This is a genomic window from Micromonospora sp. NPDC047521, from assembly GCF_055587305.1.
The window spans coordinates 1-459536 of the sequence record NZ_JBVJGN010000001.1; the positions used below are offsets into that span (position 1 = coordinate 1).

The following is a 459536-nucleotide window of genomic DNA, read 5'->3' on the forward strand; positions in this document are numbered from 1 at the left end:
AGCAGCAGGCCACCGACCTCGTGGCCCAGCACTGGAACAGCTGACCCGTGAAACAACCGATGGCCGGCACCCCGAACCCCGGGGTGCCGGCCATTTCGGCTTGCGGTCAGAAGAGGACCGTGGCCAGGGTGCCTACCGGCTGGAAGCCGCAGCGTTCGTAGACCCGGCGGGCCGGAAGGTTGAAGTCGTTGACGTACAGGCTGACGGTCGGGGCGACCCGCAGCAGCGCGTCGCGGACGACGGCGGCCATGGCTGCGGTGGCGATGCCCCGGCCCCGCCACTCCGGGGCCACCCAGACGCCCTGCACCTGCGCGGTCCGCTTGGTCACCACGGCCAGCTCGGCCTTGAACACGACAGTGCCGTCGACGAACCGGGCGTACGCCCGACCGGCCCGGACCAGGTCGTTGACCCGGCGGCGGTAGCTGCGTCCGGCGTCTTCGACCAGGGGCGAGACTCCCACTTCCTCGGTGTACATCGCCACGGCGGCCGGGAAGAGCCTGTCGACCTCACCGGCGCGGACCTGGCGTACCTCCGGGTCGGCCGGTACGGGTGGCAGCGTGTCGGTGGCCAGCAGCGGCTGGTTGGGGCGGATGTCCCGCGCTGGCCCCCACGTGTCGGAGAGTCGGTCCCACAGTCCGAGGACGGCGTCGGCGCGACCGACGATGGAGGAGCAGAGCCGTTCCTCGCCGGCGAGCAGGTCGGCGAAGGCGGCCACCGCGGCGTCGGTGGCGAGGATCGGGGTGAGGTTGCCGCCGAGCCAGCAGAGCGATTCGAGGTTGCGGCGGGCTCCGTACCCCAGGATCCTGCCCTCGGCCCGCCACCAGGACAGTCCGCGCGCGGCGATCCGCTCGGCGACCTGCGCGCCCGCGAACGGGTCCAGGTCGAGCAGTCGCTCGACCGCGCGGCGCTCCGATTCTCCCAGTTGGCGTACCGGCACCGTCAGCACGACTACCAGCCTGCCAGATCGACCCCGCCCCTCGCCGGCTGAGTGGCGAGCTCGACGCAGCCGGTGGGCAAGTCGACGCGAAGACTTGTCGGCGATGCATTGCCGATATATCGTTGATGCATCAGCGACAGTACGACGAGAGGGAGAACCCGATGCGGTTCCACCGACAGCACCACCCGATGCACGAGGGACGGATGCGCGGCTTCGGCTTCCCGCCGGTCCCGCCCGGCCCGCACGGCCACGGCCACGAGCGCGGACACGGCGGCCCCTGGGGCGGCCGGGGCCGTGGACGGGGCCGGGGTCGACGCCCCAACGTCCGGGCAGCCGTGCTGGCTCTGCTCACCGAGCGGCCGATGCACGGCTACGAGATGATCCAGGAGATCGACTCCCGCACCGGCGGTGCGTGGCGGCCGAGCCCGGGGTCGATCTACCCCACCCTCCAACTGCTGGAGGACGAGGGTGTGATCGCCGCCAGCACTGAGGAGTCCAGCGGCGGGCGCAAGCGGTTCACTGTCACCGAGGCCGGGCAGGCGGAGGCCACCGAGGCCGCGCAGACCCCCGCGTGGGCGGACGTCGCCCAGGGCTCGGTGAGCAGCTGGCACGACATCCGCGACTCCGGCGCGCAGGCGATGAACGCCCTGCGTCAGGTCATGATGAACGGCACCGACGACCAGCGTGAGCGGGCCGCCCAGGTGCTCGACGAGACCCGGCGCAAGCTGTACGCGATCCTCGCCGAATCCGAGTGACGGCCGGCAGCACCACGCCGGGCACCCGCGACAGCGGCAGCACCACGCCGAAAACCACGAAAGCGGCCGTCTCCCCGATGGGAGGCGGCCGCTTTCTCCGTGTGAAGGTCAGTGCACGGTGACGGTCGGGCCGGTGACCAGCCCGCGCAGCTCCTCGGGAAGCTCGGCGCCCATCTCGTCGGCGATCCGCAGCGCCTCCTCGATCAGCGTCTCCACGATCTGCGCCTCGGGGACCGTCTTGACGACCTGCCCCTTGACGAAGATCTGGCCCTTGCCGTTGCCGGAGGCGACACCGAGGTCGGCCTCGCGGGCCTCACCAGGACCGTTGACGACGCAGCCCATGACGGCCACCCGAAGCGGCACCGGCAGGCCTTCCAGACCGGCGGTGACCTCCTCGGCGAGCTTGTAGACATCCACCTGGGCGCGGCCGCAGGACGGGCAGGAGACGATCTCCAGGCCGCGCTCGCGCAGACCCAGGGACTCCAGGATCTGGTTGCCGACCTTGATCTCCTCGACCGGCGGGGCGGACAGCGACACCCGGATGGTGTCGCCGATCCCCTCGGCGAGCAGGGCGCCGAAGGCGACAGCCGACTTGATGGTGCCCTGGAAGGCCGGGCCGGCCTCGGTGACGCCGAGGTGCAGCGGGTAGTCGCACTGCTCGGCGAGCTGCCGGTACGCCCGGATCATCACGACCGGGTCGTTGTGCTTGACCGAGATCTTGATGTCGCGGAAGCCGTGCTCCTCGAACAGCGAGCACTCCCACAGCGCCGACTCGACGAGCGCCTCGGCGGTGGCCTTGCCGTACTTGGACAGCAGCCGCTTGTCGAGCGAACCGGCGTTGACGCCGATCCGGATCGGCACGCCCGCGTCGCCCGCAGCCCTGGCGATCTCCTTGACCTTGTCGTCGAACTGGCGGATGTTGCCCGGGTTGACCCGGACGGCCGCGCAGCCGGCGTCGATGGCGGCGAAGACGTACTTGGGCTGGAAGTGGATGTCGGCGATCACCGGGATCTGCGACTTCTTGGCGATCGCGGGCAGGGCTTCGACGTCGTCCTGGGACGGCACCGCCACCCGGACGATCTGGCAGCCGGACGCGGTCAGCTCGGCGATCTGCTGGAGCGTGGCGTTGACGTCGGAGGTGAGGGTCGTGGTCATCGACTGCACGGACACCGGCGCACCACCGCCGACCGGAACCGAACCGACCATGATCTGGCGGCTGGCCCGGCGGGGAGCGAGCGGCGGGGGCGGTACGGCCGGCATACCGAGACTGATTGCGGTCACTTCAGCACTCACCTTGGGAAGAGCGTGATCGGGTTGACGACGTCAGCGGTGATGGTCAGCAGCGTGAACACGCCACCGATCAGGATCACCACGTACGTGAAGGGCATCAGCTTGAGGTAGTCGACCCGCCCGGGGTCGGCGCGGCCGATCTTCGCGTACAGCCAGGAGCGCGCCCGTTCGAACCAGGCGATGGCGATGTGGCCGCCGTCCAGTGGGAGCAGCGGCAGCAGGTTGAACACGCCGATGAAGAAGTTCAGTGAGATGAACAGCGTCACGAACAGCAGCCACGCCTTGTTGGCGAACGCCTCACCGCCGAGGCGGCTGGCGCCGACGACGCTGATCGGCGTGTCGACGTCCCGTTCGCCGCCGGTGATGGCGGTCCACAGGGCGGGCACCTTCTGCGGCAGCCGCTGCAACGCCTGGACGGTGCCGACGGCCAGCTCGCGGGTGAAGTCGCCGGTGGCGCCGAATGCCGCGACCGGCCCGTACCTCACTCGGTTCGGGGTGGTGATGCTGAGCGTGACGCCGAGCGCGGCGACCGGTGCGACGGCGCCCTTCGGGTCGTCGATCGGTGGACGCTCGGTCTGGGCTAGCACCGTGCTGGTCTGGCCGGGCTGCCCGTCGCGGACGTACCCGATCTGCGCGGTCTCGCCCGGCTTCAGCGCCCGCAGGCCGGCGAGCATCTCACCGTAGTTGTTGACCGGCTTGCCGTTGAGCGAGGTGATCCGGTCGCCGTCACGCAACTGGGCCTGGGCCGCCGGACTGGCCGGGTCACCCGGGGCGCAGGCGCGCTGGTCGAGTTTCGGCATCACGCAGTCGGAGAGCGAGATCACCGCCGGCTCCTGCCGGACTTCCGCGTCGTTAGTGGGGAACTTGGGGTTGGGCAGGCCCAGGGAGACGGCCGCCAGCCAGATGGCGACCAGCGCCAACGCGAAGTGGGTGATCGAGCCAGCGGACATGACGATCGTCCGCTTCCAGACCGGGTAGCGCCACATGGCGCGCGGCTCGTCGGCCGGGTCGACGTCGTCGTCCTGCGCGGTCATCCCGACGATCTTGCAGAAGCCACCGAGCGGAATGCCCTTGACGCCGTACTCCGTCTCGCCCCGCTTGAACGACCAGATGGTCGGGCCGAAGCCGACGAAGTACTTGGTGACCTTCATCCCGAATGCCTTGGCGGTCACCATGTGACCGGCCTCGTGCAGGCTCACCGAGATGAGGATTGCCAGGGCGAAGAGCGCCACCCCGAGCAGGTTAGCCATCAAGCTCCTTCCACCGAACCCGCGATGATCTCCTGGGCGTGCGCGCGCGCCCACGACTCGGCCGTGAGCACGTCCTCGACGGTACCTGGTTCGGCGAAGTCCGGAGCGTCCTCCAACACGCGTTCGAGGGTGTCGACGATCCCGAGGAACGGCAGCCGACCGGCCACGAACGCCGCCACGCACTCCTCGTTCGCCGCGTTGTAGATCGCGGGGCGGCAGCGTCCGGCCTCCCCGGCGGCCTTGGCCAGCGCGACGGCCGGGAACGCCTCGTCGTCGAGCGGCGCGAACTCCCAGGTGTGCGCGGCCGTCCAGTCGACGGCGGCTGCGGCGTCGGGCACCCGGTCCGGCCAGCCGATGCCCAACGCGATCGGCAGCCGCATGTCCGGTGGGCTGGCCTGGGCGATCGTCGATCCGTCGACGAACTCGACCATCGAGTGGATCACCGACTGCGGGTGCACCATGACTGTGATGTCGGCGTACGGCACGTCGAACAGCTCGTGCGCCTCGATCACCTCAAGCGCCTTGTTGACCATGGTCGCCGAGTTGATCGTGACGACCGGTCCCATGTTCCACGTCGGGTGCGCGAGGGCCTGCTCGGGTGTGACCTGCGTCAGCTCGTCGCGCCGTCGACCCCGGAACGGGCCACCGCTGGCCGTGACGACCAGCCGCCGCACCTCAGCGCGCGACCCGGACCGTAGGCACTGCGCCAACGCCGAGTGTTCCGAGTCGACCGGGACGATCTGCCCCGGCCGCGTCACCGCGGCCTTGACCAGCGGGCCGCCGGCGACGAGCGACTCCTTGTTGGCAAGCGCGAGAGTACGACCACCGCGCAGAGCGGCAAGCGTAGGAGCGAGGCCCAGCGAGCCGACCACCCCGTTGAGCACGACGTCGCAGGGCCACTGGGCCAGCTCGGTCATCGCGTCGGGACCGGCCACGATCTTGGGGAGCTTGAAGTCGCCGGTGGCCCAGCCGCGCCGACTCGCCTCGGCGTAGAACGCGAGTTGCAGATCCTGCGCGGCGGACGCCTTGGCCACCCCGACCGCCTCGACGCCCAGTTCGAGGGCCTGCGCGGCGAGCAGCTCGACGTTGCCGCCGCCCGCACCCACCGCGACGACCCGGAACCGGTCCGGGTTGCGCCTGACGATGTCGATGGCCTGTGTGCCGATCGAACCGGTGGACCCGAGCAGGACGAGGTCGCGGGGGGAAGTCACAGGGCCATTCTTCCCCACCCCCGCTGGACGCCCGCTGGGAGCCTCAGGCGTCCCCGTCCGGCTCGTCGGGTGCCGCCTCCTCGCCGAGCAGGTCGGCCGGATCGATGGAGAACTCGAACGGCTCCCGCATGACGAAGCGCGTCCCAGCCGCAGCGGCGGCCACCGGCCGGTACTCCCCCTCGGTCAGCTCGTACAACGCAATGGTGGGCACCCGATTGCGCAGGTCGACCCGGAGGAAGAACGGCACGCGGGCAGCGGCGTACTCGCGCGGTCGGTCGATGATGTCCTTGCGCCGGTTTCCCGGCGAGACGACCTCTCCGAGAAGCACGGCGTGGCTGATGTCCATCGTCGTTCGACCGCCGCCGGGGGTATCGAGAATGACGATGTCCGGGATGAAGAGATCCTCGCCCGAGACGATGTTCGTCTCAAGGTAGAGCCACAGCTTCGCGCGACGCGCCGCCTGCCTGAGGAGATAGGCGAGACCCAGCTCCGCGTCCTGATGGTCGTACCCGGCATGTGGTGTCACGATCACGCTTCCGCTCAGGACCTCAACCTTGGGGCCGTTGGTCTCCGGCAACAGGTCGAGGGCGAGCTGCGCGGTCCACGGCTCGTCGTGCCACCGCAGCACGTCGAACGACGGCTCGGTGTGCTGCGGCGCCGGCTCCGGCGCGAACGCTGCCTGGGCCATCCGGGCTCACCCCCTCAGCGGACAATCCTGCTCGACTCAGCCTAGCCACCGCAGCCCGCGCGACCCGTCATCGCACACCGAGTCCGCCACCGAAGTGCCAGTACGTGCAGATCTTGGACAGTTTCCGTCAGGACCTGACGCAAAGTGTCCAAGATCTGCGATTCGGGATCGGAAACAATGAGGTCGGGGTGTCCGCGACGCGCGGACACCCCGACCTCATTGACAAGCGTGTCGATCAGGGAGCGATGACGAACTGCGAGCCCGGCTGGATGACGACGTTGCCGTCTGCCGAGTTGGTGATGGTGACGTTCGTCAGGGTGGCGTTGCCGCGTGCCCCGCTCATCGCGAGGACGCCGGCGCCGTTGTTCGACTTGTCGATTCGCACGTTGGTGATGGCGACGTTCGGCATGTTGCCGCCGCCGTTCTTGAACTGGATGCCGTCGTACGTCGAATCGATGATGTCGGTGTCCCGGATCGTGACGCCGACGATGTCCCTGGTGGCGGGGAACAGGGTGATGGCGCCGAACTCCTGGTCCTCGTTCCAGAACGCGCCGCCGGTGCGGTAGAGCCCGTTGTTGGCGATCAGCGTCGTTCCGGAGAACGGCAGCGGGTCGTGGTCGGTCGCCAGCATGATGCCCGGGTAGTTCGCGGTGTCGTAGATCAGGTTGTTCTCGATCGAGTTGTCGTAGCCGCCGTAGATGGCGATGCCGTTGGCCCGCCAGGGCAACTGGATGGTGTTGTTGACGAAGTGGTTGTCGTGGGCGATGTCGACGTTGCGGTCCTTGACGTACGGGTTGGCCCAGACGGCGAGCGCGTCGTCGCCGGTGGTGCGGAAGGACGAGTTGAACACCCGCGAGTTGCGCGTGCCGTTGCTGAAGTTGATGCCGTCGGCGTACGTGTTGCGGATCCGCATCCCGGTGAACTCCAGCCCGTCGGCCGGCCCCCACAGGTCGGGGATGTTGTCGTAGTCGCGGCCCACCCAGACGCCCACGTTGGCGTGCTCGATCCAGACATTGCTGATCTTCGTGCCGGTGCCGAAGCGACCGTTCAGACCCACGCCGCCCTCGGCGTTGCCGTCACCGCCCCGGATCCGGCCCGAGCCGAAGATGGCGATGTCGGAGATCTGGGTGTTCTTGTCGATGTCGAAGCCGAAGTTGCCCTCGTGCGGGTGGTTGATGCCGCCCACCACGTTCTGCGGCTCGGTCAGCGTGTAGAGCTGCGAGTGCCACATGCCGGCGCCCCGGATGGTGACGTTGCTGATGCCGACCTGGTTGTGCGTACCCCGGTTCAGCGGGTCGTCGGTCAGGATCTTCTGCTCCTGCCGCCACTGCCCGGCGGGGATCCAGACGCAGCTGATGACGCCGTTCTGGTCGTCGGTCACCGCCCGCTGGATGGCGGCGGTGTCGTCGAGCCCGTCGTTCGGGATCGCGCCGTACTGCGTGATCGACGTGCAACCGGCTGGCTGGCTCGCCGCCGGCGCCACCTGCTCCAGATCGATCATGTCGATGACGTAGAAGGACGCGGTGTCACCCGAGTCGCGCTGCAACTTGAACCGGGTGCCGGCCGGGTACGACTGGCCCAGCAGCGCGTTCGACTCGTCGAAGAGCCGTCGGGCGTCGGCCTGCGGCGTGTTGGTGAGCGCCTCCGGCCCATCGGTGTTGCCGTAGAGCCAGCTGTGCTTCGACGACAGGGTCAGCTTCCGGGAGAAGACGTCGTTGACGTAGAGGCTGATTGTCGCCTCGATGCCACCGCCAGCGGGAGCGTCCGGGATGGAGTTCCGGACCACTAGCGCGTTGGCCTGGTTGGCCGAGGTGAACTCGACGAACTGGCCGGTGCTGGTGAGCCGTACCGACTTGCGACCGGAGGACTCGCTGGCGAAGTTGGTGTGTCCGAAGGTGCGCAGCGGGTCGGCTTCCAGCAGCGTGCCCTGGTAGCGGCCGGCCTCCGCCTCGTAGGAGACGTACGGGACGGCGGCCCCACGGCCGACCACGATCGACTGGCTGAACGAGTTGTTTGTCTCGTTGGTCTCGGCGACCACGTTCGTGGCGTCGGCGGTGGCGGTGATGGTCGCGCCGCCGCTGGTGGCGGTCCAGCTACCGCTGACCGCCACGGTGACCGTCGCGCCCGCGGCGATCGAGGCGGTGTTCGTGTTGAGCGTGGTGCCGCCCGCCACCAGCCGGGTGACAGTGGTCGCGCCGGTCGCGGTGGTGCCCCGGTTGCGGACCGTCACGGTGAAGGTGACGGACGCCCCGACGGCCGGGTTCGGCGGGTTCGAGGCGATGCTGAGCACCTAGAGATCCGGGCCCGGGGCCTGCGCCACCACCAGCGGCGACGCCGCCGTGAAGCTGTTGTTGCCGTTGTTCTGCTCGACGATCGTGTTGGCCGGGTCGACCACCGCCGAGACGGCGTAACTGCCCATCGGTCGCGTACCGGCGTTGAACGACACGGGGGTCGAGGCGCCCGCGGCGAGCGCGCCCACCGTGGCGCTGCCGACGACCGCGCCGGCCAGGCTGAAGTTCACAGTGGTCGCACCGGCGGACGCCGAGCCGATGTTCTGCACGACTGCCGAGAGCGTGATCGCGGAGACCTCGCTGGGCGACGACGGCGACCAGGTCACCGAGCTGACGACCAGGTCCGGGTTGGGTGCCGGCGTGCCGCACACCTCCAGCTCGGCGACCTGGCCGGACGGGGCGCCGCTGTTGCCCGTGAACCGCAACTGCACGTCAGCCGTGGTCGCGCTGACCGGGATGGTCACCGTGTTGACGCCCTGGACGAACTGGTAGGACGCCGCCGACACCAGGCTGGTGTACGACGAGGAGGCCTGGTCGCGGCCGAGGACCTGGATGGTCTGGGTACGGGTGCCCCACGCCGGGTCCGGGTTCAGCTTGACCGTGACGCCGGAGATGGAGTGGTTCGCGCCAAGCGCCACTGTCAGGTTCTGCGGGTAGCTCGCCGCACCCTCCCAGTAGGTGCCGAGCTGCCCGTCGTTCGCCTTGTCCGGGGTGAAGGTGAAGGTGGAGCCGCTCGCCGTCATGCTCTTGCCCTGCGCCACGTTGGTGCAGGCGGGCGGGTTGCTGCCGGTCCGGGTGACGGTGTTGCTGTTGCCGGACAGGTTGCCCGCGCCGTCGCGGGCGCGGACGTAGTAGGACACGGTCGCGGTCGCCGGCTGGGTGTCCTGATAGGTGAGGACGGTGCCCAGCGTCGCGATCAGGCTGCCGCCCCGGTAGACGTTGTAGCCGGCCAGCCCGCTGCCCCCGGAGTCGGTGGAGGCGCCCCAGGCGAGCGTGATCGTGCTGCCCGACGTGCTCTGGGACAGCGTGCCGGGCACGCTCGGCGCGGTGGTGTCGGGGGTGGTGCCGCCGCTGCCGTACACCTCCAGCTCGGAGAGCTGCCCGGCCGGCCAGCCGCTGTTGGCGGTGATGGTGATCCGGACGTAGCGGGTGGAGGTCGCGCCGAAGGTGATCGTGGCGGTGCTGCCGGTCGCCGGGTTGAAGGTGTACGTCTGCGATCCGACCAGGTCGGTGAACGACGAACCGTTGGTGCTGCCCCGCACGCTCAACGTCTGCGTCCGGGTCCCCCAACCGGAGGTCGGCAGCTTCAGCACGACCTGGTTGACGCTCTGCGACGAGCCGAGATCGACGTGCACCCACTGCGGGAACGCGTTGTTGACGCTCTCCCAGTAGCTGCCCGCGTTGCCGTCGACGACCCTCGACGAGTCGTAGACGTCGGCGTGGCCACTCTCCTGGGTGGGACGGCCCTGGGCGAGGTTGGTGGCCGCCGGGGCGAACCCGGCGGCCGGTGCGGCTGCGGGGTCGGCGGGGCGGGCGGAGGCCGGGCTCGCGACGGCGGTCGCCCCGGCCGTGGCGATCAGCGCGGCGGCGGCAATGGCCGCCACCGTTCTGAACAGATGCGTTCGTCTCATCACTGTCCTTGTCGTCGGGGACGGTTGCCGCGGCGGCTTGACCACGGGGCGGGGGTGCGGCGGTGCGCCGGCCGACGGACGCGGGCCGGTGTGGAGAGAGGTGGGGGCGGCACGGCCCGTTGAAACTTCCGGACCTGTGCGAGAAATCATGCACGTCTTTGTCAAAATCTTGCGTGACTTTGGCCAAAGGTTACTGACGTGCTACGGGAGCGTCAACACTTCGACAGCCGTGACTATTGATGGACCTGCCTGCCCCGCCAGCCGACGATGAGGCGCGGATCCGGCGTCGGACCGCGCCGGAACGGTCAGGCGCCTGGTGCCGCCAGGACGAAGGTCTCCAGCAGTTCGCCGCCGTACCAGTCGTCGCGGCGGCCCACGTGCGTCATGCCGAGGCGCCGGCAGACCGCCATCGACGCCTCGTTGCCCGGCGACACGACCGCGTAGATCTCCCGGGTGCCGGCGGCGAACTCCCGCGCCAGGAGCGCACGGGCCGCCTCGGTGGCGTAGCCCTTCCCCCACGAGTCCGGGTGCAGGTGCCAGCCCACCTCGATGTCCACGGTCCGCACCGCGTCGTCCCGCCCCGGCAGAGGCCTGAGCAGCACCGTGCCCGCCACCAGACCTGTGTCGCGTACCTCGATCGCCCAGGTGCCGTACCGGCCGTGGTCGGCGGCGTGCCGCTCCCGCCAGATCCGCAGCCGGTCGTGGGCCTGCGCCGGGTCGGTCATCGGCAGCCCGGGAACCGCGCCCAGCCAGCGGGTGATCTCAGAGCGGGAGTAGATGTCGTAGATCCTCGCCAGATCGGCCGGATCGTCGGTCCAGTCGCGCAGGATCAGGCGTTCGGTGGTGAGAACAGTCATGACCGGCCAGCTTAAGGAGTGACGGACCCGGCGACGGGGAAGGAGATCACGATGGGCAGCGGATGGCGGCGGGCGAAGCGGATCACCAGTGCCGCGTTCCGCCCGGTGCGGGGACGGGACCTGTCGCTGCACGCCGCCGCGATCACCTTCTACGGGGCGATCGCCATCGTGCCGGTGGCGCTGCTGGCCATCTGGCTCACCTCGCTGGTCGCGGGAGCCGATCGGGTACGCCGACTCACCTCGTACGCCGTGGAGGCGCTGCCCACCGCGATCGGCGCGCCCCGGGCGGTGGACGCCCTCGTCAACGCCGGGGTGGAGTTGACCCCGCTGCTGGCGCTTGCCTCGCTGCTGCCCGCGTCGCTGTACGGCGAGGGCCTGCGCCGGGCGTTCGTGTCGGTGGCGGCGCCCCGCACCGACGAGCACCTCGTGGGGTGGCGGGGCCGGCTTCTGCTGCTGCCGCTGCTCGCGCCGGCGCCCGCGCTGCTGCTGTCGATCCTGCTGGCCCTGCCGCTCACCACCCGGCTGGTCCGTCAGGGTGGCTGGGTAGGCGCGCTGGGCGTGGTGCTGTCGTTCCTGGCGGTGTGGTTGGTGCTCACGCCGGTGCTGGTGTGGGTGTTCCGGGTGGTCGGACCGGCGTCACCGGACTGGCTCTCCACGCTCGGAGTCGGGTCGTTCACCGCGGCGAACCTCTCCGGCTTCCTGCACGGCTTCGTGCTCTTCGCCTCCCTCCCCCTGGACCTGGGGGTGCCGTTCGGCGGCTTCGACGAGATCGGCGGGGGCGTCGCCGTGCTCCTGTGGCTCTACCTGTTCCACGTGATCGTCCTGGCCGGCTACTCCGCCACCCTCGCCCTCTCCCGCTGGCGCGCCCAGCGCGCCCCGGCCACGCCCTGATCAGGAGGCGGTCGCTGGGGAACGGTCAGCGGCGGATCGGCGGGCGAAGGGCTGACCTGGGCGGCCGCGCGGACTAGGCTGCCGCGGCATGAGCAGTGAGATTCCGGCCCGCGCCGACGTCGTGATCGTCGGTGCCGGGCACAACGGCCTGGTCTCCGCAGTCCTGCTGGCCCGCGCCGGCCTGGACGTCCTCGTGCTGGAGGCGGCCGACGTCCTCGGCGGCGCGACCCGCACCGAGAACCCGTTCCCGAAGGTGCCGGGGCTGCGCCACTCGACCGGCTCGTACCTGCTCGGGCTGATGCCCCCGGAACTGCTCGACACCCTCGACGTCCGCATCCCGGTGCTGCGGCGCGACCCGCACTACTTCCTGCCCACGCCAGGCGGACTCGGCTCGCCGTACCTGCTCTTCGGCAGCGACACCGCCGCCACCCGGGCGCAGCTCGCCGAGTTCTTCTCCCCCGCTGACGTGGCCGCCGACGACGCCATGCAGGCCGAACTGGCCGCGCTGCGCGCGGACCTGGCCCCGGCCTGGCTGGCCGAGCCGCTGACCGTCCAGGAGACCGCCGAGCGGTACGTCCGCCCGGCGCTGCGGCAGGTCTTCGTCGACCTCGTCCAGGGTTCGGTCGCCGACTACCTGGCCCGGTTCGAGTTCCAGTCCGAACTGCTGGTCAGCATGTACGCGGTCACCGACGGCCTGTCCGGGCTCAACGCGGGCCCGGACGACCCCGGCACCGGGCACAACTTCCTCGTGCACAACATGTGCCGGCTGCCCGGCTCGGGCGGCACCTGGATGATCGCCGAGGGCGGGATGGGCACCGTCTCGCGCACGTTCGCCGAGGCCGCGCGTGCCGCCGGGGCGACAATCCTGACCGGTACGCCGGTGAGCGCCGTGACCCTCGACGGCGGCGCCGCGAGTGGAGTGGTGCTGGCCGACGGCCGGCAGGTCGCCGCCCGCGTGGTTCTCGGCGCGTGTGACCCGTACCGGCTGATGGACCTGTTGCCCGACGGCGCGCTGCCGGCGGCACTCGGCGAGCGGATGGCGGCGGTCCGCCGCCCCGGCACCACCCTCAAGCTCAACCTGGCGCTCAGCGGGCTGCCGCGGTTCTCCTGCCTGCCGGCCGGCACGCCGAGCCCGTTCGGGTCGACCATCCACCTGCTGCCCGGTTCCGCGTCGCTGGTCGGCGGGGACACCACCTCACCGATGACCGCGCTGCGCGACATGTGGGCGGACGTACAGGCCGGGCGGCTGCCGGCGGAGCCGACAATCGAGTGGTACCTGCACACCACAGTCGACCCGTCGCTCTCCGACGCCGCCGGGCACCACTCGTCGGCGCTGTTCGTCCAGTCCGTCCCCTACGAGCTGGCCGGCACCACCTGGGACGCGGAGCTGCCCGGCTACGTCGACCGGCTCATCGAGATCGTCGAGCGGTACGCCCCCGGCACCGCCGACCTGATCGCCGACGCGGTGCCGCTGCCCCCACCGGGCATCGAGGCGCACTTCGGGATCACCGGCGGGCACATCCACCACGTCGACAACACCGTGTCGTTCACCGACCGGATGCCCTACGCCACAGGCATCGACGGCGTGTACGCGGGCAGCGCCGGCTGCCACCCCGCCGGCAGCGTCATCGGCGCGGCCGGCCACAACGCCGCCCGCAGGATCCTGGCCGACCTCCGTTAACCTCCCCGGCCCCTTCCTCCTCGGGGGGTGGGTGGGGTTAGCTCAGGGCTTCGCCTGCTGGGGCCGGGGTTTCTGCGTCTACCCGGTGGGCTCGGACCTTGTGGCCGACGCTTGTCAGGCAGCGGCCGCTCGGCAGGTCGAAGCGCCAGCCGTGCAGCTGGCAGGTGAGCTGGTCACCCTCGACGATGCCGAAACGGGTCAGGTCGGCCTTCAGGTGCGGGCAGCGCCGCTGCACCACCCAGTCGCCCAGGGTGATGTCCTCGGCGTCGGTGGTGCGCTCGTGCTCGTCGTACCAGCCCTCGGCGTACTGGAGCCGCTCCTCGGACAGGCACTTGAAGAACGCGTAGACGAACTCGTTGTACTGGCCGATCCGGGCCGCCGAGAACCGGCAGGACAGGAAGAGCGAGTTGACCCAGTCCACCTCGTCGATGAACAGCAGGTGCTCGATCAACGCCCGGTCGGTCCGGAACCGGTAGCGGACCTTCTCGTCCGCGTACGGCCGGACCTCCTTGCCCGGGAAGTCCACCACGATCGACTCGACGCTCTCGCCGTCGTAGCCGACCAGGTCGAACCGCACCGGCCCGCCGACCCCCTTGGCCAGGTAGATCGACTCGTCGAGCAGCGGCTCGATGCGGCGCTTCATCTCACCGAGCACGTCCACCTCGGGGTGCCGCCAGGACGCCTTCTCCGCCTCGATGATCGGGCGCTTGCGCTCCCGCATCTCCTCCAGGTGGGCGACCTTGTTCGCGAAGAACTCCTGGACCGGCACCGGGTGGATGGTGCTCGCGCCCTCGGTGGTGACCTCGGCGACGCTGCCCGGCAGCAGCACGATCCCGTTGGTGCCGCCGACCTTCGCGTACTCCGACAGGAACACCGACTGGTCGGGGAAGATGTTGCCCTCGTCGCCGTGGATGTCGTTGAACTGCCACAGCGCGTCGTCGAGGAAGCACGGCGGGCCGGCGATCGGGAAGACGTGGTCGGCCTTCAGGTCGTCGATGTAGCGCCACGTCCGGTCGAACTGCCTGTCGCGCTTCTGCTTGCCGAACGCCGTCTTCGCGGCCTGCGGCAGCTCGTAGACCATCGGATACCAGATCGCGCCGGAGAACTGGAGCAGGTGCGCGTGCACGTGCCCCAGCTCGGCGAACACGCTCAGGTCGGTGGGGCGGGCGTCGTTCTGGTTGAGCAGCCGCACCCCGTCGTACTCGACCCAGAGCGACGAGTCGCCGATCGGGCCGTCGGTCGGGCTGGTCAACGCTTGGATCATGACCTTCAGGCCGCCGGGCAGCTCCACCACCTGCTCGTTGGGCGCCTTGAGGAACTTCGTGAAGCCCAGCGCCCGGAACTCGTCCTCCATCTCCGAGGTGGGGAACTCGGGCAGCAGGACGGTGGCGTCCTTCGAGACGAAGTCCCGCAGGTGCTTCGCGTCGAAGTGGTCCCGGTGCAGGTGGGAGACGTACAGGTAGTCGACCTGCCCCAGGGTCTCCCAGTCGAGCAGGGAATTGTCAGGGAAGGGGAACCACGAGGCGAAGTACGCCGGGTTGACCCACGGGTCGCACAGGATGCTGCCCGCGGCCGTGTCGATCCGCATACTGGCGTGCCCGGTTCCGGTCACTCGCACCGCACAGTCCCCCTCAAACAGACAATCAGGTGTACGCCAAACGCTACCGGAGGGAGTCTGACCGCCGCCCCGCGACGCCGGTAGTGTCGTTCCGCCCGCCCTCAAGGGGTCGGAAGGCCCGCCCCGCCGCCGGTCAGTTCGCGGCCGGAAACGTCCAGCTGCGACGGGACGGGTCGGCCCCACGCCAGGCGTCCATCAGGCGGGGGATCTCGTCGGTCGGGGCCGCCACGTTCACCTGCTGCGCGCCACCGACCTGGTGGTCCGCGTCCTGCGACACGTTCCCCTCGCTGCAGCAGGAACAGATGAACCGCACTCCGCTGGCCGGCTCCGCCGCGTACCCGTGCTTGTCGAACAGCGCCGCCAGAGCACGGACGTCCTCCGGCGTCGCGGCCGTGACGTGGACGGTGGCCGTCGGCAGCGCGGACGCCCGGAACAGCAGCAGCTCGTCGAAGACGGAGTACGTCCGCCCGTCCACCACACGCTCCCCGTTCGGCGCGCCGTCGTGCACCACGACCTCACCGAACCGACGGCCCGACTCCGGGGTCGGCACGTTCAGCACCCGGGCTCGGGTGGGGCAGAGCCGCTGCGCCCAGACCACCTCGTTGGTGCCGGCCGGACCGAGTCGGATCGGAGTGACTCCGAAGTCCGCGACGATCTCGCCGTCGCCGTCCGGCACGGTCAGTCCGAAGCCTCGCCAGGCGTACCGCGCGGTCGCCCAGTCCTCCATGATCGTCGCCGCGATGCCGAGGTTCCAGAAGGCCGGATCCTGCGCGTCACGGTCCGCTCGGGCGGCCGCCTCGCGGCCCAGCTCATACGCCTTCGCCCAGTTACGCAGGAACTTGTACGCCAGCGCCGCGTCGTACCACCAGACCCCTGCCCTCGGGTGGTCGGGGTGTCGCCGCGCCAACCGCTCCAGAAGTTCGCCCGCCTGCGGCCAGTCCTCGGACTCCCACGCCTCGTAGGCTGCCTTCAGCAGCTCCCGATCCTCCTCGCGGGTCACGTCGTCCCCTCCATCTGGTCGGACCCTGCGCCGGGCCCGGCACGAGGCGTGCCAGACTAACCAAAGATCCGATCGCGAGGGAAGGACCGACAGTGGCAGGAAGCGAGCCGGTAACGTCGCCAGACCAGCACAAGCCTGGGCACCGGAAGGCCGGGCGCATCGGCGCGGTGCTGTCCGCGCTGGCGCTGCTGGCGATGATCTGCGGCAACCACGAGGGCAGGGTCGAGGACATCTGGCTGGTCGGCCTGGCCGCGCTGCTGCTGATCATCGTGATCGGCGACGCCGTGCTGCGGCGCAACGGTCTGCGTTCCTGAGCCCGCCGGACAACCCGGCCGGCGTACGACGAGGGCCCGCCCCCACCCGGGGGACGGGCCCTTGTCGCGTACGCGTCGGGCTCAGCGCCCGAACAGGATGTCCTGTACGTCCTTGAGCGCGGCGTCGACCTCGGCCTCGAAGTAGCCGCCGGGCACCAGGCCGAACCGGAGCGTGTCCAGGTCCTTCGGGTCGACAGGCATCGGGTTGCGGCGCTGCATGCCGCCGAGGAGGGTCTCGAAGAACCGGTCCACCTGGTCCGGGTCGTACCCACTGCCGAACCGGCGCACCTGGAAGCTGCGCCGGATCTGGTCGACCCGGTACAGGTCGCTGCCGGGCGGACCGGCCATCGGCGGACCGGCCATCGGGGGGCCGGCCATCGGGGGGCCGGCGACGGCGGGCGGGCCGGCCATCGGCGGACCACCGATGCCGGGCTGCGGCATCGGCGGCGGGCCGGCCGGACCACGTCGCATGTCACGCAGGTCCCGTTCCGGCATCCGGATCTCGGCGGTCATGTCGGCGCGACCGTGCCGGCCGGCCTCGAAACCGTCGAAGCGCGGCTCCTCCGGCGGGTAGCCGCCGGACGAACGCGGGTCGTCTGGCGGGCCGTAGCCGCCGGGCATCCGCTGGTCGTCCGGAGGGCCGTAGCCACCGGGCATCCGCTGGTCGTCGGGCGGGCCGTAACCGCCGGGGCCGGCGGGCAGGCCACGCGGGGGCACACCGTGCCCACCCATCGGGCCGCCGGGGCCCATCGGGCCGGGGCCGGCCGGGCCGCGCGGCGCGTCGTAACCGCCACGCGGGGCGTCGTACCCACCGGCGAAGGCGCCCGTGGGCTCGTCGTAGCGGCCGTACCTGTCGGGCGGGCCGGGCTGCGCCGGCATCGGCCGGGGCGGCATCGGCTGCGGGACCATGCCCCCACGGTCGTCGCGCATCGGCGGACCCATCCGGTCCGGAGGGCCCATCCGGGGGTCACCGCCGCGCCCGGCGCCGGTGCGCTCCTCCAACTCGGCCAGCTGCCGCTCGACGCGGTCCAGGTGCAGGTCGACCTGCCACTCGTCGTAGCCGTTGAACCGGACCCGGAAGACGACGTCGTGGACCTCCTGGGAGGCCACCGGCGCCCCGACCTGCCGGCCGTCGAGCGTCGCCTCGACCCGGTCGAGGAAGGCATCCACCTCGTCGACCTTGTATCCCCGGCGGAGCGCCTTGCGCCGGAAACGCTGACCCTGACTCGCCACTATGTCTCCTGGTCTCGTTCGCCACGCCCGGTCACGCCGGTGCATCTCCGGCGCGGTCGGTGTTGGTGTCGGTGTCCTCGGCGGCGGCGAGTTGGCCACACGCGCCGTCGATCTCACGACCCCGGGTGTCCCGTACGGTGGTGGACACCCCGGCGTCGCGCAAACGCCGGACGAACTCCCGCTCCACCGGCTTCGGGCTCGCGTCCCAGCGGCTGCCCGGCGTCGGATTGAGCGGGATGAGGTTCACGTGCGCCAACTTGCCGGCCAGCAGCCGCCCGAGCAGATCGGCTCGCCACGGCTGGTCGTTCACGTCCTTGATCATCGCGTACTCGATCGACACGCGACGGCCCGTCCGGGCTGCGTAGTCCCACGCTGCGTCCAGCACCTCGGCTACCTTCCAGCGCTGGTTCACCGGCACGAGTTCGTCGCGCAGATCATCATCGGGGGCGTGCAACGACAACGCAAGGGTCACAGAGAGGTCTTCGCTGGCCAGTCGGCGGATGGCCGGAACCAGGCCCACCGTGGAAACGGTGATGTGTCGCTGGGACAGGCCGAGGCCCTCCGGAGCGGGGCTGACCAGGCGACGGATCGCCGCGATCACCCGGTTGTAGTTGGCGAGTGGCTCGCCCATGCCCATGAAGACGACGTGCGACAGCCGGGGCGGTGAGCCGGCGACCGCGCCGGACGCCGCCACGCCGGCCAGGTAGACCGCCTGGTCGACGATCTCGGCGGTGGACAGGTTGCGGGTCAGCCCGGCCTGGCCGGTCGCGCAGAACGGGCAGGCCATGCCGCAGCCCGCCTGGCTGGAGATGCAGACGGTCACCCGGTCCGGGTAACCCATCAGCACGCTCTCCACGAGCGCGCCGTCGTGCAACTTCCACAGCGCCTTGCGGGTGGCGCCGTCGTCGCAGGCCAGCTCCCGGACCGGGGTCAGCAGCTTGGGCAGCAGTTGGTCGGCCAGCCGCTCCCGGGTCGCCGCGGGCAGGTCGGTCATCGCCTGCGGGTCGCGGACGAGCCGCCCGAAGTAGTGGTTGGAGACCTGCTTGGCGCGGAACGCCGGCTCACCCAACTCGGCGACCAACGCCTGGCGGCCCGCCAGGTCCAGGTCAGCGAGGTGCTGAGGGGGCATGGAGGCCCGGCGCGCGGCGGGGGCGTCCGAGATGGCGGGGATCAGCGGCAGGCTCGTCATGGCTGGTCCAGTGTGTCACGCCTGGGGCGGCACACACCCGTCCGGAGGTGCCGAACCGGTCCCGACCGCCGGATCGGGAAGACCGGGGCGCGGTGATCCATGCCTCACCCCACCACCGGCACGAAGATCGCCAGCAACAGGTAGGCGGTCGGCACCGCGAACAGGATCGAGTCCAGGCGGTCCATCAGCCCGCCGTGCCCGGGCAGCAGGTTGCTCATGTCCTTGACCCCGAGGTCCCGTTTGATCATCGACTCGGCGAGGTCACCGAGGACCGCCGCGCACGAGACGGCCACCCCGAACAGCGCGCCCCACCAGGGCGCCACCTCGAACATCAGCCACAACAGCAACGCGCTGCCCAGGGCCGCCGCGGTGACCGAGCCGGCGAAGCCCTCCCAGGACTTCTTCGGGCTGATCGACGGAGCCATCGGGTGCTTGCCGAACGAGACGCCTGCCGCGTACCCGCCGGTGTCGGAGAGGACCACCGCGACGAGGGTGGCCAGGATCCGCAGCGGACCGTCGTCGGGCGCCGCCGCCAGCAACGCCGCGAACCCGGCGAGGAACGGCACGTACACGGCGATCAGGGTGGCGGCGGTCAGATCCCGCTGGAAGCCGGCCGGCCCGTCACCCAGCCGCCAGATCATGGTGCCCAGCACGGTCACCAGCAGCCCCAGGCTGAGCGCGTCCGGGCCGGCGAACCAGGCCAGGCCCACGGTCAGCACGCCACCGGCGATCAACGGCACCAGCGGCGGGTGCGCGCCGCTGCGTCGGACCGCCCGGGCCATCTCCCACATGCCGATGGCGACGGCACCGGCCAGCACCGCCAGGAACGCCAACGGGTAGACCACCAGCGGCACCACGATCAGCGCGCCGAGGCCCAGCCCCACACCGATCGCCGCGGGCAGGTTGCGGCCCGCCCGCCCGGTGCCCAGCTGCTGGGTGGCCGGCCGGTCGACGCTGGCCCGACGTCGGCCCTTCGGCCGCCGGCCGGCCGGTGGCACGGGATCGGGCTCGGTCACCGGATCGACGTCCGGCCCCAGCTCGGCCCCGATGGGGGCGATCTGAGCGGTCGGATAGTCGGTGTCGTCGTCGAGGCGGCCCGGTCCGCCGAACGGCTCCGGGCCGTCGTACCGGCCGGGCTCGTCGTACCGCTGCGGGCCGTCGTGACGGGTCGGAGCGTCGCGGCCGGCGGACGGCCGGTCAGCGAACCGACCGCCACGGCGGTCGTCGTACCGGTCGGGTTGGTTCCGGTCGCGCTCGTCGAAACGGTCGTCCGGGCGGGTCGTCCGGCCGCGCTCGTCGTACGGGTCGGCCGGCACCGGCTCGGCGTACGGGCGGGTGCGTGGCTCCGCGTACAACTCAGGGCCGGGCGGGCGGCGACTCCACTGGCCCGCCTCGATCTCGGGCTCCGGCCAGGGCAGCGCCACCGGACGCTCCGGCCGGTCCCAGCCGCGCGGCTCTCCCACGTAGGGGTCGGAGTGGGACATCACGCACCGCGACGTGGCTCGAGAACGACCACATGACGCAAGACCACAACCATCCCCTACACGCGCGATGTTCCTCCGATTGACCGCCCCGACGGTCGGTCGATTCCCGGTGTTCACCGCCCGGTGGTCGGGAATCCTGCCGAGCCTACTGCACCCGCCGTCCGGGCGAGGCGGACGAGGGCGGCCCCCGCAGCACTCCCCCGGCGTGTGCCGGACGCGGGCGAGGCCCGCCCCGGGAGCCGGGTCGGGCCTCGTCGCAGCGTACGGATGCCGGGGTCACACCTCGAGAAGCTCGGTCTCCTTGTGCTTGACGAGGTCGTCGATGCTGGCGACGTACCGCTGGGTCAGGTCGTCCAACTCCTTCTCGGCACGACGACCGTCGTCCTCGCCGGCCTCGCCGTCCTTGACGATCCGGTCCAGCTCCTCCTTGCCACGGCGGCGGACGTTGCGGATCGCCACCTTGGCCTCCTCGCCCTTGTGCCGAGCCACCTTGATCATGTCGCGGCGGCGTTCCTCGGTCATCTGCGGGAGCAGGATGCGCAGCTGGTTGCCCTCGTTGTTCGGGTTCACCCCGAGGTCCGAGTCGCGGATCGCCTTCTCCATCGCGTTGATCTGCGAGTTGTCGTACGGCTTGATGATGGCCATCCGCGGCTCGGGGATCGCGACGGACGCCATCTGGGTCAGCGGCGTGGGCGTGCCGTAGTAGTCGATAATGATCTTGGAGAACATGGCGGGGTTGGCGCGGCCGGTGCGGATGGCGCCGAACTCCTCCTTGGCGTGCTCAACCGCACGCTCCATCTTCTCCTCGGCCTCGAGGAGGGTGTCGTCGATCACCGGTCTCCTCGCCTCCTTCTGTGCTCGTCGTGGGCTCTGCTGAAAGTCGTCAGGCGGTGATCAGGGTGCCGATCTTGTCGCCACCCACCGCGCGGATGATGGTGTCGTCACCCTGCGCGCCGAAGACCAGCATCGGCAGGCCGTTCTCCATACAGAGGCTGAACGCCGCCGCGTCGGCCACCCGCAGGTTGCGGCGCAGCACCTCGGAGAAGGTGATCGAATCGAGCTTGCTGGCGGTGGGGTCGATCCGCGGGTCGGCGGTGTAGACGCCGTCCACGCCGTTCTTGCTCATCAGCACCACGTCGGCCCGGATCTCCAGCGCCCGCTGGGCGGCCACCGTGTCGGTGGAGAAGTACGGCATGCCCGCGCCGGCGCCGAAAATGACCACGCGGCCCTTCTCCAGGTGCCGGATCGCCCGCAACGGAATGTACGGTTCGGCGACCTGGGCCATCGTGATGGCGCTCTGCACCCGGGTCTCGATGCCTTCCTTCTCCAGGAAGTCCTGCAACGCGAGGCAGTTCATCACGGTGCCGAGCATGCCCATGTAGTCGGCGCGGGCCCGGTCCATCCCCCGCTTCTGCAACTCGGCGCCGCGGAAGAAGTTGCCGCCACCGACGACCACGGAGACCTGCACGCCGCGACGGACCACTGTCGCGATCTGCCGGGCGATGGCCTGGACGACGTCCGGGTCGACGCCGATCGCGCCGCCACCGAACACCTCACCGGAGAGCTTCAGCACCACCCGGCGGGCACGCCCCGGCGGCGGTGCCGTCGGATCGTCCACCGCCAGCGTCCGGTCACTCACAACCTGCGTCATCCGCCCCGCCCTTCCCCACGCGCACGCCCCGTGCGGCGCATACCGCGAACCTGCCGCTGCCGACCCTATGTGACGAGGAGGCCGCGGTGCCTGTCACGTACACCGGCGGCCTCCTCGTCGACGTCTTGCGCCCACGGGCGCGCGCGGCGCCCGGCGGCGGCTCAGGCCTGGCCGACCTCGAACCGCACGAAGCGGGTGACCTCGATGCCGGCCTCGGCCAGCACCTGCTTCACCGACTTCTTGTTGTCGGCCACCGACGCCTGCTCGACGAGGACGTAGTCCTTGAAGAAGGCGTTCACCCGACCCTCGACGATCTTCGGCAGGGCCGCCTCGGGCTTGTTCTCCTCGCGGGCGGTCTGCTCGGCGATGCGCCGCTCGGACTCGACGACCTCGGCCGGAACCTCGTCCCGGGTGAGGTACTTCGGCCGCATCGCGGCGATCTGCATGGCCACACCACGGGCGTCGGCGTCGCCCGCCTCGTCGGACTTGCCGGTGTACGACACCAGCACGCCAACGGCCGGCGGCAGGTCCTGGGCCTTGCGGTGCAGGTAGACCGCGGTGGTGCCCTCGACCTTGGCGAACCGGTTGAGGACCAGCTTCTCGCCGATCTTGGCGGACTGCTCCTGGATCAGGTCGGCGACGACCTTGCCGTCGAGCTCGCTGGCGAGCAGCTCCTCGGCGGTGTTCACGCCGGACCGCTCACCGTGCTCGACGAGCTGCTGGGCCAGCGCGATGAACGACTCGGTCTTGGCGACGAAGTCCGTCTCGCAGTTCAGCTCGAGCAGCGCCTTGCCGGAGTGGGCGACCAGGCCGTTGGCGGCCGTACGACCGGCCCGCTTGCCGACGTCCTTGGCGCCCTTGACGCGCAGGATCTCGACGGCCTTGTCGAAGTCGCCCTCGGCCTCGGTCAGCGCCTTCTTGCTGTCCATCATGCCGGCGCCGGTGAGGTCGCGGAGCTTCTTGACGTCCGCGGCGGTGATTTGGGACATGGCTCTCTCTTCGGTGTTGAGACGGCGTGTGGATGGTCAGAGGTGCCGGTTACCCGGATCCGGGCGGATCGTGCCCGGCGTACCGCCGCTGCCCGCCGTCCGCGAAAACGGACGGCGGGGCAGCGACGGCGCGGTCACTCCGCGGTGGCGGCCGCCGGCTGCTCGGTGGCGGCCTGCGCCGGCTGCTCGGCGGCGGCGGGCTGCTCGGCGGCGGCAGCGGCCGGCTGCTCGGCCGGGGCGGCCGACTCGTCGGCCTTCTTCGGCTCCAGCAGCTCGCGCTCCCACTCGGCCAGCGGCTCGTCGCTCGCGACACCCTCGGGCTTCTCGTCCCCGCCCCGGCGACGGCCGGAACGCGCGATCAGACCGTCCGCGACGGCGGCGGCGACGACCTTGGTCAGCAGCTCGGCCGAGCGGATCGCGTCGTCGTTACCCGGGATCGGGAAGTCGACCTCGTCCGGGTCGCAGTTGGTGTCCAGCACCGCGATCACCGGGATGCCCAGCTTGCGGGCCTCGTCGACGGCGATGTGCTCCTTCTTGGTGTCGACGATCCAGACCGCGGCGGGGAGCTTCTGCATGTCCCGCAGACCACCGAGGGTGCGGGTCAGCTTGATCTTCTCGCGGGAGAGCTGGAGCGTCTCCTTCTTGGTGTAACCGGCGGCGGTGCCGCTGAGGTCACCCAGGCCCTCCAGCTCCTTCATCCGCTGGAGCCGCTTGTACACGGTCTGGAAGTTGGTGAGCATGCCACCGAGCCAGCGGTGGTTGACGTACGGCTGGCCGACCCGGGTCGCCTGCTCGGCGATGGCCTCCTGGGCCTGCTTCTTGGTGCCGACGAACAGGATGCTGCCGCCCTCGGCGACGGTCCCACGCACGAACTCGTACGCCTTCTCGATGTAGTCGAGAGTCTGGCGCAGGTCGATGATGTAGATGCCGTTGCGCTCGGTCATGATGAAGCGCTTCATCTTCGGGTTCCAGCGGCGGGTCTGGTGCCCGAAGTGGACACCGCTCTCCAGCAGCTGACGCATGGTCACGACGGCCATGGTTGGGTTACTCCTCAAGATCCCTGGTTGTCACGCCCGGCCGGTGGCCGGGCGTCCTGGTGCCTGGTCGCCGGCCCATGGTGGGCCCGATCAGGATCGGGACCAGGGAGGCCGTCGCTCCACGACGATTTCGTGAAGAGGGCACGCGAGGTCGACCGCGCAAGGCGGTCGCCAGTCGACAAGTGTACGCCCCTTGACCGCCCACCCGTCTCGGGGTGTTGACCGGCGCGCAGGTGATCGCCACTGGGCTTGATCGCTCGGTCACCAGGCCTGGATCGTGCGCTCGCCCCCGCATGGCCGGCTTGATCGCGCTACTTCACGGAAATAGTGGCCTCCGCGTCGCTGGAGGCCACTATTTCCTGGTTGTTGTGTGGATCATCAGCCGTGCGGACGGCTCGCTCGGGTCAGCCGGCGGCGAGCGCGGCGGCCACGAAGAGCACCAGGCCGACGGTCAGGTAGGCCGTCGGCGGGCGCAGCCAGCCACGGCCGGAGTCGGAGAGCGCGAGACCGCCGGTCCGCAGCCCGTACAGCCCGGTCGCGAGGATCGGCAGGCCGGCGACCAGGGCGATGCCCGCCACCACGTTTCCGGCGGACACCGGGTCGCCTGTCACGCCGGCCAGCAGCACCCGCAGCGCCGGCACCTCGAAGACCAACACCAGCAGGGCGAAGAGCACCGCCAGCACCGGCCGGCGGGTCCGGTACACGCCGTCGGCGACCGGGGGGTACGCAGGCGACTCGACCACGGGCGGGTCGACACGGGGACCGATACCGGGCATCGGGCCGGTCGGCATCTCCAGCGGGTGCGGCGTCTCGCCGGCGCCCCGGGTCGGTTCGATGATCGGGTATCCGCCGAGCGGGGCGGGCCGGGTCTGGTCGGCGAGCACCGCGGCGGGTGGGGTGTCCGCGACGACCTCCGGCGCTGCGGTGGTCAGCGGGGTCGGGGCCTGCTCCCGGGCCGCCCGACGACCGGGCAGCTCACCCGAGGTCTCCGAGGGATCCCGATCCGCCCTGCGCGAGCGGGTTGCCCGGTAACCCTCCCCCTCCGGCCGCGCGTCACCAAGCGGGTCGACCGCGCCGAACCGTCCCGAGTCGGACTCGGGCGTACCGAAGCGGGGCGCCGGGGCGTCGACAGCACCGAAGCGCCCGGAGTCCGGCTCCGGCGTACCGAAACGACCCGCGTCCACCGCCCCGAAGCGGCCCGAGTCGGGCTCCCGGCGGCGACCGGCGCCGGTGTCCTCGTCGTACCGGCCGCCGTCCGCGCCACGCTGCTCGGGAACCTCGCTGTCCCCGTATCGCGGTTCACCCGCCGCACGCCACTCCGCCTCGCCGTAGCCGCGACCCCGTTCGTCGGGATACCAGCGCGACTCCTGATCTTCGGAAAAGCTCCGTCGTCCGTCCACGTCCGGCACCGTATGCGACCAGCCACGGCCGCGCCATTTCGGCCCGCCCCGCCCCGCCACCAGCGGCGAGGGTCGGCCCCTCGATCCGCGGCATAGCACGGCGCGGGCTTGATCGTCCGGTCGTCCACAGGTCGCCCCTTGTCCACAGGTGCGGGGACCACGGGTCGCGGCGCCCCCCGCCCGGCGGGCAGCGTGCCGGGCATGACGAAGCGGAACCAGGCCGTCGGGGCGTACGGCGAACGGTGCGCCACCCGGCACCTCACCGAGGCGGGGCTGCGCCCGGTCGCCCGGAACTGGCGCTGCCCGGCCGGGGAGATCGACATCATCGCCTGGGACGGGCCGGTGCTCGCCTTCTGTGAGGTGAAGACCCGCCGGGGCGACGACTTCGGCACACCGGCCGAGGCTGTCGTACCGGCCAAGGCACGTCGGTTGCGCGGTCTCGCCGCGCGGTGGCTCGCCGAGACCGGCACGAACGCCGACGAGGTGCGGTTCGACGTGCTCTCGGTACGGCTGCCCGACAGCGGTCCGGCTCAGGTCGACCACCTCAAGGGCGCGTTCTGAGATGCGCACCGACCGGGTCGGTGACGCGCCGTGAGCTACGCGAAGGTGCTGTGCGTGGGGCTGGTCGGGGTCACCGGCCACCTGGTCGAGGTCGAGGCCGACCTGGCCGCCGGGCTACCGGCCGTGGTGATCTCCGGCCTACCGGACACCGCCCTGCACGAGGCGCGGGACCGGGTCCGCGCCGCCGTGGTCAACTCCGGCCAGCGCTGGCCGAACCGCCGGATCACCCTCAACCTGTTGCCCGCCACACTGCCGAAGTTCGGTTCGGCCTTCGACCTGGCGATCGCCGCCGCGCTCCTGGGCGGCTCTGGTGAGCTGCCGCTGCTCCCGCTGGAGGGGGTGGTCATCCTCGGCGAACTGGGACTGGACGGGACGGTTCGGCCGGTGCGGGGCGCACTCCCGATGGTCGCCGCCGCGGCCCGCGCCGGCGTCGGGCGGGTGATCGTGCCGGCCGGCAACGCCGCCGAGGCCGCGGTCATCCCCGGCGTACGCGTGCGCGCGGTCGACACCCTGCACCGACTTGTCGCCTTCGTCCGCGACGGCACCCCGCTGATCGAGCCACCGGAGACGACTCCGACATTCGACGCCGGCGGCCCGGATCTCGCCGAGGTCGCCGGGCAGCAGTTGGGGCGGCGCGCGTTGGAGGTCGCCGCCGCCGGCGGGCACCACGTGGCGCTGCTCGGCCCGCCCGGGGCGGGCAAGACGATGCTGGCCGAGCGGCTGCCGTCGATCCTGCCGGAGCTGGACGACGACGCGGCGCTGGAGGTGACGGCGCTGCACTCGGTGGCCGGGCTGCTGCCGCCGGGCGGCCACCTGCTGCGCCGTCCGCCGTTCCAGGCGCCGCACCACACGGCCAGTGTTCCGTCGCTCGTTGGAGGTGGCTCGGGGCTGGCCCGGCCCGGGGCGGTGTCGCTGGCCCATCGCGGGGTGCTCTTCCTCGACGAGGCCCCCGAGTTCAGCAAGGCCGCGCTGGAGGCGCTGCGCCAGCCACTGGAGAACGGCCGGATCCAGCTGAGCCGCAGCGGCGGTGGCACCGAATACCCGGCCCGGACCCAGCTGGTGCTGGCGGCCAACCCGTGTCCGTGCGCGAAGCCGTCCGGCGACGCGCACTGCGAGTGCACGCCGCTGGTACGCCGCCGCTACCTGGGCCGGCTCTCCGGCCCGCTGCTCGACCGGATCGACGTGCAGGTGCGGCTGATGCCGGTCCGGGCGGCGGAGCTGATGGCGTCCGGCGCAGACGCCGAGTCGTCGGCCACGGTGGCCGCGCGGGTGGCGGCGGCCCGCCGGGCGGCGGCCACCCGTTGGGCCGGTCTGGGCCGGAGGCTCAACGCCGAGGTGGACGGCCCGCACCTGCGCCGGCCGCCGTGGCGGCTGCCCGCCCGGGTCACCGCCGAGTTGCGTGGCCGGCTCGACTCCGGCTCGCTGTCGGCGCGCGGCTTCGACCGGGTGATCCGGATGGCGTGGACGATCGCGGATCTGGACGGTCGGGACCGGCCGGATCTGGACGACGTCCGTGAGGCGACCCAACTACGGACGGGGGAGGCGACGTGAGCGCCGACGAGGAGAGCCGGCTGGCCCGGGTGGCGCTGACCTGGCTGGCCGAGCCCGGCACCAGGGTGGTGCACCGGCTGGTCGAGCGGTTCGGGCCGGTGGCGACACTGGATCTGCTGCTCGACGGCGGCAGCCCGGACGGCTGGCTGCACGCCACCGTGGCGGCGCGGTCGGCGACCGGCGACGCCCGGGCGGTCGCCGCCGAGGCGCTGGAGCGGGCGCAACGGCTCGGGGCGCGGCTGGTCACCCCCGACGACGAGGAGTGGCCGACCCGGGTCGGTGGGCTCGCCGAGCTGCGACTTCCCGACGTGACCCGCCGGGTGGACGGCGAGACCGCGCCGCCGCTCTGCTTCTGGGTACGCGGGGGCTGGCCGCTCGGCGAGGCGCTGGAGCGTTCGGTGGCGGTGGTCGGCGCGCGGGCGGCAACCGGCTACGGCCAGCACGTCGCCACCGAGATGGGGTACGGGTTGGCCGAGCGGGACTGGACAGTGGTGTCCGGCGGCGCCTTCGGCATCGACGCGGCCGCCCACCGGGGTGCCCTGAACGCCGGCGGGTTGACCGTCGCGGTGCTGGCCTGCGGCGTGGACCGGCCGTACCCGATGGGCAACACGGCGCTCTTCGACCGGATCGCCGACACCGGCCTGCTGGTCAGCGAGTGGCCACCGGGCGCCGAGCCGCTGCGGCCCCGGTTCCTGATCCGCAACCGGGTGATCGCCGGGGGCACGCTGGGCACAGTCGTGGTGGAGGCGTCGGCGCGCAGCGGCGCGACGCAGACCGCGCGGCGGGCCATCCACACCGGCCGGGTGGCCATGGTGGTGCCCGGGCCGGTGACCTCGGCCATGTCGGTCGGCGCGCACGAACTGCTCCGCGACCAGCCCAAGGCACGGCTGGTGACCGGTGTAGCACACGTGCTGGAGGAGGTGGGCCGTATCGGCGCGGACCTGGCTCCGCCGGCCCGAGGCCCTCAGCGTCCGACCGACGCGCTTGACGACGACACCCGGTCGCTGCTGGAGGCGCTTCCCCGCCGGGGCGCAATGGGCGTGGACAGGCTCGCCGGCCGCGCCGGCGTCGACGTGCGGACCGCGCTGCGCAAGCTGTCGCTGCTGGAGCAGCTGTCCATGGTGGTCCGACGCGAGGACGGCTACGCCCTCGTCCCGCCCGCCAGGGCCAAGGCCAAGCAGGGCACCTGAGCGGGGCGACGGGTGCGCGGACGGACCGGTACGGTCCACGGTCATGGGTGCGATCAGGCCGTGGCACATCGCCACGCTGTGCTGTCTTGTCACGTCCGCCGTCCTCATCGGCGGTGTGGTCCTGTTCCTCGTCAGGCGGTCGAACCGCCGTTAGGCAGAGGTGGCATCGGCGTGCCGGCGGCGCGGAACACCCGGCCGTACGCTGGTGCCGTGCCAGCTGTCAGTGGGGGTGCCCGTGCCGTGCGGCGGGCATCCACGCGGCCACGATCGGCGCGTCGGCGATGAGCCGGTCCGCCCGGGGCACCCGGGCCACCCACCAGGAGCTCCCGCCGGCGCTGCGCGATGCGGTGGACGACTTCGCCGACCACCTCTCCCGGGTCCGTAACCGGTCGGCGCACACCGTCCGGGCGTACGTCACCGATGTCGTGTCGCTGCTCGACCACGCCGTCCGGATGGGCTGCGTCGAGCTGGGCGAGCTGGACCTGTCGGTGCTGCGCAGCTGGCTGGCCCGGCAGCGGACCACGGGCGCCGCCCGTACGTCGCTGGCCCGGCGGGCCGCGTCGGCGCGGGCGTTCAGCGCCTGGGCGCACCGCGCCGGCCTGCTCCCCGCCGATGTGGGTGCGGCGCTGGCCAGCCCGCGGGCGCACCGGGAGCTGCCCAGCGTCCTGCGCGCCGACCAGGCCGCCGCCCTCGTCGAGGCACCCTCCCGGCGGCCGACGACCACCAACGACACCACCACCAACGACACGACCACAGCGGCGGTGACCGCAGGCGGGATGGGCACCGAGCGCGCCACCGTGACGGAGGCGACCGCCGACGGCGCTGGCGCGAAGACCGCTGACACGGCGGGCGGGCCGGCGGCCGAGGCGGTGCTGCTGCGCGATCGGCTGCTGTTGGAGCTGCTCTACGCCACAGGGGTACGGGTCAGCGAGGCCTGCGGGCTGGACATCGGGGACGTCGATCACGGCCGGCGGGTCGTCCGGGTGTTCGGCAAAGGCGGGCGGGAACGCTCGGTGCCGTACGGGGTGCCGGCGCAGCGGGCCCTGGACGAGTGGCTGCTCCGCGGCCGGCCGGTGCTGGTCGGCGCCCACTCGGGCAGTGCGCTGCTGCTCGGCGCCCGGGGTGGTCGGCTCAACCCGACGACCGCGCGCACGGTCGTCGGTGGGTACGCCGAGGCCGCGGGTCTACCCCGGACGAGCCCGCACGGGCTGCGCCACTCCGCGGCCACCCATCTGCTGGAGGGCGGCGCGGACCTGCGCGCCGTGCAGGAGTTGCTCGGCCACTCGTCGCTGGCCAGCACGCAGATATACACGCACGTCTCGGTGGAACGGCTGCGTGCCGCCTACCGCCAGGCGCACCCACGCGCCTGATCAACGGCCCGGAGCACGGAACGCCAGGCGGTTACGATCATCGGGTGAGCGTCCCGCAGCCTCCCGAGCCGATCCCGGGCGCCCGCCTGCTCTTCTCCCTGGACCCGGCGGTCAGCTACCTCAACCACGGCGCGTTCGGTGCGGCGCCGATCGCCGTGCAGCGGGCCCAGCAGCGGCTGCGCGACGAGATGGAGGCCAACCCGCTGCGCTTCTTCACCCAGGGGCTCGTCGACCGGATCGCGCACACCCGCCGACACCTCGCCGGGTTCCTGGGCGCCGACCCCGAGGGCAGTGCCCTGGTCGGCAACACCACCACGGGCGTCGCCGTGGTGCTCCAGTCGATGGGCTTGAAACCGGGCGACGAGGTGCTCACCACCGACCACGGGTACGGGGCGGTGACCCTGGCCATCCAGCGGGAGTGCCGGCGGTCGGGGGCGGTCAACCGGGTCCTGCCGATCCCTCTGGCCGACACCGACGAGCAGATCGTCCAGGCCATCCGGACCGGCCTGCGCCCGGGACGGACACGGCTGCTCGTCATCGACCAGCTGACCTCGGTCACCGCCCGCCTCTTCCCGACCGCCGCCATCGTCGCCGTGGCCCACGAACACGGTGTGCCGGTCCTGGTGGACGCCGCGCACGCCCCGGGCATGCTCGCCACGACGGTGAGCAGCGTCGGCGCCGACTTCTGGGCGGGCAACCTGCACAAATGGGGGTTCGCCCCGCGTGGGACGGCGCTGCTGGCGGTGGCGCCGGGGTGGCGGGACCGGATCGAGCCGTTGGTGGTCTCCTGGGAGCAGGACGCCGGTTACCCGGCCCGGGTCGAATGGCAGGGCACCCTGGACTACACGTCCTGGTTGGCCGCCCCTACCGGCCTGTTCACGCTGCGCAGTCTCGGCGTCGACAGGGTACGGGCGCACAACTCCGCGCTCGCCGCGTACGGCCAGCGGGTCATGGGGGACGCGCTGGGGGTGCCCCCCGCGCAACTGCCCGACCCCGGCGGACCGGGGGTGTCCATGCGTCTCATTCCGTTGCCCGCCGGCATCGCCACCACCATCGAGGCGGCCCGGGCCCTGCAGACACGGATCAGCGAGCGGCTCGCCGCCGAGGTCGCCGTGATCGGCTGGAACGGCAGGGGATGGCTGCGGCTCGCCGGTCAGGTGTACAACACCGCCGGCGAGTACGAACGGCTGGCCGTGCGGTTGCCGGCCCTGCTCGCCCAGCGCTGACGGTCCGCTAGCCGGTGAAGTAGGCGGCGCTCTGCGCGTCCGCCGGGTAGTAGGACTCGATAGCGATCTCGTCGACCGTGATGTCGGTGGGGGTGCCGAACGTGGTGATTGTCGAGAAGAGCCGCACCTCCCGACCGCCGATCCGGAGGATCATCGGGATCACCACGTCGGCGTCGACCCGATTGTCGACCGGGTCCTCGGGCAGGGGGTTGAGCAGTTCCTCGTAGAGCGCGGTGAGTTCCTCGTCGGGGGCGGCGGCGAGCTGGCGGGAGACCCGACTGCGGAACACGGCGCGCACGTCGGCCAGGTTGACGACCAGGGGCGCGAACCCGCGCGGGTCCAGGCCCAGCCGGATCAGGTTCACCGGTGGCCGCAGCAGGTCGGGGGCGACATGCGCGAAGAACGGGTCGACCGCGCGGTTGGTCAGCACGATGTTCCACCGGCGGTCGAAGACCAGCGCCGGGAACGGCTCGTGCGCCTGAAGGACCCGCCGGACCGCATCGAGGGCGGCCGACAGGGCGGTGTCGTCGAGGGGGCGTTCCGCGTACCGGGGCGCGAAACCGGCGGCGAGCAACAACCGGTTGCGGTCACGCAGCGGCACGTGGAGCTGGTCGGCGAGCCGGAGGATCATGTTCGGACTGGGCCTGGACCTGCCGGTCTCGACGAGGCTGACGTGCCGGGCGGAGACATCCGCGGCGATCGCCAGGTCGAGTTGGCTGAGCCCTCGGCGCTGCCGCCACTGCCGCAGAAGTTGCCCGACGGTGTGCACGGTCAGGAGCGTACTCATCGTCGTGCCGGACGCCATGACATGCGATGTCATCGACAACCGGACGGGCCGGGCAAACACTTGCGCCCATGACGACCGAGAACAAGGCCATCGTCCACACTGCACTCGCGGGGCTGGTCGAAACGGGTGACGTCGACACGCTCGCCTCGTTCCTGAGCGAGGACTTCGTTCACCATCGACCGGATTCGACAACCTCGACGAGGGCCGAGTGGCTCGCCGCTGTCCGAGCGGCGTCAGCCCCGACCGCCGGGATGCGTGTCGAGATCCTGCACCTGCTGGCCGAGGGTGACCACGTCGTGGTGCACTCGCGGCGCCGACTGCCCGACCCGGGGCCGGAGATCGTGGTCGTGGACGTCCTGCGTGTCACCGACGGGCTCATCGCCGAGGTGTGGGAGGTCATCGAACCGGTGGCCCACGCGGCAGCCAACGCGTCGTGGTGGCAGTCAGCTCGGCACTGACCGCCGACGAGCGGCGTGGCCGGTCGGCGGGGCCGGTCGGCGGGGCCGGTCGGCGGGGCCGGTCGGCGGGGCCGGTGCCGGCGAACCCGGTGCCGGCGACCGGGAACAGCCGCACCGGACCGAGGCCGAGCAGCGCCAGTGGGTCCAGGTATTCGTCGCCCCGGCGCAGACCCCAGTGCAGGCACGCTTCGGTCGGGCAGCGCGGATGCCCCGGCAGCAGCTCGCCCAGCGGCGCGCCGGCGGTGACCGGCTGGCCGGGGCGCACGGCCGGCCGTACCGGCTCGTGGGTGGTCCGCAGCCCCCCGGCGTGCCCCACGGTGACCACCGGGCGGCCGGCCACCAGTCCCGCGAAGAGCACAGTGCCCGGCCCGGCGCTGCGGACCACCGCGCCCGCCGGGGCGGCCAGGTCGACGCCCCGGTGCCCGGCCAGCCATGGCCGGGGCGGTGGGTCGAATCGGCGTACCGGGGCCGGCGGGCCGTCGAGCGGCAAGCGGAACCGCTCCGGGGCGATGTCCACCGCAGAGGACGCCGGCACCGCCCGCGGCGGTGGGTGGCCCGGCGCTGGCGCCACGAGCACGGTAAGCCCGCAGAGGTGCACGGCCAGCACGAGAGCGAACGCGGCCCGGAGCAGGACGGTGCGGCCGACCGAGCCGGCACGGCGGACGGATGACTGTGGCATGACGGCAGCCTCCGGCCACTGCCTGATCGTCCGCCACCCCGCGCCGCAACGCTGTGGACAACCGGAGGTGCTGTGGACGAGCACCCGTACCCGTCGATGATCTGCTATGTCCCGCCGCTCGCGGACGCTGCCTAGGCTGGGCCGATGACGAAGGACTGGCTCTCCTGGCACGACGACTACGACAGGCCGGGTTCGGCGTTGGCCGCCCGCCTCGCCGAGGTGCGCAAACAGGTCCGGGCGGCTCTCGATCGGGCGCCCGCCGGGCCGCTGCGGGTGATCAGCGCCTGCGCCGGTCAGGGGCGGGACCTGATCCCGGTGCTCGCCGCGCACCCCCGCCGGGACGATGTGACCGCCCGCCTCGTCGAACTCGACCCGCGCAACGTCGCGCTGGCGAAGGACGCCGTCCACGCGGCCGGGTTGACGGGCGTCCAGGTGGTGGCGGGCGACGCGGCGGCGACCGACGCGTACGCCGATCTGGCGCCGGCCGACCTGGTGCTGTTCTGCGGGGTGTTCGGCAACGTGCCGGACCCCGACATCCGGGCGACCGTCGGGTACTGCGCCGCGCTCTGCGCGAGCGGCGGCACGGTGATCTGGACGCGGCACCGGGGCGAGCCCGATCTGGTGCCCACCATCTGTGACTGGTTCGCTAAGGAGGGTTTCGCGCAGGTGGCGGTCAGCACCCCGGCGGACCGGGTGGGTGTCGGCGTACACCGGCTCGTCGGCGAGCCCCGGCCACTGCCGCGAGGCGTGACGATGTTCCGCTTCCTGGCCGACTGAACCCCGCCGCCCGGACGGCCGCCGGCCGCCGTCGCGGTCGAACGCCGGGCCGTGCCCGCGTCGACGGCGAGGGCCTAGGCTGGGCCGGTGCGGCGCGCGCCGCCGGCCGGACCAGGGAGGCCCCCCACATGACCAGTGTCGATGACCGGATGCCGACCCTGGACGAGGTGAGCGGCCCGTCGAGGCTCGCCGGGCCGGACGAGGCGATCAGCGCGGAGGAGTTGCAGCTGGCCGCCCGCAACCACGGCATCCCCCTGGAGGCGCTGCGGTACGACGTCACCCCGGCCGGCCTGCACTACCTGCTGATCCACTACGACATCCCGGAGGTGGACGCGGCCACGCACGCGCTGACCGTCGGCGGCGCCGTCGACCGGCCGTTGACAGTCAGCCTGGCCGAGCTGCGCGAACGCCCCCGGGTCACCCACCAGGTCACGCTTGAGTGCGCAGGCAACGGCCGTGCGCTGCTGCACCCGCGGCCGGTCAGCCAGCCGTGGCTCGTGGAGGCCGTCGGCAACGCGGAGTGGACGGGTACGCCGCTGGCGCCGCTGCTGCGCGACGCGGGCCTCGGGCCGGACGCGGTCGACGTGGTCTTCACCGGCGCCGATCACGGCGTCGAGCGCGGGATCGAGCAGGACTACCAGCGGGCGCTGCCGGTAGCCGACGCGCTGCGCGACGAGGTGCTGCTGGCGTACGAGATGAACGGCGCTCCCCTGCTGCCGCAGCACGGCGCCCCGCTGCGGCTGATCGTGCCCGGCTGGTACGGCATGGCGCACGTGAAGTGGCTGCACTCGGTGGAGGTCCGGACCGAGCCGTTCGAGGGCTACCAGAACGCGGTGGCGTACCGGCTGCGCCGCGACGCCGACGACCCGGGTGTGCCGGTGACCCGGATCGAGCCCCGCGCGTTGGTCCGCCCGCCCGGCTTTCCCGACTTCATGTCCCGCCGCCGGGTGGTGCGGCCCGGGCCGTGCACTGTGGATGGTCGGGCCTGGTCGGGGCACGCGCCTGTGGTCGCCGTGGAGGTGACCACGGACGGCGGCGGGAGTTGGGCGTCGGTCGAGCTGGACCCGTCGGACGGTGGTGACTTCGCCTGGCGGCGGTGGCGGTACGAGTGGACCGCCACGCCGGGCCGGTACGTGCTCGGCGCGCGGGCGACCGACGCGTCCGGGCGGACCCAGCCGGTGGAACAGCCGTGGAACCGGGGTGGTTTCGCCAACAACCTGGTACAGCGGGTCGAGGTAGTGGTGCCGGCCGAGTGACAGGCGGGTCAGGCCACGGGTGGGGGGCCCGGGGCGTGGCCCGGTGGTGCGGTCAGCCGCCGAAGCCGGAGTCGGCGGGCAGCGAGATGTCGGGCTTCTCCAGCTCCTCGACGTTGACGTCCTTGAAGGTCATCACCCGGACGTTCTTCACGAAGCGGGCAGGACGGTACATGTCCCACACCCAGGCGTCGTGCATCTCGACCTCGAAGTAGACCTCGCCGTCGGAGTTGCGCACGTGCAGGTCGACCTGGTTGGCCAGGTAGAACCGACGCTCCGTCTCCACCACGTACGAGAACTGGCGGACAATGTCGCGGTACTCCCGGTAGAGCTGAAGCTCCATCTCGGTCTCGTACTTCTCGAGATCTTCCGCGCTCATCGCACTCCGCCTTCCATGACCACATCTTCCCCCACCGGCGCCGGAGGTCGAGCCTGCTCGCCCAACGCCACGCCGACGGTACCCCCTGACGCCCACGAGCGCTCCATCGGCTCGTCCGCGCCCGCGCCGGCGGGCCGGCGGGAGCGCGGCGGCCGGCCGTCGCGGCCGGAGACCACAGCGACATTGACGTACGAGAAACGGTGTTCCCGGCACGGCCCGTGCTCCCGCAGGGCGGCGCTGTGCTCCGGCGTGATGTAGCCCTTGTGCTCGGCGAACCCGTACGCCGGGAACACCCCGTCCAGTTCCACCATGATCCGGTCCCTGGTGACCTTGGCCAGCACGCTCGCCGCCGCCACGCACGCGGCGACCCGGTCGCCCTTCCACACCGCCAGCCCCGGCACGCCCAGGCCGTCCACGCCGAAGCCGTCGGTCAGCACGTACTCCGGTCGGGTGGTCAGCGAGGCGAGCGCCCGACGCATCGCCGCGAGGTTGCACACGTGCAACCCCCGGGCGTCGACCTCCTCGGCCGGGATGACCACCACTGCGTACGCCAGGGCACGGTCCACGACCTCCGCGTACACCCGTTCCCGGCTGGCGGGGGTGAGCAGCTTGGAATCCGCCAGGCCCTCGATCTCGCCGCGTCGCCCCTCCGGCAGCACGGCGGCGGCGGCGACCAGCGGGCCGGCGCACGCGCCCCGGCCGGCCTCGTCGGCACCGGCCACGTGCCGGAAGCCACGCCGTTGCAGCGCCCGCTCCAGCGCGTACAGCCCGGCCTCGCGGCGTACGACTGTGCGCGGCGGGGTCAGCACGGCGCCTCCTCGGGACGGGCCTCGGCGGTCGGTGGCAGGAGTCGGGCCAGCAGCTCGGGCAGCTCCGGCGGGTAGTACCGCTCACCGCTGGCGGACAGCTCGGCGGGCGGCCACCAGCGGTGGCCGGCGATGCTGCGCCGCTCGACGTCGTCGAAACCGACGGTGTCGACCTGCCACCGCGGCACCCGAAGGAGGAAGAAGTCCTGCTCCTGCCGGTACCAGGTGCCGTCGAACGGGAACTCGGTCGTGTCGGACCAGACGGGCTCGCCCAGTTCGGCGGGGTCGATCCGCAACCCGGTCTCCTCGGCCAGCTCCCGGGCGGCGCCCGCCGCCGGTGACTCCTGCGCGCCGAGCCCGCCACCCGGGGTGAACCAGTAGCGGTGCCCGGGGCGGACCGGGTCGAAGCCGTGGAAGAGGAGCACCCGACCGGCCGCGTCGACGAGCAGCACGCGGGCGGCGCGTCGAGGGGTGTAGACGGTCACCGCCCCAGCCTGCCAGACGGGAGGCGGTTCGCCCACGCCCCCTGTCGGTCCTACGGCTTGGGGATGCCCTCGAACTGCTCGGGGACTGTCAGCCAGGTGGCCCGGCTGACCGGCCAGAAGACGGTGAACGCCCGCCCGACGACCTCCCCCTCGGGGATGGTGGCCTCGGTGATGTTCTGCCCGGACTGCTGCCAGTGCTCCAACGAGTCGCCCGACGCCGAACGGTGGTCACCCATCACCCACAGCCGGCCCTTCGGCACGGTGATGTCGAACTCCTGGTCGGCCGGCTTGTCGCGGACCCCGTCCATCGAGAAGATGTACGGCTCGTCAAGCGACCTGCCGTTGATGATCAGCCGCTCCTGCGGGTCACAGCAGACCACGTGGTCGCCGCCCACACCGATCACCCGCTTGATGAAGTCCTCACCGTCGGGGTTGCCGCTCCACTCGGTCGGCGCCTTGAAGACGATCACCTCGCCGCGGTGCGGTGACCGGAAGTCGTAGACCAGTTTGTTGACCAGCACCCGGTCATCGATCTTGAGAGTGTTCTCCATGGACGGGGACGGGATGAAGAAGGTCTGCAGCACGAAGGCGCGGACCAGCACCGCGACCAGGATCGCCACACCCAGCAGGATCGGCAGCTCCTTCCAGAAGGAGCTACGCGGCTTGTCGGTCTGCTCGTCAATCACGCCAAGGAGCCTACGTTGCCGGGCCGGACGTCACCGTCCGGAACGCGCGGGAACGCCGCAGCGCCACCGCCACGGGAAGAATCAGCAGCACGCCACCCTGCGGGGTGGGTCGGACCGGGGGCGCGCCCGAGGAGGCCGTGACGGGGCCGGCCACGTCCGCGAACGTCGGCGGCACCGACAGGGCGGTCCACCGCGACGACGGCCAGACCACCATGAAGGCGCGGCCCACGACGTTGTCGATCGGCACCGGTCCCTGGCAGCGGGCGTCCTGCGAGACCTCCCGGTGGTCGCCCATCACGAAGATCTGCCCGGGCGGCACGACCACCTCGTCGAAGCGCCGGGAGCGGCACTCCTGCGGGTTGGGCGGCAGGTCCAGCGGGGAGTCCCGCAGCACGTACGACTCGGTGAGCGGGGTGCCGTTGACGGTGACCCGGCCCTGGGTGTCGCAGCACTTCACCCGGTCGCCGGGCACCCCGATCACCCGCTTGATGAAGTCCTTCTCGCCGGGGCGGCTCACCCCGACCAGGTCGCCGACCGTGCGGGCGAGCTTGCCGGCGAAGCCCGGCTCCGGCTGCTCGTCGACCTGCGGCGCCCAGCGGTCGGTGCCCCGGAACACCACCACCTCGCCGCGTACCGGATCACGGACGTCGTAGACGACCTTGTTGACCAGCACCCGGTCGCCGATCAGGAGGGTGTCCTCCATCGAGCCGGACGGGATGAAGAACGCCTGGAGCAGGAACGTGCGGATCAGCACCGCGAGGCAGAACGCGACGATCAGCAGCAGCGGCAACTCCTGCCAGAGGGGCATCTGGCGGCGGCCACGGCGGGCCCGTCGGCGCCACGGATCGGCGGTGCCGTCCTCGTCAAGCGTCTGCACCACGCCACTCCCCGGTCCGCAGAAACACCACCGCCCGGGAGCCTCGTCGAGGCTCCACGGGCGGTTGTGGACGGCTGCCCGCCACGAGGGCGGGGCCGCCGCCTGGCTGCGCCCGTACGACCAGGGTAGTGCGGTCCGGACGGTACGGCATACGCGCAGCTCAGGCGGCGTGGCGAGCGGGAAGTCAGCTGGGCTGCTTCTCCCGCTTCTCCTTGATCTTGGCCTTCTTGCCGCGCAGCTCGCGCAGGTAGTACAGCTTCGCGCGGCGCACGGCGCCGCGGGTCACGACCTCGATCCGGTCGATGCCCGGGCCGTTGAGCGGGTAGGTCCGCTCGACGCCGACACCGAAGCTGACCTTGCGGACCGAGAAGGTCTCGCGCAGACCGTCACCCTGGCGACGGATCACGACGCCCTGGAAGATCTGGACACGGGACCGGTTGCCCTCGACGACCCGCGCGTGCACCTTGACGGTGTCACCGGCACGGAAGTCGGGAAGGTCGGTCCGCTTCGACTGGGCGTCAAGGGCGTCCAGGATGTTCATCGCTGCGTCCTCGTAAGGCTCACGGCGCACCGTCACTCGGTGCGCGGGTGGGTGATTCTGATCCCCGGGTGGCGGTCGGCGGGCCGACCCCGGTCGGGGATCCTCGCAGCCGCCCACGGGCGCGGACGGATGCGGCAACCCCCCTACTTTGCCACATCCCCCGGTGGTGACTGAAATCCGGCCCGGTCCAGGGCCGCGATGTCCCGTTTGTCGAGCCGGTCGGCGGGCAGCGCGGCCAGCAGGTCCGGCCGTCGGGAGGCCGTCCGCAGCAGCCCCTCCTCGCGCCGCCACCGCGCGATTTTGCCGTGGTCGCCGGAGCGGAGCACCTCCGGCACGTCGTGCCCACGCCAGCTCGGCGGCTTGGTGTAGATCGGCGCCTCCAGCAGCCCGTGGGCGTGCGACTCCTCGTCCAGCGAGCCCGCGTTGCCCAGCACCCCGGGCAGCAGCCGGGTGACCGCCTCCAGGATCACCAGCACCGCCACCTCGCCGCCGAACAGCACGTAGTCACCGAGGGAGACCTCGGTGACAGGCATCCGCGTCGCGGCGTGCGTCAACACCCGCTGGTCGATGCCCTCGTACCGGCCGCAGGCGAAGAGCAGGTGCGACTCGGCCGCCAACTCGTGCGCCATGGCCTGGGTGAACGGGACACCGGCCGGCGAGGGCACCAGCAGCCGGGGCGGCGGTGCGTCGGCCGGCGCCAGGGCGTCCAGCGCCTCACCCCACGGCTCGGGCCGCATCACCATGCCCGGGCCGCCGCCGTAGGGGGTGTCGTCGACCGTGCGGTGCACGTCGTGGGTCCAGGTCCGCAGGTCGTGCACGGCGAGCTGGAGTACGCCGTTGGCCCGGGCCCGACCGATAAGCGACAGGTCCAGCGGGGCGAAGTACTCCGGAAAGATCGACACGACGTCGACGCGCATGGGGGGTGGGTCCTAAAGGTCGAGCAGGCCGGCCGGCGGGTCGACGATCACACGTCCGCCGGCCAGGTCGACCTCCGGAACGATCGCCCTGACGAACGGGATCAGCGCGGTACGCCCCTCGGGGCGGCGCAGCACCAGCAGGTCCGAGGAGGGCGCGTGGTCGATGCGGGCAACCTCGCCCAGACGCTCACCGGCCGGGGTGACCACGGCCAGCCCGACGAGCTGGTGGTCGTGGAACTCCTCCGGGTCGTCCGGCGGCGCCACGTCGGCGCTGTCCACCACGAGCAGGGTGCCGCGCAGTGCCTCGGCGGCGTTCCGGTCCAGGATGCCGTCGAACGCGACAAGCATCCGCCCCTGGTGGAAGCGGGACTCCTCGATGGTCAACTCCGCCGGCACCCGGAACGGCACTCCGGGCTCATCGGCGGTTGGAGAGGGTGTCGCCCCCGGCTCGGTGCGCAGCACTGTGTTGCGCGGGGTTGCAGTCGGGGGCGTCGCCCCCGGCTCGGTGCGCAGCACTGTGTTGCGCGGGGTTGCAGTCGGGGGCGTCGCCCCCGGCTCGGTGCGCAGCACCGTGCCGGGGGCGAACCGTGCTTCGGGTTCGTCGGTCCGCACTTCCACGGTGACCTCACCGCGGACGCCGTGCGGCTTGCCGATCCTTCCGACGACGAGCTGCATCAGTACGAGTCGACGATGTCGACGCGTACCCCGCGCCCGCCGATGGAGCCGATCACCTGACGCAGCGCCTTGGCGGTCCGGCCGGACCGCCCGATCACCGTGCCGAGGTCCTCGGGGTGCACGCGGACTTCGAGCCGCTTGCCCCGACGGGAATCGACCATCCGCACCCGGACGTCGTCCGGGTGGTCGACGATGCCCTTGACCAGGTGCTCCAACGCCGGACGCAGAGGCATGTCAGGCCTGCTCACCGGCGTCGGCAGCGGCAGCCGGGGCCTCGGCCGGAGCCTCGGTCTTCGGCGCCTCGGCCTTGGGAGCCTCAGCCGGAGCGTCGGCCTTCGGAGCCTCGGCGGCCTTGGCGGCCTTCTTGGCCGGCTTGGCCGGGGTCTCCGGGGCCAGCCCGGCGGCGGCCTTCGACTCAGCCTCGTACGCCGCCTTGCGGTCGGCCTTCTCGGGGGCGACCAGCAGCGGCGGCGGGGCCGGCAGGCCCTTGAACTTCTGCCAGTCACCGGTCAGCTCCAGCAGCCGCTGCACCGCCTCGCTCGGCTGGGCGCCGACGGACAGCCAGTACTGGACCCGCTCCGACTTGACCTCGATGACCGAAGGGTCTTCCTTCGGCTGGTACACCCCGACGAACTCGATCGCACGACCGTCACGCTTGGTGCGCGAGTCGGCGATGACGATGCGGTACTGCGGGTTGCGGATCTTGCCCATCCGCAGGAGCCGGATCTTTACGGCCACAGTTGTTTCGCTCCTGTTGCGATCTCACCGGCCCGGTACGGGCGGTGTGCATGGGTGAGCGCCGACCGGCACAGTGGGGTTGGGCCGGAGACAACTCGGTGGACTGGCAACGCGCCCGGGTTAGAGGGCGCCGGACGCGCGCCGGATACCAGCGACCCATTCTGCCAGATCCGCTGCCGGTCTCCCGCATCGGACCCGGACACCACGCCACCGGTGACCGGGAACACCGCTCAGCGCACCGGCGGACGATCCCATCCCGGCGGAAGTTCGTCCGGTACGTCCCAGTCTGCCGGGGGCGTGAAGTCGCACCAGGTGCCGTCGAACGGGAACACACCCGCCTCGGCGAGCGCGATCACCCGCTCCCCCTCGGCCCGGACCGCCTTCTCGTCGGTCACCCAGTAGTCGTCCCCGAACGCGAGCCGCTCGACGAACTCGTCCTCGTCCTTCCACTGCCAGCTCAGGTCCGGGTGCACCACCACGTCGAGGTCCTGGTCCACCACGTCGACGCCGGCCACCGGGCCGTCGTCCCAGCGGACGCCGTGCTCCTCCAGGTTGACGTACCAGTGGGCGAACCGGCCCTGCGCGTCGCGGAACCACCACACCGAGTGCGCCGCCCCGGTGGGCAGGAACTTCAACAGCGGCGGACCGTTCCAGCGGCCGTGCGCCAGCCGGTACGACGACGAGATCCACGTGGCGAACGGCACCGCCCGCATGTTCAGCCCCGCCTCGGTCACCTCGTGGGCCACCGGCGAGTCCCGGGCGATCCACACCAGCAGGCCACGCTCGTCGTCGCTGACCACCCGGCCCGGCCGGACCCACCCGATCCGGCCGTGCCGCACGTTCCGGTGCATGATCAGCCGGCCGGGCTGGAACCGGTCGACGAGCACCTCAGTAGGCGCGGGCGAGGATGGCGACCAGGTCCGGCTCGTCCTCCGAGTCCGGGACCGAGCCGTCGGCCCGCAGCAGGCAGCGCACCGTGACGCCCTGACCGTTCGCCTCGGCCTCGCCGGCCACGCCGACCGCCGACCACGGCACCCGGGCCCAGCCGGTAGCGGCCGCCTCGATCGCCTCGGCGAGGGTGGCCACCTCCACCGTGCGGGACAGCCGGTGAGCGAGCGCCTGGTCGTGCAGCACCTGCTGGTCGGCCTCCAGGGCGGCGAGCACCGCGCCGACCACGTCGGCCACCGGCGTCGGGGACTTCGACCCGTCCGTACGACGCACCACAGTCGCGTTGCCGACGGCCAGGTCACGGGGGCCGACCTCGACGCGTACCGGATAGCCCCGCAGCTCGGCGTCGACGGCCCGGCGGCCGAAGGCGGTGTCGGTCCGGTCGTCGAGCGCGACCCGGACACCTGCGTCGCGCAGGCCGTCGCGCAGCTTGGCCGCCGCCTCCGCGACGCCCTCGCCATCCTTGACGATCATGATGTACGCCTGGATCGGAGCCAGCCTCGGCGGCACCCGCAGACCGTTGTCGTCGCCGTGCGCCATGATCAGGCCACCGAGCATCCGGGTCGACGTGCCCCACGAGGTCGTCCAGGCGTGCTCCCGGCCCCCCTCGGCCGACGAGTAGCTGATGTCGAACGCCTTGGCGAAGTTCTGACCCAGCTCGTGGCTGGTGCCCAGCTGCAGCGCCTTGCCGTCGCCCATCATGCCTTCGCAGGTGTACGTGGCAGTCGCGCCGGCGAACCGCTCACGGGCCGTCTTCAGGCCCACCACCACCGGGATGCCCAGCACGTTGACCATCAGGTCCTCGTACGCCTCGTGCAGGATCCGCCGCGCGTACGCCCGCGCGTCCTCGCGGGTGGCGTGCGCGGTGTGCCCCTCCTGCCAGAGGAACTCGCTGGTACGCAGGAAGATCCGCGGACGCAGCTCCCACCGGACCACGTTCGCCCACTGGTTGAGCAGCAGCGGCAGGTCCCGGTACGAGTCGATCCACTTGGCCATGAACTCGCCGATCACCGTCTCGCTGGTGGGGCGCACCACCACCGGCTCGGCGAGCTGCTTGCCGCCACCGTGCGTGACCACCGCCAGCTCCGGCGAGAAGCCCTCGACGTGCTCGGCCTCACGCTTGAGGTAGCTCTCCGGGATGAACAGCGGGAAGTACGCGTTCTCCGCGCCGGCCGCCTTGATCCGGGCGTCCATCTCGGCCTGCATCCGTTCCCAGATGGCGTAACCGGCCGGGCGGATGACCATGGTGCCGCGGACCGGGCCGTTGTCGGCCAGCTTCGCCTTGGCGATCAGGTCCTGGTACCAGCGGGGGAAGTCCTCCGCGCGGGGAGTGAGCACGCGTGCCATGACCGCACATCCTATGCGTCAGGCGGCACGACGCCGCGCCCGGGAGCCGCCGCGCCGCGCCGCGGTCACCCCCACGCCGGCCGTCGCCGTGCCGGAACGGCTCGACGACGCGCGCCTCGACGGGTCGGCGGCGCGGCCTGGGCGGGTCGGCGGCGCGGCCTGGGCGGGTCGGCGGCGCGGCCGTAGAATTCGACCACCATGACTACATCGACGGACTCGCCCCGCCTGCGCCTGCGGGACACGATCGTGGACGCCGCCCGCACACGGACCATCGCGGCGGGCTGGGACGCGGTCCGGATGGGCGGGGTGGCCACCACGGCGGGGGTGAGCCGGCAGACCGTCTACAACGAGTTCGGCAGCAAGGCAGGGCTGGCCGAGGCGCTCGCCCGCCGGGAGGTGGACCGGTTCGTCGGCGAGGTCCGCGCCGCCCTGCTCGCGCATGGCTCCGACGTACACGCCGGCGCGTACGCGGCGATCGAACGCACCCTCACCACCGCAGCCGAGAACCCGCTGGTCAAGGCCATCCTGACAAGCGCCCGTGGCGGATCTGACGAACTGCTTCCGTACCTCACGACACGGGCCGAGGTGGTGCTCACCGAGGCGTCCGGCACGCTCATCGACTGGGCCGGCGATCACCTACCCGGAGCGGACCGGGCCGCGCTGGCCTTCGCCGCCGACACGATCGTCCGGCTGGTGGTGAGCCACATCGTGCTCCCCCGCTCCCCTATCGACCAGACCGCCACGGCCCTCACCGACCTGGCCGTACGCCTCTTCAGCGCCGCCGCCCGCCCACCCCGCTGACCCCGCACCGCGAGCCGACCGCAGCACACCCGCGCCTGCACCTGCGCCGGCGCCGGCGCATGCCGCAAGATCCGGGCAACTTCCCTGAAGTTGCTGTCTCACGAGCGCCTGAGGCAGCAATAACCCCGATGTTGCGCGGATCTTCCTTCGGTCCCGCTCAAGATCAGGCACGATCCTGGATGTAGTGGCATCCCACGACATCGGAGGCCACTACATCCAGGATCGAGCACGATCTTGCGGCGCGCGCGGGCTGCGCGGCGCGCGGGTGTACGGGCGCGCGGGTGCGCGGGTGCGCGGGTGCGCGGGTGCGCGGGTGCGCGGGTGCGCGGGTGTACGGGCGCACGGGCACGCGGGGCGCGCGAGGCCGCGGAGCAGAAGCGGGTCAGTTCAGGACGCGGCCGCGCAGGATCGTGCGGGACGGGGCACGGACGACGCGCAGGTCGCGGCGGGGGTCCTCGGGGTAGACGGTCAGGTCGGCGAGGCCGCCTTCGACGAGGCCGGGGAAGCCGAGCCACTGCCGGGCGCCCCAGGAGGCGGCGGCGAGTACGTCTAGCGGTGACATTCCGGCCCGTTCGTGCAGGAGCAGCATCTCCTCGGCGGCGAGCCCGTGGTCGATGCCGCCGCCGGCGTCGGTGCCGACGTAGATCGGTACGCCCGCCTCGTGGGCGGCGCGCACCACGTCGGGGAAGCCGTCGCGCAGGGCGAGCATGTGGTCGGCGTACCCGGGGAACTTGGCCCGCGCCTGCTCGGCGATGCCGCCGAACGTGGCGATATTGATCATCGTGGGGATCAGCGCGGTGCCGCGTCGGGCCATCTCGTCGATCAGGTCGAGGCTGAGTCCGGTGCCGTGTTCCACCGAGTCCACGCCGGCCCGCACCATGATCTCGACGGCCGATTCGGAGAAGGTGTGCACCGCGGCGCGTACCCCTGCGTCGTGCGCGGCCTGGACGGCCGCGGTGAGGGTGTCGGCGTCCCAGGCCGGCGCGAGGTCGCCCACGCCACGGTCGATCCAGTCGCCGACCAGCTTGACCCAGCCGTTGCCGGCACGCGCCTGCGTGGCAACCGTGGCGGCCACCTCGGCGGCGCCGACCTCCACCCCGATGTCGCGCAGGTAGCGCTTCGGCGGCGCGACGTGCCGGCCGGCGCGGGCCAGTCGCGGCAGGTCCGGTTCGTCGTCGAGTTCGGGGTACGGGTACGGCGAGCCGGCGTCGCGGATCGCCAGCACACCTGCGTCCCGGTCGACGTGGGCCAGCTCGCGGGCCTGGTCAAGGGAGGTGATCGGGGCGCCGCCGCGGGCGATGCCGATGTGGCAGTGCGCGTCGACGAGCCCCGGCAGGACGAAGCCGCCGTCGACGACCGTCTCCGCCCCGGGGACCGGGGTGAAGGTCACCTGGTCGCCGACCAGCCAGAGATCCCGTACCTCGTCGTCGGGGAGGAGCACACCGCGCACGTGAAGAGCCATGCGCACAGTCCTACCCGATCACCGCGGTCTTGGCGAAGCCGTCGGTCTCACCCACACCGTTCAGCGGGGGCGGTTGTCGCCGCCCTTGCCGAGCTTGTTGAAGTCGATCTTCGGGAGCTTGAAGCCGGGCGGCAGGCCCTGGCCTCCGGCGAGGTCGTTCGGGTCCATGCCCGGCGGGAGCTGCGGCATGCCACCGGGGAAGCCGCCGGACATCCCGGCGCCGGTACGCGGACGGCCGCCGCCCTTGGTGCCCTTGCGCTTGTTCTTCGGCGACTTGGTGGCCTTGCGCCGGCCGCCGCCGGGAAGGCCCATCATGCCGCCCATCTGCTTCATCATCTTCTGCGCGTCGGCGAAGCGGTTGAGCAGCTGGTTGACGTCCATAACCGTGACGCCGGAGCCGTTGGCGATGCGCGCCCGGCGGGAGCCGTTGATGATCTTCGGGTTGGTCCGCTCGCCAGGGGTCATCGACCGGATGATCGCGGTGACCCGGTCGAAGTGGCTGTCGTCCAGCTCGGAGAGCTGGTCCTTCATCTGCCCCATGCCGGGCATCATGGCCAGGACGTTGGCGATCGGGCCCATCCGCCGGACCGCGATGAGCTGGTCGAGGAAGTCGTCCAGGGTGAACTGCTCGCCGCCCATCAGCTTGGCGGTCATCTTCTCCTTCTGATCGGAGTCGAAGGCCTGCTCGGCCTGCTCGATCAGAGTGAGGACGTCGCCCATGCCGAGGATCCGGCTGGCCATCCGGTCGGGGTGGAAGACGTCGAAGTCCTCCAGCTTCTCGCCTGTGGAGGCGAACAGGATCGGCTGCCCGGTGACCTCACGCACCGACAGCGCGGCGCCACCGCGGGCGTCGCCGTCGAGCTTGGAGAGCACCACGCCGGTGATGCCCACGCCGTCGCGGAACGCCTCGGCGGTGCGCACGGCGTCCTGACCGACCATCGCGTCGATGACGAAGATGACCTCGTCCGGCTGGACGGCGTCGCGGATGTCGGCGGCCTGCTGCATCATCTCGGCGTCGATGCCGAGCCGGCCGGCGGTGTCGACGATGACGATGTCGCGGGCCGCCCGCTTGGCGTGCTCGATCGAGGCGCGCGCCACCTGCACCGGGTCGCCGGTGCCGTTGCCGGGCTCCGGGGCGTACACCTCGACGCCGGCCCGACCACCGAGCACCTGGAGCTGCCCGACGGCGTTGGGGCGCTGGAGGTCGGCGGCGACCAGCAGCGGCTGGTGCCCCTGGCCCTTGAGCCAGCGGGCCAGCTTGCCGGCCAGGGTGGTCTTACCGGAGCCCTGGAGGCCGGCCAGCATGATCACCGTGGGTGGCTGCTTGGCGAACTGGAGCCGCCGGCCCTCGCCGCCGAGCACGTTGATCAGCTCTTCGTTGACGATCTTGATGATCTGCTGGGCCGGGTTCAGCGCCTGGGAGACCTCGGCGCTGCGGGCACGCTCCTTGACGGCCGCGATGAAGCCCTTGACCACCGGCAGCGCGACGTCCGCCTCCAGCAGCGCGAGGCGGATCTCGCGCGCGGTGGCATCGATGTCGGCGTCGGTGAGCCGTCCCTTGCCGCGGAGCTTGGTGAAGATCCCGGACAGGCGGTCACTCAAGGTGTCAAACACGCGAACATCCCGTTTGTCAGTGTTCCGGCGGGCACAACGCGGCCGGCACTGCGGAGTCCGACCACCGCTAGGGTAGCCGCCCCGCCGCGGGGCCGCTGGCGGCCCGGGCCTCACCCCGAGACCAACCCCGACTGGTACGCGAAGACGACGAGCTGCGCCCGGTCCCGGGCTCCCAGCTTGCCCATCGCCCGGCTGACGTGGGTCCGCGCGGTCGCCGGGCTGAGCACCAACCGGGCGGCGATCTCCTCGTTGTTCAGCCCTTCGCCGACCAGGCCGACCACCTGGCGCTCCCGGTCGGTGAGCGTGTCCAGCCGGGGGTGCGGGCGCAGCGCCCGCGACGGCCTGGTGGCGAACTCCCGCACCACCCGACGGGTCACCGACGGCGACAGCAGCGCCTCGCCCTCGGCCACCAGTCGGATCGCGCGCAGCAGCTCCGCCGGCCGGGTGTCCTTGGTGAGGAACCCGCTCGCGCCGTGGCGCAGCGCGTCGAAGACGTACTCGTCCAGCTCGAAGGTCGTGAGCACCACCACCCGCGTGCCGGTCAGGTCGGGGTCGGCGACGATGCGGCGGGTCGCCTCGATGCCGTCGATGCCTGGCATCCGGATGTCCATGAGCACCACGTCGGGCCGCTCCCGGCGGGCCAGTTCCACCGCCCGCAGCCCGTCGGACGCCTCGCCGGCCAGCGCCAGGTCGTCCTCGCTCTCCACGAGCGCGCGCAGACCGAGCCGGACCAGGTCCTGGTCGTCGGCGATCAGCACCCGGATCACGGGACCGACCCCACCGGCAGGTGTGCCTCCACCCGGAAGCCGCCGTCCGGGCGCGGCCCGGCGGTGAGCCGCCCGCCCAGCGCGGTGACCCGTTCCCGCATCCCGGCCAGGCCGTGCCCGCTCTCGTCGTCGGCCGGATCCAGGCCGGCCCCGGTGGCCCCCGCGCCCCGGTCGCTGACCTCGACTGTCACCTCGTCGGGGCGGTACCCCACCGTCACCTCCGCGCGGGCCACCCGCGCGTGGCGCAGCACGTTGGTCAGGGCCTCCTGCACCACCCGGTACGCGGCCAGGTCCACCGCCGCCGGCAGCTCCCTGGGATCACCTACCACGCGTACCTCCACGGTGAGTCCGGCTCCGGCGAGCCGGTCGCGCAACGCCGGGAGCCGGGCCAGACCGGGTACCGGCCCACGCTCCGCACCCCGTCGGACGGCGCCGAGGGTGACCCGCAGCTCGTCGAGCGCCTCCCGGCTGGTCCGACTGATCGCGGTCAGGGCGACCTCGGCCTGCTCCGGCCGCTTCGGCAGCAGATGCAGGGCGATGTCCGCCTGCATGCTGATCGCTGCCAGCCCGTGACCCACCACGTCGTGCACCTCCTGCGCGATGCGCAGCCGCTCCTCGTCGGCCTGCCGCCGGGCCTGTTCGGCGCGGTCGCGGGCCTGCTCCACGCGGGTGCGGGCGGCGGCCTCCCGGGTCACGCGCACCACCACCCCCACCGCGAACGGTACGACCACCCAGGCCGAGGCGGGCAGCACTCCCGTCCAACCCGGCGCCGGACCCCGGGCGAAGAAGACGTGGGCCAGCAGCAGGACGAACGCGGCGCCTGCGGCGAGCGCGGCCGGGCGTACCGGCAGCCGCACCGCCACGCCGTACACCGCCACCAGGAACGTGAGCAGGACGGGGCCGTACGGGTAGCCGATCAGCAGGTACGTCGCCGTGGCCACGGTGACCACGGCGAGGGTGACGAGCGGGACGCGCCGCCGGACGGACAGGGCGAGCGCGGCGACGGCGATCAGCAGCCGACAGACGGCGTCCACCGGCCGCGACCCGGGCTGGTTGTCCCCGGCCAGGCCGGTGGCGAGCAGCCCGAACCCGAGCAGCACCAGAGCGAGCAGGGCGTCCGCCGCTCTCGTCTGCCACCCGCCGCGCCACATGGCCGTCATTCTGCCCGCGCCGGGAGCACCCGTCGTGCGTCCGGCGGCGGCACCGCCGCTACGTCCGCCGACGTACCCGCCGCCGGTCTGGCCTGCCGCTCCCCCGCGCGCCGGGAAAGCGGCGGCGCCCACACCGGTGAGCGATATGACTCCCAGGTATGAACATGACTCTGCGGTATGTCGCTCAACGAGGTGGTCGGCTCGCACGAGCAGCGTGCCGTCGTCGCGCGACGCGCGACCGGCCCGACGCGCGACCGGCCCGACGCGCGACCGGCCCGACGCGCGACCGGGGACCGCCGGTCAGACGGCGGCGAGGACGGCGGCCTCCAGGCGGGCTCGGGTGGCGTCGTCCGGCCAGCCGCCCACCAGGTAGAAGGCGTCCACCACGTCGCCGCCGAGGGTGGAGATCCGGGCCGCGCGGACCAGGGCGCCGGCCTCGTCGAGCGCGCAGGCGACCCGGTAGAGCAGCCCGGCGGCGTCGGCGGCGCGCAGTTCCAGGAGCACGGCGTCGGTGGCCGCCTCACGGTGCCACACCACGCGGGGCGCCGCGCCGGCACCACGACCGGCGAGCGCACGCCCGCGCAGGCGCTGGGTGACCGACACGTCCCCGGCGACGGCGCGGCGCAGGTCGGCCCGGAGTGGGACCGGGTCCGGTGGCAGCCCGTACCGGGGTTGCACCCGGCACTCGACCAGGGCCCGGCCGTCGACGGCCGAGGCGTCCGCCGAGATCACTTCCAGCCGGTGCAGCGCCAGGCAGCCGGCCACCGTGGCGAGCAGCCCACGCCTGTCGGCGGCGGCCACCGCCACCCGGTCCTCGGCGAGGTGGACGACAGGCAGCGGCCCGGCCAGCAGCGCCGGGTCCGGAGCCGGAGGCTCGGGCAGTACGCCGGTGTCCAGTGCGGTACGGACCCGGGAGACCAGCTCGGCGACGAGCCGGCCCTTCCAGTCCGACCAGGCCGCCGGCCCGGTCGCCGCCGCGTCCGCGCGGACCAGCGCGTGCAGCAGGTCGAGCGTGCCGGTGTCACCTACCGCCTCCGCCACCGAGGCGATGGTGACCGGGTCCGTCAGGTCCCGTCGGGTGGCCACGTCGGGCAGCAGCAGGTGCAGACGTACCAGCCTGCCGATCAGCTCGGCCTCGGCGACCGGCAGTCCGATCCGGGTCGCCACCGCCTCGGCGAGCGGCACCCCGACCGTGCTGTGGTCACCGGGGAGGCCCTTGCCGATGTCGTGCAGCAGGGCGCCGAGCAGCAGCAGGTCGGGGCGTTCCACCTCGCGGGTGTGCCGGCTGGCCTCGTGTGCGGTCTGCACCAGGTGCCGATCGAGGGTGTAGCGGTGTACCGGGTTGTGCTGGGGCAGGCTGCGCAGGCGGGTCCACTCGGGCAGCCAGCCGTCGACCAGCCCGTACCTGTCACACGTCTCCCAGGCCGGCACCAGACCGGGACCGGCGCCCAGCAGCGTGGTGAGCGCGGCCCTGGCCTCGGCCGGCCAGGGCGCGGGCAGCGGGGGGCAGTACGCCGCCAGCCACTCGCAGGTGGCTCGCGCGATCGGCAGCCGGGTGGCGGCCGCCGCGGCGGCGATCCGCAGGGACAGGCTCGGGTCGGGGCGTGCTCCGATCGCGGTCCGCGCGAGCACCAGCTCGCCGTCGTGTTCGACGACGTCACGGGCCACCGGGCGGCGGACGGGACGACCGTTTCCGCCCCGGGACCTGCCGGACCGCAGCCGGTCGGCGGCCCGGAAGGCGTCGTCCAGGGCGTGGCTGACCGTGCGGGCGTCCCCGGCGGCACGGCGCAGGAGAGCGTCGCCGTTCTCCAGCCCCAGCAGTGCGGCCACGCCGTCGCGTTCCTGGGCGACCAGCCGGTCGACCCGCCGGCCGACCTGCTGGTGCAGGGCGTCGCGGGTGTCCAGCAGGCGCCTGTGGGCGGCGCGTACGGCGGGGCGCAGCGCGTCGGTGATGCCGGCGGCGGAGATGGCCCGCAGCAGCCCCACGTCCCGCAGCCCGCCGGCGGCCTCCTTGAGATCACCCTCCAGCAGGAAGGCCAGCTCGCCGTGGGCCTGCCAGCGGGCCTCGGTGACCGCCCGCAGACCGGGCAGGTGCCGCACGGCGGTACGCCGCCAGTGGTCGGCGGCGGTACGGATCAGCGAGTCGGCCAGTGCCCGGTCGCCGGCCACCAGCCGCGCGTCGAGCAACCCGAGGGCCACCTTGACGTCGTCCTGGGCCACCGACAGCGCCTCGGAGACGGTGCGTACCGAGTGGTCGAGGCGCAGGCCGGCGTCCCAGATCGGGTACCACACCGAGGCGGCCAGCTCGTCGGTGCCGGGCACCCCGGCGTGCAGGAGGACCAGGTCGAGGTCGCCGTACGGCGCGCACTGCCGACGCCCCAACCCGCCGACGGCGAGCAGCGCCACGCCGTCCCGTGCCGGCAGCAGCCCGCGCAGGAAGGCGTCGTACGCGGCCGCCCGCCCCACCCGGGCGGCCTCCCCGATCCCCCCGCGTACGCCGACGACCTCGTTGATCAGGAGGTTCGCGTCGCCGTCAGCTGCCTGACCGGACGCGTTCCCCTTGATCAACGAGGTCATGTCGGTGGTGGTCGAGGTCAGAGGGCGTCGAGGCCGCGCTCGCCGGTGCGTACCCGGACGACCTCTTCGACACCGGTGACCCAGACCTTTCCGTCACCGATCTTGCCGGTACGGGCGGCGCCGACGATGGCGTCCACGACCTTGTCCACGTCGATCTCGTCGGTGAGCACCTCTACCCGGATCTTGGGCAGGAACTCGACCGTGTACTCGGCACCCCGGTAGACCTCGGTGTGCCCCTTCTGCCGCCCGTACCCCTGGACCTCGCTGACGGTCAGCCCGGCAACGCCGAGGGCGTGCAGGGCCTCCTTCACCGCGTCCAGCTGGTACGGCTTGATGACCGCGGTCACCAGCTTCATGTCCAACCCCTCCATCCCAGGAACGTTAACCGGCGACCTTTTCGCTTACGGGCTCGGCGGGCTCGGCCTCCGACCGGGCGCCACTCGTGGTGCCGCCACCGGGGGTGCCGATGCCGGCCATCGCGAACGCGCCGCCGGTGCCGCCGCCCGCCGGGGACAGGTCGTAGCTGCTCTCGGCGTGCTCGGCGATGTCGATGCCCTCGACCTCGGCCTCGCCCCGGACGCGGAAGCCGATCGTCTTCTCGATGACGAAGGCCAGCACCCAGGCGATGCCGAACGACCACACGGTGACGATCAGGCCGGCCAGGGCCTGCCGTCCGAGCTGGGTCGCGCCGCCGCCGTAGAAGAGGCCGTCGGAGGCCCCCACCACGTCGCTGATCGCGGCGTTCACCGAGTTGGTGGCGAACAGGCCCAGCCAGAGCGACCCGATCCAACCACCGACGAAGTGCACACCCACCACATCGAGGGAGTCGTCGAAGCCGAGCTTGTACTTGAGGCCGACGGCGACGGCGCACACCGCGCCGGCGACGACGCCGAGCAGGACGGCCGCCCAGGGGGCGATGAAGCCACAGGCCGGGGTGATGGCGACCAGGCCGGCGATGGCGCCGGACGAGGCGCCCACCATCGTCGGCTTCCGGTCCTTGATCCACTCGACCGCGATCCAGCCGAGCACCGCCGCCGCCGTGGCGAGCTGGGTGTTGATGAAAGCGAGACCGGCGACCGAGTCGACGGTCAGTTCCGAGCCGGCGTTGAACCCGAACCAGCCGAACCACAGCAGACCGGCGCCGAGCGCGACGAGCGGGATGTTGTGCGGCTTCATGCCCTCACGCGGCCAGCCGAGCCGCTTGCCGAGCACCAGCGCCACGGCCAGGGCCGCCGCACCGGCGTTGATGTGCACAGCGGTACCGCCGGCGAAGTCGAGCGCGTGGATGTCGGCGCCGATGATGCCGCCGCCCCACACCCAGTGGGCGACCGGGAAGTAGACAAGGGTGGCCCAGCCGAACGCGAAGAGCAACCAGCCGGCGAACTTGGCCCGGTCGGCGATGGCGCCGCTGATCAGCGCGACGGTGATCACCGCGAAGACCATCTGGAAGGCCATGAACACGTAGAGCGGGACCCCGATGCCGCTGGGGTTCTCCGCCGTGGCGCCCCACAGGTCGGTCTCGGCGAGGAAGGTCTTGGTGCCGAGGTACGCGCCCGGGTCGCCCCAGAAACCGTTCACGTCGGTCCCGAAGGCGACGCTGAAGCCGTAGAACCACCACAGAACACTGATGAGCCCGATGGCGGAGAAGCTCATCATCATCATGTTGAGTACGCCCTTGGCCCGGTTGAGGCCGCCGTAGAACAGCGCCAGTCCGGGGGTCATGAGCAGCACGAGCGCGGTCGAAACCAGCAGCCACGTGGTATTGGCGCCGTCGATCGTCGGTGCTTCAGGCACGCTGGCCTCCTAAAAGGTGAAGTCCTCCTTCGCGGCTTTCCGGGGCAGCGTCGCCCGTAGGCCGGTTGCGCGGAAGCTTCGCGGCCGGCTGTTTCGCCCAGTGGCCCGTGCCGGTTTCCGTTTCGTGACAGGTTGTTTCGTACGTGTCACGAAGTCCGCACAGTCGGCGGCATGGACGATGGTGGATCGTTCGAACGGCTCAGCGGAGGGCGTTCTCCAGGGCGTGCCGCTCGTAGTCGAGCAGCCGCAGGTCGCGCATCGGCCGGCGCAGGTGGCCCTTGTGCACGATCCGGACGAACGCCGGCTCACCGGCGGCGGCCATTCGACGGATCCCCTCGACGTGGTCCACGATCCGCTTGCGGATGGTGCGGATCAGCCGGTGCCGGTCCCGCGGGATCAGCCCGTACGCGTCGGCGAAGAGGCGCAACCGGCGCGGCCGGTCCGGACGCTTCCACCCCAGGGTGATCGAGTCCCGGTCCGCGAAGATCGGCACCCACGTCCAGGCCGCGTACGCCACGTCGTAGATCCGGGCGCCTGGCGACGCGAGGTCGAAGTCGATCAGCCCGAGCGTGCCGTCGGGTCGCCAGATCACGTTGTGCGGCGCGGCGTCGTGGTGGCAGATCACCTCGGTGTCCGGCGGCGGCGGCCCGAACGAGCGCCAGACCGCACCCGGCGGCGGGGTGAAGCCGTACTGCGCGTCGTGGAACATCCGCAGCATGGTGGCGACGGTGACAAGCGCCTCGTCGGTCACCCAGTGGGGGGCGAGCGGGTACTCCCCGCACTCCCCCTCCAGGTACGACAGGACCTCGCGGTTGCGTTCGTCCATGCCGAGCGCCTTGGGCGCGCCTGTGAAACCCACGTACTCCAGGTGCCGCAGCAGGGCGTGCACGGACGGGGTCCACGGCCCGGCGTTGCGGCGGACGGTGTCCCCGACCCGGACAACCGTGCTCACGTTGCCGCCGTGCAGCGGGATCTCCTGCGAAGTCACGTACGGTCTCCCGAGGCGCTGCGAGGGGTGGCCGGGGTCGCGCCAGCCCGCGTACGCGCGATCGTCGGTGGTCACCAGAGACTACGCGTCCCGTCCGGTGGCCTCGGTCCCCAGCAGCGCGTCGACGAACTGCGCGGGGTCGAACGGGGCCAGGTCGTCCTTGCCTTCGCCGAGACCGACGAGCTTCACCGGGATGCCGAGCTTGCGTTGCACGGCGATCACGATGCCGCCCTTGGCGGTGCCGTCGAGCTTGGTCAGCACCACGCCTGTCACGTTTACCACCTCGGTGAAGACCCGGGCCTGTTCCAGGCCGTTCTGCCCGGTGGTGGCGTCCAGGATGAGCAGTGTCTCGTCGATCGGCCCCTGCTTCTCGACCACGCGCTTGACCTTGCCCAGCTCGTCCATCAGGCCGACCTTGTTCTGCAGCCGGCCGGCGGTGTCGATGAGCACGGTGTCCACGCCTGTGTCGATGCCGCGCTTGACCGCGTCGAAGGCGACGCTCGCCGGGTCGGCGGCCTCGGGCCCCCGGACGGTTTCGGCGCCGACGCGGGACCCCCAGGTCTCCAGCTGGTCGGCGGCTGCGGCCCGGAAGGTGTCCGCGGCGCCGAGCAGCACGCTGCGGCCGTCGGCCACCAGCACCCGGGCGATCTTGCCGCAGGTGGTGGTCTTGCCGGCGCCGTTGACGCCGACGACGAGCACGACTGCCGGCACGCCCTCCTTCGGGGCGGTCCGCAGCGAGCGGTCCATGCCCGGGTCGAGGGCGTTGACCAGCTCGGCGGCGAGCAGCGCGCGCAGCTCGGAGGCCGAGCGGGTGCCGAGCACCCGGGTCCGTTCGCGGAGCCGGTCGACGATGTCCCGGGTGGCGTCGACGCCCACGTCGGCGCTGATCAGGCTGTCCTCGATCTCCTCCCAGACGTCCTCGTCGAGGTGGTCGCGGGCGAGCAGGCCGAGCAGACCCTTGCCGAAGACGTTCTGCGAGCGGGACAGCCGCGAGCGGAGCCGGACCAGCCGCCCGGCGGTCGGCTCGGGCACCTCGACGGGGGGCGCCTCGATGACCGGTGGCGGCTCGACGAGGACACCAGTGGACAGATCGGACTCGGGTGCCTCGACCGGCGGGCCGGCGAGATCCTCTTCGGCCCTGGTGTCGACCTCGGTGCGGGGCAGCGGGGGCTCGGGCCGCCGCCGCAACCGCGGCACGACCAGCCCGACTGTGCCGGCGATCAGCACACCGAGCAGGACCAGAGCGAGGACGAGATATTCGGCCATGCCGGAATCCTGTCAGATGGCGGCGACGGCGTCCCAGCCACCGCACCCGGCTGGTGCCAGGAACCGGCGGTAGGCTCGGCGACATGCCCGCCGCACACCTCCTCATCGGCCCACTCCTGCGGCGAGTCGTCGACACCAGGGCCACAATCTGGGTGGAGACGGCGGCGCCCGCCGTGGTCACGGTCCGCACCGCCGGCGGCGCCACAGGCACCGCGCCCACCTTCTCGGCGTACGACCACCACTACGCCCTCGTCGTGGTGGAGGGGCTCACCCCGGACAGCACGACCACCTACGAGGTGCTCGTCGACGACGAGCTGGTCTGGCCGGTGGCCAGCAGCGGCTTCCCGCCGAGCGTGATCCGCACCCGGGCGGCCGACGACCGGGACCAGCCGGTCAACCTGGTCTTCGGCTCGTGCCGGGAGACCACCCAGCACTCCACGACCCGCAGGCTGCCACCCGACGCGCTCGACGCGTACGCCAGGCGGTTGATGGCCGACCCGGAGTCCAACGCGCTGCCGGACCTGCTGGTGCTGCTCGGCGACCAGGTGTACGCCGATGTGACCTCGCCGACGGTGCGGCGGCTGCTGCGTCGGCGCCGGCGGCGGCCGAAGGGCGCCCCGGCCGACCAGGTGGTGAGCTTCGACGAGTACACGAAGCTGTACCTGGAGTCGTGGCGCGATCCGGAGATCCGCTGGCTGCTCTCCACCGTGCCGAGCGTGATGATCTTCGACGACCACGAGATCATCGACGACTGGAACACCTCGGCGGCGTGGCGTGCCGAGATGCGCGAGCAGCCGTGGTGGCAGGAGCGGATCGGCAGCGGGCTCGCCTCGTACTGGGTCTACCAGCACCTGGGCAACCTCTCCCCGGACGAGATCGCCGCCGACCCGGTCTTCGCGAAGGTCGCCGCCGCCGAGGACGCCACGGGCGTGCTGCGCGAGTTCGGGCACCGGGTGGACAAGGAGTCCGACCTGGCGCACGACACCGAGCGCTGGCGCGCGGTGCAGTACCAGTGGAGTTACGCCCTGGACCTGGGCCGGACCAGGCTGGTCATGCTGGACAACAGGTGCAGCCGGGTGCTCGAACCGGGCAGCCGGGCGTTGCTGCCGCCCGGCGAGTGGTCCTGGTTCCTCGACCAGGCGCACGGGGTCTACGACCATCTGGTGGTCGGCGCCTCGCTGCCCTGGCTGTTGCCGCAGGGCATCCACCACATCGAGGCGTGGAACGAGAAGTTGGCGGACTCGCGCCGGCCGTGGATGGCCCGCTGGGCGGAGAAGCTGCGCCGGGCTCTGGACCTGGAGCACTGGGCGGCGTTCCGGCAGTCCTTCGAGGCGCTCGCGGAGACGTTCGCCCGGATCGGCACCGGCACCCCGAGGGAGTCCGGCGCGCGGGTGGGCGCCGGTCCGGCGTACGCCCCGCCGGCCTCGATCAGCGTGCTCTCCGGGGATGTGCACCATTCGTACGTGGCCCGGGCCCGGTTCGCCGACCCGGCCGTGGTCACCCCCGTACACCAGCTCACCTGCTCACCGATCCACAACCAGGTGCCGGCCGGGATCCGCCCGTTGATGCGGCTGGGCTGGTCGGCGGGTCCGGCGGGGGCCACCCGGGCGCTGGCCCGTTCGGCGGGTGTCCGTCGGCCGGGGGTGCGCTGGCGCAAGCTGGCCGGGCCCTACTTCGGCAACGCGGTGGCCACGTTGACCCATGAGGGGCGTGGGGCCGACGTGACAATCGAGGGCACCACGAAGGACGGGCACCTACGGCCGGTGATGCGGCGCCGACTGTCGGCAGCCGGCGAGCGGCCCGCGTCGTAGTCTCTAGCCCGTGGATGAGCACCTGCCGGAGCCGATCCGGGCGGTCGAGCACGAGTTGACCGCCCTGTTGCGTCGTGGCCGGGCGGTTTCGTGGGAGATCGCCCGGGAGGTGCACCCGAACCTCGAACCGAACACCTACGGGCTGCTGCTCTGGCTGCGGCGTAGCGGGTCGATCCGGTTGACCGAGTTGGCGGCACGGCTCGGTGTGGGCAAGGGGACGCTGAGCCGGCAGATCAACGCGCTGGAGGTCCTCGGCCTGGTCCACCGCGACCCGGACCCGAGTGACAGGCGGGCCGCGCAGATCAGTCTCACCGAGCAGGGGCAGCACCGGTTCGACGTGGCCCGGGCCGCCCGGTTGGGGGAGTTCCTGCGCGCCCTGGACGGCTGGCCGGACCGGGACGTGGAGGAGTTCGCCCGTCTGCTCGGCAGGTTCAACGACTCCTGGCAGTGAGGCAGCACCGTGGGGAATGAACCTCCGGCTTCACAGGTTGTTGCTTCAGGCAACTAGTTCATGGTTGCCTCGGGCAACACTCCGGCGGCTCACCGCTTTCACCACTCACTCCTCCCGGAGGCAGCAACGATGACCCAGGCGACAGCGCCCACACGGGCGACCGGCGTCGACATGACCCACCGGCAGATCCTGCAGGCCCTCTCCGGCCTGCTGCTCGGCATGTTCGTCGCGATCCTCTCCTCCACGGTCGTCTCGAACGCGCTGCCGCGGATCATCACCGAGCTGCGCGGCGGTCAGTCCGCGTACACCTGGGTGGTCACCTCGGCCCTGCTCGCGACCACCGCGACCACCCCCATCTGGGGCAAACTCGCAGACCTGACCAGCAAGAAGCTCCTGGTCCAGATCTCCCTGGGGATCTACGTGCTGGGTTCGGTGCTGGCCGGCGCTGCACAGGGCACCACCGAGTTGATCGCCTGCCGGGTGCTCCAGGGTATCGGTGCCGGTGGCCTCACCGCGCTGGCCCAGGTGATCATGGCAACCATGATTGCGCCGCGCGAGCGGGGCCGCTACAGCGGCTACCTCGGCGCCGTGATGGCCGTCGGCACCATCGGCGGCCCGCTGATCGGCGGTCTGATCGTCGACACCTCGTGGCTCGGCTGGCGCTGGTGCTTCTACGTAGGCGTGCCGTTCGCCATCGCCGCGCTCGTCGTGCTCCAGAAGACCCTGCACCTGCCTGTCGTGAAGCGGAAGGCGCAGATCGACTGGTGGGGCGCCACCCTGATCACCGCGGCCGTATCGGTGCTGCTGATCTGGGTCTCGCTCGCCGGCGGCCAGTTCGCCTGGGCCTCCTGGCAGAGCGTCGTCATGGTGGTCGGTGCCCTGGTGCTCGCCGCGCTGGCGATCCGGGTGGAGACCCGGGCCGCCGAGCCGATGATCCCGCCCCGGCTGTTCCGCAACCGCACCATCACCCTGGCCGTCGTCGCCAGCATCGCGGTCGGCGTGGGCATGTTCGGCGCCTCGGTCTTCCTCGGCCAGTACTTCCAGATCAGCCGTGGCCAGAGCCCGACCATGTCCGGCCTGATGACCCTCCCGATGATCCTCGGCCTGCTGGTGTCCTCGACGCTGAGCGGCCGGATCATCACCCGGACCGGCCGCTGGAAGCGGTTCCTGGTGATCGGTACGGCACTTCTCACCGCCGGCTTCGCGCTGATGGGCACGCTGCGGGCCGACACCAGCTTCACCCTGCTCAGCGTCTACATGGCGCTGGTCGGCGTCGGCCTGGGCATGACCATGCAGAACCTGGTCCTCGCCGTGCAGAACACCGTCGGCACGCACGAGCTCGGCGTGGCCAGCTCGACCGTGGCGTTCTTCCGCAGCCTGGGCGGCGCCATCGGCGTCTCCGTGCTCGGTGCGGTACTCGCCCACCGGGTCACGGGCTACACGGCAGACGGCCTGGGACGGCTCGGCATCTCCGCAGCCGGCTCGGGCAGCGGCGGTGTCCTGCCCGACGTGCACACCCTGCCCGGCCCGATCCGGGCGGTGGTGGAGAGCGCGTACGGCCACGGCGCCGGTGACATCTTCCTGGCCGCCGCACCCTTCGCGCTTGTCGCGCTTGTCGCGGTGATCTTCATCAAGGAGGTGCCGCTGCGCCAGCACAACGGCTCCCCGGTCGACGCAGAGGTCGAGCGGGAGTCGACAGTCGCGGCCGGCGCCGGCGCGACAGTGGTCCGTACCGGCGAGCAGAGGTGAGGTAGCACCATGAGCCTGGGAGCCCCCGACCGCGAGGAGTACGGCCCCCGGACCCGTCCGCTACCGTTCGAACGCGGCACCGACGGCCCGCGGGTCGTGCTGGTCGGCGTGGACGGCACCCGCACCTCGGAGCGGGCCGGCTGGTACGCCGCCGGCCTGGCCCGCCGACAGGGCGCCGCGCTCGTGGTGGTCTTCGTCAGCTCGACGAGCGGCCTGACCGCCATGCTGCCCGGGATGGACGCCGGCGCCGTCCAGCGGACCCACGACGAGCTGGCCGACGAGCTGCGCCGCGAGTGCCGGCGCGGGGCCGAGGAGTTGGGCGTACCGCTGACGTTCCTGTGCCGGCGCGGCGACGCGTACGCCGAGCTGTGCGCGGCGGCCGACGAGTGCCAGGCCGACATGGTGGTGGTGGGCGCCTCCGAACAGGCCGGTCACCGCCTTGTCGGCTCGGTCGCCACCCGCCTGGTCCGCACCGGCCGCTGGCCCGTCGTCGTGGTGCCCTGATAACCCGTCGCGGTGGGTCGGGAGTGGCGGGCAGGATGCGCGGCATGACCTGGACCGCACCGGAGATCACCCGGACCCCCGAACCGTACGTCGGCGACGAGCGCACCATGCTCGAGGGCTGGCTCGACTACCACCGGCAGACACTGCTGCTCAAGTGCGCCGGCCTGACCGAGGAGCAGTTGCGCACCCCGAGCGTGGAGCCGTCCGGGCTCACCCTGCTCGGCCTCGTCCGGCACCTGGCCGAGGTGGAGGCCTGGTGGTTCCGGGAGAACTTCGCCGGGCAGCGCGTCGACTACCCGTACTTCACCCCGGAGACCCCGGACGCCGACCACGACGTCAGCGCCGCCGACGCCGAGGCCGACTTCGCCATCTTCCACCGCGAGGTGGCGCTGGCCCGCGAGGCCGCCGCCGGCCACTCCCTGGACGAGACGTTCACCGAGGTCAGCGCGAAGAAGCGCACCTTCAACCTGCGCTGGGTGTACGTGCACATGATCGAGGAGTACGCCCGGCACAACGGTCACGCCGACCTGATCCGGGAACGCATCGACGGCGTCACAGGCGAGTGACTGGCGTTCAGTGGTCCAGGGCCGCCCGCAGGTAGCGCAGGTCGGCGTGGCCGCCCCAGCGGTGCGCCGACAGGCCGGCCGCGCGGGCGCCCCGTACGGCCCAGTCCTCGTCGTCGACGAAGAGCACCCGGGCCGGCGGGGTGGCAAGCGCCTGGCAGGCGGCCTGGAAGTACTCCGGGGCCGGCTTGTGCACGCCGAGCGTGGAGGAGTTGACCACCACGTCCAGTTCGCCTACCAGCCCGAGCGCGGCCAGGTCGGCGTCGAGCAGATCGGTGGCGTTGGTGGCCAGGCCGACCCGGATCCCGGCGGCGCGTACCTCCCGCACGAAGTCGAGCACCTCGGTGTCCACCTCGCCCCGGTAACGCTGCCACTGCTCCACCGCCGCGCGGGCCCGGTCCGGTCCTCCGGCCGGCTCGGCCAGGGCGTCGGCCACGCTTGTGACCCAGTCGGCGTGGGTGACCTGCCCGGTGAGCACCGGCTGGAGCCGGCCCCACTGCATGGCGATCTCGGTGAGCACCCCGTCGGCGAGGCCGTACTCCCGCTCCACCCCGGCGGCGACCGCCGGGTCGAACCGGCGCAGAACGCCGTCCAGATCCAGCAGGAGCGCCGTCGCGCGTTCCCGAGCCACTACCTGTTCTCCTCGCCGCGGCTGTGCCGCTGGTCGTCCTCGTCGGCCCGGTTGAGCCGTTGGCTGATCACCTGCGTGACCCCGCTGCGCATGGTCACGCCGTAGAGCGCGTCGGCGATCTCCATCGTCCGCTTCTGGTGGGTGATGACGATCAGCTGACTCTTCTCCCGCAACTGTGCCAGCAACGTGATCAGCCGGCCCAGGTTCACGTCGTCCAGGGCCGCCTCCACCTCGTCCATGATGTAGAACGGGCTGGGCCGGGCGCGGAAGATCGCCACCAGCATGGCCACCGCGGTCAGCGACCGTTCGCCACCGGAGAGCAGCGACAGCCGCTTGATCTTCTTGCCCGGCGGGCGGGCCTCGACCTCGACGCCTGTGGTGAGCAGATCCTCGGGGTCGGTGAGGATCAACCGGCCCTCGCCGCCGGGGAAGAGCACTGTGAACACCTGCTCGAACTCCCGGGCGGTGTCCTCGAACGCGCTGGCGAAGACCTCCAGGATCCGCTCGTCCACGTCCTTGACCACGGTGAGCAGGTCCCGCCGGGTGGCCTTGAGGTCCTCCAACTGCTCGGAGAGGAACTTGAAGCGCTCCTCCAGCGCGGCGAATTCCTCCAACGCGAGCGGGTTGACCTTGCCGAGCAGGGCCAGTTCGCGTTCCGCCTTGGCGGCACGCTTCTCCTGCACCGGCCGCTCGTAGCGGACCGGCTCGGGCACCGGCAGCCCGTCCCGTTCGGCGATCGCCACGTCGGCCTGAGTGGGCGGGACCGGCTGGTTGGGGCCGTACTCGGCGACCAGGCTCTCCACGTCCAGCCCGAAGTCCTCGGCGGCCTTCGCCTCCAGCTGCTCGATGCGCAGCCGCTGCTCGGCGCGGGCCACCTCGTCCCGGTGCACCTGGCTGGTCAGCCGCTCCAGCTCGGCGCCGAGCCGCTTGGCCGCCCCGCGTACCTCCTGGAGCTCCGCCTCGCGGGCGGCCCGTTCCCGGGCGACCGCGTCGCGGTGCTCCTCGGCCGTCGCGATCGAGGTGGTGAGCCGGGTCAGCGCCTCGCGGGCACCGCCCGCGACGGCCCGGGCGATGCCCGCGCCCCTGGTACGCGCGGCCCGCCGGGCGGCGGCGCGTTCCCGCGCGGCGCGCTCCGCGGTGGCCTGCCGCGCGAGGGAGTCGGCCCGGCCGGCGATCGAGGAGACCCGCTCCTCGGCGGTACGCACCGCGAGCCGGACCTCCATCTCGTTCTGCCGGGCCTGCGGCGCCATGGCGGCGAGCTGGTCCCGTTCCTCGGTGGAGGGCTCGGCGTCGACAGGGGTCTCCTCGGCCAGGCGCAGCCGCTCCTCCAGTTCGGCGAGCGCGGTGAGATCCCGTTGCCGGGCGGCCTCGGCGCGGGAGCGGGAGTCGCCGAGCCGGTCGGTCTCCGCCTTCGCCGAGCGGGCCGCGGCGCCCAGCTCGGCGAGCCGGCGGGCGGCGGCGTTGCGGTGGCTCTCCGCCTCGCGCTTCTCGGCGGCGGCGTGCTGCACCCGTTCCTTGGCGGCGGTCACCTCGGCGCGCGCCTCGACGAGCTGGTCGCGCAGCTCCGCGGCGGCGCGCTCGGCGGTGACCCGGTTGGCGCGGGCCTCCTCGACCGCCGCCTGCACCTCGATGTAGCTGGGCGCCTTGGACGACCCGCCGGCCGCCGCGTACGCCCCGACCACGTCGCCGTCCGGGGTGACGGCGCGCAACTCCGGGTTGCCGGCGACAAGCTCCGCCGCGGCGGCCAGGTCGTCGACGAGCGCCACGTCCCGCAGCGCCCGGTGCACCGCCGGACGCAGCTCGGCGCCGCACTCCACCAGGTCGGGTGCCCAGCGGGCGCCGTCGGGCAGCTTCGGGCGCAGCGCGTCGGCGGAGCCGGTCATGCCCGGTCCGGCCGGGCTGCCGACCAGCAGGCCGGCCCGGCCAGCGTCGGAGATCTTCAACAGCCGCATCGCCTCGACTGCCTCGTCGACCCCGCTCACGGCGACCGCGTCGGCGAGCCCACCGAGCGCGGCGGCCAGCGCGGCCTCGTTGCCGGGGGCGACGGTGAGCAGCCCGGCGAGGCTGCCGAGCAGGCCGGGTACGTCGTCGGCGCGGGCGAGCAACGCGCCGGCCCCGTCCTTGCGCCGCAGACCCAGGGCGAGCGCCTCCTCGCGGGCCTTCCAGGTGGCGGCGTCCTTCTCGGCGGCCCGCTCCGCGTCGGCCAGCGACCGTACGGTGGCCTGCGCACGCTCCTGCTCGGCGACCGCCTCGGCGTGCCGGGCGTCCAGGTCGGCGTTGTCCCGGTCCGCCTCGGTGGACTGCGCGGCCACCGCGTCCAGGTCGGCCTGTGCCTGTTCGGCACGGGCAAGCGCGTCGGCGTGCGCGACGGCGAGCCGTTCGATCTCCTCGCCGGCGCTCGTGGTCCGGGCGCGGGCCGAGTTGACCTGGCCGGTGAGCCGGGCCATTCCCTCGCGCCGGTCGGCGATGGCCTTGGCGGCGGCGACCAGCTCCCGTTCGGCGGCGGCGAGCTGCCGTTCCAACTCCTGGCGGTGCTCCACCGCCTCGGCCAGCCGGATCTGGTCGTCGGTGAGGGCCGCGCGCAGCTCCTCCTCCTGCTCGCGGACGCGTTCGGCCTCGGCCTCCAGCTGGTCCGGGTCGCGGCCGGGCCGCTCGTCGTCGCCTGTGGCGCTGAGGTGCCGCAGGCGTTCCCGGGCGAGTTGCTCGATCGAGCGGAAGCGTTCCTGCAGGGCGGACAGCTTGTACCAGGTGTCCTGGGCGGCGGCGAGCAGCGGAGCGTCCTCCGCGAGGGCGGCCTCCAGTTCGCCGAGCCGGCCCTGCACCTCGGCGTGCTCACCCTCGATCTGCTCGCGGCGCTCCCGCAACGCGGTCTCGTCGGCGATCTCCCGGTCCAGGGTGGTCCGCAGGGTGGCCAGGTCGTCGGCGAGCAGCCGCAGGCGGGCGTCGCGCAGGTTCGCCTGGATGGCGGCGGCGCGGCGGGCCACCTCCGCCTGCCGGCCCAGCGGCTTGAGCTGGCGGCGCAGCTCGGCGGTGAGGTCGGTCAGGCGGTTCAGGTTCACCTGCATGGCGTCGAGCTTGCGCAGCGCCTTTTCCTTGCGCTTGCGGTGCTTGAGGACGCCGGCGGCCTCCTCGATGAACGCGCGGCGGTCCTCCGGCTTGGCGTGCAGCATGCCGTCGAGCCGGCCCTGACCGACGATGATGTGCATCTCCCGGCCGATGCCGGAGTCCGACAGCAGCTCCTGGATGTCGAGCAGCCGGCAGGAGTTGCCGTTGATCTCGTACTCGCTCTCGCCGGAGCGGAACATCCGGCGGGTGATGGAGACCTCGGTGTACTCGATCGGCAGCGCGCCGTCGGTGTTGTCGATGGTGAGGGTGACCTCGGCGCGGCCCAGCGGCGCGCGGCCGGCGGTGCCGGCGAAGATGACGTCCTCCATCTTGCCGCCGCGCAGCGCCTTGGCGCCCTGTTCGCCGAGCACCCAGGCGATGGCGTCGACGACGTTGGACTTGCCGGAGCCGTTCGGTCCCACCACGCAGGTGATCCCGGGCTCCAGCTTCAACGTCGTGGCGGAGGCGAAGGACTTGAAGCCCTTCACCGTCAGGCTCTTGAGATACACCTTCTCGATCCTCGTCCGGTGGCCGCCGTACCGTCGCCGGCTGCGCGGACCTGGGTGAACCCGCAGACTAACCCGGTGACGCGAGCGGGCCGGCACGCGACCCGCCCCGGACGGCGTCGCGACGCGCGCGGCACGTCCGCAAGGGTCGCGCGGTAAAGGCAAGCGCGTTTCATGATCGGCTTATCCGCCGGGACTTTCCGCGGTGTCGGCCCGTTTCCGGTATGGCTCAGTGCAAGATCAGGAATCGTCGAACGCGAAAGGGAGCCGGACAGCGTTGCGCGCCGGCACGTGACGTGTCGGCGCGCTTTTCTGCGGTGGTGCGATTCAGTTTTCCGACCCGAAGGTCAGGTCAGCGCCGGCTCGGCCAGACGGAGCAGATCGTCCGCCTCCGCCGCAGCCGCCGCGAGCCGATCATTGTCGGCACGCAGACGCGTGATCTCGAACTCCAGTGCCTGAACCCTGGCACGCAGCCGGGTGACCTCGTCGAGCAGACGCCGGTCGGGCGCTGCACCTACGTGGCCGTAGAGGGCCTTCGCCATGCTGACTCCTTGATATGCGCTGCCGGAAAGGCCGGCCAACGCGCGCCCATTTGTACGCGGCTGTCATTCCAGGCTGTATCTGGGCATGACCGGGCGCGACTGGCGACACCTATATATTGAGCCGAAACCCCTCCTTCGTCAAGTTCTCGCAGGCCGTAGATCATCTCTACGTCGACCTGTCCACTTGTCGGGGGGCTGCCTTCACGGCACGGACACGCTCTGTCCGGACGCCTTTACTGTACGCCCCGATTCCCGGAAGTCCGCCCCCTGGCGTCCCACTTCCCCTTAACTCTTCCTTAGCCACGTTGCCGCAGCTCGCAGGCGGGTCGTAGCGTCACCCGGGCCAACAACCGACCCCGTGGAGGCAGAGGCGTGTACGGCTGGACCGACCCGAACGACCCGAACGGCGCACCCCGGAGCGCCGAGCGGCAGACAGACGAGCCGGACTGGCTGCGCGACCGCCCGGAGCCCCGCTCGGCCTACCTGTTCGGCGACGACCCGGACCGCCCCGACGACGAGTGGCAGCGCGAACAGCCCACCGCCCGCTGGCAGCCGGAGCCCGCCGCGCCCGCCGACGCGTACACCGCCGCCTGGCCGACCCACCGGCCGGTCGACGACGACCCGACGGACTGGCGCGGTCGCGCGGACACCACAGGCGGTTGGCGCGCCGACGCCGGCCCGGAGTCCGCCGACGACTGGAGCGCCGCCGAGGCCGAGCCCACGGCACGGCCCGGCGAGGGGCGGCACCGCTCCCCGCGCCGCTGGCGCCGGCCGCTCATGATCGGCGGTGCCGCCGCCGCGGCCACCCTCGTGGTGAGCTTCGGTGTCGGGGCGCTCGCGCTCCCCGGTGGCGACGACACGGCCAGCGAGCCGACGGCCGTCGACGACACGTACGCCGCGTCGGCGGCGCCCGCCGAACAGCCGGCCCTGGACACCCTCGTCGCGCCCTCCCCGACCGGCACACCCACGGCCGCCGCCCCGCCGAGCCCGTCGCCGAGCAAGGTCGTCAAGCCCAGCCCGACGCCGTCGCGGACCACCGCCGCCTCCCGACGCGTCGCACCGCGCAGCACCGGAGGGATCACCACAAACGGTTCCGGCAGCTCCAGCGGCACCGTGAGCAGCCAGGCGCGCGAGGTGGTGAACCTGGTCAACGCCGAACGGGCCAAGGCCGGGTGCAAGGCGCTGAGCATCGACGACAAGCTGATGACCGCCGCGCAGAAGCACAGCCAGGACCAGGCCGACCACCAGAACATGTCGCACACCGGCAGCGACGGCAGCAACGCCGGTGTACGGCTGGACCGCGTCGGCTACGCGTGGCGCACCTACGGCGAGAACGTGGCCTGGAACCAGAAGACCCCGGCGTCGGTGATGGACGCCTGGATGAACAGCTCCGGCCACCGGGCCAACATCCTGAACTGCGCGTTCACCGAGATCGGCGTCGGCATCGCCAGCAGCAACGGCCCGTACTGGACGCAGGTCTTCGCGGCGCCGCGCTGACCGCGCGTCGTCCGCACCCCCGCGCGTCGTCCGCACCCCCGCGCTCGTTTGACCCGGTGAGGTACGTCGGGCCGAGCGCGGGGCCGGCGTACCGGCCGAGGGCGGCGACGGGCCGCCCGCGACCCGGGAGCTGCCGATGCGGATCCGGCCGCGGCGACCTGCCGCGACGCGTTCACTGCGCCGACTCCTGGCCGCCGGCCTCGTGGCGGTGGTGGTCGTGCCGGCGTACGGGTGCCGCGCCGAGCTGACCCCGCCCGGAGCACCCACCGCCTGGCCGTCCGGCCAGTCCCGCCACTGGCAGTGGCAGTGGCAGCTCACCGGGCCGCTGGACACGACGGTGGACGCGGACGTCTTCCTGCTGGACCCGGTGGACACCACCGCCGCGCAGACCGCCGAACTGCGCTCGCACGACCGTCGACTGGTCTGCCAGGTGCACGTCGGATCGGTCCGGCCGAACGACCCGGACGCCAGCCGCTTCCCGGAGGTCGTACGGGGCGCGGTCGGGCGTCGACCCGGCAGCCGGTGGCTGGACGTCCGGAGTTGGGACGCGCTGCGACCGGTGCTGGCCGACCGGTTCCGGCTGTGCCGGGGCAAGGGCTTCGGCGCGGTGGCCCTCGCCGACGCCGACGGGTACGCGTCCCGCACCGGGTTCCCGCTCGACTTCGACGACCAGTTGCTGTTCAACCGCCGGCTGGCCGAGCTGGCGCGCTCGCTGAGCCTCTCCCCCGGCCTGGTCAACGACGTGCCGCAGGTCGCCGCGCTCGCACCGGACTTCGACTTCGCGGTGAACGAGGAGTGCATCCGCCTGGGCCAGTGCGCCAAACTGCTGCCGTTCGCCGACGCCGGCAAGCCCGTCTTCCACGTCGAGTACACCGGCTCGACAGGCGACTTCTGCGTCACGACCGTCGGCTACGGCTTCGCCTCGATCCGCAAGGACCGCACGCTTGACGCCTCGCGGGACCCCTGCCCGCTGCCCTGAGACGGGCTGGCCGGGCCGCTGTCGCGACCCGGCCACCCACCGTCCGGTCTCAGGGCACCGGCACCAGCTCCGGCGCGGGGGCCGGCGGGTCGGCGGGGACGGGCGCCGGGCGCTGACGCAGGAAGCGGGGAGCCCACCAGTTCGCGTCGCCCAGCATGGTCATCAGCGACGGCAACACCACTCCCCTGATGATCGTGGCGTCCAGCAGGATCGCCGCCGCGAGACCGATGCCGAGCTGCTTCATGTCGATCGTGCTCAACGTGGCGAAGATCGAGAACACGCCCACCATCACGATCGCCGCACTGGTCACCACCCCGGCCGACGAGGTGATCCCGTACGAGACGGCCTCGCGGTTGGGCATGCCCGCCCGTATCCCCTCGCGGATCCGGCTCACCACGAACACGTGGTAGTCCATCGACAGCCCGAAGAGCACCACGAAGAGGAACAACGGCAGCCAGGACACGATGGCGCCCATCGAGGTGAACCCGAGCAGCCCCTCGGCCCAGTCGCCCTGGAAGACCAGCACCAGCAGCCCGTACGCGGCGCCTGCGGAGAGCAGGTTCAGCAGGATCGAGCTGGCCGCGACCACCACCGACCGGAACGTGAGCACCATGACCAGGAAGGTGAGCACCAGCACGAAGCCCATCACCAGCGGCAGCTTGTCGCGGACGTGCTGCGCGTAGTCCTCGCTGTCGGCCACGCTGCCGCCCACCGCGTACTCGATGCCGGGGATGCCCCGCAGCTCGGCCGGGACCAGGTCCTCGCGCAGCGTCTCCAGTGACCGCACCGACCGGTCGTCCCGGCTGGCGTACGGGGTGGCGACGTCCAGCACCGACACCCGCCGGTCGTCCGACACCTGGATCTTCGGGCCGTCCGCCTCGGTCGGCGCGAACAGCGGGTCACCTGCGGCACGGGTGGCCAGGTCGGTGAGAGCGGCGCGGACCCGGTCGGCCTGCTCGGCCGGCGCCCGCACGGCCACCACGTGGTTGGTGCCGGTGCTCGGGAAGGCGGCGGTGAGCCTGTCGTACGCCTGCATGGCCGGGGTGGTGCGGGGCAGGTCCTCCATGCCCGGGAACTTCAGCTTCATGCCCAGCGCCGGCGCGGCCAGGGCGAGCAGCAGCCCGACCGAGATCACCAGGGTCACCACCGGGGCGCGCAGCGCGGGCCGGAGCAGCGCCGGCCAGAGTCGCGGCGGGCGGGGCGTGCCGTGCCGGCCGGTACGTGGCGCGGTCAACCGCCAGAGCAGCGGCACCCGCGGCCGGTCCACCCAACGGCCGAGCCTGGCCAGCAGGGCGGGCAGCACGGTCAGCGAACCGGTGACCGCGACGGCGACCACCAGGATCGAGCCGACGGCGAGGGACGAGAAGACCACGTCGCCGGCGAGCAGCAGCCCGGCCATCGCGATGATCACGGCGAAGCCGGAGACCACTACCGCGTGCCCGGAGGTCTCCGCGGCGATCTCCACGGCGTCCAGACCGGACCGGCCCTTGGCGCGTTCCTCACGCTCGCGGCGGATGTAGAACAGCGAGTAGTCCACCCCGACGGCCATGCCGATCAGCAGGATCACCGGCGACGTGGTGTCGGTGGCCGGCACCAGGTGCGAGGCGAGGGTGGACAGACCCATCGCGGCGGCGACCGAGGAGAGCGCCAGCAGCACCGGGACGCTCGCCGCGATCAGCGCGCCGAACGCGATGATCAGGATGGCGAGGGTGACCGGCAGGCTGAGCAGCTCGGCACGCTTGAAGTCCTTGCCCAGGGTGTCGTCGAGGGCCTGACCGATCGACGGACCGCCTACCTGCTCGACGCGTACCTGCGGATACGCGGTCTGCACGGTGGCTGTGGCGTCGCGCAGCGGCTGCACCCGGTCCGACGCCGTCTCCGGATCGCCGGACATGGTGATCGGCAGCAGCAGCGCGGAACCGTCCCGGGCCGGGACGGGCTGGCCGACCTCGGCGACGCCGGTGACCGTCCGCAGGCGGGCGGCGGCGTCGTCGGCCGCGGCCTTCGCCGCCGCGGCGTCCAGCGCGCCGCCCCGCGAGGTGATGAGGACGTTCTCCACGGCCGGGTCGTCGAAGTCGCCGGCGTCCACGATGAGGCTGGCACGTCCCGCCTCGCCGATCGCCTGGTCGCCGCTCGTGGCCTCGTTGAGACCGGCGGCGTTGCCACCGACGAAGCACACCGCCACGAACACCGCCCACAGGGCGATCGCCCGCCACGGGTGCTCGGCGCTCCACCTCGCCATCCGCACCGTCACCGGTCTGCCAGCCATCTCGGGTCCCCCTGTCACGTCAACCCCCTGTCAACTGTGTTGACGCTAGGGGCGTGACGAGGCGGTCACATCGGGGATCGGCCCTGGCCCGCCCCGGAACCCGTACACAAGGGAGGCCGGCCCGTCCGGCGGCCATTGACCGACGATCGTGGCACGCGCCGGGGTACGGCCCGGAGCGTCAGGCCGCGACCCGCCGATGCCGACCCGGAGCCGGCTCCGGGTCATCCCCGAGCGGCACCCCGAGGTCGCGGCTGGCAACGCGGGCAGCTGTACGACGAACGGTTCATGAACGCCTCGCGGCGGATCGGCGTGCCGCACCGCCGGCAGGGCTGGCCCTCGCGGCCGTAGACGTTCAGCTCCCGGTCGAAGTAGCCGCTCTCGCCGTTGACGTTGACGTAGAGGGCGTCGAAGCTGGTGCCGCCCTCCCTGATCGCCTCGCCGAGCACGTCCCGGACGTGACCGAGCAGCCGCTGCGCCGCCGGGCCGGTCAACGCGTCGGTGGGGCGCGCGCCGTGCAGCCGGGCACGCCAGAGCGCCTCGTCGGCGTAGATGTTGCCCACCCCGGAGATCAGGCTCTGGTCGAGCAGGGCCCGCTTCACCTCGGTCCGCCGTCGGCGCAGCGCGGCGACGAACGCCGTGTCGCAGAACTCCGGATCCATCGGGTCGCGGGCGATGTGCGCGATCTCCGCGGGCAGGTCGGCGCCGCCCTCGCTTACCGACAGTCCGCCGAACGTGCGCTGGTCGACGAAGCGCAGCTCCGGCCCGTCGTCGGCGAACCGGAACCGCACCCGCAGGTGCGTCTCGTCAGCGGTGCCGGGCGGTTGCAGGAGCAGCTGACCGGACATGCCCAGGTGACCGATCACCGCGTCACCGCTGTCCAGCGGGAGCCACAGGTACTTGCCGCGCCGCCGCACGTCGAGCACCGTACGGCCGGTGAGCACGTCGGCGAAGTGCGCGCCACCGGGGACGTGCCGGCGGACGGCGCGCGGGTGGCGGACCTCCACCGAGCCGATCCGGCGGCCGATGACCCACTGGGCCAGTCCCTGCCGGACGGTCTCCACCTCGGGCAGCTCAGGCACGCCCCGCCCCCGCGTCACGGTCGACTGCCGCGCCCACCCGGTCCTGCGCGCCATCGCCCGACGACTGCTGGGCCGCGACGTCGGCCGGCATCACCTGCGCCAGGTGGTCGGCCTCCTCCGTCCGGGCGGCCCGCTCGGCCTGCTCCAGCGGACCCACCGACTCCCGGTCGGCCGACCCGTCCCGGCCAGCCGACCCGTCCTGGTCGTTCTGGTCGGCGAGCGTCCGCCAGGCCGCCTCCGCCGCCCGCTGCTCGGCCTCCTTCTTGCTGCGCCCCTCGGCGCCGCCGTACCGGTTGCCGGCCACCACCACCCAGGCGGTGAACGTCTTGAGGTGGTCCGGGCCGGTGCCCTCGATCCGGTACTCCGGCACCCCCAGCCCGAGCGCGGCCGTCAGCTCCTGGAGGCTGGTCTTCCAGTCCAGCGCGGCGCCCCGACCGGCCGACTCGGCCATCAGCGGGTCGAAGAGCCGGTGGATGACGATCCCCGCGGTGTCCAGCCCGTACTGGAGGTAGATCGCGCCGAGCAGCGCCTCCAGGGTGTCGGCCAGGATGCTCGCCTTGTCCCGGCCGCCTGTGGTCTCCTCGCCCTTGCCGAGCAGCAGGTACGCGCCGAGGCCGTCCGGGCCCAGCCCACGGGCCACGTCGGCGAGCGCCCGCATGTTGACCACGCTGGCACGCAACTTCGCCAACTGCCCCTCGGGCAGATCCGGGTGGTTGTGGAAGAGCGCCGTGGTGATCACCACGCCGAGCACCGAGTCGCCGAGGAACTCCAGCCGCTCGTTGGTGGGCAGACCACCGTTCTCGTAGGCGTACGAGCGGTGGGTCAACGCGCGTTGCAGCAGCTCCGGTTCCAGGCTCACGCCGAACGCGGCTTCCAGGTGACCGACGGACGCCCGCCGCCGCTTGTCGTTGCTCATGTGCGTACCTCGGTGTCGGTGGAACGGTCGGTGTTCTCCGTCGCGACGTCGCCGTCGAGCAGGGCGGAGACCAGGTCGGTGGCGTGCCGCCGCCACAGGTGGGCGGCGAGGGCGATGCCGGAGGCGACATCGTCGGCGCGGGCGGAACCGTGGCAGACGACCACGGTTCCCGCCACGCCGAGCAGTGCGGCGGCGCGGGGGGCGCCACCCCCGGCGGGCGGGCCGCCGGCCATGGCGTACGCGCCCTCGATGGCCTTGAGCAGCACGTTACCGGTGAAGCCGTCGGTGACCACGACATCGGCGCGCGCGCCGAGCGTCACGTCGTACCCCTCGACGAGGCCGACGTAGCGTGCCCCGCCGGGCAGCGGCTCGACGGCCAGCAGCGGGTCGGTCGCGCGGCGGACCCGGTCGCCCTTGCCCGCCTCGGTGCCGACCGAGAGCAGGCCGACGCGGGGCGCGGCGATCGAGTGCGCCACCTCGGCGTACGCGGCGCCGAGCACGGCGTGCCGGGCGAGGGTGGCGGGGCGGGGCTCCAGCGAGCCGCCGACGTCGAGCAGCACTACCGGCCCGGTGAGCGCGGGCAGGGTGGCGGCCAGGGCGGGCTGGCGGATCTCCGGCCAGCGGCCGAGACCGAGCACGGCGGCGGTGACTGTCGCGCCGGTCGCGCCGGCCGAGACCAGGGCGTCGGCGGTCCCGTCGCGCACGGCGGTGACCGCGGCCCGCACGGTGCTCTCGGCCCGGGCGGCGCTGGGGTGGTCGGCCATGCCGACGACGGCACGGACCGGCCGCACGGTGATCCGGGACCGTTGGGCCGGGTCGAGCGCGGCGATCATCTCGTCGGCGACCTCGGTCGGACCGACGAGCAGCAGGTGCAGGTCAGGGTCGGCGCGCACGGCCCGCAGAGCGCCGTCAACCACGACGGCGGGAGCATCGTCCCCGCCGAGGAGGTCAACGGCGATCCGCGCGGTGCCCGGCTCCACCGGAACGCCGACCGGGTTGGGCCGGCCGGCATCGGAGGGAGCCGGGGCACCGGGCGAATGCCAGGGTGCGCGCGCCGCCCGACCCGGGGTCGGGGGCGTCACTCGGCGTCCAGGTCAGACCTCGATGACCTGGCGGCCGTTGTAGGTGCCGCAGACGGAGCAGGCGGCGTGCGGCAGCTTCGGGGACTTGCACTGCGGGCACGCGACGGTCGCGACCACTGTCGCCTTCCAGTTCGCCCGGCGGGACCGGGTGTTGCTGCGCGACATCTTGCGCTTCGGGACGGCCACGGTTCTTACTCCTCTGTACGGGTCAGTTGCGACAGGCCCGCCCAACGCGGGTCGATCTGCTGGTGACTGTGGTCGGCCGGCAGATCGTCCCAGTGCGCCCCGCATTCGGGGCACAGTCCTGGGCAGTCCTCCCGGCAGAGCGGGTTGGTCGGCAGCGTGAGCACCAACGCGTCCCGCAGCGCCGGCTCCAGGTCGATCAGATCGCCCTGCATCCGGCCCACCTCGTCCTCGTCGGTCGTGGCGTCCGTGGTGCTGTTCTCGTACGCGTACAGCTCCTGGATCGTCACGGCCATCGATTCGTTGATCTCGCGTAGGCAACGCCCGCACTCGCCCCGGATGGGACCGGTGATGGTCCCGGAGACGAGCACACCCTCGGACACCGACTGCAACCTCAGATCGAGGTCGAGGTCCGCGCCCTCCGGCACGCCGATCAACTCCACACCGAGGTCCGTCGGTGCCGGCACGACCCGCTGGACCTCACGCAACGCACCAGGGCGGCGCGGCAGGTCCCTCGTGTCGAGGACCAGCGGCGACCTGGGGTCGAGTGTCGATGGCGAGTGCTTGGGCATAGTCAGACTCCGGCCGGTGAGAGGCCGACAAAAAAGGTTACCTGGGCGACCGCCGGACCGTCGAACCGGGGGCGACGCCCGCCCGAGAATGTCGGCTGGTGAGGTGCCGCTCAGAAGGGTAGCGGGCGTTCGGCCTCATCCCCACCGAAGGTGCCGATCTCGCGCAGCGCGTGCATCTTGTCGCGGCCACGCTCTATCGACGCCAGGGCCCGGGTGAGGAACTGCTCGAAGTTGGCCAGCGCGGTGTCGACGTAGTCGTCGACCTCCTCACGCAGGCGCTGCGCCTCGGCGCGGGCCTCGGCGATGATCCGGGCGCCCTCGTGCTCGGCCGACACGGTGATCTCGTTCACCGACACGAGGCGGGCGTGTTCTGCCTCACCCTCGCTGATGATCCGGTCCGCCTCGCGCTTTCCGGCCTCCATGATCTTGTCCCGCTCGTCCAGGAGCGCGGCGGCCCGGCGCAGGTCGGCGGGGAGTTCGGCGCGCATCTCGTCCAGGGCCGCGATCATCTCGCCCCTGTCGACCATGCAGTTGTTGCGCGACATCGGGACGGAGCGGGCCTGCTCCACCATGGCGATCAGTTCGTCGATGCGATCGAGCGGGTCCACCGGTACCTCACTCCTGTCGTTCGTCGGCCGACCTCCATGATGCGGGCTACGGCCGGTCCCCCGCTTGACCAATCATGTCGTGCCCACCCCACACCTGCCCCATCCACCCCAACCCGGCGCGTCGCGCCGTCATCGCGCTCCGCGATGGAGCCACCCCGCCACCTCGTCGATCTTGCACTTCCTGCATCGACAAATGCCGCAGCTGAGCCCATTCCACCGACCGAAGCCGCAAGATCGCGGGGTGCGGGGTGGGTCAGGGGCGAGGGGTTAGGCGGGCCTGGAGGGCCTCGCGGACCGGGTCGGGGACGTGCGCGGAGATGTCGCCGCCCCACTTCGCCACGTCCTTGATCAGGCTGGACGAGATGAACGAGTAGAGCGGGTTGGTCGGCATGAACAACGTCTCGACACCGGCCAGACCGATGTTCATCTGGGCCATCTGCAACTCGTAGTCGAAGTCGCTGACCGCCCGCAGACCCTTGATCAGCACGCTCGCCTGCTGCGCCCGACAGAAGTCGACGAGCAGCCCGCGGAACGACTCGACCCGCACGTTGCCGTACGAGGCGGTCACGTCGCGGAGCATCTCGATCCGCTCCTCGACGGTGAACAGGCCGCTCTTCGACTGGTTCATCAGCACGCCGACGATCACCTCGTCGAACAGCCGGCTGGCCCGACCGATGATGTCGAGGTGTCCGTTGGTGACCGGGTCGAAGGAGCCGGGACACACCGCACGTCTCATGATCGGCGACCGTACCAAAGAGTGGTCTCGCCGTAACGGCGACTGCGCTCCGGGGTGATCCCCTCCACCCAGTCGAACTCCCTGGTCCGCCGGGACCGCTCCACCACCACAAGCGCGTCGGGCGCCAGCCAGCCCCCCTCGACAAGCGTGGTCAGCAGCGCGGTGATCTCCGCCTCCGGCACCGCGTACGGCGGGTCGGCGAAGACCACGTCGTACGGGCCGCCGTCCGGTCCGGCGGCCAGCACCGTCGCGACCCTGCCGGTGACCAGCCGGACGGCCGAGCCGGCCCGCAGGGTCGTCACGTTCTCCCGGATCACCCGGGCCGCCCGGGGGTCGGACTCGACGAGCAGCACGTGCCCGGCGCCCCGGGAGAGCGCCTCCAGACCCACCGCGCCGGAGCCCGCGTACAGGTCGGCGAAGCGCGCGCCGTCGAGGTCGACCTCGGACTCGACGGCGCTGAACAGCGCCTCCCGGACCCGGTCGGAGGTGGGTCGGGTGCCGGCGCCGGGCGGCGCGGCGATCCGCCGGCCGCCGAGCGTCCCGGCCACGATCCGGGTCACGGTCTCCTCCTGCTCATGACCTCGACGCTACGCGACCCCCGGGAGCGGGCGTTCGACACGGTCGGTACCGCCACGAGGACGACGTGATCACTTCTCGTATATCAATGATCTCAAGTTCATAACATCCGTCTTAGCAAATCCTGAGCGCTGTAACACACGCGGCGATCTCGCTAGGGTCTGCCGGGTGTCGGCGGCAACCCACCGGCCCACGGCTCGGGAGGGCGCCTCTCCATCGACGTGCAGTCACCGTCCACTGTCGCTCCCGTGCCACCCCCCTGACGCTTCAGCACTCCAGGAGTACCCGTGATCCGTCCCAAGCTGTCGCTCCGGCGACCGCTGGCCATCCTGGGAGCCGCCCTCATCGGCCTCACCGGGGTCGTCGCGGTGGCCACCCCAGCCAGCGCCCACCACACCACGATCACCGCCAAGGTCGACTGTGACCGGCTCACCGGCGAGCGCGTGATCACGTGGAAGGTGGTGAACAGCGAGGTCAACAAGGGCGCGACGCTCCGCAAGGTGACCGCCGAGCCGAACACCCCGGTGACCGTGGCAGTGGAGGGTGCGAAGACGGCCCCGCTGCAGGGCTGGGTCATCCCCGAGGGCTCCTTCGTCGAGGCCACCCAGCGCGTCCCCGGCAACACCGCGAGCGCCAAGCTGACGGTGGACGGCAGGTGGTACAAGGAGGGTCAGAAGACCGAGAAGAACACCAACGACGGCAGCATCAACCTCGCCGCCGACAAGTCCTGCACGCCGGCCCCGAAGTGCGTCGAGGTCGACAAGGCCAAGTACAGCCACACCTTCGACGGTCCGAAGGGCACCGCCACCGTCAAGCTCGACGGTGACCTGCCGCTCTGCGGCGAGGGCAAGCAGTGGTTCACGCTTGTGTCGTACTTCGCGCCGCGGCCGCAGTTCGCCACCCCGCAGTACGTCTACGGGACGCCGGACAGCGACTTCGTCAGCAGCAGCCAGACCGAGATCACGCTGAACGTGGAGATCCCGGACTGCCACACCCAGGTCGACCTGATCTGGGGCGGTAAGGACCAGGTCATCGACGAGCTGGTCGACGGCGGCAAGCGCTACGACAACAAGAAGCTCGGCTCGCCTGGCGCCCCGGGCAACCGGTCCAAGGGCCCGCAGGGCTGGTACAACGGCGGCAGCAAGAGCTGCACCACCCCGGCCTCGACCTTCGCGTCCAACTGCGACGGTTCGGTCGCCGTCTCGCTGAGCAACGACGGCAAGATCAGCAAGTACGCGGTCGAGTTCGAGGTCAAGGGCGAGAACGGCTTCACCAAGAAGGTCTCCGTCCCGGCCGGCAAGGCCGACACGAGCATCGTGGTGCCCGCCGCCGACGCCGGCAAGATCGAGGTGCTGGTCGACGGCAAGGTCATCGAGAAGGGCACCTACTCGTGGGAGCGCCCCGAGGACTGCCCGCTGCCGGCCGTCACCACCAAGGCCGACTGCAAGGAGTTCGCCCTCACCGTGACCAACCCCGAGGGTGGTCTCCCGGTCAAGGCGACGTTCACCTACGGCGACAAGACCGAGACCCGTACGGTCGCGGCCGGCGCGTCGGAGACGGTGACCTTCAAGGCCGGCAAGTCCGAGACCGCCCTGGTCACCCTGCCCGAGCTTGACCTCGAGCTGCAGGCGGCCTACGCGCCGGAGGGCGACTGCGGCGGCTCGGGCGGCGGCGGCGAGGAGCCGGGCCTTCCGGTCACCGGTGCGGCGGCGGGCGGCATCGCCGCCGGCGCGATCGCGCTGCTGATCGCGGGCGCGGTGCTCTTCGTCATCGCCCGTCGGCGTCGGGTGACCTTCACCGCCTGACCTGACCTGCGCTGAACCCGAGGGCGCGTCGACCATCCGGTCGGCGCGCCCTCGGTCGTCGTGGTCCCGGTGTCCGCACGGATGCGCCTGCCTCCGGCGGGCCGAGTGGAGCGGGTACACGGGCGGCGACGTCATCCTGCCGGCCGCCTACACGGTGCCGGGCGCCTGACACCAGGCCCCGACGCCGGGCGTCAGGTGAGGGCGACGGCGTCAGCCCTTTTCCAGGTACTCCGCGCGGTCCTCGTCGACCAGGGCCGCGACGGACGCGGCGAGGGCCGGGTTGCGGGTCAGCTCCGGGTCGTCCTCGATCAGGGTGATCGCCTCGGCGCGGGCGTCGCGGATCAGGTCCGCGTCGCGTTTGAGGGACAGCAGGCGCAGGTGCGAGCGGTGCCCGGACTGGGTGGCGCCCAGCACGTCACCCTCGCGGCGTTGCTCCAGATCCAGCTCGGCGAGCTTGAAACCGTCGCTTGTGGACGCCACCGCGTCCAGGCGTTCCCGCGCCGACGAGCCCTCGGCGGCCTCGCTGACCAGCAGGCACAGCCCGGCGGCGGAGCCCCGGCCGACCCGGCCGCGTAGCTGGTGCAGTTGGGAGACACCGAACCGGTCGGCGTCCAGCACGATCATCACGGTGGCGTTCGGCACGTCCACGCCGACCTCGATCACGGTGGTCGCCACAAGCACGTCCAGGTCACCGGCGGCGAAGGACCGCATCACCGCGTCCTTCTCGTCGGCGGGCAGCCGGCCGTGCAGCACCCCGATCCGCAGCCCGTGCAGCGGCCCCTCGGCCAGCAGCGGGGCCACCTCGGTCACGGCCAGCGGTGGGCGGCGGCCGTTGTCGTCCTCGGGTGGCGGTTCCTCGTCCGATACCGGTCCGTCACCGATCCGCGGGCAGACGACGTACGCCTGGTGCCCGGCCGCCACCTCCTCGCGCAGCCGGCGCCACGCCCGGTCCAGAAAGGCGGGCTTCTCGGCGGCCGGCACCACGTGCGAGGCGATCGGCGAACGGCCCCGGGGCAGTTGGGAGAGGGTGGAGACCTCCAGGTCGCCGTAGACGGTCATCGCCACCGTGCGCGGGATCGGGGTGGCCGTCATCACAAGCGTGTGCGGCGGCTGGTCCGCCTTGGCCCGCAGCGCGTCGCGTTGCTCCACACCGAAGCGGTGCTGCTCGTCGACCACCACGAGGCCGAGGTCGGCGAAGTCGACACCCTCGTACAGCAGGGCGTGGGTGCCGAGCACGATGCCGGCCGCGCCGCTGGCCACCTCGGCGAGCGCCCGGCGGCGGGCCGCCGCGCCAAGTGAGCCCGTGACCAGCTCGACCCTCGTGGCGTGCTCGGCGGAATCCAGCTCACCGGCACGCCCGAGCGGCCCGAGCAGGTCGAGCATCCCCCGGTGGTGCTGCGCGGCGAGCACCTCGGTGGGCGCCAGCAGCGCCGCCTGCCCGCCCGCGTCGACCACCTGGAGCATCGCCCGCAGCGCCACCACCGTCTTGCCCGAGCCCACCTCACCCTGCAACAGGCGGTGCATCGGGTGCGGCGTGGCCAGGTCCTCGGCGATCTCCACGCCCACGTCGCGCTGCCCGGCGGTCAGCTCGTACGGCAGTCGGGCGTCGAACGCGTCCAGCAGCCCGCCGGGGCGCGGCGGGCGGGGGCGGGCCGGCCAGTCGGCGGCCCGGTGCTTGCGCTGCACCAGGGTCAGCTGGACGGCGAACGCCTCGTCCCACTTGAGCCGCCGCCGCGCCCGGTAGAGCGCCTCCTTGGTGGACGGTCGGTGGATCTCCCGAAGCGCGGCGCCCAGGTCGACCAGGTTGCGACCGGCCCGTACGGACGCCGGAAGCGGATCCTCCGGCGGGGTGAACGTGTCCAGGACGACGCGTACGCAGCGGGCGATCACCCAGGTCGGCACGGCCGCCGCGGCCGGGTACACGGGGATCAGCGCGCCCGCGAACTCCTCGATCTCGTCGTTGACCGCCGCCTCGCCCTCGCCGCCCTCGCCGAGCAGGACGTACTCCGGGCCATTCAGCTGGCGTTTGCCCCGGAACTCGGTGACCTTGCCGGCGAACAGACCCCACCGGCCCGGACGCAGCTCGCGTTCGCGCCAGGCCTGGTTGCCGAAGAACGTCAGCGTGAGCACACCCCCGGAGCCGTCGCCGACTGTCACCTCCAGCAGGTTGCCCCGGCGCTGCCGCATCGGCCGTACGGCGGTGCGCTGCACCTGGGCCAGCACGGTGACCTGCTCGCCCACGTCCAGGGAGCGGATGTCGGTGTGCTCGCCGCGCTCGTCGTACCGGCGCGGGAAGTGGTAGACCAGGTCACCCGCGGTGTGCAGGTCGAGGTGGGAGGCCAGCGCCTTGGCAGTCTTGTCCCCGACGAGCTTCTTCAGCGGCGTGTCCACGGTGGCCGGCTCGCTCATTCGACCCCCACCAGCAGTGGATAGAACGGTTGACCGCCCGGGTACGCGTGCACCTCGACGAACGGCCAGCGCCGCGCGACGTGCGCGCGGACGGCGTCGGTGAGCCCGGCCGGGGCGTCCACCCCGGCCAGGAGGGTGACCAGCTCCCCACCGCCGCCGAGCATCCGGTCGACGACGGCGGCGCAGATGTCGGTGAGGTCGGCGCCGATGAGGTGCACCTCCCCCTCGACCAGCGCCAGCACGTCGCCGGGCTGGCACGGGCCGGCGACGGTCAGCGCCTCCCGGCTGGCGTGGCAGACCTCGGCGTAGCGGCAGGCGCCGGCGGCCTCGGCCATCGCGATCACGTCGTCCTCGAAGCGGCGGGTGCCGTCGCGGACCGCGAGGGCGGCCAGGGCCTGCACCGGTGAGCGGGTCGGCACCACGCTCACCTTGATGCCGTACCGGTGTGCCTCGCGGGCCGCCGCACTCGCCACCGCCTCCGTGTTGGGGTCGTTGGGCAGCACCACCACCCGGGCGGCGTTGGTGCTGCGCACCGCGTCCAGCAGCTCGCCCGTCGACGGGTTGCCCGGCACCACTGTGGCGCCCTCCGCGGCGAACAGCTCGGCGATCCCGATGCCGGTGGCGACCACCACCGCCGCCCGGCTGGCCGTGGCCGGGCCTGGCGACTCCTGCTGGTCGGCGAAGCGGGTCACCGAGATCCGGTACGGTCGGCCGGCGGTGACACCCGCCTCGACCGCCGCGCCCACGTCGTTGACGTGCACGTGCACGTTCCAGGTGCCCACCGGCTCCCGCCCGTCACCGACGACGACCAGGGAGTCGCCAAGCGCGTCAAGCGTCAGGCGCATCTCGTCGACCGCCTCGGCCGTGGCGTCGAGCAGGAACTGGACCTCGTAGGCGTACTCATCGGAACCTGTCTCGCGGGCGACCGTGGCCGCCGGGCGGGCGGTGCGAGGGGTCGGCGCCACCGGTGCCGCGCCCTCCCCGGAGAGCACCTCGACCAGGGCGTCGAGCAGCACGCAGAGTCCTCTGCCGCCGGCGTCGACCACGCCGGCGCGGGCCAGGGCCGGCAACTGCTGCGGCGTGCGCGCCAGCGCCTCGGCCGCCGCCCGCGCCGCGGCGCGGGCCACCCGGCGCAGGTCGTCGGTGTCCGCGCGCTCGGCCGCGTCGGCGGCGGCGGCGACCACTGTGAGCAGGGTGCCCTCCACCGGCCGGCCGACCGCGCTGTACGCGGCGGTGGTGGCGGACCGCAGCGCGACTGCCAGCTCCCGACCGCGCACCACGGGCACGGCGGCGACGGCGTCGGCGAAGCCGCGCAGGATCTGCGACAGGATCACCCCGGAGTTGCCCCGTGCCCCGAGCAGGGCGCCCTGCGCCATCAGCCGCGACGCGTGCCCGTGCGCGGTCGACCCGCTGTCGGGCAGCGTGTCCAGATCCATCGCGAGAGCCTGCTGGGCCGATGTGAGGGTGAGCACCAGGTTGGTGCCCGTGTCGCCGTCGGGCACCGGATAGACGTTGAGCTGGTCGATCTCGCTCTGGTGGCGTTTCAGCGCGGCCAACCCACCCACACACCAGCGGCGGACCGCTGCGGCGTCGAGGGTGTCCAGCACGGCCAGAAGCCTACTGGCGCTGACTGACACCCGTCGGACTCGTCCGGCGTGTCCGCTGGACCGGGGCGGTTGGCCGGGTCGGCGGGTCATCGGGTAACCTGACCAGGTTGCCCGGGCAGCACCTGCCGGCGACCCCGTGAACGTATCAATCCCAGGAGTATCCCGTGGCTAGCGTGTGCGACGTCTGTGGCAAGGGACCGGGCTTCGGCCACAACGTGTCCCACTCGCACCGGCGGACCAACCGCCGCTGGAACCCGAACATCCAGTCGGTGCGTACCCCGGCCGGTGGCGGCAACACCAAGAAGTTGCAGGTCTGCACCTCGTGCATCAAGGCCGGCAAGGTCACCCGCGCCTGACGCGCGGCACCACCCTCTTCGATACGGCTCAGCCGGCGGACCGCTGCGGTCCGCCGGCTTTTGTCGTGCGCGCCGACGGGCGCTTCCCTGTCCGGTCCGCGCCCGGCCGTCCGCTTCCTCGGGCAGGTCAGAGGGTGCGGCCGAAGGAGACGCAGCCCTCGGAGTCCTTGTAGAAGCCGAAGTTCGGGATGCGCTCGTAGCCGGCGGCCGTGTACATGGCGATCGCCTCGGGCTGCTTGTCGCCGCACTCCAGGACCATCCGCTTGCGGCCCTGCTCACGCGCCGACCGTTCGACCGCCGCGAGGACGCTGCGGGCGACGCCACGCCCCCGGACCGCCGGGGCGGTGTACATCCGCTTCAGCTCCGCGGTGTCCGCGCCGTGGCTGCGCCAGCCCCCGCAACCGACCGGTTCGCCGGCCAGGTAGGCGACGAGGAACGCGCCGTCCGGCGGCTCGAACTCGGTGGCGGCCACCGGGGTGTCGTCGCCGGTGCCGCCGTAGCGGGCACCGAGGTCGGCCAGCGCGTCACGGATCAACTGCTGCGCCACAGGTGCGTCGAACCGCACCAGCCGGATCTCGATCTCACTCACGGTGTCCAGGGTACGGCGGCCACCGGGCCTCACCGGAAGTGGTCCCAGCCGGTCGGGCCGTCGTAGGGCACCCCGTCGACTGTCACGCCGGCACCCTCCGTCACCACGCCTATCGCCCGCCACTCCGGCGGCAACGCCACCGCCGGGGGGAAGGTCGCGGCCAGCGCATGGTCGTCGCCACCGGCCAGGATCCAGGTGTACGGGTCGACGCCGAGGGCCTGCGCCGCGTCGGCCATCTGCCGGGGCACCTCGAACGCGTCCCGGCGCACGTCGACCGCCACCCGGCTGGCCGCCGACACGTGCCCGAGGTCGGCGAGCAGGCCGTCCGACACGTCGATCATCGAGGTGGCGCCCAGCCGGGCGGCCTGCGGCCCCGCCTGGTACGGCACCAGTGGCCGCCGGTACGCCTCGACCAGCAGCCGGGGCGTCCGGAAACCGCGGGTGAGTACGGTCAGCCCGGCGGCCGCGTACCCGGTGCGCCCGGCCAGGGCGAGCACGTCCCCCGGGCGGGCGCCCGAGCGCACCACAGGCGCGCGGCCGTCGAGGTCGCCGAGCGCGGTCACCGCGACGGTCAGGGTGGGGCTGGCCGACATGTCCCCGCCGACGACGCTCGCGCCGACCGTGCCCGCCTCCGCCGCGAGCCCGTCGGCCAGCTCCTCCGCCCATCCCGTGGGCAGGTCCGCAGGCATGCAGAGGGCGACGAGCAGGGCGGTCGGGGTGGCGCCCATCGCCGCGATGTCGGCCAGGTTCGCCGCCGCCGCGCGGTGTCCGACGTCACGCCCCGACGACCAGTCACGCCGGAAGTGCCGTCCGTCGACGAGCACATCCGTGGAGGCCACCACCCGGGCGTCCGGCGCGGCCACCACAGCCGCGTCGTCCCCCGGGCCCAGCAGGGTCGTCGGCCCGACCGGCAGCCGGGCGGTGACCCGCCCGATCAACCCGAACTCGCCGATACCGGCCACGCTGGCGCCGCCGCCGACGTTCCGTCCGTTCTGCCCGGCACCGCCGCGCTCGCTCACCGCTGCTCCTTGACCACCGATAGGGATCGGACCTGCTCCGTAAGGTAGTTTCACCCTTCGGGCCGCCCCGCGGCGGCGACGGACGGAGGTCGAGTCGTGGTACAGGCGTACATCCTCATCCAGACCGAGGTCGGCCGGGCACGTGACGTGGCCGGTCTCATCGCGGACCTTGCCGGCGTGGTACGCGTCGACGCCGTCACCGGGCCGTACGACGTGGTCGTCCTCACCGAGGCCAACACCGTCGACGAGCTCGGCAAACTCATCGTCAGCAAGGTGCAGATGGTGCCCGGCATCACCCGCACCCTCACGTGTTCGGTGGTGCGGTTGTAAGTGGACGAGATGACTACCTCCTCCGCTGCTCTGGACGACGACGAGACGCGCGGCACGACCGGCGGGACGCCCGAGCCGGCTGACGGTATCCGCGAGTCCGCCGAGCCGGGCGCCGACGCGCCGAGCGGCCGGGACCGGACGATCCGTGGAGCCGCGCTGGTCGCCACGTTGATCGCGTTGCCGGTCACCCTGCTGGTCGCCCTGCTGGCCTTCTCGAAGCTCTCGCCTGACACTCCGGCCGCCGCGCCGAGCCCGTCGGCGACAAGCGTGCGGGCGCAGTCCACCGCACCTGTGGAGATGGCCGCCCCGGCGCTGGCCGACCGCCCGGCCACGGTCTGCCGCGCGCTGGTCTCCCAGCTGCCGCAGACCATCCGCGACCTGGCCCAGCGTCCGGTCACCGCCGGCCCGGAGCAGAACGCGGCGTACGGCGACCCGGCCCTCACCGTCGCCTGCGGCGGCCCCGCGCCCACCGTTCCGGCCACCGACGAGGTCTGGCGGGTGAACTCGGTCTGCTGGCATCCGGTCGAACAGGCCGACGCGACGGTGCTCACCGCTGTCGACCGGGAGACACCCGTCACCCTGCGCATTCCGCGCTCGTACGAGCAGCCGTTGCAGTGGGCGGCACCGATCTCCAACACCATCGTGGCGACGGTGCCCTCGGGTGGCACCGCCCCCGCCGGCTGCCGGGGCTGACCCGACCCGCGCCGGCTCGGCGCGGGAGGGCAGGCGGTCTCAGTGCAGGCCGACGCCGCGCCGCTGCGCGGTACGGATCAGACGGTTGACCAGCTTCGGGTACTCCAGGCCGGCGGCCGCCCACATCCGCGGGAACATCGACGTCGGGGTGAACCCGGGCATCGTGTTTATCTCGTTGAGGTAGATGTCCAGCTCGGGGGTGACGAAGAAGTCGGCCCGCGCCAGGCCGGCGCAGTCCAGTGCGGTGAACGCGCGGACCGCGTACTCCTGCACCTGGCGGGTCACCTTCTCCGGCAGGCCGGCCGGGATGTCGTACTCGCAGGAGTCGTCGAGGTACTTCGCCTCGAAGTCGTAGAAGTCGTGGTCGGAGACGACCCGCACCTCGGCCAGGACGGACGCCTCGGGAGCGCCGCCGGCCTCGCCCTCCAGCACGCCGCACTCGACCTCGCGGCCGACGATCGCCGCCTCGATGATGACCTTCGGGTCGATCTGCCGCGCGGTGGCGACCGCCGCGTCGAGCTGCGCCCAGTCGGTGACTCGGGTGATGCCGAACGACGAGCCGGCCCGCGACGGCTTCACGAAGACCGGCAGGCCGAGCCGGTCCTTGTCCTGTTCGCTGAGCGTCATCCCGTTGCGCAGCACCGCGTACGGGCCGACCGGGATGCCCTCGACGGCGCAGAGCTTCTTGGTGAACTCCTTGTCCATGGCGGCCGCGGAGGCGAACACGTTGGCGCCCACGTAGGGGATGCCTGCCATCTCCAGCATTCCCTGGATCGTGCCGTCCTCGCCGTACGCGCCGTGCAGCACGGGGAAGACCACGTCCACGTCGGCGAGCACCCGGGGACCCTCGGTCGGGTCGAGCACCATCAGCCCGTTGCCGGTGGGGTCGGCGCGCAGCACGATGTCGTCGCCGGAGTCGGCGGTGATCTCCGGCAGTTGCCGGGCGTTGATCGCGAGCTGGGTGGGGTCGCCGCTGGTCAGCACCCACTGGCCGGCCCGGGTGATGCCCACCGGCACCACCTCGAACTCGTCGGGGTCCAGGGCGCCCAACACACTGCCGGCACTGACACAGGAGATGCCGTGCTCCGGGCTGCGGCCGCCGAAGACGATCGCCACGCGGGTCTTGCCTGGGGTGGTCACTCCGGTCACCTCTTCGTACGCGACTGCGGCTGGTCGTGCTCGCCGGTGGCGTTCACCCGGTTGACCTTACTGTGCGTGGCGGTAGGGCGAGGCGATACCCGGGGAGCCACAGCGGTACGCGGCAATCGGTCAACAGAGGTTATACGGTGCGTGACGGGAGGAAGCCTGCCACATCGATCGGCGGCGCGGTCCGCTCAGTCGCGGGAGTGCCGGCGGCCGACCGCGATCACCTTGACCCGCTGCCGGCCGGCCCGGACCATGCCCAGCGCCATGAAGGCCCCGGCGATCCGGTCGGCGGCCTCCCGGCTGTTGGCGCCGACCACCTGCCGGCGCCGCTCGGGGGCGATCCGCTCGTTGCGCTCGATGCCCTCGACGGGACGCACGTCGGTGAGCACCACCAGGAAGCGGGTCATCGCCGGCCACCCGGATGCAGGGCGGGGGGCTGCGGACCGTCACGCACGTCGTCTCCTTCCGGCGGGGCGGGATGGCTGCGGCACGCGGCGATCGGGCACGGGGGAGAAACCCGATCGCCGCGCGCCCCATCCCCTCCGGTCGCTCACCACCACCGTCGCCACGACAACCGGCGGTGAGGACGCGATGACAGATTGACACGTGGACAGCCGTGAATGCAACTCTCATCGACGTTCTCTCATGCAGACGTTCCCACAAATGTGTGCGACCATCGATGCATGGCCCCGAAGACCGCCCGCGCCCGCCGACTCGGCATCGCCCTGCGCCACCACCGGGAAGCCGCCGGCCTGACGCTGGAGACCGCAGCGGATGAGATCAACAGCACCCGCAGCACCCTGTCCCGGTACGAGAACGCCCAGACACTGATCACGCCTGCCACCGTGCGCGCCCTGCTGACCTCGTACGGGGTGAGCGCCGAGGAGGTGGCGTCGGCGGTGCAGCTCGCCAAGGACGCCCGCAAGCCGGGCTGGTGGGTGTCGTACTCGTACCTGCTGGACCCCCGCACCATCGACTTCATCGCGCTTGAGGCCGAGGCGACTGCCATCGCCAACTTCGAGCCCTCGGTGGTGCCCGGCCTTCTGCAGACCGCCGACTACATCCGCGGCGTGATGCGCGGTGGTCCCCACACCCTCGGCGACGACCTCGTCGAGCAACGGGTCAAGGTCCGCCTCGACCGTCAGCAGCGCCTCACCGGCGACGACCCGCCGATCCTCGACGCGGTCATCGACGAGGGCGCGCTGCTCCGGCCGGTCGGCGACCAGTCGGTGATGGACGGTCAGCTCCGCCACCTCGTCAAGATGGCCGAGCTGCCCAACATCACCGTCCAGGTGATCCCGCTCTCCGCCGGCTACCACCGCGGCACCCGGGGTTCGCTGCACATCCTGGAGTTCGCCGACCCGGAGGACCCGATCATCGCCTCGGTGGAGACCGTCGCCGGGCAGATGATCCTCGACCGGGCTGGCGAGACGCGTACCTGCACCAAGATCATGGAGCATCTGCGCAGCGTGGCGCTCAGCCCGGCGGACAGCCGGGCGATGCTCCTGGCAGTCCTGAAGGGACGGTAGGACCGATGACACCGACGATCACAGCGGCGTTGGCCGTGGCGGCGTGGCGCAAGAGCAGCCGCAGCGGCGACCAGGGCGCCTGCGTGGAGGTGGCCGCGATCCCGCGGCTGGTGGCCGTCCGCGACTCCAAGGACCCGGCCGGTCCGGCCCTGCTGTTCCCGCCGGCCGCCTGGGCCGCCTTCACCCAGGCTCCACCCCGTAGCTGACCGGCCGTCGACGCGGCCGGCCAGGTCCCCGCAGGTCGCTCACCGGCGTGGCCGGCCAGGCCCCGGCGGGTCGCTCGCCGATCCGTCGGGGCGCACGGCCTGCCGGGTTCAGGCCACCAGCGGACGGGACTCCGGCACGGTACGCAGCGCCTCCAGGGCGGCGATCGCCACTCCCCGGGCACCGGCCATGTCCCGCTCCGGCACCAGGGCGAAGGTCGCCACGGCCGCCTGCTCCTCCCGGAGCACGGTGTGCTCGCGGACCGTCGCCAGGAACCAGTCGCGGAACTCCGGCGCCGCCTCCACCACCCCGCCACCCACGAAGTACGCGTGCGGGTCGGTGAAGTTGGCCGCCACGGTGAACAACCTGCCCAACGCCATCGCCTGCTGGGTGAACAGCTCCCGGGCCAGCACGTCGCCCCGCTCGCCGTACCCACGGACCAGCTTCGCCGCCCGAGCCACCGGTTCGGCGGCCAGCGGGTGGTCGGGGTGGCGGGTCAGCCAGTACGGAAGCAGGTTGCGCTCGATGCCTGTCAACGAGGCGACGCTCTCCACGTCGCCGGTGAAGCCGCAGGCGCAGGTGGGGTCCGACTGGCCGGGACCGAGCAGCCCGTTCAGCGGGATGTGCACGTGACCCAGCTCCCCGGCCATCCCGGCCGCGCCGGCGATCACCCGCCCGCTCTCGACCACCCCGCCGCCCAGGCCGGTGCCGACGATCGCGGCGACCGACGATCGGTTCATCGCCTCGGCGCCGAAGAACACGTGGTGGGCGTAGAGCGCCGCCGCGTTGCCGTCGTTGTGGTAGATCACCGGCAGGCCGAGCCGCCGCTCCAGCGCGCCCCGCACGTCGAAGCCCCGCCAGGCCGGCTGGGAGAAGTTGGTCGAGCCCCGCGAGGAGATGACGCCTGCGGCGCTGGCCGGGCCCGGCGTGTCCAGTCCGACAGCCCGGACCAGCTCGCGCGGCACCCCGGTGTGCGCCAACGCGCCGTCCAGTGCCCGGGCCAACGCCTCGATCGCCGCCTCCGGCCCGGCGCGCACCTCGCTGGGGATCTCCAGCAGGCCGTCCACCAGGAACCGGCCGTCCACCGTCAGCACTGTGGCGTTGTTGCTGGTGCCGCCGTTGTCCAGCCCGACGACCACCGGCACCCCTGCGCTGCCCACCGAAACCGCCTCCCGCCGTCATGAGTGTGAGCCGAGGCTAGTGCCAAGCCCTCTCCCCCGCCACGCCCACCGTCCCCGCGATCGCGCACCTGCTGTCGCGGCACGAGGCGTATCGCACCCATTTCGACAACCGAAACCGCAAGATCGCGGGTGAGGGGTCAGGGGCGGCGGGCGGTCAGGGCCGTGGCGTCCAGGTCGTCGTCGTGGCGGACGCTCGGCAGCAGCCCGGCGGCGGCGAACGCCTCGCCGAGCGCGTCCACCTGGGTGACACCTACCTCCACCACCAGGTGGCCACCGGGGGCCAGCCAGTCGACCGCCTCGGCGCCCACCCGGCGCAGCACCGAGAGCCCGTCCGGGCCGCCGTCGAGCGCCACCGGCGCCTCGTGCAGCCGCGCCTCCGGCGGCATCAGCGCCACCGCGTCGGTAGGGACGTACGGTGCGTTGGCGACCACCAGGTCGAGTCTCCCCCGCCAGTGCGGCGGCAGCGGCGCGAACAGGTCACCCTCGAACACCTCGGCGGCCAACCCGGCGAGGTTGCGGCGGGCGCACGCCACGGCCGCCGGGTCGATGTCGGCGGCGGCCAGCCAACGCGGCGCGAGCCGGTGCGCCAGCGCGACGGTGGTGGCCCCGGACCCGCAGCACAGGTCGACGACGGCCGGCGCCGGGCCGGTCAGCGCCGCCGCCGCCTCGACCAGCAGAGCGGTCCGGCCGCGCGGCACGAAGACGCCGGCGTCGACGGCGATCCGCAGGCCGCAGAACTCCGCCCAGCCGAGCAGGTACTCCAGCGGTTCGCCGGCTACCCGACGCTCGGTCAGGGCCGCCACCGTCACCGGATCGTCGGCGGCGGCCAGCAGCAGGTCCGCCTCGTCCTCGGCGTAGACGCAGCCGGCGGCGCGCAGCCGGTCCACGAGGGCGGACCTGTCGACGGGGACGGACTCCACTCAGGCCTCTCCTGCGGCGTCCAGCGCGGCGGCGATGTCGGCCACCAGGTCCGGCGTGTCCTCCACGCCGCAGGAGAGCCGGACGAAGCCCGGCGACGTGTCGTCACCCCACTGCGCCCGCCGGTCCGCGGTCGTGTGCAGGCCGCCGAACGAGGTGGCAGCCGCCACCAACCGGGCGGCCTCGACGAACCGGCTCACGCGGTCGGCGTCGCCCAGGTCGAACGAGAGCACCCCGGGCATCCGGCGCATCTGCGTCGAGGCCACCGCGTACGCGGGGTCGTCGGGTCGGCCCGGCCAGCGCAGACCCGTCACGTCCGCGCGGGCGGCGAGCAGGTCGGCGACCGCGGCGGCGTTGGCGCTCTGCCGGGCCAGCCGCAGGTCGAGGGTGGCCAGCGACCGGTGCGCCAGCCAGGCGTCGAACGCGCCAGGCACCGAACCGGTGGTGGTACGCCAGAGCGTCACCGCCTCGACCAGCTCGGTGTTCCGGCTGGCCAGGTAGCCGAGCAGCAGGTCGGAGTGCCCGGTGAGCGCCTTGGTGCCGGAGGCGACCACCAGGTCGGCGCCGAGGTCCAGTGGACGCTGCCCGAGCGGGGTGGCAGTGGTGTTGTCCACGGCGAGCAGCGCGCCGGCGGCGTGCGCCTGCTCGGCCAGGACCGCCACGTCGACCACGTCCAGACCCGGGTTGGCGGGCGTCTCCACAAGCACCAGCCGGACGCCGTCGAGGGACGGGTACGGCCCGGCGGTCGGTACGAAGACCACCCGGACGCCTGTCGTCTCCAGCACGTCGGTGGCGAACGACCGGACCGGGAAGTAGCCGTCGCTGGGCAGCAGCACCGTGTCACCCGGGCGCAGCAGGGCGAGCAGCATGCCGGTGATGGCCGCCTGACCGCTGGCGAAGACCCGGCACTCGCCACCCTCCAGCTCGCCCACGGCCGCCTCCAGGAGGCGTCGGGTCGGGTTGTCGGGGCGGCCGTAGCCGTTCGGCGAGGCGGCGGGGCCCTGCCACGGGTCGAGGTGGTACGGCGCGGCGAGGACCGGCCCTGGCAGGAACGGGTCCCCCGGCGCCGGCTCGGGCAGTCCGGCGCGTACGCAGCGGGTGCCGTCTCCCAGATCAGTCATCGGATCCTCATTCGTACGACTCGGGTTTGGCGGTCCGGCTCATCAGCGTGTCCACGGCCAGCCGGGGATCCATCCCCTCGTGGCAGATCCGCTCGACCTGCTCGGTGATCGGCATCTCCACACCGTGCGCCCGGGCCAGGTCACGGATCGCCAGGCAGCTCTTCACGCCCTCGGCGGTCTGCCGGGTGGCGGCCTGGGCCTGCTCGAGCGTCTCCCCACGACCCAGGTGCTCGCCGAAGGTGCGGTTCCGGGCGAGCGGGGACGAGCAGGAGGCGACGAGGTCACCCATGCCGGCCAGGCCGGCGAAGGTGATCGGGTCGGCGCCCAGCGCCACGCCCAGGCGGGCCGTCTCGGCGAGCCCCCGGGTCATCAGCATGGCCCGGGTGTTGTCGCCGAAGCCCATCGCGGTGGCGATGCCGTACGACAGGGCGATCACGTTCTTGACGGCACCGCCCAGCTCGCAGCCGATCACGTCGTCGTTCGTGTAGGGGCGCAGGTAGGGCGTCCGGATCGACGACTGCACGAGCACCGCGCGGTGGCTGCTCGTCCCGGCGACGACTGTGGCGGCCGGCTGCTCGGCGGCGATCTCCGGGGCCAGGTTCGGGCCGGACACGACCACCACCCGGTCCGCGGCCACGCCCGCGGTCTCCACGATGACCTCGCTCATCCGCTTCGTGGTGCCCAGCTCGATGCCCTTCATCAGCGACACCAGGGTCGAGTCGGGGTGCAGGTACCCGGCCCACTCGGCGAGGTTGCCGCGCAGGGTCTGCGAGGGCACGGCCAGCACCACCAGTTCGGCGCCGGTGATCGCCTCGGCGGCGTCGGCGGTGCCGGTGACCCGGGCCGGCAGCAGCAGGTCCGGCAGGTACTCCTGGTTGCGGCGCTCGGTGCGGATGCTCTCGGCCACCGGCGCGCGGCGGGCCCACACGGTCACGTCCCGCCCGGCGTCGGCGAGGATCTTGGCGAACGCGGTGCCCCAGGAGCCGGCGCCGAGCACCGCGACGTGGCCGCTCACGCGGCTTCGCCCTGCTGGTGCCGGACGGACGGTCGGGCCGGTCGTTCCCACAGCGGCGGCGGGGTGCCGCCGCGGATCTCGGCGAGCATGTCCCGCAAACGCAGCATGATGGCGTCCGTCATCTCCTCCAGGGTCGCCCGGGTCGGCGGGGCGTCCGCCCACCGGCTCAGGTCGACCGGTTCCCCGGCGACCACGGTCACCGGGATGCGGGGTCGGGGGTTCAACCGGGCCGTCCGCGGGTCGAAGATCCGCTCCGGCCCCCACATCACCAGCGGCACCACCGGCGCGCCGGTGGCCAGCGCCAGCCGGGCCGCCCCGGTCTTGGCCTTCATCGGCCACAGGTCCGGCTGCCGGGTGGTGGTGCCCTCGGGGTAGATCACCACAGCGCCACCCTCGTCGAGCGCGGCGACCAGCTTGTCCAGTGAGCGGACCGCGTCCACGCTGCCGCGTTCGACGGGGATCTGCAGGCAGCGGTGCAGGACCCAGCCGATCACCGGCACCCGGAACACGCTTGCCTTGCCCAGGTACTGCGGCCAGCGTCCGGAGTCGTAGATGAAGTGCGCGGAGACCAGCGGGTCGGCGTGCGAGATGTGGTTCGCCACGATGATCACGCCGCCGTCCCGGCCGAGGTGCTCCTGGCCACGCCAGGTACGCCGGGTCCAGACGATCATCACCGGCTTCACCAGCACCACGGCGAACCGTTGCCAGAACCCCAGCCTCCGCCGTGCCACTGTGCCTCCTCGTCGCGCCCGTCCCCGCCGCGAACCCCGCCCGCGACACCCGCAGCGGAAATCATGCCTGCTCGCCCCCGGTACGGCCAGTGAGGGTCCCACCGTCCTGCTGGCAGGATTGCGGACGTGAGTCAGCCGAGGTGGGCAGTGGTGGTGCCGGTGAAGCGTCTGACCGCCGCCAAGAGCCGGCTGCGGGGCGCGCTTGCCGGCGTACCCCATGAGGAGCTGGCACTGGCGCTGGCGGCCGACACGCTCCGCGCGGTGCTGGCCTGCCCGGCGGTCGCCGAGGCCCGGGTGGTCACCGACGACGCCCGGGTGGCGGCGGTGGCCCGGGCGGCCGGCGCGCGGGTGCTGCCCGACGAGCCGGACGCCGGGCTGAACGCCGCGTTCCGGCACGGCGCGACCGCCGGGCCCGCCGGCTGGGTGGCCGGGCTCACCGCCGACCTGCCGGCGCTGCGCCCGGCCGAGCTGGCCGCCGCGCTGCTCGCGGCTCAGGCCGATCCAGACGGGGTACGACGGTTCGTGCCGGACGCGCCAGGCGACGGCACCGTGCTGCTCGCCGCGCCGCCAGGGGTGGCGCTGGACCCGCGTTTCGGGGTGGGCTCGGCGGCGGCGCACGCGGCGAGCGGCGCGCTGCCGCTGACCGGGGACTGGCCCAGCCTGCGCCGCGACGTGGACACCGCGGCGGACCTGGACGCCGCCGCGCGACTCGGTCTCGGGCCGGGCACGGCCGCGCTGCTCGACTCCGGCTGCCCGGCCGCCTCCGCGAGCTGATCCACGGGTGTACGGTGCCAGCATGCAAGGCACGGTGGCCAGCTACGACGCGGCGACGCGCAGCGGCGTCCTGCTGCTCGACGACGGCACCGAGCTGCGCTTCCCCGCGCGGGCGTTCGACGCCTCCGGGCTGCGGCTGCTCCGGCTCGGCCAGCGAGTGCGCATCGACACCGATCCCGACGGCGAGGTCGTCCGGGTGACATTGCCGACCATGATCTGAGCCGGCGAGCCCAAGTTCATTTTGCGTTAACCCGAATCGGGTGATTATGAGCGGGTGAGCACCCCTCGCGAGCACCCGGCCACCCCGTCAGCCACCGAACCCCTCAACGGCGCCCGCATCCGTGGCGCCGACGGCCGTTTCCGTCCGTCCCGCGCCGAACGGGCCGGCGCTGCCCGCGCCGACACCCTCGGCGACGACCCGGGAGCCGCCTCCTCCGGACTGGACGAGGTCCTCGACCCCGCCGTCGGCCCCACCGGGACCGACGGTCCGGCCGCCGGTGGAGTCGTCCAGCCCGCCGCGCCGAGCGTCGTCGACGAGGACGACGAGGCGCCGGCCGCCCCGCCGCTGCCCGAGGACCGGTTCCTCAACCGGGAACTCTCCTGGCTCGACTTCAACGCGCGCGTGCTCACCCTCGCCGAGGACCAGCGCACACCCCTGCTGGAACGGGCGAAGTTCCTGGCCATCTTCGCCAGCAACCTCGACGAGTTCTACATGGTGCGGATCGCCGGGTTGAAACGGCGGCTCTCCGCCGGCCTGCCGGTACGCGGCGGGGACCGGCTGCCGCTGCGGACCCAACTCGAGCTGATCGCCGAGCGGACCGCCGAACTGGTGGCCCGGCACGCCGCCTGCTTCGTCGAGGACGTACTGCCCAAGCTCGCCGACGAGGGCATCCGCATCCTGCGCTGGGCCGAGCTGGGCGACCCCGAGCGGGAGCGGCTGCGGACCTACTTCCGCGAACACATCTTCCCGGTGCTGACCCCCCTCGCTGTCGACCCGGCCCACCCGTTCCCGTACATCTCCGGGCGGTCGCTGAACCTGGCGGTGGCGGTACGGGACCCGGACGGCGGCTCGGAGCTGTTCGCCCGGGTGAAGGTGCCCAACAACGTCCCCCGTTTCGTCCGTGTGGACCGGGACCAGCCGGGCGTCCGGATGCTGCCGGTCGAGGACCTGATCTCGGTGCACCTGGGGCAGCTGTTCAGCGGCATGCAGGTCGTCGAGTGCCACCTGTTCCGGGTCACCCGCAACGCCGAGGTGGAGGTCGACGAGGACCGTGACGAGGACCTGCTCCAGGCCCTGGAGCGGGAGCTGGCCCGGCGGCGGTTCGGCCCACCGGTGCGCCTGGAGGTCGCCGCGTCGATCTCCGACCACATGTTGGAGCTGCTCGTGCGCGAACTGGACATGGACGACCAGGACGTGCTGCGGGTGCCCGGCCTGCTGGACCTCTCCGCCCTCTGGCAGGTGTACGGCGAGGCCGACCGCCCCGATCTGAAGGACCCGCCGTTCGTGCCGGCCACCCATCCCCGGCTCACCGAGGGCGAGGTACCGCGCAGCGTCTTCTCCACCCTGCGCGACGGGGACATCCTGGTGCACCACCCGTACCACTCGTTCGCCACGAGCGTGCAGCGCTTCATCGAGCAGGCCGCCGCCGACCCGAACGTGCTGGCCATCAAGCAGACCCTCTACCGCACCAGCGGTGACTCGCCGATCGTCGACGCGCTCGTCGACGCGGCCGCCGCCGGCAAGCAGGTGGTGGTGCTCGTGGAGGTGAAGGCCCGCTTCGACGAGGTGGCGAACATCGGCTGGGCGCGCACGCTGGAACGCGCCGGCTGCCACGTGGTGTACGGCCTGGTCGGCCTCAAGACGCACTGCAAGACCGCGCTCGTGGTCCGGCAGGAGGGCAACCAGATCCGCCGCTACTGCCACATCGGCACCGGCAACTACCACCCGAAGACCGCCCGGCTGTACGAGGACTTCGGCATGCTCACCGCCGACCCGGAGATCGGCGCCGACCTCACCGACCTGTTCAACGTGCTCACCGGGTACAGCCGGCAGACCGCGTACCGGCGGTTGCTGGTCGCGCCGCAGGGCATCCGCAGCGGCCTCATCGAGCGCATCGAGCGGGAGATCGCGCACGTCCGCCTCGGCATGCCGGGGCTGGTCCAGTTCAAGGTGAATTCGCTTGTCGACGAGGGCGTGACCGACGCGCTGTACCGGGCCTCCCAGGCCGGCGTGCACGTGGACCTGCTCATCCGGGGCATGTGCACGCTGCGCCCGGGGGTGCCGGGGCTGTCGGAGAACATCCGGGTCCGCTCGATCCTGGGCCGGTTCCTGGAGCACTCGCGGGTGTTCCGGTTCGGCAACAACGGCGAGGCCGAGTTCTGGATGGGCTCGGCGGACCTCATGCACCGCAACCTGGACCGCCGGGTGGAGGCGCTGGTGCAGGTGAGCGACCCGGTGGCGCGGGCCGAGCTGGACCACGTGCTGACCGCCGCGATGGGCCCGGACGTGGACGCGTTCGAGCTGGCCGGCGACGGCACCTGGACCAGGCGTGCCGGCGGCGGCGAGACGGCCGGTACGCATCTGCAGGAACTGTTGCTGCGCCGCGTCGGTGGCACGGCCGGCTGACCGATCGCGGCATAGGCTGAGCTGATGGTGGAGGAGGAGCAGAAGTACGAGGTGGACGACACCTACGTGCTGCCGGACCTGTCCGCCGTGGCCCCGGCCGGCGGCCGGGTACGGGCGCTGCCGCCGGTGACGCTCGTGGCCCGCTACCTCGACACGGTCGACCTGCGGCTGGCCCGGGCCGGCGCGTCGTTGCGGCACCGCAAGGGCGACGAGCTGCCCTGGACGGTGAAGCTGCCCACCGGCACCCCCGGTGTCCGGCACGAGATCTCCCGCCCCGGCCCGAAGGGGCAACCACCGCCCGAGCTGGTGGAGCTGGTCACCGCCCTGCACCGGGGCGCGCCGCTGGCCCCGGTGACGGTGGTCCGCACCGTCCGGCACGCCCACGAGGTGTGCGACGAGGCAGGCACGGTGCTCGTCGAGGTGGTCGACGACCGGGTGCGGGTGCTGGACGCCTCGGGCACCGCCACCGGCGCGTTCCGGGAACTGGAGGTGGAACTCAAGTCCGGCGACCGGGAGCTGCTGGAGCGGGCCGGTTCGGTGCTGCGCGAGGCCGGCGCGCGGGGCGGTTCGTTCACCCCGAAGCACGTACGCGCACTGGGCCCGGCGGCGCAGGCCGACCCGGACCTGGTCGCGCCGGCCGGGCTGCCGGACGACCCGAGCGCCGGCGACGTGGTCACCGAGGCGGTCCGCAAGGAGGTACTCCGCCTGCTGGCGCACGATCCGCTGGTGCGGCTGCGCGCCCCCGCCGCCACCGGTGACACCGCAGTGCACCAGATGCGGGTGGCCTGCCGGCGGCTGCGCAGCGACCTGCGCACCTTCCAGCCGCTGGTCCGCAAGAGCTGGTCCCGTCCGCTGCGCGACGAGCTGCGCTGGCTGGCCGGGGTGCTCGGCGCGGCCCGGGACGCCGAGGTGCTGCGCGAGCGGTTGCGTGGCACCGCGGACGCCGACCCGCTCAGCCCGCTCGACGCCGGTGCGGTGGACCGGCTGGACGAGGCACTCGCCGCACGGCAGCGGGTGGCGCACGCCGCGATCGACGAGGCGCTGCGCTCCCCCCGTTACCTGGCCCTCGTCGACGCGCTGGTGCTTGCCGCACGCGCGCCCCGGCTCACCCGCCGGGCTGCCACCCCGGCGGCGCGGGCGCTGCCCAAACTGGTGGCCCGTCCGTGGCGGCGGCTGACCGGCCCGGACGGCGTCGACGGGCTCGACCCGTCGTCGCCGGACGAGCGCTGGCACGCCGTCCGCAAGCAGGGCAAGCAGACCCGGTACGCGGTGAACGCGGTGGCCCCGGCTGTCGACAGGGCCGCACGACGGCTGTCCCGCGCGCTGGCCGGCGTGCAGGACGTGCTCGGCGAGCACCAGGACGCGGCCGTGGCGGCGGACACCTGGCTGGAACTGGCCGCCGAGCGGCCGGCCGACCACGAGGTGGCGGTCACCGCCGGCCGGCTGGCCGAACGGGAACGGGAGTCGGTACGCCTCATGCGGGCCCGGTTCCCGGCCGCGTGGCACCGGGCGACCCGGCGGCGGCGGACCCGTTGGCTGCCGTGACGGGCATCCGGGCGGCCGGTGGGGTGGCCTGGCGCCCGTCCGACGACGGCGTACGGGTCTGCGTGGTGCACCGCCCCCGCTACGGCGACTGGACACTGCCCAAGGGCAAGCTGGAGCCGGGTGAGCACCCGATGGTCGCTGCGGTCCGCGAGGTGGCCGAGGAGGCCGATGTGCGGGGCGTACCGCAGGTGCGGCTGCCGTCGGTGCGTTACCGCAGTGAGGGCCAGGCGAAGCTTGTCGACTACTGGTCCATGCTCGCGGTCGCCAACGGTGGTTTCCAGCCGGGCACCGAGGTGGACGACATCCGGTGGCTCGCCGTGGACGAGGCGATCCGGCTGGTCAGCTATCCGCACGACGCCGAGGTGCTTGGCGCGTTCGCCGCGCTGCCGCAGGTGACCGCGACCGTCGCGCTGGTCCGCCACGCGCACGCCGGAAAGCGCGCCACCTGGACCGGCCCCGACACGGCGCGCCCCCTGGACGCGGAGGGCTGGGCCCAGGCGTCCGCCCTGGCCGACCTGATCGTCCTGGTCCGGCCGGGCCGGCTGGTGTCCGCGTCGCCGCGCCGCTGCGTGCAGACCCTCGACCCGGCCGCCGCGCTGCTCGACCTGCCCATCGAGATCTGCGGCGACCTGGACGAGCCCCAGCCGGGTCAGCAGGGCGACGAACAGGTGCTCGCCACCGCCGCCCGGGTGCTGGAGCTGGCCCAGGCCGGCGGGCAGGTGGCGGTGTGCAGCCAGGGCAAGGTGTTGCCGGGGGCGTTGGAGCGGTTGTCCGGCCGTGCGGACGAGGACTTCACCACGCCCAAGGGCGGCGGGTGGCTGCTCGCGTTCACCGCCGACGGGCTGCTCGCCACCGACCGCCTGTAGCGCCGGTCAGCGGGGCGGCAGGGTGAGGGTCACCGCGACCGGCAGGTGGTCGCTGGCCGTGCCGCGCGGCGCGACAGGCGCGGAGGCGGTCAGGCCGGGCGACACGAAGACGTGGTCGATCTGTTGCCGCGGGTCGTCGGCGGGGCTGGTGGCAAGCGGTCGGGCACTGCTCAACGCGTCCACCAGACCGGCGGCCGTGAACTGCCCGAACGCCTCGTCGCCCGGCTCGGTGTTCAGGTCACCCGCCACCACCAGGGGACGGCCGGCCGCGTACGCGGTGGCGAAGTCTGCCACCGCGCGGGCCTGGACCACAGGCCCTTCATCCGGCGGCGGTTGCAGGTGGGTGCTGACCACGGCGGTACGCACGCCGTCGCCGAGGTCCAGGGTGACGGCGAGGGCCTGCGCCCCGGTGGGTGCGCCGACGGCCGGCAGTGGCAGGGTCCGCGGGTCGGTCACCGGCCACCTGCTGAGCACCGCGTCGCCCCAGACGGGATCGGCGGCCGGCCCGAAGACGTACGGCATGCCGAGCCGGTCGGACAGCAGGTCCAGGGTGTCGTGGCCGCCGTTGAGCAGCCACGCCCGGTCCACCTCGCTGAGCAGTACGACGTCGGGCCGCTGCCGCTCGATGGCGCCGGTGAGGCCGGCCAGGTCGAACCGGCCGTCCAGCCCGAAGCCCATCCGGATGTTGTACGCCACAACTGTCAGCCGCTGCGGCGGGCCGTCCCGGTTGCTGGCCACCGGCAGTTCGTCGGCGAGCACGGGGGCCAGCAGGGCGACCGCGGTGACCACCGACGTGGTCCGCAGCGCCGGGAACGGCCCCGCGACCCGGGGTGTGCTGGGGTGTGCGGCGAACGCCACCACGGCGACCAGTCCGGCGACCACCACCGGCACCGCCGCGTTGGGGTAGCCGAGGTCGTAGGCGGAGTAGTAGCCGACCGCCCCGAGGACGAAGACGAGCATCCCGGCGGCCGCCGCGTACCCCCGGCGGGCCGCCGACCGCGCGTCCTCGGCGTCGGCGCTGGTGTCGTCCCGACCGGCGTCGTCGGTCAGGGCCAGGCAGGCGCCGAGACCGCCGGCCGCGAGACCGACCGCCACGAGCAGCAGGTCGCCCCGGTCGAGGGCGAAGAGCACCGCGCCGGCCAGCAACGCCACCGGGCCGAGCAGCCGACCCCACCGGCGGGGTGGCGCGGTCAGCGCCGCGAGGAGGAACACGGCGACCGCGACCGGCACCGGGGCCATCCCGAACAGCGGAGAACGGGCCACCCCGTCCCCACCGGCCAGGTACGACATCCCGGTCTGGGCGAGCGCCGGCGCGAGAGCCACCATCCCGGCCAGCAGCAGCGCCGGCCCGGTCAACAGCCAGGCCCGCGCCCCTCGGGGGCCGACCGGCGGGGTGGGCCGCGTCGTGCCGAGCAGGAACAGCGTCACCGCCCCGGCACTGAGCAGCCACGCCACCCAGCCGCCGCGCCAGACGAGGTCGTAGGTGTCGAGCACCGCGTGGACGGCCGCGTTGACGGCCAGGCCCAGCGCCACACCCGGCACCGGCCGGTCCGTGCCGGCGGCGACGCCGACCAGCCACACCAGTCCGGCGAGCAGGCCGGCGGTGGCCACCCAGAGCTGCGTACGCCCGCCGGGGGTGGCGGTGAGCGCGAGGCGGGCGCCGGCAAGCGCTACGGCTGCGGCGACGGTGACCGGGCGGGAACCCAGGCGGCGGACGACGGCCGGCGCGGCCAGCGCCAGGACGAACCAGCCGAGGGCGAAGGCGCCCATCAGCTCGGCAGGGGTGGACGCGGCCTGGCCGAAGATGGTGATGATGCCGGGCAGCCACACCCGCAGCACGTCGATGAGCAGGAGAACGCCGAGCGCGAGCGACGCGGTGGCGAATTGGCGGTAGCGCACCGGCGCCCCATTTCCCGTCGGCGGGCCGGCGGAGGGGGCCGGCACGGCGATTCTGCGCGTACCCGCCGGTCCGGTCAACGGGGGACCGTACGCCGAAAGGGCGCCCACCACACGGGTGGACGCCCTTTCGGGAGGGTCGGTCAGCGCTTGCTGGCCGCCTTCTTGGCCGGAGCCTTCTTCGCGGGCGCCTTCTTGGCCGCCGTGCTCTTGCTGGCCGACGCGGTGGTCTTCTTCGCCGCGCTGGACTTGGTGGCCGCGGTGGTCTTCTTCGCCGCCGTGGTCTTCTTGCTGGCGGCCGTCTTGGTCGCCGTGGTGCTCTTGCTCGCCTTGGCCGGGGCGGTCTTCTTGCTGGCGGCGGTCTTGGTCGCCGTCGCGGTCTTGCTCGCCTTGGCCGGGGCGGTCTTCTTGCTGGCCGCCTTGGCGGCGGTGGCCTTGGTGCCCGTCGCCTTGGCGCCGGCGGTCTTCGCCGTCGTCGCGGCGGCGGTCTTCTTCACCGCTGCCGTGGCCTTCGGCACCTTGCCGCTGGCCACCATCTCCTTGAACCCGGCGCCGGGGCGGAAGGTCGGCACGGAGGTCTTCTTGACCTTCACCGCCTCGCCGGTACGCGGGTTGCGCGCTGTTCGCGCGCCACGCACACGCTTTTCGAATGCTCCGAATCCGGTGATCGCCACCTTCTCGCCCTTGGTGACCGCCGCCTGGACCTCGGTGAGGACCGCGTCGAGCGCGGCCGTCGCCATCTTCCGGTCCCCCAGGCGAACGGCGAGCGCCTCGATGAGCTCGGCCTTGTTCACGACTTCCTCCCGATTGTGCAACTGACTCGACGCGAGCCATTCTGCGCGCACGGTATGCCCTGTGCTGCCGGGACACAAACATTCGGTGGAAAAAAGCCCTTGTGTCGTAACGGATTCGCCCCCACCGGTTGGACCGGTGGGGGCGAAATCGGCTGTGCGGGAGGACGTACGGCTATGCCACAGAGGGCAGGAACGGCAGTCGACGCGCCTCGTACGAGTCGATGTCGGCCGCGTTGCGGAGGGTGAGTCCAATGTCGTCCAGACCCTCCAGCAGGCGCCAGCGGCTGAAGTCGTCAAGCGGGAACGACCAGTTCGCGTCGGCCGCGCGGAGCTGGCGGGCGGTCAGGTCGACGGTCACCTGGGTGGTCGGGTCGGCCTCGACGAGGTCCCACAATTCTTCGACGGCTTTCAATTCCAACTCGACCGGCAACAGCCCTTCCTTGAGGGCGTTGCCCCGGAAGATGTCGCCGAAGCGGGGGGCCACGACCGCGCGGAAGCCCCAGTCCCGCAGCGCCCAGACGGCGTGCTCCCGAGAAGATCCGGTGCCGAACTCCGGCCCGGCGATGAGGATCGACGCCCCGGAATAGGATTCATCGTTGAGCACGAATGCGGGGTCTTCCCGCCACGCGCTGAACAGCCCGTCAGCGAAACCGGTCCGCGTCACCCGCTTGAGGTACACGGCCGGGATGATCTGGTCGGTGTCCACGTTGGATCGCCGCAGCGGCACTGCCGTACCGGTGTGGGTGGTGAACTTGTCCATCTCAAGTCCCTTCTACAGGTCGGCGGGGGCGGCCAGCCGACCGACCACTGCGGTGGCGGCGGCGACCGGCGGGGAGACCAGGTGCGTACGCCCGCCCCGGCCCTGCCGGCCCTCGAAGTTGCGGTTGGAGGTGGACGCGGAGCGCTCGCCGGGCTTGAGCGTGTCGGGGTTCATGCCCAGGCACATCGAGCAGCCGGCGAACCGCCACTCGGCCCCGGCGTCGGCGAAGACCTTGTCCAGCCCCTCGGCCTCGGCGGCCTCGCGGACGGCGGCGGAGCCGGGCACCACGAGCATCCGGACCCCGTCGGCGACCCGGTGGCCGCGCAGCACGTCGGCGGCGGCCCGCAGGTCCTCCAGGCGGCCGTTGGTGCAGGAGCCCACGAAGACCACGTCGATCGGCAGCTCCCGCAGCGGGGTGCCGGGGCGCAGGTCCATGTACTCCAGGGCCCGGCGGGCCGCGGTGCGCTCCGAGTCGGTGGTGAACTCCTCCGGGTCGGGCACCGGCGCGCTCAGCGGCGAGCCCTGCCCGGGGTTGGTGCCCCAGGTGACGAACGGCGTGACCCGGCTCGCGTCCAGGGTCACCTCGGCGTCGAAGCGCGCGCCCTCGTCGGTGGGCAGCGTCCGCCACCAGGCCAGCGCCGCGTCCCAGTCCGCGCCCTGCGGCGCGTTGGGCCGACCCTTGAGGTACGCGAAGGTGGTCTCGTCCGGCGCGATCATGCCGGCCTTGGCGCCCCACTCGATGGACATGTTGGCGATCGTCATCCGCCCCTCCATGGAGAGGGCCCGGATCGCCTCGCCGCGGTACTCGACGATGTGCCCACGACCGCCACCGGTGCCGACCTGCGCGATCAGCGCGAGCACCAGGTCCTTGGCGGTGACGCCGGGAGCGAGGCGGCCTGTGACGTTGACGGCCATCGTCTTCGGCCGGCTCTGCGGCAGCGTCTGGGTGGCCAGCACGTGCTCCACCTCGCTGGTGCCGATGCCGAAGGCGAGCGCGCCGAACGCGCCGTGGGTGGCGGTGTGCGAGTCGCCGCAGACGATCGTCATGCCCGGCTGGGTGAGCCCGAGCTGCGGGCCGATGACGTGCACGATGCCCTGGTTGTCGTCGCCGAGGGGGTGCAGTCGCACGCCGAACTCGGCGCAGTTGCGGCGCAGCGTCTCGATCTGCGTCCGCGACGTGGGGTCCGCGATGGTGAGCAGGTCACCACGGCGGGACCGGAACGCCGGATCGGCGTACCCGGTCGGGGTGTTGTGGTCCTCGGTCGCGAGCGTCAGGTCGGTACGGCGCACCCGGCGCCCGGCGAGCCGGAGCCCGTCGAACGCCTGCGGGCTGGTCACCTCGTGCAGCAGGTGCAGGTCGATGAAGAGCAGGTCCGGCTCACCAGCGGCGGACCGTACGACGTGCGCGTCCCAGACCTTCTCGGCCAGGGTCCTCGGCTCAGGAGTGACTCCCACCATCTGGACATCCTAAATTCTGGGAGGTAAGTTTCGGCTTGTGGGACACAGTATGAGCGGTGTCGGCGTTCTCGACAAGGCGGTGGTCATCCTGGCCGCCTGCGTCGACGGCGCCAGCCTTGCCGAACTTGTTGACCGGACGAAGCTGCCCCGGGCCACCGCGCACCGGCTGGCGCAGGCGCTGGAGATCCACCGGATGCTGGTCCGGGACACCCAGGGCCGCTGGCGCCCCGGCCCCCGGCTCGGCGAGCTGGCCAACGCCGCCCCGGACGTCCTGCTGACCGCCGCCGAGCCGCTGCTGGCCGCGCTGCGCGACGCCACCGGGGAGAGCGCCCAGCTGTATCTGCGCCGCGCGGACGAGCGGATCTGCGTGGCCGCCGCGGAGCGGGCCAGTGGCCTGCGGGACACCGTCCCGGTCGGCTCGGTGCTGCCGATGACCGCCGGCTCGGCGGCCCAGATCCTGCTCGCCTGGGAGCCCCCGGAGGCGGTCATGCCTCTGCTGCCGCGCAGCAAGTTCACCGGCCGCACCCTGGCCGAGGTACGCCGCCGCGGCTGGGCCCAGAGCGTCGCGGAACGGGAGGCCGGTGTGGCGAGCGTCTCCGCCCCGATCCGCGACCGCACCGGCAGGGTGATCGCCTCGGTGAGCATCTCCGGCCCCATCGAGCGCCTCGGCCGTCGCCCCGGCGAACGCCACGCCATGGCGGTCGTCCGAGCCGGCCAACGCCTCTCCGGCCTCTGACCCCCCCCCGGCCCACACGGCCCACGCCCCCAGCCCGGGTGATCAAGAGGTCCGCGTCACGGCACGCCGGAAGCGGTGACGCAAAGCTCTTGATCACCGACGCCAAAAGGGCGTGGGTACGGGAAAGGCTCACCTCGCGCAGCGAGGTGAGCCTTTTGGTTGTAGCCCCGACCGGATTCGAACCGGCGCTACCGCCTTGAGAGGGCGGCGTCCTGGGCCGCTAGACGACGGGGCCAGAACTTCTTCCGTTCACCGCCCTCGCGGGCGGTGCGGCAGTAGTCTAGCGGCACCATCACCGGCGGCGAGCACGGGGTGGGGGCCGCCCGGCGGACCTGCGGCGGACACGAAACAGCCCGCCTCACCAGGTGAGACGGGCCGTGCACGATGTAGCCCCGACCGGATTCGAACCGGCGCTACCGCCTTGAGAGGGCGGCGTCCTGGGCCGCTAGACGACGGGGCCAGAACCACTTCTCGCTCCCCCACCCTCGCGGGCGGAGGAGCTGCACTCTACCAGAGGCCACGCTCCGCCCCCTCAGGGGCGGAGCGGAACTCCGTCAGAATCCAGCGTCCGGAATTCTCGCGAATTCCGACTGCGCTGGGGTACCAGGACTCGAACCTAGACTAACTGAACCAGAATCAGTCGGGCTGCCAATTACCCCATACCCCATTGGCCCCTTGCGGCGCCGGGAGTGAACTTTACCCTCCCGGTGCCGGCAGGCCAAATCCGATCCCCCCGAACCGCCCATGAGCTGCGGAAACAGGGGCAACCAGCGGATCAGGCGACAGGGACCACCGGGTTGCTCAGCTCGCCGATGCCCTCGATCCGCACGGTGACGGTATCCCCCTCAACGAGAGGGCTAACCCCCGCCGGCGTGCCGGTGAGCACCACGTCGCCGGGCAGCAGCGTCATCACGTGCGAGATGTACGACACCAGCCCCGGTACGTCGAAGACCATGTCCTTCGTCCGGCCGAGCTGGCGTACCTCCATCTCGTCCGGGTTGCGGCCCACCTCGCACCGGATCTCCAGGTCGGAGACGTCCAGGCCGGTGGTGATCCACGGGCCGATCGGGCAGAACGAGTCGAAGCCCTTGGCCCGGGTCCACTGCCCGTCCGAGCGCTGCAGGTCCCGGGCGGTCACGTCGTTGGCGCAGGTGTAGCCGAAGATGGCGCGTTCGGCGGCGGCCCGGTCGGCCCGGCGCGCGCCGGGAGCACCGATCACCACAGCCAGCTCGGCCTCGTGCTCGACCTGCTTGGAGAAGATCGGCAGCCTGATGGCGTCCCGGGGGCCGATCACCGAGGTGGACGGCTTGAGGAAGAGCAACGGCTCCTTGGGCACGTCGTTGCCGAGTTCGGCGGCGTGGTCGGCGTAGTTGCGACCCACGCAGACCACCTTGCTGGGCAGGATCGGCGAGAGCAGTCGGACGTCGGAGAGGGCCCACCGGGCCCCGCTGAAGGAGAGTTTGCCGAACGGGTGACCCTCGATCTCGGCGATGGTCAGGCCCTGCGGCCCGGCCTCCGGCTCGCCTTCGACGGCCCCGAACGACATTCCCTTGGCATGAGCGAAACGAGCGATACGCACCCGGCCAATCTAGCCCCGCGGACCCGTCCACCGGCCAGTACGGGCCGGTCGGTGTGCGCAAGCTGTCAGCGCGCGGCACCCTACCCGAGGCGCTGGTGACGGGGGCGGACTTCCGCACTTCGTACCCGCACGGAGGCGACCCGCCCCTAGCGTCGGCTCCGGAGGTTCGTTCGTATGCCTGCATCGACACGACACCACAGAGCCCTCGCAGTGTTCGTGCACTGCCTCGGCATCCTCGCCGCCGTGCCGGCCCTGCCGTCGGCGGCACCGGAGGAGGCGGCAGCCGCGCCCCGGCCACCGACGGCGGTGGCCGCACGGGCGAGCGCGGAGCCCACCCCGCCCTCGGCACCGCCGGCGGTGGCCCCACCGTCGCCGACACCGGCGGCGAGGCTTCCGCAGCCGGTCACCGTGGCGGTGGCCCCGGAGAGCAGTCCGGCGCCGCGCTACCGGATCCAGGTCCGCAACGTGGGCAACTCGCCCATCGAGACCACGGTCCGCCAGGGGCTGCCGCCCGGCGCGTCGGCCACCGCGATCACCGCGGGCGGTCGATCCTCAGGCGTGGGAGGTTCCACAACCGAGGTGACCTGGCGTTTGCGGCTGCCCGCGCACAGCACCACGACCCTGGGCACCGCGCTCACCGCCACCGCGCCCGGTCAGGCGCTCACCGCACCGGCGTGCGCGTTCACCAGCGACGGCAGCCGCCCGTACGACTGCGCCACCGCCACCTGGCAGGGCGCGGCGACGCCGGCCGAGGTCACCGAGGCCCCGGCCTGGCGGCGGTACCCGGTTCTGCTCGCCGGGCTGGCCGTCCTGCTGCTGCTCGCCGCCGGCGGGGTCTGGCTGTGGCGTCGGCGGCGCGGGCGGCGCAGGGTCACCGCCGCCGCGCTGGCCGGCGGCGCCGGACCCGACGGCGGAAGCGGAACGATCTACCCGCGCCCGGCCGCCCCGAGCGCGCCGAGGCGGCGGCGTACCCCTCCGGTCTGGTTGATTGTCGGTGCGGCAGTGGCCGTGCTGGCAGGTGTGGTCGGCACGGCGGGCTGGACGGCGACCCGACGGGTGGCGGCGATCGACACCCAGAAGCAGCCGACAAGCGGCGCGTGGCGGGGCACGGGCGTCTCCGGGCCGATGGGTGTGCCGCTGCGGGAGTCGGCGTTCGAGTTCACCGTGTACCGGATGACCTGCGGATCGCCCGGCACCGCCGGGTCGACCGACGGCGGCGGCGCGGCTCCGGCCTCCGGGCGGCGCTGCCAGGCCACCGTGGGGGTGCGCAACCTCACCGGCGACCAGCAGCCCTGGCACGGCCAGCTGCAACGGGCGTACCTGCCGGGCGGGCGCTGGGTCAGCATCGACGAGTCGGCCACCCGGTCGGCGAACCTGGGTCGGGACGTCTTCGCCGCTCCGGTGGCCGCCGGCAGCAGGGTGGTGCTGCCGCTGGTCTTCACCGTCGACGGGCGGGAGCCGCCCCGGCAGCTGGAGCTGCGCAGCGGGGTGTTCTCCGCAGGCGTCCGGGTGGACATGCCCTGACCGGCGGGCGGGCGGCGGTCGTACCCTGGGGTCCGTGACCGCCGCCCTCGCCCCCGCCGTGCTCGACGTGGCGGCCTGGCAGGCCCGCCGCCAGGCACACGAGGAGCGGGTCGACGTGTGGCTCACCCCGCACCTGGCCCGTCGCCGGCGGGGTGAGCGGCATCCGGTGGCCGACTTCCTGTTCACCTACTACTCGCACCGCCCGGCCCAGCTGCGTCGCTGGCACCCCGGCGCGGGGGTCGAGCTGCGGGGCGCCGACCCGGCCGGGTTCGGCAGGGACTACCGCGCCACCGCCGCCGGGGTCACCCTCGACACCGACGGGGTACGCGCGCGGCGCGGCGAGTCGATCGCCTGGATCCGCTCGCTGCTGACGGCCACCGCCGGGCGGGCGCCGCACTTCGGCTGCTTCGGGATGCACGAGTGGGCGATGGTCTACCGGCAGACCCACGAGGAACTGCGGCACAACGCGTGGCCGTTGCGGCTGACCCCGGAGCGGACGGCCGCCGTTGTCGAGGAGCGGGGTGTGCGGTGCAGCCACTTCGACGCGTACCGCTTCTTCACCCCGCCGGCCCGGCCGTTGAACGTCCTCACCCCGACCCGGGAGACGCAGCACGCGCACGAGCAGCCGGGCTGTCTGCACGCCAACATGGATCTGTACAAGTGGGCGTACAAGATGTCGCCGCTGGTGCCGTCCGAGCTGGTCGCGGACTGCTTCGAGCTGGCCCGGGACATCCGCACGTTGGACATGCGGGCCAGCCCGTACGACCTGGCGGCGCTTGGTTGTCCACCGGTGCCTGTGGAGACCCCTGAGGGTCGCGCGGAGTACGCGGTGGCGCAGCGCGGGTTCGCCGAGCGGGCGGCGGTGCTGCGCGACCGGCTGCTCGCCGCCGTACCGGCCTGACCGGGAGGGCGTCGCTCAGCCGGTCGGGCGGGTACGCAGCCCGTTGAGGAGCAGCGCGACCACGGCCTCCAGGTCGTCGTCGAGGCCCGGTTCGCTCCACTCGGCCCGGTGTGACGGGTGGTGGAAACGGGCTGTGGCCTGGAGCAGCGCCCGCCCGGCCACTGCCGCGTCGGGCACGCTGAAGTCGCCGGCAGCCACCCCGTCCGCGACGATGACGGCGAGCTGACCGGCGAGCACCTCCAGGTGGTTCGCGACGGCGCCCTCGGAGAGGGTGGCGAGCTGGTGGAAGTTGTCGAACAGCTCGGGGTCCTCCCGGGCGATCCGGCGTTTGGTGCCGCTCAGCTCGGCCAGCCACCGGCGCAGCCGCTGCGGGGCCGGTTCCGGGCTGGTGGCCACCTCGATCAGCGGGGTGGAGATCCGGGCCAGCCAGCGTTCGGCGACCGCCTCGCGCAGCGCCGCCTTACTGGCGAAGTGCCGGTAGACACTGCCGTGGCTGACGCTCAGCGCACGGGCCACGTCCAGGACGGTGGCCTTGGCCGGCCCGTACCGGCGCAGCACCTCCTCGGCGGTGTCGAGGATGCGGTCGGCGGTCAGGGCGGTGGCGTCGCTCATCGGTCCAGCCTCCCTGACGGCGTGGCCGGCCGTGGCGCGGCCCCCGGCCGGCCGTCGCGCCACGGCCGGGCGGTCATGCGCGCTCGCTGTCCAGGAACGCCATCTGCGCCTCGTCGTACCGGCTGCCGGCCGCCGCGCCGGCGGGGACGGCGGCTTCGATGGCGGCCAGGTCCGCGTCGGTGAGGGTGACCGTCGCGGCGCCAAGCGCCTCGGTGAGCCGCTCCCGGCGGCGGGCGCCGATCAGCGGCACGATGTTCTCGCCCCGGGCGAGCACCCAGGCGATGGCGATCTGCGCCACTGAGACGCCGCGCGCCTCGGCGATGACGCGCAGCGCGTCCACCAGGGCGAGGTTGCGGTCCAGGTTCGCGCCGGCGAACCGGGGCAGGTGGCTGCGGAAGTCGGTGCCTGTGGTCTGCCGGCCGGCCGTCCAGTGACCGCTGATCAGGCCGCGGGAGAGCACTCCGTACGCGGTGACCCCGACGCCCAGCTCGCGGGCGGTCGGCAGGATCTCGGCCTCCGGGTCGCGGGAGATCAGCGAGTACTCGATCTGGAGGTCGCTGATCGGGTGCACGGCGTGGGCCCGGCGCAGCGTCTGCGCGCTCACCTCGGACAGGCCGATGTGCCGGACGTGGCCGGCCTTGACCAGCTCGGCCAGGGTGCCCACCACCTCCTCGACGGGGACGTCCGGGGAGAGCCGGGCGGGACGGTAGATGTCGACGTGGTCGGTGCCGAGCCGGCGCAGGGTGTAGGCCAGGAAGTTCTTGATCGCGACGGGTCGGAGGTCGCTGCCGTTCCAGCCGCCGTCGACGTCGCGCAGGGCGCCGAACTTCACGCTGATCACGGCGTTGTCCCGGTTGCGGCCGCGCAGCGCGTCGCGCAGCAGCATCTCGTTGTGGCCCATGCCGTAGAAGTCGCCGGTGTCCAGCAGGGTGATGCCGGCGTCCAGGGCGGCGTGGATGGTGGCGATGCTCTCGGCCTCGTCGGCGGCGCCGTAGAGGTCGGACATGCCCATCAGGCCGAGCCCGAGGGCGGAGACGGTGGGGCCTGTCGTGCCGAGGGTGCGGGTGTCCATGGGTCGTTCCTCTCGCCTGGGTGACGTACTCAGCGTACAACGTCCGGATGACAGATTCCAGATTCTGTCACCATGAGACGCCGGTCACCCCGTCACAGAAGGCGATTCGACCTACTCGCCGTCGACGCGGCGGTCGCGTTTGCGCTGGGACTGACGCTTCTTCTCGGCCAGCCGGCGCTCCTTGGCGCCCCGGGACGGGCGGGTCGCCCGGCGGGGCGGCGGCGGGGGCGCGGCGGCCTCCCGCAGCAGCGCCACCATCCGGTCGCGGGCCGCCTCCCGGTTGGCGAGCTGCGCCCGGTGCTCGCTTGCCGCGATCGTCAGCACGCCGTCGACCAGCCGGTTGGCGAGGCGGGCCAGCACCCGGGACCGGATCCAGTCGGGCACGGACGGGGAGTTGGCCACGTCGTAGCTGAGCTCCACCCGGGAGTCGGCGGTGTTCACACCCTGCCCACCCGGCCCGGACGAACGGGAGAAGCGCTCCCGTAGCTCCCCGGCGGGGACGACCCACCGGTCGGTCACCCGCAGCCCATCGTCCACGCCCCGAGGCTAACCCCCGACGAGCCGCCGGAGGTCAGCGGTGCGCGGGTTCACTCTGCGTCGACGACGGGCTGGGCGCCGGGCCGGCTGTCTCGTCGTCGGAGCCGACGGCGGCGTACGCCACGGCGCCGAAGAGAAGCAGCCCGATCACCGCCGCCTTCACGGCGACGCCACGGATCAGCAACCAGGCGCCACGGCGTGCCGTGGGCACCGTTTTCTTCACCGTCTGGTAATCGGCCCACCCGCGTCGCGCCCGGGCGTACGCCGACCCCACCGCACATCCGATTGCCAGGCCCACCAGCAGGAGGACCGCAAGAAGGGGACTCTCCACCTCCGCCAGTATCCATACCGAGCGTGATATTTCCATGGCCCGATCCCTTCGGGCCGGATATCCGACAGTCGCACCCGCCCCACCGGGTGTCCGGGCAGCTCAGCCGCCCTTCCCGATGATCGTGTCGGCGGTCTGCTGCACCTGCTCGATCGGAATGGCGAACCCGATGCCGATCGAGCCGTTGCCGTCGATGGTGGCGATCGCGGTGTTCACCCCGACCACCTCCCCGCGGGCGTTCACCAACGGGCCGCCGGAGTTGCCGGGGTTGATCGACGCGTCAGTCTGCACGGCACTGTGCCGGTTGTTGCCCAGCCGCACCTCGCGGTCCAACGCGCTGACGATGCCGGCGGTGACCGTTCCGGACAGGCCGAGCGGCGAACCCACCGCCAGCACCGGCTCACCGACACGGGTCGCGCCCGGCTTGGCCAGCGGCAACGGGGTGAGCCCGGCCGACGGCGGCACCTTCAGCACCGCCAGGTCGCTGCGAGGCTCCCGGCCGACGACCTCGGCGGCGAACCGGCGACCGTCGGGCAGCTCCACCGTCACCGGCCCGCCACCCCCCTTGGCCAGGATGTGGTCGTTGGTGATCAGGTGCTGCTGGTCGTCCACGGCGAATCCGGAACCCGTCGCGGAGGCGCCGTTCCCACCACCTGCGAGCACCGACACCACCCCGGGCACGGTCCGCTCGGCGGCGGTCACCAGCTCCGCCGGCACCGGGGCCGCCGACGCGGCGGCCGGACCCGCACCGCCGTCCCGGCCGGCGACCACGCCGCCGGCCACCGCACCCGAGACGGTGGACAGCGCCACCACCGCCAGGACGGCGAGGAGGCGGCGCGGTCGCCGCCCGCCCGGGTCCCGACCGTTCCCCGGCGCATCCCACCACCCGCGCCCGTCCCTGTCGAGTTCCGGCGAGATGAACCAGGGACCGCGCGGTTCGCCCAGTCCGGTCTGCACTGCCATGCGTACTCCTCACGGTCGACGTCGGTTGTGCGCGGCGGTCAGGGCAGGCGGGAGAACCAGCGCATCGAGCCGGCGGCGGCTCCCATCGCGAACACCAGTCCGAGGCCGATGAACCGCGCCGAGACGTCCTGCCGCTCGGTGCGGTAGCCGACCGAGCTGCCGATGTCGTCGTAGACGGCCCGCAGCTCGTCGGAGGTGCTGGCCTCGTGGAACATCCCGCCGGTCTCGTCGGCGACGGCACGCAGGGTCTGCCCGTCGACGGGCACCTGGATGGGCCGGCCGCCCCGGTCCACGAACCCGGACGGGGTGCCGAAGGAGATCGCGTGCACCGGCACCTTCGCCGCCACCGCGTCCGCGGCCGCCTCCATCGGGTCCATCCCTGACGTGTTGGCCCCGTCCGAGAGCAGGATGATCCGGGCCGGGGGTGGTTCCTTCGCCGCCTGGCTGTCCAGCCCCTTGACCGCGCCGAGCGAGGTGTTGATGGCCTCGCCGATCGCGGTGCCCTGCACACCGGTGACCCCCTCGGCGAGCCGGTCGATCCCCTCGTCCAGGGCTCCCCGGTCGGTGCCCGGGGGCACTAGGACGGCGGCGCTGCCGGCGAACGCGACGAGGCCCACGTTGAACTCGTCGGGCAGCCCCTCGACGAAGCGGCGGGCCGCCTGCTTGGCCGCCGCCAGCCGGTCCGGATCCACGTCGGTGGCGAGCATGGACGTGGACACGTCGACGGCCACCATCACCGTGGCCCGTTCCCGGGGCACCCGGACCTCGGCTGTGGGTCGCGCGAAACCGACGACGAGCAGCGCCAGCATGGCCAGGAACAGGCCCGCCGGTACGTGCCGGCGCCAGGCCGGTCGTTGCGGCGCCACCCGGTCCAGCAGCCGCAGGTTGGTGAAGCGGACCGCGTACCGGCTGCGCCGCCGCTGCATGACCAGGTACGCGACGACCAGGGCGAGAACGCCGAGCAGCAGCCAGAGCCGCAGCGGCGACTGCCAGATCACGCGGCGCCTCCCCGGGTCCCGGCGGGCGCCGCGGCCAGCCGACGTTGGGCGTGCACGTGCCGGACGATGTCCGCGCTCCAGTCCCTGTCGGTCCGCAGCGCCAGGTGGCTGGCCCCGCTGCGGCGCAGCGCCTGGCGTACCTGGTCACGCTGGGCCTCGGCCGCCGCCGCGTACCGCTCGCGCAGCCCACGGTCCGATGTGCACACCTCGCGGTGGCGGCCGGTCTCCGGATCGACGAGCGTGATGATGCCGACGTCGGGCAGCTCCAGCTCGCGCGGGTCGGTCACCTCGATCGCCAGCACCTGGTGCCGGGCGGTGAGCCGGCGCAGGGTCCGTTCCCAGGGCGGCTGCTCGGCGGGATCGTCGGGCAGACCGTCGAGGAAGTCCGAGACCACCACGACCAGGCCCCGCCGGTTGGCGACCCGGTGCAGCGCGTCGAGCCCGTCCACCAGCTCCGGCGGCGCCGACGGCCCCCGCGCCGACCGGTCGGTGGGCGCGGTGGCACGCGGGGCGGCGAGCAGCGCGCGCAGCAGACCGAGCAGATGGGTACGCCCGCTGCGGGCCGGGAACCGGCGCACCCCGTCAGCGCCCAACACCTGCGCGCCGAGGCGGTTGCCGACACCTGCGGTCAGGAAACCGATCGCGGCGACCGCCGCCACGGCCAGCTCGCGCTTGTCCAACTCGGCGGTGCCGAACTCCATGCTGGCGCTGGCGTCGACAAGGAGCCAGGTGGTCAGCTCCCGATCGGCGTCGACCTGCCGTACGTGCGGCACCGTGGTCCGGGCGGTCACCGCCCAGTCCATCCGGCGGACCTCGTCCTCGCCCGGCCGGTACTCCCGGCTGCCGGCGGGTTCGCTGCCCGGGCCCGGCAGCAGGCCACGGTACTGGCCGTGCAGGAGACCGTTCAGCCGGCGGGTGACCGTCATTTCCAGGCGGCGCAGCCGCTGGTCAGGTGCCAGCTCCACCAACCCCGGGTCGGCCGACGCGACAGCCGCGCGTCTCATGCCGCCGCCAGGTCGGGGGCCTGCTGCGGATGGCCGTGGGCGAGCCGGGGCGGTGGGACGGCCTCGACCAGTCGCCGGACCACACTCTCGGCCGACACCCCGTCGGCCACCGCGTCGAAGGAGAGCACCAGCCGGTGGGCGAGCACGTCCACGGCCAGCTCACGGATGTCCTCGGGCAGCACGTACTCCCGTCCCCGCAGCAGCGCCTGCGCCCGGGCGGCCGCGACCAGGCCGAGGGTGGCCCGGGGGCTGGCGCCGTACGCAAGCATCGGCGCGATCTCCGCCAGGCCGAAGCGCCCCGGGTCACGGGTGGCGAGGATGAGCCGGACCACGTACTCGGCCAGGGCGTGGTGGACGAACACCCGTTCCGCCTGGGCCTGGAGGTCACGCAGCCGCTGCGCGTCGAGCACCCGGCGCGGGGTCGGCCGGTCGGTGCTCATCCGGTAGAGGATCGCCAGCTCGTCGGCGTCGCTGGGATAGTCGACGACCACCTTCATCAGGAACCTGTCGCGCTGCGCCTCGGGGAGCTGGTAGACCCCCTCGGACTCGATCGGGTTCTGGGTGGCCAACACCAGGAACGGGGCCGGGACCGGCCAGCTGCGCCCGCCGATGGAGACCTGCCGCTCGGCCATGGCCTCCAGCAGCGCCGACTGGACCTTTGCCGGGGCGCGGTTGATCTCGTCGGCGAGCACCAGGTTCGCCATGATCGGGCCCAGCTCGATGTCGAAGGTCTCCTTGGAGGCCCGGTAGATCCGGGTACCGACGATGTCGGAGGGGACCAGGTCGGGCGTGAACTGGATCCGCGAGAAGGTGCCGCCGACCACTGTGGCGAGGGTCTGCGCGGCAAGCGTCTTGGCCACGCCGGGAACCCCCTCCAGGAGGCAGTGCCCGTTGGCGACAAGTGCGGTGAGCAGTCGTTCGACGAGCCGATCCTGCCCGACGATCACGCGTTTGACCTCGAAGAGGGTCTGTTCCAGCTCGACGCCGGTCGGCTCTGGATCGACCGGGCTGGGCATGCTGGCCAGGGTGTCCGAGATGTCCGTCACGGTGCTTGCTTCCCGTGGCGGGGGGCCGGCAAACGTCGGATTGTGAGCGCCGGACGGGCCCGTTGCGGCCCGGACGGGGATGAGCCGCCCGGACGGGGTACGAGCGGCACGAGTCGGTCAGCGGGGGCAGACGGGTCGCAAGAGGGCTCGGCCGGCACGAGCAACCGGCGATATGCCCATGCACCCGGCGTCCGCGATCATCAGAAGCGATCCGGCCCCCGCGTGCGGGACGCGGGGGCCGGATCAGTTCGGTCAGGCGGTGTGGACGACCAAGTGGAACCCGAGGTCGGTAGGTGTTCCGGCCGAGTTGCGGGTCTGCACGAAGACCGCGTTCGGCGTGCTGAGCCGGGGCGCGACCGAGATCTCGCCGGCCGGCGGGATGCAGCACGCGTCAGCGCGGCCGACGGTGGCCACGTAGACGCTGTTCGAGACGGTGAAACCGAACTGGACCTCGTACTGGCCGACGCCGTACTTGATCACGGTGCCGGTGCCCCGCGCCCTCGTGCCGTTGGAGTTGACGACGATCGTGGTGGTGGTGGCGACGAGTGTCGTGTTGGCCTTCAGCGCGGCCTTCGCCAGGCGTGCCGACTCCGCCGTCACCGGCGGCTGGGCGTTCGTGCCGCGCGCCGCTGGCTGGACGGCCTCCTGCGGCGCCTTGGCCGACGCCTGCGCGGCGGCGATCCCACCCCCGGCCAGGGTCAGCGCCAGAACGGCGAACGTGACCGCCGCCGCCTTACGTCGGAAGAATGTGCTCATGACAGGTCCCCCTTGTGTGACCGTGCGAATTCGGCCGACCCGCGGGGCGGGACGGATGATTGCCTGAAAATAGGGTCACGACCATTACGGGATTGGGTTCTTCTGCGATCTGCATCCCGCCTGAGCTGGAGTTACTACTCAGAGTGGCGTCGTTTAGGCCAGATGGAACGTAGCACCGTAAAAAGCCGACCGTCAATAGTTGATCTCACTTTGACGCACTGTCGGTCAGCCGTCAGTCAATTGTGAAATGTGAGCGCAGAAACATTCACAAAATGCGCCGGGGGGTCCCGCTACGCTGACCGCCATGCTCGTGGACACCCCGGCCGCGCCGATCCGACGCCGCTCCCGGCGGGTCGGCACCGTTCTCAGCTGGTTGGCGGTCGGCCCGGTGGCCGCCTGGGCCGCTGTCCGGCTCGCCGGCCTCGACCGGGGGCCGCTGGTGCAGGCTCTCGCCTTCACCCCGTACGCCGCGGGATGGAGCGTGCTGGCCCTCGCCGCCGCCCTCGCCCTGCGGCGCTGGTGGCCGGCGGCGGTCGCGGCACTGGCAGCCGTGACGCTGCTCGGCCTGGTCGTGCCCCGGGCACTGCCCACCCCGCAGCCGGCGGCGGCCGGGCCCACCCTGCGGCTGCTCACCGCGAACCTGCTCGCCGGCGCCGCCGACGCCCGGACCCTCGTCGACCTGGTCCGGACCCGGCAGGTCGACGTGCTCACCGTGCAGGAGTTCACCCCGGACGCGCAGGCCGCCCTGGACCGGCTCGGCCTCGACCGCCTGCTGCCCTACCGGAACCTCAACGCCCAGGTGGGCACCCCCGGCTCGGGGCTCTACGCCCGCTGGCCGATCAGCGACGCCGGCATCCGCACCAACAGGCGCGGCTGGGGCTTCACCCAGGCGTACGGCACCCTGACCGTCCCCGGCGCACCCCCGGTACGCGTCGAGTCGGCCCACCCCTCCGCGCCGTACGCGCTGGACCAGGTGGGCGCCTGGCGAACCGACCTGACCGCCCAGCCACCGGCCACCGGGGACGGTGAGCTGCGCATCCTCGCCGGGGACTTCAACGCCACCCTCGACCACAGCCCACTGCGTGCCCTGCTGCGCACCGGCTACGTGGACGCCGCCGACGCCACAGGCGCGGGGCTCACCGGCACCTGGGGCCCGTACGACGGTGATCTCATCCCCCCGGTCACCATCGACCACGTCCTGGTCGACAGCCGCATCGCCGTTGGCTCGGTGCGGGTGCACGACCTCCCCGGCAGCGACCACCGCCCCGTCCTGGCCACCCTCACGCTCCCCGCCCGCTGACCGCCCCGCCCGCCCGGTGGGGCGGGCGGGGAGAGGGGTCAGACGCGGGTCGGGGACAGTCCGTAGGTCAGGGCGTCCACCAGGGCGTGCCAGCTCGCCTCCACCACGTTGGGGTGGACCCCCACCGTGGTCCAGTCCCGGCCGTCGCTGTCGGCGGTCTCCAGAAGGACCCGGGTGACCGCGCCGGTGCCGTGGCTGCCCTCCAGGATGCGCACCTTGTAGTCGGCCAGCTCGAAGTCGCGCAACTGCGGGTAGTGCCGGGCCAGCCCCACCCGCAGCGCCTCGTCGAGGGCGTTGACCGGGCCGTTGCCCTCGGCGGTGGCGATCACCCGCTCGCCGCGTACCCGAATCTTCACGGTGGCCTCGGAGACCACCGCGCCGTCCTCGCGGTGCTCGACGAGCACCCGGTACGACTCCAGGGCGAACGGTCGGGCCGGCCCGCCCTCGGGAAGCTCGGAGCGGACGAGCAGCTCGAACGACGCGTCGGCCGCCTCGAACGACCAGCCGCCGGCCTCCAGCTCCTTGACCCGCCTGGTGACCGCGGTCAGTGCCTCCGGACGGCCGGCCAGGTCAAGGCCGAGTTCCCGACTCTTGAGCTCGACGCTGGCCCGGCCGGCCATCTCGGTCACCAGGATCCGCATGTCGTTGCCCACCACCGACGGGTCCACGTGGTTGTAGAGCAACGGGTCGACCTTGATCGCGCTCGCGTGCAGCCCCGCCTTGTGGGCGAAGGCGGCGGCCCCGGCGTACGCCTGGTGGGTGTCGGGGGCGATGTTGGCGATCTCGGCGATGGCGTGCGAGACCCGCACCATCTGCGCCAGGCAGCCGTCGGGTAGGACGGGCATGCCCAGCTTGAGTTGGAGGTTGGCGACGACGGCGAAGATGTCCGCGTTGCCGGGGCGTTCGCCGTACCCGTTGGCGGTGCCCTGGACGTGGCGCACACCTGCCTCGACGGCGGCGATGGTGTTGGCCACCGCGCAGGAGGTGTCGTTCTGCGCGTGCATACCGAGCAGCCCGGCGTCGATACCGAGCTTGTCGGTGAGGTCGACGATCGCGGCGGTCACCTGGGAGGGCAGCATGCCGCCGTTGGTGTCGCAGAGCACCATGCGTTCCGCGCCGGCGGCGAGCGCGGTCTGCACCACCGCGGCGCCGTACGCCGGGTCGTGCCGGTAGCCGTCGAAGAAGTGCTCACCGTCGACGAAGACCCGACGTCCCTCGGCCACGAGGTGGCTGACGGTGTCGTGGATCATCGCCAGGTTCTCCGCGCCGGTGGTACGCAGAGCGCGCTCGACGTGCCGGATGTCGGCCTTGGCGACCAGGGCGATCGCCGGGGTCTGCGCGTCCAGCAGGCCGCGCACCTGGGGGTCGTCGGCGACGGCGACGCCGGCCTTGCGGGTGGCGCCGAAAGCCACGAGGACGGCGTGCCGCAGGCTCAGTTCGGTGCGCGCCCGGCGGAAGAACTCGGTGTCCTTGGGCACCGCTCCCGGCCAGCCGCCCTCGATGAAGCCGACGCCGAACTCGTCGAGCAGCCGGGCCACCGCCAGCTTGTCGACCACCGAGTAGGTGAGCCCCTCACGCTGGGCGCCGTCGCGCAACGTCGTGTCGTAGACCTGGAACGTCATCAGGATCCTTTCTCGGAGCAACAAAAAGACCTCCCGCGGGTGCGGGAGGTCTGCGCGCTCGGCGGAGGGGAGAGCCGGCGCGCTAGGTCACAATAATCAGGGCGGTGCTGGTCACGACAGCTACTCTGCCACTCCTCCCCCGATTTTGGGAGGGCCTATCCATATCGCGGGATGATCACTGAGCGTGGCTTTCGGGGGCGGCTCGCCCGCCGGTGACCGGCCTCACCGCCCACCTGGCCACCCACGGTGGCACCATGCGTACGCGTGCCGCTATCGAGGAGGACCCGTGCCCACTCTCCGCAACCGCACCGGGGCCTGACCATGGGCCTGGACGCGATAAGGGAAGCCCTGCCGGCGTACGCCAGGGACATCGCGCTCAACCTGGACTCCACCGTCGGCACCTCCACCCTGACTCCGGTACAGGCCTGGGGCACGGCGCTTGCCTGCGCGGTCGCCGCCCGCAACCCGGTGGTGCTGCGCGAGATCGCCGCCGAGGCGCTCGGTCACGTCGGGCCGGACGGTGTCGAGGCGGCCAAGGGCGCCGCCGCCGTCATGGCGATGACCAACACCTACTACCGGGCCAAGCACCTCATCGGCGACGAGCGGTACGCCTCGATCCCCGCCCGCCTGCGGATGCGGATGGTCGCCCGGCCCGGGGTGGACAAGGGCGACTTCAAGCTGTGGTGCCTCGCCGTTTCGGCGATCAACGGCTGCGGGATCTGCCTGGAGTCGCACGAGAAGGCGCTGCGCGACAGCGGCTTCACCCCTGAGCAGGTGAACGAGGCACTGCGGATCTCGGCCGTGGTGCACGCCGCCGCGGTCACCCTCGACGCCGAGGCCGCACTGGCCTGAGCCGGTACGGCCCCGACGCCGCGGTGGGCACGGCGCCGTTTCCGGCCCCCGACCGCCGGGTAGCTCCTGGGGGGAGGCACCGCACCCACCGCCGCCGAGCCGATCGGCGACAGTCAGGAGAACGGCATGGACAGGATCGACAGGCACGCCGCCCACGCCGGGCCGGACCCGCTGCGCGGCGGCGACCAGGGCGCCGTGGCCGGCGGCGCGCCGGCCGGCACCTTCGACCCCTGGCGCTACCGGGACCAGACCGAGGTGGCCGACGCCGACCTGGTCGGCTACAAGGTCGAGGCCAGCGACGGCGGAATCGGCAAGATCGACAGCGCCAGCCACGAGGTGGACGGCAGCTACCTGGTGGTGGACACCGGCCCGTGGATCTTCGGCAAGAAGGTGATGCTGCCGGCGGGCACTGTCAACCAGGTCGACCACGACCAGCGCACCGTCTCCGTGGACCGGACCCGGGACCAGATCAAGGCCGCCCCGGAGTACGACGAGACCAGCCACAGCGACCCGACCTACCGGGACCGGCTGGGCGGCTACTACGACGAGACGTACGGCGCGCTCCCGCCCGGAACCGCGCGCTGACGATCGGACCGACGGCCGGTGGGGGCGGACCCCGCCGGCCGTTACCGTGTCAGCGTGGACGCCATCGACGACAACCGACACATCCCGTTGCCCGCGACCTTCAACTTCCGCGACGTCGGCGGCTACGTCGGCCACGACGGCCGCACCGTACGCCGGGGGCGGCTCTACCGCTCCGACTCCCTGCACCGCCTCGACGAGCAGGACCGCGACGCGTTCGCCGCGATCGGCGTCCGCACCGTCATCGACCTGCGCCGGCCCAGTGAGGTGGAGCGCGACGGTCGGGTGCCCGCGTACCCGGGGCTCACCTACCGGCACATCCACCCGGAGCACGATGACTGGGCCGGCACACCCCACGAGGAGGGCACCGATCTGGCGCGCTACCTCGCGGACCGCTACGCCGACCTGGCCCAGACCGGCACCGCCGGCCTGGCCGAGGCGATCGGACTGATCGCGGACTCCGCGAACGCCCCGGTGGTGGTGCACTGCGTCGCGGGCAAGGACCGCACAGGCATCGTCTGCGCGTTGACGCTCTCCGTGCTGGGCGTGGACGACGCGGACGTCGTCGCGGACTACGCGCTCAGCACCGAGGCGTCGGCCCGGTTCAGTGCCTGGCTGGCCGCGACCTTCCCGGACGCGGGCGAGGTGCCGAAACCGTTCCTTGCCTCGCCCGCCGAGGCGATGCAGATCTTCCTGGACGAGCTGCGCGCGGGCCACGGCTCGGTCGAGGCGTACCTGCGCCACGCCGGGGTGACCGAGGAGCAGCTGGCAGCCCTGCGCGAGCACCTGCTCGACGAGGCCTGACCTGCCACGCTGACCGGCCCGCCCGCACGGACGGGCCGGTCAGCGGTGGAGGTCAGAGGACCTGGCGCACCCACCCGTGCGGGTCGGCGGCCTTGCCCCGCTGGATGTCGACCAGTTGCTGGCGCAACGACATGGTGACCCGGCCCGGCTCGCCGCCGCCGACGAGGAACTCGCCGTCCGGGAAGCGCACCCCGCCGATCGGCGTGATCACCGCGGCAGTGCCGCAGGCGAAGACCTCGCGGAGCCGGCCGCTGGCCGCGTCGGCCTGCCAGTCGGCGAAGGAGACAGGCCGCTCCTCGACCCGGTGCCCGGCCTCGCCGGCCAGCGTCATGATCGCGTCGCGGGTGATGCCCGGCAGGATCGTGCCGGTAAGCGGCGGGGTGACCACCGAGCCGTCGTCGTAGACGAAGAAGACGTTCATCCCGCCCAGCTCGTCGACGAAGCGACGCTCCACCGCGTCCAGGAAGACGACCTGGTCGCACCCGGCCTCGATGGCCTCGGCCTGCGCGGCCAGGGAGGCCGCGTAGTTGCCGCCGCACTTGGCTGCGCCGGTGCCGCCGGGCGCGGCCCGGGTGTAGTCCGGGGAGACCCAGACGGTGACCGGCTTGACCCCACCTGTGAAGTACGCCCCGACCGGCGACGCGATCACCACGTACAGGTATTCGTTCGCCGGGCGGACGCCGAGGAAGACCTCACTGGCGAACATGAACGGCCGCAGGTAGAGGCTGCCGTCCTCGCCGGTCGGGATCCAGTCCCGGTCGATCTCGATGAGCCTGTGCAACGAGTCGACGAAGACCTCGGGCGGCAGCACCGGCATCGCCATCCGCTGCGCCGACGTGACGAACCGCGCGGCGTTGGCGTCCGGCCGGAACATGGTCACGCCACCGTCGGCCGTCCGGTACGCCTTCAGCCCTTCGAAGATCTCCTGCGCGTAGTGCAGGACCGCGCTCGCCGGGTCCATCGGGATCGGCCTCCGCGCCTCCACCCGGGCGTCGTACCAGCCCTTGCCGTCCGCGTACCGGACGGTGACCATGTGATCGGTGAACACCCGGCCGAACCCGGGGTTCACCAGCAGGGCGGCCCGGTCGGCGGCGGATACCGGCGCGGGATTCGGACGGATCTCGAAGTCGAGCATGTCACCACCGCTCATCGCGCTGACCTCCCTGCGGGACAACGGCATGCGGGATCGCACACCGACATGGCTGTGCCAGAAACTTACCCCGAACGGTCGTTCAGCGGGTAGCGCCGCTCGGGGCGGGGCGGAGTGCCCGGACAGGCGGAAACCGCCCTGGCGTTGGTGGGCCGGGGCGGTCAGGCTACGGCGTGGGCCGCGAGCCGGTCGCCGACCTCGGCCGTCCGCAGTGCCACACCAGGCGTCCGGCCGGCCAGTTCGGCGGCGACCGCCGCGTTGACCCGGGTGGCGGCCTCGGCGTGCCCGAGCTGCTCCAGCAGCAACGCGACAGAGAGCACCGCGGCGACCGGGTCGGCGACGCCCTGACCGGCGATGTCCGGCGCGGACCCGTGCACCGGCTCGAACATCGAGGGGTACGCACCCTCGGGGTTGATGCAGCCGCTCGCGGCCAGCCCGATACCGCCGGTGACGGCGGCGGCGATGTCGGTGAGGATGTCGCCGAAGAGGTTGTCGGTGACCACCACGTCGTAGCGCTGCGGCTGGGTCACCAGGAACATCGCGGCCGCGTCGACGTGCTGGTACTCGGTGGCCACGTCCGGGTGCTCGGCGGCGACCGCGTCGAAGGCGCGCGCCCACAGAGACCCGGCGTGGGTGAGCACGTTCGTCTTGTGCACCAGCGTGACCTTGCGGCGCTCGCGGCGACCGGCGCGGGCGAACGCGTCACGGATCACCCGCTCCACACCGTGCCGGGTGTTGAGGCTCTCCTCGGTGGCGACCTCGGCCGGGGTGTCGCGGTGCAGCGAGCCACCCGCACCGGCGTAGAGCCCCTCGGTGCCCTCGCGGACCACTACCAGGTCGACCTCACCGGGCTTGACGTTGCCGAGCGGGCCGGCGACGCCGGGCCAGAGCCGGGAGGGACGCAGGTTGACGTACTGGTCGAAGGCGAAGCGGAGCTTGAGCAGCAGCCCGCGCTCCAGGACACCCGGCGGAACCGTCGGGTCACCGACCGCGCCGAGCAGGATCGCATCGTGCCCGGCCAGCTCGGCCAGGACCGAGTCGGGCAGCACCTCTCCGGTACGGTGCCAGCGGGCGGCGCCGAGGTCGTACTCGGTGGCCTGCACGCCGGGCAGCACCGCGTCGAGGACCTTGCGGGCCTGCGCGACAACCTCAGGCCCGATGCCGTCCCCGGCCACCACCGCGATGCGCGCCACGCCCAACTCCCCACGTTTCGACTGCCCGTCCGGCCACGGTACGTCGCCGTCCCGCCTCCCGGTACGAAGGTTCCACCATCTGGGAAGCTCGGATCCACAGCACCCTCTCAGCGAAGACTCATCGAGCGATCATCTCCGCTGCCTAGGGTGAGGGTCTGCGGGTCAGGGGGCCCGCGACGGGCGTCGCGACGGCGCGGCGCCAACTGCGAGGGGGCAGATGCGATGCGCATCGACGAGCAGCCGCGTACCCGCTGGCCGGACCCGTCCGCGTTCCGCAACCGTCGTCCGGATTTGCGGCTCGGCGGCCGGCGGCACCGGGTCGACCCGGCCGGCGCCACCCACGGCCGGATCGCCGTACGGCACACCGTCCGCACCGGCACGGCCGAGTACACCCTGATCCTCAACGCCCCCGAGTGGCTCGGCCGTCGGGGTGTCGGCGAGGCCCTGCGGGACAGCGTCGCCGAGCTGCGCGCCATCGACCTCACCTACGGCCCCAACCGGCCGGAGAGTCTGGTCTCCCGGCTGCGCCGAGGTGAGATCAGCCCCGACTCGTACCCCCCGCTCGCGGACCTGGTGGACCGCTGCGCGGCGATGCGCGCCGCCACCGACGGATGGTTCGACGCCTGGGCGGTGCCGGGCGGCTTCGATCCGGGTGGCCTGCTCGGCGGCTGGGCCGTCGAACGCGCCGCCGAGCGACTGCGTGCCGCGGGCGTCCACGACTACGCGGTGCTCACCGGCGCGGACCTGGTGGTCCGTGGCCACGCCCCGCACGGCGGACCGTGGCGGGTCGCTGTGCACCACCCGACCGCGCCCGAACGCGCGCCGATGGTGCTGGAGATGACCGCCGGGGCGGTCGGCACCTCCGGGGTGACCGGACGGCAGGGGCACGTGGTGGACCCGCACACCGGCGAGCCGGCCGACCACCTCGTCGCCGCGACGGTCGTCGGCCCCGACCTGACGGTCGCCGACGCCTACGCCACCGCGCTGTACGCCGCCGGCCCCACCGGTCTGGGCTGGTTCCGGGGAAACTCCGACTACCGGGCGCTCTTCGCCCACCGGCGCTGAGCGGAACGTCGCCCCACCGCGTCGTCTCCCCGCGGCGCTCCGGCCCGATTCGCACCTCGGCCGCCCTCGGACGGCCGGTCGGGCCTGCGATCGGCCCCCACAGCCTCGGCAACGGCCGTGGGGGCCGGTCAGCGACGAGTGCGCGTGGCTCGCGCAATCGAGGGGTGCGGACCGGTCGGGCCGGACGTCGACCGCGCCACCCGAAGACGGGCCGGCGCCGCGAACTCGGCCAGTGACCGCAGTCGTACGCTAGCGAATCGACGCAACTCGACGCAAGAGTCTCCACAGCGGACCGTCCCGGACGGACCGTCGCGGTTCAGCGATTGGCCTGCGGCGAGGCAGTTTCGACATGGTGAACGCCGGATGGCACGCTGTCCGCCGTGAGTTTCGATCTGAGTGTGTGGGCCCTGGACGACGGGGCGACGCCCGAGGACGTGCGGGCAGCGGTCGACGGTTGCCGGCAGGGGCGGCACGTGGACCGTTACCCGGACGCGCGAGTGGTCGCCTTCTACCGGGCGATCACCGCCTCCTACCCGGACCGGCACCCCGGCCCGGACAGCCCGTGGGCACGGGCGCCACTGCACGCCGCCCACGACCACGTCGAGCTGAACCTGCATCCGACCTGCCCGGACCAGGTGCTGTTGGACATCGAACGGCTGGCCGGCGAACACGGGCTGATGCTCTTCGACCCGCAGGACGGGTCGGTCTATCCGCCCCCGGCACGGATGCCCGGCTGACCCGGCCGGGCGGCGGCAGACCCACCCCGGGTACGACGAAGGGGCCCGGCGGATCGCCGGGCCCCCCGTGGTGCTGCGGTGACTACTCGTCGCGCAGGTCCGCGGCGCTGGCCGCCGTCGCGCCGATCGACTCGGCCGCCGAGGTGAGCAGGTCGGCGCCGAGCGCCTGGTCGACGGTGAGCGTCATGAGCGTCTCGCCGCCCGCCTCGCGCCGGGCCACCTGCATGGCGGCGATGTTGATGCCCGACTCGCCGAGCAGGGTGCCGACGACGCCGACGACGCCCGGCCGGTCGGCGTAGCGGAGGAAGAGCAGGATGCCCTCCGCGCCGATCTCCACGTCGAAGCCGTCCACCTCGGTCAGCTTCAGCAGGTCGCGGGCGCCCGAGTGGGTGACCGTACCGGAGACGCTCACCGTCCGGCCGTCCGGCAGCGCGCCGCGCACGGTGACCAGGGTGGGCTGTTCCGCCGTCTCGGCGAGGCTGGCCAGGGTGACCTCGACGCCACGCTCGGCGGCCAGGTGCGGCGCGTTGACGTAGGTGACCTGCTCCTCGACCACGGAGCTGAACAGGCCCTTCGTCGCGGCGAGCTTGAGCACCGACACGTCGTGCGCGACGATCTCGCCGCGAACCTCGACGGTGACGCTCGCGGCGACGCCGCCGGCGACAGCGGTGAACGCCCGGCCGAGCTTCTCGGCCAACGGCAGCAGTGGCCGCACGTCCTCGGCGACCACGCCGCCGACCTGCACGTTGACGGCGTCCGGAACGAACTCGCCCTGCAACGCCAGCTTCACGCTCTTGGCCACCGCCAGGCCGGCCTTGTCCTGCGCCTCGTGGGTGGAGGCCCCCAGGTGCGGGGTGGCCACCACGTTGTCGAAGGCGAACAGCGGAGAGGACGTGCAGGGCTCCTTGCTGTACACGTCCACGCCCGCGCCGGCGACCCGGCCCTCGGCGATGGCGTCGGCCAGGGCCTGCTCGTCGACCAGTCCACCGCGGGCGGCGTTGACGATGCGGACGCCCGGCTTGACGATCGCCAGTTCCTTCTCACCGATCAGGCCCACCGTCTCGGGGGTCTTCGGCAGGTGGATCGAGATGAAGTCGCTCTCGCGCAGCAGCTCGTCCAGGCCGACCAGGCGGACGCCGAGCTGCGCGGCCCGCGCCGGCTGGATGTACGGGTCGTACGCGATCAGCCGGGTGCCGAACGCGGCGATGCGCTGGGCGAAGAGCACGCCGATGCGGCCGAGCCCGACCACGCCCACGGTCTTGCCCTGCACCTCGACACCTGTGTACTTGGACCGCTTCCACTCCCCCGCCTTCAGCGCGGCGCTGGCGCTCGCGGTGTTGCGGGCCACCGCGAGCAGCAGCGCGACGGCCTGCTCGGCGGCGGAGACGATGTTCGAGGTGGGCGCGTTGACGACCATGACGCCCCGGGCGGTGGCGGCCGGCACCTCGACGTTGTCCAGCCCGACGCCCGCGCGGGCGACCACCTTGAGTCGCGGCGCGGCGGCCACCGCCTCGGCGTCGATCTGGGTCGCGCTGCGCACGATGACGGCGTCGGCCTCGGAGAGCGCGGAGAGCAGGGCCGGACGGTCGGTGCCGTCGACGTGACGGACGTCGAAGTCGTGGGCGAGCACCTCGATGGCGGCGGGGGCGAGTTCTTCGGCGATCAGTACGACAGGATTCATCGGTCCTCGTAGACGTCGTGTTTGCGATCGGCTCGGCGGCGGGGCGCCGCACTGCGCCCCGCGCTGGTCCGTGCCGTGGCCGTCAGGTGCCGGCTCTGAGCACCTACCCGCGATCGTAGGGGCTCGCTGGTCGGCGTGTTCCGGTCCGTGGGGTGAGTGCCCTCACACGCCGGGTCGGACGGCGGACATCACCCGTTCACCTGACCGACATGGTTGGTCCCGGCGGGCGCGGCACCCCGCGAGGCGTTTGTCACCCGGTCCCACGAGGTGGGCACGAGGGGTGTCGGTGGAAAGCCGGACGGCCCCGGGCGGCGCTGGGGAGAGCGCCGGCCCGGGGCCGTGGGGAAACGCCGTGGTCCGGATGGTCAGGCGGTCTCGGTGATCGGGCGGTCCACCCAGCTCATCATGCCGCGCAGCTTGCGGCCGGTCTCCTCGATCGGGTGCGCCGCACCCTCGGCCTGCCACTTGGTGAAGTTGGGCCGGCCCGCCTCGTCCTCGGCGACCCACTCGCGGGCGAACTCGCCGGACTGGATCTCGCCGAGGATCTTGCGCATCTCCTCCTTGACCCGGGCGTCGATGATCCGCGGGCCGCGGGAGAGGTCGCCGTACTCGGCGGTGTCGGAGATGCTGTACCGCATCTTGGCGATGCCGCCCTCGTACATCAGGTCGACGATCAGCTTCAACTCGTGCAGGCACTCGAAGTAGGCCACCTCGGGGGCGTAGCCCGCCTCGGTGAGCACCTCGAAACCGGTCTGCACCAGGGCCGCCGCGCCACCGCACAGCACCGCCTGCTCGCCGAAGAGGTCGGTCTCGGTCTCCTCGGTGAAGGTGGTGCGGATCGCGCCGGCACGGGTGCCGCCGATCCCCTTGGCGTACGCCAGGGCCAGGGCGAGGGCGTTACCGCTGGCGTCCTGCTCGACGGCCACGAGACAGGGCACGCCCTTGCCGTCGGCGTACTGGCGGCGGACCAGGTGGCCGGGGCCCTTCGGGGCGACCATCGCCACGTCCACCTCGGCCGGCGGCTTGATGAGGCCGTAGCGGATGTTGAAGCCGTGGCCGAAGAAGAGCGCCTTGCCGGCGGTCAGGTTCGGGGCGATCGACTCGGCGTACAGGGCGCGCTGGGCGGTGTCCGGCGCGAGCACCATGATCACATCGGCCTCGGCGGCAGCCTGCGCCGGCGTGGCCACCCGCAGGCCCTGCTCCTCGGCCTTGGGACGGCTCTTGGAGCCCTCCGGCAGACCGATCACCACGTCGACGCCGGAGTCCCGCAGCGACAGCGCGTGGGCGTGGCCCTGGCTGCCGTAGCCGATCACCGCGACCTTCTTGGCCTGGATCAGGCCGAGGTCGGCATCGTCGTCGTAGTACACCTCAACGCTCATGAGACTTCCCTTTCGTACGACGGCCTCGGTGGCCCGTCGTGGTCTGTGCGGATGGGTTCGTGGCCCGCCGGAGCCGGCCAGCGGCAGGTCAGGCGGCCCGTAGCGCGGGACCGGCGGTGATCGAACGCGAGCCGCGCCCGATCGCCACCAGCCCGGACTGGACCATTTCCTTGATGCCGAAGGGCTCGAGGTCGCGCAGCAGCGCGTCGAGCTTGTCCGGGGTGCCGGTGGCCTCGATGGTCAGCGTGTCCGGTGCGACGTCGACCACCCGGGCGCGGAACAGGTTGACCGTCTCCAGCACCTGGGTCCGCGCGGACCGGTCGGCGCGGACCTTCACCAGCAGCAACTCGCGGGCCACCGAGACCTGCGGGTCCAACTCAACGATCTTGAGTACGTTGACCAGCTTGTTGAGCTGCTTGGTGACCTGTTCCAGGGGGGACGACTCGGCGTTGACCACGATGGTGATCCGGGAGACGTCCGGGTTCTCGGTCTCGCCGACGGCGAGGCTGTCGATGTTGAACCCGCGCCGGGAGAAGAGGCCGGAGACCCGGGCGAGAACGCCCGGCTTGTTCTCCACGAGCACGGACAGGGTGTGCATCGTCATCAGATGTCATCCTCGTCGAAGACCGGGCGGACGCCGCGGGCGAACATGATCTCGTCGTTGCTGGTGCCGGCGGCGACCATCGGCCAGACCATGGCGTCCTTGCCGACCACGAAGTCGATCACCACGGGGGCGTCGTTGATCTCCATGGCCGCGGCGATGGTCTTGTCCACGTCGTCGGCGTTCTCGCAGCGCAGCCCCACGCACCCCAACGCCTCGGCGAGCTTGACGAAGTCGGGGATGCGGTGCTTGTGGGTGCCCAGTTCGGTGTTGGAGTACCGCTCGTCGTAGAACAGCGTCTGCCACTGCCGGACCATGCCGAGGTTGCCGTTGTTGATCACGGCGATCTTGACCGGGATGCCCTCCAACGCGCAGGTGGCCAACTCCTGGTTGGTCATCTGGAAGCACCCGTCCCCGTCGACCGCCCACACCACCGTGTCCGGCATGCCGACCTTGGCGCCCATGGCCGCCGGCACCGCGTACCCCATCGTGCCGAGACCACCGGAATTCAACCAGGTGTACGGCTTCTCGTAGGAGATGAACTGCGACGCCCACATCTGGTGCTGGCCGACCCCGGCCACGAAGATCGCGTCCGAGCCGACGATCTCGCCCAGCCGCTTGATGACGTACTGCGGGGAGAGCGTGCCGTCGGCCGGCTCCTCGTAGCCCAGCGGGTAGCGGTTGCGCAGGTCGTCCAGCTGCGTCCACCAGTCACCGAGGTCGGTGCCGCGCCCCGCCGACCGTTCGACGGTGACCGCGGCGATCAGCTCGTCGATGACGTGCCTGGCGTCGCCCACGATCGGGACGTCCGCGTGCCGGTTCTTGCCGATCTCCGCCGGGTCGATGTCGGCGTGCACCACCGTCGCGTCCGGGGCGAACGAGTCCAGTTTGCCGGTGACCCGGTCGTCGAAGCGGGCGCCCAGCGCGACGATCAGATCCGCCTTCTGCATGCCGTAGTTCGCGGCGACCGTGCCGTGCATGCCGGGCATCCCCAGGTGCTGGCGATGCGAGTCGGGGAACGCGCCGAGGGCCATCAGCGTGGTGACGACCGGAATTCCGGTCAGCTCGGCCAGCCGGCGCAGCCCGTCGGTGGCACCGGCCTTGAGCACCCCGCCGCCGACGTAGAGCACCGGCCGGCGGGCGGCGGCCATCAGCCGGGCCGCCTCCCGGATCTGCTTGCCGTGCGGGTGCAGGGTGGGCCGGTAACCGGGCAGGTCCAGGGTGGGCGGCCAGGTGAAGGTCGTCGGCGCCTGGAGCACGTCCTTGGGGATGTCGACGAGCACCGGCCCGGGCCGCCCGGTGCTCGCCAGGTGGAACGCCTCGGCAAGCACCTGCGGGATCTCCTCGGCGGTCTGCACGAGGAAGTTGTGCTTCGTGATCGGCAGCGTGATGCCCTGGATGTCCGCCTCCTGGAAGGCGTCCGTGCCGATCGACGCACGGGCCACCTGGCCGGTGATCGCCACCATCGCCACCGAGTCCATGTACGCGTCGGCGATCGGCGTGACCAGGTTCGTCGCGCCCGGGCCGGAGGTCGCGATGCACACGCCGACCTTGCCGGTCGCCTGCGCGTACCCGGTCGCCGCGTGCCCCGCACCCTGCTCGTGCCGGACCAGGATGTGCCGGACGCTGGAGTCGTAGAGCGGGTCGTACGCCGGCAGGATCGCGCCACCCGGGATGCCGAAGACGACGTCGACGCCGAGCGCCTCGAGGGACCGCACCAGCGAGCCGGCGCCGGACACCTGGGCCGGAGCTGTGGGGCGTACCGCCGGGGTGGCCGGGCTGGCCGGGGTGCGCGCGGCGGTCTGGTCGACGTCGGCGGCCGGCTCGGCGGACGCGCGGGCCCGCCGGGCGGTGTGGGCGAGGGTCTCGGGCGTGGGTCTCGTCATTGTGGGTCTGGCCTTCGGCTGGAGCGGCTGGGGCTTGTTCAGCGATGCGACCGGGCGGTGGGCCCGTCGCGACAGGTTCCGACGGCAATAAAAACGGCCCTCGTGCAGATGCACGGGGCCAGCGCACTCTCGATGGAGGAGAGTGCGCTCAGGTAAGTACTCGCAGCGACCGGGACGACATGCGGCTAAGCCTGACGCATCTCACGCGATGAGTCAACTGATCCCACATGTTGGTTAACGGAGGACGGCGCGTCGGCCCGCGACGCGCCATCACCAGCCGATTTGACCTGCCCGGACCCGCCGGAGACCCGGCGTGGAGTGGGCAGCGGAGCGGGACGCGCACCCGGTGACGTCGCCGCCTCCAGCATCGCCTCCAGGTGCTCCGCCGGCACTCCCCAGCCGAAGAGCGCGCCCTGACCGAACCGGCAACCGGCGGCCACCACCGCGGCCAACTCGGTGGGCGTGGTCACCCCCTCGGCGATCACCTCGAGCCCCAGCTGGTGGCCCAGCCGCATCACGATGTCGACCATCGGCGCGAACGCCGGACCGTCCTGCCCGACCGGGCGGACCGGCTCGTGCTCGGCCACCAGGCTGTGGTCGATCTTCAGGATGTCGATCGGCAGGCGACGCAGCTGCCCCAGCGAGGAGTAGCCGGCACCGAAGTCGTCCAACGCGATCCGCACACCGGTCAGCCGCAACGCGGTCAGCCGTCGGATCAGCTCGTCCAGGTCGGTGGCGACGGCGTGCTCGGTGACCTCCAGGACCAGCCGCTGCGGCGGCACGTGGTGGGCGCGCAGCGCCTCGGCGACCTGCACCACGTACTCCGGAGCGTGCAGCTCGCGCGGGGACACGTTCACCGAGACCCAGACGTCGTGCCCGTCGGCCAGCCAACGGGACAGCTGGTAGCAGGCCTGGTGCAGCACCCACGCGCCGAGCGTGGAGATCATCCCGCACTCCTCGGCCAGGGGGATGAACTCGTCCGGGCGCACGTTGCCCAGCTCCGGATGGTGCCACCGCAGCAGCGCCTCGGCGCCGACCGGACGCACCGACGGCAGCGACGCCACCGGCTGGAAGGCCAGCCGCAGCTCGTCGCGGTCGATCGCGCCGCGCAGCTCGTGCTCCAGCGTGGTCCGCCGGCGCAGCAGCTGGTCGTAGGCGGCGTCGTACCGCTCGATCCGGTTCTTGCCGCGCTGCTTGGCGTACCGCAGCGCCAGGTCGGCGTGGCGCAGCAGCAGCTCCACGTCCGGCTCGTCGGCCCAACCGGCCACCCCGATGCTCACCGACAGGAAGACCGGCCCCTCCGGCTGGTCGTACGGGCGGTTGACCACCCCGAGCAGTCGCTCGGCGACCCGGTCCGCGTCGGCCGGCCGACCCTGCATGAGGACGGCGAACTCGTCACCGCCGAGCCGGGCCGCCACGTCGCCGGGGCGCAGGTTGCCGCGCAGCCGACGACCCACCTCGGCCAGCACGGCGTCGCCCACGTCGTGGCCGCGCATGTCGTTGACGTGCTTGAAACCGTCCAGGTCGAGGCCGAGCAGGACGCACGGGGTGCCCGCGGCCGCGCTGTCGTGCAACGCGCGCAGCAGCCCGCGCCGGTTGGCCAACGCGGTGAGCGGATCGGTGTGCGCCAGCTCGCGGAAGTGCGCCTCGCGCTCGGCCAGCCGGCCCGCGTAGTCCCGGACGTCCTTGAGCGTCAGGTACTGGCGGGCCACCAGGGCGAAACCCTCCACGCTGCCGGCCACGATGCCCGGCGCCGTGAACCGGCCGTCCTGGAGCAGGTGGTACATCGCCGAGGCGGCCATCGCCAGCATCGGGGCGAGCGCGTACTCCCCGTCGCGACCGATCAGGTCCAGGTCGACCTGTCCCGGCCGGTCGGCCCGGTGCACGGCGAGCGCGACGCTCAGCAGGCCGGCGGCGAGCACCGCCCCGCCGGTCAGCGCCAACGCCGGACCGGCCTGGCAGAGCCCCGCGCTCAAGCCCAGACCGCCGCAGCTCACCGCGCTGATGCCGGCGCCGAGCACGGCCAGCCGCCGACGCGGTGCGGCGGCCCGGAAGACGATGATCACGGCGAGCCCGGCGCCGATGGCGGCGCTCACCGTGGCGAGCAGGATCGCCGGGCAGGCCTTCGGGGTGGCGTCGCCGAGCAGTCGGGTGGGCTCGGAGAAGAGCACCCAGCCGACGAACCACAACGCGGCCGCCATGGTCAGGCCGTCCAGGGCGAGCCGGGCGGTCCCCGCTGCGGTGGCGGCGACCCCGGGCAGCCGGAGCAGACCGGCCGCGAACGCCAACCCGCTCACCGCCGTGCCGATCGCCGCGATGGTGGCCCAGCCGGTGCGCTGCCCCTGCTCGTGGGCCCAGTGGTCGTTGGCGGCGAGCGCCGCCCCCACGCCGACCACGAGGCTGGACAGGGAGATCCCGGCGGCCACCGCGAGGAGCACGTGCGCCGGCCGGCGCGGCCCGGTGCGGCGCGTGGCCACCACGGTCAGCAGGGCCACGGCCACCGCGGCGACGAGGCCGCTCAACGCCGCGACCGCGACCATGCCCGGGGGGAGATGCACGTCCTCCAGAGTGCCGGATGAGCGCTCGCCGTGGGGGACCAGGTGTGCATCTGTTGGGACACGGCGCACACGGCCGGTGGCGGGCGCCGGGGCGGTGTCATGCTGATAGACATGCCTGAGCTGCGGTCGAAGACCTCCACGCACGGTCGGACGATGGCCGGCGCCCGGGCCCTCTGGCGGGCCACCGGGATGACCGACGACGATTTCGGTAAGCCGATCGTCGCCATCGCCAACAGTTTCACCCAGTTCGTCCCTGGTCACGTACACCTCAAGGACATGGGCGGCCTGGTCGCCGACGCGGTGGCCGAGGCCGGCGGCGTGGGTCGGGAGTTCAACACCATCGCCGTCGACGACGGCATCGCGATGGGCCACGGCGGGATGCTCTACTCGCTGCCCAGCCGCGAGCTGATCGCCGACGCCGTCGAGTACATGGTCAACGCGCACTGCGCGGACGCCCTGGTCTGCATCTCCAACTGCGACAAGATCACCCCGGGGATGCTGCTGGCCGCGCTGCGGCTCAACATCCCGACCGTCTTCGTCTCCGGTGGCCCGATGGAGGCCGGCAAGACGATGGCGATCGAGGGCGTCGTGCACAGCAAGATCGACCTGATCGACGCGATGATCGCCTCCTCGAACGAATCGGTCACCGACGAGCAGCTCGGCGAGATCGAGCGCTCCGCCTGCCCGACCTGCGGCTCCTGCTCCGGCATGTTCACCGCCAACTCGATGAACTGCCTCACCGAGGCGATCGGCCTGGCGCTGCCCGGCAACGGCTCGACGCTGGCCACCCACGCCGCGCGCCGGTCGCTCTTCGTCGAGGCCGGCCGCACCGTCGTGGACATCGCCAAGCGGTGGTACGACGGCGACGACGACTCGGTGCTGCCCCGCACGGTCGCCTCCAAGGCCGCGTTCGAGAACGCCGTCGCCCTCGACGTGGCGATGGGCGGCTCCACCAACACGGTGCTGCACCTGCTCGCCGCCGCCCGCGAGGCGGAACTGGACTTCGGCGTCGCCGACATCGACGCGATCTCCCGGCGGGTGCCGTGCCTCGCCAAGGTCGCGCCGAACTCGCCGAACTACCACATGGAGGACGTGCACCGGGCCGGTGGCATCCCCGCGATCCTCGGCGAACTGGACCGGGCCGGACAGCTCAACCGGGACGTGCACGCCGTGCACTCCCCCTCGCTGGCGCAGTGGCTGACCGACTGGGACGTGCGCGGCGGCTCGCCCACCCCGACCGCCGTCGAGTTGTTCCACGCGGCGCCCGGTGGGGTGCGCACCACCGAACCGTTCTCCACCACCAACCGCTGGTCGTCGCTGGACACCGACGCGGCCGGCGGCTGCATCCGCGACCGCGAGCACGCGTACTCCGCCGACGGCGGCCTGGCCATCCTGCACGGCAACCTGGCCCCGGACGGCTGCGTCGTGAAGACCGCCGGCGTTCCGGACGAGTGCCTGACCTTCCGCGGACCCGCGAAGGTCTACGAGTCGCAGGACGACGCCGTCACCGCGATCCTCGCCAAGGAGATCGTCGCGGGCGACGTCGTGGTGATCCGCTACGAGGGCCCGAAGGGCGGCCCCGGCATGCAGGAAATGCTCTACCCCACCTCGTTCCTCAAGGGGCGCGGGCTGGGCCGGTCCTGCGCGCTGCTCACCGACGGCCGCTTCTCCGGCGGCACCTCCGGGCTCTCCATCGGCCATGCCTCTCCCGAGGCCGCCTCCGGTGGACTGATCGCGCTGGTCCGCGAGGGTGACGAGATCGTCATCGACATCCCGGGCCGATCGATCTCCCTGAACGTGCCGGAGGACGAGCTGGAGGCGCGACGGGTGGCCGAGGAGAAGCGCGACAAGCCGTACACCCCGGTCGATCGGCAGCGGCCGGTGTCGGCGGCGCTGCGCGCGTACGCCTCGATGGCCACCTCGGCCAGCGACGGCGCCTACCGCCGCGTCCCGGAGTAACCGCCGCTCGCGGTCGACACTGGATCGCCAATGTTGAACGGGGCGGCCACCGTCCACTACACCAATGCTGCCCGGCCGGCGCGGAGACGCACCCGGCCGGGCAGTGCCATTTCCGCCCGCTCGTCGCGCCTCGTTGACAGCCGATCCCGGGTCAGCCGAGATCGCGCAGGTCGGGGGCTTCGGCGAGGAGGCTGACGCCGTCGTCGTCGTGTCGGTACGCCGTGCAGCCGGCGCGGGTGAAGCGAACGGTGACCACCTGCCCGGCGTGCTGGGCCGCCAGGCGTAGCAGTTCCGGCTCGGGATCGGCGACGTCGCGCGGCCCCGAGCAGGGCACCGGGATGGGCACCGTCGGATCGGTCGGGGCGGCCCCGGCGACGGCGTCGGTCAGGCACTCGACGCACCAGGCGAGCGCGGCGGCCAGGCTCGGCCGGTAGGGGAAGTCGTCGGGGCGGACGGCTGCATCAAGCGGCTTCACCTCGACAGACCAGCGCAATCCGTCGGCCAGCAGTGGGTCTGCGGCGTTGTGCCGCAGGTCGCACACGGCCACCACGAGGGTCAGGTCAAGGCCGAGGGCGAGCCGCAGCAACTCGGGCAGCGGCGGCGAATCGGGAGGCGTCGCCACCACGATCAGGCGGCCGGCCGGCGTACCCCGGCCTGTGCTGCGGATGTGCTCCCCAACCGGGTCGGCCCCGGCCCAGGGCAGGGTGACGTACCCGTCGCGAAGGTCTTTGCTGATCTGCTGCCCGCCGTCGGCGTCGGCTAGATCGTCGGGCCTCGCGCCGAGCACGGCCGCCCAGGAGCCGAGCCGGTAACGGCCCGGAAGCTGGACGACGGGCTTGCCGCCCGGTTGGGTGGCGACCAGCGGAGCGACTTCGGGCGTACCGGCCTGCCAGGCCAGGTGCACCACCCGGTGCCGCAGGTCCGTCACGGTGACCAGCACGGTCTGATGCAGGCGCCGGGTGTCGCCGCAGGTGTAGCAGTGCAGCGCGGATGGGCGCAGGCCAGCGCCGCAGCAGTGCGGGCAGTCGGGGTCGGCCGCGTGACCGCCGAGCCGGCAGTCGCAGGCGCGTAGCCGGCTGTGTGGCCGGCAGTCCGGGCAGGACCGCCAGTCGACGGGTCCACCCAGCCAGGACGGGTCGGGTGGTTGGTAGCCGCGGGTCACCGGCACCTGCACCCGGCGGACCACCTGGCCGGTTGGCTGCTCGGTGAGGATCTCCACCGGCTCGTCGGCCCGCAGAGTCGTGTGCCACCAGCAGCCGTTGCGCCACAGGGCCTGCGCGCCGGGCAACTCGCCCCCGGCCAGGTCGACGCAGTCGGCGAGGACGCGGCGTTCGAGCTGGTCGACGTCCACGACGGGGGCGGCGGGTGGGCGCGGCGAGTCGGGGCGCAGCAGCCGGGCGGGGACGGCCAGGCCACGCTCGGCGAGGCCGGTGAGGGCGTCGGCCACGTCCGTGCGGGTCAGCGCCTCCGGCAGGTCCCGGCACCAGCCGGGCGGCCCGAGCGGCACCGGGGAGCCGGGCACCTCGTACCGGATGGCCCAGCAGAACCCCGCGCCCTGCCGACGGGCCTCGACGACCAGGTCGAGCAGCAACAGGTCGGCCAGCGCGCACAGCCGGGCCAGTCGTGCGGCCGGGTCGACAGTCGCCGGGGCGGTGGATCGGCCCAGCACCAGCCGCCAGGGGGCGTGATCGGTCCGCAGGATGGCGTGGGCCTCCAGCTCGTGCCGCTGCGCTGCGGGCAGGTCGGGTCGCCACTGGCGGTCCAGCCACAGCGAAGGCGCGTCGGCATCGTCCACGACCGAGCCGACGGTGGCGGCGAGTTCGCGTACCCGGGATGCAAGGTCGACCACCCAGTGACCCGCCGGGTCGCGGCGGGGGTCGAGGCCGCCGGGCACGACCTGGTGGGACGCGACCGCGCCGGTGTCCAGGTTGGCGACGGTGACCACGAGCTGCGCACGCCGCCGGCCGCGCCGCCCGCAGCGATAACAGGGGTACGCGAGGCTGCCCGCGCCGCGACACTGCTCGCAACTCCGGTACGCCTCCCGGCGCGGCCCGAGCATGTCGGCGTCGGCGAGGAACCGGTCACCGTAGGTGGTGCACCGGCACGGTTCCAGCGTGATGGTCATGCCGTCGCAGTCCGGGCAGACGACGACGGGGGCGGCGGTCACCGACACCGCCGGGCCGCGCAGTCACCGTCGTGCTCGACCCGCCGCACGCACCGCCGACCGCCGTCGAGGGGCAGGTCGCAGAAGACCCGATGGCGTACGCCCTGGGCGTCCTCGACGGACACGGTGGTCTCGCCCGCGTCCACTTCGGACAGGAAGGTCAGGGAGCGGGCCAGGGTGCCGGCGAAGTGCTGGGCTGCCGGCAGGTCGGCGGCGGTGAACGGCAGGTGCGCCACCCACCGGGCGCTCATCGGCGGGCCGCCAGGTCCTCGCGTGCCCGCCGTGACTGCCAGCACTTCAGCGCATCCTTGATCCGCTCGGTCTCCCGGCGGCTGCTGCCCAGCGCCGCATACACCTCGGCCAGATCGTGGGCGACGCGGTCGAGGAATTCGGCGACCTCCACGGCATCCACGCCACGCCGGCCTCGCCGGGTGAACCGGCGCCCGCGTACCTGCCACGGCTTCAGAGGTACGTAGTTGGCCGCCCGATAGGACGCCGGCCGGGGTGGTTCGGCCCGGAGATGACGGAGAAACGCGCGCACGACAATGCCCTTCTCGGCAGGTGACGACCCTGGAGGCGACGTCGCCAGAGCAGCATCGCTCAGGCGGCGTCGCCCACCCCATCGCCGCAACTGGTTCTGCGGCAGCAGTGGAGTGCTGCCCAAAGCAGACCGGGTGTCATAGGTCTGCGATAGACAACAGGGGTTAACCCGCTGCTGTTAACCGCTGCCGCTTGGAACGGGTACACAGTTGCGGCAAGCTGAACCCGGCATCATCGATCGGCAGGGGGCTATGGCAAATCACCTGCGGCGCGCTCGTCTTGCCAGGGGTTGGTCCCAGGCAAGGCTGGTCCATGAGATCGAGCAGTACGGCCGCCGACGCATGCTTATGATCGCTTCTACCAACAGCCTTGGGGTCTACGTCTCCGAATGGGAGAACGGCCGGCGGAAGATCTCAAGCAGTTACGCGGCGATCCTGCGGAGCCTCCTCGGCACGACCGACGACGAACTGTTTTCCGATATCGTGCCCGTTGACGACGACGGGAACGGTTACGCACGACTGGTCGAACAACTCGACGCCTCGCACTCGGTCGGCCAATCGATGGTGCGCACCCTTCGGCATCAGACGGAACTTCTTCGCACCATGGACCGTCAGCTCGGGGCGGCGCAGTTTGTCGACCAGATGCAGAGCCATCTGTCCCGCCTTCAGGAGAGCCTGTCATTTACCGTGCTGCCATCTGCCAGGCAACCGCTCGCCCGCGCTCTGGCAGAAGCCGCATCGCTCGCGGCGTGGCAGGCCCTCGATGTCGGCGCGGCGGATCGCGCGTGGCACCACTACGAACTGGCGAAGAGCGCCGCACGGGAGGCTGACGACCCGCTTCACCTCGCCCATGCCATGGGCGAGCAGGCATACGTCCTGGCCGATGCCGGTCGACCGGAGCTGGGGGCGCAGCTCGTGCAGGAAGCCCAGGCTTGCGGAGGAAGTCGGTTGTCGCCTCGACTGTCGTCCTGGTTGGCTGCCGCTGAAGCAGAGCTGTGGGCGCTCAGCCGACGCCAGGACGATTGCCGCCGCTCACTCGACCGGGCGAGCGGGCATCTCTCAGGCGTCACAGGAGTTCGCGACCCCATTCTGCCAGGGATATTCCTCGACGAGACTCACCTCCGCCGATGGCGTGGACATTCGCTGGCGCTACTGGGCGACCCTCGGTCTATCGGCGAGTTGTCGGCGGCTTTGGTCGCGATGGACGATACCTTCGTGCGAGCCGCGGCGGGAATGCGCTGCGATCTCGCGCAGGCACATTTGGCTCGGGGAGAAAGTGAGGAGGCCCGCGCCCATCTACGGGAGGCCGGTTCACTGGTCAACCTGACCGGATCTGTGCGATACCGACGCCGGATAGATCGGATCAAGAGCCAGACGGGTTCGTTGCCAGGCCAGCAATGACGTGCAGGATCGCGACCAAGGTTCCCGACCCCGCCAACTCGCCGCGCGCCATCAGGTCCGGCATGTCACTCAGCGGCACCCAGTCGACGCGACCGGCCTCCTCCGCGTCCGTTGGCGGGCCGACATAAGTGGCACCGCGCCCAACGAAGATTTCATGTGGCGAGTCGACCATGCCGATCATCGGCTGGTAGGTGACCACGCGGGTCAGGGGCGAGGGCCGCCAGCCGGTTTCCTCCTCCACTTCCCGGCTTGCCGCCGCTATCGCCTCCTCGCCCGGTTCGACGATGCCGCCGGGCAGTTCCCATCTTGTTTCACCGGGAATAAATCGGTAGCGCCGCAACATCAGAACTCGATCGTGCTCGTCAAGCACGGCGACGACGGCGACACGATCCAGCCGAACGACATGGTGGGCGAAGGGTTCGAGTCCTGGCGGCACCACGTCGACCAGATCAAGTCGCAGCCAACGGTCCTCATACACCGTCCGCTCGCCCAGAATCCGCCATGGCCCCGGCTCGCCCGTCGTGTTCTCGTGCACCCCGTGAAGCTACCGTCGCCCACCACACCGGACACCCCATCCGTAGTGGCGGTGCCTGATCTTGACTCATGGATGCAGGGCTGCGTGCCGGCTTCCTACCGGATAGTGACCGTCCGACCACGCAAACGTGAACCGTTAGCGCGATCGGCAGACGGAGGCGGCACGCCGCTACCTACATCAGCGTCCCGGCTGAAAACGCATTACCTGCGCCCTCAGCGCGAGGTCGTCAGTAGTACTCGCGGATGTAGCCGAGCGCACGCTCGTACACGTCATTGTCGCGGATCTTGAACTTGGTCCACAGGGTCTTGCGGAGGGACTGCTGGACCAGGCGGTCCCCCTCGCGGGTGTCCTGCCAGCCGGTGAACCGCACCGCCCGAACGACCTCGTCGACCTCGTCGACGATCTTCTCGGCGATGATCGGGGTGCCGTTGCCCTTGAGTGACTGGAACAGCTCCGTCAGCGCCGCCCTGCCTTGGTCCTCGCGGGGCACCTCGGCGGCGGCCTTCTCTGCGGCCACGGTGTCGCGGGCGAGGGCGAACAGCTCCTTGAGGAAGTCCAGGCTCGCCTGCTGGGAGTGGGCGTACTTCTCTCGCAGGGCAGTGAGCCGCTTGCCGAGTTCAATAAAGACAGGATTACCGATGTGCTTGGCGATACGGGCGGTAATCCACTTTTCGACCTCGCCCGGGTCGACGTCCTTCCGCCGACCCGTCATGAGGTCTTCGATCACCTGGGCGTCCAGGACGATCATGTCGAGGTCGCTGCGGGGCACCTCGACGGTGACATGTTCGTTGATGAGTTCCAACGTCATGGCGCCCAGGGTGTGCCACACCAGCCGACCGGCAATATCCGACGGCCGCACCGACTCGTACACATCGGTGAGCCACCGGTAGTCGGTGGCATGAGTCGAGAGGATCGGGTCCGGGCTGAGGGTCTCCCAGAGTTGGGCGACGACGCTGAAGGCAGCGCCGAAGTGGTCACGGGCCTCGTCACTACTGATCGCGGTCTGCGCGGCGATGAGCCCCTCATAGCCGCCCACAGTCCGGTCGACGCCGGGAAAGAAGGCCAGTGCGGCATCGATGGCCGGGCGGAGTTGGTTCCGCAGCACGGAGATGTTGCTGATGACCTGCTGTACGCTCTTCTCGTCGAAGGCGAACGCCTTGGCTACGTCGTCGAAGATGCCCAGGTAGTCGACGATCAGCCCATGCGTCTTGGTCGGCGGGTAGACGCGGTTAGTGCGCGTGATCGCCTGAAGCAGGTTGTGCTCTTTGAGCGGCTTGTCCAGGTACTGCGCGTACAGGATCGGGGCGTCGAAGCCGGTGAGTAGCTTGGCCGTGACGATGAGGATCTTCAGAGGATCGGCGGGGTCGTTGAAGCGGGCGGTGATCCGCTCCAGCTCGTCCCGGCCAGGGGTGTATTCCTTCCACTCCTTTGAGTCACCGGCGCTCATCACGACTGTCGACGCGTCCGGTCCGAGGATCTTGTCGAGTTCCGCCTTGTATGCGACACAGGTCGCCTTGTCGTAGACGACCACCTGCGCCTTGAGCCCCTGGGGCTCGACCTTGGCGCGGAAGTGTTCGGCGATGTCCGCGGCAATCCTGTGGACACGCTCGTCGGCCTTGATCAGCACCTCCAGGGAGGCGGCGCGCTTCGAGAGTGTGGTCTTGTCAGCCTCGGTGAGTCGGTGCTGGTCGGCCAGTTCGGCGAAGGCGGCATCGATCGCGGCCGCGTCGAGGTGGATTTCCGATAGGCGCGGCTCGAAGTGCAGCGGCAGCGTTGCCCCGTCCCGGATCGAGTCCTGGAACGAGTACCGCGAGAGATAGCCGCCCTCGTCCTCGGTGGACCCGAACCACATGAAGGTGTTGCGGTCTCGCCGGTTGATCGGGGTGCCGGTCAGGCCGAAGATGAAGGCGTTCGGCAGGGCCTCGCGCATCTTGCGCCCGTAGTCGCCCTCCTGGGACCGGTGAGCCTCGTCAACCATTACGATGACGTTGTCGCGGTCGTCCAGCACCCCGGGCGCTTCACCGAACTTGTGCACAGTGGTGATGATTACCTTGCGAGCGCCGGCTTTGAGAAGTGCTTGCAGCTCCTTGCGACTGTCGGTCGAGACGAGATTCGGCACGTCCGAGGCGTTGAAGGTGCCAGTGATCTGGGTGTCCAGATCGATCCGGTCCACCACGATAATCACAGTGGGGTTGGTCAGACCGGCTGTCGCGCGCAACTTCTGCGCGGTGAACACCATGAGCAGCGACTTCCCCGAACCCTGAAAGTGCCAGATCAGGCCCTGCTTGATCTCGCCGTGCAATACCCGCTCGACGACGAGGTTCGTCGCCTGGAACTGCTGGAAGCGCGCGATGATCTTTATCTTGCGGTGCTCCTTGTCGGTGGCGAACACCGTGAAGAACCGCAGGAAATCCAGCACCGCCACCGGTGACAGCACGCCCTCGACGGCCTCGCGCACCACCGCGAGGGCGGTCCGCGCCGGGACGTCTTCGTCGGTTTCCTCCCGCCACGGGCCCCACAGGTCGACTGGCATGCCGACCGAGCCGTACCGGAAGTCCTTGCCTTCAGTGGCGAAGTTGAAGACGTTGGGGACGAAGAAGGCTGGGACGTTGACCTCGTAGTCCTCGTTGATCTGCGCCGCCGCGTCGATCCACGTGTACGCCGGTCGGACCGGCGACTTCGCTTCGCCGACCACCAGCGGAATTCCGTTGCACCACAGCACCAGGTCGAAGCGGCGCTCGACCCGCCCGACCCGGGACGTCACCTCCGTGGAGATCATCCACTGGTTGGCGCTCGGCTCTGGATTTACAAAGTCGATGAGCCGGATGGTGACGTGCTCTCCGGCCGGGCCGAATGGCATCGACTTTTGCCCGGTCAGCCACGCGACGAACTGCTCGTTCGCCACCACGGGATTCGGCGTGCGCCGAGCGGACAAGATGACCGCCCGCAGTTGGTAGATCACCTCGTCGGCCAGCCGCGGATCAGCCTCGATGACCGGGTTCAACCTGATCAGGGCTTCCTTGACCAGGCCCTCCAGCAGCACCTCATCCTCCCGGCGCGGCAACTCTTTGCCGGGCACGAATTGGATGCCAGGCGACTCAACCAGGTCACGAACGAAGTCGCGAACCGTGTTGGCTTCGTTGAAGCTCATTCCCCGCCTCCGAAGACCTCGCGACTAAGCGCCCCGTAAAGCATGCCGGCATCGCGAACGCGCCTCGTTGCCGTGCTGCGCGGCGGGTCGAGGGCTTCGATTCGGTCGACGATGATGCGTTGTTCCGCCACCGAGGGCACTGGGATGCTGACCGTCTTGAGTTTGGCAGCGCTAATATTCGCCTGCTGAACCCCCTTTGATATATGCACCCGAATGCGGCTTTGGCCGAGCTTCGAGTTGATGAAGTAGTTCAGATACTCTGAGACAAGGGCCCGCGGGTCCGGCCTGAGCCGGACAAGGTATGAGGCGAATACAAAGTCGCCATCCAAGTCAAATATTCCTGAACGACCAACATGCTCGACGCTGTTCGTGCGATTGAAGAGCACATCACCCTTGGCGACACGATACGCGGCAAGGTCAGGATCACTGAGATCGCAATACTTAAGATCTCGATCCACCACGGCACCCGCATACAAATTCGTCATGCGGAGCATAGGATAAGCGCCCTCTTCGCTAGCACGCACCGAAAGACCGTACTGACACAAACGGAGGACGTCAGCAATGCGGCGCTCGGGAGAACCTGAAGCAGTGAGGAGAGCATCAACTAGGTCCTCGATTGCGCGGTCAACAGTCGCCACTATTCGATTCGCCGCCTGTCGCTCACGCTCGACTGCCCACAGAAGGTCGGCCAGGCGCTTCTGCTCGTCGAGGGGCGGCAGGCGGAACTGATAGGTGGCAAGATCTCGCCAATTGGTGCGCGGCGAGAGGGAGCCGGCCGAGGTGCCGAGGGCATGCTCATAGAAGCCGTCGCTCTGAACAAGCAGGGGTAGGAACTCGGGCAAGAGTTGGGTGTCATCTGCCTCGAAGACGAGGATGTCGCCGGAGGTGATGGCACCGAACTCAGCAAGGGCTGCTTTACGCTGGTAGGCTCGGCGCTTGCCGAAAAGGGTCTGCCCAGGCTTGACGCGACGAGTGAACGTGCCTCCGTCCTCGGCGCTGCCCCATCGGCTGATCTTCAGTTCGCCGGGGTTGAGGTGCTCCATTGCGATTACACGGTCAATTCCGGCAGCTTTCGCGTCCTTAACCGTGACGTTCAAATTCTTGACCACATCACCGAAGGCGACATGCTTCCAGCCGCTCTTGTCGAGGTTCAGGGTCATGGGGCCATCTCCTGCCGTAGGAGGTCGAGGACACCGTCAATCGCATTGTCAGCCTCAACAGCCGAAGTTCGCCACGAGGCCAACGCCTCGGTGACAGCCACTGTCTCGGCACCAGCAACCGCGCTGACGCGAGTGACGTGGAGCGGGATCGCCAGACTATACTTCTTGTCGGCAATCTCGTCACGGGTGGCGACGCTGGCGAAACCGTCCTCGCTAGCAAATGCCATGTACGCGGCAAGGATCTTACTCTGATGCCGCTCGCGCAGAAACGACTGCGCCTGTTCACGGGCGACCTCGTTGATCGCATTGATGAAGAGGACCTTGCCGCGCTGCTTGGCGGGCTTGTTGGCGCGTAGCGTGACGACGACGGCTTCCATCGGTGAGTTGTAGAACAACCCGGCTCCGAGCCCGATGACGGCTTCGAGCAGGTCGGACGTTACCAACTTCTCACGGAGAGCGGCCTCCTCGCGGCGGAAGAGCACGCCGTGAGGGAAGAGAACTGCGGCGCGGCCGGTCTCGGGATCGAGGCTGGCGGCGATATGTTGGAAGAAGGCGTAGTCGGCGCGGCCCTGTGGCGGGACGCCCCACATATTGCGGCCGTAAGGGTCGTTGACGAACGCGGTGCGGTTCCACGCCTTGATGGAGTACGGCGGGTTGGCGAGCACCACGTCGAAGGTGCGCAGCCGGGCACCGTCGAGGAACGCCGGCTTGGTAAGCGTGTCGCCGTGCGCGATATCTCCGTCGGCGATGCCGTGCAGGAACAGGTTCATCCGGGCGATGGCCGACGTCCCGTAGTTGAGTTCTTGTCCGTACAGGCGGAGGTTGCGCCACTCCTTGCCCTGCCGGCGCAGCTCGGCGGCGGTGGAGATGAGCATCCCCCCGGTGCCGCAGGTCGGGTCGTAGACCGACTCCCCTGGCTCGGGCTTGAGCATCATCGTCATCAGGTGGACGAGAGTGCGGTTGGTGTAGAACTCCTGGGCGGTGTGACCCGAGTCGTCGGCAAACTTCTTGATTAGGTACTCGTACCCCTGACCGAGTTCGTCCTCGGGCAGGTTCGCCACCGAAAGCGTCTTGGTGGAGAAGTGCTCGATGAGTTCCTTGAGGGTCCGGTCGGGCAGCAGGTTCTTGTTGCCCCAGTCGCCGTCACCGAACACCCCGGTCAGCGTGTCCGGGTTGGCCGACTCGATCGCCCGCATTGCGGCGAGGATCACCGCACCAACATTGCTGCCAGCCTCGCGGACGTCCTGCCAATGAGCGCCGTCGGGGATGGCGAAGCGGTGGTTCTCCGGCAGGTCGGCCAGCGCGTCGTCACCATAGATGGCCAGTGCTGCGGCATGTTCCTCGTCGTACACGTCGGAGAGGCGCTTGAGGAAGACCAGCGGGAAGATGTACTGCTTGTAGTCCCCGGCATCAATGAGGCCGCGTAGCACGACGGCCGCGCCCCACAGGTAGGACTCCAGTTCGCGCTGGGTGATGCGGGCGTTCACGCCGTCACCTCGCTCGGGCTGAGGCCCCACTTGGCCAGTTCGGCTTCCAGCGCGGCGCGGGTCTCGCGGGCGGCGGCGTGGGCCACTTCGAGGTCGGTCAGGGCCTGCTCCAGGGTGCGCTGTTCGCCGTCGTCGACGGGTGCGACGTACAGCGGGATGTTGAGGTTGAAGTTGTTGTTCTTGATGTCGTCGAGCGTGCCGACCGCCGCCAGGCCGGGTGCGTCAGCGAACGCCTGGACAGTGCGCAGCAGGGTGTCCGCGTGCTCGGGTTCGAGACTGTTCTGGTTACGCCCGCGCTTGAACAGCGTCTCACCGTTGACGAAGAGCACCTTGCCTTGGCGGTCCTCGGCCTTGCGTCGGCGCAGGATCAGCACGCAGGCGGCCAGGCCGGTGCCGTAGAAAAGGTTGGGCGCCAGGCCTATCACGGCCTCCACCATGCCGGCCTTCAGCACGAACTCGCGGATGCGCCCCTCAGCGCCCTGACGGAACAGCGCGCCCTGCGGAAGCACCACAGCGACGCGACCAGTGCCGGGCGCTGCGGAGGTGATCATGTGCTGGACCCAGGCCCAGTCGGCGTACCCCTTGGGCGGCACACCTCCGAGCCGGTTGCGTCCCCACTGGTCGGTGCCCCACGCCACCTCACCCCAGTTCTTGAGCGAGAACGGCGGGTTCGCAATCACGCAGTCGAACTGCGTGAGGCGTGGACCGTCGAAGAACGCCGGAGTGCGCAGGGTGTCGTCATGGGCAATGTTGAAGTCCTCGACCCCGTGCAGGAGCAGGTTCATCTTGGCGAGGCCCGAGGTGGCGAGCACTTTCTCCTGGCCGTAGAGCTTGCCCCAGAGGGTCTGCGGTCGGCCACCCTGGCGCTTCACATGCTGGATGACCTCGATGAGCATGCCGCCCGTGCCGCAGGCCGGGTCGTAGACCGTCTCGCCCTCCTGCGGGTCGAGGATGTCGACGAGCAGTCGCACCACCGACCTGGGGGTGTAGTACTCGCCGGCCTTCTTGTTGGACTGGTCCGCGAACCGCTTGATGAGGTACTCGTACGCCTGCCCGAACACGTCCGGCGGGACGGCCGCGTTGCTCAGCGTCCGGGTCGAGAAGTGCTCGATGAGGTCGCGTAGCTTGGCGTCGGGCAGCTTGTCCTTGTTCGTCCAGGCAGCGCTGCCGAAGATGCCGTACAGCACGTCCGGGTTGACCTTCTCTATCGCCCGGAAGGCGGTCACCAGCGCCTGGCCGATGTTCTCGGTGCGTGCGCGTACGTCTTCCCAGAGGCTGCCGGTGGGGATACCGAAGCGGTGGTTCTCGGGGAACGACGCGTACTCGTGGTCGCCGTCCGACTCCGCCAGCGCGCGCTGGTACTCCTCGCTATAGACGTCACTGATCCGCTTGAAGAACATCAGCGGGAAGATGTAAGCCTTGAAGTCCGCCTGGTCGATGCTTCCGCGCAGCAGATCGGCCGCCCTGGCCAGGTACTGCTCTAACTCCGACAGGCTGAGTGGAATGGCAAGCGTGTCATGGGTCGTCGCGGAGGGCCGCGCAAAACGATCAACCATGCCAGATCCGGTCGTTGGTCATGCTTGGTGCTGTCTCCTTGCGCGGGGTGTCACGAATCCGTGCCGCTCCACCGTAGTCGCAACTGCCGACAACGAGGATTCCCGGCACGGGGATGTTCCGTCTGCTGGTGCCACCCCGCCACCCCGATCACCTGATCGCGGGAGTAGACCGGCCCGCAGTCAGCTACCGGACAGAATCGCTGACAGGGGAGCTGCCGGCGTTCCGGGTCGCCCAGAGCACGGCGGCGGGAACGAAGCGTGGCAGCGGACGGGGTGCCTTCATCGATTCGGTATTACAGGCGATCGACGACTTCTACGAGCAGATCATCCAGAACCTGAAGCCATGGATGCCCGCGCCGCCGCACCTGCGTACGCCCGATGACGTCGCACCCGTGCAGCCGGTCGCGGCCAGCCTAGTCTCCACCGCCATTTCGTCCCAGGACAGTCCGGATTTCGATACGCCGACGGTGAGGGACAGCAGTTCTCCAGTTGGCGGCCAGTTGGAGGAGTGATCCGAAAGTCCGGTGCGTCCGCCACTAGCCGGTGACGAGATTGATGGCCACGCCGATCGGGATTGATGCCCCCAGACCCGCGACCAGCCACCACAACTGCTCACGCCGGGATCGCTGCTGCCCCGTATCGATCAGATGCTGAATCCGGGCCACGTTGTCCACCACCAGGGTCAACTGTTCGGCGTCACGCGGCGGCTCGCCCGCGACGTGCCGGCGCCCGCCGAAGCGCCGCACCCGGCTGGTCGCCGACAACATCAGCCGGTGCCGGCGACGCTGTTCGACGAAGACCGGTTGCCGGCCACCGCGATAGTCAGCGATGGAGGTGGTGATTCCGCTGTCAGGCGTCCGGGTGCCGGGCACGACGCCGCGATTGAGGCGGAGCCGGCGGCGTTTCCGGTGGAAGTCCAGCCACCACAGAGCGCCGCCGGCAGCGAGCAGGAGGAGGTTGGCGACGATCGCGGCGACCGCCCACGGCCCGGCGACGAAGAAGCCGACACCACCGATGGGAATGGCGGCCAGGATGAGTGCTTTCGCCGCCACCGTGCCGTTGGATCTCCGCATGCCTGTCATTGAACCGGTAGTACCTCCTCCGCGAATCCCCTGCTATCCGGAAGGCGACAGCGGGGCGGCCGTGGAGAGCGCGACCGCCCGGGCGTACCGGATGGCGGCGGGGGTGTCCGGGAAGAGCAGTTCCTCGCGGCGCAGGTCGTCAGCCACCCCCAGTGTGGCTAACACCTGGTCGTGGGCGGGGGTGATGCCGGAGAGCAGGACGGTGATCCCGCGCCCGCGCAGCCGCCGTATCGCGTCGCCGAGGACGTGCGCGCCTGTGGCGTCCATCGTGGTCACCCGGGACATCCGCAGGATGACCACGCGGACGTCGGCGACCTCGGACAGTTCGAGCAGGAAGGTGTGGGCCGCGGCGAAGAAGAGCGGACCGTCCAGCCGGTACGCGACGATGTGTTCGGTGAGCAGCGCGTACTCCTCGGCGCTGTGTTCCCCGAGGTCGAGGGGCACCTGTTCCAGCCGGGCGCTGCGGGCAACCGCGCGCAGGGCGAGCACCACGGCGACGCCGACGCCGACCGCGACGGCGGTGACGAGGTCCCAGATCACGGTGACGGCGAAGGTGAGCACCAGCACCACCGCGTCGCCCCGGGTGGCCCGTGCCAACGCCCACAGCGAGCCGGCCTCCACCATGCGAACCGTGGTGGCCAGCAGCACGCCGGCCAGGGCGGCGAGGGGGATCCGGCCGACAAGCGGCGCGGCGGCCAGCACGATCGCCGCGAGGGCGACGGCGTGGGTGAGAGCGGCCAGCTTGGAGGCCGCCCCGGCGCGAACGTTCACCGCCGTACGGGCGATGGCGGCGGTCGCCGGGATGCCACCGAAGAGCGGGGCGGCGAGGTTGGCAAGCCCTTGACCGAAGAGTTCCCGGTCCGGGTCGTGCCGCTCGCCGACTGTCATGCCGTCGGCGACAGTCGCGGAGAGCAGGCTCTCCAGGGCGGCGAGCGCGGCGACGGCGAGCGCGCTGGGCAGCAGCACGCCCACCGCGCCGAGGTCGAGGAATCCGAGCGAGGGCGCGGGCAGACCCTGCGGTAATGCGCCGATCCGCACCAGGTCGACCGGGGCAAGCTCGGCGAGGGCGGTGGCGGCGCCCACACCGAGTAGCGAGAACGGCAGGCCGGGCCGCCACCTGGCGCCCAGCAGCATCAGCGCCGCGACGGCGAGGGCCACCGCGAGTGCGGCCGGTTTCGGGTGTACGACGAAGCGGGCGACCGCGTCGGCGGCGACGGACCAGACCTTCTCCCCGTGCGCGTCGACGACGCCGAGCGCGGCGGGCACCTGTTGCAGGGCGATGACCACGGCGATGCCGGCGGTGAATCCCTCCAGCACCGGGGTGGGCAGGTAGCGGACGTACCGCCCCAGGCGGGCCACGGCGAGCGCGATCAGCACCAGGCCGGCCATCGCCCCGACCATGAGCACGCCGGTGGCTCCGAACTGCTGCACCACAGGCACCAGCACCACTGTCATCGCCCCGGTCGGCCCGGAGACCTGGAGGTTGGAGCCTCCGAAGACAGCGGCCACCGCGCCGGCGATCACCGCGGTGATCAGCCCGGCCTGGGCACCCAGCCCGGAGGTGACGCCGAACGCCAGGGCCAGTGGCAGCGCCACCACCGCCACGGTGAGCCCGGCCAGCAGATCCCGACGCGGTGATCGGTGGACGGCCGCCCAGTCGGCCCGGCCGGGCAGCAGCCCGGTGAGCCGCTCGCGGACGACAGGGATGACGCCGCTCACCTGTCTCCGCCGGTGGCGCGCAACTCGTCGAGGAGGCCGTCCCGGTCGGTGAGGACCGCGCCGAGGATCCGCCGACCGGCGGCCAGCAGGTCGGCCACGTCGGGGGTGCTGAGCGCGTACATGACGAGGGGGCCGTCGCGGTGTGAGGTGACCATTCCGGCGCGGCGCAGCACGGCGAGCTGCTGGGAGAGGTTCGACGCCTCGACCTCGATCGCCGCGAGCAGGTCCCGGACCGGCTTCGGGCCGTCCTGGAGAAGCTCCAGCACTCGGATGCGCACCGGATGCCCGAGGGTGCGGAAAAGCTCGGCCTTCGCCTGGTACAGCGGCACCGACATGAGCACCCTCCCGATCGACAGGAAAACTTTATCACTTGAATAAGTCTTCAACTACGTGCGCCCAGCCGGCGCACGGTGCGGCCGGGACACGCCCTCAGGTCGGAGACCACATGCGGCGACGAGCGTCATACCTGTGGGTCATAAATATGACTCACAGGTATGACGCTTGCCGCATTGTCCGCCCGCCTAGCTCCGCTCGATGTCGTTGACGCAGCGCAGCACCGGCCGACTGGTCAGAGCCGCCTCGTCCAGTGACCCGCCCGCCCGCACGGCGAACGTCGCCGACTCGCCCGGCAGGAGGGTGACCAGGGCGCTGTCCACGGTGGCCGCGGGGTCGAGCCGGTCGGCGAACAGCGTCACGTCGCGCAGCACGGTTGTGGCGGTGACCCGCACCCGCTGCCCGCCGTCGAACGGTTCGACCGTCGCGTCCCACGCCGCCGCCGGCCAGTCCACATCCCGGTCCTCGGCGAAGAACCAGAGCGCCCGCTCGGCGCTCTCCCCCGCCTCGGCGACCAGCAGTTCCTGTCGGGCCTCGTCCGGCCGGGCCAGCTCCGCCGGCAGGGCCAGCGTCACCGCCGAGTACGCGGGGACGTCCAGCTCCATCGTCGTCTTCGCCCGCGGTTCGCCGGCGAGGGTCACCCGGGTCACCGAGGCCGAGGCACGCCAGGTGACGCCGCCGTCGTTGACCGCCACCAGGGCCAGCCCGCCGTCGCGGGGCTGCACGGTGAGGAGCCGATCGGCGTACGCGTGGCGCAGCGCGAACCACAGGGGTTTGCGGCGACCGTCGCCGTCGACCGCCGACCAGGAGGTCACCGGCCAGCAGTCGTTGAGCTGCCAGACGATGGTGCCCGCGCAGACGTCCCGGTGGGAGCGGAAGTGCTCCACCCCGAGCTGGATGGCCCGGGCCTGATTGAGCTGCGTGAGGTAGTGCCAGTCGTCGAAGTCCGCCGGAGCGGGCAGGTGCGCGTCGAGACCCCGCTGGAGCTTGGCGTCGCCACCTGCCGCCTTCTGGTGGTGGGCCATGCCCGGCGAGTCCGGGGCCAGGGGTTCGTCGCTCAGCGCCCGGCGCAACGTCGCGTACGCCGGTGGGCCCTGGTAGCCGAACTCGGCGACGAAGCGCGGCACGTACTCGCGGTATCGGGTGTAGTCATCGGTGTTCCACACGTCCCAGATGTGGGTGGTGCCGTGCGCCGGGTCGTTGGGGTGGAGCTCGTCGGTGCCGGACCAGGGGCTGCCCGGCCAGTACGGACGGGTCGGGTCCAATTCGCCGACGATGCGCGGCAGCACGTCGAGGTAGTAGCCCCGGCCCCAGGTACGCCCGGCCAGGGGCTCCTGCCACTCCCAGTCGTGCCAGCCCCAGATGTTCTCGTTGTTGCCGGTCCACAGCACCAGCGACGGGTGCGGCGCCAGCCTTGTCACCTGCTCGGCGGCCTCGGCGGCCACCTCGCTGCCGAACGGCTCCTCCTCCGGGTACGCGGCGCAGGCGAAGAGGAAGTCCTGCTGGACGAGCAGGCCGCGTTCGTCGGCGAGGTCGTAGAAGTCCTCCGACTCGTACCGGCCGCCGCCCCAGACACGCAGCAGGTTGACGTTGGCGTCGGCGGCCTGCTCGAACCGCCCGGCCAGCCGCTCGCGGGTGATCCGGGTGGGGAACACGTCGTCGGGGATCCAGTTGACGCCACGGACGAAGACCGGCACGTCGTTGACCGACAGCACGAACGGGGTGCCGTGCTCGTCGGGCGTGGTGTCCAGCCGGACCGAGCGGAAGCCGACAGGCTGGGACCAGGTGTCCACGGTGTCGCCGTCGGGCGCGTGCAGGGTCACCTCCAGCAGGTGGCGGGCCTGCTCGCCGTACCCCCTGGGCCACCACAGCGCGGGCTCGCGGACGGCGAGGGTCAGCACGGCCGTGCGCTGCCCGGCCGGGACGACCACGTCGGCGCCGACGCCGGCGACGGCGGCGCGGACGGTAAGCGGGACGTCGGCGACCCGCTCGACCTCGACGTGCAGCTCGACGCGGCCGTCGCGGCCGTCGACGGTGACAAGCGGGCGGACGCTGGCCAGCCGGGCCGTGGACCAGGCGTGCAGGCCGATGTCCTGCCAGATGCCGGCGGTGACGAGCGTGGGCCCCCAGTCCCAGCCGAAGTTGCAGGCCATCTTGCGGATGAACTGGAAGGGCTCCGGGTAGGCGTTGGGCCGGTCGCCGAGCCGGTCGCGCTGCGCCTCGGCATAGCGGTACGCGGAGTCGAACGAGACCGTCAGATCGTTGTCGCCGTCGCGCAGCAACGACCGGACGTCGAACCGGTAGCCGCGGTGCATGTTCTCGGTGCGGCCGACGGGCACCCCGTTGAGGGTGATCGTGGCGACGGTGTCCAGGCCGGCGCAGACCAGGTCGATGCGGTCGTCGTCGCCGGGCGTGTGCGTGAAGGTGGTGCGGTAGGTCCAGTCGGTGCGCCCGATCCAGGCAAGTGCCAGCTCGTTGTCGTCGAGGTACGGGTCGGGGATCAACCCGGCGTCGAGCAGGTCGGTGTGCACGCAACCGGGCACGGTCGCCGGCACGGCCCGCCCGGCGATCTCGGCCGGCACCTGTGCCCCAGGTGTGGCCCGCAGGGTCCAGCCGTCGTGGAGTGCCTGTCGGCTCAAGACTTCACCGCGCCTTCCATGATTCCGCGGACGATCTGGCGTCCACCGATGAACAGCATGACCAGCAGGGGGATCGTCGCCACGAACGCCCCGGCGAGCACCCGACGGTAGATCACGTAGTTGCCGCTGGCCAGGTCGGAGATGGCGACCATCGAGGTCGGGTAGTCGGTGCCACCGAGGGTTATCAGCGGCCACTGGAAGTCGTTCCAGGTCGCCACGAAGGTCAGCAGGCCGAGCACCGCGAGGGCCGGCCGGATCGACGGCAGGACGATGGACCGGTAGACCCGCATGGTGGTCGCCCCGTCCATCCGCGCCGACTCCACCAGCTCGTCGGGCACGGTGTTGAGGATGAACTGGCGCATGTAGAAGACGCCGAACGCGGTGACCAGGCCGGGCACGATCACCGCGAGCAGGGTGCCGTTCCAGCCCAGCTTGCCCATCACGATGTAGAGCGCCACGACGCCGAGCTGGTTGGGCACGGTGAGGGTGAGCACCACGAACAGCATCAGCCAGCGGCTGCCGGCGAAGCGCAGCTTGGCGAAGGCGAACCCGGCCAGTGAGCAGAAGAAGAGCATCGAGGCGGTCACCACTGTCGAGACGATGACGCTGTTGACGAGCGACGCGGCGAAGTAGACGTCCTGGAGGGAGAAGACCTCCTCCAGGTTGACCAGGAACCGGTCGCCGGGGACCACCGTCGGCGGGATCTGGGCCAGGGCCTCGTCGTTGCTCGTGGCGATGACGAACATCCAGTACAGCGGGAACGCCGCGAAGAGCATCGTGGTGGCGAGCAGCAGGTACGTCCCGATGCCGGCCGGGGTGTCCTGCGGCGCGCGGCCCATCAGCGCGGCCCGCCGGCGGGGCCTGGTGACCCGTGGTGCGGTGTCGACGGCGCTCACCTGGATCGCCCTCCGGAGAGTCGGTTGGTCAGCAGGGTGTTGATCCCCGCCACGACCAGGATGATCAGGAAGAGTGCCCAGCTCATCGCCGCGGCGTAGCCGAGGTTGAGGTCCTTCCAACCGACCTTGTAGATGAGTTGCGCGATGGTCTGCCACTCGCCGTTCGGTCCGCCGGTGGCGGCCTGGGCGTTGAGGTCGAACAGCATCGGCTCGATGAAGAGCTGGAACCCGCCGATGGTGGACAGGATGACCGTGAACACGATCACCGGCTGGATCATCGGCACGGTGATCCGCCACAGCTGACGCCACGGGCCGGCGCCGTCGACCGCGGCGGCCTCATAGACGTCACGCGGAATGGACTGCATGGCGGCCAGGTACAGCAGCGCGTTGTAGCCGATCCACTTCCAGTTGACCATGGTGGCGATGGCGATCCAGGAGTGCAGCTTGTCGGCCCGCCAGTTGATCGGCTCGTCACCGCCGACGCCGAACAGGCCGAGCACCCAGTTGGCCATGCCGAAGTCACGGGAGAAGAAGACGCTGAACACCATCGTCGAGGCGACGATCGGGGTGACGTACGGCAGCAGGACGCCGACCCGCCACCACGTCTGCGCCCGCAGCCGGCGATTGAGCAGGGACGCCACGATCAGCGCGAGCAGCAGTTGCGGCACCGAGGAGAGCAGGAAGATGCCGAACGTGTTGGAGAGCGCGTTCCAGAAGTCCTCGTCGCCGAAGAGCTGCCGGAAGTTGTCCAGCCCCGCCCAGCCGGCGGCGGCGGGGTCGTCCAGTCGGTAGGTGCGCAGCGCGATGACGCCGTTGAAGACCAACGGGAACAGGCCGAAGACCAGGAAGATCAGGAAGAAGGGCGCGATGAGCAGGTACGGCATGTAGCGCATGTCGAACCGGTACAGCCGGTCGCGCCAGCCGAGCCGGTGGTGGTGGTCCGGGTCGGCGCCGTGGCCGCGCTGCGGATCGGCGGTTCGGCGGCCCGGCGACGCGGGGGCGGCGCGGGTGGTGGACATCGGGACACTCCAGGGCCGAAGAGACGGGGGTACGGGCGGGCGTGGGGCGGCCCGGTGAACGGCCCGCCCCACGCCGAGGGCTCAGGAGGTGCTGGCCTTCTGCGCCTCCTTGACCGCCTCCGCCCAGGCGGCCTCCGGCTTGAGGGTCTTGTTCTGCACCCGGATCAGCACGTTCTCCACTGCCACGCGGGTCGGGCCGTTCTTCCTGCCCAGGTACTGCGGGGTGAGGCCCTGCGCCATCTTCGGGAAGATCTGCCCGACCGGCGCGTTGTTGAAGAACGGGTTCTTGAAGTCGGCGATGGCCGGGTCGCGGTAGAGGTCGGGCTGGGACGGCAGGTTGCCGACCTTGTTGAAGATCTCGATCTGCTGCTCCGGCTGGACCAGCCACTCCAACAGCTCGTACGCCTCGTCGACGTTCCTGCTCTGCTTGGGAATGGTCAGGAACGAGCCACCCCAGTTGCCGCCGCCACCGGGCACCGCCGCGATGTCCCACTTGCCCTGCGTGCCGGGGGCGGTGTCCTTGATGTGCCCGAGCATCCAGGCCGGGCAGGCGAGCACCGCGAAGGACCCGCTGGTGAAGCCCTTGTCCCAGTCGGCCTGGAAGCTGGCCAGGTTGGCGGAGAGGCCGGCCTGGATGGCCTTGATGGTGTAGTCGAAGGCGATCTTCGGCCCCTGCTCCATCTGGAGCTGGTCCTGGTCGTCGTAGAAGCCGACCGGCTGCTGACCGAGGATCGGGTTGAACAGGTTGCTGCCGGCGTCGATGAACTTCTTGTTGCTGGCTGCGGTGTACCGCTGCCCGACCTCGATGAACCTGTCCCAGGTGGGCCAGAGGGCGGAGACCTGGTCGGGGGCGGTGGGCAGACCGGCGGCCTTGAACAGGTCGGTGCGGTAGCACATGGCGAGGCCGCCGACGTCGGTGCCGAGGCCGATCTGGGTCTTACCGTCGGCGGAGAGCGACTGCTTCCACTTCCAGGGCAGGTACTTGCCCTCGAACGAGCCGGCGCCCTTGTCGAGCAGGTTGACGAACTTGTCTGACTGGCTCCGGAACTGCACCATGAAGCCCTCGTCGATGGCGGCGATGTCGGGTGCGCCGGAGCCGGCGACCAGCTTCTTCTGCAGGTCCTCGTGCTGGGCGTTGTACTCGCCGGAGTTCAGCTGGATCTTGACGTTCGGGTGGGCCGTCTCGTACTTCGTCTTGAGGTCCTGAAGGCCGAAGTCACCCCAGAAATTGATCTTCAGGGTGACCTGCCCGTCCCTGGTACCGGAATCCTGACCGCTCCGGCCGCTGCACGCGGCGACCAGGGCGAGGCCTACCGCCCCCACGGCGACCGTGCGGGCCCATCGGGTCCAGGACCGTTTCATGTCATCCTCCGCACATCTTCCCAGCGCCCCTTACATCGAGAGACGTTGACTGAACCGGATAAGTGAAGTCACCGTACGGTTCGACATCAGGAGTGTCAACGGCCCGTTAAATCTGCCGCCGATCGATGCGTGGATGGGCCCGTTTCAGCGCGAAAACGCGTGGTGGAAGGCCTTCCATCGCATGTGGGCTCACCGGCCGGCATTCCGTCGCGCGTCCCCCGCCGGTACGCTGAACCGGGCAAGCGGATCCCCTCGCGGGCCTGTTGCGCTAGGTTGAGGCCGCGGACACGGCCGACGGGCCCGGACCGGCCGCGGCAGTCACGACCCCGCCCGGGGCGGAGAGTGGAGGAGCACGCCGGTGAAGCGGCCGACCATCGCCGACGTCGCCCGACGCGCCGGAGTGTCCAAGGGCGCCGTGTCGTACGCGCTGAACGGGCAGCCCGGCGTCTCCGAGGCCACCCGGCAACGCATCCTGGCCATCGCCACCGAGATCGGGTTCAGCCCGAGCAGCGCGGCGCGCGCCCTCTCCGGGGCCACCGCCGAGGCGGTCGGGCTGGCCCTGTGCCGCCCCGCCCGCATACTCGGCATCGAGCCCTTCTTCATGGAGCTGATCAGCGGCGTCGAGGCGGAACTCTCCGCCCACTCGTACGCGCTGACCCTCCAGGTCGTGGCCGACCAGGACGCCGAGATCGCCGTCTACCGACGCTGGTGGGGCGAACGCCGGGTCGACGGTGTTCTCGTCTGCGACCTGCGCACCGACGACCGCCGCATCCCCGCCCTCGAACAGCTCCAACTTCCAGCCGTGGTGATCGGCGGCCCCGGCGGCACCGGCGACCTGGCCAGCGTCTGGTCCGACGACGCCGCCGCGCTCACCGAGGCCGTGGAGTACCTGGTCGCGCTCGGGCACCGCCGGATCGCCCGGGTCGGCGGCCTGCCCGACCTGCGACACACGCAGATCCGCACCGACGCCTTCACTGCGGTGTGCGGGCAGCTCGGCCTGGTCGACGCGGTGACCGTCTGGTCCGACTACTCAGGCGAGGAGGGTGGGCGGGCGACCCGCCGGCTGCTCAGCTCCGCCCAGCGGCCCACCGCTGTCATCTACGACAACGACGTCATGGCCATCGCCGGGCTGTCCGTCGCCCAGGAGATGGGGCTCACCGTGCCCGGTGACCTGTCCATCGTGGCCTGGGACGACTCGCCGCTCTGCCGGCTCGTGCACCCGCCGTTGACCGCACTGGGCCGGGACATCCCGGCGTACGGGGCGCACGCCGCCCGCCAGCTCCTCGCCGTCATCGCCGGGCAGCCCGCCAGCCGGGTGCAGGACGAGACACCGCACCTGACCCCGCGCGGCAGCACCGCACCGCCACGGGAGAGGTGAACCGGTTCACCACCCGGAGCGTCAGCGGGACGCCGACGGAAACTCCTCGAAGTACGCCTCGACCCGCTCGGCGGTCGCCGGACGGGCCAGCGCGAAGCCCTGCCCGTACCGGCAGCCGGCCCGCTGCGCGCCCTCGACCTGGGTGGGCGACTCCAACTCCTCGGCGACGATCTCCACCCCCAGCCGCTCGCCGACGTTCACCACCACGTCGATCAACGGCGGCTGCCCGTCCGGCCGTGAGCCCACCAGCTCCGGGCCCACCTTGAGCAGATCGATCGGCAGCCGGCGCAGCTGGGCCAGCGAGGCGTGTTCGGCCCGGAAATCGTCGAGCGCGGTACGCACGCCCAACGACCGCAGCCCCGCCAACCGGGCCACCACGGTCGACAGGTCGGCGGCGATCCTCGGCTCGGACACCTCGACCACCAGCCGCTCCGGCGACACCCCGTACGCGGCAAGAACGGCAGCGGCGCGCTGCACGAAGTCGGGTGTGGTCAGCTCCCGTGGGGTGACGTTCACCGCCATCCACAACTCCCGGACGCCTGCCGACCAGTGGGACAGCTGCCGGCAGGCCCGGTCCAGCACCCACCACTCCAGCTCACCTATCAGATCCAGGTCCTCCGCCACCGGCAGCAGCTCAGCGGGGAGCACCGTGCCGAGCACGGGACTACGCCAGCGCAGCAGCGCCTCCGCGCCCACCGGCTGCCGGTCGGCCAGGTCGAGCACCGGCTGGTAGACGAGGTCCAGTTCGCCGCGCGCCACCGCTCCGGGCAACTCGCGTTCCAGGTCGAGCCGGCGGACCAGCTGCTCCTCCAGGAACGCGTCGTACCACTCGACCCGGTCCCGACCCAGCTGCACGGCTCGCCGGCGGGCCAGCTCGGCCTGGCGGAGCACGTCCGCCGGCCCGGCGCCACCCACCTCGGCCAGCCCGATGCTCGCGCGTACCCGCACGGCCGACCCACCCAGCAGATAGGGCGGGCCGAGCGCGGTCAGCAGTCGGGTGCCCAGCGCGTACGCCAGCACCGGTCCTGCGGCGGTGACCACCGCGAACCCGGTGCCCGTGCAGCAGGTGACCAGGTCGCCGGGTGCCACTGTCGCGCGGGCCCGCGCGACCGCCTCGGCCAGCAGGTCCTCGCGGGCCGACGGGCCGAGCACGTCGCCTCCGTGCAGGTCCACAAGCAGCAGCGCGCCGGCCGGGGCGGGCACGTCGCCGATCGCGGCGAGGGCGTCCAGCAGGGCCGCCCGGTCTCCCGGGCCGTCGCCGGGCGGGACGGGGGGCCGGCCCTGCCCCACCCGGGCCACGCCGTCGTCCGACGGCCAGGCCGCGTCGAGACCTGCCGAGGCGCCGGAGCGCCCGGTCGCGCCGGACGCCTGATCGCCCGGCGACGGCTGCACCCCCGGCCAGCGTGACCCCGCCGCGCGGCGGTGCCGGACCCGGCGGCCGGTACGCCTACGGTGCGCGGCGCGCCGTTCCGGGGTGGCCGTGTCGCCGGCCCGCAGCAGCTCCCGCAGCACGAGCGGTGGCACCGCGGCCAGGGCCAGCAGCACGCTCGTGCGGTCCGGTGCCCGGCCGGCCCCCACGTGCAGGCCCGCCGCCAGCAGCACCACAGTCGCCGGGAGCACCGCCCGGGGCCACGCCGGGGCGGCCCGGTCCTCCGGCGGCTCCGCGCCTGCGGCGTCCACCGCGGCGGCCGCGCCGAGGGCGGTGAGCAGCATCCCGAGCACCAGCGGCGGCACGGCCAGCAGGGCCGTCCGACCGCTCACCCCGGGCGGCAGCGCCGCCAGCAGGGCCAGGCCGAGCAGCGTGAGCAGCACTCCACCCCGGCACACTGCCGCGGGTGAGTGCCGATCAGGTCCGGTGAACGCGCTGACCGCGGCCATCCCCAGCGCGCCCAGCACCAGCGCGGCGGCCAGCCGGCCCGGAACCGGCAGGTAGCCGCCGGGCAGCAGCAGCCAGCCGGCGAGGGCCAACCCGAGCGCCGGGCCGGCCGCCTCGACCAGCGACCGCAGCCGGACCCCGGACGGTGGTCGCCGCCACCCGGGGAGCCTGCGCAGCCCGGTCACCGACAGCACCGCCACGACCAGCGACCCGGCCAGCGCGGCGGTACGGTGCCCGTCGGCGACCAACGGCAGCACGGCGGCGGCGAGACCGGCCGCCACCACCGCCGCGTCGAGCCGTACGCCCGCCGCGCGCCCGGACGGCGATCCGGGACCGGCGGGATGCCTGATGGCCAGGCGGGAGAGCCGGACACCGGCGAGCGTGGCGCCCGCCCCACCGGCCAGAGCGATCACCACCGAGGTCGGCACCAGATCTGCGGCGCCGGCGAGGACGAGCAGCGCCACCGCCGTGGACACGGCGGCCTCCGGGAGCGCACGGCGGGGGACGTGGACACGGAACGGGTACGCGAGGAGCACGGCGGTCGCCTTCGTGAGGGGGCACGGGGGCGGTGCGGCGGTGGGGCGGTGCGGCGGCATCGGACGTTGCGGGTCCGCTGCCCACCAGTCGAGAACGACCAGAGGCCGAAAGAGTTACGCGTTGGTCATCGGACGGAAGCAATGACCTGTGTCACTGTACGGCGGACCGGGCTGCCCCGGCACCGCCCGCCGCGACCCGGATCCGCCGGGGGTGGGATCATCGCCTGGTGAGTAAGTCCGACATGGTCCGCTTCCGGCACAACCAAGCCATCCTGGTCGCCGCGGTGATCGCCTTCATCGGCGCGCTGCCCCTGGCGAACGCGCGGGGCTACCTGCTGCCGGTGCTGCTCGTCCCGCTCGGCGTCGCGGTGTGGGCCTGGCGGGCCGGCACCGACGCCGACGCCCGGGGGCTTCGCCTGCGCGCGCTTGTCGGGCAGCGTCGCATCGACTGGGACCAGGTCGTCGAGCTGGCCACCGACCCGCGCGGGCGGGCCGTCGCCCGGCTCGACGACGGCCAGCAGGTCACCCTGCCGGCGGTACGCGGTGTGGACCTGCCCCACCTGGTCTCGGCCACCGGGCAGACGTTTCCCGACGGGACGGCAGGGGCGCCCGGTCAGTAACCGTCGACCACCGTGTTGATCAGCGGTTGGCCGGCGGCGAACCTCCGCACCTGGTCACCCACCAGCCGGTAGGCGCGCGGCAGCAGCCCGCGTACCGACCCGGCCACGTGCGGGGTGAGCAGCACGTTGGGCATCGTCCACAGCGGCGAGTCGGCAGGTAGCGGCTCCGGGTCGGTGACGTCCAGCGCGGCCGAGATCCGACCCGTGCCCAGCTCGGCGACGAGCGCCTCGGTACGCGCCACCGGCCCCCGGGCCGCGTTGACAAGCAGCGCCCCGTCCGCCATCGCCGCCAGGAACTCCTTGTCGACAAGCCCACGGGTCTGCTCGGTGAGCGGCACCAGCACCACCACCACGTCCGCCTCGGGCAGCAGCCGGGGCAGCTCGTCGACGCCGTGCACCCCCTGCTCGGGGCGGGCGGTACGGGCGACAAGTGTGAAACTCACCTCGAACGGCGCGAGCCGGTCCCGCACCGCCGTACCTATCGAACCGGCCCCGACGATCAGCACCCGCTTACCGGTCAGCTCGTCGGTAGGGGTGCCCCCGTCGTACGCCCACCGGCGGTCGGCCTGCGCCCGGACGAACGCCGGGAACGCCCGCAGCTGAGCCAGGATCGCGGTGACTACCCACTCCGCCGTCGACGGGTCGTGCACCCCTCGGGCGTCGCAGAGCGTCACACCGTCAGGCGTCCGCCCCACCCACGCGTCCGCGCCGGCCGAGAGCAGCTGCACCACCGCCAGGTCGGGCAGCTCACGCACCAGCGCCGTCGAGTCCGTGCCGCCCAGGAACGGCGGCACCCAGAACCGCACCCCGGCCCCCGTCGAGGGCAGCCGGTCGGCGCGCTCCACGACCTCCACCGTCACGTCCGACGGCACCTCGCCGATGAGATCCAGACCGGCCTCGTGCGGAATCCATACCTTCACGTCCGCCGACGATAGCCGCCGGCGCGACGGGCCGCGCGGGCACGGCCGTGATCCGACCTCACGGCCGGTGGCGCGCGCCGCCGCGGCGGGCGAGACTCAGCACAGCGATGTTCGCCCACGCCCTCAACGAGGTATAACGGAGGGCCCGGAGGGCCGGTCGGCCTCCACCCCGCCAGACAGGTGCCCGATGACCGACGGCTCCCCCGCCAGCCCTCGCCGAACGCCCGGACCGCCCCCGGCGCTCGGCGATCCCGCACGGCTGCGCGCGCTCGCCGACACCGGGCTGGACGCCGTCCCTGACGAGGCGTTCGACCGCTTCGCCCGGCTGGTCAGCGACCTGCTGGACGTCCCGGTCGCGCTGGTGTCCCTGGTGTCCGCCGACAGGCAGTTCTTCCCGGGAGCGGTCGGCCTGCCCGAGCCCTGGTCGCAACGCCGGCAGACACCGCTGAGCCACTCGTTCTGCCAACACGTGGTGGACATCGAGGTGCCGATGGTGCTCCCGGACGCCCGGCTCTACCCCCGGGTACGCACCAACCTCGCCATCGAGGACCTCGGCGTGGTCGCGTACGCCGGGATGCCCCTGACCGACCTCGCCGGCCGGGTGCTCGGCTCGCTCTGCGCCATCGACAGCAAACCCCGCGCCTGGTCGGCGGCGCAGCTGCGGACACTTGCCGACCTGGCGGCCGCCTGCTCGTCGGAGCTGCGGCTGCGGATCGCGCTCGACGGCGCGCAGGAGGCCCGCCGGCGGGTCGTGCAGGCGCACGAACGGCTGGAGCTGCTGGCAGGTGTGAGCGAGACGCTTGCCGACACCCTGGACGTCGGTGTCGCGCTGCGTCGACTCGCCGACACAATGGTGCCGCTGCTGGCCGACTGGTGCCTGCTCACCCTGGTCGGGCCGACCGGTCAGCCCCGCGAGGTCGTCGCCGTGCACCGCGACCCGGAACGGACGGCCGACGTCGACCGCTTCGCCCAGCTGCTGCGTAGCGGCCTGAGCCAGGAGTCGGTCATCAGGGCGGTGCTGCGGACCGGTCAGCCCCGGCTCGGCAGCGTGGCGTCCCTGGCCGACGTGTCGCGCGGCACCACCGATCCGGAGATGGGCGCCATCGCCCAGCGGCTGGGCATCAGCTCGTTCCTGAGCGTTCCGGTGCGCGCGGCGGGCGGCACCGTGCTGGGCGCCATCACCCTCGTCAACGCGGCCGACGGTCAGCAGTTCGACGACCGCGACCTGCTCACGGCCATCGACATCGGCCGCCGCGCCGGGCAGGCCATCGGCAACAGCTCGATGTACGGCGAGCAGCGGCACGTCGCCGAGGTCCTGCAACACAGCATGCTGCCGCGGCTGCCCGCCGTGACCGAGCTGGAGCTGGCGGCCCGCTACCAGCCGGCGGCCGACCGGGTGGAGGTGGGCGGCGACTGGTACGACGCCTTCGTCCAGCCCGACGGGGATCTGATCGCGGCGATCGGGGACGTGGCCGGGCACGACATCGAGGCGGCGGCGACAATGGGCCAGCTGCGCAACCTGGTACGCGGCAACGCCTTCGGCCGGCCGGACGCGGTCGGGGAGCTGATGACCCACCTGGACGGCGCGATCCGGGGCCTGCGGCTGCCGATCGCGGCCACCGCCACGCTGGTCCGGATCTGCCCCCAGCGCGCCGGTGTGCACGAGCTGACCTGGTCGAACGCCGGGCACCCGCCGGCCCTGCTGGTGCGCGCCGACGGCACCGTCGAAGCTCTCGAGGCGACACCGGAACCGCTGCTCGGCCTGGCCCGGCCGTCGCGGCGGTCCAGCCACTCGGCCAGCCTGGCGACCGGCGACACGCTGCTGCTCTACACCGACGGGCTGATCGAGCGCCGGGACCGGTCGATCGACGACGGACTTGCCGAGCTGGTCAACCGGATCACCGGCACCGGCGGCGTGCCCCTGGACGAGCTGTGTGACCTGCTGCTCGCCTCGATCCAGCACCGGGAGGACGACACCGCGCTGCTCGCCGTACGGGCCCGGTGAGCGGTCCCGCCGGACACCGTGCCCATCTGTCGGCCCCGGCCGGGCCGCCGGGAGGGATACCCTGGGCCGGGTGAGCGCCCGTCCCCCGTACCCTCGCGTCCGCCGCCTCCGGGCGGTCCTCGCGGCGTCCTGCGCGGCGCTGCTGTTCACCACTGGTTGCAGCTTCGGTGAGCCGGAGCCGGACCCGGCGGGTGAGCCGCCCAACCTGCCGACGCCGTCGACGTCGGCGAGCCCCGGCGGCGCCGACCGGCAGGCGGTGACGACGGTTCTCGCCAAGGGGCTGCGGGTGCCGTGGGGCATCGCCTTCCTGCCGGACGGCGGCGCGCTGGTCACCGAACGCGACAGCGGCCGGATCCTCCAGGTCGGCCCCGAATCCGGGCCGGACGGGCTGCGGGTCCGGGTGGCGCAGACCATCACCGACGTGGCGGCGGCGGGCGAGGGCGGCCTGCTCGGCATCGCAGTCTCCCCCGGCTACGCCCAGGACCGGACGCTCTTCGTCTACTACACGACGGAGAAGGACAACCGGGTCGTACGGCTGCAACTCGGTGGGCAGCCGACGCCGATCCTCACCGGCATCCCGAAGGCCAACGTGCACAACGGCGGCGGGTTGGGCTTCGGCCCGGACGGGCAGCTCTACGTGAGCACCGGCGACGCCGGCGAGCGCCCCCTCGCCCAGGACACGAAGAGCCTCGGCGGCAAGATCCTGCGGGTCACCCGGGACGGCAAACCCGCCCCCGGCAACCCGTACCCCGGCAACCCGGTCTGGTCTCTCGGCCACCGCAACGTGCAGGGCTTCACCTGGGACGCGGGCAAGCGGATGTACGCGGTCGAGTTCGGTCAGAACACCTGGGACGAGATCAACCAGATCACCAAGGGCGGCAACTACGGCTGGCCGCAGGTCGAGGGGCGGGCCGGTGACCGTAAGTACGTCGACCCGATCACCCAGTGGGCGACCTCGGACGCCTCCTGCTCCGGGCTGGCCGCCACGGACCGGCTGCTGGTCACCGGCTGCCTGCGGGGCAAGCGGCTGTGGGTGCTGGAGGTGACCGACACGGGCACGCTGCTCGGCCAGCCCAGCGAACTGCTCACCAACAGGTACGGCCGGCTGCGCGCGGTGGCCGCCGCGCCGGACGGCTCGCTGTGGGTGAGTACCTCGAACCACGACGGGCGGGGCGATCCGGCGGCCGACGACGACCGGTTGCTGCGTGTGGTGTTCGCCGGCGGCGACGGCGGTCGCAGCTGATCCTTGTCACCATCCGTTCAGGTTTGCCAAGATCTTCCGACGGGCAGGTCAGAATCTCAGCATGGACGGGCAGCGCGACGAGCAGCATGACGACACCGGTGGCCGGGCCGACGACCCGGTGACCGGTGCCGACCCGTCGCCGCCGGTGGGCGGACGGCCCGGCCCGCTGCGGCGTACCGGGGTGATCCTCGCCGTCCTCGCCGTGGGCCTGGGCGGGGCGGTGCTCGGGGTGCTTGCCGGCGGGCACGTGGACACCGACATCGGGCCCTTCCGGGCCAACCTCGCCCTCACGCCGGCCAGCGCCGGCGGCACCACAGTCGACGTGCCGCCGCTCGGCGCGCTGCTGCTGGACAGCCACGACGGGCCGGTCCACCTCACCGTGCGGCTGGGCGCGCTGGACCAGAGCCGCACCGAGGCGCTGCTCGACGACCCCGCCAGCATCAGTCGGGCCAGCCAGAGCGCCGTGGAGGACGTCCGTACCGGGGTGATGCGGCTCGGCCTGCGGACCCTCGCCTCGACGGTGCTCGTCACCCTGGTCCTGGCCGGGCTGATCTTCCGCAACGTACGGCGGACCGCCTGGGCGGGTGGGTTGGCGCTGCTCGTCACGGCCGGGAGCCTCGGCGCGGCGGCGGCGACCCTGCGTCCCCAGGCCATCGAGGAGCCCCGCTACGAGGGGCTGCTGGTCAACGCGCCGGCAATCGTCGGTGACGCCCGCCGCATCGCCAACGACTACACCAAGTACGCCGAGCAGCTGCAACGCCTGGTCGGCAACGTCAGCCAGCTCTACACGACCGTGTCGGCGCTGCCGGTGTACGAGCCCGCGCCCGGCACCACCCGGGTACTGCACGTCTCCGACATGCACCTCAACCCGACCGGCTGGCAGCTGATCCGGACGGTGGTGGAGCAGTTCGGCATCGACGTGGTGATCGACACCGGCGACATCACCGACTGGGGCAGCGAACCGGAGGCGTCCTTCGTCGGCTCGATCGGCCTGCTCAAGAAGCCGTACATCTTCATCAGGGGCAACCACGACTCCGGCAAGACCGCCGCCGCCGTCGCCCGCCAACCGAACGCGATAGTCCTGAACAACTCGACGACGACGGTGGCCGGGTTGACCATCGCCGGCATCGGCGACCCCCGCTTCACCCCGGACAAGAACACCTCCCCGGCCGGCAGCGGCCTCACCCAGCAGGTCGCCGACCAGGTGATCGGCGCCGGCGAGCAGCTCGCCACCACTGTGCGCCGCGCACCCCGGCCGGTGAACATCGCGCTCGTACACGACCCGGCGTCGGCCGGGCCGCTCGCCGGCACCTGCCCGCTGGTGCTGGCCGGGCACACCCACGCGCGACAGATCTCCAAGCTCCCCGAGGCCCCCGGGCAGCAGCCCACCACCCTGATGGTGGAGGGCTCCACGGGCGGCGCCGGGCTGCGCGGCCTGGAGGGCGAGAAGCCGACCCCGCTGTCCATGAGCGTGCTCTACTTCGACCAGGACAAAATGCTCCAGGCGTACGACGACATCACCGTCGGCGGCACCGGGCAGGCCCAGGTCAACCTGGAACGGCACGTGGTGCAGACCCCGACAGCCGGCGCGCCCGCCTCGGTCACCCCGACCCCGACCCGCTGAGCGCGGGCCGGGGGGCCGACGGTCAGCGCAGGGCGATGGCGGCCAGCGCGGCGTTGACGATGCTGCCGGGCAGCAGGTCGTGCACCTCGTACAGCTCGGCGACGGTGCCTGACTGACCGAACTCGTCCACGCCCAGCGGCACCGCGGGAGCACCGAGCGCCGACCCGAGCCAGGCCATGGCGTGCGACGCAGCGTCGTGCACGGTCACCACCGGCACCCGGTCGGCGAACGCGGACCGCAGCGCGCCCGGCACGCTGGGCACGGTGGCCGTGCGCACGCCCTGACGCAGGGTGCGCTGCCACGCCCGGTAGAGCCGGTCCAGCGACGTCACGTCGACCACGTGCGCGGCGACGCCCTCCTCGGCCAGCTCGGCCGCCGCGGCCAGCACCTCGGGAAGCACCGCGCCGGACGCGGCGAGCTGCACCACAGGGGCGTCGGCCAGGTGCGGGTACGCCTGGTGCGCGTCGACGAGCCGGTACGCCCCGGCGACCACCTGCCGGCGCAGCACCGCGTCGCCGAGCCGGGCCCGGGCGGACTCGAACGGCGCCTGGTCCAGTGGACGCGTGCTCAACCGGAAGTAGTACGCCCCGTCCTCGGCGGGCGCTGCGGTCGCCGCCGGGGTCGACCCGCCGGCGATCTGCCCGAGCGCGTCGCAGAGCAGCCAGTCGAGGCTTGCCGCGTACGCCGGTTCGAGGAACGTCACGCCGGGCAGCTCCAGGCCTACCGAGGCGGTGATCGTGGACTGGTGGGCGCCGCCCTCCGGGGCCAGGGTGATGCCCGACGGGGTGCCCGCCACCACGAACCGGGAACCGGAGTACGTGCCGTACAGGAAGGCGTCCAGACCGCGCAGTACGAACGGGTCGTAGACGGTCCCCACCGGCAGCAGCGGCTGCCCGGACAGGTCCCAGGACAGGCCGAGCTGGCCGAGCAGGAGGAACAGGTTCATCTCCGAGATGCCCAGCTCGATGTGCTGCCCGGCGGGGCTCTCGGTCCAGCGCAGCATCCGGTCCTCGGCCCAGGAACGCTGCTCGGTGGGTGCGAACACCCCGGTCTTGTTGATGAACCCGGCCAGGTTGGTGGAGGTGGCCACGTCCGGGGCGGTGGTGACCAGGTAGCGGCCGACCTCCCGGTCCCGGGCCAGGTCCACGAGCACCCGCCCGAAGACCTCCTGCGTGGAGATCGGCTTGTTGGCGCGTACTCCCGTGCTCTCCGGGACGGTGACCCCCAGCGCGCGCTCGCGCGGCGCGCGGGACAGCGCCTCGCGGCGGGCGCCGGCCCGGATGCCGGCCGGTGACGCCGGGTCGAGGCGGTCCCACTCGGTGTCGCGGGTCAGGCCCTGCGCGGCCCGCAGCGTGTCCACCTGCTCGGTGCTGAGCAGCGCGGAATGGTTGCGCGGGTTGCCGGCGATGGGCAACCCCCAACCCTTCACGGTGTACGCGAAGACGACGCTGGGCCGGTCGGTGACCGCGTCACACTGGGCGTACGCGTCGAGCATCGCGGACAGGTCGTGCCCGCCCAGGTCGGTGACGAGCGGGCCCAACTCCTCGTCGGAAATGTCGGCGATGAACTCCGCGATGCCCGCCGGAGCGCCGTCCAGGAACTGCTTGCGCAACACCTCGCCGTCCAGACCGAACAGCGACTGGTACTGCTCGTTGGGCATCGCGTCGATCCAGTCGCGCAGCGCCCCGCCGCCCGGCCGGGCGTACGCCTCGGCGAGCCGGCGGCCGTACTTGACCTCCACGACGTGCCAGCCGGCGGCCTCGAACTGGCCCCGCCACTGGTTGATCCGGATACCGGGCACCACCCGGTCCAGCGACTGACGGTTGAAGTCGACGAGCCACATCACGTTGCCCAGGCCCGTGGTGGCCGGGTCGGCGACGGCCTCCCAGATGTTGCCCTCGTCCAACTCGGCGTCGCCGATCAGCGCCACGAACCGGGAGTGCGGTCGGGCCCCGAAGTGCGCGTCGACGTAGCGGCGGGCGGCGGCGGCGAACAGCGGCGCGGCAGCGCCCAGACCCACCGAGCCGGTGGAGAAGTCCACCTCGTCGGGGTCCTTGGTGCGCGACGGGTACGACTGGAGGCCGCCCCGGGCCCGCAGCCGGGGCAGGTACGAGCGGTCCAGGTTGCCGAGCAGGTACTGGAGGGCGTGGAACACCGGGGAGGCGTGCGGCTTCACGGCCACCCGGTCCTCGGCATCCAGGTGCGCGAACCACAGCGCGGTCATGGCGGTGACGAGGGAGGCGCTCGACGCCTGGTGACCGCCGACCTTCACCCCGTCGCCGGTGACCCGGTCGTGGTTGGCGGCGTCCACGATCCGGGTGGCGAGCCAGAGCACCCGCCGCTGGATCTCGTCGAGGACATCGAGGTCGTGCTGGTTCACGGTGACTCCATCCGGGCGTCGCCGTTGACGCCCTCGCGAGGGGTTGGCGGTGCGTACGGCGAACGGGCCGGCGCGCGCGGCGCCAGCCCGTTCGTCCCCGCGGATCAGCCCTGGACGCCGAGGCGTTCCAGGATGAGCTCGCGGACGGTCTTCGCGTCGGCCTGGCCACGGGTCGTCTTCATGACCGCGCCGACCAGGGCTCCGGCCGCAGCCACCTTGCCGCTGCGGATCTTGTCGGCGATGCCGGGGTTGGCGGCGATCGCCTCGTCCACGGCGGCCGTCAGCGCGCCCGTGTCCGACACGACCTCCAGGCCCCGACTGGTCATGATCTCGGTGGGCGAACCCTCACCGTCGACCACGCCCTCCAGCACCGTACGGGCCATCTTGTCGTTCAGCTTGCCGGCGTCGACCAGACCCTGCAACTCGGCGACCTGGGCCGGGGTGGCCCCGATGTCGGCCAGCTCCACGCCCGTCTCGTTCGCCCGGCGGGACAGCTCACCAAGCCACCACTTGCGGGCCGCCGCCGGGGTGGTGCCGGCGGCCACGGTGGCCTCGATCAGCTCGACCGCGCCGGCGTTGAGCACCGACTGCATGTCCAGGTCCGACAGGCCCCACTGCTCCTGGAGCCGACGCCTGTGCACCCGGGGCAGCTCCGGCAGGGCGGCCTTCAACTCGGCGACCCAGGCCGGGTCCGGAGCGATAGGCACCAGGTCCGGCTCCGGGAAGTACCTGTAGTCGGTGGCCGTCTCCTTCGAGCGCCCCGGGGTGGTGTCACCGGTGTCCTCGTGGAAGTGCCGGGTCTCCTGGGTGATCCGGCCGCCCGCGTCCAGCACCGACGCCTGCCGCAGCATCTCGGAGCGGACCGCCCGCTCCACCGACCGCAACGAGTTGACGTTCTTCGTCTCGGTGCGGGTGCCCCACTCCTGCCCCGGCAGGTTGAGCGAGGTGTTCACGTCGCAGCGCAGCGAACCCTCCTCCATCCGCACGTCGGAGACCCCGAGGGTGCGGATCACGTCGCGCAGCTCGGCGACGTACGCCTTCGCCACGTCGGGCGCGAGCGCCCCGGTGCCCGCGATCGGCTTGGTGACGATCTCCACGAGCGGTATGCCGGCCCGGTTGTAGTCGACGAGCGACTCCGTCGCGCCGTGGATCCGGCCGGTCGCGCCACCGACGTGCAGCGTCTTGCCGGTGTCCTCCTCCAGGTGCACCCGCTCGATCTCGATCCGTACCGTCTCGCCGCCCACCTCGACGTCCAGGTAACCGTCGACGCAGATCGGCTCGTCGTACTGGCTGATCTGGAAGTTCTTCGGCATGTCCGGGTAGAAGTAGTTCTTCCGGGCGAAACGGCACCACTCGGCGATCGAGCAGTTCAGTGCCAGACCGATCCGAATGATCGCCTCGATGGCGGCCTTGTTGGCCACCGGCAGCGACCCGGGCAGCCCCAGGCACACCGGGCAGACCCGGGTGTTCGGCTCGCCACCGAAGTCCGTCGGGCAGCCACAGAACATCTTGGTGTTCGTACCCAGCTCGACGTGGGTCTCCAGGCCGATCACCGGTTCGTAGCGCGCGACGACCTCGTCGTACGCGGGAAGCGTCGTCGTCATCTGGGCTCCTGCCTCACAGTGCCGGTGGGGTGAACGTGCCGACCGCGGACTCCAGCGCGGCCGCGACCCGGTACATCCGGTCGTCGGCCATCGTCGGGGCCATCACCTGAAGGCCGACGGGCAGCCCCTCGGAGAGGCCGCAGGGCACCGAGATGCCGGGCCCGCCGTACAGGTTCGTCGGAATGGTGTACAGGTCGGCCAGGTACATCTGGTACGGGTCGGCGGTCCGCGCGCCAATCGGGAACGCCACCGACGGCGTGGTCGGCGAGATCAGCGCGTCGACCTGCTCGAACGCGGTCGTGAAGTCCCGGGTGATGAGCGTCCGGACCTTCTGCGCCTGCCCGTAGTACGCGTCGTAGTACCCCGACGACAGCGCGTACGTGCCGATCATGATGCGGCGCTTGACCTCGGGGCCGAAGCCGGTCTCCCGGGTCAGCGACATGACCTCCTCCAGCGACCGGTTGCCGTCGTCGCCGACCCGCAGGCCGAACCGGACGCCGTCGAACCGGGCCAGGTTGGAGGAGCACTCGCTCGGCGCGATCAGGTAGTACGCCGGCAGCGCGTACGCGAACGTCGGGCAGGAGATCTCCACGATCTCCGCGCCCATCTTCGCCAGGGCGTCCACCGACTCGCGGAACGCCGTCATCACGCCCGGCTCGGCGCCCTCGCCGACGAACTCGCTGACGATGCCGAGACGTACGCCTGTCAGGTCGCCAGTCGCGCCGAGCTTCGCCGCCGCCACCACGTCCGGCACCGGCTGCGGGATCGACGTGGAGTCGCGCGGGTCGTGCCCGCCGATCACCTGGTGCAGCAGGGCCGCGTCGAGCACGTTACGGGCGCACGGGCCGGGCGTGTCCAGCGACGAGGAGAACGCCACCAGGCCGTAGCGGGAGGTGCCGCCGTAGGTGGGCTTCGCGCCGACCGTGCCGGTGACCGCGCCGGGCTGGCGGATCGAGCCACCGGTGTCCGAGCCGATCGCCAGCGGCGCCTCGTACGCGGCAAGCGCGGCGGCGCTGCCACCACCCGAACCGCCCGGGATCCGGCTCAGGTCCCACGGGTTGTGCGTCGGCCCGTACGCCGAGTACTCCGTGGAGGAACCCATCGCGAACTCGTCCATGTTCGTCTTGCCGAGCATCACCGTGCCGGCCTCGCGCAGCCGCTGCACGATCGTCGCGTCGTACGGCGGGCGCCAGCCCTCCAGGATCTTCGACCCCACTGTGGTGGGCACGCCACGGGTGGCGAGCACGTCCTTCACGGCCACCGGAACACCCGCGAGCGGGCCCAGCTCCTCGCCGGCGGCCCGGCGCTCGTCCACGGCGCGGGCGGCGGCCAAGGCGCCGTCGGTGTCCACGTGCAGGAAGGCGTGCACGCGGTCGTCGACGGCGGCGATCCGGTCCAGATGCGCCCGGGTCACCTCGACGGCGGAGGTCTCGCCGCCGGCGACCAGCGCGGCGATCTCCGTCGCGGTCAATCTGGTCAGGTCGCTGCTCATGAGGCCACATCCTCGCTCAGGATCCGCGGCACGCGGAAACGCTGGTCCTCGGCGTCCGGCGCACCCGACAGCACCTCCTGCGGAGTGAGGCACGGCGTGACGACGTCCTCGCGGAAGATGTTGGTCAGCGGCACCGAGTGCGAGGTCGGCGGGATGTCCGCGGCGGCGACCTCACCGACCTGGGCGACCGCCTGGAGGATCACGTCGAGCTGGCCGGCGAAGGTGTCCAGCTCCTCCTCGGTGACGGCGAGCCGCGACAGGCGCGCCAGGTGCGCGACCTCCTCGCGGGAGATGGCGGCCATCCGTGCCCCCTTCTGATGTCCTGCTGATCGGGCGGTGTGCCTGCCGCGCGGCGCGTACGGCGTGACGCGCGGTGACCGGAGCGAGTCTATTGTTCCGCCCCCTCCGCCGGCTGCTCGGGTGGGTCGGCGGGCGGGTCAGCGGGTCAGTCGACGACCCGCGTCCGGCTCCGGGCCGCCGCTGGGGCGGACCGGACGGTACCGGGCCAGCCAGGTGACCAGCTCCTCGGCGGGCATCGGCCGGGCGTAGAACCAGCCCTGGGCCGCGTCGCAGCCGGCGGCGTGCAGCATCCGCCACGTCCGCTCGTCCTCCACGCCCTCGGCGACCACCCGCAGCCCGAGCGCGCCCGCCAGCTCGATCATCGACCTGACGATCGCCGCGTCGTCGGCGTCGTCGGCCATGCCGAGCACGAACGAGCGGTCCACCTTCACCTCGGACAGCGGCAACCGGCGCAGGTGCTGCAACGACGAGTAGCCGGTGCCGAAGTCGTCAAGCGCGATGGCCACGCCGATCCGGTGCAGCCGGGAGATGGTGGCCAGCACCCGGCGCGGATCGGCCATCAGCGCGCCCTCGGTGATCTCCAGTTGCAGTCGCTCGGCCGGCACCCCGTAGCGGGCCAACCGGTCGGCTATCTGGTCGGCGATCTCACCGGTGTGCAGGTCACGGACGCTCACGTTGAGCGCCGCGCGCAACCCGATGCCGGCCGCCGACCACTTGGCGAGCTGCTCCACCACGTCGTCGACGACCCGGCGGGTCAGCAGCCGCATCACCGCGCTCTGCTCGGCGACCCGGATCAGCTCCTCGGGGTCGACCATGCCCCGGCGCGGGTGCCGCCACCGCAGCAACGCCTCGACGCCCACCACCTCACCTGTCGCGATGGCGATCTGCGGCTGGTAGTACATGGTGATCTCACCGGCGTCGTCGGCCGCCTCGCCGGTCGGGTGCGCCCACCCGGACGGCTCGGACGGCTGCGTCCCGCCGTCACCCCGCGGCGCCGGACCGCCGCGCTCCGGCGCGGGCACCGCGCCACCGTTCCGGGGCCGCCGGCCGCCCCCGGAGTGCCGGTCCCGCACCGGACCGGACCGGCTGCCGGGCACCAGCGCACGGGCGTTCCGCCCCCGGATCGGGTCGGCGCTCGTCGCAATCCGGTTGATCAGCTCGTCGGCGTGCACGAGGTCGGCGTCGGAGCGCCGGCGGCGACCCCACCAGCGGCCGCCGAGCCTCGGCGCCGTGGCTACCACCGGCGCCTGGTCCCCAGGCGACACGGCCCCGGTCGGCGCCCCGGTGGGCAGGGCCGCGCCATCCCCGCCGCGCACCTCCGTCGCCGTGTCCAGGGGTACGTCGGACGCCTCGACCGGCACGGCCTCGCTCGCCTCGGACCGCGTCGACTCCGCCGGCTGGTCGCCTCCACCCGACCGGACGTCGAACAGGTCGTCCGTCGACGGCCCCGCCTCCAGCACCCGACGCAGATCGGCCAGGAGACCGAGCCGCTCGGCGGAGTTGTGGTCGGACTCCGGGGCGTACACGGCGACCGTGTCGTTACGGTGCTTCGCGTCGTACATCGCCACGTCGGCGTGGCGCATCAGGGTGGCGAAGTCCTCACCGTGCTCGGGGAACAGGGCGATCCCGATCGACCCGCCGACGTCCAGTGGCAGCCCGTCCAGCGGCACCGGCTCGGCGAGCGCCTCCACCACCCGGTCGGCCAGCTCACGCGCCTGACCCACATCGGTCAGACCGGTCATCACGACGGCGAACTCGTCCCCGCCGAGGCGGGCGACCATCTGCGGTCGCGGCTGGACGTCGGTGAGTCGGGCGCTGACCTCGACCAGCAGCCGGTCGCCCACCGCGTGCCCGAGCGCGTCGTTGACGTTCTTGAAGCGGTCCAGGTCGATCAGGAGCAGCGCCAGGTGACCGTCGGGCTCCCCACGGGCGGTCCGCTCGGCGTGCAGGTGCACCTGCTCCGCCACCTCGGTCAGCAGCGCCTTGCGGTTGGGCAGGCCGGTGAGCGGGTCGGCGGCCGCCAGGTGCTGCTGCTCGACGGTCAGCCGGGCCATCCGGTACACGGCGAAGAGCGGCACCAGCACCAGCGGAATCAGCGCCGCGCTGACCCGCGCGGCAGCGACAAGCACCGGCGCGAGCAGCAGCAACGAGCCGGTGGACAGCAACTCGAAGCCGAGACCCTGCCGCAGGGTGGGCCACCACCGGTCACCGAAGCGCAGTCGTACCGCCCAGCTGACCAGCCCGTAGTTGACAGCGAACCAGGCCACCGTGGCGCCACCGACGGCGGCGACGTCGGTCCAGTGCAGCCGACCGCCGGAGAAGACCATGCCCGGCCCGAGCGCGAGGACGCCGTACGCGGCGGCGAGGGCGCAGGCGTACTGGCCGACGTTGAACGCCGTCCGCCACGGGGCGTGCCGCATCCGCCAACCGGACACGACGACCCCCACCGCCTGCACCGCCACCGCCGGGCCGAGGCCCCAGCCGAGCAGGATCGCGAAGGTGAAACAGGTGGACGGGAAGACCGCCGACGTCTGCCGGCGCCCGGGAGGAACGAACGGGCGGGCGTCGCACACCACGGCGAGGGCTGCCATCGTCCAGAACGCCACAGGCAGCTGGGGCAGCTCGTCCGGAAGCGTCGCGAGTGGACCTGCGGCGGTCAGCGCGGCCACCGTCAGGATCCCACCGACGAAGGTGGCGAACGGCGCCACCCGACCAGGCGGGAGCGAGTTGCGCGGGTCGGCGACCTCCACCACACCTCCCGACCGACTGTCGACGTGCCCGTGCGCACGCCGTGACCCAATGAAACGCCCTCGGCCCCAGCTTTCCCGGTATGACAGTCACGAATCGGTCGTAGTCGTAATTAAGTTGGTATACGCGCCAGCGGCCGCATCCGACCCGCCACGAGGTCAGCCCTCGACCCGGGCGACCTCCCGGGCCGCGTCGGGACCGGCGTCCAGCAACAGCCGGAACCCGTCCTCGTCGAGCACCGGCACCTTGAGACTTGCCGCCTTGTCGGCCTTGGACCCGGGGTTGTCCCCCACCACCACGAAGCTCGTCTTCTTGGAGACCGACCCGCTGACCTTGCCGCCCCGGCTCTGCACCGCCTCGGCCGCCTGATCACGGGAGAAACCGGCGAGGGTGCCGGTCACCACCACGGTCAGCCCCTCCAACGGGCGCGGCCCCTCGTCCACCGCCTCCTCGGCCATCCGTACGCCCGACTCGGCCCACTTGCGGACCACCTCGCGGTGCCAGTCCACCGCGAACCACTCCCGGATGCTCGCCGCGATGGTCGGGCCGACCCCGTCGACAGAGGACAGCTCCTCCTCACTTGCCGCGTCGATGGCGTCCATCGAGCGGAAGTGCCGGGCGAGCGCCTGGGCCGCCGTCGGGCCGACGTGCCGGATGGAGAGCGCCACCAGCACCCGCCACAGGTCCCGCTCCCGGGCCACCGCGAGATTGTCGAGCAACTTCACCGCGTTGCTGCCCAGGCTGCCGTCCTTGTTGACGAAGAACGGGGACCGGGCCAGCTGCTCGGCATCGAGCTGGAAGAGGTCACCCTCGTCGGTGATGATCTCCGCGTCGAGCAGGGCAGCGGCGCCCTTGTAGCCGAGCACCTCGATGTCGAAGGCGCCCCGGCCGGCGAGGTGGAACACCCGCTCGCGCAGCTGCGCCGGGCAGCTGCGGGTGTTGGGGCACCTGATGTCGACGTCGCCCTCCTTGGACGGCGCGAGAGGCGTGCCGCAGGCCGGGCAGTTGGTCGGCATGACGAACGGCCGGGCGTCGGCCGGCCGCAGGTCGACCACCGGGCCGAGCACCTCGGGGATCACGTCGCCGGCCTTGCGCAGCACCACCGTGTCACCGATCAGCACACCCTTGCGCTCCACCTCGCGCGCGTTGTGCAGGGTGGCGAGCGCGACAGTGGAGCCGGCCACCCGCACCGGCTCCAGGACGGCGAACGGGGTGACCCGGCCGGTACGCCCCACGTTGACATCGATGTCCAGCAGCTTGGTGGTCACCTCCTCCGGCGGGTACTTGAAGGCGATGGCCCACCTCGGCGCGCGGCTTGTCGACCCGAGCCGGCCCTGGATCGAGACCGGGTCGACCTTGACCACCACGCCGTCGATCTCGTGCTCGACGTCGTGCCGGTGCTCGGCGTAGTAGGCGATGTACTCCGCCACACCGGCCAGATCCGGCACCACCCGCCAGCGGTCGCTGGTCGGCAGCCCCCACGCCTTGAGCGCCGCGTACGACTCGGACTGCGCCGTGGGCTGGAACCCCCGACGGGCGCCGATGCCGTGCACCACGAGGCGCAGCGGCCGGGAGGCGGTGACCCGTGGGTCCTTCTGCCGCAGGCTGCCCGCCGCGGCGTTGCGCGGGTTGGCGAAGGGTGCCCGACCCTGCTCGACAAGCCCCGCGTTGAGGTCGGCGAACCCGGCGACCGGGAAGTAGATCTCGCCCCGGACCTCAAGCAACTCGGGGATGTCGGGATATTCGGCGCTGGGGGTGAGCTGCCCGGGCACGTCCCTGATGCTGCGCACGTTCGCGGTGACGTCCTCGCCGGTGCGCCCGTCACCCCTGGTGGCCGCGCGGACCAGCCGGCCCCCCTCGTAGGTGAGGTTGATCGCCAGCCCGTCGACCTTCAACTCGCACAGGTAGGGCACCGGGCCGCCGGCGTCCCGCTCGACCCGCTCGGCCCACGCCGCCAACTCCTCGTCAGCGAAGGCGTTGTCGAGTGACAGCATCCGCTCGGCGTGGGTGACAGGGGTGAAGTCGGTGGAGAACGTGCCGCCCACCCGTTGGGTCGGGGAGTCGGGCGTACGCAGCGCCGGGAACTCCTCCTCCAGCGCCTCCAGCTCGCGCAACTGCCTGTCGAACTCGGCGTCGGCGATGGTCGGCGCGTCAAGCACGTAGTAGCGGTACTGATGTTCGGTCAACTCGCGGCTCAGGGTGGCGTGCCGTTCGCGCGCCTGCGGCGGCGGCTCCACGCCGGCCGCCGCCTCCTGAGCCGGGCTGACCTGCTGGCCGATCTGCTCCTCGGACACCCCGCCACCTTCGGACACGCCTGCGACCTCCCTGATCACGCTACTCCGGCACGGTATCGGGCCGGGGTGACAATCCGCCGGCCGCCCGCGCCTGTCGGAGCCGGCCGCCTCGTGCCCACCGGACGCCGAGCGGCGCCGCGGCCGCCGGGGCGCTGCCGGGCGCGGCAGGCCGCCGCGTGCGAGGATCGCCGGACGAAGCGGCAGGTGTCGCACGAGGAGGTACGCATGCGCGACGGTCTGCTCTGGGCGGCGGTGATCCTGCTGGCGGTGGCCGCCGGCTGGGCGTGGAACAGTTGGCGGCACCGGGTGGCGAACCGGCCTCCGAGCACCCGACCGGGTCGGGACACCCGCGGCAGTCGCCCCACCCCACCGCGTCCACGCGACGCCGGCCGGCCCCGGCCGCGGTCGGGCGACAGCGCCGGCGGCACTCCGGCAGCCGGCGAGATCTGGTGGGCGGACGTGCCGTACGCCGACGGCAGCGGATCGAAGGTGCGCCCCTGTCTCGTGCTGCGCGCCGACTCGCGGGGCGCGGACGTCCTGAAGATCACCAGCCAGGACAAGAGCGACAGGGACGACCACGTCCGGATCCCCACCCGGGACTGGGACCCCGGGGCCGAGCACGACAGCTACCTGAGCCTGACCGAGCCGATCCGGATCAGCTCGGCCGACTTCGCCGACCGTGCCGGCCGCTGCGACGCCGACCTGTGGCAGCAGGTCCGCGCGCTGCGCCACCTGCCCACCAGCTGACCGTCCCCGGTCAGTCCCAGGCGGCGCCGAGGGTAGCGAGTTGGTCGGCGTACTCGATGCGGTCGGCCCACCCGGCCGGCCAGGCGGCCATCCCGGCGGCGGCGCCCACAAACGCGCCGGCCAGGGCGGCGATCGAGTCGGAGTCGCCGGCGGTGGTCGCGCCCCGGGCCAGCGCCGATACCGGGTCGTCGGCGTGTCGTACGGCGCAGAGCAGCGCGGTTGCCAGCGCCTCCTCGGCAACCCAGCCCTCACCTGTGGCCCGGCACGGGTCGCCCTCGTCGTCCGGCTGCTCCAGCGCCGCCGTCAGCCGACCCAGCACCGCCAGGCACTCGTCCCAGCCCTCGACGCTGAACGCCTCCGGGGAGCTGGCGCCCGCGCGCTGCCACAGGTCGCCCAGCCAACGCTCCTGATACACCCCACGCTGGGACCGCGCCCGCTCGACGAGGAGCGCGGGAAGCTCCGGCAGGGCGGCGCCGCCGCGCAGGGCGAGAACCGCGTACGCGGTCAGCTCACTGGCGGCCAGCCCGGTCGGGTGCCCGTGGGTCATCCCGGCCTGCAACTGGGCCAGACCGGCGAGCGTGTCCGCGTCGACGTCGAGCAGCCCGACCGGGGTGACCCGCATGTTGGCCCCGCACCCCTTCGACCCGGCGACTGTCGCCGCCTGCCAGGGCAGCCCGCGACCAAGCCCGGCGCAGGCCCGCAGGCAGGTCATCCCCGGGGCGCGGTTGTTGTCCGGACTGACCGACCAGGCCACGAAGCGTCGCCGCAGCAACGGCTCCACCGCCTCCGGGGCGAGCGACGGCGCCTCGTGCAACGCCCACCCCACCGCCAACGCCATCTGGGTGTCGTCGGTGACCAGGGCCGGCTCGCCCGACAACTCCCGGGGACCCGTCGGGCCGTACCGGCGCTCGATCTCGGCGACGGACAGGAACTCGGTCGGCTTGCCCAGCGCGTCACCGTAGGCGAGGCCGAAGAAGGAGCCGGAGGCGCGCAGGGCGGAGGGAGGAGTCACGGCGGCCATGATGCCCGGCCGCCGCAACCCCGCCGGGGTCAGTCCCAGCAGAGACAGAACGGATGGCCGGCCGGATCCGCGTAGACCCGCCAGCCCTCACCCTCACCGGGCAGCCGCCGGGCGCCCAGGGCGAGCGCCGCCTTCTCGGCCGCCTCGATGTCCTCGACAGTCACGTCGATGTGGAACTGCTGGGGCCGCTCCGGATCGGGCCAGGCCGGCGGACGCAGGTTGAGCGCCCGCTGGAACGCCAGCCGGGGCTGGTGCCCGGGTGGCCCGCCCAGCACCACCCACTCGTCGTCGGAATCACCCTCGACCAGAGGGATACCGAGCAACTCGGCGTAGAACGCCGCCAACGCCCTCGGGTCGGGGCAGTCGATCACCACTGAACGCAGCTGTCCAACCATGGCCGTCATCCTGCCCACCGGGTACGACGGAAAAACGTCAGTCCTCGGTGAACCGCCGCCCGGCGTCCCGGCACGCCGTGAGCACCGCCCTGGCGTACTGCGGGGTGGCACCGGCCAGGCCACAGGCGGGCGTCACGACGACCTGCTCGGCGAGCTGCCGGCGAGGAAAGCCGAGGCGGTCCCAGAGCTGACGTACCCGGTCGGCGACCTGCGCGGAGGTCGGCGCGACACCGGCCGACGGTGGCCGGGTCGGCGCGGCCCCGGCCAGCAGACCGAGGCCGGCGTCGATGGCCTCGCCCAGCGGGTCCAGGTCGGTGACCAGGTCGAGGTCGAGGGCCACCGCCACGGCGCCCGTGGAACGGATCAGCTCCAGCGGCACCTCCGGAGCGCAGCAGTGCACCACCGTCGGCACGCCGACCGCCTCGACGACAGTCCGCAGCAGTGCCGCCGCGTCCGCCGACTCCACCGCCCGGTACGCGCCCAGCCCACTCTCGGTCGGCACCCGTCCGGCCAGCACGGTCGGCAGTGACGGTTCGTCCAGTTGGAGCAGCACCGAGGCCCGGGGCAGGCGCCGGGCCACCGCCGCCACGTGTGCGCGCAGACCCTCGGCCAGGGAGCCGGTCAGGTCCCGGACCGCGCCCGGATCGCGCAGCAGCCGGCCGCCGATCGGCAGCTCCAGCGAGGCGGCAAGTGTGAGTGGGCCACCGGCCTGCACCTTGATCGGGCCGGCGTACTCCTCGGCCTGCTCGGCGAGCTGGTCCAGGTCCCGTTCCATCAGGTCGCGGGACCGCCGCAGGTCCCGCCCCGGGCGGGGAGCGACCCGCCACCGACCGGCGTACAGCTCCACGGGCAGCTCGACCAGCAGCCCGGCCGTACGGCCGATCAGGTCGGCCCCCGGACCACGGGCCGGCAACTCGGGCAGATGGGGCAGCGCGGGAAGCTCACCGAGGACCACTCTCTGCGCCTCGGCGATGTCGGTGCCGGGCAGCGAACCGATTCCGGTCGCCGCGCCGGCCGGCCAGGGCCACGCCTGATCTGTCACGGCCGAAGGCTATCCCGGTCCGGGTGCGGGCCGCGCGGCGACCGGACGGTCAGCCGGCGATGGTGGCGGAGCCCAGGACCACGTCACCGGCCGGGTCCGGCCGGTACGCCACGATGGCCTGACCGGCGGCGACACCGCGTACCGGGCGGCGCAGCTCGGCGTGCAGGAGGTCGCCGGCGAGGGCCACGGTGGCCGGCACCACGTCGCCGTGCGCCCGCAACTGCACCTCGCACTCCACCGGGGCGTCCGGGCGCGCGCCGCCGGTCCAGACCGGACGGACGGCCCGGACCTCGGACACCTCCAACGCCTCGGCCGGGCCGACGGTCACCGTGTTGGTAGTCGGCGTGATGGACAGCACGTAGCGGGGCCGCCCGTCCGGCGCCGGCCGGTCCAGGTGCAGCCCACGACGCTGACCCACCGTGTACGCGTACGCGCCGGTGTGGCTGCCCACCACCGCGCCGGTGCTCGCGTCGACCACGTCGCCGGGCGTCTCGCCGAGCCGGCCGGCGAGGAAGCCCCTGGTGTCGCCGTCGGCGATGAAGCAGATGTCGTGCGAGTCGGGCTTGTCCGCCACTGCCAGGCCCCGCTCGGCGGCCTCCGCGCGGACCTGCGCCTTCGTCGAGTCACCGAGCGGGAACATCGACCGGTCCAGCTGCTCGCGGGTGAGCACGGCCAGCACGTACGACTGGTCCTTCGCCACGTCGACGCTGCGGCGCAGCAGCCCGTCCGGGCCGAGCCGGGCGTGGTGGCCGGTGACCACGGCGTCGAAGCCCAGGGCCACCGCCCGGTCCAGCACCGCCGCGAACTTGATCTTCTCGTTGCAGCGCAGGCAGGGATTCGGCGTACGGCCGGCGGCGTACTCGGCCACGAAGTCGTCCACCACGTCCTCGTGGAACCTGTCGGCCATGTCCCAGACGTAGAACGGGATGCCGATCACGTCGGCGGCCCGACGGGCGTCGCGGGAGTCCTCCAGGGTGCAGCAGCCGCGCGCCCCGGTGCGGTAGGTCTGCGGGTTGCGGGCCAGCGCCAGGTGCACACCTGTCACGTCGTGCCCGGCCGCCACCGCCCGCGCCGCCGCCACCGCCGAGTCAACCCCGCCCGACATCGCCGCCAGAACCCTCACCAGCTCACTCCCATCCCCCCGCGCGCCTTCGCCGTGCCCCGCACAAGCCTATCCGCCACCCCGAACCGCCCCGGTCTCCCGCCCGCCCGGCGCACCGGCGCGAGCGGGCTCCCGCGCTGGTCAGCGAGGGGTACGGGGTGCGGCGGCCCGGCGGGCTCGTTCGACCGCCGCCGGGAGGGCCGCGATGACGGCGTCGACGTCGGCCTGGGTGCTGGTGTGGCCGAGTGTGAAACGCAGCGAGGAGCGGGCGCGGTCGTCGTCGGCGCCCATCGCCAGCAGCACGTGTGATGGCTGCGCCACGCCGGCGGAGCAGGCCGAGCCCGTCGAGCAGGCGATGCCCTGGGCGTCGAGCAGCAGCAGCAGGGCGTCGCCCTCGCAGCCGGGGAAGGAGAAGTGCGCGTTGCCGGGCAGTCTGTCGACCGGGTCGCCGTTGTAGATCACCTCGAGCACCACCCGGCGGACCCGTTCGATCAGGTCGTCGCGGAGCGCGGCCACCCGGGCCGCGTACTCCTGCTGGCCCTTCACCGCCGCTTCCACGGCGACGGCGAAGGCGACGATGCCTGCGGTGTCGAGCGTGCCGGAGCGGACGTCGCGTTCCTGACCGCCGCCGTGCAGCAGCGGTGTGGCGGCCACGTCCCGGGCGAGCAGGAGAGCGCCCACGCCGGTCGGGCCGCCCAGCTTGTGCCCGGTGACCGTCAGCGCGGCGGCCCCGCTGGCGGCGAAGTCGACAGGCACCTGGCCGACCGCCTGGATGGCGTCGGTGTGGAACGGCACGCCGTGTTCGGCGGCGACGGCGGCCAACTCGGTCACCGGCTGGACGGTGCCCACCTCGTTGTTCGCCCACATGGCGGTGACCACGGCCACCCGGTCGGCGTGCGCGGCCAACTCCGCGCGCAGTGTCTCCGGGTGGAGCCGACCGGCGTCGTCCACAGGCAGCAGGCCGAGCTCGGCACCCTCGTGCTCGGCGAGCCAGTCGACCGCGTCCAGCACGGCGTGGTGCTCGACGGCGCTGGACACCACCCGCCGACGGTCGGAGCCGGCGTCCCGGCGGGCCCAGAAGATGCCCTTGACCGCCAGGTTGTCGCTTTCCGTGCCACCACCTGTGAAGATCACCTCGGACGGCCGGGCACCGAGAACGGCAGCCACCCGCTCGCGTGACTCCTCGACCCGGCGGCGGGCACGGCGACCCGCCGCGTGCAGGGAGGACGCGTTGCCGACCTCGCGGGCGGTGGCGACGTACGCCTCCAGTGCCTCGTCGAGCATCGGAGTCGTCGCCGCGTGATCCAGGTAAGCCATCACCGTTCAGCCTACGGCCGAGCGGTCGGGATGCGGAGGGCGGAGGGGCCCTGTGCGCGAGCCGCCGGGGTGGGTCTCCCCACCCCGGCCGCTCGCGACCACGCACCCGCTCAGGCGGGCACCGCGGTGACGACGATGTTGTCGCGGTACTTGCGGGCCTTGGCGTCGAACGGCCCACCGCAGGTGATCAGGGTCAGTCGCGGCTTGCCGTCCCGGGCGAAGTAACGGTCCAACGGAATCTTGGTCTTGTCGTACTCCTCCCGGGCCACGACCCGGTACTTGCGGGCCTTGCCGTCGCTGCCGGTCGCCGTCAGGGTGTCGCCCTGGTCGAGTTCCCGCAGCCGGAAGAACGCGCCCTTGCCCTGCTGGGCGCTGTCCACGTGACCGGCGATGACCACCGAGCCGGCGTCCGCCTCCAGGCCGGGGCCGTACCGGTACCAGCCGATCTTGTCGACGCTCGGCGGCACCTCGAACTCGTTGGTCCGCTTGTTGATGCCCACCGCGTTGATCGTGGCGGTGACGTCGATCGCCGGAATCGCCAGCCGGACCGGCGGGACGATCTCCGCCCCGGCCGGCAGCTCCCCGGCGGTCACCGGGACCGGCTGGCCCTCGGCCGCGCTGGCCGACGGGGTCGGGGTGGCGGTTGCGAGGTTGGCCGCCTCGTCGGCGCCCACGTCCTCGGCCGGCTGGGAGCCGCACGCCACGAGCGTGGCGACGGTGAGCGCGGCAACGCCGGCGGCCAGGGCCGCCAGCGCGCCGCGGTTGCGCACCGTCACTTGCGGCCGGTCCGCGCGGTGGCCATCCGCACCCCACCGCCGAGCAGCAGGAGCACGCCGGCGCCGGTGAGCACGTACCACCAGGTGTTCACGCCCGTGCCGGCCTGGCCGCCGTCACCGCTGGGCACGCCACCCGGGGCGGAGTGCAGACCGGTGATGGTCTGGGCGACCACGTCGAGGGTCTTGCCCTCGGCGGAGCCGATCGCGTAGACGATCGTCGCGGTGCCCTCCTTGAGGTTGAGGTCGGCCGGGCCGATGGCCACTGTGTCGGTGCCGGCCAGCACCACGTCCGCCTTCACGTTGCCCGCGTCGACGTCACCCTTGGCCTCGTTCGGGTTGGTGAGGTTCTTGAAGACCGGGGTGCCACCGGCGCGCACGTCCACCTCGGGTGCGGCGGCGGTGTGCCGGACGATCAGCCGGGCCTTACCGGCGTCGACCTTGGAGACGTCGTTCACGAACGGGGTGATCTTCGGCTGGCCGGCGGCGTCGAGGTGCGCGGCGATGCTGATGTTCGCCCCACCCGGCACCGCGGCGTTGTCGACCTTGAGGATCGCGCTGCCGACCGGCTCGCCCGGCTTGGTCAGCGCGATGTCGTAGTCGCCCTCCTCCAGGTTCAGCGGGCCGGCCACGTCACCGGGCTTGAAGTTGTCGAGCGTCTTCTTGCCGTTGACGTACACGTCGACAGGGGTGTCCGGGATGCCGTGCACGACGGAGACCTTCGACGTGGCGGCGTACGCGGGGCTGGCGGTGAACGCGCCGACGCCGGCGAAGGCCAGCGCGGCGACGGCGCCGCCCGCGGCGACCCGACGGAAGTACGAGAGCTGCATGTCTGCCTCCTGGTGATTACTGCTGATTCGTCAGGCCTGGCTTGCAGAACGGGTTACGCCGGCTCCGAGGCGGATGGATGCGCACCTGACGAACTTTTCTTTTTCGGCGTCGTCCGCATCCGTACCGATGGCGAAAGACGAAGAGCAGGTGAGATGACATCGACCGGGAAAGTGGGGCGGAGGCTGTGGCAGCTACAGTCGGGTATGCCCCATCGAAGGCGAGCCGCCTGATGACGGCGCCACCCCAGAATCCAGACCCTCCGGTGGACGACACAGCCCTCCGGTTCCGCGCTGGCGACGAGGCGGCGCTGCGCGAGGCCTACGACCGTTACGGCCGGGCCGTCCTGCACCTGGCCACCACCATGCTGGCCAACCGCGCCGACGCCGAGGACGTGACCCAGGCGACATTCGTCGCCGCCTGGCTGGGAAGGGACACCTTCGATCCAGCCAAGGGGTCGCTGATCGGCTGGCTGCTCGGCATCGGTAGGCGCAAGGTGATCGACCGGATGCGGGCCTCGGCCCGGGAGACCCGGGTGGCCGAGACGGTCCGCCAACTGCCCGAGCCGGCACAGACGGGCCCGGACCCCGACCGGGTGGTGGACCGGCTGGTCATCGCCGACGAGCTGGCCCGACTCCCGGACGACCAACGGCGCATGCTGGAGTTGGCGTTCTACGACGACCTGACACACCAGCAGATATCGGCGGTGACAGGCGTACCGCTGGGCACTGTGAAAAGTCACATCCGGCGCGGCATGGCGAGCTTGAAACGCAGATGGGAGGTGGACGGTGCAGCACCTGGACCACGACCGGCTGGTCTTTCTGGCGCTCGGTGAGAGCGAGGCGGACAACGGCGAGAGCACCCACCTCGACACCTGTGCACACTGCCGGGCGGAGATGGCGACGCTCCAGCAGGTCGCCGGTCTCGGCGCCGAGACGCAGGGCCTCGCCGACCTGCCCGACCCGCCTGAGCACATCTGGCAGGGCATCGCGGCGGAGATCAGAGCAGCGGAGGCCCTGCCGTCGCTCTCCGACTCCCGTCGGCAACAGGTGCCTGAGCAGGCGAACAGCACGACTGCCGAGCCGGCCGCCCGCACGACGGTCACCCGCCTGGATTCGGCGGGCCGGTCCCGCCGGGGCCGGGGCTGGTCCCGCTGGGCGTCGGTCGCGGTGACCGCGGCGGCCGCCGCGGCGGTCGGTGTGGTGGGGACGGCCTCCGTACTGCGCTCGGACGACCCGACTCCCGCTCCGCCGCAGGCGGTGGTGGCCCGCGCGCCACTCGCGGCGTACGGATCGACACCGCCGGCGGCCACTGGTGACGCCCGGGTTCTCCAGGACGGCCAACTGCATCTGCATGTGGCGAATCTCCCGAGCGTCCCGGGGTACTACGAGGTCTGGCTCATCAACCCGACGACGATGGAGATGTTCTCGGTCGGCACCCTGGGGGGCGGCTCCGATGCTCTGCTGCCGCTGCCCCCGAACGTCGACCTCAAGACCTACTCGGTGGTCGACGTCTCCGCCGAGCAGTTCGACAACAACACCCGCCACTCCGGCGACAGCCTGCTGAGGGGCACCCTGACGGGCTGATCGGTGGGCCGGCTCAGCTCCCCGGCCCGCCGATCAGCTCCCTCGTTGGAAAAGGCAGTGGCCGCCCCGACACGTCGGGGCGGCCACTGTCGCGCAGGGGGTCACTTACGCTTGCGGATCTCCTCGGCGGCCTGCGGGACGATCTTGAACAGGTCGCCCACCACGCCGAAGTCGGCCAGCTCGAAGATCGGCGCCTCGCCGTCCTTGTTGACCGCGACGATGGTCTTCGAGGTCTGCATGCCGGCCCGGTGCTGGATGGCACCGGAGATGCCCAGTGCCACGTAGAGCTGCGGGGAGACCGTCTTGCCGGTCTGACCCACCTGGAACTGGTGCGGGTAGAAGCCGGAGTCGACGGCCGCGCGGGACGCGCCCACGGCTCCGCCGAGCAGATCGGCCAGCTCCTCGACCAGCTTGAAGTTGTCGGCGTTGCCGACACCGCGGCCGCCGGAGACGACCACGCCGGCCTCGGTCAGCTCCGGGCGGGAGCCCTTCTGCTCGGCGACCCGCTCGACGACCCTGGCCAGCTTGTCCGTGTCGGTGACCGACACGGTGAGCTGCTCGATCGCCGGGGTGGCGGCGGCCGGGCTCGGGGTGAGCGAGTTGGGTCGCACGGTGACCAGCGGCAGGCCCTTGGTGACCTTGGACTTGACGATCGTGGAACCGGCGAAGGCCACCTGGGTGGCGGTGCCGTCGGCGTCCAGGCCGACGACGTCGGTCAGGATGCCGTTGTCCAGCTTGACGGCGAGGCGGGCGGCGATCTCCTTGCCCTCCTGGGCCGACGCCAGCAGCACGGCCGCCGGCTGCACCCGCTGGACCAGCTCGGCCAGCACGGTGGCCTTGGGGGCCACCAGGTAGCCGTCGATCTCGTCACCCTCGGCGGCGTAGATCTTTTCCGCGCCGTACTCGCCCAGCTTGCCGCTCAGCGCCTCGGCCGCGCCGGCGCCGCCGAGCACGACCGCGCTGGGCGTACCCAGCTCACGGGCGAGGGTGAGCATCTCCAGGGTGACCTTCTTGACGCCGAATTCCTTGGTGGCTTCGACGACGACGAGAACCTCAGACATGTCCAGACCCGCTCTCACACGAACTTCTCGGTGGCGAGGAACTCGACCAGCTTGACGCCGCCCTCGCCCTCGTCGGTGATCTTGGCGCCGCCGGAGCGCGGCGGACGCTTGGAGTGCTCGACCACGGCGCTGGTGGCGCCGTCGAAGCCCACCTCGGTCGGCGCGACGCCGAGGTCCGCCAGGGAGAAGGTCTGCACCGGCTTCTTCTTGGCGGCCATGATCCCCTTGAACGACGGGTACCGCGGCTCGTTGATGGTGTCCCAGACGGAGACCACGGCCGGCGTGGAGGCGGTGACGACCTCGTAGCCCTCCTCGGTCTGCCGCTCGACGGTCAGCGTGCCGCCGTCGACGGTGAGCTTGCGGGCGCCGGTGAGCGCCGCGACACCGAGCCGCTCGGCGATCATGTGCGGCATGACCTGGACCCGGCCGTCGGTGGACTCCGCGCCGCAGATCACCAGGTCGGCGTTGAGCTGACCGAGCGCGGCGGCGAGCACCTTCGAGGTGGCCACGGCGCAGGACCCGTGCAGGGCGTCGTCCACCACGTGCACGGCCTTGTCCGGGCCCATGGAGAGCGCCTTGCGGATCGACTCGGTCGCCCGGTCCGGACCCATGGTCAGGACGGTGACCTCGCCACCGTGCGCCTCCTTGATCTTCAGCGCCTCCTCGATGGCGTACTCGTCCATCTCATTGATCACGTTGTTCGCCGAACCGCGGTCGACGGTGTTGTCGTCATTGCGCAGGTTGCGGTCCGCGCCCGAATCAGGCACCTGCTTGACGAGTACGACGATATTCATCGCGCTTCGACGACCCTCCTGTGTGGTGATGCGATTCGCTCGCCCGGTCTGGGCCGCAGCCTCGCGCGTCGGTCGACGCCTGGTCAACCGCGGGCTGTTGTGCGGTTGCCCACGACGCAATGTTACCTGCCAGTAGGTTGCAGCTCCCGGGCACTCAGAGTGACACAGCTCACCGACACCCGCGCGGTCAGGCCGACTCGGCCAAGGCGCCGCGGATCCGGTCGATGACCGCCGCCTCCGCCGGCGCCACCCCGTTGTGCGCCCGGGCCGCACGGTCGGCCGCCGTCAACACCACCGAGCGGTACGTCTCGACGTCCGTCGGCGCCTTCTCCCGCAGGATCCGGACCGCCCCGGTGAGCGCCGGAAAAACCACAGACTCGATCTCCAACTCGGAGTCGCGGGGCAGCCAGGGCAGTGGGCCGGTGGTCAGCGCCTCCTTGACCACGCCGCTGGCGCCGGCCAGCGCGCCGGAGGCGGCGAAGCTCTCCCGGAACACGCCCACCATCCCCGGGTCGGCGTTGGTGACCAGGAGGACGGCGCCGAACGCACCGGTCTTGAGGGTCAACCGCTCCTCGTCCGTCAACCGCTGCTCCATGATCACGGAGTGTAGACGTACGGGGTGGTGGTGGTGACCGGGACGAGACCGAGACGTTGCAGGATGGGCCGGCTGTCCTCGGACGCGTCGACCTGCAACAGCGTCCGACCCCGCTGGTCGGCCAGCCGGGCCCGGTAGGTGACAAGCGCGCGGTAGATGCCCCTGCGACGCCACTGCGGCAGGGTCGAGCCGCCCCAGAGGGTGGCGAAGCCGGTGTTCGCCGGGAAACGCACCCAACCCGCGCTGACCACCGTCCCGTCCGCCTCGGCCACCACGACGGTGATCGAGTGCCTGTCGGCGTCGATCTCCTTGGCCAGCCCCCACACGAGGTGCGAGCGGTCCTCCCGCCAGACCTCCTCCTCCATGGCGGCGATCCGCTCCAGGTCCTCCCGGGAGGTCACCTCACGCAGGCGTACCCCCTCGGGTGGGACAGGCAGCGCGGCGGCCAGCGGCGCGACCGGCCCGATCACGACGGTCTCCCGCTCCTCCGGCACGAAGCCGGCAGCGCGCAGGCGGTCGGGCAGATCCGCCGGCTCGTCGTGCTCGTTGAGCTTCCACTCGACGGACTGGCCACGCTCGCGGAACAGCTGCACCTGCCGTGCGATCAGTTCGTCAAGCGCGTCCCCGGTCAACCCGCCCAGGTCGCGGTAGGTGAGGAATCCACCCGCGTCCAGCCCGAGGATCCGGACCAGCGGCCCGTCCCGCTCCACCGTCACACCGGCCGGGACCGGGTCGGGGATCTCCGGACGGAGTTGGTTGTCGTAGGCGTCACGCAGCGTCAGTACGTCGAGATCGGTCACCGGCTCAGGCTAAGCCGGAGATCAAGCGGATAATCGGCAGCGTGTGGGAGGCGATGAGACGGTGGTTCGACCCGGCGGACCTGCGCTCGGTCGGCGAGCCACCGGACTACCGGTTCTCGCTGGCCAACGAGCGGACGTTCCTGGCCTGGCTGCGTACCGGCCTCGCGCTCGTCGGCGGCGGGCTGGCCGCCGCGCAGTTCCTTCCGCCGCTGCCGATGAGCCACCTGCGGGAGGTGATCGCGGTAGCGCTGCTGCTGCTCGGCGGCCTCGTCGCGATCCGCGCGGTGGACCACTGGGCGCGTACCGAACGGGCCATCCGGCTCGGTCAGGAGCTGCCCGCCTCCCGGTTTCCCGCTGTGCTCGCCATCGCCGTCGGCTCCGGCGCGGTGCTGCTGGTGGTCGCCGTGCTGGTCAGGGCGGTCGGCGAAGGGTGAGCGCCGGACGCGATCCGGGGTTGCAGCCGGAACGGACCCGGTTGTCGTGGCGGCGCATGATGCTGGCTTTGACAGTGGTGACCGCGCTGGCCGTACGGCTCGGGTCGACAGGCGGCACCGCCGGCGCGCTGGCCGCCGGGGTCGCCGTGCTGGTCTGGGGAGCCCTGCTCGCGCTGTGCTGGCCCCGGGGCACCGGCACCGGACCGGCACGTACCGGCGGCCGCACGCTGCCCCTCGTCGCACTCGGCACCGTCACGCTCGCGGCGCTGGGCGTGCTGCTCGCGCTTCGCGGACTGTGGTGACGCGACCGGGTGCGCCATGATGGGTGGATGGCCCGGCTCTACGTACTCCTCTTCCTGGCGCAGATCGTCCTCGCCGTCTGCGCCCTGATCAGCTGCCTCTCTGCCGAGGAGGGCCAGATCCGCACCCTCCCCCGGATCGCCTGGGTGCTGATCATCCTGTTCTTCCCGCTCGTCGGATCGATCGCCTGGTTCGTCGCCGGCAGGGAACCCGGCACCCGGGGGACCAGGCCGACCGGCGGTGGCACCGTCGAACGGCCGCGTCGCCCGCTCGCTCCCGACGACGACCCCGAGTTCCTCCGCTCCGTGCAGGAACGCGCCCAGCAGCAGGACCAGGAACTGTTCCGCCGCTGGGAAGAGGATCTGCGCCGGCGCGAGGACGACCTGCGCCGACGCGACGGTGAGCCACCGCGTGAGGGCGACCGGCCCGAGGTGTGAGCGCGCCGCCGCCACCCCACTGGGGGCGACGGCGGCGGGTGCGACTCAGGCCAGGTTCGACGAGCGGGGGTACGCGTCGGTCGGGTCGGTGAGCACGTTCACCAGGTACGGCACACCGGAGTCGAACGCCCGCTGCAACGCCGGCCCCAGGTCGGCGGCCTTCGCGACCGTCTCCCCCGCCCCGCCCAGCGCGCTGACCACCGTGTCGTAGCGCAGCTCCGGCTGGAGGTCGGCGGCCACGTCGTAGCCGTACATGGCCCGCATCGGGTGCTTCTCCAGCCCCCAGATGCCGTTGTTGCCGACCACGATCACCACGGGCAGCTTCTGGCGGACCAGCGACTCGACGTCCATCAGCGAGAAGCCGGCCGCGCCGTCGCCCATCAGCACGCAGATCTGCCGGTCCGGGTGGCTGACCCGGGCGCCCATCGCGTAACCCATCCCGGTGCCCAGGCAGCCGTACGGGCCCGGGTCCAGCCAGGTGCCGGGCTGCGCGGGCTCCAGGTAGCGACCGGCGTACGAGACGAAGTCACCGCCGTCGCCGATGGTGATCGCGTCGCGGGCCAGCACCCGGCGCAGCTCGCCGTAGATACGCGCCGGACGGATCGGGTCGGTCTCGGCGGCCATCTCCTGCGCGTCGCGGGCCTTGGCGGCGTCCTCGGCGGTGCGCAGGTCCGCGATCCAGTCGCTGTGGTCGGCGCGGTCACCGGAGTGGTCGGCAAGCGCGGACAGGATCAGGCGCAGGTCGCCGGCGGGTGCGGCGGCCGGCTGCACGTGCGCGGCGCGCTGGCTGGGCGCGTCGACGATGTGCACCACCTTGGCGTCGCCGAAGTCACCGAAGCTGAGCCGGAAGTCCAGCGGGGTGCCGACCACCACGACCACGTCGGCGCCGGAGAGCGCTGCCCGACGGGCCTTGGCGAAGGAGAGCGGGTGCTCCGGCGGGAGCGAGCCGCGACCCATGCCGTTCGTGAAGACCGGCACCTGCAACGCCTCGGCCGCCTCGCGCAGGGCGGCGACCGCGTCACCTGCGTACACGTCCGAGCCGGCGATGATGACAGGTCGTTGCGCCGCGGCGATCAGCAGAGCGGCGCGGCCGACCTCGTCCGGGTCGGGCACGACCGGGTCGACGCCCGCCACGGCGGGCAGCTCGACCTCGGCGACGGAGAAGACCGTCTCCAGGGGGAAGTCGAGGAACGCCGGGCCGCGGTGCGGGGTGAGCGCGGCGGTGAGCGCTGCGCCCACCGCGCGCGGGATGTCGTCGGTGCTGAAGACCGTCTCGGCGTGCTTGGTGACCGGGGCGACGAGCGGCAGGTGGTCCATCTCCTGGAGGCTGCCCGAGCCCCAGCGGAACGCGGGCGCCCTGCCCCCCAGCACCAGCACCGGGGAGGCGTTGAAGAAGGCGCTTGTCATGCCGGAGATGCCGTTGGTGACGCCGGGGCCGGCGGTGAGCACGGCGAGGCCGGGGCGGCGCTGGAGCTTGGCCACCGCCTCGGCGGCGAAGACCGCGGACTGCTCGTGCCGGACGTCGTAGATCGGGAAGTCGGTCTTGTGCGCGGCGTCGTAGAGGGGGAAGACGTGCCCGCCGGACAGCGTGAACATCTCCCGTACGCCGTGCGCGCGTAGCGCCGCCAGCGCCAACTCTCCGCCGTGACCCTCGATCCGCTCCGTCATTCGCCGCTCCCCTTCGTCCCTCGTGACCGAGGCCCCACGCTACTGGCCGGTAGGAACAATGTGAACAGTTCTCGGCTAATCGTCAGCGGCCGGTGAAGTCCGGCTTGCGCTTCTCCACGAAGGCCGTCATGCCCTCACGCCTGTCGTCGGTGGCGAACAACGCCGCGAAGAGCTGACTCTCCCAGGCCAGGCCCGAGTTCAGGTCCATGTCCAGGCCGCCGTCCACAGCCAGCTTCGCCGCGCGCAGCGCCTGCACCGGACCGGTCAGGTACGGCTTCACGTACGCGACAGCTGCCTCGTAGACCTCGGCGGCCGGTACCACCCGGTCGGCCAGGCCGATCCGCAGCGCCTCCTCGGCGTCGACCATCCGACCCGTCATGATCAGATCCTTGGCGCGGGCCGGGCCGACCAGGCGAGCCAGCCGCTGGGTGCCGCCCGCGCCGGGGATGATGCCGAGCTTGATCTCCGGCTGGCCGAGCTTGGCGTCCTCGGCCACGATCCGCCAGTCGCAGGCAAGCGCCAGCTCGCACCCGCCACCGAGGGCGTACCCGGTGATCGCGGCGACCACCGGCTTGGGGATCCGGGCGATCGCGCCGAGCGCGCTTGACAGGTTCGCGGCCCGGTCGGCCATGTCCACGTAGGACATCTCGGCCATCTGCTTGATGTCCGCGCCGGCGGCGAAGACCTTCTCCCCGCCGTACACGATGACGGCGCGGACCCCGGGGTCGTCGGTGGCCGCCGTGGCGGCGGCGCGCAACTCCTCCTGTACCTGGTTGTTGAGCGCGTTCATCGGCGGCCGCTCCAGCCGGATGGTGCCGATGCCGTCAGTGGTCTCCAGCCGAACGAAGTCGCCCACGCTGCCCTCACTTCCTCGTCGAAGTCGCGTGCCAACCTTACGACCCGGCTCGTTTGGGTAAGTAGTGTGGTGTCAGCCCCGCGGGCGGGAGTCCAGCCATGATCACGTATTACGACGACAGGTCGGTGCAGGTCACCTCCACCGCCGTCCGGGTGGACGGCCGTAGCTACCCACTGGCCGAGATCACCATGGTCTGGCACCGTCGGGGCACCCGCTCGTGGCGGGTGCTCGTCGGCCGGGGCGCGATCGGCGCCGCACTGGCCGGCCCGCTGATCGCCGCGGTACTCGGCATCGCCGTGGCCGTCTGGCTGCACCGCTCCCCCACCGTGACGATCGCTATCGTCGGCGCGTCGGTGCTCGTCGGGCTGGCCGTCGGGCCGGTCGCCGACTTCCTCTTCGAACACCTGGACCGCTCGTACGCCCGGGGCAGCCGTCAACTGGAGATGTGGGCCCGCTGGCGTGGCCAGCCGGTACGGCTGCTGCGCACCGGCGACTCGCTGCGCTTCGGTCAGATCTACCGGGCGGTGCAGCGCGCGGTCGAGCACACCAACCCGGCCCGCCCGACCAGCCGACGCTAGCCGACCAGCCTGCGGGCGTTCTGCGCCGCCGTCGCGGCGGCGGAGGAACGCGCGGGGCGGGTTGCCCGCCGGTGGTTAGGCTTAGTGATGACCCTCTATTACCGGGACGACGCGGTGCAGGTGACCTCCGAGTCGATTCGTTCGGGTGGTCACGTGGTCGCCCTCTCCGACGTGACGTACGTCTGGCACGCGCGCGGTCCGAAGACGCTCGCGGTGCGCGGCCGGGTGCTCGGTCGCGGTGTCCTGGTGCTGCTGCTCTCGCTGCCGCCGCTTGTCGCGCTGATCTGCGTCGTCTCGCTGGTCTGGTCGGCGCAGGAACGCGGCAACTGGAAGGTGACGCTTGTCGTCCTCGCCGCCTTCGCGGTGGGCGCGTTGGCGTCGATCCCGTTCCTGGAGATTCCCCTCGGGTGGCTGGACCGCTCCTACGAACGCGGCAGCCACGTGCACGAACTGTGGGTGCAGCACCACGGCCGGGAGGATCTGCTGCTGCGCACGCCTGACGCGCTGCGGTTCGGCCAGATCTACCGGGCCGTGCAGCGCGCCGTCGAACAGCAGGGCGACCATCGATGACCGGTCAGCTCAACGGCAGGGTGGTGGCGATCGGCCAGCCCACCAGGACGGCGCCGAGCGTGGCCAGCAGCCAGCGCGGGACCGCGTACCGCCGCAGTACCGCCGCCCAGGCGGCGTGCCAGCCGAGCAGGACCACGAACAGCGGGACCACCAGGAGCACGAACCCGGGCGCCAGACCGACGAGCGCCGACCCGGTCAGCACCAGCACGGTGACCGCTACGACCAGCAGGTGCCGACCGGCCCGGCCGGCGGCGACCACCTCGACGCCGAGCAGGAACAGCAGGCAGGAGGCGACCACCAGCGGGAGCAGCCACCAGCGGGCGCCGACCGGCAGCGCCGACGTCAGCCCGAGGTGGATCGGCAGCGCGACGGACAGGACCGCGTACCCGGTCAGGGCAAGGGCGGCGACCGCGGCCCGGGGCCGGGCGGCCACGGCCTGGCCGGATCCCGACGTGGGGGTCGCCCGTCGCCCGCCCGGCAACCACCTGCGCCCGGCAAGCACCAGCAGGCCGGCGACCAGCAGGAATACGGTGACGTAGCCGCCCACTGCGAGTGGAATTCGGGCCGTGGGCAGCACCGCGGCGGCGACCGCGCCGACACCAGCAGCGACGGCAGCCAACCCGAGCAGCGCCGGCACGGCCTCGACGAGGCCCGGCAGGCGGCCCGCTGTCGCGGGCACCGGATCGGCCGGCGGGCCGCCGGTGGGCCTTCGAGGCAGCAGCAGGGCGGCGAGCGGAACCACGCCGACCCCGAACGCGACAAGCAGCAGCGCCGCTCCGGCGAGCCGGACGAGCGGCCGTGGCGCGGCGGTTCCGTCGAGGCTGGGCAGCCAGTTGACGATCTCGTCGTGGGTGCGCGGGGCGAACAGCACCGAGATGTGCTCCACGGCCGGTACCACCACCGCCGGTCGCCGGCCCACCGCCGCACCCCGTTGGACCGCGTCGTCGGCGGCACGCCGAAAACCGGGGAACTCCGCGCCGCCGACGATCAGCAGCAGCCGCGTCGGTCGGCCCGGGGGGAGTTCGCCGGCGTCGGGCAGCGAGATCGCCACCGTTTGGGCGATCTCCGGGTGCCCGGCCGCGTAGCGGGTGACCGCCCCGGCGCCCATCGAGTGCCCGACAAGCGCGATGTGCTCCGGGTCCACGTCCGACCGGGACCGCAGGTACCCGACGGCGACGTCCAGGTCGGCGGCGAGCGTCGTGTCGGAGGCGGCGCTGTCGAGCCGCGCCGGGTTGGCGCCGTGCCCCGCGAAGTCGACGAGCAGCGCGACCGACCCCCGACGGGCGACGCTGTCGGCGATCGGGCGCATCAGGCGGGCCGAGCCGGCGAAACCGTGCGCGACGACCACACCGGGACGCCGTACATCGGGCGTCGGCAGCTCGGCGCGCACCTCGGTCAACGGCACACCGTCGACGGTGAGCTGGCGGACGGTGAGGCCGGCGTCGGCGCGTACCAGAACCAGCGTGCCCAGTGCGGCGGTGACCGCCGCGACCACGGCCAGCAGGACGGCGGCCCGGTTGCTCGGACGACGGTGCGGCGAGGGTGCCGGCATGCCGGCACCCTACCGCCGCGGGCGGCCCCGCAGGTGACGCCGGACGAGCGGTTGCGGCGCGGGCGACGCACACTGGATCCCATGGCGATCCCCCTCCCCACACCGGCCGCGATGGTCGGCCTGACCCGTTCCGCCGTCGACCAGGCGCTCGGCTCGGCGGCCTCGTTCGCCGCCGTGCCCGCCCGCGCGTTCGCGGTGCTGGACGGCGTGGAAGCCCTGCTCACCCGGATCAACGGCGTGGTGGACCGGATCGAGACGACCCTGGACCGGACCGACCGGGTGCTCACCGACGCCGAAGCGGCGGTGCGTGAGGTGGCGGTCATCAGCGCCGCCGCGACCACAGCCATCGACACCGCGACCGGGGTGGCGACGGCAGCCGCCGCCGTGGTCAGCGAGGCCGACCAGGTCGCCCGGCAGGCCGCCACGGTCGTCACCGAGGCCGACGCGGTGGCGGGCAGCGCCGCGAGCACAGTGAGCACCGCGGCGCAGGCGGCGGCCACCGCCACGGAACTGCTGTCGGCGTACGAGCCGGCGCTGCGCCGTGCCGCCCCGATGGCCGGGAGGTTCGTCGAGGAACTGAGCCACGAGGAGATCACCGCGGCGATCCACCTCATCGACGAACTGCCGAAGCTCAAGGAACACCTGACGGCGGACATCCTGCCGATCCTTGCCACCCTGGACCGGGTCGGACCGGACCTGCACGACCTGCTCGACGTCACCCGTGACCTCAAGCTCGCCGTCGCAGGCATCCCCGGCCTGGGCATGCTGCGTCGCCGAGGTGAGCGGCTCGGCGAGGAACCCGTCGGCTGAGCGGAGCGGGGGTCAGCCCCCCGCGTACAGCTCGTCGATCTCGGCGCGCTGCGGCAGCGCCACCGACGCGCCGAGTCGACGGACGCAGGCGGCGCCGGCCGCCGACGCCCAGCGCACCGCGTCGACCAGGTCACGCCCCTCGCCCCAGCCGACGGCGAGCGCGGCGGTGAACGCGTCGCCCGCCGCCGTGGAGTCGACCACGTCCACCTGGAACGCGGGTACGTGCAGGTCGGCGCCGTCCCGGTCGACGTACCAGGCGCCCGCGCCGCCATGGGTGAGCACGGCCCGGGGCACCAGGTCGAGCAGCGCCCGCGGCTCCTCCCGGCCCCGGCCGGTGAGGGCCTGCGCCTCGCCCTCGTTGACGACCAGCAGGTCCACCGCCGCGAGCAGCTCCGGAGGGAGGTCCCGGGCCGGTGCGGCGTTCAGGATGACGCGCGTGCCGGCGGCCCGGGCGGCCGTCGCGGCGGCGGTCACCGTCTGCACCGGGATCTCCAGCTGGGCGACCAGGACGTCGGCCCCGCGTACCGTCGCCAACTCCTCGTCGGTGAGGCCGACCAGCGCGTCGTTCGCGCCGGGGGTGACCACTATGGCGTTCTCCCCCTGGGCGTTGACCATCACGAGGGCGACCCCGGAGGTGCCGTAGGCGACCCGCAGCTGGGCGGTGTCCACGCCGGCCGCGGTGATCCGCGCCCTGAGCGTGACGCCGAACGCGTCGGAGCCGATCGCGCCGAGGAAGGCGCAGGAGGCGCCGGCCCGCGCCGCAGCGATCGCCTGGTTGGCGCCCTTGCCGCCGGGCACCATAACGAAGTCGGTGCCGAGCATCGTCTCGCCCAAACGGGGCAGCGAGGGCGCCATCGCGACCAGGTCCATGTTGGCGCTGCCCACCACGACCACCCGGGTCTGGGACACGTCAGGCCCTCCGCCCGTCAGCTGGCGCGCGCGGTGTAGCGGCCGCCCGACCGCTCGACCACCAGCGGCAGGCCGAAGGTCTTGGAGAGGTTGTCGCCGGTGAGCGTCTCGGCCAGCAGTCCTTGGGCGACGACCGAGCCCTCGCGCAGCAGCAGCGCGTGGGTGAACCCGGGCGGGATCTCCTCCACGTGGTGGGTGACCAGCACCAGGGCCGGGGCGTCCGGGTCGTACGCCAGCTCGGCGAGACGGGCGACCAGGTCCTCGCGGCCACCCAGGTCGAGCCCGGCGGCCGGCTCGTCGAGCAGCAGCAGCTCCGGGTCGGTCATCAGGGCACGGGCGATCTGCACCCGCTTGCGTTCGCCTTCGGAGAGGGTGCCGTAGCGGCGCTCGGCGAGGCCGCCGATGCCGAGCTGACTGAGCAGGGCCCGCGCCCGCGCCTCGTCGCCGCGCTCGTAGTTCTCCCGCCAGCGGCCGACCACCGACCAGGCGGCCGTCACGACCACGTCGCTGACCTGCTCGTCGGCGGGCAGCCGCTCGGCGAGGGCGGCGGTGGAGAGCCCGATCCGGGTACGCAGCTCGTTGATGTCGGTGCGGCCGATCCGCTCACCGAGCACGTGCGAGACACCTGTGGTGGGGTGCAGCCGGCCGGCGGCGAGGTTGAGCAGCGTCGTCTTGCCGGCTCCGTTGGGCCCGAGGACGACCCAGCGCTCGTCCAACTCCACCCGCCAGGTCAGGTCCTGCAACAGCGCGGTGCCGGACCTGCGTACGCCGACGCCGTCGAGGCTGACCACCAGATCCGGGTCGACGGTAGCGGCGCCGGAGGTGGTGTCGGCAGCGCCGGGGATCAGGTCACCAGTCACCACTCCATCCAACCACGCACCGTCGCGGCGCCCCCCACGGGCGGCGCCTCGGCCATAGGGTGGGGCACCGTGTCGTTGATCACCAAACCCGGAGGACGACCCATGCTCGGTCGGGGTACGGAGCCGCGCGGATGAGCGCGGTCATCGAGATCGAGGGCCTGCGGAAGAGCTTCCGCAGCCTGCGCGGCGGCAAACGGGTGGCGGTCGACGGGTTCGACCTGCTGGTCGAGGAGGGTCAGATCCACGGCTTCCTGGGGCCGAACGGCTCGGGCAAGACCACCACCCTGCGCGCCCTGCTCGGGCTGGTCCGGGCCGACGGCGGGCGGATGAGCGTGCTCGGCGAGCCGTCGCCGGAGTTGCTGCCCCGGGTGGCGGCCCAGGTCGGCGCCATCGTGGAGAGCCCGCAGTTCTTCGGCAACTTCACCGGGTACCGCACGTTGCGGCTGCTGGCCCGCGCCGGTGGGGTACCGGTGTCGCGGGTGGACGAGGCGCTGGATCTGGTGGGTCTGCGCGACCGGGGTGACGAGCGGGTGAAGGGTTACTCGCTGGGCATGAAGCAACGCCTGGCTGTGGCGTCGGCGTTGTTGAAGGATCCTCGGCTGCTCATCCTGGACGAGCCGGCGAACGGTCTGGACCCGGCAGGCATCCGGGAGATGCGGGACCTGATGCGGTCGCTGGCGGCGTCCGGGGTGACAGTGCTGGTGTCCAGCCACATCCTGGGTGAGATCCAGCTGATCTGCGACCACGTCACGATCATCTCGCGGGGGCGGCGGGTGGCGACGGGCCGCGTGGACGAGGTGCTGGCCGGCCATGACCGGCACGAGTTCCTGGTCCGGGTGGCCGAGCCGGAGCGCGCCGTCGAGCTGCTGCGGGCGGCCGGGCTGGTGGTGGCCGTCGACGCGGAGGCGCTTGTGGTGGGCGGGGTGGCCGACTCGACGGTCATCAGCCGGGTGCTCGGCGAGCAGGGGCTGTGGGTGGGTGAGTTGACGCCGTTGCGGCCGGATCTGGAGAGCGTCTTCCTGGAGCTGACCGGGGCGGGCGAGCATCCGTCGGTGCCCCGCCAGGTCGACCATGCGACGCCCCTGCCGGGCGACGAGGGCGACCTGATCGATCTCGACGTACGGGGGGTGGACGCGTGAACCTGGTCCGGGCCGAGGTGGAGCGGCTGTCCGCGCGCCGTTTCGTGCAGTTGATGGTCGTCCTGCTGGTGCTGGCGTTCGGTGTCACCGCGGCGACCACGCTCGCCGGCTCGCACAAGCCCAGCGCCGACGAGGTGACCTCGGCGCGGGCGAAGGCGGTCGAGGCTCGCCGGGACATGGAGATCACCCACCAGGCGTGCCTGGACCGGCAGAACGGCCTGACTCCGGTGGACGAGAGCGGCGACTGGTATCCCGCGGACTGCTCGGAACTGGATCCGCTGCGGTCCGAACGGCTGCCGGTCGCTGCCGACTTCCTGCCGGGCGTCTTCAGTTTCGCCAAAGAGGCCCAGTCGCTGTTGTACTTCCTGATCGCGTTCCTCGTGTTGTTCGGGTTCCTGGTCGGCGCCTCCTACATCGGCGCGGATCTGAACTCCGGCGGTGTGGTGAACCTGCTGCTGTGGCGTCCGCGTCGGTTGACGGTGCTCGGCGCGAAGCTGGGCACCCTGCTCGGCGGGGTGCTTGTGGTGTCGGTGGTGGCGTCGTTGTTCTATCTCGCGACGTTCTGGGTGATCGGGCAGACCGCCGGTTTGGCGGGCCGGTTGAGCGGTGACTTCTGGCGTTCCCTGGGCGCGGTGCACGGGCGGGGCCTGGTGCTTGTGCTGCTGGCCACCGCATTGGGCTTCGCCATCGCGGCGCTGGGTCGGCACACCTCGGCGGCGCTCGGCGCGGTCGCCGCGTACGCGGTGGTGTGGGAGCTGGGCGGCCGTCTGGTGTTGGAGATCGTGGACGCCCGGCGGCCGGATCTGCTGATGCTCTCCAGTCACATCGGGGCGTGGCTCACCGGTGAGGCCCAGTTCTGGGACTCCCAGCTCTGCGCCGGCAGCCGGCCGGGGGTCACCTGCGACAGCTTCTACAGCCTGACCTGGGGGCCCGCGCTGCTGGTCCTGCTCCTGATCACCGGTGGGTTGACGGCGGCGGCGTTCGCCGTGTTCCGTCGTCGCGATCTGATCTGATCGCCGGCCCGTCGGGCGGCCCCGGGCTGCCCGACGGGCCCCGCACAGGCTCGGCAAGAGGTTGCAACCCGCCGTCGAGCGGTGAAATATTTCTTCACATGACCGCCCCAGCGCGCTCAGCCGACGGTGGAGCCGAACACCTCGTCGCGGACGGCGTCGAGCGCGGTGCGCAGCGCGCCGTGCAGGATCGGTTCCTCGGTCAGCCCGGTGGGCACCACCCGAGGCTGGACCAGCGTGATCGCGGCGACCTCCTGCTGCACCCGCTCGGCGAGCGCCGCCCCGCCGGCCTGGCCGACCTCACCCGCGAGCACCACGAGCGGCGGATCGAGCACCACGCAGGTGCTTGCCACACCGAGCGCGAGCCGGCGGGCCAGCTCGTCGAGCATCGCGCCACCGTCGGCGTCGGCGACGGCGGCGCGGACGGCATCGGCGGCGTCGACGTCCGGGTACCCGTGTTCGCGGGCCACCGCCCGCACCGAGTCTCCGCCGACCAGCTGCTGGAAGGCCGGCTTGGCGCGGCGGGAGACGTCGCGGGGAATGGGCGCGCCGGGCACCGGCAGGTAGCCGATCTCTCCGGCCGCGCCGCTGCTGCCGTGGTGCAGCCGCCCACCCAGCATGATCGCCAGACCGACGCCGGCGCCCACCCAGACCAGCACGAAGTCCGAGAGCCCCTGCGCGGCGCCGGACTGTGCCTCGGCGACCGCGGCCAGGTTGACGTCGTTCTCGAACACCACAGGGGTGTGCAGGTCGTCCCGCAGTGCGGCGAGCAGACCGCTGTGCCAACGCGGCAGGTTGAAGGCGAAAGTGATGTCGCCGGTGCCGGGGTCTACCAGACCCGGCGTGCCGAGGACGATCCGCCGTACGCTGCTCAGCTGCGCCTGGGCGCTGCTCGCGGCCTGCACCACGGCGTTGTGCACCACGCCCACCGGGTCGTCGGTGTCCCGGGTGGACTGCTCCACCCGGCCGATCACGGCGCCGGTGATGTCGGCGCAGGCGGCCACCACCCGGTCCGGGCCGACGTCCACCCCTACCACGTGGGCGCTGGACGGGCGCACGGCGTAGAGCTGCGCGTTCGGCCCCCGCCCGCCGGCCTGCTCGCCGACCCGGCTGACCAGACCGCGCTCCTCCAGCCGCTCGACCAACTGGGAGGCGGTGACCTTGGACAGCCCGGTCAGCTCCCCGAGCCGGGCGCGGGTCAGCGGGCCCCGCTCCAGGAGCAGTTCCAGTGCCGCTCGGTCGTTGAGCGCCCGCAACAGACGGGGGGTACCGGGCAGCCGGGTCGCACTCATGCCACGTCCTCTAGTTTTAGTAAACTTTGCTAACTGTAAACCGACCTGCGAACGGGTAGCCGTAGCGTAACGGCCACCCGCGGGCGGAGCGCTCGGCCGACCCGGCAGGGCGTAGACCACCGCCGGTACGAGGTTGCGACCCGCCGGCACCGAAGGAGGACGATCACGTGGGGCTGGATCCAGGACTACGTCGGCTCGCGCTGGGCACCCTGCTCGCCGCGTACCCGGGGCCGGTCCCGCCGGACTGGGCGGTCGACCTGCTGGCCGACGGGCTGGCCGGGCACACCCTGTTCGGCACGAACGTGCACGACCCGGCCCAGGTGGCGGCCAGTACTGCAGCGCTGCGCTCCGGCCGCCCGGACGCGCTGATCGCCATCGACGAGGAGGGCGGCGACGTCACCCGGCTGGCGCACGCCACCGGCAGCCCGTACCCCGGCAACGCCGCCCTCGGCGCGATCGGCGACGTGGCGCTCACCCGTCGCGTCTACCAGGCCATCGGCGCGGAACTGGCCGCGCTCGGCATCACCGTCAACCTCGCCCCCACTGTGGACGTGAACACCGCCGACGACAACCCGGTGATCGGCACCCGGTCGTTCGGCGCCGACCCGGTGCGGGTGGCCGCCCACTCGGCCGCCGCCGTGGCCGGCCTCCAGGCCGCCGGGGTGGCCGCCTGCGCCAAGCACTTCCCCGGTCACGGCGCGACAGTCACCGACTCGCACCACGAGCTTCCCACCGTGGACGTCCCGCCGGGCCTGCTGCGGCAGCGGGACCTGCCCCCGTTCGCCGCGGTGATCGCCGCCGGGGCGCGCGCCGTGATGACCGCGCACATCCGGGTGCCGGCGCTGACCGGCGACGGGCCGGCGACCTTCAGCAGGGCCGTGCTTGTCGACCTGCTGCGCACCGAGTACGGCTTCACCGGCACCGTCGTCACCGACGCGCTGGAGATGAAGGGCGCGGCGGTGGCGGCCGGTGGGGTCGGGCCGGCCGCGGTGCGGGCCCTGGCCGCCGGCGCCGACCTGCTCTGCATCGGCGCGACTGTCGACGCGGACCTCGTCGAGCGGGTGGCCGCCGAGATCGTCGACGCGCTCGGCGACGGCCGGTTGGCGACCGCCCGGGTCGAGGAGGCGGCCGGCCGCGCCGCCGCGCTCGCCGCCTGGACCCGGAGCGCGGGCGCCGCGCCGCTCACCGTCGACACCAATCTGGGGTACGCGGCGGCACGCCGTGCGGTGCAGGTGGACGGAGTCCTCACCGGCCTGGGCCGCCCTCTCGTGGTGCAACTGCACACCGAGTCCACAATCGCCGAGGGGCGGGTGCCGTGGGGTCTCGGCCCACACCTGGACGGGATCGAGGAGATCCGGGTGGTGGCGGCCGAGACGGATCCGGCGACGCTGCGGGGGCTGGCCGGTGACCGGCCGATCGTGCTTGTCGGTCGTCACCTGCACCGCCTGCCCGGGGGGCCGGAGCTGATCTCCGGCCTGGCCGCCGGGCATCCGGTGACCGTTGTGGAGATGGGCTGGCCGGCACAGTGGCGTCCGGACGGCGTCCGCGCGTTCGTCACCACGTACGGCGCGAGCCACGCCAACGGGCGGGCGGCGGCCGAGGCGTTGGGGCTCGCCGGCTGAGCCGTCCACCGTCCGGACACTCTTGAACATGTTCAAGAACTCACCTACGCTGATGGCGTCGGTAGTTGAACGCGTTCAAGAGGAGCGTCCCCCATGGACACCAAGGTCTGGATGTACCTGGTCTACCTCGCGGTCAGCGTCGGCCTGACGATCTGGGTGGCCCGGTCCCTGTCGCGCAACGGCCAGGTCTTCCTGGAGGAGGTGTTCTCCGACGAACGACTGGCCCGAGCGGTCAACAGCCTCCTGGTGGTCGGCTTCTACCTGCTCAACCTCGGCTACGTCACGGTGGCGATGAAGCACGACGACCCGGTGCTCTCGACCAGCCAGGCCATGGAGGAGCTGTCCCTCAAGATCGGGCTGGTGCTGCTGGTACTCGGGGCACTGCACTTCTTCAACGTGTTCGCGCTTGGCCGCTACCGCCGCAACCGGCTCCGCCAGCTCGCCACCCACCCGCCCGTCGCACCGATCGGCAGGCTTCCCGTGCAGACCGGACCGCACGGCCCCTACCCCGTCGCCCCCCACCCGGGCGGTCCGCACCCGACCACTCCGCAGCCGGGCGGCGGGCCGGCCGGTCCACCGCCGACCCGATGACCGGGCCATCGACCGACGGCACCGGCCGGCCCCCGGATTCCACCGCACACGGGGGCGGTGGAATCCGGGGGTTCACGGTCCTGTTCGACGCGTCCTGCCCGCTCTGCCGCGCCGCCCGCCGGTGGCTCGCGTCGCGCGCCCAACTCGTACCCCTGGAGTTCGTCGCGGCCGGGTCGGTCGAGGCCCGGCGGCGCTTCCCCGGCCTGGACCACGACGCCACCCTGCGCGACCTCACCGTTGTCGCCGACACCGGCGAGGTGTACGCGGGCGACGGCGCCTGGTTCGCCTGCCTCTGGGCACTGGCCGACCACCGGTCCACCGCCGAACGGTTGGCCCGCCCCCACCTGATGCCGCTCGCCCGGCAGGTGGTGGCCGCCGCCTCGGCGATCCGGGAGCGGGTCCGCGACCCACGGGTCGAGCCGACCGACGAGCTGGCGGGATACGGTGGCCCGGATGACCGAGCAGCCTGCGCCGACGACCACTGCGGGTGATCCTGCCACCGCCCGTGGCGAGCAGACCCGGCAGCTGATCCGGGACACCGCGATGCGGCTGTTCCGCGAGCGCGGTTACGCCCAGACCACCATGCGGGCCATCGCGCAGGAGGCAGGCGTTGCGGTCGGCAACGCCTACTACTACTTCGGCTCCAAGGACCACCTGATCCAGGAGTTCTACGCCCAGTCCCAGGTCGAGCACCGGGCCGCCGCTCAGCCCGTGCTCGACCGGGAGGAGTCGTTCGGCGCCCGGCTGGCCGGGGTGCTGCACGCGGGGATCGACGTGCTGACGCCGTCGCACGAGTTCGCGGCGACCTTCTTCAAGACGGCGGCGGAGCCGACCTCGCCGCTCAGCCCCTTCTCCGCGGAGTCCTCCGGCCCCCGGGAGGCGGCGATCGCCCTCTTCGCCGAGGTGCTGGACGGCTCGACAGCCAAGGTCGACGCCGACCTGCGTCCGCAGTTGCCCGAGCTGCTCTGGCTGGCGTACATGGGCGTGGTCCTCTACTGGGTGCACGACCGGTCGCCCGGGCAGACCAAGACCAGGCAGTTGATCGACGGCGTCGTCCCGCTCATCGACCGGCTCACGGCGCTGTCCCGGCTCCGGGTCCTGCGCCCCGTGACCCGGCAGGTGCTCGACCTGATCCGCACGCTACGTCACTGACCCGGCGCGCACCCTCGGCATGGTCGAGCCGCAGGTCAAGTCCACTATTCGACACTCCGAACCGACAGCTCACGCCTTGCACCGAGTGTGCTCGATACGTAGCGTGATCGGCACGGACCGGCCCCGCCCCGCGCGCGAGGGCGGTCGCCCGAACCGGGACCTGGGGGGAGGTCGCGGACCGTGGATCCGGCCCGGGATCCACGGTCCGCGCCCGACGCGAGGTCAGCGCGGGTAGACCCCGTACGCACGCCAGCCCCGGTCCGGGAAACCCGCGGCGTCGGCGACCCGGGCGGAGGCGAGATTGTCCCGCTCGTGCAGGTAGGTGGGCACCGCTCCCTCGTCGAGCACCCGCCGCGCCGCCTGCGCGACCAGCCGACGGGCGAGGCCGCGACCTCGGGCGGCGGGCACGGTGCCGACTGCCAACTCCCGCCCGTACGCGTCGTGCCGCTTGATCCCCAACCCGGCCAGGTAGGTGCCGTCCGCGTCGCGGACCACAAGCACCTGCCTGTCGAACAGCCGCAGCCACTGCGGCAGCCCGGGGGCGGTGGGTGCGGTCCACTCCCCCACGTCGGGAAGCGGCGCGGGAGCGAGGCTCCACCGGAACGGGCCGTCGTGCACGCACCACTGCGGTAGCCCGACCGCCTGCGGCAGGGCGCCCAGGAGCCGGCCCGGCGTGCCGTGGGCCAGCGTGCGGACCGCGTCCACCCGGTCCGGCGCCACGGAGAGCACGGCGCTGCGCCCGGTGTCGACGGCGAGCGCCGGACGCAGTCGACCGTCCCAGGCCGGCAGGGCCCGTCGGTACGAACCGACCACGTGCAGGCCCGGCCCCGCCGGCCACTGTCCGAGCCAGGTGGCCAGGTGCAGGTGGAGCCGCCGGTCGAGCATGAAGCACCTCCCCGTCACCCGGCCCGTCGTGGATCACCGTACGCCGGGCGGGGCCGCCCGGCGGGCGATCCCCCGGGCCGCCGGGCGGGGGTCACGACGCCGTCGGTGCGGTGGGGTGGTGGCCGCCGTGGTGGTGCTGGTGCACCACCGCGTGCCCCCGTCCCCGCACGATCAGGGCGCGGTTCACCGGCACGGTCACCGCGAAGGCCACCGCCAGCGCGCCGGCCAGGCTGCCCCAGAACAGCGGGTCGGCGAGGCCGGCTCGCATGGCGCCCGGCACGGCGAGCATGACGCCGTTGTCGACCAGCTCCATGACCGCGATGCTTACCGTGTCGGCGACGAGGGCCACCCGGATCGCCCGGGCGAGCGGCAGGCCCGAGCGGAGCACCGGACGGATCGTCAACGCGTAGCCGAAGACGAAGGCCAGCACGACGGCGAGGGCGATGGTGGCCAGGTCGGACCAGCCGAGAGCGGTGCCGATGACCATGCCGAGCACCTCGCCGATGGCGCAGCCGGTCAGGCAGTGCAGCGTCGCGGCGATGGCCAGTCGGGTCGGATTCGTGTTCTCCATGCCCGACACGTTATACCCCCCGGGGGTATGCCGCCAGTGACCGGGACCACCCCGGGCCGGAGATCCGGGAACCGACCGCAACTATTGACCGTCATAGGTATTTCCATACATGGACACCTTTGTTTGGGACGGTATGGCCATGCCGAATCAGCCGAACGACAGCCACCACCAGGACCCGGAGCGACTCTGGTGGCCAGCGGAGGCGCTGGAACACCTTCCGGTCCAACCCCGTCACCACGGGTGGCGTGCGACGGGCGGCATGTCGTGGGGCGAACTGAACAGACTGCGCATCGGCAGCTCCAGCAGGCACGGCCTGAACACGCACTGACCCACCACGCTCGTGCGTGAGGTGGTGTCGGCCAGCGGGCGCCGAACGACACACCGGTGGAGGTCCAGCGGCGGCTTTCGCACACCTGTCGGGTAATTTCTTGTGGTCCGGCATCCGGCCTACGACAGGAGAAGCTCCGCGCATGGGCAAGAAGACGATCCACGTCTCCGACTTCACCGGCACCGTTCTGCAGCAGGACGACGAGGCGGTGCGCGTCGTCGTCCTGGAGCACCCGGACCTGGTCGCCGGGCCCGTGCAGTTGGACGCCACCCCCGCCGAGGTGGAGAACATCGACGACGCCGCCCTGGACGTCGCCGTGGTCGAGATCCACGACCGGCACGGTGGCGGCGAACCCCGCCGGGTGGTGCTGACCGCCAGCGAGTTCGACGCGATGGCGACCGACGTGCCGATGGCGCAGTTGCTGAAGACCGCCGAGCGCGTCCGCCCACCCAAGACCCGCAAGAGCGCCGAGAAGATCGACTACGGCACGCTGGAGCACGCCGGCAAGCCGCACCGGGGGCGGGTCACCGAGGAGGAGGCCCGCCTGGTGCGCGAGCGGCTCGACGAGGTCAACAAGCGCCTCGCCGACGCGGGCGTACGCCAGATCGACCCTGCCGATCCGGAGCACGCCCTGCGCTACGGCTTCCCCGACGTCTCCTGACCGGGGCCTGTCACTTCTGCGCGACGGCGGCGGCGAGCGCGGCGGAGAGGTCGGCTTCGACCGCCGACTTCTCCAGGCCGAGGTCGCTGAGCACACCGGAGCCGTCCTCCTGCTCCAACAGGGCGAGCAGGATGTGCTCGGTGCCGATGTAGTTGTGCCCGAGGCGCAGCGCCTCCCGGAAGGTCAGCTCCAGCGCCTTCTTGCCGCGCGCGTCGTACGGGATGAGGTCCGGGACCTGGTCGGCCGGTGGCGGGAGGGCGGCGCCGACCGCCTGGCGTACCCCCTCGGGGGTGGCCCCGCGACCGGCCATGACCCGGGCGGCCAGCCCCTCCGGCTCGGCCAGCAGGCCCAGCACCAGGTGCTCCGGCCCGATCTCGGCATGACCGCCGGCCCGGGCCTCCTCCTGCGAGGCCACCACCACGTTGCGGGCCCGTGGGGTGAACCGGCCGAAGCCGGCGTTCGGGTCGAGCGCCGCCGCGTCGGTGGCCTTCGGCACGAAACGCTTCTGCGCCGCCTGCTTGGTGACCCCCATGCTGCGGCCGATGTCGGTCCAGGAGGCGCCCGAGCGTCGCGCCTGGTCGACGAAGTGCCCGATCAGGTGGTCGGCGACCTCGCCGAGGTGATCTGCCGCGATGACCGCGTCGGTGAGTTGGTCGAGCGCGTCGGTGTGCGCCTTCTTGATGGCCTGGATGAGGTCGTCGAGCTTGACCGTGTTGCTCATCTGGATGGGATCCGTCATACGTCAACCATAGGTTGACGATACCCTTTCGTCAACCAGAAGTTGACGATGAGCGGTCCCCTGACGCTTCAGGCGGTCGCGGCGTACTCCGGCAGGTGTCGCGCGACGGTCGCCGGCGAGGGCATGGCGGCGATCTCCCCGGCGAGCGCGCGGGCCGCGTCGCGGTGCTCGGTCCCGCCGTGCCGCGGCAGCAGCCTGCGGGCCTGCTCGGCGACGGCGGCCACGTCCACCTCGTGCGGAAGCAGGCGCAGGGCGGCACCAGCGGCGCTTACCGCGTCGGCGTTGGCGAACTGGTCGGCGCCCTGCGGCAGCATGAGCTGCGGTACGCCCACCGCGAGCGCGCCGAGGGTCGTGCCGCTGCCGCCGTGGTGCACCACGAGGTCCACATGCGACAGCAGCTCCGCCTGCGGCAGCCATCGACGCACCGTGACGCGGTCGGGAACGTCGCCGAGTTCCTCCGGCCCCACCCGACCGGCGGCGACCACCACCTCGACGCCGAGCGTCGCCAGCCCCGCGATGGCAGTGGTCAACAGCTCCGGCGTGCCGAACGCCGTACCGAGCGTCAGGTAGACCAACGGTCGGGAGCCCTGGCGACCGGCGACGTCGGGCAGCGGGCCCGGCGGCGAGAACGGGACCGGCCGCAGCCCGATCCGCCGTTGGGTGGCGATGAAGTCCCTGTCCTGGAGCGAGGGCGGGCAGATGTCGACGTGCGGGCGGCCGACGACCTCCGCGTTCCCGGTCGGCCGTTCGAGCCCGATGCCGTCGGGGAACATCCGGCCGAACCCGTGCCAGATGCCGGGGACACCGGCCCGTCGGGCCGCGACGGCCGCCCCGGGCAGCCCCCACTCGTGCACCACCAGATCCGGGCGCAGCCGGGCCAGCTCCGGTTCGAGATCCTCGGCGTACACCTCGTAGAAGGCGTCGCCCGGACGGAACGGTCGCAGGCCGTTCGCGGCAAGCGGCTCGTGCACCGCCGTACCTGTGGCGAAGTGCACCTCGTGGCCGGCGTCCCGGGCGGCGACCGCCAGTGGGATCAGCGGGTAGGTGTGGCCGACGGAGGCGAGGCTGGCGAACAGCAGACGCATGGCGTCGGACCCTACCCGCCACACCTGTCGGCCCGGTCGCGTCGGCGCGCGTATACCGTGGGCTCCGGTCGGGCGCGGTGCGGCGGAGGGAGGCGGTCGTGCGGCTTGCCGTGGGGTGCGCGATGTGGACCCACCGGGCATGGCAGGGCCGGCTGCTGGAACATCCGCTTCCGCCGCAGGAGCGGCTGCGGCACTACGCGGGCTGGTGCGACGCCGTCGAGGGAAACACGACGTTCTACGCCACTCCGGCCCGGGAGACGGTGGCGTCGTGGGCCGCGCAGACCGACCCGGAATTCCGGTTCGTTCTCAAACTCCCCAAGGTGGTCACGCACGAACGCCGGCTCACCGACAACGGGGAGCCGCTGCGCGCCTTCCTGGACGCGATCGAGCCACTCGGCCCGCGTACCCACGCCCTCTGGGTCCAGTTGCCCGGCTCGTTCTCCCCCGCCGACGTCCCGACCCTGGGCCGGTTCCTGGGCCAGCTTCCCCGATCCCACAGGTACGCCGTCGAGGTCCGACACCCGGCGTTCTTCACCGACGCCGGCGCGATCCGGCTCCTCGAACAGACCCTCGCCGACACGGACGCCGAGTGGATCCCGTTCGACACCACCGCGTTCTTCACCACCCCGCCGGCAAGCGACGCGGAGCGGGACGCCTGGATGAAGAAGCCGCGCGTGCCGCTGCGGACGGCGGCGCTGACCGACCGGCCGATCGTCCGCTACCTCGGTCGTGACGACACCACGCGGACCGTCGAGGGGTGGCGGCGCTGGGTCGACGTCACAGTCGACTGGCTGCGAGAAGGGCGTTCGCCGACGGTGTTCGTCCACACCCCGGACAACGCCGACGCGCCGGTGCTCGCCCGCCGCTTCCACGACGAGGTACGGGCGCGGGTGCCCGGGCTCGACCCGCTGCCCGATCCGATACCTGTCGGACCGCTCACACTCTTCTAGGGACAGCGGCGCTTGTCGAGCAGTTCGTCGAGGTGGGACGCGGTGCTGATCAGCGACAGATGGCTGAACGCCTGCGGGAAGTTGCCGATCTGCTCGCCGGTGGCGGCGATCTCCTCCGAGTAGAGGCCCAGCGGGCTGCTGTAGGTGAGCATCTTCTCGAAGGTCAGCCGGGCGTCGTCGATCCGGCCCGCCTGGGCGAGGGCCTGTACGTACCAGAAGGTGCACATGCTGAAGGTGCCCTCGGTGCCCGCCAGCCCGTCCGGGGAGGCCCTCGGGTCGTAGCGGTAGACGAGGCTGTCGGAGACCAGGTCGGCGTCCACCGCCCGCAGGGTCGACCTCCACATCGGGTCGCTCGCCGAGATGAAGCCGACCCCGGGCATCGCGAGGAGCGACGCGTCCAGGATGTCGGTCTGGTAGTGCTGCACGAACGCCTGACGCTCGGAGTGGAAGCCACGAGCCATGACCTGCTCGTAGATGGCGTTGCGTTGGATCGCCCAGCGGGCGGTGTCGCCGGGGCGACCCCGGCGCTGCGCGAGGCGGACGGCGCGGTCCAGCGCCACCCAGGACATCATCCGCCCGTACGTGAAGTCCTGCCTGCCGGACCGGGTCTCCCAGATGCCGTCCTCGGGCTGATCCCAGTGGTCGCAGAGCCAGTCCATCAGCCCGGCCGTCTTACGCCATCCCTCGTGCGGGGCGATCAGTCCACTCCGGTCGGCGAGTTCCAGGGAGTTCAGCGCCTCACCGTAGATGTCGAGCTGCAACTGGTCGGCCGCGCCGTTGCCGATGCGTACGGGCGCCGAGCCGCGGTAGCCCTCCAGGTGGCCCAGCACCTCCTCGGGGAGGTCGGGTGAGCCGTCGATGCGGTACATGATCTGTAGGGGAAGGTCGCCGTCCCGGGCGTCCCGGATGCGGGCGTCGAGCCAGTGCAGATATTTCGCGGCCTCGTCGGTGAAGCCCAGCCGGAGCAGCGCGTGCACCGAGAAGGACGCGTCCCGGATCCACGTGTAGCGGTAGTCCCAGTTCCGCTGCCCACCGACCTGCTCCGGCAGCCCCGTGGTGGGCGCGGCCACCAGGGCGCCGGTCGGGGCGTACGTCATCAGCTTGAGCGTCATCGCCGACCGCTCGACCATCTCCCTCCACCGGCCGGTGTACCGGGAATGGTCGAGCCACCGCCGCCAGTAGTCGCGGGTCTGGGCGAGCAGCTCGCACGCCTCCTCGGTGCTGAGCGCCCGGGGCGCGTGCGGGCAGGCGGTCTCCAGGACCACCCCGCCGATGTCGTCGGCGTGAAGCGTGAACCGCGCGGACACGCCCTCCGCGTCCCGGCGAACTCCGTCCACGCCGATCAGCCGTTCGACGTTCCGGAACGGGGTGACGGTGAGGCTCATGGTCGGGCTACGGAACACGTCGCCCTCGGGGTGCACGTCGATCTCGCACGCGTCCCGGGCGTAGTTGAACCGGGGCTGGCAGTCGAAGCGGAACCGCATCGTCCCCCGCACCATCCGGATCAGCCGGATCAACCGGTGCTGGTCGGTGGCCTCCGCGCCGGTGACGGGCATGAAGTCCAGCATCTCGCCCACACCGTCCGCGCTGTGGAAACGGGTGATCAGGATCGGCGTGCCGGGTAGGTAGAGCTGTTTGCTCGTGTACGCGACGCCGTCGGGTGCGAGCTGGAAGTGCCCACCCGTGCGGCGATCCAGCAGGGCGCCGAAGATGCTCGGGGAGTCGAAACGGGGTGCGCAGAACCAGTCGATCGTACCGTCGGCGGTGATGAGGGCCGCGGTTTGCAGATCGCCGATCAGGCCGTGCTCCTCCAGTGCCGGGTAGGTTTCCACCCTGTCTCCCGCCGCTAGATCCGACGGCGGCGACTACCCGGGAATCGGCGTCTCACACCGTGCCGGGGCGGGGACGCGTGGTCCCCGGCCCCGACGCCGTTGGGGGGCTCAGGAGCGGACGTACGCCGCCAGGTGCTCTCCGGTGAGGGTGGAGCGGGCGGCCACGAGGTCGGCGGGGGTGCCCTCGAAGACGATCCGGCCGCCGTCGTGCCCGGCGCCCGGACCGAGGTCGATGATCCAGTCCGCGTGCGCCATGACCGCCTGGTGATGCTCGACGACGATTACCGACTTGCCCGAGTCGACGAGCCGGTCCAGCAGACCGAGCAGTTGCTCGACGTCGGCCAGGTGCAGGCCAGTTGTCGGCTCGTCGAGGACGTAGACGCCGCCCTTGTCGGCCATGTGGGTGGCCAGTTTGAGCCGCTGGCGCTCGCCACCGGACAGTGTCGTGAGCGGCTGGCCGAGGCTGAGGTAGCCGAGCCCGACGTCCGCGAGCCGGTCGAGGATGGCGTGCGCGGCGGGCGTACGAGCGTCGCCCGCGCCGAAGAACTTCTCGGCCTCCGACACCGACATCGCGAGGACCTCGCTGATGTCACGACCGCCGAGGTGGTATTCCAGCACCGAGGCCTGGAACCGCTTGCCCTCGCAGTCCTCGCAGGTGGTGGCGACGCCGGCCATCATCGCCAGGTCGGTGTAGATGACCCCGGCGCCGTTGCAGGTCGGGCAGGCGCCCTCGGAGTTGGCGCTGAACAGCGCCGGCTTCACGCCGTTGGCCTTGGCGAACGCCTTACGGATCGGGTCGAGCAGGCCCGTGTAGGTGGCCGGGTTGCTCCGCCGCGAGCCGCGGATCGCGCCCTGGTCGATCGACACCACTCCCGCGCCGGCCGGGATCGAGCCGTGGATCAGCGAACTCTTGCCGGACCCGGCGACGCCGGTGACGACACAGAGCACCCCCAGTGGAACGTCGACGTCGACGTCACGGAGGTTGTGGGCGTTGGCGCCGCGGATCTCCAACGCCCCGGTGGGCTTGCGCACCGCCGGTTTGAGCTGGGCCCGGTCGTCGAGGTGGCGGCCGGTGATGGTGCCGCTGCTCCGCAGCCCTTCGACGCTGCCCTCGTAGCAGACCGTGCCGCCTCCCGTGCCGGCGCCGGGACCGAGGTCGACGACGTGGTCGGCGATCGCGATCGCCTCCGGCTTGTGCTCTACGACCAGCACGGTGTTGCCCTTGTCGCGCAACTGCAACAGCAGCTCGTTCATCCTCGCGATGTCGTGCGGGTGCAACCCGATGGTCGGCTCGTCGAAGACGTAGGTGACGTCGGTGAGCGACGACCCGAGATGACGGATCATCTTGGTGCGCTGCGCCTCACCACCGGAGAGCGTGCCGGACGGGCGGTCGAGCGAGAGGTAGCCCAACCCGATCTCCTCGAACGAGTCGAGGAGGTGTTGCAGCCCCTTGATGAGTGGCGCCACCGACGGCTCGTCGAGGCCCCGCACCCAGGCGGCCAGGTCGCTGATCTGCATCGCGCAGACATCGGCGATGTTCCTGCCCTTGATCTTCGAGGACAGGGCCGCCTGACTGAGCCGGGTCCCGCCGCAGTCGGGGCAGGTCGTGAACGTCACCGCCCGCTCCACGAAGGCGCGGATGTGCGGCTGCAACGCATCGATGTCCTTGGACAGGAAGGACTTCTGGATCGACGGAATCAGGCCGGCGTACGTCAGGTTGATGCCGTCGACCTTGATCTTGGTCGGCTCCCGGTGCAGCAGGTCGTCCAGCTCCCGCTTGGTGTACTTCGCGATCGGCTTGTCCGGGTCGAAGTAGCCGCAGCCGCGGAAGATTCGGCCGTACCAGCCCTCCATGCTGTAACCGGGGATCGTGATCGCGCCCTCGTTGAGCGACAGGGTGTCGTCGTACAGCGCGGACCTGTCGATGTCGGTGACCGAGCCCATGCCCTCACAGCGCGGACACATCCCGCCCAGGCGGGTGAAGGTCGCCTTCTCGGTCTTCGTCCGGCCCGCGCCGCGCTCGACGGTGATCGCGCCGCTGGCCTTCACCGAAGGGACATTGAAGGAGTACGCGTTGGGCGAGCCGATGTGCGGCTTCCCGAGCCGGCTGAAGAGGATCCGCAGCATCGCGTTCGCGTCGGTGGCGGTGCCGACGGTCGAGCGGGAGTTCGCGCCCATCCGCTCCTGGTCCACGATGATCGCCGTCGTGAGACCGTCCAGCAGGTCGACGTCCGGGCGGGCCAGGGTCGGCATGAAACCCTGCACGAACGAGCTGTACGTCTCGTTGATCATCCGCTGCGACTCGGCGGCGATGGTGCCGAACACGAGGGAACTCTTGCCCGAGCCGGAGACGCCCGTGAACACCGTGAGGCGGCGCTTCGGGATCTCGACACTGACGTCCCGGAGGTTGTTGACGCGCGCGCCCTGCACGCGGATCAGGTCGTGGCTGTCGGCCGCGTGCGGCCCGGACGGCTTCTTCATCGTGTCTCCATCTGCCACCCGGCCCCGGCGACCGCTCAGCGCTTCTCCTGAATGCGGACCATGTTGCCAGCGGGGTCGCGGAAGGCGCAGTCCCGCACGCCGTACGGCTGGTCGGTCGGCTCCTGGACCACCTCGGCGCCGCTACGCTCCAGCGTCCCGAACGTCTCGTCCAGGTCGGTGGCGGCCAGGTTCACACCGAAGTAGCTGCCCTTGGCCATCATCTCGGCGATGGTACGGCGCTCGTCGTCGGTCAGGCCGGGCGTGGCGGCCGGCGGGTGCAGGACGATCGACGTGTCGGGCTGCCCGACGGGGCCGACGGTGATCCAGCGCATGCCCTGGTATCCGACGTCGTTGCGCACCTCGAAACCGAGGATGTCACGGTAGAAGGCCAGCGAGGCGTCCGGGTCGCTGTGCGGAAGGAAGCTCGAGTGAATGCTGATGTCCATGTCACTCAGGCTAGGTGCGGCTGGACGTGCGCTGCTTCTCGATTCCTGATCGGTCTGGTCACCTGCTTCGCCACGCAGGACGGTATCCCGGCGGTCGCGCGTACCGCCTCGCGTCGGTAGACGCTCGGCGGGACACCCACCAACTCGGTGAAGCGGGTGCTGAAGGTGCCCAGTGAGGAACAACCGACAGCGAAGCAGACATCTGTGACGCTCAGGTCACCCCGGCGCAGCAGGGCCATCGCCCGCTCGATACGTCGCGTCATGAGATAGCTGTACGGGGACTCCCCGTACGCCTGCCGGAACTCCCGGCTGAGGTGCCCCGACGACATGTGCTCGCCCCGGGCGAGCACCTCGACGTCAAGTGGTTGGGCGTACTCCCGGTCGATCCGGTCCCGGACGCGGCGCAGCCGCGCGAGATCGCGTAGCCGCTGCTCCTCGGCAGGTGTGCTGGTCACGGCCCAAATCGTGCCACATCAGAGGGGCCGGGTTGGCAAACGGAACAACGTTCCGTAGAGTGGTTAACGGAACGGCGATCCGCTTATTCGCCAGCCAACCCTTCGTGGAGGACAGTCATGCAGTACCGCACCCTGGGCCGCACCGGCGTACAGGTCAGCACCCTCGCGCTCGGCGCGATGAACTTCGGCAGCCTGGGACGCGTCACCCAGGACGAGGCCACCGCCCTGGTCGGCGCCGCCCTGGACGCCGGCGTCAACCTCGTCGACACCGCCGACATGTACAGCCAGGGCGAGTCGGAGGAGATGGTGGGCAAGGCCATCGCGGGCCGCCGCGACGACATCGTGCTGGCCACCAAGGCCGGCATGCCGATGGGCGACGAACGCAACCACCAGGGCAGCTCGCGGCGCTGGTTGGTGACCGAGCTGGACAACAGCCTGCGCCGCCTCGGCGTCGACCACGTCGACCTCTACCAGATCCACCGCTGGGACCCGCGCACCAGCGACGAGGAGACGCTGTCCGCCCTGACCGACCTCCAGCGCGCCGGGAAGATCCGCCACTTCGGCTCGTCGACGTTCCCCGCGTACCGCATCGTGCAGGCCGAGTGGACCGCCCGGGACCGCCACCTGGGCCGTTACGTCACCGAGCAGCCCAGCTACTCGATCCTGCAACGCGGGATCGAGACGCACGTCCTTCCCGTCACCGAGGAGTACGGGCTCGGCGTTCTGGCCTGGAGCCCGCTGGCCTCGGGCTGGCTGTCGGGCGCGATCCGCTCCGGCCGGGAAATCAGCACCCACCGCTCGGCCGTGCTGCCGCAACGCTTCGACACCACCATCCCCGCCAACCAGGCCCGGCTCGACGCCGTCGAGCGGCTGGCCGCGGTCGCCGACGAGGCGGGCCTGACCATGATCCAGCTCGCGCTCGGCTTCGTCACCGCGCACCCGGCCGTGACCAGCGCGATCATCGGCCCCCGCACCATGGAGCATCTGCGTTCCCAGCTCGACGCCGCGGACACCGTCCTCTCCGCCGACGTGCTCGACGCGATCGACGCGATCGTCGCTCCGGGCGTCGACCTCGCCCCGCAGGAGAAGTTCGACACCCCGCCCGCCCTGCTCGACCCGGCCCTTCGACGGCGCTGACGCGTCACCGGGCTCAGGGGACGACCGGAAGGTCGTCCCCACGTCCGGTCTGGGGCAGCCCGGCGGCCGCGGCGATGGCCTCGACGGCCCCCTCCAGCGTGGTGCTCTCCGGCAGGACGAGTTCGCCGGCCCAGCCCAGGACGTCGTGGGCGTCATAGATCCCACTCATGTACTCGGCGGTGAACTCGTTGACCTGGGGGCGGGTGAGGTGCCGGCGCAGGGTCTCGGGCAGGGACACGTCGAGGTAGCAGAACAACGAGAGTCCCCGGTGGCCGTCCCGCAGGCTCGTCAACATCGTCCGGTAGAGGCTCGTGTGCAGGATGCCCTCCAGCACGACGTGGTAGCCGTGGTCCAGGGCGAACCGGACGGTCTGCCCGATCAACGCCGGCGCCACCCCGCCCGGCCGGTCCCGCTCGCGCAGCACGATGCGGCGCAGGTAGTCCTGTTCGACGAGTGCACACCCGCGGCCATGCCGACGCCGCAACTCCCGGCCGATGCTGCTCTTGCCCGAGCCCGAGTTGCCCCGCACGCAGATCAGGATCGTGTCCGGGTTGCCGGTCGGGGCGGCGTCACTGGCCACCGCGCTCCCGCGCATCGCCGGGCAGCCACCGGAGGGCGGCGTCGGCGGTGTCGTCGGGACTGCTGTTGAAGGCGATCGCCGCGCCCGGGGCATGCTGCCGGACCAGGTTGACCACCTTCTCGAAGAGCGGAAGCAGCGGCTCGTGCTTGCGGATACCGCCGCCGACCACCACGCAGGCGTACTCCCTGCGGGTCAGCGCCTCGACGATCGCCGCCTCGGCGCTCTCGTCCGGAACCACCAGGCACAGGTCGGCCTCGATGCCGTGCTCTCCGAAGCGGGCCTGACCGCGGGCTATCGCCGCCACCACCGGCTCCGGGTCCCAACCCGAGATCCTCAGGGGATCGAGACCGACCACCAGCACAGGTCCCAGTGCCATGCCCACTCCCCTAGAACGGTCCGACCCCGCCCGTCGATGCTGCCACAGAAGCAGCGGGATGAGTACGAACACTCATCCCGCTGCCAGCGCCGGCAGGCATGCTCGACGCCATGGCACCTCCTCTCCGGATCGGCGCGCTGGCGGTGGTGGCCTGCCTGCTGCTGAGCGGATGCGCGGACTACGGCGACGGCGACGAGATGGCCCGGGACATGGCGGCCGCCGAAGCCGGACGCCTCGTCGCCGACCTCGGGTACGGCGACCGGATCCGGGACGCCGAGTACATCGCCGCGACGGGTCTCCCCCCGGTGGCGGCCGGCGACAGCTCTCCCGTCCGGATCGAGGCGCTGGCCTGGTCGGGCCGGACCGCGCCCCACGAGCAGGCCGTCATCGACGTGCGGATCGCCGTGACGGTGGCCGAGGACCAGGGGTCGCCCTTCGGCGACGGTGGCCACTCCGCCGGGCAGGCCACGCGGTGCTACCGCTACCTGCTCGAACTGCACAGTGCCACGTCCCACGAGGAGATCGACTGCCCGGTCGTGGCCACACCGCCGGTGCCCAGCGCCGCACCGGTTCCGGCACTACCCGACGACGCGCTCGCCCGACTCACGGCGGCCCTGCGCACCGCCACACCGAGCACGCTCGCCGGTGCGGTGCGCGCGGCGTTCCCCGAGCGGCACGTCACCGTCGACACGGCCACCCACGAGGGTGCCCTCGTCGCAGCGGTGGGCGTACCCGCCGAACGGGAATGCCTCCTGCTGGTCCGCACCGCCGGCGGGGCCGTCGAGTCGCCCGGGTACGACCCCGCCTGGTTGGCGCCGGGCGAGACGGGGTGCGGGACCAGGCTCTACCTCTCGCCCCCGCGTTAGTGCCGGCCGCCTCCTGCTCCGCCCACATCTCAGAGCTGACGCAGGATCACCGGGTCCTTGATCTTCTTGTCGGCGGCCAGGAGCAGCACCTTGCTGATGATCTCGGCGAGTCGGCTGTCGCCTTCGAAGGGCAGGAACATCTCCGGCTCCTTCGCCTTCGCCGAGTCCGGGATGATGCACAGGTACCTGTCGTCAGGGGCGATCAGGATGTTGCCCGAGCCGCAGTGGATACGGTACGTGTGCAGATCCCCGCGTACCTCGACGAACCTGTCGGTGACGGCGCAGCGGTCGGCGATCGCCAGCCGGGGAATCAGCTCCGCCAGCACCTCCCGGCGTGTCCGGGCGGTCGGGGTGAGGTCGCCGAAGCTGTTCCGCGACCAGTAGTCGCGGTACCGGCCGGCGGGGCCACCGTCGTACCAGTTCGGGTCGGCGCCCACCCCGGCCGTGGCCACGAACAGGTCGACGTCGCGCATCACCTCGCTCAGCACCACCGCCGGAACCTCCTCCAACGGCACCGGGGTGCGCTCACCCCTGACGAACCACAGCTGGTCGGTGGCCATCGTGTCGAACACCGCGTCGTCACCCCGGTCCTCGATGCCCGCGACGTTCAGCTGGGCGCGCAGACCCCAGTCGGGAAGGGCCAACCAGGGCAGGTCGTAGCTGGCGCCGTCGTTGCGGTGCTGGACGTACGACCAGCCACGCCGGGACAGCAGCGCGTTGAGGCGGTGCTGGCGAACGATGTGCGCGGCGAACCGGTTGGAGTACGTGCCGGTGGCCCGCTCGGCGTCGGTGAGCAGGTACTGCTCCCGGTGTGCCTGCTTGAACGGCTGGGTGACCGCGTGCCGGGTCAGGAAGTCCCGCCAGGGGCGGACCGCTGCCGGGTCGTCGACCGGGTGCCACAGCCGGACCGTGGCGCTGTCGGCGGGCTCGACCACCGCGTCGTCCACCGTCCGGAGGGCACCGTCATCCCAGCAGCAGGCCACGCCGTCGACGGTCCAGATGAGACGCCGGGCCAGCGTCCGGGCCAGCGGGTGGTCCAGGAAACGCTCCCGCCACTGCTCGACGGTCCACGACCGGTCACGCCGCAGCAGCCCTTCCAGGCGGTCGCGGGTGGCGACAAGCGTCGCCGCGACGTCGGTGACCGTCGCCTTCAACTCCTTCAGCTCGTCGCCGTGGTCGCTGCGCACCTGTGCCGGTGGGGCCTTGACCACCTTGCCGTCCGCGTTGCGCCACACCAGTACGGCGTCGACGCCGCGCACCTCCAGCTCGTACGAGCAGTCGCCCAGCTTGTCGCCGAGCGGCAACCCGAAGCCGGGCAGGGCCATCTCCTCGACGTCCTCGCGGCTGACGCCGAGCGCCTCGGCGTGCCGGGCCAGACCCTTCTCGACGATGCGCAGCGTGCTCTTGTAGGTCAGCCGCGACGCCAGCCGGGCCAGTTGCGCGAGGGCGGCGGGATGATCGGTCTCGACGAGCGCCGCGACCGCGACGTTCGCCAGTTTCGGGCTCGCCGGGCCGTGGCCGGGAATCTTGCGGGCGGCCCGTTCCGCGATCTGGCCGAGGCTGCGCAGGGTCTGCTCCGACGACGGCAGAATCGTCCGCAGCCAGATCAGGCCCCACAGCAGCCCGACGTTGTAGCGGTCGATCATCCGGGGCGGGACGTCCGCGAGGTGGCCGGGACAGCACGTGGTCATGCGCAGCGGCAGGGTACGCGCCTGCCCCACGAGCGGGAGCCAGTCGTCGAGCCGGACGGTGAACTCGTCGCCGCCCACCGCGTCGAGCAGCGGCCGAGCCTGCTTGCGCCAGCCCGCCGACGGCTTCGCCTTGTCCGCCTCGACCGAACAGTGGGCCAGCAGCGCCTGCCACGCGGACCTGCGGTCCGCCGGCATCGCCTCGACGTCCGCGATCGCGCGGTCGGCCCACTGTTCGCCGACGTTGGGGATCGGCCACATCCGGTCGGCCTCGTCGCTCATGTCGCTGAGCGAACGCTCGATCCGGGTCCGGCGCCAGGCCGCCAGCGCCGCCGGGTTCACCCGCCCGACCGACGCCTCCGCCTGGATGGACTCCCAGGTGAACCACTTGAGCTGCGTGCTCCAGTAACCGAAGCCCAACCACGCCTGACCGCCGAGCCGATCGAGCCAGACGGCGCCGTCGAGCCCGCCGCCGGAGCGCACAGCTTTGATCAGGGTGCCCCGCCCGTCGCTGTTCTCCCCCGGCACCGTCAACGCGTCGAACACCGCCTGCCGGACCGACGCCGGTTGCGCGGCCAGCAGTTGCTCCGCCCGGGCCCACATCTCTCGGCGGGCGAGATCCCACGGCGTCTCGATCCGGTACGCCAGTCTCGGCAGGGTGTCGACCACCGTCATCGCCGCGGCACGACGGCGATCCTGGTCCGCGTCGCGGCCGTCCAGATCCGCCACGGCGGCGGCGAGCAACTCGCCCTGCCGCGTGGCCTCCGGCAGCAGCTCGACCTGCGGCGGAGCGAGATCATACGGCCCGTTCGGATCGTTGAGCGCGGCGAGCAGCGCGGACCCCGTGCCCGCCGGCGCCCAGCCGCAGACCGTGGCCACCCGACGGACGAAGTCCTGCCCGTCGACGGCGTTGAGGGTCTGGCCGTTGCGCTCGCACCAACCCCTGACGGTGGTGACCACGTCGCGCAGTGCCAGCTCCGGGTCGTACGTGTCCATTCAGCCACCCACCAGCGGCACGAGCTTGAGGAACGTCACCCGCGACCCCGCGTGCAGGCGGACCTTTTCGTCCAGGGCCGTCACCTGCCGGTCGTCGACAAGCACCACGAACCCGTTGCGGCGAAACGCGTCGAGAGCCGCCCGCGTCCGCTCCTGCGGGTCGACGTCCGCGCCGGACTCGGCGATCTCCAGGAATGTGCGCCGCCGGATCAACTCGTCGAGGCGTACCGACTCCTCGAAGACCTCCATGGTCCACTCAGGTCCGTCCGGCGCTCCGGTCACTTCATCGGCGATTGTGATCATCGGCATGGCGGAGAAGGTAGCGCGGCCCTCCGACACGGTGCCCGGCGCAGGTGGGGCGGAGCGGCAGGGGCTCCGGCCCGGTGGAGAAACCACCAGGCCGGAGCCTTCGTCGCCGGAAAGGACCGGCGTCGGGTCCGTCAGTTGCGCAGGCTCCACTGCTGGTTGGAGCCGCCGTTGCACGACCAGAGGATGAGCTTCGTGCCGTTGGCGGTGGCGGCGCCGTTGGCATCGAGGCAGAGCCCGGACTGGCCGTTCGTGATGGTGCCGTTGGCGTTGACGTTCCACTGCTGGTTGAGCCCGCCGTGACAGTCCCAGATGATGACCTGGGTGCCGTTGGCCGTGCCCGCCCCGGACGCGTCCAGGCACTTGCTGCCGTACACGGTCAGTTGCCTGCCGCTGGTAGCGGTCCACCGCTGGTTCGTGCCGCTGCCGCAGTCCCAGAGCTGCACCTGGGTGCCGTTCGTGGTCGTCGAGCTGGGCACCTCGACACAGCGACCGGACTGGCCGCCCACGAGCTGCCCGCCCTGCGGCGTGCCGCCGCCGCTCTGCTGCCGCACGATGGCTGTCGACTCCGCCGACCGGTTGCCCTGGGCGTCGACGACGTAGAGCCGGTACTCCCCCTGCGACGTCGGCACGGCGATGGAGGTGGCGGTGCCTGACGCCCTGGTCATCGTCGGCCCGGCGACGAAGGTGGTGGTGCCGGAGGGGGCCAGCCAGACCGACCTGGTGGCGTCACCCGTGCTCCGGATCGGGATCGACGCCGTGGCGCTGGTGACGAAGGTGCTGGCCGGCAGCACGTAGTTCGGTGCCGAGAAGGTGCTCGCCGGGAGGATGTCCCGGTACGCGTCCTCGAGGCCGGAGTTCGCGGCGATCGCGTACGCCGCCGCCGGCCAGACGTAGTCGGAGGAGACGAGGATGTCGCCGATCGTGCTGTTCGGCAGGTTCTTGTTCGAGACCTTGTTGATCGGGCCGTAGATCTGCGTGATGCTCAGGTCGTGCTTGCGCCCGAAGTCGTCGGAATTGATCATCCAGGTGACGTTCTTGTCGATGCTCAGGACGTTGTCGCGGAACGTGATGAACGCTGATCCCTCGTCCGGGTGCAGGCCGTACTTGTGACCTGAGGGAACGCCCTGGAGATAGTTGTTGGTGATCGTGGTCCCCGGCTGACTGCCGAGCGTGTAGATGGGCGCCGTGTCGCTGAGGCGCTGCACCGTGTCGATGATGTGGTTGTAGCTGATGGTGTTGTTCCGCGCCGTCGTGGTCGGCCGGTTGGGCACGATCGAGCCTGATGATCCGTCGAAGTTCCACCAGCCCCAGCCGAGGGTGATGCCCGACCAGGGGCTCTTCTCGATCCGGTTGTGCTGGATCGTGAGGGTGTCGGCGAAGTACGCCGAGATCGGGCTGTGCCCGTTGAAGAGGACCGCGCTGTCGTACACATAGTTGTTCTTGATGTCGATGTTCTTCGGCAGCCCCTCGACCTGCGGGGAGTACTTCTCGCGGTTGGTCGACGTGCCGTCTCCGATGTAGACGTGCTGGGGGTGGCCGACGTCGATGGCGGAGCCGGCGATGTCGTTGGTGTGGTTTCCGATCAACTGCGTGTTCTGTACGTCGTTGACGAGGCTGATGCCGTCGGCGCCGGAGTGCTGGATTCGGTTCCGTTGCAGCAGGATCCCGTCGGCGTTCTGCACCTGGACCATGCCGGGGGTCACGTCGACGTTGCGGTAGTAGTAGACGTGGAAGTTGCCCTTCGCGTACGCCTGCGCGCCGAGGTTGCCCTGCTGCGCCTGCTTGAAGGACGAGCCGGCGACTGAGAACAGGTTCCAGTCGGAGTGCTGCACGGTCAGGCCGGAGAACGAGATGTTGCGCGCGTGGCTGCTCGTCGAGGTCCCGGCGACCCGCAGCAGGGTGGACACGTTGTTCGGCGCGTAGACCGCGGCCGTCGCCATGTTCTCGGTGCTGGACTTGTAGTAGTAGACGGTCCTGCTGCTCTTGTCGAAGTAGAACTCGCCCGGGGCGTCCAGGAACTCGTACGCGTTCATGAGCTTGTGGGTGCCGCCCACCTGGGCGTTGCCGTTGAACGCACCCTGGGCGATCGCCGCACCCGGTTGCTGGAACAGGGCCACCCGGTTCGCGCCGTCGGAACTCGTGGTCACCTGGCGGACGCCGACGATCGCCGTCGTCCAGGTCGTCCCCGTCTCGATCTCGATGTCGTCGTGGTTGCGGGCGATGGCGGGGAAGTCGGCCAGGTTGTACTTGGCACCGTCGCACTGGGAGCCCGACTCCCAGGCCCAGTCGGCCTGACCGGCCGTGACGGTGTACGTGCCGTAACACCCGGCCGAGCCGACCGTCTTCGACGCCATGTACGCGCGCTTGTCGTTGACGTAGAGCGCCCGCAGCTTGGTGGAGCGGTCCAGCGGGGCCTTCCAGATGTTGCCGCTGTGCTGGGTCCACCCGGTCACCTGAACGCCGCCGTCCAGGATCGGTGTCTCCCCCGCGTAGGCGGCGTAGCTGATCCGGAAGCCGTTGGTGCCGGAGTCACCGGCGCCGAACTCGATGGTGCCGCCTACCGGATACCTGCCACCGCGCAGGTAGACGGTGATGTCGCCGGTCATGCTCGCGTTGACCGTCCGTACGACGTCCCGTGCGCGTTGGACCGTCCGGAATGGAGATGCCAGCGTGCCGGGGTTGGCGTCGTTGCCGTCGGGGGCGACGTAGTAGGTCGCCTGGACCGCCGCCGAGGCCGGCGACGGGTCGGCGAGCACGCCCGGCAGCGTGGCGGCGACGAGAGCAGCCACCGCCAGCAGTGACGTTCGAGCGGTTGACACGATTGACCTCACGGACCCGTTCCTCTCACGTGCCGTCGACAGGGAACCCCGTGTGCATCGAGCGATGAGTACGGATGTAATCGCCCCGAAATCTTTCCGAAGCGTAGGTCACACGTGTGATGAATGCAACGGTCGATCGCAGTCCATCTATGCGCGACCGGCGCTGATCGGCCCACCGGACTCAGCGCGACCGTCCGGTCATCAGATGAATCCGGAACCAGGCCGGGCCGGGGCGTGCCACCGCCCCGGCCCGGGCCTGCTCACCTGATGCTGAACGTCGCCAGCCGCAGCGGAGAGTCGAACACCAGGTACACGTCGTGGGTGCCGGCGGCCCGTACCAGGTCGGCCTCGACGCTCACGTACCGGTAGTCGTCTCCGGTGCTGGGCACTGTGACCGTGCCGAGCAGCCGGCCGGTCGGCGACCCCAGTCGTACCTGGATCGTGCCGGTGCCCGCCCCGGCCCGGGCGACCCGCGCGGTGAGAGTGCGGGCGCCGGGACGCACTACGGCGTCGGCGAAGGCGATCCACTGTCCCGCTCCGGTCGCGCCCACGACCGTGCCGCTGGCCTTGGTCTCGTCGAGCAGCCGGACGCCTGAGTACCTGTCGAAGTTCTCCGCACGGGTCAGCCGGGACAGGTCCCGGTCCGGGACCGTCTCACCGCGTACCCGGATCTGCGTCCGCGCCCGGATGTCCCCGGCGGACGCGCCGACCATGAGGTCGTGCACCGACGACTCGACCACCCACCGGCTGCGGGTGACGTCCCAGTGCGCCAGGTCCGCGGCGGGCAGCCGCAGGACCACCGTACGGGTCTGCCCGGGCGCGAGGTCCACCCGCTGGAACGCCTTGAGCTGGCGGATCGGGGTCCTGACCCGTGAGGTGCGCTGGTGGGTGTAGAGCTGCACCACCTCGGATCCGGCCCGGCTCCCGGTGTTGGTGACGTCCACACTGACCGAGATCGTGCCATCGGCCGCGACCGAGGTGGCGCCGGGGCGCGGCTGGCCGTAGCGGAACCGGGTGTACGACAGCCCGTGGCCGAACGGGTAGAGCGGCTTCGCGGTGCTGTACAGGTACGTCTGCCCGGACGAGATGATGTCGTACTCCAGCAGGTCCGGCGGCAGTTGCCCGTCCGAGCGGTACCAGGTCTGGGTGAGCCTGCCCGACGGGTTGCGGTCGCCGAACAGGACGTCGGCGACGGCGTGCCCGGTCTCCGCGCCCGCGTGGGTGGTCCAGACGATTGCCGGAACGTGCTGCTGCTCCCACGTCAGGGTGACCGGGTAGCTGGTCTGGAGCACCAGCACCGTACGCGGATTGGCAATGGTCACGGCCTTGACCAGTGCCTCCTGGCCGGCGCTCAACGCGGTAGAGGTGCGGTCGTGCGCCTCGCGGCCGTTGATGAACGGGTTGCTGCCGACGACCAGGACCGCGGTGTCGGCCGCCTTGGCCGCCGCCACGGCCCTGTCGATCCCGCTGCTGATCACCTCGCGACTGAAGTGGGTCGCCGCAGCCGGGGTGGATGCGCCGAGCTTCAGGGCGCCGTCGGCACCGACAGTCACGTACCTGTCGGGGCCGAACCAGCTCTCCTTGGTCTCGTAGCCGGCGTAGCGCAGCACGACCGTTCCGTCGGCCTGGGGCTCCAGCTTGAACTGCTGCTGGACGTACCAGCCGTTGGGCTGCGCGTCCCGGGTGACGAACGGCCCCCAGTTGTAGCCGAGGTAGCGGCCGTTGGCGGCGTTGCGCAGCGTCACCACGTCCTGGCCCCAGTCCACCACGTCGAACTGGGCGACGAGCGCCGGGGTGGCGCCGGTCCCGAGGACGGGGTCGGCGTCGGTGGTGCCGGTGGCCGAGACGTACCTGCCGGTCGCCGTGTCCTTCAGCGCTATCCGGTCCGCCCCGTCGAGCCCGCTCACCCTGGCCCTGTCACCCAAGCGTTCGCGGATGCCGTCGAGCGCGGTCACCTCGTACGGCAGGTCGCCGCCGTACCAGTCGGAGTAGAGGGTGTCGGCCAGAGGACCGAGCACTGCCACCTTGCGGGTGCGGGTCGGGTCCAGGGGCAGTGCCTGCCGGGAGTTCTTCAGCAGCACCATCGCCTCGCCTGCTGCCTGCCGGGCCAGCCGCTGGTGTTCCGGACTGTTGATGACGTCGGGGGTGATGCCGCCGTACCGGCCGCCGCCCGGGTCGAACTCCCCCAGCCGGAACCGGACGCTGAGGATCTCCCGGATCCGGGCGTCGATGTCGTCCTCGGTGAGCAGCCCGGCGGCCAGCGCCTGCTTGATGGCCGTCACTGTCGGCTGGGCGTTCGTGTCGTCGGTGATGAAACTGTTCAGGCCGGCCTTGACGATCGCCGCGTTGGCCTCGGGCTGGGTGGCGTAGTACCCCTGGGAGGCGACGAGGTTGTTCGGCGCCCAGGCGTCTGTGACGTTCATCAGCGGCCTGTCGGTCCAGCCGCGGACCACCGTGGCGAGGTCCGGATCGACAGTCGCGGGTCGACCGTTGACCAGGTTGTACGCGGCCATCACCCCGGTCGCCGCGTCGGCGGCGAGGGCCGGTTTGAAGGCGGCGCGGTCGTACTCGTTGAGCACCCGTGGGGGCACGTTCGACGAGGTCACGTCACGCCGGACCTCGTTGTTGTAGGCCAGGTAGTGCTTCAGGGTGGGTGCGCTCTTGAGATGGTCCGGGTCACCGCCTGTCATCCCCGAGCCGTACGCGGTGGAGATGGCCGCGGTGAGCAGCGGGTCTTCGGAGTAGCCCTCCTCGTTGCGACCCCAGCGGGGATCGCGGAGCAGGTTGACCACAGGCGCCCAGAGGTTGAGGCCCCAGACCCGTGGGTTCTGCGCGTGGTAGCCGCGCGCCTCGTCGCCGACGGCCGAGCCGACCCGGTTGACCAGGTCGGTGTCCCAGGTGCTCGCCATGCCCACCGGCTGGGGAAACGAGGTGCCGCGGGCCTTGACGACGGCCCCGTTGTTGTCGATGTCGGTCGACCAGGCAACCCCGTGCAGGGCCTCGGTGCCGGTCTTGAACAGGCCGATGCCCAGCCGGGGGATGGCCGGCTGGTACTGGTGCAGCCAGGAGATCTTCTCGTCCAGCGTGAGCCGCCCCAGCAGGTCGTCGACCCGGGCGTTCACCGGCAGGTGGGGATCTCGGAAGGGGTAGGTGGGTTCGGCGAGCGCCGTGCCGGGAACGGCAGGCAGGGCCAGCAGTGCGAGCGCGAGCGCGGTGATTCCGCGCCGAAGGCGCCTGTTGCGCATGCGGTTTCTCCTCATGTCGTACGACCGACGTCACGGGGACGCCGAGACCGGCGTGGCCAGGCTCGACACCCGGCTGACGGGCCTGGACGACTGATCGTCGAAGCGCTTCGACGATCAGGCCGCAGGGACCACGGCCATGATCTGGTGATTTCGGCAACTATAGATGCGGGCCGATGAACCGCACCAGTGGCCGCCGACGGATCCGGGCCGGGACGATCCCACCCGGTCGTCGACCGGGCAGTCCGGTTGATCACCCGGGTAGGCTTGTTACCGCTGCGTACCGTGCTGTCCGCACGGCACCGACAGGTGTCACAGGTACGGCTGGCCGCCGCGTCGCGGCCCCGCAGTCCATTCCGCTCGCGCCGCTCCAGGGGGACGTCACCAGGTGAGCACCCACTCGATGTTGCTGTTCGTGCTCGCCGCCGTCGCGGTCATCGTCGCCGTGCGGTGGGTGGCGGCCCGCACCGGACTGCCGGCCGCGGCGCTGCTGCCGCTCATCGGCATCGCGTACGCGCTGCTCCCCGGCCCCAACGTCGGTCTCGATCCCGACCTCGTGCTCATGGTCGTGCTGCCGCCGCTGCTCTACAGCGCCGCACTGGACTCCTCGCTGCTGGACATCCGCCGCAACCTGCGCATCGTGGTCAGCCTGTCCGTGCTGCTGGTGCTTCTCACAGGCGTCCTCGTCGGCATCGGCTTCCACCTGTTCGTCGCCGGCGCGACACTCGCCGCCGGGATAGCGGTAGGCGCCGCCATCGCGCCCCCCGACCCGGTGGCCGCACTCGCGGTGGGCCGCCGGGTCAACCTGCCGCCGAAGATGGTCACGATCATCCAGGGCGAGGGGCTGCTGAACGACGCCACCGCCCTGACGATGCTCAGCGTCGCGGTGGCCGCCGCCGTGGGCGGCGAATTCTCGCTCCCGTCCGCCGTCAGCAAGTTCGTGCTGGCGGCGGTCGGCGGGGTGGCGGTGGGCGCGGCCGTCGCCTGGCTGGTACGTCTGGCCCGGCCGCTCACCACCGACCCGCTTCTGTCGAACGCCATCTCCCTCGCGACACCGTTCGTGGCCTACCTGGTGGGCGAGGAGCTGCACGTCTCAGGTGTGCTCGCCGTGGTGATCGCCGGGCTGATCGTCGGTCACCAGACGCCCCAGCTCGGCTCCGGCGCCGCCCGGTTGCAAACCAGCGCGGTGTGGCGGCTCGTCGACTTCCTCCTCGAGGGCTTCGTCTTCCTGCTGATCGGCCAGCAGCTCCCCGAGGTCGTCAAGGGCCTGCGCCAGTACGAGACGTCGACGATCGTCATCGCCGTCGCGGTGTCGGTAGGCGTGGTGCTGCTGCTGCGCCCCGCCTGGCTGGTGCTGACCCAGTCCCTCCCCCGGTCCCTGCACACCCGGTTGGGCGGCATCTCCGAGCAGGACGACAGCGACGAGCCGGGTAGCGCCCGGCAGGTCGCCCGCGCCGACCGCAACGCCCAGCGGCTGTCCCTGCGCGAGGTGACGGCGTTGAGCTGGTCAGGCACCCGTGGGGTCATCAGCCTGGCCGCGATCTTCACCCTGCCGTTGACCACCAACAGCGGCGCGCCCTTCCCCGACCGGGACCTGCTTCTGTTCTGCACCTTCGTGGTCGTCCTCGTGACACTCGTCGGGCAGGGCCTGACGTTCGCGCCGCTCGTGCGGAGGCTGGGCCTACGCGCCAACGAGACAGACCAGGCCCGGGTCCGCAACGAGGCCCGCTCGGCGGCGGTCGAGGCCGCTCTGGCCCGGCTGGACGAGGTCGCCGCCGAGGATCCGGACAGCGCGGTGGCCGTCAACACCACACGCACCCAGTTGCTGGCCCGCCTCGCGCGCTACCGCGGGCGGCTCGACCTGCTCGAACAGAGCGGATCGTCCGAGATGCCGACCTCACCGCAGTACGAGACGGCGCTCCAGGTCCGCCGGACGGCGATCGACGCCCAGCGGGAGGAACTCGTGCGCTGGCGCGACTCGGGCCGGCTGCCCGACGAGGAACTGCGCGTTCTGGAACGCGAACTCGACCACGAGGAGCTGCTGCTCCCCAGGAGGCCGTCCAGCTGAACCCTCCGCCCGGCCGGTCAGTCGTGCCCGCCCGGAGCGCCCGCCCGGTACACCAACGCGGCAGCCTCCTCGGAGCCCAACCCACTGGCGATGAGCATCTCGTAGGCCAACGTCCGGAGTTCGCCCGCGGCCATCATCCCCGAGTAGCCCAGACGGTGGGTGTGCGGGCGGGTGGGGTCACGGGCGCGCTCCCCCTGTGCCCGTCCGACCAGGTCGACAGCCGCCAGGATCCGCTCGCGCGCCTCCCGTGGCTCTTCCCGCGCGATGATCGCGCCGCGCAGCGCCTGCGCGGTGTCGGCAAGCATGTCGATGGCGGCCGGAAACTCCTCCGGTATCGGCTCGTCCTCCTTCACGGCCCTGGCCAGTCGTCTCGCCATTGACCGGCAGGCGTGCAGGCTGCGCTCCAGATGTCGGATGGACTCGGCGTGAAAGGCCGTGTAATGACGCTGGCGCCAGCGCAGAGGCGACAGTCGTACCACCTCCTGGGCGGCGGCCATCCCTTCGCGTAAGGAGAGGACCTGCGGGCCGACGTTCCGCAAATCGCGCAGGCTCCGCTCCGTCCCTACGAGATCACGCCCACGCACCGCCGAAGCCAGACAGTGCATGGTGGTCACCGCGGGGCCCACCACGGGTTCGGCCAAGCGGTGCAGCGTCCGCTGCGGGTGGATGGGCACCAGCAGCAGGCTGACCGCCAGCCCGATCAGCCCTCCGACCGCGGCGTCCACGAACCGGGGGATGGACAACTCGCGGACCGGTGGTTCGAGGGTGGCGATGAGCACGGCCGTACCACCGGCCTGGGTGAGCAGTGAACCGCCACCCTTGAGCAGGATGGCCACGATGATCGCCAGCAGGACGACGCCACCGGTCTGCCAGGGTCCTATGCCGAAGAGCGGCATGAGCAGGTCACCCACGGCGAGCCCGAGCACCACCCCGGCCAGCAGTTCGATGGTGCGCCGCAGGCGGGAGCCCATCGCGGCGGCCGTGATGCCGACCGCGGTGGTGGGCGCGAAGACCGGGGACGAATTGCCGAGGAACTTGTACGCGACGAACCAGGCGATGCCCGCCCCGATGGCGGCCTGCACGGCGAGCAGACCGTAGAGCCGGAACCGCCAGGCGCGTACGCGCGAGGCGTGCCGCGCCCGTTCCCGCAGGCTGCCGAACACCCGGTCGACACGAGAAGGCCCGTGTTGTGCCGATTCCAGGTCGGCGGCCGAATCCTCGCTCGCGGGCATACGCGCCGCTTACCCACCGAACGAGGACCTATCCGCGCTGCCGACACCTGCGCGGGCCCTGTTGACCGCTGTCCCGCCGGTGCGGGTAACACCGACCGGCGGGGCAACGATCACGGGACGAGCACTATCTCGTGGCGATCTTGATGGTCGCCGTACGGTAGTTGTTGCGCCTGTCGTTCTTCGTCGGGTCGTAGTTCTTCTCGATGTTGCCGGCGCTGTCCACCGAGAACCACTTGAACGTCGTCGTCTCGGTCACGTGGAACACCTGCCCCGGCTCCCGGAACTCGGTAGCCGCATAACGGGGCGACTGGAGCGTGGGCCGGCTGCCGTCGGTCGTGTAGTAGATGGTGGCCGGCTCACTCGTCTCGAAGCGCACGTCGACAGGCCCGCGGTACGTCCCGCCGCCCGGAACGAGCTCGGACGTCGGGTCCTTCCGGTCCCGGCCCCAGTCCGCCGCGACCCGGAACATCTCCATGATCCCGTTGGCGTACTCCATCGTCTCGGCGTGACCGCTTACCAGTTCGGGGTTGCCCGCCCACTCCGGCTGGAACGAGCCGCCCTGCCAGTCGCCCGTGGCCGGGTTGTAGACCGAGCCGCCGACCTCCCAACCGAAGGCGTAGATCCCGTACGTGTAGTACAGGTCCTCGCGCACGTTGCCGGCGGAGGAGTAGAGGACGTCGGACGAGCCGCCGACGTTCTCCGGCGTCACGACGGTCTCCCGGTGTGCCTTGACCTGCGACAGGATCCGGGACGCCGACTGCCAGTAGAACGCCTCGTCACCGAGCGGCGGGCGCGGCGTGGTGATCCGCCCGTCCGCGATGTACGCGCCGGGCTGCCAGAACAGCTGACCGCCGTTGGAGTGCACGGACATCATGAACTTGATGTTCGAGTACTTCTCGACCAGCCAGATGATGTTCTTCGACTCGGGCTCGGACAGCTCCTCCGGCCCCTGGTACGTGCCGCTGACACAGTTGGTCGACCCGCCCGCGTAGCCGTCGTGGCCCGACCCGACCCGGTAGTTCCGGTTCAGGTCGACGCCCCAGGAGTTCCGCTGCCCCGGATCGGCTGTCGCGTCCGGGCAGTGGTTCGTCATGTTCTTCCGCTGGGAGGCGAAGTTGTAGAAGCTGTAGTTCGCCCCGTCGGGGTTGTTGGAGAGGATGAAGAAGACGTCGGTGTTGTCGACGATCTTCTTCGTCTCCCGGTCGGACCGGTAGTTGTGCACCAGGCGCTCGGCCGACTCCAGGCTGGTCGTCGCCGGCACCCACTCGCGGGCGTGGTCCTGGGCCTGGATCAGGACGCCTGGCTTCTTGCCGTCACGGTGCTTGCCGATCCGCAGGACGGGAATGGTGACCGGGCCCCGCGGCACCTCACCCTCCGGCGCTCCGACGCGCTTCTGGTCGAGGAAGTCGGTCAACGCGACCGGGCCGGCCGTCGGCGCGACGATTCCGGTGCCCGCGTTGGTGCGGTACGGGTGCGCCCGGTCGATGAGGCCCTGGGACCGGGCCTTCAGCGCGTCCGCCACCTGGGTGGCGGTACTCGCCGGCGCACCTGAGGCGTCCGTCGCGAGCAGGACGCGGACCGCCTTGCCGGCGACCTCCACGGTGAGCGGGAGGTCCGCCTCCGGCCGGCCCACGAACTCGACTGTGATGTCGTTGCCACCCTCGTGGCCCCACGCCGCCGAGCTGACCACCACCGCCGACTGGTCCGTACCGCCGATCGTGGCCTGCGCCTTGCGCTGGTAGCCGTTTGTCTGGTTCGGCAGGTAGACGATCTCGGCGATGTCCGGGTACTGGCGGGCTATCTCCTTCGCGCGGCTGTAGAGCTGCTGCGGGTGCTTGTAGCCGTCCACGAAGTCCGACTTGTAGGACGGGTTCGCCGTCAGCGGCGGCGGGGCGTCCTCCAGCCAGTCGGAGACCTTGCCGGTGGCGACGCCGCCGGTCGAGCTGGTGACCCGGATCTGGTTCGGCCGGGCATCGAGCTTGAACAGGTTCCTGTGGAACATGTACTGCCCGGAGTCGACGAATCGGCTCATCGTCCGGGGGAAGCCGAAGGACGTGCCCCTGCCCGAGTCGTTCTCGAGCTGCATCTCCACTACCGGTTCGGCCTGCTGCCCCTCGGTGGTGCGTGCCTCGACGTACAGGAAGCCCTGGCCCTTGGTGGTGAACCAGTCGGCACGGGCGATCCGCACGGTCGCCTCGTGGCTGGCCGGCTGCGCGGCGCGGGCTGCGGCATTGCCCTGGATGCCGCCGTCGGCCTCGTCACTCCAGGCGAAGCCCTCGTCGTCGCCGAGGACCTCGACGCCCATCGCCGTCAGTTCGGCGATCTGTTCGGCGGTGACCACCGCCTCGCCCTCGATGCCGGTCGGCACGCGCTTGAGGCCGTGTTCGAGGTCGAAGCCGGCGGCGACAACCCGGTCCAGCATGTCGGCGCCGGCCAGCTTGACGTGTACGCGGCGTACCTGGTCGCGGGTCTCAAGCTCAGATCGTGCGGAGCCGGCCGTGGCGGTCGACAGTGCGGGATCCGCGCCAGCCGGACCGGTCGACACGAGGACGCCGGCCAACAGGGCGGGCAGCGCCACGAACGCGATGCGCCTTTGTCTGCGTCGCATTATCCCCTCCTTCGTGTTCGCAATGGTCCATATAGGACGGACGGTTGACGCTCGCGCATCCTGGGTCTGGGCATGGGCGATGGTTGGCGTGGCGGGAAGATCCGGGGGCCGTGCGCGAGTCCGGTGAGCGTATGCTGATCTTCGACGGCATCGGCTCGGATCAACGTAATTTGAGCATTACTTGAGGCATCGCGGGGGTAGCGGTCGCCCGCCTTCGTCGAGTCCCGGTGACCGCCCGCGCTTGATCCGCCGCCGGCCGGGTAGCTGAACACCATGCGACTACCAACCCTGGTCAAGACCGCCGCGGCGGTCACCGTCACGGCCGCCGCCGGTACGGCGGTGAACGACACCTCCAACGGCTGGTACCGGCGGCTGCGCAAGCCGAGCTGGCAGCCACCGCCCGTGGCGTTCCCGTTGGCGTGGACGCCGCTGTACGCGTTGATCGCGGTGGCCGGCGCCCGCGTGCTGGACCGCACCGGCGGCACCGAGCGTGCGGCGTTCACCCGCGCCTACGCGCTCAACCTGGCTCTCAACTTCGGGTGGAGCGCGTTGTTCTTCAAGGCCCGCAGGCCCACCGTCGCGCTGGCCGAGATCGCCGCCCTCAACGCCTCGAACTTCGCGCTCGTCCGCCGCGCCTCCCGTGCCGACCACGTCGCGGCTGCCGCACTGGCCCCGTACGCCGCGTGGACACTCTTCGCCACCGCCCTCAACGGTGCCATCGTCCGCCTCAACAGCGACAGGTGACAGCTCAGTTTGTGTGACCTGTGCGGGTGTCAACCCATCTCCACGGTGTACGAGGATGTCCCGTGAAGGCGAGGTTGTGAGCGTGACCTATCACGCGTACCCGAACAGAACCGACCTGACGGCGGTGGTGGACGCGGCCCGCCGCGGCGACCACGCCGCGACCGACGAACTGGTCTCGCACTACCTGCCCCTGGTCTACAACATCGTGGGCCGGGCGATGAGCCGTTCCGCGGACGTCGACGACGTGGTGCAGAACACGATGTTGAGCGTCGTACGAGGGCTGGCGGGCGTACGCGATCCGCGGCTCTTCCGGTCCTGGCTGGTGGCCGTCACCATGAACGAGGTCCGTGCCTACCGGCAGCACCGGCACACCACACCGACGCCGCCGGAGGACATCGACAACATGGTCGCCCCGGGTTCCGACTTCGAGGACCTGACCCTGACCCAGCTACGCCTGTCCGACCAGCGCCGGGAGGTGGTCCTGGCCACACGCTGGCTGGACGACGACCACAGGCACCTGCTCTCGCTGTGGTGGCTGGTCGAGGCCGGTCACCTCACCCGCGCCGACCTCGTCGACGCGCTGCAGATCGACCCCCACCACGTGACCGTCCGCGTGGCCCGGATGAAGGCACAGTTGGACATCGCACGGCTGGTCGTACGGGCCCTCATCGCCCGGCCCGGCTGCGCAGGCCTCATCGACACGGCCTCCGACTGGGACGGCCAACCCGCGCCGGTGTGGCGCAAGCGCCTCGCACGACACATCCGCGACTGCACGTACTGCCCGAACACCACATCGGACCTGGTTCCCGCCGAGCGGCTGCTCGCCGGCCTCGCGCTCACACCGGTCCCGACCCGCCTCGCCTCGGACGTCTCCCACCAGGTGCACCTCGTCTCCTCGTCGCAGGCCGCCGCGTCGGTGGGCGCGCACGCGAAGGCCGGGCTGGTGCACAAGGCCCACCTCACGGCCCTGTCCCTGCCCAAGACCCTGGTCGGCGCCGTCGCCGCCGTCGCCGTGCTCGGAGGGGGCGGGCTCATCCTCACCACCTATGGCGACGAGCCGACGAAGCAGCCCGCGAGCGTCGCCGAGGCCCGGCCCTCGACCGCGAGCACCGACGTCGCCGCCGAGACCGACGACCCCGCGGCCGAGTCGCCCTCCCCCACGGCACCCGAACCCTCCCCGACCACCGCGCAGCCGAGCCCCACCCCCAGCCGGTCGGCGACACGAACCACAGCACCGAAGCCCACCCCGACACCGACCAGGTCGGCCAACAAGTCGGCCGCCCTGCCGGCCGGCGTGTCCGCCGCCGAACAACGCCTGCTGGTGCTGCTCAACGAGCGACGCCGAGCGCTCGGACTGCCCGAAGTCGGGATGCGCACCAACGAGCAGAACGCCGCGGAGACCTGCGTGAAGCAGAACCTGGACGCGGGCACCTTCGAACACTGCGGGCACGAGGTCCTGTGGGCGTCCTCGGGCAACTCCTCGCCCGAGCAGATGATCGAGGCCTGGTTCAACAGTCCCGGCCACAAGACGGCACTGACCTACGCCAGCTCCCGCTTCGCCGGCCCCGCCATCGTCTTCAACGGCACCCGCCAGATCGCCGCCATCAACATCGACTACTGAGGCTCTCCGGCCCGGCGACTGGCGTCGCCGGGCCCGCCCGCCTACGACCCACCACCGACCGGTGGCATCGGCCGCACGGACGCCTCGGCGGCCAGCCGCGCGGCCACCCGCTCATCGAGGTACGCGGCCACCCGCGCATCCTCAGCCGGGGTCAGTGTCGTCCGGCACAGGTACCGCGGCTGCTGGTCCGCGCAGTCCAGGCGGTACGCCTCCCGCATCCGCGCCGCATGCCTGATCGCCGTCCACGGCAACCGCAACGCCGCATGGGCGGTGTGCCACTCGATGGCCTCCGCGGTGAACACGTACCGGACCGGCGCGCGCAACGCGGCGTGACTGCGCAGGTACGCCGAACCGTTGATCAGCCCCGCGAAGAACCAGACCACCCCGAACGGCAGGCCGAACAGCCCCGCGAAGAACCAGCCACCATCGGCCGTGAACGTACCGAGACTCGTGATGGACAGCAGCACACCCGAGATGACGAACAGCCAACTCATGCGCCGTAGGTCCCGTCGCAGCAGCCGCGTGAACCGGACGTCGGGTGTGACGAGCAGGTCGAACCCGCCCCGGACGCCTGCCTCGTAGAGCTTCTCGTCGCCCACGCCGTACCCCCGCCGTCGTCGATGCCAACCGCGAAGAACCTAGACCCCGCCGCCCGTACGGACCAGACCCGGCGTTCCCTCGGCGGCGGAGGCGGCGGATGAGCGGGATTTTTGCCCGGTCCGGACCGGATGCCAGGCTGAACGCGTGGCTCACCGATCGACGTACATCTGGACAACCTCCGGTTGCCCCGCGGCCTGGCACGCACCGTGGTGGCGTGACGCCCGCCCGGCGGTGACCACCGGATGAGCCTGGTGTCGGCGTTCGTACCGATCTGGATCCTCACCGCGGTCGGCTACGCGGCCTGTCGTTGGGGCCTGCTGGGCGAGGCGGCGGCGTCGGTGCTCGGCCGGTTCGTGTTCCAACTCGCGATGCCGTCCGCCCTGTTCCTGGCCCTGTCCCGAATGCCGCTCTCCGGGTTCGCCGGTCGCCCGCTGCTGGCCTTCGGGGTGAGCACCACCGCGGTCATCGGGTTCGGCTGGGCCGGCGCGGGCTGGCTGTTCGGTCGCACGCCCGGCGAGCGGCCGATCTGGGGCATGGCCGCCGGGTACGTGAACTCGGCGAACCTCGGCATCCCGATCGCCACGCAGGTTCTCGGCAACGTGTCGTTCCTGGCGCAGGTGGTGCTGCTCCAGGTGCTTGTGGTGACGCCCGTGATCCTGGTCGCCCTGGACCGGCACAGCGACCCCGCCGGGCGGGTACGGGTCCGCCGCATCGCCTCCCTACCGGGACGCAACCCGGTGATCCTGGCGTCGCTGCTCGGTGTCGCCTGCTCGGCTGCCGACCTGCACCCGCCGTCGGCCGTGGGCGCGTCGCTCACCCTGCTGTCGGGCGCCGCGGTGCCGGCCGCCCTGATCGCGCTCGGCGCGTCGCTGCACCGCACGGCACCGTCACAGGCAGAGCCGGCGAACCCGGCCGAGCTGGCCGTGATCACCGCGCTGAAGCTCGTCGCACAGCCGGCCATCGCGTACGCGGCCGGGCTGGCCCTGCACCTGTCCGCCCCGCAGTTGCTCGCCGTGGTGGTGTGCGCGGGCCTGCCGACAGCGCAGAACACGTTCATCTACAGCCAGGAGTACGGCGTCGGCGAGACGGTGGCCAACCGGGCGGTGGTCGTGACCACGGCACTGTCGCTGGTCACAGTGGCCACGGCGGCGGCGCTGCTCGGGTAGAGCCGTCAGAGGAAACGAAAGGCCCGACCAGGTGAGTACCACCGGATCGGGCCTCGATTGTTGGTGCGCCGCCAGGGACTCGAACCCCGAACCCGCGGATTAAGAGTCCGCTGCTCTGCCAGTTGAGCTAGCGGCGCTCGCTGACAACGGGACGAGACGTTAGCACGCCCGGCCGCCGGCCCGAGACACCGGTGGCGAGAATCCGGCGGACCATGGCATTTTCGCCTCTCGTCCGCCACGGCAGGGCTTCCTAGGCTCCTTCCCGACACGCGTCAACAGGAACGGAACGGGGCTGGATCGTGCTTCGCTACGTCATGCCCGTGGTGATCGGGCTGGTCTACGTCGGGCTCAACTCTTTCGTGCCGGAGCCGCACCGGCGGCGCCTGAACGCCCTCGTCGTCACCGGCGCCGGGGCCGCTTACATCAGCGGTGGTGGATTCGGGCTGTGGGAGTTGGCCTTCTGCGCGCTGCTGCTGGTGGTGGGCTACGCCGGGCTCACCTCGTACACCTTCATCGGCGTCGGATGGCTCCTGCACACGCTCTGGGACGTCCTGCACCACAGGCGCGGCACCCCGATCATCCCGTCGCTGCACGACTCGTCGTTCGGCTGCGCCCTCTGCGATCCGGTCATCGCGCTCTGGTGCCTCGCCGGTGGCCTGTCGGTCCGAGACCTGTACGACCGGGTCGCTCGCCGGGCGGCCGATGTGCGCCCGCCGGTCACCGCGCGGTCCTGACTGGTTGAATTCCGCCATGCACACGGTGGCCGTGCTCGCCCTCGACAGCGTCGTCCCGTTCGACCTGGCCACGCCGATGGAGGTCTTCCAGCGCACCCGCCTCCCCGACGGCCGCGCCGGTTACCGCGTCCTCGTCTGTGCCGCCACGCCGACTGTCGCCGCGGGCGCGTTCAGCATGGCGGTGCCGTGGGGCCTGGACGTCCTTGCCGACGCCGACACCGTCATCGTCCCGGGTGTCTCCGACCCCGCCGCCGCGACACCTCCGGCGGTCCTCGACGCGCTGCGCGCCGCAGCCGCGAACGGCGCCCGGATCGCCTCGATCTGCGGCGGCGCGTTCACCCTGGCCGCCACCGGCCTGCTCGACGGGCACCGCGCCACCACGCACTGGCTCGCCAGCGGCCAGCTCGCCGCCCAGCATCCGCGGATCCAGGTCGACCCGAACGTGCTCTACGTGGACAACGGGCAGTTCCTCACCTCCGCCGGTGCCGCCGCCGGGCTCGACCTGTGCCTGCACCTGGTCCGCCGCGACCACGGCGCCGCCGTCGCCGCCGACGCGGCGCGGTTGTCGGTCATGCCGCTGGAACGCGCGGGCGGGCAGGCGCAGTTCATCACCCACGAACCGCCGGCCCCCGAGGGTGCGACCCTGGAGCCGCTGCTGGCCTGGATGCGCGACAACGCCAGCCGTGAGCTGACCCTCACCGACATCGCGCGCCACGCCGGCATGAGCACACGGACGCTGAACCGGCACTTCCGCGACCAGACCGGCACCACACCGCTGCGGTGGCTGCACCGGGTCCGCGTCCACCAGGCGCAACACCTCCTGGAGACCACCGCCCATCCCGTCGACCGGGTGGCGACGCAGGTCGGGTTCGGTTCCACCACCGCCTTCCGGGACCGCTTCAAGCGGATCACCGGCACCAGCCCGCAGGCGTACCGGCGGAGCTTCCGCGGCGGCTGACCACGACGCGCGGGCGCCCGCAAGGTCGTCAGGATGATGGGCGACCAACCGAAGCTGGCGTGGAGACGGTCGTCAGCGGCGTGCAGCCGGACGGGTCCCCCAGCGATCGCCACGTCATGACCGACGTCACTTCCACAATGCAACGACGAAAGATGAATCTACCGCGATGTATGGGTTGATAGATTTCGTCAGCGCGGTTATGTTGGGTTTCGACGTCGAAGAGGGAACCGCCAGCGACGCCAGAGCGACAGTCCACAGGCGCGCGCCGATTCCACTTCTGTCAAGGTCCAGGCAAGCAAACTGCCCACGGGGGGCTACATTGACATCCGGAAAAGTGCTGCGTGGCGTGCTCGGACTAGGCATTCTCCAGCCGAAAGCAACTTTCCACGAAGGCCTCGAAGCGGTACGAGAAATCGGTCCGACCGCAGCCGCCGAAATCATCACCCGCCACAAGGTCCGGCGCATCGCGCGTCAACGCGTCGGGGCGGCTCTCGCGACCGCGTCCGAGAGCGACGTCGCCCTGCTGCAACGCTTCGATGCCGAGGTCGCCCGCCTCGGCGCACCCCGGGAAACCCGGGGAACCGACCTGGACGCGCAGGTCGCCAAGTTTCGGTCCCGCACCGCCGACCTCCCCGTGCGTCTCATGAAGGGTCTCGGTGTGCGCTCGTGGTACCCGGCCGGGCAGCGCCGGGACATCGGTGATGCCGACCTGTGGGTGCCGGACATGGACAGCGGCCTGCAGATAGCCTCGATGCTGCGGGATCTCGGCTTCACGTACGAACCCGGCGAGATGCCGTGGTTGAAACGAGACATGAATGGCACGCTACTCGGGCAGTTCCGGATGCAACACCCCGCCCCTGATCAGGTGGATGTCGATATTCACATCGGCCCCTATTCGGTCCGCTACTGCGGCCTCATCGAATTCTCCCGTTCCCGTGAAAATGAAGTCTGGACGCCACTCGCCGACGAGGACAATTTCTGCGCCGTGATCGGAAATGCCGCCGGTGACTGCTTCATCGAGGCGAAGGCCATCAACGATGTCGTCCTGGCCGCCAGCCGCCAACTCGATTTCGGGTACGTCGTCGAGACGCTCCGCCAGGCGGGTCTGACGGGTTTCCTCAACACCGTCGTCGACCGCGTCCAAGAGGTCTGTGACCTGCGCGACGACCAGCGGGCGACGCTGCGCCGGCTCCGTACGGACGATGCCCCGGAGGACGTGCCGCTGGCCGCCACGGACGACGACATCCGCCGGACCGGCCTGGTCACCGCACACACCCGGCGTGTGGCGGAGAGCATGACGGGCGACGCCGCAGCGGCCGAACGCATCGCCCGCAACGCCGAGCACGCGTACGGAAGCCCGCGCTCGTTCCGCCTGCGCACCTCCGGTGGCCAGCCGCACCGCCTGCCGGACATGAATCCCTGGACCTGCGTGCGGCTCGCTCCCCAGCCCCTCATCCGGCGGATCGCCAACCGACACGAACGGGTGCCGGTGCAGGGACGACACACGAAGCTTGCCGAGAACCTCGAACTGATCGAGGTGGAGGACGGCGACCTGCTGCGCTTCCGCGACGACGTCTTCCTGCCCACTGTCGACTACCTCTTCTGCAGCAAACTGGTCGTGGCCGAGCCGAAGGCTGGCACGCATGAGGCCAGCGAATGACGACCGTGAGCGTGAGCGCTGGTTGGACCGGTACCGACAAGCGCTGGTCAGCGCTGCCCCCGAACGGGAACATCGTGTTCGGCAGCGACGAGAAGGTCGCCGACCTGGTGATCCCGGACGAGCATGCCGCCGGGTTGCTCGGCCGGGTGATCGCCGGCGACAGTCACTGGACCATCCAGAACGCGACAGCGGAAACCCCGATGCTCGTCGAGAACGCCTCGGGCAACGACTTCGTGTCCGTGCCGGCCGGCATGGAGATGCCGGTGCCGTTCACGTCGGCACGGGTACTCGTCTTCGGCAGCACCGGCATCGTCGCGTTCTCCGTGCAGACGGCGGGATACTCCCCACGCGTACCGGCCGGGCCAACTGCGGACGGTGGCACGTCGCCACTCAACCACAGGGCGAAGTACTTCGGAGTGCTGGTGGCCCTCTGCGAGCCGGCTCTTCGCTACGGTCCCATGAGCACGTTGCCCACCTCGGCCGAGATCGCGCAGCGGCTACGCCGGTTGCCGGCGTACCGGTCGATCACCAGCGCGGCCGTGGACTTCCACCTCAACTACCTGTGCACCCGGAAGCTACGGGGCTTCGTTGACGCCTACTCCTCGATCGTGGGAGCGCCGGCACCCGTCGTCGCGCACAGTCGACGGAACGCCCTGGTGCAGCTGGCGCTGCGGTTCAACCTGGTCCGGCGTCAGCATCTGCGCATGCTGGAGGACGGGGCACGTCAGCCGATCGCGCCTCCGCAAGCACCTCGGCGACTCGCTCGCCGGCCTGCCCCGCGACCGCAGGGCTGATCTGCGTCAGGCACACCCGGACGGACGGCTGCCAGGCGTGGAACGCGCTTCCCGGCGATGCCCGAACTCCGGCTGCGGCGAGCCTCGCCACAGCCTCGGGTTCGGGCAGCGCCACCGGGATCAGGATGTTCGGTCCTTCCTGGCCGGTGGCCACCGTCGGCATGTCGAGGGCGGCGAAGAAGGCAGCCCGGGCCGCGCCCAGCTGTTGGTGGCGTCGCAGGAGCAGGGCCGCGCCCCCATCGATCAGGAAGTGCGCCCATGCCCGTTGCCAGTGCAGAGACGGGGCGGACGCCGCCAGGGCGGGAAACATCTCACCGTCGCCCGAAACCGCGACCACCCAGCCGAGACGGGCCCCACGTCCCGCGAGCTTGTGCAGCGTGCCGACCGTGAGCACGGCCTCCGACAGGTCCGGCACCGGAGCGAACCACCGGTAAGCGGTGTTGCACACCACCCGACGGCCCTGCTCGGCCGCCGCACCGACCGCGGCCACGAAACGCGCGTCGACCCGACGCCCATCGGGGTTCCGGCACGGAGCCGTGAACCACAGGGCCGCTCCCGTGGTATCGGCGCCCGCATCGATCATCCGTTCCCAGGTGTCGGTGCGGACGCGTAGCCGTTCGCGCCGCATCGCCGTGAGCACCCCGCGGAACGTCGGACGCTCCACCAGTACCTCGTCCGCCTCCCGCAGCAGCGGTCCCACGGCAGCCCGGATTCCGGCGGTGACGACGATCCGCTCGTAGCGCACCCGCAGGAGCTCCGCGAGGCACTCCCGGAGCAGCGGGTCACCCTCCAGGGGCGCGCCGAGGGACGGATCGACCTGCCCGAGCGCCTTGACGGTGGCGCGGCGCCACACCGTCAGCTCGGGCCGCTCCCACAGGTGGCCCGGTCCGGTCAGATCACACAGAAGGCTCACGTCAGGTCTGGCGGCAGATGCGCGGCGAGCGCGGGACCGGTCTCCTGGGGCGGCGGCAGCACCTGCCCGCTGATCCACTGCACCGTACGCTCGAGATCGGCGACCCGGCGCCACAGCGACCGGAGCTCATCTTCGGGGTCGATGCCGAACCGCGTTCCCGGCCGAAGCGACGTGGTGGGCAGTACGCCGACGGCATCGCGTACCTGTGAGACGCGCACCATCCCGTCACCGGTCTGCACCACCACGCCCGTGGAGTCGCGGCGGACGATCGTCCCGGCTGCCAACTCGCAGGGGGGTGCCTCGACCACTTCGGCCGCCCCCACCGAGACGGGAAAGCGCTTCAGGTACGTCCATGCGGGCGTCGTCCGACCGATTCCGGAACGGATCAGCCGGGTCACCCGATCAGCGGTCTCCGACCAGTCGATGCGCAGCGCGAGCCGGTCCAGCGGCAGCGATTCCGCCGGCTCGGCACTGTCCGGCACCGCCGTCCGGTCCGCCGGCTGCGGCTCGGCCGACCGGGCGGCCGTCAAGGCCCGCACCACGTCGTCGGCGACCACGTCGAGGCCGTCCACGTAGTCCAGGTCGCCGAGTCGGACCGCCACGTCGACAGCGACCGGTTCCGCCGACAGGTCCGTGCCGGGGCGACGCAGGGTCAGCCGGAAGTCCGTCTGGCCGTGCCGCACGCACCACTGCAACGGGTCGGCGACCACGATCCCGCCCTGGCAGGTGGCGGTCACCTGGTACCACGCCGCGGTGGGCGCGGCGCGGGACAGCCATCGCGGTACGGAGAGCAGGCCCCACACCAGCACCTCGCCCACGTCGGCGAGCTTCCGCTCACCGCTGGTGACGCTGGCCTCGGTGACCAGCCGGACCGTCTTGGCGCTCGGGTGTCCGGCCCAGGCCTTCTGCGCCGCAGTGTTCCCGACGGTGACCACGTCGACGAGACCACGACTGACGAGTCGATCCGTCACCGCTGCTGAACACTCGTCGTGCACGACGCTGAGCAGGGTCATTGTTGTACCGCCACCTCTCCGAGTCGGCCATCCGCTATCTGCCAGAACGTGGCCTCGCGAAGCATCCGCACCGCCAGCTCGACCACTCGGTCGTCCGCCGCCGCGTCGATCTCGCGGACGTCCGGCCACGCCCCCTGTCCGAGGGCGTACCGCACCAGCATCGACGCGAGGCCACCGGGCGACTGCTGTTCGAAGGCGACCCTGGTTCGCAGTCTGGCCCGGGCCCTACCGACAGCTGCGGCAGCGCCTCCGTTCGACAACACGTCCGGAAGTTTGTCGCGCAGCCCGGCGGCCAGGCTCTCGCGGTGCGGCCCGAACGGCCACGCGGTGACGAGCAGGTCCGCGTGCCGGCCGGGAAGTGTGGCGAAGCCGGTCGACCGGGTGCCCACCACGGAACTCTCCTCGTCCAGCAGCCCGGCGCGACCGGTCAGCAATTCGGTGGCGAGTTGCCGGGCGAGCAGGTCGGTGGGAGTGGTGACCGTGGGGGTCATGGTCGCCCAGATGAAGCAGTCGGACCAGCCGGGGACATCGAACGGCCGCGCCGGGGCCCGCGGCCCGGGTGCCCGTTCCGGGTCGGTCGGCGGCGGCACCGCGGCCACTTCGGCCTCTACCTCGGCGACCAGCTTGTCCGGATCGTTCGGGCTCACCAGGCAGAGCACCGACCCGTCCGGCCGGTACCAACGCTGCCGGAAGGCCACGATGTCCGACGGGGTCACAGCGCCGATCGAGGTCTCGGTGGTGGTGTCCGGAAGACCCAGGTCGAGCGTCGGAGCCACCCTGGCCGCGATTGCCGGCGCGATCTGCAACTGGGGCTGGTCGCGTACTCGCGCGTTCTCGGTAAGCACCGCGCGTCGTTCCGTCTCGTGCAGCTCGGCAGGGTACGGCCGGGCGTCGAGGGTCGAGGTCAGCGCGGCGATCAGCGCCGCCGACGAGCCCGGTGTCGCTCGCGCCGAGTAGCGGGTGGCGGAAACCTCCGTACGGGCCGCCATCTGCACCCGCTCGCGGCTGGCCGCGGTCGCCACGCAGATGTGCTCCGTCAGGTGGGCCGTGCCCTCCTGACCGGCCGGATCGGCACCGTAGCCGACCGGCACGCTGAGAACGCCGACGCAGGAGCGGAAGTGCGGCACCTGCACCGCGACGACCGTCAGGCCACCGACCACGGTCTCCAGCACGGTGCTTCGACTCATCGCATTCTTCCGATCAGGTCGGGAACGGTCTCGTCCACCGGGCCGATGTAGGCGACCGCCGGCCGATGCCTGGACGACAGGCGCGGCACGTGGGCCAACCGGTCCGGAGCCGCCGAGGCCTTCTCGGCGACGACAGCCGCGGAGTGCTGCCCGTTGAGCTGGCGCCGGTGGTCGTCAAGCGCTCCGAACGGTTCATCCAGCTTCGTGAGCACCCGGTCCACGACGCGGCCGACCGCGACACCGAGCGCCTCGGCGGGCAACTCGCCCTCGTCGATCTCGGCGACGCAGCGCCGGATGGCGTCGATCGTCGCCGGAAGCCGTTCCCGCAGGAGAGAGGCGCCGATGGTCAGCGTCTGTGGTCGCCCGTCGTCCCGCGCGACGGCCACGGTGCCGTAGACCAGGCCCGCCTCGGTCCGCAGTCGCCGGTACAGCAGGCCGTCGGAACCGTCGAGAAGCTGTGCCAGCACCGCCGCGGAGGCCGCGTCCTCGATTTCCTCGGCGAGCCGGAACTGCAGAATCACCCGGCACTGCTCCCCCGGCCGGTCGACCAGGACCATCTCACCCCGCCAGGAGCCCGGGGCCGGCGCCGGAGCGGGCGACGCCGTACCGGCCGACGGGTCCACCTGTCGGGCTCGGGCCAGGCAGCGCCGCAGGCAGTCGCCCAGCTCGGCGCCCCGGGCGTTGGTCAGCGTGTCCTGGTCGCCGAGGGCCTCCTGCGGCGAGCCGCCCCAGGCGGCGGTCTCCACCGCCCGGAACATGGTGACGACCGGGTTGGCGCGCTGGTTACGGGCCTGGGTGAGCTGCGCCGCGGCCAGGGACTGGAGCAACGCCGACGCGGGTTCCGGGTCGATCCGGGACACCGCCTCCGCGAGGCGTTCGCCCCGCGCGTCCGGAGACCAGAAGGAGAACTGGGAGGCGTGCTCGGTCAGCCGGTGGCGGCGCATCCAGCCCGCCGTGGCAGGGTCCCGAGCCAGGGCGTGGGCAAGGTAGCGGGCCGCGAGCGCGGCCCGACCCACAGCCTCCGGCGGGTCGTCGGCGTGGCCTTCGGGCAGATCCCAGCCGAGGGCCGGCGCGTGTGGCAGTTCCAGTTCGCGACGGCGCGTCGTAGGGGCGTTAACCACGAACCAGCACCTCCGGTTCCTTCCTGGTTGTCGCGTCGGCGGTACGGCGGACCGTCAGCCACGCCATCGCCTGCACGGCGACGAACATGAGGATCGAGAACAGGATCAGGGTCGGCCCCTTGCCGAAACCGGCGGCCGCCACTCCGGGAAGGAGCAGGTAGGAGACCGTGAGCATGGAGTTGAGCACGGCCCGCCGGACGGCGAAGAGCCGGCCGGCCACCTCCGCGCCGGCTTCCTTCTGAAAGATCGTGGTGGCGCCGATGACCACCGCGAGATTGCCCACCCCGACCAGCACGCCCGGCAGGAAGGCCGCCGCGAGGCCGTACGGGACCAGGGCCACGAAGGCGATGGCCGCGATCGGGCCACACGCCGCGCCAGCGGCGATCATGCGGATCGGCTGCTGTTTGAAGCGGGCCGGGATCAGCGCCGAGGCGAGCACCCAGCCGACACCCATGGCCGCGGAGAAGAGGCCCGCGGTCGCCGTGCTGAAACGGTCTCCGAGGATCAGCAGCGCGAGTGCCGCGTCGGCGCCCCAGAGCAGGAAGAAGACCGCCTCCGTGCCGAGTGTCCAGCGGAACAGGGTGCTGGCGTTGTCGCGGAATGCGTGCCAGGTGGACCGGACGGCGTTGCGCAGGGCGGGTGCGCCCGGGCAGGGCGCCAGCGGCAGCAGGAGGAGAGCCGAGAGCAGGAACGACAGGATGTCGATGATCAGCACGACCTGGAAGCCGAGCGTACCGCCGATCGCGGTTCCGGCGAGCGGGGCGGCGATCTGGACTATCGCGAACAACGCTGTGCTACGTGAGGCACTGCGGGCGCGGTCCTCCTCGGGCACGGTGTTGACGATGATCGCCTGCATGGCCGGCATCGTGACGGCGTTGAAGACCCGGGTGACCGAGGCCGTGAGGATGACCAGGGGCACGATGCCGTAGTGGAGCCCGAGCAGCGTGATCGCGACCATCACGGTGGCGGACAACTCACAGACGATCATGAGCTTCCGCCGGTCGAAGCGGTCCGCGATGTATCCCGCCCACGGCGCGAGCAACACGATCGGCACGAACTGGAAGGCGAAGGCCACACCGGCCGACAGGGTCGATCCCCCGGTGGCCTGGTAGACCCACAGGGGCAGCGCGATCTGTTGCATCTCGCTGCCGATCAGCGAGACGCCCTGACTGCTGAGCACCAGGTAGAAGTCGGTGGGCAGCCGCCTCTGGCCGGGCGTCTTGGCGAGATTCGTCATCCGCGGCGGGTCCAACCAGCCAGCTCTGCGGCGACTTCGGCCTTGGCTCTGGTCGCCGGTGGGGCGCCGACGCGTTCGGACACCGACCTCGCCCATCGTTCGAGGGCTGCCCGTGCATGCATCTCGCGGCCGTTGTTCTCGATCTCCAGCCAGTAGGTGATCTGCGGCTGCCCGTCCGGTAGTGCCTTGAACTCGGCGCGGTCGAAGGTCACCTGGAGCAGCGAGTTGACGCTGGTGCGGTAGAAGACCTTGCGGCGGTGCTGGACGACAGATGCGAAGACGTCTGGTTCCAGGGCGACACCGAGCAGGCGGTGCGCGTACGCCAGCGCGGGGCTCTGCGGGTTGCGGACCTCACGGCCGATGTCCTTCGCCGCCAGGCGCCCGCCCAGCTCGAGCGAGTCACGGCACCCGTCCTCCCACCGGAGGGTCTGTTTGACGCCCAGCCAGGAGACCCGCTTGATCGTCCCCGGGTTGATCGTGGCACGCAGGGCGATCTGCCTGTCGGTCAACTGCCACCGGTCGTCGAAGTAGAGGGTGGACTGGGTGTGCTGGAACCGCGACTCCTCCACCGCGTCGTCCGGCGGCGGCACCGCGGCGGCCAGGTCGTCCAGCGTCGGCTGCAGGTTGCCGAACAGCCCGTCGTCGCCGAGACGCCACTTGTACTCCTGCTCCACGCCGATGACGATCCCGGGTGGAACGTCGTCGGTCCCCGGGTCGAAGTCCACCAGCGCCGTCGGGCTCGTCATACTTCGACCTTTCCAGTTGCGGTCTCCGGCTCGTCAGCCAGAACCAGGGCCCGCTCAACCAGACGCGATTCGAATCCACCGACGACGAAGACGTCGACGGCATCGTCCGGAAGGCGGAAGATCCGTCGGCAGCAATCCACGATGACCTCCCGGGACGAGGGCGGAAAGCGGAAGTGCCCTGACTTGTTGTTGATCACCACGGCGCGCACCTGGGGACCGCCGATGAAGACGACCTCACCCGCCGCGCTGGCTCTCAACCGGTCGGGAACCAGCATCGGATGCCCGACCGGCACGTCATTGACTGTCGCCTTGTTACGCCCGAACACCAGTTCCTCGAAGCTGAAGGACCGCGTCCACAACAGGAACCGGCCATCTTCGTCGATCACATACATGTACGGTCGGCCCTCGCGGACGGGAGCCGGCAGCACCGGACCGGTCAGCTCGATCGTCTCCGGCTGGACGACGTCCATCACCGACCGGTACTTGTCCTCGAACGCCGCCCGGGAGTACTGCACCACTACCGGATCGGTGCTGACCACCGCCGTCGGATGACTCATCGCGGCAGCGGGGAACTCGTCCTCGTAGCGCTGCCGGAGGCGATCTGCGAGATGCGCGACCCAGGCCCGCAGCACGATCGATCCAGGCTGCTGCGCCAGAAGACGGCGCAGGGCGATGAGTTGGTCGTACAGGACGAAGATGATGCCCTGGGATCCCGACCCGTAGCGAAACGCGAGCATCTGGGCGAGATCCTCGTACCGCTGGAACACCTCGTGGTGGGAGTTGAGACGGCTCTCCCGCATCGGCGACTCTCCACACTTCGCGGGGGGCCGGGTCGACCCGGCATCGTGATGCCGGGTCGACCCGGCCCCGACCTGACCATGGTCATGGTGCGTGGCTACGGATCAGCCGTCAGTGAACTCCATGAGGACCGCGGCCAGTGCTTCCCGGCCGTCCTCGGTAGCGTCCAACTCCTGGAGGTTCTCGATGACCTCGTCAAGCTGCTCAAGCTCCATATCCTGCACCTCCCCTCCGTCGGTTTGTCGGAACGTCCCTGTGGCGCGCGCCTGCTCAGAGCCTCATGCACCGAGCCACGAGCGTCAATCTATTGAGCAGTAGGATGAGGGCGGCAGAACGCCGGCTACCAGGACTTGTACGGGTGCTGAGTCAGATAGACATTGCCATAACGCACGTCGCCGGAAACGTCAGCGCCGAGCCAGCCGGGGCGGGGGAAATCGGCGTCCTCCGCTGGCAGCTCGACCTCGGCGGTGACCAGCCCCTCGTTGTCCCCGCCGTACTCGTCGATCTCGAAACAGAAGGCGCCGACCGGGACGACGTGCCGGACCTTGACCAGCGGTGGAACCGGAGAGAGGCCTGCGGCGAGCACCGCGTCGACGAATTCCGGCGGGATTTCGGCTTCGATCTCCGGGCGCGCCAGACCCTTCCGCCGCCCCTTCACCGTGATGAACGCCGCCGCGCCGTAACGGCGTAACCGCACCTGGGAGACGGCGGTCGAGGCGAGGTACACCTGCGTTATCGGCCTACTGCAGGTCACCTCCCTCCGCCACGCATCGGAGGCCAACAGGAACTTGCGTTCGATCTCGATGTTCGTGGATCCAACCATCGACGCAGTCTGCCAGCGGCAGCGCATCGGACACAGCCCTGACGTCACCCGTACCGCTCGTCGCGGATCGGGGCTCCATTGACGACGCACACCTCGGTACACTCCGTCCAATGCATCGACCATCATCTCAGCGTTTCGTCGTTGTCGTTCCCGGCATGCAGTTCGGCCCACACGTCCCCGTGCTCGCCTACGCGAGTCGCGCCGCCGCCGTTCGGGCGGCGCAGGTCCTTCCCCTGTCGTGGCAGCCACCGAAGGGCCGGTCCAGTCTCGACCTGGCTCCATGGGTCGTCGATCAGGTGACCCTGGTCCTCGACAAGCTGGCCGCGGCCCGGCCAGGGGCAGTGCCACTGCTCATCGGCAAGTCGTTGGGGTCGCACGCGGCTGCGGTGGCGGTGGAGCGCGGGCTTCCGGCGATCTGGCTCACCCCCCTGCTGCAGCAGGAGCCGGTAGTGACGGCGCTCGCCAAGAGCAACGCACCGTTCATGCTGGTCGGGGGCACGGGCGATCCGGCGTGGGACGGTACGCTCGCCCGTCGACTGACGCCGCACGTGGTCGAGGTCGAGCACGCGGACCACGGAATGTGGGTCCCGGGTCCTCTCACCGACTCGGCCTCCGTGCTGGGCACGATCGGGCGAGCGGTGGAGAGCTTCCTCGACGAGGTGATCTGGAAGGTGCCGGCAGATGCCCGCTCGTGAGGCGCCCCATTCCAGCCGGTCGAAGAAATCACGATCATGAGTGAGCCGCAGGCCCGATCGCCGGACCCGGGACCCACAGCACCGGACACGAAGAAGGCCCCGGCCCGGTGTGATCCACCAGGTCAGGGCCTTACTCGTTGGTGCGCCGCCAGGGACTCGAACCCCGAACCCGCGGATTAAGAGTCCGCTGCTCTGCCAGTTGAGCTAGCGGCGCTCGATCGGCAACGGAGAAAAGATTAGCACCCGGTCGAGCCGGGCTCCAATCCGGTTACCCGGCTCCCCCCTTCGGTCGAGCTTACCGGGCATATGGCTACAAAGGCACCAGCGCGCGGAAGTCAGGGGCATGGACCCCGGCGCTGATACGGCACGATGTCCGCCAGGTACGCGAGAACAGAGGTGGGGATGGCACGGTTCACGCGAGCCGGGGCGGTGGTGGGCGCTCTGACCCTGGCGGCGTCGCTGGCACTGACCGGGTGCGGCGACGAGCAGAAGAAGCCGGAATTCGTGGGCGGGACGTCGTCCGAGGCGAGCGTTGGCGCCGATGCCGGCTCGGCCGCGCCCTCGGCTCCGGCGACGCCGAGCGGGCCGGCACTCACGCTGAGCCCGGCGGACGGCGCGAAGAACAGGCCCGCGAGTACGGAGATCAGCGCCAAGCTCCCGGACGGCGCGAAGGTCTCGGCGGTCACCCTGACGGCCGATGGTGGTGGCGCGGTGGAGGGCAAGCTGCGCGCCGACGGCTCGTCCTGGGTGCCGTCCGCGCCCCTGAAGTACGGGACGCGGTACACGGCCACGGTGACGGCGAGCACGCCCGACGGCACGAGCAGCCAGGGCACCAGCAGCTTCACCACGATGGCCAAGCCGAAGTCGACGATCGGGTCCGGGCTGTACCTGTTCGACGACAAGAGTTACGGGGTGGCCATGCCTGTGGTCACCGAGTTCCACCCGGGCATCCCGAAGAAGGACCGCGCGGCGGTGCAGAAGCGGATGTTCGTCAAGACCGACCCGCCGCAGCCGGGCGCCTGGCACTGGGTCAGCAACGGCACCCAGGCGTACTACCGGGCACCGCAGTACTGGAAGCCCGGCACCACGATCACGGTGCGGATCGCGCTTGGCGGGATGCCGCTGAGCAACGGCAAGTACGGCGACATCGACCGCAAGGCCACCGCCAAGATCGGCCGGTCGTTCGAGATGAAGGTCGACAACGCCAACAAGAAGATGTTGGTCTACGAGAACGGCGCGTTGCTCCGCACCATCCCGGTGAGTCTGGGCAAGAAGAGCACGCCGTCGTCGAGCGGCACGATGGTCGTGATGGAGAAGAAGGAAGCCACAGTCTTCGACACCCGTGACGATCCGGACCCGGCCAACCGCTACGTCACCGACATCCAGTTCGCCCAGCGGCTCACCTGGGGCGGCGAGTACATCCACGCCGCGCCCTGGTCCGAGCACGTGCAGGGGCGGCAGAACGTCTCCCACGGCTGCGTGAACGTGTCGATGGCGAACGCCAAGTGGCTGTTCGACAAGACCCGGATCGGTGATCCGATCACGATCAAGGGCACCGAGCGCAGGATCGCCGCCGGCAACGGCTGGACGGCGTGGAGTCTGAGCTGGTCGGAGTTCATCAAGGGCAGCGCGTTGCCGGTGCCCAAGGGCGGGTCCGGCCCGGCGCTCTGAGTCGTCCGGTCGCTACGCGCCGGCCCTGCCGATGGCACGGGCCGGCGCGTACCCTGGCACTGCCCGCGACGCGATGACGGCGGCGACCCCTCAGACCTGACACGAAGACGAGCCCGAATCACGAAACGCCGGATAGTAGCAAAATTCCGGCATCATGGTCGGCGTGTTCCGGTTCACCCTCGGCAACCGGGGCCGGTTCCGGCGCGTCTTTAGGAGACGATGGGTCAGGGACCACGACTGTGAGGACATCATGCGAGCTAGCCAGGACCAGCTGATCCGGCCCCGGGGGCGACGCCGCGTGCTCGCGGCGGGGCTGCTCGCCGTGGCGCTGGCCTTCACCTCCGCCTGCACCGACGACGGCGGCAAGCCGTCCTCGTGGCAGGGCGGCGGCGAGAGCCGGCCCCCCAAGGCCGCGGCGACCATCAGCGAGCCGGCGGCCGACGCCAAGGACGTACCGGCGTCCACGGGCATCACCTTCACCACGAAGGACGCCGAGGAGACGGCCGTCGAGCTGAAGGACGCGGCAGGCAAGGCGGTCGAGGGCAAGCTCGCCGCGGACGGCAAGAGCTGGCTTCCGGCAGGCGCCCTGGAGTACGGCACCAGCTACACGGCCACCGTGACCGCCACCGGGGACGACGGCCGCCCGGCCACCGCGACCAGCACCTTCACCACGATGGCCAAGCCCGGCAAGCAGATCCGGGTGAGCAGCTTCCTGGGCGACAACCAGGTCGTCGGCGTCGGAATGCCGCTGATCGTGAAGTTCGACCGGGCCGTCCCGGAGGACTACCGCGACGATGTGCAGCGCCGGATGACGGTGACCTCCACGCCGGCCCAGGAGGGTATCTGGCACTGGGTCAGCCCCACCGAGGTCCGGTACCGGCCGAAGGAGTTCTGGAAGACCGGCAGCAAGGTCTCGTACCGCGTGCAGGCCGGCGGCCTGCCGATGGGGTCGGGCTGGTACGGCCGCGCCGACCTCTCCGTGGACATCAAGATCGGCGCAGCGGTGATCATGACCGTGGACAACAAGACCAAGCGGATGACTGTCACCCGCAACGGCGCCGTGATCAAGACCATCCCGGTCAGCCTGGGCAAGAAGAGCACCCCGTCGTCCAGCGGGACCATGGTCGTGATCGAGAAGCTGCGCAAGACGGTCTTCGACACGTTCGAGGAGCTGGGCCCGGAGGACGGCTACCGCACCAAGATTGACTTCGCGCAGCGCCTCACCTGGGGCGGCGAGTTCATCCACGCGGCACCCTGGTCCGAGGGCCAGCAGGGCAGCGTGAACGTCTCGCACGGCTGCGTGAACGTGTCGATGGCCAACGGCGACTGGCTGTTCAAGAACACTCAGATCGGTGACCCGATCACGGTCAAGGGCACCGAGCGCAAGCTCCAGAACGGCAACGGCTGGACCGACTGGAACATGAGCTGGGACGAGTACGTCAAGGGCAGCGCCCTGCCGTACGAGCCGCCGGCCGACCCGGACACCTCGCCGACGCCTGACGATGCGGTCACCCCCACCCCCACCCCGACCGCCTGAGCGACCGGAACGACGAAAGCCCCCTCCTCGGAGGGGGCTTTCGCATCGCCCTCACAACGACTCAGGCCCCCTCCGAGGAGGGGGCCTGAGCAGTGAAACAAGTGGGGTGACTGATGGGAATTGAACCCACGACAACCGGGACCACAACCCGGTGCTCTGCCAACTGAGCTACAGCCACCATGCCGCCGTCGCCCGGTCGTTCGCCCCGGGCGGGGTGCGGACCAATAATAGCCACACCGCCGCCGGGCACGTCCAGCGGGTTCCCGGCTCGGTGTCCGAGAGGTCAGAGTTCGGCGGCGATGCCCTTGGCGGTCTCGACGTCGGGGCCGGGCAGCGGGACGAAGATGGTGCGCCGGTAGTACTCCAGCTCCCGGATGCTCTCCCGGATGTCGGCGAGCGCCCGGTGCGCGAGCCCCTTCTGCGGCTGCCCGAAGTACACGCGGGGGTACCAGCGGCGGCACAGCTCCTTGATCGAGGAGACGTCGATCATGCGGTAGTGCAGGTGGGCGTCGAGGCGGGGCATGTCCCGGGCGATGAAGCCCCGGTCGGTGGCGATCGAGTTGCCGCACAGCGGCGCCGTACGCGGATCCTTGACGAAGGTGCGGACGTACTCCAGCACCAGGTCCTCGGCCTCGGCCAGGGTGACCGCCGAGCGGCGGACCTCCTCGGTGAGGCCGGACTTGGCGTGCATCGTCTGGACGATCTCCGGCATCGCCTCCAGCGCGGCCTCGTCGGCGTGGATCACCACGTCGACCCCGTCACCCAGCACGTTGAGATTGGGATCGGTGACGAGTGCCGCGACCTCGATCAGCTTGTCGCTACCGAGGTCCAAACCGGTCATCTCACAGTCGATCCAGACGAGGAGTTCAGCCACCGGCACAGCCTACGCGCAGCCCACGCCCCGCGGCTGCGCGCTCCGGGTGCGGCAGACCGCTAGGGTTTCGGAGTGCCAGCAGAACCCGTCGCTCCGCCCGCCGTCACCGAGGACGATCCCGGCGGCCGTACGGTCCGCCGGTTGGTCGCGGTGGTGGCCCTGGCCGCCGTGCTGCCGGCGTTGTACCTGCCGGGGCTGATGCACAACTTCTTCGACCTGAAGATCTACATGTCGGCCATGCAGTGGTGGACGGCCGGCAACCCGCTCTACGACTACGTCCAGCCGGACCGGGTGCAGGGCGAGCTGTACTTCACCTACCCGCCGTTCAGCGCCCTTCTGCTGTGGCCGTTCGGGCTGCTGCGGCTCGGTGCCACAGTGACGATCTTCACGGTGCTCACCATCCTGGCCGTGGTACTGACCACCAGGTGGCTGGTGACGCCGGTGATCGACAGGCACGGCCTGCCCCGGGCGTTCACGCTCACCGTCGCCGTGCTGCTGGTGCTGGCCGTGGAGAGCACCCGCGAGACGATCACCTTCGGGCAGATCAACATGCTCCTGGTGGTGCTGATCCTGGCCGACCTGCTGTTCGCCGTACCGCGGGCGCGGCGGTGGGCCGGGGTCGGCGTGGGGCTGGCCACGGCGCTCAAGCTGTTCCCCGGCATCTTCATCGTGTACCTGCTGGCCACCCGCCGGTGGCGGGCCGCGGTGGTGGCGAGTGCGACAGCGGCGGCGGCGACGCTGCTCGCGGCGGCGATCGCGCCGGAGGACTCGTGGCGTTTCTGGACCCGGGAGCTGTGGGACAACGACCGGGTGGGCCGCACCGACTACGTCGGCAACCAGTCGCTCTTCGGTCTGCTCAGCAGGTTCACCGCGCCGGAGAAGCCGGACCGGCTGCTCTGGCTGCTGGTGGTCGCCGCCGTCGTCGCCTACGGACTGTGGCGGGCCGCCCGCGCGGCCCGGGCCGGTGACCTGCTGACCGGCCTGACGTTGACCGGCCTGGTCGGTGCCCTGGTCAGCCCGATCACGTGGACCCATCACATCTACTGGTTCGTGCCGGCGGTGGTGCTGCTCGCGGACGCGGCGTTGAGAGCCGAGCGTCCGGACGAGGCACGCCGGCGCCGATGGTTGGCCGGGCTCGCCCTCGGTACGACCGCCGTGATCGTCTACGGCGTGGTGACGTTCCAGAAGTGGGGCACGGCGCCGGTCCGCACCCATGACCCGGTCGACTTCGTCACGCAGAACAGCTACGTGCTGCTCAGTCTGCTGCTGCTGGCGGCCCTGCCGGTGCGGTCGGTCCGCCGCCGACAGGCCGACCAGCCGCAGTCCGAGGAAAAATCGCACCAAATGGACAGACATCCCCAGTAGCCGCTATAGGCGCTAATCTGACCTCATCTACCTCAAGCGTCGCTCGGGTAGCACCGATCCCCCGGTGAGGGCGGCCCTCCGCGTCGGCAGCGCGGAGGGCCGCTCGCCGTCTCGTCCACCGCCACCGGTTGCGCCGTCGGCTCGGCCCCGGCCGGTGGCCAGGCCAGACTCAACGTCACCTCAGGCGGGTGTGGCCGCTCCGTCGGCGCCTCCAGATCGGCCAGGGTGGCCGGGCGGGCCGGCTCCGCGCCGATCGCCGAGCGGGGTCGCTCACCCGAGCCGACCGGAGCGAGCTGCCGCACCGCCGGAAGCGGCGGGGTCGCGGGCTCCCGGACGCCGAGGCCACTCAGCGAGGTGACCCCGAGGCGGCCAGCGAGCACCGGCACCTGGTCCGGTTCGACAACGAAGACCACCTCGCGGGGGCGCTGTGGTCGCAGCAGGAGCAGCACCGCGCCCACCACCAGCAGCACCCCGAGGGCGAGCAGGCCCCAGGTCGCCGGGCCGGTCCACGTTGCCCGCAACTCCGCCCGCAGGTCCAGCGCGAGGTCGGCGCCGCCGTCCGGGCGCATCACCACAAGGCTCATCGGCTCGCCGGCCAGGTCGTCGGCAGTCCACTCCAGCGAGCCGATCCCCTCACGTACCCAGAAGGGTCGGCCCAGCGGGCTGGCCGCTGTGTCGGCGCCCGGCGCGACGGTCGGGCCGGCCGGGTCCAGCCGGACCGGCAGCGGACCTCGGGCCAACGCGACGCGGCGGACCGTGGCGTGCGGCACCGACTCCAGCCAGCGGCGCACCTCGGCGGTGGGCGCCAGGCCGACGAACGCCGGGCCGTCCGGCGTGCGGGCGTCCACCCGCAGCCGGGTCTGTGCGGTACGCGCGAAGGGCGCCTCCTGCCGCAGCAGCCTGTCGAGATCACCGACGACGACGGCGTGCCCGGGCGCGCGTACCGTCTCGAAGCGGGCGGCGAAGGACCCGCCGGGGTCGGCGTGCCGGGTCACCAGCCAGAGCGCTCCACCGGCGAACAGCACCGGGATCCCGACGACCAACAGCAGCACTCCGGCGATCACCCGCACGAAACGCATTCGCACCGTCCCCCTCCGTAGCCAGATACCCGGCCGACCTTACCGACGTCGACCGTCTGATCAGGGGATATCCACGGCACGGCCGGTCCCGGCAGCGGAAAGCACACTGGCCCGCCGGATGTCCGGCGGGCCAGCGGCTGCGCTGTGGGTCAGGACCTGGCGACCGGCTCCCGGCGGGTCCGGGCGAACGCCAGCCCGCCCAGCGCCAGACCGGCCAGCCCGGCGACGAGACCGGCGATCGCGAGGCCGACCGCGAGGCCGTCGCTCTCGTCGTCGTCATCGTCGTCGCGCGCGGCCACGGCGGCGGACGGCGCGGCCGACGCCGACGGCGCGGCGGCCGTCAGGGTGAGCACCGGCGCCGGCTTCTCCGGCTCCTCGCCGCCCGGCTGGGGCTCGTCGATCCACCGAGACACGTTGCCGTCGGAGTACGTCTGGAGGGTCTTGAAGACCATCGACTCGACCTTCGGCAGCGGACCCATCGAGACCCCGAACTCCTGGAACTGGCCCGGCTTGACCGCGGCGTCCCCGGTGGCCGTCCAAGTGATCTTGGAGACCGCCTCGGTGATCTGGCTGCCGTGCACGTCGATCGGCGGATCCACCTTGCGCTTCTCCACCGCCACGGTCCATCCGGGCACCGGCTGCGTCGACACCGAGCCGACCGGGGCGTTCTCCGGCAGCACCACCTCCAGCTTGGTGGTCGACGCGGTGTCGCTCTCGTTGGGCACCCGGAACGCCACCCGGGCGTAGCCGCCCTGGGTGGCCTCCTTCGGGTTCACCGTGACGTGGGCGGACGCGGCCCCGGCGAAGCCGAGGACAGCGACGGCGGTGAACGCCAGGGCGGCAGCGGCGGTTGCGGTACGCCGGAGTCGGGTCATGGGTTTCGCGAACCTCTCTAACGGATGGGCACGGTGGCGGTCACCGTGGCCTGGTCGATGTCCGTCGTCCGGACAGTGATCTTCAGCTGCCAGTCGCCGGCTGCCGGCAGGCTGACGTCGCCGTACGCGTGGTTGTCGACGAGCGGCAGCAGCGGGACGTCGATCGGCTCGATCCCGGCCGACGGCAGCGCCGCGGTGGCCTTCCACTCCGCCACGGGCAGCGGCTGCGACTGGTTGTCCGGGGCGTACGCGTACAGGTGGATCGAGTTGTTGCCGCGCTGCGCCGGGTCCAGTTCGACACGCAGGGAGTAGAGCGGGCTGGACAGGGTGGTGGCGAACAGGCCGGCCTGGGTGCCGGAGGGCTCCTCCACGGCGGTCCGGGCGGGTGTGGTCTGCACCAACGTCGCGGACAGGCCCAGCACCACGGCGGTGACGGCCAACTCCACCCAGACCGCCCGGCGCACCGGCACCGGGCGCTGCGCGGCGACGCGTCGACGCACCATCTGCCGGGAGTACGCGGCCACGGCGATGACGATCGCGAACAGTCCGATCTTGGCCAGCAGCAGGCGCCCGTAGGTGGTGCTGACCAGGGCGTCCAGGGTGGCCACCTCGATCAATGCCTGGACGGTGCCGGCCAGCAGCAGCGCCGAGACGGCGAGCGCCGCCCACCGGGACCAGATCGGCAGGATCGCGCCCAGCTCCCGCTCGTCGGCCTGGCGCAGCAGGAAACCGGCGAGCATCAGCAGACCGCCCAGCCAGACCGCCATGCTGCCGAGGTGGACCGCGTCGACGACCACCGACACCGCCGGCGCCGGGGACGCCGCCGGGTGCCCGGCCAGCGGCCAGGTCAGCAGCGCGGCCGCGCCCAGCACGGCCAGGATGATGGCGTCCGCGCGGCCGGCCGGGCGGGCCAGCATCGGCCGGAGCAGGAACGCCGAGGCCGCCAGCAGGCCGAGCCGGACCAGATGGGCGGCGCCGAAGGCACTACCGAACACGCTGCCGAACCCCTCGCCGGTCACCGCGAAGATGCCACCACCTGCGGTGTAGGGCACCTGCAACCACAGGTCGGCGATGGTGGCCAGGGCCACCAACCCGAGGCCGGTCCAGGCCAGCCGGCTCGGCCCCCGCCGGGAGAGCCGCCGCGGCCACAGCGCGGCCAGCACCAGCACAGGCCCGACCAGCAGCACCAGGCCGGCGTAGCCAAGGAAACGGGCGACCTTCACCGCGTTGACCACCACCGGATTGGCGCGGCTGTCGTTGCCGGCGTCGACAGGCGGGGTCGAGGGCGCGCCCACCGAGTAGGTGAAGGCGCCGGAGACCGGGTGGCTGTCGGCGGAGATCACCCGGAAGGTGACCAGGTAGGTGCCGCGCCCGCCAGCCGGGTCCACCGGGATGGTCACCACGGCGCCGTCGAACGACGGCTCACCCCGGTCGGCCCGGGAGCCGTCCGGCGCGATCACCCTCACCTTGTCGGGGACCTTGCGGACCGACTCGGTGAACGTGAGGACCACCTCGGACGGCCCGCTCGGCACCACCGCGGAGGCCGCCGGGCTGCTGCTCGACAGCACCGCGTGGGCGCTGGCGGGGGTGGCCGGTGCGATCAACAGGGCGACGACGGTGACCAGGAGACCGGCGGCTGCGGCCAGCCGGGCGATCCAACGGCGGGGGGCGACAGTCATGCCGGCCATGGTCGCCGACCGACGTGGCTCTCGGCGACCCGAGGCGGGTGAACGGCTCACCTGCGCCCAGCCACCAGCGCCGCGCGTACCTGGTCGCGTGTCATGAGCAGGTAGTCGGCGCGGCGCGGGGAAAAGTTCCCGACGTGGCGCAGACCATCCAAGGGCCGAAGGACCCTGACGCTCCGCCGGGCGCCGCGTAACCTGGGTTGTCGTGATCCCTGTCCCGCGTGACACCGGCGCCTCCGGTCCGACCGAGCCGACAGGTGACGCCGTCCGGGATCCGGCGACCGAGTGGGCGTTGACCGCCCGGGACGGTGATCCGGCCGCTCAGGCCGCCTTCGTCCGGCTGACCCAGGCCGAGGTCTGGCGCTTCGCCGCGGCCCTGGTCGACACCGACAGCGCCGACGATCTGACCCAGGAGACCTACCTGCGGGCGTTCCGGGCGCTGCCGGCGTTCGAGGGTCGCTCCACCGTCCGCACCTGGCTGCTCGGCATCGCCCGGCGGGCCTGCGCCGACCACCTGCGGACCGTGGTGCGCCGTCGCCGGCTCGACGAGCGGTTGACGGCGAACGCGTACACCGACAGACCGCATCCCGACCCGGCCGGGCAGTTCGGCGCCAGCGACCTGGTCCGTCGGTTGAGCGCCGAGCGGCGTGCCGCGTTCGTGCTCACGCAACTGCTCGGCCTGTCGTACGCGGAGGCCGCCGCGATCGAGGGGGTGCCGGTGGGCACCATCCGTTCCCGGGTCGCGCGCGCCCGTGACGAGCTGGTCGAGGCGGTCGGCGACGCCCTGGCCGGCTGAACGCGGAACTTCCGGCGGAGACAGGACGACAAATGAGCGTGACAGCACCCCCCACCCGGGCCGGCCGCTGGGCCGTCGTCCGCCCCTGGCTCGGCGTCGCGGCCCGGCTCGGCCTCGCCGCCGTCTGGCTGATCGCCGGCGCGTCGAAGGTCGGCGACCTGGCCGCGTCCGGGCGGGCCGTCAACGCGTACCAGGTCATGCCGTACGACGTGGCGACGGTGATCGGCGCGGCGCTGCCCTTCGTCGAGCTGGCGCTCGGCGTGCTCCTGTTGCTCGGGTTGGCCACCCGGCTCGGCGCGGGGGTGTCGGCCGTGCTGCTGGTGGTCTTCATCGCCGGGATCGCCTCGGCGTGGGCGCGCGGCCTGTCCATCGACTGCGGCTGCTTCGGCAGCGGCGGGCAGTTGGCGCAGGGGCAGGCACCCAGTTACCTCCCGGAGATCCTGCGCGACCTGGGATTCTTGGTACTGGCCGGATTTCTGCTGATCTGGCCACGTACGCCCGTATCGGTGGACGGGTGGCTGTCCGGCGAACCCGCTGTGGAGGACGAGGATGAGTAGTCGTAAGGGGCAGCGGGACGCCGCCCGGGTGGTCCGCGAGCAGCTCGCCCGCGAGCGGCGCCGCCGCCGCACGATCTGGGTCTCCGTCGCCGCCGTCGCCGTGCTGATCATCGCCGGCGTGATCGGCTGGGGCGTCTGGTCCAGCCAGAAGTCGGACACCTTCACCACCCCGCCCGGAGCGAACGCCGACGGCACCGGCATCGTCACCGGCGGCGGCCCGGTCACCATCGACGTCTACGAGGACTTCCTCTGCCCGGCCTGCAACCAGTTCGAGCAGACGAGCGGGGCCACCCTGGAGCAGCTGGTCGCCGAGAACAAGGCGACTGTCGTCTACCACCCGGTGGCGTACCTCAACCGCTTCTCCACCACCGAGTACTCGACCCGCTCCTCGGCCGCCTCCGGCTGCGCCGCGGCCGGCGGGAAGTTCCGGGAGTACGCCAAGGCGCTCTTCGCGAAGCAGCCACCGGAGGGCAGCGCCGGGCTCAGCAACGACGAGCTGATCGACATCGGCGCCGGGGTGGGCCTCGACCGCGGCTCGTTCGGCGGCTGCGTCAAGGACGGCACCTACCGGACGTGGACCGCGCACGTCACCGACGAGGCGAGCCGCAGCGACGTCACCGGCACGCCGACCATCCTGGTCAACGGCCAGCCGCTTGCCGACCGCAGCCCGCAGGGTCTCACCGCGGCCGTGGCGGCGGCCGGCAAGTGATCCGTACCCTGCTGGCCCGTGCCGGCCTGGTCGCCGCCGCCGCCTGCGTGGCCACCCTGGTCACCGCGGCGCCCGCCTTCGCGCACGGCGCGGACGCCCCGAACGGCACCGACTACCGCACCCGGGCCGCCGGCGTCACCCCGGCCCGGCCCGGTCTGGAGGTACGCGTCGTCGAGGCGGGCGCCCGCCTGGAGCTGACCAACCGCACCGGCCGCCCGATCGAGGTGCTCGGCTACTCAGGTGAGCCATACCTGCGGATCGGCCCGGACGGGGTGTACGAGAACAGCCGCTCCCCGGCCACCTACCTGAACCGCACCCTCGCCGGGGACACGGCGCTCCCCGCCGACGCCGACCCGGCTGCGCCGGCGTCCTGGCGGCGGATCGCCGACGGGGACACGGCGCGCTGGCACGACCAGCGCGCCCTGTGGCAGGAGTCGGCTCCGCCGGAGGCGGTACGCGCCGCGCCGGAGCGCGAACACCGGGTCCGGGACTGGACGGTACCGCTGCGCGACGGCACCGACCCCCTGCGGATCGACGGCACGTTGGACTGGGTGCCGCCGCCCGACGCGTACACCTGGTGGGCGGCGACCATCGTGGGGCTGCTCGCGGTGGGGGCGCTCGGCCTGCTCGCGGCCGCCTCCCCCGCCGGCGCCCGGGCGCTGTCCGCCCTCGGTGTGCTGCTGATCGTCGGCGGGGCGGTAGCCGTGGTGTACCCGGTCGGCCGGGAGCTGGACGCCGGCGCCCACGGTGTCGGGGGCGTGCTGGTCGGGCTGCTGTCCGGGCAGGTCTGGTCGCTGCTCACCGGCCTCGGCGCGATCGCCGCCGGCTGGTACGCGCTGGCCCGCCGGCCGGGAGCCGACTTCGTGGTCGCCCTGGGCGGGGCCTGCCTGGCGCTCCTCGCCGGCACGGCGAACGCCGCCGTGTTCGCCAGGTCCATCGCCCCGGTGCCGTGGGCGCCCGAAGCAGCACGCGTGATGGTCGCGGCGGTGCTCGTCACCGGCGCCGGCGCGACGGCCGCCGGCGTCCTTCGCCTGCACGCCACCTCCCGCGCCGCCGCACCGGCTCGGCGGGTCGAGGCCACCGGGCGCGGGGCTACGCCGGCGGAGTGAAGCCGTAGGGGAGTTCCAGGCGGTGCTTCGCCAGCAGGGTCTCATCGCCCAGCAGGTCGCGGGTGGGGGCGTCGGCGACGATCCGGCCACCGTCCAGGATCACCGAGCGTTCGCACAGCTCCGCCGCGTACGGCAGGTCGTGGGTCACCATCAGCAGCGTCACCGGCAGGCCGCGCAGGATCTCGGCCAGCTCCCGACGGGCCGCCGGATCCAGGTTCGACGACGGCTCGTCCAGCACCAGGATCTCCGGGTGCATGGCGAGGACGGTGGCCACCGCCACCCGGCGGCGCTGCCCGAACGAGAGGTGCTGCGGCGACCGGTCCCGGTGCTCACCCATCCCCACCGCGGCCAGTGCCTCGTCGACACGGGCCGACAGCTCCGCCCCGCGCAGGCCCAGGTTGGCCGGCCCGAACGCCACATCCTCGGCCACGGTGGGCAGGAACAGCTGGTCGTCCGGGTCCTGAAAGACGATGCCCACCCGACGGCGCACCTCGGACAGGGTGGCCCGGTCCGGTGTGATGGTCAGCCCGCCGACGCTCACGCTGCCCTCGGTAGGCGTGAGGATGCCGTTGAGGTGCAGCACCAGTGTGGTCTTGCCCGCGCCGTTGGGCCCGAGCAGCGCAACCCGGTCGCCGCGCGGCACCGTCAGGTCCACGCCGTGCAGGGCGACGTGCCCGTCCGGGTACGCGTACCGGACACCACGAACGTCCAGCGAGACAGCGGTAGGCACGACACCGATCATGTCAGCACGACGGCGGTGGCGGCGATGGAGGCCGCCACCACAGGCACTGTCGCCGCGACCAGCCACTGACCGGCGGTCGCCGCGCCGTCGCCCTGCCACACGGCGGGCATCCGCCCGGTGTAGCCCCGGGACAGCATCGCCAGGTAGACCCGCTCCCCGCGCTCGAAGGCGCGCAGGAACAACGCGCCGATCCCGGCGGCGAAGCCGCGCAACTGCCACAGGAAACGCGGGTCGTCGCCGCGGGAGATCCGAGCCACCCGCATCCGCCGCGCCTCGCCGACGAGCACGTCGAGGTAGCGCAGCATGAACGTGGCGATCTGGGTGAGCACCTGCGGGCAGTGGAGCCGGTCCAGCCCCACGATCAGGTCGCGGGTGGTGGTGGTCGCGGCGAGCAGCAGCGAGGCGAGGACACCGAGGGTGCCCTTGGCCAGGATGTTCCACGCGCCGTGGAGCCCGTCCTCGGACAGCCGCAGGCCCAGCACCTCGACCCGCTCGCCGGCGCCCAGGAACGGCAGCGCCACGGCGAACAGCACGAACGGCAGCTCGATCAGCGCCCGGCTGAGCAGCCACCGCGGCCCCACCCGGGCCAACGCCGCCACCAGGGCCACCAGCAGGGCGTACGCGCCGAACGCCCAGAACGCCTCGCGGGGGGTGGCCACCACGGCGATGGTGAAGACCACCATCGCCACGATCTTGACCTCGGGCGGAAGCCGGTGCACAGGCGAGTCCGACTCGCGGTACAGCACGTGCCCGTGACCGGCACCCATCCGCGTACCCCTGCTCAGTTCGTGGCTTCGGCGCGGGTCGCCGTCGCGTCGCCGTCGGCGGGCGTCGCGTCGCCGTCGGTAGGCGTGGTGCCCCGGCGGCGCAGCAGCCAGAAACCGCCGACGCCGATCGCGAACGTCACCAGCACACCGAGGACCCCGGACAGGCCCGTGGAGAGGAAGCTGTTCTCCACGCCGCGTACGCCGTAGTCGGCGAGCGGGCTGTCAGCCAACTCGTGGTCCTTCGCCTGCTGGGCCGGGCAGCTGCCGGCGACGATGTTGTCGTCGGCGTCGACCGTGCAGCCCTTGAGCAGTGACGAATCGAGCCCGTCCGGGTGGGACGAGGCGTAGTTGCTCACCACTCCGGCGAGCAGCAGGGCGACCAGCAGGCCGCCGGCCAGGAAGGCCCAGGAACGGTTCTTCATCGGACACCTCCGGCGACCGGGACGACGGGAGCGGCGGGCGTACGCAGGGAGCGCAGCGCGTACACCAGGTCGGGGCGCACCTTCGCGACGGTGAGCACAGTGGTCGCGGTGATCAGGCCCTCGCCGATGCCGATGAGCAGGTGGACGCCGGCCATCGTGCCGGCCAGCCCGGCCAGGTTGCCGCCCAGGTCGGTGGTGCCGCCGAGCCAGTACTGCACGACGAAGCCCTGGGACGCGACGACCACGCTGAGCATGGCGGCGACGAAGGCGGTCACCGCCAGGCCGGCGGGCGTACGGGGAAGCACCCGCAGCAGCAGGGCGATGAGCAGGTACGCCGCCGCGGTGCCGAGCAGCGCCATGTTGGTGATGTTGAGGCCGAGCATCGCCACGCCGCCGTCGCCGAAGATCAGCGCCTGGACGACGAGGACGACTGCCACGCAGAGTGCGCCGACCCACGGGCCGACGAGCATCGCGGCGAGCGCGCCACCGAGCAGGTGACCGCTGACCCCGGCCGTGAAGATCGGGAAGTTGAGCATCTGGACGGCGAAGATGAACGCGGCCACCAGGCCCGCCATCGGTGCCAGCCGGTCGTCCAGGTCGCGCCGGGCGCGCAGGACGCAGAAGGTGAGCGCGGCAAGTGCGAGTGCCGCGAAGACCCCCGCGACGGGACCGTTGATGATCCCGTTCGAGATGTGCATCGCCAGTGTTTCCACGCGACCTCCCACGCGTCAGCGGACCCGTGCGGGGCCGACGGGGTCAGCCTATTTCCCCAACCTCGTTGTTGCCAGACTCTGGCAACAAGGCATGGCGTTGATCACCTCGGGCTGCCCGGGGCCGCAGCCGCTCGCGCCGGTGGTGCGTCGGCGGCGACGGCACGGCCCGACCCGGCGGTAGGGTCGGGCCATGACCACGCCCGACCGCCTCTCCCCCGGTGACCCCGCCCCCGAGTGGACCCTGCCCACCGACACCGGCGACCAGCTCTCCCTCGCCGACCTGCGCGGCCGCAAGGTCGTCCTGTACGCCTACCCGGCGGCCATGACCCCCGGCTGCACCAAGCAGGCCTGCGACTTCCGCGACTCGCTCGCCTCCCTCCAGGCGGCCGGCTACGAGGTCGTCGGCATCTCCCCGGACAAGCCGGAGAAGCTCGCGAAGTTCCGCGACCGGGACGCGATCACCTTCCCGCTGGTGTCGGACGTCGACAAGGCGGTGCTGACCGCGTACGGCGCGTACGGCGAGAAGCAGCTCTACGGCAAGACCGTGACCGGGGTGATCCGCTCGACCTTCGTCATCGACGGCGACGGCAAGGTCGAACGGGCGCTCTACAACGTCAAGGCCACCGGGCACGTCGCCAAGCTCCGCCGCGACCTCGGCCTGGACTGACCGGGAGCAGCGGAGACGCCCGGGCTCGACACCGTCGTGGCAGGACGCTCTAGACTCAGCGGGTTGGCGGGAGTGGCGTAACGGCAGCCGCGATAGGTTTAGGTCCTATTGTCCGAAAGGGCGTAGGGGTTCGAATCCCCTCTCCCGCACAGGTCAACGAGCACGCGCCCCCGCGCGGTGGTTGTCGGGCGCGTCACGATCCGAGGTCGCGGGCCTGGTCGCCGGGTCAGGATGAGCGGCGTGAGTCTGCGCTTCGTCCTCGACCCCTACCTGACTCCGCGACTGCGCGCCGAGATCGTCGCCCTCTGGACGGACGTCAGCAACGCTGGCGGCGCTGTGGGTTTCGTGCCGCCGGTCACCCCCGCCGACGTCCGTACGGTCGCCGACCCGACCTTCGCGGGCATCGCCGAGGGGCCGGACCGGCTGCTGCTCGGGTACGCGGGTGACCGGCTGGTCGCCATGCTGATCTTCTGCGACAACAGATTCCCGCTGAAGGCGCACTGGTGTGTGCTGAAGCGGGTGATGGTCCACCCGGACACCCAGGGCACCGGGTACGGAGCGGAGTTGATGCGCGAGGCCGACCGGCTGGGTCGGAAGATGGGCCACGAAGCGTTGCACCTGACGGTGCGCGGCGGGTTGGGGCTGGACGGGTTCTACCGCCGCCTCGGGTACCGGGAGATCGGCCGGCTGCCGGGAGCGCTGCGCGTCGCGCCCGGCGACGACCGGGACGAGATCCTGATGTGGCGCGACCTCACACCTACCGGCTGACCGGTCAGCCACACCAGCGGGCGGTCGCCCCGGCCGGGCGGGTGGACGGCGTTTCGGCCGGCGGCGCGCTCGCCACCGCGACCTCGGCCGCGCGGCGGGCCGGCGTCGGCGTACCGGCGGCCCGGGTGGCGGACGGTCGGGCCGAGGCGGACTTCCGCGAACTGGTCGACGGGCCGGGCCCGTACATCCGGACCGCGCTGGTCTGGACCTGGCCGGGCGCCATCCGGATCCCCGAGGCGGTGACCCGGTTGCCGTACACGTCGCTGACCCGGACGCTGAACGGCCCGGCTCCGGCGCCTGAGGGAATCAGCCAGTAGTTGTAGTCCTGCCGGGCTGTCGACCGCCACGGGCCGCTGTCGCCCTGGCGGACCTCGACGGCGCGCAACGGGTTGCCGTGGTTGCCGACCCGGACGGCGAACCAGAACTGCGACGCGCCCTCCTTGAGCCGGAAGGTGAGAGGGCCGGGCAGCGGCGGGTTGACCACCGCGCGGTAGGTGACCGGGACGAGGCCCTGGACCGGGTTGGCGATCCGGGCGAACGCCTCCCGGGACAGGTCGAGATGCCCGGGTTCGCACTCCGGGCACTGGTCCATGATGAGCACCCGGACAGTGCCCTTCGGGCCGGTGACGTCGAGGAATCCGCCGCAGGCGGCGCCCGCCGCGTACTCGCTCGGGCCGAGCGCGACGTAGAGCCGGTTGGCGGGCGCGGCCGGGTTCGAGCAGTTGCCGCCGGCGCCGTTGGAGTCGTAGAAGGTGGCCTTGCCGCTGTGCGTGGCGGTGGCGGTGCCGGTGGGCGGCGCGGCGCCGAGGGTGCGGCCGGCCGCGCAGGCCGGGGCCGAGCCGGAGCGCAGCGCCAGGCTGAGCCCGAGCGTCGCCGCGAGGACCGTGACGCCGGCGGCGACCAGCCAGGACAGCGGACCGGACGAGGTCGCGGGCCGGTCGTCGGGAACCCGGTCCAGGTCGATGTCGATGTCGACGACCGCGGGAGCGCTTCCGTCCGTCACGACGGCGATGGTGCCGGAGGTGTGAGCACCCGGACAAGCGGGCTAAGCCAAAGCTAAGACAGCGTCGACGGACGGTGACCGGGACGTGCCGGCGGCGACAGGCCCGCCGGTCAGGGCTCGACGACCACCCGGTCGCCCACCGCCAGCGGTCCACTGTCGACAGGCACGAGGTGCAGTCCGAACAGGAGCTTCCTGTCGATTCTGCGGTGGCGCGCGAGGGTGCGCAGGGGCTCCTTCGCGCGTACCCCGGTCTCCTGGTCGGTGGTGGTCACCACGCAGCGGTCGCACGGCCCGGCGGCGCGCATCAGCAGGCCGCCGACGCGCAGCGACCGGCCGGCCCAGCCGTCCTCGGCCCAGGCCGGCGCTCCGTCGACCACCAGGTTGGGCCGGAACCGGGTCATCGGCACCGGCTCCTCCCCCGCCTCGGCCAGCCAGCCGTTGAGCGCGTCGAGCGAGGCGGTGTTCGTCAGCAGCAGGGGGTAGGCGTCGGCGAAGCTGACCTGGTCGCCGGTGTCGTACTCACGGCTCCCGGCGGCCAGGTGGCGGGTCGGTCGGGCCAGCCAGACCAGCCGGACCTGCCGGCCGAGCAGCGCGCCGAGCCAGGCGTCGGCCACCGGACCAGCCGCCACGGCGGGGACGGACAGCTCGCGTCCGCGGAAGGTCCGCACCAGCACCTGCTCGCCACCGGCCGGCTCGGGCACGTCGAGGTCGGGCCGCCCGTCGGCGCGCAGCGTCAGACCACCAGGGCGCACGCCTGCGCGCAGGTCGACCAGCCGGGTCGTCTCCCGCTGGGTGACGCCGACGCCGTCGGCGTCCACCACCATCCAGCGCCGGTCGCCGGCCAGGCCCCACGCCTGCACCAACGCGCCGTCGTGGTCGACCCGGTGACAGCCCTTGACCGGGTACGTGTGGATCGAGCTCAGCCGCACCCGGCTACCATGCCACGCCGATGCCGTCGCCCGGATACCAGTGGTCGGCCGGGCTCTCCCGGTAGGCGAGGAACCGTCGGCCGGTGCGCTCGGCGTGCTCGGCGAGCACGTTGGTGCTTGTGACGTTGTCGGTGAGCAGGATCGCTCCGGGGGCGAGCTTCGGCTCCACCACGTCGAACTCGCGCTTCTCGTGGGCGCGGCTGTGGTCGCTGTCGTGCAGGAACAGGTCGACCTGCCGGTCGAGTGCCCCGATCGAGGTGATCGAGTCGCCGATCACCAGGTCGACGACCTCGGACCAGGGCGCGCCGGCGGCGAGGTAGCCGGCCTCCGGGTTGATGTCCAGCGAGGTGACCCGACCGGGGTGCCCCTCCTGCGCGTTGCGCAGCAGGGCGGCGGCCAGGACGCAGGTGCCCAGCCCCTTGTCGACGCCTGTCTCGACCACGTGCGCGGGTCGGGTGGCGCGGACGATCGCGTACCAGCCGACCCGGCGGGCGTAGCGCACGCGCCTGTCGGCGAGGCCACGGCGGGCGGCGCCTGCGGTGGCCCGCTCGATGTGCTCGCGCAGCGCCTGGTCGGACTCGATCTCGTCGATCCACGCGCGGACCTGCTTGACCGGCTGGTCGCAGACCACGCTGACGAACCAGGCCAGGTGCTGGCGGCTGAGCTTGGTCAGCTCGTACGTGTAGTTGTGGTGCTCGCGGGACGTCACCAGCCAGCGGGCGGAGACGCGGAGCACGCGCGCGTCGTGGCGGGCGACCCGGGCGAACCGCTTGGGGAAGGCGGCGACGGGCGCGAGAGGCGTACGGGCGATGGCCCGGCGCAGCTTCGATGGATCCACGGCTGTTTCATACCAGTTCCGGGGCACCACTTGTCGGAAAAAGATTTCAGTCGTCAAACGGACCCATGTGGACCGCCTCCGGGGTACGTGAGCGGCACCCGCGATCAGTAGCATCGGAGTTCATGCGGTATCGCCAGGGGGACGCGGAGCCCGAGACCCAGTTCATCGAGGCACAGCCACCATCGGAGCCGACGCCTGTGGCGCCACCGAAGCGTCGCCGGTGGAAGAAGACCCTGCTGATCACCCTCGCGGTTCTGGTGCTGCTCGCCGGTGGCGGCGTGCTCGCCGGAGGGCTCTACTACCGTTCGGTGAACAACGGGATCGAGCGTGTGGACGCCTTCGACGGCGTACCGGAGGCCGATCGCCCGCCGGTGGTCGAGAAGGCCAAGGGCGCCATGAACATCATGATCCTGGGCAGCGACTCGCGGGACCCGGAGAGCGACTCGGGCTCCCGGACCGACACCATCATCCTGGCCCACATTCCGAAGGACCACTCCAGCGCCCAGCTCATCTCGATCCCCCGCGACACCTGGGTGAACGTGCCGAAGTCGCCGCAGGGTCGCGGCGGACGGGACGCGAAGATCAACGCGTCGTTCGCCTGGGGTGGGATTCCGCTGATGGTGCAGACGGTGGAGAAGTTCACGGGCGTCCGCGTCGACCACGTCACGATCGTCGACTTCGGCGGTTTCAAGGAGATCGTGGACGCCCTGGGCGGCATCGAGGTGGACGTCGAGAAGGGCTTCACCACGCTGTACGCGCTCAACGGCAGCCGGACGTTCGCCGCCGGTCGACAGCGGATGGACGGCGCCGCGGCTCTCGACTACGCCCGGGAACGCCACGCCTTCGCCGACGGCGACTTCGCCCGCATCCGGCATCAGCAGCAGGTCATCAAGGCGATCCTGGACAAGGCCGCGTCCGGTGGCACGCTCGCCAACCCGGCCAAACTCAACTCGTTCGTCAAGGCGACGGCGGACGCGGTGGCGGTGGACAAGTCGCTGAACCTGCTGGATCTGGCCACCGACCTTCGGGAGCTGCGCAGCGGCAACCTGACGTTCCTGACCTGCCCCACGAAGGGCACCGGAACGATCGGCGGCGAGAGCGTGGTCCTGGCCGACAAGGAGAAGGCCGCACGGGTCTTCGAGGCGGTCCGGAGCGACAACGTGCCGGAGATTCTGTCCGCCGCGCAGTAGTGCCCGCCGACCACGGTGGCGTGTCCCGGCCGAGCTGACGTTGGGTAGCCGTTCTGGTCGCGGTCTCCACACGGGCGATCACGGGGAGGTTCACAGTGTCAAGCCAGCCGACGACCAGCCCATCCCCCGTGCCCCAGACCCGGCAGCCGGAGACCGGGGCGGAGCCGGCCGGCCTGAGCACCACGGCCGTCCTTCCGTACGCCCGTTCCCGCACGTCGTCGCGTACCCGGTGCCTGCGGGCATGGATGGTGACCGCCCCCGTTGACGTCGTCGCACTCGTCGCCCCGCTGGCGCTGAGCCACGACTACTGGAAGGGCACACTGGCGAACGCCGCGCTGACGGTGGCCCTCTTCGCGGCCGGGGGCCTCTACCGGCCGCGCCGGCACGTGAGCATCCTGGACGAGCTGCCCGTCCTCTGCGGGCGCCTGCTGGCCTCCGCCGCGATCGTGGCGATCATCGCGGCGGAGCGTCACTCGTCGGTGACCTACGTGGGCGGGTTCATGAGGGGTGTCGCGCTGTCGGCGGGCCTCGTGATCCTCGGGCGGGCGGCCAGTCGGGCGTTCACCGTCCTGTCCCGCAAGCGTCGCTGGGCGGAGCACAACGCGATAATCGTCGGCGGTGGGCCGATCGGCGTCGAACTCGCCCGCCTGCTGCGCCGCTACCCGCAGTACGGCCTGCGGTTCGTCGGCTGCGTCGACGCCCCGTCCCGTCAGGACACAGTGGTGCTGCCGTTGAGCGGCACCCTCTCCGACCTCGAACACCTCGTCCGGTTGCTGGAGTGCGAGGTGCTCGTCATCGCCGATCCGGACTGCCACGAGTCCACGCTGATGGAGACCCTGCTGCGTCCCCACAGCTCCCGATGCGACCTCTGGGCGGTGCCCCGCCTGTGGGGGTCCCGCTCGCACAGCGGCTACCCCGACCACATCGGAGCGTTCCCGATCGTCAAGATCAGGGACATCGCGCTCACCGGACCCCGCTGGGCGATCAAGAGGGCTTCCGACATCGTGTTCGCGGCGTTCGCCCTCATCCTGTTGAGTCCGCTGCTGCTGCTCTGCACGATCGCCACGTTCGTCGACGGCGGCCCGGGGATCTTCTTCCACCAGGAGCGGATCGGCAGGTACGGCAAGCCGTTCAACGTCGTCAAGTTCCGGACCATGCGGCCGGTGAACGAGCACGAGTCGCAGACCACCTGGTCGATCGCGGACGACCACCGGGTCGGGCCGATCGGCCGGTTCCTGCGCCGGACCTCACTCGACGAGTTGCCCCAGCTGTGGAACATCCTTCGCGGCGACATGAGCGTGGTAGGTCCCCGGCCGGAGCGGCCGTACTTCGTCGAGAAGTTCTCCGCCGAGTACCCGACCTACGCGGCACGGCACCGCGTCCCCGTCGGGCTCACCGGCCTCGCGCAGGTCAGCGGCCTGCGGGGCGACACTCCGATCTCGGACCGGGCCCGGTTCGACAACTACTACATCGAGAACTGGTCACTGTGGTTGGACGTCAAGGTGGTGCTGCGTACTGTCGCGGAGGTGTTCCGTGGCGGCGGGCGTTGACGATTCGGGGGCTGCGGTCGGCCACCCGGGCGATTGCAGGCGCGGCGGCCGTCCGGTAGAAATCACCAGCGGCGCACGACTCGTCGCACTGCGCGTATCGCAATATGGGGGGCGAAACGGCGTGTCGCTGGTCAAGGCCGCTCCGCCGTCACCGGGCGCTGACACGACACAGTCCCCCGGCCGGCGCGCGGCTGATCTGTTCCGGCGGCTCGTCGCACCCGAGCGTCTCTACATCGGCGCTCTCGGCCTGACCGGCCTGGCCGCAGTGCTGTCGGTGGCGCTGCCGGCGGCGGAGCGCGGCGAACTCTCCGCGAACATGGTCAGCGCGACGCTCGGCGCGGCGATAGGTGGTCTGTCGCTCGACACCTTCCTGCTCTCCCGCCCCGGGGGCTGGGTGTTCTCCCGTGGCCGTCGGTGGGTTCTCGCCATGGTGGGGGCGTCGATCGTGCTGTCCGCGGTGGCCGCCGGACTGCTCACCGCAGTGGCCGGCATCGGCAGCTACCTGGTCGGGGTCGGGTCGGCCGTGGGTCTGACCATCTTCAACACGGTCTCGTCGATCGCGTTGCGGCGCAGGAGCTTCCTGCTCGTCTACTCGATGCGCGCGGCGAGCGGGGCGGTTCTGGTCGGCGGCTACGTCGCCCTCTATCTCGCCGGGCAGCTGGACGGCGGCCTGTGGAGCACGGTGTGGCTCGCTGTGCAGTGGCTCAGCGCGCTGGCCGTGTGCGCCCTGGTGCTGGGCATGGCCCGGCGGATCGGGCCGACGCCGACGCCGCAGGCCACCGTGTCGGACTACCGGGCCGACCTGGCCGCCGTCGGCAACCTCCACCTCGGGATCTTCGCCCAGATGATGACGCTCCGGTTCAACCAGATCCTGGTGGCCAGGTTCGTCGGCGCCGGACCACTCGGCGTCTACGCCCTGGCCGTCGCCGCGTTGGAGTTCGCGCAGGCGGGCGCCGTCGTACGCGCGCAGCGGATCCTCGCCGACCGGGACGGCGCCGACGGGCCCGACCCCACCCGGGCCGTGGTCAGGGCGGCCCTGCCGATCGCACTGGCGGCTGTGCTCGGGCTCGCCGTGCTGGGCTACCTGCGGCCGGAGTACCGGCACGCCTGGGTTCTCGGCCTCGTCCTGCTGCCCGGTTCGCTCGCCACCGCCGCCGGTAAGAGCTGGAGCGCCCTGCTGCTGAAGAAGCGGGGCGAGCGGGCGACAACGGTCGTCGCCATGATCACCCTCGCGGTCGCGATCCCCGCCTACTTTGCGATCATCCCGTGGGCCGGCGTCATCGGCGCGGCCCTCGCCTCGACGCTCGCCTACAACGTTCACGCGTTCGCCTCCCGAGCGGGCCTGCGACGGGCGCAGTCACCCGACCGAGGGACGGTTTGACATGGATGTCTCGATCGTTGTCCTCGCGTGGGAGGACGTCGAGCGCACCCGCGCCTGTGTCCTGTCGCTGCCCCCGGAGGCGGAGATCGTCGTCGTGGACAATGGCAGCTCCACGCCCGTGCGGGAGGCCCTGAGCGGGTTCTGCGCCGAGCGCGGCGTCAGGTACGTGCAGTCCGGCTCGAACCTCGGGTACGCGCGGGGGATGAACCTCGGCGTACGTCACACGACCCGGGCGAACCTGATCCTCTCCAACAACGACATCGTCGTGCACGCCGACGCGGTCACCAGGCTGGTGGCCGCCCTAAACGACCCGAGCGTGGGTGCCGCGTTCCCCGGTGTGCTGACCCCGGCGGGTGTGTCCCAGACCGAGGGCGGGCGGTTCCTCAGCATGGGCGTCGGCTTCGCCCATGCCACCGGGTTGAGCCTCGTGCTGCCGAACCTGCGGATCGTCGCGCCGCCGGAGAAGGCCGACTGGATGACCGGCCCCTTCGTCGCCCTGCGCCGCAGCACCTTCGACGCGATCGGTGGCGTCGACGAGACGTCCTTCTTCTACTCCGAGGACATGCGGCTCTGCTGGGCGGTGCGCCAGCAGGGCTTGCGGCTGGCGTACGTGCCGGACGCCGTGGTCACGCACGAGGACGACGCGACAGCCAAGCGGCGCTGGTCCGACGAGGAGATCTCCCAACGCCGTACCCGGGAGTTCATCCGGGCCAGCCGGGACATGGACGGCCGACGAGGCCGAATCGCCACGACGGCGTACGTGTGCGGGGTGCTGCTGCGCGCCGCTGTGGGCGGTAACCCGGTCCGCCGCGCCATCGCCCGTGGCGCCGTCGAGGGGCTGCGTGCCTCGTGAAGGTGTTGTTCGTGTGCACCACCGGCGGCTCCGGCCGGCGGCAGCTCGGCGGCGCCGAACGCATCCTCACCGAGATCATTCCAGCGCACGCCCGGACGGGCGTCGACGTCGTCGCCGCGACCTCCGACGACGAGGTGGGCGGCGCGCTGCGCGACGCAGGTGTGCCGTGGACCGGGCTCGGCGCGACGAGCCGGATCGACCTGTCGTACGCCCGCGAGATCCGCCGCCTGGTGAACGAGGTGCGGCCGGACGTGGTCTGCGCCCACCTGCTGTCCGCCGCGATGCACTGCCGAGCGGCGCTGAGCATGGAGCGTCACCGGACCCCGCTCGTCGTCACCCTGCACAACAGCCTCTGGCAGTACCGGGACACCGCCGGGTCGCTGCGGCAGAAGGCCCTCATCCAGTCCAACATCACGCTGGACCTGGCGATGCGTCGCGTGCGACCGCACGCCACCGTCGCGGTGTCCGAGTTCGAGGCCACCGAGCTGCGCGAACGCGGCCGGGTCACGAACATCCACCTGATCCCCAACCCGCTGCCCGCCACCTGGCCGGCCCCGAAGCCCGCGCACCCGCCGGAGCCGGGTCGACGACCGGTGGTCGGCTTCCTCGGCCGGTTGGAGCAGGAGAAGGGCGCGGACCTCCTGCCGGAGATCGCCGCACTTCTGCCGGATGTGGACTTCACGGTCGCCGGCACCGGCTCACTGCCGATCGCCGCCCGGCCGAACCTCAACCTCGTCGGCCGGGTCACGGCCGCGGATTTCCTCGAACGGATCGACTGCCTCGTGGTGCCCTCCCGGGTCGAGTCGTTCGGGCTCAGCGCCCTGGAGGCGCTCAGCCTGGGCGTACCCGTGGTGCACACCGGGGCCGGCGGTCTGGCCGAGGTCACCAGGCACGCCACGGGCACCCTGGCGTTCCGGGCGGACCTCGCGCCCGCCGCGCTGGCCGGGGCGATCCGAGAGGCCGTCGACCGCCGGTCGGTCGACGATGGACAGCGGGTGGCCGAGTGGTACGCCCATGAGTACGCCTTCGATCGGTGTGTGGAGCGGTGGCAGAGCTTGTACAGGTCCCTTCGGTGACCACGACGACCAGCAACAGCAACAGCGGGAGCGACCGGAACCGGATGCTTGTGCTCTGGGCGGTCGCACTGGCCGTCGTCGTGGCGGTGTTCATCTGGCACACCGGGTTCGGTGTCGCGGCCGCATTCCTCGCGGTGGCGGCCCTGATCTTCCGTGCCCATACCTGGCTCGCCATCTGCACGGCCGCGTGGGGCTTCGTCTTCCTCGCCGTGCTCACGATCCCGGGCCCGTACGACTCGCCGGCGGGCCGCGCCGCGGTGCCGATCCTGGGCCTCTACGCGGCCTGCTTCCTGCTCGCCTGGTATCTCGGGCGTCGGCTGGCGGCCGGCCGGTTCCGGTTCACCAGGTCGACGAGCAGGCCGGCGACGGACGTCGAGACGCCTCCGGACGCGGAGCCCACCGACGTCGAGCCCACCGACGTCGAGTCGACGCGGGCCGAGTTGCGCTGGCCCTCGGAGAAGCGACTGCGGGTCCTCGTTCTCTTCATGCTCCTGCTCGCCGTTCTCGGCGCGATGCTGAAGTTCCGCGGTCAGGTGCCGCCGCTGTTCGCCGACAACCCGGACGCCGCCCGCGAGGTGCTGCGACTGCGCTCCAACCTGGTGACCGGGCTGCTCTCGGAGTTCTGGGGCCTCGGACTGGCGATCTCGCTGCTGCGGGCGCTCACCGGCAAGGCGCGGGGACGGTGGATGTACATCCTCCTGGTCGTCGTCTTCGGGTTCGGAGCGGCACTCGGGGCGAGCAAGAACTCGGTCCTGCTGGGGGTCGTCCCCGCGCTGGTCGCCGCCCTGTCGGTGCGCCGCTCGGCGACCATCAGCCGGAAGAACCGGCTGCGCGTGTCGGCGGTGGTCGTGGTGATCGGGGCCGTCGCGGTGGGTGCGGCGGTCTTCCTCGGCGGTCAACGGACCCTCGCCGGCACCGGCCAGTTCGAGGACCAGTTCCGGGCGCAGTACGGGGCCAGCCCGCTCTACGCCAGCGTCGGCTCCCTCGATCTGTCCCTGAGCTCGTCGGCCGAGACGTTCGGACGGCTCTGGGAGGTACGGGAGCAGCATCCGCCGACCTGGGGCCGGTACACGGTGACGTTCACCGGGTCGGTGGGCGAGCGGCTGTTCGGCCCCGCCGACATGTACGCCATCACGGCCGGTCTCAGCAAGCCGTTCTACATGAACACCGCGACGTTCGTGGCGATACCGCTGCTGGACTACGGACCGATCGGCGCGATGTTCTTCCTGGGCCTGCTGGGTCTCTGCGTCGGGCTCGTCGACCGTCGACTGGCGTTCAGTTGGAGCCCCGCGCATCACCTGGCCCGGGCGTTCGTCATCTACCTCGCCACCTTCGGCGTCTACGAGCTCTATCCGGTGGTCCAACCGTTCTGGCTCGCCCTGGGGCCCGGTCTCATTGCCCTGTACCTGCTCAGCAAGCCGATGAGGTGGGTGCCGGTGTGGATGAAACGCTGACGGTCGTCACCGTCCTCTACCGGTCGAGCGACATGCTCACCCAGACGTTGCCGACCTGGGTACGCAGCGCCGAAGGGCTGCCGGTGCGGTTCGTCTTCGCCGACAACTGGCCGCAGGACGGCTGCGAGAAGGTCATCGCCGGGTGGCTCGACCAGGAGCGGTACGAGTACCTGCCCGACTCGTCGAACCCGGGCTTCGCGGCGGGCTGCAACCTGGCGGTGGCGGCCGCGAGCACGAGCCACGTGCTGCTGCTCAACCCCGACGTGTGGCTGCCCGAGGACGCGCTGGCCCGGGTGTGCGCCGCCGTCGCGCGGGATCCTGCCGTACCGATCGCCGTCGGCCTGGCCATGCACGGTGGACGGTACGTCGGCATCGACGTCAACCCGATCTCACTCTTCATCGACCGGAACGCGACCGCGTCGCGGGGGCCGCTCGGCCCGTCGGGTGGCGCGGCCGTGTTCCCGACCGAGCTGTTCCACCGCTTCGGCGGGTTCTACGAGCACCTCTTCGCGTGGGGCGAGGACGCCGACCTCGCGTACCGGCTGTACGCGTCGGGTCTGCGGACCCGCGCGCTGGACCTCGTCCTGCCCCACGCCGGTGGGCACAGCGTCGAGGGCGACACCAGGCTCCAGGGCTTCCGGGCGTACCTGCTCGCCCGCAACCGGCTTCTGGTCGCGGCACGGACCTTCACCTGGCCGCTCATGCTGCTCGCCCTTCCGGTACTGGCCCTGGCGCATCTCGCGCTCGCCGCCCGCCGGGTCCGCCAGGGCCTGCTGTGGCCGTTCCTGCGGGGCGTCGGGCGGGGTCTGGTGGAGAGCCGGGCCGCCCGTCGGCAGTGGGACGGCCGGCGGTTCGGGTTCGCAGCCCTGTACGGCTATCTGAGAATTCGGAGAGCCTGATGACCGCACAGCACTGGAGCGTCGTCACTGTCACCTACAACTCGGCGGACACCCTGCGCCGGTGTTGGGCGGGCGCGGCCCGGCCGTACGAGTGGATCGTTGTGGACAACTGCTCCGCCGACGATTCCGCAGCCGTCGCCGAGGAGTTGGGTGCCCGGGTGGTCCGACTGCCGGCGAACGTCGGCTTCTCCCGGGCCAACAACGTAGGTGTACGGGAGGCCACCGGCGACTACGTCCTGTTCGCGAACCCGGACCTGGAGGTCCAGCCGGACGGCCTCACCGCGCTGCGGCGTCACCTCGACGCGCACGGTGGCCTGGTCGCACCCCAGTTGCTCTCGTCCGAGGGCGACGCGCAGCCCAACGGCCGGGGATTCCCGTACGCCACGGCGAAGCTGGGCAACCGGAAGGTCTGGCCGCTGTCCCGGATGCACGCGGGGTACCGGGTGGTGGCGCGGCCCGGCGAGGCCGTGTACGTCGCCTGGGTGATGGGCGCCGCCGTCGCCGCCCGCACCGGCGACTTCCGGGCGATCGGCGGGTGGAACGAGCGTTTCTTCCTGTACTACGAGGACCACGAACTCGGGCTGCGGGCGTGGCGGCACGGCCTTTGCGTGGCACTGCTCGGTGACGTCCGCTGGACCCACCACTGGGCGCGTGCGACGAACACGTTCCAGTGGTCGCACGCCCACACCCTGGAGTTGCGCAGCGCCAGGACCTTTTTCGGCATGTTCCCCGAGTTCCTTGTCGGGTTGCCCCGGGCCGCACGCCGGCACGGACGGGCCGCACGCCTGATCGGATCACCGGTGCCGGCCCGGCCGGACGCGGGTGGGCGGCCGGTGCCGTCGCCGGCCGGCCCGGCGGGAGCGGGCTAGCTGAGGCGGTTGTCATCGCTCCCACTTCCGAAGCGCGCGGGCGCGGCCTCAGGTACCAGCGGTCCAGGCACGACGCTCGACCGTTCCGCACTCCCAGGATGGACATCAGGGTGGTCGCACAGCTGGCGCGCGTGAGCCGTCGCGTCGTGCGGCCGGCTCCCGCTGCCCGCCGCCGTCCGCCGCGCGCCGACTGGATCGCCGTGGCCGTGCTGCTCGCGTTCCTCCCTGTCGTCCACGACATTCCGACGATGCTCACGGCCCCCTACTGGCTCGACGAGGCGTGGGTGGCGCTCTCGGTCCGATTCCCGCTCACCGATCTGCCGGTGGCCACCTCGTCGACCCCGCTGGGCTGGACCTTTCTGCTGCGACTCATCCCGGACTCCGACGACCTGCGGGTGGTCCCGCTCCTCTTCCACGGGCTCTCCGTCGGCCTGGCGTACGCGCTCGGGCGGCTGCCGCGGTGGCCGAGCCGGCGGCTGGGGGTCGTGGCGGGCCTCGTCGCCGGAGCGGCGGTGCTGCTCCTGCCGGCCCAGCAGGTCCGGCACGATCTCAAGCAGTACTCTGCCGACGCGGCCGTGGCGGTCGGCCTGCTCGCGCTCACCGCGTGGACGGAGCAGTCCTGGTCGCGCCGGCGGCTCGGCGCGATCGCGGCCACGGTCGGTGTCGGAATGCTGCTCAGCCACGTGACCGCCATTCTCGCCCCGTGCGTGTTCGGTGGACTGCTCCTGGTCACCGCCCTGCGGCGGCAGTGGGACCGGGTCGCCGAGGTGGTGGTGGTCGGGTTCGTCGCGGCCTGTGCCGCGACGACCGTCTACCTGGCGATCTCGGCGCGGGCCCGGACCGACGCGATGCGACACTTCTGGGCCGCCAGCTTTCCCCAGGTCGACGAGCTGCCCGACTATCTCGCGGACCGCGCCGACGACCTCACGCCGATCCTCGGCGCTCCCGTCCTGCTCGTCGTCGCTCTGGTCATCGTCGGCGCCGTGACGCTCGGGAGGCGGGGTCGGCCCGCGACCGCCGCCGCGGTGGGTCTGCTGCCGGTCACGGTGGTCATCCTCGGCGTCACGAAGGTGTATCCACTGCTGGATCCGCGCACCTCGCACTTCTTCTTCGTCACGTCGGCGGCGGTGGCGGGCATCGGCGTCGTCGGCGCGGCGAACTCGGCAGCCCGGCTCGCCGGCCGCGCACTGCCCCGCACGCCCTCCACGGTCGTGACCGCTGTGGTCTGCGCGATCCTGCTCGGGGTGTTCGGCCTGCACAACGGCTCCTGGTACCGGTTCGACGGAGACGAGCCGGGACTCGAACGCACCCCGGTCACCATGATGGACGTCCGATCGGCGACGGAGTACGTGAACTCCCACCGGTCGAGGAACGACGTGGTCGTCCTGAACCACTCGGCGTGGTACGGCTTCGCGTTCTACTCCCGGCGCGACGAGGTCGACCTCGTGGCGCCCTTCGGCAACACGGTCGGCTGGTGGGTAGAGATGCCCACCCGGTCGGACGTCGTCATGGCCCCCGGAACGGACGTGGCGGGCATCCGTCTCGGCGTCGACGAGGCGCTGAGGTTGGCCGGTCAGCGCGGCGGCGCGCGGATCTGGCTGATCCGGTCGTACGTCAGCGCCGAGGAGGCCGTCGCATGGCAGACGGTGCTGGCCGACTACCGCGTGGAACAGGTGACCGGCGGGATCGAGCCGGTCTTCGTGATCAGCGAACGATGAACGATTCCGCGCCGCACCTCCCAGCCACCCGACATCGACAGTTGGACGGACGCATGCAGACAGCCGAGCAGGACAGCCGCGAATCCGCTGCTGACGCGGAACCGACACCTGCGGACGGGGACACCTCGCGCGAACGGGTCACCGCGGTTCCCGCCGACCGGCTCCGGGTCCGGATCGGGTCGACGTACCGGGAGGTGGTCGCACGATCTCCCGGGCCGGCGGCGCTCGCCTGGTTCGGGCTCACCATCCTCATCGCGGGCGTTCCGTCCACGCTGATGCCCGCGCCTGGTTTCGACCCGAGCTGGCAGGCGGGCATCGGTTTCGCGGTCTCCGACAACCTGCGGTTCGGTAGGGACATCGTCTTCAACTACGGCCCGTGGGGTTTCCTCGACTGGCCGCAGCATGTCAGCCGACCGCAGGCCGTGCTGGGTTTCCTGTTCTCGATGACGGCGGTGGTCGTCCTCTACTGGGCCATCCACCTCTGCGTCAGGCTCCGGTTGTCCGCAGGCGTCGCCGGCCTGATCGCCTTCGCCGTCACTGTCGCCAGCGGGCCGGCCGGGCCCGGCGGCCGGCTCGTCTACGCCGGCCTGCTGTTCGCTCTCCTGACGCTGCACGAGCGGACGACCACGAGGACGACCGGCTGGCGGGGCGCCTTTCCGACCGTGTTCCTCACCGCCGTCGGGGCCCTGCTGCTCCAGGTCAAGTTCTCCGAGGGTGTGGTGCTGCTGGTCCTGGCCGGCCTCGTCGCGGTGGGCGTCGGGTCGATCAGGGAGCTGATCCGCGGCACCGGGGCATGCCTGGCCACGTTCGTGGTGACGTTCCTGGCGCTGTGGCTCGCCGCCGGGCAACGAGTCACCGACATCGTGCCCTGGGCCCGCGGCTCCCAGGAGATCTCCAGCGGCTACCAGGAGGCCCTCGCCATCGAGCAGGGCGAGTATGTCGTCGGGTACCTCGTGGCGGGCGTCCTCGCAGTCATCGTCGGCGTCCTTGCCCTGCGCGGGGCCCTGCGACACCGGGCCGTCGCGACGGCCGCGGTCGTCGTGGTCTCGGTAGTCATGCTCGGGTTCGGCTTCAAGCACGGGTTCACCAGGCACGACCCGGCGCACGAGATCTCGTTCTTCCTGGCCGCTGGGTTCCTGCTCATCGGTTTCGCCACCTGGGTACGACGTCCCGCGATCGTGGTGGCGGCCGCCACCACGGCGTTCCTCATGGCACCGTCCAGCCTCGCGAACTACGACCCGTTCCTGGCCCGCAACCAGTGGAGGACCGGCACCGAACTGCTGGTCAACAACGAATACCGGCTGACCTCGGTCGAGGCCGCCCGCGCTCGGGCCCGCGACACCTACCGGCTGCCGGAGAACATCCTCAGCGACCTCCGTGGCCGTCAGGTGCACGTCGACCCGGCCGAGCTGACGTTGCACTGGGCCTACGAGTTGGACTGGCGTCCCGTGCCTGTGTTCCAGTCGTTCTCGGCGTACACGCCGTACCTGGACGAACTCAACGCCGAGGCGCTCGTCGCCGCGCCGGCCGACCAGGTCGTGCTCCAGGAGACCACAGTCGGCATCGACGGCCGCAACATCCGCTGGGACACGCCCCGCTACCTGCTCGCGCTGGCCTGCAATTATCGGGTCGGCGCCCGCGCCGAACGGTGGTCGGTGCTGCACCGCGGCCAGAACCGGTGCTCGGCACCGCAGACCACCCTCACCCAGCAGGTGACCGCCGGCACGCCCGTCGCGGTGCCGCAGGTCGGGCCGGGTGAGGTTCTCGTCGCCCGCTACCGGCCCGAACCGAGCTCGATGCTGGCCTCGGTGGTCCACCTCGGTCTGAAGGACTGGTCACCGATCCAGGTCGGCACCGACGACGGGACCTTCCGACTGCCGGAGGCACTGACCGACGGCCCGCTGCTGGTCTCTCTCCCCGCCGAACTGGCGTGGCAGGCGCCCTTCGACGCCTTCCACTACCGCCAGCTCACCTTCAACCGCGCCGGTACCGTCGAATTCCAGGTCATCAGCGTGCGGTGACCAGGTGACGACGGGTCAGCTGCCGCGCCGCCACAGGTCGCGCAGCGCGTCCCAGTTGCCGGCGATGCCGTCCTCGCACAGCGCCTCGATGTAGGTAACGGCAGGGGAATCGTCCCGATCCCACCAGATCCCGCACATCGTCCGGCCATCCTCCAGCTTGAACGCGTACTCGAGATAGCTGCCGGGCGCACCTGTCACGTTCCCGTTCGTACGCGTCGCCTGGCGCACTCCCGGCGCCAGCGCGCCCGCTGCGAGGTTGAGCTGGAGGCGGAAAGTCCGCGCCGCGTCCTTCTCCTTCGCCCCCGCGTAGATCACGAAGTGCAGGAACGCGCCGCCGAAGTGGCAGAAGACGTGCCGCTTCTCGTCGGCCTGCAGCTTCGGGGCGCCCAACTCGTCGTAGGCCGCGCAACCGCCCGCCTGCGCCAGCCAGGGCTCGCCCAGCGGCGCCAACTCACCCTGGAACTTGGCCTTGTTGATGGACATCTGCGTCGTCTCGAACGGCCCGAGGGTGGCCTCGGCCGTCGGGGTGGGCTTGTCGTCGCCGCCACCGCTGCTGCCGATGAAGAAGCCCGCGGTGCCGGCGACCAGGGCGAGCACCAGCCCGCCCGCGACAAGGACCCAGTTCGGCCGCTTCGGCTTGCGGGCCACCGGCGCGATCCGCCGACCACCTGAGGTCGAGAGTGGATCGAACGGCGGGACCGACGGGCCGCTGTCGGCGTACGCCGGGGACTGCGGGGCGGCGGAGACGGGCGTGGGCGTGGCAGGTGCCGGCGAGGCGGGCGCGGCCGAGACCTGTTGCGGGGCGGCGGACACCGGCTGCGCGGACGCCGACACCGGCTGGCCGGAGACCGGGGACATGTGCACCGCCCACGGGAGCTGCGGCTTCTCCGACACCAGCTCGGGGGTCTGGGACTGCGGCGGCCCGCTGGCCTGCTGCGGCACACCGGACACCGGCGCGGTGGGCGGCGCGGAGGTGGGCGGGGCCGAGGTGGGCGGCGCGGAGACCGGCAGGTCGGACACCGGCTGGTAGTCCATGCCGAGGCTCTGGAAGAGCCGCTGCGGCGCGTGCCCCTCCTCGGCCCGGTAGGCGACCCACGGGTGGGCGGCGGTCAGGTCGGCGTCCGCGTAGCGGTGACCGCCGGCCGCCTGGGCCAGTGCGTTGGCCGCGTTGCCGAAGGCCACCCGCCAGCGCTCGTCGGACGCGGCGACCCCGTCCAACACGGCCACGGTGGCGAACTGCCCCTGCCCGTCCACCGCGGCCCAGGCCTTACCGACCTGACACGCGCCCAACATGTGGGTGTACCTGTAAGGGCTCTCCGGCTGCATGCCACTCCTTAGCTCAACCGCCGTGGATCCTACAGAGGTGGCGCCATCTCAGCGCCCCGCCGGTCGGCGGAGCGACAGGTGGTGGGACGGGTGGACCCTTGCCCCCTGAAAGTTTTCATGCATAGAGTCACGCTGTGAATGAAGGAGCGTCGGTCGAGCAGGTGCTGGACCTGTTCGACGGAGTGCGGCTCACCCCCACCCAGCGGCGGATCGCCCACTGCCTCGTGCAGCACGCGCCGGCCGTGGCGTACCTGTCGGCGGCCGAGGTCGCCGAACTGGCAGGGGTTAGCCAGCCGTCGGTCACCCGGTTCGCCGTCGCGCTCGGCCACGACGGCTATCCGGCGTTGCGCCGCCGGCTGCGCGACCTGACCGCCGCCGCCGGCCCGCCGGTGGACGCCGGCAACGAGCTCCAGCAGGCGGTACGCGCCGAGATGGGCAACCTGGACCGGCTGGCCGGACAGCTCGCCGACCGGGACCGGATCGCCGAGACCGGCCGGCTGCTCGCCGCCAGCCGCCCGCTGCCGGTGCTCGGCCTGCGCGCCGCCGCGCCGCTGGCCGCGTACTTCGCCTACTTCGCCGCCAAGGTCCACCCGGACGTACGGGTCCTCGACGACGCGGGCAGCCTGCTCACCGACCGCCTGGAACAGGCCGCTGAGGCGGGCGCGTCCGCACTGCTCGCCTTCGTGCTGCCCCGCTATCCCCGGGAGACGCTCGACGCGCTGCGCGAGGCGCGCGCCGCCGGGCTGACAGTGGTGGCGATCACCGACTCGCCGGTGAGCCCGGCCACCGAGCACGCCGACGTGGTGCTGCCCGCGGCTGTCGGCGCGCAGCTCGTCTTCGACCTGCACACCGCCCCGATGACCCTGGCCATGGTGCTGTTGCAGGCGATCTGCGACGCCGCGCCGGCCGACACCCAACGCCGACTGGAGGCGTTCGAAGCCTCCGCGGCCCGCCGACAGTTGTTCCTCGGATGACCGGAGGAGACCAGAGATGACCCAGCCCGTCCGTGCCGCACGGGGCAGCCAGCTCACCGCCCGGGGCTGGCCGCAGGAGGCCGCCCTGCGGATGTTGATGAACAACCTCGACCCCGAGGTGGCCGAACGCCCCGACGACCTGGTCGTCTACGGAGGCACCGGCAGGGCCGCGCGGGACTGGCCGTCGTACCACGCGTTGGTCCGTACGCTCACCGACCTGCGCGAGGACGAGACGATGCTCGTGCAGTCGGGCCGCCCGGTGGGTGTCATGCGCACGCACGAGTGGGCGCCCCGCGTGCTGCTGGCCAACTCGAACCTGGTCGGCGACTGGGCGACCTGGCCGGAGTTCCGCCGCCTCGAACAGCTCGGCCTGACCATGTACGGGCAGATGACAGCCGGTTCGTGGATCTACATCGGCACCCAGGGGATCCTCCAGGGCACCTACGAGACGTTCGCGGCGGTAGCCACCAAACGGTTCGGGGGCAGCCTGGCGGGCACGCTGACGCTCACCGCCGGCTGCGGCGGGATGGGCGGCGCGCAGCCCCTAGCCGTCACCATGAACGACGGCGTCTGCCTGATCGTGGACGTGGACCGGACCCGCCTCGACCGGCGGGTGCACGACCGTTACCTGGACGAGGTCGCGGACTCCCTCGACGACGCGGTCGAGCGGGCCCTCGCCGCGAAGCGGGACCGGCGGGCGCTGAGCGTCGGCGTGGTGGGCAACGCCGCCGAGGTCTTCCCCGAGCTGCTCAGCCGGGGCGTGGAGATCGACATCGTGACCGACCAGACAAGCGCGCACGACCCACTGGCGTACCTGCCGGTGGGCGTGGAACTGGCCGACGCCCGCGACTACGCGGCGGCGAAACCCGCCGAGTTCACCGATCGGGCGCGGGCGTCGATGGCGAGGCACGTCGAGGCGATGGTCGGCTTCCTCGACGCCGGCGCCGAGGTGTTCGACTACGGCAACTCGATCCGGGGTGAGGCGCAGCTCGGTGGGTACCAGCGCGCCTTCGACTTCCCCGGCTTCGTGCCCGCGTACATCCGGCCGTTGTTCTGCGAGGGCAGGGGCCCGTTCCGGTGGGCGGCGCTCTCCGGCGACCCGGCCGACATCGCCGCCACCGACCGGGCCATCCTGGAGCTGTTCCCGGAGAACGAGTCCCTCGCACGGTGGATCAAGCTGGCCGGTGAGCGGGTCGCCTTCCAGGGCCTGCCGGCCCGGATCTGCTGGCTCGGTCAGGGCGAGCGGGACCGGGCAGGTGTGCGGTTCAACGACATGGTCGCCTCCGGTGAACTCTCCGCCCCTGTCGTCATCGGCCGGGACCACCTGGACACCGGCAGCGTCGCCAGCCCGTACCGGGAGACCGAGGGGATGGCCGACGGCTCCGACGCGATCGCCGACTGGCCGCTGCTCAACGCTCTCGTCAACACGGCGAGCGGCGCCTCCTGGGTGTCCATCCACCACGGCGGCGGTGTCGGCATCGGACGGTCGATCCACGCCGGTCAGGTCTGCGTGGCCGACGGCACCGCCCTCGCCGGCCAGAAGATCGAGCGGGTCCTCACCAACGACCCGGCGATGGGCGTCATCAGGCACGTCGACGCCGGCTACGACATCGCCCGCGACGTCGCCGCGCGCACCGGGGTGCGGGTGCCGATGGCGGAGGGTGGCGGCGCGTGAGCGACGACCTGTCGAGCCGGTTCCGGGCTCTGTGGGACGAGATCGCTCCGGTCGGGCGGGACGCCGGCAGCGGTGGCTACCTGCGCTACGCCCTGACGGAAACCGAGCTGGAGTTGCGTGCCTGGTTCCGCTCCCAGGCGCAGCGGCGGGACCTCCCGGTCACCGGGGACGGCAACGGCAACCTCTTCGCGCACTGGGGTGACCCGGAGGGCTCCGACGCGGTGCTGACCGGCAGTCACTTCGACTCGGTGCCGCACGGCGGGGCGTACGACGGGCCGCTCGGCATCGTCAGCGCGTTCCTGGCCGTGGACGAGCTGCGCGCCGCGGGGGTCACCCCGACCCGGCCGCTGGTGCTCGCCGCGTTCGTGGAGGAGGAGGGGGCGCGCTTCGGCGTACCGTGTCTGGGATCGCGGCTGCTCACCGGCGCGCTTGCGGCCGACCGCGCGGCCGGCCTGCGCGACGCGGCCGGGGTGGGTTTCGCCGAGGCGCTCGGCGACCGGCCGGCGGGCGCCCGGCCGGACCTGCTGGGCCGGTTCGGCGCCTTCGTGGAGCTGCACGTCGAGCAGGGCCGCGCGCTCGTCGACGCGGACGCGCCGGTCGGGGTGGCGAGCGCGATCTGGCCGCACGGCCGCTGGCGCTTCGACGTGGTCGGCGAGGGAAACCACGCGGGTACCACCCGGATGGCCGACCGCCGCGACCCGATGCTCACCTACGCGTTCACGGTGCTGGCCGCGAACAAGGAGGCCCGGCTGCGCGGCGCGCACGCAACAGTCGGCCGGGTCGCCGTGGAACCCAACGCCACGAACGCCATCCCGTCGAAGGTGACCGGCTGGCTGGACGCCCGCGCCGCCGACCCGGAGACACTGACCGGGCTGGTCGACGCGGTACGCGGCAAGCTCGCCGAGCGGGCCCGCCGCGACGGTACGGAGGTGACGGTCACGGAGGAGTCGGTGACCCCGCTCGTCGCGTTCGACGGTGGGCTTGCCAAGCGGCTGGCCACGCTGCTCGACGCCCCGGTGCTGCCCACCGGCGCGGGACACGACGCGGGGGTGCTCGCCGCTCACCTGCCCACCGCGATGCTCTTCGTGCGCAACCCGACCGGGGTGTCGCACTCCCCCTTCGAGGCGGCCACCGACGAGGACTGCGCCGCAGGGGTGCGCGCGCTGGCCCGCGTGCTGGAGGAACTGACATGCGGCTGATCGACGTGGTGTGCCCGCCGGAGGGTCGCACCGAAGGGAGGCTGGGAGCATGACCTCCACCCGCTGGCTCGCCGAGTACGCCTGGCTGCCCGAGCACGCCGAACCCACGCCCGACGTGCTGATCGAGGTCGAGGACGGCCGGATCAGCGCCGTGACGCCGCTGACCCCCGGGAGCCGGCCACCGGCCGGGGTGGAGGTGTACGCCGACGCCGTGCCGCTTCCCGGCCTGACCCTGCCCGGGCTGGCCAACGCGCACTCGCACGCGTTCCACAGGGCGCTGCGGGGGCGTACCCACGGCGGCCGGGGTGACTTCTTCAGCTGGCGTGACCGGATGTACGCCGTCGCGGACCGGCTTGACCCGGACACCTACCTCGCCCTGGCGCGCGCCGTCTACGCCGAGATGGCCCTCGCGGGCATCACGTGCGTCGGCGAGTTCCACTACCTGCACCACAGGCCCGACGGCGGCGCGTACGACGACCCGAACGCGATGGGCGTGGCGCTTGTCGAGGCCGCCGCGCACGCCGGGATCCGGCTCACCCTGCTGGACACCTGCTACCTGAGCGCGGGCGTGGACGGCCGGCCCCTCGCCGGGCCGCAGCGGCGTTTCGGTGACGGGGACGCGACGCGGTGGGCCGGGCGCGCGACGGCGTTCCGACCCACCGACGGCCACGCCCGGGTCGGCGCGGCCGTGCACTCGGTGCGGGCGGTCCCCGCCGACCAGCTCCGCACGGTCGCCGACTGGGCCCGGGACCGGCAGGCGCCCCTGCACGTGCACCTTTCCGAGCAGCCCGCCGAGAACGACGAGTGCCGGGCCGTGCACGGGCGTAGCCCCACCGCTCTGCTCGCCGAACACGGCGTCCTCGGGCCGGGCACGACAGCCGTGCACGCCACCCACCCGACGAGCGCCGACCTCACGGTGCTCGCCGACAGTCGGACCGGGGTGTGCCTCTGCCCGACCACCGAACGCGACCTCGCCGACGGCATCGGCCCGGCCCGGCTCATGGCCGAGGCGGGCATCCGGTTGAGCCTCGGCAGCGACAGCCACGCCGTGATCGACCTGTTCGAGGAGGCCCGGGCTGTGGAGCTGGACGAGCGGCTGCGTACCCGCCGGCGCGGCCACTTCAGCCCCGTGGACCTGCTTACCGCCGCCAGCGCCACCGGGCACGCGGCGCTGGGCTGGGCCGACGCCGGGCGGATCGCCGTCGGCTGCCGTGCCGACCTGGTGACGGTACGGCTGGACAGCGCCCGCACCGCCGGGGTTCCGCCGGTGGGCGCGTTCTTCGCGGCCGGGGCTGCGGACGTCGACCAGGTGGTGGTGGACGGTCGGGTGGTGGTGGCCGAGGGCCGGCACCTGAGCGTCGACGTGCCAGCCGAACTGGCGGCGTCGATCGAGGCGGTGACGCCGTCATGAGCGGCAGCCTGCTTGTCGACAACATCGGCGAGCTGGTCACCAACGGTCTCGGCGAGGGCCCGCTGGGCATCCGCCGCGACGCGGCAGTGCTGGTCGAGGACGGCCGGGTGGCCTGGGTCGGCGCGGCCGCGTACGCGCCGGCCGCCGACCGGCGGGTGGACGCCGGCGGGGCCGCCGTGCTGCCCGGTTTCGTGGACAGCCACGCCCACCTGGTCTTCGCCGGGGACCGGGCCGCCGAGTTCGCCGCCCGGATGGCCGGCCAGCCGTACACCGGCGGCGGGATCCGCACCACTGTCGGCGCGACCCGGGCCGCCGGCGACGACGACCTGCGGGCCACCGTGCGCCGGCTGCGCGGGGAGGCCCTGCGCCAGGGCACCACGACCATGGAGATCAAGAGTGGGTACGGGCTGACAGTCGCCGACGAGGCCCGCTCGCTGCGGATCGCCGCCGAGACCAGCACCGAGACCACCTTCCTCGGGGCGCACGTGGTGCCCGCCGAGTACGCCGATCGTCCCGACGACTACGTCGGCCTCGTCTGCGGGCCGATGCTGGCCGCCGCCGCGCCGCACGCGAAGTGGATCGACGTGTTCTGCGAGCGGGGCGCCTTCGACGTCGACCACGCCCGGGCCATCCTCGCCTGCGGGCAGGCCGTCGGGCTGGGCGTACGACTGCACGCCAACCAGCTCGGCCCCGGCCCGGGCGTGCAACTCGGGGTGGAGCTTGGCGCGGCGAGCGTGGACCACTGCACCCACCTGTCCGACGTCGACGTCGACGCGCTCGCGGGCGCGCACACCACCACCGTCGCCACCCTGCTGCCCGGCGCCGAGTTCTCCACCCGCTCGCCCTACCCCGACGCCCGCCGGCTGCTCGACGCCGGTGTCACAGTCGCGCTGGCGACGGACTGCAACCCCGGCTCGTCGTACACCTCGTCGATGCCCTTCTGCATCGCCCTCGCGGTCCGCGAGATGCGGATGACCCCGGCGGAGGCGGTCCGGGCCGCGACCGCCGGCGGCGCACGGGCGCTGCGCCGCGACGACGTCGGCGTGCTCACCCCCGGCGCGCGGGCCGACCTCGTCGTCCTGGACGCGCCGTCCTACCTGCACCTGGCCTACCGGCCCGGTGTCCCCCTGATCCGCAAGGTTCTGCTCAACGGAGTTCCGCAATGACGAACGTGACAATCCAGCCCACCGGGATCTCCGCCGACGACGTCCTCGCGGTGGCCCGCGGCACCGCCACGGTGGTCCTCGACCCGGCCACCCGGGAGGCCATGGCGACCAGCCGCGCCATCGTGGACGGCATCGAGGCCGCCGGACGGCCCGTGTACGGCGTGTCGACCGGGTTCGGGGCGCTGGCGAACACCTTCGTCGCGCCGGAGCGGCGGGCCGAACTGCAACACGCGCTGATCCGCTCGCACGCCGCAGGGGTGGGCGCGCCCATGCCCCGCGAGGTGGTCCGGGCCATGATGCTGCTGCGCGTCCGGTCGCTCGCACTGGGCCGATCCGGCGTCCGCCCGCTCGTCGCCGAGGCGCTCGTCGACCTGCTCAACCACGACATCACCCCGTGGGTGCCGGAGCACGGCTCGCTCGGCGCGTCAGGTGACCTGGCGCCGCTGGCGCACTGCGCGCTGGTGCTGCTCGGCGAGGGCTGGGTGCTCGGGCCGGCCGGCGAGCGGCGCGACGCGGCCGACGTGCTTGCCGCCGCCGGGCTCAAGCCGATCGAACTGGCCGCCAAGGAGGGGCTGGCGCTGATCAACGGCACCGACGGCATGCTCGGCATGCTGCTGCTGGCCATCCACGACGCGGCGCACCTGTTCGCCATGGCCGACGTGACGGCCGCGCTGGCCATCGAGGCGATGCTCGGTTCGGAGCGGCCGTTCCTGCCCGAGCTGCACGCGATCCGCCCGCACCCCGGTCAGGCGACGTCGGCGGCGAACATCCACCGCCTGTTGCAGGACTCCCGGGTGATGGACTCGCACCGCGACGACCTGGCGCACGCCGTGCAGGACGCGTACTCGATGCGGTGTGCCCCGCAGGTCGCCGGCGCGGCCCGGGACACCCTGGACTTCGTCCGCACCGTCGCCGGCCGGGAGCTGGTGTCGGTGGTGGACAACCCGGTGGTGCTGCCCGACGGCCGGGTCGAGTCGACAGGTAACTTCCACGGCGCGCCGCTCGGCTTCGCCGCGGACTTCCTCGCCATCGCCGCCGCCGAGGTGGGGGCGATCGCCGAGCGGCGGGTGGACCGGCTGCTGGACGTCACCCGGTCCCGGGAACTGCCCGCGTTCCTCTCCCCCGACGCCGGGGTGAACTCCGGGCTGATGATCGCCCAGTACACGGCGGCCGGGATCGTCGCGGAGAACCGGCGTCTGGCCTCCCCCGCGTCGGTGGACTCGCTTCCCACGAGCGGCATGCAGGAGGACCACGTCTCGATGGGCTGGGCGGCGGCCAAGAAGCTGCGCACCGTCCTGGACAACCTGACCAGTCTGCTCGCGGTGGAGCTGCTGGCCGGCGTACGCGGGCTCCAACTGCGTGCGCCGCTGGTGCCGTCGCCGGCCGGTCGGGCCGCCGTCGCCGCCCTGGGCGGGGCGGCAGGCGAACCCGGCCCGGACGTGTTCCTCGCCCCCGTCATGGAGGCGGCCCGCGCGGTGGTGGCCGGCCCGCAGCTGCGCGCCGCCATCGAACGGGAGATCGGCCCGCTGGGCTGACCTCCGCCCGGTCGCTGTCGTCCGCCGCGGGTCAGGGCGGCGGGCGGCAGCACCTCGCGCACGTCAGGCGGCCGGCGGCAGCACCTCGCGCACGTCAGGCGGCGGGCGGCAGCACCTCGCGCACGTCAGGCGGCGGGCGGCAGCACCTCGCGCACGTCAGGCGGCGGGCGGCAGCACCTTGGCGACCAGCTTGGCCAGCTCGCGCAGCGCCTTGCCCCGGTGGCTGATCGCGTCCTTCTCCGCCGGGGTCAACTCGGCGTTGGTCCGGTCCTGCCCGTCGCCCACGAAGATCGGGTCGTAGCCGAACCCGCCGTCACCGCGCGGGGTACGCAGCAGGCGACCTGACTGCCGGCCGTCGACCAGGTGCTCCTTGCCGCCGGGCAGCACCAGAGCCACGGTGCAGACGAAGGAGGCGGACCGCTGGTCGTCGGGCAGGTCGGCGATCTGGTCCAGCACCAGTTCGAGGTTGGCGCGGTCGTCGCCGTGGCTGCCCGCCCAGCGGGCGCTGAGCACCCCCGGCATCCCGTTGAGCGCGTCGACGGCGAGACCGGAGTCGTCGGCGATCGTCGGCAGCCCCGTGCGCCCGCAGCCCTCCCGGGCCTTGATCAGCGCGTTCTCGCCGAAGGTGAGACCGGACTCGGGCAGCTCCGGATAGTCCTCGACGTCGTCCAGGCCGAGCAGGGCGACCCGGTGCGCGCCGAGCGCGGCGTCCAGGATGCGCTGGAGTTCCACAAGCTTCTTCTGGTTGCGCGTGGCCAGCAGGACCTTGTTCACAGCAGTGCCTTTCGCTGGGCTTCGGCCAATTCGGCGCACCCGGCCACGGCCAGGTCGAGCAGGCTGTCGAGCTGGTCCCGGGCGAACACGCCAGCCTCACCGGTGCCCTGCACCTCGACGAAGTCGCCCGCGCCCGTGCACACCACGTTCATGTCCACCTCGGCGGCGACGTCCTCCTCGTAGCAGAGGTCCAGGCGCGGCTCGCCGGCGATGATCCCCACGCTGACCGCGGCCACCGAACGGTGCATGACCTTCTCCGGCTTGCCGGCGAGCAACTTGCGGGCGGCCAGCCAGCTGACCGCGTCGTGCAGCGCGACGTACGCGCCGGTGATCGCGGCCGTGCGGGTGCCGCCGTCGGCCTGGAGCACGTCGCAGTCGAGGACCACCGAGTTCTCGCCGAGCGCCTTGAGGTCGATGCACGCGCGCAGGCTGCGGCCGATCAGGCGGGAGATCTCGTGGGTCCGGCCACCGACCCGGCCCTTGACGCTCTCCCGGTCGGAGCGGGTGTTGGTGGCCCGGGGCAGCATCGCGTACTCGGCGGTCACCCAGCCGAGCCCGGAGCCCTTGCGCCAGCGGGGCACCCCCTCGGTGACACTCGCCGTGCAGAGCACCCGGGTGCCGCCGAACTCGACGAGCACCGAGCCCTCCGGGTGGGTGCTCCAGCCCCGCGTCAGGGTCACCGGTCGAAGTTGAGAGGGCCCTCGCCCGTCAGGTCGCGCCATGCCTGCACCCTATGCGGTGCGGTGATCCACCTCCGCCGCGGTGTCCCGACCGGTGTCCGCGTCGCGCATCCGGAGATTCCGGCGACCGCGGCCGGCGCCTACCACCTCGGGCGTGTGCGAGGTCAGATGTCGTAGCTGGCGCCGGGCCGGACCACGTCGATCGGCCCGGTGTACGCGGAGGCGGCCGACTCCAACGTGTGCGCCTCGCTGCCCCAGGCCGCCACCAGGTGGGTGAGCAGCAGCCGACCCACCACCGCCTTGGTCGCCGTCTCGCCGGCCTCCCGGCCGGTCAGGTGCAGATCCGGAGGATTGTCCACCCCGTCGAGGAAGCTCGCCTCGCACAGGAAGGCGTCGACATTCTGGGCCAGCCGCAGCAACGCGTCGCACGGCGCGGTGTCCGACGAGTAGCACAGCGACCTGCCGTCGTGCTCCAGCCGCACCCCGTACGTCTCGACCGGATGGTTGACCCGGTCGACGGTGACCGTGAACGGGCCGATCGGGAACGTGCCCGGCTCCAGCGCGTAGAACTGGTAGACGTCCTCCACCGTGCCGTCGTCGTGGTACGCGGCGCTGAGCCGGTCGGGAGCGCCGGCGGGCGCGTACACCGGCAGGGCCGGATAGGGGCCCTCCGGGGCGTACCGGCGGACGACCACGTACGTGACGGCGTCGAGGATGTGGTCGCAGTGCAGGTGGGTCAGCAGGATCGCGTCGGGGGCGTGCAGCCCCGCGTACCGCTGGAGGCTGGACAGCGACCCGGATCCGAAGTCGACAAGGAGTCGGAAGCCCTCGGCCTCGACGAGGTACGCAGAGCACGGGGACTCGGGGCCGGGAAAGCTGCCGGCGCAACCCAGGACGGTCAGTCGCATCTGGTCGTCCTACTGTCGCTGTCAGTAGTATTGGTGCCGGCCGTCGCTCCAGACATGATCTCTACCGACGCGTACGCCACGCTGGGCAGCCTACGCTGAGGGACCCGAAGGCAAGAATCATCCGCTGGAACTTGTCACGAACGTGACACCTGCTCACAGTGGTGCCGGCAGCGTTCGGGCCGCCGACGCAGACGTCGACGGCCCGTACCCAACGACCACTCCGCTCAGGCCCAGAGCTGGCCCTCCAGGGCGTCCTCGGCGTCGGCCAGGGTCCCGCCGTACGCGCCGGTGGACAGGTACTTCCAACCGCCGTCGCAGACCACGAACGCCACGTCGGCCCGGCGACCGTCGCGGACCGCCTCGTGCGCCACCGCGAGCGCGGCATGCAGGATCGCGCCCGTGGAGAACCCGGCGAAGATGCCCTCCACCTCGACGAGCTGCCGGGTGCGCAGCACCGCGTCCCGGGTGCCCACCGAGAACCGCCGGGACAGCACCGAGGCGTCGTACAGCTCCGGCACGTACCCCTCGTCGATGTTGCGCAGCCCGTAGACCAGCTCGCCGTAACGCGGCTCGGCGGCCACGACCTGGATGCCGTCGACCTTCTCCCGCAGATAGCGACCGGTGCCCATGAGCGTGCCCGTCGTGCCCAGCCCGGCCACGAAGTGCGTGATGGTGGGCAGGTCGTGCAGCAACTCCGGCCCGGTCGTCTCGTAGTGGGCCCGGGCGTTCGCCTCGTTGCCGTACTGGTAGAGCATCACCCAGTCGGGATGCTCGGCGGAGATCTGCTTCGCGGTGGCCACGGCCTGGTTCGACCCGCCCGCCGCCGGCGAGAAGATGATCTCGGCGCCGTACATGCGCAGCAACTGGACCCGCTCGGTCGAGACGTTCTCCGGCATCACACAGACCAGCCGGTAGCCGCGCAGCTTCGCCACCATCGCCAGCGAGATGCCCGTGTTGCCGCTCGTCGGTTCGAGGATGGTGTCACCCGCGCGGAGCCGGCCAGCCTCCTCAGCGGCACGGACCATGAACAGCGCGGCCCGATCCTTGATGCTGCCTGTCGGGTTCCGGTCCTCCAGTTTGGCCCAGAGCCGCACCGGCGGAGCACCCTCGGGCACCGTCGGCGAGAGCCGGGGCAGACCGACGAGCGGTGTGCCCCCGCACGCGTCGAGCAGGCTGTCGTACCGCGCCACGGCGGCCGTCCTCAGCGAGCAGCGACGGCGTGCTGGCTGATCGCGGCAGCGGCCGCGAAGCCGAACGCGCCGCCGGCCACCGCCGGCAGGATGGTGACGCTGTCACCGTCGGAGAGCTTGGCGTCCAGCGCGCCGAGGAACCGGACATCCTCGTCGTTGACGTAGACGTTGACGAAGCGGTGCAGGGCGCCGGCCTCGGTGACCAGCCGGCCCCGCAGCCCGGCGTGCCGGGAGTCCAGGTCGGTGAGCAGGTCGCCGAGGGTGTCGCCGGCGCCGTCGACGACCTTGGCGCCGCCGGTGTAGCTGCGCAGGATGGTGGGGATGCGAACCTCGATAGCCATGATGTCGTGCTCCTCGTTCAGGTGTGCCTGGGTGACGGGACGAAACGGGTGCGGACGCTGACGGATCAGCGGCCGGAACACTCGTAGTCGACCGTCGCCGGGCTCTGCCCGAACATGTACGACTGGACGGCGTGCGGGTCGACGGCGGCCTCCACGATCTGGACCGGCTCCTCGGTCACCACGCCGTCGACGATCCGGAACGACCGGATCTCCTCCGAGTCGGGCTCGCGGGTCGAGACGAGCAGGTAGTGCGCGCCCGGCTCGCCGGCGAAGGAGACGTCGGTCCGGGACGGGTACGCCTCGGTGGCGGTGTGCGAGTGGTAGATGACCACCGGCTCCTCGTCGCGGTCGTCCATCTCGCGCCACACGCGCAGATGCTCCATCGAGTCGAACTCGTAGAAGGTCATCGAACGCGCCGCGTTGTCCATCGGGATGTGCCGGGTCGGGGTGTCGCTGCCGACGGGACCGGCGACGACGCCGCACGCCTCGTCGGGGTGGTCCCGGCGCGCGTGGGCGACGATCGCGTCGATGATCGACCGGTCGATGCTCAGCACGTGCACCAGCCTAACCCCTGTCGGACGGGGGCTGAAGTGGTGCCGGTCACGCCTAGTCGATCAAGGCGTTGAGCAGCGACTCCTGTAGATACCCGAGATACGCGTAGACCGACAGCTGGAACACCCGGCTGGAGCCCGGGTCCTCGGTGACCGCGTCGTCCAGCTCCTCGCCCAGGTCGGTGCCGTCCTTGATCTCCAGGCGGACACCCATCGCCAGCCGCGCGTCGTTCAACGCCCGCAGCCACGCCTCGGCCGCCTCGGCGTCCAGCCGCACCTCACCACCGGCCTCGTCGGGCAACGCGGCCAGGATCGCGCCCGCCTGATCGATCTTGGCGGTCTTCAGGTCGCCCTCGGTGTAGCGGCGGAACTCGGCGGAGCCCGCCACGTCCTCCGGGTAGACCGCCGGGAAGAGCCGGCCGACGACCGGGTCGGTGTGGTCGAAGCCATCGGTGAGCAGGCCGACCACCTCGGAGGCGACCTTGCGCAGCACCCGCACCTCGTCGACGGCGAAGGTGGCGACATAGCAGCCGGCCTGGCGACGGAACATGCTCACGACTTGTCCACCGTCGCCCACAGCCCGTACGCGTGCAGCTGCGACGCGTCGTGCTCCATCCGCTCCCGCGCGCCGGTGGAGACCACGGCCCTGCCCTTGTGGTGCACGTCAAGCATGAGCTGCTCGGCCCTCTCCCGGCTGTAGCCGAAGAGCTTCTGGAAGACCCAGGTCACGTACGTCATCAGGTTGACCGGGTCGTCCCACACGATCGTCACCCATTGCCGGTCAGCCGCCGGCACCTCGTCAGTGTCCGGCGTCTCGACCGGTGCAACCTGTGGAGCCGCCATGCCCCCCATCGTGCCACCGGTTTCCCGGAACCGAGGAACCGGAACGCCGGCCCGGCGAGGATCGCCCACTCCGGCCGCGCCGGACCCGCCGCGGACGTCGTCGGCCGCGAAGGGTGGGGCGAGCCCTGACGGTGGGTCGACCACGCCGTCAGGCGAGCAGGATGCCGTGGTCGACCGCATCGGAGAGCACCGCGCCGAGCGAGAGACGGATCACCTCGAATCGCCTGGAGATCTCCCGGGACAACCCCAGCTCGACCTCCCGCAACGCCCGCTGGGACCAGGCCCGCGCCGCGTTGTGGTCGGCGTTGCCGGGCGTACGCCACTGCTGCCAGCACCCGCCGGAGAGCGCCACCGCCACCGGCGGGAGCACCTCGTCGCGGGACGACGCCGGATAGCCGGCGAGCGCGTCGATCGCGTCCGTGCCGGTCAGGTTGGCCACCCCGGCCGTGCTGGTGATCAACAACACCCGGTCCAGGTCGCCGCCGTCGCGGTGGTCGGTCAGGCCGTACTGCACGGCGGTGGCGATCCGGCGGCGCACACCCTCGGCGGGTGGGGCGCCGAGCACCCGGGCCGCCGTGTCGGACAGGATGCCGCGCACCGCGTGGTCGCACTGCGTGGTGGCGAGCAACGACAGGGCGGCCATCTCCCGGTCCAGCAGGTCGGGCAGGCCGGGGCAGCCGACCCCGAAGACGATCTCCTGAACGGCCCGCAGGTGGATGTTGGCCAACTCCAGGGCGAGATGCTGACGGATGCGCTGCGAGCAGGAGCGGGTCTGCCGGTCGAGTTGCTCGGCCCAGTCCCCCGGATCGGCGACGACGGCCACCCGGTCGTGCTGGCCGGGCAGCACCGGAGGATCGGCGCTTGCGCGTTGCAGGCCCTCACCCGCGGACCAGCCCACCAGGGCCCGGCGCAGGTCGGCGGCGGAGGCGGCGTCGGCGACCGGGAACCAGCGCGCGCCGGCCAACGCCGGCACCGCGGCCAGCAGCGCCGCGCGGTGCGCCTCCACGGTCACCGCGATCGGATCCACCTCGTTCGACGCGACGGGCGCCCCCGCGTCCCGGGTCGTCGAAGCCGCGCACTCGACCGGCGTGCCCCAGCCCGCCGAGCCCGGGGTGACAGCGAAGACGACCTCCACGGCCGCCGGGGCGACCTCGGCGAGCAGATTCAGCTCCGTGGCGGTGAACGCCTGGTCGGCCGCGATCACGAAGAGCAGCGCGCCGGCCCTGCCCACCGCGTCCAGCAGAACCCGGACGCCTGCCACGCCGAGCGTGCCCGTGTCTGGTGTGTCGACGAGCGTGAAGTGCCGCAGCAGCGGCTCGGCCACACTCAACTCGACCCGTCGGGGCGGGCGGGCCAGCGCCGGCCCGGCCGCGTCACGGTCCGCCCCGTACGAGTAGGGCTGGCGGTAGCCGGGGACGAACGCCGCCCGGGTCGGCACCTTGGCATGCCGCACCACCAGCCAACTGCCCGCCGGCACGGTGAGCATGACCGGGTCCAGGCCCAGCAGGGTGGCGAGCACGGTACGCCGCTCGGCGCCGGCCGGGCCGACGGCGACCACGCCGAGCGGCTCCTCGGGGGCCGGACCGGTCACGCCCGTGCGGGTGGGCAGCGGGCCGCAGCTGGGCAGGTCGGTGTGGCCGGACACGTCGTCGGACGAGTCGACCGAGGGGAGAGGGCCCTGCTTCATCGGGTGGCCTCCCAGGGCAGGTGACCGGGGGAACCCGGTCGCGTGGAATCTCCGGTGACGCTACCCGGATGCCGGAAGAGTACGGGCGGGCCGGTGACCGGGCGGAACACCTCGGATACTCAGCGGTAATCGCGAGATTACTCAACTTCGGTGCGTGACGGTACGGGCGCGCACAGGTCTCGATGGATATGCTGCGCGAATGAGTCGATGGAAGTTCGTCGGCCGCACCGATGAACTCAACCGCCTGCTGGCAGCGGTGACCGGCGAGGCCGGTCGAGGGCTCTTCTTCAGCGGCAGCGCCGGCATCGGCAAGAGCCGGCTGTTGCGCGAGGGCGTCGCCACGCTGCCCAGCGACAGGTACGCCAGCTGGTCCATCGCGGCGAGCGCCACCACCGCGGCGCTGCCGTTCGGCGGGCTGGTGCAGGTCCTCCCCGCCGAGCAGCCGCAGGGCCTCTCCCCCGCCGGGATTCTCCGCTGGGCGCTGGACGTGCTGCAACAACAGGCCGCCGGCCGACGGATCGTCCTGGCCATCGACGACGCGCACCTGCTCGATCCCCCGTCCGCGGCACTCGTGCACCTCGTCGCACGCACCGAGAACGCCACTGTGGTCGGCACGCTGCGCGACGGTGAGCAGATCCCCCTGCCGATCCGTGCGCTGTGGACCGACGACCTGGTCGAGCACGTCGAGCTGACACCGATGCCACCGGCGGACACCGCCGGCCTGCTGGCGGAGATGCTGGGCGGCCCGGTCGACGCCGGCTCCGCCGACCGGCTGGGCCGACTCTCGTCCGGCAACCCGCTGCTGCTGCGCGAGCTGGTGCACGCCGCCACCGGCAGCGAGGAGCTCAAGCGCACCTACGGGATCTGGAAGTGGACCGGGCGGCTGGAGCTGGCACCCAACCTGACCGACCTGATCGACACCCGGGTCGGGCAGCTCACCGACGGCGTCCGCACGGTGGGTGAGCTGGTCGCCTTCGGCGAGCCCCTCGGCCTGCACCTACTCAACCAGGCCGCCGACCAGGCGGACGTGGAGATGGCCGAGGAGCGCGGCCTGATCACAGTCGTGCAGCATGACCGGCGCACAAACGTCCGGCTGGCCCATCCGCTCTACGGCGAGGTGCTGCGCCGCCGCTGCCCGGTCAGCCGCACCCGGCGCCTCCAGGCCCGCCTCGCGGAGCTGCTGGAGCACGTCGGCAAGCGCCGCCGCGACGATCTCCTGCGGGTGGCGGTCTGGCGCCTGGACTCCGGCACCGCACAGGACCCGGCCCTGCTGGTGGACGCCGCGGTGCAGGCGTTCACCCGCTACGACGTACCGCTGGCGACCCGCCTGGCCCGCGCCGCGCTGGACGCCGACGGCGGTTCGGACGCCGCCGAGCTGCTGGCCACCATCCTGATGTTCGCCGACCGGCCGGACGAGGCCATCGACGTCCTCGACGCGGTGACTCCCGAGCCCGGCGACGAGCGGCGGCTCTGCCGCTGGCTGACGGTACGGGGAATGGTCAGCTACTGGGGGTTGAGCCAGGAGTCCACCGTGGAGGAGATCGCGCGCAAGGCGGAGCGGATCAGCGACTCCGCCGACCGCGCCCGGGTGCACGCCTTCGAGGCGATCATGCGCCTGCACCGACTGGACACGACGGCCGCGGTGCGGCTCAGCCAACGCGTACTGGACCGGCCGGCCGCCGGCGTCGCCGCCCGGGAGTTGGCCCGCTCCACCATCGCGTACGTCCAGGCCGCCCAGGGCGAGCTGACCCGCAGCGGTGCCGCGATCGCCCAGGTGCACTCCGCGGCGGCCACTTGGCGCACCGACATGCCGTACCTGCAACTGGCGTTGGAGCTGGCCCGGGGCACCCGGCTCATGCTCACCGGCGACCTGGCCGGGATCGACGCGATCGTGGCCGACGAGTTCGCCGACCTCGCGGGCGCCGGTGACTTCCGGCTCGGCACCGGCTACCTGGCCATCCTCCAGGCGTACGCGGCACGACTCCGCGGGCAGAGCGACGCGGCGATGCGGACGTCGCTGGGCGCCTGCGCGGTGCTGGCCACCAGCCGCGTCTACGCCGGCCTGGCCCAGGCCGAACGGGCCCAGTCGGCGGCGCTGCGCGGCGACGCGACGCAGGCCGCCGCCGCGATGGCCGAGGCGGACCGCACCCACGCGCCGGGCATGGCGGTGCTCTACCCGTGGCTGGAGCAGGCCCGCGGCGCGACGCTCGCCGCGTCGGGCGACCTGCCGGGCGCCGTCAAACACCTCGGCGACCTGGTGGACCGGCTGCGCGCGGACAACTTCGCCGGGCACGAGGTGCACGTCCTGCACGACCTGGTACGACTGGACCAGGCCTCGATGCCTGTCGGGCCCACCTGCTCGGACGGCGGCCGGCGTACCGTCGCGCAGCGCCTCGCCGAACTCTCCGAACGGGTCGACGGGGTGCTGCCGCCGCTGCTGGCCCGGCACGCCCGGGCCGCCGCGACCGATTCCACCACCGACCTGCTCGCGGTCGCCGACGACTACGCGGCGCTGGAGCTGACCGTGTTCGCCGCCGAGGCCACCGCCCAGGCCGCGCAGCGGCTGCGCCGGCAGCAGTCGGCCGCGGCCAACGACGCCCGCGAGCGGCTGGCGGGCCTGCTCGGCCGCTGCGACCTGATCCGTACGCCGGCGCTGAACGCCGGTGTGCCGGTGCTCACCGAGCGCGAGTGGCAGGTGGCCCGCCTCGCCGCGCACGGTGCGCCCAGCCGGGCCATCGCCGAACGGCTCTACCTCTCCGCGCGCACGGTGGAGAACCACCTCCAGCGGATCTACACCAAGCTCGGGGTGACCGGGCGGACCGAGCTGTGGGCGGCGCTGCGGTCGATCCCGGGCCACGAGGGCGGCGACGTCGGCTGAACCTTAGGCTGGGGCGGTGAGCACCCTCCGCCCCGCGCTGCTGACCGACCACTACGAGCTGACCATGGTCAGCGCGGCACTGAAGGACGGCACCGCCGACCGCCGCTGCGTCTTCGAGGTCTTCACCCGTCGACTGCCGTCCGGCCGCCGCTACGGCGTGGTCGCCGGCACGGCCCGGCTGATCGAGATGATCCGCGACTTCCGCTTCGACGAGGCGGAGATCGACTTCCTGCGCCGGACCGGGGTGGTCGACGAGGCGGCGGCGGCCTGGCTGGCGGACTACCGCTTCACAGGCGACATCGACGGGTACGCCGAGGGTGAGCTGTTCTTCCCCGGCTCGCCGATCCTGACGGTCTCCGGCGGTTTCGCCGAGTGCGTGGTGCTGGAGACGCTGGCGCTCTCGGTGCTCAACCACGACAGCGCCGTCGCCGCCGCGGCGGCCCGGATGGTGACCGCGGCGCGGGGCCGGACGCTCATCGAGATGGGGTCGCGCCGGGCGCACGAGGAGTCAGCGGTGGCCGCGGCCCGGGCCGCGTACCTGGCCGGGTTCCGGTTCACGTCCAACCTGGCGGCGGGAGCCCGCTACGGCATCCCCACGGCGGGTACGGCGGCGCACGCGTTCACGCTGCTGCACGACGACGAGCGGGCCGCGTTCGCGTCGCAGGTGGCCACGCTGGGCAAGGACACCACGCTGCTCGTCGACACGTACGACATCAGCCAGGGCATCCGCAACGCCATCGCGGTGGCCGGGCCGGAACTGCGGGCGGTCCGGATCGACTCGGGTGACCTGGCGGTCATCGCGCAGCAGTCGCGGGAGTTGCTGGACTCGCTGGGCGCCACCGAAACCAAGATCATCGTTTCGGGTGACCTCGACGAGTACTCGATCGCCGCGCTGGCCGCCGAACCGGTCGACATGTACGGCGCGGGGACGGCAGTCGTCACCGGCTCCGGGGCACCGACCGCCGGGTTGGTCTACAAGCTCGTCGAGGTCGAGGGCCGGCCGGTGGTGAAGCGTTCGGAGCACAAGGCGACCATCGGCGGCCGGAAGGTGGCCGTGCGCCGGCACAAGCCGACCGGCACCGCCACCGAAGAGATCATCGTCCCGCAGGGCGTGCCGGACCGGCAGCCCAACGACCGGATGCTCCAGCGCTCGTACGTGGTCGACGGCGAACCGGTGGCGCTGCCCACCCTCGACCAGTCCCGCGAGCACCTGCGCGAATGCCTGATCTCCATCCCGTGGGAGGGGCTGAAGCTCTCCGCCGGCGACCCGGCCGTGCCGGTCACCGTCGTACCCGCCAGCTGACCTGACCGAGAGGGAGACCCCATGGCGAACGCGCTGATCATCGTGGACGTGCAGAACGACTTCTGCGAGGGCGGCTCGCTGGCCGTCGCGGGCGGGGCGGGGGTGGCTGCCGGCATCTCCCGCCTGCTCGCCGCCGAGCCGGACCGGTGGTCGCACGTGGTCGCCACCAAGGACTACCACGTCGACCCGGGTGCGCACTTCGGTGATCCGCCGGATTTCGTGGACTCCTGGCCCCGGCACTGTGTGGTGGGCACCGCCGGCTCGGAGTTCCACCCCGAGCTGGACACGGGCCGGGTCGAGGCGATCTTCCACAAGGGCGAGCACGCCGCCGCGTACTCCGGGTTCGAGGGGCACGCCGACGACGGCGAGTGCCTGGCCGACTGGCTGCGCCGGCACGACGTGGACCGGGTCGACCTGGTCGGGATCGCCACCGACCACTGCGTCCGGGCGACCGCGCTGGACGCCGCCCGCGAGGGTTTCGCGACCACCGTGCTGCTGGAGCTGACCGCGGCCGTCGCCCCGGACACCACGGACGTGGCCCTGCGCGCGATGGACGGCGCCGGGGTGACCCTGCACGGAGAGCCTGTGATCACTGCCGCATGAGGCGATAAATGGTTGGCCTTCGGACCGCCGCCGGTCGAGGATGTCGCCGGAGGTACGGACCGACGTGAACATGAAGCCTTACCGGACAGCGCTCGCCCTGCCCGGCCTGCGGCCGTTGCTGCTGGTAGCCGTCCTCGCCCGCATCCCGCTCACCGCGACAGGTGTGACGCTCACCTTCCATGTGGTGCTCGACCTCGACCGTGGTTACGGGGCCGCCGGCCTGGTGGGCGCGGCGGTCACCGTGGGTGCGGCGATCGGCGGGCCGCTGCTCGGCCGTCTGGTGGACCGGCGTGGCCTGCGTCCGGTTCTGGTGCTCACCGCCATCGCCGAGGCGATCTTCTGGTCCACCGCGCCCACGCTGCCGTACCCCGTGCTGCTGCCGACCGCGTTCGTGGCCGGCTCGCTGGCCCTGCCCATCTTCTCGGTGGTCCGCCAGTCGATCGCCGCGCTGGTCCCGGAGGACCAACGCCGCCCGGCGTACGCGCTGGACTCGATGTCGGTGGAGCTGTCCTTCATGATCGGCCCGGCGTTGGCGGTGGCGCTGGTCACCGCGATCTCCGCCCAGACCACCATGTACCTCGTCGGCGGCGGCATCGTCGCGGCCGGCATCGCCCTGTGGGTGGTCAACCCGCCGATCCGTGGCGCCACCGAGCCCAGCGGCCCGCCGCGCCGGGTGCCGCGCCGGGAGTGGCTGACCCCCCGGCTGCTCGCCGTGCTGGCGCTCAGCACCGCCGCGACCCTGGTGCTCGGCGGCACCGACGTGGCCGTGGTCGCCGTACTGCGGGCCAGCGGAGAGGTCGGCTGGACCGGCGCGGTGCTTGCCATCTGGGCGGTCGCGTCGCTGGCCGGCGGCTTCGCCTACGGGGCCGTGCACCGCTCGTTCTCGCCGCTGGTCCTGACCGCGGCGCTGGCCGTGTGCACCATCCCGGTCGGGCTGGGCGGCGCACACTGGTGGCTGCTCTGCCTGGCGCTGATCCCGGCCGGCGCGCTCTGCGCGCCCACCATCGCGGCCTCGTCCGACGCGGTAAGCCGACTCGTTCCGGCCGAGGTACGTGGCGAGGCGATGGGCCTGCACGGCTCCGCCGTCACCGTCGGCATCGCGGTCGGCGCGCCGCTCGCCGGCGCCGTGATCGACGCCAGCGCGCCGCTGTGGGGCTTCGTCGTGACAGGTGCGCTCGGCGCGCTGGTCACCCTCGTGGTGCTCCCGATCGAGCTGCGCCGCCGCCGCAACGACGCCGGGCCGACCCTGCCGGCGCCCACCGGGACGGACCTGGCCACCGCCATCCGCTGAGGTTGGGCCCACACGCCGACCGGCGGACCACACGCCGACCGGCGGACCACACGCCGACCGGCGGACCACACGCCGACCGGCGGACCACACGCCGACCGGCGGGCCACACGCCGACCGGCGGGCCACACGCCGACGGCGGGGCACACTGCAAGCTGGCACCCGCACGCCGCGAGGTGGGATCACAGACCGGAGGCGGGCCGCCGCAGCGCCGCTCCAGCGTGGTGGCGGCTGTCCGGCGGGCGGCCCCGCTGGCGGCCCCCGCAGACGGATGAGCGATATACCTGTGAGTCATAAATATGCCGCACAGGTATATCGCTCGTCAGCACGCTTGCCGCCGCAGCCCGGCCGCGAAGCCGGGCTGCCGGGCTGCCGAGCCAGCGAGCCGCAGGCCACCAAGCCGGCCCGGCCGCGGGCTGCGGGCTGCGGGCTGCGGGCTGCGCCGAGCAGAGCAGGGCAGGGCGAGCAGGGCCGGACATGGCGACGGGCGCCGCTCCCGGTGTCCCGGGGGCGGCGCCCGTCGTACGGCGTAGTCGAGCGTCAGTGCCTGTCGACGTCGCTGGCGGTGTCCTCGTTGTAGCTGGCCCCACCGTCCGACTCGCTGGTGAGCGGCTTGGCGCCACCCTCCGGCGGGCCGGCAACGCTCTGGCCAGCGGCCAGCTCGGGGAACTTCGCGTCGAACGCCGGCCGCTCGGAGCGGATGCGGGGCATCCGGTCGAAGTTGCGCAGCGGCGGCGGGCTGCTGGTCGCCCACTCCAGCGAGTTGCCGTGACCCCAGGGGTCGTTGACCTCGACCACCGGGCCGGTCTTGTACGACTTCCAGCAGTTCCAGATGAACGGCAGCGTCGAGATACCTGTGATGAACGCGCCGATCGTGGAGATCGTGTTCAGCGTGGTGAAGCCGTCGCTGGGCAGGTAGTCGGCGTACCGACGGGGCATGCCCTCGTTGCCGAGCCAGTGCTGCACCAGGAACGTGGTGTGGAAACCGATCATGGTGAGCCAGAAGTGAATCTTGCCCAGGCGCTCGTCGAGCATCCGGCCGAACATCTTCGGGAACCAGAAGTAGATGCCGGCGAAGACGGCGAACACGATCGTGCCGAAGAGCACGTAGTGGAAGTGCGCCACCACGAAGTACGAGTCGGACACGTGGAAGTCGATAGGCGGGCTGGCCAGCAGCACACCGGTGAGACCACCGAAGAGGAAGGTGACCAGGAAGCCGACCGCCCAGAGCATGGGCGTCTCGAAGCTGATCTGGCCCCGCCACATGGTGCCGATCCAGTTGAAGAACTTCATACCGGTCGGCACGGCGATCAGGTAGCTCAGGAAGCTGAAGAACGGCAGCAGCACCTGACCGGTGGCGAACATGTGGTGCGCCCAGACGCTCATGGAGAGCGCGGCGATCGCCACGGTCGCGGCGACCAGGCCCTTGTAGCCGAAGATCGGCTTGCGGGAGAAGACCGGGATGACCTCGCTGATGATGCCGAAGAACGGCAGCGCGACGATGTACACCTCGGGGTGGCCGAAGAACCAGAACAGGTGCTGCCAGAGCATCGGCCCGCCGGTGGCGGGGTCGTACACGTGCGCGCCGAGGATGCGGTCCGCGGCGAGCGCGAACAGCGCGGCGGCCAGCAGCGGGAAGACCAGGATCACCAGAAGGCTGGTGACCAGGATGTTCCACGTGAAGATCGGCATCCGGAACATGGTCATGCCGGGCGCGCGCAGCGTCAGCACGGTGGTGATCATGTTCACCGCGCCGAGGATGGTGCCCAGGCCGGAGATGGCCAGACCCATGATCCACATGTTGGCGCCGACGCCTGGCGAGTGCTCGACGCTGCTCAGCGGCGCGTACGCGAACCAGCCGAAGTCGGCGGCGCCACCCGGGGTGATGAACCCGGCGGTCGCCATCGTGCCGCCGAACAGGTACAGCCAGTAGGCGAAGCTGTTCAGTCGGGGGAAGGAGACGTCGGGCGCGCCGATCTGGATCGGCACGATGTAGTTCGCGAAGGCGAACACGATAGGCGTCGCGAAGAACAGCAACATGATCGTGCCGTGCATCGTGAAGAGCTGGTTGTACTGCTCCGGCGACAGGAACTGAAGCCCCGGTCGGGCCAGCTCAGCACGCATGACCAGGGCCATCAGGCCACCGATCATGAAGAACACGAACGCGGTGACCATGTACATGATCCCGATTTGCTTCGCGTCCGTGGTTCGCAGCAGCCGCGCGATGGCCGACCCCTTGACCGGCTCCCGGACCGGCCAGGGCCGGGTCACGACCGGCTTGGGTGCGACGGTGGTCACGAGTGGCCTCCGGTTCTCGGTTGTCCCGCTCGGCACACGCTGGTTATCGGCGGGCCGTCATCCGCAAGGAGGATAGTCCCCGGCAGGTCGCAGCGCCGCGTGGGGTGGCGTGACACGATCTGCAACGGATCTACAGCGGGCCGAGCAGGAGCCGGTAGTGCTCCCCGAAGATGCGGCCGCCGCGTCCGCGCAACAGCGGGTCGCGCAGCGCCGGCGGCACGTCCCGGGTCCGGTTGCGGTCGCGGGTCCGGTCCCGCACCCATCGGGTACGCGGACGGCGACGACTCTCGTACGCCACGAGCGCCGCGTCCACGCTGCCGGCGGCGCGCAGCGACTCGGCCAGCACCACGGCGTCCTCCAGGGCCATGGCCGCCCCCTGGGACAGGGTCGGCGCGGTGGCGTGCGCGGCGTCGCCGACGAGCAGCACCCGACCCCGGTACCAGCGTCCCAGTTCCACCTCGTCGGTGATCCCGACGTGCACGGAGTCGAGCGCGGCAAGTACCTCGGGCACCGGCCCCCGGTAGTCGGCGAAGAGGTCCCGCAGCCGCGCGAGGGGGTCGGTGGGTGCCTCGGTGCCGGCCTCGTCGGCGTACAGGTGCAGTCTTCCGGCGCCGATCGGCACCATGAGGAACCCGGAGCGCTGGCCGAGCAGGGCCGTCCACTCGGTGACCGGTGGGCCGTCTCGTAGGACGGCCCGGTAGACCACCTGCCCGACCGGGCGGGGTGGCCCGCCGAGAGCGGCCAGCGCGCGGACCGAGGAGCGGGGGCCGTCGGCGCCGATGACCAGGTCGTACTCGCCTGTGGTGCCGTCGGTGAAGGTGACGCCGACCGCGCCCGGGAGCAGGTCCAGGGTGCGGACCTCCGCGCCGTGGCGGACCGCGCCGCCGGCGCCGCTGAGCAGCACGCGGTGCAGGTCGGCCCGGGGCAGCGCCCGGCACTCCCCGACGCCTGCCCACAGGGCGTCTAGGTCGACCTCGCACAGCGGGGCGCCGGCGGCGTCGAAGAAGCGCTGCCGGCGGATCACCTGCCCGAGCGGGCGGACCGGGTCGTGCAGGTCCAGCCGGCGCAGTGCGCGGGCGGCGTTGCCCGGCAGGTAGAGGCCCGTCTCGGTGGACTCCCCCGGTGGCAGCTTCTCGGTGACGTCGGGTCGGAAGCCCGCCATGCGCAGCGCCCGGGCGACGGCCAGACCGGCGATGCCCGCGCCGACGACGAGGATGCGCAGGGGGGTGCCACCCATTGTGGTGTACGCCTCCGGAGGGGGAACGGCACGCGTTGGAGGCAACACGCTACTCGGAGCTATTGGCGCACACCAGGGCCGATCGGACCAGCCGGTACCGCTCGTCGGCGACGTGTGCCGCTTGGCTGGCGCTCCTGCGGCAGCCGTCCGGCGGGGGCGTGGCAATCCTCACAATTCACCAGTTTGACCCGAACGGTTGCGCGAGAGTTTCAGACATGTGAATGTGTCGTTGAGCGTGGGAGCGCTCCCGCATCCGCCCGTCCCCATTCCGGCGCCCGGGCACGCGCCGCAGTCAAGGAGCGTCATGAAACGTCCACTTCGGGCCCTGGTCGCCACCGGTCTGCTGCTCGCAGGCTCGCTTGTCGCCGTGGCTCTCGGCGGCAACGCCTCCGCCGACACCCAGATCTGCGAGCAGTACGGCTCGACCACCATCCAGGGCCGGTACGTGGTGCAGAACAACCGCTGGGGCACCACCGCCCAGCAGTGCATCAACGTCACCAGCAGCGGCTTCGAGATCACCACCCTGAACGGCAGCAGCCCCACCAACGGGGCGCCCACGGCGTACCCCTCGGTGTTCTTCGGTTGTCACTACACCAACTGCTCGCCCGGGACGAACCTGCCAATCCAGGTGTCGCAGATCAGCAGCGCCACCAGCAGCATCTCCTACCGGTACGTCAGCGGCGCCACCTACAACGCGTCGTACGACATCTGGCTGGACCCGTCGCCCAAGCGGGACGGGGTGAACCAGATGGAGATCATGATCTGGCTCAACAGGCAGGGCCCGATCCAGCCCATCGGCTCGGTCGTCGGCACCACCAACCTGGCCGGCCGGACCTGGGAGGTGTGGCGGGGCAGCAACGGCTCCAACAACGTCATCTCCTACGTCGCGCCGTCGGCGATCTCCAGCCTGAACTTCAGCGTGCTGGACTTCATCAACGACGTCCGCAACCGGGGCGCGATCACCAACTCCTGGTACCTGACCAGCATCCAGGCCGGCTTCGAACCCTGGCAGGGTGGCGTCGGCCTCGCGGTGACCTCGTTCTCGGCGAACGTCAACGGCGGCGGCAACCCCACCACCCCGCCGCCGACGACCCCGCCGCCCGGTGGTGGCGCGGGCTGCGCGGTGAAGTACACGGCGAACTCGTGGAACAACGGTTTCACCGCCGACGTGCAGATCACCAACACCGGCTCCAGCGCGCTCAACGGCTGGACGCTCACCTACAGCCTGCCCGGCGGGCAGCAGGTCACCAGCGCCTGGAACGCCACGGTGAGCCAGAGCGGCTCCACGGTGACCGCCCGCAACGTCAGCCACAACGGTTCCGTCGCGCCCGGCGGCACGGCCAGCTTCGGCTACCAGGGGACGTTGAGCGGGGCGTACTCGTCGCCGACCAGCTTCTCGCTCAACGGGGCCACCTGCTCCCGCGCCTGAGCGGACTTGCCACCGACGGTGGGGGCGTGACCATCAGGTCACGCCCCCACCGCCGTCCCATCGTGGTCAGACGCGGGTGAGGCGTACGGCGTCGGCGACGATGAGGCCCGTCGCGCTGCTCCACCGGCTCACGCCCACCCGGTTGGCGTCCCCGGCCGGCAGGGTGAACGTGCCGAGGGACCGCCACTGCCCACCGGTGACCCGCTGGTCGACGACGATCGTCCGGTTGCCGGTCGTGGTGGCGACGACGTACGGGGTAGCACCGTTGTAGCCGGAGGTCGCCGGCCACCACGCATCGACGCGGTAGTTGGCCGTCGCCGGGACGTTGAACTTGTACCAGGCGACGTCGCTGGCCGCGACGGGTTCCGCGTACCGGTAGTCGGCGCCGTACCGCTGCGCCGAGTACGTCGACACGCCCCAGTTGGCGCTGGAGGTGAACCGACCGGCGGTGGTGTTGTCCACGATGGAGGACCACGCCGGAGGGGTCCCGCCGCCCGACATCTTCGCCGCCACGTCGGCGCGCATGACGTTCAGGTCGATGAATGACGGGTCGATCTTGCCGCTGGTGCTGGTCTCCCGGTGCCCCCGGGCGTAGCTGCTGTCCCGGCCGAGGCGGGTGAGCACGGCGGCGGTGGCGGCGATCGACGCGTTGTACTGCGCGGCGGTCATCTCCTGGTTGACGCCGTTGTAGTCGATCTCCCACCCGATCATGAGGGTGTTGCCGTCGCCGGCGGGGATCGGCCCGCTGCCGCCGCTGGCCCCGGCGTGGTTGCAGCGCCCGGCGGAGATGACGTGGAAGACGCCGTTGTAGTCGACGAGCGCCTGGCACAGCGGTCCGGCCAGATCCGACCGGCCGTTGATGCAGATGTTGAGCGCCGGGTGCGGGTTGCTGGCGCTGGAGGTCGCGGCGGTGTGGTGCCAGAGCACGCCGATGGGGTCGAAGGAACCGGGCCGCATCCGGTTGAGCCAGTCGCCCTCGACGACGACCTGGACCCCGGCGCCGCGCAGCACGTCCACCAGCCAGGGAATCGTCGCCATCAGGCGCCCTGGATCAGGTCGGCGAGGCACTCGGCCTTCGGCGCGGCGCTCGCCGCCCCGGGTCGGGCGACGACTGTCAGCGCGGCGACCACCAGGGCGGGGATGCCGAGCACCCCACGGCGGCGCAGACGGATGGACGGTGTTCGGGCCATGGCGATCCTCCAGCGAGGGCGGGTTCGAACGCATCGACGAACGTGATGACGGGCACGGTATACCGTCATGAGCGTCGATGTCGATACCCTTCATAGCCGAGTCACGGGCTGAAGGAAACCACCGGATCAGACCTCGCCGAGCGCGTCGATGTCGCGCATCTCCTCCGCCGTCAACGAGAAGTGGAAGACGTCGAAGTTCGCGGTGATCCGCTCCGGGGTCACCGACTTCGGGATCACCACGATCTCGTGGTCGATGTGCCACCGCAGCACGACCTGCGCCGGGGAGACGTCGTGCGCGGCGGCGATCCGGGTCAGCACCGGGTCACTCAGGTCGCTCGTCTTGAACGGGCTGTACCCCTCCAGCACCACACCCCGGTCCCGGTGCTCGGCGTGCCGCTGCCTGTCGTACAGCGACGGGCTCCACCGGATCTGGTTGACCGCCGGGTTCTCCTCGGTCGACTGGATCAGTTCGTCGATCTCCGCGGTGCCGTAGTTGCTCACCCCTACCGCCCGGACGAGATTCTCGTCCCGGGCGGCCAGCAACTCCCGCCACAGCGGGATGCTGTCCCCCGGCGACGACGGCGGCCAGTGGATCAACCACAGGTCCACGTGATCGACGCCGAGCGCCTCCAGGCTGGCCTCCAACGTCTGCCGTTCCCGGCCCACCCGGTCAGGTGGGAGCTTGGTGGTGATGAAGACTTCCTCGCGGCGCAGCCCACTCTCGCGTACCGCCCGCCCGACCTCCCGCTCGTTGCCGTAGACGGTGGCGGTGTCGAGGTGCCGGTAGCCGGTGTCGAGCGCGGCCAGCACGGCGTCGTAACCCGCCTGGCCGGTGGCCTGCCAGGTGCCGAAGCCGAGCAGGGGCATCCGCACGTCACCCGGGAGCAGGACGGCGGGCTGGTCGGTGAGGTCCATGAGGTCCGTTCTACCCCGCCACGCCCCCGGCCGCCGAGTGAACCGGACACTCCGGCATCCAGCGCGACGGTCCGGTTTGCCGGAGAATGCGGATGTGACCGACCGGCTCCAGGAGTACCGGCGACGGCGGGACGCGGCCCGTACACCCGAGCCCGTGCCGTCCGGGAGCCCCACGGCGGCCGACGGTGACGGCGACAGCGCCCGCTTCGTCATCCAGCAGCACCACGCGCGCAGCCTGCACTGGGACCTGCGGCTGGAGCACGAGGGAGTGCTCGCGTCCTGGGCGGTGCCGCGCGGTCTGCCCCGCGATCCGGGTCGCAACCATCTCGCCGTCCACACCGAGGACCACCCGATGGAGTACCTGGACTTCGCCGGTGAGATCCCCGCCGGCGAGTACGGCGGCGGCCGGATGCTGATCCACGACCGGGGCACCTACCGGTGCGAGAAGTGGCGCGACGACGAGGTCATCGTGACGCTCACGGGTGACCGCACGACCGGCCGGTACGTCCTGTTCGCCACCGGCGGTCGGGACTGGATGGTCCGGCGCACCGATCCCGCGCCGCCGGGCTGGACCCCGATGCCCGAGCTGGTCCGGCCGATGCACGCCACTTCCGCCGCCAGGCTCCCCCGCGACCCCGACGAGTGGGGGTACGAGCTGCGCTGGGACGGGGTGCGGGCGATGGCGTACGTCTCCGGCGGGCGGTTGCGGCTGCTCTCCGAGACCGACGAGGAGATCACCGGCGGGTACCCGTGGCTGCGCGCGATGGCCGAGGCGCTCGCTCCCACCGAGGCGGTGCTCGACGGTGTGCTGGTCCGCATCGACGGCGCGGGTCAGGTCCGCCCGGTCCGCCCGGCCACCGGCAGCCGGGTCCCGGCCGGTGCCCAGTACCTGCTCGTCGACCTGCTCTGGCTGGAGGGGGTGGGCAGCGTCGACGTGCCGTACGCGCAACGCCGGGAACTGCTCGATGGGCTGGCCTTGGCCGGACCGCACTGGCAGACTCCGCCGTGGTTCCCCGGCGCGGGCGACGAGGCCCTGCGTGCCGGGCGGGAACAGGGCCTGCCCGGTGTGGTCGCCAAGCGGCTGGACTCGGTCTACGAGCCGGGGCGGCGCAGTCGACGCTGGCTGAGCGTCGACGCGGTCTGACGGCGAGGAGCGACGTGTACCTGACCCACCTGGACTGCCCGCGCTGCGGCAGGGAGTACGCCGCCGACCGGTTACAGAACCTCTGCGAGTGCGGGTCTCCGCTGCTGGCCCGTTACGACCTGCCGGCGGTGGCGAAGGCGGTCACCCCGGAACGCTTTCCGCTGCGCCCGGCCGACCTGTGGCGCTACCGGGAGCTGCTGCCGGTCGACGACCTGCGGTACGTCACGACGCTCGGCGAGGGTTGGACGCCGCTGCTGCGCGCGCCGGCGTACGGCGCCGAGATCGGCATCGCGGACCTGATGGTCAAGGACGAGGGGCTGATCCCGACGGGTTCGTTCAAGGCGCGCGGCGCGGCGGTCGGTGTGAGCCGGGCCCGCGAGCTGGGCGTCGAGCGGATCGCGATGCCCACCAACGGCAACGCCGGGTCGGCCTGGGCGACGTACGCGGCGCGGGCCGGGATGGGCGCGACGATCGTCATGCCGTTGGAGGCGCCGAGCATCTGCCGGCGCGAGTGCGTGGCCGCAGGCGCCGATCTGCGCCTGATCGACGGGCTGATCGGCGACGCCGGCCGGCGGGTGGCCGAGCTGGTCGCGGAGTCGAACGGGGCGATCTTCGACGCCGGCACGCTGCGTGAGCCCTACCGGCTGGAGGGCAAGAAGACGATGGGGTACGAGATCGTCGAGCAGCTCGGCTGGCAGGCCCCCGACGTGATCATCTACCCGACGGGTGGCGGTGTCGGTCTGATCGGCATCCACAAGGCGCTTCACGAGCTGCGGGAGCTGGGCTGGATCGGCGACAAGCTGCCCCGGCTGGTGGCGGTGCAGTCGACCGGCTGCGCGCCGATCGTGCGGGCGTTCGCCGCCGGCGAGGATCGGGCCGAGCCGTGGGCCGACGCGCACACCGTGGCGTTCGGCATCACCGTGCCGGCGCCGCTCGGCGACGAGCTGATCCTGGCCGCGCTGCGGGAGTCCTCCGGCACCGCTGTCGCCGTCGACGACGCGGAGATCCTGGCGGACCTGCGGGACTTCGCCGGGCGCGAAGGGCTGCTGCTCTGCCCGGAGGGGGCGGCCTGCCTGACCGCGGCGCGGCACCTGCGCGCCGGAGGCTGGATCCGGGCCGGCGAACGGGTGGTGGTGCTCAACACGGGCGCGGGCCTGAAGTATCCGGACACGGTCGACGTGTCGGACGTGCCGGTGCTGACCTGAGCGGGGCGGGCGCCCCGCGGGGCGCCCGCCTGCTCGGGCGGTCTACTGGTAGGTGATGTCGGAGGGTGAGTAGAGGCAGTTGACGCCGTCGGCGCCCTCGCCGATCTCGGTGGGCTCACTGCCCTTGGGGACTCCCTTGTACTTCACGCAGATCGAGGTCTCCCGGTCCGGGTCGTCGACGATCGTGATGCGGCTGAACCGGGCCGTGTCACCCCAGTTGGTGTTGATGCCGGCGATCGCGTCGGTGTCCCGGACGACCACGTTGTCGATCACCACGTGCCGCTGGTACGACGTGGAGCAGTTGCCGCAGGCCCGGTAGAGCTTCCCGGCGTTCTCCACCCGGAAGTTCCTGATGTAGACGGTGCCCGAGCCGTTGTGCTGGAAGACCTTGTCGCTCGCCGAGCGGGCGCCACCGCCGTCGACGGTGTACGTGGTGCCGCCCCGGAAGGTGGCCGCGTCCTCGCCGACGTCCTCCCACCAGACGTTGATCAGGGTGCAGTTGCCCTCGCAGTGCACGCCGTCGCCGGCCGGGGCGCCGATGATCACGTTGCGCAGGGTGGCGCCGGCGGCCAGCTCGAACATCGGGTCCTGGCTCTCGCTCTGCCCGCCGTCACCGATGCCGTAGTAGCGCTTGAGTCCACCGTCGAACGTCCCGGAGACGGCGATCGTGGCGTCCACCTTCTGACTGCTGGTGGGCGTGGGCCAGCCGGCCGGCGGAGGTGTGGTCGGGCCTGGAGTGGTGGGCGGCGGCGTGGTGGGTGGCGGCGTGGTGGGTGGCGGCGTGGTCGGGGTGCCTCCGCCTGAGGAGTCGACGACCACGTCGTCGAAGCCGCCGCTCGCGTACGCGGTGACCAGGCCGATCCGGCCGGCGCCAGCCAGGCTGTTGCTGCCGGAGGCGATCTGGGTGCCGTTGACGAAGCCGCGGATGGTGTTGCCGCTGGTCTCGATGCGCAGCGTGTACCAGGTGCCGGTGCTGACGCCTGTCGACGCGGAGCCGATCGCGGTGATGCTGCTGCCGTTGACGGCCTGGAGTTCGGCCCGGCCGGAGCCGAGCAGGGCCAGCCGGTACATCTTCGTGCTGCTGGTGGATCGGGCGGCGAGCCCGACCAGGGCGCTTGACGAGCCAAAGCTCGCCGGCCGGACCCGGGCCTGCACCGAGTAGTCGGTCCAGCTGGTCTGGCCGGCGAACTGCCTGGCCAGTTCGCTGCCGGCGTTGGACTGGTTGAGCACCCCCGAGCCGACCGTCCAGGTGCCGCCGGACTTGGACCAGCCCGAGGTGTCGCCGTCGCTGAAGTCGTCGCTGAACACGGTGGCCGCGAAGGCCGAGGTCATGCCGGCCGCCAGGGCCGCCACTGTCACGCCGACGCCCACCGCCAGCAGCAGTGGTCGTCGGCCGGGGAGTCGTCTCTCCTGCACAGGTGTCCTCCTTGACGCGTGTGGTGGCGATCCCCTGGGCACGTGTGCCGGCACGGCGTGCTGTCGTGACCTGGGATCGGTGTGCCCCCGTCGGATGCCCGGGCCCGAAGCGGGGTGAAGCGGGATCAAAGCCGTGGGAAAGGGCTTTCCCGCTCCTTCGAGGCTAGGACTGTCCAACTACCAGCGTCAATGCCTGGGGTTTGCAGGTCTGTTGCAGGATTCCGGCCGGCCGCTCAGTAGCTGCCCGGCTCGGTCAACCGCCAGGCCGCGTTGATCAGCCCGATGTGCGACAGCGCCTGCGGGGTGTTGCCGAGCTGCGCGCCAGTGGTCAGGTCGATCTGCTCACTGAACAGGCCCACGTCGTTGGAGTACCCCGCCACGCGCTCGAACAGTTCCTCGGCCCGCCGCAGCTCACCCGCCATCGCGAGACACTCCACAAGCCAGAACGAACACAGCAGGAACCCCGCCGGATCCGTCGTCCACCGCCGCAGCAGTCCCTCGTCGGTGCCCAGCTCCCGCTCCACCATGGCGATCGTCGAGCGCATCCGTGGATCGGTCGCCGGCAGGAAGTGCGCCACCGGAATGGCGAGCACCGAGGCGTCCAACTCCGCCGACCCGAACGCGCCGGTGAACGCGCCGATCCGGTCGTTCCACCCCTCGCGCAGCACCGCCTCGCGGATCTCGTCCCGCACGACTGCCCAGCGACGCTTGTCGGCCCGCTCGCCCAGCCGGTCGGCGAGCCCCACCGCCCGGTCCATCGTCAGCCAGCAGGACACCTTCGACGAGACGTAGTGCCGCTCCTCGTCCCGGGTCTCCCAGATCCCCCGGTCCGGCAGGTGCCACGTCGCGGCCACCTGCTCGGTCAACCCGAGCACCATCTCCCGCAACTCGTCGTCGAACGTCTCACCGAGGTAGTCCCGCAGCCGCCACACCGCACCGATCACCTCACCCGGCACGTCGAGCTGCCGCTGCCGCCAGGCGTCGTTGCCGACCCGGACCGGTCGACTGTCGCGGTATCCACGCAGGTGGTAGCAGTGATGCTCGGACAGGTCCCGCTCGCCCTCGACACCGAAGAGCACAGGTACCGGCTCCTCGCCGAACCGGCCGATCGACCGGGTGGCCCAGGCGAACAACCGCGACGCCTCGTCGGGACACGCCGCCACCCAGAGGGCGCGCATGGTCAGCGAGAAGTCCCGCAGCCACGAGTAGCGGTAGTCGTAGTTGCGGTCGCCGCCGACCTGCTCCGGCAACGAGGACGTCAACGCCGCCACCACCGCGCCGCTGCGGGCGTACGTGAGGCCGGCCAGGACCGTCGCGCTGTGCCGGACCAGCTTCGCGTACCGGCCGGAGTAGCCGTGCGTCTCCCGGTACCCCTCCCACGCCCGCGTCGTCGCGGCGAGGGTGGCGAGCGGGTCCAGGCGGGCGGGCGGATCGCCGTACGCCTGGCCGAACGCCACGTCCATCCCGACCACCTGACCGGCGGAGACCTCGAACTCGTGGGTCACCCGGTCCCGGCCGGCCCGCAGCCGCAGCCCGCCGGCCCGCAGCATGAGGTTCACCGAGCCGCCGTTGGCCAGGACCCCACCGTCGGCCTGCTCGTGCAGGTATGGCGTGAGCAGGCCGTTCTCCGGGCGGGGCGCGAAGTCCAGGCCCATCCGGACCCGCCCGGACAACCCCTCGACCACCCGGATCAGCACGGCGGGCGAGTTCATGCCCAACTGGTGGCCGCGGGCGCCGATCTCGGCAGCGAGCGCGTCGGTCACCGCCACGCTGCCGTGCGGTGTGTGGTGCACCGTGCGCAGCACGAGAGTGTCCGGCCGGTACGCGCGCTCGACCCGGTACCCCGGGCCACCCACACCGACCGGCGCCACCTGGAAGTGCCCGGAGCGCGGGTCGAGCAGCCGTCCGAACACGGAGGTGCCGTCGAACCGCGACGGGCACCACCAGTCGATCGAGCCGTTCCTGCCGACCAGCGCGCCGGAGCGGGAGTCCGAGAGGAATCCGTAGTCGGCGATCGGCGGCTGCTGCTCCACCCGTCGCGGGTACCCGGATCGGCCCCGATCAGGCCGCCGTCCGCGGCGTCACTCGGTCGGCGGCTCGTCCTCACCGGCGGCCTCGGCCGCGTCGGCCTCCTCCTTGGTGTGGTGGACGGCCTGGTCGGCGTGCTCCGGCGGCCCGTAGACGGTGTACAGCACCAGTGGGTTGGGGCCCGTGTTGACGAAGTTGTGCTTCGTGCCGGCCGGTACGACGACCAGGTCGCCGGAGACGACCTCCCGCTTCTCGCCCGCCACCCGGGCCTCGCCGGTGCCGCTGACGAAGGTCAGGATCTGGTCGATGCCCTCGTGCACCTCCTCGCCGATCTCCCCGCCCGGCGGAATGGTCATGATGACCAACTGGGTGTGCTCACCTGTCCACAGCACCCGCCGGAAGTCGGGACTCTTCTCGGCCACGGTTGCGATCGTGAAATGCTCCATGCCGCGCTCATACCCCGATCGGTGGCCCGCCACGCCGGGACTCGCAGATGGTGGAATTCCCCACGGTCTGCGGGTTTGGATCCGGGCCGACCGGGGATCGACAACGCTGACCGGCGCGAGCGGCCGGTCGAGCCAGGTCCCCGCCGGCGTACCGCCGAACGGCTGCGGTGGTGGGAGACGGCCAGAGCGCGGCGACGTTCCGACACCAGTCGAAGCGGCGCCGCGCGCTCGTGTGCGGTGCGGCGGGCTCAGCGGTGCAACCAGGCGAGCAGGTCCGGTGGAGCCAGGGCGGCCGTGCGCCTGTGGTAGCGGGCCAGCCCGGACGCGTCGAGCAGATGCCGCCCCTGCCCCGAGCGGCCCTGCCGGAAGAACGCCCGGCGGTCGCGCAGCACACCGAGCGTGTCCGGGGCGAGGTGGTCGGCGCGCTCACGCATCCGGTCGAACGTGGCCGCCTCCACCAGCTCGGGCCACCGTTCGACGGGCACCTCCAGACCCCACCGGACCGCGAGCCGCCGCATCTCGCCCTCCAGGTCGGCCAGCAGGTCGTCGTAGTGCACCAGTTCGACGTTCGGCTCGTGCCGCCGGGCCCAGGCGTCGCTCAGATGCAGGAGCACGCCGGGGAGCGAATCCAGCTCGGCGCGCGGGTCCGTCTCCCGGTCGATCCAGCTCGCCAGCCACCGCTCGACGGGCAGGCGCTCCCTCGCCGGCCCGGCGGGCGCCCCCTGACCGGTCAGCTCGGCCAGTCGCGCCCGGTCCAGGTTGCCCGCCTGGTGGTAGAGGGAGACCGCCATGTCCAGCGGGTGCCGTGCCACCACCACGTAGTGCACCCGCGGGTCCAGCGGTACGCCGTCCAGCGGGGTGTGCGTCTTGACGAAGCGTCTGTGCCGTTGCGCCGCCAACCGGCGGTACACCACGTCCCGGGGCTCGGCCAGCCAGTCCAGCCACGGCGACAGGTGGTTCAGCGGCGCCGGCAACTCCGGGGTGCCCAGCACCAGCAGGGCGCAGATCATCTGCATCCACGTCGTACCGCTCTTGGACCGGGTGCTGATCACGATGTCGCCGGCCCGGAACGGGAAGCCGGTCCACCGGCCGCTGTCCTCGTCGTCGGATCGGTAGCGATGGGGTGGCATGGGCATCGCGCGAGCGTAGTCGCCGACCCGACAGCCCAGCAGCCGGTTTCCGCCTCGACGACCTGGGACATATGCACATGCCTGGCTAGGCTGAAGTATGAGGCCCGCCCACGGGGGCCGCGCGGCGGAACCGGTCTACCGCCCCATCCTCGCCTGTCGACGCGGCGAACTGGAGGCGCTGAACCACCTCGAACCCGCGGCGGTCCCGCTGCTCGCCCCGATCCTGGAGGTCGGCTCGGCGGACCGATCCACGATCGACGTGCTGCGCCGGTTGCCCGCCGGACTCCTGACGGCCGTCGACACCACCGCCCTGCCCGACGACGCCGGCAGCGACGTGCTGCGTTGGGACGTACCCCTGGTGCCGGTGGTGGGGCTCGCGGAGAGCGACAGGCGGCTGGCCACGCACGGCGCGGCGGCGCGGGCGTACGGCCGGCGGGCGCTGGTCCGGCTCCGGGCCGGACGGGACCGGGCCGGGCCGGACGCGAGCACCACCGCCGTGGAGCGGATCTGGCAGTGCACCGCGCTGGCGCCGGAAGAGTGCGACCTGCTTGTGGACGCGGCGGACGTGTGCTGCCGGGCGGACGTGCGCCTCGCCGAGCCCCGGGTACGACGGCTGCTGGGGTGGGCACGCCGGCACGCCTGGCGGTCGGTGACCGTGGCGGCGGGCGCGATGCCGCCGACGTTGGCCCGGCTGCCCACCGACGAGCCGGTCCGACTCGACCGCTGGGACTGGCAACTCTGGCAGCGGCTGGGCGACGCCGGGGTGGGTTACGGCGACTACGGCGTCGGGCCGGCGGTGCCGGGCACCGACGGCGGCTTCGACGACCGGCTGCCCACGGTGCGGTACACCGCCGACGGCGACTGGTGGGTCTACCGCTGGTCGCGGCGGGGCGGGCGGGGTGACGAGCGGTTCGCCGACCTGTGCCGCACGTTGGTGTCGGCCCCGCACTGGCCGGACACCGGGGCGGCCTTCTCCTGGGGCGACCACGAGTTGCTGCGCCGGGCTCGACGGGGAGCCGGCGCGGGGTCGGCCGCCAACTGGGCGGCGTGGAGCACGTCGCACCACCTGGCGCACGTGCTGACCGCCAGTCGACGCCCGGCCGGTGACACCGGATGGCAGTCCCGGCCGGGACCACCGCAGCGGGGTCGTCCGCGTGGCGGCACGGCCCGCCGGGCGGGCTGAGCGGGCTACTGCCGCTCGGTGAAGCCGAACTGGATGATGCCCTCGTCGTCGACTGTGGCGTCCACGGAGGCGTCGCCGAGCAGTTCGGCGGCGTCCTCGTCGAGGAAGATCCGGGCACCCTGGTTGTCGACCACCCGGTCGCCCCGCTCCGGCTCGGGCACCAGTTCCACGGTGAGAGAGCCGGCCTCGGCGTCGGCGGCGATTCGCACGCCACCGTCCTGGGCGACGTCCTGCTGGTTGGCGAGGTCCCTGATGACGAGCACGGCATTGTCGGTCATGGTGAGCATTTGCGGAACTCCTCGTGGATTCTCGGCTCGCGGTCGGTTACCGCGCAGACCGGTGCAGCGGCCCGCGTACGAGCACACGTGGGAGGCGACATGCAGCCGTCGCATCGCGTCGGGGCAGCTGAGAGGCCCCGTCCTGGCCAACGGTGCCCGCTGCCGGGCGATCCGTCAAATAGAGCGGGGTCAGTCGAGTGCGGCGACGGGAGCGAGCAACGCGCGGATCTCGCCGACCGCCGCGCGGCCCGCCCGGTTGGCGCCGATGGTGCTGGCCGAGGGGCCGTACCCGACGAGGTGGATGCGCTGGTCGGCGACCACGCGGGTGCCGTCCATGGTGATCCCGCCGCCCGGCGCGCGCAGTCCCAGCGGCGCGAGGTGGTCCAGGGCCGCGCGGAATCCGGTGCACCAGAGGATCACGTCCGCCGGAACGGACCGACCGTCGGACCAGGCGACCCCGTCGGGTGTGATCCGGTCGAACATGGGTAGCCGGTGCAGGACGCCACGCTCGCGCAGCCGGCGCAGCTCCGGGGTGACCGGCAGCCCGGTCACGCCCACCACACTGCCCGGTGGGCGACCGGCGCGGACCGCCTCGTCCACCCGGGCCACAGCGGCCCGACCGAGGTCGGGGCCCCACTCCTCCTGGCGGAACAGCGGCGGCCGGCGGGTCACCCAGGTGGTGGCCGCCGCGACCGTGGAGACCTCGCCGAGCAGCTGCACGGCGGACGTGCCGCCGCCGACCACCACCACCCGCAACCCGGCGAACTCGTCAGGTCCCCGGTAGTCGGCCGTGTGCAACTGTCGACCGCGAAACGACGACCGGCCCGGGTAGTGCGGCCAGAACGGCCTCGTCCACGTGCCTGTCGCGTTGATCAGCGCCCGCGTCGTCCACAGGCCGTGGTCGGTGTGCACGTCGAGCCGCCCGTCCGGGCGGGAGCGCACCGCGCGGACCCGCACCGGCCGCCGTACCGGCAGGTCGAACGCTCTCTCGTACGCGGCGAAGTAGGCGCCCACCTGCTCGGCTGCCGGACGCCGCGGGTCGGGGGTGGGGAACGCCATGCCGGGAAGGTCGTAGAAGCCGTGCACCCGGTCGAAGACGAGCGTCGGCCAGCGGTGCTGCCAGGCCCCACCCGGGCCGTCGTCGCCGTCGAGCACGACGAAGCCGCTGCCCGGGGCGAAGCCGGTGCGGCGCAGGTGGTAGGCGGCGCTCAGGCCGGCCTGACCGGCTCCGATCACCACGACGTCGGCGGAGTGGGTGTCCACACGAGGTGCAACCCCTGATGCTCACGGGCTCTGCCCGCGCCGGCCGTCGCGTCGATCACAGACGCCGTTTCGCGCCCGATCACCCGAATTGTACCTAGGCTGAGTGGATGGAAGATGCCCGTCGAGCCGCCGCCGAATTCCTCGGCACCCTGCTGCTGGTGTTCTTCGGCATCGGCGCCGCCGTCGCGGCACGCGTGCAGGGCGGCGTGGTGGTGGTCGCGCTCGCCTTCGGCTTCGTCATGCTCGCTCTGGTCTACACGATCGGCCCGCTCTCCGGCAGTCACGTCAACCCCGCGGTGACGCTCGGCGTACTGCTCTCCGGGAAGATCACGGTCGTCGGCGCGGTGGCGTACTGGATCGCCCAGTTCGCCGGCGCGACGGTGGCCAGCTTCGTGCTCTGGGCGCTGACCCGCTGGGGCGACATGGCGGACCAGACCGGTGCGCTGGGCGCCAACGGGTACGGCGCGCACATCAACCGGGGCGGCGCGGCCGTGCTGGAACTCTTGTTGACCTTCCTCTTCGTCCTGGTCGTGATCGTGGTGACGAGCCGCAGCGAGAATCCGGGCACCGCCGGGGTGGCCATCGGGCTGGCCCTGGCCGCGACCCAACTGGTAGGCGTGACGCTCACCGGCGCCGCCGTCAACCCGGCCCGCGCCTTCGGGCCCGCCGTCTTCGAGGGTGGCGTCGCCCTGCGTCAACTGTGGCTGTTCATCGTCTTCCCGCTGCTCGGCGGGGCGCTCGCCGCACTTGTGGCGCCCCTGGTGATGGGAGCACAGCGGCACTACTGGGGCGGACACGACAGGTCCGTCGGGCGGCCGACATAGCGCGAACGGCACTAACCTTCGCCCGAGCCTCTTCTCCGGCGAATATCTTCATGGCAGCATCAGCCCATGCATCGTCGTCTCTTTCCCCGGGCGCTAGCGCTGCTCGCCCTGGTCGCCACCGCGGCCACCGCCGGCGCACCCGGAGCCACAGCCGAGTCGCCCACGCCCGCGACGACCCAGCTACGCGCCACCATCGACCGGATCCTCGGCGACACCCGGCTGGACGGCGCGCAGGCCTCCGTCGTCGTGGTCGACACCAGCACCGGGCAGACCCTCTACGACCGCAACGGGGACCGACGACTGATCCCGGCCTCCAACACCAAGCTGCTGACCTCGACCGCCGCCCTGGCGCTGCTCAGCCCCGGGCACCGCTTCACCACCGACGTCCGCACCACAGGCAAACGTCGCGCCGGCCTGCTGTCCGGCAATCTCTACCTGCGCGGCGGCGGCGACCCGACCATGCTCGCGGCCGACTACGACGCGCTCGCGGCGCAGGTGGCCGCGGACGGCGTCCGGGTCGTGACCGGCAACCTGATCGCCGACGACACCCGCTACGACCGCACCCGGCTCGGCCCCGACTGGACGTGGGACGACGAGCCCTACTACTACGCCGCGCAGGTCACCGCGCTCACCGTCGCGCCGGACACCGACTACGACGCGGGCACCGTGATCGTGCACGCCGCACCGGCCACCAGGGCCGGCGCCCCGGCGGTGGTCAGCACGACCCCGCCCACCGGGTACGTCCGGATCGACAACCGGGCCCGGACGGTCGCCGAGGGCGAGACGTCGATCTCGATCGAGCGCGAGCACGGCGGCAACACGGTCGTGGTGACCGGCCAGATCGCGGTCGGCGACGCGCCGGCGAGCGACTGGGTGACCGTCTGGGAACCCACCGGCTACGCGGCCGACGTGTTCCGCGCGGCGCTGCACAGGCACGGCGTCCGGGTGCTCGGCCGGACCGTGCTCGGCCAGCCCACCCCGGAGGCGGCCAACCCGGTGGCCCGACACGACTCGATGAGCCTGGGCGAGCTGATGACGCCGTTCCTCAAGCTCTCCAACAACGGCCACGCCGAGGTGTTGACCAAGGAGATCGGCCGGGTGTTGTCCGGCGCGGGCACCTGGTCCGCCGGGCTCACCGCGATCAGCGAGTACGTGGCGGACACCGGCATGGACACCGGGACCCTGCGGCAACGCGACGGCTCCGGCCTGTCCCGGCGCAACCTCGTCCCGGCGACCGAGTTCGTCGACCTGCTGGCCGCCGTCCGCGCCGAACCGTGGTTCGGCACCTGGTACGAGGCGCTACCGATCGCCGGGCAGCCCGAGCGGTTCGTGGGTGGCACCCTGCGCAGCCGGATGGCCGGCACCCCGGCGGCGGGCAACGTGCACGCCAAGACCGGCAGCCTGACCGGCGTCTCCGGTCTGTCCGGGTACGTGACCAGCGCCGACGGCCATCTGCTGGCGTTCTCAATCCTGCTCAACAACTACCTGACCGCGTCCGTCAAGGGGCTTGAGGACCAGATCGCGGTGGCGCTGGCCGGCTATCGGGAGGGTGCCACGACGACGGCCCGGATGGCGCCGCCGGCGGTACCGGAGACGCCCCGTACGCCGGAAGGGCTGGAGTGCTCCTGGGTGAAGCCGATCACCTGCTGACCGGGGGCGCGGCTCAGGCCGGACGGTCCGGTCGGGGGACGACCGCCGTGGGGTCGCCGCGTTCGATGAGCGCGGCGATCTCCGCGGCGTGCAGCCCGCGCAATGCCAGCACGCGGGTGCCCCAGCGGTGCAGTCGACACGGGTGCGGGCTGGCGTCGTTGCGGCAGACCACACCGCCGGACCAGCGCCGGGGCGCGTGCACCACCACCGCCCGCACCGCGAACTGGGCGTCCTCCACAGTGACGTACGGCGGCAGGGGGATGTCGCGGAGCACCTCCCCGGACGCTTCACTGGCGCCGGACGGGCCGACGGGACGGACGCGGTGGGCGGTACTGCTGCTCATCTGCGCTGCCTCCACACTGGATGGTCGGACGGGGACAGCAGAAAGTTACGATGCCATCGACTGTGCGCGACGGACAAACTGTCCCGAGCGGCAGTCGGTCAGCGCACGGCCACGGCCTGGAGGCCGACGTTTCCGCAGTGCGGGGTGAAGACCTTCTCGACTGTCCAGTTCACCAGCAGCCGGGCGCCCCTGGGCAGTTGGAAACGGATGGTGAACTGGGCGCTCTTGCTGGTGTACGGGTCCTCCAGCCGCACCGTGCTGGCCGGGCCACCGGTGGAGAGCCGCACGTCGAGCCGGCCCCGCGCCATCCACGTCCCGGCGTAGACCTGGACCGTACGCGGCTCACCGCTGCCGGCGATCGCGAGGCTGAAACCGTTGCCGGCACCGCAGGCGTAGACCCCGTTCGAACTGCCCCGCACCGACCGCTCGGGTGTGCCGTCGCGCCAGCTCACGAGTTCCTGGTTGCCGTCCCAACCGACTCTGGAACCGCGCCCTCCCGCGTCGACGATCTCCCCGGACCCGCCGCGTTTGCGCACCACCGACGTGCCGTGCAGCCCCCAGTGCATCCAGTCCCGGTGCCCCACGGCGGTGAGGTCGATCTCGCCGGGCGCCTCCGTCCGGGTCACCGACAGGGCGGGCGGGACCGACGGGGCCGGCGGCGCGGCGGGCGCACTGGCCGACGGGGTCGGGTCGGGCGACGGAGGGCGCTGCCGGGGGCGCAGGCCGGGCGTCGCCGGTCCGGCGTCGCCGGTACGCCCCTCGACGCCGGGAAAGCCGGTCGGCCGGGACGCCCCGACGGGCACGCCCGCACGACCCGCCAGGTCGTCGCCGGACTCCGGGCCGTTCCGGGTGACGAGGTACGCGCCCAGCCCCACGACGCAGGCGAGCACGGCCAGCCCCGTCACCGCCCAACGACGACGCCGGTAGCCGTCGGCTAGTCCGCGTAACGCAAGGCGCGGCTGCCCGGCGGTGACACCGGGCCGTCGATGCGACGTCGGCGCTTCGGACGACCCGCCACCGGCCCGGGAATCCGCCCGCATGCGGTCTTCGTCCGCCACCGACCCTCCACCTCCACCGCCCGGCCACCATCGACCGTCGCGGATCACACCGTCCACTGTGGGCCGTTTCACGTTTGCACCGGCGTGGACGACACGCTAGATCCGGACCGGTGGGCCTGTCCAGTCCGGAACCGGACGGTATCGGACAACCCACCGGTCCCGGCCCGGCCGCGAACGCCCGTGCCGTCAGCCGATCCGGAAGCCGAGCGCCTGCGCGATCAGCAGCGCCTGTTCGGCGTCGACGATCGCGCCGGCCCGCTCGACAGTCGTCGGGTCGAGTGCCGTCAGATCGCTGCGGCGCAGGTCGGCGCCTCCGAGCCGGACATGCTGCAGCTGCGCGCCGGAGAGGTCGACGCCGGTCACCGTGGCCCCGGTGAGGTTGGCCCCGGACAGGTCGGCCTCGCGCATCCGTACGTCGGTGAGGTGGACGCCGCGCAGATCCGCGCCGGGCAGCGCGACGAAGGACCAGTCGCCGCCGTCGACCCGCAGCGGACGCATGTCGCACTGCGCGAAGGTGCTGCCGACGAGCTTGCAGCCGGTGAACTCGGCCTCGAAGAAGTTGCACCGCTTGAAGACGCAGCGGGTGAAGGCCGAGTCGACGTGCCGGGAGGCGTTGAACTGCACGTTGCCGAACGTGCAGCCGGTGAACACCGCGCCCCGGCTCACCGCCTCGGTCAGGTCCACCTGGAAGAACTCACAGCCCACGAAGTGCCGGTCGGCCAGCTCCTCGCCGTACCAGTCCTCGTGGCGGTAGGTCACATCCTCGGTCAATTCCGGCATCGGGTCAGGCTAGTGCCAGCCACCGACGTCGGGGTGGCCGCCCTTCCGGCACCGGCATACCGGCTAGTAGGTTCGGCGACGTGAGTGTCGCTCGGAGCAAGGACCCGGACCAGATCGGTTTCGACCCGGCGCGGTTGGCGCGGATCGACGAGCACTTCGGCAGGTACGTCGACGACGGCCGGCTGGCCGGCTGGCAGGTGGTGGTCACCAGGCGCGGCGAGGTGGCGCACTCGTCGACGTACGGGATGCGGGACACCGAGTCGGGCGCACCTGTCGAGACCGACACGCTCTGGCGGATCTACTCGATGACCAAACCTGTCACCTCGGTCGCGGCGATGATCCTGTGGGAGGAGGGCCGCTTCGAGCTGACCGACGAGATCAGCCGCTGGCTGCCGGAGTTCGCCGACCTGCGGGTCTACTCCAAGGGCTCGACGCTCAAGCCGTACACGGTGCCGGCGACCGAGCCGATCCGGGTGTGGCACCTGCTCACCCACACCGCCGGCCTGACGTACGGCTTCATGCAGACCTCGGTGGTCGACGGGTTGTACCGGGCCGCCGGCTACGACCTGTACCCGCCGGCGGACGTCGACCTGGCCGGCGCCTGCGCGGCGTTCGGCGAGCTGCCGCTGCTGTTCCAGCCGGGTACCGCGTGGGGCTACTCGGTCGCCACCGACGTGCTCGGCCGGCTCGTCGAGGTGGTCTCCGGGCAGAGCCTCGACGCGTTCTTCGCCGACCGGATCTTCGGCCCGCTCGGCATGACCGACACCAGGTGGTGGGTGGAGGGCGCCGAGGCCGAGCGGCTGGCCGCGCTCTACGCACCGGATCCGCGCAGCGGCCGGGCGGTCCGGTACGACAGGCTCGGCGCTCTCGCGTACCGCAGGCCGAACCTGCTCTCCGGTGGCGGCGGCCTGATCTCCAGCGCCGCCGACTACCACCGTTTCACGCAGATGCTGCTGCGCGGCGGCGAGCTGGACGGAGCCCGCCTGCTCGGTCCCCGCACCGTTCGGTTCATGACCCGCAACCACCTGCCCGAGGGTCGGGACCTCGGCGCCCTGTCCACCGGCGGCTTCGCCGAGAGCACCCTCGACGGGATCGGCTTCGGTCTCGGCTTCGCGGTTGTCGACGACCCGATCCCCAGCCGGGTGCCGAGCAGCGTCGGCGAGTACTACTGGGGTGGGGTGGCGAGCACCGCGTTCTGGGTGGACCCGGTCGAGGAGATCACCGCGCTGCTGTTCACCCAGCTGATGCCGTCGAGCACCTACCCGCTGCGGTCCCAGCTGCGCCAGCTCGTCTACGCCGCAGTGGTCGACTGACCGGGATCGCCGTTCCGCCGATGGGCGGCGCGTCAGGTCCCTAGCCTGGGGTGGTGAGCACCATCGTCGTGTTTGGCGCGGGCGGGACCGCCGGGTCGCGGATCACCGCCGAGGCGGTCGACCGGGGGCACCTGGTGATCGCCGCCGTGCGTCGCCCGGAGGCCACCTCGTACCTGCCGGACGGGGTGCGGACGGTCACCGGCGATGCCACGAGCGAGCGGAGCGTCCGGGAGGTGGCGCCGGACGCGGACGCGCTGGTGGTGGCGATCGGCGGGGGCGGACGCGACCTGTGGCGCACCGCGGCGGAGACACTTGTGACCACGCTGCGCGAGATGCCGGCCGCGCCGCGCATCATCCACCTCGGCGGCGGGTCGACGCTGCTCACCCCGAAGGGCACCCGCTACCTCGACGAGCCGGACTTCCCGGCGGAGTACCGGGATTCGGCGCTTGGCCAGGCCGACGCGCTTGACTACTACCGCACCTCGGCCGACGGGGTGACCTGGACGTACGTGTCGCCACCGCCGCTGGAGTTCCACCCCGGCGAGCGCACCGGGCACTACCGCACCGGCGGCGACGAGCCGGTCACCGACGAGCAGGGCCGCTCGGTGCTGACGTACGAGGACCTGGCGGTGGCGATCGTCGACGAGATCGAACAGCCCCGGCACCGCAACGCGCGCTTCACCGCCGCGTACTGAGTCGGGCGGGCGGTCAGTCGGCGAGGCGGGCGGGGAAGCCGCCGGTGGCGATCGGCCCCCAGGCGTCGATGGTGACCCGGATCAGCGACTTGCCCTGGCGCACCATGGCGGCCCGGTAGTCGTCCCAGTCCGGGTGCTCGCCGGAGATGCTGCGGAAGTACTCGACGAGCGGCTCCAACGCGTCGGGCAGGTCCAGCACCTCGGCGGTGCCGTCGATCTGCACCCAGGGGCCGTTCCAGTCGTCGCTGAGCACGCAGGCCGACACCCGCGGATCGCGGCGGATGTTCGTCACCTTGGCCCGCTCGGGGTAGGTGGAGACGACCAGCCGGCCCTGCCCGTCGATGCCGGCGGAGACCGGGGACGACTGCGGGCGGCCGTCGGGCCTGGTGGTCATCAGCACGACGCGGTGTCGCGGCCGGACGAAGTCGAGCAGGGTGTCCCGGTCGACCCGGGTGTTCTTCGCGATGCTGCGCGCCATGCCCCGTTCCTACCAGGGTGACGGCGACGCGGGGGCGGCGGGTCAGCGGGGACGGGTCACGGTGCGGTGCACCGCCTGGGTGGGCACCCGGGGGCGGCCGGTCGGGCGCCAGGCCCGGCCGTTGGCGTAGATCACCCGAAAGCCGAGGTACGACGCGAGCGGCGCCCAGTGCGCCGAGCCCATCCGCAGTTCGGCGGCATTGTGTCGTTGCCCGTTGGCCAGTACGTCGAGGAGAACAGTTTCGAAGGCCGCCGATTCGACCCAGTCCACTTCCCTGGTGAAACCGCAGATCAGGGCGGCTCCGGTGACTTCCAGGAACTCGCGCAGCACGGCGTCGGAGGCGCGCAGGACGGAACAGCTGCCGAAATAGAGTCGCCGCCCCTCGGCGCGGCCGGCCATCAGGTCGGCCACCTCGTTCAGTTCCACCGACTGCCAGTCGGTGAGGCAGAGTCGGCTCGGCTCGCCGTGCATGGCGAAGAAGCCGACCCGGTGGTCCGCGTACTGCTTGAGCAGCCAGCGGTCCAGGAAGTAGAACAGCTCGTCGCGGGTCGCCGCGTCCTTGTGGATGAAACGGATCTTGCCGAGCCGCTCCAGCAGTTCGAGGGTGGGAAGCACGGAGCCCCGCTCGTTGAGGTCGCGGTGCCACTGACCCTCGACACAGAAGACGCCACCTCGTGCCACGCGCACCTCCGCCAGTCCACCGCCCGGGCTGACGTTACCGCCCGTCGGGGTCCGGGGAACATCACCCTCGGTGGGGTCGATTGCGACGTTCGGTCGCGCTTGGTCCTTCCCGGGGGAGATCGGGAGTACATGGCTGTTTCGCAAATCAGTCGAATTCACAGCCAAGGCCCAGGGAACACAGATCATGAGGACAATTCTCGTTAATTGCCGCCAACCGCACCGATCAGTGCGAGGGTGGAAATCACGGGACGCCTCGGTCGATGTCCCGAAGCCACCCCATTCGCTCTCCTATCGGGAGGACTTCTGTGCGCGTAAACACCTGGAAGCGAGCCGCCGTCGCATTCGCCCTGGCGCTGCCCGGGGCAGCGGTCGCCGCGGTCGTCGCCGCACCCGCGGCCCATGCGGACGGCTGCTACACGTGGAACCGCACCCTGGCCCAGGGACGCTCGGGCGACGACGTCCGCCAGTTGCAGATCCGGGTCGCCGGTTGGGCCGGCTACCGGGACATCGTCGAGAACGACGGCCGGTACGGGCCCAAGACCGCCGCCGCCGTCAAGCGGTTCCAGCAGGCGTACGGGCTGCGCGCCGACGGGATCGCCGGTCCGCAGACCTTCGCCAAGCTGTACCAGCTACAGGACAACGACTGCACGCCCGCGCACTTCAGCTACAGCGAGCTGGACAACGGGTGTGGCGGAAGTGGGTGGAGCGGCGGCCCGCTCTCGGCCAACCAGACCAAGCAGAACGCGCTGCGCACCATGTGGAAGCTGGAGGCGCTGCGCAGGAGCCTCGGCGACAAGCCGCTGCGGGTGTCGAGCGGCTACCGCAGCCGCGCCTGCAACAACCAGGTCGGCGGCGCGTCGGACAGCCAGCACCTGTACGGCAACGCGGCGGACGTCACCTCGCGGACGTCGTCGCTGTGCCAGGTGGCCCGCAACGCCCGGAACAACGGCTTCAGCGGCCTCTACGGGCCGGGCTACCCCGACCACGACGACCACGTGCACGTCGACTCGCGGCGGGAGAACAACAACGACCGCAGCTCGAACACGACGAGCTGGTCCGCGCCGGACTGCGGGATCGGCGCCGGCAACGACTGAGCGGGCAGCCGGAACGACGTCGGCCCGACGCGGAGGGGGAACTTCGCGTCGGGCCGACGTCGTGTGTGCCCCGGGACGGGCGGCGGAGGGGTGCCGCGCTCAGCTCGCCCGAGGCCAGCGCGGCGCGGTGACGGGGGGAGTCACCGGCCGGCCAGCAGCGGTGGGGCGTACCCCCGGCGGGACGACCCGCGCGGCCTGCTGCCGCGACGGCCCGGTCGCCGTGAACGGGAACGGCACGTGCACGAACGGATTGCCGTGCCGGATCAACGCGTCGATCTGCCGCTCGTTGAGCCCGTGTGTCTCCAGCACCCGCCGTCCCCAGCGGTGCAGGCGGCACGGGTAGGACGCGCCGTCGTTGCGGCACAGCGGCCCGGTGGGCCACTCCTCGGCTGTGTGCACGACCACCGCCCGGACCGCGAGCCGGACATCCTCGGGGGTCAGCGGCGCCGGCACCGGCACCTCACCCAGTACCAGGTCGATGGGATCCGTCGACTGCTCACCAACTCGCACGGCAGGCCTCCCGCAGCTCGGCAGCGGTACGGCGGACTCACCGCACCGACATCCTCGGCCATGGGTACGGCCGGCACCTGACGAAAGTTCAATTCTGGTACGCGGTAAGCGGATCCTCCGCCGACGGCACGTGGACGAGGTCGCTCAGACCAGGCCGGCGTCGTGCACGAGCAGGGCCACCTGGACCCGGTTGTTCAGCTCCAGCCGGGTCAACAGCCGCGAGACGTACGCCTTCACGGTCGCCACACTCATGAACAACTCCCCCGCGATCTCCGCGTTGGTGCGCCCCCGGCCCAGGGCGACAGCGACCTGCCGCTCCCGCTCGCTGAGCCCGGTGAGCAGCCGCAACGCGCGCTCCTGCCTGCGGTCGGGGCCGGTCGGGCCGAGGTCGGAGGTGACGTGGGCGATCAGTTTCCTGGTCACCGTAGGGGAGAGAGTCGCCTCGCCGGCCGCGACCCGGCGTACCGCGTGCACGATCTCCGCCGGCGGGGTGTCCTTGAGCAGGAACCCGGCCGCCCCGGCGCGCAGCGCCCGCAACACCTGCTCGTCGGCGTCGAAGGTGGTCAGCACCAGGACCTCCGGCGGGTGCGGCTGGGCACGCAGCGCCTCGGTGGCGGTCAACCCGTCCACCCGTGGCATCCGGATGTCCATCAGCACCACGTCCGGGGCGTACGCGGCCACCGCCTCCGGCACCTCGGCGCCGTCGGCCGCCTCACCCACCACTGTCAGGTCCGGCAGGCCGCCGAGGATCATCGACAGCCCGGCGCGGACCAGCGCGTCGTCGTCGACGATCAGCACCCGTACCGGCGGCGCGGCCGACCCGGCCCCGGTCACGCCGGCCACGGCAGCCAGGCGGCCAGCCGGAAGTCGCCCGCGTCGTCCCGACCGTAGGCGAGCCGGCCGCCGGCGAGAGTGACGCGTTCGCTGATGCCGACCAGGCCGGTGCCCGCGCCCGGCAGCGTGCCGCCGGCCGGCGTACCGACCGGCCACCGGTTGCCGATCGCCACCGTCAGCCCGGTCCCCGGCCCGCCGGACACGTCCAGGGTCACGGCCGCGCCTGCCGCGTGCTTGCGCGCGTTGGTAAGCCCCTCCTGCACGATCCGGTACGCGGCCCGGCCCAGCGCCGCCGGCACCTCCTCCGGCCTGCCGACGCTGTCGTTCACGTTCACCCGCACCCCGGCGGCCCGCGACTCGGCGATCAGGGCCGGCAGGTCGGCGAGTGTGGGTTGCGGCGGCTCGGGGGCGTCACAGTCGTCCTCGGCCCGGAGCACCCCGATGACCTCGCGCAGGTCCTGGAGGGCGGCGTGGGCGCTGCCCCGGATCACCCCGGCGGCGCGGGCCACCTCGTCGGGCGGCGCGTCCGGACGGAACTCCAGTGCGCCCGCGTGCAGGCTGAGCAGTGAGATCCGGTGCGCCAGCACGTCGTGCATCTCCCGGGCGATCCGGGTGCGTTCGAGGTGGCGGGCCTGGGCGACGCGGAGCTGCTGCTCGGCCTCGGCCCGCTCGGCGCGCTCCCGCAGCGACACGATCAGCTGCCGCCGGGCCCGCACGAACATCCCCCAGGCCAGCACGGCGAGGGTGAGCACCACGCCCCAGCTCACAGTGACCCAGTACGACATGGCCGGATCCGGACGGGTCCAGCTGAAGACCAGGTTGGTGAGGAAACCGACACCTGTCACCGCCACCGCGACGGCGGTCCGCCGGTGCACCACGACTGTGAAATAGAAGATCAACAGCGGGATGGCCGAGGCCATCGAGAACAGGTTCAGCGGCAGCGTCGCCACCACCAGCCCGAGCGGCCACCGCCGCCGCATCCAGAGCAGCCCGCAGCAGACCAGACCGATGAGCGCGTCCGCGCCGACCATCCAGTCGTGCGGCAGCGGAACCGCCGTCTGCGGGTCGGGCGACAGCCCGTCCGCGGTGACGTACAGCACCCAGATCAGCCCGGAGAGGAACGCGAGGCTGTCCACCACCCAGTCGCGGGTGGTGCGGCGCGGACGCGCGCGCTCGGGCTCCGCCCGCACGACCAGTTCCCCCGGCAGCAGCCAGGGGTGCTCCGGAACGGCGATGCTGGTCACGCGCCCATGCTAGGCAGCCGAGGGACACCACGACCAGCTACCAAAGTCGAGACCCTCCGGTCGACCAAGGTCGACGCGGCGCCGACCGCCGGCCGCAGCGGATGGCCGGGTGGCGCGGGCAGGCTCGACGACATGATCACCGTGGAGAACCTCACCAAACGGTACGGACCACATCCGGCGGTGGACGACGTGTCGTTCCACTGCGAGCCGGGCACCGTCACCGGCTTCCTCGGCCCCAACGGCGCCGGCAAGTCCACCACCATGCGGATGATCTGCGGACTCACCGCACCGACCGCCGGTCGCGCCACTGTCGCCGGGCACCCGTACCGGGAACTGCCCAACCCGGGGCGCGAGGTCGGGGTGCTGCTGGACGCCTCCGCCCAGCACGCCGGGCGCACCGGCCGCGAGGCGTTGACGCTGTCCGCGTACACCATGGGTTTGGACAAGCGCGAGGTCGCCGCGAAGCTCGACCTGGTCGGGTTGAACGCGGTGGCGGCGAAGCGGCGGGTACGGGCGTACTCGTTGGGGATGCGCCAGCGGCTCGGGCTGGCCCACGCGCTGCTCGGCGACCCCCGGGTGCTGATCCTCGACGAGCCGGCCAACGGCCTGGACCCGGAGGGGATCTTCTGGATGCGCGGGCTGCTGCGCGACTTCGCCGACCGGGGCGGCACCGTGCTGCTCTCCTCCCACCTGCTGCGCGAGGTGGAGGCGGTCGCGGACCGGCTGGTGGTGATCGGGGGCGGCCGGATCGTGGCCCAGGGCGACAAGAACGAACTGCTGGCCGGTGGCGGCACGCTGGTCCGGGCGCGCGACGTCGCGGCACTGCGCCGGGCGCTGGACACGGCAGGCCTGAGCGCCGCCGACAGCTCCGAGGGGCTGCTCGTGCAGGCCGACGCCGAGGCGGTCGGCCAGGCCGCCGCCGATGCCGGTGTGGCCCTCGCCGAGCTGCGCCCCGCCGGCGGCGGTGGCCTCGAACAGCTCTTCCTCACCCTGACCGCCGGCGAATCCACCAGGGAGGCCGTCCGATGACCACCGCCACCGCGCCCGCCACCGCTCTCGCACCCCGGCAGCACACTCCGGTACGCCGCCCGTCGCTGCTCCGACTCACCGCCGTGGAGGCGCGCAAGCTCGTCGACACCCGGGCCGGCCGCTGGCTGCTGATCACCATCGGTCTGGTCACCGCCGCGATCGTCGTCCTCCTGCTGATCTACGGCGCGGAGCCCGAGCAGACCTTCGTCACCTTCTTCGTTCCGTCGCTGCTGCCGGTCAGCGTGCTCCTGCCGGTGCTGGGCATCCTGTCGATCACCAGCGAGTGGTCCCAGCGCACCGCCCTCACCACCTACGCACTGGTGCCTCGCCGGGAGCGGGTGGTGGCCGCGAAGCTGATCGCGGTGGTGCTGGCCGCGCTCGCCTCGGTGCTGGCCAGCCTGGCCGTCGCCGCCGTCGGGACGCTTGTGGCGTCGGCCACCGGCGGGGCGGGCACCTGGGACATCGACGGGTCGCTGATCCTGCACGCGGGGATCGTCCAGGTCGCCAGCGTGCTCATGGGTGCCGCCTTCGGCCTGCTGCTGCTCAACCCGCCGCTGGCAATCGTCGGCTACTTCCTGCTGCCGACCATCTGGACGGTGCTCAGCGAGGTGGTCCGGCCCCTGCGCGGCCCCGCCGAGTGGCTGGACACCAGCCGGACCATGGAGCCGTTGTTCACCAGCACCGTCACCGGCGAGCAGTGGGGGAAGTTCGTGGTGTCCCTGCTGGTCTGGCTGGTCCTCCCGCTGGCCGTCGGCCTGGTGCGGACGCTGCGCCGCGAGGTGTCCTGACCATGGACGTCGCCGGCTACCGACCCCGCACCGTGGTCAGCGGCGGCCCGCTGGAGCTGGCCGTCATGTGGGGAGGCTTCCCGCTGCTCGGCGCGGGTGCCGGATGGCTCCTCGCGGCGGCGACGGGCTGGCTAGTCCGGCTGCCCTGGGTGCCGTTCCGGGGTCTGGTCGAGTGGTTGGACCGGCTGCCCGAGCCGCAGGCCACCATCGGCACGATCGCGGTGGGCGTCCTGGCGGGTCTGGTAATCGCCGGGATCGGCACCGCCGAACGGCTGATCGTCACCGTCGACGCGGCGCAGGTCCGCCTGCGCCGCGCCGACCAGGACCGGACGGTCGCCCGGGCCGACGCCCGGGTGGCCTTCCTCGCCGACAAGCACCTGGTGCTGCTCGACGCCGACGGCGCGGAACTGCTCCGGGAGCCGACCGACCTGCCGGCCGACCGGCTCGCGGCGGCGTTCCGGGAGCACGGCTGGGGCTGGGCGGACGACGACCCGCACCGGCCGGCGTACCGGCTGTGGGTGCCCGACCTGCCCGGGTTGCCGGCCAGCGCGGACGCCCTGCTGCGGGGCCGCGAACGGGCACTCGACAGGGATCGCCGCGACGACGTGCGGGAGCTGCGCCGCGAACTCGGCCGGATCGGGGTGGTGGTGCGCGACGAGGGCAAACGGCAGTACTGGCGGGTAGTCGTCCCGGCTGCGGGCCGTCCGACTTCGGCCGAGCGGGAGCCGGACGGGCGGTAGCGTCTGTCCCAGCAGACCCTGGGAGCCGCGCGATGACCGAACAGCAGCCGTACCGGGTGGTGTCCCGACACCCCGGCTTCGAGCTGCGTCGGTACCCCGCCCACCTGGTGGCCGAGATGCAGATCCAGGCGTCGTTCACCCGGGCGCCGATCGAGGCGTTCCGGCCGCTGGCCGCGTACATCGGCGGCGCCAATCGGGCCCGGCACCCGATCGGCTCGGCCGCGTCGACGACGGCGGCGGCCGGCGGCTCGGAGAAGATCGCCATGACCGTGCCGGTGGTGCAGATCGAGGGCGAGTGGCCAGGCGCTTACCTGATCCAGTTCGTCATGCCGGCCATCTTCACCACCGCCACCCTGCCCGAGCCGGTGGATGCCCGCGTGCGGATCCGCGAGGTTCCGGCGCGCCTGGCGGCGGCGATGCGGTTCTCCGGGCGGTGGACGGAGCAGGCGTTCAGCCAGCGGGCCACGATGCTCGGCCGGTCGGTCACCGCGGCCGGCCTGCAACCCACCGGCGCCATCCGGTACGCGCGCTTCGACCCGCCGTGGAAGCCGTGGTTCCTGCGCCGCAACGAGGTCGTGCTGCCCGTCGTCGAGTGAGGGTATTTACCTGCCTCGCTGCATGGGTGACAGTGGCAGCAGCGGCCGCGCGGGGGCGCGGTGGGAAGGGGGACGACGATGACCTCCATCGGCACCGGGGCCGGCGGCAGCGGAATGTTCCGCCGCAAGCCGGTCGACGAGATAGCCGACGAGACCGAGGAGGGCCTGTCCCGCTCCCTCGGCCTGTGGCAACTCACCGCCATCGGGGTGGGCGGCATCATCGGCGCCGGCATCTTCGCCCTGGCGGGCGCGGTGGCCAACGAGACCGCCGGCCCCGCGGTGCTGGTCTCGTTCCTGATCGCCGGCCTGGCCAGCGCCGCCGCGGCGCTGTCGTACGCCGAGTTCGCCGGCATGATCCCCAAGGCCGGCTCCGCCTACACCTACGGCTACGCGGTGCTCGGCGAGGCGGTCGGCTGGTTCATCGGCTGGGACCTGCTGCTGGAATACACGGCGATCGTCGCGGTGGTGGCGATCGGCATCTCCGGCTACTTCGGCTTCCTCGTCGGTGAGCTGGGCGCCGAGCTGCCGGCCTGGATGCTCGGGGCGCCGGGCACAGGCGACGGGCACGTGGTGGACCTCTTCGCCGTGGTGCTCTGTCTGCTCATCGCGTTCCTGCTGACCCAGGGCATCAAGACGGCCGCCCGCTTCGAGACGTTCGTCGTCGGGCTGAAGGTGGCCGTCGTCCTGCTGGTGATCGTGGTCGGCTTCTTCCACGTGAAGACGTCCAACTACTCGCCCTTCTTTCCGTTCGGGCTCAGTGGAGCGTTCACCGGCGCGGCCACGGTGTTCTTCGCCGTCTTCGGCTATGACGCGATGAGCACCGCCGCCGAGGAGTCCCGCGACGCCCGCCGGCACATGCCGAAAGCGATCATCTGGTCGCTGGTCATCTCGATGGTGCTGTACGTGCTGGCCACCCTGGTGTTGACCGGCATGCAGAACTACCGCGACATCGATCCGGAGAGCGGCTTCTCCTCGGCGTTCGCCTCGGTCGGCCTGTCCGGCCTGGCCAGCGTGATCGCGGTGGGCGCGATCATCGGGATCCTGACCGTGATGTTCACCTTCATGCTGGGCGTCACCCGGGTGTGGTTCTCGATGAGCCGGGACGGGCTGCTGCCGGCGTGGTTCGGCAAGCTGCACCCGGTCCGCCGGGTGCCCACCCGGGTCACCTGGATCGTCGGGGTGGCCTCCGCGCTCATCGCCGGCTTCCTACCGATCCGCGAGGCGGCGGAACTCACCAACATCGGCATCCTGCTCGCGTTCGTGGTGGTCTGCATCGCGGTGATCGTGCTGCGCTACCGCCGCCCGGACGCGCCGCGCACGTTCCGTCTGCCGGGAATGCCGGTCGTGCCGGTGGTGGGCGCGCTCTTCTCGGTCTGGCTGATCACGTTCCTGGCGCCGGAGACCTGGCTCCGCTTCGCCGTCTGGTTCGTGATCGGCATGCTGATCTACGCCTTCTACGGCTATCGCCGCTCGGCGCTCGCGGCCCGGCCGTCGGGCGACCGGTCGGGGCCGGACGGGACCGGACCGGGGCGGTAGCCGAGCGCGGGCCCCCAGGCCAGCAGCAGCGCCATCCCGAGCCCGGCGAGCAAGCCGGCCACCGAGAGCAGCACGTCGGAGTCGGCGGCGCTGATCGGGCTGTTGCCGGCCAGCGCCGTGAGCTGCGCGCCGATCGGCACCAGCGCCTTCATGGCGGTGGCCGCGACAAGCAGGAAGGCCATCGGGCCCACGAGCGCGGCGAAGGCGGCGAGCGCGTGGTGCCGCCAGATCGGCCGCCCGTCCGGCCAGTCCCAGGCGAGCAGGGTGACACCGGTGAGCAGCACCGCCCCGAGGGCGAGCCCCGACAGGAGCCGCGTGTCGGGCGCGACGGCACGGACCAGCCCGACACCTGTCGCGCCGACCGCGCCGAGCCCGGCCGCGAGCGACAGGCGACGCCGGGTGCGCGCGGGCGCCGCCGCCAGGGCGGCGCCGACGGTCAGGGCCACCAGGAGTACGCCGGTGGCGAAGACTGCCGGGGTCAGCTCCGGCTCCCGGTCGGTCGGTGACTCCGTGGCGGCGGCCACCAGCACCAGCACCCCCGCGACGCATGCGGCGCCGGTCAGCGCCTTCCGGTCGGCGGCGGGAGGTGCGCCACGCTCCCGCCCCCACAGCACCGCCACCAGTACGCCGAGCACCACGCAACCGCCGACGGCGAGCAGCACCGTCGCACCGGAACCGATCGGGTCGGCCCGGTCGATCGCCACGTCGGCAGCGACCCAGACACCGCCGAGCACCACCGCCGGACCACTCCAGCTCGCGAGGCCCCGACCGGCCAGCACGAGGCCGAGTACCACCGCGACGATCGCCGTGAAACGCAGATCCCGCGCCCAGTAGGCGTTGTTGCCCGGCAGCCGCTCCGACCACGGGCCGATCGGCTCGGTCAGCGGTTGCAGCGCCGTCATCCCGACCGCCCAGAGCAGCACGGCGACACCGGAGAGGAGCAGCCCGACCGAGCGCGCGAATCGCATCCCCCGACGGTAGCCGCCCGTGGAACCGCTCCGGTGGCCCGCGCATGTCGGTCGCCCGACCTACGCTGAGCGGATCGCCCGCATCCGAGGAGGAACCCATGAGCCGCTACGTCGCTCTGCTGCGCGGGGTCAACGTCGGCAGCGTCCGGCTGGCGATGGCCGACCTGCGCCGGATCGTCACCGACCTCGGCCACGAGGACGTCAAGACGTACCTGCAGAGCGGCAACGTGGCCTTCGGCAGCACGGTGCGCGACGCGGAGAAGCTGGCCGCCGGGATCGAGCGGGCGCTCACCGACGAGCTGGGGTTGACCGTGCCGGTGCTGGTGCGCAGCGGTCGGGAGCTGGCGGCGGTGGCCGGCGGCAACCCGTACGCCGAGGTCGAGGACGATCCGACGAGGTTGCTGGTGGCGTTCCTGCGGTCCGCGCCGAAGAAGTCCACGGTGGACGCTCTCACCGTGCCCGGTGGCGAGAACGTGTCGTTCACGGTGACCGGCCGGGAGGTCTTCCTGCACTTTCCCGACGGCGGCTACGGCCGGACGAAGTTCACAAACGCGTACCTGGAGAAGAAGCTCGCGGTGGTGGCCACCACCCGCAACTGGAAGTCGGTGCGCGCCCTGGCGGACCTGGCCGCTGGCTGAGTCGGTGGGGGCCGCGCGGCGGCGACCCCCACCGAGGGCGGCTCAGAAGTGGTACGCGGTCTCGTACTCGGGCACCAGCACCCGGCTGCGCGGCGAGATCCGGCGCACCGCCGCGATCATGTCGTTCAGGCGGGTGCGGTCGGTCGGGGCGACCGGCGGCGGGTTCTCCAGCGCCGTCTCGAAGTTGTCGAAGTGCACAGGCACCACGACCTTCGGGTAGTCCAGGCCGGCCAGCAGCCGGGGCAGGTAGTCGCCTGTGGTGGTGGCGTTCTGCATGGCGACCATCGCCACGTCGGGTGCCAGGCCCGTGAGGTTCCGCTCGGCGACGTCGCTGGCGCCGGTGAAGTAGACCGACGGGCCGCGCTCGACCCGCAGCAGGTAGCCGAGCGTGTCACCCTCGGGCAGGTCCGCGATGGTCGCCGGCTGCGGCGGCTGGCTCACCCGCACCCCTGGAAAGGCGAGGGAGTACGACGGGTTGCGGCTGTGCAGCGAGCCGACCACCTCGACCGTGTGGTCGCCGAAGTCCAGCACCTCGCCACCCTTCACGGAGCTGAGCTGCGTCGACGGCACCCCGTACGCCAACCCCAGGTGGTACGCGGTGAGCGTGCCGAACACCCGCGCACCGGTGCGCTTGGCGATGTACGGCACGTCCATGAAGTGGTCCCAGTGCGTGTGCGTGACCAGCACCGTCGTGGCCCGGTCGACGCGCCTGTCGATCACGTCCGGGCGCACGGTCAACGGGGTGTCCGTCCGGAACGCCCCGGTGAACAGCCCGGTGTCGATGCGGCTGAGGTACGGGTCGACGAGGACGGTCCGGTCGCCGATGTCGACGCGCCAGCCGGCGGTGCCCCACCAGCGGAAGCTGACCGCACCGGTGCGGCGGGGCGTGGGCGTCGGGGCGGCGGCCGGCGGCGCGGCCTGGGCCGGTGCGGCTGAGGTGGCGGCGAGTCCGCCGGCGGAGACCAGGGCGGTGGTGGCGGCGGCGTCGCGCAGGAAGCGACGGCGGTCGAGACTGGGCATGCGGTTTCTGCTCCCCGTGGTCGGGCGATCGGTCGGCACGAGCCAACCAGCGCCACCGCGCCCCGGTCCAAGATCCAAGGCCTCCACCTCCGATACCGCGCGGCATATCGGGCCTGCTCGGCCGCGGTGCCACGACGCTCGGACGGTCCGAAAATCAGTTCGCGCGCAGCGCCTCGACGGCCGCGCGGGCCGCCTGCCCCATCGCCAGGTCCACGTCGATCCGGCGCGGGGCGAGTTCGTCGGCGCGGGCGAAGACGGCGATGGCGTACCGGCCACCGTCGGGGTATTCGGCGACGCCTGCCTCCAGGTGCAGGCCGGGTAGCGTGCCGGTCTTTCCGGAGACGCGGACGCCCGGCGGGAAACCGGCGGCCAGCCGGGTCCAGAAGATCTGCCGCGCCATCCAGGTGCGGACCATCGCGCACGCCGCCGCAGGGCCTGCCTCGTCCCGCCAGATCAGCGTGAGCAGCCTGGTGATCTCCCGAGCCGTGCTGGACGTGGTGTGCTCGGGGTCGAAGACCCGCATGGCCCGGACCCGGTGCGCCGGCAGGGTCGGGAAGATCCGGGCGAACTCCGCCTCGGTCCGTGCCCCCACGTCGGCGAGCATCAGCTCCACCAGCTCGCGGGGGCCACCGAGAACGCGGGTACGCGTCAGCCCCAGCTCGGTGGCGAGCATCGGCAGCAGGTCCGGGCCGACCCGGCGCAGCAGCAGGTCGGCGGCGGTGTTGTCGCTTACCGACATGGCGAAGTACGCGAGGTCACGCAGCGACACCTCGGCGTCGTCCGCGCAGCCCGCCAGACCCCACCCGCCGAGCCGGTCGGCGGCGGTGACCAGGACACGTTCGGTGGGATCGAGCTGACCTGCCTCGACCTGCCGGGCGAACTCCAGCACCAGCAGGATCTTGAAGATCGACGCGATCACCACCTGCTCGTCGGCCCGTACCCCGACCTCCCGGTCCACGTCGAGGTCCACGGCGTGCAGGCTGGCCGTCACGCCGGCGTCGGCGAAGACGGCCTCGATGCGTTCCCCCACGTCCACCCCCGCACGGTATCCAGCGGGGCGCCGCCGGCGTGGGCGTAGGGTCCGGCCGTGGACCTGCTCCGACACCTGCGGCACTTCGTGGTGGTCGCACACGAGCTGCACTTCGGGCGGGCCGCCGAGCTGCTCGGGATGGCCCAGCCGCCGCTGAGCCAGTCGATCCAGCGGCTGGAGCGGGAACTGACTGTCGAGCTGTTCGACAGGTCCCGCCGCCAGGTACGCCTCACCACCGCCGGTGAACTGCTGCTGGGCGAGGCGGAGGACCTGCTCGCCGGTGAGGGCCGGCTGCGCAACCTCATGGGCCAGGTCCGGGCGGGTGAGCTGGGCGTACTGCGCGCCGGTGTGCCGCCGGAGACGCCGGCCGTGACGCTGCGCGCGCTGCTGGACCAGCTCACCACCCGGGCGCCCGGCCTGGACGTGGAACTGCACGAGCTGACCACCGCCGAGCAGGTACGGATGCTCGCCGAGCGGACCCTGGACGTGGGGCTGGTGCACCACCCGGTGACGGCGGACGGGCTGCGTTTCGGCGTCCCTGTCGACGTACCCCTGGGGGTGCTGCTGCCGCGCACCTCGCCACTGGCCCGCGACCGGGAGGTGCCGCTGGCCGCGCTGGCCGGCCTGGACCTGGTGGCGGCGCCCCGCGCCACCACCCCGGGCTGGCACGACCACCTGCTGGCGGTGTGCCGCCGGCAGGGCTGGCGGCCGGCGCGGGTCCGGCCGGCCCGCAATCCGGAGTTCCTGTTCGGGTTGGTGCTGGCCGGCGGCGCGGCGGCCGTGGAGCCGGCGACCGTCGCCCGTCGGGAACCCCGCATCGCCTGGCGGCCGATCGTCGACACACCGCTGGTGAAGCAGACATCGGCGGCCTGGCCGGACCGGTCGGCGCATCCGGCGGCGCCGATGGTCGGGCAACTCGCCGCCGAGGTGCTCGCCGCCGCCGAACCCACCCCTGCCGCGCCGCCCCCGGCGCCGGCGGAACGGCCGTGGCCTGTGCTCTTCGACACGACAGGGTGATCCGGTCCGCCGTTGCGCTCGTCACCACGTGTTGAGCGGTGAATCGCCCACCCACACGGGTATGGATGACTGGTAAACGAAGACGCGAAGGAGCCGCAGTGGCAATCACCATTCCCGACATCAGCCTGAACGACGGCACCACCATTCCGCAGCTCGGCTTCGGGGTGTTCCAGATCGAGCCGAAGGACACCGTCGCGGCGGTGAGCACCGCCCTCGAGGTGGGCTACCGGCACATCGACACCGCCGAGATGTACGGCAACGAAGCAGAGGTCGGCGAGGCGGTACGCATGTCCGGCCTCGACCGGGAGTCGGTCTACGTGACAAGCAAGCTGAACAACGGCTTCCACCGCCCCGACGACGCCCGCAAGGCGTTCGACTCCACGCTCGCGGCGCTGAAGATGGACTACATCGACCTGTTCCTGATCCACTGGCCGCTGCCGACCCTGTACGACGGCGACTACGTCTCCACCTGGAAGGTGCTCGAGGAGTTCCAGCGCGACGGTCGGGCCCGCTCGATCGGCGTGTCGAACTTCCAGGTGCCGCACCTGCGCCGGCTGGCCGACGAGGCGGGCGTGGTGCCGGCGGTCAACCAGATCGAGGCGCACCCGTACTTCGGCAACGAGGAGGTGCGCGCGTACGGCCGCGAGCACAACATCCTCACCGAGGCGTGGTCGCCCATCGCGCAGGGCAAGGTGCTCGACGACCCGACCGTGGTGGACATCGCCGAACAGCTCGACCGCACCCCGGCGCAGGTGGTGCTGCGCTGGCACGTGCAGCGCGGCGACATCATCTTCCCGAAGTCGACCACCCCGAAGCGGATCGAGGAGAACACCCGGATCTTCGACTTCGAGCTGGACGACACGGCCATGGAGCGGATCACCGCCCTGGACAAGGGCGAGGCCGGGCGGCAGGGCCCGAACCCGGACGAGTTCGCCTACGTGCCCCGCTGATCCGGGTCCGCCGTCATCGGCGGGTGATCTCCCAGTGAGCGACATACCTCAGAGTCATGGCCATGACTCTGAGGTATGTCGCTGTTCCGTCCTACCGCCGCCGGTCGCCCCGTGAGCGCTTGACCTGGAGCGCGCTCCAGCCGGCAGGGTGACCTGTTGGGCGCCCACCGGTAGGGCGCACGGAAGGAGATCCCTCATGCGGTACCGCACGATCGGCGCCGACCCGGCGACCCGGCGCGAGGTGAGCGTGCTCAGCCTCGGCGCCATGCTGTTCGGCAGCGCCACCGACGAGGCCACCTCGTACGCGATCCTCGACAGGTACGTCGAGGCGGGCGGCACGTTCATCGACACGTCGAACAACTACGCGTTCTGGGTCGACGGCTCGCAGGGCGGGCAGAGTGAGGAGCTGCTCGGGCGGTGGCGGCGCAGCCGGGGCGTCGGTGCCGAGATCGTCATCGCCACCAAACTGGGCGCCCGGCCACTGGCCCCGGGCACCGGCTACCTGGACAACGCCGAGGGCCTGTCGGCGAAGGTGATCCGCGAGTCGGCGCAGCGCAGCCGCGACCGCCTCGGCGTGGATCGGCTGGACCTGCTCTACGCGCACATCGAGGACCGCACGGTGCCGCTCGCGGAGACCGTGGAGGGCTTCGCCGAGCTGGTCGCCGAGGGCACGGTGGGCCTGCTGGGCGCGAGCAACCACCGCGCATGGCGGGTGGAGCGGGCCCGCGCGCTTGCCGCCGCCTCCGGCCTGCCGGGGTACGAGGTGCTCCAGTACCACCGCAGCTACCTGGCCAACCGCACCGACCTGGCCAGCCCGCTGGACCCGGACGGCGAGCCGGGCGGTGTCGGCGGCGACCTGCTCAGCTACCTGCGCGCCGAGCCCACGCTGACCCTGGTGGCGTACTCGCCGCTGCTCAAGGGGGCGTTCACCCGGGCGGACAAGCCGCTCAGCGCCGCGTACGACCTGCCGAGCGCGCCACGGCGACTGGCCGCGCTGCGCGAGGTGGCGGGGCAGACCGGCGCGACTGTCAACCAGGTAGTGCTCGCCTGGCTGCTGGGCGGTGACCTGCCGTCGATCCCGCTGGTGGGCGCCTCCTCGGTGGCCCAACTGGACGAGAGCCTCGCCGCTGTGGACCTGGAGTTGACCGCCGAGCAGCGGCACCGCCTCGACACCACCTGGTGACCCGCCACGGGCCGCCCCGCCGACCTCAGCTCCCGATCGGCGGGGCGGTCAGGTCGAGCTGCCAGTCGTTGGCACGCATCATCCGCCCCGGCGGATATTCGAAACCCGTCTCGCCGAGCAGCGTGAAGCCGGCCTTGCGGCAGACCGCGTTCGAGGCGGGGTTGTCGACCGACGGGTACGCGTGCGCGTAGCGCCGGTCCCGTCGGGCACGGACCACGTCGAGCGCCGCGCGCACCGCGGCGCTCGCCAGCCCCTGCCCCCGGTACGCGGGCAGCACCGCCCAGCCCAGCTCGTACACCTGTTGGTCGCGCCACTCGCGGGCCCAGTAGCCGACGCTGCCCACCCGCGCGCCGTCCGGCAGCGCCGCCGTGAACATGCACCCCTGCCCGGTGTCGGCGAAGTGCACGTACCGGTCGTGCCGGGCCAGCACCTGCTCGTCGGTCTCCGGACCGCCTGTGTGCCTGCGCGTGTCAGGTGAGTTGAGCTGCCGCAGCAGGTCGAGGTCGTCCTCGCTCCACGGCTCGATGCGTACCTGTGCCATCCGACTCCCCTGTTCGTCGACCCCAGTTAAACCGATCGCACCGACATTCCGCCCCGGAACACCGCCCGCTAGATCCGATCTAGCGGGCGCCCGTCGTCACCTCGCGCCCTGAGAATGGGAGGGGGTGGCGATGACACAGTTACGGATCGCCGTGATCGTCGGCAGCACCCGGGAGGGGCGGGCCGGCGACCGGGTCGCCGAGTGGTTCGTCGAGCAGGCGAGGCGGCACGACGACCTGACGGTGACGGTCGTTGACCTCAACGAGTACGACTTCCCGGCCAGCTACCCGGCCGCGTCTACCGCGTCCATCCAGGCCTTCGCGCGTGAGGTGGGCCGGGCGGACGCGTTCGTCGTGGTCACCCCCGAGTACAACCACAGCTTCCCGGCACCCCTGAAACAGGCGATCGACTATGCGTACGACGAGTGGCAGGCCAAGCCGGTCGGCTTCGTGTCGTACGGCTGCCGGTCCACCGGACTGCACGCGGTCGATCACCTGCGCACGGTCTTCACCGCCCTGCACGCCATGACCGTGCGCGACGTCGTCGGCATCGACCTGCTCGCCGGCGAGCCGACACCGTTACGCACCGACGAGCTGCGCCACGACAGCGACGTCCTGCTCGACCAGCTCCGCTGGTGGGGCCTGGCGTTGCGCGACGGCCGCGCGGCACGACCCTACGTCTCCTGAACGCGACAGACGAAAGGCAAGGATCATGAGTAGACGCACCACCGGCCTGGCCATCGAGGCCGAAGGGCTCACCCGCTCGTTCGGGGAGACCCGCGCGCTGGCGGGGATGGACCTCCAGGTGCCCGCCGGCACCGTCTACGGCCTGCTCGGCCCGAACGGGGCGGGCAAGACCACAGCGGTCCGGGTGCTCGCCACGCTGCTGCGCCCCGACGGGGGCACCGCGCGGGTCTTCGGTCACGACGTGGTCACCGAGGCCGACAAGGTCCGCAGCCGGGTCAGCCTCACCGGCCAGTACGCGTCTGTCGACGAGGATCTGACGGGTACGGAGAACCTGGTGCTCCTGGCCCGCCTGCTCGGCCTGCGCAAGCCGGCCGCGCGGGACCGCGCGGCGGCCCTGCTCGCCGCGTTCGGTCTGACCGAGGCGAGTGACCGCCAGGTGAAGAAGTACTCGGGCGGGATGCGGCGGCGCATCGACATCGCCGCGAGCATCCTCAACACGCCCGATCTGCTCTTCCTCGACGAACCGACCACAGGTCTCGATCCGCGCAGCCGCAACCAGGTGTGGGAGATCGTCCGGGCGGTGGTGTCGCACGGCACGACTGTGCTGCTGACCACCCAGTACCTCGACGAGGCCGACCAGCTCGCCGGTCGGATCGCTGTGGTCGACCACGGCCGGGTGATCGCGGAGGGCACCCCTGGCGAGTTGAAGTCGTCGGTCGGCTCCGGCACCGTCCACCTGCGACTGCGCGACCCCGGGCAGCGGCCCCAGGCGGAGAAGGTGCTACGTGAGGCGCTGAACGTGCCGGTGCAGCTCGCCGCCGATCCGGTGGCGTTGACAGCCCGGGTGGGCGAGGCCGGCACCGACCTCGACGCCAGCGCCCAGGCCTCTCGGGCGCTCGGCGAGCTGGCCCGGGCCGGCATCGTGGTGGACAACTTCTCCCTCGGCCAGCCGAGCCTCGACGAGGTCTTCCTGGCTCTGACCGACCATCCCGCCGTGCCGGCGGACGAGCGCGACGACGAGCTGGAGGCAGCCCGATGACCGACACCACGACCACCACCACCGAACGGGCCCCGTCCGTCTACGTCCCCTCCGCCGAGGCGCTGGCGACGGTCCTCGCGCCAGGCGCCCGACCGCCCCGGCCGACCGCGCTGGGCGCGTCGCTCACCTTCGGCTGGCGGGCCCTGCTGAAGATCAAGCATGTGCCGGAGCAGCTCTTCGACGTGACAGCGTTCCCGGTGATCATGGTGCTGATGTTCACGTACCTGTTCGGTGGGGCCCTCGCCGGCAGCCCGCGCGAGTACCTCCAGTTCTTCCTGCCGGGCATCATGGTGACGAGCGTCGTGATGATCACGATGTACACAGGTGTCGGCCTCAACACCGACATCGAGAAGGGCATCTTCGACCGGTTCCGGACGCTGCCGGTGTGGCGCCCGTCCGCCCTGGTCGGCATGATCTTCGGCGACGTCCTGCGCTACATTCTCGCCGCCCTGGTCATCCTGGGCCTGGGCCTGGTGCTCGGGTTCCGGCCCCCAGGCGGGGTGGTGGGTGTCGCCGCCGGGATCGGGCTGCTGGTCGTCTTCTCGTTCGCCTTCTCCTGGGTGTGGACGTTCTTCGGGCTGATCCTGCGCAGCGAGAAGTCAGTGATGGGCGTCAGCATGATGGTGCTGTTCCCGCTGACGTTCCTCAGCAACGTCTTCGTCGACCCGGGCACCATGCCGGGCTGGCTCCAGGCGTTCGTGAAGGTCAACCCGGTGACCCAGCTGGTGGCGGCGATCCGCGGAACGATGAGCGGCGAGTCGGACCCGTCGGCCACGATGTGGCTGCTGGTGTGGAGCGCCGGGTTCGTGCTCGTCTTCGGCACCCTGACGATGTACAGGTACAACCGCCGCTGACCCTGGGACGGGCGTCGCCACGACCGTGGCGGCGCCCGTCGGTTTTCTGGTGTGCCCGTCGCCGGTCAGACGACCGCCGGCACCTCGGCCCGGGTGACCCCGCGCAGGCGGGTGGCGTCCTGGCTGGGCGGCGCGCCGAACTGGCGACGGTATTCGCGGCTGAACTGCGACGGGCTCTCGTAGCCGACGCGGATGCCCACCCCCGTCACGTCGTTGGGGTGGGTGGCGAGAAGGAGCCGCGCCTCCTGCAACCGGATCTGCTTCTGGAACTGGATCGGGCTCATCGCGGTCACCGCCTGGAAGTTGCGGTAGAACGCCGACACGCTCATCCCGGACAGCCGCGCCAGATCCTCCACCCGGAACGGCTGCGCGTAGTGATCGCGGATCCACCTGACCGCCCGGGCGATGTGGCTGAGGCTGCTGTCGGCCAGACCGAGCTGCCGGACGGCAGCGCCCTGCTCCCCGGTGAGCAGCAGCCACAGGATCTCCTTCTTGATCAGGGGCGCGAGCACCGTGACGTCCCGGGGCCGGTCCAGGAGCCGAAGCAGTCGGACCACCGCGTCACCGAGCTCGTCGGGAGCGTCGCTGACCACCATCCCGGACGGCGTCGGCCCGGCAAGGGGCGGCAGATCGCCAGGTGCCGCCTGCAACAGCAGCTCCGCGACCGTGGCCGGGTGCATCACCAGCCCGAACCCGAGAGCCGGAGTGTCAGCGCTGGCCTGGGTGAAGCGGCCGGTCACCGGCAGGTCGACCGACGCGACGAGGTACTGGCCGGCGCGGTACTCGTACACGCGGTCGCCCAACGCCATCCGCTTGGCTCCCTGGGCGATGAGTGCCAGCACCGTGCCCGACATCGACGTGGTCGGTGGGGTCCGCTGCTCGACCTTCGAGATCAGCACGCCGTCGATGGCGGTGCTCATGTCCGGCCGGGCGTGCCGGGCCAGCAGCGCCCGCAGCTCGTCGAGGTCCACGCCCCCGAGTGAAGCACACGTCAGATCCTCGCGCCAGTGAGAGGATCGGGCAAGAGGCCGCGAGCATTCTTCTAACGATTCTGCTGGTGGCGATGCTTCCATTGGAGTGTCAGTTTCTCCGGCAGCGCAGCGCCGCTCAACGATCAGGAGCTTTTCGATGACTGTCCAGCACGGATTCCAGGCCACCATGACCGCCCAGCCGGGCCGGGCGGACGAGCTGATCCAGCTGCTGCTCGACGCACCCTCGATGCCCCACGACGACTGCGTGGTCTTCCTGGTGTCCCGCTCGGCCTCGGACCCCGACGTCGTCCACGTCATCGAAGGCTGGACCAACGCCGAGGCGCACCGCGCGTTCTTCGCAGGCGAACAGGCCCAGGCCCTGGTCGCGAAGCTTCAGCCGCTGCTGGCCGGCGAGTCCGCGTACACCGACGCGGTGCCGGTCGGCGGCAAGGCGAGTTTCTGAGCCAGCGACCGCGACCCGACACCCCGGCCCGCACCACCGGAAGGATCCCGATGAACCTCGCCCGACCTGCCATCGACCCCGAACTGCTCGCTCCCCTGGCCGAGTTGCCGCCCCTGCCGCCCCTCGGCCCCGACGTGATCGAACTGCTGCGCCACTTTCCCCAGCCGCCGATCGAGAGTCACCTGGAGGGCCGCGCGGTCGAGCGACGCGAGGTCACCGTCCCGGCCGACGACGGAACCCCGATCCCGCTGTCCATCTTCAGCCCCACCGACAGCGCGGCGGGAGCGCCAGGCATCTACTGGATCCACGGCGGCGGAATGATGTGGGGCGACCGCTTCTCGAACATCGACGTCCCGCTGGAATGGCTCGACCGGTTCGGCGCCGTCGTGATCACGGTGGACTACCGGCTCGCGCCGGAAGCAACAGGCACGACACTTGTGGACGACTGCTACCGGGGCCTGCTCTGGGTGGCCGAGAACGCCGCGGACCTCGGCATCGACCCGGACCGGATCGTCGTGGCCGGCGCCAGCGCCGGAGGTGGCCTCGCGGCAGGGGTCACGCTGATGGCCCGCGACCTCGGCACCCCGGCCATCGCCGCCCAGTTGCTGTCGTGCCCGATGCTCGACCACCGCAACGACACCGTCTCCAGCCACCAGTACGGCGGGCCGGACGGCGTGTGGACCCGCGAGATGAACGAGTTCGGGTGGCGCAGCGTCCTCGGCGGGCACCCCGAAGAGAACGTCTCCGCGTACGTCTCACCCGCGCTGGCGGACGACCTGTCCGGCCTTCCGACCACCTACATCGACGCCGGGACGGCCGAGGTCTTCCGCGACGAGGACGTCGCCTACGCGACAGGCATCTGGGCAGCTGGCGGCCAGGCGGAGTTGCACCTGTGGGCGGGCGGCTTCCACGGCTTCTCGGCGCTGTTCCCGCAGGCCCGCGTCTCGGACGCGGCCCGGCGCGCCCAGGCGGGCTGGCTCGCCCGGGTCCTGGATCCCACGCCCGACCTCAAGGGCTGAACCGGGCCCACGGCGGCCGTTGGTTCAGAGCCGCCAGGGCAGCGGCTCGGTCGGCAGGTAACGGCACGTGCTGCCGGTCGAGACGGAGTCGCGAAGGTGGTCGGCGAGGGCGGGGTGCCGCTCGTCGAGCTTGCGCAGCGTGTCCCGGATCCGCGCGGTCACCGTCTTGCGGGCGCGCTCGCCCTCGTCGCCGAGGCGGCGGCTCCGGCCGGCCAGCCCCGCCGCGGCCCGCAGCTCGTCCAGCAGCGCCGCCCGCTCGGCGTCCAGCGCTGCCACCTTCCGGTCGTCGTCGCGGGCGGCGGCCCGGTCGATCTCCTCGTCGAGGCGTGCCAGGTGCCGCCGGTAGCGGGCCCTGGCCTCGTCGTCGAGGACCGGGTCGCCACCCATCCGGCGGGCGGCCACCAGCTCCGGGCCGGCCGCCGGGTCGAGCAGCTCCACCGCCGGCACGTCGCGGCCCGGGCGGCTGAGCAGCAGGTACAGGTCGTGCAGCCCTTTCGCGTCGGGCAGGTGCACCACGGTTCCGGCGTACGCGAGCTGCCAGACCGGGCCGTCGCGGCGGAACTCGTACCCGTCGGTGGCGGGCGGGACGGCCTGAACCGGCTTGCCGACCGTGGCCGGCGGTGCGGTCGGGAGCCTGTCGAGCACCTGCGTCATGCCCAGGGTTGTCGCCTCCCGGGCGGTGGCGTCGTGCAGCGCGGCGAGGGTCGCGGCGTCGTCGGGGTGGCCTCGACCGGCCAGGGCGTTCGCGAGGCCGGCGCTGGCGAGGAGCGCCCAGGGGCGCGAGCCCAGCCGGTCGGCGCTGTCCCGGGCGGCGGTGAAACCGGCGACGGCGTCGTCCCAGCGGCCCTGGGCGGCGTCGAGCACCGCGAGCCAGTGGTCGATGGGGCCGCTGATGTCGCAGCCGAAGAGGCCCACCGCCCACTGGCCACGGTGCGGGGCGAGCGCGGCCCGCGCGGCGTCACAGCGGTCCGGGTCGCCGGACGCGGCGGCGGCCTGCGCGCTCAGCCGCGCCCAGAGCGACGACACCGGACGCGGGTAGCGGATGCCGGACGCCTCGATGCCCGCGGTCAGCCGGACGGCTGTCTCGTCGTCGCCGCGTTCGGCCGCGCTGATCGCCAGCAGCAGTTCCCGGTAGGGGTAGTCGTCGGGGGCCAGCTTCTCCAGTAGGGCGTCGACCTCGGCGAACCGGCCCTGGAGCAGCAGTCGGGACCAGAACAGGTGGTGGCCCATGAAGGCGAATTCGGCGTGGCTCGGGTCGGCGATGTCGGTGAGGACGTCGAACTTTTCGTCCGCCTCGGCGAAGTCACCCCGGAAGGCCGCGATGATCCCGCTGTCGACGGTGGCCGCCATCCGGTGCCGGGCGAGGTCGCCCTGCTCGTTGGCGGCCACGAAGGCGCGGAACTCCTCGACGAATCGGGGGTCGCCCAGCTCCAGCAGCGCCACCCACCGCAGCGAGGTGGCCCACAGTTCGGTTTCCCGGTCGCCCGTTCGCCGGGCCACGGCTCGGATCTCGGTGGTCAACTCGGCGCGGGCGGCGGCGGTGCCCAGACCCCAGGTGGTGTCGTGGCGGGCCCAGAGGCTGAAGGTGAGCGCCTCGTCGTCCCGCCCGCGACGGGCGATCGTCTCGGTGGCGGTGATCAGGTCGGCGATCAGGGTGCCGACCGACGCGTCGGAGTCGGGCTCGCCGATGAGCCGCCGGTACGCCTCGCGTACCAGTTCCGTCGACTCCAGCGAGCGCACGGTCTCCACCTGGCGGGAGCGGTACGCGATGAGCGCGACCCGGGCCAGCAGCAGCGGGTCGTCGAGGGTGCGGGCCAGCGTCGCGGCCTCGGTCAGCAGTTGCGCGGCTTCGTCCCGCCCGGCGTGGTGATACTGCACCTCACCGAACTCGACGAGGATCCGTACCCGCTGCGTCCGGTCCTCGACGACCTCGAGCGCCCGGCGGAAGTGCACCGCCGCCTCGTCGGTCGCCAGCCGGGCGAAGGCGTGCCGCCCGGCGGCGACAAGCAGCCCGGCTGCCCGTGCCCGGTCGAGTGTGGAGCCGGCCAGGTAGGCGTGCCGGGCCAGGTCGGCCGGGATCAGACGGCCGGTGAGTTCGCGCAGGTCGTCGACCGCCCGGACGACCGCGGCGTGCCGGGCCTGCCGGTCGTCGTCGGCGAGCCCGTCGTACAGGGTCTCCCGCACCAGGTCGTGGGCGAACGCGAACCGGCCGCCACCGCGGGCGGTCACCAGCCGGGCGGTAACCGCACGATCGAGCAGCCGGTCGACCTGTGCCGCCGGGGCGCTGGCGCTGGCCGCGAGGACCTGCCTGTGGAACTCGCGGCCCAGCACGGCGGCGACGGTAAGCGTCTCGACGACCGCGGCGGGCAGTTGGGCCAGCCGGCGCCGCACCGCCTCGCGTACGCCGGGCGCGATGGTGCCGGTGGTCCCGTCGGCGTGCCACAGGCGGGCGGTCTGCTCGACGAAGAACGGGTTGCCGCCGGTGCGTCGGTGCACCTCGTCGACGAGGTCGGCGTCGGGCTGCCGCCCGGCGGTCCGGGTCATCAGCGCGGCCACGTCGTCGCGGGTCAGGCCGGTGAGGGTGATCATCGAGGATTTCGCGACAAGCGGCATCAGCAGGGGGCGCAGCGGGTGCTCGCCCGACTCGACCTCCGCGTCGCGGTAGGTGCCGATCAGCAACAGCCGCTCGAACCAGGTGTGTTGGGCGGCGAACCCGAGCAGCCGCAGCGACGCCGGGTCGGCCCAGTGCAGGTCGTCGAGCACGACCACTACCGGCCGGCGTTGGGAGACGGCGACCAGCGCGGCGGTCACCCTGTCGTACAGGGCGAACGCCTCCTGGTCGGCGACGTCGCGGCCGCCACCCTCGGCCGTCCAGGCGGCGGCGAGGCTGGGCACGTCACCGGTGCCGCTCTCACCGAGCAGGGCCGCGAGGGCGGGTTCGGCGTCCGGCCGGGCGACCGCCCAGTCGTCGGCGGAGCGGCGCAGGGCGCGTAGCACCTGTACCCACGGCCAGTAGCCGGGTGCGCTGTCGGAATCCCAGCAGGCGGCGCCGAGGATGAGCGCCCCGCGCTGGCGGGCCTCCCGGGCCGCCGACGTGACGAGTGTCGTCTTGCCGATGCCCGGTTCCCCGGTGACCAGGACGAGGCCGCCGTGGCTGGTGGCCGCCCGGTCCAGCTCGGCGCGCAACAGACCCGCGGGGTGATCCCGCCCGATGATGGCGTCGCCGAGCCGCGCGTCCATGGTTTCCAGACGCTACTGGACCCGTCCGACAGCGCGGATCGGTTATCGCGCCAGGCTTCCGACGCCATAGACGCAACAGGGACGCATCGTTACCTAAACTTCCCTATCTGAGGTACGGTAGGGAACGATGAATGATGACATGTATTCGGTCGAGCAGGTCGCCGACCAGCTCGGCCTGCACGTGCGGACGGTGCGCGGCTACATCCGCTCCGGCCGGTTGCGGGCCGTCCGGATCGGCAAGCAGTACCGGATCGCCGCCAGTGATCTCGACGCGCTCACCGGGCGGGCCCCGGCGGCGACCAGCGTCGTCGGGCAGGCGGAGGTGTCGAGCATCGTGCAGATCGACGGCGTCGACCGGGCCGCCGCCGACCGGCTCGGCACGCTCGTCCTCACCAGCGCCAACACCGGCCACGACCAGGCCAACCCGCTGCGGGTGCAGACCGCGCACGACGAGGAACGCCGCCGCATGAAGATCATCATCTTGGGTGATCCGGCTGCCACCGCCGAGCTGCTGCACCTGCTCGACGCCGTCCTCAACGCCGACAACGGCCTGATCGACCGGGAGGTCCACGATGCCTGACGAGATCCAGGAACGCGCGGGCGTGCAGGTGCTGGTCTGCGACCCGGCCGGCCCGACCGTCGCCACCGAACAGGACGCGCTGGACCTGATCGGCGCAGCTTTTCTCGGCGCCCAGATGGTCGCCGTACCTGCCAACCGGCTCGACGAACGCTTCTTCTCGCTGGGCACCCGCTTCGCCGGCGAGGTCATGCAGAAGTTCGTCAACTACCGGCTGCGACTCGCCGTCGTCGGCGACATCTCGGCGCAACTGTCGGAGAGTTCGGCGCTACGCGCCCTGGTGCACGAGTCGAACAAGGCCGGACACATCTGGTTCGTCAGCGACCTCGACGCGCTCGACGACCGCCTGCGGGCCGCGTCGTAGCGTCATCTCCACCGCGTCCGGTTCGACGCCCTCGGCGCGCGCCCGCTCGGACGCCCAACGCAGGTACGCCAGCCACTCCTCGACCGACCAACCGTTGCGGCGGCGGACGCCGGCCTCGGCGGGGAGGCGGCTGGCGACCACGCGGTCGAGGATCAGTGGCTGCACACCACCGGCCCCGCACCGATAGCCGACGAAGTAGAGGACCTTCGTGAACAGGCCCGGCCCCAACCACGGCAGCCGCGCCTGGTCGGGGTCGCGGAAACGGCGGTACGCCGTACGCAGCGCGTCCTCGTCGGAGGCTGACTCCTCGAGCGCGTACGCCAAACGGTTGCCGGCCGGGTCGGCACCGAGTGACCTGGCGGCGCGCCACGGGCCGTACCCGATGGGGCCGTAAGCCCAGACCAGCACGGCGGTCAGCAGTTGCCGCGCGCTCGCCGATCCGGCCCGGTACGCCTCGGCCACCGCGAAGACGTCCCGGCGCGCGATGACGCCGCTCGCCGGAAGCGTGTCAGGCCACGCGTCCGGTGGCAGCCCTGCCCGCCAGCGGTCGACGCGCACAGCGACCGGCGCCTCCTCCTCCGACAACACCACAGTCGCCCTCCTCGGTCGCGTGCCTGCGGTTCGGACGCTACGGACGGGCGCTCCCCCGCACCGTCCGCCGACGCCATATCGCGGTATCGAACCGCAGCGGTGCTCAGGACTAGCCGCCCGGCGACCGGGTACGCCCGAGGCATGGGTAGTCACAAGCCGAACAAGCACGACAGTGGAGGCGAGTCGGCGCGAGGCCGGCGACATCCGGGCAGCGGCGCCCGGGGGCGCCAGGGTTCGCCCGTGGAGCACTCGCCCGACCAACGGCACCGCCGTACCGCGACCGGCCCGGCCGGCACCGAAAGGGACCAGGGCCGCGCCAAGGTCTCGGGGGACGGGCGGATACAGCGCCAGGGCAGCTCCTGAACCGACCGCCCGTCAACGGCACATCTAGGCATCGATCGCGTGGGCGCCTGTCTTCTGGGCAACCAGCGACACCGCGCCCCCGTGGGGTCGGAGAACGTCGCACTGTTGACCTAGGGTGCTCCTGTGCTTCCCCGAAACGTGAAGATCATCGATCAGGTCCGCGCCGAGGCGCTGCGCCGCGGCATCCCCGCTGCCGACGTGGAGCGCTGGCTGCAGCTCGCCCGCCCGTCCGCCCTCCTGACACAGGGGGGTGACGGGCCGGTCGTGGGCGCCGTCCGTGGGCCCGTGATGCTTCCGGCCGACGCCGAGGACCCCAAGTACCCACTGATCGCCACCATCGACTGCGCTGCCCTTCCGGCAGACGTGACCGACCTTCCACTGCCGTCCGACGGCCAGCTGCTGCTGTTCGGCTGGCCCGAGGAGAGCGGCTGGGGCGAGGTCAGGTATGTGCCGGCAGGCGTGGCGGTCGAGGAGCGGGAGCAGTATCCGCCTGCCTTTCCTCCGGACGACGAGGAGTTCGCCGAGGTCTACGCGAAGATCCCGCACGGCGACCTGCACCTCACTGTCGACATATCTCTGCCATACGTCAAGACGGTCCCGGGGCCCCCGTGGTCTCCGCCGCTGCCGGGAAATCCCCCGTTCGAAGAGATGACCGAGGTGTGGAAGGAAGTTCTGGGCAACGTGCCGGACGGCCCGTTCTCCTATAGAGACGGGACGACGCCGCTGCTGTTGGGTGGCTACGGCACTGACTGCAACGGTTTCAACCCCGCCTGGTTGGGCGCCCACCCCTCGGGCCGGTCCGGTCACGACGGCTCGGGGCGCGATGGTGGGTCCCCGGACCACGGCGACTGGGTTCTGCTTGCCGAGTTTCACGGCGGTAGACAGGGCGGCGCGAGCATCCACTGGGTGATCAAGCGTGACGACCTGAAGGAGCGACGCTTCGACCAGGCAAGCGTCCTCGTCTACTGGAATCCGTGAGACCGGCAGAGCACGAGGCAGCGGTCTGGGGCTTTCCGGGAGGTCTTGCCCGACGAGTGATACCGGTGAGGCATTCTTGTGCCTCACCGGCATCTCACCTCAGCCCACATATTGACATACGCCTATCCTGCTCGAGGAAGTCGCCCTAACGTTCGCAGTATGTCCGCTCGCCGCGTCACCGCCGCTGTCGCCGTCGCCGCGCTGGCGAGCCTGCTCGCGATCACCGCCGCCCGCGCCGACGGCCCGGCCATCAGCACCCCTGGCAGCCCGGTGGTGGTGGCCAACGAGCCACACCGGCTCACCCTCGCCTGGACGCCCTCCACCTGGATCGGCGATCCGGCCGCCGAGCAGCCGATCAACTACGAGGTACAGGTCCCGCTCGGCCCGAACACGTACCGCTGGCTCGGTACCACGACCGACACCACGATCACGCTGACCGACCTGGGGCCCGGCACGACGTACCGGATCGCTATTGCCGCCCGCGCGCTCGGCGGCTATTCCGACACCTCGCCCGCCACCACCGTGCGGACCGCCGACGGCCGCGCGACGGTCAGTTACCTCAACCTCGACTGGTCCCCGACGAACAACCAGATCCAGCACGTCCTGCGGGTCACCAACACCGGCACCGGGCCGCTCGACCTGACGACGGTACGGGTGCGCTACCACCTGCGGTTCGAGGGCGGCAACACGTCGCTGGTGCCGAACTGCGACTGGGCCGCAGTGGGCTGCGACAAGATCCGCCAGACCGTGCAGTTCTTCATCCCGCCGGGCGCGCCATCGGCGTTGTCGACGCCAGCGCCGCCCTATCCGCCGCCGGGCACGCCCGTCCCCGGCTGGGTCGAGCTGACCTTCACCGACGGGGTGCTCGCACCCGGCGCGTCGACCGGGCCGATCCAGCTCCGCCACCATCGGCACAGCTGGAGTGACATCGACGAACGCGACGACCCGAGCTGGCTCGCCGCCACCGGCCGGTGGACCGGGAACGACAAGATCACGCTGGATGTCGACGGGGTACGCGAGTTCGGCGACACGTACGCCTGACGCGCCCACCGGGCACCCTCGAAACACATTCCACCGCGCTTATTTGCATTGACCAGCGTCTTTGCGAAATGTTCCGGAAAACAATGCGTGTCGACGGTGCGTCACCTAGGCTCCCGAGCGACCACACCGACGGCTGCCCCCACGCCGTGCCGGCCCCGCGACCACGCGCCTCCGCCGGCCCACGCAACCGCCGACGCCGATTGGAGCATTCGATGACCTGGCGTCCCACCACCACCACCACCGCCGCCCTGGCCGGACTGTGCCTCGCGCTCAGCACCGCACCCCTGCCCGCCGCCGCCGACGCACCGCCGCGCGTTGCGGATGTTAGCGCTCACGCTGCGGCCGCCAACCCGCCCGGCACACCGCCCGGGGCCTGCCCGACGGGGACCGGCTACGGCCCACCGCTGCCGGCCAGTTCCGTGACGGCCACGAAGATCCAGGGTGGATTCTCGTTCCTCGAAGGGCCGGTCTGGATTGCCGACGGCGGCTATCTGCTCTTCTCCGACATGGCCGCCGGCACCGGGCCGTACAACGTCCAGCCGTCCACGATCCGCCGCTTCACCCCACCGGCGACCTTCGACACCTTCATCGCCAACGCCGGCAGCAACGGCCTGGCGCTCAGCGCCGACGCCCAGCAGATCGTCGCGGCCACCCACGACCAGCGCAACGTGTCGTCGTACCGGCTCAGCGACCGGGCCCGCGACACCGTCGCGGCGAACTACCAGGGCCGGGCGTTCAACTCACCAAACGACGTCGCGGTCCGCTCGGACGGGGTCGTCTACTTCACCGACCCCAACTTCCAGCGCGGCAACCGCCCGGACCAGATGAGCGGACGTACCAGCGTCTTCCGCGTCGCCGGCGGCCAGGTGTCGCTCGTGGACGACCGGTTGCGCCAGCCCAACGGCATCTCGCTGTCGCCGGACGGAACCACCCTGTACGTGGCCGCCTACTCCGAGAACAAGATCTACAAGTACGCCGTCCAGCCGGACGGCAGCACCGGAGCCCGCAGCGTCTTCGTGAACTACATCGGCGGCCCGGACGGCGGCACGATCGACTGCGCCGGCAACGTGTACTGGGCGTCGGGCTCGGATTCCCTGATCCACGTCTACTCCCCCACTGGCGCCCAGCTCGGCACGATCCGGTCCGGCACCACGGGTACGACGAACGTGGCGTTCGGCGGCCCCGACCGGCAGACGCTCTTCGTCACCTCGGGCCCGAGGAACGACTCAGGCCTGTACAGCGTGCGGCTCAACATCCCCGGCTACCCGTACTGATCAGGACTTTCGGAAAGGGACATCTCCCGTGCGGACCAGATCTCGCCAGTTCAGACATCTGGCGTCACTCACCCTGCTGGCGTGCGCCGGCACCCTCCTGGCCGGCGCCCCCGCCAACGCCGCCGGGCCCGCCACCGCAGGCCCGGGGCTCGCCCGGCTCGCCGCGGACACCACGCCACCCACCCCACCTACCAACCTGCGCAGCACCCGGACGACATGCCAGTCCGTCACGCTGGCCTGGTACGCGTCCCGGGACAACGTGGGCGTCGCGTTCTACGACATCTACCACGACGGTCAGCTGGTCACCTCGGTCAGCGGCAGCACCCTTACCGCCACCCTCACTGCCGCGCAGGGCAGCACCTGGGGCTGGTACGTCAACGCCCGCGACGCCGCCGGCAACGTGTCCCAGGCCAGCGCCACCCTGACCATCACGCCGCCGTTCTGCCAGCGCGACACCCAGCGGCCCACCACTCCCACCAATCTCGCCGCCACCGTGAACGGCACGGACGTGACCCTCACCTGGTCGGCCGCGAGCGACAACGTCGCGGTCACCGGCTACACCATCCTGCGCGACGGTACGGCTGTCGGCTCCATCGCCGGCACGGCCACGAAGCCACCAGCCACCTCGTTCACCGACACCGGGCTGGCCGTCAACACGAGCTTCCGGTACACGGTCGTCGCCCGTGACGCCCAGAACAACAGCTCGGCGGCGAGCACCGCGGTGACCGTACGGACCGGAGCTGCCTGCACGAGCGCCGTCTGCGGCACCACAGTGGTCACCACCGAACGAGACCTGCCCTGGGGGCTGGTGCAACTGCCGGACGGCAGCGTGCTGTACGGGCGGCGCGACCTGTTCGACATCGTCGCCATGAATCCCGACGGCACCGGCAAGCGCAGCATCGGCACCGTGCCGAACGTCGCCGGCACCAACGGTGAAGGTGGCGTACTCGGGCTGGCCGTGTCGCCCGACTTCGCCGCCGACAGGTGGCTGTACATCTACCACACCACCACCACCGACAACCGGATCGTCCGCATCCGCTACGACACCACGCTGCGAACCGAGACCGCGCAGGTGCTCGTCACAGGCATCCCGCGCAACAAGTACCACAACGGCGGCCGGCTGCGCTTCGGCCCCGACGGCAAGCTCTACGCCGCCACCGGCGACGGTCAGAGCCCGGACCGGGCACAGGACGTCAACGACCTGGGCGGCAAGGTGCTGCGCCTCAACCCGGACGGCACAGTGCCGACGGACAACCCCTTCGGCAACCACGTGTGGAGCTACGGCCACCGCAACCCGCAGGGGCTGGCGTTCGACTCCCAGGGCCGGCTCTTCGAGCAGGAGTTCGGCAACAACGTCCAGGACGAGACGAACATCATCGTCCGGGGCGGCAACTACGGCTGGCCCGCCTGCGAGGGCACCGTCGGCGACTGCGCGAACCCGACCTTCACCGCCCCGATCCACACGTACCCGGTCGCCGAGGCCTCGTGCAGTGGCATCGCGATCGTGCGGGACGTGCTCTACACGGCCTGCCTGCGCGGCAACCGGATGTACCGCGCGGTGATCAGCGGCAGCACGCTCACGGACGTCCAGCAGTACTTCGTCGGCACGTACCTCCGGCTGCGCACCGTCGAGCCGACCCTCGACGGCAATCTGTGGCTCACCACCAGCACCGGCGGAGACAAGGACAGCACCCCGAACAACAGCAATGAGAAGATCCTCAAGGTGACTCTCGGCTAGTCCTGCGGCACAGCCCTCGGGCAGACGGATGCGCGCGGACGGGATCCCGTCTGCGCGCATCCGTCGCTAGGCAGGGCGCGACTGCGAGATCGCCGAGTCGGGCAGACTGCGGGCATGACGAAGCGTCCGGTGCTCTATCTGGTCGTCTGCGCGGCAGGTCCGGCGGAACACATTCACGAGCTGGTCGACCTGCTGATCGCCGACGGGTGGCGGGTATGCATGATCGTCAGCCCGACCGCCGCAACCTGGTTCGACCGGGCCGCGTTGCAAGACAGGACCGGCTATCTCGTACGCGTCGAGTGGCGGATGCCTGGCGACCCCGAACCGCACCCGCCCGCAGATGTGGTGGTGGCCGCGCCTGTCACGTTCAACACGATGGCGAAGTGGGCGCTGGGCATCAACGACACCCTGGCGCTCGGCGTACTCAACGAGTCGTTGGGCGCGGGTCTGCCGATCCTCGCGTTCCCGCACGTCAAGGCGGAGCTGGCGGCTCACCCCGCATATGAGGGTCACGTGGCGGTACTGCGCGCCGCTGGCGTGGTGGTGGCGGACGGGAAGCCGCTGAACTCGATGAACGGGCCGGGGCGTTGGGGTGTGGTCATCGAGGCGCTGCGCTCGGTCCGACGGAACTGAGCCTGCTCAGCGTCGACAACCAGAAGCGGTCCGCGACGCTGGCATGATCGAGCCGTACGTTGCCGTCAGGCCGAGCTGGTACTACGGGTATACACGGGGGGAGGTACGCGAATGATCATCATCAGCCAGGGCAACCTGCTGACCGTCGAAGCGGACGCGCTTGTCAACACAGTCAACACAGTCGGAGTCATGGGCAAGGGCATCGCTCGTCAGTTCAAGCGCGCCTACCCGGCGGACTACGCTGCCTACCGCGCTGCGTGCCGCGAAAACCGTGTCGAACTGGGGCGAATGTTTATTTTCGACTCTGCGCGTCTCGGGCCACGCAGGTACGTGATCAACTTTCCTACTAGACCCTCTCGAGGGGCACTACCTAACCGGCTTCGGCGACCGTTCGGCACGAGTCGAGGAGTTGCAACCCATCAGGCTGACGCCGGGCACAGCCGAAGCCGTCGCGAACTGGTCTCAAGCGCATGGCGAGGCAGCGACCGAGACCTTGGAACACCTTGCCAGGCTGACCGATGGGTTCGAGGCACCATACAGCCTGGAGCTGCTAGCCACAGTGCATTACGCGGCCGCCTCGCATCCGCCCACCGACGACCTTAGTGAGCTGATCGAGCGGGTGCGTTCGTGGAGTGGCCGCAAAGCTCGACTCTTCACGGCCGCGCATATCGAGTTGGCCTACGAGCGTCTGCACTCGGTCACACTTCTACCCGCACTCCCCGTTGCGTGAGTCGCCATTCGGGTGAGGTGACCTTGACAGTTGCGCGGCAACTTCCGCCCATGTGACCGGACGCCACGCCCCACGGGAAGGCGGGTCGTGTAGTTAGGTTGCGGAATGACGGATCTTGCGCGCGGCGTCTACGAGCACCTGATCACCGGTGAGCTGGCCACCCGCCTCCGACACGTCGACCCCGCCCTGATCCAACACCACAAGCTCGACCCCGCTGACGCGCACAAGGCCCTCGCCCGCCATATCGCCGCCCTCACGGCCCGCGCCCTCGGGTCGGTCCCGAACGGCGACGACAGGCTGCACCAGCAGGTCGAGATGGCGAATCAGATCGCCGATGCCATCGCGGCCCTAAGCCCGAAGGCGGCGACGGAGCAGGATCAGGTGACTGATGCCAGGCACCTGCTGCACGCCATCGCCGCCCCGCCGACCCCACCCGCGTTGCCAACCTTCCCCGACCGCCCCACCACTCCGCTCTCCACCGGCGCCCTGCTGGTCAACGGCCGCCACCAGCCCCGCATCGGCCACGAGGTCAACCACGAGATGGCGTCGGCCGAGAGCGTCGACCTGCTCTGCGCGTTCATCAAGTGGTACGGCCTACGCATCGTCGAGCCGGCCATCCGCGAGCTGATCGCCCGCGGCGGCACGGTTCGCGTCATCACCACCACCTACCTCGGCGCCACCGACCAAAGAGCCCTCGACCGACTCGCCGAGCTGGGCGCCGAGATCAAGGTGTCGTACGAGACGAGGACCACCCGCCTGCACGCCAAGGCGTGGCTGTTCCGCCGGTCCAACGGCACCACCACCGCGTACGTCGGCTCGTCGAATCTGTCGAGGACCGCGCTGGTCGACGGCGTGGAGTGGAACGTACGCATCTCGAACATGGAGCAGCCGCACGTCATCGACACGTTCACTGCGACGTTCGAGGACTACTGGAACGATCCGGCGTTCGAGACGTACGACACGGCGAGAGACGCCGAGCGGCTACGGCAAGCACTCAGCGGAGAGCGCCGCGATCAGTTGCCCACCGAGATTTCGAACCTGGACGTGCGCCCGTACCCGTATCAGGCGGAGATCCTTGCCGACCTGGACGCCGAACGGCTGGTGCACGGGCGTTGGCGGAACCTGGTGGTGATGGCGACCGGCACCGGCAAGACGGTAGTGGCGGCCCTCGACTATCGCCGGCTGCACAAGGCGGGACGAGCAGACTCGCTGCTCTTCGTGGCCCACCAGGAGCAGATCCTGCGGCAGAGCCTGTCGACGTTCCGGCAGGTGATGGGCGACGGCAGCTTCGGGGAAACACTGGTCGCGGGCGAAAAGCCGAACGGCTGGAAGCACGTCTTCGCCTCCATCCAGTCGCTGCACAGGCGGGAGGTCGACCCCGAGGCGTACGACATGGTGATCGTGGACGAGTTCCACCACGCCGAGGCGCCCACGTACGCCCGGCTGTTGGAGCAGCTGCGTCCACGCGTACTCCTGGGGCTGACGGCGACCCCCGACCGGGCCGACGGCGGCGACGTGCGCCGGTGGTTCGACGGCCGGGCGGCCGTTGAGCTGCACCTGTGGGAGGCGCTGGAGCGGCAGTTGTTGGCTCCGTTCCAGTATTTCGGGCTGCACGACGACGTGGACCTGTCGCAGGTGACCTGGAAGCGCGCGCAGGGCTACGACCTGGCAGAGCTCAACGGTCTCTACACCGGCAACCATGCGCGAGCGCGGTCGGTGCTGCGGGCGGTAAGCGACAAGGTGGACGTCGGGCGGATGCGGGCGCTCGGATTCTGCGTGAGCATTGGGCACGCGGAGTTCATGGCCGCCTGGTTCAGGGAGCACGGTGTCGAGGCAGCGGCGGTGACCTCGAAGGCCGGCACCGACCGGGCAGGGCTGTTGCGGGAGTTCAAGGCGGGCAACCTGCGGGTGCTCTTCACAGTGGACCTGTTCAACGAGGGCGTCGACCTGCCAATGGTCGACACGATCCTGATGCTGCGGCCCACCGAGAGCGCCACGATCTTCCTGCAACAGCTAGGCCGTGGCCTGCGCCTGGACGACGACAAGCCCTGCCTGACCGTGCTCGACTTCATCGGCGGGCAGCACGCCAACTTCCGCTTCGACCTGCGGTGGCGTGCGCTAACTGGGGTGAGCCGGAGGGCTATACGGGAGGCGGTCTGCGACAACTTCCCGAACCTGCCGAGCGGCTGCCACATCGAGCTGGATCGGGTGGCAAAGGATCGGGTACTCGACAACCTGAAGAACGCATTGCCCACCTCGAAGACCGGCCTGGTGTCTGAACTGCGGCTGCTCGGCGACGTCAGCCTGGCGACGTTCCTCCGCGAGACCGGCCTGGAGATCGAGGACGTGTATCGGTCGGCCAGCAGCGGCGGCTGGGCCGGGCTGCGGCGGCTCGCCGGAATCGAGACGTCCGCGCCCGGCCCGGACGACCGGGAGCTGGGCCGGGCCATCGGTCGCATGCTGCACACCGACGACATCGACCGGCTGGAGCTGCTGACCCGGGTCGCGGCGGGGCCGCCCGCGCCAGGTCAGCAGGTGTACGCGGGAAACGGCCGACTGCTGGACATGCTGCACTTCAGCCTCTGGGGGTCGAACGCACCCCTAGCCACGCGCGACGAGCGATTGGCCCGACTCTGGAAGGACCCGGTCCGCTGCACCGAGTTGCGCCAGGTCGCCGAGGTGCTGCGGGACCGCATCCACCGGGTCACGCCGACCGTGGCAGCGGGTGGGGTGCCCTTGCGGGTGCACGCCAGGTACAGCCGCAACGAGGCGTGCGCCGCCTTCGGGATGGTCAACCCGGGCTCGCTGCGCGAGGGGGTGAAGTGGCTACCCGACGCCGGGGCGGACCTGTTCTTCGTCACCCTCGTCAAGTCCGAGGCGCACTACTCCCCCACCACCATGTACGCCGACCGGGCCATCACCGACACGCTCTTCCAGTGGGAGTCGCAGAGCACCACCTCGGCGGCGTCGGCAACCGGGCAGCGCTACACATCGGGCGGCTCGACCGTGCACCTCTTCGTCCGGGAAACCCGCATCGCCGACCGCGACCTGGGCGCTCCGCCGTACCTCTACGCCGGCACCATGACGTACGAGTCGCACACCGGCGACCGGCCGATGCGCCTCCTCTGGCGACTCCACCACGCCCTACCCGCCGACGTGTACGCCACCGCCCGGGCCATCGCCGCCTAGTCAGGGGTCACGGCCTGCCGTTCACCGAGGCACGGACGCTGGGCGCCAGCGGGTTGGTGGCGGTCAGGTCGCGCGGCACCAGGTCGAAGCCCTGCCAGTGCACGGGCATCGGGCTTTGGTCCTCGTCGCGCGGCATGTGGTGGAAACCGACCCGGACCCAGGCCACCGGATCTGTCAGCGGCTCGCCGTCGACGTACTGGAGGATCGAACGCCCGGGGCACTCCGGATCGATGTTGAACGTCGCGAAGCGTTCGCAGCTCCGCTGCTGGGTGAACGTCACGTCCGGAACGGTCTCGGGGCGCGCCTCGTAGACCTCAGCGGCGCCGAGGTCGATCTCGTAGGACCGGGGGTGCCCGTCACTGTTCGGGGTGCTCGGGCTGGCGACCCGCCACCATCGGCGGTTCGCGGACCGAAGGTTCGCCTCGACGCTGATGTCCGTACGGGTGGTCGCCAGGATCGGGGAGCGCCGGCCCTGGTCGCCGGTTGGTGCCGTGTCGTACTGCTCGATCCGCTCCTGACCCCCGCCGGCGAGGTCGAAGTCGACCCGCCAGAAGGCGTTGTGGTGGTGGGCGGTGGCGTAGTCGGTCTGGCCGGGGCCGATCGGCCAGCCCGCCCGGGAGATCGTGTAGTCGTTGGGCGACAGGTCACCGGTCGCGCCCAGCCGGGCGGTGACACGGCCGTTGTCGGCGAGACGGTACTCGGTGACGTACTCGTACCAGCCGACCCTGGAGACCGCGCGGAGCACCAGGTCGTGGCCCTGACGGGTGAGCACCTGGCCGGAGTCCGTGTCCAGCGAGCGCTGCGCCGGGCCGAGGTCGTCGACGAGTACGCAGAGCACCCGGGCCCCCGGCTCTCCGGCGCCGCTGTAGGTGGCCCGGCGCGACCCGTTAGGGCATTCCTTCGGTGCCAGCGGCTGCACCGCCCCCCCGCCGAAGCCGAAGGAGGTGATGTCGTTCCACTCTGTCATGCCCGAGTCGTAGGGGACGTTGAGCTGGGCGAGGGTGATGGACGTCAGCACCGGCAACCGTTCGGGTCGCCCTTTGAAGGTGACCGCCACCTGCTCCAGCACCAGACCGGTCCGTGCGTCGATGCGCCAGCAGAGCTGCCAGCGGGTGCCGCCGGGCAGCGTTTCGCGCACCATCGCACCGTCCCCGCACTGTCCGGTGGGCGGCGCCGTCCGGCCCGGTGCGGCTGACCCGAGCGTGGTCAGGGCCAGCACAGCGGTCAGTGCGATCGTCAGCTTGCGCATCACGTCCCCCGGGTATCCGTTCAGCCGAGCCGGACGACTGCGCGCCCGGACAGGTCCACCACGACGTCGGTCAGGTCCAGGTACGGCTGCCCGGGCGGGCGGGGCAGGAGCATCAGGCAGCGGTGCTCGCCGCACGTGTCGGCTGCGGCGCCACCCTGCGCCTTCGGGCCGCCGCCCTGGGCCACGAAGACCTGCGCCTCCACCGCGAGCTGGCCCGGCGAGGTGAACTCCGTACCGGTGTCCGTCCGGAAGCGTTGCCGCAGCAGCTCGGCGGCCGGGTCGGCGAGCAGCAGGGCGAGCGCGGTCTCGGTTTCCCGCGCGGTGGCGGGTGGCTGCATCCCTGTCGCGGAGAAGGTGGCCTCGACCCGTCCGGCGGACACGTCGACGACGCGTTTGACGAGCTGATCGGTGGCGTAGTCGTACAGGAGGACGTCCGCGCGCCGCCGCTCGGAGCCGGACGGGTCGGCAAGCTCGACGGAGAGCAGTTCCGGCCCGGCGGCGCCTGTCACGTCGCGGGTCTGGCCGGACAGCGCCGGATCGGTGGCGACCCGAGTGGCCAGCGCGATCTCCGTAGGTGTCAACGGATCGCGCCCGGAGCCCTCCGCGGGGACCGCACCCGGGGTGGGATCGGAGACCAGGGGCATTTCCCCACCCGGGCCGGCGACCGCCACGCCGGGCGATGCCGACCGGAGCAGCCAGCCGGCCAGGGTGAGGGTGATCAGGGCGATCAGGACGGCCGTCAGGCGACGGCCCGCTCCGGCCCGGTCGTGCCCGTGCAGGGCCCGCTGGAGGCCGATCGGATCGGACGGTTTCCCGTCGGCCGGTTCGGACATGAGGACCTCCTGATTCAGGGCTTGCTGGCCCGCCGACGGCCCCGGGCCAACGACCATCCCGCCAGGACGCAGACGCCGAGGCAGAGCAGCACGACCACGACCCGGGTCACCCGCTCGGCGGTGCCGTCGACGCCGGTCAGCAGTGGCACCCCGACCGCCACGGCGATGAAGAACGGCAGCAGGGTGGCGAGCCAGAGGTTCGCCGTACGCATGTCGAGTTTCTTGGGTTGCACCGCGACTCCCGGAAATGGGCCGCCGCACGGGCGGCAGGGGTTTGGCGTGCCGGCCGGGTCAGCGACCCGGCCGGCACGCCGTCGATCCTCAACGCCGACGGAGCGGGAGGAACCTCGCCAGCAGCCAGACCGTGACGACGACTACCGCCACCGCGATGCCGCTGCCGAGCCGGTCGCGGGCCGCCGAGACCGCCAGGATGGCGGCGATCACCAGGGCCACCAGGGCTGCGGAGAGCAGCCGGCCGGCTCGCGGGGAACCGTTTCCGGATGTACGCCGCTCAGTCATGACCGCCCCCCGCATCGTCGGCCGTCCATCATTTCATTCCGGCGAGCTTGGCGCTTGTCGCCCAACCGCCGAGCGCACCGAACGCACCGCCGATGGCACCCTCGACCGCGGCCTCACCCCAGTTCACGCTGCCGTCCTCCTGGTAGGAGGAGACCATCGCGCTGAAGAAACCAGCAGCCGCGCCGCCGGCCGCGCCGGCGACGATGGGATTGCCGCCCGACAGGCCCCACGCGGCGGTACCCACGATGAAGCCCACCGCGCCGCCGACCACCGCCGACTCCCAGCTCAGCCCGGTCCCGTCGACGTAGTTCACCGGGTTGTCAGCGGCGTACGCGTAGCGGTTCCCGCTGGCCGGGTCGCCGATCCGGTTCACGCTGTCCTGCTGGGTGAAACGCCCGGTATTCGGGTCGTACCAGCGCTTGCCGAACTTGATCCAGTCGCCGGTGCGCAAACCGCCTGCGAAACCGATCGGCTGGTACGTCACCACCGGATCGTTTGCGGTGACGTTTGTCGTGCGGCCGTACGCGTCGTACGTGTAGTGGCCGGCCAGGCTGCCGTTCTCGTTGATGATGGACACCACCGAGCCGAGCCCGTCGAGCACGTAGAAGTAGTCGGTCCAGTCGTAGGTCTTCTTCGACAGCACCCGAACGCCGACCGGGTCGCCTCGGCCGTCACGCTCGAAGTAGTGCATGTCGTAGTTCTCCGCCTGGTAGCGGTCCAGGCTCGGCTGGCCCTGCTGGTTGACCCGACCCCAGTCGTAGTAGGCCTGGGTGTCGTTGTCGTCGTGCTGGTAGAACGACTTCAGCTCGACCTGGTCCAGGCCGCTGTACTCGTAGTCGACCATCTGCCCGGCGCTGTTCTTCTTACCGGTGGTCTGCCCGGCCGCGTTGTAGGTCGCCCCCGGGGTCACCGAGCCGTTGGTCTGGTTGCCCGCCCCGTCGTAGCTGTAGCCGCTGGTGGTGATCTGGTTGGCGGAGTTGAACGTCAGACGCTGCGTCTCGGTGCCGTTGAGCTTCACCGAGGTGCGGTTGCCGTTGCTGTCGTACGTGTAGTCGTAACTCCCGCTTGCCAGGTTGGTCGCCTTGGTCAGCCGGTTGCTGCGGTCGTACGTGTACGCCTGCACCACACCGCCCCGGTGGTGTTCGGTCTGCCACTGGCGCAACCCGGTGTCGTCCGCCTTCGCCGTGGAGCAGGCGGCGGTGCCGACTCGCTTGGCGTAGCAGTAGGACACGTCGTAGACGAGGGACTCCCGGTCGGTGCCGGAAATCCGTTCCCAGCGCTTGGTGGTGGTGCGGGTGATCCGACCCGAGTTGTCGTACGTCACGTGGGTGTGGGCGCTGACCGCCGGGCCGCTCCCGGGGATCATCTTCGTGTCGGTGCGCCGACCCTCGTCGTCGTAGGAGAACGTGTACTCCGTCCAGTCGTCGACGACCATCTTGGAGAGGAGGTTGCGCTTGTCGTAGGTGTATTCGGTGGCACCGCGCGAGGCGTCGTAGAGCTTGGTCAGATTGCCCACCGGGTCGTAGGTGTACTGCGCGGGCAGCCACTCGTCGCCCCGCTGCACCAGGCGGTTGAGCCGGTCGTACACGAACGTCTCGGAGCCGACGGCGTCGTCGCGGACGGTCATGTTGCCGGATCCGTCGTACTCGAAGTCCACCGGGTGGGTGCCATCGGAGAAGCTGACCCGGGTGGTCCGGTCGTCGAGGTCGTAGTCGTAGGTGAGCGTCCGACCGCCGCCGTCGGACGCGGTGCGGATCCGGCCGAAGGCGTCGTAGGTGAACGTCTTCTTGCCCAGGCTGTTGCCGGTCGGCGGAGTGATCGACGTGAGCTGCTTGTCACCGTCGTAGCCGTAGCTGCTCGAATTGCTGCCGTTGTTGGGGTCGGTCGCGGTCTTCACAGTGCCGTCGCTGTTGTAGTCGACCTTCGCGTCCGCCGCCTCGGCATCCTTGCTGGAGGTTTTGTTGCCGGCGCCGTTGTAGGTGTAGGTGCTGCTGTTCTGCTGGCTGTCGGTGCTCGACGACGGCTGGAAGTTGCCTGTCGGGTTCGTCGGCGTCGCGGCGTTGCCGTAGCTCGCCGAGGCGCCCGCGCCTGTCGGCGAGGCGGTCTGGGTCAACGACTGCCCGCTGTTCGCGCCGTACGTGCTGGAACTCGTCTGCCCCATGGCGTCCGTGGAGGTGGCCACGTCGTGGTAGGGGGTGTACTCCCGGTCCCGCTCGTTCCCCTCCGGGTCGACGGTCTTCGTGATCCGTTTGTCGTCGTTCACTGTGTACGTCGTGTGCGCGACGTCGCCGACCCGCTTGGTCAGGTCGGTGTTGGCGTCGGCGACCTTGGTCTCCGTCGCCGAGAGGTACGCCCACCGCGTGATCGCCAACCTGCCGTCAGGGTTGTCGGTCGACTCGTTCTGGATGACCCGGGTCACCGCGGCGACCCGGTGCTGGCTGTCGTAGTCGATCCGGGTCTCGGTACCGGGCTCGGAGGCCTGCCCGGTGAGCACCTTGGCGACGCGCTGCGAGGAGTCGTAGCTGAACTTCACCGCGTGGCCCGAGGACGGCAGGATCTGGGTGAGGTTGCCCGCGGCGTTGTACGAGTACTGCACCTGGCGGGCGTTGACGGCGTCCACGGACTGCACGAGGCGGGTGATCCGGCCCTTGCTGTAGGTGACCGTCACCGTACGGGCGCCGGTGCTGCCCCGATCCGAGGTGACCTTGGTGAGCTGGCCGGACCCGTCGTAGACGTAGTCGGTGACGTTGTCGTTGCGGTCCTCGACCTTGTCCAGCAGGCCGGACGAGGTGAAGTAGAGGTCACGCCCACTCTCGTGCTCGGTGAGCTTCCACCCGTCGCCGTCGCGCCGGAGGGTGGCCTTGAACTCCTTGGGCGTGTCGTAGCCGCTGCCCGCCACGGTGAAGCGACCCACCACGCCGTCGGCGGCGACGTAGGTCACCGAGTCGTCGTCGGCCTTGATCAGCTTCAGGTCCGGTGCGCCGCGTGACCGCCAGCCGCGCCCGTGGGCGCCGACGTCCAGGTCGCTTCCGACGAGAAGGCTGTTGAACGCGGTGCCGAGCGCCAGGTTGTCCTTCAGGCCCGGCAGGACGAGGTCGGTGGTCTGGAGGAGCAGGTTGCCCGAGCCGGCGTTGACCTGCAACTTGACCCGGTCGCTGAGGTCGAAGCTGGTGAAGGTGGCGTTGCGCTGGGGGCCGGTGCCCTCGGGCACCTCGATCGGCCCGGCCAGCATCGAGACCCGGCCGCTGTTGGGGCCGAGGACCACCTTGCCCTTGCCCGGAGATCCTGGCTGGGCCGGAGCCGACGGTGCCCGGCCGGTGGGTTTCGGGTCCGCGGCCGCCGGTGCGACCGGAACAGCAAGCATCGCGGCGGATACCGCCGCGATGGTGAGCATGCTGAGATGACGCATTGTCAGTGTTCCTCCCCCGTTTGGCTGACAACGACGGAGAAGACAATCCCAGGTGTGGGGCGCAATTACTTGCTTCAATACAAGTAATTCATTTCCTTGAATTTATGGCGCCACGGGGCCACGCGGGTCGACACTCGAGTGCTATGCGGGGGTACAGGTCATGGCGCATCACTCGAATACGTCGAGCCCCGCTTTTCCGGACGAAAATGTCCAACGTCGACACCACCTGCCACACCTGCGGGCAGCCGCGGGCTAGGTTACGACCATGGAGCAGCGGATCAGCCTGGTCACCCTCGGGGTCACGGACGTGGCCCGTGCGAAGGCGTTCTATGAGCAACTCGGCTGGCGGGGCCAGGAGGTCGAGGAGACGGTCTTCTTCCAGGCCGGCGCCCTGGCGCTCGTCCTCTGGGGCCGGGACAAGTTGGCCGCCGACGCGGGTATCTCCGACCAGGGCAGCGGGGGCTTCGGCGGAATGGCCCTCGCCCAGAACGTCCGTTCGCGCTCGGAGGTCGACGAGCTCATGGCCACCGCGGCCAGGGCGGGCGCGGAGGTGACCCAACCGGCGCGGGAGACGTTCTACGGCGGCTACGCCGGCTGTTTCGCGGACCCGGACGGCCACGTGTGGGAGATCGCCTGGAACCCCGGCTTCCCCCTCGGGCCCGACGGCGCCCTGACAGTCCCCGATTTCAACGCCGCAGCCTGACAGGGCACACGACGCCGCCACCCCGGTCGCGGAACGGGAGCTGACGGACCGTCACGGTGCCGTGGACGGGCAGAGCAGCCTGTCCAATAGCGGGAGCTGAAGAGGGTCCAGGCAGACCGTCACGAGCGTGGAATCGGACGGCGTCGGGCTCGGGGCGGGGGCGGTAGGCGTGGCCGAGGCGCTGGGCGTGGGGAGCGGCGGTGTGGGCGAGGCCGTCAGCGCCGGGCCGGGGGGCGGCACCGCCGGGGCTGGCGGTACGGCCGATGGAGCCGGGCGAGACGCCCTGACGACCGGCCGGGCCGGCGCACTCGGTGCCGCACGCTCCACCACCCCGACCGAAGGCCGTACCGGCACCACCGGCACGGCCGGCCCGATTGGGGAGGCCGGCCCGCCGGGCAGAACGGGCCCGCCGGGCAGAACCGGGCCGATGGGGCGCGCCGGCACCTGGACGTGCACGGCCGCCGGCACGTCCACCACCGGGATCGCCTGCGCCGAGCGCCCGTCCTGGTCCGACCCGAAGGCACCGGGTCCCAGGGTCGCGATGACCGCCGCCGTGACGGCGGCGACGGCGGTGACCCGGCGGTCGGGGCGTACCGCCGTCGGCGGCGCCTCGTCCGGCCCCGCCATCGGCGGCGGTGTGGGTCGGGCATCCTGGTGGGCCGAGAGCAGCCCGTCGACCTGCGCGGTGAGGGCGGCGCGATCTCCGGTGGCCGCGAGGGTGAGGTAGAAGCGGAAGTTCGCCACCGCGCTCGCCGGCACCAGCAGCCCGGACAGTCGACTGTGGTCGGGCAGCAGGGTGACCGGCACGTCGGGGTGGTGGGCGGCGCCGACCAGGTCGGCGTACCGCCACTCGCGTCTGTGCTCCCGGCCGGCGAACGCCACCCGGCGGCTGGTCACGACGGCCAGGCCGGTGTCGACGAGCCGCAGGCCCGCCGGCAGGGAGCCGCCGGGCGTCTCGCTGAAGGTGCACGGGCCGGGCGTGGGTAGCCCGGGGATGTGCCGCGCCTCGGCCTCGACCAGTTCGGCGACGGGGACGACGCGGAAGACGAGTTCGTCGTGGTCGAGGTCGACCGGGAGGCCGGTGCGGGGCTGCGTACACCCGAGAAAGCCGGCGGCTTCGATGCGGAGCCGGACCAGGTGGTCGTTGCGGCGCAGCCAGGCGTCGGTGGCGTCGCGGTACGCGCGCCGACGCCGCTCGTTCTCTCGCTCGGCCCAGGCGATCCGCCACGGGGACGACGCCAGTGAGGTCACGGTCACACGCGGTACAACCGCTCATGTACGTGACAGGCAACGCGGACGCGATCGATGCTCCCCTTTGGTCCCGAAAGGAGAGAATTGCAGATATGACCGGTCAGCCGGCCCGTCTCCGGTGCGGCAGCGGGCCTTCGGCCGGGAACCGCGACCGGACCCGCGGCGGGTACGCCTCACAGTGCGCCACCCACTGCTCGGCGGCGACGGCGAGGGCGTCCGCGGAGACGGTGAGGATCAGCGGGTAGACGGCGGTGACCGGGCGGCGCATCCACGGCGGCAGCGACTCGGCGGAGAACTCGACAGTCAACTCCAGCCGACGGCGGCGGATCATCCGGGTCCGCAGAGCCAGGTTGGGTTCGGTGAAGCGGACCGTGGCCGGCGGACAGTCCGGCCCGAGCGCCGCCGACGCCTGCCCGTGCAGCCAGCCGCCGAGCGCCCGGGCCTCCTCGACCATCAGGCTCGGGTAGTGGTGTGACCAGGTCTGGCCGTCGGCGGTGCGCGCGTCGACCTCGATGAGCAGCCAGTCCCGCCAGCCCGGCGCGACCCGGTCGGGCTCGTCGGGCGGGTCGATGCCGGGCTGGTAGCCCACCGGGCGGATCCTCACCCGGGCACCGTCGTCGGACCGGATCTCCACCCGATCATTCTCGCCGACCGAAGGGGACGTTCGCCCCCAAATCGGTCACTTCGAGATGGTACGACGTACACCTCGATGGTCGGCGCAGGCGTTGGACCGGCCGCCGGTCAGGCTCACCGAACCGTCCCGGCACTGCACGAGGTAGCCGCGACCGGCCCAGAACTCAGGCACGCAGTCGAACCAGTCGCAGACCTCGGCGGCGGGCCTGCGGATCCGGGTGCCGCCGCAGAAGTCGTACCCCAGGGGGTTCTCCGGCGCGCCGCAGCGCGCGTCGCGGCTCGTGCTCGGCGAGGGGCGTGGTGATTTCGTCGGCTTCGGCGCGGTGCTGCGCTTGGGCGACACCGGGTGGATCAGCGCGGGGGCCGAGCTGGGCGTGGACGCCGGGGTGGCGGCGGCGGCCACCTCCGCGCCACCTGTCGGGTCGGACGGGTCCGACTCGATAAGCGCCGCCGGCACCAGCAACGCGACGGCCGCCGCCACCGCGACGGTCCGCCGCCCACCTGGCACCCGCGCGGTCAGCCGGGCCTGCGCGGGCGTGGCCACGGCCGGCCGGAACGGCTTGAGCTGGGCGTGCTCGGCGATCAGCTCGTCGAGTTGGGCGAGCACCGCGGCGCGCTGTTCGATCGCGTCGGCGAACGCCAGCGTCAGCTTGAACCGGAAGTCCGGCGCGGCGTCGGTGGGCAGCAGCAACCCGGAGGTGCGCCGCCGGTCGAGCACCTGGATCAGGGTGACAGGCGCCGTCGGGTCGTGGGCCAGGCCGGTCATCCGGCCGTACGCCCAGTCACGCCGGCCGCGTCCGCCGAGCAGCACCAGGCGGCGGCTGGTGATGACCGCCATTCCGGCGTCGGTGACGCGTACGCCGTCCGGACGGCGTGGACGCAGCGGCGCGTCCGGTGGGGCGACTGTGAGGTCCGGCGCGGGCAGGACTGTGGTGTGCCGCACCTCGACGAGTTGCGCGGCGGGCAACGCCCACAGCACCACCTCGTCGGCGGCCAACTCCAGGGGGAGGCCCTCGCCGGCCGCGGCGGAGCCCTGGAAGTCGGCGGCAAGGGCGCGTAGTCGCCGTAACTCGTCGTCCCGGCGGCGCCAGGCCGCCTCGGCGCCACGGTACGTGCTGACCCGCCGCACGTTCTGCCGGTGCGCCCACCGGTACCGCCACGTGGAACCCGTCGAATCAGTCTTTGCCACGCCGACTCCTTCGCCGCGTAGGCCACCAATCTGGGGTGTCACAGTGTTAACAGGGCCGGCGCGCCGCCCGGACACGCCAGAACGGACGAAATATCCGATCGGCGGAGCAACCAGCACGATAGGCCGATACTGCTGCGTCGATTCGCCGTGCCGTGCGGAGCGGTCCCCGTCTCGGTAACGTCAGCCGCAGCCGGGTGGCGACGCCGCCGCACCGCCGTACCGAGGGGGTGAGGGTCGTGCCGGACGACACCCGGCCCGCCGTTGTCATAGGCGTGGACATCGGCACCACGAGCACCAAGGCCGTCGCGTACGACACCGAGGGCCGGGAGCTCGGCAGCCACTCGGTCGGCTACCCGCTGAACGACCCGCAGCCCGGATACGCCGAACAGGACCCGCAGCTCATCCTCGAGGCGGTGCTCAAGTCGACAAGCATGGTCGTGGCGGAACTGGTCGAACCGGTGGCCGGGCTGTCGTTCAGCTCCGCGATGCACAGCCTCATCGGCCTCGACGCGGACGGCAACCCGCTCACCCCGTCGGTCACCTGGGCCGACTCCCGGTCGACCCGACAGGCCGAGCGACTGCGGGCGGTGCCGTCCGGCCTGGCGCTGCACAGACGTACCGGCACCCCGATCCACCCGATGTCGCCGCTGCCCAAGCTGCTGTGGTTCGCCGAGCAGGAGCCGAAGCTCTTCGAACGCGTCGCGCACTGGGTCGGCATCAAGGACTGGGTGCTGCTGCGGCTCTGCGAGGCGCTCGTCGTCGACCACTCGGTCGCCTCGGCCACCGGCCTCATGGACATCCACCGGCTGGAGTGGGACAGCGAGGCGCTCACCATCGCCGGCATCACCGAGGAGCAACTCCCCCAGCTGGTCGGCACCACGGCGGTCCTGCCCGGTCTCACCGCGCAGGCCGCGGCGGTGACGGGCCTGCCGCAGCGCACCCCGGTGGTCGTCGGCGCCGGCGACGGACCCCTGGCGAACCTGGGCCTCGGCGCGGTCCACCCGGGCATGGTGGCCTGCTCGATCGGCACCAGCGGGGCGATGCGGGTGATGGTCGAGCAGCCGAGCGTGGATCCGCTCGGCGGGGTGTTCTGCTACGCGCTGACCGAGGACAGGTGGGCCGTCGGCGGCGCCATCAACAATGGCGGCATCGTGCTCAAGTGGGCAGGCGAGGCGCTCGCCCCGGACCTCGGCGAGCACTCCGAGGAGGAGCTGGTCGCCCTCGCCGCCCGGGCACCGGCGGGCTCGGGTGGGCTCATCATGCTTCCGTACCTGCACAGCGAGCGGGCGCCGCACTGGAGTGCGCTGCCGCGCGGCGCGTACGTCGGGTTGACCCACGGGCACCGCCGCGAGCACCTGATCCGGGCCGCGCTGGAGGGGGTCTGCCAGCAGCTCGCGCTTGTGCTCGCCTCGGTACGCGCGGCCGGCAACGAGGTTCGCGAGATCCGCGCCGGTGGCGGCTTCGCCCGCAGCGGCCTGTGGCGGCAGATCCTCTCCGACGTGCTCGGCCTTCCGGTGAGCTTCCCGGCCGCGCACGAGGGGTCGAGTTTCGGCGCGGCGCTGCTCGGCATGCAGGCGCTGGGCCTGATCCCCAGCATCGACGTCGCCGCCGACCTCGTCCGGATCGAGGAGACGGTCCACCCCGACCCGGCCGCCTCCGCCACGTACGCGTCGCTGCTGCCGCTCTTCGCCGAGCTGTACGACGCGCTGGTGCCCACCTTCACCTCGATGCGCCGGCTGGCACCCGGCCTGTCCGCGGAAGCCGAACCCTCAGCTGGACCCCCGATGTGATCCTTCGGCCGGCCCGTCTCGGGCCGACCCCGTCCCGAAGGTCGTGATCCCCGTGCCCCCACCCCCCGCCCTCGCCGCACCGTTGACCACCCTCGTCGCGCCTGCCGAACCGGTGACCACCGCCGGTGACGCCCAGCTCGTCGTCGCCGCCCTGCTCGGTATCGCGGCAGTGGTGCTGCTGATCGCCTGGGCGAAGGTGCACCCGTTCCTGTCGCTGATCCTCGGCGCGGCGGTGCTCGGCGTGGTCGCCAGCGTCGCGCCCGACAAGATGATCACCTCGTTCACCGCCGGGGTGGGTTCGACGGTCGGCGGCGTCGGGTTGCTGATCGCCCTCGGCGCGATGATCGGCGGCCTGCTCGCCGAGTCCGGCGGCGCGGACGGCATCGTCGGCCGGATCGTCAACCGGGTCTCCGGCCGGGCGCTGCCCTGGGCGATGGCCGGGGTGGCCGCGCTCATCGGGTTGCCGCTCTTCTTCGAGGTCGGCGTGGTGCTGCTGGTGCCGATCGTGCTGCTCGTGTCGATGCGCACCGACGTACCACTCATGAAGATCGGCATTCCGGCGCTGGCCGGCCTGTCGGTGCTGCACGGCCTCGTGCCGCCGCACCCCGGCCCGCTTGTGGCGATCTCCTCGCTCGACGCCGACCTGGGTCTGACGCTCGGGCTGGGCCTGCTCGTGGCGATCCCCACGGTGATCATCGCCGGGCCGGTGTTCGGCTCCGTCATCGCCCGGTACGTGCCGGCGACCGCGCCAGCCGCCCTGCTGCCCACCCGCCGCGACGACGGCCGGACGGCCGGGTCGGGAGCGGGAGCCGAACAGCGCGATGTGGATGGTGACCTGCTCACCGACGACGACCTGGTCAACCCGGGTGGGGGCCGGCCGGGCGCGCCGGTGGACGACAGCGGCACCGAGACGGCCCGGCGCACCCCCGCGTTCTGGCCGGCGGTGATCACCGTGCTGCTGCCGGTGGTGCTGATGCTGCTGAGGGCGATAGGCGAGCTGACGCTTGACGAGGGCACGGCGGGGCGCAAGACCCTGGACATCGTCGGTACGCCGATCGTCGCGCTGCTCGCCGGGGTGATCCTGGCGATGTTCACGCTCGGCTACCAGGCGGGGTTCAACAGGTCCCAGGTCTCGTCGGTGATCGGCGGTTCCCTGCCGCCGATCGCCGGCATCCTGCTGATCGTGGCGGCCGGCGGCGGGTTCAAGCAGGTGCTTGTGGACGCCGGGGTCGGCAACCTGGTCGCCGACGCCGCCAAGGACGCGAGCCTCTCCCCGCTGCTGCTGGGCTGGCTCGTCGCGGTCGGCATCCGCGTCGCCACCGGTTCGGCGACAGTCGCCACGATCACGGCGGCGGGCATCGTGGCGCCGCTCGCGGCGAGCATGGACCGGCCGGCTGTTGCCCTGCTGGCACTGGCGATCGGCTGCGGCTCGCTGTTCTTCTCGCACGTCAACGACGCCGGCTTCTGGCTGGTCAAGGAGTACTTCGGATTGACCGTGGGGCAGACCATCAAGAGCTGGTCGGTGATGGAGACGATCATCTCCGTGGTCGGCTTCCTGGGCGTACTCCTGCTCGACCTGCTGTTGTAGCGCCCGGGTCAGGCCGCCTCGACGCCGGAGATCAGGTAGCGACTGACGTCGGCGTCGAGGATGGCCGCCGTCTGCGGGTCGCTCGGCCCGGAGCCACGGAACGCCGCCAACTGCTCGGCGGACTCCCAGCGTTCGTAGACGTGGATCCGGCCCGGGTCGAGCGGGTCGGCCGCGAGCAGGAAGTCCAGACAGCCGGGGGTCGCGCGGGCCTGCGCGATGACCTGGTGACACCCGGCCAGGTAGTCGTCGCGCGCGCCCGGCTCGACACGCAGACTGCCAGCAATGATCAACATGGGCGTCCCTCGGGTCGGGTGATTGCTGATGCGCCTGATACCGCGGAGTCATATTTATACCGCTGAGGTATGTCACCCGAAGGGACATCGCCGCCCGGAGGGGTGACGGCGTTCCCGCTGGCCTCAGCGACCTCTCGCGCTTCTTATCGTGCAAACGTGAGGAAAAGCGACAAAAGTTCCGGCGTACGACTGAAGCTGCTGACGGCGGCGATCGCGCTCGCTGTCGTCGCGACGACCGGGCCGGCCACCGCCGACGACCCGGGTCGCGGGCCCGGCACGGATCCGGCGCAGCAGACCGAGCCGGGGTACGGCGGTGAGCCCGGCGACGACCAGGGCGACGAGCCCGGTGTGGACCCGACGCCGGAGCGGCCGCCGACCAGCGAGGTGTCGTGGTTGCCGTTCCCCGGCGGGGCGTTCGCGGTGGACCCGCTCGGGCGCACCGTGCGCTACCGCGCCTGCGACGGCGACACCGGCCGGGTCGCCGACCCGACCATGCGGGTGGCCTCCGGCGTGGCCAGCGGCGAGGTGACAGTCGACGGCAGACGGTTCCACTACCGGGTGCCCCTGGTCGGGCGTACCGAGGGCGCGCTCATCGTCTCCGGACCGCAGGCACAACCGGTGGAGCTGACAGGCGTGGTGGTCACCAGTCCGCAGCCGCCCACCGACCCGGTGGCCGGAGCCCGGCTGTTCCCACTCAGCGGGCAACTCGCCCGGGTCGTCGCCGACGCGAGCCTCAACCCGGCCGGAGCGACGGTCCGCGACCTGTCCGGCCGGTACGGCGATCAGCAGATCGCGGTCAACGGCTCGCTGCGCCCCAAGGCCGCAAGCGTCATCAAGCTGTGGATCCTCGTCGAGCTGCTCCGCCGGGTCGACTGTGGACAGGTGTCGCTCGACGAGGGCGTGCTGGTCACCCCGGCCGATGTGGTCGGCGGCACCGGCCAGCTCCAGTACGAGACGTTCCCGCAGGTGGTGACCCTGCACCGGCTCGCCAGATATCTGATCAAGTACAGCGACAACATCGCAGCGAACGTGCTGATCACCTACCTGGGCGGGTTCGCCCCGGTCAACGCCCTGATCGACTCGATGAACCAGCGGTCCACCATCCTGGCCCGCCGGATGCTCGACAGCGCCGCCGCCCAGCGCGGCGAGGAGAACTACACGAGCCCGGACGACGTGGTGTCCCTGCTCGGCGCGGTCTGGGACGGCGAGATCCTCACCCCCGCCTCCCGCGACCTGATGATCGGCTTCATGCGGGAGCAGACCCTGAACACCAAGATCCCGGCGGCGCTGCCACCAGGCGTGCCTGTCGCCCACAAGACCGGCGACCTCCCCGACGCGTCGCACGACGTCGGCTACTACCTGATCCCCGGCACCGAGACCGCAGTCGCGTTCCTCACCGCCGGGCCGATGGCCACCGGCGACGAGACGGTCCGCCGGATGGCCCGCACCGTCTACGACTTCCTGGTCACCCCCACCGAGGGCGCCGTCGAGGAGTGACAGGCCGTCAGGCGCCGGGGATGTTCGCCGGAGGGTCCTCGCCGACCACGTCCGCAGCCGGCGGGTCGGCCGTCACCGACAGCCCGAAATCCGAGTACGTCAGGTCGAGCTGGGCCGTCTGCGACTGCTGGCTGGCCAACTCGATGCGGTAGCGGACCAGCCGCCCCTGCTCGTCGACAGACGCGGTGAACGGCACCGCGCCGGCCCGGTCCCCCAGCACCGTACCGACACCACTGCCCAGCACCTCGCCGCTGCCGCGCAGATCCAACGTGCCGGCGTACTCCCGTACCCCCGTCTGCCGGACCCCCGCCGGCGCGGCAAGGGTGCTGGCCAGGCGCGTGTTGTCCAGGCCCTGCTTCGCGGCCGGCGCGCCCGGCGCGCCCACGTGCCACCAGGTCTTGCCGTCCCAGACCGGGACGCGACGGTCCGGGGCGGTGACCCGCACGTAGACGTCCGGGCCGGTGGTCAACCGCTCGATCTTCACCACGCCGGTGGGCACCTTCAGCGAGGTGGTCTCCAGACCGCGCTTCGCCCTCGGGTCCCAGAGCACCACAGTGGCGTCGCCGTCCGCGCCGCCGGTTCCCACTGTCAGCTTGTACGGCTGCTCGTCGGCCTTCGCGGCGGCGGCCCTCAGCACACCTACCGGGTCGGCCGCGTCCACCGACGCCGTCGGGCGAGGCGCGTCCGGCTCGTCGCTCGCGGCGACCAGGGCCCACACCCCGGCGGCGACCGCCACGGCGAGGAGAGCACCGGCGGCGATCAGCTTCGGTTTCTGCACGGTCATCTCCCCGGGGCGGGTGCGGTCCGGCCAGACTAGCCGGACCGCACCGCGTCACGCGCGGCTGATCGCGTTGGCGTGGATCGCCTCGTTCAGGTACGCCGCCAGGCCAGGGGCGATGGCCTCGTAGTGCGCGGTGAACCGCTCGTCGGCCAGGTACATGTCGGCCAGGCCGGTGTGCATCTCGTACGAACAGTCGTAGAACCAGCGACCGATGATCTGCCGGTGCTCCTCGGCCAGCTCCATGGCCTCCGGGCTGTCCGCCGGAGCGCCCGAGGCCAGCACCGCGACGATCCGTCGGCCCCAGTCCTCGTTCTCCGCCTTGATCCGCAGCCAGTCGTCCCTGCGGTAACGCGAGGCCCGCCGGTTCGACTCCCGGTACGCGTCGGTGTCGCCCCAGCGCCGCTCCGCCTCGGCCTCGTGCTCCTCCGGCCTGAAGTCACCGAAGACCTCGAACCGCTCCTCGGGAGTGAGTTGGATGTTCAACTTGCTCGCCTCCATCGCGAACTCGATCGCCGTCACCATCTCCTGCAACCGCTTGATCCGTACCGTCAGCAGCTCGTGCTGGCGGCGCAGGTGCGCGGCCGGATCGGCCGCCGGGTCGTCGATGATCGCGGCGATCTCCTCAAGCGGGAAACCCAGCTCCCGGTAGTACAGAACGAGTTGCAGCCGTTGCAGGTCCGCATCGTCGTAGCGGCGGTAACCGGCCGAGGTCCGTCCGCTGGGCGAGAGCAGACCGATCTCGTCGTAGTGGTGCAACGTCCGCACCGTGACGCCGGCCACCCTCGCCACCTGACCCACCGTGTACGCCATGGTTCCCCTCCCTTCCGGGAACCAGGCTCCCGCCTGCCGTCGCGTGAGGGTCAAGCCCGATTCTGACCCACCGTCGCGGCGCCGTCCGGCCGCCCGTACAGATAGCCCTGACCGCGCGGGCAGCCGATGGCGGTGACCGCCTCGTGCTGGCGTTCGGTCTCCACCCCCTCGGCGACCACAGTCAGGTCGAACGCGCCGGCCAGCCGGGTGATCATCTCCACCGTGGCGTACGCCCGGTCGTCCGACCCCAGCCGGGCCACGAACGAGCGGTCGATCTTCAACTCGGTGGCCGGGATGCGGTGCAGGTAGCTCAGCGACGAGTAGCCGGTGCCGAAGTCGTCGATGGCGATGGCCATGCCCAGCTCCCGGAGCTGGTGCAGCCGCTCCAGCACCGCGTCGGTGCCCTCGATCAGCGCCGACTCGGTCAACTCCAGGGTCAACGCGCGCGGCGCCAGCCCGGCACCCGCGGTGGCCGCGGTGACTGTGGCGATCAGATCCGGCCGGCGCAGGTGCGCGGCGGCGATGTTCACCGCCACCGTGGCCTCCGGCGCCCGTACCCGCCACGTCGCCGCCGCCCGACACGCCTCGTGGATCACCCACCTGTCGATCGGCAGGATCAACCCGGTCTCCTCGGCCAGCGGCAGGAACCTCGCCGGAGGCAGCATCCCGAGCCGCGGATGCCGCCAGCGCACCAACGCCTCAGCGCTGCGGACCACCCCGGTGCACAGGTCGACGATGGGTTGGAACTCCAGGTGCAGCTGCTCCTCGTCCACCGCCCGACGCAGGTCGGCGATCAGCTCGGCGCGGGAGACGGCCGACTCGCGCAGCCCCGACGTGCACGTCCGGTACGACGACTTGCCTGCCGCCTTCGCCGCGTACATGGCGATGTCGGCGTCCCGCAGCAGGTCGGTGTGGGAGGTGTGCTGCGGGCCGTACTCGGCGATGCCGATGCTCGCCGACGGGTGCACGCCCACGTCGTCGTCGCCGTCCACGGGGCGCAGGGCGTCCAGCAGTCGTTCCGCGAGCCGCTCCGGCGACACCCCCCGGTCGCGGTCCACGAGCACCGCGAACTCGTCCCCGCCCAGCCGGGCGATGGTGCCGTCGTCGTCCACGGCGGCGCGCATCCGGGCCGCCAGGCCGGTCAGCAGAGTGTCGCCCGTGGCGTGCCCGAAACGGTCGTTGACCTGCTTGAACCCGTCCAGGTCGAGCAGCAGCACGGCCACCTGCCGCCTGTCGCGCAGGGCCAGCCGCAGCAGCCGGTTGAACAGCAGGCGGTTGGGCAGCCCGGTGAGCTGGTCGCCGTACGCGAGGCGGCGCAGCCGGACCACCAGACGCAGGTTCTCGTTGGCGGCCAACCCCTGCCGTACGGCGAGGGCGGCGAGCAGCACCATCATCGTCACGAAGATCAGTTGGGGGGTCTGCCCGGTGGGCCGCCGGGCCAGCAGCACCGCGATGATCGCCCCGCCCACTGGCAGGTACGGCAGGGCGACCCGCCACCAGGGCGGAAGCGGTGACTCGGCGGTCTCGTCGGTGCCGTCGCAGTCCGGCGGCGGCGGGTACCTGCTGGCCAGGCCGATCAGCAGGTAGCTCAACGGCCAGCACAGGTCGATCGGATGCCCTGCGGTGTAGTCGGCGCGGGCGACCAGCGAGACGTACGCAACGTCGGCGACCACCCGGAGGGTGAGGCTCGCCGCGAGCACGCTCATGGGACGCCACATCGGCCGGGCCGGGCCGGAGACCGCCACCAGGATGGTGAGCTGCATCAGGTCGAACATCGGGTAGAGCAGCCCCAACGTGCGCGCCGGGTCGGCCAGCTCGGCGGCGGCCACCCCCCGGAACACCAGCACCCAGCCGACCGGCACCAGGGCCAGCGCGACGATCACCCCGTCCAGCAGCGTCCGGGCCCGTCCGACCCCGGTCCGTGGCGCGGAGGGGGAGCTGAGCAGCGCGGCGGTGCCGGTGAGGATGCCGACGGTGAAGACCGCCCCGACCAGCGGGGTGTGCGGCAGGTCGCCGCCGACGAGTCGCTGCGCCGTCCAGATCGCCCGGCCGCACGCGGCGAGCGCCATGGTGACGGCGAGCAGCGTCCAGAACCGGCGCAGCGGGGCCGGATGGCGACGGGCCACCCGGGCGCACGCGACGGTGGCCCACCCGGCGACAAGCATCCCGCCCAGGTCGCTGACGAGCGCGGCGCCGGGCAGCGCGGCGACGAGCCAGAACGCCTCCAGGAGAACGACCGAACCCGCGGCGACCAGCCCGGCGCGGCTCAGCCGGGCCGGCGCGACGGCGGTGACCGCCCGCCCGCCGCCGGGCTGCCCGACGGCCGGCGTCCCCGGGGCCGGCGCCAGAGAGGTCGGCTCGGCAGGGGTCGGCTCCCCCGCCGCCTGCTTCACGTCCTGTCGCGACACGGTCGCTCCGGCTCTTCGTCGTGCGTGCACCCTCGGCGGACCCGTCCACGGCAAACCCCGAAAGCCTAGCCAGCGCCCCGGCACCCGCCAAGGTCCGGTCGGCCGCGTCCATCGAGCCGATCCGGCCACAAAGGAGCGGCCCGACCCGTGGGCGCGGTGGTGCGACGGATGTGGTCAGCGGCCGGCGGAGCGGTTCCACGGTGAGCGGGGCAGGCTGGTGCCGGCCAGGGGACGGCGGGCACGGCGACGCCTGCGCCGGCCGGGGGTGCAGGGCGGGCGTACGGCGGTGTGCACCGGCGGGACGGAGGACGGCGGCGGCCGACGGATCAGCCAGCAGAGGAAGCGCTCCATCGACGCTCAGCCGACCGGGAGGCGTTCGGCGTCGGACCGGGAGATCTCGTACTGCGCCCCGCAGAACGTGCACTGCTGCGCGTACCTGGTGCGGATCGGGATGAGCGGGATGAAGAAGAGGGAGAATTTCGTCGAACGGCGGGTGATCACCTGCGCGGCGTGGTTGCCGCAGTGTCGGCAGACCCGCTGTACGACGCCGGACCGGTCGACCTTGGTACGCAGACCGAAGATGAAGAACATCGCCCGCCAGTACCCACTCCACAGCGAAAAGTCACCAGATCCGGCGCACTTGTCGCACCCGACAGCCCGGCGAGATCGCGCACGATCAAGCCGGACTGCCGGGTGCGATCGGAGCAGGGTGGATCAGCTGACGGACTCCAGGCCGGGGATCTCCTCGGAGAGCCAGATCGGCTGCCAGGCCGGCACCTCGTGGAAGCGGCGCAGCTCGGCCAGCCCGGCCACCGACCCGCTCCAGGCCGCGTACGGGGGGTTGGTCTCGTCGAAGCCGCTCTGGACGAAGGTCAGCGTGGTCCGGCCACCGGACTCGGCCAGCTCCCAGCTCGTGACGCCTGTGGGGCCCCAGTCGACGGACATCCGGCGGCCCGGCTCCAGGTCGACGACCTTCGCGGCGTACCCGTTCTCGAAGCCGCCCATGGCGTACCGGCCGCCGACCCAGGGCTCGATGCCGATCGGGTAGCCGAACCAGGCGCTTGCCTGCTCGGAGTCGGTCAGCGACTCCCACACCTTGTCGGCGGGGGCGGCGATGACCAGCTCACCGCGCAGGTCGGCGGAGGTGAAGTCGGTGCGGGGCAGCAGCGGCGCGCCCTCCAGGTGGGCGGCCAGGTTGGCGATGCCCAGCGACCAGTACGTCTGGAGCACACCCCGGATGCTGGAGCCGCTCATCGCCTCGGCGAAGTCGAAGTGGCTCTGGATCAGGGTCAGCACTGTGCTGTCCGGGCCGTCGGCGGTCAGCTGGAACTCGGTGGTGGTCTCCACCCCGTCGAGCAGCCAGCTGAAGCGCAGCGTGTCGTCGTCGGCGTGCAGCAGCCGCTGGTGCGGGGCGTCGCCCTCGGGCGTGTAGCGGCCCCAGAACTCGTACCGTTGGGGCAGCTCGACCTCGGCGTGCTCGGCAAGCCAGATCCGCAGCTCGGCCGGGTCGGTCAGGGCCGCGCGGACGCGTCCGACGGGCGCGGACAGGCGGGCCTGCAGCTTCATCGGTTCAGTCATTGTCGTTCCCTTTCGGGTAGCAGGCGACGGCCAGCTTGAAGGCGTCGCCTTCGCTGCCGCCGTAGCGGGTGAACAGGTCCTGAAGTGCGGTTTGCAGGTCGTGCAGGAACTGCGGGCGCTGCTCGGCGGGCACCCGGATCTCGCCGGAGACCCCGATCGAGGGCAGCTCGGGCGCGGCCCGGTCCAGGGCGGCGATGTCGGCCTGGACCTCCTCCATCAGGTCGAGCAGGTAGCCCAGGCTCAGCTCGTCGCGGGCCTTGCGCAGCCCGATCCGGCCGACCAGCCGGGGGGACAGCCAGTAGGACCGGGCGGCCGCCTGGTAGATGCCCTCGGTGATCCCGCGGACCTTGCGCTCGTTGACCAGCTCGGCCAGGCCGGCGGCGACGAGCTGCTTGACGTGGTAGTAGACGCGCTGTGGCGTCTGGTCGAGTCGGGCCGCGACCTCGGTGCAGGTGCGCGGTTCGGCAAGTTGCCTCAGCACCTCGACGCGCTGCGGCTTGAGCAGGGCTTCGGCCTGCTCGATCTGCTCCAGGTACAGGACGTCTCTCATGGCAAAATCAGTTTGTACGTACAAAACTTGTTTGTCAATCGGTTCGCGAGAAGCCGCGCCGACTTTCTCGACGCGGCTTCAGGCGGCGTTCAGCAGATGGTCAGGGCAACCAGTCGGGCCGCAGCGGGTAGCCGTTCACACCCTCCGGGCCGTTGTGGGTCGCCAGCACCTGGTGCAGTTGGATGCCGTTGCGCTCGAACGCCATCCGCGACCCGGCCATGTAGAGCCCCCACACCCGGGCGGTGCCCGCGCCCACCTCGGAGACGCAGAAGTCCCAGTGCTCGACCAGGTTGCGACACCAGGCGGCAAGCGTCAGCGCGTAGTGCTGGCGCAGGTTCTCCTCGTGGTGCACCTCCAGCCCGGCGTCGTGCACCTCGCTGATCAGCCGACCCGGGCCGGCCAGCTCCCCGTCCGGGAAGACGTACCTGTCGATGAACGCCCCGGAGCGGTGCGGCGCCCGATTGTCCGCCCTGGTGATGCAGTGGTTGAGCAGCCGCCCGCCCGGCCGCAGCCGGTCCCGCAGCGCCCCGAAGTACGTCGGGTAGTTGCGCACCCCGATGTGCTCGGTCAACCCGATCGAGGAGACCGCGTCGAACTGCTCCGCCGGCGCGTCCCGGTAGTCCAGGTGCCGCACCTCGGCCAGCCCGGTCAGCCCCTCCCGCTCGATCGCGGCCTGCGCCCACTGCGCCTGCGCCTTCGACAGGGTCACCCCGAGCGCCTTCACCCCGTACTCGCGGGCGGCGTGGCGCACCATCCCACCCCAGCCGCAACCCACGTCAAGCAGCCGCATCCCCTGCTTGAGCGCCAACTTCCCGGCGACCAGGTCGTACTTCGCCGCCTGGGCCTGCTCAAGCGTGTCGTCCGGAGACCGGTACACCGCGCAGGTGTACGTCATCGACGGGCCGAGCACCTTCTCGTAGAAGGCGTTCGAGACGTCGTAGTGGTGGGAGATGGCGGTGCTGTCGCGCACCCGCGAGTGCCGCAGCCCGTTCATCACCCTCTTCCAGCGCGGCTGCGCCTCCTGCGGCGGAGCCGGCGGCGGCATCAGCCGCTCCCAGCCCAGCCCACGAACCAGCGCCAGCCCCTCCGCCAGCGACGGTGGCCGCAACCGCAGCTCGTCCTTGAGCACCCGCAACGCCTCGTACGGGTCGCCCGGGTGCACCCCCTGCAACGCCAGGTCACCGCTGACGTACGCCCGGGCCATGCCCAGGTCGCCGGGGGCGGTGAGCAGGTACGACAGCCCCCGCTCGGAGCGGATCGCCAGGGTGATGCCGGCGTCGGACGGGCCGACGGCGCTGCCGTCGTACCCCGTGATCCGCACCGGAAGTGGCCCGGCGGTGACCGCGCGGACGACGTCGGCGACGGTCGGACCCGTGTGCCGGCCCCCCGCCGGCGGGGTGGCGGGGACGCTCGCCGCCCCCTGATCTCGGTCGGTCAGGCTCATGCTCGTGCTACCGCCTTTTCGTACAGTCCCGTCAGCCGGTGGTCCGGGTCGTAGCGGTCCTTCACCGCGCGCCACGTGTCGCCGCCGTAGAGGCGATCGAAGGCGTCCCGGTCGTAGTACGCGTCGGAGTAGAGCGACTTGTGGCCCCCCGACTCCGACACCATGCGTTCGATCGTGCGGTTGACGTCGCCGTCGGCGGCGCCCGGCGCGATCGGCACGCTCCCCCAGAACCCAATGTTGACGTAGTCCTGCCCCGGCCGGAGCGGATACAGCGGCCAGGACCGCGCGGAACCGGGACCCGCCGGTTCGCGCAACCGCAACGGACACAGCCACACCGGGTTCATCCCCACGCTGCCCGCGAACCAGCGCAGGAAGTCGGCAGTACGTTCCAGCGGGATCTCCACGTCCTGCACGACCCGTTCCCGGGCCGGCTGGCCGCGCAGCCGGTCGATCCGCGCCGCCACCTGGTGCCGGTGTTCCAGCCGGACCAGGCGGTGGTAGAAGTCGCTGCGCCGGTACCGCGACGGCCAGAACCGGCGCACCACCGGGTGCTGCGCGCCGAACGCCGCCGAACACCAGAACCAGTCGGTGTCCCAGCGCCAGAGATAGTCGTACGCCGTGAGCACGTCGCGGGTGCGCCGGCGCAGCGACCGGTAGTAGATCGCCTGGCCCGTGTAGTCGCTGGGCGGGCCGGCCCCGTCGGTGAACGTGGCGAGCACCAGGTACGCCTCGCCGGGGCTGAACATCACCCCGTCCATGGCGTCGACAGGCTCACCGGCCCACGACCGGGTGGCGGTCACCTCGGCGATCGCGTCGGTGAGCGCCTCCAGCCGGGTGAACCGGATGTTGCGCAACGCCACGTACCGGCCGACGGGTTGCAGCTCGATGCGCAGCCGGGTGGCGTAGCCGAGGCTGCCCAGCGAGTTGGGGAACGCGGTGAACAGGTCGGCGTGCTCCCCGTCGGGACGGGCGGTGACGACCTCACCGGTGCCGGTGAGGATGTCCATCTCCCGTACCGATTCGTGCGGCAGCCCGTTGCGGAACGAGGTCGACTCGATCCCGAGGCCGGTCACCGCGCCGCCAAGCGTGATGGTGCGCAACTGCGGCACCACGAGCGGCATCAGCCCGTGCGGCAGGGTCGCGTCGACCAGATCCTCGTACGTGCACATGCCCTGCACGTCGGCCGTGCGCCCGGTCGGATCGACCGCGAGCACGCCGTTGAGGCCGCTGACGTCGAGGCCCGGGGTCCGTGGTGCGGACCGGGGGCGGAACAGGTTGGAGGTGCGTTTGGCGAGCCGGACAGGTTCGCCAGTGGGCACCGCGGCGTACGACCGCCGCAGCGTGTCCACCGCTTGATCATGGTCAATGGGGTGATCCACACGCTCAGCGCGCATGTGATCACCTTACGCCTGCACCCGGAGAATCGTGGGATGTCCTCACCGGCCGTTTCCCGTCCCGCAGCAGGTCCGGCGGTTACCGTGGCGGTCATGCCGTCGCCCGCGATCGCCGCCCTGGACGCCACCGGACTGCCGTACCGGCTGGTCAGCCACGGCGCGGTAGGCAGCCTGGCCGAGGCCGCGGCGGTCCGGGGAGTGGCCGTCGCGGACGTGGTCAAGACGATCGTCGTCCGGCGGGGCGCCGACGATCACCTGTTCGTGCTCACCCCCGGCGACCGGGTCGTGTCCTGGCCCAAGCTGCGCGCCCTGCTCGGCGTGCACCGGCTCTCCATGCCGGACGCCGCCGGTGCCCTGGCCGCCACCGGCTACGAACGCGGCACGATCACCCCGTTCGGCGCGAGCACTGCCTGGCCGGTGATCGCCGACGAGCGGCTGCGCGGGCGGGAGATCACCCTCGGTGCCGGCGAACGGGGCCTCGCCATCGCTGTCGACGCCGACGCCGCGATCACCGCCCTCGACGCCACGGTGGCCGACGTCACCGACCCGCAGCCCACCCGCTGAGCACTGCCGCGGGCGTCGGGACGGCCTAGTGTTGGGGCATGCCGAAAGCCGTGTGGAACGACCTGGTCGTCGCCGAGAGCGACGACACCGTGCTGGTGGAGGGCAACCACTACTTCCCCCGCTCCGCCCTGCGCGACGACCTGATCCGCGAGTCCACGACGCACACCGTCTGCCCGTGGAAGGGCACCGCCTCCTACTACTCCCTCGAACACGAGGGCAGCAGCAGCAAGGACGCGGTCTGGTACTACCCGGACCCCAAGCCGGACGCCGAGATGGTGCGTGACCGGGTGGCGTTCTGGAAGGACGTCCGGGTCGTCGACTGACCCACCGACTGGCCGCGGCCGACGGCGGTGGGTGAGGATGGCCCGTATGTCCGCGCCCGAGGAACGCCCCGACCCCGCCGGCACCGTCTACGGCGGCCGTCGCCGGGCAGCACGTTCCGGCCCGCTCGCCGACCCGCTGCTGCGGGTGGCGCTCGGGGTCGGGCTGGTGGGCGTACTCCTCGGGGTGGTCTTCGCGACAGGCCTGCTCAGCGGCGGTGGCGATCCGGTGGTGCCGGCCACGGTCGGCGCGCCGTCCAGCGCGGCGGAGGCCACCACCCCGGAGGCCGAGCCGAGCCCGACCCCGTCCGCCGAACCGTCACCGACGCCCTCGGTGACGCCGACCACCGGGCCCCGGGTGCTGCGGGTCGCGTCCGGGCTCTGCCTGGGGCTCGACGGCGACGACAAGGAGGCGGGAGCCGAGTTGGCCGTCTGCACCGGCGGGCCGGAGCAGCAGTGGGTCGTCAACCCGGCCGGCGCGGACGTGGTGTCGCTTACCAACGCCGCCCACGGGCAGTGCCTCGACGTCGAGGGTGCCAGCACCGACGACGGCGCGCGGCTGCTCCAGTTCCCCTGCCACGGCGGGGCCAACCAGCAGTGGCGGCTGTCCCCCACCGGCACCGGCCCGGTGCTGCTGGTGGCCGCGCACAGCGGCAAGTGCGGGCAGGCCGACGACGACGGCGACGAGCCCGACGACGAGATCCGGCAGCGCGCCTGCGACGGCCGCCCCGCCCAGCAGTGGACCCTCGGCTGACCGTCCGACCCGCTCAGCCCCTGTAGCTCCAGGCCCGGGGTGCTGTGGCCGCGGCCAGGACGGCCTCCGGCACGGCCCGACCCGGCCTGCGACGCAGCAGCAGCGACAGCCCGGCGGCGCCTATCGCCAGGGCGCCGGCCACGTACCAGGCCAGCGCGTAGTCGCCGAGCCGATCCCGGACCAGTCCCGCCCCCGTCGCCGCGACCGCCGCCCCGAGCTGGTGCGCGGCGAACACCCAGCCGAACACCACCGCTCCCGCGCCACCGAAGTACTCCCGGCACAGCGCCACCGTCGGCGGCACCGTGGCCACCCAGTCCAGGCCGTAGAAGATGATGAACACCAGCATGCTCGGCCGGGCGTTGCCACTGAACAGGCTCGGCAGCACCAGCAGCGACAACCCCCGCAGCGCGTAGTAGGCGCCGAGCAGCAGCCGGCTGTCCACCCGGTCGGTCAGCCAGCCGGAGGCGATCGTGCCCACGATGTCGAACAGACCGACAAGCGCGAGCAGCCCCGCCGCGGTGGTCTCGGTCATGCCGTGGTCGTGGGCGGCCGGCACGAAGTGGGTGCCGACGAGGCCGTTCGTGGTGGCGCCGCAGATCGCGAACCCGCCGGCCAGCAGCCAGAACGGCCGGGTCCGTGCCGCGGCGGCAAGCGCGCCCAACGCCCGGGTCGCCGCGCCGCCGGCCGGCGGCGGCGCCGCCACGACCTCGGTCGCGCCGTAGGCGGGCAGGCCGAAATCCGCCGGGTGTTCGCGCAGCAGCCACACCACCAGGGGTACGACCACAAGCGCCGCCCCGGCCACGACGAGTGCCGCCGTGCGCCAACCGTTGTCGCGTACCAGCACAGCGATCAGCGGAAGGAAGACGAGTTGCCCGGCCGCCCCGCCGGCGGTCAGCACCCCGGTGACCAGGCCCCGGCGGTGCACGAACCAGCGACCGGTGACGGTGGCCACGAACGCCAACGCCATCGAGCCGGTGCCCAGACCGACGAGCACACCCCAGCAGAGCCACAGTTGCCAGCTCGCGGTCATGAAGACGGTCAGCCCACTGCCCGCGGCCACCAGCAGCAACGCCACCGAGACCACCCGGCGGATGCCGAACCGGTCCATCAGCGCCGCGGCGAACGGCGCGGTGAGCCCGTAGAGCAGCAGGTTGACCGAGACGGCGGCGGAGATGGTGGCGAGTGGCCAGCCGAACTCCTCGTGCAGCGGGTGCAGCAGCACCGACGGCGTGGCGCGGAAGCCTGCGGCGCCGACCAGCGCCACGAAGGCGACGGCGGCGACGAGCCAGGCGGGGTGCAGACGACGTTTCCCTGTCACGTGCACCAGTCTCGGCAGGGGCGCGGTCCACGACGAGTGGCCGGAAAGCCATCATGCGCAATAATCGGGCCATGAGCGTACGCCCGCACCGGATCGCCGTCCTCGCCCTCGACCACGTCGTCGGCCTCGACCTCGGCACCCCGTCCCAGGTCTTCAGCACCGCCCGGAGCACCGACGGCTCGCACTTCTACGACGTGCGGGTGTGCACGCCCGGCGGCCGGCCGGTCCGCAGCACGGCCGGCTACCAGGTCCTCCCCGACCACGGTCTGGAGTTGCTCGACACCGCCGACACGGTGATCGTCCCCGGCATCCACGACGGCAACGCGCTGACCGCCGGCAGCATCGAGCCGGAGGTGGCCGACGCGCTGCGGTCGGCGTACGAGCGGGGCGCACGTGTGATGTCGATCTGCACCGGGGCGTTCGTCCTGGCCGCCGCCGGCCTGCTCGACGGGCGGCGGGCCACCACCCACTGGGCGTACGCCGAGCAGTTCCGCCGCCTGCACCAGCGGGTCGACCTCGACCCGGGGGTGCTCTTCATCGCCGAGGACCGGATGCTCACCTCGGCCGGGGTGGCCGCCGGCATCGACCTCTGCCTGCACGTCATCCGCCTCGACCACGGCAGCGAGGTGGCGAACCGGGCGGCCCGCCGCTGCGTCATGCCACCGTGGCGGGACGGCGGCCAGGCGCAGTACATCGAACGCCCGGTGCCCAGGGCCACCGACGCCAGCACCGCGGCCGCCCGCGAGTGGGCCCGGCAGCGGCTGCACGAGTCGATCGCCCTGCGCGACCTGGCCGAACAGGCCCGGATGAGCGTGCGCACCTTCACCCGGCGGTTCCGCTCGGAGACCGGGCTGAGCCCGGCGCAGTGGCTGCTGCAACAGCGCACCGACCACGCCCGGCTGCTGCTGGAGACGACCGACCTCACCGTCGACCAGATCGCCCGCCGCTGCGGCTTCGGCACCACCGCCGCCCTGCGTCAACAGCTGCACCAGCGCATCGGCGTAGCCCCGTCCACCTACCGCCGCACCTTCCATCCCCGTCCTGAGCTGGTCGAGACCTGACCCGCCACGCCGGTTCCACACCCACCGCAGGCCCACCCACCACAGCTTGGGAGACCCAGCCGGCCAGCGATACATCGCGCGCGGGCCCTGCCGGAGGCATCACCTGGGCGGCAGCGCCACGCAGGCACGAGAGGCCACGCCGCAGGCCGCGTCACGCGGCAGAGCGTCGCCAGGCCCGGAGACGCACGCCGGGACGCACGTGCCGGGGACACGCACACCGGAAGGCAGCGGCGCACGCTTGGACGAGTCGGCGCGGCTCGGCGGACGGTGCGGCTCACGCGCGGAGCTGATGGAGTTGGGCCTGGTGTTTGGGGAGGTGGACGCGGGCGTGCAGGTCGAGGGTGCGGGACCAGGGCAGCGGCTCGTCGACGACGAGGTCGAAGCCCTCGCGCAGGTGGGTCTCAACAGGGGTCTCGGCGGCCAGGCCGAGCTGGTCGACAAGCCCGCACAGGCGGTCGCTTGTGCCGTGCAGCAGCGCGGTCAGACCGCGCAGGCCGCCCTGCTCGGCGACCAGCGCGTCGAGCTGCGGACGGTGGACGTCCTCCTCCAGCTCGTAGTAGGCGAACGGCGATCCCGCCAGCAGCGCCTCGGTGGCCTGGATCATCAGCTCGTCGTTGGCGACCAGATGCGCGACGATCTGCTCGGCGCTGAGCTGCCCCTCCGGAGCCGCCTCGAACTGCCCCGCGTCAAGCTCGGCGAACACACCGCCGTACGCCCGGCGCAAACCCCCACTCTCCATCCATCCAGTCAACCCGCCCCGGCGGGACTTAGCGGCGGGATTGGCGGGAGCGGAGGTAGTCGCTGACCACGTACTCGCCCAGGTCGTCGGTGTCCGGGGTGAACATGCGGCCCCGGCTGCGGCGGGCCACCGCGTCGACGAACCGGCGCAGGCCAGGGTCGTCGCCGAGCATGAACAGGTTGAGCGTCGCGCCGTAGCGGCTCAACCGGTCCACCTCCCGGACGGTCGCCTCGATGGTCTCCGGCAGCGGCGGCCAGTGGAACAGCGCCTCCCCGTCGTCCGGGTCCAGGTGCGCGGTCGGCTCACCGTCGGTGACCACCAGCACCACCGGCTCGGCGTCCGAGTGCCGGCGCAGGTGCCGCCCCGCCAGCCGCAACGCGTGCTGGAGGTTCGTGCCCTGCTCCATGTCCGGCTCCACCGCCGCCAACTCCTGCTGGGTGAGCGTCATCGCCTCCCGACCGAAGCCGACGATCTGCAACGCGTCCTGCGGGAAACGCGTCTCCATCAGGTGCGCCAGCGCCAGCGCCGTCTGCTTCATCGGCCCCCAACGACCCTGGGAGATCATCGAGTACGACAGGTCGACGCAGAGCACCACCGCCGCCGAGGCGCGTTTCTCGGTCTCCACCACCTCGAAGTCGTCGGCGGCGAGTTGCAGCGGAACCGTCGGACCGGCCCGGCGGACCGCCCGGGTCAGCGTGCGGACGACGTCCAGCGGCTGCTCGTCGCCGTACTCCCAGGGGCGGGACGCGCCGCTGACCTCGCCCGCCGCACCCGCCGAACGCAGGTCGTGCTGGCCCCGGGGTCCGGCGGTCAGGTCGGCGAAGACCCGCCGCAGGGCGGTCCCGCCGAGCCGGCGCAGCGCCTTCGGGCTCAGCGTCAGCCCGTCCGCGTCCCGGCTCACCCAGCCCTGCCGACGCAGCTCCCGCTCCAGCTCGCGTAGCCGGCGGACGTCGTCGGCGGCGTCCCGACCGAGCGTACGGGCCACCGCGTCGACGTCCACGTCGTCCAGCGTGGCGCCGGGGTGCTCCTGGTCGAGCTGGTCCAGCAGGTCGTCCAACTCGCCGATCTCACCGAGCGCGCCGGCCGCGTCGGCGTAGTCCAACGGCTGGTCGCCGCGGACCCGCTCACCACGGCCCCACCGCAGGTCGGGCCGCAACGACCGCAGGTTCGCGTCGAGCGCGGACAGCTCCCCGGCGAGGCGGTCGCCGAGCGACTGCTGCATGAGGCCGGCCAGTTCGGCGCGCTGCCGCTCGGACAGCGAGTTCATCAGCCGCTCGCCGGCCGCCGCGCGACGCGCCAGCACGTCGATCAACTCATCGACGGTCTCCGGCTTCTCCGGGAAGAAGTCGCCGTGCCGGCGCATGAACTCGGCGAACGCGTCGGTGGTGTCCTCCGCGCGGGCGTGCCGGGCCAGCAGGTCGTTCAGGTCGCCCATCATCTCGCCGAGCCGCTGCTGGGCGGCCGGGTCGGCGGACGCGCGGACCGCGTCGCGCAGCCCCGCGAAGCGCTGACCGAGCACGTCGTCGCGGAGCTGGTCGAGGATCTGCTGGTACGAGTGGCGGGCGTCCTCGCTCGCCCACTGGTAGCCGGACAGCTCCTGCACCGCCCGCGCCGTGGAGCGGGGCAGGTTGTCCAGCACCGCCTCGGCGAACCGCGCCGCGTCGTCGTCGCGGCCCCGCAGCTCGTCCCGTTCGGCGGCGAGGGCCTGGTCGAGCAGTGCCTGGGCACGGGTCACCGCGCCGTCCAGATCGCCCCGACGCATCGCCTCGCGGCGCAGTCGCCGCGCCCGGGCGGCCAGGTCGTCCAGGCCGGCGCGCCCCTGCGGGCCCCGGCGCAGCAGGTCACGCAGCGCCTCGCGCAGGCTGCCGCCGGCCAGCACCTCGGCGCCGACCGCGTCGACCGCCGCACGCACGTCGTACGGGGGTGCGAGCGGGTCGGGCCCGCCGTTCCACTGCCCGTACCGGAACCGGTTGCCGGCCACGGTCAGCCCCGGCCGCCGTAGACGGTGCGCCCGGAGTCGGTGACGTCCTTGCCGAGCCGACGGGTCAGGTGCAGCCCTTCCAGCACGAACTCGACGGCGGCGGCAGCCTCCTCCGGGGTGGGCGCGTCGCCCAGGTCGAGCCGGTCCAGGACCTTCGCCAGCCCCGGTACGGTGCCAACCTGGCGCAGCAGCTCGGCGGCGCTTACCAGCTCGCCGGTCTCGATCGCCGCACCGTCGTCGACGAGGGCGGTGAAGCCGGACAGGTCCAGCCCGGACAGGTGCGCCCGGAACGTCTCGGCGGTGGCGGTGCGCAGCAGGTGGGCGAGGATCTCGATCTCCCGCCCCTCCTCGCCGCTCTCGAACTCCACCTTGCCGCGCAGCGTGCTGGTCACCGACACGGCGTCCCCGACGCGGGCCACTGCGGCCTCCGGCCGGTCGTCCGCATCGGCGGAGGCGGCGAGCAGTCCGGCGCGGCGCAGCGCGGCACCGGCGACGGTCTCGGCGGCGGCGATGGCGAACCGGGCGGAGACGCCGGAGCGCGGGTCCACCGACGGCGACTCGCGTACCGCGCGGGCGAACCGGGCCAGCACCTCCAGCACGTGCTCCGGCACTTCGGCGACCAGGTCGGCCTCCTGCCGGATCAGCGCCAGCTCCAGGTCCAGGTCGACCGGGTAGTGGGTACGGATCTCCGCGCCGAACCGGTCCTTGAGCGGGGTGATGATCCGGCCCCGGTTGGTGTAGTCCTCCGGGTTGGCGCTGGCCACCAGGAGCAGATCCAAGGGCAGGCGCAGCTGGTAGCCACGGACCTGGATGTCCCGCTCCTCCAGCACGTTGAGCAGGGCAACCTGGATCCGTTCGGCCAGGTCGGGCAGCTCGTTGACGGCGAAGATCCCCCGGTTGGTACGGGGTACCAGCCCGAAGTGAATGGTCTCCGGGTCGCCGAGCGTACGACCCTGGGCGATCCGGATCGGGTCGACGTCACCGATCAGGTCGCCGACGCTGGTGTCCGGGGTGGCCAGCTTCTCGCCGTAGCGCATCGAGCGGTGCAGCCAGCCGACCGGCAGGTCGTCGCCGGCCTCCGCGACCTGGGCACGGGACGCCGGGGTGAGCGGGTGCATCGGGTGCTCGTTGAGCACCGAGCCGGGAATGACGGGGGTCCACTCGTCGAGCAGCGCGCCGAGCGAGCGGATCAGACGGGTCTTGCCCTGGCCGCGCTCACCGAGAAGCACCATGTCGTGCCCGGCGAGCAGCGCGCGCTCGACCTCGGGCAGCACGCTGTCGTCGTAGCCGACGATGCCTGGGAAACGGGGCTCGCCGGAGCGCATCCGGGCGAGGAGGTTGTCGCGGAGTTCCTGCTTGACGGTGCGGTACTGGTGACCGGCCGCCCGTAGCGCGCCGAGCGTGCCGGGCAGGTCGGCCGGTGGAACCGGGATTACCGGGTTAGGCGCAGTCACCCGACCCACGCTAGCTCACATTCGCGGAGGTGCCCCGGCATCGCGGGGGCACCCCCGATCCCACCTCAGCCCCGGCCGCAGCGCCGGCAGGCTCCCCGGCGGCGCCTGTGGTACGCGTACGTGGCCGCGCCGAGCGCCACACCCCACAGCGGCCAGAGCAGCATCGGCGCCCCGGTCAGGCTGACCCCGCCGGTGAGCTCCCAGAACTTCGGGTTGCTGAGCAGCCCCAGGCTGGCCGCGGTCACCGCGATGGCGACCAGGGTGGCCGGCACCACGGCAAGCAGCACCGGCACCCGGCGACCGGCGAGCTCGACCATCCAGCGTGGGAACCGCTCGCCCCAACGCTGCACCAGGCCGAGGGTGAGGATCGCGCCGACGGTGGCGAAGGCGCCCAGCCCGAACCCGGCCCAGACCAGTCCGGTGTCCTGCATCTCGGTCAGGAACTCGCGGGAGACGCCGAGCGGGATGCCCGCCGCCCAGGCGAACCGGGTCACCGCGTACGTCAGCGGAATCGCCGCCGCGATGCCGGCGGCCCACCGACCCCAGCGCGCGGCGGCGGCCGGGGTGGTCCACCCCCGGTCGGTGCCGTCCCGCCCGCAACCGACGCAGGCCCCTGCGGTGCGGCGCTGCCAGGCGAGCGCGGCCCCGGCCAGCAGCAGCCCGCCGGCCAGCGCGGCGAACCTGCCGAACAGCGCCCAGTTGAAGACGTCGGAGTACTCGATCGGCGGCCAGCCGAACGGCGCGCCGACGAGCAGGATCGGCAGGTAGCCGAGGACGATCAGCACCCGGGCGTCCGGGACGACGACGGCGAGTCCGAACGCCACAGCCCAGGCGTAGCCGGCGAGCAGCGCCCGCAGCGGACCGGGCGGGTGGACCGCGGGGCGGCTCATGGCCAGGGCGGCCACCGCGGCGGTGAGCAGGACGCCGGCGAAGAGCGGGGTGGCCAGGTCCACCGGCACCAGGCGCAGCAGGTTGACGTCGCCGCCGTGCGTGTCGTTCGCGCCGAACGGATAGCCGGCGCCGGTGAGTGTGCCGATCAGGGCGAGTACGCCCCACAGGCCGAGCCAGCCGGCGGCCAGTGGGGCGAGTCGGTCGGGCCAGCGGGAGCCGGTACGGGCTCGGAGAGCAGTGATCGTCGTCATGCTCTGAGCCTCGGCCGACAGCCCGCCGGATCCCTCCCGGCCCGCGGTGAATCCGCTCCCCCGGGTGGGGGACCGGTCAGCCGGACGGGGTGACGAAGCCGGACTCGTAGGCGGCGATCACGGCCTGCGTACGGTCCCGGACACCCAGCTTGGCCAGCACGTTGCCGACGTGCGTCTTGACCGTCTCCACCCCTACCACCAGGTGCGCGGCGATCTCCGGGTTGGACCTGCCGGTGGTCATCAGCCGCAGCACCTCGGCCTCGCGCTCGGTGAGCCGGGCCGCGCGCAGCCGGTCGCCGCCGACGGGCCCGTACGCCCCGACCAGCTGGCGGATCGCGGCCGGGAAGAGCAGCGACTCGCCCGCCGCGACGACCCGGACGGCCTCCACCACCTCGGCGGGTCGGGCCCGTTTGAGCAGGAAGCCGGAGGCGCCGGCGCGCAGCGCCTCGTAGACGTACTCGTCGTTGGCGAACGTGGTGACCACCAGCACCCGGGGCGGGTCGGCCGAGGTGGCCAGCAGGTGGCGGGTGGCCTGGATGCCGTCGATGCCTGGCATCCGTACGTCCATCAGCACCACGTCGGGCCGGTGCCGGGCGACAAGGGGCGGGACCTCGGCGCCGTCGGCGGCCTCGGCGAGCACCCGCAGGTCGGGTTGGGCGTCGATGATGGCCCGCAGCCCGACCCGGATCAACTCGTCGTCGTCGACGATGAGCACACCAGTGGTCATCGTGCGTCCTCGTAGGGCAGTCGGGCCCGGATCAGCCAGCGGTCGCCGTCCGGGCCCACGGTGAGTCCACCGCCGAGCAGCAGCACCCGTTCCCGCATACCGTCCAGACCCCGACCGGACCGCCCCGTGTCGGCCCGGTCGGGGCGGCTCATCGTGTTGACCAGCTCCAGCTCCAGCGCGTCCGGCCGCAGGTCCAGGCGCAACGTCACAGGCCCGCACCCGTACCGGGCGGCGTTGGTCAGTCCCTCCTGGACAATCCGGTAGCCCTCCCGGGAGACGATCGCGGGCAGTCGCGCCGGGTCGCCGACGCGCTGCGCGTGCACGGTCAGCCCGGCCGCGCGTGTGTCGGCGACCAGCCGGTCCAGGTCGGCGAGGGTACGTTGCGGCGCCGCAGGTGGCCTGGCGCCACCTGTCTCGCGGAGCAGCCCGAGCACGTGGTCCAGCTCGTCCATCGCGGTCCGTCCAGCCTCCTCGATGGCGGCGAGCGCCCGCCTGACGAACTCCGGATCGGTGTCGAGCACCTCGCGGGCCGCGCCGGCCTGGAGGGTGGCCACGGTCAGCGCGTGACCTACCGAGTCGTGCAGTTCCCGGGCCAGTCGGTTGCGTTCGGCCAGCCGGGTGGCCCGCGCCTCCAGCGCGGCGATCCGCTCCGCCTGTGCGGGGCCGAGCAGCACAGGCGCCATCGACACGGCCAGGGCGCCGAGCCCGGCGACCGCGTAGCCGAGGCCGACGAGCAGGGCCACCCCGGTCAGAGTCAGCCAGCCGCCGTCCCGTCCGTCCAGCGGGCCGAACCGCTCCCGGCTGGTCATCTCGGCGCCCACTCCGAACTGCTGGGCGATGAACGCCAGCGCCATCGGCAGCGCGCTGAACAGCGCGATCATCACCAGCGCGCCGATGGTGAGGTGCGTGGCGATCCAGAGCGCGCTGCGCAGGCGGCTCTCCCGGTCGCCGCGGTGCCCGGGCGCGGGGTCGGGCAGGTCGACGCCGAGCAGCGCCCGTACGGCGGCGATCTCCAGGGCCCGGCTGCCGTCCAGCAGCAGCGGCACCACGGCGATCAGCCCCGCGATCACCAGGAGGGCGTACACCAGTGGGCGGGGGATCGTCGAGTCGGTGAGCAGTTGCGCGAAGGTCACCGCGAGGACCCCGTACGGCAGCGCCAGCACACCACCGAGCAGCAGGAAAACTCCGCGTCGCCAGGTGCTGCCGGCCACCAGCGGGGCCAGTGCCGCGCGGAAGGTCATGCGATCATTCTGCTGCGCTCACCCCGCGGCGCGACTCCCCCGCAGCGGGGAGATCTCAGCGGTGGTCGGCGACGTACTCCTGCGGGTCCTTGTCGCGGAACGGCAGGTCGCGGCCGTTCTTGTGCTCGCCGTAGAAGGTCAGCCAGCGCTGGCCCAACTCGGCACGCAGCTCGAAGCTGGCGTGCCGGCGGAAGTCGGGCAGGGCCTCGTCCTCCTCCTCGGCCAGGTGCTCGCTGTTCTCCCGGCGGGCCGTGCCGACTGCCTCCCACCACTGCTTCGAGCCGACCGGGTGCAGCTTCGACTCGGCGATGGCGTCGCGGATCTTGTTGTGGTCGCCTATCGCGTCGGCTGTCTCGTCCTCGCCGTCGTCGCCGTGTTTGACCAGGTGCGGGTAGAGGATGGCCTCCTCCGCCTCGGCGTGGATGTCCAGGTGCAGGGCGAGGGCGTCCCAGATGGCGAGCAGTTCCTGCTCGTCGCGGGCGTCGTCGAGGCGGGCGAAGCCGCGCCGGAAGGCGGCGTGGTCGTCCAGGATCAGCGCGGTGATGTCGTCCACTGTGCTCACTTTCCCGTTGAGCCGGCGAACCGGGCGCGCACCATGGCGGGCATCGCGGCGAGGCCGGTGACCGGTCGGAAGCGTTTCGCGGCCTCGGCGAGCGCCGCGTACTCGTCGTCGGCGAGGTCGATGTCCGCGGCGGCGGCGTTGCGTTCCATCTGCTCCACCCCTGACGCGCCGGGGATGGCCAGCACGTTCGGGTGGCGCAGCAGATAGGCGAGCGCGATCTGGCTGGGGGTGGCGTCGTGCGCGTCGGCGACCTGGCGCAGCGTCTCGATCAGGGTGGCCCCGCGTTCCAGGTTTTCCGGCAGGAAGTACGGGTTGGCCCGCCGGACCGCGCCGGAGGGCGGGTTCTTCGCGTCGTAGCGGCCGGAGAGGAAACCCTGGGCCAGCGGGCTGTACGCGATGACGACCCGGCCGGCCTGCCGCGCGTACGGCAGCAGGTCCTGTTCGGGGCCGCGGTCGAGCATGCTGTAGCGGACCTGGTTGCTGAGCACCCGCCGGCCGAGCGCCGCCTCGGCGACCTGCCACCGGCGCAGCCCGTAGTTGCTCACCCCGACCTCGGCGACCAGCCCGACGTCCTGCAACACACGCATGCCGCGCATGGTGGTGTGGTCGGCGACCAGCGGGTGGGGCTGGTGCACCTGGTAGAGGTCGATGCGGGTGACGCCGAGCCGGGCCGCCGAGGCGACCGCCCGTTGCTGCACCACGGCGGCCACCGGCACCACCGGAAAGATCTTGGACGCGACGGTGACCTTTGGCCGGTCGTCGCCGAGGGCGGCACCGAGGATCCGTTCGCTGCGGCCGAAGCCGTAGATCTCGGCGGTGTCGAACACCGTGACGCCCAACTCCACGGCCCGCCGGACGATCTGGGCCGCCTGCCGCTCGAAGTCCGACCCGTAGCCCCACTCCCGGGAGCCGAACTGCCAGGTGCCCAACCCGATCTTGGACAACGGCTTGGGGGTGTCGAGCGAGATGAACCGCATGGCGTCGAAACTACCCCGCTGTCCGGCTTCGCAAGCCCGATCTCCGGCACCGCCGGCCGGAGCTAGGCTCATGATCGTGACCTACCTCGCCGCGGATGACCGCTACGACACCATGACCTACCGGCGCAGTGGACGCAGTGGCCTGCGGCTGCCCGCCGTCTCCCTCGGGCTGTGGCACAACTTCGGCCCGGACCGCCCGTTCGAACGGCAGCGCGACATCGTCCGGCGCGCCTTCGACCTGGGTGTCACCCACTTCGACCTGGCCAACAACTACGGCCCGCCGCCCGGCTCGGCGGAGGAGAACTTCGGCCGGCTGCTCGCCACCGACCTGAAGCCGTACCGGGACGAGCTGGTCATCTCCAGCAAGGCCGGCTACCTCATGTGGCCCGGACCGTACGGCGAGTGGGGCTCGCGCAAGAACCTGATCTCCTCCTTGGACCAGTCGCTGGGCCGGATGGGGCTCGACTACGTCGACATCTTCTACTCGCACCGGTTCGACCCGGACACCCCCCTCGAAGAGACGATGGGCGCGCTGGACGCCGTCGTCCGCTCCGGCAAGGCGCTCTACGTGGGCATCTCGAACTACGACTCGGAGCAGACGACGCGGGCGGCCGCGATCCTGCGCGAGCTTGGCACGCCGCTGCTGATCAACCAGCCGTCGTACTCGATGCTCAACCGCTGGACCGAGGACGACGGCCTGCTCGACACGCTGGAGCAGGTAGGCGCCGGTTGCATCGCGTACAGCCCGCTCGCTCAGGGCCTGCTGACCGACCGCTACCTGGGCGGCATCCCGGCGGACTCGCGGGTGCGTACCAGCGTCTTTCTCAACGAGAGCGACCTCAGCGACGAGAAGATGGCCACCATCCGGGGGCTCGGCGGGCTCGCCGAGCGGCGCGGCCAGTCACTCGCGCAGCTCGCGCTGGCCTGGGCGCTGCGTGACCCGCGGATGACAAGCCTCATCATCGGGGCGAGCAGCGTCGAGCAGTTGGAGACCAATGTCGCCGCGCTCGCCAACCTCGACTTCTCCGCCGAGGAACTGGCCGAGATCGACCGACTGCTGGGCTGAGCGCCCGCGATACCGCGACACGACGTTGGCCGGCACCCTTCCCGGGGTGCCGGCCAACGCGGTTGTTGGGCAGGGCGTCCCGGCAACGGCCGGACGGTTATCGCACGTCGTCCCGCCTCGCCGCGGCCAGGACCCGATCGACAAGGTCTTCGACGAAGGGCCGATCCGCCGGTCGAGCCTGGAAACCCGCGCGCACGAGCACCCCGCCCACCAGGAGCGCCAGCGAAGGCTCGACATCCTCGGCCCGCAGGTGAGAGCGGAGGGCCGAGTCCAGCGAGCGGGTCCCGGCCGCGTAGAGCCGCTCGCGCAGCTCATCGACGACGGGGTCACTGCCGGCCCGCTCAAGGAGCCCGCCGAAGACCCTGACCAGATGCCCGTCGGCGAGGTCCTGCCCGAAGTCGAGCAAGCCCGCTATCAGGTCGTGGCGTAGGTCGCCGGTCAACTGGGGGTGCCCGACCGCGGCACACATCTGATCGACCGACGCCCGAACCAGGTCCAGGCGCGTTGGCCAGTGTGCATAGAGGGTCGCCTTGGAGTAGCCCGCCCGGCGCGCGATTTCGGCGTGGGTCACCGCCGCCCAACCCTGCTCCAGGAACAGCGCCGTGGCCGCGTCGACGACATCCCGCCGGGTCCGCTGAACCCTCGGATCGACGCTGTCGGCTTCCTTTTCCACGATCACCGACCCTACCGAACAGCCAAACCATCCGACAACTTCTGAACCGGCTGTCCATTACTGAGCGACTAGGCTAGTTTTGGAGCGCGCTTCCCCGAGAGGAACTCATGATGACCGACCCTGCACAAACGCTGCCGACACAGCCTGTCCGCGCACTCACCATCGGCCTGTGGGCCGCCCAGGGAGCCCTCGCGCTGATCTTCGCGGGCGGCGGCGTCTGGAAAACCGTCACGCCCATCGAGCGGGTCGCCGAGGCGTTCGCCTGGGCAGGCGAGGTCCCACCGGGCCTGTTCTACGCGACCGCCGCACTCGACATCCTCGGCGGGATCGGCGTGCTCCTGCCCTCGCTCACCCGGATCAGGCCCGGCGTGACAGTGCTCGCGGCTCTCGGGTGCGTCACGCTGCAAGCCTCCGCGATCGTCTTCCACCTCTCCCGGGGAGAGGCCGCGGACACGCCCGTCAATGTCCTGTTCATCGCGCTCGCGCTCTTCGTCGCCTGGGGTCGCCACGCGAAGGCCCCGATCGCGCCTCGGCCATGACACACCGCACCACCGAGCCGTCGACCACTACCCACTTTGGAGCAGAGTTGAAGAGGAACCATCGCATCGTCGCGGCGACGTTGGCGGCAGCGGCGTTGTCCGTCGCCGGCCTCGGGCAGGTGACGTCGGCCGGCAGCGCGCAGGCACAATCACCCGCCAGCCACGATCGAGCTGTGTGGAGCGACAGGGCGCCGATGAACACGGCACGGGCAGAGGTAGGGGTGGCCGCGCTCGACGGCCGCGCCTATGTCGTCGGTGGCACCGTGCAGAACGGCGACGAGCAGCCAACGTGGGCGACGACCCTGGTGACCAGCTACGACCCGCGTACCGACAGGTGGCGGCAACACGCACCCCTGCCGCGCCCCCTCACGCACGTCGGCGTGGCCGGGCTGAACGGAAAGCTGTACGCCTTCGGCGGCTTCACCGACATCGTGCACATGCACCCGCAGCAGGTGGCCTACGCCTACGACCCGCTGCGCGACGCCTGGAGCCGGCTGCCGGACATGCCCCAGAAGCTGGGCTCGGTCGGCGTCGCGGCGGTGAACGGAAAGCTGCACCTGCTCGGCGGACGGGACTCGCACACCGTCGTGACGCTGCCGGATCCGCCGATCTCCATGGGGTACGGCACCGTCCGGACCCACCTGACGTACGACCCGGCGCGGCGCAGCTGGTCCACGGCCGAGCCACTGCCGGTCGAGCCGCGCGACCACGCGGGAGTCGCCGTCCTCGGCGATCGCGTGCACGTGTTCGGCGGCCGGGTCGCAGACGGGGAGGACAACCTCGCACGCCATGACGTCTACGACACCCGGACCCGACGGTGGAGCAGGGCAGCCCCATTGCCGACGCCCCGCTCCGCCGGCGCCGCAGTCGTGCTCAACGGCCGGATCGTGTACGCCGGCGGCGAGTGCAGGCCGGACGAGACCACCTACGACGACGTGACGGCGTACGACCCCCGCAAGGACCGCTGGACCACGCTTTCGCCGTTGCCGCAGGGCCGGCACGGATTGGGCGCTGCCCGGGTCGGCGATCGCGGCTACTTCGTGGCGGGGGCGCTCACCTGCGGCGGCGGGGCAAGCGCCGACACGTTCGAGCTGAACCTCGGGTGAGGCCGGCCAGGTGCCGTTCGACCGGCACCTGGGCTGAGCGCCACCGGGTGTCGGGCGGGTCGGGTCACCAGATCCGGCGCCGCCCGGCCCGGTGGTTGCGTACCCCGCACTGCCGACCGACAGGGGTCGCAACGCTCCGGCGTCGCCAGCCGGCGGTGATCAGCAACGCCAGCAGCACGGTGGCAGCGCCGGCCAGCACCGGCCACCGGGCGCCGAGGTCGGTCACCGACGCCACAGGCACGCCCGGGTCGGCCGCCGCCACCACCTCCGGTTCGGTGCCGGCCGGCCGGCTCGCGGCGGTACGCGGAGCAACGGGCGCACTCTTCGTCGCACTGCTCTTCGCCTTGCGGAACACCACGTCGGAGCAGGAGTAGTAGGTGTCCGGTGTGTTGGAGTTCTGCCAGATCGTGTAGATGAGGTGCCGACCCTCGCGGCCCGCCGGCAGCCGGCCCGCGAGTTGGTACGCCTCGGCCCGCACCGGCGGGTCGGTCACCGTGAGGAAGGGGCGCGCCTCCAGGTCCGCCCAGGTGAGCCGCTCGCGGGGGTCGTAGCCGGGGCGTGTCACGTAGAGCCGGAAGGTGCCCCGGTGCTCGATGGTGGTCCGGTACCGGAAGGTGAACGTGGCGCCCGGGGTCAGCTCGGTGGACGGCCAGTCGGCCCGGGCCAGGTCCAGTCCCCGGTACGCGGACAGGCCTCCGCTGCACAGCTCGCCGTCCGGGATCCGCTCCCGGTCCCGGCCGTTGATCGCGGCGACGCGCACGTTGTCCCACTCGCGCACGGCAGCGCCCGCCCGGACGGCGGCCCGGCAGGCGGCTGTCGTCGCGTACCGGCCCTGCGGTCCGCAGGCCGCCGCCCGGCTCACCGGGCCGGTAGGAGCGCCGTGCGCGGCGGCGGGCGTACCGGCCAGCGGCACGGTCGCGGCAGCGACCAGCACGGCGGCTAGCACTCGGCGCATGGTCATGGCGTGACCTCCCGCGCAGTGGTACGGGCGCGGAAGGTCAAAGGTTCGACGTCGGCTGGTCGGGAATCGTGACGCCGGCCCCGGCGTTCCGATAGGCGGTACGAATTCAGGCCAGACCCCCAGGCCGAGGAGGCAGAGATGAAGGTACGTAGCTCGTTGCGTGCGCTGAAGCAGAAGCCGGGTTCGGTGGTGGTCCGCCGTCGTGGCCGGGTGGTCGTGGTGAACCGCGCTAACCCGCAGTGGAAGAGCCGCCAGGGCTGATCCCGCCCTTACCGGACATACAGTCGACGAACGCCCTGACCGGGTCACTCCGGTCAGGGCGTCCTCGCGTCGAATGGACAACAGGAAACGGCCCGGTTGATGATCATCAACCGGGCCGTTCACCCGCGTCCGCAAGGTGGAGCCGAGGGGACTCGAACCCCTGACCCCCACACTGCCAGTGTGGTGCGCTACCAGCTGCGCCACGGCCCCTTGCTGTCGTCCCGGTCGCCCGGGCACTGGGAAACTATACACAGACCGGCCGGCATGGTCATCTCGCGGGGTGCCCCCACCGCCGGGTCAGTTCAGCGCCACGTCCGGGGGGAAGTGGGCCACCGCCGCCATCATCCCGCCCTGCCGGCGCAGCACCATCGGCCACAGGTCGTCCGGACGGTCGACGAACGCGTCACCGGGCAGCGCGTCCAGCACGAACCAGGAACCGTCCTCGATCTCCTGCTCCAACTGGCCGCTGCCCCAGCCCGAGTAGCCGGCGAACACCCGGATGCCGCCGATGCTCTCCCGCAGCCGCTCCGGGTCGACCGACAGGTCGATCGTGCCGACCGCGCCGGACACCTGGTGGAACCCCTTGACCCGGCGCATCGGGTGCCGCATCCGGGCCAGGCAGATGGCCGAGTCGGGCTGCACCGGGCCGCCCTCGAAGAGCACCGCCGGGTGGCGGGCCAGGTCGCTCCAGTCGCCGAGTACGTCAGCGACCGGCACCTCGGTGGCCCGGTTCAGCACCACGCCGAGCGCGCCGCCCGGCTCGTGGGCGACAAGCAGCACCACCGTACGGTCGAAGTTCGGGTCCTTGAGCGCCGGAGTCGCGACCAGCAGCCGCCCGGTCATCGACTCCATCGCTCGTCCGCCGATCGCCTGGCCCTCTCCCTGCATCCCACACACCCGTCAACCGTGAGCCCGCACCGGGGATCCGTCGCCCACCGGATCCGCACGGTGCATCGGGATCAACCGCGCTGTCAACGCCATGCCTGGCACCATAGCCTGCGTCCCGGGCGGTGGCTAAGGTCTGACCAGCAGGTGATCGGACAGTTGCGACGGAGGTTCGATGGCGCCGACGGCGGACGTGGCGGTGATCGGCGGTTCGGGTCTGTACGCGCTCCTCGACGGCACCGCGCATGAGCTGGACACTCCGTACGGCCCGCCGTCGGACGCGGTGACCATCGCCGAGGTGGCCGGGAGGCGTGTCGCGTTTCTGCCCCGGCACGGTCGGGACCATCGATATCCACCGCACCTGATCCCCTACCGGGCCAATCTCTGGGCGCTGCGCTCGCTGGGCGTACGCCAGGTGCTCGCCCCCTGCGCGGTCGGTGGGCTCCGCCCTGAACTGGGACCTGGCACGTTCGTGGTGCCGGACCAGTTGATCGACCGGACCAGCGGCCGGACGCAGACCTACTACGACAGGGGTGCGGTGCACGTGCCGTTCGCCGATCCGTACTGCCCGCACGGCCGACGCGCGCTGCTCGCCGCGGCAGCGGGTCGGGATGTCGCGGCAGTGGACGGCGGCACGGTGGTGGTGGTCGAGGGTCCGCGGTTCTCCACCCGGGCCGAGTCGCGCTGGTTCGCCTCGATCGGGGGCACTGTCGTGAACATGACCGGCCACCCGGAGGCGGTCCTCGCCCGGGAGCTGGCCCTCTGCTACTCGTCGATCGCCCTGGTCACCGACCTGGACGCCGGAGTCCAGGCGGGCGATTCGGTCACCCAGGACGAGGTGTTCCAGGTCTTCGCGGCGAACACCGACCGGCTGCGGGACGTACTGCTCGACGCGCTGGCCGCGCTCCCGGCCGCCCAGGACTGCGCCTGCGGTCGGGCACTCGACGGCATCACCCTGCCCTTCACGCTGCCCTGAGCCGCCGTCGGAGACGAAGCGCTCGAGAAATGCCCGAAAGGTCCGTCACATCCCGATAGATTCGGATGATCGGGAGGGCGACCGCGGTCGTCCCTGCGCGCGAGACGGAGGCAGGCGACGATGGCAACGGTCCGGGACGCGACGTACGACGTGCTCCGCACCCTCGGCATGACCACCGTCTTCGGCAACCCCGGGTCGACCGAGGAGCCGTTCCTGCGGGACTTCCCGGCCGACTTCCACTACGTCCATGCCCTGCACGAGGCGACGGCTGTCGCGATGGCCGACGGCTACGCCCAGGCCGCCGGAGTACCGGCGCACGTCAACCTGCACACCGCACCGGGGACCGGCAACGGCATGGGCAACCTGGTCACCGCCTGGCACAACAAAACCCCGCTGATCATCACGGCCGGCCAGCAGACCCGGGAGATGCTGCTGCTCGAACCCCGACTGACCAGCAGGCGGGCCACCGAACTGCCCCAGCCGTACGTCAAGTGGGCCTACGAGCCGGCCCGGGCGCAGGACATCCCCGGCGCGGTGCTGCGGGCGTACGCGACAGCTGTGCAACCCCCGGCCGGGCCGGTCTTCCTGTCGCTGCCGATGGACGACTGGGCCCAGCCCGCCGAGCCGGCACCCGAGATGCGTTCGGTGGCCACCCGGTTCGGGCCGGACCCGCGGCGCCTCGACGAGTTCGCCCGGATCCTGGCCGGCAGCCGCGACCCGGTGCTGGTGTTCGGTCCGGGGGTGGACCGCTCCGGCAGTTGGTCGGAGGCGGTCGCCCTTGCCGAGCGGCTGGCCGCGCCCGTCTGGTCGGCGCCGGCACCTGAGCGGGCCGTCTTCCCGGAGGACCACCCGCACTTCCGTGGCGTCCTGCCGTTCGCGATCGGGCCCCTGGCCGAGGCGCTGAACGGGTACGACACGGTGCTTGTGGTCGGCGCCCCGGTGTTCCGCTACTACCCGTACGTGCCGGGCGAGCACCTGCCCTCCGGTACCCGCCTGCTGCACGTCACCGACGACCCCGACGAGGCCGCGCGAGCCCCGGTCGGGGACAGCCTGCTCGGCGATCCCGGGCTGACCCTGGCCGCGCTGCTGGAACTGCTCCCGCAGGCCGACCGGACTCCCCCGGTGCCCCGCGCCACCCAGGCCGCGCCGGACATCAGCACGCCGTTGTCCGCCGACGCCCTGTTCGCCGCGCTGGCCGGGCACTGGCCGGCCGACGGGGTGCTGGTGCAGGAGTCACCGTCCAACCTGGCCGCGCTGCGCCGCCGACTGCGGGTCACCCGGCCGGCGTCGTACTTCACGATGGCCAGCGGCGGCCTCGGCTACGGCCTGCCGGCCGCGGTAGGCGTGGCCCTAGCCGAGCGGGACACCGGGCGGGGCCGGCCGGTGGTGGCGGTGATCGGCGACGGTTCGTTCCACTACTCGGTGCAGGCGCTGTGGACCGCCGCGCGCCTGTCACTGCCGGTGGTGGTCGTCGTCCCGGTCAACAGGCAGTACGCGATCCTCAAGGCGTTCGCCGAGTTGAAGGAGACACCCGGGGTGCCGGGGCTGGACCTGCCGGGGTTGGACATCACCGCCATCGCGACCGGCTACGGCTGCGCCACCGAGGTGGTCCAGACCCCCGACCAGCTCGGCGCGGCGCTCACCGCCGGGCTGCGCGCCGACCGTCCCACAGTGGTGCCGGTGCCGATAAGCACCGAGGTGCCGAGCATTCTCTGACCGGACCGTCGGTCAGCGTGCGGGGATCGACAGCGGGGCGCCGGTGAAGACGTCCAGCACCGGGCGGGCGCCCAGCGGCGCCGCGAGGGTCACCGTGACCGGTTCGAGTTTGAGCAGGTCGGGGCAGACTCCTGTGGACCGGGTGACACCGCCACCCACGACCACGGCGTCCGGCCCCTCCCACACCAGCGGGGTGATGCCTGTGTCGCAGGCGCCGACTCCGAGCCGGACGGTCAGCCGCGCGCCGTCGACCGCCGCCAGGTCCTGGGCGGCGACCAGCCCGTCCGGCAGCGGACGGGGCGGCGCCGCGGGCTCGGGGACCGGCGTGACAGCCGTCGATGCCACGGCGAGCCGGGCCACCGGGGTCGACAGCTCCTCGATGGTGAACAGCCAGGCCGGCACCTGCGCCTCACCCCGGCTGGTGCGGACCGGCACGTTCCCGAGCTTCACACCGGTGACGGTCAGCGCGAGGCAGGCCGTCCGGGGCGCGCTGGTGGTCCAGCCGTCCGGTCCTGGTTCGACGGTCGGGCCGCCGGGGCTCGGTAGCCCCTGTCGTTTCGGCCGGCCCGGGCACGGCTCCGGGTCACCCTTGTCGAGTTGCCGGTACGCCTCGGCCGCGCTTACCAACGGCACGGTCAGCCGGCCGTCCGGGAACCGGATCTCCCCGCTGGCCGGGGTGGGCGGGATCGGGACCTGTTCGCGGTACCAGCCGGCCCGGAACGCCGCCTCGGTGTCGGGCGTGAAGCGCGGGTCGCCGACGAGCACGGTAGGACCCTGCAACGGGACGTACCCGCTGCGCCACGTCTCGTCGGGTCGCCACGCGCCGGCGACCTCGGCGGCCCGCGTGTCGAACGCCGCCGACCGTTGCGGCGGGTCGCTGGACCCGATCGCCGGGCCGGCGTCCGTCGGGGCGCAGCCCGCCGTGATCAGCAGCGGGAGTACGAGGAGCAGGGCCGGTCGACGCATGCCGGTACGACGCGTCAGTCGACGCCCCGGTTCCCCGACCGGTGGTCAGGTCTCGCCACCGAGGTCCGTCTGGTACGCCTGCCAGAGCAGGTCGGCGCCGCGCCGTCGATGCCGTGCCAGCGCCCGCAGCAGGTACCCGGCCCGGTGCCGTACCTCGTCGAGGCTGATGTCGGGATGCTCCGCCAACCGCTGCACGGCCTGGAGGGTGGCGACGATCGCGCCGTGCTCACCTGTCAACAGCTGCACCCCGTGGTGCAGCCGGGGCGAGTGGGTGAGCAGCTCGCGGTAGAGACCGGACGGGCCTTCGGTGACCCGGACGTGCTCGGCGAAGCGGTGCCCGACCGGACGCAGACGAAGCAGCAGGTCCTCGCGCCAGCGCGGCTCGGTCGGCGGCACGGCGACGGCCCGGGCGAGGGCGTGCACGTCGCCGGCGAGCCCGGCGGGCCGGGGCGCACCGGGAAGGCCGACGGGGTACGGATCAGGGGCGGGCAGCCCGGGTGGATGCCTGTGCGCGGTGGACGGCCTGGTGACGGCTGATGACTGCTGGACCGGTCCGGTGGCCATGGCACCTCCCGCGCTCTATCCCATACGCCGATGGTGAACCGCCGGCCGCGCCCTGTCCAGGGCCGGGTCGCGTCTCATCTGCCTCGTACGCCCCAGCAGTCCCACCGTGCTCACCGGCCGCGGACCGCCAGGCGGCGCAGCTGGTCGGCGACGGCGTGGGCGTCGCCGTCCCGACCGTCGGCCGGTCGGCCCGTCGTGATCGCGTCGGCGAGCGCCAGCAGCTCGGACGGGGGCAGCGTGGCGAGCCCCATGCCGCGCAGCGGGACGGTGACCCGCTGCCCGCTCGACGGGTCGGTGGCGATGATGCTCCGCATCCGGTCGGGGTCTCCCACCTCGCGGTACGACACCGCGCCGCCCTCGATCCGGGCTGTGGCGAGGTCGACGGCGCGCGTACGGAACGCACCCCGCACCCGCGTACGGCTGCCGTCCAGCCACGCGGCGGTGCGGAGCACCCGCAGGACGAGGTGGACGCCGAGCAGGACGAAGGGCAGGCCGCACAGCCCGACGAACGGGCTGGGCCCGTCCGCGCCGCCGGAGTCCCGCAGGCCCGGCGGCAGCATTCCCGGCGGCAGGTCCCGGGCCTCCTCGTAGGAGGAGAACGCGTCGCCCGGGCCGGTCAGCCGGCGCAGCAGCCCGCCGGCGATCAGGGGCACCAGCACGAACGCCGCGCCGACCGCCGCGCCGAGGACGCCGAGCACCACCGCGACCGTGCGTTGGCCGGGTGACGCGCCTACCGACAGACGCATCTCCTGGTTCGTCACAGCGGCAGCGTAGTGCCCCCGGGACACGACGAAGCGCCCCGGCCGTGGGGCCGGGGCGCTTCGCTCGAGGTGGTGGAGGTGCCGGGAATCGAACCCGGGTCCTTCGCCGGTTTGTCAGGGCTTCTCCGAGCGCAGCTCGCTGTGCCTCTACTCGGCCCCACCGCTCACGCGAGCAAGTTGGTGTGACGGGCCCAGTCGCTGATTGATCTCGCCGCACGGACCCCGCGACCGGGTCCGATTGGCCAGCCTTCTAGCTGATGCCGGCTACTGGGACGAAGGCGTTCCCAGGCCGACAGACTTAGCTACTCGCCTCAGGCGGCGAGAGCGAAGTCAGCGCGATTGTTCTTGGCGCTTATTGGTTTCCGACGACCGATTCTCGAGACGACGTCGGCTTCCTCGGCTCGCTTCCCCTGTCGCTGCGTACGAAGTCGAAACCAGTCACCCCCTCGACAGGCCGCCGATGTGGCGGCACTGACAAGACTAACGCCTGCCGCAACGGCTTTCATCCCGAGCCCCGGGCAGACGTGCCGACCTGGACAAACGGGATGAATCAGTCGTCCATTCCCTTGCCGCGTCGACCGGACACCCGGGCGATCTCCCGGTCCGCGTCGCGCTTGGCGAGGTCCTGGCGCTTGTCGTACGACTTCTTGCCCTTGGCCAGGGCGATCTCCACCTTGGCCCAGCCGTCGGAGAAGTAGACCTGGAGCGGGACGATCGTCAGACCACCCTCGCGGGTCTTACCGACGAGCTTGTCGATCTCACCCCGGTTGAGCAGCAGCTTGCGCGTACGCCGGGGCTCGTGGTTGGTCCAGGTGCCCTGGGTGTACTCCGGGATGTGCATGGCGTGCAGGTACAACTCGCCGTCACGTTCCTGCGCGAACGCGTCGACAAGCGACGCCCGCCCGGCCCGCAGCGACTTGACCTCGGTGCCGGTCAGCGCCATGCCCGCCTCGTACGTGTCGAGGATCGAGTAGTCGTGGCGCGCCTTCTTGTTGGAGGCGACCACCTTGCGCCCCTTTTCCCGTGGCATCGGTGCCACCCCCTCCCGTCTGACGTCGCGGCCGGGGTCACCCCGGCCGGACAACCGATCATGCTACCCGAATGACAAGGACCCTCCCGCGCCGTTTATTTCCGGCAGCGGGAGGGTCCCCGGGAGACGACGGGACGACAGGTACGGCGCCTAGACCCGCAGGTAGAACCGCAGGGTGATCCAGGCGGTGGCGGCGCTGACCAGGCCACCGACGCCGGCCATCAGCGGGAAGATGAACAGGATGTCACCCCAGCTGATCGGCGACAGCAGACCCTGCAACGCGCTGAGCGATCCGTCGAAGAGCAGATACTTCGCCGCGATGAGAGCGACAAGGCCCAGCAGCGAGCCGATCAGGCCGGCCACGACGGCCTCCAGCACGAACGGCGCCTGGATGAACCAGTTGGACGCGCCGACCAGCTTCATGACCGCCACCTCACGCCGCTTGCTGTACGCGGCCACCTGGATGGTGTTCGCGACCAGCAGCAGTGCGGCGATCGCCATCACGATGGCGGCGGCCAGCGCGATGTTCTGGATCGAGGTGAGGATGTTGAAGATCTTGTCCAGCAGGCGGCTCTGGTCGACGATCTCGTCGACACCGGCCGTGTCCTTGTACTGGTCGTAGATGTTCTTGTACTGCTCCGGGTTGTTCAGCTTGAGCCGGAACGACTCGGGCAGCTGGTCCGGCTTGACGGCGTTCACCAGGTCCGGCGCGTCCTGGTACATCTCCTTGAAGCGCTTGTACGCCTCATCCTTGTTGACGTAGAGGACCTCCTTCACCAGGGGGTCGCTCTTCAGCTTGCCATCCAGGTCGGTGCGCTCCTGCTCGCTCACCTCCTGGTTCAAGAAGATCGAGACTTCGATGTTCTTGTAGTAGAGGTCCTTCATGTCGTCGACCTGGCGGTACATGAGACCGCTGGCGCCGAGCATGGTCAGCGAGACCGCCATCGTGATGATCATCGCGATGGACATGGTCACGTTGCGCCACAGTCCGACCAGTACCTCGGACAGGACGTATTTCACGCGCATCGGGATTTCCTCCGGGTCTCCGGCATGAGGTGTTCGTCGTCAGGCTGCGAAAGGGGTGAAGCGCCGGCTCACCCGTAGACGCCGCGGGCCTGGTCACGCACGATGCGGCCGCTCTCGATCTCGACGACGCGGCGGCGCATCTGGTTCACGATGTTGGAGTCGTGGGTGACCATCACGACGGTCGTGCCGGTGCGGTTGATCCGGTCCAGCAGACGCATGATCTCGATCGAGGTGTCCGGGTCCAGGTTTCCGGTGGGCTCGTCCGCCAGCAGGATCAGCGGACGGTTCACGAACGCCCGGGCGACGGCGACCCGCTGCTGCTCACCACCGGAGAGCTCGTGCGGGTAGCGGTGCTCCTTGCCACCGAGCCCGACCAGCTCCAGCACCTCCGGCACGACCCGGCGGGCAACCGCCTTGGTCTTGCCGATCACCTCGAGAGCGAACGCCACGTTCTCGTAGGCGGTGCGGTTCGGCAGCAGCCGGAAGTCCTGGAAGACACAGCCGATCGAGCGGCGGAAGTGGGGTCGCTTCCAGGACCGCATCGACGTGACGTCCTTGCCGTTGACGACGACGCGACCCTTGTTGGGGGCGACCTCGTGCAGCAGCATCTTGATGATTGTGGACTTGCCGGAGCCGGATGGACCGATGAAGAAGACGAACTCGCCCTTCTCGATCGAGACGGACACGTTGTCGAGCGAAGGCCGGGACGCCTTCGGGTACGTCTTCGTCACTTGCTCAAGCTGAATCACGGGTGGTGAGTCTACGCGGTGTAACAACTGAGCCAAGCCCCACGCCCCACAGATCCGGTGCGCGTCGTCGAATCAGGCCTCTACCTGGAGATCGATGACGCGCTCCGCCCGCGAGCCGTCACGCACCGTCGCCGGCGAGTTGACGCTGCTTGCGCCAACGGATACCGGCCTCGATGAATTCGTCCAGGTCGCCGTCGAAGACCCCGCTCGGATTGCCGGTCTCCTGCTCGGTTCGGAGATCCTTCACCATCTGATACGGGTGCAGGACGTACGAGCGCATCTGGTCGCCCCACGAGCTGGTGCCGCCGCTCTTGAGGCCGGCCATCTTCTCTTCCTCCTCCTGGCGCTTGCGCTCCAGGAGCCGGGCCTGGAGCACCCGCAGCGCGGAGGCCTTGTTCTGCAACTGCGACTTCTCGTTCTGGCAGGTCACCACGATGCCGGTCGGGATGTGGGTCAGCCGGACCGCCGAGTCGGTGGTGTTGACGCTCTGCCCGCCGGGGCCGGAGGAGCGGTACACGTCGACGCGTACCTCGTTCTCCGGGATGTCGATGTGGTCGGTCTGCTCGGTGACCGGCAGGACCTCGACGCCCGCGAAGCTGGTCTGCCGGCGGCCCTGGTTGTCGAACGGGCTGATCCGGACCAGCCGGTGCGTGCCCGACTCGACGCTGAGCGTGCCGTACGCGTAGGGCACCTTGACCGCGAAGGTGGCCGACTTCAGACCCGCCTCCTCGGCGTACGAGGTCTCGTAGACCTCGGTCGGGTAGCCGTGGCGCTCCGCCCAGCGCAGGTACATCCGCAGCAGCATCTCGGCGAAGTCCGCCGCGTCCACGCCGCCCGCGCCGGCTCGGATGGCGACCAGGGCCTCCCGGGAGTCGTACTCGCCGGAGAGCAGGGTGCGGACCTCCATCTCCTGGATGGCCTTGGTCAGCCCGGCGATCTCCGTCTCGACCTCGGTGAGCACACCCGGGTCGGATTCGGCCTCGGCCAACTCCAGCAGCACCTGGGCGTCGTCGAGCCGGGCGCGCAGGCTGCCCAGCTTGCTGATCTCGCCGTTGACGTACGACAGCTGCGAGGTCACCTGCTGAGCCTTGGCCTGGTCGTCCCACAGATCGGGGGCGGAAGCCTCCTGCTCAAGGCGGGCCTTGTCCTCGTGGAGACGGTCGAGGTTGAGGACGGCCTCGATGTTTCGCAGGGTCGCGTCGAGTTCCTTGAGCTGTTCGGCGTAATCGGCAGCGGTCACGACAGACAAGGGTACTGCGCAGACGAGGAGTGAGCTTGCGAGCCCCGCAGGTCCGCGCCAAATCGGCACTGCGTCCCGGAAGGCGCAGCTCGTTCCCTGTCGGCGGACCCGCCGGAGATCACCCGACGGGGGCGGACTTCAACCACGACAGCGCGGCCCGGTGGTAGGCGACTGCGAACTCCAGGGCGCTGGCGTCGTACGTCTCGCCGTCCCGTTTGGCGTTCTTGACCTGTTCCCGGACCTGGGCGAGGGCCTCGGTGTGGTACTCGTTCGCGGAGGCGTACAGGCTCTTGAGCTGGCTGGCGGAGTGCAGGTTGCCGAAGGCCATCCGCAGCGCTATCGGGTTACGGATGGTGTCCCGCCCCGGGTTCTCCGCCAGCCAGCGGGAGAATGTCCGTTTCCCGCTTGCGGTGAGTGCGTACGGCTGGCTCATCCGCGGCCCCGGCTTACCGAGCCGCACGAAACCCCGCTCGGCCAGGACCGGCAACTCGCGGTAGACCTGACTGCGGGTCATCGACCAGTACGGCGCCAGACGGCGCTCAGCGGCGGCCATCAACTGGCCGCCTGTCATCGGGCCCTCGTGGAGGAGGCCGAGCAGGGCCGCCGCCGTAGGGTTGACTCCGGATTCCGCCATGCCCACTACGCTGCCACTTTGCGCACGCGGCGTCCAGGATTTGGCAGTTTGCCACCCGACAGGACTTCCTAAGTGCACTGTCGGCGACAGACTGTCCGTTGAGGACCATCGATGGATTGGATCGGCGGGCCGACCGCCGGCGGCGCCGAGCGCGCCGCCGGCGGGTCGTCGCCGGTCAGCCCATGTGGGGGTACGTGTGGTCGGTCGGCGGCACGAACGTCTCCTTGATCGTGCGCGGCGACACCCAGCGGACCAGGTTCAGCCAGGAGCCCGCCTTGTCGTTGGTGCCGCTGGCCCGGGCGCCGCCGAACGGCTGCTGCCCGACCACCGCGCCGGTCGGCTTGTCGTTGATGTAGAAGTTGCCGGCCGCATACCGCATGCGCTCGCCGACCGAGTCGATCACCTGCCGGTCGGTGGCGAACACCGAGCCGGTCAGCGCGTACGGGGCGATCGACTCGGCCTGCGCGACCACCTCGTCGAAGCGGGAGTCGTCGAAGACGTGCACGCCCAGGATCGGCCCGAAGTACTCGGTGGTGAAGGTCTCGTGCGCGGCGTCGCCGCACTCGAAGAGGGTCGGCCGGACGAAGTAGCCCACCGAGTCGTCGGCCGTGCCACCGGCCAGCACCCGGCAGGAGTCGTCACCGGCGATCAGCTCCAGCGCCGCGGTGTGCCTGGCGAACGCCTTGTCGTCGATCACCGCGCCGCCGAAGTTGCCGAAGTCGGCCACGTCGCCGTAGGTGAGCGAGTCGGCGGTGGCGGCCAGCCGGTCGCGCAGCCCGCCCTCCCAGAGCGAGCGCGGCACGTACGCCCGCGACGCCGCCGAGCACTTCTGGCCCTGGTACTCGTACGCGCCACGGATCAGCGCGGTGTGCAGCGCGTCCACGTCGGCACTGGTGTGCGCGACCACGAAGTCCTTGCCACCGGTCTCGCCGACCAGCCGCGGGTAGCCCCGGTAGCGGGCGATGTTGTCGCCGACGGTCCGCCACAACTGCTGGAAGACCTTGGTGGAGCCGGTGAAGTGGATGCCGGCCAGGTCCGGGTCGGCGAGTACGACGTCGGAGACCTCTTCGCCCCGACCGGTCACCATGTTGATCACGCCGGGCGGGAGGCCGGCGGCCTCGAACAGCCGCATGGTGAAGTGCGCGGCGAACTGCTGGGTCGGGCCCGGCTTCCAGATCACCGTGTTGCCCAGCAGGGCCGGCGCCGACGGCAGGTTGCCGGCGATCGCCGTGAAGTTGAACGGGGTGACCGCGTAGACGAAGCCCTCCAGCGGGCGGTGGTCGAAGCGGTTCCACACACCTGGCGACGACGCCGGCTGCTCCTCGAGCAGGCGACGGGCGAAGTGCACGTTGAACCGGAGGAAGTCGATGAACTCGCAGGCCGAGTCGATCTCCGCCTGGATCGCGGTCTTCGACTGGCCGAGCATGGTGGCGGCGTTGAGGGTGTCGCGCCACGGGCCGGCGAGCAGCTCGGCGGCGCGCAGGAAGATGGCGGCGCGCTCCTCGAACGGCAGCGACCGCCACATCGGGGCGGCGGCCTTGGCTGCCTTGATGGCGGCGTGCGCGTCGTGGTGGGTGGCGTGCGCCGTCACGCCCAGCACGTGCGCGTGCTTGTGCGGCTGCACCACGTTGATCGGGTCACCGGCGGCCATCCGCTGCTCGCCACCGATGGTCATCGGCAGGTCGATGCGCTCCGCGGCGAGCTCGGTCAGCCGCCGCTTGAGCCGCTCCCGATCCCCGCTGCCCGGCTCGTAGTTGCGAACCGGCTCGTTGCGCGGCTCGGGTACGGAGAACACGGCGTCCATCAAGGCTCCTGGCGATCTCGACAGCAGTGGCGAAACCGGACCCGCGGGCACCGACCGGATGGCCGGACACCGGACGCCGCAGGACAGGGCCGAGCAGCGGCGGGACCTCCCTGATTCTCCCATGCGAGGCCGTGCGCCCCACCTCGGCCACCTCCGTACGCCAAGGACCGCCCCACCCCTTCTCCCCTTACCGATCGGGCTCGATCCGACAGCCCGCAGCCATCGGGCGGCCGCTCGGCCCACGCCACCGGCGGAGCCGGACCGGGCGGCACCCGTCGGGTGCGACGGGTCACCCAGCGGGCCCGCGTACCCTGAATGGTCGGTGACCTGCCGCCTCGAAGGGGAGACGATGACCAAGCAGCCCGGCCGCGTCCCGGCCGTCGAGTCGGACGAGCCGGCGGTCGACGCCACCGACGGTCGGCCGACGCTCGCCCCCGGCGCGGCGGTGCTCGCGCTGCTGGCGCTGGGCTGGCTGGCCGCCATGCTCTGGTCCACCCGGGAGGCCACCACCTCGGCAGCGGCCGGGGTCACCGCGATCAGCCTCTCCGCGTTCGCCCTGCCCGGCGTGATCTCGGCCGCGCTGGTGGCCGGGGCGGCCGTGGCGCTGGCCGGCGGCAACCTGCTGGCCCGCCGCTACGGCGACGGGATCACCCTGCGTTTCGTCGGGGCGATCGGTGCCGGGATGGTGGTCGGGCTGGCCGCCGCGCTGGCCATCAACCTCACCTACTTCGACACCTCGACCACGAACGTGATCGCCGGCACCACGGCCGCCGCCGCGATCATCGGTGGTGCCATCGCCGGCGCGCGCTCGGCCCCGACGGTCGGCGCGGTGGTCACCGCCGCGCTGGGCACGCTGCTCTTCGTGGTGGCGTTCAGCCAGGCCCGCGACCCGCTGTTCGACCTCTTCGGCGCCGGGGACACCCAGGAGTCGCTTGTCAACGCCGCGAAGTGGGTGTCGCGTACCGAATCGCTCGTCGCGGGACTGCTCGCGGGGCTGCTCGCCTTCGGTTACCTGTCCTGGGCGCGGCGTCGGGCCGTCCGCCACGATCCCGAGACGCCCGCGCTGCGCTGGCCGGCGTACCTGCTCGCCGGCGCCGGACCCGGGCTGCTCCTGCTGCTCGCCGAGGTGATCATCCGGATCGGCGGCCGTTCCCTGCTGGACCTCGCCAGCGCGCTCAGCGAGGCGGACGCGGTGGCGCAGACCTCACTGGGCACCTCGCGGGTGGACAACGGCATCTGGGTGCTCTTCGTGGGCGCGCTGACCGCGCTCATCGCGTTCGGGCGCACCCTCGGGCCGGCGCACACCGACGACGACGAGCCGGTCGACTCCCCCGCCGACGCGGGCGACCCGACCGACGCCGTCGAGGCGGACCAGGCCCGCTGACCCCGGCCCGCTCAGCCGGCGGCGCGCAGCAACAGGTCGAGTTCCGTCACGTCGTACCACTCCAGCTCGTGGTCCTCGGCGCCGTCGACTGTGAACTGGGCGTCCGGGTCGCCGGCGGCGGCCTCGGCCACCACGTCGGCCGCCGCGGCGATCTCCTCGACGGCGTCCGCGCCGTCCACGTGGATCGCCGCCACAGCGGCGACAGGCACGACGTCGGCCAGCGTCACCATGCTGGATCCCAGCTCGCCGTCGCCCCGCCCGAGCGCTGCCGGCGGCAGGTCGGCCGAGACGACGACCCGGCGGCGGGGCGCGCCCGGGTCGGCCCGGAGCAGGTGCAGCGCCTCCTGGGCGGCCCTGGTGAACGCCACGTACTCCAGCTCCTCCTCGTCGCCCTCGGCGTACCACTCGCGCAGCGCCGGCGTCACGGCGTGCGCCTGGTCGGCGCTCAGGCCCTGCTCGCGCAGTCGGGCCAGCATCGGTACGGTCGCCGGTACGTACACCCGGACAAGCTCCTGGTTCACCGGTTGTCTCCCCGCTCGGTCCTCCACCGGCGGCCGCCGGCACGGGCGCAGATCATGCCGCACGCCGTGACCGTCATACACCGCACCTCCGGTCGGTGGAAGTTCCTCGCCGGTGTGTCAGCAGTCGCCGGTCCCGCGACCGGGCGGTCCGGCGCTGGGCTCTCCGCGCTGTCGATGGCAAACTGAACCAAACGACATCAACCCCGGGAGTGTCCGTGGAGCCCAGGTTCCTGCTGCTGTCCGACGTCGCCGCCGAGCTCAACGTGTCGGACTCGCAGGTCTACCACATGGTGCGCAGCGGGGAGCTGCCGGCGATCAAGATCGGCGGGCGTGGCCAGTGGCGGGTGGAGCGCGCCCGGCTGGAGGAGTACATCGCGCGCAAGTACGACGAGACCGCCGACTGGGTGCAGAGCAATCCCCTCGTCGACCGCGATCCGGAGTAGCACCGCCCGCCGTCCCGCCCTTCGACGACGCCATTGACCCGGGCGGTCCGATCGCTCAGAATCGATGGGTCGAAAGCAAACGAAGGCAAACGCAAGATCGAGAGGGCTGCGATGAGTGAGCGTCCGTCCCGACCACCCGTACGGCTGCGCCCCGCCCCACCCATCGACCCCCCGTACGCGGACGAGGCGGAGGGGCCGTACTGGCCGGCGCCGACCCACGGCCAGCTCGCCCTCGACCTGTTCGCCGCCTCCCGCCAGGAGCAGGCCCGGCCACCGCAGCGTCGCCGCACCCTCCGCCCGGTGCCCAGCAGACCGGCCGGCCACCCGGGTGCGCCACTGCCGTCCACCACCGCCTCCGAGGCGACCCGGGCGGCGCACCGCTTCGTCAGCACCTGCCTCGAGGTGGTCAACGGCTACCGCTCGCCGGCGCAGGTGCGGCCACTGCTCGACCCGGCCCGCTCCGGAGAGCTGCTGATCGAGCTGGCCCGGGCCTCCGGACGGACCGGCGTGACCCGCCGCCGCGCCGCGCGGCCGCTGGCCCGGCTGCTCCGCCTGCGGGTCTGCGAGATCGGGGACGCCGCGGTGGAGGCCGCCGCCGTGCTCACCGGCGACGGCGGCCGGAGCTGGGCGATGGCGCTGCGCCTGGAACACCGCAGGGGCCGCTGGCTCTGCACCGCCCTGCACGTCCTCTGACCGCCCACCGGCACGGCTCAGCGGCCGGAGCCGGGTGAGCCCGGATACGCCGACGGGCCCCGGCCAGAATCGGCCGGGACCCGTCGGTCGAGCTGCTTCGGTCAGTTGCCGCCGTTGGGGGCGCCGTGGCAGCGCTTGTACTTGCGGCCCGAACCGCACGGGCACGGCGCGTTGCGCGACGGGCCGTTGGAGGCGTCCGCCTGACTCGGCGCCGGACGGCGCGAGCCGGCCGTCGGAAGCGCCGGGCCACGCAGCCCGGAAGCCGGCCGCTGCGGGGCGGACGGCGCGCTCTGCCCCGGCGACGCCGGGGCGCCCTGAGCCGGGCGACCCACACCGAGCGCGGGCGCCTGCTGCTCGGCCTGCTCGACCGCCACCGCACCCGGGCTGGCCTCGCCGTCGATGGTGGGAGCCGAATACTGCAGGCCCTGCCGCTGCGGAGCGCGGTTGAGGCCCTTGGCCCGGATCTCCACAGGCTTGTCCAGGAGCGTGACCTCCTCCGACTCCGCGGGCTCCGGCTCGGTCACCTGGACGTCCACGTTGTAGAGGAAGCCGACAGTCTCCTCCTTGATGCCGTCCATCATGGTGGCGAACATGTCGAAGCCCTCGCGCTGGTACTCCACCACCGGGTCCCGCTGCGCGTACGCCCGGAGGTTGATGCCCTCCTGGAGGTAGTCCATCTCGTAGAGGTGCTCACGCCACTTGCGGTCGATCACCTGGAGCAGCACCATCCGCTCGAGCTGGCGCACCCCCTCGGTGCCGAGCTGCTCCTCGCGCCTGTCGTACGCGGCGTGCGCGTCCTCCTTGAGGCGGGCGACCAGGAAGTCGGCGTCCATGCCGGCCCGGGAACCGCCGGCCTCCTCCTCCAGCTCCTCGATCGTCACGCCGACCGGGTAGAGCTGCTTGAGGCTGGACCAGAGCTGCTCGAGGTCCCAGTCCTCGCCGTAGCCCTCCGAGGTGGCACCCCGCACGTACGCCTCGACGGTGTCGTCGATCATGTTGCGCACCTGGTCGGAGAGGTCCTCACCGTTGAGCACCCGGAGCCGCTCGGCGTAGACGACCTGCCGCTGCTTGTTGAGCACCTCGTCGTACTTGAGCACGTTCTTACGGATCTCGGCGTTCTGACCCTCGATCTGGGCCTGGGCGCTCTTGATCTGCCGGGTGACCATCTTCGACTCGATGGGCACGTCCTCCGGGATGTTGAAGCGCTCCATCACCGCCTCGACCGCGCCGGCCCGGAAGCGCCGCATCAGCTCGTCCTGCAGGGACAGGTAGAAGCGGGACTCGCCCGGGTCACCCTGCCGGCCGGCGCGACCGCGCAGCTGGTTGTCGATCCGCCGGGACTCGTGCCGCTCGGTGCCCAGCACGTACAGGCCACCGGCGGCGGCGACCTCCTCAGCCTCGGCGTCGCAGGCCTGCTTCCAGGTGGGCAGGACCTCCTCCATCGCCTTGGCGTACTCCTCCTCGTTCTCCAGCGGGTCGAGGCCACGCTGGCGCAGCTCGTTCGCGGCGAGGAACTCGGGGTTGCCGCCGAGCAGGATGTCCGTACCACGGCCGGCCATGTTGGTGGCCACCGTGACGGCGCCCTTGCGCCCGGCCTGGGCGACGATCTCGGCTTCCCGGGCGTGGAACTTGGCGTTCAGCACGTTGTGCGGGATGCCCCGCCGACGCAGCAACTGGGAGAGGATCTCCGAGTTTTCCACCGAGACGGTGCCGACAAGCACCGGCTGGCCCATCTGGTGCCGCTCGGCGATGTCCTCGATCACCGCGTTGAACTTGGCCTTCTCGGTCTTGTAGATGACGTCCGGCCGGTCCTCGCGGACCATCGGGCGGTGGGTCGGGATGCTCACGACGCCGACCTTGTAGACCTTGTTGAACTCGCTCGCCTCGGTCTGCGCCGTACCGGTCATCCCGGACAGCTTGTTGTAGAGGCGGAAGTAGTTCTGGAGGGTGATGGTGGCCAGGGTCTGGTTCTCCTGCTTGATCTCCACCCCCTCCTTGGCCTCGATCGCCTGGTGCATGCCCTCGTTGTAGCGGCGGCCGTGCAGGATGCGACCGGTGAACTCGTCGACGATCAGGACCTCACCGTCGCTGACGATGTAGTCCTTGTCGCGCTTGTACAGCTCCTTGGCCTTGATGGCGTTGTTGAGGTAGCCGACCAGCGGAGTGTTCACCGACTCGTACAGGTTGTCGATGCCGAGCCGGTCCTCGACCTTGGCCACGCCGCGCTCGGTCACCGCGATGGTGCGCTTGGAGTGGTCGACCTCGTAGTCGCCCTCGCCGTCGGTGCCGGGCTGGAGCCGGGCCACCACGCCCGCGAACTCGCCGTACCAGCGGGCCGAGTGCTCGGCCGGACCGGAGATGATCAGCGGGGTGCGTGCCTCGTCGATGAGGATCGAGTCGACCTCGTCGACGACGGCGAAGTTGTGACCGCGCTGGACCAGCTCGTCCTTCGACCAGGCCATGTTGTCGCGCAGGTAGTCGAAGCCGAACTCGTTGTTGGTGCCGTACGTGATGTCGCACTCGTAGGCGGCCTTGTGCTCGCTGGCCGGCCGGTTGGGCAGCACCACGCCGACGGTCAGCCCGAGGAACTCGTGCACGCGACCCATCCAGGCCGCGTCGCGCTGGGCGAGGTAGTCGTTGACGGTGACCACGTGCACGCCGTCGCCGGAGAGCGCGTTGAGGTAGACGGCCATGACCGAGGTCAGCGTCTTGCCCTCACCGGTCTTCATCTCGGCGATGTTGCCGAAGTGCAGAGCCGCGCCGCCCATCACCTGGACGTCGTACGGCCGCTGGCCGAGCACCCGGGCGGCCGCCTCGCGGGCCACCGCGAACGCCTCCGGCAGCAGGTCGTCGAGGGTTTCACCGTCGGCGAGCCGCTCCCGGAACTGCTCGGTCATGCCGCGCAGCTCCTCGTCGGTGAGGTTGACGTAGTCGTCCTCGATCGAGCTGACAGCATTGGCGATGGCCTTGAGCCGCCGCACCATGCGGCCCTCGCCCGCGTTAAGGACCTTTTCCAGAATCGACACGGATCAACGCTCCCCTAGACAGTCTCGAACCATCGTAGGCGCTCCATCGGCGCGATGGTCACTGGTGGCGGTGCTCCGTCCCGCCGAACCCGACATAACTCGCGTCCGGGTCGTGCGCCGGACGTTATCCGGTTACGCCGTCGGCGAACGTTCCGGCACTATGCACGAGTGGAGCCCGTGGAGATCATCGAGGACGGCGTACTGCTGCGACCCTGGCGAAACGCCGACGCCGACGACGTGCACCGCGCCTGCCAGGATCCGGACATTCAGCGCTGGACCACCGTACCGCGCCCGTACCTTCCGGAACACGCGCACGGCTTCGTCACCGAGCTGAGCGGACGTGCCTGGGCGGAGGGCACCGGTGCTCCGTTCGCGGTCTGCGACCCCGGGTCCGGCGAGCTGCTCGGCTCGTGCGGCCTGGTCTCCATCGACGGCGGCGGCACCGGCGAGATCGGCTACTGGACGGCCCCGTGGGCGCGCGGCCGGGGCGTGTCCGTCCGGGCGACCCGGGCGGTGGCCCGCTGGGCCCTCGGAACGCTCGGGCTGCGCCGGCTGCTCTGGCAGGCGGAGGTGGGCGACCACGCCTCCCGCCTGGTCGCGCTCCGGGCCGGTTTCCGGATCGACGGCCGACTGCGGCTCGGCCGAGCGGCGCCGGACGGCCTCCAGGACGGCTGGGTCGGCTCGCTGCTGCCCGGCGAGGTGCCCGAGCCGGGGGCGACCGGGCCGGCCGGGCCGGGCACTCTGGCCGCTCGGCGGGCCGCCGTCTTCGGCCGCCCGCAGCCCCCGCTGTTCGCCAGCGCCGACGCCGGTGAGCTGCGGCTCCGCCCGATGGAGGAGCAGGACCTGGACGCCGTGGTGCGGACCTGCCGGGATCCTGAGACCATCCGCTGGACCACGGTGCCGGACCCGTACGACCACGCCGACGCGCGGTGGTACCAGGAACACTGCCGGGAGCTGTGGGCCCGGGGCGACGCGGCGTGCTTCGCCATCGCCGACCCGGACGACAGGTACGCCGGCTCGATCGACCTTCGGCTCTCCCCGGTCGACCCGTTGCTTGCCGACGTGGGGTTCATGACGGCGCCCGACGCCCGTGGCCGCGGCTTCATGCCTGCCGCGCTGCTCGCACTGAGCGCCTGGGGGTTCACCGCGCTGGGTCTGGCGCGTATCGAGTGGAAGGCGCACGTGGGCAACAACGCCTCCCGACGGGTGGCGGAGAAGGCGGGCTTCTCGTTCGAGGGGATCGCCAGGGGTGGCATACCGCACCGGGGCGGGCGGGCCGACGTGTGGATCGCCGCGCTGCTCGCGGAGGACCTGGCGTGACGCCGCCGCAGGTGGTCGAGGCGTACGGGGTGCGGCTGCGGCTGTTCCGCACCGAGGACACCGCCGACGTGGTCGACGGCTGCGCCGATCCGGTCAGCCAGCGGTTCGTGCCGAACCTGCCGTCCCCGTACACAGAGGTCGACGCCCGCTGGTGGATCGACGTCGGCGCCCCGGCGGCCTGGACCGGCGGTGGCGCCGCGTACGCCGTCGCCGACCCGGCCACCGACCGGCTGCTCGGCGCGGTGGGTCTCAGCAACCCGGTGCCCGAACGGGGTCAGGCCGAGATCGGCTACTGGGTGCGGCCCGAGGCGCGCGGACGCGGGGTGGCCACCGCGGCGACCCGCGCGCTGAGCGACCACGCGTTCGCCACCGGAACCGCCCGACTGGAACTGCTCACCGAGGCGGCAAACGGCCCGAGCCAGCGGGTCGCGCTGGCCGCCGGCTTCCGTCACGAGGGGTCGCGCCGGTCGGCCGGGTCCGGCCGCGACGGGGGCCGGCACGACCTGCTGGCCTGGGTACGTCTCGCCGACGACCCACCGGGCCCGACCGCCCGGCTATTGCCCGACCTGCCCGGCGGGGTGCTCACCGACCAGGTGGTGACGCTGCGACGGCTGGCGCCCGACGATGCGGAGCTGATGTACCGGCTGCACAGTCGGCAGGAGGTCGTCGCGAACCAGGCGCCGCCGCTGCCACCGACGTGGGAGGCGATCGAGCGGCGCTGCCTGCTCGCCGAGAGCGGGTGGCTGGCCGGCGACATCGCCCGGCTGCTGATCGTCGACTCGGCCACCGGCGAGCCGGCGGGCAGCTGCGGGTTGTCGTTCACGGACGCGGCCAGCGGCGAGGCCTCGGTCGGTTACGCGCTGCTGCCCGACTGGCGGGGCCGGGGGTACGCGACAAGGGCTGTCCGGCTGCTCGCGGCGTGGGCCTTCGGCTCGGCCGGTGTCGCTCGGCTTGTCGCGGGCACGGTGCCGGACAACATCGCCTCGCACCGGGTCCTGGAGCGGGCCGGTTTCCACAGGGAGGGCCTCCAGCGCGGCCGCCTGCCGGGCCTGGACGGCAGGCGTCTGGACGACCTGACGTTCGCACTGCTCCCCGCCGACCTGCGCTGAGAGCGATCACGGGGTTGCGGTGGGCTGCCCCACCACAACCCCGTGATCGATCGGCTCGGCCGCCGGTCAGGTGGCGAGGGAGATGATCCCGTAGTCGTAGGCGTGACGCCGGTAGACGACGCTGGGACGGCCCGTCTCCTTGTCCTGGAACAGGTAGAAGTCGTGGCCGACCAGTTCCATCTCGAACAACGCGTCGTCGATGGTCATCGGCTCCGCCGGGTGCACCTTCTCCCGGGCGATGTGCCACGGCTGCTGGTCGTCGTCCTCCTCCTCGACCCGCTCGGCGACGGCCGTGCCGGCGCGTGCGCCGTCACCCGGCGCGCTGAGCGGAGGGGCCACCAGATCCGCGACAGGGAGGCCTGCGGTGGCGGCGGCGACGGAGATCGGAGCGTGCCGACCCCTGTGTACGCGGCGACGGTCGGCCGCGCGGCGCAGTCGGGTGTCGAGCTTCGCGATGGCGGCGTCGAGCGCGCTGTAGAAGTCGTTCGTGCACGCCTCGGCCCGAATCACCGGGCCCCGGGAAATGCAGGTGATCTCCACCCGCTGGCAGTGGTCGGCCTGGCGCGGATTGCGCTCGTGAAACAGCTCGACATCGACACGAATAAGTTTGTGGTCGTAGCGTTCGATCTTTGCGAGTTTCTCGGCTACGTGCACCCGGTAATGGTCCGGCACTTCGACGTTGCGGCCCTTGACCACGATGTCCACGTGACCTCCCTTGTTCGGACGTCTTCGATCCGGTAACCCGGTCGCGCGCCGTGGGAGACCCGCTGGCGTCGACCGGACAGTGCGGCTACGCCTCCTCTCACCGCCGGGGGCGGGTGGAATGGACCTCCTACCCCCGACAGGAAAACGCTAACGCCTGTTTGCCCGGCAGTCACCCCATGTTGCCGAGACCGCCCGAGATTTTTCGCAGCTCATACACCAACGGGTGAAACGGAAACACGATCGGTTACGAACGGAGTCTTTTCTCGGTCGCCGCGAGCACCGCCGCGACACCCGGTGCCGACCCGGTAGCACCCAGCACGCGGGCCGCCGCGGCCAACGTGACCCCGGTCGTCACGATGTCGTCGAGGAGCACCACGACCGGCGCGACACCCGCCGCACCGGCACCTGTCGGCGCGGCCGAGCGCTGCCGGAACGCCTCCTGCGCCGCCGCGGCCCGGGCCGCGCTGTCAAGCGTCACCGAGTCGGGTCGGGGCAGCGCACGCAGCGGCCGGTGCACACGGACCGCCCAGCCGCTCCGACGAAGACGTGCCGCGCAGTGCCGCGCCAACCGGTCCAGGTGATCGCCGTACCGGGCCCGGGCCGCCGCCGCCGTGTCCGGCACCGGAACCAGCGCCACCGGTCGTCTCCCGTCGCCGACGGCCGTCGCGACGACCTCCGCCAGCAGACCGCCGAGTGGACGGGCCAACCCGTGCCGCCCATGGTCCTTGTACGCCAGCAGGGCCTCCCGCAGCGGGCCGGCGTACGGACCGAGGGCGACACACGGTGGGAGACCGGCCGGGGCGGGGGTGGGACGTACCGGCCCGGGACGCAGCGCGTCGAGGGCCGTCACGCAGGAGGGGCAGACCCCGTGCCGCAGGCCGGACCGGCGTTCCCGACAGCCCGCGCAGTCGGCGGGCAGCACCAGGTCGGTGAGGTCCGCCCAGAGCCCGCGCATGGTGTCAGTAGAGGAAGAACGGGGCTGACGGGTTGCTCGGACGGCCGCCGGCCGGCGGTGGGGCGATGTCGCGTACCCGGTCGGGCTCGATCCGCTCCAACGGGCTGCTGCGGTACGCCACCCCGTTCGCCTCGTACATGTACGCCCCGCTGGGCAGGGGCACGGTGCGGTTCGTCGGGTACGCCGTCAGGTGGTTGACCTTGGCGCCGACGTCGGTACGGAGCGGCGTCTCCACGGCACCGTCGACGCTGATCTCGTAGATCGCCGGCTGGCCGGCCGACCCGGCCACGACGAGCTGGTCCTCCCGACCCCAGTCCACTGTCGTGAGGCCGGTCAGCGAGGTCACCAGCTGCCGGGGCGGGCCGATGGACACCCCGCCGCCGTCGAGGTTGACAGCCGCCACGTAGAGCTGACCGCCGGCGACGAGTGCGACCCGCTGGCCGTCCAGCGCGGCGGCCACCGCGCTCACCGGCGCGGGCAGGTTGAGCGGCACCTGATACATCCGGGCACCCTCGTCGAAACGGTAGAGCTGCCCGTCGGCCACCACCAGGCCCCGGCCGGGCCGGGAGTCGGCCATCCGCAGCCAGACCGGTCGGCTGATCGAGGCGTACTCGGAGGTGCCGCGGTTGAGCGTGGTGATCGGGGCGGGCCCACTGCCCACGGCGAGGCGCTGGCGACTCTTGCCGCTGCTCACCACCATCGCGGCGAGCACCCGGTTGTCGGCCCGGGCCAGGCCGGCGGAGACGATGTTGCGGTTGATGTCGGGCGCCAGCGGCACCGCCCCGCTGAGCTCGCCGACGAAGTCGAGCGGGCGGATCCCGCCCTCGTACACGCAGAACCGCTGCGGGCTCTCGGTGATCGGGTAGAGCCGTTCGGTCGCGCGGCGCGTGTTCAGGTCCAGCACCGGCTGCGAGTTGTTGCGGATCTTCAGCTCCAACTGGCCCCCGAGGTCGCCCAGCGACCAGGCGAGCTGCGTGAGCAGCTGGTCGATGCCGTTCTGGTCGTCGCCGGACATGTCCAGGTTGACCTCCCACCTGTCGTTCGCGCCGGTGGCGTTGTTGATCAGCTCGGTGCGGTCGGGCAGCCCCACGACACCGGGGCGCAGCCAGTCGGACGGACCGGCCACCAACCACTTGACGACCTCGTTGACCCGCCGCTCCTGCGGCACCGCCACCGGCAGGTAACGCTGGTCGGGCACCAGGCGGGTGCGGTCAGAACTCCAGAAGTAGATCGACTCGCCCTGGTAGTACTGCTGGAGGGCCACGTCGCTGAGCAGCAGCACGTTCGGGGGGTCGACCACGTACAGGCCGGCGCGTTCGTCGTTGGCGGCGCCGTCCAACGTGCCGCTGCGCAATCTGAACTCGTACTCCGTCTCGGTCGCCACCGGCGGGGCCAGCGTGCCGTTGGCCCGCAGCACACCGATCTGCTGCACGCTGATCTTCACGGTGGTGGTCGAGTCGCTGTTGAGGGTGTAGACGGCCTCGCGCAACCGGACCACCGTCATGGCGACCTCGCTGCCCTTCTTGTCCTGGAGACGGGCCCGGTCCTCCGGCGCGATGAACGCCTTGACCCGCTCGTAGGCCCGATCCGGTTCACCGGCGGCCGCGGACAGAAAGTTGCGGACGAAGGCCTCGTTGGAGCTGCCGCTCGCCGTACGCGACGGCGGCTCGCTCGGCCGGCCGTTCCCCGAACCGGCCCCCGTCGCCGCGCCGCCCCTACCGTCCACCCGCACGTCCGACGAGGCCGGGATGCCGCAGGCGCCGCCCAGCAGAAGCACCACACCTAGTGCCCCGAGCACGACCGGCCGCCTCATGAGCCCACCTCCGCCCGCTGCCCGTCCCCGGTCGGCGCCGGGCCGATCGCCAACGCCCCACCGGTGCCGGGCCCGATGGCCAGCGGACCACCGTCGCGGGGGCCGCCGAACGGCAGGGCGGCGTCGGCCGGCACCAGCCGCAGCGGCGAGGTGGTCAGTCGGTCACCGGCCCGGGCCGGCAGGGTGAGGCGGAACTGGGCGCCCTGCCCCGGCGCGCCCCACGCCTCCAGCCAACCGCCGTGCAGTCGGGCGTCCTCCAGGCTGATCGACAGGCCCAGACCGGTGCCACCGGTCTGCCGTGCCCGGGACGGATCAGCCCGCCAGAACCTGTTGAACACCAGCTTCTCCTCGCCGGCCTTGAGCCCGACCCCGTGGTCCCGCACGGTGATCGCCACGGCGGTCTCGTCGATGCCGAGGGTGATCAGCACCGGGCGGGCCTCGCCGTGCTCGACGGCGTTGCCGACCAGGTTGCGCAGCACGCGCTCGACCCGGCGCGGGTCGACCTCGGCGATCACCGGGGTGCCCGGCAGGTCGAGTTCGATGGGTACGCCCACCCGCTCGGCCAGGCCGGCCAGCCGCTCGACCACCCGGTGCACCACGGGCACCAGGTCGGTCGGCTCGGCGTCCAGCATGGCGAACCCGGCGTCGAACCTGCTGATCTCCAGCAGGTCGGTGAGCAGCTCCTCGAAGCGGTCCAGTTCGGCCTGGAGCAGCTCGGCGCTGCGGGCCACCGCCGGATCGAACTCGTCGCGCTCGGCGAAGATCAGGTCGGCGGCCATCCGGACCGTGGTCAACGGGGTACGCAGCTCGTGCGAGACGTCCGAGGTGAAGCGGCGCTGCAACCGGGACATCTCCTCCAGGCGCAGGATCTGCCGTTGCAGGTTGGTGGCCATCTGGTTGAACGAGGCGGCGAGCAGGGCGAGGTCGTCCTCGCCGTTGACCACCATCCGCTGGTCCAGAAGGCCGGCGGAGAGCCGCTGGGCGGTACGCGCGGCCACCCGGACCGGGTTGACCACCAGGCGGGTGACCAGGGCAGCGAGCAGCCCGAGCAGGATCACCAGCGCCACTCCGGTGGCCACCACCGTGGCTCGGGCGTCGGCGGCGGTGGAGTCCTGCCGGGTCAGCGGCACCAGGTAGTACAGCTCGATCTGGCCGAAGCGGGTGGGCACCGGAGAGCCGTACACCAGGTATTTGGTGCTCTGCCCGGTGAGCCGGCCGGTACGGATCTGGCTGGCCACCTTGCCCTCGGCGACCGCGGCCCGCAGCTCCGGGCTGATCAGTGGCTGGACGTTCACCGACGGCGCGGCGCGGGTCTGGATGTCGTTGGGGTAGTCGTCGGCGGTGATCGCCACCACCACGCCACTGGTCTGCTGGGGGTCACCGCCGGCCAGGTAGTTGACCGTGCCGTCGATGGTCTCCTGGAGTTGCGCCTCCTGCGGCTGGCCGTACAGGGAGACCTGCTTGGCCGCGTAGCTGGCGCCGCTGTTCACCCGCAGCCGCACGTCGGTGCGGGCGTTGTCCAGCAGGATCGTGGTGATCTTGTCGGCGATCAGGAACGCGAAGCCGCCGACCAGCAGGCTGGAGGCGACAAGCGTGATGGTCACCACCCGCACCTGGAGCGAGCGGCGCCAGGTCTGGTGCACCCGGGCCAGCACCCGCGCGGCGCGGCCACTCACCGCACGCCAGAGCTCCCCACCGGCGATACGCCGGCGGGCAGCCGCTGTCGGGGGGTGTGGGGGCGGTGAGGTCAACACAGTGTGACCAGGCTATCCGGTCCCCGCCTTGTAGCCCACGCCCCGCACGGTGAGGATGATTTCCGGCCGCTCCGGGTCCGGCTCGATCTTGGCCCGGAGCCGCTGGACGTGCACGTTCACCAGCCGGGTGTCGGCCGCGTGCCGGTAGCCCCACACCTGCTCCAGCAGCACCTCGCGGGTGAAGACCTGACGCGGCTTACGGGCGAGCGCGACCAACAGGTCGAACTCCAGCGGAGTCAGCTTCACCTCCTCGTCGTTGCGGCTGACCGTGTGCGCCGGCACGTCGATGGTGATCTGGTTGCCGGGCGGCCCGATGGTCAACATCTCCGGCGCCACGTCCTCGCCCCGGCGCAGTCGGGCCCGCATCCGGGCGACCAGCTCCTTGGGCTTGAACGGCTTGACCACGTAGTCGTCGGCACCGGACTCCAGGCCGAGCACGACGTCCACGGTGTCGCTCTTGGCCGTCAGCATGACGATCGGCACGCCGGACTCGGCCCGGATGGACCTGGCCACGTCGATACCGCTCATCCCGGGCAACATCAGGTCGAGCAGCACGATATCGGGCCGGCTGTCGCGGAAGGCGGCCAGCGCCCGCTCACCATCTGCCACGAACGAGGGCAGGAAGCCCTCACTACGCAGCACGATGCCGAGCATCTCGGCGAGTGCGGGGTCGTCGTCGACCACCAGTACCCGGGCTCTCATGGGATTAATATTGCATCCCCGTTCAGTTCGGTGGGACCGGCGTCGGGTGGATCCCGCCCGGCTGCAACCATGATCCCCCGTCGGCGCCGCCCAGCGCCACCGGAGCCTCGGGCCGGTCGCGCTGTCGTGATCCGGACGGCTGTCAGCCGAAGAGCGCACGCCCCCAGTGGTCCCCGCCGTCACGGACGCCGGGCGGGCAGGCGAACAGCGCGCTGGAGACGTGCCGCAGGTACTCGTTCATCACGTCGTGGCGGGCCAGTTGGGTCTGGATCGGCACGAACTGACGGCGCGGATCACGCTGGTAGGCGATGAAGAACAGGCCCGCGTCGAGCCGACCGAGGCCGTCCGAGCCGTCCACGAAGTTGTAGCCCCGGCGCAGCAGCTGGGCACCGTTGTTGCGGCTCGGATGGGCCAGCGTGACGTGGGCGTGCTCGGCGATCACCGGCTTGCCGTCGTCACCGTGCGCCGCGAAGTCCGGTTCGTCGAACTCGTCGGTCCGGCCCAGCGGCGCGCCACTGCCCTTGGCCCGGCCGACGATCTCCTCCTGCTCGGCCAGCGACGTCCGGTCCCAGGTCTCCACCAGCATCCGGATCTTGCGGGTGACCAGGTACGCGCCGCCGGTCATCCAGTCCGGCCCGTCGCCCGGCTGCACCCAGAGCTGGTCGCGAAGCAGGCTGGTGTCCTCGGCCTTGAGGTTTGCCGTGCCGTCCTTGAAGCCGAAGAGGTTGCGCGCGGTGGCCTGGTCCCGGGAGGTCGACGAGGTACGACCGAAGCCGAGCTGCGACCAGCGCACGCTCACCACACCCATGCCGATCCGGGCCAGGTTGCGGATGGCGTGCACCGCCACCTGCGGGTCGTTGGCGCACGCCTGGACGCAGAGGTCGCCACCGGAGATCTGCGGCTGCAACGCGTCACCTGGGAACTTCGGCAGCTCGGCGAGGGCGGCCGGACGTCTGTCGGCGATGCCGAACCGGTCCCGGCCGTCGGCGTCGCGGAACAGCGTCGGCCCGAACCCGATGGTCAGGGTGAGCTGGGACGGGGGCAGGCCGAGCGCCTCACCCGTGTCGTCGGGTGGAGCCTCCGGCATCCCGCCGACCGCGCCCAGCACCCCGGCGTCCCGGCCAGCGGTCATTCGGGCTGCGGCGGCGCTCCACTCCTCGAGCATCCCGACCAGCCGCGCCCGGTCCTTGGTGATCACGTCGAACGCGACGAAGTGCAGCCGGTCCTGCGCCGGGGTGACGATCCCGGCCTGGTGCTCACCGTGGAACGGCACCGCCCCGGCCGGGTGGTCGCTGGCGGCGGCCGGACCACGGGAGCCGCCGACGAGCGCTCCCGCGCCGACCGCCACTCCGGCGACGCCTGCCACCCCGGCACCGGCGAGCGTGATCGCCCGGCGCCGGGTCACCCTGCTTCCGCTCATCGGTTCGACTCCCCCTGACGTACTGTCACTTGGCGACGGCCGCGGCGACCTTGCTGATCGGCTCGGCGAGCGCGTTGATGCCGTCGGACAGTTCCTTGAGTTCGGCCTTGCTCAGCGCGGTGTGCAGCTTCCAGCCGTCGCCGGCCCGGTGCTTGCCGAGCAGCGCCTCGACGTTTGCGAACTCGGTGTCCAACTGCGTCACCAGCTCCGGTGAGCGCTGCTCCAGCGCCGGCCGCAGGGCCGACACGGCCGCCTTGGAGCCCTCCAGGTTGGCGGCGAAGTCCCACAGGTCGGTGTGCGAGTAGCGGTCCTCCTCGCCGGTGATCTTGCCGCTGGCCACCTCGTCGAGCAGTTCCTTCGCGCCGTTGGCGAGCTGGAGCGGGGAGAGCTTCTCGGCGTTGGCCTTGGCCACGATCTCCTTGACGTCGACGAGCAGCCGGTCGGCGATCGGGCCGTCCTTGCTGATGTCGCCGGACTGCCAGAGGTCCTTCTCGATCCGGTGGAAGCCGGTGAACTCCATCCCCTCCTCGATGACCTCCTCACGGCCGTCGATCTTGGGGTCGAGGTCGCCGAAGATCTCGGCCACCGGCTCGATCCGCTCCCAGTAGGTGCGGGCGACCGGGTACAGCGCCTTGGACTTCGCCACGTCGCCGGCCTTGACCGCGCCGACGAACTCCTCGGTCTTGTTCAGCAGCGCGGCGGTCTGGCTCTTGACGTAACGCTGGTAGTTCTCGGTGGCGCCGGCCAGGGCGGCGTCGGCGGTGAGCGGCTGCGCCGAGCCGCTGACCTTGAGCGCACCCCGGATGCCCTTGCCGCTCATCCCCGGCTTGCAGGCCGTCTCGTACGTCCCGGCCGGCAGCTCGACGCGCAGCTCGCGGCTCAGGCCGGGGGCGATGTTCTCCACCTCGCCCATCACCCGGTCGCCGGAGGCGTACACGTAGAACTCGGTCACCTTCGCGCCCGAGTTGGTGATCTTGAAGGTGGCGGTGCCGGCACCCAGATCGGTCGTACCGACGTCGCAGGCGGTGTCGCTGGCCTTGACCACGATCGGGCCGCCGGCCCCCGCCGCGTCATCCTTCGCGGAGTCGGAACACGCGGCGACACCGGTCGTGGCCAGCACACCGGCGGCGGCCAGCGCGAAAAAGCCTGTGGTACGCATCTTGGGCTGTCTCTCCTCGTGAGGTCAGGCGCGCTGCGGCGCGGTCGCCGCCTCGGCCTCGGTGCCGGTGTCGGTGTCGGTGTCGGCTACGCGCTCGGTGCCGGTGGACGCGGTGGGCGCCGGCTTACGGCGGGCCGGGCGCAGGAAGAGCGCCAGGACCGGCACCGCGTACCCGATCCAGGCGATCGTCTCCAGCACGGTGGGCGCGGGCGTCACGTTGAACATTCCGGCCAGCAGAGCGGCGTACCAGGTGCTCGGGTCGAGCGTCCCGGTGATGTCGAAGGCCAGGTCGTTCAGGCCGGGCAGGACACCTGCCTCCTGGAAGTCGTGCACGCCGTACTTGAGGATGCCGGCGGCGACCAGGATCAGCAGCGCGCCGGTCCAGGTGAAGAACTTGCTGAGGTTGATCCGCAGGGCGCTGGCGTAGAGCAGTACGCCGAGCACCACGGCCGTGAGGATGCCACCGATCAGCGCGAGCAGCGGCCCGCTGTCGCCGGCCGCGCCCTGGGCGGCCGAATAGAAGATCAGCGCGGTCTCCAGGCCCTCCCGGATCACGGCGAGGAAGGCCATGCCGGCGACCGCGAGGGACCCGACGGCCAGCGCCTCGGTGAGCTTGCCGCGCAGCTCGCCGGCGATCGTCCGGGCGGCACGCCGCATCCAGAAGATCATCCAGGTGACGAAGACCACTGCGGCGACGGAGGTGATCGCCTCGAACAACTCCCGGTCCTCGGAGCGGGCCAGCAGCGAGGTCGACGTGTACTCGATCAACCAGCCGAACAGCACCGAGAGCGCCACGGCCAGGCCGACGCCCGCCCAGACCTGGGGCAACCGGTCCCGGCGCTGCGACTTCACCAGGAAGGCCACCAGGATGCTGACCACCAGGGTCGCCTCCAGGCCCTCCCGCAGGCCGATCAGGTAGGTCGCGAACATCCCGGCTCCGTGTCCATCAGGTTGGCCTCAGCTTACTTAGGGCAGCCATACCTTCCTCCCGCTCAGGGCACTCGTCAAGTCGTTCTTGACAAGCTCACCCATCCCGGCTGTGGGAGGATCCCGCAGTGAAGGGATTCCTGCCGTGGCTGACGGTGCTCGCGGTGGTTCTGCTGCTCAGCGCGCTGCGGCTGCGGGCACTGGCCACAGTCGTGTCGCTCGGCTGGCTCGCCTGGTGTGTCTGGACCTGGTTCCGCCCCGCCCGCCGCCGGCCCTGAGGCGCAGACGACGAACCGGGCCGGCTGCGAACAGCCGACCCGGTCCCGAAAAGAACGATCAGTAGCGGTAGTGGTCCGGCTTGAACGGGCCCTCCGGCGAGACACCCAGGTACGCGGCCTGCTCCTTGGTGAGCGTGCTCAGCTTCGCGCCGAGCGCGCCCAGGTGCAGCCGGGCCACCTTCTCGTCCAGGTGCTTGGGCAGCACGTAGACGCCGATCGGGTAGTCCTCGGTCTTGGTGAACAGCTCGATCTGGGCGATCGTCTGGTTGGCGAACGAGTTGGACATCACGAAGCTCGGGTGCCCCGTGGCGTTGCCCAGGTTCAGCAGGCGGCCCTCGGAGAGCACGATGACCGCGTGCCCGTCGGCGAAGCGCCACAGGTCGACCTGCGGCTTGATGTTGACCCGCTCGACGTCGGAACGCTTGGCCAGACCGGCCATGTCGATCTCGTTGTCGAAGTGGCCGATGTTGCCGACGATGGCCTGGTGCTTCATCCGGGCCATGTGCTCGTTGGTGATGACGTCGAAGCAGCCGGTGGCGGTGATGAAGATGTCCGCCTGCTCGACAACGTCGTCCAGGGTGGCGACCTGGTAGCCGTCCATCGCGGCCTGCAACGCGCAGATCGGGTCCACCTCGGTCACCACGACCCGGGCGCCCTGGCCGCGCAGCGACTCGGCGCAGCCCTTGCCCACGTCGCCGTAGCCCATGACGACTGCCATCTTGCCGCCGATCAGCACGTCGGTGGCCCGGTTGATGCCGTCGATGAGCGAGTGCCGGCAGCCGTACTTGTTGTCGAACTTGCTCTTGGTCACCGAGTCGTTGACGTTGATGGCCGGGAAGAGCAGGGTGCCGGCGCGGTGCATCTCGTAGAGCCGGTGCACGCCCGTCGTGGTCTCCTCGGTCACGCCCTTGATGCCGGCGGCGATCCGCGTCCAGCGCTGGCCGTCCTCGGCGAGCGAGCGGTGCAGCAGGTCGAGGATGACCGCGTACTCCTCGGAGTCGGCGGACTCGACGGGCGGCACGACCCCGGCCTTCTCGAACTCGGCGCCCTTGTGCACGAGCAGGGTGGCGTCACCGCCGTCGTCGAGGATCATGTTCGGGCCCTGCCCGTCGGGCCAGGCGAGCACCTGCTCGGTGCACCACCAGTACTTCGGAAGCGTCTCGCCCTTCCAGGCGTACACCGGGACGCCTGCGGGGGCCTCGGGGGTGCCGTCCGGGCCGACGACGATCGCCGCGGCGGCGTGGTCCTGGGTGGAGAAGATGTTGCAGGACGCCCAGCGCACCTGCGCGCCGAGGGCCACCAGCGTCTCGATCAGGACTGCGGTCTGGATGGTCATGTGCAGCGAACCGGTGATCCGCGCGCCGGCGAGCGGCTGGGCGTCGGCGAACTCCCGACGGATCGCCATCAGGCCGGGCATCTCGTGCTCGGCGAGCTGGATCTCCTTGCGCCCGAACTCGGCGAGCGACAGATCCGCCACCTTGAAGTCGCCCTCGGCGAGCGTGCTCGGCCGGGCCTCGGACGGCGTACCGCTGGCGGACGCCGGGAGGGTGCTGGTCATGAAAGCTCCTGTCGAACGATGTCTGCGCCGACCCTCCACCTTACGCGCGTCGGCGACGGGCATCAGGGGGACGTGGACAGCGCACGGGGCGGTCGGTCGTGGACAGCTTCCTGTCCACTCCCGCCCGCCCCGCGCATCCCCCCGGTTTGGTTCCCCGCACGTTGTCGGACCGTCGTCGCGATAACGCTGCGTACTCATAGAGTCACACTGGGCCAGCACGACGTCAAGCCATTCCGGGAAAGTCGGACTTGTGTCGTTGCGGGAAGCGCGTCAGCGCAACCCGGACGTCGCCACGTACGCCTCACCGGCGCCACCGATCCGCAGCGGCGCACCGGCGGCATCGCCGATCGCCGCCTGACCGGACACCAACGTCACAACGCCCGCCCCGTCGTCCACCGTCACCGCACCGGACCCGCACAGCACCACCCGCGGGCCGGGCAGCGACAACGTGACCGACGGCACCGCAGCGCCGACCCGCACCCGGTGCAGGGCGAAGTCGTCCACCGGCACCGGCCACCAGTCCACCCCCGGGCCCACCGGCTGCGCCGCCCGGACCGGGTCCTCGAGCACCTCGAAACGCAGCACCCGCAGCAACTCGTCGACGTCCACCCGCTTCGGCGTCAGCCCACCACGCAACACGTTGTCGCTGGCCGCCATGATCTCCACGCCGCAACCACTCAGGTAGGCGTGCAGATTGCCGGCGGGCATCCAGATCCCCTCCCCCGGCACCAGCCGCACGTGGTGCAGCAGCAACGCGACAAGCACACCCGGATCTCCCGGGTACGCCGCCGCCAACCGCCGGGCCAGCTCCGCGTCCGGGCCGTCGGCAGGCGCGGCCACCACTGCTGACAACAACTCGTCGCGCTCACCGGCCGGCCAGGCCAGCAGCGTCCCCACCGCCGTCCGCAACCCCGGCGACCCGGCCCGCAACGCCTCCACCACGGGCGCCAGCACCGGTACGCCGAACGACGCGAGCGCCTCGGCCGACTCCACCGGCGGCCGGAACCCGCACAGCGCCTCGAACGGGGTGAGCGCCACCAGCAACTCCGGCTTGTGGTGCGGGTCGGAGTAGTTGCGTTCCGCCGCCGGACGCCCCGCCTCCGCCTCGTACCCGGCCCGGGCCTGCTCGGCGTCCGGGTGGGCCTGCAGGCTCAGCGGGGCGTCCGCGGCGAGGACCTTGAGCAGGAACGGCAGCCTGCTGCCGAACCGGTCGGACACCCGCGCACCGAGCCACTGCCCCGGCTCGTCCCGCACCAGGTCACACAGGCTGACCTGGAGCCCGGCGCGTTCCACCATGGCCGGGGCGCCCGGGTGGGCGCCCAGCCACAGCTCCGCCTCCGGACCGGCGCTGGGCACCGGCCGGCCCTGCAACAGCGCGAGAGCCGAGCGCGACCCCCAGGCGTAGTCCCGGATCGGTCCGTACAGCAGTTCCACAGGTCAGCCCCCGGGCCGCCCGGCCGCCCCGCCCTCCTGCGGCTGGGGTACGGCGGTGTCGGCGGCGGCGCCCGTGCCGGCCCTGGCGGCGGCGACACTCCAGATGTCCGGCTCCAGGTAGATCACGCGGGCGATGGGCACGGCGGCACGGATGCGCGCCTCCACGGCGTTGATGCCGCGCGCCAGGTCCTCGGCGCTCTCGCAGGCCGGTACGCCGATCTTCGCGGCGACCATCAGCTCCTCCGGGCCCAGGTAGAGCGTCTTCATGTGGATGATCCGCTCCACCTCGGGACCGTCGGTGATGGACCGCTCGATGGCGTCCAGGTCCTGCTGTTCGGCGCCCTCACCGAGCAGCAGGCTCTTCGTCTCGATCGCCAGCACGATGGCGATCACCACGAGCAGGACACCGATCATCGCGGTGCCCGCGGCGTCCCACTTGCCGTTCCCGGTGATCAGCGTCATGGTGACGCCGAACAGCGCGAAGACCAGACCGACAAGCGCGCCGAAGTCCTCGAGCAGAACGACAGGCAGCTCCGGCGCCTTGGCACGCCTGATGAACCGCACCCAGGACTGGTTGCCCCGGATGTGGTTGGACTCCTTGATGGCGGTCCGGAACGAGAACGACTCCATCAGGATCGCCGCCACCAGCACCGTGATCGGCACCCACTGCCACTCGCTGATGCCGTGCGGATCCGACCACTTGTGGTACGCCTCGTACAGGGCGAACAGGCCACCCAGGCTGAACAGCACGATCGACACGATGAACGCGTAGATGTAGCGCTCCCGGCCGTACCCGAAGGGGTGCTCCGGGGTGGCCGCCCGCTTCGCCCGCTTGCCGCCGAGCAGCAACAGGCCCTGGTTGCCCGAGTCGGCGACCGAGTGGATCGACTCGGCAAGCATCGACGACGACCCGGTCAGCAGGAACGCGACGAACTTGGTGACGGCGATGCCGACGTTGGCCAGCAGGGCGGCGACGATCGCCTTCGTTCCACCGTTGGCGCTCACGCCGCCGCTCCGCTTCGCCGAACGAAGCCAACCGGTCCGCGCATGACGCGCCGCCCCCTACGTCCGTTCACTGGTTCGACAGCTCCTTCATCTCGGTGATGGCCGGTACGGCCATCGGGTCCAGTCCATGTGCCAGAGCAAGGTAGATCGACGCGAAATCCGGCACCGCGATCAGCGAGGCCAGCCGTTCCAGCGCGGAGCCGCCCTCGGCAATCACCACGTCACACCGCACCCCGCGCCGCTCGGCGAGGGTCTGCACCGCGTCCGCGCGGCGCTCCTCCACCGCCAGTGGCTCGTCGGTGTCGTCCTCGGCGTTGAGCCCGCCGTCGCGCAGCAGTACCAGCCGCAGACGGGTCCCCTCGCCGTCGTCCTCCGCCGGGTCGGCGAAGATGTCCCGCTCGCCCTCGGCCAGACCTCCGAAGACGCCGTCGAGCAGGCCGACGCGACCCCTACCGGCCTCGCCGAGCGCCCCGGTGACCACCGGGTAGCGGGCGTTGGCCGACAGTGTGTCACCGAACCGGCGGGCCGCCACCGTCGCCAGCGGGGACGAGCCCCAGACGATCGGGATCGAGCCGGCCAGGCCCAGCGCCAGCGACTTCGCCGGGTTGACGAACGATTCCGCGGCGGACCGGCAGCGGTCCGCGTCCGCGTCGAGTCGGGCCGCGGTCTCCGCCAGGTCGGCCTCGTTGACCTTCACCAGCCCGAGCGAACGGGCGGCGAGCAGCACCGGGACGGTGAGCGCCCAGAGGCTGGCCCGCGCCGGCGCGCGTCGGGGCACCGGGATGAACGGCGCCCGGGCCTGCTCGGCGATCGACTGCAACTGCGAATCCGGTGCACCCACCGCGACGAGCCGAGCACCACGCCTGTGGGCCGCCTCGGCGGCGCCCAGCGCCTCCGGGCTCCGGCCGGACGCGCTCACCGCGATCACCACGTCGGCCGCGCCCACCCAGCCGGGTACGCCCGCGCTGCGGTGCCCGATGATCGGGACCGGGCAGCGCGGCCCGGCGACGGTGGCCAGCACGTCACCGGTACGCCCGGCGGTGCCGATGCCCGCGATCACCACGGCCCGGGGCCGCCCGTCGTCGGCGAGCACCGCCAGATTCGCCTCGGCGGCCAGCGCCGCGCTCTCCCGCACCTGCGCGCCCGCCGAGGCGGTGTGCCGGAGCATGTCACCCGGATCGTGCTCGGCCAGCGCCGCCGGGTTGTCGAGCAGGGCCTCGTCGGCGTCGCGCCGACCACTGACCCCGGCCGTACCGTCGATCATGATGCCTGCCCGGGGCCACCGCGCGCCTCGTCGAGCAGCAGCACCGGCACGTCGTCACGGACCTCGAAGATCCGGCCGCACTGCGTGCAGGTCAACGTCTGCGCCTCGGCATCGTAGGTGAGCGGGGCGTGGTGCGTGTCCGGACAGGCGAGAATCTCGAGCAACTGCGGATCCAGGGCCATGGCACGGCTCCTTCCACGTGTGCGGCTTCACCGGCGGCGGTGCCGACCGGCGCAGGCGATCTTATCGGCGAACGCGGTTGAGCACGTCGTCCCGGAGCGAGACCATCCGATCCCGGGTGGGCGCCTCGACGTTGAGCCGCAGCAACGGCTCGGTGTTGGAGGCGCGCAGGTTGAACCACGCGCCGTCGGGGAAACGCAGCGTGAGCCCGTCCATCTCGTCGACCTCCGCCTCGGGGTACGCGGCCCGCACCTCGGCGACCGCGCCCGCCTGGTCGGCCACCGTCGAGTTGATCTCGCCGGAGGCGACGTAGCGCTCGTACTCCCCGGCCAGCACGGACAGCGGCAGCGACTGCTCACCCAGCGCGGCCAGGGTGTGCATCGCGGCGAGCATCCCGGTGTCGGCGAACCAGAAGTCCCGGAAGTAGTAGTGCGCCGAGTGCTCGCCACCGAAGACGGCGTTGGTGCGCGCCATCTCGGCCTTGATGAAGGAGTGACCGACACGGGCGACGACAGGCTCGCCGCCGTGCTCACGGATGATCTCCGGGACGGCGCTGGAGGTGATGAGGCCGTGGATCACCGTGGAGCCCGGGTGCTTCGCCAACTCGCGGGCGGCGACCAGAGCGGTGATCGCCGACGGCGAGACCGGCTCGCCGCGCTCGTCCACCACGAAGCACCTGTCGGCGTCACCGTCGAAGGCCAGCCCGATCTCGGCGCCGTGCTCGACCACCGCGCGCTGGAGGTCGACCAGGTTCGCCGGATCCAACGGGTTGGCCTCGTGGTTGGGGAAGCTGCCGTCCAACTCGAAGTACAGCGGCACGATCTCCAACGGCAGGGCCGACAGGGCCGCGTCGCCGAGCACTGTCGGAACCGTGAAGCCGCCCATCCCGTTGCCCGCGTCGACCACCACCTTCAAGGGCCGGATGCCGGACAGGTCGACAAGCTTGCGCAGGTACGCGGCGTAGTCGGGAAGCAGGTCACGGCGTTCGACAGGTCGGGTCGGCTCGCCGCCCGGACGGGCCGCGCCCGAATCCAGGAGGGCCTGTGCGCGATCGCGGATCTCGGCGAGCCCGCTGTCCTGACCGATGGGCCGGGCACCGGAGCGGCACATCTTGATGCCGTTGTACTGCGCGGGGTTGTGGCTGGCCGTGAACATGGCGCCGGGCAGGTCGAGCGAACCGGACGCGAAGTAGAGCAGATCGGTGGAGGCGAGCCCGATCTCGATCACCGAGCGGCCCTCAGCGCGGACGCCTGCCGCGAACGCCTCCGCCAACCCTGGCGAACTGGCCCGCATGTCGTACCCGACGACGACCGCGTCGCCCGGCTCGTCGGTGGTGTTGAGAAGCTGGGTGAACGCGGCTCCAAGCGCCTCGGCGACCCGCTCGTCCCACTGGTCCGGCACCGTCCCTCGGACGTCGTACGCCTTCACGATCTGGGACAGATCAGACACTGGTTCCGCTCCTTGGCCGCAGTTTCCACCGAACCTGAGCGTATCGGAGGGTAGGGGTCCGGCCCCGCTCAGCCGGGGAGCCGGGGCATGATCGCCGTGCGCTCGCCACCGTCGGGCGGATCCTCGGGCGGCGGTGGGGTGCCCGGAGCGCCCGGCATCGGCTGCGTCGCCTCGGGTGCCGGCGCGTTCTCCACCGGTCGGGCCCCGTACACACCACCGGGGGCGGGCCGGGGAGCGGGCACCGTGCCGTAGCCGCCGGACGGCTGCTGGCCGTACACCGAGCCCGGGTTGGCGGGCGCGGTCGGTGACCCACCGCCGGAGCGGTAGGTGGTGCCGCCGGGGTTGCCCGGCAGGGGCACCGGCGGCGGGTCGGCAGGTGACCGGTCCTGCCGCGAGCGGCGGACCAGCAGCACGATGAGCAGTAGTCCGACGGCGACCATCGCGATACCGAAGAACATGACAGGTGAACCGCCACCGGACTCGGCGGCGACAGGCGTCGTGGACGGCGCGGCGGCCGTCGGCGCGAGCGCGGCCGGGTTCACCACCTCGCTGGCGGTCGCGACCTCGGTCGGGCTCGGAGTCGGGGTGGGCTTCTTCGACGGCGTCGGGGTGACCCGGGCGCCGTTCAGCCGCGCCGTGTCGGTGGCCCGACCCAGCTCCTGGCCGGCCGCGCTGACCCCCACGCCGGTCACCACGAGCCGCCCGCCAGGCGTGCCCTCGGCGAACGCCACCCGGTACCGCACCGTGATGCCCTTGCCCTTGCACAGGGTCGGCTTCGCCGGCGACGTCTGCCCGGTCACCGCGCTGCCGTCACCCCCGGACACCGCCACCGGGAACCAACGCCCGCCGGCGTTCACCTGCACCGTCACCTGATCCGGCTGGAGACCCTCCAGGCTCAGGCCCAGGGCGGTACGCAGCAGCACGCACCCGTCGGAGCGCTTGCGCACCGCGACGTTCACCCCCTGCGCCGAGCCACCGGCGGAGAAACTGCTGGCGGCGCCAACCCGGACCGAGTCGTCGTCGGCCGACGCCGGCGACGCACCGAGCAGCACCAGGCCGCCCAGGACACCGCAGACCGTCGCGAGCCGCGCCGCGCGCCGACGCACCGTCATGATCACCTCACCGTTTCACCCCGGGTGGGGTACGTGGGCCAGGCTACTACCGGCCCACCCCCACCCCTGGTCATAGAGCGGCCCGCATGTGTGCGGCGTTACGGTTTACGCCCCCGGTCAGCCAGCCTGCTCCTCCACCCTGGCGAGCGCGTCACGGCAGAGCCGGTCGGCCGTCCGGGTGGTCTCCGGCAGCCGGTAGCGCGGGGCCAGCGCGAGCACCCGGGCGGTGGCGTTGTCCAGGCTCATCCGGTGTCCCACGCTGACGAAGACCGGCTTCACGCCGTCCTGCGTCCGCAGCACCCGACCGACGACCTCACCCGCGTCCCGCAACGGCGACCAGGCACCACGCCGCACCGGCGGCGGATCCCACTCGCCGACGAGCGGCGTCTTCCCCACCCCGATCGCCGGCAGCCCGGTCACCACCCCGAGATGGCACGCGAGCCCGAACCGGCGCGGATGAGCCAACCCGTGCCCGTCACAGACCAGCAGGTCCGGTCGGGTGGTCAGCCGGTCCAGCGCGGCGAGCAGAGCCGGCAACTCCCGGAACGCGAACAGCCCCGGCACGTAACCGAACGCCGGCCGGCCCACACTGACCGCGGAATCCACCACGGCCAACGTCCGGGCGTCCAACACGGTCACGGCCGCCGCGAGCAGGTCACCGCTCTGCGCGTACGCCACGTCCAGGCCGGCCACCGTCGCGGGCGCGGTAGGCCCCGGCCCGACCAGGTCGACGAGCGGCCGCAAAGCCTCCTGTACGCCCATCGCCTCCGCGACACTCTCCGGCGCCGCCCGGCTTGATCCACTCAACATCGCCAATATGGCGGTATCCCCTGTCTCCGGATACCCCCACATCGCCGAACTGGAGTCGATCACCCTCGGTGCGGACCGTCGGCGCCACCCTCGGACCTGTCACCGTCGGCCTTGCCACCCTCGGCCTTGCCACCCTCGGTACGCTTCCCGGCCGCGCCGAAGGCGATCGCGAAGGCGATGCCGAGAGCTACGCCGAAGGCGACGCCACCCTTCGAACCGAATGAGGGGATGCCGACCGCCAAACCGATCAGGATGCCGGCCGGCCACGCCCAGACGTTGGACCTGCTCGCCCCAGCCCTCGACCCACTCATGTCTGGATCCTATTCGGACCAGGCGAATCCCTCGAAAGGGCCCGGCAACTGTTCTTCATCACGTGATCAAGCCGAAAGCGTGGACGGGACGCCGGCCTCGGAAGACTGCCTCGCCGACCGCCGGGCCAACGCACGCGCGCTGAGGTTCGCCTCCGCGACCCACGGGTCCTCGGCAGAGCCCTGCCTACACCGCTCTGGCGATATCAGGGTCCGCGCCAGGATCACCAGCCGCACGGAGCTGCTCCTCGAACATCACGAACGTCCGCTGGCGGATCCCCCGGATCAGCGCCCGCTCCGTCTCCGTCAGGTGGCGGTCTTCGGCCTTCGCCACATCGCGGACTGCCTGGATCGTTTCGTAGAGGGCGAAGATCGGGCCATCACCTTCCAGATAGTGAGCCCGAAAACGCTCCACCTCCTGCACGAAATCCTCCGGAGATCGACGGAAGACGTCTCCCCCGACGTCGAAGACGATCTCGGCAAAAAGGTCGTTCTTCTCTTGCCAGCCGCCGGTGTCGATGGCAACTCGCCATACCCGGGCACCGCCGTCGGGCGTCTCCACGATCTTCACCGGTGATTGGTAATACATGTAGTAAGAGGGGAGCACCAGACCTGGCATTGAAGTCATCGAGCGTTGCCCCCTAGTGTCGACTGCAGTGCCTGCCAGAACAACTGTTGCTCGCGACGGAGGATCCCATCCGCGATGGCACCCTCACGCCTGGTCAACGCACGGCCCTCGGCTCGGGCCAGGGCATCCACATCACGCCTCACCTCATACAGCGCATGCTCCCAGATCGCTATCTCGTCCAGTGCGACCAGGTGTAACCGAAACTCTGCCAGATGCCCGCTTCGCGTCCTGAGCACCAGTTGCACGTCCCGGTAGCCACTGTCTTCGGGTAGCACGAACCTGTCCTGGCAGCTCACGATCTCGACGTCAGGGTGATCCCGCAGTCGCTCCAGTGCGGCGTACAGCTCGTCGAGAGTGCGGAACTCGACCTTCGCTGCCGCCAGGTCAAGCAGCCTGGACGCGTCGCCCTGGTGTTTGTCCATCTTGTCCTCGGCTCGACGTCGGTCCTTGGGCTCTGAGCGCCCGCCCGGTTCACCGACCTGCCGGTCACCGACGTGGGCGAGAGTGACCGCCACCTGGTTCAGTTCCTGCTGGGAGACCGCCGCCGCCACGTAGAGGCTGTCGAGGTAGTCCCGGCGGTAGGTGTGATCCGCTTGTCGACGCTTGTCGAATCCCGGTTGGCTCAACGGGTCATCGGACGCCTGGATTGTGGCGCTGATCCGGCGCTGGTCCCTTGTCAGCGGAGTCGGCTGCGGTTGAGGCACTTCCGTCCGGGCCGACCTGTCGGGGCCTGCCGTTTCCTGCCGCTCGACGTCAGCGAGCACCTCGGCCAAGACGTCGATGGCCTGCTGATGACTCGCCAGGTGGTGCAGGGTCAATGGACGGGCCGTCAGCGATTTCGCCAGCTCTGGGGTGCCGAGGATCATCCGCGCCAGGTCAGGTGCCTGTGCCAGTTGGCGAGCCAGCTTCTCGGCCAACTCCGGCTCGTTCGGTGGTGGCTCCCGCCGGACGCTGTCAAGCATGTCGCGGACCCGTTGGTCGGCGAGGAGCCGCACCACATCCCGTGCGTCCGCGTCGTCCAGGTTCACCAGGCGCTGGAGGGTGGGCGGGTCGACCGATGCCGCGAATTCGGCCGGGGTCACCCCGGCCGCGAACACATCGTCCAGGCTGCCGGCTGACGCCAACAACCGGACCGGGTCACGGTCTGCCGACCCGGAGGCCCCGCGGATTTGTCCGCCCGGGTCCGGAGCCGACCCCGGCCCGTCCAGGAGCAGGTACATCCGGTTGACGTACGGGTCGCCGTGACCGCCGTCGTCCCCGGCCGACGGGTGGGTCGGCAGGTCGGGGCGTTCACTGAACCGGCCTCGGGGCAGTCCGCCGAGCGGCATGGGCCGGCCGTCGCCGCCTAGCACCAGCGCGTCGATGCCGACCACGTCCGGGTACAGCGGTCGGTCGCGGATGATGCCGGTCTGCGGGTCGACGTAGAGGATCGTGCCGTTCTGGTTGAGCGCCACCCAGGCGTGGGAGCCTCCGCCGGCCCATTCGGTGATCAGGAACGCGTAGCTGCCGTGTCCGCCCAGCAGCATCTGGTCGTGCAGGTTGCGGTAGCCGCGGTCGGCGGCCTGTCGTGCGTACGCCGGGTGCAGCCGTTGGCCGGGCGGCGGGGCGAGCAGCCGCTGGAACCGGCCTCCGGTGACGTCCTCCACCCGGCCGGGGCCGCCGGCTTCGCCTCGGATGGGGCGGCGGGTGTCGCCGTCGAGGTACCCGTCGAAGGTGCGGGGCGCCGACACGCGGGGCCGCCCGTGCACCCACGTCTCGAACATCGACAGGGTGCAGTCGAGGCAGTTGATGCCCCGGGTGGCGTCGGCCATCGGCCCACCGTCGTTGAGGAGCCGGAACCAGGCGCCGCGGCGGGGGTCGGCGGTGCGGGTGACGCTGCCGTCCGGGTCGCGGGGTATCTGCCGTTCGACGTCGACCTGGTGCAGGGCCAGCGGCGGGCGTAGGCCGCCGGGCTGCCCGTACGGCCGGGAGTCGTCGATCGGCGGGGGCACGTCGTCGCCGGTGAGCCGGGACGGGCCGCGGACCTCCACCGCACCGAGGGTGAGCGCGCCCACGTCCGTGTTGGCCTGCCGGAAGGCCGCGTCGCCGATGTCGACGACAGCCGGTGCCCGGGCGCCGGCCAGCACCGCGTCGGCCAGGTCACGGCACTGGGTGTACGCGCGCGTCTCGTCGTTCGCGGCCCGCTGCCAGCCGTCGGCCCACCGCTTGTGGCCGGCCCGGTGGAGTTGCCGGGCGTAGGTGCCGTACTCGACGGCCCGGCGGTCGTGTTCGGCGGCCAGGGCGTGCAGTCGGCTGGCTTCGGCCTGCCGGCGGCTGTGTTCGAACTCGTTGCGCCGCGACTCGTAGGAGCCCCGGTAGCGCTGCCGCTCGGCGGCTTCCGCCTCGGCCGCCCACCGGGCCGCGTACCAGTCGCTGGCATCGATGTCGGACTGCGACGGCGCGGTCAGGTCACCGGGGACCGGCGCTCGGCCGCGCGCCGGGTGGGCAGGTACGCGTCCCGGCCCGAACGCCTGCCACGTCGGTAGGTGCGCTGCCGGCGGCGCCACCCCGGCGGCGACTGTCGGGGCGGGAGTGCTCGTCGCCGACGGGGACCACGCGGACGGGCCGGCGACGCTCGGGGCCGTCCCCGCGCTGCCGTTGGGTGGGCTGGGCGCGACGCCGGTGGCCGGCCCGCCGGCTTGGTCGAGCGTGCCGGTCGTGGGCGCGGCGACCGAGGAGAGGGTGGGGTCGGTGGCGATCGGTTGCGCGGGGCCGGGCCGGTCGATGGTGAGCCCGTCCGAGGATGGCGCGGCGGTCTCGGTCGGGAGCACCAGGCGACTCGGCTCGTCGCCGATCGTCGGCGACACAGGTGAGCCGGCCAGGTCCGAGACAGTGGGCTGGGTCAGGCCGTACGACACGGCGGCCCGCACGTCAGGGACCGACCCCACGGGTGACGCGGGCGCATCCGCACCACCGACCGCCTGCTGCGCCGCAGCCACCGGCGACCCGGCCACCGGCTCGCCGACAGCGGAGGACACCGACAGCGAAGAAGAGAGCGACCCCGCCGAAGCCGACCCCGAGGTCACCGGTCCCGCCGAAGCCGGCTGAGCAGAGGCGGCAGCGGACGAGACGGCGGCGGAAGCGGCAGGGGCCTCCACGAAGGAGGCGGCGGGAGGCGGCGCCAGGGACGGGCCGGTGAGGGAGGCGCCCGCCAGGGCGTTGGCCTGCGCGTCGAGTTTGGCCTGCAACGCGTGGTCGGTCTGGGCGGTGGCCGAGCCGGTGGCCCCGGAGGCGGCGGCGCGGGCCACGTCCTCCACCGAGGTGAGGCCCTGCCCGGTGGCCAGGCCGGCGGCGGTCTCGGCGAGCACCTCACCTGTCATCTCCCGGCCCAGGTGCTCACCGACCCGAGCGGCGCGACCTGTCGCGTGCCGACCCAGGCCGGCCAGCGGCGCGACCGCCCCGCCGGCGAGGCCACCGACTGCCGACGCGCCCAGGTCGGTGAGGTCCAGGCCGTGTGCCCGGCCGGTGGAGTTCTGGTACGTCTGGGTGGCCACCGTGACCCCGGCCTCTTCCGCCGCCTCCTCCAGCCCTTCGCGGGCGGCGCGCCGGGCGAGGCCGCGTACGCCGCCCCGGGCGACCTCCTTGGCTGCCCGTTCCCCCGCCTCCTTCAGCCCGTGTTTGAGGGACTTGCTGGCCAGTTGCCCCATCAGCCGTTTGAAGATCTGCTGGATCAGCAGTCGGGTGGCGGTGACCGCCGCGCCGGCGGCCGGGGAGGCGGCGCCGGCGGTGAGCACGGCCGCCACCGCCACCGTCAGCAGTTCGATGACGAGGATGCCCAGCTCGATCCAGACTTCGAGTTTGGCGCCCTCGATGTCGCAGCCGCACTCCTCGACGAGCCGGCCCAGGTCACTGGTGACCGCGAGCAGCACCGGCAGGGGCGCGTCGGCGTTCTCGGCGATCCCCCGCCAGGCCGCCTCGAACGCCTCGTCGACCGCGCCGACGCCGCCGTACCCGGCGCGTACCTCACCGGCGGCGGTGGCGGCGTCGCTGTGCGGCCCGGCGAGGACGGCGGCGACGGCGTACCAGCGGTCGGCGACGTCCCAGACGGCGCGCTCGTCGCCCTCGGGCCACTGCACGCCGACGACCCAGTCCAGTGCCTCGTAGATCCAGCCGGGCACGTCCCAGGGCGCGTAGTCGAGCGGGTGCGGAATGGGGCTGGGCAGAACGCTCATCCGGATCGCCCCGCTGTCAGCGCCGGTCGGCGGCCCGGTCGAGCCGGGCGGCGCTGCTGCCGTCGGTCTGCACGCTCGCGTCGACCGCGCGGACCACGTCGGTGCCCAGCTCGGTGAGCCGGTGGCCGATGCCCGTCCAGGCTCGCAGCACGGTCTGCTCGAACCCCCGGTAGCTGCGCTCGAACGCCGCGCCGATGTCGTCTCGGCCCCACGGCCGGTTGCCGCTGGCGGCTTCGATCTCGCCGCCCTCCGCGGCCCGGTGGGCTGTCACCGCCTCGCCGGCGAGGGCCAGGTCGGCGCCGCCCCGGCGGGCTCGGTACGGGTCGAGCCACAGCTGCCCGTCGGTCATGCCGGCCCCTCGCGCCGCCCGAGGACGGCCTCGGCACGCCCGAGCAGCGCGCCGAAATCTCCGGTACGCAGGAACTCGACAGGGCCGGAGCCGGCCGGTACGTGTGCGGCCACCAGATCCCTGGTGGTGTCGCCGGCGGCGGTGGTGGCGGCGCGGACGGTCTCGGTGATCCTGCGGCTCAGCGCCTCGGCGTCCCGGTCCTGGTAGATGGCCGGGTCCAGCTCGATCGCGACCAGCTCGCCCCGGGCGCCGACTGTCACTGTCACCTGCCCGTCGGCCGACCGCCTGGTCACCCGGACCGCGGCGAGCCGGGCGCGCAGTTCGTCCAGGTTGGACCTGAGCTGCTGATACTGCCCGTACACGTCGTCGAATCGGGCCCGTAGCTCGCGATTGACGTCGCGATCCACGCGTTCGCTCACCGCCGTTCCTCCCGTCACCGTCGGTAGCCCGAACCATACCGGCCGCCATCGATCCGTGTAGTCCGGTAGTTTCGGTGTGTGATCGACCGTGAACAGGCCGAGCAGCTCGCGGCCACCTGGGCCCGCCGCGATTCACAGCGCCTCGGCCACGAGTGCACGCCGGTGGTCGACGAGTTCGATCTCGGCTACGTCATCACGTCCGTCGTGTCCACCGAGGTGCGGACGGTCCCGGGTGACCTGCCGACGACCGTCGTCGACAAGCAGACCGGGAAGGTCACCACCTGGCCCCGGGTGCCCAGCGACGTGGTGGCGGACATGTACCGGCGCAGTCAGCCGGACGGGCCGACCGCCGCGCGCACCGTCGACCAGTCGAGCCTGCTGGTACGGGAGATCCATCGGATCGCCACCCCGAACACCACGGCGCACCTGACACTCGACGGTCGCATCTGGACGGCGCAGGGCACGAAGGGCGCCGTCCCCCTGAACCACCACCCGCTCGTGCGCACCTACCTGGACCAGCTGCCCCCTGGTCAGCTGGTCCGCGGCGGCGAGGGTCACGCCGAGCTGATCGTGGTGTCCGACGTGCTGCACGAGTACGACCACCGGCGGGCGACCGAGGGCATCGCGCCGATGGGCCGGGCCGAGGCGGCGGCTCTGCTGGAGGGGGCGCGGTTCGAGATCTTCCGGGTGCGGGAGCCGGGTGATCCGGCGGGCGGCCCGGTCGAGCGGCCCTGCGACTCGTGCGTCAACTTCCTGGTGAGCGCCAACGTCCTGCCGGAGTCGACCCGGGCGTACACGGAGACCTGGCTACCGCCGGCGGAGCCCGACCCGGACCCGGGCCGCTTCCCGCCCGAGGTGGCCAACGCGCTGGTGGCGGCCGGTTGGCGACCGCACATCGGTGACCAGCTCATGGCCGCCGCAGCCGTACGGGACGTCACGGCAGTGGCGGGGCGCATCCACCGGCACGCGGTCTTCCCGGCGGCCGTCGAGGCGCTGACCGCGTTCCCCAGCCTGGTGGGCGCCCGGCGCGGCCCCGGCGAGCAGGTGTGGATCTCCCGGTTCGACATCCGCCCGCACATGATCGCGCACACCGCCGACACGCTCGCCGACTTCGGCGCGGTCCTCGGCGTACGGCTCTTCCCGATCGGCACCGAGGGCCAGGACAGCATCCTCGCCGTCGACGAGCGGGGCCGGGTCTTCGCCCTCGACCAGGCCGGTGAGTGGTTCCTGGGCGACACGATCGACGCCGCGTTGACCACCCTGCTGCTCGGCCGCGCCCCCGCCCGGGTGAGCGACGACGGCACCTGGCGCGCCGACGTGGCCTAGAGGGTGAGCCCGGTCAGCACCATGACCCGCGGTTCGGTGTAGTCGTCCATCGCGCTGCGCAGCCCTTCCCGGCCGACACCGCTGCCTTTGACTCCGCCGTACGGCATCTGGTCGGCCCGGTACGACGGCACGTCGCCGACGATCACCCCGCCCACCTCGAGCGTCCGCGCGGCGGCGAAGGCCACGTCCAGGCGTCGGGTGAACACGCCCGCCTGCAACCCGTACGCCGAGTCGTTCACCGCCGCGAACGCGGCCTCGTCGTCGGCGACCGGGGCGACCACGAGCACCGGCCCGAAAACCTCCTCGGCGACGACCCTGGCGTCGGCGGGCACACCGGTGAGCACGGTCGGGGGGTACGTGGCGCCGTCCCGCGCGCCGCCCACCTCGACCGTGGCGCCGGCGGCCACTGCCTCGCCCACCCACGCCTCGACCCGGCGGGCGGCGTCCTCGGACACCATCGGGCCGACGTCCGTCGACTCGTCGGTGGGGTCGCCGGTGCGCAGCGCGCGGACCGCCGTGACCAGCCGGGGCAGGAACTCGGCGTGCAGCCTGTGGTGCACGTAAACCCGCTGGACGGCGATGCACGACTGGCCGGCCTGGTAGTTGGCGAAGGTGGCGATCCGTTGCGCGGCGAAGTCCAGGTCCTCGCCGGACGTCCAGTCGGCGCAGAGCACGGCCGCCGCGTTGCCGCCCAGTTCCAGCGTGACGTGCTTCTGGGGCACCTGCTGGCGGATGGCCGCGCCGACCGGCCCGGACCCGGTGAACGACACCACCGGCAGCCGGGGGTCGGTGACCAGCTCGGCGGCGCGGTCGTTGGGCAGCGGCAGCACCGAGAACATGCCGGCCGGCAGGTCGGTCTCGGCAAGCAGTTCGCCGAGCAGCAACGCGGACAGTGGGGTCGCCGGGGCGGGCTTGACGATGATCGGCGCGCCCACGGCGATGGCCGGCGCCACCTTGTGGGCGACGAGGTTGAGCGGGAAGTTGAACGGCGCGATGCCCAGCACCGGCCCTCTCGGCACCCGCCGGACCAGGGCGATCCGCCCGGTGGCGGCCGGGTCGGTGTCGAGGCGTTGCAGCTCGCCGGAGAAGCGCCGGGCCTCCTCGGCGGCCCACCGGAAGGTGGACACGGCCCGTCCCACCTCGGCCCGCGCCCACTTCACCGGCTTGCCGTTCTCGGCGGTGATCAGCGCCGCGACCTCGTCGGCGCGTTCGGTGAGCCGGCGGGACACGTGGTCCAGGGCCGCCGCGCGGGCGTGCGCGGGCAGGGCCGCGGCCTGCGCGGCCACACCGGCCGCCGCGGCGACGGCGGCCTCGACCTGGTCGGGCGTGGCGATCGTGGTACGCCCCACCGGGCGACAGTCGTACGGGTGGTGGACTGTCAACTCACCCTCGCCGGCGGCGGGGCGGGAGGCGACGAAGAACGCGGTGGGCTCCACGCCGAGCAGCGTAGACGAGTCGGCGGTCGACGGAAACAGTCGCCGCAACCCTTGTCTGCCGCGAATTCAGTGGCCAAGATGGCAGAGAGATTGCGATAACCGCCGCAGAACCGCACCCGGCCCCTCGGAGAGATCCCGTCATGAGTGATCAGCAGCAGCTGCGCAACTTCGTCAACGGCTCCTACGTCGAACCGGCCGACGGCGGGTACGCCGACCTGATCGACCCCTGCACGGGTGAGGTGTTCGCGCAGGCCCCGGTGTCCGGCGCCGCCGACGTGGACGCGGCGATGAGTGCCGCCGCCACCGCGTTCGAGAGCTGGCGGGAGGTCACTCCCGCCGAGCGGCAGCGGGCGATGCTCAAGCTCGCCGACGCCGTGGAGGCCCGCGCGGCCGAGCTGGTCGACGCCGAGGTCCGCAACACCGGCAAGCCGCGCCAGCTCACCGCCGAGGAGGAGCTGCCGCCGGCGGTGGACCAGTTCCGGTTCTTCGCGGGCGCGGCCCGGCTGCTGGAAGGGCGGTCCGCCGGGGAGTACCTGGCCGGGCACACCTCGTACGTGCGGCGCGAGCCGATCGGCGTCTGCGCCCAGGTCACGCCATGGAACTACCCGCTGATGATGGCCGTCTGGAAGATCGCCCCGGCACTGGCCGCCGGCAACACGGTGGTGCTCAAGCCGTCGGACACCACTCCTGTGTCGACACTGCTGCTCGCCGAGATCGCCGCCGAGTTCTTCCCGCCCGGTGTGTTCAACGTGGTCTGCGGCGACCGGGACACCGGTCGTACCCTCGTCTCGCACCCGACCCCGCAGCTGGTGTCGATCACCGGCTCGACCCGCGCGGGCATGGAGGTCGCCGCCGCGGCGGCGCCCGATCTGAAGCGGACCCACCTGGAGCTGGGCGGCAAGGCCCCGGTGGTGGTCTTCGACGACGCGGACGTGGCGGCGGCGGCCGAGGCCATCGCGATGGGCGGCTACTTCAACGCGGGGCAGGACTGCACGGCGGCCACCCGGGTGCTGGCCGGGCCGGGCATCCACGACGACTTCGTCTCGGCGCTCGCCGAGCAGGCCCGCAACACGAAGACCGGCGCACCTGACGACGCGGACGTGCTCTACGGCCCACTGAACAACGCCAACCAGCTCGCCCGGGTCAGCGGCTTCGTCGACCGGCTGCCGGACCACGCGGCGATCCGGACCGGCGGCTCACGGCAGGGCGAACGCGGCTACTTCTACGCGCCGACAGTGGTCTCCGGGCTGCGTCAGGCCGACGAGATCATCCAGGACGAGGTGTTCGGCCCGGTCATCACCGTGCAGCGCTTCTCCGACGAGGACGAGGCGGTGCGCTGGGCCAACGGCGTCGACTACGGCCTGTCGGCGTCGGTGTGGACGAAGGAGCACGGCCGGGCCATGCGGATGACCCGCCGGCTGGACTTCGGCTGCGTCTGGGTGAACACGCACATCCCGTTCGTCTCGGAGATGCCGCACGGCGGCTTCAAGCACTCCGGGCACGGCAAGGACCTCTCGGTCTACAGCCTGGAGGACTACACCCGGATCAAGCACGTCATGCACAACATCGAGGGCTGACCCGTGGCCTCCTCGGAAGAACTGCACAAGCGGCGCGGTGGTGCCGTCGCCCGGGGCGTGGGCAGCGTCATCACGTCCTACGTGGACAGCGCGTCGGGTGGAACGATCACCGACGTCGACGGCAGGGAGTGGATCGACTTCGCCGCCGGCATCGCGGTGACGAGCGTCGGCAACTCGGCGCCGAAGGTGGTCGAGGCGGTCCGCGCGCAGGTCGAGCGGTTCACCCACACCTGCTTCATGGTCGCGCCGTACGAGTCGTACGTGGCGGTGTGCGAGCAGCTCAACGCGGTGACGCCTGGCGGGTTCGAGAAGCGCTCGGCGCTGTTCAACTCGGGTGCCGAGGCGGTGGAGAACGCCGTGAAGATCGCGCGGCACGCCACCGGACGGCCGGCCGTGGTGGTGTTCGACCACGCGTACCACGGGCGGACCAACCTGACCATGGCGTTGACCGCGAAGAACATGCCGTACAAGCACCGGTTCGGGCCGTTCGCCGGGGAGATCTACCGGGTGCCGATGTCGTACCCGCTTCGCGACGGTGGGCTCTCCGGCGCCGATGCGGCGGCGCGGGCGATCGAGATGGTCGAGAAGCAGGTCGGGGCGGAGAACGTGGCCGCGCTGCTGATCGAGCCGATCCAGGGTGAGGGCGGCTTCGTGGTGCCGGCACCCGGTTTCCTGCCGGCGCTGCGATCCTGGGCGACGGCGGCCGGGGTGGTCTTCGTGGCCGACGAGATCCAGACCGGCTTCTGCCGTACCGGCGACTGGTTCGCCTGCCAGCACGAGGGCGTCGAACCCGACCTGGTCGCCCTGGCCAAGGGCATCGCCGGTGGGCTGCCGCTGGCCGCGGTGACCGGCCGGGCCGAGCTGATGGACGCGGTGCACGTCGGTGGTCTCGGCGGCACGTACGGCGGCAACCCGATCGCCTGCGCCGCCGCGCTGGCCACCATCGAGACCATGCACGAGCTGGACCTGGCCGCCGCCGCCCGGCGCATCGAGTCCGTGCTGGTCCCCCGGCTCCGGGCCGCCGCCGAGCGCGATCCCCGCATCGCCGAGGTACGCGGCCGGGGCGCGATGCTCGCAGTGGAGCTGGTACAGCCCGGCACCCTCGTCCCCGACCCGGTCGCCACGGCGGCCGCCTCGGCCGCCTGTCACGCCGCCGGCCTGCTCACCCTGACCTGCGGCACGTACGGCAACGTGCTGCGCCTCCTGCCCCCGCTGGTGATCTCCGACGAGCAGCTCACCCGGGGCGCCGACATTCTCGACGGCGCCCTCGGGCGGCCCGACGCCTAGCGGAGCACCTCGACCGTGTTACGGCGGACGAGGTTCTTGCCGGGCTCACGGATCTGCTCCATGGCGGCGGAGTTGAGCAGCACACAACTGCCCGACGGGCCGGTCACCGTCACGGTGGTCGCCCGGTTGTTGTCCAGGTTGGTCACCCGCAGCCGCGTACCCACCGGGAACTGCCCGCTTGTCGCCGCCGGTCCGGCCGCCTCCTCGAAGAAGGTGATCGCCCCCGGGCACGCCGATCGGGGCGCCGGCCCCGACGCGCCCGGTGACGCGGCTCCGGGGCGTACCGTGCCGGCTGCCGGCGCACCGGCGGCCGGCGGGGCGGCGTCGAGGCGTTCGACCACGTTGCGGCGGATCACGTTCTTGCCCGGTTCCCGCACGAGGTCCATGGCCGCCGCGTTGAGCAGCACGCAACTGCCCGACGGGCCGGTCACCGTCACCGTGGCGGCCCGGTTGTTGTCCAGGTTGGTCACGCGCAGCCGCGTACCCACCGGGAAGCGGTCGCTTGTCGCCGCCGGCGCCCCACCCTCCGCCGAGAAGGTGACCGAGCCGGAGCAGACCGACGACCGCGTGGGGGCGGTGCCGGCGAACCCGAATCCGGTCCCGACCGCCACTCCCGCCGCGGCGAGCACCGCCACCGTCGCCGCCAGCACGTGCTTGCGCTGCACCCTCATCGCCAGTCGCTCCCGTCCTCGGTGGTGTTCTTCACCGCGTGGTACGGATCGCAGCGCCCTACCGTTCATCCGGTCCGGGCAATCTCCGCACCTGCCATCGCGGCGACTCGACGGTTGGCGATCGAGGGTGAGCTGCGTCACGATAGGGCCGGAGGAGGTCGCCCCATGGCTGACCCGTGGCTCGCCCTGGAGTTCGGCGTCGATCCGGCCGAGCGGATCGCGCAGGTCGGTGCCGCCCACGAGGCGTTTCTCACCGCCGGCGCCGCGCCAGACCGGGTCCGCGAGGTGGTACGACGCTCGTGGGAACGTTCGGCGCGACTCGACCCGGAAGCCACCCCACCCGTCGACCTGAGCGACGACGCGCTCGCCGCGTACCGGGCCGGGCATCCACTGGCCCGCGTGCTGCCGCTCTTCCGGGACCTGCTCGGAGGCATCGCGCAGGACAGCGCGCACCTGATGGCGGTGTGCGACGCGTACGGGCGGCTGCTCTGGGTCGAGGGGCATCCGGGGGTGCTCCGGCACGCCGAGCGGATGAACTTCGTGCCCGGCGCCCGTTGGGACGAGACCCATGCCGGCACCAACGCCCCCGGCACCGCGCTGGCCGTGGACCACAGCGTGCAGATCTTCGCCACCGAGCATTTCAGCCGGCCGGTGCAGCGGTGGACCTGCGCGGCGGCGCCGATCCACGACCCGGCCACCGGGCTGCTGCTCGGCGCTGTCGACATCACCGGCGGCGACAATCTGGCGAACCCGCACAGCCTGGCGCTGGTCCGGGCCACCGCCCGCGCCGCCGAGGCGCAGCTCGCCGCGGACCGGCCGGTCGAGCCGGGCGTCGCAGTGGTGACCGCACTCGGCCGCGACGAGGCGGAACTGCGCGTCGGCGGGCGACGGATCCGCCTCGGCCGCCGACACAGCGAGCTGCTGGTGCTGCTGCTGCACCACCCCGAGGGCCGCACCGGCGAACAGCTCGGCCTCGACCTCTACGGCGACGACCGGCTGCACCCGGTCACGCTGCGCGCGGAGCTGTCCCGGTTGCGCCGGGTGCTCGGGCCGGAGCTGCTCGACTCCCGCCCGTACCGGCTGCGCGGCACCGTCCGGGCCGACTTCACCACCATCGCCGCACGGCTCGACCAGGGCGATGTCGCGGGCGCGCTCGACGCGTACCCCGGGTCGTTGCTGCCCGGGTCGGACGCGCCGGGAGTGGCCCGACTGCGCCGGCTCATCGACGGCCAGCTCCGTGCGGCCGTGCTGGCCAGCGCGGACCCGGCGCTGCTCACGGCCTGGACCGCGACTCCCGCCGGCACCGACGACCTGGCCGCCTGGCAGGCCCTGGCGCGGGCGTTGCCGGTGGGCACGCCGCGCCGGCCGCTCGCCCTGGCGCGCATCGACCAGCTT

General features: G+C 71.9%; 421 protein-coding genes, 8 tRNA genes, 1 other RNA gene and 3 pseudogenes (1 of these 433 running past the window's edge). 164 read left to right on the top strand and 269 right to left on the bottom strand.

Features of this window, described 5'->3' with window-relative positions:
* Positions 1–106: 106 nt before the first annotated feature.
* Positions 107–946: a GNAT family N-acetyltransferase gene (locus ACZ6N8_RS00005; protein WP_466006582.1), complete on the bottom strand. Its 840-nt coding sequence runs from the start codon at positions 944–946 to the stop codon at positions 107–109.
* Positions 947–1098: 152 nt separating this feature from the next.
* Here ACZ6N8_RS00005 and ACZ6N8_RS00010 point away from each other — a divergent pair, with 152 nt between their 5' ends.
* Complete coding sequence (locus tag ACZ6N8_RS00010) at positions 1099–1692, top strand: PadR family transcriptional regulator (RefSeq protein ID WP_364366744.1); 594 nt, start codon at positions 1099–1101, stop codon at positions 1690–1692.
* 108 nt (positions 1693–1800) lie between these two features.
* Here ACZ6N8_RS00010 and ispG read toward each other — a convergent pair whose 3' ends face one another.
* From ispG to ACZ6N8_RS00040, 6 genes and pseudogenes are all read right to left on the bottom strand, one after another.
* Entirely contained in the window at positions 1801–2973 is a 1173-nt protein-coding gene (gene ispG, locus ACZ6N8_RS00015; RefSeq protein ID WP_130408231.1) for a flavodoxin-dependent (E)-4-hydroxy-3-methylbut-2-enyl-diphosphate synthase, read from the bottom strand.
* A gap of 8 nt (positions 2974–2981) precedes the next feature.
* A complete protein-coding gene (locus ACZ6N8_RS00020) occupies positions 2982–4232 on the bottom strand; it encodes a M50 family metallopeptidase (RefSeq protein ID WP_466006583.1) in 1251 nt (416 codons plus the stop codon).
* A complete protein-coding gene (gene dxr / locus ACZ6N8_RS00025; protein WP_466006584.1) occupies positions 4232–5443 on the bottom strand; it encodes a 1-deoxy-D-xylulose-5-phosphate reductoisomerase in 1212 nt (403 codons plus the stop codon). The genes ACZ6N8_RS00020 and dxr overlap by 1 nt, the downstream gene beginning before the upstream one ends.
* A gap of 43 nt (positions 5444–5486) precedes the next feature.
* Positions 5487–6131 (bottom strand): Uma2 family endonuclease, encoded by a 645-nt coding sequence (locus ACZ6N8_RS00030; protein WP_466006585.1) that lies wholly within the window; start codon positions 6129–6131, stop codon positions 5487–5489.
* 235 nt (positions 6132–6366) lie between these two features.
* Positions 6367–10053, bottom strand: a pseudogene (locus ACZ6N8_RS00035) (CARDB domain-containing protein).
* Between the two features lie 305 nt (positions 10054–10358).
* Positions 10359–10910: a GNAT family N-acetyltransferase gene (locus ACZ6N8_RS00040; RefSeq protein ID WP_466006586.1), complete on the bottom strand. Its 552-nt coding sequence runs from the start codon at positions 10908–10910 to the stop codon at positions 10359–10361.
* Positions 10911–10961: 51 nt separating this feature from the next.
* Here ACZ6N8_RS00040 and ACZ6N8_RS00045 point away from each other — a divergent pair, with 51 nt between their 5' ends.
* On the top strand, positions 10962–11801 hold the full coding sequence (locus ACZ6N8_RS00045; RefSeq protein WP_466006587.1) for a YhjD/YihY/BrkB family envelope integrity protein: 840 nt from the start codon (positions 10962–10964) through the stop codon (positions 11799–11801).
* An 88-nt stretch (positions 11802–11889) separates the two neighbouring features.
* Positions 11890–13482: a phytoene desaturase family protein gene (locus ACZ6N8_RS00050; protein WP_466006588.1), complete on the top strand. Its 1593-nt coding sequence runs from the start codon at positions 11890–11892 to the stop codon at positions 13480–13482.
* A 37-nt stretch (positions 13483–13519) separates the two neighbouring features.
* On the opposite strand, the gene ACZ6N8_RS00055 is transcribed toward ACZ6N8_RS00050, so the two are convergent.
* Complete coding sequence (locus ACZ6N8_RS00055) at positions 13520–15100, bottom strand: Rieske 2Fe-2S domain-containing protein (protein ID WP_466006589.1); 1581 nt, start codon at positions 15098–15100, stop codon at positions 13520–13522.
* Positions 15101–15233: 133 nt separating this feature from the next.
* Positions 15234–16100 (bottom strand): tetratricopeptide repeat protein, encoded by an 867-nt coding sequence (locus ACZ6N8_RS00060; RefSeq protein WP_466006590.1) that lies wholly within the window; start codon positions 16098–16100, stop codon positions 15234–15236.
* 92 nt (positions 16101–16192) lie between these two features.
* Here ACZ6N8_RS00060 and ACZ6N8_RS00065 point away from each other — a divergent pair, with 92 nt between their 5' ends.
* Positions 16193–16414, top strand: a complete 222-nt coding sequence (locus ACZ6N8_RS00065) for a DUF2631 domain-containing protein (RefSeq protein WP_151490290.1) — start codon at positions 16193–16195, stop codon at positions 16412–16414.
* Positions 16415–16495: 81 nt separating this feature from the next.
* Here the strand turns inward: ACZ6N8_RS00065 and ACZ6N8_RS00070 are convergent, their stop codons facing one another.
* The 8 genes from ACZ6N8_RS00070 to ACZ6N8_RS00105 all read right to left on the bottom strand — a co-directional run bounded on the left by ACZ6N8_RS00070 (position 16496) and on the right by ACZ6N8_RS00105 (position 25397).
* Positions 16496–17647, bottom strand: a complete 1152-nt coding sequence (locus tag ACZ6N8_RS00070) for a DivIVA domain-containing protein (protein ID WP_466006591.1) — start codon at positions 17645–17647, stop codon at positions 16496–16498.
* Positions 17648–17678: 31 nt separating this feature from the next.
* Complete coding sequence (gene rlmN, locus ACZ6N8_RS00075) at positions 17679–18836, bottom strand: dual-specificity RNA methyltransferase RlmN (protein WP_364366780.1); 1158 nt, start codon at positions 18834–18836, stop codon at positions 17679–17681.
* A gap of 104 nt (positions 18837–18940) precedes the next feature.
* Positions 18941–20320, bottom strand: a complete 1380-nt coding sequence (locus ACZ6N8_RS00080; RefSeq protein ID WP_466006592.1) for a phosphatidate cytidylyltransferase — start codon at positions 20318–20320, stop codon at positions 18941–18943.
* Between the two features lie 276 nt (positions 20321–20596).
* A complete protein-coding gene (gene frr, locus ACZ6N8_RS00085) occupies positions 20597–21154 on the bottom strand; it encodes a ribosome recycling factor (RefSeq protein ID WP_121655235.1) in 558 nt (185 codons plus the stop codon).
* 49 nt (positions 21155–21203) lie between these two features.
* Positions 21204–21971: a UMP kinase gene (gene pyrH / locus ACZ6N8_RS00090; protein WP_151490294.1), complete on the bottom strand. Its 768-nt coding sequence runs from the start codon at positions 21969–21971 to the stop codon at positions 21204–21206.
* Between the two features lie 161 nt (positions 21972–22132).
* Positions 22133–22960, bottom strand: a complete 828-nt coding sequence (tsf, locus tag ACZ6N8_RS00095; RefSeq protein WP_139586974.1) for a translation elongation factor Ts — start codon at positions 22958–22960, stop codon at positions 22133–22135.
* Positions 22961–23094: 134 nt separating this feature from the next.
* Positions 23095–23997, bottom strand: a complete 903-nt coding sequence (rpsB, locus tag ACZ6N8_RS00100) for a 30S ribosomal protein S2 (protein ID WP_357990942.1) — start codon at positions 23995–23997, stop codon at positions 23095–23097.
* Positions 23998–24401: 404 nt separating this feature from the next.
* A complete protein-coding gene (locus ACZ6N8_RS00105; protein WP_466006593.1) occupies positions 24402–25397 on the bottom strand; it encodes a hypothetical protein in 996 nt (331 codons plus the stop codon).
* 201 nt (positions 25398–25598) lie between these two features.
* Here ACZ6N8_RS00105 and ACZ6N8_RS00110 point away from each other — a divergent pair, with 201 nt between their 5' ends.
* The 6 genes and pseudogenes from ACZ6N8_RS00110 (at position 25599) to ACZ6N8_RS00135 (ending at position 31295) form a co-directional block, all read left to right on the top strand.
* Complete coding sequence (locus tag ACZ6N8_RS00110; RefSeq protein WP_364366793.1) at positions 25599–25958, top strand: YraN family protein; 360 nt, start codon at positions 25599–25601, stop codon at positions 25956–25958.
* 30 nt (positions 25959–25988) lie between these two features.
* Positions 25989–27509 carry a YifB family Mg chelatase-like AAA ATPase gene (locus tag ACZ6N8_RS00115; protein ID WP_466006594.1) on the top strand — a complete coding sequence of 507 codons (1521 nt, stop codon included), beginning with the start codon at positions 25989–25991 and terminating at the stop codon, positions 27507–27509.
* Positions 27506–28699, top strand: a complete 1194-nt coding sequence (gene dprA, locus ACZ6N8_RS00120; RefSeq protein WP_466006595.1) for a DNA-processing protein DprA — start codon at positions 27506–27508, stop codon at positions 28697–28699. Before ACZ6N8_RS00115 ends, dprA begins: the two co-directional genes overlap by 4 nt.
* Before the next feature lie 281 nt (positions 28700–28980).
* Positions 28981–29398: pseudogene (locus ACZ6N8_RS00125) on the top strand (site-specific integrase); the annotation flags it as partial.
* Positions 29399–29568: 170 nt separating this feature from the next.
* A pseudogene (locus ACZ6N8_RS00130) lies at positions 29569–30069 on the top strand (tyrosine-type recombinase/integrase); the annotation flags it as partial.
* 44 nt (positions 30070–30113) lie between these two features.
* On the top strand, positions 30114–31295 hold the full coding sequence (locus ACZ6N8_RS00135) for an aminotransferase class V-fold PLP-dependent enzyme (protein WP_466006596.1): 1182 nt from the start codon (positions 30114–30116) through the stop codon (positions 31293–31295).
* 7 nt (positions 31296–31302) lie between these two features.
* Here ACZ6N8_RS00135 and ACZ6N8_RS00140 read toward each other — a convergent pair whose 3' ends face one another.
* Positions 31303–32082 carry a helix-turn-helix domain-containing protein gene (locus ACZ6N8_RS00140; RefSeq protein ID WP_466006597.1) on the bottom strand — a complete coding sequence of 260 codons (780 nt, stop codon included), beginning with the start codon at positions 32080–32082 and terminating at the stop codon, positions 31303–31305.
* Positions 32083–32150: 68 nt separating this feature from the next.
* On the opposite strand from ACZ6N8_RS00140, the gene ACZ6N8_RS00145 reads away from it, so the two are divergent.
* Positions 32151–32540: a nuclear transport factor 2 family protein gene (locus ACZ6N8_RS00145; protein WP_466006598.1), complete on the top strand. Its 390-nt coding sequence runs from the start codon at positions 32151–32153 to the stop codon at positions 32538–32540.
* Here ACZ6N8_RS00145 and ACZ6N8_RS00150 read toward each other — a convergent pair.
* Positions 32479–33219: a murein hydrolase activator EnvC family protein gene (locus ACZ6N8_RS00150; RefSeq protein ID WP_466006599.1), complete on the bottom strand. Its 741-nt coding sequence runs from the start codon at positions 33217–33219 to the stop codon at positions 32479–32481. The two genes, ACZ6N8_RS00145 and ACZ6N8_RS00150, sit on opposite strands and share 62 nt — an antisense overlap.
* A gap of 144 nt (positions 33220–33363) precedes the next feature.
* Between ACZ6N8_RS00150 and ACZ6N8_RS00155 the strand changes: the two genes are divergently transcribed.
* Both ACZ6N8_RS00155 and ACZ6N8_RS00160 read left to right on the top strand, forming a co-directional pair.
* Positions 33364–33996 (top strand): methyltransferase domain-containing protein, encoded by a 633-nt coding sequence (locus ACZ6N8_RS00155; protein WP_466006600.1) that lies wholly within the window; start codon positions 33364–33366, stop codon positions 33994–33996.
* Positions 33997–34124: 128 nt separating this feature from the next.
* Positions 34125–35252 carry a sulfite oxidase gene (locus ACZ6N8_RS00160; protein ID WP_466006601.1) on the top strand — a complete coding sequence of 376 codons (1128 nt, stop codon included), beginning with the start codon at positions 34125–34127 and terminating at the stop codon, positions 35250–35252.
* A 52-nt stretch (positions 35253–35304) separates the two neighbouring features.
* Here ACZ6N8_RS00160 and ACZ6N8_RS00165 read toward each other — a convergent pair whose 3' ends face one another.
* From ACZ6N8_RS00165 to proS, 12 genes are all read right to left on the bottom strand, one after another.
* A complete protein-coding gene (locus tag ACZ6N8_RS00165) occupies positions 35305–35628 on the bottom strand; it encodes a DUF2469 domain-containing protein (RefSeq protein WP_007075222.1) in 324 nt (107 codons plus the stop codon).
* On the bottom strand, positions 35625–36437 hold the full coding sequence (locus ACZ6N8_RS00170) for a ribonuclease HII (RefSeq protein WP_364366823.1): 813 nt from the start codon (positions 36435–36437) through the stop codon (positions 35625–35627). Before ACZ6N8_RS00170 ends, ACZ6N8_RS00165 begins: the two co-directional genes overlap by 4 nt.
* Entirely contained in the window at positions 36431–36919 is a 489-nt protein-coding gene (locus tag ACZ6N8_RS00175; RefSeq protein WP_466006602.1) for an NUDIX hydrolase, read from the bottom strand. The genes ACZ6N8_RS00170 and ACZ6N8_RS00175 overlap by 7 nt, the downstream gene beginning before the upstream one ends.
* Before the next feature lie 50 nt (positions 36920–36969).
* On the bottom strand, positions 36970–37605 hold the full coding sequence (lepB, locus tag ACZ6N8_RS00180; protein ID WP_203177896.1) for a signal peptidase I: 636 nt from the start codon (positions 37603–37605) through the stop codon (positions 36970–36972).
* A 10-nt stretch (positions 37606–37615) separates the two neighbouring features.
* A complete protein-coding gene (lepB, locus tag ACZ6N8_RS00185; RefSeq protein ID WP_466006603.1) occupies positions 37616–38485 on the bottom strand; it encodes a signal peptidase I in 870 nt (289 codons plus the stop codon).
* Positions 38486–38666: 181 nt separating this feature from the next.
* Positions 38667–39023 (bottom strand): 50S ribosomal protein L19, encoded by a 357-nt coding sequence (gene rplS, locus ACZ6N8_RS00190; protein WP_088991045.1) that lies wholly within the window; start codon positions 39021–39023, stop codon positions 38667–38669.
* Positions 39024–39166: 143 nt separating this feature from the next.
* Positions 39167–39940, bottom strand: a complete 774-nt coding sequence (trmD, locus tag ACZ6N8_RS00195) for a tRNA (guanosine(37)-N1)-methyltransferase TrmD (RefSeq protein WP_466006604.1) — start codon at positions 39938–39940, stop codon at positions 39167–39169.
* 12 nt (positions 39941–39952) lie between these two features.
* Positions 39953–40615, bottom strand: a complete 663-nt coding sequence (gene rimM / locus ACZ6N8_RS00200; RefSeq protein ID WP_466006605.1) for a ribosome maturation factor RimM — start codon at positions 40613–40615, stop codon at positions 39953–39955.
* Entirely contained in the window at positions 40615–40875 is a 261-nt protein-coding gene (locus ACZ6N8_RS00205) for an RNA-binding protein (protein ID WP_172862164.1), read from the bottom strand. The genes rimM and ACZ6N8_RS00205 overlap by 1 nt, the downstream gene beginning before the upstream one ends.
* Positions 40850–41353: a 30S ribosomal protein S16 gene (rpsP, locus tag ACZ6N8_RS00210; RefSeq protein WP_364366838.1), complete on the bottom strand. Its 504-nt coding sequence runs from the start codon at positions 41351–41353 to the stop codon at positions 40850–40852. The genes ACZ6N8_RS00205 and rpsP overlap by 26 nt, the downstream gene beginning before the upstream one ends.
* 230 nt (positions 41354–41583) lie before the next feature.
* The gene (locus ACZ6N8_RS00215; RefSeq protein ID WP_466007267.1) at positions 41584–42204 is read right to left on the bottom strand and encodes a ribonuclease FAU-1 family protein; all 621 of its coding nucleotides are present in this window, start codon (positions 42202–42204) and stop codon (positions 41584–41586) included.
* 37 nt (positions 42205–42241) lie between these two features.
* On the bottom strand, positions 42242–43648 hold the full coding sequence (proS, locus tag ACZ6N8_RS00220) for a proline--tRNA ligase (RefSeq protein WP_357994388.1): 1407 nt from the start codon (positions 43646–43648) through the stop codon (positions 42242–42244).
* A gap of 198 nt (positions 43649–43846) precedes the next feature.
* Here proS and ACZ6N8_RS00225 point away from each other — a divergent pair, with 198 nt between their 5' ends.
* Positions 43847–44449: a TetR/AcrR family transcriptional regulator gene (locus ACZ6N8_RS00225; RefSeq protein WP_466006606.1), complete on the top strand. Its 603-nt coding sequence runs from the start codon at positions 43847–43849 to the stop codon at positions 44447–44449.
* A gap of 382 nt (positions 44450–44831) precedes the next feature.
* On the opposite strand, the gene ACZ6N8_RS00230 is transcribed toward ACZ6N8_RS00225, so the two are convergent.
* The 9 genes from ACZ6N8_RS00230 to ftsY form a co-directional block, all read right to left on the bottom strand.
* Positions 44832–45911, bottom strand: a complete 1080-nt coding sequence (locus tag ACZ6N8_RS00230; protein WP_466006607.1) for an amidohydrolase family protein — start codon at positions 45909–45911, stop codon at positions 44832–44834.
* A 60-nt stretch (positions 45912–45971) separates the two neighbouring features.
* Entirely contained in the window at positions 45972–47525 is a 1554-nt protein-coding gene (gene ffh / locus ACZ6N8_RS00235; protein WP_466006608.1) for a signal recognition particle protein, read from the bottom strand.
* 110 nt (positions 47526–47635) lie between these two features.
* Positions 47636–48292 carry a response regulator transcription factor gene (locus ACZ6N8_RS00240; RefSeq protein ID WP_466006609.1) on the bottom strand — a complete coding sequence of 219 codons (657 nt, stop codon included), beginning with the start codon at positions 48290–48292 and terminating at the stop codon, positions 47636–47638.
* Positions 48289–49443 (bottom strand): sensor histidine kinase, encoded by a 1155-nt coding sequence (locus ACZ6N8_RS00245; RefSeq protein WP_466006610.1) that lies wholly within the window; start codon positions 49441–49443, stop codon positions 48289–48291. The genes ACZ6N8_RS00240 and ACZ6N8_RS00245 overlap by 4 nt, the downstream gene beginning before the upstream one ends.
* Positions 49444–49743: 300 nt before the next feature.
* Entirely contained in the window at positions 49744–52020 is a 2277-nt protein-coding gene (locus tag ACZ6N8_RS00250) for a [protein-PII] uridylyltransferase (RefSeq protein ID WP_466006611.1), read from the bottom strand.
* Positions 52021–52037: 17 nt separating this feature from the next.
* Positions 52038–52376 carry a P-II family nitrogen regulator gene (locus ACZ6N8_RS00255; protein WP_172862163.1) on the bottom strand — a complete coding sequence of 113 codons (339 nt, stop codon included), beginning with the start codon at positions 52374–52376 and terminating at the stop codon, positions 52038–52040.
* A gap of 25 nt (positions 52377–52401) precedes the next feature.
* On the bottom strand, positions 52402–53814 hold the full coding sequence (locus ACZ6N8_RS00260) for an ammonium transporter (protein WP_466006612.1): 1413 nt from the start codon (positions 53812–53814) through the stop codon (positions 52402–52404).
* Positions 53815–54013: 199 nt separating this feature from the next.
* Positions 54014–54877, bottom strand: a complete 864-nt coding sequence (locus tag ACZ6N8_RS00265; protein ID WP_387112752.1) for an aminoglycoside phosphotransferase family protein — start codon at positions 54875–54877, stop codon at positions 54014–54016.
* A 6-nt stretch (positions 54878–54883) separates the two neighbouring features.
* Entirely contained in the window at positions 54884–56068 is a 1185-nt protein-coding gene (gene ftsY / locus ACZ6N8_RS00270; protein WP_364366869.1) for a signal recognition particle-docking protein FtsY, read from the bottom strand.
* Positions 56069–56151: 83 nt separating this feature from the next.
* On the opposite strand from ftsY, the gene ACZ6N8_RS00275 reads away from it, so the two are divergent.
* The 5 genes from ACZ6N8_RS00275 to ACZ6N8_RS00295 all read left to right on the top strand — a co-directional run bounded on the left by ACZ6N8_RS00275 (position 56152) and on the right by ACZ6N8_RS00295 (position 61149).
* Positions 56152–57879 (top strand): alkaline phosphatase D family protein, encoded by a 1728-nt coding sequence (locus ACZ6N8_RS00275; RefSeq protein ID WP_466006613.1) that lies wholly within the window; start codon positions 56152–56154, stop codon positions 57877–57879.
* A 10-nt stretch (positions 57880–57889) separates the two neighbouring features.
* Positions 57890–58330, top strand: a complete 441-nt coding sequence (locus ACZ6N8_RS00280; protein ID WP_466006614.1) for a MarR family winged helix-turn-helix transcriptional regulator — start codon at positions 57890–57892, stop codon at positions 58328–58330.
* A gap of 129 nt (positions 58331–58459) precedes the next feature.
* On the top strand, positions 58460–60079 hold the full coding sequence (locus ACZ6N8_RS00285; RefSeq protein WP_466006615.1) for an MDR family MFS transporter: 1620 nt from the start codon (positions 58460–58462) through the stop codon (positions 60077–60079).
* A 9-nt stretch (positions 60080–60088) separates the two neighbouring features.
* Positions 60089–60583: a universal stress protein gene (locus tag ACZ6N8_RS00290; RefSeq protein WP_466006617.1), complete on the top strand. Its 495-nt coding sequence runs from the start codon at positions 60089–60091 to the stop codon at positions 60581–60583.
* Positions 60584–60627: 44 nt separating this feature from the next.
* On the top strand, positions 60628–61149 hold the full coding sequence (locus ACZ6N8_RS00295) for a DinB family protein (RefSeq protein WP_466006619.1): 522 nt from the start codon (positions 60628–60630) through the stop codon (positions 61147–61149).
* Between the two features lie 7 nt (positions 61150–61156).
* On the opposite strand, the gene ACZ6N8_RS00300 is transcribed toward ACZ6N8_RS00295, so the two are convergent.
* From ACZ6N8_RS00300 to ACZ6N8_RS00310, 3 genes are all read right to left on the bottom strand, one after another.
* Positions 61157–61777, bottom strand: a complete 621-nt coding sequence (locus ACZ6N8_RS00300) for an HAD family hydrolase (RefSeq protein ID WP_466006620.1) — start codon at positions 61775–61777, stop codon at positions 61157–61159.
* The gene (smc, locus tag ACZ6N8_RS00305; RefSeq protein ID WP_466006621.1) at positions 61777–65391 is read right to left on the bottom strand and encodes a chromosome segregation protein SMC; all 3615 of its coding nucleotides are present in this window, start codon (positions 65389–65391) and stop codon (positions 61777–61779) included. The genes ACZ6N8_RS00300 and smc overlap by 1 nt, the downstream gene beginning before the upstream one ends.
* Positions 65392–65735: 344 nt before the next feature.
* A complete protein-coding gene (locus ACZ6N8_RS00310) occupies positions 65736–65930 on the bottom strand; it encodes a hypothetical protein (protein WP_007456482.1) in 195 nt (64 codons plus the stop codon).
* Positions 65931–66302: 372 nt separating this feature from the next.
* Here ACZ6N8_RS00310 and ACZ6N8_RS00315 point away from each other — a divergent pair, with 372 nt between their 5' ends.
* Together ACZ6N8_RS00315 and ACZ6N8_RS00320 are read left to right on the top strand one after the other, a co-directional pair.
* Positions 66303–67427, top strand: a complete 1125-nt coding sequence (locus tag ACZ6N8_RS00315) for a CAP domain-containing protein (protein WP_466006622.1) — start codon at positions 66303–66305, stop codon at positions 67425–67427.
* 136 nt (positions 67428–67563) lie between these two features.
* Complete coding sequence (locus ACZ6N8_RS00320) at positions 67564–68406, top strand: endo alpha-1,4 polygalactosaminidase (RefSeq protein WP_466006623.1); 843 nt, start codon at positions 67564–67566, stop codon at positions 68404–68406.
* A 49-nt stretch (positions 68407–68455) separates the two neighbouring features.
* Here the strand turns inward: ACZ6N8_RS00320 and ACZ6N8_RS00325 are convergent, their stop codons facing one another.
* The 9 genes from ACZ6N8_RS00325 to rsmD all read right to left on the bottom strand — a co-directional run bounded on the left by ACZ6N8_RS00325 (position 68456) and on the right by rsmD (position 76411).
* On the bottom strand, positions 68456–70675 hold the full coding sequence (locus ACZ6N8_RS00325) for an MMPL family transporter (protein ID WP_466006624.1): 2220 nt from the start codon (positions 70673–70675) through the stop codon (positions 68456–68458).
* A 221-nt stretch (positions 70676–70896) separates the two neighbouring features.
* Positions 70897–71754, bottom strand: coding sequence for a bifunctional DNA-formamidopyrimidine glycosylase/DNA-(apurinic or apyrimidinic site) lyase (mutM, locus tag ACZ6N8_RS00330; protein WP_466006625.1), 858 nt, complete (start codon positions 71752–71754; stop codon positions 70897–70899).
* Entirely contained in the window at positions 71747–72670 is a 924-nt protein-coding gene (gene rnc / locus ACZ6N8_RS00335; RefSeq protein WP_466006626.1) for a ribonuclease III, read from the bottom strand. The genes mutM and rnc overlap by 8 nt, the downstream gene beginning before the upstream one ends.
* Positions 72667–73650, bottom strand: coding sequence for a phosphate acyltransferase PlsX (locus tag ACZ6N8_RS00340; protein WP_364370628.1), 984 nt, complete (start codon positions 73648–73650; stop codon positions 72667–72669). Before ACZ6N8_RS00340 ends, rnc begins: the two co-directional genes overlap by 4 nt.
* 114 nt (positions 73651–73764) lie before the next feature.
* Positions 73765–73938: a 50S ribosomal protein L32 gene (gene rpmF, locus ACZ6N8_RS00345; protein WP_074317731.1), complete on the bottom strand. Its 174-nt coding sequence runs from the start codon at positions 73936–73938 to the stop codon at positions 73765–73767.
* Between the two features lie 5 nt (positions 73939–73943).
* Positions 73944–74507, bottom strand: coding sequence for a YceD family protein (locus ACZ6N8_RS00350; protein ID WP_139587729.1), 564 nt, complete (start codon positions 74505–74507; stop codon positions 73944–73946).
* A 110-nt stretch (positions 74508–74617) separates the two neighbouring features.
* Positions 74618–75115 carry an SPFH domain-containing protein gene (locus ACZ6N8_RS00355; RefSeq protein ID WP_089017300.1) on the bottom strand — a complete coding sequence of 166 codons (498 nt, stop codon included), beginning with the start codon at positions 75113–75115 and terminating at the stop codon, positions 74618–74620.
* Between the two features lie 253 nt (positions 75116–75368).
* Positions 75369–75851 (bottom strand): pantetheine-phosphate adenylyltransferase, encoded by a 483-nt coding sequence (gene coaD / locus ACZ6N8_RS00360; protein WP_387112727.1) that lies wholly within the window; start codon positions 75849–75851, stop codon positions 75369–75371.
* The gene (gene rsmD, locus ACZ6N8_RS00365; protein WP_466006628.1) at positions 75848–76411 is read right to left on the bottom strand and encodes a 16S rRNA (guanine(966)-N(2))-methyltransferase RsmD; all 564 of its coding nucleotides are present in this window, start codon (positions 76409–76411) and stop codon (positions 75848–75850) included. The genes coaD and rsmD overlap by 4 nt, the downstream gene beginning before the upstream one ends.
* Positions 76412–76714: 303 nt before the next feature.
* Here rsmD and ACZ6N8_RS00370 point away from each other — a divergent pair, with 303 nt between their 5' ends.
* The gene (locus ACZ6N8_RS00370; protein WP_466006629.1) at positions 76715–78232 is read left to right on the top strand and encodes a cell wall anchor protein; all 1518 of its coding nucleotides are present in this window, start codon (positions 76715–76717) and stop codon (positions 78230–78232) included.
* 210 nt (positions 78233–78442) lie between these two features.
* Here ACZ6N8_RS00370 and recG read toward each other — a convergent pair whose 3' ends face one another.
* Complete coding sequence (gene recG, locus ACZ6N8_RS00375) at positions 78443–80641, bottom strand: ATP-dependent DNA helicase RecG (RefSeq protein ID WP_466006630.1); 2199 nt, start codon at positions 80639–80641, stop codon at positions 78443–78445.
* Positions 80638–82248 (bottom strand): DAK2 domain-containing protein, encoded by a 1611-nt coding sequence (locus ACZ6N8_RS00380; protein WP_466006631.1) that lies wholly within the window; start codon positions 82246–82248, stop codon positions 80638–80640. Before ACZ6N8_RS00380 ends, recG begins: the two co-directional genes overlap by 4 nt.
* A gap of 164 nt (positions 82249–82412) precedes the next feature.
* Here ACZ6N8_RS00380 and rpmB point away from each other — a divergent pair, with 164 nt between their 5' ends.
* Positions 82413–82604, top strand: coding sequence for a 50S ribosomal protein L28 (rpmB, locus tag ACZ6N8_RS00385; RefSeq protein ID WP_007456456.1), 192 nt, complete (start codon positions 82413–82415; stop codon positions 82602–82604).
* A 127-nt stretch (positions 82605–82731) separates the two neighbouring features.
* Here the strand turns inward: rpmB and ACZ6N8_RS00390 are convergent, their stop codons facing one another.
* Positions 82732–83193, bottom strand: coding sequence for a GNAT family N-acetyltransferase (locus tag ACZ6N8_RS00390; protein WP_466006632.1), 462 nt, complete (start codon positions 83191–83193; stop codon positions 82732–82734).
* A gap of 29 nt (positions 83194–83222) precedes the next feature.
* Positions 83223–84155, bottom strand: a complete 933-nt coding sequence (locus tag ACZ6N8_RS00395) for a thiamine-phosphate kinase (protein WP_466007269.1) — start codon at positions 84153–84155, stop codon at positions 83223–83225.
* A 153-nt stretch (positions 84156–84308) separates the two neighbouring features.
* On the opposite strand from ACZ6N8_RS00395, the gene ACZ6N8_RS00400 reads away from it, so the two are divergent.
* Both ACZ6N8_RS00400 and ACZ6N8_RS00405 read left to right on the top strand, forming a co-directional pair.
* A complete protein-coding gene (locus ACZ6N8_RS00400; RefSeq protein WP_013284547.1) occupies positions 84309–84542 on the top strand; it encodes an Lrp/AsnC ligand binding domain-containing protein in 234 nt (77 codons plus the stop codon).
* Between the two features lie 9 nt (positions 84543–84551).
* Positions 84552–85235: a DUF3515 family protein gene (locus ACZ6N8_RS00405; RefSeq protein WP_466006634.1), complete on the top strand. Its 684-nt coding sequence runs from the start codon at positions 84552–84554 to the stop codon at positions 85233–85235.
* A 39-nt stretch (positions 85236–85274) separates the two neighbouring features.
* On the opposite strand, the gene ACZ6N8_RS00410 is transcribed toward ACZ6N8_RS00405, so the two are convergent.
* Complete coding sequence (locus ACZ6N8_RS00410; protein ID WP_466006635.1) at positions 85275–86375, bottom strand: D-alanine--D-alanine ligase family protein; 1101 nt, start codon at positions 86373–86375, stop codon at positions 85275–85277.
* Positions 86376–86569: 194 nt separating this feature from the next.
* A complete protein-coding gene (locus tag ACZ6N8_RS00415; RefSeq protein ID WP_387112713.1) occupies positions 86570–86788 on the bottom strand; it encodes a hypothetical protein in 219 nt (72 codons plus the stop codon).
* 276 nt (positions 86789–87064) lie between these two features.
* Here ACZ6N8_RS00415 and ACZ6N8_RS00420 point away from each other — a divergent pair, with 276 nt between their 5' ends.
* Both ACZ6N8_RS00420 and ACZ6N8_RS00425 read left to right on the top strand, forming a co-directional pair.
* Entirely contained in the window at positions 87065–87910 is an 846-nt protein-coding gene (locus ACZ6N8_RS00420) for a helix-turn-helix domain-containing protein (protein WP_466006636.1), read from the top strand.
* 5 nt (positions 87911–87915) lie between these two features.
* Positions 87916–88116 carry a DUF397 domain-containing protein gene (locus ACZ6N8_RS00425; RefSeq protein WP_354818686.1) on the top strand — a complete coding sequence of 67 codons (201 nt, stop codon included), beginning with the start codon at positions 87916–87918 and terminating at the stop codon, positions 88114–88116.
* A 108-nt stretch (positions 88117–88224) separates the two neighbouring features.
* On the opposite strand, the gene ACZ6N8_RS00430 is transcribed toward ACZ6N8_RS00425, so the two are convergent.
* The 5 genes from ACZ6N8_RS00430 to ACZ6N8_RS00450 form a co-directional block, all read right to left on the bottom strand.
* Entirely contained in the window at positions 88225–89274 is a 1050-nt protein-coding gene (locus tag ACZ6N8_RS00430) for an ROK family protein (RefSeq protein ID WP_466006638.1), read from the bottom strand.
* Positions 89275–89432: 158 nt separating this feature from the next.
* A complete protein-coding gene (locus ACZ6N8_RS00435) occupies positions 89433–90215 on the bottom strand; it encodes a putative protein N(5)-glutamine methyltransferase (RefSeq protein ID WP_466006639.1) in 783 nt (260 codons plus the stop codon).
* Positions 90216–91334, bottom strand: a complete 1119-nt coding sequence (locus ACZ6N8_RS00440) for a cystathionine gamma-lyase (protein ID WP_466006640.1) — start codon at positions 91332–91334, stop codon at positions 90216–90218. It lies immediately after the preceding gene.
* A 7-nt stretch (positions 91335–91341) separates the two neighbouring features.
* Entirely contained in the window at positions 91342–92349 is a 1008-nt protein-coding gene (locus ACZ6N8_RS00445; protein ID WP_466006641.1) for an NAD(P)H-dependent glycerol-3-phosphate dehydrogenase, read from the bottom strand.
* Entirely contained in the window at positions 92346–93080 is a 735-nt protein-coding gene (locus tag ACZ6N8_RS00450) for a lysophospholipid acyltransferase family protein (protein ID WP_466006642.1), read from the bottom strand. The genes ACZ6N8_RS00445 and ACZ6N8_RS00450 overlap by 4 nt, the downstream gene beginning before the upstream one ends.
* Positions 93081–93206: 126 nt before the next feature.
* Between ACZ6N8_RS00450 and cofC the strand changes: the two genes are divergently transcribed.
* Genes cofC through ACZ6N8_RS00475 form a run of 5 tightly spaced genes read left to right on the top strand, consistent with a single transcriptional unit; the run spans position 93207 to position 98891 of the window.
* Positions 93207–93854, top strand: a complete 648-nt coding sequence (gene cofC, locus ACZ6N8_RS00455; protein ID WP_466006643.1) for a 2-phospho-L-lactate guanylyltransferase — start codon at positions 93207–93209, stop codon at positions 93852–93854.
* A gap of 22 nt (positions 93855–93876) precedes the next feature.
* The gene (locus ACZ6N8_RS00460) at positions 93877–94074 is read left to right on the top strand and encodes a cold-shock protein (protein WP_139585579.1); all 198 of its coding nucleotides are present in this window, start codon (positions 93877–93879) and stop codon (positions 94072–94074) included.
* Positions 94075–94128: 54 nt separating this feature from the next.
* On the top strand, positions 94129–96480 hold the full coding sequence (locus ACZ6N8_RS00465; protein WP_466006645.1) for an RNA degradosome polyphosphate kinase: 2352 nt from the start codon (positions 94129–94131) through the stop codon (positions 96478–96480).
* A 24-nt stretch (positions 96481–96504) separates the two neighbouring features.
* Complete coding sequence (locus tag ACZ6N8_RS00470) at positions 96505–98025, top strand: CYTH and CHAD domain-containing protein (protein ID WP_466006646.1); 1521 nt, start codon at positions 96505–96507, stop codon at positions 98023–98025.
* A complete protein-coding gene (locus tag ACZ6N8_RS00475; RefSeq protein ID WP_364366968.1) occupies positions 98013–98891 on the top strand; it encodes an NUDIX hydrolase in 879 nt (292 codons plus the stop codon). Before ACZ6N8_RS00470 ends, ACZ6N8_RS00475 begins: the two co-directional genes overlap by 13 nt.
* Before the next feature lie 6 nt (positions 98892–98897).
* Here ACZ6N8_RS00475 and ACZ6N8_RS00480 read toward each other — a convergent pair whose 3' ends face one another.
* From ACZ6N8_RS00480 to leuC, 4 genes are all read right to left on the bottom strand, one after another.
* Positions 98898–100790 carry an endonuclease/exonuclease/phosphatase family protein gene (locus tag ACZ6N8_RS00480; protein WP_466006647.1) on the bottom strand — a complete coding sequence of 631 codons (1893 nt, stop codon included), beginning with the start codon at positions 100788–100790 and terminating at the stop codon, positions 98898–98900.
* A 140-nt stretch (positions 100791–100930) separates the two neighbouring features.
* On the bottom strand, positions 100931–101581 hold the full coding sequence (locus ACZ6N8_RS00485) for an HU family DNA-binding protein (RefSeq protein WP_466006648.1): 651 nt from the start codon (positions 101579–101581) through the stop codon (positions 100931–100933).
* 172 nt (positions 101582–101753) lie between these two features.
* Entirely contained in the window at positions 101754–102341 is a 588-nt protein-coding gene (leuD, locus tag ACZ6N8_RS00490) for a 3-isopropylmalate dehydratase small subunit (protein ID WP_364366976.1), read from the bottom strand.
* 12 nt (positions 102342–102353) lie between these two features.
* On the bottom strand, positions 102354–103799 hold the full coding sequence (gene leuC / locus ACZ6N8_RS00495) for a 3-isopropylmalate dehydratase large subunit (protein WP_466006649.1): 1446 nt from the start codon (positions 103797–103799) through the stop codon (positions 102354–102356).
* A gap of 49 nt (positions 103800–103848) precedes the next feature.
* Between leuC and ACZ6N8_RS00500 the strand changes: the two genes are divergently transcribed.
* Positions 103849–104535: an IclR family transcriptional regulator gene (locus tag ACZ6N8_RS00500; RefSeq protein WP_110562481.1), complete on the top strand. Its 687-nt coding sequence runs from the start codon at positions 103849–103851 to the stop codon at positions 104533–104535.
* 162 nt (positions 104536–104697) lie between these two features.
* Here the strand turns inward: ACZ6N8_RS00500 and ACZ6N8_RS00505 are convergent.
* From ACZ6N8_RS00505 to ACZ6N8_RS00520, 4 genes are all read right to left on the bottom strand, one after another.
* Positions 104698–104770 (bottom strand) — tRNA-Glu (locus ACZ6N8_RS00505).
* A gap of 152 nt (positions 104771–104922) precedes the next feature.
* Positions 104923–104995, bottom strand: a tRNA-Glu gene (locus tag ACZ6N8_RS00510).
* A gap of 135 nt (positions 104996–105130) precedes the next feature.
* Positions 105131–105202, bottom strand: a tRNA-Gln gene (locus tag ACZ6N8_RS00515).
* Positions 105203–105310: 108 nt separating this feature from the next.
* Positions 105311–106114: a fumarylacetoacetate hydrolase family protein gene (locus tag ACZ6N8_RS00520; RefSeq protein ID WP_139585571.1), complete on the bottom strand. Its 804-nt coding sequence runs from the start codon at positions 106112–106114 to the stop codon at positions 105311–105313.
* Between the two features lie 174 nt (positions 106115–106288).
* Here ACZ6N8_RS00520 and ACZ6N8_RS00525 point away from each other — a divergent pair, with 174 nt between their 5' ends.
* Positions 106289–107638, top strand: a complete 1350-nt coding sequence (locus ACZ6N8_RS00525) for a hypothetical protein (RefSeq protein WP_466006650.1) — start codon at positions 106289–106291, stop codon at positions 107636–107638.
* 34 nt (positions 107639–107672) lie between these two features.
* Complete coding sequence (locus tag ACZ6N8_RS00530; RefSeq protein ID WP_466006651.1) at positions 107673–108539, top strand: 3-methyladenine DNA glycosylase; 867 nt, start codon at positions 107673–107675, stop codon at positions 108537–108539.
* 15 nt (positions 108540–108554) lie between these two features.
* On the opposite strand, the gene ACZ6N8_RS00535 is transcribed toward ACZ6N8_RS00530, so the two are convergent.
* From ACZ6N8_RS00535 to ACZ6N8_RS00575, 9 genes are all read right to left on the bottom strand, one after another.
* Positions 108555–109151 (bottom strand): TetR/AcrR family transcriptional regulator, encoded by a 597-nt coding sequence (locus ACZ6N8_RS00535; protein WP_466006652.1) that lies wholly within the window; start codon positions 109149–109151, stop codon positions 108555–108557.
* 73 nt (positions 109152–109224) lie between these two features.
* Positions 109225–110223, bottom strand: a complete 999-nt coding sequence (locus tag ACZ6N8_RS00540) for an aldo/keto reductase (RefSeq protein ID WP_466006653.1) — start codon at positions 110221–110223, stop codon at positions 109225–109227.
* Positions 110224–110334: 111 nt separating this feature from the next.
* The gene (arfB, locus tag ACZ6N8_RS00545; protein WP_357981220.1) at positions 110335–110760 is read right to left on the bottom strand and encodes an alternative ribosome rescue aminoacyl-tRNA hydrolase ArfB; all 426 of its coding nucleotides are present in this window, start codon (positions 110758–110760) and stop codon (positions 110335–110337) included.
* A 34-nt stretch (positions 110761–110794) separates the two neighbouring features.
* On the bottom strand, positions 110795–110971 hold the full coding sequence (locus ACZ6N8_RS00550; protein WP_466006654.1) for a hypothetical protein: 177 nt from the start codon (positions 110969–110971) through the stop codon (positions 110795–110797).
* 219 nt (positions 110972–111190) lie between these two features.
* Entirely contained in the window at positions 111191–112051 is an 861-nt protein-coding gene (locus tag ACZ6N8_RS00555; RefSeq protein ID WP_364367000.1) for a S1C family serine protease, read from the bottom strand.
* Between the two features lie 38 nt (positions 112052–112089).
* Positions 112090–113049, bottom strand: a complete 960-nt coding sequence (locus tag ACZ6N8_RS00560; protein WP_466006655.1) for a VWA domain-containing protein — start codon at positions 113047–113049, stop codon at positions 112090–112092.
* Positions 113046–114053 carry a DUF58 domain-containing protein gene (locus ACZ6N8_RS00565; RefSeq protein ID WP_466006656.1) on the bottom strand — a complete coding sequence of 336 codons (1008 nt, stop codon included), beginning with the start codon at positions 114051–114053 and terminating at the stop codon, positions 113046–113048. The genes ACZ6N8_RS00560 and ACZ6N8_RS00565 overlap by 4 nt, the downstream gene beginning before the upstream one ends.
* Entirely contained in the window at positions 114050–115099 is a 1050-nt protein-coding gene (locus ACZ6N8_RS00570) for an AAA family ATPase (RefSeq protein ID WP_364367006.1), read from the bottom strand. The genes ACZ6N8_RS00565 and ACZ6N8_RS00570 overlap by 4 nt, the downstream gene beginning before the upstream one ends.
* Positions 115100–115351: 252 nt before the next feature.
* Positions 115352–115855: a hypothetical protein gene (locus tag ACZ6N8_RS00575; protein ID WP_466006657.1), complete on the bottom strand. Its 504-nt coding sequence runs from the start codon at positions 115853–115855 to the stop codon at positions 115352–115354.
* A 304-nt stretch (positions 115856–116159) separates the two neighbouring features.
* Here ACZ6N8_RS00575 and ACZ6N8_RS00580 point away from each other — a divergent pair, with 304 nt between their 5' ends.
* Positions 116160–117155 carry an endonuclease/exonuclease/phosphatase family protein gene (locus tag ACZ6N8_RS00580; protein ID WP_466006658.1) on the top strand — a complete coding sequence of 332 codons (996 nt, stop codon included), beginning with the start codon at positions 116160–116162 and terminating at the stop codon, positions 117153–117155.
* Between the two features lie 38 nt (positions 117156–117193).
* On the opposite strand, the gene cimA is transcribed toward ACZ6N8_RS00580, so the two are convergent.
* Complete coding sequence (cimA, locus tag ACZ6N8_RS00585; protein WP_466006659.1) at positions 117194–118777, bottom strand: citramalate synthase; 1584 nt, start codon at positions 118775–118777, stop codon at positions 117194–117196.
* Between the two features lie 264 nt (positions 118778–119041).
* Between cimA and ahpD the strand changes: the two genes are divergently transcribed.
* The 3 genes from ahpD (at position 119042) to ACZ6N8_RS00600 (ending at position 121015) form a co-directional block, all read left to right on the top strand.
* Entirely contained in the window at positions 119042–119629 is a 588-nt protein-coding gene (ahpD, locus tag ACZ6N8_RS00590) for an alkylhydroperoxidase, AhpD family (protein ID WP_466006660.1), read from the top strand.
* Between the two features lie 126 nt (positions 119630–119755).
* Positions 119756–120214: a PRC-barrel domain containing protein gene (locus ACZ6N8_RS00595; RefSeq protein WP_364367016.1), complete on the top strand. Its 459-nt coding sequence runs from the start codon at positions 119756–119758 to the stop codon at positions 120212–120214.
* Between the two features lie 54 nt (positions 120215–120268).
* Positions 120269–121015, top strand: coding sequence for a tyrosine-protein phosphatase (locus tag ACZ6N8_RS00600; protein WP_466006661.1), 747 nt, complete (start codon positions 120269–120271; stop codon positions 121013–121015).
* Between the two features lie 52 nt (positions 121016–121067).
* On the opposite strand, the gene ACZ6N8_RS00605 is transcribed toward ACZ6N8_RS00600, so the two are convergent.
* Positions 121068–122165 (bottom strand): branched-chain amino acid aminotransferase, encoded by a 1098-nt coding sequence (locus ACZ6N8_RS00605; RefSeq protein WP_466006662.1) that lies wholly within the window; start codon positions 122163–122165, stop codon positions 121068–121070.
* Between the two features lie 161 nt (positions 122166–122326).
* A complete protein-coding gene (locus ACZ6N8_RS00610) occupies positions 122327–123358 on the bottom strand; it encodes a 3-isopropylmalate dehydrogenase (RefSeq protein WP_357981256.1) in 1032 nt (343 codons plus the stop codon).
* A gap of 222 nt (positions 123359–123580) precedes the next feature.
* On the opposite strand from ACZ6N8_RS00610, the gene ACZ6N8_RS00615 reads away from it, so the two are divergent.
* Together ACZ6N8_RS00615 and ACZ6N8_RS00620 are read left to right on the top strand one after the other, a co-directional pair.
* On the top strand, positions 123581–124423 hold the full coding sequence (locus ACZ6N8_RS00615; protein WP_466006663.1) for an FAD:protein FMN transferase: 843 nt from the start codon (positions 123581–123583) through the stop codon (positions 124421–124423).
* Positions 124424–124803: 380 nt separating this feature from the next.
* Positions 124804–125160 (top strand): hypothetical protein, encoded by a 357-nt coding sequence (locus tag ACZ6N8_RS00620; protein ID WP_139586497.1) that lies wholly within the window; start codon positions 124804–124806, stop codon positions 125158–125160.
* A gap of 82 nt (positions 125161–125242) precedes the next feature.
* Here ACZ6N8_RS00620 and serA read toward each other — a convergent pair whose 3' ends face one another.
* The 5 genes from serA to ACZ6N8_RS00645 form a co-directional block, all read right to left on the bottom strand.
* Positions 125243–126841: a phosphoglycerate dehydrogenase gene (gene serA, locus ACZ6N8_RS00625; protein ID WP_466006664.1), complete on the bottom strand. Its 1599-nt coding sequence runs from the start codon at positions 126839–126841 to the stop codon at positions 125243–125245.
* A gap of 365 nt (positions 126842–127206) precedes the next feature.
* The gene (ilvC, locus tag ACZ6N8_RS00630; protein WP_357981267.1) at positions 127207–128220 is read right to left on the bottom strand and encodes a ketol-acid reductoisomerase; all 1014 of its coding nucleotides are present in this window, start codon (positions 128218–128220) and stop codon (positions 127207–127209) included.
* An 88-nt stretch (positions 128221–128308) separates the two neighbouring features.
* Positions 128309–128824: an acetolactate synthase small subunit gene (gene ilvN, locus ACZ6N8_RS00635; protein ID WP_089017348.1), complete on the bottom strand. Its 516-nt coding sequence runs from the start codon at positions 128822–128824 to the stop codon at positions 128309–128311.
* Positions 128824–130707, bottom strand: a complete 1884-nt coding sequence (locus ACZ6N8_RS00640; RefSeq protein ID WP_466006665.1) for an acetolactate synthase large subunit — start codon at positions 130705–130707, stop codon at positions 128824–128826. Before ACZ6N8_RS00640 ends, ilvN begins: the two co-directional genes overlap by 1 nt.
* Positions 130708–130892: 185 nt before the next feature.
* A complete protein-coding gene (locus ACZ6N8_RS00645; RefSeq protein ID WP_466007271.1) occupies positions 130893–133247 on the bottom strand; it encodes a putative bifunctional diguanylate cyclase/phosphodiesterase in 2355 nt (784 codons plus the stop codon).
* A 129-nt stretch (positions 133248–133376) separates the two neighbouring features.
* On the opposite strand from ACZ6N8_RS00645, the gene ilvD reads away from it, so the two are divergent.
* Entirely contained in the window at positions 133377–135224 is a 1848-nt protein-coding gene (gene ilvD / locus ACZ6N8_RS00650) for a dihydroxy-acid dehydratase (protein ID WP_466006667.1), read from the top strand.
* A gap of 151 nt (positions 135225–135375) precedes the next feature.
* Here ilvD and ACZ6N8_RS00655 read toward each other — a convergent pair whose 3' ends face one another.
* Genes ACZ6N8_RS00655 through ACZ6N8_RS00665 form a run of 3 tightly spaced genes read right to left on the bottom strand, consistent with a single transcriptional unit; the run spans position 135376 to position 137929 of the window.
* Positions 135376–137391, bottom strand: a complete 2016-nt coding sequence (locus ACZ6N8_RS00655) for a hypothetical protein (protein ID WP_466006669.1) — start codon at positions 137389–137391, stop codon at positions 135376–135378.
* On the bottom strand, positions 137388–137639 hold the full coding sequence (locus tag ACZ6N8_RS00660) for a hypothetical protein (protein ID WP_466006671.1): 252 nt from the start codon (positions 137637–137639) through the stop codon (positions 137388–137390). Before ACZ6N8_RS00660 ends, ACZ6N8_RS00655 begins: the two co-directional genes overlap by 4 nt.
* Complete coding sequence (locus tag ACZ6N8_RS00665; RefSeq protein WP_466006673.1) at positions 137636–137929, bottom strand: DivIVA domain-containing protein; 294 nt, start codon at positions 137927–137929, stop codon at positions 137636–137638. The genes ACZ6N8_RS00660 and ACZ6N8_RS00665 overlap by 4 nt, the downstream gene beginning before the upstream one ends.
* A gap of 250 nt (positions 137930–138179) precedes the next feature.
* Between ACZ6N8_RS00665 and ACZ6N8_RS00670 the strand changes: the two genes are divergently transcribed.
* Positions 138180–139328 (top strand): helix-turn-helix transcriptional regulator, encoded by a 1149-nt coding sequence (locus ACZ6N8_RS00670; RefSeq protein ID WP_466006675.1) that lies wholly within the window; start codon positions 138180–138182, stop codon positions 139326–139328.
* Here ACZ6N8_RS00670 and ACZ6N8_RS00675 read toward each other — a convergent pair.
* The 5 genes from ACZ6N8_RS00675 to ACZ6N8_RS00695 form a co-directional block, all read right to left on the bottom strand.
* Positions 139291–139863, bottom strand: a complete 573-nt coding sequence (locus ACZ6N8_RS00675; RefSeq protein WP_466006677.1) for an NUDIX hydrolase — start codon at positions 139861–139863, stop codon at positions 139291–139293. The genes ACZ6N8_RS00670 and ACZ6N8_RS00675 overlap by 38 nt on opposite strands.
* 226 nt (positions 139864–140089) lie before the next feature.
* Entirely contained in the window at positions 140090–143014 is a 2925-nt protein-coding gene (locus ACZ6N8_RS00680) for a type I restriction endonuclease subunit R (protein WP_466006679.1), read from the bottom strand.
* A complete protein-coding gene (locus ACZ6N8_RS00685) occupies positions 143011–144174 on the bottom strand; it encodes a restriction endonuclease subunit S (protein WP_466006681.1) in 1164 nt (387 codons plus the stop codon). The genes ACZ6N8_RS00680 and ACZ6N8_RS00685 overlap by 4 nt, the downstream gene beginning before the upstream one ends.
* Positions 144171–145661 carry a type I restriction-modification system subunit M gene (locus ACZ6N8_RS00690; protein WP_466006683.1) on the bottom strand — a complete coding sequence of 497 codons (1491 nt, stop codon included), beginning with the start codon at positions 145659–145661 and terminating at the stop codon, positions 144171–144173. The genes ACZ6N8_RS00685 and ACZ6N8_RS00690 overlap by 4 nt, the downstream gene beginning before the upstream one ends.
* Positions 145658–147217, bottom strand: coding sequence for a type I restriction-modification system subunit M (locus tag ACZ6N8_RS00695; RefSeq protein WP_466006685.1), 1560 nt, complete (start codon positions 147215–147217; stop codon positions 145658–145660). Before ACZ6N8_RS00695 ends, ACZ6N8_RS00690 begins: the two co-directional genes overlap by 4 nt.
* A 113-nt stretch (positions 147218–147330) precedes the next feature.
* Here ACZ6N8_RS00695 and ACZ6N8_RS00700 point away from each other — a divergent pair, with 113 nt between their 5' ends.
* The gene (locus ACZ6N8_RS00700) at positions 147331–147729 is read left to right on the top strand and encodes a hypothetical protein (RefSeq protein ID WP_466006687.1); all 399 of its coding nucleotides are present in this window, start codon (positions 147331–147333) and stop codon (positions 147727–147729) included.
* Positions 147730–147753: 24 nt separating this feature from the next.
* Here ACZ6N8_RS00700 and ACZ6N8_RS00705 read toward each other — a convergent pair whose 3' ends face one another.
* The 7 genes from ACZ6N8_RS00705 to ACZ6N8_RS00735 form a co-directional block, all read right to left on the bottom strand.
* Positions 147754–148290: a hypothetical protein gene (locus ACZ6N8_RS00705; protein ID WP_466006689.1), complete on the bottom strand. Its 537-nt coding sequence runs from the start codon at positions 148288–148290 to the stop codon at positions 147754–147756.
* Positions 148291–148332: 42 nt separating this feature from the next.
* Positions 148333–150018 (bottom strand): SulP family inorganic anion transporter, encoded by a 1686-nt coding sequence (locus tag ACZ6N8_RS00710; protein ID WP_466006691.1) that lies wholly within the window; start codon positions 150016–150018, stop codon positions 148333–148335.
* Complete coding sequence (locus tag ACZ6N8_RS00715; RefSeq protein ID WP_387112642.1) at positions 150015–150353, bottom strand: ArsR/SmtB family transcription factor; 339 nt, start codon at positions 150351–150353, stop codon at positions 150015–150017. The genes ACZ6N8_RS00710 and ACZ6N8_RS00715 overlap by 4 nt, the downstream gene beginning before the upstream one ends.
* Before the next feature lie 186 nt (positions 150354–150539).
* On the bottom strand, positions 150540–152990 hold the full coding sequence (locus tag ACZ6N8_RS00720) for a glycoside hydrolase family 2 protein (protein WP_466006693.1): 2451 nt from the start codon (positions 152988–152990) through the stop codon (positions 150540–150542).
* Positions 152987–153829 carry a carbohydrate ABC transporter permease gene (locus ACZ6N8_RS00725; RefSeq protein WP_466007273.1) on the bottom strand — a complete coding sequence of 281 codons (843 nt, stop codon included), beginning with the start codon at positions 153827–153829 and terminating at the stop codon, positions 152987–152989. The genes ACZ6N8_RS00720 and ACZ6N8_RS00725 overlap by 4 nt, the downstream gene beginning before the upstream one ends.
* 53 nt (positions 153830–153882) lie before the next feature.
* Positions 153883–154905, bottom strand: a complete 1023-nt coding sequence (locus ACZ6N8_RS00730; RefSeq protein WP_466006695.1) for a carbohydrate ABC transporter permease — start codon at positions 154903–154905, stop codon at positions 153883–153885.
* A gap of 81 nt (positions 154906–154986) precedes the next feature.
* Positions 154987–156267 (bottom strand): ABC transporter substrate-binding protein, encoded by a 1281-nt coding sequence (locus ACZ6N8_RS00735; protein WP_466006697.1) that lies wholly within the window; start codon positions 156265–156267, stop codon positions 154987–154989.
* Between the two features lie 358 nt (positions 156268–156625).
* Between ACZ6N8_RS00735 and ACZ6N8_RS00740 the strand changes: the two genes are divergently transcribed.
* Complete coding sequence (locus tag ACZ6N8_RS00740) at positions 156626–157645, top strand: LacI family DNA-binding transcriptional regulator (RefSeq protein WP_466006699.1); 1020 nt, start codon at positions 156626–156628, stop codon at positions 157643–157645.
* Positions 157646–157666: 21 nt separating this feature from the next.
* Here ACZ6N8_RS00740 and ACZ6N8_RS00745 read toward each other — a convergent pair whose 3' ends face one another.
* Positions 157667–160117: an EAL domain-containing protein gene (locus ACZ6N8_RS00745; RefSeq protein ID WP_466006701.1), complete on the bottom strand. Its 2451-nt coding sequence runs from the start codon at positions 160115–160117 to the stop codon at positions 157667–157669.
* A 167-nt stretch (positions 160118–160284) separates the two neighbouring features.
* Here ACZ6N8_RS00745 and ACZ6N8_RS00750 point away from each other — a divergent pair, with 167 nt between their 5' ends.
* Positions 160285–160677 carry a PH domain-containing protein gene (locus ACZ6N8_RS00750; RefSeq protein ID WP_466006703.1) on the top strand — a complete coding sequence of 131 codons (393 nt, stop codon included), beginning with the start codon at positions 160285–160287 and terminating at the stop codon, positions 160675–160677.
* Here ACZ6N8_RS00750 and ACZ6N8_RS00755 read toward each other — a convergent pair.
* Positions 160671–161597: a 2-hydroxyacid dehydrogenase gene (locus tag ACZ6N8_RS00755; protein WP_466006705.1), complete on the bottom strand. Its 927-nt coding sequence runs from the start codon at positions 161595–161597 to the stop codon at positions 160671–160673. The two genes, ACZ6N8_RS00750 and ACZ6N8_RS00755, sit on opposite strands and share 7 nt — an antisense overlap.
* A gap of 187 nt (positions 161598–161784) precedes the next feature.
* Here ACZ6N8_RS00755 and ACZ6N8_RS00760 point away from each other — a divergent pair, with 187 nt between their 5' ends.
* The 3 genes from ACZ6N8_RS00760 (at position 161785) to ACZ6N8_RS00770 (ending at position 166469) form a co-directional block, all read left to right on the top strand.
* Positions 161785–163602, top strand: a complete 1818-nt coding sequence (locus tag ACZ6N8_RS00760) for a SpoIIE family protein phosphatase (protein WP_466006707.1) — start codon at positions 161785–161787, stop codon at positions 163600–163602.
* 70 nt (positions 163603–163672) lie between these two features.
* Positions 163673–164845, top strand: a complete 1173-nt coding sequence (locus ACZ6N8_RS00765) for a PQQ-dependent sugar dehydrogenase (protein WP_466006709.1) — start codon at positions 163673–163675, stop codon at positions 164843–164845.
* A 61-nt stretch (positions 164846–164906) separates the two neighbouring features.
* Complete coding sequence (locus ACZ6N8_RS00770; RefSeq protein ID WP_466006711.1) at positions 164907–166469, top strand: metallophosphoesterase; 1563 nt, start codon at positions 164907–164909, stop codon at positions 166467–166469.
* 22 nt (positions 166470–166491) lie between these two features.
* Here ACZ6N8_RS00770 and ACZ6N8_RS00775 read toward each other — a convergent pair whose 3' ends face one another.
* The 6 genes from ACZ6N8_RS00775 to ligA form a co-directional block, all read right to left on the bottom strand.
* Complete coding sequence (locus ACZ6N8_RS00775; RefSeq protein WP_466006713.1) at positions 166492–168849, bottom strand: transketolase-like TK C-terminal-containing protein; 2358 nt, start codon at positions 168847–168849, stop codon at positions 166492–166494.
* A 104-nt stretch (positions 168850–168953) separates the two neighbouring features.
* Complete coding sequence (gatB, locus tag ACZ6N8_RS00780) at positions 168954–170453, bottom strand: Asp-tRNA(Asn)/Glu-tRNA(Gln) amidotransferase subunit GatB (RefSeq protein ID WP_364367078.1); 1500 nt, start codon at positions 170451–170453, stop codon at positions 168954–168956.
* A 13-nt stretch (positions 170454–170466) separates the two neighbouring features.
* On the bottom strand, positions 170467–171945 hold the full coding sequence (gatA, locus tag ACZ6N8_RS00785) for an Asp-tRNA(Asn)/Glu-tRNA(Gln) amidotransferase subunit GatA (protein ID WP_466006716.1): 1479 nt from the start codon (positions 171943–171945) through the stop codon (positions 170467–170469).
* Positions 171942–172247: an Asp-tRNA(Asn)/Glu-tRNA(Gln) amidotransferase subunit GatC gene (gene gatC, locus ACZ6N8_RS00790; protein ID WP_139586470.1), complete on the bottom strand. Its 306-nt coding sequence runs from the start codon at positions 172245–172247 to the stop codon at positions 171942–171944. Before gatC ends, gatA begins: the two co-directional genes overlap by 4 nt.
* Positions 172248–172382: 135 nt before the next feature.
* Positions 172383–174995, bottom strand: coding sequence for a putative bifunctional diguanylate cyclase/phosphodiesterase (locus tag ACZ6N8_RS00795; protein ID WP_466006717.1), 2613 nt, complete (start codon positions 174993–174995; stop codon positions 172383–172385).
* A 156-nt stretch (positions 174996–175151) separates the two neighbouring features.
* Entirely contained in the window at positions 175152–177287 is a 2136-nt protein-coding gene (gene ligA, locus ACZ6N8_RS00800; RefSeq protein ID WP_364367089.1) for an NAD-dependent DNA ligase LigA, read from the bottom strand.
* 225 nt (positions 177288–177512) lie between these two features.
* Here ligA and ACZ6N8_RS00805 point away from each other — a divergent pair, with 225 nt between their 5' ends.
* Positions 177513–178034, top strand: a complete 522-nt coding sequence (locus tag ACZ6N8_RS00805; protein WP_466006718.1) for a type II toxin-antitoxin system PemK/MazF family toxin — start codon at positions 177513–177515, stop codon at positions 178032–178034.
* A 10-nt stretch (positions 178035–178044) separates the two neighbouring features.
* Here ACZ6N8_RS00805 and ACZ6N8_RS00810 read toward each other — a convergent pair whose 3' ends face one another.
* The 7 genes from ACZ6N8_RS00810 to ACZ6N8_RS00840 form a co-directional block, all read right to left on the bottom strand.
* Complete coding sequence (locus tag ACZ6N8_RS00810) at positions 178045–179055, bottom strand: ADP-ribosylglycohydrolase family protein (RefSeq protein ID WP_466006719.1); 1011 nt, start codon at positions 179053–179055, stop codon at positions 178045–178047.
* A gap of 29 nt (positions 179056–179084) precedes the next feature.
* The gene (locus ACZ6N8_RS00815; protein WP_466006720.1) at positions 179085–179450 is read right to left on the bottom strand and encodes a VOC family protein; all 366 of its coding nucleotides are present in this window, start codon (positions 179448–179450) and stop codon (positions 179085–179087) included.
* A gap of 37 nt (positions 179451–179487) precedes the next feature.
* On the bottom strand, positions 179488–180492 hold the full coding sequence (locus tag ACZ6N8_RS00820; RefSeq protein WP_466006721.1) for a uroporphyrinogen decarboxylase/cobalamine-independent methonine synthase family protein: 1005 nt from the start codon (positions 180490–180492) through the stop codon (positions 179488–179490).
* Between the two features lie 49 nt (positions 180493–180541).
* The gene (gene mnmA, locus ACZ6N8_RS00825) at positions 180542–181615 is read right to left on the bottom strand and encodes a tRNA 2-thiouridine(34) synthase MnmA (RefSeq protein WP_466006722.1); all 1074 of its coding nucleotides are present in this window, start codon (positions 181613–181615) and stop codon (positions 180542–180544) included.
* Between the two features lie 120 nt (positions 181616–181735).
* Positions 181736–182911, bottom strand: coding sequence for a cysteine desulfurase family protein (locus ACZ6N8_RS00830; protein ID WP_466006723.1), 1176 nt, complete (start codon positions 182909–182911; stop codon positions 181736–181738).
* 110 nt (positions 182912–183021) lie between these two features.
* Positions 183022–183687, bottom strand: coding sequence for a class F sortase (locus ACZ6N8_RS00835; RefSeq protein ID WP_466006724.1), 666 nt, complete (start codon positions 183685–183687; stop codon positions 183022–183024).
* Positions 183684–184514, bottom strand: a complete 831-nt coding sequence (locus tag ACZ6N8_RS00840; RefSeq protein WP_466006725.1) for a DUF4397 domain-containing protein — start codon at positions 184512–184514, stop codon at positions 183684–183686. The genes ACZ6N8_RS00835 and ACZ6N8_RS00840 overlap by 4 nt, the downstream gene beginning before the upstream one ends.
* A 230-nt stretch (positions 184515–184744) precedes the next feature.
* Between ACZ6N8_RS00840 and ACZ6N8_RS00845 the strand changes: the two genes are divergently transcribed.
* On the top strand, positions 184745–185347 hold the full coding sequence (locus ACZ6N8_RS00845; protein WP_364367115.1) for an RNA polymerase sigma factor: 603 nt from the start codon (positions 184745–184747) through the stop codon (positions 185345–185347).
* Positions 185301–186098, top strand: coding sequence for an anti-sigma factor (locus ACZ6N8_RS00850; RefSeq protein WP_466006726.1), 798 nt, complete (start codon positions 185301–185303; stop codon positions 186096–186098). Before ACZ6N8_RS00845 ends, ACZ6N8_RS00850 begins: the two co-directional genes overlap by 47 nt.
* A 101-nt stretch (positions 186099–186199) precedes the next feature.
* On the opposite strand, the gene ACZ6N8_RS00855 is transcribed toward ACZ6N8_RS00850, so the two are convergent.
* The 4 genes from ACZ6N8_RS00855 to ACZ6N8_RS00870 form a co-directional block, all read right to left on the bottom strand.
* Positions 186200–187159 carry an electron transfer flavoprotein subunit alpha/FixB family protein gene (locus ACZ6N8_RS00855; RefSeq protein WP_364367121.1) on the bottom strand — a complete coding sequence of 320 codons (960 nt, stop codon included), beginning with the start codon at positions 187157–187159 and terminating at the stop codon, positions 186200–186202.
* 14 nt (positions 187160–187173) lie between these two features.
* Positions 187174–187953 (bottom strand): electron transfer flavoprotein subunit beta/FixA family protein, encoded by a 780-nt coding sequence (locus tag ACZ6N8_RS00860; protein ID WP_387112597.1) that lies wholly within the window; start codon positions 187951–187953, stop codon positions 187174–187176.
* A 187-nt stretch (positions 187954–188140) separates the two neighbouring features.
* Positions 188141–188554 carry a hypothetical protein gene (locus ACZ6N8_RS00865; RefSeq protein WP_466006727.1) on the bottom strand — a complete coding sequence of 138 codons (414 nt, stop codon included), beginning with the start codon at positions 188552–188554 and terminating at the stop codon, positions 188141–188143.
* Positions 188551–189348, bottom strand: a complete 798-nt coding sequence (locus ACZ6N8_RS00870) for a GNAT family N-acetyltransferase (RefSeq protein WP_466006728.1) — start codon at positions 189346–189348, stop codon at positions 188551–188553. Before ACZ6N8_RS00870 ends, ACZ6N8_RS00865 begins: the two co-directional genes overlap by 4 nt.
* A gap of 53 nt (positions 189349–189401) precedes the next feature.
* Here ACZ6N8_RS00870 and ACZ6N8_RS00875 point away from each other — a divergent pair, with 53 nt between their 5' ends.
* From ACZ6N8_RS00875 to ACZ6N8_RS00885, 3 genes are read left to right on the top strand one after another with little or no spacing between them, the layout of a single operon-like run.
* The gene (locus ACZ6N8_RS00875; RefSeq protein WP_425280156.1) at positions 189402–189782 is read left to right on the top strand and encodes a YidH family protein; all 381 of its coding nucleotides are present in this window, start codon (positions 189402–189404) and stop codon (positions 189780–189782) included.
* The gene (locus tag ACZ6N8_RS00880; RefSeq protein ID WP_364367136.1) at positions 189779–190084 is read left to right on the top strand and encodes a DUF202 domain-containing protein; all 306 of its coding nucleotides are present in this window, start codon (positions 189779–189781) and stop codon (positions 190082–190084) included. The genes ACZ6N8_RS00875 and ACZ6N8_RS00880 overlap by 4 nt, the downstream gene beginning before the upstream one ends.
* A gap of 27 nt (positions 190085–190111) precedes the next feature.
* The gene (locus tag ACZ6N8_RS00885; RefSeq protein WP_466006729.1) at positions 190112–190519 is read left to right on the top strand and encodes a PLD nuclease N-terminal domain-containing protein; all 408 of its coding nucleotides are present in this window, start codon (positions 190112–190114) and stop codon (positions 190517–190519) included.
* 45 nt (positions 190520–190564) lie between these two features.
* On the opposite strand, the gene ACZ6N8_RS00890 is transcribed toward ACZ6N8_RS00885, so the two are convergent.
* Together ACZ6N8_RS00890 and ACZ6N8_RS00895 are read right to left on the bottom strand one after the other, a co-directional pair.
* Positions 190565–192187 carry an acetolactate synthase gene (locus ACZ6N8_RS00890; protein WP_466006730.1) on the bottom strand — a complete coding sequence of 541 codons (1623 nt, stop codon included), beginning with the start codon at positions 192185–192187 and terminating at the stop codon, positions 190565–190567.
* Positions 192188–192269: 82 nt separating this feature from the next.
* Complete coding sequence (locus ACZ6N8_RS00895; protein WP_466006731.1) at positions 192270–193043, bottom strand: enoyl-CoA hydratase-related protein; 774 nt, start codon at positions 193041–193043, stop codon at positions 192270–192272.
* Between the two features lie 98 nt (positions 193044–193141).
* Between ACZ6N8_RS00895 and ACZ6N8_RS00900 the strand changes: the two genes are divergently transcribed.
* Together ACZ6N8_RS00900 and ACZ6N8_RS00905 are read left to right on the top strand one after the other, a co-directional pair.
* Positions 193142–193621: a DUF6232 family protein gene (locus tag ACZ6N8_RS00900; protein WP_364367147.1), complete on the top strand. Its 480-nt coding sequence runs from the start codon at positions 193142–193144 to the stop codon at positions 193619–193621.
* Between the two features lie 87 nt (positions 193622–193708).
* Positions 193709–194191, top strand: coding sequence for a DUF6232 family protein (locus tag ACZ6N8_RS00905; RefSeq protein ID WP_466006732.1), 483 nt, complete (start codon positions 193709–193711; stop codon positions 194189–194191).
* Between the two features lie 4 nt (positions 194192–194195).
* On the opposite strand, the gene ACZ6N8_RS00910 is transcribed toward ACZ6N8_RS00905, so the two are convergent.
* Positions 194196–195743 carry a dienelactone hydrolase family protein gene (locus ACZ6N8_RS00910; protein WP_466006733.1) on the bottom strand — a complete coding sequence of 516 codons (1548 nt, stop codon included), beginning with the start codon at positions 195741–195743 and terminating at the stop codon, positions 194196–194198.
* An 81-nt stretch (positions 195744–195824) separates the two neighbouring features.
* On the opposite strand from ACZ6N8_RS00910, the gene ACZ6N8_RS00915 reads away from it, so the two are divergent.
* The gene (locus ACZ6N8_RS00915; protein ID WP_466006734.1) at positions 195825–196553 is read left to right on the top strand and encodes a hypothetical protein; all 729 of its coding nucleotides are present in this window, start codon (positions 195825–195827) and stop codon (positions 196551–196553) included.
* A gap of 12 nt (positions 196554–196565) precedes the next feature.
* Here ACZ6N8_RS00915 and ACZ6N8_RS00920 read toward each other — a convergent pair whose 3' ends face one another.
* Positions 196566–197462 carry a ribokinase gene (locus ACZ6N8_RS00920; RefSeq protein WP_466006735.1) on the bottom strand — a complete coding sequence of 299 codons (897 nt, stop codon included), beginning with the start codon at positions 197460–197462 and terminating at the stop codon, positions 196566–196568.
* Between the two features lie 17 nt (positions 197463–197479).
* Complete coding sequence (locus tag ACZ6N8_RS00925) at positions 197480–198322, bottom strand: ABC transporter ATP-binding protein (RefSeq protein WP_466006736.1); 843 nt, start codon at positions 198320–198322, stop codon at positions 197480–197482.
* A gap of 131 nt (positions 198323–198453) precedes the next feature.
* Between ACZ6N8_RS00925 and ACZ6N8_RS00930 the strand changes: the two genes are divergently transcribed.
* Positions 198454–199461 carry an ABC transporter ATP-binding protein gene (locus ACZ6N8_RS00930; protein ID WP_466006737.1) on the top strand — a complete coding sequence of 336 codons (1008 nt, stop codon included), beginning with the start codon at positions 198454–198456 and terminating at the stop codon, positions 199459–199461.
* On the top strand, positions 199458–200474 hold the full coding sequence (locus ACZ6N8_RS00935; protein WP_466006738.1) for an ABC transporter permease subunit: 1017 nt from the start codon (positions 199458–199460) through the stop codon (positions 200472–200474). Before ACZ6N8_RS00930 ends, ACZ6N8_RS00935 begins: the two co-directional genes overlap by 4 nt.
* Positions 200475–200590: 116 nt before the next feature.
* Here the strand turns inward: ACZ6N8_RS00935 and ACZ6N8_RS00940 are convergent, their stop codons facing one another.
* A complete protein-coding gene (locus tag ACZ6N8_RS00940; RefSeq protein WP_466006739.1) occupies positions 200591–201763 on the bottom strand; it encodes an ROK family transcriptional regulator in 1173 nt (390 codons plus the stop codon).
* A 167-nt stretch (positions 201764–201930) separates the two neighbouring features.
* Between ACZ6N8_RS00940 and ACZ6N8_RS00945 the strand changes: the two genes are divergently transcribed.
* The 4 genes from ACZ6N8_RS00945 to ACZ6N8_RS00960 all read left to right on the top strand — a co-directional run bounded on the left by ACZ6N8_RS00945 (position 201931) and on the right by ACZ6N8_RS00960 (position 205128).
* Entirely contained in the window at positions 201931–203385 is a 1455-nt protein-coding gene (locus ACZ6N8_RS00945) for a glycoside hydrolase family 3 N-terminal domain-containing protein (protein WP_466006740.1), read from the top strand.
* Positions 203386–203478: 93 nt separating this feature from the next.
* Positions 203479–203976 carry a hypothetical protein gene (locus tag ACZ6N8_RS00950; RefSeq protein WP_466006741.1) on the top strand — a complete coding sequence of 166 codons (498 nt, stop codon included), beginning with the start codon at positions 203479–203481 and terminating at the stop codon, positions 203974–203976.
* Positions 203973–204467 carry a thiol-disulfide oxidoreductase DCC family protein gene (locus ACZ6N8_RS00955; protein WP_364367181.1) on the top strand — a complete coding sequence of 165 codons (495 nt, stop codon included), beginning with the start codon at positions 203973–203975 and terminating at the stop codon, positions 204465–204467. Before ACZ6N8_RS00950 ends, ACZ6N8_RS00955 begins: the two co-directional genes overlap by 4 nt.
* Positions 204430–205128, top strand: a complete 699-nt coding sequence (locus ACZ6N8_RS00960) for a TetR family transcriptional regulator (RefSeq protein ID WP_139583527.1) — start codon at positions 204430–204432, stop codon at positions 205126–205128. Before ACZ6N8_RS00955 ends, ACZ6N8_RS00960 begins: the two co-directional genes overlap by 38 nt.
* 222 nt (positions 205129–205350) lie before the next feature.
* On the opposite strand, the gene ACZ6N8_RS00965 is transcribed toward ACZ6N8_RS00960, so the two are convergent.
* Together ACZ6N8_RS00965 and ACZ6N8_RS00970 are read right to left on the bottom strand one after the other, a co-directional pair.
* On the bottom strand, positions 205351–206013 hold the full coding sequence (locus tag ACZ6N8_RS00965) for a GNAT family N-acetyltransferase (protein ID WP_364367185.1): 663 nt from the start codon (positions 206011–206013) through the stop codon (positions 205351–205353).
* A 91-nt stretch (positions 206014–206104) separates the two neighbouring features.
* Positions 206105–206584 carry a DUF4396 domain-containing protein gene (locus ACZ6N8_RS00970; protein WP_387112549.1) on the bottom strand — a complete coding sequence of 160 codons (480 nt, stop codon included), beginning with the start codon at positions 206582–206584 and terminating at the stop codon, positions 206105–206107.
* A gap of 139 nt (positions 206585–206723) precedes the next feature.
* On the opposite strand from ACZ6N8_RS00970, the gene ACZ6N8_RS00975 reads away from it, so the two are divergent.
* Positions 206724–206912, top strand: coding sequence for a hypothetical protein (locus ACZ6N8_RS00975; RefSeq protein WP_466006742.1), 189 nt, complete (start codon positions 206724–206726; stop codon positions 206910–206912).
* A 142-nt stretch (positions 206913–207054) separates the two neighbouring features.
* Positions 207055–207573 carry a hypothetical protein gene (locus ACZ6N8_RS00980; RefSeq protein ID WP_466006743.1) on the top strand — a complete coding sequence of 173 codons (519 nt, stop codon included), beginning with the start codon at positions 207055–207057 and terminating at the stop codon, positions 207571–207573.
* A gap of 10 nt (positions 207574–207583) precedes the next feature.
* On the opposite strand, the gene ACZ6N8_RS00985 is transcribed toward ACZ6N8_RS00980, so the two are convergent.
* The gene (locus ACZ6N8_RS00985; protein WP_466006744.1) at positions 207584–208312 is read right to left on the bottom strand and encodes a Clp protease N-terminal domain-containing protein; all 729 of its coding nucleotides are present in this window, start codon (positions 208310–208312) and stop codon (positions 207584–207586) included.
* Positions 208313–208380: 68 nt separating this feature from the next.
* Entirely contained in the window at positions 208381–209397 is a 1017-nt protein-coding gene (locus tag ACZ6N8_RS00990) for a glycosyltransferase (protein ID WP_466006745.1), read from the bottom strand.
* A gap of 122 nt (positions 209398–209519) precedes the next feature.
* Here ACZ6N8_RS00990 and ACZ6N8_RS00995 point away from each other — a divergent pair, with 122 nt between their 5' ends.
* On the top strand, positions 209520–210347 hold the full coding sequence (locus ACZ6N8_RS00995) for a DUF72 domain-containing protein (RefSeq protein WP_466007275.1): 828 nt from the start codon (positions 209520–209522) through the stop codon (positions 210345–210347).
* On the opposite strand, the gene ACZ6N8_RS01000 is transcribed toward ACZ6N8_RS00995, so the two are convergent.
* The 4 genes from ACZ6N8_RS01000 to ACZ6N8_RS01015 form a co-directional block, all read right to left on the bottom strand.
* Positions 210344–212179, bottom strand: coding sequence for a glycoside hydrolase family 15 protein (locus ACZ6N8_RS01000; RefSeq protein ID WP_466006746.1), 1836 nt, complete (start codon positions 212177–212179; stop codon positions 210344–210346). The genes ACZ6N8_RS00995 and ACZ6N8_RS01000 overlap by 4 nt on opposite strands.
* A 108-nt stretch (positions 212180–212287) precedes the next feature.
* Positions 212288–214660, bottom strand: coding sequence for an ATP-binding cassette domain-containing protein (locus tag ACZ6N8_RS01005; RefSeq protein ID WP_466006748.1), 2373 nt, complete (start codon positions 214658–214660; stop codon positions 212288–212290).
* A 35-nt stretch (positions 214661–214695) separates the two neighbouring features.
* On the bottom strand, positions 214696–215106 hold the full coding sequence (locus tag ACZ6N8_RS01010; protein ID WP_466006749.1) for a VOC family protein: 411 nt from the start codon (positions 215104–215106) through the stop codon (positions 214696–214698).
* A gap of 5 nt (positions 215107–215111) precedes the next feature.
* Positions 215112–215561 carry a helix-turn-helix transcriptional regulator gene (locus tag ACZ6N8_RS01015; protein ID WP_466006750.1) on the bottom strand — a complete coding sequence of 150 codons (450 nt, stop codon included), beginning with the start codon at positions 215559–215561 and terminating at the stop codon, positions 215112–215114.
* A gap of 117 nt (positions 215562–215678) precedes the next feature.
* Between ACZ6N8_RS01015 and ACZ6N8_RS01020 the strand changes: the two genes are divergently transcribed.
* Positions 215679–216698 (top strand): aldo/keto reductase, encoded by a 1020-nt coding sequence (locus ACZ6N8_RS01020; protein WP_466006751.1) that lies wholly within the window; start codon positions 215679–215681, stop codon positions 216696–216698.
* A 13-nt stretch (positions 216699–216711) separates the two neighbouring features.
* On the opposite strand, the gene ACZ6N8_RS01025 is transcribed toward ACZ6N8_RS01020, so the two are convergent.
* Positions 216712–217278: a kinase gene (locus ACZ6N8_RS01025; protein ID WP_466006752.1), complete on the bottom strand. Its 567-nt coding sequence runs from the start codon at positions 217276–217278 to the stop codon at positions 216712–216714.
* A complete protein-coding gene (locus ACZ6N8_RS01030) occupies positions 217268–217654 on the bottom strand; it encodes a hypothetical protein (protein ID WP_466006753.1) in 387 nt (128 codons plus the stop codon). Before ACZ6N8_RS01030 ends, ACZ6N8_RS01025 begins: the two co-directional genes overlap by 11 nt.
* A 110-nt stretch (positions 217655–217764) precedes the next feature.
* On the opposite strand from ACZ6N8_RS01030, the gene ACZ6N8_RS01035 reads away from it, so the two are divergent.
* Positions 217765–218520, top strand: a complete 756-nt coding sequence (locus ACZ6N8_RS01035; RefSeq protein ID WP_466006755.1) for a hypothetical protein — start codon at positions 217765–217767, stop codon at positions 218518–218520.
* 29 nt (positions 218521–218549) lie between these two features.
* Here ACZ6N8_RS01035 and ACZ6N8_RS01040 read toward each other — a convergent pair whose 3' ends face one another.
* From ACZ6N8_RS01040 to ACZ6N8_RS01055, 4 genes are all read right to left on the bottom strand, one after another.
* On the bottom strand, positions 218550–221204 hold the full coding sequence (locus ACZ6N8_RS01040; RefSeq protein ID WP_466006756.1) for a DUF4132 domain-containing protein: 2655 nt from the start codon (positions 221202–221204) through the stop codon (positions 218550–218552).
* Positions 221205–221513, bottom strand: coding sequence for a hypothetical protein (locus ACZ6N8_RS01045; RefSeq protein ID WP_466006757.1), 309 nt, complete (start codon positions 221511–221513; stop codon positions 221205–221207).
* A gap of 131 nt (positions 221514–221644) precedes the next feature.
* Positions 221645–224344: a ricin-type beta-trefoil lectin domain protein gene (locus tag ACZ6N8_RS01050; RefSeq protein WP_466006758.1), complete on the bottom strand. Its 2700-nt coding sequence runs from the start codon at positions 224342–224344 to the stop codon at positions 221645–221647.
* A 248-nt stretch (positions 224345–224592) separates the two neighbouring features.
* Positions 224593–227577 carry a glycoside hydrolase family 3 protein gene (locus ACZ6N8_RS01055; protein WP_466006759.1) on the bottom strand — a complete coding sequence of 995 codons (2985 nt, stop codon included), beginning with the start codon at positions 227575–227577 and terminating at the stop codon, positions 224593–224595.
* 385 nt (positions 227578–227962) lie between these two features.
* Here ACZ6N8_RS01055 and ACZ6N8_RS01060 point away from each other — a divergent pair, with 385 nt between their 5' ends.
* The gene (locus tag ACZ6N8_RS01060; protein WP_466006760.1) at positions 227963–229642 is read left to right on the top strand and encodes a Na+/H+ antiporter; all 1680 of its coding nucleotides are present in this window, start codon (positions 227963–227965) and stop codon (positions 229640–229642) included.
* Positions 229643–229659: 17 nt separating this feature from the next.
* On the opposite strand, the gene ACZ6N8_RS01065 is transcribed toward ACZ6N8_RS01060, so the two are convergent.
* Both ACZ6N8_RS01065 and ACZ6N8_RS01070 read right to left on the bottom strand, forming a co-directional pair.
* A complete protein-coding gene (locus tag ACZ6N8_RS01065; RefSeq protein ID WP_466006761.1) occupies positions 229660–230805 on the bottom strand; it encodes an FUSC family protein in 1146 nt (381 codons plus the stop codon).
* Positions 230806–230998: 193 nt separating this feature from the next.
* On the bottom strand, positions 230999–233482 hold the full coding sequence (locus tag ACZ6N8_RS01070) for a M14 family metallopeptidase (RefSeq protein WP_466006762.1): 2484 nt from the start codon (positions 233480–233482) through the stop codon (positions 230999–231001).
* 273 nt (positions 233483–233755) lie between these two features.
* Between ACZ6N8_RS01070 and ACZ6N8_RS01075 the strand changes: the two genes are divergently transcribed.
* On the top strand, positions 233756–234226 hold the full coding sequence (locus ACZ6N8_RS01075) for a TspO/MBR family protein (RefSeq protein ID WP_466006763.1): 471 nt from the start codon (positions 233756–233758) through the stop codon (positions 234224–234226).
* Positions 234227–234308: 82 nt separating this feature from the next.
* Positions 234309–235847 (top strand): sigma-70 family RNA polymerase sigma factor, encoded by a 1539-nt coding sequence (locus ACZ6N8_RS01080; RefSeq protein ID WP_466006765.1) that lies wholly within the window; start codon positions 234309–234311, stop codon positions 235845–235847.
* Between the two features lie 41 nt (positions 235848–235888).
* Here ACZ6N8_RS01080 and ACZ6N8_RS01085 read toward each other — a convergent pair whose 3' ends face one another.
* Positions 235889–236446 (bottom strand): hypothetical protein, encoded by a 558-nt coding sequence (locus tag ACZ6N8_RS01085; protein ID WP_466006766.1) that lies wholly within the window; start codon positions 236444–236446, stop codon positions 235889–235891.
* 243 nt (positions 236447–236689) lie between these two features.
* Here ACZ6N8_RS01085 and ACZ6N8_RS01090 point away from each other — a divergent pair, with 243 nt between their 5' ends.
* Positions 236690–237613 (top strand): AEC family transporter, encoded by a 924-nt coding sequence (locus tag ACZ6N8_RS01090; protein WP_466006767.1) that lies wholly within the window; start codon positions 236690–236692, stop codon positions 237611–237613.
* Between the two features lie 61 nt (positions 237614–237674).
* Here ACZ6N8_RS01090 and ACZ6N8_RS01095 read toward each other — a convergent pair.
* Positions 237675–237750, bottom strand: a tRNA-Lys gene (locus tag ACZ6N8_RS01095).
* 162 nt (positions 237751–237912) lie between these two features.
* On the opposite strand from ACZ6N8_RS01095, the gene ACZ6N8_RS01100 reads away from it, so the two are divergent.
* The 4 genes from ACZ6N8_RS01100 (at position 237913) to ACZ6N8_RS01115 (ending at position 241759) form a co-directional block, all read left to right on the top strand.
* A complete protein-coding gene (locus tag ACZ6N8_RS01100; protein ID WP_466006768.1) occupies positions 237913–238347 on the top strand; it encodes a DUF6010 family protein in 435 nt (144 codons plus the stop codon).
* A gap of 16 nt (positions 238348–238363) precedes the next feature.
* A complete protein-coding gene (locus tag ACZ6N8_RS01105) occupies positions 238364–239305 on the top strand; it encodes a GlxA family transcriptional regulator (RefSeq protein WP_466006769.1) in 942 nt (313 codons plus the stop codon).
* 334 nt (positions 239306–239639) lie between these two features.
* Positions 239640–240965: a nucleotidyltransferase family protein gene (locus ACZ6N8_RS01110; RefSeq protein ID WP_466006770.1), complete on the top strand. Its 1326-nt coding sequence runs from the start codon at positions 239640–239642 to the stop codon at positions 240963–240965.
* Positions 240962–241759 (top strand): hypothetical protein, encoded by a 798-nt coding sequence (locus ACZ6N8_RS01115; RefSeq protein WP_466006771.1) that lies wholly within the window; start codon positions 240962–240964, stop codon positions 241757–241759. Before ACZ6N8_RS01110 ends, ACZ6N8_RS01115 begins: the two co-directional genes overlap by 4 nt.
* Here ACZ6N8_RS01115 and ACZ6N8_RS01120 read toward each other — a convergent pair.
* The 8 genes from ACZ6N8_RS01120 to ACZ6N8_RS01155 form a co-directional block, all read right to left on the bottom strand.
* On the bottom strand, positions 241641–242672 hold the full coding sequence (locus tag ACZ6N8_RS01120) for an aminotransferase class I/II-fold pyridoxal phosphate-dependent enzyme (protein WP_466006772.1): 1032 nt from the start codon (positions 242670–242672) through the stop codon (positions 241641–241643). The two genes, ACZ6N8_RS01115 and ACZ6N8_RS01120, sit on opposite strands and share 119 nt — an antisense overlap.
* A complete protein-coding gene (locus ACZ6N8_RS01125) occupies positions 242669–243685 on the bottom strand; it encodes a hypothetical protein (protein WP_466006773.1) in 1017 nt (338 codons plus the stop codon). The genes ACZ6N8_RS01120 and ACZ6N8_RS01125 overlap by 4 nt, the downstream gene beginning before the upstream one ends.
* Positions 243682–244872, bottom strand: coding sequence for an insulinase family protein (locus ACZ6N8_RS01130; RefSeq protein ID WP_466006774.1), 1191 nt, complete (start codon positions 244870–244872; stop codon positions 243682–243684). Before ACZ6N8_RS01130 ends, ACZ6N8_RS01125 begins: the two co-directional genes overlap by 4 nt.
* Entirely contained in the window at positions 244869–245993 is a 1125-nt protein-coding gene (locus tag ACZ6N8_RS01135; RefSeq protein WP_466006775.1) for an insulinase family protein, read from the bottom strand. Before ACZ6N8_RS01135 ends, ACZ6N8_RS01130 begins: the two co-directional genes overlap by 4 nt.
* A complete protein-coding gene (locus ACZ6N8_RS01140) occupies positions 245986–247230 on the bottom strand; it encodes an MFS transporter (RefSeq protein ID WP_466006777.1) in 1245 nt (414 codons plus the stop codon). Before ACZ6N8_RS01140 ends, ACZ6N8_RS01135 begins: the two co-directional genes overlap by 8 nt.
* Positions 247227–247976 carry a hypothetical protein gene (locus ACZ6N8_RS01145; protein ID WP_466006778.1) on the bottom strand — a complete coding sequence of 250 codons (750 nt, stop codon included), beginning with the start codon at positions 247974–247976 and terminating at the stop codon, positions 247227–247229. Before ACZ6N8_RS01145 ends, ACZ6N8_RS01140 begins: the two co-directional genes overlap by 4 nt.
* Positions 247973–248776, bottom strand: a complete 804-nt coding sequence (locus ACZ6N8_RS01150; RefSeq protein ID WP_466006779.1) for a hypothetical protein — start codon at positions 248774–248776, stop codon at positions 247973–247975. Before ACZ6N8_RS01150 ends, ACZ6N8_RS01145 begins: the two co-directional genes overlap by 4 nt.
* A 338-nt stretch (positions 248777–249114) precedes the next feature.
* On the bottom strand, positions 249115–249597 hold the full coding sequence (locus ACZ6N8_RS01155) for a CYTH domain-containing protein (protein ID WP_466006780.1): 483 nt from the start codon (positions 249595–249597) through the stop codon (positions 249115–249117).
* A gap of 110 nt (positions 249598–249707) precedes the next feature.
* Here ACZ6N8_RS01155 and ACZ6N8_RS01160 point away from each other — a divergent pair, with 110 nt between their 5' ends.
* Positions 249708–250292 carry an alpha/beta hydrolase family protein gene (locus ACZ6N8_RS01160; protein ID WP_466006781.1) on the top strand — a complete coding sequence of 195 codons (585 nt, stop codon included), beginning with the start codon at positions 249708–249710 and terminating at the stop codon, positions 250290–250292.
* A gap of 138 nt (positions 250293–250430) precedes the next feature.
* Here the strand turns inward: ACZ6N8_RS01160 and ACZ6N8_RS01165 are convergent.
* Positions 250431–250506, bottom strand: a tRNA-Lys gene (locus tag ACZ6N8_RS01165).
* A gap of 188 nt (positions 250507–250694) precedes the next feature.
* Between ACZ6N8_RS01165 and ACZ6N8_RS01170 the strand changes: the two genes are divergently transcribed.
* The gene (locus tag ACZ6N8_RS01170) at positions 250695–251963 is read left to right on the top strand and encodes a L,D-transpeptidase (protein ID WP_466006782.1); all 1269 of its coding nucleotides are present in this window, start codon (positions 250695–250697) and stop codon (positions 251961–251963) included.
* Positions 251964–252213: 250 nt separating this feature from the next.
* A complete protein-coding gene (locus tag ACZ6N8_RS01175) occupies positions 252214–253500 on the top strand; it encodes a L,D-transpeptidase (protein ID WP_466007277.1) in 1287 nt (428 codons plus the stop codon).
* 102 nt (positions 253501–253602) lie between these two features.
* Here the strand turns inward: ACZ6N8_RS01175 and ACZ6N8_RS01180 are convergent.
* A tRNA-His gene (locus ACZ6N8_RS01180) sits at positions 253603–253678 on the bottom strand.
* A gap of 105 nt (positions 253679–253783) precedes the next feature.
* Positions 253784–254380 carry an oligoribonuclease gene (gene orn, locus ACZ6N8_RS01185; RefSeq protein WP_364367263.1) on the bottom strand — a complete coding sequence of 199 codons (597 nt, stop codon included), beginning with the start codon at positions 254378–254380 and terminating at the stop codon, positions 253784–253786.
* Positions 254381–254446: 66 nt separating this feature from the next.
* On the opposite strand from orn, the gene ACZ6N8_RS01190 reads away from it, so the two are divergent.
* Entirely contained in the window at positions 254447–255739 is a 1293-nt protein-coding gene (locus ACZ6N8_RS01190; protein WP_466006783.1) for a glycosyltransferase family 87 protein, read from the top strand.
* A gap of 32 nt (positions 255740–255771) precedes the next feature.
* Here ACZ6N8_RS01190 and ACZ6N8_RS01195 read toward each other — a convergent pair whose 3' ends face one another.
* The 3 genes from ACZ6N8_RS01195 to ACZ6N8_RS01205 form a co-directional block, all read right to left on the bottom strand.
* Positions 255772–256818 (bottom strand): hypothetical protein, encoded by a 1047-nt coding sequence (locus ACZ6N8_RS01195; RefSeq protein ID WP_466007279.1) that lies wholly within the window; start codon positions 256816–256818, stop codon positions 255772–255774.
* A 149-nt stretch (positions 256819–256967) separates the two neighbouring features.
* Positions 256968–257693, bottom strand: coding sequence for a YcnI family copper-binding membrane protein (locus tag ACZ6N8_RS01200; protein ID WP_466006784.1), 726 nt, complete (start codon positions 257691–257693; stop codon positions 256968–256970).
* A gap of 17 nt (positions 257694–257710) precedes the next feature.
* The gene (locus tag ACZ6N8_RS01205) at positions 257711–259381 is read right to left on the bottom strand and encodes a copper resistance CopC/CopD family protein (RefSeq protein ID WP_466006785.1); all 1671 of its coding nucleotides are present in this window, start codon (positions 259379–259381) and stop codon (positions 257711–257713) included.
* A gap of 202 nt (positions 259382–259583) precedes the next feature.
* Between ACZ6N8_RS01205 and ACZ6N8_RS01210 the strand changes: the two genes are divergently transcribed.
* The 4 genes from ACZ6N8_RS01210 to ACZ6N8_RS01225 are packed head-to-tail and all read left to right on the top strand — an operon-like array spanning position 259584 to position 262549.
* Positions 259584–260174, top strand: coding sequence for a sigma-70 family RNA polymerase sigma factor (locus ACZ6N8_RS01210; protein WP_364367275.1), 591 nt, complete (start codon positions 259584–259586; stop codon positions 260172–260174).
* Positions 260175–260206: 32 nt separating this feature from the next.
* Positions 260207–260731 (top strand): MauE/DoxX family redox-associated membrane protein, encoded by a 525-nt coding sequence (locus tag ACZ6N8_RS01215; protein WP_466006786.1) that lies wholly within the window; start codon positions 260207–260209, stop codon positions 260729–260731.
* Positions 260724–261440 carry a DsbA family protein gene (locus ACZ6N8_RS01220; protein WP_466006787.1) on the top strand — a complete coding sequence of 239 codons (717 nt, stop codon included), beginning with the start codon at positions 260724–260726 and terminating at the stop codon, positions 261438–261440. The genes ACZ6N8_RS01215 and ACZ6N8_RS01220 overlap by 8 nt, the downstream gene beginning before the upstream one ends.
* Complete coding sequence (locus tag ACZ6N8_RS01225; protein ID WP_466006788.1) at positions 261437–262549, top strand: hypothetical protein; 1113 nt, start codon at positions 261437–261439, stop codon at positions 262547–262549. Before ACZ6N8_RS01220 ends, ACZ6N8_RS01225 begins: the two co-directional genes overlap by 4 nt.
* Here ACZ6N8_RS01225 and ACZ6N8_RS01230 read toward each other — a convergent pair.
* The 4 genes from ACZ6N8_RS01230 to ACZ6N8_RS01245 are packed head-to-tail and all read right to left on the bottom strand — an operon-like array spanning position 262533 to position 265193.
* On the bottom strand, positions 262533–263291 hold the full coding sequence (locus ACZ6N8_RS01230; RefSeq protein ID WP_466006789.1) for an energy-coupling factor ABC transporter ATP-binding protein: 759 nt from the start codon (positions 263289–263291) through the stop codon (positions 262533–262535). The two genes, ACZ6N8_RS01225 and ACZ6N8_RS01230, sit on opposite strands and share 17 nt — an antisense overlap.
* On the bottom strand, positions 263288–264058 hold the full coding sequence (gene cbiQ / locus ACZ6N8_RS01235) for a cobalt ECF transporter T component CbiQ (protein WP_387112415.1): 771 nt from the start codon (positions 264056–264058) through the stop codon (positions 263288–263290). Before cbiQ ends, ACZ6N8_RS01230 begins: the two co-directional genes overlap by 4 nt.
* A gap of 14 nt (positions 264059–264072) precedes the next feature.
* On the bottom strand, positions 264073–264480 hold the full coding sequence (locus tag ACZ6N8_RS01240; protein ID WP_466006790.1) for a PDGLE domain-containing protein: 408 nt from the start codon (positions 264478–264480) through the stop codon (positions 264073–264075).
* On the bottom strand, positions 264477–265193 hold the full coding sequence (locus ACZ6N8_RS01245) for an energy-coupling factor ABC transporter permease (RefSeq protein ID WP_466006791.1): 717 nt from the start codon (positions 265191–265193) through the stop codon (positions 264477–264479). The genes ACZ6N8_RS01240 and ACZ6N8_RS01245 overlap by 4 nt, the downstream gene beginning before the upstream one ends.
* 190 nt (positions 265194–265383) lie before the next feature.
* Between ACZ6N8_RS01245 and bcp the strand changes: the two genes are divergently transcribed.
* The 3 genes from bcp to ACZ6N8_RS01260 all read left to right on the top strand — a co-directional run bounded on the left by bcp (position 265384) and on the right by ACZ6N8_RS01260 (position 266628).
* Positions 265384–265860 carry a thioredoxin-dependent thiol peroxidase gene (gene bcp / locus ACZ6N8_RS01250; protein ID WP_139583483.1) on the top strand — a complete coding sequence of 159 codons (477 nt, stop codon included), beginning with the start codon at positions 265384–265386 and terminating at the stop codon, positions 265858–265860.
* 66 nt (positions 265861–265926) lie between these two features.
* Positions 265927–266009, top strand: a tRNA-Leu gene (locus tag ACZ6N8_RS01255).
* 91 nt (positions 266010–266100) lie between these two features.
* Entirely contained in the window at positions 266101–266628 is a 528-nt protein-coding gene (locus ACZ6N8_RS01260; protein WP_466006792.1) for a GNAT family N-acetyltransferase, read from the top strand.
* 4 nt (positions 266629–266632) lie between these two features.
* Here ACZ6N8_RS01260 and ACZ6N8_RS01265 read toward each other — a convergent pair whose 3' ends face one another.
* From ACZ6N8_RS01265 to ACZ6N8_RS01275, 3 genes are all read right to left on the bottom strand, one after another.
* Positions 266633–267631 (bottom strand): expansin EXLX1 family cellulose-binding protein, encoded by a 999-nt coding sequence (locus tag ACZ6N8_RS01265; protein ID WP_466006794.1) that lies wholly within the window; start codon positions 267629–267631, stop codon positions 266633–266635.
* A gap of 110 nt (positions 267632–267741) precedes the next feature.
* Entirely contained in the window at positions 267742–268560 is an 819-nt protein-coding gene (locus ACZ6N8_RS01270; RefSeq protein WP_466006795.1) for an MOSC domain-containing protein, read from the bottom strand.
* A 4-nt stretch (positions 268561–268564) separates the two neighbouring features.
* Positions 268565–269398 (bottom strand): class I SAM-dependent methyltransferase, encoded by an 834-nt coding sequence (locus ACZ6N8_RS01275; RefSeq protein WP_466006797.1) that lies wholly within the window; start codon positions 269396–269398, stop codon positions 268565–268567.
* Between the two features lie 122 nt (positions 269399–269520).
* Here ACZ6N8_RS01275 and ACZ6N8_RS01280 point away from each other — a divergent pair, with 122 nt between their 5' ends.
* The 10 genes from ACZ6N8_RS01280 (at position 269521) to ACZ6N8_RS01325 (ending at position 282409) form a co-directional block, all read left to right on the top strand.
* The gene (locus tag ACZ6N8_RS01280; protein WP_466006799.1) at positions 269521–270588 is read left to right on the top strand and encodes an LCP family protein; all 1068 of its coding nucleotides are present in this window, start codon (positions 269521–269523) and stop codon (positions 270586–270588) included.
* Positions 270589–270833: 245 nt separating this feature from the next.
* Entirely contained in the window at positions 270834–272138 is a 1305-nt protein-coding gene (locus ACZ6N8_RS01285) for a sugar transferase (protein WP_466007281.1), read from the top strand.
* Positions 272139–272259: 121 nt separating this feature from the next.
* A complete protein-coding gene (locus ACZ6N8_RS01290) occupies positions 272260–273519 on the top strand; it encodes a lipopolysaccharide biosynthesis protein (RefSeq protein ID WP_466006800.1) in 1260 nt (419 codons plus the stop codon).
* Position 273520: 1 nt separating this feature from the next.
* Positions 273521–274372, top strand: a complete 852-nt coding sequence (locus tag ACZ6N8_RS01295; RefSeq protein WP_466006801.1) for a glycosyltransferase family 2 protein — start codon at positions 273521–273523, stop codon at positions 274370–274372.
* 11 nt (positions 274373–274383) lie between these two features.
* Positions 274384–275448 (top strand): glycosyltransferase family 4 protein, encoded by a 1065-nt coding sequence (locus ACZ6N8_RS01300; protein ID WP_466006802.1) that lies wholly within the window; start codon positions 274384–274386, stop codon positions 275446–275448.
* Positions 275445–276902, top strand: coding sequence for a hypothetical protein (locus ACZ6N8_RS01305; RefSeq protein WP_466006804.1), 1458 nt, complete (start codon positions 275445–275447; stop codon positions 276900–276902). The genes ACZ6N8_RS01300 and ACZ6N8_RS01305 overlap by 4 nt, the downstream gene beginning before the upstream one ends.
* Positions 276887–277801, top strand: a complete 915-nt coding sequence (locus tag ACZ6N8_RS01310) for a glycosyltransferase family 2 protein (RefSeq protein ID WP_466006805.1) — start codon at positions 276887–276889, stop codon at positions 277799–277801. The genes ACZ6N8_RS01305 and ACZ6N8_RS01310 overlap by 16 nt, the downstream gene beginning before the upstream one ends.
* The gene (locus ACZ6N8_RS01315; RefSeq protein ID WP_466006806.1) at positions 277801–278670 is read left to right on the top strand and encodes a glycosyltransferase family 2 protein; all 870 of its coding nucleotides are present in this window, start codon (positions 277801–277803) and stop codon (positions 278668–278670) included. Before ACZ6N8_RS01310 ends, ACZ6N8_RS01315 begins: the two co-directional genes overlap by 1 nt.
* Positions 278671–278801: 131 nt before the next feature.
* Entirely contained in the window at positions 278802–280388 is a 1587-nt protein-coding gene (locus tag ACZ6N8_RS01320; protein WP_466006808.1) for a hypothetical protein, read from the top strand.
* A gap of 53 nt (positions 280389–280441) precedes the next feature.
* Positions 280442–282409, top strand: coding sequence for a hypothetical protein (locus ACZ6N8_RS01325; protein WP_466006809.1), 1968 nt, complete (start codon positions 280442–280444; stop codon positions 282407–282409).
* A 15-nt stretch (positions 282410–282424) separates the two neighbouring features.
* On the opposite strand, the gene ACZ6N8_RS01330 is transcribed toward ACZ6N8_RS01325, so the two are convergent.
* Positions 282425–283735 carry a hypothetical protein gene (locus ACZ6N8_RS01330; protein ID WP_466006810.1) on the bottom strand — a complete coding sequence of 437 codons (1311 nt, stop codon included), beginning with the start codon at positions 283733–283735 and terminating at the stop codon, positions 282425–282427.
* A gap of 134 nt (positions 283736–283869) precedes the next feature.
* On the opposite strand from ACZ6N8_RS01330, the gene ACZ6N8_RS01335 reads away from it, so the two are divergent.
* Genes ACZ6N8_RS01335 through hutH form a run of 6 tightly spaced genes read left to right on the top strand, consistent with a single transcriptional unit; the run spans position 283870 to position 291695 of the window.
* Positions 283870–284709, top strand: coding sequence for a MurR/RpiR family transcriptional regulator (locus ACZ6N8_RS01335; protein ID WP_466006812.1), 840 nt, complete (start codon positions 283870–283872; stop codon positions 284707–284709).
* A gap of 16 nt (positions 284710–284725) precedes the next feature.
* Positions 284726–286384: a urocanate hydratase gene (gene hutU, locus ACZ6N8_RS01340; protein ID WP_466006813.1), complete on the top strand. Its 1659-nt coding sequence runs from the start codon at positions 284726–284728 to the stop codon at positions 286382–286384.
* Positions 286381–287583 (top strand): allantoate amidohydrolase, encoded by a 1203-nt coding sequence (locus ACZ6N8_RS01345; protein WP_466006814.1) that lies wholly within the window; start codon positions 286381–286383, stop codon positions 287581–287583. Before hutU ends, ACZ6N8_RS01345 begins: the two co-directional genes overlap by 4 nt.
* A 49-nt stretch (positions 287584–287632) precedes the next feature.
* Entirely contained in the window at positions 287633–288994 is a 1362-nt protein-coding gene (locus ACZ6N8_RS01350; RefSeq protein ID WP_466006815.1) for a formimidoylglutamate deiminase, read from the top strand.
* Positions 288991–290160 (top strand): imidazolonepropionase, encoded by a 1170-nt coding sequence (hutI, locus tag ACZ6N8_RS01355; protein ID WP_466006816.1) that lies wholly within the window; start codon positions 288991–288993, stop codon positions 290158–290160. The genes ACZ6N8_RS01350 and hutI overlap by 4 nt, the downstream gene beginning before the upstream one ends.
* A complete protein-coding gene (gene hutH, locus ACZ6N8_RS01360) occupies positions 290157–291695 on the top strand; it encodes a histidine ammonia-lyase (protein WP_466006817.1) in 1539 nt (512 codons plus the stop codon). Before hutI ends, hutH begins: the two co-directional genes overlap by 4 nt.
* A 156-nt stretch (positions 291696–291851) precedes the next feature.
* Here the strand turns inward: hutH and rdgB are convergent, their stop codons facing one another.
* The 9 genes from rdgB to ACZ6N8_RS01405 form a co-directional block, all read right to left on the bottom strand.
* On the bottom strand, positions 291852–292469 hold the full coding sequence (gene rdgB, locus ACZ6N8_RS01365) for an RdgB/HAM1 family non-canonical purine NTP pyrophosphatase (RefSeq protein ID WP_466006818.1): 618 nt from the start codon (positions 292467–292469) through the stop codon (positions 291852–291854).
* On the bottom strand, positions 292466–293191 hold the full coding sequence (rph, locus tag ACZ6N8_RS01370; protein ID WP_466006819.1) for a ribonuclease PH: 726 nt from the start codon (positions 293189–293191) through the stop codon (positions 292466–292468). Before rph ends, rdgB begins: the two co-directional genes overlap by 4 nt.
* A 122-nt stretch (positions 293192–293313) precedes the next feature.
* Positions 293314–294057 carry an MBL fold metallo-hydrolase gene (locus tag ACZ6N8_RS01375; RefSeq protein ID WP_466006820.1) on the bottom strand — a complete coding sequence of 248 codons (744 nt, stop codon included), beginning with the start codon at positions 294055–294057 and terminating at the stop codon, positions 293314–293316.
* A gap of 224 nt (positions 294058–294281) precedes the next feature.
* Positions 294282–295247, bottom strand: coding sequence for a PLP-dependent cysteine synthase family protein (locus ACZ6N8_RS01380; protein ID WP_364367363.1), 966 nt, complete (start codon positions 295245–295247; stop codon positions 294282–294284).
* A gap of 11 nt (positions 295248–295258) precedes the next feature.
* Positions 295259–295588 (bottom strand): MoaD/ThiS family protein, encoded by a 330-nt coding sequence (locus ACZ6N8_RS01385; RefSeq protein WP_139583459.1) that lies wholly within the window; start codon positions 295586–295588, stop codon positions 295259–295261.
* 65 nt (positions 295589–295653) lie between these two features.
* Positions 295654–296142: a M67 family metallopeptidase gene (locus ACZ6N8_RS01390; RefSeq protein ID WP_357980479.1), complete on the bottom strand. Its 489-nt coding sequence runs from the start codon at positions 296140–296142 to the stop codon at positions 295654–295656.
* A 52-nt stretch (positions 296143–296194) separates the two neighbouring features.
* Positions 296195–296689 (bottom strand): DUF2017 domain-containing protein, encoded by a 495-nt coding sequence (locus ACZ6N8_RS01395; protein ID WP_364370649.1) that lies wholly within the window; start codon positions 296687–296689, stop codon positions 296195–296197.
* Between the two features lie 2 nt (positions 296690–296691).
* Positions 296692–296982 carry an ATP-dependent Clp protease adapter ClpS gene (gene clpS, locus ACZ6N8_RS01400; RefSeq protein ID WP_139583456.1) on the bottom strand — a complete coding sequence of 97 codons (291 nt, stop codon included), beginning with the start codon at positions 296980–296982 and terminating at the stop codon, positions 296692–296694.
* A 148-nt stretch (positions 296983–297130) separates the two neighbouring features.
* The gene (locus tag ACZ6N8_RS01405; protein WP_466006822.1) at positions 297131–298669 is read right to left on the bottom strand and encodes a P-loop NTPase family protein; all 1539 of its coding nucleotides are present in this window, start codon (positions 298667–298669) and stop codon (positions 297131–297133) included.
* Between the two features lie 199 nt (positions 298670–298868).
* On the opposite strand from ACZ6N8_RS01405, the gene ACZ6N8_RS01410 reads away from it, so the two are divergent.
* Genes ACZ6N8_RS01410 through ACZ6N8_RS01425 form a run of 4 tightly spaced genes read left to right on the top strand, consistent with a single transcriptional unit; the run spans position 298869 to position 304744 of the window.
* Positions 298869–301547: a LuxR C-terminal-related transcriptional regulator gene (locus ACZ6N8_RS01410; RefSeq protein ID WP_466006824.1), complete on the top strand. Its 2679-nt coding sequence runs from the start codon at positions 298869–298871 to the stop codon at positions 301545–301547.
* 16 nt (positions 301548–301563) lie between these two features.
* Entirely contained in the window at positions 301564–302850 is a 1287-nt protein-coding gene (locus tag ACZ6N8_RS01415) for a nicotinate phosphoribosyltransferase (RefSeq protein WP_387112348.1), read from the top strand.
* 21 nt (positions 302851–302871) lie between these two features.
* Positions 302872–303453: an isochorismatase family protein gene (locus ACZ6N8_RS01420; protein ID WP_466006827.1), complete on the top strand. Its 582-nt coding sequence runs from the start codon at positions 302872–302874 to the stop codon at positions 303451–303453.
* Positions 303454–303493: 40 nt separating this feature from the next.
* Positions 303494–304744, top strand: coding sequence for an MFS transporter (locus tag ACZ6N8_RS01425; RefSeq protein WP_466006828.1), 1251 nt, complete (start codon positions 303494–303496; stop codon positions 304742–304744).
* A gap of 537 nt (positions 304745–305281) precedes the next feature.
* On the opposite strand, the gene ctaD is transcribed toward ACZ6N8_RS01425, so the two are convergent.
* Both ctaD and ACZ6N8_RS01435 read right to left on the bottom strand, forming a co-directional pair.
* Positions 305282–307039, bottom strand: a complete 1758-nt coding sequence (gene ctaD / locus ACZ6N8_RS01430; protein WP_357980462.1) for an aa3-type cytochrome oxidase subunit I — start codon at positions 307037–307039, stop codon at positions 305282–305284.
* Between the two features lie 130 nt (positions 307040–307169).
* Positions 307170–308276, bottom strand: a complete 1107-nt coding sequence (locus ACZ6N8_RS01435) for an FAD-dependent monooxygenase (RefSeq protein ID WP_364367389.1) — start codon at positions 308274–308276, stop codon at positions 307170–307172.
* Between the two features lie 304 nt (positions 308277–308580).
* Between ACZ6N8_RS01435 and ACZ6N8_RS01440 the strand changes: the two genes are divergently transcribed.
* Positions 308581–309705, top strand: a complete 1125-nt coding sequence (locus ACZ6N8_RS01440; RefSeq protein WP_466006829.1) for a glycoside hydrolase family 12 protein — start codon at positions 308581–308583, stop codon at positions 309703–309705.
* Between the two features lie 66 nt (positions 309706–309771).
* Here ACZ6N8_RS01440 and ACZ6N8_RS01445 read toward each other — a convergent pair whose 3' ends face one another.
* The 3 genes from ACZ6N8_RS01445 to ACZ6N8_RS01455 all read right to left on the bottom strand — a co-directional run bounded on the left by ACZ6N8_RS01445 (position 309772) and on the right by ACZ6N8_RS01455 (position 311810).
* Positions 309772–310743 (bottom strand): golvesin C-terminal-like domain-containing protein, encoded by a 972-nt coding sequence (locus ACZ6N8_RS01445; protein ID WP_466006830.1) that lies wholly within the window; start codon positions 310741–310743, stop codon positions 309772–309774.
* Positions 310743–310895 (bottom strand): hypothetical protein, encoded by a 153-nt coding sequence (locus ACZ6N8_RS01450; protein WP_167517352.1) that lies wholly within the window; start codon positions 310893–310895, stop codon positions 310743–310745. Before ACZ6N8_RS01450 ends, ACZ6N8_RS01445 begins: the two co-directional genes overlap by 1 nt.
* Before the next feature lie 126 nt (positions 310896–311021).
* Positions 311022–311810 carry an aldo/keto reductase gene (locus ACZ6N8_RS01455; RefSeq protein WP_466006831.1) on the bottom strand — a complete coding sequence of 263 codons (789 nt, stop codon included), beginning with the start codon at positions 311808–311810 and terminating at the stop codon, positions 311022–311024.
* 94 nt (positions 311811–311904) lie between these two features.
* Between ACZ6N8_RS01455 and ACZ6N8_RS01460 the strand changes: the two genes are divergently transcribed.
* Entirely contained in the window at positions 311905–312954 is a 1050-nt protein-coding gene (locus ACZ6N8_RS01460; protein ID WP_466006832.1) for a DNA polymerase ligase N-terminal domain-containing protein, read from the top strand.
* Between the two features lie 14 nt (positions 312955–312968).
* The gene (locus ACZ6N8_RS01465; RefSeq protein WP_466006833.1) at positions 312969–314159 is read left to right on the top strand and encodes a threonine synthase; all 1191 of its coding nucleotides are present in this window, start codon (positions 312969–312971) and stop codon (positions 314157–314159) included.
* A gap of 42 nt (positions 314160–314201) precedes the next feature.
* Here ACZ6N8_RS01465 and ACZ6N8_RS01470 read toward each other — a convergent pair whose 3' ends face one another.
* The 4 genes from ACZ6N8_RS01470 to ACZ6N8_RS01485 all read right to left on the bottom strand — a co-directional run bounded on the left by ACZ6N8_RS01470 (position 314202) and on the right by ACZ6N8_RS01485 (position 319185).
* The gene (locus ACZ6N8_RS01470; RefSeq protein ID WP_466006834.1) at positions 314202–315575 is read right to left on the bottom strand and encodes a pectate lyase; all 1374 of its coding nucleotides are present in this window, start codon (positions 315573–315575) and stop codon (positions 314202–314204) included.
* Between the two features lie 233 nt (positions 315576–315808).
* Positions 315809–317608, bottom strand: a complete 1800-nt coding sequence (locus ACZ6N8_RS01475; protein ID WP_466006835.1) for a glycoside hydrolase family 15 protein — start codon at positions 317606–317608, stop codon at positions 315809–315811.
* A gap of 48 nt (positions 317609–317656) precedes the next feature.
* Positions 317657–318049 carry a cupin domain-containing protein gene (locus ACZ6N8_RS01480; RefSeq protein ID WP_139583223.1) on the bottom strand — a complete coding sequence of 131 codons (393 nt, stop codon included), beginning with the start codon at positions 318047–318049 and terminating at the stop codon, positions 317657–317659.
* A 248-nt stretch (positions 318050–318297) separates the two neighbouring features.
* Positions 318298–319185, bottom strand: coding sequence for a sulfotransferase domain-containing protein (locus tag ACZ6N8_RS01485; RefSeq protein WP_466006836.1), 888 nt, complete (start codon positions 319183–319185; stop codon positions 318298–318300).
* A gap of 91 nt (positions 319186–319276) precedes the next feature.
* Here ACZ6N8_RS01485 and ACZ6N8_RS01490 point away from each other — a divergent pair, with 91 nt between their 5' ends.
* Positions 319277–320362 carry a beta family protein gene (locus tag ACZ6N8_RS01490; RefSeq protein WP_466006837.1) on the top strand — a complete coding sequence of 362 codons (1086 nt, stop codon included), beginning with the start codon at positions 319277–319279 and terminating at the stop codon, positions 320360–320362.
* A 5-nt stretch (positions 320363–320367) separates the two neighbouring features.
* Here the strand turns inward: ACZ6N8_RS01490 and ACZ6N8_RS01495 are convergent, their stop codons facing one another.
* Positions 320368–320649, bottom strand: coding sequence for an adhesin (locus ACZ6N8_RS01495; protein ID WP_466006838.1), 282 nt, complete (start codon positions 320647–320649; stop codon positions 320368–320370).
* Positions 320650–320829: 180 nt separating this feature from the next.
* On the bottom strand, positions 320830–321903 hold the full coding sequence (locus ACZ6N8_RS01500) for an NAD(P)-binding domain-containing protein (RefSeq protein WP_466006839.1): 1074 nt from the start codon (positions 321901–321903) through the stop codon (positions 320830–320832).
* 107 nt (positions 321904–322010) lie between these two features.
* Between ACZ6N8_RS01500 and ACZ6N8_RS01505 the strand changes: the two genes are divergently transcribed.
* Together ACZ6N8_RS01505 and dacB are read left to right on the top strand one after the other, a co-directional pair.
* The gene (locus ACZ6N8_RS01505) at positions 322011–322727 is read left to right on the top strand and encodes an MIP/aquaporin family protein (RefSeq protein ID WP_466006840.1); all 717 of its coding nucleotides are present in this window, start codon (positions 322011–322013) and stop codon (positions 322725–322727) included.
* A 66-nt stretch (positions 322728–322793) separates the two neighbouring features.
* A complete protein-coding gene (dacB, locus tag ACZ6N8_RS01510) occupies positions 322794–324377 on the top strand; it encodes a D-alanyl-D-alanine carboxypeptidase/D-alanyl-D-alanine endopeptidase (RefSeq protein WP_466006841.1) in 1584 nt (527 codons plus the stop codon).
* Between the two features lie 13 nt (positions 324378–324390).
* Here the strand turns inward: dacB and ACZ6N8_RS01515 are convergent, their stop codons facing one another.
* From ACZ6N8_RS01515 to ACZ6N8_RS01525, 3 genes are all read right to left on the bottom strand, one after another.
* The gene (locus tag ACZ6N8_RS01515; protein ID WP_364367437.1) at positions 324391–324720 is read right to left on the bottom strand and encodes a hypothetical protein; all 330 of its coding nucleotides are present in this window, start codon (positions 324718–324720) and stop codon (positions 324391–324393) included.
* A gap of 98 nt (positions 324721–324818) precedes the next feature.
* Positions 324819–325625 carry a hypothetical protein gene (locus ACZ6N8_RS01520; protein WP_466006843.1) on the bottom strand — a complete coding sequence of 269 codons (807 nt, stop codon included), beginning with the start codon at positions 325623–325625 and terminating at the stop codon, positions 324819–324821.
* A gap of 339 nt (positions 325626–325964) precedes the next feature.
* Positions 325965–326558 (bottom strand): pentapeptide repeat-containing protein, encoded by a 594-nt coding sequence (locus ACZ6N8_RS01525; RefSeq protein WP_466006844.1) that lies wholly within the window; start codon positions 326556–326558, stop codon positions 325965–325967.
* Between the two features lie 80 nt (positions 326559–326638).
* Between ACZ6N8_RS01525 and ACZ6N8_RS01530 the strand changes: the two genes are divergently transcribed.
* Together ACZ6N8_RS01530 and ACZ6N8_RS01535 are read left to right on the top strand one after the other, a co-directional pair.
* On the top strand, positions 326639–327871 hold the full coding sequence (locus ACZ6N8_RS01530; protein ID WP_466006845.1) for a serine hydrolase domain-containing protein: 1233 nt from the start codon (positions 326639–326641) through the stop codon (positions 327869–327871).
* A gap of 53 nt (positions 327872–327924) precedes the next feature.
* Positions 327925–328566 carry an NAD(P)-dependent oxidoreductase gene (locus ACZ6N8_RS01535; protein ID WP_466006847.1) on the top strand — a complete coding sequence of 214 codons (642 nt, stop codon included), beginning with the start codon at positions 327925–327927 and terminating at the stop codon, positions 328564–328566.
* Between the two features lie 13 nt (positions 328567–328579).
* Here ACZ6N8_RS01535 and ACZ6N8_RS01540 read toward each other — a convergent pair whose 3' ends face one another.
* Both ACZ6N8_RS01540 and ACZ6N8_RS01545 read right to left on the bottom strand, forming a co-directional pair.
* Positions 328580–329044 (bottom strand): PPOX class F420-dependent oxidoreductase, encoded by a 465-nt coding sequence (locus tag ACZ6N8_RS01540; protein ID WP_466006849.1) that lies wholly within the window; start codon positions 329042–329044, stop codon positions 328580–328582.
* 42 nt (positions 329045–329086) lie between these two features.
* Positions 329087–329725: a DUF6642 family protein gene (locus tag ACZ6N8_RS01545; protein ID WP_357980402.1), complete on the bottom strand. Its 639-nt coding sequence runs from the start codon at positions 329723–329725 to the stop codon at positions 329087–329089.
* Between the two features lie 305 nt (positions 329726–330030).
* On the opposite strand from ACZ6N8_RS01545, the gene ACZ6N8_RS01550 reads away from it, so the two are divergent.
* The gene (locus tag ACZ6N8_RS01550) at positions 330031–330819 is read left to right on the top strand and encodes a D-Ala-D-Ala carboxypeptidase family metallohydrolase (RefSeq protein WP_466006850.1); all 789 of its coding nucleotides are present in this window, start codon (positions 330031–330033) and stop codon (positions 330817–330819) included.
* Between the two features lie 99 nt (positions 330820–330918).
* Here ACZ6N8_RS01550 and ACZ6N8_RS01555 read toward each other — a convergent pair whose 3' ends face one another.
* The 3 genes from ACZ6N8_RS01555 to ACZ6N8_RS01565 form a co-directional block, all read right to left on the bottom strand.
* Positions 330919–331329 carry a hypothetical protein gene (locus ACZ6N8_RS01555; protein WP_139586585.1) on the bottom strand — a complete coding sequence of 137 codons (411 nt, stop codon included), beginning with the start codon at positions 331327–331329 and terminating at the stop codon, positions 330919–330921.
* Between the two features lie 144 nt (positions 331330–331473).
* Complete coding sequence (locus ACZ6N8_RS01560; RefSeq protein ID WP_466007283.1) at positions 331474–332181, bottom strand: response regulator transcription factor; 708 nt, start codon at positions 332179–332181, stop codon at positions 331474–331476.
* Positions 332160–333407, bottom strand: coding sequence for a sensor histidine kinase (locus ACZ6N8_RS01565; protein WP_466006851.1), 1248 nt, complete (start codon positions 333405–333407; stop codon positions 332160–332162). The genes ACZ6N8_RS01560 and ACZ6N8_RS01565 overlap by 22 nt, the downstream gene beginning before the upstream one ends.
* A gap of 132 nt (positions 333408–333539) precedes the next feature.
* On the opposite strand from ACZ6N8_RS01565, the gene ACZ6N8_RS01570 reads away from it, so the two are divergent.
* From ACZ6N8_RS01570 to ACZ6N8_RS01590, 5 genes are all read left to right on the top strand, one after another.
* The gene (locus tag ACZ6N8_RS01570; protein WP_466006852.1) at positions 333540–334436 is read left to right on the top strand and encodes an ABC transporter ATP-binding protein; all 897 of its coding nucleotides are present in this window, start codon (positions 333540–333542) and stop codon (positions 334434–334436) included.
* Positions 334433–335224, top strand: a complete 792-nt coding sequence (locus tag ACZ6N8_RS01575; protein WP_466006853.1) for an ABC transporter permease — start codon at positions 334433–334435, stop codon at positions 335222–335224. Before ACZ6N8_RS01570 ends, ACZ6N8_RS01575 begins: the two co-directional genes overlap by 4 nt.
* 2 nt (positions 335225–335226) lie before the next feature.
* Positions 335227–335964: a YqeB family protein gene (locus tag ACZ6N8_RS01580; RefSeq protein ID WP_466006854.1), complete on the top strand. Its 738-nt coding sequence runs from the start codon at positions 335227–335229 to the stop codon at positions 335962–335964.
* Positions 335965–335996: 32 nt separating this feature from the next.
* Positions 335997–336560 carry an SOUL family heme-binding protein gene (locus ACZ6N8_RS01585; protein ID WP_466006855.1) on the top strand — a complete coding sequence of 188 codons (564 nt, stop codon included), beginning with the start codon at positions 335997–335999 and terminating at the stop codon, positions 336558–336560.
* A 78-nt stretch (positions 336561–336638) separates the two neighbouring features.
* Positions 336639–338096, top strand: coding sequence for an amino acid permease (locus ACZ6N8_RS01590; protein WP_466006857.1), 1458 nt, complete (start codon positions 336639–336641; stop codon positions 338094–338096).
* Here the strand turns inward: ACZ6N8_RS01590 and ACZ6N8_RS01595 are convergent.
* Positions 338021–339064 (bottom strand): hypothetical protein, encoded by a 1044-nt coding sequence (locus tag ACZ6N8_RS01595; protein ID WP_466006858.1) that lies wholly within the window; start codon positions 339062–339064, stop codon positions 338021–338023. The two genes, ACZ6N8_RS01590 and ACZ6N8_RS01595, sit on opposite strands and share 76 nt — an antisense overlap.
* A gap of 98 nt (positions 339065–339162) precedes the next feature.
* Here ACZ6N8_RS01595 and ACZ6N8_RS01600 point away from each other — a divergent pair, with 98 nt between their 5' ends.
* Positions 339163–339702 (top strand): DUF1697 domain-containing protein, encoded by a 540-nt coding sequence (locus ACZ6N8_RS01600; RefSeq protein WP_466006859.1) that lies wholly within the window; start codon positions 339163–339165, stop codon positions 339700–339702.
* Between the two features lie 42 nt (positions 339703–339744).
* On the opposite strand, the gene ACZ6N8_RS01605 is transcribed toward ACZ6N8_RS01600, so the two are convergent.
* Positions 339745–340722, bottom strand: coding sequence for an MBL fold metallo-hydrolase (locus tag ACZ6N8_RS01605; RefSeq protein ID WP_466006860.1), 978 nt, complete (start codon positions 340720–340722; stop codon positions 339745–339747).
* Between the two features lie 154 nt (positions 340723–340876).
* A complete protein-coding gene (locus ACZ6N8_RS01610; RefSeq protein ID WP_466006861.1) occupies positions 340877–341758 on the bottom strand; it encodes a serine hydrolase in 882 nt (293 codons plus the stop codon).
* A 51-nt stretch (positions 341759–341809) separates the two neighbouring features.
* Between ACZ6N8_RS01610 and ACZ6N8_RS01615 the strand changes: the two genes are divergently transcribed.
* The 3 genes from ACZ6N8_RS01615 (at position 341810) to ACZ6N8_RS01625 (ending at position 344902) form a co-directional block, all read left to right on the top strand.
* Complete coding sequence (locus ACZ6N8_RS01615; RefSeq protein WP_466006862.1) at positions 341810–342769, top strand: LysR family transcriptional regulator; 960 nt, start codon at positions 341810–341812, stop codon at positions 342767–342769.
* Between the two features lie 98 nt (positions 342770–342867).
* Positions 342868–343719 (top strand): aldo/keto reductase, encoded by an 852-nt coding sequence (locus tag ACZ6N8_RS01620; RefSeq protein WP_466006863.1) that lies wholly within the window; start codon positions 342868–342870, stop codon positions 343717–343719.
* A gap of 196 nt (positions 343720–343915) precedes the next feature.
* Positions 343916–344902: an aldo/keto reductase gene (locus tag ACZ6N8_RS01625; protein ID WP_466006864.1), complete on the top strand. Its 987-nt coding sequence runs from the start codon at positions 343916–343918 to the stop codon at positions 344900–344902.
* A 25-nt stretch (positions 344903–344927) separates the two neighbouring features.
* Here ACZ6N8_RS01625 and ACZ6N8_RS01630 read toward each other — a convergent pair whose 3' ends face one another.
* Positions 344928–345443 carry a GNAT family N-acetyltransferase gene (locus ACZ6N8_RS01630; protein WP_466006865.1) on the bottom strand — a complete coding sequence of 172 codons (516 nt, stop codon included), beginning with the start codon at positions 345441–345443 and terminating at the stop codon, positions 344928–344930.
* 130 nt (positions 345444–345573) lie between these two features.
* On the opposite strand from ACZ6N8_RS01630, the gene ACZ6N8_RS01635 reads away from it, so the two are divergent.
* From ACZ6N8_RS01635 to ACZ6N8_RS01645, 3 genes are read left to right on the top strand one after another with little or no spacing between them, the layout of a single operon-like run.
* Positions 345574–346128 carry an NADPH-dependent FMN reductase gene (locus ACZ6N8_RS01635; RefSeq protein WP_466006866.1) on the top strand — a complete coding sequence of 185 codons (555 nt, stop codon included), beginning with the start codon at positions 345574–345576 and terminating at the stop codon, positions 346126–346128.
* A 25-nt stretch (positions 346129–346153) separates the two neighbouring features.
* Positions 346154–347167, top strand: a complete 1014-nt coding sequence (locus tag ACZ6N8_RS01640; RefSeq protein WP_364367505.1) for an ATP-binding cassette domain-containing protein — start codon at positions 346154–346156, stop codon at positions 347165–347167.
* On the top strand, positions 347164–348021 hold the full coding sequence (locus ACZ6N8_RS01645; RefSeq protein ID WP_466006867.1) for an ABC transporter permease: 858 nt from the start codon (positions 347164–347166) through the stop codon (positions 348019–348021). The genes ACZ6N8_RS01640 and ACZ6N8_RS01645 overlap by 4 nt, the downstream gene beginning before the upstream one ends.
* 65 nt (positions 348022–348086) lie before the next feature.
* On the opposite strand, the gene ACZ6N8_RS01650 is transcribed toward ACZ6N8_RS01645, so the two are convergent.
* Positions 348087–348992 carry an AraC family transcriptional regulator gene (locus tag ACZ6N8_RS01650; RefSeq protein WP_466006868.1) on the bottom strand — a complete coding sequence of 302 codons (906 nt, stop codon included), beginning with the start codon at positions 348990–348992 and terminating at the stop codon, positions 348087–348089.
* A gap of 157 nt (positions 348993–349149) precedes the next feature.
* Between ACZ6N8_RS01650 and ACZ6N8_RS01655 the strand changes: the two genes are divergently transcribed.
* Together ACZ6N8_RS01655 and ACZ6N8_RS01660 are read left to right on the top strand one after the other, a co-directional pair.
* Positions 349150–349455 (top strand): putative quinol monooxygenase, encoded by a 306-nt coding sequence (locus tag ACZ6N8_RS01655; protein WP_466006870.1) that lies wholly within the window; start codon positions 349150–349152, stop codon positions 349453–349455.
* Positions 349456–349505: 50 nt separating this feature from the next.
* On the top strand, positions 349506–350474 hold the full coding sequence (locus ACZ6N8_RS01660) for an alpha/beta hydrolase (protein ID WP_466006871.1): 969 nt from the start codon (positions 349506–349508) through the stop codon (positions 350472–350474).
* A 24-nt stretch (positions 350475–350498) separates the two neighbouring features.
* On the opposite strand, the gene ACZ6N8_RS01665 is transcribed toward ACZ6N8_RS01660, so the two are convergent.
* Positions 350499–353714 carry an ATP-binding protein gene (locus tag ACZ6N8_RS01665; protein ID WP_466006872.1) on the bottom strand — a complete coding sequence of 1072 codons (3216 nt, stop codon included), beginning with the start codon at positions 353712–353714 and terminating at the stop codon, positions 350499–350501.
* A gap of 127 nt (positions 353715–353841) precedes the next feature.
* On the opposite strand from ACZ6N8_RS01665, the gene ACZ6N8_RS01670 reads away from it, so the two are divergent.
* Positions 353842–354294 (top strand): helix-turn-helix domain-containing protein, encoded by a 453-nt coding sequence (locus ACZ6N8_RS01670; protein ID WP_466006873.1) that lies wholly within the window; start codon positions 353842–353844, stop codon positions 354292–354294.
* Positions 354287–354655, top strand: coding sequence for a DUF4180 domain-containing protein (locus ACZ6N8_RS01675; protein WP_466006874.1), 369 nt, complete (start codon positions 354287–354289; stop codon positions 354653–354655). Before ACZ6N8_RS01670 ends, ACZ6N8_RS01675 begins: the two co-directional genes overlap by 8 nt.
* On the opposite strand, the gene ACZ6N8_RS01680 is transcribed toward ACZ6N8_RS01675, so the two are convergent.
* Positions 354560–355246: an 8-oxoguanine DNA glycosylase OGG fold protein gene (locus ACZ6N8_RS01680; RefSeq protein WP_466006875.1), complete on the bottom strand. Its 687-nt coding sequence runs from the start codon at positions 355244–355246 to the stop codon at positions 354560–354562. The genes ACZ6N8_RS01675 and ACZ6N8_RS01680 overlap by 96 nt on opposite strands.
* 486 nt (positions 355247–355732) lie before the next feature.
* Between ACZ6N8_RS01680 and ACZ6N8_RS01685 the strand changes: the two genes are divergently transcribed.
* The 7 genes from ACZ6N8_RS01685 (at position 355733) to ACZ6N8_RS01715 (ending at position 365192) form a co-directional block, all read left to right on the top strand.
* A complete protein-coding gene (locus tag ACZ6N8_RS01685) occupies positions 355733–356587 on the top strand; it encodes a YwqG family protein (RefSeq protein ID WP_466006876.1) in 855 nt (284 codons plus the stop codon).
* Positions 356588–356746: 159 nt separating this feature from the next.
* Positions 356747–357628: a cellulose binding domain-containing protein gene (locus tag ACZ6N8_RS01690; protein ID WP_466006877.1), complete on the top strand. Its 882-nt coding sequence runs from the start codon at positions 356747–356749 to the stop codon at positions 357626–357628.
* Positions 357629–357840: 212 nt separating this feature from the next.
* Positions 357841–358902, top strand: a complete 1062-nt coding sequence (locus ACZ6N8_RS01695) for an SMP-30/gluconolactonase/LRE family protein (protein ID WP_466006878.1) — start codon at positions 357841–357843, stop codon at positions 358900–358902.
* A 28-nt stretch (positions 358903–358930) separates the two neighbouring features.
* Positions 358931–360640, top strand: coding sequence for a PQQ-dependent sugar dehydrogenase (locus ACZ6N8_RS01700; RefSeq protein WP_466006879.1), 1710 nt, complete (start codon positions 358931–358933; stop codon positions 360638–360640).
* A 114-nt stretch (positions 360641–360754) separates the two neighbouring features.
* Positions 360755–361273: a flavoprotein gene (locus ACZ6N8_RS01705; protein WP_466006881.1), complete on the top strand. Its 519-nt coding sequence runs from the start codon at positions 360755–360757 to the stop codon at positions 361271–361273.
* 111 nt (positions 361274–361384) lie between these two features.
* Positions 361385–361876, top strand: coding sequence for a macro domain-containing protein (locus tag ACZ6N8_RS01710; protein WP_466006883.1), 492 nt, complete (start codon positions 361385–361387; stop codon positions 361874–361876).
* A gap of 232 nt (positions 361877–362108) precedes the next feature.
* On the top strand, positions 362109–365192 hold the full coding sequence (locus tag ACZ6N8_RS01715; protein ID WP_466006884.1) for a DEAD/DEAH box helicase: 3084 nt from the start codon (positions 362109–362111) through the stop codon (positions 365190–365192).
* A 7-nt stretch (positions 365193–365199) separates the two neighbouring features.
* On the opposite strand, the gene ACZ6N8_RS01720 is transcribed toward ACZ6N8_RS01715, so the two are convergent.
* The 5 genes from ACZ6N8_RS01720 to ACZ6N8_RS01740 all read right to left on the bottom strand — a co-directional run bounded on the left by ACZ6N8_RS01720 (position 365200) and on the right by ACZ6N8_RS01740 (position 371202).
* A complete protein-coding gene (locus tag ACZ6N8_RS01720; RefSeq protein WP_466006885.1) occupies positions 365200–366441 on the bottom strand; it encodes a copper amine oxidase in 1242 nt (413 codons plus the stop codon).
* A gap of 20 nt (positions 366442–366461) precedes the next feature.
* Entirely contained in the window at positions 366462–367274 is an 813-nt protein-coding gene (locus ACZ6N8_RS01725; RefSeq protein ID WP_466006886.1) for a hypothetical protein, read from the bottom strand.
* A gap of 14 nt (positions 367275–367288) precedes the next feature.
* Entirely contained in the window at positions 367289–367507 is a 219-nt protein-coding gene (locus tag ACZ6N8_RS01730) for a hypothetical protein (protein ID WP_466006887.1), read from the bottom strand.
* Between the two features lie 88 nt (positions 367508–367595).
* Complete coding sequence (locus ACZ6N8_RS01735) at positions 367596–367793, bottom strand: hypothetical protein (RefSeq protein ID WP_466006888.1); 198 nt, start codon at positions 367791–367793, stop codon at positions 367596–367598.
* A 28-nt stretch (positions 367794–367821) separates the two neighbouring features.
* Complete coding sequence (locus ACZ6N8_RS01740; protein ID WP_466006889.1) at positions 367822–371202, bottom strand: RHS repeat-associated core domain-containing protein; 3381 nt, start codon at positions 371200–371202, stop codon at positions 367822–367824.
* 265 nt (positions 371203–371467) lie between these two features.
* Here ACZ6N8_RS01740 and ACZ6N8_RS01745 point away from each other — a divergent pair, with 265 nt between their 5' ends.
* On the top strand, positions 371468–371905 hold the full coding sequence (locus ACZ6N8_RS01745; protein ID WP_466006890.1) for a VOC family protein: 438 nt from the start codon (positions 371468–371470) through the stop codon (positions 371903–371905).
* A 51-nt stretch (positions 371906–371956) separates the two neighbouring features.
* Here ACZ6N8_RS01745 and ACZ6N8_RS01750 read toward each other — a convergent pair whose 3' ends face one another.
* The 3 genes from ACZ6N8_RS01750 to ACZ6N8_RS01760 form a co-directional block, all read right to left on the bottom strand.
* Complete coding sequence (locus ACZ6N8_RS01750) at positions 371957–373156, bottom strand: hypothetical protein (RefSeq protein WP_466006891.1); 1200 nt, start codon at positions 373154–373156, stop codon at positions 371957–371959.
* A 100-nt stretch (positions 373157–373256) separates the two neighbouring features.
* On the bottom strand, positions 373257–373790 hold the full coding sequence (locus tag ACZ6N8_RS01755) for a WapI family immunity protein (RefSeq protein ID WP_466006892.1): 534 nt from the start codon (positions 373788–373790) through the stop codon (positions 373257–373259).
* Between the two features lie 45 nt (positions 373791–373835).
* The gene (locus ACZ6N8_RS01760) at positions 373836–374978 is read right to left on the bottom strand and encodes a hypothetical protein (RefSeq protein ID WP_466006893.1); all 1143 of its coding nucleotides are present in this window, start codon (positions 374976–374978) and stop codon (positions 373836–373838) included.
* Between the two features lie 236 nt (positions 374979–375214).
* On the opposite strand from ACZ6N8_RS01760, the gene ACZ6N8_RS01765 reads away from it, so the two are divergent.
* Together ACZ6N8_RS01765 and ACZ6N8_RS01770 are read left to right on the top strand one after the other, a co-directional pair.
* Positions 375215–376768 carry a gluconokinase gene (locus ACZ6N8_RS01765; RefSeq protein ID WP_466006894.1) on the top strand — a complete coding sequence of 518 codons (1554 nt, stop codon included), beginning with the start codon at positions 375215–375217 and terminating at the stop codon, positions 376766–376768.
* 52 nt (positions 376769–376820) lie between these two features.
* Complete coding sequence (locus tag ACZ6N8_RS01770) at positions 376821–378356, top strand: GntT/GntP/DsdX family permease (protein WP_466006895.1); 1536 nt, start codon at positions 376821–376823, stop codon at positions 378354–378356.
* 8 nt (positions 378357–378364) lie between these two features.
* Here ACZ6N8_RS01770 and ACZ6N8_RS01775 read toward each other — a convergent pair whose 3' ends face one another.
* Positions 378365–378649 carry a putative quinol monooxygenase gene (locus ACZ6N8_RS01775; RefSeq protein WP_387112157.1) on the bottom strand — a complete coding sequence of 95 codons (285 nt, stop codon included), beginning with the start codon at positions 378647–378649 and terminating at the stop codon, positions 378365–378367.
* Positions 378650–378805: 156 nt separating this feature from the next.
* Here ACZ6N8_RS01775 and ACZ6N8_RS01780 point away from each other — a divergent pair, with 156 nt between their 5' ends.
* Positions 378806–380146, top strand: coding sequence for a serine hydrolase (locus tag ACZ6N8_RS01780; RefSeq protein ID WP_466006896.1), 1341 nt, complete (start codon positions 378806–378808; stop codon positions 380144–380146).
* 7 nt (positions 380147–380153) lie between these two features.
* Here the strand turns inward: ACZ6N8_RS01780 and ACZ6N8_RS01785 are convergent, their stop codons facing one another.
* The 9 genes from ACZ6N8_RS01785 to ACZ6N8_RS01825 form a co-directional block, all read right to left on the bottom strand.
* The gene (locus ACZ6N8_RS01785; protein WP_466006897.1) at positions 380154–380924 is read right to left on the bottom strand and encodes a hypothetical protein; all 771 of its coding nucleotides are present in this window, start codon (positions 380922–380924) and stop codon (positions 380154–380156) included.
* Positions 380925–380978: 54 nt separating this feature from the next.
* Entirely contained in the window at positions 380979–381737 is a 759-nt protein-coding gene (locus tag ACZ6N8_RS01790) for a MerR family transcriptional regulator (RefSeq protein WP_466006898.1), read from the bottom strand.
* A 50-nt stretch (positions 381738–381787) separates the two neighbouring features.
* A complete protein-coding gene (locus tag ACZ6N8_RS01795) occupies positions 381788–384145 on the bottom strand; it encodes a putative bifunctional diguanylate cyclase/phosphodiesterase (RefSeq protein ID WP_466006899.1) in 2358 nt (785 codons plus the stop codon).
* A 174-nt stretch (positions 384146–384319) separates the two neighbouring features.
* Positions 384320–384496: a hypothetical protein gene (locus tag ACZ6N8_RS01800; protein ID WP_466006900.1), complete on the bottom strand. Its 177-nt coding sequence runs from the start codon at positions 384494–384496 to the stop codon at positions 384320–384322.
* A gap of 6 nt (positions 384497–384502) precedes the next feature.
* Positions 384503–384736, bottom strand: a complete 234-nt coding sequence (locus ACZ6N8_RS01805; protein ID WP_466006901.1) for a zinc-ribbon domain-containing protein — start codon at positions 384734–384736, stop codon at positions 384503–384505.
* A gap of 123 nt (positions 384737–384859) precedes the next feature.
* Positions 384860–385723, bottom strand: coding sequence for an SRPBCC domain-containing protein (locus tag ACZ6N8_RS01810; protein ID WP_466006902.1), 864 nt, complete (start codon positions 385721–385723; stop codon positions 384860–384862).
* Positions 385716–386273, bottom strand: coding sequence for a winged helix-turn-helix domain-containing protein (locus ACZ6N8_RS01815; RefSeq protein WP_139584231.1), 558 nt, complete (start codon positions 386271–386273; stop codon positions 385716–385718). The genes ACZ6N8_RS01810 and ACZ6N8_RS01815 overlap by 8 nt, the downstream gene beginning before the upstream one ends.
* Positions 386274–386373: 100 nt before the next feature.
* Positions 386374–387717 (bottom strand): class I SAM-dependent methyltransferase, encoded by a 1344-nt coding sequence (locus ACZ6N8_RS01820; RefSeq protein ID WP_466006903.1) that lies wholly within the window; start codon positions 387715–387717, stop codon positions 386374–386376.
* Positions 387714–389111 carry an FAD-binding oxidoreductase gene (locus ACZ6N8_RS01825; protein ID WP_466006904.1) on the bottom strand — a complete coding sequence of 466 codons (1398 nt, stop codon included), beginning with the start codon at positions 389109–389111 and terminating at the stop codon, positions 387714–387716. Before ACZ6N8_RS01825 ends, ACZ6N8_RS01820 begins: the two co-directional genes overlap by 4 nt.
* 93 nt (positions 389112–389204) lie before the next feature.
* On the opposite strand from ACZ6N8_RS01825, the gene ACZ6N8_RS01830 reads away from it, so the two are divergent.
* Genes ACZ6N8_RS01830 through ACZ6N8_RS01840 form a run of 3 tightly spaced genes read left to right on the top strand, consistent with a single transcriptional unit; the run spans position 389205 to position 390749 of the window.
* Positions 389205–389675, top strand: a complete 471-nt coding sequence (locus tag ACZ6N8_RS01830; RefSeq protein WP_364367614.1) for an aminoacyl-tRNA deacylase — start codon at positions 389205–389207, stop codon at positions 389673–389675.
* 38 nt (positions 389676–389713) lie between these two features.
* On the top strand, positions 389714–389998 hold the full coding sequence (locus ACZ6N8_RS01835; RefSeq protein WP_466006905.1) for a DUF427 domain-containing protein: 285 nt from the start codon (positions 389714–389716) through the stop codon (positions 389996–389998).
* 46 nt (positions 389999–390044) lie between these two features.
* The gene (locus tag ACZ6N8_RS01840) at positions 390045–390749 is read left to right on the top strand and encodes an RICIN domain-containing protein (protein WP_466006906.1); all 705 of its coding nucleotides are present in this window, start codon (positions 390045–390047) and stop codon (positions 390747–390749) included.
* 13 nt (positions 390750–390762) lie between these two features.
* Here ACZ6N8_RS01840 and ACZ6N8_RS01845 read toward each other — a convergent pair whose 3' ends face one another.
* Complete coding sequence (locus ACZ6N8_RS01845) at positions 390763–392067, bottom strand: MFS transporter (RefSeq protein WP_466006907.1); 1305 nt, start codon at positions 392065–392067, stop codon at positions 390763–390765.
* A gap of 53 nt (positions 392068–392120) precedes the next feature.
* Between ACZ6N8_RS01845 and ACZ6N8_RS01850 the strand changes: the two genes are divergently transcribed.
* The gene (locus ACZ6N8_RS01850; RefSeq protein ID WP_466006908.1) at positions 392121–393128 is read left to right on the top strand and encodes a GlxA family transcriptional regulator; all 1008 of its coding nucleotides are present in this window, start codon (positions 392121–392123) and stop codon (positions 393126–393128) included.
* A 274-nt stretch (positions 393129–393402) separates the two neighbouring features.
* Here ACZ6N8_RS01850 and ACZ6N8_RS01855 read toward each other — a convergent pair whose 3' ends face one another.
* From ACZ6N8_RS01855 to ACZ6N8_RS01890, 8 genes are all read right to left on the bottom strand, one after another.
* Complete coding sequence (locus ACZ6N8_RS01855; protein WP_466006909.1) at positions 393403–393867, bottom strand: hypothetical protein; 465 nt, start codon at positions 393865–393867, stop codon at positions 393403–393405.
* Between the two features lie 28 nt (positions 393868–393895).
* Positions 393896–395848, bottom strand: a complete 1953-nt coding sequence (locus ACZ6N8_RS01860) for a vWA domain-containing protein (protein WP_466006910.1) — start codon at positions 395846–395848, stop codon at positions 393896–393898.
* Between the two features lie 2 nt (positions 395849–395850).
* Positions 395851–397311, bottom strand: a complete 1461-nt coding sequence (locus ACZ6N8_RS01865; RefSeq protein WP_466006911.1) for a magnesium chelatase — start codon at positions 397309–397311, stop codon at positions 395851–395853.
* Positions 397312–397367: 56 nt separating this feature from the next.
* Positions 397368–398444: a hypothetical protein gene (locus ACZ6N8_RS01870; protein ID WP_466006912.1), complete on the bottom strand. Its 1077-nt coding sequence runs from the start codon at positions 398442–398444 to the stop codon at positions 397368–397370.
* Between the two features lie 76 nt (positions 398445–398520).
* Positions 398521–399171: a response regulator transcription factor gene (locus tag ACZ6N8_RS01875; RefSeq protein ID WP_357980237.1), complete on the bottom strand. Its 651-nt coding sequence runs from the start codon at positions 399169–399171 to the stop codon at positions 398521–398523.
* The gene (locus tag ACZ6N8_RS01880) at positions 399168–400412 is read right to left on the bottom strand and encodes a histidine kinase (protein ID WP_466006913.1); all 1245 of its coding nucleotides are present in this window, start codon (positions 400410–400412) and stop codon (positions 399168–399170) included. Before ACZ6N8_RS01880 ends, ACZ6N8_RS01875 begins: the two co-directional genes overlap by 4 nt.
* A gap of 55 nt (positions 400413–400467) precedes the next feature.
* Complete coding sequence (locus ACZ6N8_RS01885) at positions 400468–400965, bottom strand: hemerythrin domain-containing protein (protein WP_466006914.1); 498 nt, start codon at positions 400963–400965, stop codon at positions 400468–400470.
* Between the two features lie 5 nt (positions 400966–400970).
* Positions 400971–401951, bottom strand: a complete 981-nt coding sequence (locus ACZ6N8_RS01890; RefSeq protein ID WP_466006915.1) for an aldo/keto reductase — start codon at positions 401949–401951, stop codon at positions 400971–400973.
* A gap of 70 nt (positions 401952–402021) precedes the next feature.
* Here ACZ6N8_RS01890 and mgrA point away from each other — a divergent pair, with 70 nt between their 5' ends.
* A complete protein-coding gene (gene mgrA, locus ACZ6N8_RS01895; RefSeq protein WP_466006916.1) occupies positions 402022–403017 on the top strand; it encodes an L-glyceraldehyde 3-phosphate reductase in 996 nt (331 codons plus the stop codon).
* Between the two features lie 97 nt (positions 403018–403114).
* On the opposite strand, the gene ACZ6N8_RS01900 is transcribed toward mgrA, so the two are convergent.
* Positions 403115–403690, bottom strand: coding sequence for a TetR/AcrR family transcriptional regulator (locus tag ACZ6N8_RS01900; protein ID WP_466006917.1), 576 nt, complete (start codon positions 403688–403690; stop codon positions 403115–403117).
* 110 nt (positions 403691–403800) lie between these two features.
* On the opposite strand from ACZ6N8_RS01900, the gene ACZ6N8_RS01905 reads away from it, so the two are divergent.
* On the top strand, positions 403801–404229 hold the full coding sequence (locus tag ACZ6N8_RS01905; RefSeq protein WP_466006918.1) for a DoxX family protein: 429 nt from the start codon (positions 403801–403803) through the stop codon (positions 404227–404229).
* A gap of 47 nt (positions 404230–404276) precedes the next feature.
* Positions 404277–405335 carry a Kelch repeat-containing protein gene (locus tag ACZ6N8_RS01910; protein WP_466006919.1) on the top strand — a complete coding sequence of 353 codons (1059 nt, stop codon included), beginning with the start codon at positions 404277–404279 and terminating at the stop codon, positions 405333–405335.
* Positions 405336–405399: 64 nt separating this feature from the next.
* Here ACZ6N8_RS01910 and ACZ6N8_RS01915 read toward each other — a convergent pair whose 3' ends face one another.
* Complete coding sequence (locus ACZ6N8_RS01915; protein ID WP_466006920.1) at positions 405400–406296, bottom strand: lytic polysaccharide monooxygenase auxiliary activity family 9 protein; 897 nt, start codon at positions 406294–406296, stop codon at positions 405400–405402.
* 138 nt (positions 406297–406434) lie between these two features.
* On the opposite strand from ACZ6N8_RS01915, the gene ACZ6N8_RS01920 reads away from it, so the two are divergent.
* Positions 406435–406557, top strand: coding sequence for a 50S ribosomal protein L36 (locus ACZ6N8_RS01920; protein WP_030490864.1), 123 nt, complete (start codon positions 406435–406437; stop codon positions 406555–406557).
* Between the two features lie 137 nt (positions 406558–406694).
* Here ACZ6N8_RS01920 and ACZ6N8_RS01925 read toward each other — a convergent pair.
* Together ACZ6N8_RS01925 and ACZ6N8_RS01930 are read right to left on the bottom strand one after the other, a co-directional pair.
* Positions 406695–406767: transfer RNA gene (locus ACZ6N8_RS01925), tRNA-Ala, on the bottom strand.
* Positions 406768–406854: 87 nt separating this feature from the next.
* Positions 406855–407445 carry a YqgE/AlgH family protein gene (locus ACZ6N8_RS01930; protein ID WP_357980217.1) on the bottom strand — a complete coding sequence of 197 codons (591 nt, stop codon included), beginning with the start codon at positions 407443–407445 and terminating at the stop codon, positions 406855–406857.
* Between the two features lie 172 nt (positions 407446–407617).
* On the opposite strand from ACZ6N8_RS01930, the gene ACZ6N8_RS01935 reads away from it, so the two are divergent.
* Together ACZ6N8_RS01935 and mdlC are read left to right on the top strand one after the other, a co-directional pair.
* The gene (locus tag ACZ6N8_RS01935; protein ID WP_387112089.1) at positions 407618–408418 is read left to right on the top strand and encodes an S-methyl-5'-thioadenosine phosphorylase; all 801 of its coding nucleotides are present in this window, start codon (positions 407618–407620) and stop codon (positions 408416–408418) included.
* Between the two features lie 120 nt (positions 408419–408538).
* A complete protein-coding gene (gene mdlC / locus ACZ6N8_RS01940; RefSeq protein ID WP_466006921.1) occupies positions 408539–410134 on the top strand; it encodes a benzoylformate decarboxylase in 1596 nt (531 codons plus the stop codon).
* Positions 410135–410146: 12 nt separating this feature from the next.
* On the opposite strand, the gene ACZ6N8_RS01945 is transcribed toward mdlC, so the two are convergent.
* The 10 genes from ACZ6N8_RS01945 to pruA form a co-directional block, all read right to left on the bottom strand.
* Positions 410147–411100: a hypothetical protein gene (locus ACZ6N8_RS01945; RefSeq protein ID WP_466006922.1), complete on the bottom strand. Its 954-nt coding sequence runs from the start codon at positions 411098–411100 to the stop codon at positions 410147–410149.
* 45 nt (positions 411101–411145) lie between these two features.
* Complete coding sequence (locus tag ACZ6N8_RS01950; RefSeq protein WP_466006923.1) at positions 411146–411664, bottom strand: hypothetical protein; 519 nt, start codon at positions 411662–411664, stop codon at positions 411146–411148.
* A gap of 110 nt (positions 411665–411774) precedes the next feature.
* Entirely contained in the window at positions 411775–412425 is a 651-nt protein-coding gene (locus tag ACZ6N8_RS01955) for a hypothetical protein (RefSeq protein ID WP_466006924.1), read from the bottom strand.
* A gap of 70 nt (positions 412426–412495) precedes the next feature.
* Positions 412496–412871, bottom strand: a transfer-messenger RNA (tmRNA) gene (gene ssrA, locus ACZ6N8_RS01960).
* 104 nt (positions 412872–412975) lie between these two features.
* Complete coding sequence (smpB, locus tag ACZ6N8_RS01965) at positions 412976–413455, bottom strand: SsrA-binding protein SmpB (RefSeq protein WP_354817929.1); 480 nt, start codon at positions 413453–413455, stop codon at positions 412976–412978.
* 150 nt (positions 413456–413605) lie between these two features.
* Entirely contained in the window at positions 413606–414481 is an 876-nt protein-coding gene (ftsX, locus tag ACZ6N8_RS01970) for a permease-like cell division protein FtsX (RefSeq protein ID WP_357980199.1), read from the bottom strand.
* Between the two features lie 68 nt (positions 414482–414549).
* Positions 414550–415230, bottom strand: a complete 681-nt coding sequence (gene ftsE, locus ACZ6N8_RS01975) for a cell division ATP-binding protein FtsE (RefSeq protein ID WP_030331491.1) — start codon at positions 415228–415230, stop codon at positions 414550–414552.
* A 118-nt stretch (positions 415231–415348) separates the two neighbouring features.
* On the bottom strand, positions 415349–416470 hold the full coding sequence (gene prfB, locus ACZ6N8_RS01980) for a peptide chain release factor 2 (RefSeq protein WP_354817923.1): 1122 nt from the start codon (positions 416468–416470) through the stop codon (positions 415349–415351).
* Between the two features lie 118 nt (positions 416471–416588).
* Positions 416589–417104, bottom strand: a complete 516-nt coding sequence (locus ACZ6N8_RS01985) for a PadR family transcriptional regulator (RefSeq protein ID WP_203177078.1) — start codon at positions 417102–417104, stop codon at positions 416589–416591.
* A gap of 175 nt (positions 417105–417279) precedes the next feature.
* Positions 417280–418908, bottom strand: coding sequence for an L-glutamate gamma-semialdehyde dehydrogenase (pruA, locus tag ACZ6N8_RS01990; protein WP_466006925.1), 1629 nt, complete (start codon positions 418906–418908; stop codon positions 417280–417282).
* A 349-nt stretch (positions 418909–419257) separates the two neighbouring features.
* On the opposite strand from pruA, the gene ACZ6N8_RS01995 reads away from it, so the two are divergent.
* On the top strand, positions 419258–420292 hold the full coding sequence (locus tag ACZ6N8_RS01995) for a hypothetical protein (RefSeq protein WP_466006926.1): 1035 nt from the start codon (positions 419258–419260) through the stop codon (positions 420290–420292).
* An 11-nt stretch (positions 420293–420303) separates the two neighbouring features.
* Here ACZ6N8_RS01995 and ACZ6N8_RS02000 read toward each other — a convergent pair whose 3' ends face one another.
* On the bottom strand, positions 420304–420813 hold the full coding sequence (locus ACZ6N8_RS02000; protein ID WP_364367690.1) for a DUF6912 family protein: 510 nt from the start codon (positions 420811–420813) through the stop codon (positions 420304–420306).
* 215 nt (positions 420814–421028) lie between these two features.
* Here ACZ6N8_RS02000 and ACZ6N8_RS02005 point away from each other — a divergent pair, with 215 nt between their 5' ends.
* Entirely contained in the window at positions 421029–421256 is a 228-nt protein-coding gene (locus ACZ6N8_RS02005) for a helix-turn-helix domain-containing protein (protein ID WP_030490852.1), read from the top strand.
* Positions 421257–421367: 111 nt separating this feature from the next.
* Positions 421368–421949, top strand: coding sequence for an Rv3235 family protein (locus ACZ6N8_RS02010; RefSeq protein ID WP_466006927.1), 582 nt, complete (start codon positions 421368–421370; stop codon positions 421947–421949).
* A 101-nt stretch (positions 421950–422050) separates the two neighbouring features.
* Here ACZ6N8_RS02010 and secA read toward each other — a convergent pair whose 3' ends face one another.
* Positions 422051–424975, bottom strand: coding sequence for a preprotein translocase subunit SecA (gene secA / locus ACZ6N8_RS02015; protein ID WP_364367697.1), 2925 nt, complete (start codon positions 424973–424975; stop codon positions 422051–422053).
* Positions 424976–425143: 168 nt separating this feature from the next.
* On the opposite strand from secA, the gene ACZ6N8_RS02020 reads away from it, so the two are divergent.
* Positions 425144–426295: a GNAT family N-acetyltransferase gene (locus ACZ6N8_RS02020; RefSeq protein ID WP_466006928.1), complete on the top strand. Its 1152-nt coding sequence runs from the start codon at positions 425144–425146 to the stop codon at positions 426293–426295.
* Complete coding sequence (locus ACZ6N8_RS02025) at positions 426292–427404, top strand: GNAT family N-acetyltransferase (protein ID WP_466006929.1); 1113 nt, start codon at positions 426292–426294, stop codon at positions 427402–427404. The genes ACZ6N8_RS02020 and ACZ6N8_RS02025 overlap by 4 nt, the downstream gene beginning before the upstream one ends.
* A 66-nt stretch (positions 427405–427470) precedes the next feature.
* Here the strand turns inward: ACZ6N8_RS02025 and hpf are convergent, their stop codons facing one another.
* From hpf to efeU, 8 genes are all read right to left on the bottom strand, one after another.
* On the bottom strand, positions 427471–428109 hold the full coding sequence (hpf, locus tag ACZ6N8_RS02030; protein ID WP_466006930.1) for a ribosome hibernation-promoting factor, HPF/YfiA family: 639 nt from the start codon (positions 428107–428109) through the stop codon (positions 427471–427473).
* A 244-nt stretch (positions 428110–428353) separates the two neighbouring features.
* On the bottom strand, positions 428354–429064 hold the full coding sequence (locus ACZ6N8_RS02035; RefSeq protein WP_466006931.1) for a ComF family protein: 711 nt from the start codon (positions 429062–429064) through the stop codon (positions 428354–428356).
* Positions 429065–429068: 4 nt separating this feature from the next.
* Positions 429069–430877 carry an LpqB family beta-propeller domain-containing protein gene (locus tag ACZ6N8_RS02040; protein WP_466006932.1) on the bottom strand — a complete coding sequence of 603 codons (1809 nt, stop codon included), beginning with the start codon at positions 430875–430877 and terminating at the stop codon, positions 429069–429071.
* Entirely contained in the window at positions 430874–432631 is a 1758-nt protein-coding gene (gene mtrB, locus ACZ6N8_RS02045) for an MtrAB system histidine kinase MtrB (RefSeq protein WP_466006933.1), read from the bottom strand. Before mtrB ends, ACZ6N8_RS02040 begins: the two co-directional genes overlap by 4 nt.
* 12 nt (positions 432632–432643) lie before the next feature.
* The gene (mtrA, locus tag ACZ6N8_RS02050; protein ID WP_007455837.1) at positions 432644–433333 is read right to left on the bottom strand and encodes an MtrAB system response regulator MtrA; all 690 of its coding nucleotides are present in this window, start codon (positions 433331–433333) and stop codon (positions 432644–432646) included.
* 142 nt (positions 433334–433475) lie between these two features.
* Positions 433476–434753: an iron uptake transporter deferrochelatase/peroxidase subunit gene (gene efeB, locus ACZ6N8_RS02055; protein ID WP_466006934.1), complete on the bottom strand. Its 1278-nt coding sequence runs from the start codon at positions 434751–434753 to the stop codon at positions 433476–433478.
* 25 nt (positions 434754–434778) lie between these two features.
* A complete protein-coding gene (efeO, locus tag ACZ6N8_RS02060; RefSeq protein ID WP_466006935.1) occupies positions 434779–435912 on the bottom strand; it encodes an iron uptake system protein EfeO in 1134 nt (377 codons plus the stop codon).
* Positions 435913–435936: 24 nt separating this feature from the next.
* Positions 435937–436842: an iron uptake transporter permease EfeU gene (gene efeU, locus ACZ6N8_RS02065; protein ID WP_466006936.1), complete on the bottom strand. Its 906-nt coding sequence runs from the start codon at positions 436840–436842 to the stop codon at positions 435937–435939.
* A 125-nt stretch (positions 436843–436967) separates the two neighbouring features.
* On the opposite strand from efeU, the gene ACZ6N8_RS02070 reads away from it, so the two are divergent.
* A complete protein-coding gene (locus tag ACZ6N8_RS02070; RefSeq protein WP_203176626.1) occupies positions 436968–437117 on the top strand; it encodes a hypothetical protein in 150 nt (49 codons plus the stop codon).
* A 58-nt stretch (positions 437118–437175) separates the two neighbouring features.
* On the opposite strand, the gene ahcY is transcribed toward ACZ6N8_RS02070, so the two are convergent.
* From ahcY to ACZ6N8_RS02135, 13 genes are all read right to left on the bottom strand, one after another.
* Entirely contained in the window at positions 437176–438675 is a 1500-nt protein-coding gene (gene ahcY, locus ACZ6N8_RS02075; protein ID WP_466006937.1) for an adenosylhomocysteinase, read from the bottom strand.
* Between the two features lie 270 nt (positions 438676–438945).
* Positions 438946–440109 (bottom strand): mannose-6-phosphate isomerase, class I, encoded by a 1164-nt coding sequence (manA, locus tag ACZ6N8_RS02080; protein ID WP_466006938.1) that lies wholly within the window; start codon positions 440107–440109, stop codon positions 438946–438948.
* Between the two features lie 3 nt (positions 440110–440112).
* Positions 440113–441114, bottom strand: coding sequence for a cation diffusion facilitator family transporter (locus ACZ6N8_RS02085; protein WP_466006939.1), 1002 nt, complete (start codon positions 441112–441114; stop codon positions 440113–440115).
* A 67-nt stretch (positions 441115–441181) separates the two neighbouring features.
* Positions 441182–442378, bottom strand: a complete 1197-nt coding sequence (locus tag ACZ6N8_RS02090; RefSeq protein ID WP_466006940.1) for an SIS domain-containing protein — start codon at positions 442376–442378, stop codon at positions 441182–441184.
* Positions 442375–442560 carry a Trm112 family protein gene (locus ACZ6N8_RS02095; RefSeq protein ID WP_139585754.1) on the bottom strand — a complete coding sequence of 62 codons (186 nt, stop codon included), beginning with the start codon at positions 442558–442560 and terminating at the stop codon, positions 442375–442377. The genes ACZ6N8_RS02090 and ACZ6N8_RS02095 overlap by 4 nt, the downstream gene beginning before the upstream one ends.
* A 61-nt stretch (positions 442561–442621) precedes the next feature.
* Positions 442622–444007, bottom strand: coding sequence for a phosphomannomutase/phosphoglucomutase (locus ACZ6N8_RS02100; RefSeq protein WP_466006941.1), 1386 nt, complete (start codon positions 444005–444007; stop codon positions 442622–442624).
* 68 nt (positions 444008–444075) lie between these two features.
* Positions 444076–445119: a hypothetical protein gene (locus tag ACZ6N8_RS02105; protein ID WP_466006942.1), complete on the bottom strand. Its 1044-nt coding sequence runs from the start codon at positions 445117–445119 to the stop codon at positions 444076–444078.
* Between the two features lie 117 nt (positions 445120–445236).
* Positions 445237–445929: a deoxyribonuclease V gene (gene nfi, locus ACZ6N8_RS02110; RefSeq protein ID WP_466006943.1), complete on the bottom strand. Its 693-nt coding sequence runs from the start codon at positions 445927–445929 to the stop codon at positions 445237–445239.
* Positions 445930–445988: 59 nt separating this feature from the next.
* Positions 445989–446240: a hypothetical protein gene (locus ACZ6N8_RS02115; RefSeq protein ID WP_466006944.1), complete on the bottom strand. Its 252-nt coding sequence runs from the start codon at positions 446238–446240 to the stop codon at positions 445989–445991.
* Between the two features lie 184 nt (positions 446241–446424).
* Entirely contained in the window at positions 446425–446808 is a 384-nt protein-coding gene (locus ACZ6N8_RS02120) for a hypothetical protein (protein WP_466006945.1), read from the bottom strand.
* 53 nt (positions 446809–446861) lie between these two features.
* Positions 446862–451076 carry a toxin glutamine deamidase domain-containing protein gene (locus ACZ6N8_RS02125; protein ID WP_466006946.1) on the bottom strand — a complete coding sequence of 1405 codons (4215 nt, stop codon included), beginning with the start codon at positions 451074–451076 and terminating at the stop codon, positions 446862–446864.
* 16 nt (positions 451077–451092) lie between these two features.
* Entirely contained in the window at positions 451093–451425 is a 333-nt protein-coding gene (locus tag ACZ6N8_RS02130) for a hypothetical protein (RefSeq protein ID WP_466006947.1), read from the bottom strand.
* On the bottom strand, positions 451422–451844 hold the full coding sequence (locus tag ACZ6N8_RS02135) for a YbaB/EbfC family nucleoid-associated protein (RefSeq protein ID WP_466006948.1): 423 nt from the start codon (positions 451842–451844) through the stop codon (positions 451422–451424). Before ACZ6N8_RS02135 ends, ACZ6N8_RS02130 begins: the two co-directional genes overlap by 4 nt.
* 78 nt (positions 451845–451922) lie before the next feature.
* On the opposite strand from ACZ6N8_RS02135, the gene ACZ6N8_RS02140 reads away from it, so the two are divergent.
* Positions 451923–453170 carry an SUKH-3 domain-containing protein gene (locus tag ACZ6N8_RS02140; protein ID WP_466006949.1) on the top strand — a complete coding sequence of 416 codons (1248 nt, stop codon included), beginning with the start codon at positions 451923–451925 and terminating at the stop codon, positions 453168–453170.
* On the opposite strand, the gene ACZ6N8_RS02145 is transcribed toward ACZ6N8_RS02140, so the two are convergent.
* The gene (locus ACZ6N8_RS02145) at positions 453167–454606 is read right to left on the bottom strand and encodes an aldehyde dehydrogenase family protein (RefSeq protein ID WP_466006950.1); all 1440 of its coding nucleotides are present in this window, start codon (positions 454604–454606) and stop codon (positions 453167–453169) included. The two genes, ACZ6N8_RS02140 and ACZ6N8_RS02145, sit on opposite strands and share 4 nt — an antisense overlap.
* 140 nt (positions 454607–454746) lie before the next feature.
* Here ACZ6N8_RS02145 and ACZ6N8_RS02150 point away from each other — a divergent pair, with 140 nt between their 5' ends.
* Complete coding sequence (locus ACZ6N8_RS02150; RefSeq protein WP_466006951.1) at positions 454747–456183, top strand: gamma-aminobutyraldehyde dehydrogenase; 1437 nt, start codon at positions 454747–454749, stop codon at positions 456181–456183.
* Positions 456184–456186: 3 nt separating this feature from the next.
* The gene (gene gabT, locus ACZ6N8_RS02155; RefSeq protein ID WP_466006952.1) at positions 456187–457470 is read left to right on the top strand and encodes a 4-aminobutyrate--2-oxoglutarate transaminase; all 1284 of its coding nucleotides are present in this window, start codon (positions 456187–456189) and stop codon (positions 457468–457470) included.
* On the opposite strand, the gene ACZ6N8_RS02160 is transcribed toward gabT, so the two are convergent.
* Positions 457467–458141: a hypothetical protein gene (locus tag ACZ6N8_RS02160; protein ID WP_387111997.1), complete on the bottom strand. Its 675-nt coding sequence runs from the start codon at positions 458139–458141 to the stop codon at positions 457467–457469. The two genes, gabT and ACZ6N8_RS02160, sit on opposite strands and share 4 nt — an antisense overlap.
* A gap of 165 nt (positions 458142–458306) precedes the next feature.
* Here ACZ6N8_RS02160 and ACZ6N8_RS02165 point away from each other — a divergent pair, with 165 nt between their 5' ends.
* Positions 458307–459536, top strand: partial view of a GAF domain-containing protein gene (locus tag ACZ6N8_RS02165; RefSeq protein ID WP_466006953.1) — the 5' portion only. 54 nt of this gene lie beyond the right edge of the window; only the first 1230 of its 1284 coding nucleotides appear in the window; the start codon lies at positions 458307–458309; the stop codon falls past the right edge of the window.

Bases quoted from the DNA above. Each gene is read 5' to 3' on its own strand.
- ACZ6N8_RS00565 (WP_466006656.1), bottom strand. From the start codon at position 114,053: ATGAGACGCGCGGCTGTCGCGTCGGCCGACCCGGGGTTGGTGGAGCTG.
- ACZ6N8_RS00010 (WP_364366744.1), top strand. From the start codon at position 1,099: ATGCGGTTCCACCGACAGCACCACCCGATGCACGAGGGACGGATGCGC.
- ACZ6N8_RS01740 (WP_466006889.1), bottom strand. From the start codon at position 371,202: ATGCGTCATCTCAGCATGCTCACCATCGCGGCGGTATCCGCCGCGATG.
- ACZ6N8_RS01790 (WP_466006898.1), bottom strand. From the start codon at position 381,737: ATGGCGTACACGGTGGGTCAGGTGGCGAGGGTGGCCGGCGTCACGGTG.
- rplS (WP_088991045.1), bottom strand. From the start codon at position 39,023: ATGAACATCCTGGACGCCCTTGACGCCCAGTCGAAGCGGACCGACCTT.
- ACZ6N8_RS01395 (WP_364370649.1), bottom strand. From the start codon at position 296,689: ATGTTCCGTCGCCAGGCCGGCTGCTATGTCGCCACCTTCGCCGTCGAC.
- ACZ6N8_RS01075 (WP_466006763.1), top strand. From the start codon at position 233,756: ATGCGACTACCAACCCTGGTCAAGACCGCCGCGGCGGTCACCGTCACG.
- ACZ6N8_RS01695 (WP_466006878.1), top strand. From the start codon at position 357,841: ATGACCTGGCGTCCCACCACCACCACCACCGCCGCCCTGGCCGGACTG.
- ACZ6N8_RS00165 (WP_007075222.1), bottom strand. From the start codon at position 35,628: ATGAGCGCGGAAGATCTCGAGAAGTACGAGACCGAGATGGAGCTTCAG.
- ACZ6N8_RS00990 (WP_466006745.1), bottom strand. From the start codon at position 209,397: ATGCGTCTGCTGTTCGCCAGCCTCGCCTCCGTCGGCCACACCTACCCG.
- ahcY (WP_466006937.1), bottom strand. From the start codon at position 438,675: ATGACCAGCACCCTCCCGGCGTCCGCCAGCGGTACGCCGTCCGAGGCC.
- ACZ6N8_RS01840 (WP_466006906.1), top strand. From the start codon at position 390,045: ATGTCCGCGCCCGAGGAACGCCCCGACCCCGCCGGCACCGTCTACGGC.
- ACZ6N8_RS01200 (WP_466006784.1), bottom strand. From the start codon at position 257,693: ATGACCCGACTCCGGCGTACCGCAACCGCCGCTGCCGCCCTGGCGTTC.
- ACZ6N8_RS01915 (WP_466006920.1), bottom strand. From the start codon at position 406,296: ATGACCATGCGCCGAGTGCTAGCCGCCGTGCTGGTCGCTGCCGCGACC.
- ACZ6N8_RS01030 (WP_466006753.1), bottom strand. From the start codon at position 217,654: ATGGCACTGGGACCTGTGCTGGTGGTCGGTCTCGATCCCCTGAGGATC.
- ACZ6N8_RS00150 (WP_466006599.1), bottom strand. From the start codon at position 33,219: ATGCCACAGTCATCCGTCCGCCGTGCCGGCTCGGTCGGCCGCACCGTC.
- ACZ6N8_RS00970 (WP_387112549.1), bottom strand. From the start codon at position 206,584: ATGGAGAACACGAATCCGACCCGACTGGCCATCGCCGCGACGCTGCAC.
- ACZ6N8_RS00960 (WP_139583527.1), top strand. From the start codon at position 204,430: ATGACCGAGCAGCCTGCGCCGACGACCACTGCGGGTGATCCTGCCACC.
- ACZ6N8_RS01705 (WP_466006881.1), top strand. From the start codon at position 360,755: ATGACGAAGCGTCCGGTGCTCTATCTGGTCGTCTGCGCGGCAGGTCCG.
- ACZ6N8_RS01070 (WP_466006762.1), bottom strand. From the start codon at position 233,482: ATGCGACGCAGACAAAGGCGCATCGCGTTCGTGGCGCTGCCCGCCCTG.
- dacB (WP_466006841.1), top strand. From the start codon at position 322,794: ATGCATCGTCGTCTCTTTCCCCGGGCGCTAGCGCTGCTCGCCCTGGTC.
- ACZ6N8_RS01835 (WP_466006905.1), top strand. From the start codon at position 389,714: ATGCCGAAAGCCGTGTGGAACGACCTGGTCGTCGCCGAGAGCGACGAC.
- ACZ6N8_RS01155 (WP_466006780.1), bottom strand. From the start codon at position 249,597: ATGGTTGGATCCACGAACATCGAGATCGAACGCAAGTTCCTGTTGGCC.
- ACZ6N8_RS01175 (WP_466007277.1), top strand. From the start codon at position 252,214: ATGCGAGCTAGCCAGGACCAGCTGATCCGGCCCCGGGGGCGACGCCGC.
- ACZ6N8_RS01440 (WP_466006829.1), top strand. From the start codon at position 308,581: ATGAAACGTCCACTTCGGGCCCTGGTCGCCACCGGTCTGCTGCTCGCA.
- ACZ6N8_RS01295 (WP_466006801.1), top strand. From the start codon at position 273,521: ATGGATGTCTCGATCGTTGTCCTCGCGTGGGAGGACGTCGAGCGCACC.
- ACZ6N8_RS00325 (WP_466006624.1), bottom strand. From the start codon at position 70,675: ATGGCTGGCAGACCGGTGACGGTGCGGATGGCGAGGTGGAGCGCCGAG.
- ACZ6N8_RS02115 (WP_466006944.1), bottom strand. From the start codon at position 446,240: ATGAGTGGGTCGAGGGCTGGGGCGAGCAGGTCCAACGTCTGGGCGTGG.
- ACZ6N8_RS00245 (WP_466006610.1), bottom strand. From the start codon at position 49,443: ATGTGGCGCGGCGGGTGGCAGACGAGAGCGGCGGACGCCCTGCTCGCT.
- ACZ6N8_RS01385 (WP_139583459.1), bottom strand. From the start codon at position 295,588: ATGGCTATCGAGGTTCGCATCCCCACCATCCTGCGCAGCTACACCGGC.
- ACZ6N8_RS00995 (WP_466007275.1), top strand. From the start codon at position 209,520: ATGTGGACCCACCGGGCATGGCAGGGCCGGCTGCTGGAACATCCGCTT.
- efeB (WP_466006934.1), bottom strand. From the start codon at position 434,753: ATGAGCGGAAGCAGGGTGACCCGGCGCCGGGCGATCACGCTCGCCGGT.
- ACZ6N8_RS00230 (WP_466006607.1), bottom strand. From the start codon at position 45,911: ATGGCTCTTCACGTGCGCGGTGTGCTCCTCCCCGACGACGAGGTACGG.
- ACZ6N8_RS00770 (WP_466006711.1), top strand. From the start codon at position 164,907: ATGGACGGGCAGCGCGACGAGCAGCATGACGACACCGGTGGCCGGGCC.
- ACZ6N8_RS01485 (WP_466006836.1), bottom strand. From the start codon at position 319,185: ATGCCCATGCCACCCCATCGCTACCGATCCGACGACGAGGACAGCGGC.
- coaD (WP_387112727.1), bottom strand. From the start codon at position 75,851: ATGAGACGTGCGGTGTGTCCCGGCTCCTTCGACCCGGTCACCAACGGA.
- ACZ6N8_RS00830 (WP_466006723.1), bottom strand. From the start codon at position 182,911: ATGGCTTACCTGGATCACGCGGCGACGACTCCGATGCTCGACGAGGCA.
- ftsY (WP_364366869.1), bottom strand. From the start codon at position 56,068: ATGGCCGAATATCTCGTCCTCGCTCTGGTCCTGCTCGGTGTGCTGATC.
- ACZ6N8_RS01720 (WP_466006885.1), bottom strand. From the start codon at position 366,441: ATGCGCAAGCTGACGATCGCACTGACCGCTGTGCTGGCCCTGACCACG.
- ACZ6N8_RS01690 (WP_466006877.1), top strand. From the start codon at position 356,747: ATGTCCGCTCGCCGCGTCACCGCCGCTGTCGCCGTCGCCGCGCTGGCG.
- ACZ6N8_RS01725 (WP_466006886.1), bottom strand. From the start codon at position 367,274: ATGTCCGAACCGGCCGACGGGAAACCGTCCGATCCGATCGGCCTCCAG.
- ACZ6N8_RS01495 (WP_466006838.1), bottom strand. From the start codon at position 320,649: ATGCTCACCATGACCGACAATGCCGTGCTCGTCATCAGGGACCTCGCC.
- ACZ6N8_RS00930 (WP_466006737.1), top strand. From the start codon at position 198,454: ATGAGCGCGGTCATCGAGATCGAGGGCCTGCGGAAGAGCTTCCGCAGC.
- ACZ6N8_RS01995 (WP_466006926.1), top strand. From the start codon at position 419,258: ATGACCAAGCAGCCCGGCCGCGTCCCGGCCGTCGAGTCGGACGAGCCG.
- ACZ6N8_RS00040 (WP_466006586.1), bottom strand. From the start codon at position 10,910: ATGACTGTTCTCACCACCGAACGCCTGATCCTGCGCGACTGGACCGAC.
- ACZ6N8_RS01775 (WP_387112157.1), bottom strand. From the start codon at position 378,649: ATGTTGATCATTGCTGGCAGTCTGCGTGTCGAGCCGGGCGCGCGCGAC.
- ACZ6N8_RS01575 (WP_466006853.1), top strand. From the start codon at position 334,433: ATGACCACCGCCACCGCGCCCGCCACCGCTCTCGCACCCCGGCAGCAC.
- ACZ6N8_RS01800 (WP_466006900.1), bottom strand. From the start codon at position 384,496: ATGGAGCGCTTCCTCTGCTGGCTGATCCGTCGGCCGCCGCCGTCCTCC.
- ACZ6N8_RS01445 (WP_466006830.1), bottom strand. From the start codon at position 310,743: ATGGCGACGATTCCCTGGCTGGTGGACGTGCTGCGCGGCGCCGGGGTC.
- ACZ6N8_RS02095 (WP_139585754.1), bottom strand. From the start codon at position 442,560: ATGGCCCTGGATCCGCAGTTGCTCGAGATTCTCGCCTGTCCGGACACG.
- ACZ6N8_RS01115 (WP_466006771.1), top strand. From the start codon at position 240,962: ATGACGACCGTGAGCGTGAGCGCTGGTTGGACCGGTACCGACAAGCGC.
- ACZ6N8_RS01580 (WP_466006854.1), top strand. From the start codon at position 335,227: ATGGACGTCGCCGGCTACCGACCCCGCACCGTGGTCAGCGGCGGCCCG.
- ACZ6N8_RS01600 (WP_466006859.1), top strand. From the start codon at position 339,163: ATGAGCCGCTACGTCGCTCTGCTGCGCGGGGTCAACGTCGGCAGCGTC.
- ACZ6N8_RS00745 (WP_466006701.1), bottom strand. From the start codon at position 160,117: ATGCCGCCGCACCGCCCCACCGCCGCACCGCCCCCGTGCCCCCTCACG.
- ACZ6N8_RS01810 (WP_466006902.1), bottom strand. From the start codon at position 385,723: ATGACTGAACCGATGAAGCTGCAGGCCCGCCTGTCCGCGCCCGTCGGA.
- ACZ6N8_RS01540 (WP_466006849.1), bottom strand. From the start codon at position 329,044: ATGGCGCGCAGCATCGCGAAGAACACCCGGGTCGACCGGGACACCCTG.
- ACZ6N8_RS01985 (WP_203177078.1), bottom strand. From the start codon at position 417,104: ATGGCGGAATCCGGAGTCAACCCTACGGCGGCGGCCCTGCTCGGCCTC.
- ACZ6N8_RS00680 (WP_466006679.1), bottom strand. From the start codon at position 143,014: ATGAGCTTCAACGAAGCCAACACGGTTCGCGACTTCGTTCGTGACCTG.
- ACZ6N8_RS01160 (WP_466006781.1), top strand. From the start codon at position 249,708: ATGCATCGACCATCATCTCAGCGTTTCGTCGTTGTCGTTCCCGGCATG.
- ACZ6N8_RS01820 (WP_466006903.1), bottom strand. From the start codon at position 387,717: ATGAGCCTGACCGACCGAGATCAGGGGGCGGCGAGCGTCCCCGCCACC.
- ACZ6N8_RS01670 (WP_466006873.1), top strand. From the start codon at position 353,842: ATGAATGATGACATGTATTCGGTCGAGCAGGTCGCCGACCAGCTCGGC.
- ACZ6N8_RS01215 (WP_466006786.1), top strand. From the start codon at position 260,207: ATGAGCGTGACAGCACCCCCCACCCGGGCCGGCCGCTGGGCCGTCGTC.
- ACZ6N8_RS01890 (WP_466006915.1), bottom strand. From the start codon at position 401,951: ATGCGGTTCATCTCGCTCGACACCCCCAAGCCGTTGTCCAAGATCGGG.
- ACZ6N8_RS00460 (WP_139585579.1), top strand. From the start codon at position 93,877: ATGCAAGGCACGGTGGCCAGCTACGACGCGGCGACGCGCAGCGGCGTC.
- rnc (WP_466006626.1), bottom strand. From the start codon at position 72,670: ATGAGCAACGACAAGCGGCGGCGGGCGTCCGTCGGTCACCTGGAAGCC.
- ACZ6N8_RS01410 (WP_466006824.1), top strand. From the start codon at position 298,869: ATGAGTCGATGGAAGTTCGTCGGCCGCACCGATGAACTCAACCGCCTG.
- ACZ6N8_RS01045 (WP_466006757.1), bottom strand. From the start codon at position 221,513: ATGCCGATGATCACAATCGCCGATGAAGTGACCGGAGCGCCGGACGGA.
- ACZ6N8_RS00425 (WP_354818686.1), top strand. From the start codon at position 87,916: ATGACACCGACGATCACAGCGGCGTTGGCCGTGGCGGCGTGGCGCAAG.
- ACZ6N8_RS01280 (WP_466006799.1), top strand. From the start codon at position 269,521: ATGCGGTATCGCCAGGGGGACGCGGAGCCCGAGACCCAGTTCATCGAG.
- ACZ6N8_RS00290 (WP_466006617.1), top strand. From the start codon at position 60,089: ATGAGCCTGGGAGCCCCCGACCGCGAGGAGTACGGCCCCCGGACCCGT.
- ACZ6N8_RS01435 (WP_364367389.1), bottom strand. From the start codon at position 308,276: ATGGGTGGCACCCCCCTGCGCATCCTCGTCGTCGGCGCGGGCATCGCC.
- ACZ6N8_RS00950 (WP_466006741.1), top strand. From the start codon at position 203,479: ATGGACACCAAGGTCTGGATGTACCTGGTCTACCTCGCGGTCAGCGTC.
- ACZ6N8_RS02125 (WP_466006946.1), bottom strand. From the start codon at position 451,076: ATGAGCGTTCTGCCCAGCCCCATTCCGCACCCGCTCGACTACGCGCCC.
- ACZ6N8_RS01130 (WP_466006774.1), bottom strand. From the start codon at position 244,872: ATGAGTCGAAGCACCGTGCTGGAGACCGTGGTCGGTGGCCTGACGGTC.
- pruA (WP_466006925.1), bottom strand. From the start codon at position 418,908: ATGGACGCCGTGTTCTCCGTACCCGAGCCGCGCAACGAGCCGGTTCGC.
- ACZ6N8_RS00160 (WP_466006601.1), top strand. From the start codon at position 34,125: ATGACCAGTGTCGATGACCGGATGCCGACCCTGGACGAGGTGAGCGGC.
- ACZ6N8_RS00965 (WP_364367185.1), bottom strand. From the start codon at position 206,013: ATGCTCGACCGGCGGCTCCACCTGCACCTGGCCACCTGGCTCGGACAG.
- ACZ6N8_RS00985 (WP_466006744.1), bottom strand. From the start codon at position 208,312: ATGACGGATCCCATCCAGATGAGCAACACGGTCAAGCTCGACGACCTC.
- ACZ6N8_RS01450 (WP_167517352.1), bottom strand. From the start codon at position 310,895: ATGGCCCGAACACCGTCCATCCGTCTGCGCCGCCGTGGGGTGCTCGGC.
- ACZ6N8_RS01330 (WP_466006810.1), bottom strand. From the start codon at position 283,735: ATGCAGCCGGAGAGCCCTTACAGGTACACCCACATGTTGGGCGCGTGT.
- ACZ6N8_RS01645 (WP_466006867.1), top strand. From the start codon at position 347,164: ATGACCGACACCACGACCACCACCACCGAACGGGCCCCGTCCGTCTAC.
- ACZ6N8_RS02130 (WP_466006947.1), bottom strand. From the start codon at position 451,425: ATGACCGACGGGCAGCTGTGGCTCGACCCGTACCGAGCCCGCCGGGGC.
- rph (WP_466006819.1), bottom strand. From the start codon at position 293,191: ATGGCGCGACCTGACGGGCGAGGGCCCTCTCAACTTCGACCGGTGACC.
- ACZ6N8_RS00295 (WP_466006619.1), top strand. From the start codon at position 60,628: ATGACCTGGACCGCACCGGAGATCACCCGGACCCCCGAACCGTACGTC.
- ACZ6N8_RS01805 (WP_466006901.1), bottom strand. From the start codon at position 384,736: ATGTTCTTCATCTTCGGTCTGCGTACCAAGGTCGACCGGTCCGGCGTC.
- ACZ6N8_RS00535 (WP_466006652.1), bottom strand. From the start codon at position 109,151: ATGAGCGACGCCACCGCCCTGACCGCCGACCGCATCCTCGACACCGCC.
- ACZ6N8_RS02105 (WP_466006942.1), bottom strand. From the start codon at position 445,119: ATGACGGTGCGTCGGCGCGCGGCGCGGCTCGCGACGGTCTGCGGTGTC.
- ACZ6N8_RS00145 (WP_466006598.1), top strand. From the start codon at position 32,151: ATGACGACCGAGAACAAGGCCATCGTCCACACTGCACTCGCGGGGCTG.
- gatA (WP_466006716.1), bottom strand. From the start codon at position 171,945: ATGAGCAGCGACCTGACCAGATTGACCGCGACGGAGATCGCCGCGCTG.
- ACZ6N8_RS01525 (WP_466006844.1), bottom strand. From the start codon at position 326,558: ATGCCGGAATTGACCGAGGATGTGACCTACCGCCACGAGGACTGGTAC.
- ACZ6N8_RS01350 (WP_466006815.1), top strand. From the start codon at position 287,633: ATGACCTCCACCCGCTGGCTCGCCGAGTACGCCTGGCTGCCCGAGCAC.
- ACZ6N8_RS00045 (WP_466006587.1), top strand. From the start codon at position 10,962: ATGGGCAGCGGATGGCGGCGGGCGAAGCGGATCACCAGTGCCGCGTTC.
- ACZ6N8_RS02040 (WP_466006932.1), bottom strand. From the start codon at position 430,877: ATGAGGCGGCCGGTCGTGCTCGGGGCACTAGGTGTGGTGCTTCTGCTG.
- efeO (WP_466006935.1), bottom strand. From the start codon at position 435,912: ATGCGTACCACAGGCTTTTTCGCGCTGGCCGCCGCCGGTGTGCTGGCC.
- ACZ6N8_RS00860 (WP_387112597.1), bottom strand. From the start codon at position 187,953: ATGAATATCGTCGTACTCGTCAAGCAGGTGCCTGATTCGGGCGCGGAC.
- ACZ6N8_RS00915 (WP_466006734.1), top strand. From the start codon at position 195,825: ATGGCGATCCCCCTCCCCACACCGGCCGCGATGGTCGGCCTGACCCGT.
- ACZ6N8_RS01655 (WP_466006870.1), top strand. From the start codon at position 349,150: ATGACTGTCCAGCACGGATTCCAGGCCACCATGACCGCCCAGCCGGGC.
- ACZ6N8_RS00555 (WP_364367000.1), bottom strand. From the start codon at position 112,051: ATGGCAGTGCAGACCGGACTGGGCGAACCGCGCGGTCCCTGGTTCATC.
- ACZ6N8_RS01145 (WP_466006778.1), bottom strand. From the start codon at position 247,976: ATGACGAGCCCGACGGCGCTGGTGGACTTCGACCCGGGGACCGACGAC.
- ACZ6N8_RS00050 (WP_466006588.1), top strand. From the start codon at position 11,890: ATGAGCAGTGAGATTCCGGCCCGCGCCGACGTCGTGATCGTCGGTGCC.
- ACZ6N8_RS00840 (WP_466006725.1), bottom strand. From the start codon at position 184,514: ATGCAGCTCTCGTACTTCCGTCGGGTCGCCGCGGGCGGCGCCGTCGCC.
- ACZ6N8_RS01745 (WP_466006890.1), top strand. From the start codon at position 371,468: ATGGAGCAGCGGATCAGCCTGGTCACCCTCGGGGTCACGGACGTGGCC.
- ACZ6N8_RS00575 (WP_466006657.1), bottom strand. From the start codon at position 115,855: ATGAGCACATTCTTCCGACGTAAGGCGGCGGCGGTCACGTTCGCCGTT.
- ACZ6N8_RS01570 (WP_466006852.1), top strand. From the start codon at position 333,540: ATGATCACCGTGGAGAACCTCACCAAACGGTACGGACCACATCCGGCG.
- ACZ6N8_RS02035 (WP_466006931.1), bottom strand. From the start codon at position 429,064: ATGCGCGGGCTCTGGGCGGACCTCACCGACCTGGTGCTGCCCGCCGAC.
- ACZ6N8_RS01930 (WP_357980217.1), bottom strand. From the start codon at position 407,445: ATGCAGGGAGAGGGCCAGGCGATCGGCGGACGAGCGATGGAGTCGATG.
- ACZ6N8_RS00080 (WP_466006592.1), bottom strand. From the start codon at position 20,320: ATGTCCCACTCCGACCCCTACGTGGGAGAGCCGCGCGGCTGGGACCGG.
- ACZ6N8_RS01825 (WP_466006904.1), bottom strand. From the start codon at position 389,111: ATGCGCGCTGAGCGTGTGGATCACCCCATTGACCATGATCAAGCGGTG.
- ACZ6N8_RS01490 (WP_466006837.1), top strand. From the start codon at position 319,277: ATGAGGCCCGCCCACGGGGGCCGCGCGGCGGAACCGGTCTACCGCCCC.
- pyrH (WP_151490294.1), bottom strand. From the start codon at position 21,971: ATGACGCAGGTTGTGAGTGACCGGACGCTGGCGGTGGACGATCCGACG.
- mgrA (WP_466006916.1), top strand. From the start codon at position 402,022: ATGATCGTGACCTACCTCGCCGCGGATGACCGCTACGACACCATGACC.
- ACZ6N8_RS01635 (WP_466006866.1), top strand. From the start codon at position 345,574: ATGACACAGTTACGGATCGCCGTGATCGTCGGCAGCACCCGGGAGGGG.
- trmD (WP_466006604.1), bottom strand. From the start codon at position 39,940: ATGCGCGTCGACGTCGTGTCGATCTTTCCGGAGTACTTCGCCCCGCTG.
- rimM (WP_466006605.1), bottom strand. From the start codon at position 40,615: ATGCAGCTCGTCGTCGGAAGGATCGGCAAGCCGCACGGCGTCCGCGGT.
- ACZ6N8_RS01125 (WP_466006773.1), bottom strand. From the start codon at position 243,685: ATGACCCTGCTCAGCGTCGTGCACGACGAGTGTTCAGCAGCGGTGACG.
- proS (WP_357994388.1), bottom strand. From the start codon at position 43,648: ATGGCACGCGTGCTCACTCCCCGCGCGGAGGACTTCCCCCGCTGGTAC.
- ACZ6N8_RS00760 (WP_466006707.1), top strand. From the start codon at position 161,785: ATGACCGACGGCTCCCCCGCCAGCCCTCGCCGAACGCCCGGACCGCCC.
- ACZ6N8_RS01630 (WP_466006865.1), bottom strand. From the start codon at position 345,443: ATGGCACAGGTACGCATCGAGCCGTGGAGCGAGGACGACCTCGACCTG.
- ACZ6N8_RS00500 (WP_110562481.1), top strand. From the start codon at position 103,849: ATGAGCGGTGTCGGCGTTCTCGACAAGGCGGTGGTCATCCTGGCCGCC.
- ACZ6N8_RS01595 (WP_466006858.1), bottom strand. From the start codon at position 339,064: ATGCGATTCGCGCGCTCGGTCGGGCTGCTCCTCTCCGGTGTCGCCGTG.
- ACZ6N8_RS01870 (WP_466006912.1), bottom strand. From the start codon at position 398,444: ATGACGACGATCACTGCTCTCCGAGCCCGTACCGGCTCCCGCTGGCCC.
- tsf (WP_139586974.1), bottom strand. From the start codon at position 22,960: ATGTCCCAAATCACCGCCGCGGACGTCAAGAAGCTCCGCGACCTCACC.
- hutU (WP_466006813.1), top strand. From the start codon at position 284,726: ATGACCCAGCCCGTCCGTGCCGCACGGGGCAGCCAGCTCACCGCCCGG.
- ACZ6N8_RS01715 (WP_466006884.1), top strand. From the start codon at position 362,109: ATGACGGATCTTGCGCGCGGCGTCTACGAGCACCTGATCACCGGTGAG.
- bcp (WP_139583483.1), top strand. From the start codon at position 265,384: ATGACCACGCCCGACCGCCTCTCCCCCGGTGACCCCGCCCCCGAGTGG.
- serA (WP_466006664.1), bottom strand. From the start codon at position 126,841: ATGAATCCTGTCGTACTGATCGCCGAAGAACTCGCCCCCGCCGCCATC.
- ACZ6N8_RS00875 (WP_425280156.1), top strand. From the start codon at position 189,402: ATGAGACGGTGGTTCGACCCGGCGGACCTGCGCTCGGTCGGCGAGCCA.
- ACZ6N8_RS01830 (WP_364367614.1), top strand. From the start codon at position 389,205: ATGCCGTCGCCCGCGATCGCCGCCCTGGACGCCACCGGACTGCCGTAC.
- ACZ6N8_RS01880 (WP_466006913.1), bottom strand. From the start codon at position 400,412: ATGACCTTCCGCGCGGCACTGGCCCCGCTGGTGGCCGGCAGCACCTGG.
- ACZ6N8_RS01195 (WP_466007279.1), bottom strand. From the start codon at position 256,818: ATGCGTTTCGTGCGGGTGATCGCCGGAGTGCTGCTGTTGGTCGTCGGG.
- smpB (WP_354817929.1), bottom strand. From the start codon at position 413,455: ATGCCACGGGAAAAGGGGCGCAAGGTGGTCGCCTCCAACAAGAAGGCG.
- ACZ6N8_RS01055 (WP_466006759.1), bottom strand. From the start codon at position 227,577: ATGCGCAACAGGCGCCTTCGGCGCGGAATCACCGCGCTCGCGCTCGCA.
- ACZ6N8_RS00320 (WP_466006623.1), top strand. From the start codon at position 67,564: ATGCGGATCCGGCCGCGGCGACCTGCCGCGACGCGTTCACTGCGCCGA.
- ACZ6N8_RS01505 (WP_466006840.1), top strand. From the start codon at position 322,011: ATGGAAGATGCCCGTCGAGCCGCCGCCGAATTCCTCGGCACCCTGCTG.
- ACZ6N8_RS00705 (WP_466006689.1), bottom strand. From the start codon at position 148,290: ATGCGGAGATCCAACGGCACGGTGGCGGCGAAAGCACTCATCCTGGCC.
- ACZ6N8_RS01590 (WP_466006857.1), top strand. From the start codon at position 336,639: ATGACCTCCATCGGCACCGGGGCCGGCGGCAGCGGAATGTTCCGCCGC.
- ACZ6N8_RS00805 (WP_466006718.1), top strand. From the start codon at position 177,513: ATGCGCGACGGTCTGCTCTGGGCGGCGGTGATCCTGCTGGCGGTGGCC.
- ACZ6N8_RS00810 (WP_466006719.1), bottom strand. From the start codon at position 179,055: ATGGCCGCCGTGACTCCTCCCTCCGCCCTGCGCGCCTCCGGCTCCTTC.
- ACZ6N8_RS01935 (WP_387112089.1), top strand. From the start codon at position 407,618: ATGGCGCCGACGGCGGACGTGGCGGTGATCGGCGGTTCGGGTCTGTAC.
- ACZ6N8_RS00910 (WP_466006733.1), bottom strand. From the start codon at position 195,743: ATGCCGGCACCCTCGCCGCACCGTCGTCCGAGCAACCGGGCCGCCGTC.
- ACZ6N8_RS01205 (WP_466006785.1), bottom strand. From the start codon at position 259,381: ATGGCCGGCATGACTGTCGCCCCCCGCCGTTGGATCGCCCGGCTGGCC.
- ACZ6N8_RS00725 (WP_466007273.1), bottom strand. From the start codon at position 153,829: ATGGGCCGCGCGCCGCAGGACACCCCGGCCGGCATCGGGACGTACCTG.
- ACZ6N8_RS01710 (WP_466006883.1), top strand. From the start codon at position 361,385: ATGATCATCATCAGCCAGGGCAACCTGCTGACCGTCGAAGCGGACGCG.
- ACZ6N8_RS01315 (WP_466006806.1), top strand. From the start codon at position 277,801: ATGACCGCACAGCACTGGAGCGTCGTCACTGTCACCTACAACTCGGCG.
- hutH (WP_466006817.1), top strand. From the start codon at position 290,157: ATGACGAACGTGACAATCCAGCCCACCGGGATCTCCGCCGACGACGTC.
- ACZ6N8_RS02150 (WP_466006951.1), top strand. From the start codon at position 454,747: ATGAGTGATCAGCAGCAGCTGCGCAACTTCGTCAACGGCTCCTACGTC.
- ACZ6N8_RS01220 (WP_466006787.1), top strand. From the start codon at position 260,724: ATGAGTAGTCGTAAGGGGCAGCGGGACGCCGCCCGGGTGGTCCGCGAG.
- ACZ6N8_RS00855 (WP_364367121.1), bottom strand. From the start codon at position 187,159: ATGTCTGAGGTTCTCGTCGTCGTCGAAGCCACCAAGGAATTCGGCGTC.
- ACZ6N8_RS01230 (WP_466006789.1), bottom strand. From the start codon at position 263,291: ATGATCGGTGTCGTGCCTACCGCTGTCTCGCTGGACGTTCGTGGTGTC.
- ACZ6N8_RS01605 (WP_466006860.1), bottom strand. From the start codon at position 340,722: ATGCCCAGTCTCGACCGCCGTCGCTTCCTGCGCGACGCCGCCGCCACC.
- ACZ6N8_RS00470 (WP_466006646.1), top strand. From the start codon at position 96,505: ATGGTGGAGGAGGAGCAGAAGTACGAGGTGGACGACACCTACGTGCTG.
- ACZ6N8_RS00225 (WP_466006606.1), top strand. From the start codon at position 43,847: ATGACTACATCGACGGACTCGCCCCGCCTGCGCCTGCGGGACACGATC.
- ACZ6N8_RS01240 (WP_466006790.1), bottom strand. From the start codon at position 264,480: ATGAAGAACCGTTCCTGGGCCTTCCTGGCCGGCGGCCTGCTGGTCGCC.
- ACZ6N8_RS01585 (WP_466006855.1), top strand. From the start codon at position 335,997: ATGACCGAACAGCAGCCGTACCGGGTGGTGTCCCGACACCCCGGCTTC.
- ACZ6N8_RS01005 (WP_466006748.1), bottom strand. From the start codon at position 214,660: ATGAAGAAGCCGTCCGGGCCGCACGCGGCCGACAGCCACGACCTGATC.
- cimA (WP_466006659.1), bottom strand. From the start codon at position 118,777: ATGACGTTCCAGGTCTACGACACGACGTTGCGCGACGGCGCCCAGCGT.
- ACZ6N8_RS01040 (WP_466006756.1), bottom strand. From the start codon at position 221,204: ATGGACACGTACGACCCGGAGCTGGCACTGCGCGACGTGGTCACCACC.
- ACZ6N8_RS00420 (WP_466006636.1), top strand. From the start codon at position 87,065: ATGGCCCCGAAGACCGCCCGCGCCCGCCGACTCGGCATCGCCCTGCGC.
- ACZ6N8_RS00525 (WP_466006650.1), top strand. From the start codon at position 106,289: ATGCCTGCATCGACACGACACCACAGAGCCCTCGCAGTGTTCGTGCAC.
- ACZ6N8_RS00140 (WP_466006597.1), bottom strand. From the start codon at position 32,082: ATGAGTACGCTCCTGACCGTGCACACCGTCGGGCAACTTCTGCGGCAG.
- ACZ6N8_RS00670 (WP_466006675.1), top strand. From the start codon at position 138,180: ATGGCAAATCACCTGCGGCGCGCTCGTCTTGCCAGGGGTTGGTCCCAG.
- rlmN (WP_364366780.1), bottom strand. From the start codon at position 18,836: ATGACGAGCCTGCCGCTGATCCCCGCCATCTCGGACGCCCCCGCCGCG.
- ACZ6N8_RS01105 (WP_466006769.1), top strand. From the start codon at position 238,364: ATGCACACGGTGGCCGTGCTCGCCCTCGACAGCGTCGTCCCGTTCGAC.
- ACZ6N8_RS01150 (WP_466006779.1), bottom strand. From the start codon at position 248,776: ATGCGGGAGAGCCGTCTCAACTCCCACCACGAGGTGTTCCAGCGGTAC.
- efeU (WP_466006936.1), bottom strand. From the start codon at position 436,842: ATGTTCGCGACCTACCTGATCGGCCTGCGGGAGGGCCTGGAGGCGACC.
- ACZ6N8_RS00350 (WP_139587729.1), bottom strand. From the start codon at position 74,507: ATGCCCAAGCACTCGCCATCGACACTCGACCCCAGGTCGCCGCTGGTC.
- ACZ6N8_RS01405 (WP_466006822.1), bottom strand. From the start codon at position 298,669: ATGAAGCAGGGCCCTCTCCCCTCGGTCGACTCGTCCGACGACGTGTCC.
- ACZ6N8_RS00215 (WP_466007267.1), bottom strand. From the start codon at position 42,204: ATGCACCGGAACGTGCGGCACGGCCGGATCGGGTGGGTCCGGCCGGGC.
- ACZ6N8_RS01625 (WP_466006864.1), top strand. From the start codon at position 343,916: ATGCGGTACCGCACGATCGGCGCCGACCCGGCGACCCGGCGCGAGGTG.
- ACZ6N8_RS00640 (WP_466006665.1), bottom strand. From the start codon at position 130,707: ATGACGAGACCCACGCCCGAGACCCTCGCCCACACCGCCCGGCGGGCC.
- ACZ6N8_RS01140 (WP_466006777.1), bottom strand. From the start codon at position 247,230: ATGACGAATCTCGCCAAGACGCCCGGCCAGAGGCGGCTGCCCACCGAC.
- ACZ6N8_RS00645 (WP_466007271.1), bottom strand. From the start codon at position 133,247: ATGGTCGCGGTCGCGGCGTTGAGCGGCCTCGTCGCCGCGGTGGCCGTG.
- cbiQ (WP_387112415.1), bottom strand. From the start codon at position 264,058: ATGGGTGCCGGTCACGGGCACGTGCTGTACCGCGAGTCGGACTCGCCT.
- ACZ6N8_RS01515 (WP_364367437.1), bottom strand. From the start codon at position 324,720: ATGAGCAGCAGTACCGCCCACCGCGTCCGTCCCGTCGGCCCGTCCGGC.
- gatC (WP_139586470.1), bottom strand. From the start codon at position 172,247: ATGGCCGCCATCTCCCGCGAGGAGGTCGCGCACCTGGCGCGCCTGTCG.
- rpsB (WP_357990942.1), bottom strand. From the start codon at position 23,997: ATGGCCGTCGTGACCATGCGTCAGCTGCTGGAGAGCGGTGTCCACTTC.
- ACZ6N8_RS01675 (WP_466006874.1), top strand. From the start codon at position 354,287: ATGCCTGACGAGATCCAGGAACGCGCGGGCGTGCAGGTGCTGGTCTGC.
- ACZ6N8_RS00405 (WP_466006634.1), top strand. From the start codon at position 84,552: ATGACTACCTCCTCCGCTGCTCTGGACGACGACGAGACGCGCGGCACG.
- ACZ6N8_RS01660 (WP_466006871.1), top strand. From the start codon at position 349,506: ATGAACCTCGCCCGACCTGCCATCGACCCCGAACTGCTCGCTCCCCTG.
- ACZ6N8_RS00110 (WP_364366793.1), top strand. From the start codon at position 25,599: ATGACGAAGCGGAACCAGGCCGTCGGGGCGTACGGCGAACGGTGCGCC.
- ACZ6N8_RS01020 (WP_466006751.1), top strand. From the start codon at position 215,679: ATGCAGTACCGCACCCTGGGCCGCACCGGCGTACAGGTCAGCACCCTC.
- ACZ6N8_RS00155 (WP_466006600.1), top strand. From the start codon at position 33,364: ATGACGAAGGACTGGCTCTCCTGGCACGACGACTACGACAGGCCGGGT.
- ACZ6N8_RS01455 (WP_466006831.1), bottom strand. From the start codon at position 311,810: ATGGACCTCACCGACCAGCCCGCCGTCCTGCTCCCGGGTGACGTGCGG.
- ACZ6N8_RS01170 (WP_466006782.1), top strand. From the start codon at position 250,695: ATGGCACGGTTCACGCGAGCCGGGGCGGTGGTGGGCGCTCTGACCCTG.
- ACZ6N8_RS01420 (WP_466006827.1), top strand. From the start codon at position 302,872: ATGGCGAACGCGCTGATCATCGTGGACGTGCAGAACGACTTCTGCGAG.
- gatB (WP_364367078.1), bottom strand. From the start codon at position 170,453: ATGACGACGACGCTTCCCGCGTACGACGAGGTCGTCGCGCGCTACGAA.
- ACZ6N8_RS02160 (WP_387111997.1), bottom strand. From the start codon at position 458,141: ATGAGGGTGCAGCGCAAGCACGTGCTGGCGGCGACGGTGGCGGTGCTC.
- ilvD (WP_466006667.1), top strand. From the start codon at position 133,377: ATGCCTGAGCTGCGGTCGAAGACCTCCACGCACGGTCGGACGATGGCC.
- ACZ6N8_RS01855 (WP_466006909.1), bottom strand. From the start codon at position 393,867: ATGGAGAGTGGGGGTTTGCGCCGGGCGTACGGCGGTGTGTTCGCCGAG.
- ACZ6N8_RS00685 (WP_466006681.1), bottom strand. From the start codon at position 144,174: ATGACCCTGAACCTCGACAAGAGCGGCTGGAAGCATGTCGCCTTCGGT.
- ACZ6N8_RS01035 (WP_466006755.1), top strand. From the start codon at position 217,765: ATGGCACCTCCTCTCCGGATCGGCGCGCTGGCGGTGGTGGCCTGCCTG.
- ACZ6N8_RS01735 (WP_466006888.1), bottom strand. From the start codon at position 367,793: ATGACTGAGCGGCGTACATCCGGAAACGGTTCCCCGCGAGCCGGCCGG.
- ACZ6N8_RS00660 (WP_466006671.1), bottom strand. From the start codon at position 137,639: ATGAGCGCCCGGTGGGTGGCGCACCTGCCGTTCACCGCCGCCGACCTG.
- ACZ6N8_RS00285 (WP_466006615.1), top strand. From the start codon at position 58,460: ATGACCCAGGCGACAGCGCCCACACGGGCGACCGGCGTCGACATGACC.
- ACZ6N8_RS00275 (WP_466006613.1), top strand. From the start codon at position 56,152: ATGCCCGCCGCACACCTCCTCATCGGCCCACTCCTGCGGCGAGTCGTC.
- ACZ6N8_RS00255 (WP_172862163.1), bottom strand. From the start codon at position 52,376: ATGAAGCTGGTGACCGCGGTCATCAAGCCGTACCAGCTGGACGCGGTG.
- leuC (WP_466006649.1), bottom strand. From the start codon at position 103,799: ATGGTGGGAGTCACTCCTGAGCCGAGGACCCTGGCCGAGAAGGTCTGG.
- ACZ6N8_RS01640 (WP_364367505.1), top strand. From the start codon at position 346,154: ATGAGTAGACGCACCACCGGCCTGGCCATCGAGGCCGAAGGGCTCACC.
- ACZ6N8_RS00615 (WP_466006663.1), top strand. From the start codon at position 123,581: ATGCGCATCGACGAGCAGCCGCGTACCCGCTGGCCGGACCCGTCCGCG.
- ACZ6N8_RS01665 (WP_466006872.1), bottom strand. From the start codon at position 353,714: ATGGACGCGCGGCTCGGCGACGCCATCATCGGGCGGGATCACCCCGCG.
- ACZ6N8_RS00715 (WP_387112642.1), bottom strand. From the start codon at position 150,353: ATGTCGGTGCCGCTGTACCAGGCGAAGGCCGAGCTTTTCCGCACCCTC.
- nfi (WP_466006943.1), bottom strand. From the start codon at position 445,929: ATGTTGAGTGGATCAAGCCGGGCGGCGCCGGAGAGTGTCGCGGAGGCG.
- ACZ6N8_RS00700 (WP_466006687.1), top strand. From the start codon at position 147,331: ATGTTCCGTCTGCTGGTGCCACCCCGCCACCCCGATCACCTGATCGCG.
- ilvN (WP_089017348.1), bottom strand. From the start codon at position 128,824: ATGACGATGCACACCCTGTCCGTGCTCGTGGAGAACAAGCCGGGCGTT.
- ACZ6N8_RS01480 (WP_139583223.1), bottom strand. From the start codon at position 318,049: ATGGAGCATTTCACGATCGCAACCGTGGCCGAGAAGAGTCCCGACTTC.
- ACZ6N8_RS01325 (WP_466006809.1), top strand. From the start codon at position 280,442: ATGCAGACAGCCGAGCAGGACAGCCGCGAATCCGCTGCTGACGCGGAA.
- ACZ6N8_RS02010 (WP_466006927.1), top strand. From the start codon at position 421,368: ATGAGTGAGCGTCCGTCCCGACCACCCGTACGGCTGCGCCCCGCCCCA.
- ACZ6N8_RS00815 (WP_466006720.1), bottom strand. From the start codon at position 179,450: ATGGTTGGACAGCTGCGTTCAGTGGTGATCGACTGCCCCGACCCGAGG.
- ftsX (WP_357980199.1), bottom strand. From the start codon at position 414,481: ATGCGCGTGAAATACGTCCTGTCCGAGGTACTGGTCGGACTGTGGCGC.
- mdlC (WP_466006921.1), top strand. From the start codon at position 408,539: ATGGCAACGGTCCGGGACGCGACGTACGACGTGCTCCGCACCCTCGGC.
- ACZ6N8_RS00980 (WP_466006743.1), top strand. From the start codon at position 207,055: ATGGGCAAGAAGACGATCCACGTCTCCGACTTCACCGGCACCGTTCTG.
- ACZ6N8_RS00735 (WP_466006697.1), bottom strand. From the start codon at position 156,267: ATGAAACGGTCCTGGACCCGATGGGCCCGCACGGTCGCCGTGGGGGCG.
- ACZ6N8_RS01285 (WP_466007281.1), top strand. From the start codon at position 270,834: ATGGTGACCGCCCCCGTTGACGTCGTCGCACTCGTCGCCCCGCTGGCG.
- ACZ6N8_RS02090 (WP_466006940.1), bottom strand. From the start codon at position 442,378: ATGATCGACGGTACGGCCGGGGTCAGTGGTCGGCGCGACGCCGACGAG.
- ACZ6N8_RS00730 (WP_466006695.1), bottom strand. From the start codon at position 154,905: ATGTCCACCACCCGCGCCGCCCCCGCGTCGCCGGGCCGCCGAACCGCC.
- ACZ6N8_RS00955 (WP_364367181.1), top strand. From the start codon at position 203,973: ATGACCGGGCCATCGACCGACGGCACCGGCCGGCCCCCGGATTCCACC.
- ACZ6N8_RS01815 (WP_139584231.1), bottom strand. From the start codon at position 386,273: ATGAGAGACGTCCTGTACCTGGAGCAGATCGAGCAGGCCGAAGCCCTG.
- leuD (WP_364366976.1), bottom strand. From the start codon at position 102,341: ATGGACAAGTTCACCACCCACACCGGTACGGCAGTGCCGCTGCGGCGA.
- ilvC (WP_357981267.1), bottom strand. From the start codon at position 128,220: ATGAGCGTTGAGGTGTACTACGACGACGATGCCGACCTCGGCCTGATC.
- ACZ6N8_RS00310 (WP_007456482.1), bottom strand. From the start codon at position 65,930: ATGGCGAAGGCCCTCTACGGCCACGTAGGTGCAGCGCCCGACCGGCGT.
- ACZ6N8_RS00845 (WP_364367115.1), top strand. From the start codon at position 184,745: ATGACGGCGCCACCCCAGAATCCAGACCCTCCGGTGGACGACACAGCC.
- ACZ6N8_RS00695 (WP_466006685.1), bottom strand. From the start codon at position 147,217: ATGGTTGATCGTTTTGCGCGGCCCTCCGCGACGACCCATGACACGCTT.
- ACZ6N8_RS01375 (WP_466006820.1), bottom strand. From the start codon at position 294,057: ATGCGACTGACCGTCCTGGGTTGCGCCGGCAGCTTTCCCGGCCCCGAG.
- ACZ6N8_RS01010 (WP_466006749.1), bottom strand. From the start codon at position 215,106: ATGGACATCAGCATTCACTCGAGCTTCCTTCCGCACAGCGACCCGGAC.
- ACZ6N8_RS00030 (WP_466006585.1), bottom strand. From the start codon at position 6,131: ATGGCCCAGGCAGCGTTCGCGCCGGAGCCGGCGCCGCAGCACACCGAG.
- ACZ6N8_RS00250 (WP_466006611.1), bottom strand. From the start codon at position 52,020: ATGACCTCGTTGATCAAGGGGAACGCGTCCGGTCAGGCAGCTGACGGC.
- ACZ6N8_RS01425 (WP_466006828.1), top strand. From the start codon at position 303,494: ATGTCGCCGGAGGTACGGACCGACGTGAACATGAAGCCTTACCGGACA.
- ACZ6N8_RS00020 (WP_466006583.1), bottom strand. From the start codon at position 4,232: ATGGCTAACCTGCTCGGGGTGGCGCTCTTCGCCCTGGCAATCCTCATC.
- clpS (WP_139583456.1), bottom strand. From the start codon at position 296,982: ATGGCGGCTCCACAGGTTGCACCGGTCGAGACGCCGGACACTGACGAG.
- ACZ6N8_RS00415 (WP_387112713.1), bottom strand. From the start codon at position 86,788: ATGACCCGCTTCCTGGTGGTGCTCACCGACGTGCGTCCCGTCGAGGGC.
- ACZ6N8_RS00540 (WP_466006653.1), bottom strand. From the start codon at position 110,223: ATGGACACCCGCACCCTCGGCACGACAGGCCCCACCGTCTCCGCCCTC.
- recG (WP_466006630.1), bottom strand. From the start codon at position 80,641: ATGAGCGAGCCGGCCACCGTGGACACGCCGCTGAAGAAGCTCGTCGGG.
- ACZ6N8_RS01905 (WP_466006918.1), top strand. From the start codon at position 403,801: ATGACCGACCCTGCACAAACGCTGCCGACACAGCCTGTCCGCGCACTC.
- hutI (WP_466006816.1), top strand. From the start codon at position 288,991: ATGAGCGGCAGCCTGCTTGTCGACAACATCGGCGAGCTGGTCACCAAC.
- ACZ6N8_RS01945 (WP_466006922.1), bottom strand. From the start codon at position 411,100: ATGCGTCGACCGGCCCTGCTCCTCGTACTCCCGCTGCTGATCACGGCG.
- ACZ6N8_RS01920 (WP_030490864.1), top strand. From the start codon at position 406,435: ATGAAGGTACGTAGCTCGTTGCGTGCGCTGAAGCAGAAGCCGGGTTCG.
- ACZ6N8_RS00900 (WP_364367147.1), top strand. From the start codon at position 193,142: ATGATCACGTATTACGACGACAGGTCGGTGCAGGTCACCTCCACCGCC.
- ACZ6N8_RS00580 (WP_466006658.1), top strand. From the start codon at position 116,160: ATGCTCGTGGACACCCCGGCCGCGCCGATCCGACGCCGCTCCCGGCGG.
- ACZ6N8_RS00890 (WP_466006730.1), bottom strand. From the start codon at position 192,187: ATGACGGAGCGGATCGAGGGTCACGGCGGAGAGTTGGCGCTGGCGGCG.
- ACZ6N8_RS01850 (WP_466006908.1), top strand. From the start codon at position 392,121: ATGCGCAATAATCGGGCCATGAGCGTACGCCCGCACCGGATCGCCGTC.
- ACZ6N8_RS01875 (WP_357980237.1), bottom strand. From the start codon at position 399,171: ATGACCACTGGTGTGCTCATCGTCGACGACGACGAGTTGATCCGGGTC.
- ACZ6N8_RS00905 (WP_466006732.1), top strand. From the start codon at position 193,709: ATGACCCTCTATTACCGGGACGACGCGGTGCAGGTGACCTCCGAGTCG.
- mtrA (WP_007455837.1), bottom strand. From the start codon at position 433,333: ATGAGAGCCCGGGTACTGGTGGTCGACGACGACCCCGCACTCGCCGAG.
- ACZ6N8_RS00605 (WP_466006662.1), bottom strand. From the start codon at position 122,165: ATGAGCGGTGGTGACATGCTCGACTTCGAGATCCGTCCGAATCCCGCG.
- ACZ6N8_RS00440 (WP_466006640.1), bottom strand. From the start codon at position 91,334: ATGACTGATCTGGGAGACGGCACCCGCTGCGTACGCGCCGGACTGCCC.
- ACZ6N8_RS00595 (WP_364367016.1), top strand. From the start codon at position 119,756: ATGGACAGGATCGACAGGCACGCCGCCCACGCCGGGCCGGACCCGCTG.
- ACZ6N8_RS00975 (WP_466006742.1), top strand. From the start codon at position 206,724: ATGCCGAATCAGCCGAACGACAGCCACCACCAGGACCCGGAGCGACTC.
- ACZ6N8_RS00885 (WP_466006729.1), top strand. From the start codon at position 190,112: ATGGCCCGGCTCTACGTACTCCTCTTCCTGGCGCAGATCGTCCTCGCC.
- ACZ6N8_RS01950 (WP_466006923.1), bottom strand. From the start codon at position 411,664: ATGGCCACCGGACCGGTCCAGCAGTCATCAGCCGTCACCAGGCCGTCC.
- ACZ6N8_RS01090 (WP_466006767.1), top strand. From the start codon at position 236,690: ATGAGCCTGGTGTCGGCGTTCGTACCGATCTGGATCCTCACCGCGGTC.
- ACZ6N8_RS00940 (WP_466006739.1), bottom strand. From the start codon at position 201,763: ATGAGTGCGACCCGGCTGCCCGGTACCCCCCGTCTGTTGCGGGCGCTC.